Here is a 461,373-nt window from a genome sequence, read left to right as displayed (position 1 = left end):
GCGCATTTAGACGCAGGTAAGCAAGTAAAAAGACTCGCACTACAGTGGGAAGAGCGGCTGGCAATGGTGTTAGATGATGCGTTAATCATCCGTAATCTACGGTTTTTAAATGAAAGTGCTGAAGGTGATGCTCATACGGAAGAGAAAGAGAGTTATGCCCAACGCTTCGATAGTGAATTTACCTTAATGACCTTGGAATTACGCCAATTTATCCCGCGCTTGTTTGAGGTATTTGGTGGGGAAAATGAAGAGAGTTATCAACGGTTGTGATGAGTGGGTCTGAACCAAGTTTGTTGTTTTGAATACCTAAATACGCAACATCACTAATAGATGTGGATTAAGAATAAAGAGAATGCTCCCTCTTTTTTAAAGGGGGAATCTTTTTCACGCTTATTAATTTCTTACGCTTCAAAATTTTTCTAATGAGATACTTACAAAAGTTAATATTGCCTATTAAGCTATCTTTTAAAAAATAAATAACGCGGGTTTTATTATTTTTCTTGAATTTTTTAGAGGCCATCCTCAAATGCCAGCATTTTTATCTTTATCTGTACTTTGCCAAATTATTTGTGTTATTCACGCACATCGCACAGATAGACGTGATTGGATTTGGATTATTTTAATTTTTTCTCTGGTTGGTTGTGCATTTTATTTTTTCTTGGAAATGTTGCCTGATTTACGCAATAGCCGTACAGGACGTAGAGTTGTTAAGGATGTCTTGAAAGCCATAGACCCTACAATGACTTTAAAACAGCGGGCGCGAGCCTTGTCGATTTCTGATAATGTGCAGAATAAGCTGAATTTGGCGGATGAGTGTATTGTACATCAGTCTTATCCAGAAGCAGCCGAGTTGTATCGCAGTTGTTTAACAGGGATTTATAAGGATGACCCAAAGATTTTATTGTCTTTAGCACAAACGTTGTTTTTTATGGGTGAATTTGCAAATACTAAACAGACGTTAGATAGGTTAATTGCAACAAATCCTGATTTTAAATCGCAGGATGGACATTTGTTGTATGCCAGAGCGTTGGAACAGTTAGGCGACACTGCTCTTGCAATTGATGAATATCAGGTGTTGGCGAGTTATTATTCTGGTTATGAAGCAAAATGTCGTTATGGCTTGTTGTTAAAACGCTTAGGACGGACGGAGCAGGCGCGGGCGATATTTGCAGAAATTGGAACATTGGCAAGTAATTTATCTAAAGGGCAGCGTAAGTTGCAGAAAGAATGGATTGATATTGCACGGGAAAATATGAGCTAGTGGATTAAAGCATGGTGCGGAAAGGGGTAGTGCTGTTTAGCACTACCGAGAATTTGCTTATTTGTTGGTTTGGCAATCTGTATGTGTTGGATTTTCTTTACAGAAGATTTCTTTTAAAGCAGGGTCTTGTGGAATTGCTTGAGTGCTTTGGGAGCTTTGCGAATTAACCGTTGGTGCGGATATTTGGCGATTAGACTCGCTGTCTTTTAACATGTTACTGGATTTGCCATCGCAAGCGAGTAGCCCTGCCATTAATAAACTGATGAGTATGAAACGATAAGTGGTTTGCATATTGTTATATTCCATGAGTTATAGAGATAGCGACCTTACAACTGCATCAGTTTAAAAGAAATCATGCTATGGATGCAAACCTGACATTTATCCGCTGATAATCGCGCGTGTTTGAGGGCAGTCTAGTTTAAACAGTTGTTTGTCTTCTAAACGCATTGCCGTTAAACATCCTCCCCATAAACAGCCTGTGTCTAAGGCGAAAATATTGTCGCTAAGGTGTAAACCCAGTGTCGCCCAGTGTCCAAAAATAATTCGCATGTCTTGACTGGCGCGGTTGGGGAGTAAAAACCATGGTTGGTCTGGGTCGTTAGGGTCGTTTGTGCTGGGCGCATTTTTCTTTTTCATGTTCAGCGTACCGTCACTGCTACAGTAACGTAAGCGGGTGAAGCAGTTGAGAATGAAACGTAAACGGTCGTATCCTTTTAAACTTTTTGACCATTGTTTGGGTTTGTTGCCGTGTATGTGTTGTAAGTATTCGTCATAACGTGGGCTACGTAATGCTTCTTCAACTTCTTGAGCGCACGCACGGGTTTGGACAAAATCCCATTGTGGGGGTAGTCCTGCATGTATTAGTGTAAACCCCAGTTTATCATCATGATGTAATAGGGGACGACAGCGTAACCAGTCTAATAGTTCATGACAATCTGGTGCTTGTAGTACTGTTTCTAAGGTGTCTTGTGCTTGTAAACATTCGGGGTGTCCATTGGCAATAAAGAGTAGGTGTGTGTCATGGTTGCCCAACACTGTCACCGCTTTATCGCCTAAGCCTTTTACAAATCGTAATACTTCTAAAGATTGTGGACCGCGATTAACTAAATCGCCCGTAAACCATAATTTGTCTTGGTCGGGATTAAATTTGATTAGGGTTAGTAAGGCTTGTAACTGTTTGTAACATCCTTGAATATCACCAATTGCATAAGTTGACATTTTAAATGCTGTAATCCTTAGTGAATCTGTAAACAATAGCAGATTAACATAAAATAGCGGGAATGGTGTAGTCCATCCCCGTTCATGTGTAGTTGCAAGTATTTATGCAATTGATAGGCACAAATTATCAATTAAACGGGCTTTGCCTAGCCATGCCGCTATTAATATAACAATATGTTTTGTTTGTGTTTGCGCTTCTAGCAAGGTTTCTGCATCGCGGATAGCAACATAATCAGGTTTAAATCCTGCTTGCTGTAGTTGTTGTACGGCTTCCGCTTCTATGGTGGTAAAAGACTTTTCACCTGTTTGTAGGCGGTTTTTTATTTGATTGAGTGTTGCAAATAAATGGGGCGCAATTTGTCGTTCCGCTACGGTTAAGTAATTGTTACGAGAACTCATTGCTAGTCCGTCTGCTTCACGGACAGTTGGAATACCTATAATGCGAATCGGCATGTATAAATCTTTCACCATGCGTTTAATAATAGTCAATTGTTGGTAATCTTTCTGTCCAAATAGGGCAATATTGGCTTGTGTGATGTTAAATAGACGATTAACAACCGTTGTAACGCCCGCAAAATGAATGGGGCGAAATTTGCCACAGAGTAAATGGCTTAAAATGGGTACTTCAACGGTTGTAATCGTGGTTAAATCTTGTCCATACATTTCTTCCACCGTTGGTGCAAAAACTAATTCTGCCCCTGCTTTTTCTAAGGCGGCACAATCCGCTTCTAATGTACGTGGATAGCTCTGGTAATCTTCATTTGGGGCAAATTGGGTAGGATTGACAAAAATGCTCACAACGACGTGGTCAGCTACTTTTAAGCCTTCTTGCACCAGTTGTAGATGTCCAGCATGTAAGTTTCCCATCGTGGGAACAAGTGCAACGTGTTGTTTGGCAGCGTGCCATTGTGCAATTTGGCTACTAAGTTCAGCAATCGTGGTAACGGTTTTCTGTGTCATAGGATAATTAGTGTTTATAGTAAGTTATTAGGTCAGAAAATTATTAACAAATACGAGGTAGTGGGTCATCTTCTAGTTCTTCTAATAGACGTTCTCCCCCTAAAGCCGTGCGTAATATAACGCGTGCGTACCCTGTTTGAACGTGTCCAATAATGGCGGCTTGTTGTCCTTGTGGAAGTGTTTTCCAAATAGCAAGTGCTTGTTCCGCTTGGTCTGCGGCAATAACAGCAACCACGCGTCCTTCACAGGCTAAGTATAAGGGGTCATAACCCAACATATCACAAACCGTTTGTACGGAATCATGAATAGGAATCGTGGGTTGTTCTAATACCAGTGCATGTCCTGTTGCTTGGCTTATTTCATGGGCAACAGTTGCTAAACCGCCACGTGTTGGATCACGCATGAAACGAAGTCCTGTAAACGGCAATAGGGCTTCAGTTAGTGGAAATACACAGGCAGAATCGGATTGTAAATCGCCACGTAAGCCAAATTGTTCCCGAGCCAACATTACGGCAATGCCATGATTGCCAACAGCACCACTGATTAATAAGGCATCACCTGCTTGAATAGTAGAAAAGTCTAAGCTTTGCGTCGCAATCCTTACACCAAAACCAGTCGTTGCTAAATAAAGTCCGCCCCCTTCCCCGCGTTGTACAACTTTAGTGTCTCCCGCAACAACAGAGACACCTGCTTGTTGAGCTGCTTGCGCCATGCTGATGATGAGCCGTTCTAATATGGCAATTTCTAAGCCTTCTTCAATAAACGCATTGAGGGTGATGTATAACGGTTTTGCCCCTGCAACGGCTAAGTCGTTGACTGTGCCATGAATTGCTAATGAACCAATGTTTCCACCTGAAAACTCTAGGGGTTTGACAATAAACCCGTCTGTAGTAACCACCAGTTGTGATGCTGACCATGGTAGTGTAGTTGCATCCAGTTGGGTGTTAAGGGTTGGATTATGGAGATGTTTGGCGAATAATTGTTCAATCAGTTCGCGCATGAGGCGACCACCATTGCCGTGCGCGAGGGTGATATGAGTATCTTGCATGGTCATAATTGCAGAGGGATGAGAAGTGATAAATGGCGTGATAACTCACGCATCAGGACAGCTAGCGGGGTATTATTGCATGATTTTTAGCGCAGTGGTTTATTAGCGTTTATGTCCTGTGTGTAGTTTGCGTTCTAAATATTGGCTGTAACGGGACATGCTAAAACACAGTGTCCAATAAACTAATGCGCCAAAAAGATAGCCTTCAACAGAATAACCTAACCAGTGAGGGTCATTTAAAGCTGCTTTTATCATGCCCAGTAAGTCAAATAAACCAATAATCAGCACTAGACTGGTATCTTTAAGCAGGGCTATGAGGGTATTTACAATACCCGGAATGACCGTTTTTAGGGCTTGGGGTAAAATAATGAGAATGGTTGTACGCCAATAACCTAAGCCTAATGCAGCCGCTGCTTCATATTGTCCTTTGGGAATAGCTTGTAAACCACCGCGCACAACTTCTGCCATATAAGCGGATTCGAATAGAACGATGCCAACCGCAGCACGAAATAGTTTATCAAAATTAGTCCCTTCAGGTAAAAATAGGGGGAGCATCACAGAAGACATGAATAAAACGGTGATTAAGGGAACGCCTCGCCATAATTCTATGAATGTAACACATAAAAGACGAATAATAGGCATGGACGAGCGTCGCCCCAGCGCAAGCAAAATACCAAAGGGTAAAGAAGCAACCATGCCAATAAAAGCAAGTACTAACGTAAGCAAAAGCCCGCCCCATAAAGCGGTATCAACAATAGGTAATCCGAATTGTCGCCCGTAAAGAATTTCAAAAGCAATAAAGGGATAAATAAAAAAGGCGAAACCAGCAAGCCAAATTTTTGCGGGTGTTTGTTTGAAAAATAAGGGGATTATCAAACCGAAAAAAATAAATAATGCAACGTTTACTCGCCAAATTTCATCCGCAGGATAAAAGCCATAGAAAAATTGGGATGCTCGTACATAAATAAACACCCAACAAGCCCCACCACTTGTACAGTCTTCTCGCTTGTCGCCAATCCAATCAGCATTAATAAATGCCCATTGTATAAAAGGTAATACGGTTATATAGAGTAAATACAAGCAAGCAATGGTGAGTATGCCGTTAAACCATGATGAAAATAGATTTTCTTGTAACCATTTAAAACTACGTGTGGAAACATTGGGTAAATGAATCGTTCGTTGCGCCATTTCTTAACACCCCTATATTTGAGCGTAATTTATCTTTCTTTCAATGCAATTAAATGGTTATATCCATTCATTAACGCAGAGATAGCTAAACTGATGACGAGATAAACAGCCATGGTCATCATAATAATTTCTACTGCTTGTCCTGTTTGATTTAAAGTTGTTCCTGCAAAAACGGCAACTAAATCAGGATAACCAATGGCAGTTGCTAGGGGGGAGTTTTTAACAAGATTAAGATATTGGCTAGTAAGTGGTGGAATGATAACTCGCAAGGCTTGTGGAATAACCACCAATCGCAGTGTTTGATGTCGTTGTAAACCTAAAGAGTAAGCTGCTTCAGTTTGTCCATGACTAACCGATTGAATACCCGCACGAATAATTTCAGCAATAAAGGCGGCTGTATAAATGCTTAAAGCGGTTACTAGGGCAATTAGCTCAGGAATAATGACTAAACCACCTCTAAAATTAAACCCTTGTAATTCAGGTGTATCCCATGTCAGTGGTGAGCCTAATGCAAAAAAAGTCAATGCGGGAAAACCGAATAAGCTGATAATACTTATCCAAAAGATGGGTATAATTTGCCCCGTTTTTGCGTGATGATATCTTGCCCATTTTTTGAACAGAAAAATAGCTAGTATTGTTAGAAAGAAGACGAGGAGAACACCATCAAAAGCATCACTAGGAATCGGTTTTGGTAAATATAAACCACGGACATTGAGATAAGCAAGGTCAGCAACCGCTACACTTTGGCGGGGAGAGGGTAAGGTGCGTAATACCGCAAAATACCAAAAAAATATCTGTAACAATAAGGGAATATTACGAAATGTTTCTATGTATAACAAGGCTAATTTAGCAACTAACCAGTTGGATGACAGGCGAGCAATACCGATAGTAAAACCCAGCACGGTGGCAAAACAAATTCCTAAACCTGATACTAACAGCGTATTTAGTAAGCCAACAAGAAAAGTACGTCCAAAACTGTCCGTTTCATCATAGGGAATCAGTGTTTGCAAGATACCAAATCCTGCTGGATTTGATAAAAATCCAAATCCTGTACTAATTCCACGTTTTTCTAGGTTATGTAAGGTATTTTGTGCAATATAAATAAAAACAACGATGATGATACTTAATACTATTAATTCAAACAGTTTCGCCCTAATATTGGGATTGTACCACCAATGTGTTTTGTGAGAAGGCAATTTTTGCGAGCTTGTTGCCATACAATCCCCTTATTATTCAATCCCAAAATTGATGAAAATGGTGGACAGGTCCATGCCCTTGTCCCATTTTATACGCCGCTCCTGCTTGTAAAGCAAAGGTTAAATAAGTTTTCGCCGCAGATACTGCTTCTTTTACACTACATCCTTTTGCCAAATAGGCCGCAATTGCCGAAGATAATGTGCAACCTGTACCATGACTATTATGGGTCTGAATTCGTGCATGTGACAACTCAGTAAATGTATCTAGTTGAGATTCATATAGAATATCTATACTATGCTGATTTTGCAGATGTCCGCCCTTTAGTAAAACGGTTTGACTACCCAAGTGACTAAGATTTTTTGCAGCCGTAAGCATTTGTGGAACAGAGGCAACTGGCTCATTTAATAATGCTTCTGCTTCAGGCAAATTGGGTGTAATAACGGTTGCAAGTGGAATTAATAATGTTTTTAATGCTTCAATAGCATCTTTTTGCATCAAAAGGTCACCGCTTTTAGCCACCATCACAGGGTCTAAAACAATATGCTGAATCTCAAACTCTTTTAGTGTGCTCGCAATAGTTTCAATAACTTCAGCAGAATGGAGCATTCCAATTTTAATACTGTCGACACCAATATCACTAAGAATAGCAACCATTTGTTGACGGATAAAATGAACAGGTACAGTATGAATGGCTGTTACTTCACGGGTATTTTGTGCAGTAAGTGCTGTTAGAACAGACATACCATAACAGCCTAATGCTGAAAAAGTTTTTAAATCTGCTTGTACACCTGCACCACCGCCACTGTCTGAGCCCGCAATTGTTAGCAGTCGTTTGTAGTATTTTGTATTTATTATAGACATTATTAAACAGCTTCAACTTTTAAGTAATTCATCAGTTGTTGTGCATCTAGTTGATAGAGTGTGTCTAAAAAATGTAATTGCAATGTACCAGGACCGACAGATTTTTTAACTGCAATTTCCCCCGCAATTCCCATTACTGCCATAGCGTGACTAGCTGCCTGATGTATATCGCTATTTACTGAAACAAATGCACCTATCAATGCCGTTGCTGTGCATCCTAATCCTGTTACCTTTGTCATCATCGGATGACCATTATAAATTTTAGTCACATCTTTATTATCAATAATATAATCGGTTGCACCACTGACAACAACCGTACACTGATATGTTTGCGCTAGTTGCAATGCATCTTCAATTGCAGCATCAGAACATTCGCTACTGTCTGCTCCACGTGTTTTTATATTTGCAGAAACGAGGGCTTTTATTTCTGAGGCATTTCCTCTAATAACTGATGGATTTGCAAGTTGTAACAGTGTTTGCATGGTTGTTGAACGCAAAGCTGTCGCACCACAAGCAACTGGGTCGATTACGATGGGTTTATATAACTCTCTCGCTTTTAGTATTGCCTTTTCCATTCCACTAATCCAATGCGGGCTTAAAGTCCCAATATTAATCACTAATGCATTGGCAATATTAACCATTTCAGCCACTTCATCTTCTGCATGAGCCATTGCAGGAGAAGCTCCTAATGCTAAGAGGGCATTAGCCGTATTATTCATGACAACGTAGTTGGTAATATTATGAATAAGGGGAAATTGCTCTCGTATCTTAACGATATCTGACCAAATAGATTGTGGTGTTACCTGCATCGTTCGCACCTTAATTGAGTAAAAGTGATGTCACAATAAAAATTGCCTTTATACGCAAAATTGAAAGGGATTGCAATGAACTATAGACAAACATTAAGAAGTTGAAAGGGATGATAAGGAAAAGGGATTTAGAAACGAAATAGCCATTGAGAGGCTATAGCAGGGTTTCACGAGGAAGAAGAAAGGACAAATTTCAGGCAATAAAAAACCCTCAAGCAATGATGCGAGAGGGTTAGGGTGTAAGGCTCTTGGCGATGACCTACTTTCACATGGAGAAACTCCACACTATCATCGGCGCACAATAGTTTCACTTCCGAGTTCGGGATGGGGTCGGGTGGTACCTACTTGCTATGGTCGCCAAGAAAAACGGTTAGGGCTATGCCCCAGAATTCGGAAATGGATGTAGTGTATATTACCTACCCAAAATACTTGGGTGTTATATGGTCAAGCCTCACGGTCAATTAGTACTGGTTAGCTACGTACATTACTGCACTTCCACACCCAGCCTATCAACGTCGTAGTCTTCAACGGACCTTGAGGAGAGTTAAACTCTCGGGAAATCTTATCTTGAAGGAGGCTTCCCGCTTAGATGCCTTCAGCGGTTATCCCGTCCGTACATAGCTACCCAGCAGTGCCATTGGCATGACAACTGGAACACCAGCGGTACGTTCACTCCGGTCCTCTCGTACTAGGAGCAACTCATTCTCAAATTTCCAACGCCCACGGTAGATAGGGACCGAACTGTCTCACGACGTTCTAAACCCAGCTCGCGTACCACTTTAAATGGCGAACAGCCATACCCTTGGGACCGACTACAGCCCCAGGATGTGATGAGCCGACATCGAGGTGCCAAACTCCGCCGTCGATGTGAACTCTTGGGCGGAATCAGCCTGTTATCCCCGGAGTACCTTTTATCCGTTGAGCGATGGCCCTTCCATACAGAACCACCGGATCACTATGACCTACTTTCGTACCTGTTCGACGTGTTTGTCTCACAGTTAAGCACCCTTATGCCATTGCACTCTATGCGCGATTTCCGACCGCGCTGAGGGTACCTTCGTGCTCCTCCGTTACTCTTTCGGAGGAGACCGCCCCAGTCAAACTACCCACCATACATTGTCCCCAATCCAGATTATGGACTTAGGTTAGAATCCCGAACATATCAGGGTGGTATTTCAAGGTTGGCTCCACTAAAACTGGCGTTCTAGCTTCAATGCCTCCCACCTATCCTACACAAACAGGTTCAAAATTCAGTGCAAAGCTATAGTAAAGGTTCACGGGGTCTTTCCGTCTAGCCGCGGGTATACTGCATCTTAACAGCAATTTCAATTTCACTGAGTCTCGGGTGGAGACAGTGTGGCTGTCGTTACGCCATTCGTGCAGGTCGGAACTTACCCGACAAGGAATTTCGCTACCTTAGGACCGTTATAGTTACGGCCGCCGTTTACCGGGGCTTCGATCAAGAGCTTCGCTTTCGCTAACCCCATCAATTAACCTTCCGGCACCGGGCAGGCGTCACACCCTATACGTCCACTTTCGTGTTTGCAGAGTGCTGTGTTTTTAATAAACAGTCGCAACCACCTGACCACTGCGACCTTTTTCTGCTCCATGCGCAGGCACTTCACATAATAAAGGTACACCTTCTCCCGAAGTTACGGTGCTATTTTGCCTAGTTCCTTCACCCGAGTTCTCTCAAGCGCCTTAGAATTCTCATCTCGTCTACCTGTGTCGGTTTGCGGTACGGGTTCACTTTATCTGAAGCTTAGAGGATTTTCTTGGAAGCTTGGCATCAACCACTTCGTCTTCATAGAAGACTCGTCATCAGTTCTCGGTATTAAACAAACGGATTTGCCTATTCGTTCTACCTACGACCTTAAACAAGTACTACCAATCACTTGCTGGTTTAGCCTTCTTCGTCCCCCCATCGCAATAAAGCGAAGTACAGGAATATTAACCTGTTTCCCATCGACTACGCATTTCTGCCTCGCCTTAGGGGCCGACTCACCCTGCGCCGATTAACGTTGCGCGAGGAAACCTTAGACTTTCGGCGTGGGAGTTTTTCACTCCCATTATCGTTACTCATGTCAGCATTCGCACTTCTGATACCTCCAGCATCCTTCTCAAGATGCCTTCGCAGGCTTACAGAACGCTCCTCTACCACTTGTCTTGCGACAAATCCGCAGCTTCGGTATATAGCTTGAGCCCCGTTACATCTTCCGCGCAGGACGACTCGACCAGTGAGCTATTACGCTTTCTTTAAATGATGGCTGCTTCTAAGCCAACATCCTGGCTGTTTTTGCCTTCCCACATCGTTTTCCACTGAGCTATATTTTGGGACCTTAGCTGGCGGTCTGGGTTGTTTCCCTCTTCACGACGGACGTTAGCACCCGCCGTGTGTCTCCCATGCTTGCACTTCTCGGTATTCGAAGTTTGCAACGGGTTGGTAAGTCTAGACGACCCCCTAGCCGTAACAGTGCTCTACCCCCAAGAGTGATACATGAGGCGCTACCTAAATAGCTTTCGAGGAGAACCAGCTATCTCTGAGTTTGATTAGCCTTTCACTCCTAGCCACAACTCATCTCCGTCTTTTTCAACAGACGTGAGTTCGGGCCTCCAGTAGGAATTACCCCACCTTCACCCTGGTCATGGCTAGATCACTCAGTTTCGGGTCTATTCCCAGCGACTTAGCGCCCTATTAAGACTCGGTTTCCCTATGCCTTCCCTATGCGGTTAAGCTTGCCACTGAAAATAACTCGCTGACCCATTATACAAAAGGTACGCAGTCACATGACTAAATCATGCTCCCACTGCTTGTATGCACACGGTTTCAGATTCTATTTCACTCCCCTATCAGGGGTTCTTTTCACCTTTCCCTCACGGTACTAGTTCACTATCGGTCGATAACGAGTATTTAGCCTTGGAGGATGGTCCCCCCATATTCAGACAGGATTTCTCGTGTCCCGTCCTACTCGTCTTCATTCACAAATCGCTTTCGCATACGGGGCTATCACCCTGTGTCGCTGAACTTTCCAGTATCATTCTGCTAGTTATTTGCAAACTTAAGGGCTGTTCCGCTTTCGCTCGCCACTACTGACGGAATCTCGGTTGATTTCTTTTCCTGTAGGTACTTAGATGTTTCAGTTCCCTACGTTCGCTTCTTTACCCTATGTATTCAGGTAAAGATACTGCCTAAGCAGTGGGTTCCCCCATTCGGACATCTACGGGTCAATGTCTGTTTGCCGACTCTCCGTAGCTTTTCGCAGGCTACCACGTCCTTCATCGCCTGTTATCGCCAAGGCATTCACCGTGTGCACTTAATTACTTGACCATATAACCCCAAACATTCTAGGATTATTGCTGACTTGCAATATACACTTTACATCATTTCCGTTTTGTTAAAGAACTGTAATACTTAATGCTAAATCTTTCCATTTAGCATTAAGTACTGGTGGAGCTAAGCGGGATCGAACCGCTGACCTCCTGCGTGCAAAGCAGGCGCTCTCCCAGCTGAGCTATAGCCCCTTCATTGGTGGGTCTGGGTGGACTCGAACCACCGACCTCACCCTTATCAGGGGTGCGCTCTAACCACCTGAGCTACAGACCCAGTGTCTTTCAAATCAAGTAATTTGTGTGGATACTTGCCTTCTCGTCTTCATCTTTAAAGGAGGTGATCCAGCCGCAGGTTCCCCTACGGCTACCTTGTTACGACTTCACCCCAGTCATGAACCATACCGTGGTAAGCGTCCTCCTTACGGTTAGACTACCTACTTCTGGTACAGCCCACTCCCATGGTGTGACGGGCGGTGTGTACAAGGCCCGGGAACGTATTCACCGTAGCAGTGCTGATCTACGATTACTAGCGATTCCGACTTCATGGAGTCGAGTTGCAGACTTCAATCCGGACTACGATAGGTTTTCTGGGATTGGCTCCATCTCGCGATTTGGCAGCCCTTTGTACCTACCATTGTAGCACGTGTGTAGCCCTGGTCATAAGGGCCATGATGACTTGACGTCATCCCCACCTTCCTCCGATTTGTCATCGGCAGTCTCCTTAGAGTTCCCGACTTTACGCTGGCAACTAAGGATAGGGGTTGCGCTCGTTGCGGGACTTAACCCAACATCTCACGACACGAGCTGACGACAGCCATGCAGCACCTGTCTCTAAGTTCCCGAAGGCACTCCCATATTTCTACAGGATTCTTAGGATGTCAAGACCAGGTAAGGTTCTTCGCGTTGCATCGAATTAAACCACATGCTCCACCGCTTGTGCGGGCCCCCGTCAATTCATTTGAGTTTTAATCTTGCGATCGTACTCCCCAGGCGGAGAACTTAGTGCGTTAGCTGCGATACTAAGAGACAGTCTCTCCCAACATCTAGTTCTCATCGTTTAGGGCGTGGACTACCAGGGTATCTAATCCTGTTTGCTCCCCACGCTTTCGTGCCTCAGTGTCAGTGTTAATCCAGGTAGTCGCCTTCGCCACTGATGTTCCTCCACATATCTACGCATTTCACCGCTACACGTGGAATTCCACTACCCTCTACTACACTCTAGTCAACCAGTATCATATGCAGTTCCTAAGTTAAGCTCAGGGATTTCACATCTGACTTAATTAACCACCTACGCACGCTTTACGCCCAGTAATTCCGATTAACGCTTGCACCCTCTGTATTACCGCGGCTGCTGGCACAGAGTTAGCCGGTGCTTATTCCGTTGGTAACGTCAATTGCGCATGGTATTAACATACGCTTTTTCTTCCCAACCTAAAGTGCTTTACAACCCGCAGGCCTTCTTCACACACGCGGCATTGCTGGATCAGGGTTGCCCCCATTGTCCAATATTCCCCACTGCTGCCTCCCGCAGGAGTCTGGGCCGTGTCTCAGTCCCAGTGTGGCTGGTCGTCCTCTCAGACCAGCTACGGATCGTCGCCTTGGTAGGCCTTTACCCCACCAACTAGCTAATCCGACATGGGCTCATCTGTTAGCGCAAGGCCCGAAGGTCCCCTGCTTTCCCCCGTAGGGCTTATGCGGTATTAGCCTAAGTTTCCCTAGGTTGTCCCCCACTATCAGGCAGATTCCCATGCTTTACTCACCCGTCCGCCACTCGTCAGCTTGACCTGTTACCGTTCGACTTGCATGTGTTAAGCATGCCGCCAGCGTTCAATCTGAGCCATGATCAAACTCTTCAGTTTAAACTCATGTTCTAAAACGCAAGCTTTCTCTTTTGACAGAGTCTTGCTTCAATTCTTCATTTCTCAACGAGAATTATGCAAGTACCCACACAAATTACTTGATTCTACTGTTAAAGAGCTTTATCATTAAAACTATCGAGTCTTAATAATTCTGTCATATTGATTCGCTACAATCTTAGCAACTAATTTGCTACTAATCTTTACACGTTTCAAGAAAGACAACATTCTAAACCGTCTTCTTCGTTCTGTCAAGCTTTCGTTTAACTTTTTTTATTCAACTTCAAACTTTCGTCAGAAGTGAGTCAAACATTCTACTACATCTTAATTCAGTCTGTCAAGCTACTATTTAGTTTCTTTTCGCTTAACCAGTAAAGAGCGCACATTATATACTCTCTTTTCTCTTTGTCAATCTTTTATTTCTACTGCTAGGTTCGGTTCTTTTCAGAACTTAACGAAGGTGCGTATCATACTCGCTTTCCCTTCGTTGTCAACCTCTATTTCTTATCCTTTTCTGAAGTCCTTCAAGTTTCGCTCTTTCCGCTCATGCTCTTCTCTTCATCAAGCCGTGCATTCTACTCCTCATTATCTCATTGTCAACTATTACTTAGAAAATCTTTATTACGTGCTGTCTAAATAGTTGGCTTCTAATAGCTATCTTTTTGTTAATTCTGCCAATAATGCTTTTGCACTTTCTTGTTTTCTATAGGTGGGGAAATCCCTTTTTCTGCATCTATATGAAAAGTAATCGCGCCACTGCTAACGGTATCTATAATGGTTATACCTTGAGATTGATAACGTTTAACGACTTCTACATGGGGAAACTTATAAGGGTTACGGTAGCCTGTAGAAAAAACAACATAGCGGGGATTAACTTGGGCAAGAAAGTTGGGGTTGGAAGATGTTTTACTCCCATGATGCGGTGCGAGCAAAATATCGGCAGGAAGGTATTGGGCTTGTGTACGAAGTAAGGCTTGTTCGGCCGTTTTCTCTATATCGCTGGTTAGTAGAATACTTCCTTGTGGAGTGCTAATTTTTAGAACACAACTCATGTTATTTTCTTGGCTATAGAAGTCGGCTTGGGGATGTAAAACATGAAACTGTACATCATCATACGTCCATTGTTGTCCTGCTTGACAGTGTTGTGCTTGTGGATACTGGCGCACGATTTCTGCACTACTAATAAACTGAGTAACTTGTAGGTTATTAAGAATATCAACTAGCCCACCACTATGATCGCTATCTCCATGACTGACAATTAGAGTATCGATACGTTGAATACCTTGTGCTTGTAAAAAAGGAACAACAACAATCTTTCCTGTATTAAATCCTGTATAAGAACGCACTCCCGTATCATATAAAACAGTATGTTGAGCTGTTTGAATAACGATAGATAATCCTTGTCCAACATCTAAAACGGTAAGCCACACGCTCCCTTGTGTTGGACGACTAGGGGGATAAAAGAAGAGTGGTAATAACCAGATAAACCCAACCCACCGTGCAGGAAAACCACGTGGTAGTAAAAAAATCCCTACACCAATAAGAGCAATTACTGTTATCCATAAAGGTGGAGAGGCAATTTGTAGGCTACTCCATGTCAATGCAGAAAGTTGTTCCATTAACCACCACACGTTTTCCAACCCCCACAAACAGAGTTGCAATAAAAAATGACTGAGCGTTGGTGATATATCTATTAAGGAAAGTGCAAATAAATTGAGTGGAACAAGTAGAAAGCTAAAAATAGGAATAGCAATTGTATTTGCTATGAGTGAAACCAATGAGAAAGAACCAAAAAAATTAAGCGTAAGTGGAATTAATCCTAATGTAATGGCAAATTGCACATAACCATATTGATGAATAACACGTTGTATTCTGTGGGGTGGCGTTTGTCGTCCTTGTACTGCAACAAGAATACAAGCAACAGCACCAAAAGACAGCCAAAAACCACTGTTTAAAACGGCGGTAGGGTCATAAATTAAAACGACTAAGAGTGCTAAACTAAAAGCCGTCCCCTTTGATAACTGTCTTAATCCCAATAAAGCAATCACAAGAGTACAGATCATCACGACAGTGCGTTGTGTTGGAATGGAAAACCCTGCTAATAAAGAATAAGAAAGTGCAATCAATAAACTTACAAATGCAGCAGGAAAAACGACAGGGAAATGTATGAACCTCCCCCAACTAGGATAGCGTAATCGTTGGCAAATAAGGGCATAACCATAAATAGTCATTCCAACAAAGTGACTACATATCCAAAAACCAATGTATGCCAAAAGACCAATATGCAAGCCTGATATAGCAACCAAATGCGCAATACCCGTTTTACGAAATACACTCCACTGTTCTGCACTAATCCACTGCTGCTCACCAATAGCTAACGCAATCAAAATGCCTGTTAATGGATGATGATGTGTTGCTATTTGCAACTGCTGTGCAAGTGATTCACGAAAAGTATTAAGCTGCCAATGCGTTGGTGTACTTAATAGCTGTTGTTCACCTTTAGGACGAATAGAACCAGTCGCATGAATACCCTGTTGATATAAGGTACGACTATAATCGCTAATAAGCGGATTACTAAACCCACGCGCTCGTTGCAAACGAACCGTAAATCGCCATTGCTGTCCCGTTTGCAAGTGCATCGCCGTTTTATGCCAACTAAGGCGTAAACGTCCAATATCTGTAATGACTTGTTTATCGGGCGTTAATAAACGTGTTGGGGTAAAATCAAACTGCCATCCATCTTGTTTACGATGTGGCAAATCACTAATAAATCCCTCAACAATCAATTCTTGCCCTTCCAATACGATAGGTAAGGCTTGAGCAAAAAATAATTGCGCCCGAAAAATTGCCCAACAAAGACCTAAGGCAAGCCAACAATAGAAACGTAATTGGGGAAAATAGAAAATACAAACAATAAGTGGGAGAATAAACCAAGCAGTTGAAAAACTAGGAAGGCTTGGGAGCATTTGACAAATCAATACTCCCAACAAAAAGGCGACAGTAGCAAAGTGCATATTTATCGCCTTATAAACTACTGTGTTAAAGGCACTAACCTATCACCAAATGGCGTGCGAACCACACGCATACCTGGCGGAACATCCTCATCTTTTATTTCTTGTCGCTGAAAATTCTTGTAAATTTCCTGACGCTTTTTTATTTCAGCATCTCGTTTCGCAGCCTCTTCAGGGCTTAACTCACGAGGTCCAAACTGCACGGGTTGTAAAGGACCTGGCGAAACAGCTCCCGGTGGAAGATTAGGTGGCGGCATCGCAGGCTGTTGTGGCACTGGTGGCGGTGGTGGTGCAAGCGCATTCAAGCGTACTAATGATAACTTCGCAGCCTTCCCATTATCCACACATGCTATCCCTTTTTGTGCATTAGAAACACGACAAGGAGAATCCTCAGGATATTCCAATCTAATTTCCCGTGAATTCACCTCTAATAAGGTATAGTTTGCATACCCTTCTATTGGAGTACGCGCCCCCCGTAATGGCTGCAACAACTGCTTACCTTCTTTTGTTTGCAAAATAGCCACTTTCTTACTGCCTATTCGACTTGTTCCTACAAGGGTAAAATCAACTTGGGGCGGTGGAGGGGGAGGCGGAACGACAGGCTGCGGTGGTGGCACAGGTTTCTGTGCTGCAACGGATGATGTAGGTGGTTGTGCGGGGGCTACTTTTTCCTTACCGCGTTGAGCATCAAACAAATCAAAACCATGGGCAGTCAGCGGTAATAAGAATAATAAAAAGAAGCTATAACGCATAAGTGTATAATATTTGATAGTGAATTTGAGCAAAATGTAGTTTCATAATAAGCAATATCATTACATTGTACAAATATGTCTCAGTATATAACACCATTACACTTTCTTTTTCATAAAAACGATTAAAAATAAGCAATCATTCTTCCGTCAAGGCATAACGAATCTGCTCACTATTAAACCCACGATACTGCAAAAAACGCATTTGTTTGGCCCGTTCTTGCAACGTTGTTGGCTGTTTTCGTCCAAACCGTTTCATTCTCACCTGTTGAGCAAGTGCTAGCCAATCAACATCATGACTAATTGAATTATCATTAATTGTTTGCTGAGTGACTCCTCGCATTTTCAAGGCTTGCTGAATATGTGACCAACCATAACCTTTATTAATGCGTGAACGAATGAAACTCTCACAAAAACGCACATCACTAACAAGCTGTTGCGTTTGTAATTCATTCACAACTTGCTCAACCAGCGCATTCATATACCCCTTATGCAAGAGCTTATGACGTAATTCAACAACGGAATGTTCACGCCGTGATAAAACATCCAACGCACTGTTTTTAACCTGTTGATAAGTTGAGGAGTCAGGAGATAACATAATTTACGCGTCTAAATCATCATCAGTCAGTTCATCACCGCCATCAACGTCTTTAGAAGCACTAACAACGGGTAACACTAAAACTTTATCCCGCACTTGCTTCTCAATTTGCTGTGCAATATCAGTATGTTCACGCAAGTAATTACGGATATTTTCCTTGCCTTGCCCAATCCTGTCCCCATTATAGCTATACCATGCACCCGCTTTGTCTAACACACCCAATTTCGCGCCTAAATCAATGATTTCACTTTCACGAGAAATCCCCTCACCATACAAAATATCGAAAGTCACTTCCTTAAACGGTGGCGCAACCTTATTCTTCACCACTTTGACTTTTGTTTCACTACCGATAATATCCTCACCACGTTTAATTGCCCCAATCCGTCGAATATCCAATCGGACAGAAGCGTAGAACTTCAGTGCATTACCGCCAGTTGTGGTTTCAGGATTTCCAAACATCACTCCAATCTTCATCCGAATTTGATTGATGAAAATAACCATCGTATTGAAACGTTTAATATTCGCAGTTAATTTACGCAAAGCTTGGGACATCAAACGGGCTTGCAAACCCATGTGAGAATCACCCATTTCCCCTTCAATTTCTGCTTTTGGTGTGAGTGCTGCAACGGAATCAATGATGATCAAATCAACGGCACCTGAGCGCACTAACATATCTGTGATTTCTAAGGCTTCCTCACCATTATTCGGCTGAGAAAGTAATAACTCGCTAACATTAACCCCTATTTTCTCCGCATAGGCACGATCTAAAGCATGTTCTGCATCAATAAAGGCTGCTGTTCCACCTTTTTTCTGAATTTCCGCAGCAACTTGTAAGGTTAAAGTTGTTTTACCAGAAGATTCAGGACCATAAATTTCTATAATACGTCCCATTGGCAAACCACCAACGCCTAGGGCTATATCTAATCCTAATGAACCCGTAGAAACAGTTTCAACATCCATCACTGCGCCAACATCTCCTAAGCGCATGACCGACCCCTTACCAAATTGCTTTTCAATCTGCCCTAATGTGGTACTTAATGCTTTGCGTTTATTGTCGTCCATAGCCATCTCTCATGTTAAAATAGATATGTGTATTTTTACAGTATAACACAAAAAACAATTAAGCCAAGTCTGTCGTCAACGTTGTTAAAGCGGTAATAACCGTTTGCTCACGGACAGATTGTCTATCTCCTTTAAATATAAAACATTTCGCGTAAATTTTTTCAGGAAATGCCCAAGCAATCCACACGGTTCCAACGGGTTTATCCGCACTGCCACCCGTAGGCCCTGCAATCCCACTAACAGCAATCGCAACCTCCGCGTGACTATGTCGCAATGCACCTTCAGCCATTTCTAACACCGTCTGTTCACTGACCGCTCCGTATTTTTCCAATGTCAGTGACGAGACATCCAATACTTCATGCTTTGCTTCATTAGAATAAGTAATAAATCCCCGTTCAAACCAATTTGAACTCCCTGCAATTGCCGTCATCGTTTGTGCAATCCAACCACCTGTACAAGATTCAGCCGTGACTAAACGATAATGATGGCGTAACAGTTGTTGACTCAGTTGTTCTGCGAGCGTATTGAGCATATCGTACATACAGTAGCGGTCTTTTAGAAAAGGAATTTGCGCTTTATTGTAACGTGAATAAGTGATTAAAATGAATGAAACGTACAAATAAAAAAACCCCGTCTAGCGGGGCTTTTTAAAGAGAACGAAACTTAATCTAATTAGGCTTGTTCACTGGGAATAACACTGATGTAATGGCGTTGAAAAGCACCTTTCACTTCAAACTTAACTTTACCATCTGCCTTAGCAAACAAGGTATGGTCTTTACCCATGCCAACATTTACACCAGCATAAAATTTCGTACCACGTTGACGAACCAGAATATTGCCTGCATAGACAACTTGGTCTCCAAAGCGTTTCACACCAAGTCGTTTCGACTCAGAATCACGACCGTTGCGGCTACTACCGCCAGCTTTCTTATGCGCCATCTGCTATCACCTCTTGCTAATGCTATTACGCCACAATACCTGTGATTTTCACTTCGGTATAATATTGACGGTGTCCCATTTGTCTACGATAGTGTTTACGACGACGCATTTTCATAATTTTGATTTTGTCGCCACGACCCTGTGCTTGTACCGTAGCAGTTACTTTGCTACCAGATACAACGGGCGTTCCAATGGTAATATCATCGCCGTTGGCAAGCAGTAGCACTTCACTAAACTCTACAGCCGTACCTTCCTCAGCAATAATTTTTTCTATTTTTAATACATCACCTTCAGCAACTTTATATTGTTTGCCGCCGGTTTTAATTACAGCGTACATAAATTCGTTCTCCGTCTCGCTAATACACTGATTAGACTAAGGGACTATAGGAAAGTGCGGAATTATACGTAAATGAACTAGAAAATACAAGCCTGTTTTACAATTAATCGCATTATTATTTTTCGACAGATAGAAATACTATATTTACAAAATAACATCAGTTTTTAACTTAAAAATTAATATCTTAAGTCACATCATTGTTTATGGCGTGTTTTGTGCATTTCAAGATTTAAAGCAAGTTTCTATGCTGTGCCATTGATAACAAACGGTATATAGCACACAGAAACCATTGAATTTTTAAACGCCCTGAACATTGAGTATTTGAGGATATTAGAGAATGAAGAAACTACTCGTCTATCTGGTTTTAGCCGTAAATATAATGTTGGCTGGTTGTGCCAGTCTTTCTTCTCCTGAAGAAGAAAAGAGTAAACAATCCTCTCTCAAAACATTGCAAACAAAACTGGATGAAGCAAAAGCGGATGATTTCGGTATCTTTATGACGGAATTACATCGCGCTGAAGTTAATTTAGATAAAGCCCAAACGGTTTATGATGATGCCGTTGCAGGTAAACCTGTTAATTTAGCCGATGGCGAAGCTGCAGCAGGTAAAGCAGTCGCACATAGGACAAATGCAGAAGATGCCTTTGGTCGTTTTTTAGAACCAATTAATAAAAATTTGGATGAAAGCAATCAAGATATTGAATCCCAAGATGCCCGCATTGCATGGTTAGAAGCCTTACATATCAAACCAGATACGGTCATTCCCGACAAAAGTATTTACTTTAACTTTGGGGACAGTAATTTACGTGCGGGAGAACGAGCCAAAATCACAGATATTATTAAGTTTTTGAGAGAACACCCATTATTTGCATTAAAATTAACAGGATATGCTGACACCGTTGGTACAAAAGAGCATAACAAAAAACTGGCTGCACGACGTAATAGTGCCGTATTAGAAGCCTTACGGCGACAAGGATTACCTGCGAATACCATTGTTATGGTGGCTATTGGCGAAACTAAAGGACGTGATGAAGTTAAAAACCCTGAAAGTCGACGGGTTGAGGCCAGAATTTATGTGCATGGACGTTATGTTAAAAGCACAGACAATGTTGCCAGTAATGAAGAAACGGAAACCGATGTTTCTGAATCATCTCCTTAATTTTTAACCTATCAGGAGCCAACATAATAGGTTTGACTCCTGACTTAATCAATCGTGATTAATCCCCTCATTTCCAAGCAATATCTAACATCTTCACCGCTCGTACATCATCTAAACGCCGCACAGGTAAACGATAAGGCGCGCCTTTTAAGAAAGCGGGGTCTGTTTCAGCCTCACTTAAAATTTCACACATTGCATTTACAAAATCATCCAGTGTTTCTTTTGCTTCTGTTTCAGTGGGTTCAATTAGCAAACATTCGGGGACTAATAAAGGAAAATACGTCGTTGGTGCGTGAAATCCTTTATCCAACAAACGTTTTGCAAAATCCATCGCATTCACACCCAATTCTTTTGCTTGTTTTTTCACAGTAATAATAAATTCATGACTGGCACGACGCGGCGCAAAAGCGACATCAAAACCCGCAGCGGCTAATTTCGCCATTAAATAATTAGCATTTAATGTAGAAAATTCAGCAACCCGCGCCATTCCCTCTACACCTAATAAACGGGCATAAATATAGGCACGAAGCAATACCCCCGCATTACCAACACTCGCCATCATGCGTCCGATTGTTTGAGGGCAATCAGTTTCTGTTAACCAATGATAAGTTTTACCCTCATAACCAACCATAGGCACGGGTAAAAAAGGCTTCAGCCGTTCACTAACCCCAACAGGACCTGAGCCCGGCCCTCCGCCACCATGAGGGGTAGAAAAGGTTTTGTGCAGATTAATATGTATCACATCAAAACCCATATCACCGGGGCGTACTTTGCCAAGAATTGCGTTTAAATTCGCGCCATCGTAATACAATAATCCACCTGCTTGATGGACACACTCAGCGATTGCGGTAATCTGACGGTCAAATACACCCAATGTTGACGGATTGGTTAGCATAATACCCGCTGTTTGCGCTCCCACTGCCTGACGTAATGCATCAATATCCACATCACCATTGGCATTTGTAGGAATTTCACGGACTTTATAGCCACACATCACGGCCGACGCGGGATTTGTTCCATGTGCCGCATCGGGAACGAGAATTTCAGTGCGTGCAGTATCTCCTCGCGCATCATGATAAGCACGAATCATTGCTACACCCGCAAACTCGCCATTTGCACCAGCAGCAGGCGCAAGTGACACGCCTTTCATCCCTGTTACAACTTTAAGTATTTCTTGCAATTCATATAAACATGCCATAAACCCTTGACTATGTATATCTGGGGCGGCGGGGTGGCGGGCAAGAAAATTAGGTAGCATTGACAAAGTATTACACACACGAGGGTTGTACTTCATGGTACAAGAACCCAGCGGATAAAAATGAGTATCAATAGAAAAGTTCTTCTTCGACAAGTTAGTGTAATGTCGTACTGCTTGTAATTCAGAAACTTCTGGCAACTGCACACGTTTTTTACGTAAAAATTGAGTAGGAATATCAACAGATGCACGTTGGGCGGGATATTGGCTAGGGGTAGAGCGTCCCCGACTACTGTGTTCAAAAATAAGCATAGGCTATCTGTCCATGAAAAAGGCGGGTTGATGATGCAAATAGATGATTTTATTATTACTTAGCGTCCTATTGCTGATATATATCCACCTCAATTCTAGCAATAGGTCGCATTTGTTTTATATCACTGTTGTTCTGCTGGGGTTGTTGCTTTTGCTGCATCTGGTGCGACTTGCAAGTTTTCTTGTTGTTTAGCAACACGCGCCATAATTTCGGTGAAGCGTTTTGTGTATTCATCATATTGCTTATTAATCTGAAGTTTTTCTTGGTGTTTATCGCCTAAAGTTTTTTGGCTATCAGCAATACGACGTTCTACATTCGCAAGATTTTGGCGGGCAACTTCCTTTTCGCTTGCTTTAACATGTGGATTTTTTTCTGCATCTGCCAAATTTTTCTTCAAATCAGCTAAGTTTTTTTCCAGACTTTTGACGTAGGAAGTAATAGATTCCTCCACTGATTCAATGGATTTTAAACGTGCTTCGCGTTGTACTTGAATATCTTCTTCACGGGCAAATTGTAACAACAAGGTGCGGTCTTCTTCTGCTTGCTTTTGTCGACGCACTTCTTCTTCTTGCTTTTGTTGTTCTGCATGTTTGATTGCTTCAATTTCCGCACGGGTTTTTGCACGTTCTACTTGCTCGACTTTTTCACCCTTGTCATTGTACTTAGAAAATCCTTGTTGTGAGTATTGCGGGGGAACAATATCTCCACATTCAGTAACGCCATCAGTGGTCGTCCAACATTTGATTTGTTTACCACCACCAGCCGCAAGTAAGGTGGGTGCAACTGTCAGCAAGCATACTGTCACTAGCGCACTGTGTAGTAATTTATTTAGTTTCATCATAACTGTCCTTTGTTAGAAGAGCATACATAAGGGGGTTGTAACCCATTTTTTAGTTATCGTTAGAATATGATAGTTGTATTGGCGCGAACAAGTTCGCCACCATAATGGCACTAAATAGACAATGATAAACCATTGAATTATCCGATATAGAATTGATAAAACTGAAAAGTTATTTATCATTGCTATATTTATTATTATCAATACATTAATTAAAAATACATTATTCCTATTTTAGCGGTTCAATTCCCATTGACACCGTGCAAAACGGTCAGTTGCTTCAATCAATGCGGATTGAATCCCTAATTCTGTCATGGAATGTCCTGCATCTGGCACAACAACAAATTCTGCTTCTTGCCATTCGCGGTGCAGTTCCCATGCCGATATCATTGGACAAATCATGTCATAACGCCCTTGCACAATAACACTGGGTAAGTGACGAATTTTATGTACATTTTGTAACAATTGGTCGGGACTGAGGAAGCCTTGATTTAAAAAATAATGGTTTTCAATGCGTGCAAACGCGTCCGCAAAATGGTCTTCAATAAAGCGTTTAATTAATGAAACATCTTGATGCAATTTACTGGTCGTCGCTTCCCATACGCTCCATGCTTTCGCAGCGGTAATACGAACCTGTAAATCAGTGCTAGTTAAACGCTTGTGGTAAGCAAGAATCATATCGTGTTGTTCTTCAGGGGGAATGAGCGCGATAAATTTTTCCCACGCATCAGGGAAAATATAATGCGCACCCCCTGCTTGGTAAAACCAATCTAGTTCTTTTTTGCGTACCATAAAAATACCACGCAAAATTAAACCTGTACATCGAATAGCGTGCGTTTGACTATAAGCCAATGCTAGCGTACTGCCCCAACTGCCACCGAATATTGTCCAGCGTTCAATATGCAAATGCTCACGCAAGCGTTCAATATCAGCCACTAAATCCCAAGTTGTATTCTCTCGTAATTCGGCATGTGGCGTACTTTTACCACTACCACGTTGGTCAAAAAGGATAATTCGCCAACGGCTAGGGTCAAAAAAACGCCGATAAATAGGTTCAATTCCCCCACCCGGTCCACCGTGTAAAAAGACAATCGGCACACCCGCTGGATTTCCAACCTCTTCATAATAAAGCGTATGTAAGTCAGAAACGGCTAATCTACCCGTTTGATAAGGTTCAATAGGGGGGTATAAATCGCGCATATTGGTTTTTCAACTTTATTCGTCGTTAGAATGAATAGAAATACTAAATTAGTTTAATACGCTGACGTTAAAGTCCTTGTTAAGGGCAAACAAACGTAAACAGATAGCTATTGTTTATAACGTACAATGGGGGTTGTCTGAACATTTTCTTGTAAAAAATGATTGTTTTTTTGGAGTAATAGTAAGAATTCATCCGCTTTAACCGCTTTACTGAATAAATAGCCTTGTCCCTCATCGCATTGATGATGACGCAGAAAATCTAATTGCGCCTGATTCTCTATCCCCTCAGCAATAACACTGAGATGAAGATTGTGTGCCAAATTAATAATGGTTTGTACAATCGCAACATCATCTGGGTCATTAGGAATATCTTGTATAAAGGAACGGTCAATTTTTAGCGCGTTTAACGGTAATTGTTTTAAGTAGCTGAGTGAGGAATAGCCTGTTCCAAAATCGTCAATAGATAAACGCACACCTAATTCTTTAAAGGCTTTTAAATTAGTCATTGCAGATTCAACATTTTGCATAACAAAGCCTTCTGTAATTTCTAATTCTAAATAAGCGGGGTCTATTTGCGTTTGTTTTAAGCAACGCTTTAATACGACTGATAAATTATCGTGGTTGATAAAGTTGGATAAATTAACTGCAATGCTCAAAAAATAGCCATATTCATCCTGCCATTGCTTATTTTGTTGACAGGCATGAAACATTACCCAACGGTCAATGCTTTCAATCAAGCCCGTTTCTCCTGCTAGGGGAATAAACACATCAGGCGGAATAAATCCATGTTGCGGGTGCTGCCAACGAATAAGGGCTTCTGCCCCAATAATTTTTCCTGTTTGCAAATCAATTTTAGGCTGATAATAAAGTTGCAGTTTTTCTTGTTCAATGGCATGGCGTAAGTCATTTTCTAAGGAAAAACGTTTTTCAATCTCTGTGGTTAGTTGGCTGGTGTAAAAACAATATTGATTATTTCCCAATGATTTAGCGCGGTACATGGCAATATCTGCATATTTTACAAGCGATTGTGCTTCATTACTGTCATCAGGATAAATGCTAATACCGACACTCCCTGTCACGACTATTTCATGTTGATTAATATGAATCGCTTGTTGAATCGTGTTCAATAAGCGTTGTGCAATGGTAATTGCCTGTTTGTGAACGGCCGTTGTGCCTGTCATTAATAAAATAAATTCATCACCACCTAAGCGCGCAAGCGTGTCTTGTGGACGTAAACAGGCTCTTAAACGCCGTGAGACAACTTGTAATACTTGGTCACCGACGATATGCCCTAAGGTATCATTCACATTTTTAAAGCGGTCTAAATCCAAAAATAAAACGGCGATTTCTTCTTGCTGTTGTTTCGCGTAAACAATGGCTTGTTCAAGACGGGTATTAAAATATAAGCGATTAGGCAAATCAGTTAGTAAATCATGATGTGCAAGATGTTCTAATTGACGTTCTGCGTTTTTTATAGAAGTAATATCAGAAAAAATAGCTATATAATGAATAACTTCCCCACGTTCATTTTTAACGACATTAATACTCTCCCAACAAGGATAAATCGTGCCATCTTTATGTTTATTCCATATTTCACCTTGCCAACGTCCTATTTGTTCAAGCATTGACCATAGCTGCTGATAAAATAGTTTATCTTGTCGTCCTGAATGTAAAATACGCGGTGTTTTTCCAACAATTTCAGCCGTGCTATAGCCTGTAATTTCACTACAGGCTTTATTAACTAAGGTAATTCTTTGTTGTGCATCGGTAATGATAATCCCTTCATTTGTGTTATCAAAAACGATTTTTGCTTGATGTACTTGTTCTAATAATTGTTTATTTTCAGAAATATCCCAAGCAATTCCTAACACATTGATGGGTTGATGTTGAGCATCACGCTCAATAATACCGATATTTCGCAACCATAACCATTTTCCTGCACCGTTTAAGACACGGTAATCTAACATAAAAGTGTCATCAGCAATTAAACCGCGAGAAATATGCTGTAATTTTTTACGTTCATCAACATGGACTTTATGTATTAGAAAGCCTTTTTTTAAACACTGTTCAATCGTAAAACCCAGTAATTTTGTTATAAAGGGACTCACATAGATAATATTTTGTGTTTGCGGGTTAATTTCCCAAACTACGCCACGAATCCCCGTCAATAAACTGTTTAAGCGACTACTTTCGCGCAGTAGATTAGTTTGTTCAATATTCAGCGCGGCTTGGGTTTTTTCCAAATGATGGGCAAGTGCATTAAACGTTTGAGCCAAATCCGTCATTTCATCCGCACCTTGCAATAAAATGCGGTGTTGAAATTCGCCGTTATATAAAGCTTTAGCCCCTGTTTCTAAATGTCGCAGGCGACGGACTAATAAAATACCAATTAATACAGTCACGCCAATAGAAAGGAAAAGTTCGAGTAAAGCAATTGAGGTGTTTTGTAAGCGCGTACGAGCAGTAATACTTTCAACGCTGGCAAGGGAATATCCAATACGAACAGTCCCTAATACTTGTTCTGCTAATATAACAGGTTTTTCAACATCAAAAACGCCATCATCTTTTGCCTCAAGATAACTATTATCAATGCGGGGAAGTTGTTCAATGGCAGGTGGATGACCTATTTTTGCCATTACCTGTCCTTGCCAGTTAAATACAATGACATATACTAAATTTTGGGCATTTTCTAACAAATGCAATACATCTTGTAATGTAGCCCTATCCTGATACGCCAGCCCAATAGCCAATGAATATGCCAATAAATCGGTTTCTCTACGCACAGACTGTTCAAGCAGTTCCGCATGGCTAGAATTAATCAAGCGCACGCTGTTCCACACCAACAGGCTTAACATAAAAATCTCAATAATAACAACGCCTAAAATAAGGCGAGTTGATAATTTTAATCGCATTTAAGGGCTCGGATTGGGCATGAGTTCTAATTCTTTAAGACGCTTGGCGTAATGTTGCATATCATCAAAGTCGATATTCTGGCTATTTTGAAAGCCCGTATATTTTATAGCAGTTAAGGTCACTATACCTTGTGATTCTTTTTCCATGTTTAACACAATGTTTTTTAACTGTTCTTGTAACTCAATGGGTAAGTCTTTTGCCACCAAAAATCCAATAGAGTTCATGATTTTATGTTGTGAAATCTCTCTAAATTTTTTTTCTGCTACGGTTGTCGATGGCAATGTATTAATAGACACAATAGCGGCATCGACTTGTCCTCCTAACACCGCTTGATATGCCGCGTTATGGCTTGGAAAATTGATGTACTGTGGGGTTTTTTCCGCAATCAGCCCTACATTCATCAACATATCGCGCCCAATCATCGTAATCAGGGACGTTTCTGGCGGGATGGCAACTTTTTTCTGGGCTAGCTCTAGGAGGGTATGAATAGGACTTTCAGGCGTAACGATGACACAGGCTATAATGGGGTCACGACTAACAGCAATAACTTGATAATCTTTAGATTCTATGGCAAGCGGGATAATATGCGGGGCTGTCAACACCAAATCATAACGCCGTTGTGAAAGGCGGCTCAAATGTTCTGCAAAATTAGGCGCGGTTTCTAGTAAAAAAAGATAATGTGTTTGGTGACTTAAATAATCACGTAACGGCGCAAACCGATTAAACATCGTAATCGGACTCATAAACGGTAATATCCCAAAAATCAACGGGCGGGGTTTTCCCTGTTCGCCATTGACTTGATTTGGTATTCCCCACACACTCAACAAAAAAATAATTATTTTTGTATATTGTTTTAGCATGTTCCCCGCCTCAACTGTATAAACTTAATACAATACATTGTCTAATAAACAAGATTACTATGCTAAATGCCACAATTTATGAGATATAACTATCATGATGCGCCTTCTGTTTGGAATAGATTTTGCTCATTTTAGACAAGATTAAAGAATATAGCCGACGCATGATAAACCCTAGATAAAAAAGTCTTTCTTGTTGCTGATGATGCGTTAAAATTAACCAAAGCCCTCCTTTTTTGCTGATGTCACCATGTCATCCACCTCCTTACAAACGCTGATTAGCTACACGCCAACCTTAGTGCAACGGCATTACGCAATGCAACCTAACTGGCAACCAACGCCCCATGCAGAACATCTGCACGCTGTTTCTTTGTTTATTGACATTTATGGACTCACACCACTAGCGGAGCAACTACTAGAACAAGGCAGTGCAGGCTATACATCCTTAACCAACCTGCTTAATGTATATATAGGACATATTATTGACATCATCACGGAACATGGTGGTGAGGTATTAAAATTTTCTGGAGATGCCCTCTTAGTCCTATGGCCTGTGGGAGTCACAGGAAAAGATTTAACCACTGTTGCGCGTCGAGCGGCATTTTGCGCTTTAGAATTACAAGCATGGCAACAAACGAACCCGCCTGCCGCATTACCGCAATTATCAACAAATAACCCTTTTACCCATATTGGGCAAGCCGCCTTAACAGGCTTGTCATTGCGCATTTTGCTGGATGCGGGAGATATTTGGTCGGCAACCGTTGGTGGTGCAGAAGGACAGTGGGAATTATTCGTTGCAGGCGCGCCCCTCTTGCGCTTAAGTACCGCACAACGCTATGTCCAACCCAATGAAGTTATTATTGCACCTACCGCATGGCAATCCTTACAACGGCATTGCAAAGGAGAAATACTGGAAAATCATTATATTCGCTTAGACAGCATTAATCGCCCCCTTAAACCGCGTTACGCGCCCACTATTGAATTATTACCCGAAACAGCCGATTGCTTACGCCGCTATATCTCCCCCATTATTTTGGCGCGTTTAGACATAGGGCAAACACATCAACTAGCTGAACTACAACAAGTAAGTGTTCTATTTCTTAATATTGAAGGATTGGACTATCACAAATCAACCGTATTAACACATATACAAGATGCACTGTACGAACTACAGCAAACGGTATTACATTTTTCAGGACAAATAATTCAATTTTTAATTAATGATAGTGGGACATTATTCATTGCCGCATGGGGCGTTTCCCTAGATAACGACACAACTATTACAGATTCTATAGAAAAAAATGCGTTTTATGCGATTCAATCCGCACAAACCATGCGCATAATTTTACACGACCAACAACTGCGTGGCAGTATTGGCATTAGTACAGGACAAGTTTTTTGTGGCAATCGGGGCAATGCTAAACGATGTCATTTTGATTTAATTGGTATGACCATGCAACGTGCAGCACACCTCATGCAAGCAGCACATGATACTATTTTCTGCGACAGTGCCAGCTATCGCGCAAGCCAAGCCTTTTTAGATTTTGAACCCTTACCCGCATTACAACTCCCTGCCAGCACTATTACTATTCCCGTTTATCGTCCCCTCACACGTAAAAAAGGTTCTCCACATCACCCTTTTCATACCGATATGATTGGAAGACGGCAAGAAAGGCAATTTCTCACCCGTCAACTACAAACCTTTCAACAAGGCGAAAATGGCAATACTATTTTAATTGAAGCAGAAGAAGGCTTAGGTAAAACCTTATTATGTGAAGACTTACTACAACAAATCGGCTTACCATCACTTGTTTGCTTATATGGCAGCGCGTCAGCAACAGAAAAAGCGGCACATATAGCCAATAATCCTTATGGGATTTGGCGACAACTCTTTAACGCCTTATTAAATTATGAAATGGCAGGGGCGCGGGTGCGTGGACAACCTGCTGAAGCACCTGAAGTCTCTGCTGAATTTAAAATGGCCGCCATTCTAGGACGTTTACAATCTAAACCCGCATTATTATCACGGCTTCCCCTCTTAAACATTATTTTATCCCTCAACCTGCCTGACAATAAATTAACCTCACAAATGCAAGGCAAAGTTCGAGAGGAAAATACCCAAACATTAATTTGCGCCTTATTAAAAGACATTTTACGTCGCAGTAAAAACCGCTATCTAATTATTATTGATGATATTCATTTACTAGACTCTGCCTCTTATGCCCTGCTTTACCACGTCAGCCGTCAAGTGCAACCTTTATTACTAATCCTAACCTCACTACCGATTACACCAATAACGGGAGAAAAACAAAATTCACAAACCACCGACTATGCACAATCACTGAGCCAATACAGTGGTACACGACATTTACGTTTAAAACCGCTGAATATACAAGAAACACACGCACTCGCCTGTCGACGACTAGGTGTTACCCGTTTTACGATAGACATTAACGACTGGTTATATGCAAAAACCAATGGTAATCCCCTCCTGATAGAAGAATTAGCCTATACCCTACAAGCAACAACCGCATTGCGTAATATAGATGGTATTTGCCATGTTAGCCCAACGTTACACCATGAATTACAAACTAAAACAACACAAACTATTTTACAAAAAGTAATTGCTGAACGCATTACCCAACTACCTTCCCCCCAACAACTGACCCTAGAAACGGCCAGCGTGATGGGACAAACCTTTAATTTAAACACACTACATGGGATTTATCCCATTGTTATAGAAAAAGCCGAACTACTCAAACAACTAGAAAATTTACAAAAAAACCTATTTACGGCGCAATACGAGTATCGTCGCTATCGGGCAGATAAAAATAGCTACTACTTATTTAAACATACCCGTGTTCAACAAGCGGCCTATCAACAATTATCATCCACCTACTGCATTAAAATTCATCACTCACTCGCAACATGGTATGAAACACTATACGCTGATAATTTAACGCCTTACTACCCCGTTTTAGCCCATCACTGGGCAAATGCCAACGTACTAGAAAAGGCGATATTTTATTTAGAAAAAGCAGGTGAACATGCTTTCCGTCACTATGCTAACAAAGAAGCAATACATTTCTTTAGACAAGCCATTACATTTGATGAAAAACAAGCAGTCATGCACAGCAGCTCGACACAACAAGCAAAATGGGCGTTATACATAGGAGAAGCCTATTTTAATCTCGGACAATTTACAGAAAGTCGTCAATTTCTCAAAAAAGCCCTAAAAGCCCTAAAAGAACCACTACCACAAACACGTATTGGTTTAAGCATCAGTCTTTGCCAGCAAATCTGCGTACAAGCATGGCATCTACTCTTCCCAATTAGATTACAAACCATTAGCACCGCAGACAGTGAACACCTATTACAAACCGCGCAGATTTATGAACGCCTGAGCAGTATCGCGTGGATTGAACAAAATGTTTTACTTGGCTTACAAACAGAACTTAAATCACTCAATTTGGCAGAAAACGCCCAACAATCCTCCGCTGTTCTGATTAAAAGTTACGCTAACTTATGTCTTGCGACAGGTGGATTTGCACTGAATTCACTTGCAGAACTGTATAGCAAACGGACAACGAATCACCATATCGTGCCAAATGGGCAGATATTATTTTTACTCAGTATTCATGACCTACGGCAAGGACGCTGGCAACTCAGCCAAGCGCAACTCTTACAAGCCTTATTGTTAGCCGAGCGTGTAGGCGATAGCCGACAACAAATGGAAAACTTAAATCAACTGTTTTGGCTACACTATTTTCAAGCAGAGTGGTCAGAAGCGATAAAAAAAGCCCGTAGTGTTTATGCCATCGCTCACCAACAAAACGATATACAAGCGCGTGTCTGGGGTTTATGCGGACAAGCACTAGGCTACTTACGCTTAGGTGAATTAGACAACGCTATAGAATGCTTAAAATCTGTACAAGCGATGCCCAGTGAAGAAATGAAAGTAACTGAAGCAACAATAGTTTGTGGCGTGTTAGGGCTGGTTTATAGTCAACAAGGACTCACGCAAAAAGCCATTCAAATGGCAACTAAAACCGCCCATTTACTGGCTAAACAATTGCCCAACACCACAGATATTGCAGAAAGTTATGCCAGTGTTGCACAACTGTATTTACAACAATGGGAAAATGCACCCAATCTTTCAGCAAAAGAATATGATGCGTTTAGCGAACTTTCAAAACGCGCCTGTCGCGCTTTTACCCGCTATGCAAACGTTTTCCCTATTTTAAAATCAAGAGCTTACTTATGGGAAGGACTTTATGCGTGGTTAAGCGGTCATTCCAAACGGGCGCATCAACATTGGCAATACAGCCTAGAACAAGCCCAACTGTTTAATCTCCCTTATGAAAAAGCACTTGCTCACTATGAAATAGCCCGCCATTTGCTCATTACGCACCCACAACGTGATTACCATCTAAAAGAAGCGCAACAAGGGTTTACCCAACTACAAGCCAAATATGACATGGTACGGGTAAAAAAACTGTGGAAAAATGAAGATACTCAATAACTCCTTGCAAAAAATCTATCTGAATTAACATTTCAGATACATCAATAACGAGAATTATCAAGACCGTTATTTTTATACCCGCCCATAAAGCTCAAACGGTAGGAGCAATATATGCACCCCAGCCATAACATTTGGTTACCAACGCTAGAAGAAGGACAAGCGCGGGTATATGTCGCTGGGGAAATTATTTCTCGCCCAGAAAAAACGGCAGACCAATTTTTTGTGATTCAACAAGGTCAAGCGCGAGTTTTTCTCTGTGCTGATAATAAAGAACTAACCATTGGTTACTTAAAACCAAATAGCATTTATGTCACACATACGCGCGCATGGATTGAAGCCGTAACGGATACAGAAATCATGAGCTGGCCCATTAGACAACTCAAAGCCCTCATGTCCGTTAAACCAGAAATTGCCGTTTCTGCCATGCAAGAAATTGGTACTATGCTACGTAACACCCTAGATATTATTGAAGACCTTGCCTTTCGTTCCGTAGAAGCACGCTTAGCACGATATTTACTAATGGAATATAACGAGCAGAAACAAACCACAATAAAACTCATTGGTAATACAGAAATTCTTGCAAGCTTATTAGGCACAACCCGCCAAACTTTTTCCACGATTATTAACCGCATGATAAAAGAAGGAATACTCAATCGTGCAGACCGTCAATGTCTAACCCTCCTCAATCTTACATACTTAGCGCAATTGGCAAAAGGAATGTCAGCTAGCTGACAGAATTGCATTTCTATTTACGATAGACTCCTAAACGTATTTTGTTAAAAATCAGGAGAACCCTTATGAATAGCGCAGCCGAACAGACAGACCGTTATGTCAGCTTTATAGGAATTAGTTGTGATGAGAAAGCTGATAGTTTAATTAATCTGCTAGAAAAACATGTTGATACAGGAAATGGAGATAAACAATGGCATCTGTATTTTAAACAAAAGCGCGAACAACAAGCACGGATGCAACAAGACAACCTGCATTTTATTGGCAGCCAGATGAATAATCTCTATGCCTACTTAGAACAATGTGCAGATGAAGACGCGCTTAAATTACTGTGGCAACTTGAGCAAGAATGCTGTTAAGTCTGTTCATAACAACGTTATTTAAATAAGAGCTTGCACGGATAATACTGGTTAGAGCGGTGTTATCCCTATTTTCGTATATTCCAACTGACGATAGAACAAACTGATTTTTTCCCTACATAGAATAACTCCGCCATTCACTATAACATTACTGTTTTAACGTAAACTCAATTGGCACAATTACCCACGCACTCATTACCTGCTCACCTTCACGAGCGGGTACAAATCGCCACTGTTGCACCGTCTCTTTTGCTGCTTGGTCTAAGCGGTCATAACCGCTAGATTTATCAACTAAAATCTGCTCTGCATATCCAGCAGTGTTTACCTTCACTTTTAAAAAAACAACGCCTTTTTCACGTAACCGATTTGATAACAAGGGATATTTTGGTTTCGGATTACGTAAATAAGCCACATCAAAACGGGGTGGGGTTGTTTCTATCACCATCGTAGGCTTTACGGGTGATTTTACAAGCGATTGTGAAAGAACGGGCGCGGGCGCGGATACAGGTATATGCGTTTCTGCGGGCTTGTCAGATGATGAGGATTGCGGAAGAACAGGCGCGGGTAAATCCATTTTTTGTATCACGGGTTTAACCGATTTAATGGCGGAAACCGTTTTCTGAATAGATTTTTCAGGGGGTTTAGTTCTTTCCCTCAGGATAGGCGTTTTTTTAGCGACTTGTGTTTGAGCGTTTGGAGGTTTAATTACAGATTCAACAAGTTGTGGTGCAACAATAGCAGGGGCAGGCATCACTGGCGCGACGGGTGCGGGGCTAAACAAACGGACACGAATCGTTTGAGCAGTAACAGGAATACTGGCAGGTTGCGATACACGATTTAACAACTGCCAAAACGCGACGGCATGTAATGCCAACACGAACAACATAACCATCATGATTCGCAACCACTGCCACCCCAAACACATTATTAATGAATAGCTAAACGTGGCATACACACTTGATTACCATTTTCTAAGTGGTGCATTTCAACATCTATATTATACAAGGTCTTAATCGTTTTCGGATTAATCGCTTGTTGTGCAATTCCTTGATAAATAATCTTTCCCTGATGAAGTGCCAACACATCCCCACCAACCCATAAAGCATGGTCAGGAAAATGCGTGGATTGAATAAACGCATAACCTGTATGAGCAAGCTGATGAATAGATTCTAATAAACGGATTTGATTACCATAATCTAAACCACTGACAGGTTCATCCATAATAAACACGTTTGCACCCTGCGTTAATGCGCGGGCAATCAGCACTAATTGACGTTCACCGCCAGAAATACGGGTATAAATTTTGTCGCTTAAATGTAGAATACCTAAGCTATCCAATGCAGTTTCTGCAAACGCATAATCAGCAGGAGAATAAGGAGAAAAAAAGTTCTTTTGTGCCATGCGCCCCATAACCACAACATCAATCACCCGATAAGCAAAAGACAGATGATGCACTTGTGGCACATACGCGACTTTACGAGCAATATTCTGATGTGAAAGATTAATTAACGGTTGCTCATCAATAAAAACACCGCCTTCTGTTGGCTCTAACAATCCCAGTAACAATTTGATTAACGTACTTTTTCCACTGCCATTAGGACCTAATAACGATAAAATTTGCCCTTCTTCTAATGAAAAAGACACGGATTGTAAAATCGGTTTTTGGCTTTGATAAGCAAAATGTAAGTTGTCAGCGCGTAGTAAAGCCATTATGTCCACCCCTGTCGTGTGCTGCGTAAAACTACAATAAAAACAATAATTCCAACCAATGACGTGATAATACCTAACGGAATTTCAGCGGTAAAAACTGTGCGTGATAAGTTATCAACCAGTAAGAGAAATAATGCGCCAACTAACGCACTGGCGGGTAATAATATTCGGTTATCGTGTCCTACTAATAAGCGCGTAATGTGCGGAATAATTAAACCAACCCAACCTATCATTCCCGCCATCACAACGGTTAAAGCACTCAGCAAGGTTGCCATCAAAATCGTCCATAACCGAATTCGTGAAACATTTATTCCCAACGAACGTGCTTCATCATCGCCCATACTTAAAATGTTAAGGTGTCGCCCTAATGAAAGAAGCCCAATAATAGCCGTTAGCATGGGAAAGCTGAGCCAATAAACCGTGCTTTTATCAATACTAGCCAAACTTCCCATTAACCAATAAACAATGGCAGGCAATTGGTTATAAGGGTCGGCTAAAAATTTAACGATGGAAAGTAAGGCAGTAAAAAGCGAACCGCTGATAATTCCACCCAATATCAACATTAATAACGGGGCTTCAGGAAAAATGCGGGCAATAAACAGCGCAACAGCAACCGCCAATATGCCACAACCAAACGCACTGAATTGCACCATAAACCAACTGTCTGTCGTGATAATTCCTAAGGCTGCACCGAATGATGCACCCGCAAGCGCGCCAAGTATATCGGGGGAAACTAAAGGATTTACAAAAATCGCCTGAAAAGCCGTTCCTGAAACCGCAAGTGCAGCACCGATAAGCATTGCTGCAATAATACGAGGTAAACGTATGTTAAATAAAATATTGTCGTATAAAGCAAAGTTTTCTGCTGACAACAATTTCTCATCAGGAAGCCAGTGATATAAAAAAACATGACTGATATCCGCTAAACTCAACGCAAACCGCCCCACCGTCAGGGAAAATAAAGCGGTAAGTAGAAGGACTAAGACTAATATTAAGATAATTAAAAAATTATTCATGGCTTATGACGCTTATACATTTGAGAGACTGCCTGAATCAGGATTTACAGATACACAGATAACCCGCATTATTAATCAGATGCTTGCAAGCATAACCCTGTTAATAAATCCTTCGCGGATGCCACCGCTACAGACAGTGTTATCCACTGTTTATCTTAACCTTTAAAAATCCTCATTCAGACAAAAAAGACGAAAATTCAAACCCGCTATTTTTCTTCCCCCAATACATCCCGTGCTTGCGCTTCATCTAAGGTAATCCGTAAAAAGAGCTTATAAAAATCACGGGTTTCCTTTATTAAATCAATTTTATAGTCTTCAGGATGAAGTTTTGCCATCAGCCACTGCAAACCCATAAAACGCATAAAAGAGGGCGGACGGTCAAACCAGTTAAAAGGACGACGGGGAATTAAATAAACCTTTTTTTGTTTCACCGCATCAATAAGTTGCCAGCTTGGATTTTGCCAAATATTTTTATAAAACGCAGGTTCAAAAGCAATGATAACCGCAGGATTATATTGTAGAACTTGCTCCATTGACACCTGTTCGCGTCCGTATAAATTTTTTTGCACGCATTGGTGAACATTCTGCGCACCGGCTAATTCAATCAGTTCTGCATGAAACGATTGTTGGCATTCAGTTTGTAATCCATCGGGCGACTCAGCATAGTACACGCGAATTGCAGATTTATCCGCTTGTTGCATCCGAAATTTCTCTGCGGTTTCTAGGGTTTGTCTTGCATAGGCTAACAAAGCTTGTGCGCGTTCAGGTTGATTTAAAACATCGCCTACTACGCGAATATTGTCGATTTCATTGGCTAACTTATCGAAATTCATTGCCACATACGGAATGGGTAAACCTTCAATAAATTCCTTACCTTCATTAGGATGTAAAAAGTGGTTACGCCAAACCAGCATCACATCAGGACGTTGGCGCAATACTTCTTCAAAATTTGGAGTCATCCCTTGCCCAAACCAGCCACCCACAACGGGTAGTGCCGTAAATTTAGGGTCTAATCCACTTTTTTCGTCCGCATTAAAGGGAAAATTTAAGCCAATCACAACAGCGGGGTCAAAGGCGTAAAGTAAATAGGTAACGGGTGGCGATGCGCCATAAACCCGTTTAACCGTGTCGGGTACAGTTACTTTGCGCCCGTCTGCGTCGGTAACTTCGCGCGCGGGCAACGTCATGGCCAAACAGGCAAGGGAAAAAACCAGAATTAATCTATACATAGGGTAAAACCTCTTCCTTGAAAATACGTAAACAGTGGCGACCTTGTGTTAGCGTTTGCGCTGCGGGGCGTAGCACTACACTTTGGGGTTGTACACTCTCTTTTAAGTGGCGTAATTTTTCCCGACAATCCACTACACTGCCAACAATGGCATTTTCTAATAAACGATTTGCTAATTGTGGGGTATCCATTTGCAACGGATTACCTGTCGCTTGGAAATAATGACGCATTTGTCCTGCGACATGATTTAACATTGGTTGCGCAATGGCATAGGCTTCTTCGCGGGTTGGGGCAACGTAAAACGCGCGTAATACCGTAAATTTATCGCTGCCGCTGGCATTTACATGGCGATACTGTTGGATAACTTCTTGTAATTTATCTAATGACCAAGGTTGTCCACCCATCACACCATAATGTTGTTCGGCGGCATACCGCACGCCGTTTTCACTGCCTGTAGCAAGATAAAAAGGAATTTTGCGTTGTGGACGCGGGTAAATGGTCACTTCTTCCGCTTGGTAATATTGCCCGCTAAAGGTCACATTCGTTTGATAAAGCAGACTTTCAACCAGTGCTAAACATTCTAACAACCGCCCCCGCGCCTCGTTTTCGGATACCCCAAAATGTTTATTTTGCAGGGGAAAAGGGCCTCCCCGCGCAACACCAACTAATAAGCGGTTGTCGCTTAATAAGTCTATCGTCGCTAAATCTTCCGCAACCTGAATCGGGTGGTGAAAGGGTAATAAAATGGCGGCTGCACCAACTTGTATTTGTCGGGTTATTGCTAATCCATGCGTTAATAAGGGGAAAATTGACGGACTTGCCCCTGTTGCATTGAAATGATGTTCAGCCAACCATGCCTCATTAAACCCCAATTCGTCCGCATATTGCAGGAGGGCGAATTGGTCTTGATAGGCGAGACGGAAATCGTTGTGCCAATTTTCGAAAAAGCAAAAAATCCCACACCGCATATTGTTATCCTCAAAATGTCGCTGAAAGGTTCAATTGATAAGTCCGTCCTGCTTCGGGCATTAAATAATTGAGGTCGGTCGACGGCGTGGTTAAATGTTCACGGTATTGTTTATCAAATAAATTATTAATAGCAAACCCAACTTTTAACGTGTTTAAATATTGTGGTGTCGGTAACTGATAACTAACACGGCTGTTTAAATACGCATAGCCTGCGGTGCTGGGTTCAGCGGTCGCGCTTGCAACACGGTCTTGTTTAGCAACAGCCCAAACACTGAGCGCGCCCGTCCAGTGTTCTGTGGGAGAATATTCTGCTTCCATCCAACCCATTAACGGTGGCATAAAAGCAAGTGGTTCATCTAAATCATCATTTTGCCCATGGGTATAAGTGAGCTGGGCATTAAGATTTAGATTACTCAAGAGTTTATAACGCCCCCAGATTTCTAACCCTTGAATGGTTGCGTTGCTAACATTTTGATTTTGTTTAACCGTCCCTGCACTGACAGTTTCACCCGTGAGTGTCAGTTGAATATAGTCAGTGTAATCTGCGTAATAAGCAGAAAAACCATATTCAGCCTCGCCATGACTGCCTTCTATGCCTAACTCGTAGTTAATGACTTTTTCATTATCTAAGTACGGATTCGGGGCTAATGTGCCGTTAGGATTATTACCGTATTGTTCATTAACGTATGGCACACGTTCAGCATTTGCTATTTTTGCGTAGGGTATTAGCCATGCGTATTGGGTATAAGACAATTTCAATGAACCCGCGACTAAATTATCTGTGTGGTCGGTATTTATTTTGTCACCAAAAATTGCGGCCGTATTTGCAGTCACCTCACGTCGATAATGTTCGTAACTCATCGCTGCATTCACTAGCCATTGTCCCCACACGACATCATCCCCAAGACTTAAAAAGGTTGATGTATTTTCGGCATGTTGAATACCCGGTGGATATGTCCATGCGTTCCATTGAGCTTTTTGACGATTATAGTTGCGAAAACGGGGGCTTAACTCGTCATTTTGGTATTTAAATGTCGCCTGTAACAAATGGTCTGCATAACGACGTTGTACATTGGCTTTCGCGCCACGAATATCTGTTGCACGGACAATTTGCGAATTATTCGGGTCAGGATTTTCAAACGATGCGTTGATGTTATAAGTCATATTCCCGCCAAATAATTCAGCAGAAATTTTTTCAAAGCCTGCGACATCACGCCCTTGATAGCCCATGCTGAGTAATTGGGTTTGATTTTCAGGTCTGTCTGTATATTGATACAATTGCATGGTTTTATTAAAAAGGCGGGTCGACGCATCGGCGGTATTTGCCAGATTGCGCGCCCCTTGTAAGAACAACACTTGTCCTTGTTGCAATTGATACGCTAAACGTACATTGATGGATTGACTATCAAAATCAGTGTGATTAATAAGATTATCATTGGCATCTTCATAATCCCGAAAATCGCTTGCACTACCCGCAACGCTTAACGACCAGTGGTCATTCATCACATTTGCGTTTAATGCGGTGCGAATGCCTTCTTGGCTTCCAAAAGAACTGTTTATCGACAGTGCGCCATCACTGGCTACCGCGCCCAATTTGGCAAAACGGGGCATCGTTTGTTCAACAACCACCGCTCCACCTAATGCACCTTGTCCTAAATAAGCAGCCGATGCACCGCGATAAACCGTAATAACACTGGGATTGTCTATATTGACTAAATTGGTTGGGTCATCATGTAATTCATTGATACGGATACCATCTTGATAAATAGCTGTACCGCGTAAGCCCCGTCCACGAATGGTAATTTGTTTTCCGACTTCACTACTGCCTTGCAAACTCACACCCACCGCTTGTTTAACCACATCAGATAATAAACCTTTATTATTTTCTATGGCTTGTGTTGCAGGAAGTATGGTTTTATCGCTGCTATAAACCATTGTTAGTGCTTCTTCTACTTCAACCGTGGGTAAAACTTGTACATCCTCTGCCCACACAGTCAGCGGACTTAAACAAAGACCTGTCATGATCAGATATAATTTATTTCTTTGCATACAACACCTTGAAAAAACGCTATATAATTAACTATATAACGATAGTCGAATTAAAAACGATAACGGAGATTAAAAAGATATTGCCGACCTGCTTCAGGAAAGCCTTCGTCATACTCATACAACTTATCAAACAAGTTATTCACACCCATTTCGACACTGGCTTGCTGCCATTGATAAGCGGCTTTGAGATTAGCTATCGTGAAGCTATCGGCAATACGTAAACCGTCACTACTGCTATAGCGTTTTGCGTTGTATTCAACACTGGCAATCAGGCTCAAAGGCTCGGTGATTCGCCACTGCGCGTAAGTTAAAAATTTATGCTTGGGGACATTGGTTAAATAAATATCAGGATTACTTTCATTATCATGGTCTAAAAAGCTGTAATTGCCGCCAATATCTAAACGAGTGCTTAAATGGCTGACTAACCCCAGTTCAAATCCCCAGCGTTTAACTTTATCAATATTTTGCAATTGATACACATTAGGGCTTATGTCCACTTGCTGAATTAAGTCCTGAATATCTTGATAGAAAATTGCAGTATCCAACTCGGTATTACCCGCCAAAATGTCTTTATAGCCTAGCTCGTACTGCATAGCGACATCTGGTTCTAAATCAGGATTAGGAATTGCTGAGCCTAAACGATAAGAATAACGGTCTTTAATGGTAGGAAAACGGGTTGTTCGCGCGACGGTAAACCGTGCAATTGCTGTATCAGAAACATCGTAAAATATCCCGACTCGCGGATTCCATGCGTCTTTTGTCCCCGCATCAGCAAAATCGAGCAATTCACCCGTACTATAATCTTGCGCTTGTTTATTCTCGCGTCGGTCATAACTGACACCTGCAACAACTTTCACTTTTTCATGTGCTTGATAGGTATCTTCTACAGCAAACGAACTGGTTTGGTCTTTATACGTCTGTTCAGGCTCGCCTGCGTCATGCTCACGATGTCTATCGGCTTTAAAAGATAAAGCAAACTTGACAGTATTGACATCACTTAACTGCACGCCTAACTCACTGCTTGCACCATAGGTATCATCATCATAATAACTACGAAAAGCAGAACGTTTTGTCATGGTACTATAGCTTGCATCATCATAACTATATAAAGAATTTTCAAACTGGTCATAATATAAACGGATTTTTAAATTGGTTTTATCCGTTAATTGCGTATTAGAAATAAAATATAAACTTTCTTTATCCCAATACGGCCATTGCCAATAACGCGGTGTTACACTGGAAAACGCGCCCGTATAAGGTGGCGTACCTTTTTCACCCTTTTGATTAATATAGTTTAAAGAATACTCATGTCCTGCTTGAGGCGTATAACCTAGCTTTAGATTAAATTTGTGGTCGGTACGATAGGAATTTTCGCGCTCTTTACCATCCTCTGTTTTAGTAGCAACAAAATCACTAGATAAACTATAGCTATCACGGTCTAAATTAGATGCACTAGCCTGTATATACCAAGTTTCCTGATTTGAGCCTAAATTTAAATATTCCTGATGTCCCTCAAAATCGCCAGACCTATCTAAACGAATACCAACCCCCGCATCACCTTCAAAAGCTTTTTCAGGGCGACGACTGACCAAATTAATTGCACCGCCTAACGTATTTGCGCCATATAAAACCGAGCTAAAACCTTTAGAAACTTGAATTTCAGCTAAATCAAATGTCGTAAAACGGGTTAAATCTACGTAGCCATCATACGGCACATAAATAGGAATCCCATCCATAAAAACAGGAACTTGACGTAAATCAAACCCCCGCATAGAAACAATCTGCTCATTGCGCGCCCCAATACTTGCAACCGTAATCCCCGAACTTAGATTTAAGGCCTCGCTAACAGTATCGCGCTCATAGGTTTGCAATGTTTCTTGCGGAATTTGTTCAATATTACCCACATTTTCTGTTTCCGCTGTTGCACTGACTTCAACCACACCCAGCGTAAACACATTGTTTTGTTCTGCAAAACTTGTCGTACAAGTGCATAACCCAATGATAAAACTACCTAACACCGATTTTTTAACAAGCATCGTTCTGTCCTTGTTTAATATCCCATTACCCAGATTATCCAAACAGCAATTTTTATACCTACTTTTAACTAACTAAATATAAAAGATATTTAACTAAAAAGCCTCGTATATTATATAACATTGTACGATTCGTTATATAGTTTTGTATATAACGCTACATAAGAAAAATATTATTTGTTGTCGAACGCAAAAAGCCTGTATTTCTCATCAGAAAAATACAGGCTTTAGTGATTTTTAACCGTCAATTAATTTAAATAAGGTCTTTTATTCAATAAATTATCTACAACTTGCAACACTTGCTTGTGGGCATCTTCCAACATCATCAAACATTGTTCGGTTTCTGTGTTGGTCGTGTTACGATAGTTTTTTAACTCACTAATTGCATTTGCAATATTAACCAGTGGCGGAAATAACTCATGTGCCGCCATACGGGTAAAACTATCCAAGACTTCGTGCTGTTGATAGAGCTGATTATTTTGCACCAACAATTGTTTTTGTAATGCACTGATAATGATGTGTGTATGAACACGGGCTAATATTTCACTGCGTTGAATGGGTTTAACCAAATAATCCACTGCACCAAGGGAAAAGCATTTAACTTTACTTTCCATATCCATCAATGCGGTTACAAAAATAACAGGAATATCTGATGTTTCTTCATTTTTTTTCAACTGTCGACAGGTCTCATAACCATCCATGATAGGCATCATGACATCCAACAGGATTAAATCGGGTTTAATCCGTGTCACCAATGATAACGCCTCTTCACCACTTAATGCCGTCATGACATCTAGGCCTGTGTCTTCCAAATAAGCAGATAAAATACTTAAATTTTCGGGTGCATCATCAACGACAAGTACAGTGGCTTGATCAGGTGAAATGGTTTGATTCATACGAGCTTCTATCGTAGCGTTTTATGATTTAGCAACTCTCGCCATAATCGGTGGATAACGAACTAATAATAACAGTGCCATACAAACCGCATAAATAAATGGTTCGCCTAAATTTGCTTTAGATTGCGCCAACCACCAAAAATGCAAAACACCAGCAATACCAATCAAATACACAAAACGATGCAAGGCTTGCCAACGTTTTCCCCCCAAGCGTTTAATCATTGCATTTGTTGAGGTGATTGCTAAAGGAATCAGCAATATAAATGCCAAAAAACCGACCATGATAAAAGGACGCTCCGCAATATCTTTAATAATAGAAGATATATCAACAGATTGGTCAAATATAACATAGGTTGTCGCATGTAACACACTATAAAAAAAGCTATACAAACCTAACATCCGTCGTAACCTTAACACACCATTCCACTTAGTTATTTTACGCAACGGTGTAATACATAAGGTTATCAGCAATAATCGCAATGTCCACAACCCTGTTTGGTCTAAAAAAAACTCTATTGGATTTACATGATGGAGGGCAGTAAATAGAATAAAACCTAATGGTAATAAGCATAAAATAAAAACTGCAGGTTTAATCACTTTTTCAGTAATAGCGACAGATGGAATGTATCCCATTTATAATAATCTCCCGACATAATGTTGTATTGGCATTATGCTTTTATATGGAATACTTTAAAAAACACAATTGGTGTTATTGATAACAACATTCAATAAATTAAGAAAAATAAGATATTTGCAGGTAGGGCATATATTAAATGGCTAATTTTAATACACATATTTCCGTTGCAACCATTAGCAGTGGATTATTAGCCACCGCCTATTTGGGGGCTGGTGCGGTTTCGCCACAAGAAGTTATGTTGCTATGGCTGGCTGGCACACTAGGCGGGATTTTGCCCGATATTGATTCGGAGAACTCCACCGCCATTAAAATTATCTTTACAACTTATGCGATTATTTTTTCATTCATCGTTATGTTCAGCCAAGCCCCACATTATTCCATTGTGGAATTATGGATTATTTGGTGGCTAACTTATTTATCTATTCGCTATCTATTTATGGAGATTTTTAAAGATTTTAGCGTGCATCGTGGCGTATTTCATTCGCTAATCGCAGGGTTATTTTTTTGGTTTGGCACAACAACACTGTGCTACCACTTTTTCTTTTTAGACGCATTACTATCATGGTCTATAGGTCTATTTATCTTTGTCGGTTTTATTATCCATTTATCCCTAGATGAATTATCCAGCGTTGACTTAATGAACAAACGGCTAAAAAAATCATCAGGTACTGCCTTTAAATTACTAGACCACAAAAACTATCAAACATCTGGTGCAATGCTAAGTGTAGTTGTGATTTTATTTATATTTACCCCCGATGCGACTCGATTTTCAGATGTTTGGTTTAGCACAAAAACCTATAATAACATCGCCCTTCATTTTCTTCCCCAAGATGGCTGGTTTAAAAATTTTCGTTTAGAAATAACAAGTACAACAACATCACCAAAAAAGACAGGTTCATAATTTAAAAAAACAAATATAAACAACACCGCTATTGAACATCCTGCTTTGTTTGCGTCTGCCCCGCGATAGTTGCCACCCGTAACAAACGGGTTAATTTTCCCCATGATTTTACGGTTAAGACAAGCTCGATAGCCTTTAATGCCAACGGGTCTAATTTTTCACCATTTTCAACTTGCGTGACAACAGCTTGTGCGTCAGGTGGCCACTGCTCATGCCACTGCAACCGATTATCTAAAAAACGGATTTGTAAATTGGTTATATCTGTTAATAACACCCCTGTTTCTGCTTGACTGTCTTGTGCTTGGTCTAATACCAACCAATATGACCGCCACAACTGCTGTTCATGCCAAAAATAACGCACGCGCTGTAATGTGCTTCGCGTAGATTGTGTTGGATTCCGCCAACCTGCCCGTGTAAACTCGATAAATGTTGGTTCGCCTATGAATGCAGATTCAGTATCCCCATATTTATTGCGAATAGGGCGGTTTACTGCTTGCTCTACATCGCGCGCCAACAAGCTCAAAGCTAATTGCAACTGAGCCAATGTTTTTGCTTGCAGGTCAGTTTGCGCACGAACATCTAACACAACACTTAAACCGCCATACGCCAAAACCGCAATGACCGCAAAAATGGCTAACGCGATTAACAACTCCAATAACGTAAAACCGTCTTGCTTATGTAATAAGGCAATCGGCTTTTTATAAAACTGTAGTAATTTTATACCCATATTCGTTTTATTTACCTAAACAACATGAGGAACTATTGTGGCAACTATTGAATTAACGGCGGACAATTTTGAAGAGGTCGTCACAGGTAGCAGCACGGTATTTATTGATTTTTGGGCTCCTTGGTGTGCGCCATGCCTTTCATTTGCGCCTACTTATGAAGCAGTTGCAGAAGAATATCCTGATGTTGTCTTTGCAAAAGTCAACACAGAAGAGCAACAAGAGTTAGCGACACATTTTCAAATTCGTTCTATTCCAACCCTTATGATATTTCGTGACCAAATTATCATTTTCTCGCAAGCAGGCGCATTACCTAAAGTACAACTGCAAGAAATTGTGCAAAAAGCCCAAACCTTAGACATGGACAAAGTCCGTGCTGAAATAGCTAAACAAGCGTAATACACCGCAAATAACTGTTAAATAGCACTGATGGTGTGTATTCAACGCACCTTCACCGTGCTATATGAAGGAAAGTTTTTCATGACCATCGCACATCCCGCCGCCCTTTGGGCAAAAACAAGCACGTTTGAACCCATACACATTGATTGTACCACAGCGATTATGCTGAAAATTTTAGATAGCAAGTGCAAAATGGGGATTGAAGAACAAACTGCATTAACCGCTATTTATGATGTGATTAAAGACCAACAAGGTGAATTGTTAGATGCTCGCCTGCACCCGTTAATAGCCTCAGCAAGACAACAAATCACAACAGAAATCTTGCAAGATGTTCATGAGCAACGAATTCATGCTGAAGAAGTTATCCCTAAACCTGTAATGAAAGCATTTAAACAGCGTTTGCGCGAAGCGTTAATGCCCGAACATTGATTTTTTGAATTGTTATCTTTCTAAAAACAGCTTTATTTGTTTAGCGTGATTAAATTTTCAATCAAGCGAATCATTAATTCTTTTTGTTCAGCTTTACTTTCAGCAACTAACAAAGCAAGAGCCGTTAATGTATTGTCGTTAATGAGCTGTTCGACAGGTTTTGCTAAAAAATCTTGATTAAGTTGTAAATACTGCACAAATAAAAGCGAGCCTATACGTTTATTTCCGTCAACAAATGGGTGATTTTTAATGATAAAATATAGTAAGTTAGCAGAACGACTCGCTATGTTAGGATAAAATAAATCGTCACCAAAGCCTTGCTCAATAGTTGCTAATGCAGATTCTAACCCCTGATTGCGTAATTGACCAAAGAAAGGCGTTGCTTCATCTTTAGCAATAAGATTTTCTTTGAATAAATCAATTGCCTCTAACGCTTCTTGAAACGAGATAGAAGCCATATTTGTTTGTTCAGTTTTATTATCCGTTAGGCTTTGCTCATCATAAGCTTGAAGAGTTGACCAACTTCTTGCGTAGTCGCTAATTACGCTTAAAATTGATTGACATTCAAGTGTCATCGACGTTTGATTAGTCAGTGTTGATGATAATAACGAGATGAGTTGTTCAGTTTCAATATTATATTTTTCAAGGCGTTTTTGGTTTAACGCATAGCCTTGAACTAAATATTGATTGAGAATCTTTGTTGCCCATTGACGAAAGTGAATCCCGCGTTTTGATTTAACACGATAGCCAACGGAGATAATGACATCGAGATTGTAGTAACTTGTTGGTTTTTGCATAAATTCGGAATTTCCGAATTTCCTAGTTGAATCGTTTTCCTCAAGTTCACCATCTTTAAAAATATTCTTGATGTGTTCATTTATAGTGGACTTTGCCCTTTCAAAAAGTGTAGCCATCTGGTCTTGTGTTAACCAAACCGTTTCACTCTCAAGAGCAACTTCTAACTTGATTTGTCCATCTTCCGTTGTAAAAAATACATCTGTATTCATAGAATTATCTCAAATTAAAAACTTTGCGTTGAACTAAATGACGACTAATTTCCTTAGCCTTCTATCAACCTTATTTCTTCCTCTGTTAAATTAAACAGCGCGTAAACGGCTATATTTATTTCCGTTTCTAACTGCTTAATCTGTTTGTTAAACGCCGTATGTTGTTCGCGAGCATCGTCTAAATAACTTTCCCAATCATCACGTTGTTTTAAACTGATTTCAGTTTTATACGATTTTTTTAGCTCTGCTTGAAAGGCTTGAAAGTCTAATAACCACCATTGTTCTAGTTTTTGGTTGACCTTCTGCACGCCTAAATCAGCAAAACGACGATGTAGCTTTGTTTCTAATTTATAGCGTTGTTCGGCTAATTGTTGGCATTGCTCGGCGAGTTGTCCAATGTGGGATTTTTGGGAATCGGTGGCGGGGGGAATGGGTAAAGTTTCAACGTATTGCGTTTTATATCGATAAAACCCTCCTCTTGCTATAGTACTCAATGCCGTAAAGATATATTCCTCTACTGAAGAATTTAGCAAACCCAAAATAAACATGTCTCCAACTGGTAAAAAGAAACATGTATCAGCTAAATGAAACCCATTTTTATCAAAAGACATTTGATTACTTTTTGATATATCAGCCCATATAATCTTAGGAATATCAAACTTCTCATAGTAAGCTATTACGCTACTTATTTCATGCCAATGATGTCCAGACGATGAACGAGCTAACAGCTTTTTTAAATTTTGCTCTAAATGCGCTTTAATCGCTGGATATTTCTCAATATCTGTCCCACGCCGTGTAAAAATTAACCATAAATCTCGTGGTTGTGCGTGCCATTTTTTCAAATCTTTACCTTCTAAAAATGGTTTTAACAACTCGGTAGATTTTGCATCTCGTTTAATCAATGCGTCGCGGGTTGCGCGGTCAATCACAAATGCCTCATTTAAACCCGTCTTAATCCCATAAAGTGGCGAGCCGTAAACCGTTTTAAGCGTTGGATAACCCTGTGTTAATTTCGCCCGCAACTGATTTAAACGCACATCTTCTATTTGCCAATTCTCCGCACTCAATTGCGCGTGCGCCATTACGCCATGCGTTTCCATAAAAGTATCATTCAAATTCTCTGGCAACTTATCTTTTAAAACCAAAGTTTTAACTTGACTATCAGCCGTTGCGGGCGCGTATTTAAAAACCAAAATAGCGGGATATGTCGTTACTCCTTCAAAAACCTGCAAATCGCCAAAATCCACCACTTTACATAAAGTTGCGGTTTTTTGTAAAAACTCCCGTAATGGCTTTCCCGAACTCGTTTTAAAAAACGTTGCCGAACTAATAAAACCCAGCATTCCTTGCGGTTTTAACAACTTAAAGCCTAACTCAAAAAAATACGCATACAAATCAACAACACCATGATAAACCTTATATTTTTCCTGCAAATACGGTTTTACATCACTCAATAACTCCTGCCGCACATACGGCGGATTACCTAAAACCACATCAAAACCACCATTTTCCATAATCTTAGAAAAATGTGTTTTCCAACAAAAACTTGAATTAGGTGCGGGTTCACTCAATCCCAAACTATTACCCACTTGCAACTGCTGATTAATGGTTGCTAACTTCTTATCTTTCTTCGCTGTTTTCAACCACAACGACAACTTACTAATTTCAATCGATTCAGGATTCAAATCAACGCCATTCAAATTATTTTGCAAAATTTCCTTATCCAAATCGAACAAATCACTAATCGAACTATTCGTTAATTCACTAATTTTATGATTAATTCGCGTATATTCCGCATGTAAAAAATCAAACGCCGCAATCAAAAACGCCCCCGAACCACATGCAGGGTCAACAATTTTAATGTCTTTTAAAACCGCCTGCCACGCATACCAAAATTTTAACTCTGTTTGTTTACCTTTCCGCCACTCCACTACACCATCCGCTTGTAAAGTCCCATAACCTGGTAAACATGTTGTAAAGCATTGTTGTAAATAATCGCCTAAAGTCTGCTCAACAATAAATGCAGTAATATGGTCGGGCGTGTAAACAATGCCATGTTGCTTACGTTTCCCACTGACTGCGTGCGCATTTTTAGCAACATTAAACGCCTCGCCACTCGCAACCTGACGATGAATTTCCTCAAGGTCAGTAATCGATTGTTCAAAAATATGTCCTAAAATGGTTACAGGAATTTCAGAATTAAAATCATATTTCGCAAGCTCACAAAATTGTTGACATAAATTATCTGAAACTTGCAATTTATCGATAAGTTTATCGCTGGCAAACAATCCGCCGTTGTACGCGAAAATTTTTAATTCATCGTTACCCTTATTGATAGCGTTAAATAAGCCTTTGAAATTATCAAAAATAGGGCATTTATTGTAAATGTTTTTATATTTATAGGCTTGCTCTAAACTATTAGCAGGCAATAAAGCATTATCCTCAGCAAAAGCAACAAACAAAATGCGGTCTAGCAATTTCTGCGCGGGCGAAATTAATTCCGAAGGCGAATAATTAGGATTATCTTCAATCAGTTGTGCTAATAAATTTTCCCGCAAGCCACGATAATCGTTATAAAGTTGGGCGGTGATGTCTTTATCTGCTTGGCGACTTTGTTCTAACAATGACAGCGTGTTACCCGTAAGCAAATTTGAAGCGTGTAAACAAAGAATAAAGCGAGCATATTCAGTGGGGTCAGTTAATTTTGCCAAATCAAACTGTTCATACACTAGCGACGTTTCACCAACTGCATACAAGCGGATTTCCAAATAATTAGACACGAGAACCCACTGACAACCGCGTGCATCCCGCGCATAATTCCATGCTTGTTGCACAGGTGAAATATGTCGCCCGCTCATAATGGCATCTAAATTTTTCGTTTTCGCGCCTTTTAACTCAAAAACAGCTTGTAATTGTTTATTTTTATTATCATTACTAAATACACCTAAGGCTAAATCAACTTTTCCGCGTGCAATGGGATATTCTCGGGCAATATTAAAAATAGCTTCTTGTCCAAAAGGGACATACCCCAACACATCAACCATAATATTTTGCATAAAAATGCCTTGTAAGGCGATTTCGGTTTGCTGATACAAATCACCATTTTCAATTAAGGCTTGCCAACGGCTTAAATGGGCATAATGTGCATCAGGAATTGCTTGATGTAAAATATGTTTTTCAATAACTTTTTTACGAAATAATGACATAAAATAGAACCTATGATGAAAGCCTGCCTAAATCAGTGTTTTCTGAATTAACAGAATTAAAAAGGGTTAAAAAACACGGTCAATTCTAAAAATCCTATGTTGAACAAGGATTAATTCGCATCACATTTCCCGTTAATTGTTGTAAAAAATCACGGTCATGCGACACAATCAGCATTGCTTGTGGTAGCCCTTGTAAAATTTGTACAACACGCGCTTGTGCTTGCTCATCTAGCCCTGTTGTTGGTTCGTCTAGCAATAAAATATCGGGTTGCATGGCTAAAACGGTCGCTAATGCAACAAGGCGTTTTTCTCCCCCTGATAAATGATGCGTAATCCGCCCAGCATAATCGCTGATTCCTAATATATCTAATGTTTCTTGGGTAATACGTTCTACTTCGTGCGTTGTTTTTCCTAAATTAAATAATCCAAAAGCAATATCTTCGGCAACGGTTGGACAAAATAACTGGTCGTCCGCATCCTGAAACACAAGCCCCGCTTTAATCCGTACTTCCCAAAAATCGGCTTCTGTTTGGCGTAGCTTGCCAAAAGCGATAATTTGCCCGCGTGTGGGTTTGCATAAACCCACGATAAGATGTAGTAAGGTGGTTTTACCGCTGCCATTTGCGCCTGTCAGTGCGAGCCGTTCACCAGCGGATAAACATAGATTAACATTTTGTAAAATAGGATGTTCTGCACGATAGGCATAATCAACAGCGCGTAATTCAAGTAGGGGTGTATTCATGCGAAAGAGGCGAGAAAGAGTAGAAATGAATAGAAAATGAGCATAAAACGATGGTCTATTGCCTGTAAATGAAAACGGTGGAAACAGTAAAAACGCCCTTGAAATCCGCGACATTTCATCGCCATTTCTATCCGTTTTGCCCGTTCTACGCTACGAATCAGTAACATACCCAATAAATAACCCATACTACGATAACAGTGCCATGTCATTTGTAAGCGAAACCCGCGTACACACATTGCTTGCGTGAGTTGTTGATAAGTATTGTATAACACGCTTAAATATCGCACGGTAAATAAAAATAAGTGAATTAATTTTTCAGGCACAGACAGGGCATAAAGTGCGTGTCCGAGCGTGACAATATCCATGCTAGTGAGTAATACCATAAGGGTTAAGCCAATAGCATTCATAGCAAGCGTGATATGCAACGCATGTTCTAAGCCGTTAAGACTCAAAGAAATACCGATAAATAAAATGGGTTGACCTATTTCTGTGAGTGGTAGAATTAACCACAAGAGAACGATAAAAAAATTCAAGGGTAATAAACGCTTTAATACCGAGCGAAGCGGAAAGCGTGCAAGCCATACGCCCACCAATGCGAGCAATAAGCCTATGCTTAATAAAAATATTTTTTGTTGTGAAACCAGCCAGAGGGAAAATATGCCCGCCGTGATAATTCTGACGCGCGGGTCTAGGCGATGAATAAGGCTGTTGCCTGTTTGTGGGGCGGTGAGTGTTTGCATGTTGCTTAATGAATACGCTTCATTTACTTTAATATTCCTGTACAATTTCGCTCATTATAAAGCGCGTATCATTTTGTCGTTGTCTAAAATGATGCGTGTTTCCTGCTCAAGCGTTGTAACACGTTATGAATTTGACTGAAGATAATTTTGATAATGCTTTTTATCTCGCGCTGTATCCTGATGTCGCAGTCCATCCTGCTTATCAGGGAAAAGCGAATGGTGGTTGGTTACATTGGGCGCAATTTGGGTGTCATGAAAACCGCCAAGCACGGGCTTTAAGCCAACCAATCGCTACAACCCCGCCACATTTAAAACACCGTAGCGCGGGATATGCCTTGTTGCAAGGAAAAGGCTTAGAAATTGGTGCATTAAACCAGCCTGCACAGTTGCCCGTTGGGTGTGATGTGGAATATGCTGATGTTGCCTCTCGTGAAACCTTGGTTGCCTGTTTTCCCGAATTAAAAGAGCAATTACAACAATTTGTTATTGTGAATCATTATTGTGATTTGGATAAACAAGGTTTAAGTTTGTTTCCAGCAGCACGGTTTGATTTTATTATTTTAAATCATGTTATTGAGCATGTTGCGAATCCCATTAATGTGGTTGCCGAATTGTTTCGTGTGGTTAAGCCGCGAGGTTATGTTGTTATTTCCGCGCCTGATAAATTATTCACCTTTGATAAACCGCGCGCCTTGACCCCATTCGAACATTTGTGGGAAGAGTATCAACAGCAAGTAACCGATGTGACGGATGAACACTATATTGATTTCCTTCAAGCCGTTCATCCAACTGTTTTTAATGATTCGCCAGAACGTGTCAAAACCCATATTGCCAACGTTAAAAATCGTCGTGAACATGCCCACGTGTGGGATTCCGCGCATTTTGCAGTTTTTATGCAGACGTGTTTAAACCGATTAGCCATCACGACAACCTGTTGTTTTGTGAGTGACGGTAAGCATAATCAGTTTGAATATTTTTCTGTTTGGCAAAAACAATAAGTTACTAATACAATGAATCCAGATGATAAACTTATTTTCCTGCATTTACCCAAAACAGCAGGAACTTCTTTACGTGCGATTATAGAAAAAGAATATTCGGAATCAGAGTGCGTTTATATTTACGCCTTAACCCCCGAATCATTGGAAGAAGCGAAACAAAAAGCCCAACACGCCCGTGTTATTTATGGACATGTTGCCTTTGGAATTCATAAGTCCTTAGAAATTGAAAATTTTCGCTGTATCACGCTCTTACGTGACCCAATAGACCGGATTATTTCCTTATATAGTCATCATGCACGCGAAGCAGACATGCCCTATCATTCTTTGATTCAACAGGGGATGTCTTTATATGCGTTTTTAGAAAAACGCATTACGTTTGAAACCAATAACCACATGACGCGCACGATTGCAGGCTACAATGCGACCGATTTTTTAGAAGCCCGTTCTGTATTAGATGTTGCGCTAAGAAGAATTCATAACCGTTTTGAGTTTGTGGGACTGTCTGAAAAGTTTGTTGAATCCGTTGCCGTCATTGGGCAAAAACTCAATTGGCATTCCACCGATTTTGTACCCGCATTGAATACTGACGAAACGGGAATTGCACAACAAATCGATTCAAAAACCAAACAGCTCATTGAGCAACATAACTATTTAGACCGATTGTTATACGAGTATGTAAAACGACATTTTCCGCACAAGGGTATTATGAAATTCAATGACAAAATCGTCGTTACTGGCGCAGCGGGCTTGGTTGGGCAAAATCTGATTGTGCAACTCAAAGAAATGGGTTACTACAATCTGGTTGCGATAGATAAGCACGAATATAATCTTAATATTCTTAAAGAACTACATCCTGATGTTGAAACAGTGCTTGCAGATTTAGCCGAAGAAGGCGCGTGGGCAGAACATTTTGCGGGTGCTGCCTGCTTATTGATGTTACAAGCGCAAATTACAGGGAAAAATAACGAGTTATTTGTACGCAATAATATCACTTCTACTGAAAAAGTCTTAAATGCCGTGCGCACGCATCAAGTGCCATATATTGTGCATATCAGTTCTTCTGTGGTGAATTCTGTGGCGGATGATGACTATACCAACACCAAGAAAGTTCAAGAAAAAATGGTCGTTGACAGTGGTATTCCACATAGTATCCTGCGCCCAACGCTGATGTTTGGCTGGTTTGACCCTAAACATTTGGGTTGGTTATCTCGTTTTATGGAAAAAGTCCCTGTATTCCCAATTCCGGGTAATGGACGTTATATGCGCCAACCGCTGTATAACAAAGATTTTTGTAAAATGATTATTGATTGCATGGAAAAACAACCACAAGGCACTATTTATGATGTAGTCGGCAATCAAAATATTGATTATGTTGATATTATTAAGACAATTAAACAAGTTAAAGAATTGAAAACGCCAATTGTGCATATTCCTTATAGTTTGTTTTATGTCTTGTTAAAAGTGTACGCATTGTTTAGCAGTAAACCCCCGTTCACCGCTGACCAACTGAAGGCTCTAACGGCAGGCGATTGCTTTACAGGGGTTGATACTGAAGTTACGTTTGGTGTAAAACAAACCCCGTTTTATCATGCCATGCAAGAAACATTTTGCGACCCTCGCTATAAACACATTATTCTCAAACGGTAATATAACCTCATGTCTTCGCAGAAAATAGCCGTGATTGGTGCAGGTCCGATGGGCTTGATGTGCGCCTACGAATTACTCAAAGCAGGCCATCAAGTTGATTTATATGAACGTGATAAACAAATCGGTGGCATGACAGCATCCTTTAATTTTGATGGGCTGAAAATTGAACGTTATTACCACTTTATTTGTGCAACCGACGCGCCTTTATTTGCCCTTTTAGATGAATTGGGCTTATCAGATAAATGTTTGTGGAAAAATACAAAAATGGGATTTTTCTACAATGGCAAATTGTATCCTTGGGGCAATCCGCTTGCCTTATTACGCTTTCCACATTTAAGCTGGCTATCAAAGTTCCGCTATGCCTTGCATGTGATGTACACCAAAAACATTCGTGATTGGGGAAAATACGACAAGCTCTATTCAACCCCTTGGCTGAAAAGTTGGATAGGTGAAAAAGCCTATCAAGTTCTATGGCATAGCTTATTTGAATTAAAATTCTTTGAATATAAAGATGCACTGTCTGCTGCATGGATAGGCACACGCATTAAACGCATTGCCTTATCTCGTGAAAGTTTACGCAAAGAACGTTTAGGGTATTTAACGGGCGGTTCTGATACTTTACTGGATGCCTTAGAAAACCAGATTAACGTATTAAAAGGGAACATCTTATTAAATACGCAAATTGAAAAAGTCATCATCAGCGCGGGTAAAGTACGCGGGCTACTCGTCGCGGGTGAAGAACGCAGCTACGACAAAGTCATTTCTACCATTCCCCTGCCTTATGTTTCCCGCCTCGCACCCGATTTGCCCAGCGACACACGGGAGAAAATCGATGCTATTAAAAATATTGGTGTTGCCTGTGCCATTTTTAAATTAAAGCAACCGTTGAGCGAAAATTTTTGGATGAATATCAACGATGCGAGCATGAAAATCCCCGGTGCGATTGAATACAGTAATCTCAACCCCGAATTAGCGACACACATTGTTTATGTGCCATTTTATATGCCACAAACACATCCTAAATATCATCAAGACAGTCAATTATTTATTGATGAAGTGTTAGGCTATTTCAAGCAAATTAACCCTGCTTTTCAAACAGATTGGGTACTGGCTAATCACGTTTCACGTTATGAGTTTGCGCAGGTTGTCTGCCCCCCCAATTTCTATGAGCAACTACCTGCAATGAAAAGCGACGTTGCAGGGTTTTTTATGGCAGATACTTCCTATTACTATCCTGAAGACCGCTCTATTTCAGAAAGCGTAAAAATCGGCAAAAAACTAGCCGAGTTAGCGCGTTAATCGTGAGCCACTATGCTTAAAAAAGCTTTTTTTTCAACGACATTCATCAAATTTTTGGCAGTGGGTGGGTTTGCTGCTATTGTAAATTTTGGTTCACGCATTGGTTTTAGCTATTTTTTTAACTACACCACTGCCATTGTACTGGCTTATTTTGTTGGCATTATTATTGCCTTTATTTTCAATAAATTATTTGTTTTTACCCATAAAATCGGCAGTCGCTCGCCTGCGAAACAATTCTATTATTTTTTTCTAATCAACTTATTAGGATTGGCACAAACATTAGTCGTGAGTTTATTACTTGCCCATATCCTCTTGCCCGCGTTAGGGATAGAACAGGGTATTGAGGAAATCGCCCATTTTATTGGTATCTGTGTTCCTGTTTTTACAAGCTATTTGGGACATAAATACATCACTTTCAGAACAGCATAACCATTATGGACTTACAAAAAATATACTCTACCCGCTTTTTAGAAGAGGAATTACCCGCTAAAAATCGTATTTGGAAAGTGATTTGTGAAGATTTCTTATCCAAGTTTATTAAAAAAACGGATACTGTTGTAGATATTGGCGCGGGATATTGTGAATTTATCAATAATATTCAATGTGGCAAAAAAATAGCTATCGATTTAAATCCCGATGTGAAAAAATTTGCAGCGGATAACATCCAAATTCTTAATGAATCCTGCATGGCAATCTCCTCGCTAGATGATGATAGTGCCGATATTGTTTTTATGAGCAACTTTCTTGAACATCTACAAGATAAAAAGCAAGTTCTTGAAACAATAGAGGAAAGCAAGCGAATATTGAAAGTAGGTGGCTGCTTACTGATTTTACAACCCAATATCCGTTTTTTAGCAGATGTATATTGGGATTTTTTTGACCACCATGTTCCGTTGAGTGACAGAAGCTTAGTAGAGATTTTGGAATCCTTAGATATGCAAATTATCAAGAACTATCCCAAGTTTTTGCCCTATACGACTAAAAGCCGTCTGCCTAAAAGTGATTTTTTTGTTAAGTTATATCTACGAATCCCGCTTGCATGGCAATTATTTGGAAAACAAGCATTTATTGTTGCTAAAAAAGTATAATTATTTGTCCACACAGTTATAAAAACGGAATTGCGATGTTGCTTACTAAAGATGCTTTTTGGTTAAAATTGCTTGCCTGTGGTCTATTGATTTTTGGGACAAAGCTTTGGTTAATTCAACAATTTGGTAGTTCCGTTCCCTATTGGGACCAATGGGATTCTTTGGCTGCAGATTTATTTTTAAAATGGTCAGAGAATCATTTTAGTGTTGGGCAACTTTTTTCTCCTCATAACGAACATCGCATCGTTTTTTCTCGCCTGTTAGCACTGAGTTTATTTGCCTTCAATCAAGGGCAATGGCAACCATTACTTGAAGCCATTGCAAGCGCGGGATTAGCAACGCTGGTTGCGATTATCGCGGGCTTGTTGTTACGCCGTGTGGTTAAAAATCAAGATGGATTGTTGTTATTATGGATTACGGTGTTGTGGATTTTGCCTTTTGGTTGGGAAAATACCCTTGCAGGATTCCAATCCGCCTTTTATTTCATGTTGTTATTTAGTTTTATCGCGCTGTGGGGATTAATATTACATCCAGCGTATCAATGGCAATGGTGGACAGGGGCTTTATTGGGTTTTTTTGCGTTTTTTAATGTTGCTTCAGGATTATTGATTTTTGTCGCTATTCTTGGTGTTAAAGGCTATTTATTCTGGACAGATAAAACGCAACGCCTGCAACATTTTCCAACAATTATGCTGTGTTTAATTATCTTGTGTCTTGAATTTGCACTCTTAGTTCCTGTTGCACATCATGCGGTTTTAAAGGCACAAGATATAAGTCAATTTTTATTAACCTTTGGAAAATCACTGGCTTTTCCTGCAATTACACATCCTTTTTTCAGCTTTTTTGCCTTTTTCCCTTTTACGTTTCTGGTTCTGCGTTTACTTTGGTTACGTCGACCATTAACAATGAATACGTTGTTAGTTATTACGTTAGGTATATGGGTTATTTTGCAAGCAGCCGGTATTTCATACGCGCGCGGCGCGGGCGGTGCATTGCCTGCTTCACGTTATATGGACATTTTAGCCATTGGGATTTTAGTTAATTTACTGGCATTTTACTTGTTGCACCCTGCAAAAGAGAGCAAGAAGCTATCTATATACTTTTATAGCTTTTTTTCACTCTGGTTATTAGCAACCGTCTTCAATATGAGCGGGCTAATCCAACAGAATAGTATTCCTGCATTGATTCATAAACGGGATAACAGTTTATTACAAATCCAAAATGTCCGTGCCTTTTTACAAACGAATAATATAAATACCCTGATAGGCAAAGAGATTCCTTATCCATCCGCAGAGCGTTTGGCAACATTATTATCTAATCCCACGATTCGCCAATTTTTACCGCCTAGTTTGCAGGGATTTCAATTATTGACCAGCAGTCAAACCAATAATAATCCGTTTGTAATAAATGGTTTTTATCCAACAGCAGGACAATATCAGGCGGAAAATGTGTTGGGTTCTTATAATCAAACAGGTAATGTTGCACAAGGAACTTTTATCAGTGAAAGCCTTACCTTACAACAAAACGTGATAGAAATCGCGGTAACGGGTTATTTAGGGGAAACAGGCTTGCGTTTGGGTTTATGGGGAGAGGGTGACAGTGAACCGCAATGGATTACACCACAACAATTAGCGCGTGAAACATGGGTAACCTATCAATTACCTAATCCTAAAAAACCCTTTAAAATAATTGCAGTAGATGAAAATCCTAACTATTGGTTTGCCTTTGCGATGCCGCGCGGTTTAGGGATTGGTAGCCTGTGGGCAGCGTGGTTATTAACACATGCTTATTTGATAATTGCGCTAGGATTAAGTTTATTACTCATTCCTTTTGCCTTGAATAATCTAAAAAAATCTACTGATTTTCCTCTAACAGAGCCCACTTAATGATGGTGGGAATATCGGCTAATGTCACATGATTAAAAAATCGTCCTTGTGATGCGAGTTTAACATTCGCGCCATGTTGACACTGCCCCAAACAATAAAAACGTTCAACAATTAAAGGTAAGTGCTGTTCACGTACCACCTGTTCTAATGCTTCCGCAATGGCTATTCCGCCCCTTGCTGCACAAGAAGGTTGATTTGGTTGATAACGTTGATTAATACAAACCAAAATCGTCTTATTCATTTTTCCACCCTGTTTTATTTTTTTGTCTGAATTGGCATTTGCTGAATGTCCAGAATTGAAAAAATTCAAGAAAACCGATAGAAACTACCCAAAATTGTTTATGTGCGTCATTCACGATTATAATAACCACACAAAATAGCAGTTAAATTAACATTAAATGGTGAGTTAATCCGATGAATGACGCAGTGAAAACCGAGTATTTTGTCTCTTATACAGGAATGAGTTTACCGCTGAATCTTGTAAACCCTGTCACAACAACGGAAAATCGAATGACTTTTTTCCGTGCGCATTATGACACGCAAGATCGTATTATACTTTGTGAGAAAGTGGTTTATGGTGAAATCGAGTTTGCACATCGCTATCACTATTATCCAGATGGTGTTTTACAAACAGCGGAAATTACAGATGAAAATGGCGATGTTGAAACGTTACAATTCGACACGCAAGGCAAACGAATTTAGGACTATAAAGACGCGATATATCGCGTCTTTATACAGTGACAAGCAAGAATATTATGAATGTTTTAAGGTGTAACTCAGTGGAGAATCAGGCGTTTTAACGGATGGTTTAACCATTAATTCGGGTAACGCGGTTTCATAACGCCCGTACAACATCGCTGAACCAAAATTACCACGCTGTAAACCCAAATCACGCAAGGTTTGATTGTCTAAGCACATCAACTCACGCATTGCCAACCGTTGCCGATGACTTTCTAGCATCGCTTGCCACCACACAGAAAACACATCTTTTAATTGATTCAACATATTACACCTCACGCAATATTCACTTACCAGATTGCTACTGTATGGTTCTCTGTGGTGACTGACAAACGATTATTTTAAGGTTGTCAGGTTAAAAAAATTCAATTGGTGCAATGCAGCATCCGCCTAACACTTTGTTTAAAGGCATTTATAATGCGCTATCTCTTGCAAACTTTATTACTGTTTTTTTTTCTGTTTGCTCCGCTATATTTTGTAACACATCTTTTTTTTAATGTATTCCATATTGTTAATCCAACTTTATTTTTATTTATTAGCCTATTACTAGCAGGTTATTTTTATAAAAATTGTCAATCCCTCTTTATTGAAGAAATAGAGGCTATTCCGCCCGCTATTCAAATAATATTGGCTATTCTTACTTTATTATTGATAGTAATTAATTTTTTAGTTGGTATAGACGACTCCGGTGATGCGTACTTTTATCATTTAAATATAGCCGTGCCATTGGCGCTGTATCATAATGTTTTTGATTATAGTCTATATGATTTAGATAGTTACTCGGAAGGTTATCCAAAGTTTGCTAATTTTTTACAAGCCATTGCCATCGCATGGACGGGATATTTTTGGGGATATGGGCTAATTAGTATTCTTATTATTCCTTGTAGTTTTATTGTTGTTTATAAATTAGCACGTCAATTACAATTTTTACCGCAACAATCAGCTTGGATAGGGCTATTATATGCCTGTAATCCTATTAACATTTCTCAGGCAACAACAGGATATATTGATACAATTCAGTCTATTTATGTTTTAGTATTAATGATGCTTGCCTGCTATCCTGCATCATTAGCGGTATTTAGTTTATTTTTACTCAATATTGTTGTTTTGGTAAATATTAAATTTACAGGGTTGTTATTGGGCGCGAGTTTATTTAGTTTTTATCTTTTATTAAATAGAGACTTTTTGTTAAAACAATGGCAAAAAGGGTTAGGGCTGTGTGTTATTGCGGGCGGTTTTGCTGTATTGCACTATGCGCATAATTGGCTAACTTATGGAACACTGGTTTTTCCGTTTATAGATAGTGCTTTTGCAAAAGTTATTGCGGATTTATATATTGTTCAAGAAGGCTATTTTGCACGGTTATTACGGTTATTTTGGACAGTTCCGCAATCATTATCGGTGCTGGCAATTTATGATACTGTGCATGGTGCATTCAGCTTTCTGTGGTATCCGTTGCCCTTATTTATTCTTTTTGCATGGTTTAAAGCAATTTATCAACGAAATACTTATTTTATAGCTATATTAGGTATTTTTTGTTTTTTGTTAGCCTTAGACCCTGTGCTATCTATTGGGCGTTATGTGGTCTATTTTCAATGTATAGGCTTTCTCGCGTTGGCTTATGTCTTATCTCCTCGTTATCAATGGATTTTACCTTTATTAACTATCGCTTACTTAACATTAGCAGGTTATAGTCTTTTAAATCCTGAAACAGGTATTATTCAGCGGCGTTTGGCGTATTTTGCACAACGACAGGTTTTTTTACAGAGTATTCAAAGTCAACGCCGTCAATTTTTTGATTTTTATTATGATATTAATGCGGCTTGTCCCGGTTATTATTGGTTATTACGTTTTTATCAAGTGCCTGTAAAACTCGTTGAAACGCCACCGCAAGGGGACAATTTTTTTTATATTCATCGCAAGGAATATCAACAACATTGTGAGGTGGACACGCATTTTTTAGCCGCAATTGACGCACAGATACAACAGACAGAACAAGGGCAAACATTAAAACTTAGTGCAAAAAACCCTGCTGCCCAAGAAAATTGTCAATTATGTGTGAGTGAATATGGTTGTTTATATTTACCTTTTCATATTTACACAATGACAATTAATTTATCACACGTTTTTCATTTTCAAACTGCGGGGGAAAAACAGTTGCAACTAACCTGTCGTGCCTTAAATGGGGATTTAACAGAGAAAACATTGAAATGGACAGTAGAAAAGGCTTTGTAGTTTTTTGTGCTTTTATTACGTGCTTATCAGTATTACTTTAGGATTTCAGTTAATTTATTTTGACAGAGTTATTTAAGGAGTTGTTTTATGGGTGGTAATTTATTTAAAGAGGCGAAAAGAGTATCTAAGGAAAAATATTTTTCGTTAGTTTCTGAATTAGATAGTATTTTATATCCATTAACCAGACATGTCGTAAAAGCGTATAAAGATAAAATGGATTTTGGTGATATAGATATTGTTTTATTAAAAAAAGATTATGATGATGTATTTGAACGTTTTAAGGATTATCCGATGGAAAAAACAGAAGGATTTTCCATTTTATATAAGGAAACGCAAGTTGATTTCATATTTATAAATGAAAAAGTGTTTGATTTTGCCTGTAAATATTTTAATTATAATGATTTAGGTAATCTTATTGGCAGGGTTTCCCATAAGTTAGGATTAAAATTTGGGTTTAATGGTCTTTTTCTCATTGTGAGAGATGGAAATTCGTATCTTGGGGATATAGTTGTTAGTAGTGACTTTGAGGAGAGTTTATCTTTCTTAGGTTATGATGCTGAAAGGTATTCTCAGGGGTTTAATACGTTGGAAGAAATTTTTGAATATGTTGCTACGTCCCCTTATTTTAATAAATCGATTTATCTATTTCACAATAGAAATCATACTTCAACGGTTAGAGATAAAAAAAGACCGACTTATAATAAATTTTTAGAGTGGTGTAAAAATAGAGAAGGATTAACAGAATATCCTCATGAATCATTTGAAGAAAAAGGGGGATATAATGTTAAAGATAAGTTTTTACCTATGATTTATGAAAGATTTCCGCATGTAAAAGCAATGTATGATGCTTTGCTTGAAAAGCACCAAAAAAACTTACTCTATAAGTCGTATATTAATGGTGAAGTTTTTATGGAAATTACAGGCTTATCTGGAAAAGAGTTGGGAAAATTAATGGGAAAAGTGAAGGATGAAACTATTTTGATGAATGAGCAAGAACTTGCACAATACGTTTTAGATTTTAGAAAGCATTATGAAAATGCAAACGGTAGATAAAATAGTCATTCCTAAACTCGCTTTTAATTTTCTATCTCTATGAAAAAATATAAAATATCAGCATTGATAATGCCGTAAATTTCGTTAATCCTGATTCCGATAATTGTGCATCAGAAAAATGTCTTATCTTTACTTTTTAGCACTCCCGAATTAGGTAACTTTTTATTTTAGAAACCGATTGATAACTTCCATTAAGGTTTTAAGGCTAACGGGTTTGCTGAGATATTCTGTTGCACCAGCGGCTAAACAGCGTTCTTTGTCTCCCGGCATGGCTAAGGCAGTGAGTGCGATAACGGGAATATCAGATAATTGTGTGTCCAAGCGGATTAAACGGGTCGCTTCTAGTCCGTCCATCACGGGCATTTGAATATCCATCAGAATAATATTGGGTTTTTCTTCTTTTGCGCGTTCTAGTGCTTCTCTACCATTGCGAGCAACTGTAAGCTTAAATCCTTTTGGAACAAGGTATTCTGTTAAATAGTCGATATTAGATTCATTATCCTCTGCCAATAAAATAGGTACGTTTTGATAGGTGAGTTTCTCTGTGGGTACGGTTTGGTGAGGAACTGTAGGCTGTTGGCGTGCCGTTTGAAAATCGGCATTGGTAAAAATGGATTGTAATACGTCTAGTAGCCGTTGGCGGGTGAGTGGCTTTTGTAAATAAGCACTCGCGCCTAATGTAAGTGCGCGTTTGTATTCGTCAAGAATACTGACAATAATCACAGGGATTTTAGCTGTTTGTGTAGTGTTTTTTAGATGGTGTAACACGTCTAATCCCGACATATCTGGTAGCACTAAGTCCAGTAGAATGACATCGGGTTGCAGGTGTCGTGCAACTTCTATTGCACTGCTACCAAAAGAAAGAATATGCACGGAGGCAATGCCTATGTTGTTGACATAACGTTTTACTTGGTCAGCCGCGATATTCATGTCTTCAATAATTAAAACGGAATTTAGTTGTAATTGGTCATGTTTGTTATTGTTCGTTTTTTCTACCAAATCGGCGGTAATGCTCGCTTCGTTAAGTCGCCAAGGGAGGTGAATGGTGAAGCGACTGCCTTGATTGGGTGTGCTGTTGATGTGAATGCTACCACCGTGCATTTCTACCATCCCTTGCACAAGCGTTAGTCCTAACCCTGTTCCTTCATAATTTCGGGTTAGACTGCTGTCAATTTGTTGAAAAGGTTTAAAGAGTTTTGGCATATCATCTTCTGCAATTCCAATCCCTGTATCCCAAACGCTTAAGTAAACGCATTGGTGTTCTATATCACTGCGAATAATGAGTCCTAACTCGCCATTTTCTGGCGTGAATTTCACCGCATTACTTAGTAAATTGACCAGTATTTGTTTTAGCCGTCGTCCATCAGCCAAAATTTTTATTTCTTGGTTATCTATCTCAAAAGAGACTTTTTGTCGTTTTTTGAGCGATTGTTGGTTGATAAAATTTAAGCTGGATTGGCATACGTCTTTTAAGCGGATGTAACTAAGTTCTAACTCCATGTGACCAGAACTGATTTTTGAAACATCCAAAATGTCGTTAATTAATGCCAGTAAATGTCGACCACTTTCTTCTATTAAGGTAATTGATTTTAGTTGTTTTGGATTTAAAACCCCAATTTCTTGTTCTTTTAGGATTTCAGAAAAACCTAATATGCTATTTAAAGGTGTACGTAGTTCATGACTCATATTAGCAAGAAATTCATCTTTTAAGCGCGAAGTACGAGCGAGTTCCGCATTAGCGGTGCTGAGTTCAGCCGTGCGTTCAGCTACCCGTTTAGTGAGTTGTTCGCGTTCTTTTTGTAAAGCAAATTCTGCATTTTTACGTTCAGTAATATCATGAAAATTAGTTAATAAGTTGCGTAATGCAGGGTTATGTAAGTGGTTACTGTTGTTTGCTTCAATCCATCGCCATTCTCCATTTTTATGAAGAACGCGCAGTTGCTGAGTAACAATTTTATCTGGATTTTCAAGTAATTGTCGCATAGAGGCTAAGGCGACGGGGGTATCATCAGGGTGAATTAAATCAAAGGTAGCTTTGCCAATAAATTCTTCTGGGGTGTAGCCTAATACGGTTGTAATCGCGGAGCTGATATATTCCACGTTAGTATCTACATCAGCTAAACTAACGACTTCTAAGCTATTTTCTAAAATTGCCCGCAGCCGTTCTTCACTATTACGCAGAGCTTGTTCTGTTTGTTTGCGCGTTGTAATATCGCGCCCAATGACCACCCCCGCATAAACTTGTCCTGTTTCGTCATAAATCGGTCTGCCACTAACCATCAGCCAAATACCGTTAGGAACTTGTTGGTTATAAATAAATAATTCTACATTATTCAGTGTTTCTCCGCATAATGTGCGCGTCAGTGGCATTTCTTCGGTCGTTAAGAGGCTTGTTTGGTCGCTGTGATATAAACCATGTTTTTGTATGTCATTAGTAAATAAACTTTCTTTAACATCACCAAATAGCTTTTTAGCTTCTGTGTTGGCAAGTAGTACATCCCCTTGGCGTGTCGCAAAGATTAAAGAGTCACTGATATTTATTAGAATAATATCCAGCATTTCTTTTTGATGCCGCAGTTGTTCTTCTACTTGTTTACGAGTGGTAACATCGCGCGCAATGGCATAAAAATAGCCGTCTTCTAAAGCAGGTATTGCATTCCATGAGAGCCATTTATAGTTACCATCTTTACAGCGATAACGATTTTCTATGCTAACCATGGGAATATTTGTCGTGTCTAGGGTATTTGCCGTCGTTTGTGCGGTTGGTAAATCATCAGGATGGATAAAATAGCTAAAATGCTGTGTTTGTAATTCCTCAATGCTATAGCCTAATGTCGTTGTCCATGCAGGATTTAAATGCAGAAAATACCCTTCTCTATTACTGACGAGAAATAGCTCTGAGGGCATGTTAAAAAATTGCTCTAGTTCTAACAGTGCGGATTTTTCTTTTGTAATATCATATAAATGACCTACTAAATCACTAGGGTTGCCTGCGTCATCATAGGTGAGCTTCATTTCTTGTCGTAGCCAAATATAATGCCCATCGTGATGTAGGCAACGATATTCAAAACGATGGCGACCTGTTGTAAATAATTGGTCTAACGCACTCACTATTTTTTCTTTATCTGTTGGATGTACGCACGCTAACCAAAAATTAGGCTGGCTGGCTTCTTCAGGGGTATAACCAAGATGTTCTTTAATATTTTCACTAATATAAGGGGTATCAAAGTTTTTAGTGGGTGTACTGCTATAGATGACGACAGGGCTGTTTCGTACTAATTGACGAAATCGTATTTCACTTTGACGGATAGCGTTATCTCGTTTTTGTAGTGCGTCTGCCATTTTATCTAGGGCAATTGCTAATTGGCTCAGTTCACCAACTGCTTGTGTAACACCACTGCGGGCGGTCAGATTGCCTTGTGCTAATTGTTCTGTAAACGCCAGTAAGGTTTGCACAGGACGGACAACTAACCATTTTCCGCCCCAATGGGCAATTAAGAGAATCGTAATAACAACCAAGCCTATTAATAACAAATTATTAATAAACTGTTTATTTAATTCATTAAAAATAAGCTCTGTAGGCAAACCGATAAAAATGTATGCACCAATCGCATTATCTGTATCCAATAACGGTGCAACGCCATATAACCGCTCTATTCCATCATCTTCACTAAAAACCGTATTTACGTTGGTTGTTGCGAGTGGATAGGTCTTACCTACCCATTTTTTTTCATCCAAATTATGAAACAAAACAACGCCATTTTTATCAACTATTGTAAATGCCGCATTTATTGGAAAATCAAATCGCTTTGCATGGTCATACAAGGTTTGTAAACGCAGAGAAACGTAGGTCATCATACTAATTTCTCGGGTGTCTGCAAAAATAGGGGTTATTATTAAAAAAATAGGAGTATGAGATATTATGCTGATTTGATAAGAACTACTTAATTGCAGTGTTTTTTTGACTTTTTGGAAAACCAATCCCGCGCTAACATTATTAGTAGATTTTTTTAACTCATGAGAACTACATAAAATATCGCCATTTGGTTGAATCAATCCTAAATTATCATAAGCTCTATTAGTATAAACCGCTATTTTCCGCCAGATGGTTTCGCACTCTAAATTCATTTGCGGAAGAGAGGCTAAAAAACCTAATAACTCTAAAGATTTTTCAACCGTCACTTGTTGCGTGTGTGCAACAGAACGCGCAATAGAAATCGCCTCTCGTTCCATCATGGCATACAACGATTGTTTCCTTTTAACCGTATCATAGGTTAATAATGCCAATGCGGGTATCAATGCAATCAAAACAAGAACTAACAGGCGTGTATTTAAATGGGAGAAAAAATACCGCATATTCTTCCGCCTCCACAAAGGGTTATGATAGTTTCGCTACTATAACTACAGAGTATATAGTAAACATAAAGTTATTTAATGATGACACCACATTACATAATGTACGCTATATAATAACCTATATAACGCTTTTGATAACACGCATTTGCCATAAAACATATCTGTTTTAACCCCTATAGTTAAAAACAAATAACCATCCATATAGTCATTGTAAACGCATTGTTATACAAGAGGCTTAACCATGTTTATTAAACGCACTACCGCAATAAAATCATCAGATATCACCGATGAAACAATTTATAAAAATCGTCGCCAATTTATGCAAAGCACACTAGGCTTGGGGATGGCGGTTGCAACAACGGGGAGTCTTTCTACATTATTTCTCCCCAACACCGCCCAAGCACTCACACAAGAAGAATTACCTGCTTTAACCGCAACTAAAAATGAGACACTCAGTCTTACAGGGGAAGATTTAACTAGCTTTGATGCGGCAACAACTTATAACAACTTTTACGAGTTTGGGATGGACAAATCAGACCCAGCGGCCTACGCAAGCAAATTAAAAACGCGCCCTTGGTCAATTGCAGTAACAGGAGAAGTGGCTAAACCGGGACATCTTGATATTGAAGATATATTGAAAGGATTTGCATTAGAAGAGCGGATTTACCGTTTACGCTGTGTAGAAGGCTGGTCTATGGTGATTCCATGGATAGGTTTTTCCCTCAGTGCCTTACTAAAACGCTTTGAACCAACAGGCAACGCAAAATTTGTCGAATTTGAAACGCTACAACGCCCTGAAGAAATGCTCGGACAAAAAAGCCGTGTTCTACAATGGCCTTATAGAGAAGGATTACGAATTGATGAAGCAATGCACCCCCTAACCATGTTAAGCGTGGGATTATACGGGCGTATGCTACCCAATCAAAACGGCGCGCCATTACGTCTCGTTGTGCCGTGGAAATATGGGTTTAAAAGCATTAAATCCATTGTAAAAATCAACTTACTAGAAACCCAACCCGTAAGTACATGGGAACGTTCTGCACCCAGTGAATACGGGTTTTACTCCAATGTTAATCCAAACGTTCCGCATCCGCGTTGGAGTCAAGCACGTGAACGACGCATTGGTGATTTTTTCAAACGAGATACGTTAATGTTTAACGGCTATGAAGAACAAGTCGCGTCGTTATACAGCGGAATGGATTTAAAGAAGAATTTTTGATGTAAAAATGGATTGGATGACAAAAGCAGTGCTAGCACTGGTGCCGGCAAGAGGAATCGAACCTCCGACCTACTGATTACGAATCAGTTGCTCTACCAACTGAGCTATGCCGGCTGACTAACTAAAATTCAGGAATGCGGATTCTACAATACAATACCTATATTCGCAAGGTGCTGATGACACACAAACTACTAGGTCTTTAAGACTTAGTAGATTTATGCTTTAGAACAATGTTTCCCCCGCTTTAAGTCGCAACTCAGGCATGAACTCGTCTAACTCGCCAATTTCAAAACGACACAAGCCGACTACATGCCAAACTAACCCCTGTACGTTGCCGTCATAATTATACCGCCCTGTTTTCGGTGAATAACTCACCCAGCCATCAGGCAAACCAATAAACACCGCTAAACATTCCCCTGTTTCTGCATCCCACAAGCGAATCGTGCCATCGTGTGAACTGCTGATAATGTGCTTATCATCATTACGCCACGCGGCACTTGTTACACCGCTTTCATGCCCCGCAAGGATGCGCAGACACTGCCCACTGCCCACGTCCCACACCCGCACGCTGTCGTCAGACGAGCCACTGAGCACCTGCGCACCGTCTCCTCGCCACGCCACACTCCATACTCTATCCGTATGCCCCGCAAGGATGCGCAGACACTGCCCACTGCCCACGTCCCACACCCGCACGCTTTTGTCAGACGAGCCACTGAGCACCTGCGCTCCGTCTCCTCGCCACGCTACACTCCATACACCATCCGTATGCCCCGCAAGGATGCGCAGACACTGCCCACTGCCCACGTCCCACACCCGCACGCTGTTGTCAGACGAGCCACTGAGCACCTGCGCTCCGTCTCCTCGCCACGCCACACTCCATACACCATCCGTATGCCCCGCAAGGATGCGCAGACACTGCCCATTGCCCACGTCCCACACCCGCACGCTCTTGTCTTCCGAGCCACTGAGCACCTGCGCACCGTCTCCTCGCCACGCCACACTCGTTACCCAATTCTCATGCCCCGCAAGGATGCGCAGACACTGCCCACTGCCCACGTCCCACACCCGCACGCTTTTGTCCCAAGAGCCACTGAGCACCTGCGCTCCGTCTCCTCGCCACGCCACACTCCATACACTATCCGTATGCCCCGCAAGGATGCGCAGACACTGCCCACGTCCCACGTCCCACACCCGCACGCTGTTGTCCCAAGAGCCACTGAGCACCTGCGCACCGTCTCCTCGCCACGCCACACTATCTACATATCCTTCATGCCCCGCAAGAATGCGCAGACACTGCCCACTGCCCACGTCCCACGCCCGCACGCTTTTGTCAGACGAGCCACTGAGCACCTGCGCACCGTCTCCTCTCCACGCCACACTATTTACAGCTTCTTTATGTCCTTCAAGGATGCGCAGACACTGCCCACTGCCCACGTCCCACACCCGCACGCTTTTGTCCCAAGAGCCACTGAGCACCTGCGCACCGTCTCCTCGCCACGCCACACTCGTTACAACATTTTCATGCCCCGCAAGGATGCGCAGACACTGCCCACTGCCCACGTCCCACACCCGCACGCTTTTGTCCCAAGAGCCACTGAGCACCTGCGCACCGTCTCCTCGCCACGCCACACTCCATACTCTATCCGTATGCCCCGCAAGGATGCGCAGACACTGCCCACTGCCCACGTCCCACACCCGCACGCTTTTGTCCCAAGAGCCACTGAGCACCTGCGCTCCGTCTCCTCGCCACGCTACACTCGTTACAACACTTTCATGCCCTTCAAGGATGCGCAGACACTGCCCACTGCCCACGTCCCACACCCGCACGCTTTTGTCATCCGAGCCACTGAGCACCTGCGCACCGTCTCCTCGCCACGCTACACTCGTTACAACACTTTCATGCCCCGCAAGGATGCGCAGACACTGCCCACTGCCCACGTCCCACACCCGCACGCTGTTGTCATCCGAGCCACTGAGCACCTGCGTACCGTCTCCTCGCCACGCCACACTATTTACAGCTTCTTTATGTCCTTCAAGGATGCGCAGACACTGCCCACTGTCTGCCGCCCAGATTTGAATCACATTATTAACAGCAACAGCAATGAGGGAGTCATCAGGACTAAAGCAAACAGATTGATATGTATCACCGATTGCGAACATGGGTTCGGGGTTTAGTTCATCGGGATTAGACGCGGGTAGCGCAACACCAAAGGAAGAATTTAAAGGGGGTAATTCTGGCAGGTTAATCAATAGCAGTTTTGCTCGTCGCCATGAGCGGGCGGAGAAATTGACCTGATGCACCGTCGCGCCTAACAGGCTGACTTCGTCGCATATTGCATCGGTAAAATTGGCGTTGCTTAAGTCAGCTTTGGTGAAATTGGCGTTTTTGAGCATGGCGCGGGTGAAATTCGCATTGTGTAAAATCGCACCACGAAATTGACAGGCAGTTAAATCGCTATTTGTAAAGTCCGTATTGCTCAAGTTACAGCCTGAAAAATCCATGCGTTGTAATTCTGTTGTCCAATTTTGAAATTGATAACCCTGTAAATCAGTTTCTTTCGCTTGTAATAAAATTTTTAGCGCGTTTTTATACAGGGTTTTATCTTGGCTTTCTGTATGTTGTTGTAAGGTTTCTCGCGCCCATTGCACCGCCTGCGATTTACCTGACAGCGTGATAAAGAAATCTGCCATTAAAAAAGTCATTTCCCGACTGCCTAAAACTGCATGTTCACAGCTATGCCAAGCCTTTTGCCCCATTGCAACCGATTGCGCAATTAACCACTCCATAATCGATTGATGAATAAAACTATAATAACCCTGTTCATCACGGACTAATAACGTCCCTGAACCTAAATGATGCGCAGCAATTCGATAATCTTTTAAGCGTTCAATAAAGTGTAAACACTCCGCTTCTACCTTATCGCGGAGGTCGTCATAATGAATTTTATGCTGTCCTGTTTGCCATAAATGTATGGCTAACCACGCCACTGCCCGCTGACGGTCAGCAAGCGTTATCTGCTCTTTTTCCCCCGTATCAGCACGGTGTTGTTCCCCTTTTAACCATTTATTTAATAACACTTCATATAAAATCGCTGAAGTGATTTCGCCTTTTTCATCGCGGGCGTTATCTAAATCACTGGTGTCTAAATCGGCAATAAAGCCCAACATACGTGGATTGTGCGATAAACCCATTAAATCTTTTATTTTTTGAATATGATTAAAGCGTTCATCGGCTAAGGTCTGATTTTCGTTAAACCGTTTGTATAAAAAGTCTTTGATTTGTTCCTCATTGAAGGGTTGCAAAATAGCACAGCGGGTATGTCCAACGGTTTCCGCTTTTTGTAATAAAAACTGAGCAATCTCATTATCAGAAATAAAATGTTGTGTGCGGGCTGTAACAACAATCTTGGCAAATTCCCCGCCTTTGATGGTTTCTAATAGCACCTCAAAATATTCGGTTGCGCGTTCAGCCGTTACGCGCATATCTAATTCGTCATATCCATCAAAAAACACAATAACGCGCCCGTTATGCACCATACTACGGAATTTTTCAGGGTTAAAATCAATCTTTTCTTGCAAGATTTGATGAGACACCAAGCGTTCAACTTGGTAATTTCCTTTTAAGGTTTTGTGTAACTCTCGCATTTGTAACAAGATGGGCGTTGCAACTTGTTTATTGCCTATGTTTTCCTTTCCCATTAAGCGCACAAGTTCATGCATTAAAAAAGTTTTTCCTGTACCAAACTCGCCCAGAATTAAAATAAACATTCGTCGCGGTTCATCTAACCATGCTTGTACTTGTGCCAGTGCGTCCTTAAAAAGTTCTTTTTGGGGGAAAGTCGTCAGTTGTTGAGTGACGTACAGGGAGGGGGGGTAACGATTATCTTGGCTAAGGTCAATAGTTTGTTTTTTAACATATCCGCTAAAATCTAATAAATTTTGCAATTCTGGCAAGCTTTGCAGTTTTACGCGCCTCTTCCATGCAACTCCTTCTAATTCATGGCTGGCTTTTTCTCCTTTATAAATTAAATAGTCGCATTGGCGATAAAACTCACTATTTGGTTCTACAATATATTTTATAAAATTATCAATGTATTCAATGGATACTGAGCCATCAATAATGCCGTAAAATGCTGTTGTATCAAATTCTGAGTTAGTTACACAAAGATGTGGAAAGGACTTTGATATATATTCAATATCACTATTAGGCTCACGTTGTTGTACTAGTTGTTTAACACGTGCAAAAAAGCCTGTGACTTCTTCAATATTTTCAAAAGCAAAAATGCCTATGTCTAGTTGCAAGTTAGGTCTTGCCTCTTGAATCTCCTTGATTAACTCTTTAGTTTTACGATGTTTTTTGCAAAATTGAATTAATTCGATAATTAATTCACTATGGCTATCAATTTTTTTATCCAGTTGAATATCCATTAAAAAAACAAGTTTTCTTATATCATCTATATCAAAATGTTTTTCTAATAACTTATAAAGTTCTTTGTTGTCTTTACGCATTGAATCCCACCTCTCAAAAAAATATAGGGTGCGTTAAATGTTTTTTTACATCATAACGCACCCTATAAGCTTTTATACATTTTATTAATGTCTGTTTTTTAAAACTAAAGTAACAGGTATATCCGTTGTTTTAATTGTTGTAGAAGCTGATAGATAACTTTCTTTACTAGCCCGAACTGTCCATTCTGCTCGTTGTTCTACTTCTAACGTAAACCAGCCTGTCTCGTCGGTTGTTTTTTTGCGGTCTATGCCATCGACAAAAACCGTTGCGCCTGTGATGGGGCTGTTTTCTTCGTCAAAAACGTTACCTGTAATTGCTGATTTTTCTTGTATGGCATGTTTTTGGTAAAAAAATACTAATGCAAAAAAACATAATAAAAACCCTGCAACACCACCTGTCGTATTGATTTTTAAACCGTTAATTGTGCCTTCTATCAGCGTAGAACTCGGCAAAATCAGATAAATCACAATGGCAACAAACGCACTGATAGCAAAGATTTTAATGTAAATATTTGCAAGTTTTTCATCACGAGTAGTTTCGGATTTTTGCGGTTTGACGGGTTGGACGGGTTCTTTTTTATCCATTGAATTCCCCTTTAAGTTTGGTCTTCTTTCAAAGATTTCTTGTTCTAATAACTTGAGCATCTCACGATGTTCACAGTATGTGATTAACGCAATGATTAATTCGGTACGGTTATTAAAGGTTCTATCTAACTGAATACCCATTGAAAAAATAATTTCGTTTATCTCAGGTATTTCAAAACTTTGTTCAAGTAAATCATAAAGTTTTTTGCGCATGAAAAATCTATCCTTAACGCGAGTATGGCGAGTTTCTTTTAAAAAGACAACAGCTTGAATGTTGTAGGGTAGAATAGCGAAGCGTATTCCACCTTGAAATTCTGCAAAAACTGGGCAAAAACAGATTATAAATCGTATGGTGGAATACGCTTCGCTATTCCACCCTACATTTTTTAGAAAAGTATGATTATTTTACGCATTTTTAGTCGTTAATCTAAATTCTTTTGTCTGAATCAGGATTAACAGGATTTAAAACCCCTTAAACGAAAAACTAACTTTTTTTTTAAAATCCTAAAAATCCTATGAATCTTGATTCAGATAAAAGCCTTTTAGGTGTGCAATCACTTCAGCGATTGCTTTTTTTCTAACTCAAGCGACTGATTAAATTCGTCAACCGTTTCTCCGCTTTCTGCCCTTTTACTGCCATAGCAAGGGCTTGCACTTGTCCGATGAGGACAACGAGCGATTTTGCGCGCGTGATGGCAGTGTAAATTAAGTTTCTTTCCAATAACATAAAGTGTTGCATGGCGATGGGTATCACGACGCAGGGATATTCCGAGCCTTGCGATTTATGCACGCTGGTTGCGTAGGCTAAAGAAATTTCATCCAGTTCATCAAGGCTATAAATGACTAGCCGACCATCAAATAAAATAGCGGCTTCGCCCGCGACTTCGTCTATTTCTTGAATTGTGCCTATATCGCCGTTAAATACTTCTTTTTCATAATTATTAACGGTTTGTATGATTTTATCTTGGGGGGCGAATGTCCAGCCAAAGCGTTCAATTCTGGGGGTGTTGGTTGGGTTTAGGCGTTGTTGTAATTCTATATTTAAACTGCGCGCCCCTAAGCCACCGCGTTGCATGGGGGTTAAAACTTGTATTTCTCGAATTGGGTCGTAGTGAAAACGGCGGGGAATGCGTTCTGTGACGACGTGTAGGAGTTTCGCGCTGATTTCTTCGGGTGTTTCAGCAGTTATCAGGTAAAAGTCTTGGAGCGGTGATTCTACAGAAGTGGCTTTATAAATATTTGATGTTTCTTGTATTTTATAGTTGTTGGTTTGGGGTTTATCCGCTTTGGTGTTGGGCTTTTCAGGCAATTTTGGCATGATGCCTTTATTGACACGGTGGGCATTGAGAATGATTTGTGAGGTTGCAGCTTGGCGGAAAATTTCGGTTAAACGCACGACGGGTACGGTGTGGGAATTGATGATGTCGGCTAACACTGTTCCCGGCCCGACGGAGGGGAGTTGGTCAACATCGCCAACGATAAGCACGCCCGCAGGGTCTGGAATCGCTCTTAAAACTTGATTCATAAGTATAATGTCAACCATTGAGGCTTCGTCGATAACGAGTAAATCCGTCGGTAATGGATTATCGCTATTGTGGCGAAAATTACCTGTTTGGGGGTCAAAGGCAAGTAGGCGGTGGATGGTAACAGCTTCGCGCTGGGTGGATTCGCTTAAGCGTTTAGCGGCGCGTCCTGTGGGGGCGCAGAGGGTGATGCGTAAATTTTTTGCACTGATGATTTTTAATATGCTATTCACCAGTGTGGTTTTACCGACTCCCGGCCCGCCTGTAATAATGAGGACTTTGCTGATTAGTGCGAGTTGAATCGCTTGTTTTTGTGAGGCGGAGAGTTGCAGACTGTTTTTTTCTTCTACCCATGTAATGGCTTTGTCGGCTTCTATGCCTTGCCATGTGCAGATGCCTTGCATTAGGCGTTTTAAGTGGTTGGCTGTGCCTTGTTCAGCACGGTAGAGCGCGGGGAGGAATAAACAGGATTCGCCGTTAATTTTTTCTGTAATAAGTTGATTTTCTTCAAGCTCTGCTTGGATGGCTTGGCTTAAAATGGATTCTGGAATGTCGAGCAGTTGTTCTGCTTGGGTTAATAGGGTGGTGTAATAGCTGGCACAATGTCCTTCGCTTGAGAGTTCTTGTAAAACATGGCGCACGCCTGCACGGGCGCGTATCAGTGAATCTTTTGGAATGCCTAAATGTTGGGCGATGGTGTCGGCACTTTTAAAGCCAATACCGTGTATATCTAAGGCGAGTTGGTAGGGATTTTCTAGGACTTTTGCAATGGCATCATCGCCATAGGTTTTATAAATGCGTACCGCGCGGGCTGTACCGACCCCGTGCGATTGTAAAAAAACCATGATGTCGCGGACAACTTTTTGTTCTGCCCATGCTTTAACGACTTGGTCATGGCGTTTTTTGCCAATACCTGTGAGTTCTAAAAGCCGTTCGGGATGGTTTTCAATCACGTCGAAAACTTGTTCACCGAAAGCAGCAACGAGTTTTTTGGCAAAGTGTTCTCCGATGCCTTTTATCATGCCCGAACCTAGGTATTTTTCGATGCCTTCGCGGGTGGTGGGGGGAACAGTGCGCAGTTGTTGGGTTTTAAATTGTAGTCCGTGGGTGCGGTCTATTGTCCATTGTCCTTGTGCTTCAATATATTCTCCGCTGGCAACATTGGGCGCGCTACCGATAACGGTGACTAAATCACGTTGTCCACGTACTTTAACCCGTAGTACACAGAAACCTGTTTCTGAGCTGTGAAAGGTGACACGTTCAATACTGCCTTGTAGGTGTTCGGTTTGTTGGGTAGGTGTGGAGGATGTGGACATGATGATTACCGATTAGTAAATAGTGTAAATATTTACTTGTATTTTACACCACTATAAGGTGGTTGTTATGGTTAGCCATTTGTCTGCTTTTGTATTCTTAAATAATCTGTGTATGATACTGTTATTTATTATTTTTATCTAAATAACGATAGCGTAAAATAAATTATTCGTCGTTATCTCTTGGAAATTTGGAATAGCATATTTGGTGATGCCTTAAAAACAATTCATAATTTGAGTGTTGTGAATAAGGTTATCCATCTTAATCTATAAGAAAAACTAATTTTCTTCTTGCTTGTCATAAAAAAGATAATATTATTACCTTTTGATATTAAAAATAATGATGAAGTAGGGATGTGTAGTAAATGCACAGACTTACGTGTTTTACCCACCAAAGGCAGATAAAAACAACGATGCTTACTAAACTCAGCAATTGCAAAATTTATGATCCCACTCAGCAAAAAAATGGAGTGGTTGAAGATATTTATATTCAAGATGGGCGTATTGTCGCTAAACCGCTGGCGGATACGAGAATTGACCAGCATTATGATATGCAACATAAAGTTGTGATGGCGGGTGCTATTGATATTCACAGCCATATTGGGGGCGGTAAGGTCAATATCGCGCGCCAACTGTTGCCCGAATCCCGTGATTATTTAAGGGAGAGTTTTCAGTTAGAAGGTGAGTGGCATCAGATGCTTGCACCTACAACTCGTGAAACAGGCATCCGTTATGCGGAAATGGGTTATACCGCTGTATTTGAACCTGCTTTATTGCCTGTTAACGCCCGTCAAGCGCATTTAGAAATGTTGGATACGCCTATGATTGATAAGGGCGGTTATGCGATGTTAGGCAATGATGATTATTTTCTGCGTTTATTGTCTAGCGGGGCAGACCAGCGCAAGATTAATGATTATGTCGCATGGATATTGGAAGCCAGCCAATGTATTGGAATTAAGGTAGTCAATGCGGGCGGGATTAGCGCATTTAAATTCAATCAACGCCGTTTAGAACTTGATGAGCAAAATTGTCATTATCCTATAACGCCACGCCAAGTTTTGCACAGCCTCGCAACCGCCGTGCAACAACTGGGTGTACCGCATCCGCTCCATGTACATGGAAGCAATTTAGGCGTACCGGGTAATATTGATACTACGATAGATACGATTCAGGGCATGGAAGGCTTGCCTGTTCATTTAACGCATATCCAATTCCACAGTTATGGCACTGAGGGAGACCATCGTTTTTCTTCAGGCGCGGCACGTATTGCAGAGGCAATCAATCAGCATCACAATATTAGTGTGGATGTTGGACAAATCATGTTTGGGCAAACCGTTACGGCTTCAGGGGATACGATGATGCAGTACCATAATCATCGTCATGCGAATCCGAAAAAATGGGTAGTGATGGATATTGAATGTGATGCAGGCTGTGGCGTTGTTCCATTCCGTTATCGGGATAAAAACTTTGTTAATGCGTTGCAATGGGCCATAGGTTTGGAAACCTTTTTATTGGTTGATGACCCATGGCGGATTTTTTTAACCACAGACCATCCTAACGGCGCGCCGTTTACCAGTTATCCGCATTTAGTTAAGTTACTAATGGATAAAAGTTTTCGTAATGATATGTTAGCGACGATTAACCCTACTGCTGCGGCTATGAGTACCTTGGGTAGTATCACCCGTGAATACAGTTTGTACGAAATTGCCATTATGACACGTGCAGGCGCGGCGAAGGTATTAGGTTTGCATGACCGAGGGCATTTAGGTGTAGGCGCGATGGCAGATATTACCGTTTACACGGAACATTCTGATAAGGAAAAGATGTTTGCGCAACCTGATTTCGTCTTTAAAAATGGGGAGTTAATTGTTAAACAGGGTAAAGTTATTAAGTTTGTTCAGGGAGGAACGCATGTTGTACGCCCTGAATATGACCGTTCAATTGAAACTGAGCTAAAGGATTACTTTAGCCGTTATCACACAATTGCAATGGAACATTTTAAAGTAGCGGATGAGGAAATTGTGGCGAACGGGCGCGGGGGGCTGTTGGTGCATCCTTGTGCATAATCCGTCAACTATGGGTGAGTCGTGCTAACAGATGATATGGATACCACCGTGTGAAGCGGTGTTGTCCATGATTGTCTTTCAGTAGTGCTTTTATAATAAATGCTGTTTGTTTAGTCCGATTGTTTTGAAAAGTAAAAAACATATCTTGATAAATTATTTAATTTACTACATACTTATACGTTTAAGTTTCAACTTGGTCATTATTCAGGGAGTTCAACGTTGGCTAATTCAGCACAAGCAAAGAAACGTGTTCGTCAATCCGAAACACATCGTCAATTAAATGCGGGACAACGTACCCGTTTACGTACCTCTATTAAAAATGTTGTCAAAGCATTAGCAACAGGTAATGTTGAAGCAGCAAAAGCCGCCTACGCAATTGCAGTGCCTGTCATCGATAATATGGCACATAAAGGCTTAATTCATAAGAATAAAGCAGCTCGTCATAAAAGCCGTTTAAATGGTCATATTCTGAGCTTAAGCCAACAAGCACAACAAGCCTAAGTTTTACCTACGCGATGTATTGCGCCGTCTTTTTATAAAAAAACCTGTCAGTGATGCAGCCCACTGACAGGTTTTTTTATGGGGGATTGAAGTGTTAGTAGAAAATACAGCTTGATTAACGCACAATTCCGCGTGTTGTTTTACCAAGAAAATCAATTAGCAAATTGATTTCAGCGCAGTCAGTCACTTTCAATTTTAAGGCTTCAATCGCTTCAGTCAATGTCAGGTTTTGCCGATAAATAATTTTGTAGGCTTCATGAATATGGCGAATAGTTTCCGCACTAAAATTGCGTCGTTTCAAGCCTTCTTTATTGATGCCATAGGCTTTAGCTGTATTTCCCCAAACAGTGACGAAAGGGGGAACATCTTTAAAAATAACGGTTCCCGCCCCTGAAAAACTGTGTATGCCCAGTTTACAGAATTGGTGTACCAGACTAAACCCGCCTAAAATCACATAGTCGGCAACTGTAACGTGTCCCGCAAGTGATGAGCCATTAGCAAAAATGGTATGGTTACCCACCCGTGAATCATGGGCGAAGTGGGTATAGGCCATAATCCAGTTGTCATCACCAATAGAAGTCAGTCCTTCGTCGTCCTCTGTGCCTCGGTGCATGGTGCAGTATTCACGGATAACATTGTCATTACCTATTTCTAAACGGGTATCTGTCCCACGATACTTTTTATCTTGGGGAGCATCACCCAGTGAAGCGAATTGGTGAATGTGGTTGTTGCGCCCAATAAAAGTAGGTCCTTTGATCACAACATGGGGTTCTATTTGCGTACCCGCATCAATGCGCACGCCTGCACCAATGTATGAAAAAGCACCAACATGAACACTACTGTCCAGTTCAGCCTTAGGGTCTATGTAAGCGCGTGGGTCTATCAACTTGGTATGTCACTTTTCATGCACATGAGATCGGCACTGGAAACCAATTTACCGTCAACAGTTGATGTTGCGGCATATTTCCAGACCCCCCGAATAATTCTGGTTACTTTAACTTCTATCAGCAATTGGTCACCCGGTTCAACAGGTTGTTTAAAGCGTGCTTTGTCAATGCCCACCAAATAGTAAAGTGATTGATTATCTGGTTTTGCATCACTGGTTTTAAACGCAAGCACACCCGTTGCTTGTGCCATTGCCTCTAAAATCAATACACCCGGCATAACGGGACGATGGGGAAAATGTCCCAAAAAGTAGGGTTCGTTATAGGAAACATTTTTAATTGCTGTCAGGTATTCCCCCAATTGATAATCTAACACTCTATCAATGAGGAGAAATGGATAGCGATGTGGTAAGTGTTGTAAAATCTGATGAATATCCATGCCATTCAGTGTATTAACTGTCATAACATGGCTCCTGTTGGGCAGGATAAAAATGGATGTGCAGGTATTGTGCGGTTAGTGTAACCACAATTATGTTGTTTTATCATTTCAGCGTTTTTTCTAAAGAGGTTAGACGTTTTGCCATTTCATCAAGTTGTTTAAAACGATGATAGTTTCGATGCCATTGATGATTTAGCTCTAGCGGTGTGCCCGACGAGTAAACGCCCGGTGCGAGGATAGATTGTAGAATGATAGAGCCACCTGTAACATGAACATGATCAACAATTTCTATATGTCCAACAATGCCCACGCCGCCCGCAATCATGCAATAACGCCCAATTCGAGTGCTACCTGCAATTCCTACACAACCTGCAATCGCAGTGTGTTCACCAATATGAACATTGTGTGCAATTTGAATTTGGTTATCGAGTTTTACACCACGTTCAATAATGGTATCTTCTAACGCGCCTTTATCTATGGTGGTGTTTGCACCAATTTCTACATCATCACCAACAACCACCCCCCCCAGTTGAGGGACTTTAATCCATTCCCCTTGGTGGTTAGCCAAACCAAAACCATCCGCACCAATAACGGCTCCCGGTTGGATAACAACACGCTTTCCAAGCTGAGTGCCTGTACAAAGTGTTACTTGTGCAATCAGTTGCGTATCAGCACCAACGTGTACGCCTTCACCAACCACGCAATGCGCACCAATAAAAACGTTATCACCAAGGATGGCATTGGCTTCAATAACGGCATGTGCACCAATATATCCGTTTTTACCCAAGGTAGCCTGTGGGCTTACCCAAGCTGTTGGGTGAATCCCGACGGGTTTAACTGGCGGTGGATTGAATAGCGTTGCAGCTAGTGCATAACCCAAATATGGATTATTCATTAGCAATACAGGTACAGGACAGTCAGTATGATCTTTAGCCGTAATAATGACTGCAGCTGCTTGTGTTTTAAGTAGCTCAGCACGGTAACGACGATTAGAGAAAAAACTCACTTCTTGCGAAGTCGCCCGTACAAGAGAGTTTATCCCACTCACTACGGTTGACGACTCTGCACCATGTAGTTCTGCTCCAATCGTTGTTGCTAGTTCAGCAAGACTTATGGAAACGGACATATTCTCAGCAAAGGTGAGTTTTTAGAAATTATTTTTTCTTCAGATTACCTAAAACTTTTTCGGTAATATCAACTTTTCCACTTGCCCACACCACCCCATCACTGAGGATAAAATCATAGGCTTCTTCACGCGCAATGGTTTGAACAACTTCTACAATTCTTTTTTGCAGTTTGTCTAATTCTTCACTACGACGAATATTATAGTCTTCACGGAATTCGTCTTGTTCGCGGCGTAAATCCCGACGTTTGGCAGCAATATCACGTTGTAAGTCACGGTTTTCAGCTTCGCTCATAATTGCACCATCTTTGGCTAAGCGATCTTCTAAACGGCGTAGTTCTTGTTGTGAGCCTTGCAACTTTTTCTGCCGTGTCGCAAATTCTGCTTCTAGGCGTTTGTTCGCATCAGCGACTTGTGGGGCGGATTCCATGACGCGCACAGCGTTTACAAAACCAATTTTTAGTTCAGCAAAAGCGGACGAAGATATAAGACTGCATAATAAACCAGTGATAAGATAAAACTTTTTCAAGGGAAACTCCATACAATGACTTGTCAATGTTAAAAATTAGTACCAATTGAGAACTGAAACGCTTGGGTTTGATCGCCTTCTTTATCATTTATTGGATAGGCTAAGCTAAATGTTAGAATGCCTATGGGTGAAATCCAAATTGCACCAAGTCCTGTTGATGCGCGTAATGTAGATACATCAAAATTTTCATTTTGACCATAAACATTACCAACATCCATAAATGCAGATACACGTAAGGAGCGGAGGTCTTCTGCAAAAGGAACGGGTAAAAAGAGTTCTGCATTACCCACCACTTTTAAGTTTCCCCCCAGCGGTCTGTCATTAGAATCTAAAGGACCTAATGTATTTTCCTTATAACCACGTACAGTACGGGGACCACCCGCAGTATAGTTTTCAAAAAATGGTAACTCATCATTATCGCCGTATCCGTTACCATAAGCAACCTCAGCCTTGGTTGAGAAAACATAATTCTTTATCAGCGGATATAACCACTGTTGGCGGTAGTTGAGTTTGTAGTAGTTTAAATCGCTAAAGGGAATGGATATCTCTGCACCGACAGATTGATACATGCCACTATCTGCAAACACTGCACGGTTACGGGTATCTCGCGCCCAGCTTGCTGTTAAACGATAGGAGTCGTAAGTATCGCCATTTTTTTCTATAAAGTCAAAGACTTCTGTTGCACTAGATTCTGTGGTTTTCAGGGTTGTGTTATCAAAATCTAAACCTAACCGAATGCTATTAAACTCGGTAATTGGAATACCATAAGTTAAGTTCGCACCATAAACATCAGTGGTATAACGGCTTAAGTTGGCCTCTTCTGCATCAGTTGTGCGGTAGAATAATCCAAAACCACGACTAACACCGTCAACATCTGCGTAAGGATTGAGGTAGGAAAAACTATATACTGTACTGACTTGGCTATTATTTACCGCCGCACTGACATGTCGACCAGAGCCTAAAAAGTTGTCTTGTGAAATACTGGCATTAAGTAAAATCCCTTGGGTTTGAGAGAAGCCTACCCCTGCCATCAGTGACCCTGAAGATTTTTCTTGTACGGTATAGTTGATGTCAACTAAGTCATTGGTATTTGGAACTAATGGTGTTTCTACGTTGACGCTGTCAAAGTAGTTGAGTAATTCTAAACGTGTTTGGGAGCGTTTGACGGCACGGGTGGAAATGTAACCGCCTTCCATTTGTCGCATTTCGCGCCGTAATACCTCATCACGAGTTTTCGTGTTGCCTTGAAAGTTAATTCGCCGCACATATACCCGTCGTCCGGGGTCAACAAAGAAATTGAGTGCAACGGTTTTATTCTCTTTGTTTATGTCAGGAACGGTATTAATCGTTGCGAAAGCATAGCCTTCATCCCCAATCCGTTCAGTAATCGCTTCCGTACTGCTGGTAATTTCTTTACGTGAGAAAACGCCACCTGATTTAACCAACATTTTTGCCATGAGTTCTTCTTGTGGCACAATCAAGTTTCCCACTAATTTTATTGAGGATACAGTATATTGCTCACCTTCACTCAGGCTCACGGTGATATAAACGTCTTTTTTATCAGGTGTGATTGATATTTGGGTTGAGTCGATATTAAAGTTGATATAGCCACGGTCAAGGTAGTAAGCGCGTAAGGATTCTAAATCTGCGGAGAGTTTTTGCCGTGAATATTGGTCATTACTGGTAAAGAAAGATAACCAGCCTGTTGTGCCTAATTGCATCTGATCAAGCAAGGTTTTATCAGGAAAAGTCTTATTGCCAATCAGATTAATTTGTTTAATCTTCGCAACAACCCCTTCAGAAATTTTTAAATCAATCGCAACGCGACTGTCGTCAAGCGGGGTAACAGTGGTGTCAATTTGTACCGCATATTTGCCTAGACTGAAATATTGACGTTGCAATTCTAATTTAACCCGTTCAAGCGTTGCTTTATCAAATACCCGACCTTCGGCAAAGTTAATAGACTTTAAGGCACTTTTTAAATCTTTAGTTTCAATACTGCTGTTACCTTCAATATTGATTTGGGAAATCGCAGGACGCTCTTCCAATTTAACGACCAATATATTTCCGTCGCGCGCCAGTCGTACATCATTGAATAAACCCGTTTTAAATAGTGCGGTGATAGCATTATTGGTCTTTTGTGAATCAACCCGCTCGCCTATTTGAATGGGGAGATAGTTGAATACCGTGCCAGATGTGGTGCGGGTAAGTCCTTCTAGCCGAATGTCTGTTACAGTAAAAGGCTCAAAAGCCCATGCGGATAATCCGTAACCAGAGAGGAGAACCCCCATGTAGAGGGGAAATCGAAGGCGTTTAAATTGCGTAATAAGAAGTCGAATGTTCATTCAATCGGCGGTGGGTTGTGAAGTGTTTATCCGTATAATCGGCGTTAAGTCACTAGTGAAGGTTTTGCACCATTATCTAATGACGTGATCTTGATAATCAACAAGCAGATTTAATCTGCCATTTTATTCTCAATCTATTAGCCAAACAGCCGTCCTAAATCATTAAAAATCGCAAGCCCCATTAAACCAACAAGGAAGCTCATCCCTATGCGATAAAAGAAAAATTGCGTTCCTTCACTGACAGGACTGCCTTTAAACCATTCTAAAAGATAAAACAATAAATGTCCGCCATCTAGCGTCGGAATAGGCAGTAGGTTAATAACCCCTAGGCTAATACTAACCATCCCCAAAAAAGCTAAAAAGGTGATAATACCATTATTGGCCGATAAACCTGCATATTGTGCAATGCTGATAGGACCACTGATATGTGATGGCGAGACTTCCAAGAACAGCATTTTACCCAGTAATCGCAAAGAGAGGATAGTAACATCCTTGGTTTTAACCAGTCCTTTCCATACGGATTCAAACAAACCATAGTATTCAGTTGTTAAATATTCTTCAGGAATAACGACTTCTGGCGCGTAAACCCCCATTCGTCCAACACCATTAATATTATCAGGGGTCAATGTTAAGGTTTGACGTTCTCCATCACGTTCTATTTCTGTCATGATGGGCTGATTGGGATGAGCTGTAACATATTTTGCCCAAGCTAACCAATCCGTTACTTTTTGCCCGTCCTGCGACAAAATTTTATCATTCTCTTGTAGTCCAGCACGTTCTGCTGCACCATCCGCCACGATTTTACCCGCCTGCGCAGGGGGAATAATGCGAAAAGGTACAACCCCCAGCCGTTCAAAAAATTGTCCTTCCGCTATTTCATCTAACGAAATTTCACTACTTGCAACTGTCAACTGCCGTTCGTGCATACCTTCTGTTTGCACGGTATAAATACTGTCTTCTTGGTCTAACATGGCGGGCAAGGTTGCTTGCAATACGGTTTGCCAATGGGCTGTGGGTTTGCCATTTACCGCTGTAATCTGATAACCCGCTTGTAATCCTGCTCGAGCGGCAATGCTGTTGGGGGCGACCTCACCAACAATGGCTTTTATGTCGGTAATACCAAATTGATAAATAATGGTATAAGCAAAAATGGCAAACAAAAAATTAAATAGGGGCCCTGCAAAAACAATCGCCGAGCGCACCCATAGTGGTTGACGATTAAATGCTCGATGCACTTCAGCAGTCGGCACTTCACCTTCTGCCTCGTCTAACATTTTGACATAACCACCCAGTGGGATGGCTGCAATTGCAAATTCAGTTTGGTCTTGTCCAAGACGGCGCGACCATAAAATATTCCCAAAACCAATCGAGAAACGTAGAATTTTCACGCCTAAGCGTTTGGCAACCCAATAATGCCCAAATTCGTGTACGGTGACTAGCACACCAATTACAACGATAAACGCCAACAGGGTTTGGAGTAACCACATATCATCTATCCAATTATCAAAGTAATGACACGAAGTATGAGGGCTGATAGGGTTTACTGCAACTTATCCAACCATTCAGTTGCCCATACACGGGCTTGCGTGTCGGCAGCTAACACGTCTGCTAGCGTCTTAACTTTTCTGATGGTTATATTTGCTAACGTATTTTCAATCAATTTCGGAATCATTGTAAATTGAATGCGATGGTCTAAAAATGCTTGAACTGCAATTTCATTGGCGGCATTTAACACGGTAGTTGCCGTTTCACCTATGCGCATGGCCTCATAGGCAAGTTGCAAACAAGGAAATTGTCCATCAACGATGGGTTCAAAATCTAACCGTGCAACATCAATTAAATTCAGTGGTTCAACACCTGAGGTGATTCGTTCTGGATAAGCAAGCGCATGGGCAATGGGTGTGCGCATGTCGGGATTGCCCAATTGTGCCAATACTGAGCCATCAATATAAGCAACCAGAGAATGAATAACACTTTGGGGATGTAAAACAACATCTATAGATTCAGTTGTAGTATTAAATAACCAGCAGGCTTCAATGACTTCTAAGCCTTTATTCATCATAGTTGCTGAATCTACCGAAATTTTGCGCCCCATTTTCCAATTAGGATGTAAACAGGCTTGTTCGGGCGTAACACGGTCTAATTGTTCTAAAGGTGTTTTACGAAAAGGTCCGCCTGATGCGGTGAGGAGAATTTTACGCACCCCTAAGCGGTCTAACTGTCCAACTTGCTGAAAATGTGCGGGCATACATTGGAAAATAGCATTGTGTTCGCTATCAATGGGTAACAACTCGGCCTTTGTATCGCGCACTGCCTGCATGAATAAATGACCAGACATCACTAAGGCTTCTTTATTAGCCAATAATACCCGTTTGCCTGCTTGTGCCGCCGCTAAAGTCGGTAATAAACCCGCTCCCCCCACAATTGCCGCCATCACCATCTGCACATCAGGCAATTGGGCTACAGTGACCAACCCTTCTACGCCACTTAATACCTCAACCGTAGAATTTAAGGCGTTTAGATGGGTAACTAATTGTTCTGCTGCATTAGCATCAACCATAACAGCGTAACGTGGTGACCATTTAATACATAGTTGCAGTAACCGTTCTACGCTTTGATTTGCAGTAATCGCAATAACTTGGTATTTATCAGGATGTTGACTAATAACGTCAAGGGTGTTTAAGCCGATTGTGCCTGTTGCCCCTAAAATACAAACACCTGCCATTATAAACTCCCCACAATGAAGAGACTCATTACAAAAATTGGCGCAGCCGCAGTTAAGCTATCAATCCTGTCTAATACACCACCATGTCCCGGTAATAATTGCCCGCTGTCTTTAACCCCTGCTTTACGCTTGAACAGGCTTTCAAGTAAATCACCTAAAATAGAGGCAATAACAGTGAGTAAGGCAATCAATAACAATAAAATTATTGCAGATACGGTTAAATTTTCTAATAAACTGCCAAAAATCAGCGTAACGCTTAAACTCAAGACCAATGCGCCCCAAACACCCGCCCATGTTTTTCCTGGACTGACCTTATCCGCTAGCTTAGTTTTTCCCCATTGCCGTCCCGCAAAATACGCCCCTGTATCTGCTGCCCAAATCAGCACTAATAAGAACAATACCCAACGTCCACCCCGTCCCGCATGTAACATCCATAACGCACACCAAGCAGGTAATAGTATCCAAATCCCCAGTGCCGTTTTAACTTGACGTTGCATAGGCAAATAATCTTGTCCTTGCTGATATTGCCAAACCCACCACAGCGCAATTAACCAGCCAACACTCGCAACACTCACAAACCAACCCAGCATGATTGTTTGTGCTTGTAAACCGAAGTAAACCAGCCCCATCAATACTGCAAATAATCCCGTATAAATGCCCTTGTGATGTGGATTTGTCCAACCGCTTAAACCTGCCCACTCCCAAGCCCCTAATAACACAAATAAACCAAGTATTAAGGCAAAAAATGGTGTGGAAAAATATAAAACACAAATAACCAATAAGGGAATTAACAGACTAGCGGTTAGAATTCTTTGCTTGAGCATCTTTTTCAACCTGATCGCCTGTGCGTCCGAATCGACGTTGACGAGTTGCAAATGAGTTTAAGGCTTGTTGAAAAGCGTTGGCATCAAAATCAGGCCATAAAGCATCCGTAAAATACAACTCGGTATAAGCCAATTGCCAGAGCAAAAAATTACTAATCCGTTGCTCACCACCTGTGCGAATAAACAAATCAGGCTCAGGTAAATCGGCAAAAGACAAACGCGCTGTCAGCAAGGTTTCATTAATTTCTTGAGGCGTTAATAAGCCTTGTTCAACCTGATGCGCTAATTGACGGCTCGCTTGGGTAATATCCCAACGCCCGCCATAATTCGCAGCAATAACTAAGACCAAACCCGTATTATGTTGAGTTTGCTCTTCTGCTGTACGAATCAGCGTCTGTAACTTGTCAGGGAAAGCAGTACGTTCACCGATAATGCGCAAACGAATATTATTGGTATGGAGTTTTTTAACTTCGTTTTGTAAGGCAAACATAAACAGCTCCATCAGCAAACTGACTTCCTGTTCAGGTCTGCGCCAATTCTCACTACTAAACGCAAACAAGGTTAAGACATCAACCCCTTGTTCTGTGCAACAACGCACAATTTTTCTAACAGTTTCGACACCTGCACGATGTCCTGCAATTCGTGGTAATAAACGTTTTTTTGCCCAACGTCCATTACCGTCCATAATAATCGCCACATGCCGTGGCACTTGAGCAAGTTTTGTCATAAGTTTTGTGCGTTGTTGATGCGATTCGCAGAAGAGGCGATATTACATCCGCCACCACAGCATTAAACTTCCATTAACTCGGTTTCTTTATCCGTCAATTGTTTATCCAAAACTGCAATATACTTGTCCGTTAATTTCTGCATACTCTCTTCGCCACGTCTTTCATCATCTTCTGACAAAGAACCTTCTTTCTTCAAGCTCTTTAATTCTTGAATAGCATCACGGCGAATATTACGTACAGCAACTCGTGCATTTTCAGCTTCATGGCGTACAATCTTTACTAAATCCCGTCGCCGTTCTTCTGTCATGGGAGGTAATGGGACACGCAACACCGTCCCCAAATTGGTTGGATTTAACCCCAAATCGGAATCCCGAATGGCTTTTTCCACCGTAGATAACATATTCTTTTCCCAAGGTGTAACACCTAAGGTACGATTATCTAACACTGTAATATTAGCAACCTGCGTAATAGGGGTCGCGTTTCCATAATAAGGAACTATCACGTGATCCAATAAACTGGTATGCGCGCGACCTGTACGGATTTTAATAAATTCGGCTTTGAGTGCTTCGATGCTTTTTTGCATCCGCTCTTCTGCATCGGACTTTATCATTTGTAGCATTTCACTCATTTGGATTATTCCTCGCTATAAATCAATGTACCTTCATCAGCACCTGTTACTGCACGTAATAACGCACCAGGTTGCCCCATGTCCAGCACACGTAAAGGCATTTTATGATCACGACACAAAACAACCGCAGTGGTATCCATCACACCTAACTGGTTGGCTAGCACTTCATTATAAGTTAAACGGGTAAAGCGTGTCGCATTAGGGTTTTTCTTCGGGTCGGCGGCATAAACCCCATCAACCTTGGTTGCTTTAACCATCAAATCAGCATTAATTTCTATCGCACGTAAACTCGCGGCTGAATCAGTCGTAAAAAAAGGATTGCCTGTGCCTGCGGCAAAAATAACCACCCGCCCTTTTTCTAAATGGCTAATCGCCCGCCGACGTGTATAGTCCTCACACACCGCATCAATACGAATAGCTGACATCACTCGTGTATGTACATCGACTTTTAACAACGCATCCTGCATAGCAAGCGCATTAATCACCGTTGCCAACATGCCCATGTGGTCAGCCGACACGCGGTCGATACCATTCGCGGTCAAACCCGCACCCCGAAAAATATTTCCGCCACCAATGACTAAACCAACTTGTACTTGTAATTGCACAATATCACGGATTTCTAAGGCTAACCGCGCAATAATTTGCGGGTCAATCCCATAGCCAATATTCCCCATTAAAGCTTCACCACTGAGTTTTAAGAGGACACGGCGATAAGCAGAAGTCAATTCAGACATTTGGAAAAATACCGATTATCTTGATCAAGAAAGGTGAATATCTGTCACCCGCATCAAACACATATAACGGATGACAGTTATAAAGAGGTGACAAGCGCGTATTAATTACTAACCGCTTTCACTTGTTGCATGACTTCATCAGCAAAGTTTTCGACTTTCTTCTCAATACCTTCGCCAACTTCAAAACGGACAAAACTTGCGACAGTTGCTTTCTTAGCCCCTAACAATTTTTCAACTGTTTGGTCAGGGTCCTTCACGAAAGGCTGTCCTAATAACGTGATTTCCTTTAAGAATTTTTGCACACGACCGCCAACCATTTTTTCAATAATATCAGCAGGTTTACCACTTTCTTGTGCTTGTACGATGAAAATTTCTTTTTCTTTCGCAATTAATTCAGGAGCAACCTGTTCAGAAGAGACACAAACAGGACGACTTGCCGCAATGTGCATTGCAATATCACGTGCTAAGTCAACATCACCACCCCGCATATCCACTAACACACCAATGCGTGTGCCATGTAAATAAGCACCAATCACGCCACTAACAGGAATGAGGGTAAAACGACGAATAGTCATATTTTCGCCAATCTTTACAACCAACTCGCGCCGTCTTTCATCAACGGTTTTACCATCATCCAACTTTGTGGCAGCTAACGCATCTAAATCAGCTGGTTTGCTGACTAATGCACTGCTAGCAATACTTTCGCAAAACGCCTTGAACTCATCGCCTTTTGATACAAAATCAGTTTCACAGTTGACTTCAAGAATGATGGCATTTTGTGCATCTTGCTTAATAACGACTAAGCCTTCAGCAGCAACACGTCCCGCTTTTTTATCCGCCTTAGCCTGCCCTGCTTTACGCATTGCCTCAATGGCAACTTCAATATCACCATTGTTTTCCGTTAAGGCTTTTTTACATTCCATCATTCCCGCACCAGTCCGCTCACGCAGTTCTTTAACCAGTGCCGCTGAAATTGTCATATCGAGTAACTCCTTCAACCAAAAAAAATAAAAAATTCGGGTAAAAGGGAAGCATTACACTTCCCTAATACAAAAAAAACGCCTATTCCGCTACTTGTTCTTGCGTGCTGGTCGTTTTCTCTTCTTGCACTTCTACAAAATCATCTTCACCAGGTAACAAGCCTGCTTGACGACTTTCAAGGATAATATCGGCAATACCATTAGCATATAAACCAATAGCGCGAATTGCGTCATCATTACCGGGGATAACATAGTCAATATTGAGTGGGCTAGAGTTACTATCCACGACACCAATCACAGGAATACCCAATTTCATGGCTTCGCTAATAGCGATTTTTTCATAGCCAACATCGATAACAAACAGAGCGTCGGGCAGACCACTCATGTCTTTAATTCCGCCTAAACTGCGCTCCAATTTTTCTACATCACGATTAATGGATAACGCTTCTTTCTTAGTCAGTTGGTTAATTGTGCCATCATTAATCATCGCTTCTAAATCTTTCAAGCGTTTGATAGAAGACTTTACAGTCTTATAATTGGTCAACATCCCGCCTAACCAACGACGATTAACATAAGGCATTCCACAACGCAACGCGGCTTCTTTAATAGGGTCTTGTGCGGCGCGCTTAGTGCCAACAAACAGGATATTACCCTTTCTTGCCGCTAACTTACCGATAAAATTAGACGCATCATTGAACAAACGAACCGTATGCTCAAGATTGATAATATGGATTTTATTACGCGCCCCGAAAATATACGGAGCCATTTGCGGATTCCAATAACGGGTTTGATGACCAAAATGCACACCCGCTTCCAACATTTGACGCATTGAAACTGACATTCTAAAACTCCAAAAAATAAAGGTAGGGTTAATCCTCCATACATCCCATAGATTGACTCCACAAGGAAGCACCCCAATATATGTGCCGATGTATGTGCGATGTGACAAGCATTTAACCTGTCGATGAGAATTAAAGTATGGTTGTCCTCTCAAAAAAGACAACGGAACAATGAAGTGAAAAAACTTCCCGAAACGACTATTTTAGCGTATAACTGCAAGTTTTAATATTTATTATTCGGAAGTGTTTTACCTCATAACAAAGCGCGTGCTTTATACCACATAAGGCACAAGACAACAATCTGTATTCGTATAAAAATTATGGCAGTCACAATTAAAACCCAACCAGAAATTGAAAAAATGCGTGTTGCTTGTCGACTCGCAGCAGACGTGCTAGACATGATTGCGCCTTATATTCAAGTGGGTATTACCACCGATGAAATAGACCGTATTTGTCATGACTACATGGTCAATGTGCAAAAAGTTATTCCTGCACCGCTAAACTACAAAGGTTTTCCCAAATCTATTTGTACTTCCGTTAATCACCAAGTTTGTCATGGCATTCCCAACGACAAAAAATTAAAATCAGGTGATATTGTCAATATTGATATTACAGTGATTAAAGATGGCTATCATGGTGATACCAGTAAAATGTTTATTGCAGGCGAACCCAGTGTTCGCGCAAAACGCCTTATAGACATCACCTACGAATGCCTATGGATAGGTATTGCCCAAGTAAAACCAGGAAATTACCTAGGTGATGTTGGGTCTGCCATTCAAAAACATGCTGAATCACATCAATTTTCTGTTGTTCGTGAATACTGTGGTCACGGCATTGGACGACTCTTTCACGAAGAACCACAAGTATTACACTACGGCACCCCCGGCACGGGCGAATTATTACGCCCCGGTATGATTTTCACCATTGAACCCATGATTAATGCGGGCAAACGCCATGTAAAGCTCTTACCTGATGGTTGGACGGTGGTCACAAAAGACCATAACCTATCCGCACAATGGGAACATACGGTTTTAGTCACAGAGGAAGGGGTTGAAGTACTAACGAAGCGGGCTGAAGAAAGGTAATTGATAAAACAGACTTTCGCCGATTAATTTTTTCAGCTTTAAAAGGCGAAAGTTTTATAAAAAGAATTAGCTTTAATACTAATGAGATTAACGTAACACACCCACTTTCTTTGCCTCAATAAGCCATTGCGGAAACTCATTTAATAAACGGTCATACAACTCTTTATCAGAAATCCGTTTAATATCATCTAAAGCAAAAAAGTTACAATTATCTACTTTTCTGCCACGCATCTTGTCAAAACGTTCCAAAATGCCATAATTGCTTCCTCCTAAACCGACAAACTGCCAGAAAATAGGATAGTGAGAAGATTCTACCAATAACTTTTCAATCTGGTCATCATATCCAACCCCACCATCACTGATAAAAATAACATAAACAGGTAACTTAGACACTCTGAATGTACTAATAATATCGCGCATAACAACAGGTTCATTATTCGAATAGGCGTTTAAATGGTACATCCATGATGACCAGCCACCCCATTCACGTTTTACATAATCTTTCACATTTTTCAATGTAACCGCAGATAATTGTTTCTGTTTTTTTGCGAATGCCCATGTTTCTAATTTGCCATCATCATCAAAGTGCAATGCTAATGGAACAACTTTATCAACAACCAATTGCACATCACCCTTTTCGTATTGGCGACTCATAGACCCAGATGCATCCAATACTAAAACAACACTTGCCACAATATCCTGTAGATTTTTCTTTTCTAAAGAAACCATCAATGTTTTCGCTAAATTAACCAAATGCGGTGCTTCTTTTTCAATCTGTTTTTCTAAAGAAACTAACTTTGCCTTTTTTGGGACAGCGGTAGTTGTTACGGATGTTTCTACTGTCGGTTTAGGTGTCGCAGTTTTCTCTGTCATGCGACCCACTAACGCACTAAAACCTTTACTAATATTTTCACCTAATTTTCCTATAATATCCGCTGGTGGAGGCTGTATTACAGCTTCAACATTTTCCTCAGAGGTTGCCTCTTCACCGCCAAAATGCTTCAATAATGCGCTCAATCCACCATTAAACCCCTGTCCAACAGCAGCAAATCGCCAAACATCTTTAAAATATAACTCCCCAACCATAATCGCTTTTTCTGCGTCAAAATCAGCCCCTGTAAAACTAAAACGAGCGATTTCACGTTCGTTTTCCAAAAGCCGTAAATAACTTTGCTGAAGTTGCGACATACTACCCTGACCATCAATCGTCATCGTAAAAACTAATTTACGGATAGTTGCGGGTAATTTTGCTAAATCTATCTGAAACTGCTCATTATCCCCTGCTTGAGAACCCAAACTAGTTAAAGAACCACAAGGTGAATTTTTCTGATTATAAAAAATAAAATAACGGTCATCAGAGAGCTTATCTTGCGCATCAATACCAAAACAAGAAATATCTATTGTCATTCCTGAAGGTATATTGGCGACTAACCCAACTGTTATTTGCAACAAACTTGTTAAGTCGACTAACTTGATTTTTTGTCCACGCTGTAATTGCATCGCTTTAGGCTCAGAAAATAAAAAGATGCGCCTTTTTAATTAAAAAAGCGCACCTTTTTTAGTGGGTTAGATATTAACACCATAATTTTTAGCTAAGGGAGCTAACCCGCCTTTAAACCCTTGCCCAACCGCCCGAAACTTCCACTCGCTTCCACTACGATAGATTTCGCCAAAAATCATAGCCGTTTCGATACTCATGTCTTCGGACAAATCAAACCGTGTAATTTCTCGATTATTATCCTGATTAACCACACGAATTGCTGCTGACTGTACCATCCCAAAATTTTGTTTGCGTGCATCAGCATCATGAATCGTCACTGCAAAAGCTAATTTATCGACATCAGCAGGAATATGGGTTAAATCAATCTTAACCGCTTCATCATCCCCATCCCCTGCACCCGTCCGATTATCACCTATATGTTCCACAGACCCATCAGATGATTTTAAATTGTTGTAAAAAATAAAATCGCCATCACCGCGCACTTTGCCACTGCTACTTAACATAAACACGCTGGCATCTAAATCAAATGGCTGACCATCTGTTGCACGTGCATCCCAACCCAAACCAACAAGTACCTTCTTTAAGCCAGGTTCTTCTTTACTTAAAGAAACATTTCCACCTTTGGATAGACTGACTGCCATGTTTTACTCCTTAATTGTTAAACACACATGAATTTATATAACGATAGATTTTAAATATTGGAGTCAATCTCATACAGATTAATCCCAAATTAGAAAAGCGGTTTTCGCAAATAATGGTGTGTATTTGTTGATTTGATACAGCAAAAAATTGGTAATTACCTTGTAAATAAACTAAACCGCTTGCACACCACATACTAAATACAACAAAATTCTCTATTGCATTTCTAATACACTATTACTTAAGAGAGATGATTTCTAAGCAAATTTCAGGGACATAATTGAACGGGTCTTATTCTAGCGGATGTTGCTGAAAAAAATGATGTGAACCCCAAACTACATCAGCTACTTTAACACCTTGAGTGGTTTGAATGGCACATTCCGTGATGCTTTCCAAAAGTTGCCATTAAACCAACCAGTTTGCTTTGTAATCATCTCTGTTTATTAGATGCGGGCGACATTTCAATTTTATAGGGTAAATTTTGCAAATTGGATGAAGCTAGAACTTCCAACTATTGCATGAAGAAGGAGATAAAATCACTTTGCCGTTGCGGGCTTCTCGTCCTTTACGTTGTGGAGAGACAGGAAAGGAAAAATATTTGGAGCAGTTAAATTTATCGGATGAGCAGTGCTTGTTATTGTGGGATTTAGGGACGGTCGCTCGTGGATTTAAGCTGTTGGTGTATCCACAAACGGAAGTCTTAGGTTATGGATGGATATGGATGAATTCGCCAGAAATAAGGAAAGCATTGCAGAGGTTAGCTGAGTTATTGGAAAGTATTGAGTATTGTATTATTGAAGTTTATTCAGGTGTTTATTTTCGTTTAGCTTTACCAGCAAACTCGATTTTTTTCGATGAGGATAATTATGTATATGATTTATCTGAGCAGGTTATTAAAGGTAAATATAGTAACCGTATTTTAAAAAGAGAATAAGAAATGACCTATTCAATAGATTTCCGTAAAAAAGTATTAAAAGTGAAACAAGAAGAAAATCTCACCCTAGCAGCGGTAGCGAAACGCTTCCAAATAGCCATCGCAAGCGTCGTCAGGTGGAGCAAAGTATTGGAAGCCAAAGGAACACGTAACAGACCAACTAAAATAGACATGGAAGCCCTAAAACAAGATGTTGCATTATATCCCGATGCTTACCATTATGAACGCGCAGCCCGTTTTGGGATTACGGAAGGCGGGATTCGCCATGCGTTAAAACGTCTAGGGATTAGCCGTAAAAAAAACCCTCAAACATCCCAAAGCCAACCCCGAAGCACGGCAAGTCTTTCAAAACAAAATGAACCGTTATAAACAATCTGATAGGCAAATTGTTTTTATCGATGAAAGTGGTTTTGCTCATGATATGCCACGCCGTTTTGGTTATGCCCCTATCGGCAAACGTTGCTCTGGCACGCAAGATTGGAATGCAAAGGGACGTACTAATGTCATCGGGGCTTTGCTCAATTTTTGTTTATTAACGGTCTCTTTAGTTTCTGGGGCGATTAATTCCGATGTCTTTTTCGCTTGGATAACCCAAGACTTACTTCCTAAACTCCCTCAGAATTCTGTGATTGTGATGGATAACGCCACTTTTCATAAACGTAGTGACATTCAGCAGGCTATTTTAGACGCTGGGCATCTCTTGGAATATTTACCGCCTTATTCGCCTGATTTAAATCCTATTGAGCATAAATGGGCTCAGGCTAAGACTCTCCGTAAACAACAACATTGTTCTATTGATGAGCTCTTTTTACTGAATTCTATTTAATCTTTTTATAGTACTGTTGCTATATTTGTTACGGGTAGAAAGTTTGTTTGTAGAAACGCCATTTGCTCGAGTGGAGAGTATGACAGTCTCAGCGGAGAGTATTTCTAAAACAATTTTTAATGATATTAAGGAAATGGAGAAAAAACCAAGTGATGAGGGAAAAGCGATTAATGATAGGATACGTCGGGCAGTGGAGGATAAATTAAATTTAAAAAGTATCGGTTTACGTCGTTTAGTACGTGGGGAATGGAAGTTATGTTCTTTGGTTTGTAAGCCTAAAAATGTTGCTAACAGATAACATTGCCATCTGTAATGTTATCTGGTTTAGACTTAAACTAATCAGCTAGTAACGCAATATCCACCTTCCATAAGGCTTGTTTTTCCTTCCCTTGAAAGTTATCCCATAGTTCTGCATAGGTTTTGCCTAAAATGGGGTGTTTAAGGGTTGGGATGAGTTCAGCAAGGGGAAGCAGTACAAAGGCGTATTTCTCAATCTCGCCACGTGGGACTTCCACTTTATTTGCTTTGTCTTGTAACACCAAGTTATCATAAAGGATTAAATCTAAATCTAGGGTTCTTGCCGAATAGCGTTGTCCGTCGCGAGTCCGTCCATGACGGGCTTCTATGTCGTGTAACAGTTGGTTGACTTGTTGCACTGTCTGTTTTGTTTCAAACGCTAAGACTAGATTGTAAAAATTCTCTCCTGTAAAACCCACTGCGGCACTTTCATAAACTGATGATAACTGCAATGTGCCATAATGTTGTTGTAAATCGGTTAATCCCGCGCGTATATGTTGTAACGGCTCTATATTGCTCCCTACACTGACATAAACTCGTGCCATTTTATATTTTTATCCCCCTTTCGATGATGATACCCACATCTCTCGCTCCTCTGACTGCACCTTGTTTGTTAAGTTGTAATCTGACCCAAGGTACTTGAAACTCGCTCAAAATAATTTCAGTGATGCGCTCAGCCAATGTTTCCACTAATTCAAATTCGCTGTGCGTCACAAAATCAATAATACGTTTGGCGACCGCTTTATAATTTAAGGTGTCTTCAATATGGTCTGTGGCTGCCGCTTTGCATATATCGGTCGCCATTTCAATGTCTAATACAATGGTTTGTTTAACTTGTCTTTCCCAACCGTAAATGCCAATAACTGTATCTATGCGTAAATCACGTAGGTAGATGATGTCCATGTTATCGCTATGTATGCGTTAAAGGGGGATTATTGATAGTTGTTAAACCAACTATCAGGCATTGGTTTTAGTGAAAACCATTATTGAAAACAACCTATTTATTAGTATTTTATAAAATAAACAACGGCATAATTTTTAGGGCGTGCTTCTATATTGCCACTCATCTCGGTTAATAAATTATGTTGATGCTCACCACCAATAGGCGTTACAAAGGTGTGTCTATGCTCACCGTCTAAGCTGGTATTATAAGTCTCGCCATCGTCGACTTCATTAGTCATTGCCCGACGTTCTATCCAGCTTTTAGTGGTGTACCAAAAACCCATTGCTTCGAGTTTATGACGATGTTCTCCCCCAAGGTCAGTCGTACCGCGATGTTGATGCACGCCTGCAGTGGTAGTTGTGCCTGTGTGTTGATGCGCTTTATTATCATCTTCTTGAAGCACACCTAATGCACGTTCTACATCTAATTGTCTGCCTAAATCTAAACCACGTAAAAATACACCGCGAAAATCGGGGAGATGGAAAGTTTGTTCCGTAGATACGCCATAAAGCGTGGAAATAGCAGAAAATAAAGCGGGATATTGTTGACGGGAAACTTCGCGTCCATCACAGAGTAGCCAACCAAGTTGTTGGAGGATTTGTTGTTGTTCGCTGTCGATATTGCCAGCGTAGCCAATGATTGTACCAGTGGGAACGTTGTAGGCGGTATTTTTTTTTAAGCCATCAACAATGTCTATTAACTTAGTAAGTGTTTGTTTTAGGCTAGTAATTTGCGCTAGCACTGCCGTATGCTGTTCAGCTTGCTTGTTGACTTTACCCAGTAATGTGTCGGCTAAACGATAGGCGTTATTAACCTGTGCGGTTAAATATAAATTCTGTTCAGTACTTGCATTGACAGCAGCGGCAAGAGTTGCACGCAATTCCTGATTAAGCTTATCAACGTATTGAGTACGGGCATACTGTTGGTCTAATTGCTGAAATTCGCGGGTTTCTAACGCATCAACCTGCATTGCAAGCGTATTTAGACGGTTATTAAATAACAGGTAACTCCCCAACATGGTGAGTAAAAAACTAACACCGATGGCAATGGTTATTTGTTTCCATGCCATGAAGCGTTATCCTGTAGTGAAACGACCGTATTTTGCACAAGATGGCGCACAAACGGCAAAGTGAGTTTACGACGATTAGATAAAGACTCATAATCCAATTGTCGCAACCATTTTAATAACGTGTTCATATCGCGGGGACAATGATGTATAAGGTATTGTGCTACTTTATCAGAGAGTTCCATGCCACGCCCTTTTGCATGTTTTTGTAAAGCTTGAAGCGTGCTTGCATCATCTAAGGGTTGTAGCGCGAATGCGCCGCCCCAGTTTAAGCGAGAAACTAAATCGGGAAGTTTTAAGCCCAGCTTATTAGGAATAGTATTGCCTGTGATAATCTGAGGAATGCCACTAGCACGTAGTTGATTATACAACCGAAACAAGGCTTCTTCCCAAAGCGGCTGACCTGCAACGGTATGAATGTCATCAAGACAAACCAAGTCGAGCGCATCCAACCCTTCCAAAATGTCAGGGCCAGACTGATAAAACAGGGCAAGCGGAAGATAAACGGGTCTGCCACCACGTTTAGCCGTTTGTTCACAAGCAGCTTGTAACAAATGACTTTTTCCAGTACCTGCTCCACCATAAATATATAAACAATTTTCCCATTCCCCATCAATTATCTGTTGTAATATATTAAAAACAGCTTGATTAGGTCCTGGAATATAGTTTGTGAAGGAGGCGGACTCTGGCAGACCTATACCTAAAGGCAGTTGAGTACTCATATCGGCATTTTATTATGCGCGAAAATTAGCGGGAAATAAAGCAACATTATCTTTAGCGAGAAATATATAAGTATAATTAAGATATTAGCAATACTAAATACAATTAAAATCTATTAAAAGTCTGATTTTCTCCGCGCAAAACTATATTACGTTGAGAATCCATCCTGTAATACAGAAAAATATCGAATTCGTGCCATTGAAGGAAAATTTTATGATAGAAGTAGCCCCCTTAAAGTTTGGTGTTGTCTTTAAACACGCTTTCAGTCAAGTTACCGTCTTTAAAAACTTTGTGAAAGACGTGATAGATATAGACATCAACATCGATAAAGTTCACACCGAGTATGAATATCCCACTCAAATTGGTTTTGTGAAAAGTAAATATGATTTATTCGCTGAAGATGTAGAAAAACGCATTATTGTAGAAATTCAGCATATTAAAGAAGAAGACTTTTTTGATAGATTTCTCTATTACCACTTAATCAGTTTAGTTGAACAAATTGGGACCTATCAGAAATATCAGTTTGAAAAAACCGTTTATACCATAGTGGTTTTAACCAGTCTCCCACGGGATAAAAGTGTGCAATTTAGTTGTGCTGTCAGTGATATGAGTCCGATTGATGAGCATGGTAAAAAGCATAATATCTATCCGCATCGTTTAATTTTCCTCTGCCCGCGTTTAGTGAATGAGGATACACCCGTGAATGTCAAAACGTGGTTAGAATTGATTGAAGATTCTTTAGATGGAAAGTTAGAGGAAGATAAATTCACGGCGCAGAAATTTAAAGACATCCTTAATGCCATTCATCAACAAAGAATAGACCCTGCATTATTGGCACAAATCAAAGATGAAGCCGCTTGGGAAGATGTGAAACGTGAAGAACGCAAAGAGGGTTTTGAAGCAGGTGTGCAACTGGGGTTGCAACAAGGATTGCAGGAAGGTGAGAAACGTGGTGAAAAACAAGGAGAACGACGTAAGGCACTTGAAACCGCTCAAAAGATGTTAAGTAAAGGGTTTAGCTTAAAAGAAGTAGTGGAATTAACAGGATTAAGCGAAACAGATTTAAAGGAATCTTAAAATGATAGAAGTAGCCCCCTTAAAGTTTGGTGTTGTCTTTAAACACGCTTTCAGTCAAGTTACCGTCTTTAAAAACTTTGTGAAAGACGTGATAGATATAGACATCAACATCGATAAAGTTCACACCGAGTATGAATATCCCACTCAAATTGGTTTTGTGAAAAGTAAATATGATTTATTCGCTGAAGATATAGAAAAACGCATTATTGTAGAAATTCAGCATATTAAAGAAGAAGACTTTTTTGATAGATTTCTCTATTACCACCTAATCAGTTTAGTTGAACAAATTGGGACTTATCAGAAATATCAGTTTGAAAAAACTGTTTATACCATAGTGGTTTTAACCAGTCTCCCACGGGATAAAAGTGTGCAATTTAGTTGTGCTGTCAGTGATATGAGTCCGATTGATGAGCATGGTAAAAAGCATAATATCTATCCACATCGTTTAATTTTCCTCTGCCCGCGTTTGGTGAATGAGGATACACCCGTGAATGTCAAAACGTGGTTAGAATTGATTGAAGATTCTTTAGACGGAAAGTTAGAAGAAAATAAATTCACGGCGCAGAAATTTAAAGACATCCTTAATGCCATTCATCAACAAAGAATAGACCCAGCGCTATTAGCACAAATCAAAGATGAAGCCGCTTGGGAAGATGTGAAACGTGAAGAACGTAAAGAGGGTTTTGAAGCGGGTGTGCAACTGGGGTTGCAGGAAGGTGTTCAACAAGGTTTACAGCAGGGCGTTCAACAGGCACATTTGGAAACAGCAAGAAAGATGTTAAAGAAAGGATTTGATTTAGAAAATATCGCGGAATTAACAGGCTTAACTGTGTCTGAATTAAGAAGTCTTTCCAAAGAGGAATCTTAAAATGATAGAAGTAGCCCCCTTAAAGTTTGGTGTTGTTTTTAAACACGCTTTCAGTCAAGTCACAGTCTTTAAAAACTTTGTGAAAGACGTGATAGATATAGACATCAACATCGATAAAGTTCACACCGAGTATGAATATCCCACTCAAATTGGTTTTGTGAAAAGTAAATATGATTTATTCGCTGAAGATATAGAAAAACGCATTATTGTAGAAATTCAGCATATTAAAGAAGAAGACTTTTTTGATAGATTTCTCTATTACCACTTAATCAGTTTGGTTGAACAAATCGGGACTTATCAGAAATATCAGTTTGAAAAAACTGTTTATACCATAGTGGTTTTAACCAGTCTCCCACGGGATAAAAGTGTGCAATTTAGTTGTGCTGTCAGTGATATGAGTCCGATTGATGAGCATGGTAAAAAGCATAATATCTATCCGCATCGTTTAATTTTCCTCTGCCCGCGTTTGGTGAATGAGGATACACCCGTGAATGTCAAAACGTGGTTAGAATTGATTGAAGATTCTTTAGACGGAAAGTTAGAAGAAAATAAATTCACGGCTCAGAAGTTTAAAGACATCCTCAATGCCATTCATCAACAAAGAATAGACCCTGCGTTATTAGCACAAATCAAAGATGAAGCCGCTTGGGAAGATGTGAAACGTGAAGAACGCAAAGAAGGCTTTGAAGCGGGTGTGCAACTGGGGTTGCAGGAAGGTGAGAAACGTGGTGTTCAACAGGGCATTCAACTTGCACATTTGGAAACCGCTCAAAAGATGTTATCAGATGGAATCCCCCTAGAAACTGTCTTGAAATACACAGGATTAAGCGAAATAGATTTAAAGGAATCTTAAAATGATAGAAGTAGCCCCCTTAAAGTTTGGCGTTGTCTTTAAACATGCTTTCAGTCAAGTTACCGTCTTTAAAAACTTTGTGAAAGACGTGATAGATATAGACATCAACATCGATAAAGTTCACACCGAGTATGAATATCCCACTCAAATTGGTTTTGTGAAAAGTAAATATGATTTATTCGCTGAAGATATAGAAAAACGTATTATTGTAGAAATTCAGCATATTAAAGAAGAAGACTTTTTTGACCGTTTTTTGTATTACCACCTAATCAGTTTGGTTGAACAAATTGGGACTTATCAGAAATATCAGTTTGAAAAAACCGTTTATACCATAGTGGTTTTAACCAGTCTCCCACGGAATAAAAGTGTGCAATTTAGTTGTGCTGTCAGTGATATGAGTCCGATTGATGAGCATGGTAAAAAGCATAATATCTATCCGCATCGTTTAATTTTCCTCTGCCCGCGTTTAGTGAATGAGGATACACCCGTGAATGTCAAAACGTGGTTAGAATTGATTGAAGATTCTTTAGACGGAAAGTTAGAAGAAAATAAATTCACGGCTCAGAAGTTTAAAGACATCCTTAATGCCATTCATCAACAAAGAATAGACCCTGCGTTATTAGCGCAAATCAAAGATGAAGCTGCTTGGGAAGATGTAAAACGTGAAGAACGCAAAGAGGGCTTTGAAGCGGGTGTGCAACTGGGGTTGCAGGAAGGTGTGCAACAAGGAGAACGACGTAAGGCACTTGAAACCGCTCAAAAGATGTTAAGTAAAGGGTTTAGCTTAAAAGAAGTAGTGGAATTAACAGGATTAAGCGAAACAGATTTAAAGGAATCTTAAAATGATAGACGTGGCCCCTTAAAGTTTGGCGTTGTCTTTAAACATGCTTTCAGTCAAGTTACCGTCTTTAAAAACTTTGTGAAAGACGTGATAGATATAGACATCAACATCGATAAAGTTCACACCGAGTATGAATATCCCACTCAAATTGGCTTTGTGAAAAGTAAATATGATTTATTTGCTGAAGATATAGAAAAACGCATTATTGTAGAAATTCAGCATATTAAAGAAGAAGACTTTTTTGATAGATTTCTCTATTACCACCTAATCAGTTTAGTTGAACAAATCGGGACTTATCAGAAATACCAGTTTGAAAAAACCGTTTATACCATAGTGGTTTTAACCAGTCTTCCACGGGATAAAAGTGTGCAATTTAGTTGTGCTGTCAGTGATATGAGTCCGATTGATGAGCATGGTAAAAAGCATAATATCTATCCACATCGTTTAATTTTCCTCTGCCCGCGTTTAGTGAATGAGGATACACCCGTGAATGTCAAAACGTGGTTAGAATTGATTGAAGATTCTTTAGACGGAAAGTTAGAAGAAAATAAATTCACGGCGCAGAAGTTTAAAGACATCCTTAATGCCATTCATCAACAAAGAATATAGTAACCGTATTTTAAAAAGAGAATAAGAAATGACCTATTCAATAGATTTCCGTAAAAAAGTATTAAAAGTGAAACAAGAAGAAAATCTCACCCTAGCAGCGGTAGCGAAACGCTTCCAAATAGCCATCGCAAGCGTCGTCAGGTGGAGCAAAGTATTGGAAGCCAAAGGAACACGTAACAGACCAACTAAAATAGACATGGAAGCCCTAAAACAAGATGTTGCATTATATCCCGATGCTTACCATTATGAACGCGCAGCCCGTTTTGGGATTACGGAAGGCGGGATTCGCCATGCGTTAAAACGTCTAGGGATTAGCCGTAAAAAAAACCCTCAAACATCCCAAAGCCAACCCCGAAGCACGGCAAGTCTTTCAAAACAAAATGAACCGTTATAAACAATCTGATAGGCAAATTGTTTTTATCGATGAAAGTGGTTTTGCTCATGATATGCCACGCCGTTTTGGTTATGCCCCTATCGGCAAACGTTGCTCTGGCACGCAAGATTGGAATGCAAAGGGACGTACTAATGTCATCGGGGCTTTGCTCAATTTTTGTTTATTAACGGTCTCTTTAGTTTCTGGGGCGATTAATTCCGATGTCTTTTTCGCTTGGATAACCCAAGACTTACTTCCTAAACTCCCTCAGAATTCTGTGATTGTGATGGATAACGCCACTTTTCATAAACGTAGTGACATTCAGCAGGCTATTTTAGACGCTGGGCATCTCTTGGAATATTTACCGCCTTATTCGCCTGATTTAAATCCTATTGAGCATAAATGGGCTCAGGCTAAGACTCTCCGTAAACAACAACATTGTTCTATTGATGAGCTCTTTTTACTGAATTCTATTTAATCTTTTTATAGTACTGTTGCTATAGACCCTACGTTATTATCACAAATCAAAGATGAAGCCGCTTGGGAAGATGTGAAACGCGAAGAACGCAAAGAAGGCTTTGAAGCGGGTGTGCAACTGGGGTTGCAGGAAGGTGAGAAACGTGGTGAAAAACAAGGAGAACGACGCAAGGCACTTGAAACCGCTCAAAAGATGTTATCAGATGGAATCCCCCTAGAAACTGTCTTGAAATACACAGGATTGAGCGAAACAGATTTAAAGGAATCTTAAAATGATAGACGTGGCCCCCTTAAAGTTTGGTGTTGTCTTTAAACACGCTTTCAGTCAAGTCACAGTTTTTAAGAGCTTTGTGAAAGACGTGATAGATATAGACATCAACATCGATAAAGTTCACACCGAGTATGAATATCCCACTCAAATTGGTTTTGTGAAAAGTAAATATGATTTATTCGCTGAAGATATAGAAAAACGCATTATTGTAGAAATTCAGCATATTAAAGAAGAAGACTTTTTTGATAGATTTCTCTATTACCACTTAATCAGTTTAGTTGAACAAATTGGGACTTATCAGAAATATCAGTTTGAAAAAACCGTTTATACCATAGTGGTTTTAACCAGTCTCCCACGGGATAAAAGTGTGCAATTTAGTTGTGCTGTCAGTGATATGAGTCCGATTGATGAGCATGGGAAAAAGCATAATATCTATCCACATCGTTTAATTTTCCTCTGCCCGCGTTTAGTGAATGAGGATACACCCGTGAATGTCAAAACGTGGTTAGAATTGATTGAAGATTCTTTAGATGGAAAGTTAGAGGAAGATAAATTCACGGCGCAGAAATTTAAAGACATCCTCAATGCCATTCATCAACAAAGAATAGACCCTACGTTATTAGCACAAATCAAAGATGAAGCCGCTTGGGAAGATGTGAAACGTGAAGAACGTAAAGAGGGTTTTGAAGCGGGTGTGCAACTGGGGTTGCAGGAAGGTGTTCAACAAGGAGAACGACGCAAGGCACTTGAAACTGCTCAAAAGATGTTATCAGATGGAATCTCCCTAGAAACTGTCTTGAGATACACAGGCTTAAACCATACAGACTTAGAGGACAAACCCCATGATTAAAGTCGTGCCGTTAAAATTAGGCGTTGTTCTAACACAAGTATGGCAAATATTTTGGCGGGGCAAATAACTAACTTAGCATTACCCGTCCCGCCTTATCCACATTAAACGTAGATACAAATAAACGTTTATCTATAATGCTAAAAAATTCTTTAACAGTTGCAAACCTGTGTGTTGACTTTTTTCAGGGTGAAACTGTACTGCACATAAGTTGTTATGCGCTATTGCACTGGTAAAGGTAATACTGCCATAAGTCGTTGCGCCTGTCGTTACCATCGGCTCGGTTGGTTCAACGTAATAGCTATGAACAAAGTAAAAACGGCTGTTATCAGGGATGTTTGCCCATAAAGGATGGTCAGTGACTTGTTTTACTTGGTTCCAGCCCATGTGTGGGACTTTTTGCCGTTCGCCCGTGAGCGGGTCTAATAATGGCTCTGGAAAGTGTTTCACTGTGCCTGCAATTGCGTCAAAACCGTCAACACCACCATTTTCTTCACTATGTGTTAGTAGCGTTTGTAAGCCTAAACAGAGTCCTAGAAAGGGTTTTTCTTGTAAAGCGCGACGAATAATATCACTTAATCCCGTCTTGTTCAGTAACGCCATACAGTTACCAATTGCTCCTTGTCCCGGAAATACGATTTTATCCGCATGAAAAATGGTATCTGCCTCATTACTAACGATGATGTTCCAGTCGCGCTCTGCAACATGGGTAAATGCTTGATTCACAGAGCGTAAGTTACTCATCCCATAGTCAAGGATTACAACAGTTTTCATTTATAGCGTTCCTTTGGTAGAGGGAATAATATTTTGCATTCGAGCATCGCGTTCAATGGCCATGCGTAATGCTCGCCCAAAGGCTTTAAATACGGTTTCGATAATATGGTGTGCATTTCGTCCACGTAAATTATCGATATGTAAGGTAATCAAAGCGTGATTTACAAAACCTTGAAAGAATTCGCGGAATAATTCGACATCAAAATCACCGAGCTTGTCACGGGGAAATTCGACAAAATAATCCATATATGGGCGACCTGAGCAGTCAATTACTACGCGCGATAAGGCTTCATCCAAAGGAACATAGGCATGTCCATAACGGTAAATGCCTTTTTTATTGCCCAATGCTTGCGCGAATGCTTGTCCTAGCGTAATGCCGACATCTTCGACGGTATGATGTGCATCGATATGTAAGTCACCTTTTGCCTTAATTTCTAAGTCGATTAAGCCATGTCTAGCGATTTGGTCAATCATGTGTTCTAAAAACGGTACGCCGATGGAAAGTTGACTTTTACCTGTTCCGTCTAAGTTTAATGAAACGGATACTTGCGTTTCTAAGGTGTCACGGTTGACAGTCGCGCAACGATTGGACATTTTGGGATTACTCGGGTTTTAAAAAAATAATGCCTGTATCAGGATTTTTAGGATTACTAAAGTGTGTTTAATAGTCTGTTGATTTTGAAAATCCTGATTCAGACGGTTTTTATACGTTATTTTGCCATGTTATCTAAAATCGCTGCTTTTACTTCGTTGAGTTCAGCTTTGACTTTTAATAATTGGGCAGTACTTTGTTTGATGGCCGTGTCGGGGTCTTTCAAGCCGTGTCCTGTCAGTGTGCAGACAATGGTGCTACCTTCAGGAATTTTACCGCTTTGAATATCACGCACCGCGCCCGCGATAGAAATAGCAGAAGCGGGTTCGCAGAAAATTCCTTCTTTTTCCGCTAATAATTTTTGGGCGATTAAAATATCGTCATCACTAAATTCATCAAACCAACCATTAGATTCACGCACCGCTGCCCATGCTTGATTATAGCTTTGTGGGTGTCCAATACGAATTGCGGTTGCGATGGTTTCAGGATGGTCAACCATGTGTCCACGTAAAAAGGGCGCGGCACCACTGGCTTGATAACCAACCATGCGTGGACGTTTTACTGTAAGACCTGTTGCAAAACGACAATGTCCTTCACAAAATGCACAGGCTTCAGTGACGTTTTCAGGACAAGTTGCGGCGGATTCAGAATAGCCTATCCAATGAGCAGAAATGTTGCCTGCATTGCCAACGGGTAAGCAGTGGAAATCTGGCGCACGTCCAAGGGCTTCAATAATTTCAAAAGCGGCGGTTTTTTGCCCTTGTAGGCGGAATGGATTGATAGAATTAACAATTGTTACGGGTGCGTGGTCAGCAATTTCTTTGACTAATTGCATCCCTGCGTCGAAATTGCCTTGAATTTGAATGATAACTGAGCCATGCATCATCGCTTGCGCGAGTTTGCCCTGTGCAATTTTACCTTCAGGTATCAAGACGAAAGCAGTAATTCCTGCTCGAGCGGCATAGGCTGCAGCAGACGCACTGGTATTGCCCGTTGAGGCGCAGATAATCGCTTTACTGCCCGCTTCAACGGCTTTAGTAACAGCCATTGTCATACCACGGTCTTTGAATGACCCTGTTGGGTTTAAGCCTTCGTATTTCACATAAATATCTACCGATTTTTTTAATTGGCGCGGAAGATTTGCTAAACGAATCAGCGGGGTATTTCCTTCACTTAAACTAATAATTGGTGTGTCATCATGAACGGGTAAGCGGTCACGATATTTGTCAATCAAACCAGTATAACGGGGCATTCGACAACCTCTATAACGCAAAATAAGGGAATAAATATAGTTTATTTTACCAAGTCGACAAGCTATTTGCTGTTAGTTTTCTCATCGGATGATTTTTAAATGGCGTTAATAGCACTAAAGACAACATTTCGGTAGAATTTGGTTGTTAAAGATGTAGGATAAGGATAAGTCATTTTCTTGATAATAGATTGTCTGAGTTATAATTTTTAGGATTAATAGCGTTTTCAGTGTAATCATTTTTATATCTGTCAATGTTGAAAATCCTGACTTAGATTAATGATCATATTTATCCTTTTATCTTTGGCATTACTAAAAATCTTAAGCTGACTCAGCATAAACTATAGAGAACCTTGATAAATGTCAGATAAATCACAGGGCCTTAAAAAAGATGGTCGTAGGGCTTATGAGCATACGTTAAAAATTCAATTGGTGGATGAGCGGGCAGGACAAGAGCCATTAGTGCAAGTTATTGGACGTGGCAGTCGTTCAGAGGTGGCAACGCGCTTGAGTATTCCGCTGACGGCAGAACAGTATGAACGCTTGCAGCAAATGGTACTGGGAAATTTAGCTATTGCCGTTCCTCTTTTATTAATGCGGGCGTTGGATGAGTTAGAGCGGGAAAATAAGACATTAAAAATTTCGGTACGACGGATGCGGGAAGAATAAAGAAATGTTGTGTTTTATCGTTAGTTAAAGTAGGGCGTATAACTATATTGCTATTTATTCCCTACTTTTCTGACAAGAGGATGAATAATAAATAATCAATGTGTTGATGAATGAAGCAGTTGTTGAAAAGTTATCAGGGAGTCTGTCACAACGGATTCTTGTGTTAAATGTTCTAATTGGGTTATTTCATTAATTGCATTAAGGGTTTGTTGCAAAACGGGGGAAACTTCACCAAATCGCATCGTTAAAACGGCGATGATGGCATTTCTCATTCCTTCGGTTTTACCTTGTTGAATACCTTCCACTATACCTTTTTGAATTCCCTGTTGAATTCCCTGCTGAACTCCCTGTTGGATTCCCTGTTGGATTCCCTGTTGGATTCCCTGTTGGATTCCCTGCTGGATTCCTTGTTGGATTCCCTGCTGAATTCCCTTTTGAATGCCTTGTTGGATTCCATCCTCGTACCATGATGCTACGCGTTCTGCCAACATAACTTTTATCTCCTGTAAATCTACAAGTTTTGGTAATTCGGTATCTGGTAAGTGATGAGGTAAATACACCCGATTTAACCATGTCGCAAAGGTTTTTCTTATCCCTAGTTGCTCAGGTTCTTTCAGCCATTGGAGTAAGGCTTCTAACACTTTTACGACTTCTTCTTTATCTTGTGCTTTTTCTATGCGAAATAAAGCGGCAACAAGATTGTGTAGGCTAGACAATTCCGTCGTGTTGTATGCCCCTTCGTCTATTAGTAAATAGTGTAGTTGCGGTTGATAATTTTGTAAGGGGGAAGGTTCTATTAGTTCATGCACATCTAACGGTGCTTTCCAACGGTATTGTCCATTGTAAAGGACGATGGGTAAAACTGGCGGAAGTTTGTCAGTAATTAAGTTAGCCTTTATCAAGTCTTGATAGAGCAAGCCAATATAGACCATGAAGCGCACTGCCATGTAAGTATCTATACTAGATTGAAATTCGAGCAGAATATAAACGTAAAGCCATTTTTTTTGCCAACGAATCCGCCAAATAACATCATTATCACGACTGCGTAGGTCGTCGCTGGTGAATTGTCCGCTGACTTTTTCTAGTGTGTTGAAGTCCAGTTCTTGCACCCATGTTTCATGAACAAAGCCTTGTAGGAGGTCTTTGACCATTTCGGGATGGGAGAAAAACAGCTTATAACTTTGGTCATGGTCTGGTGAGAATTTTTTCATTAATATTCAAGCTACTATTTTATGGCAACCCGTAGATAAAACGGAAAATATAAACAGCGCGTCATACCACTTAAGTAATTATCTGAATCAAGACTAACAGAGTAATTCATATTTTTAACTCCGCTAAGTCTGAAAATTCTGTTAATGCTGATTCAAGTTGTTTTTAACCAAACTGTTCCATTTTCCGAATGCGTTCCAAACTGTCTTTAGCAAATTGAAGAATCTTTTTGCGCGAAAATAAGAGTTGCCAACGATTACCGCCTTTTTGTCGCCATAACACGGCTGAACGGATACCTGATAAAAGTAATGAGCGAATTTTATTGGCATTTAAAGGGTTTTCTAAATGGCGTTGTTCACCAGAAACTTGAATACGATGTTGAAATGTACTGATAGTTTCGGAATATAAATTAGCTAATAATGCGACTACTTCAGGGTCTGTTGTGTGTGACGTTTCCGCAAGTCGTTGTGCTTGTTGTACACCTTGTTGCACTGTCTGTAACATTTCTTGTTTTTTGATAAGTTTACGCTCTAAAAACAAGATACCTAAGACATAACGCATTAACTCACGGTCATTAACACGGCTTTGACTGCCTAATTGTGCAACTAATATTTGTAATCCAAGTTTTACCCCTTGTAATCCACCATAAACGTCTTCTGTAGAAGAGGCATCGATTTTTAAGACGCTTTTAATACTGCTATCAAATGCGCTGTGTTCGACTATGCCTTTGCGAGCAACTTGGCGCACTAATTCGGCTGATTGAAAAATTCCTGCGAGGGCAAGGGTTGTATCTGCGACGTTCATCATTATTCGAAAAGTTGACCTGATGCTAAAAAAATTTAAGAGAGAATAGGGCGTGTCAAATTAGGATAACCCGATTTTACAGCGATATATCCATTTATCTGTATATTTTATGTCGTTGTTTCTACAATATGCAAACCGCCCATTTTTTCTGCCAAATTACCTAAAGGAGTAATTTTTTCTACACCTGATTTATCAATAATATGTAAGGTAAATAGTGTATTTTCATCTACCGCAAAACCAACACGCCATTGATTTTGAGGGTGCGGGTTGGGGATAAAATCGCGTAATTTGCCTTGTAAATTGATATAACGGCGTTTTTCACCAATATCTAAAAAAAGTTGTAATGATAAGTTATTTAAAGCTTGTTCACTCATCACGGCCAACCAATGCTGAAAAAAAGTAGGTTGTTGATACTGGCTTAAGGGTGTGCCTTTATTGAGTAATAATATGTCAGTATCGACTAGAAACTGGTTTTTAGCCCGAATTCCTACATTAATAGGGCATAACAAATCTAATTGAAAGGCATTTGTTGCTAATAACGCTGCTCCTTTGGCAATTGCTAGCGCAGTGTCCGTCAAATCAAAATAGGCGGTAAATCGTACATCAGCATCGGTTTTTGAGTGAAAAAAGTCGCGCACTGCACGACGAACTAGGTAAAAATTAGAAAATCCACCCACCATGAGAATATGAAATTGTTCCGCATTTTCAGTATCAATTGCATATTTTTTCAAAAAAATATCCATTGCCGACAAAGATTTTTGTAATTCAGGCAATAATAATCTATCAAAAACATTAACTAAATCTTGTGTTTCTATGGTTATTTCCTCTATTTCAAAAAGTTTTTTATTCGTAACGGGATTACGGCGATATTGTTCTAGCAAACGATTTAATTTGTCTGTTTGGGCAATTTTTTGTTCCTCAAAGGCTTTTTGTAATTTATACCGTCGTCGTGGGTTTTCTATGGATTCACCATTTTTCTGTAAGAGGTGTTCAATAACGGCTTCATCAAACGCAACGCCTGCTATGCCTAAATGTTTTTCTGCATGTCCACAACCTGTTCCTTCCAAAACTTTAATAGTATTTTCTCCTAGTAATGAAAGGCTTAAATCCAGTGTACCACCACCATAATCACAAACTAAAACATGCCCTTGATAGGCATAACCTTGTTTTAATTTAAATTGATGCGCGAAATAAACGGAAGCCGCAACAGGTTCACTCACCAAACGTGCTTGTGGAAAACCAAGTTGTAATAAAATGTTTTTTAAGGTTTCACGGGCAGCATGTTGTCCTTCGCGTACCCAAATTTCTGGTACGGTAACGACTAAATTTTCTATGTCGTGGATGCCTGTTTCTTGGTAAAAACGAGCTAATAAATATTCAATGTATTGGCGCGCAATATCGGCGGGGCTATGGTGTTCGTAACCACGAGCAGCCAAGAGAGCACTGTCTGTTTCAGCCAATAACATTTTGAAATGACTATAAACCCAATAGTCATCATCTCCTTGATTTAAACGCGCTGCTTGTCCGATGTCTATGGTGTTATCCAATTTTTCTATAGATAACACTGAGGGAATATAAGGGCTTGCAGATGCGCCCCCCAAAGCAAACGGTTGAATTTTTCCATCTACTTGATAACTCAAAATACTCGTTGTTGTTCCAAAATCTAAACCGATTGCAGACATGATGTATCCTTCCTACTATTTTGATAAGAACCACTCAATAAACCATTTAAATTTAATGAATTATTAGCTACAAGACTGATATTTATTCTTTGTCTATGAGGGATAACTCGAAAATAATCGTTTTTTTTAACATAAGTCTATTGAGAAAAAAAATGAAGACTATATGATAGGCAGTGTGTAATTTAGACTAAGTCTAAAAATACACACTATCACTCTACATTAGGAGAAATACATCATGCAACTTAAAGGCAGTCAAACAGAAGACAACCTCAAAGCGGCGTTTGCAGGCGAATCACAAGCAAATCGTCGTTATTTATATTTTGCAAACAAAGCAGATATTGAAGGCTTTAACGATATATCTGCCGTTTTCCGCTCTACTGCTGAAGGCGAAACAGGACACGCACACGGTCATTTAGAATATTTAGAACACGGCTGTGGTGACCCTGCAACAGGACTTCCAATTGGGGACACGAAACTTAATCTCCAAGCCGCGATTGCAGGGGAAACTCACGAATATACCGATATGTATCCCGGTATGTCCAAAGCTGCACGCACTGAAGGATTTGAGGAAATTGCAGATTGGTTTGAAACCTTAGCCAAAGCAGAACGTTCTCATGCGAATCGCTTCCAGAAAGCCTTAGATAGTATGTAAATGAGTGTTGCGTGACGAGTTTAATCAACTTGTCACGCCCTTTTTTCCCTTTGCACACAGCGAGAAAAATCATGTCTGCCGACCCAAAACGCGAAGGCTACAAAAAAGAAGGTAGCTTAGAAGCCCCCACTCGTCACACACTTGACTGGCAAAACCCAGACTTTTATAACGAACAATCATTACTAACAGAATTAGAAAGGGTTTTTGATATTTGCCATGGCTGTCGTCGTTGTTTCAAGCTGTGTCATTCATTTCCAACCTTGTTTGATTTAATCGATGAGTCTGAATCTTTAGAACTAGATAGTGTTGCTAAATCAGATTATTGGAAAGTTGTTGACCATTGTTATTTATGCGATATGTGTTATATGACGATGTGTCCTTATGTGCCACCCCACGAATGGAATATTGATTTTCCACATCTAATGCTCCGCGCTAAAGCCGTAAAATTTAAAAAAGGGGATGTAAAACTCCGCGATAAGCTACTGACATCTACAGATTTAGTTGGCAGCATTGCAGGAATTCCCGTTGTTGCAGGCATTGTGAATACCGTAAATAGCATCAAACCGTTGCGACAAGTTGCGGAAAAGGTTGCGGGGATTCATGCCGATGCAATTTTACCGAAATTTCATAGTGATAACTTACGTAAACGAGACAAGAACTTACATCAAGTTAATTTAACGCCAACCCCAACCGCAAACACTCGCGGTAAGGTCGCGTTATTTGTGACCTGTTATGGCAATCGTAATGCGCCTGACATGAATGAGGCACTAATTAAAGTGTTTGAACATAATGGAATTCCTGTCAAAATTACCGAAAAAGAGCGGTGTTGTGGAATGCCAAAAATGGAGTTAGGGGATTTAGAAGCAGTAAAAGCCTCAAAAACGTTTAATATCCCCATTTTATGCAAACTTATTGATGATGGTTACGATATTGTTACACCCATTCCTTCCTGTACATTAATGTTTAAACAGGAATTACCGTTAATGTTTCCTGATGATGTGGATGTACAAAAAGTAAAAAATGCAATGTATGACCCATTTGAATACTTGATGTTACGTCATAAAGAGGGTGCATTAAAGACGGATTTTAAACAATCATTGGGAAAAGTCGCTTATCACGTCCCTTGTCATCTACGGGTGCAGAATATTGGTTTAAAAACCCGTGATTTATTGAAACTAGTTCCCAACACAACGGTGGAAACCATCGAACGTTGTTCAGGACATGATGGAACGTATGCGGTCAAAGCGGAAACTCATGTGATTTCTATGAAAATCGGTAAGCCTGTCGTGACGCAAGTCGCAAATGCCAAGCCTGATTATTTTAGTAGCGATTGTCCGATGGCGGGCGACCAAATTCATAACGGATTGCAAACTGAGCAAGAGCCGACTCATCCAATGATATTGATGCGTAAGGCTTATGGCATAGAGTGAGGTTTGAGAATGAAAAAATTATGTCGAGACGATTTATTTTCTTTAGAGAAATATGCGGCGGTTCGCCCGCAGTTTCGCACAGAAGTAATGGTGCATAAAAAACAGCGACAAGTGGCATTAGGTGAACATGTAACACTTTTTTTTGAAGACCGTTTGACGATTCAGTATCAAATTCAGGAAATGCTCCGTGCTGAACGAATTTATGAGGCAGAGGGAATTGATGCGGAGTTAAGTGCATATAATCCTTTGATTCCAGATGGAACAAATTGGAAAGCCACGTTGATGTTGGAATATACGGATGTAGAAGAACGGAAACGCGCCTTAATGCAGTTAAAAGGTATTCAAGAAAAAATTTGGGTACAAGTTGCAGGGCAAACAAAGATTTATCCTATCGCAAACGAAGATATGGAAAGGGAAAATCAAGAAAAAACGGCAGCAGTGCATTTTTTACGCTTTGAATTGGATATGGAAAGCCAACTTGCGGTGAAAGCAGGAAAAGCCATTGCAATGGGTGTTGACCATGTGGCGTATCAAGCCAGTATTAACCCAATTGCAGAAACAACACGGATGGCGTTAGTCGTGGATTTGCAGTGAAATAAATATTAAAACATCTGTAAAAACAGATTACCTTCTAATCACGCGGGTCTGAATCATAATTACCAGACATAAAAATCGGGCAGTTTTGGTGATATTGAAAATCCTGATTCTGACAGTTTTTAAACAGTTTTTAAAACGGATACCATTGCTTGAAACGGTGGTATCCGTGCTGTGTTTGGGGTTATTAAATGTTTAATTATCTGAACGACATGCATTACAACTAGGATATTGTCCGCACCACTGTTTATATTTGGTGAGGGCTTTGCCTTTTAGTTGGTATTGAATCACGGCACAACTATGTTCAGTTTGTGACGCAGAAAAGTAGTGGCTGCCATCCCCTTTTGCCACAAAATATAAACTATCACCTTCTGCTGGATTAACAACGGCTTGTATTGCTGCTTTACCCGGTAAGGCTATGGGTGTTGGCGGTAAGCCTGCGTAGCGGTAGGTATTATAGGGGCTGTCAATCTCTAAATCTTTGCTCCGAATATTGCCATCATAACTAACGCCAAGCGCGTAAATAACGGTAGGGTCGGTTTGTAAACGCATCCCTTTTTGTAGGCGACGAATAAATACGCCTGCAATTTCAGGGCGTTCGTATGTTACACCTGTTTCTTTTTCAACAATGGATGCAAGAATAAGAACTTCATACGCATTTTTGAAAGGTAAATTCGTTGTACGACTTTGCCATGCAGTTTGCAGTGTGGTTTCCATTGTTTGATAGGCGCGTTGAAGAAAGGCTATATCTGTTGTATTTGCAGGAAAGCTATAGGTATCTGGATAAAAAAGTCCTTCGGGATTTTGTTCTGACGGCAAGCCTAATGCTTGCATAATTTCTTTATTATCAATAGATTTTAGGGTATGTTTGATTTTTGGATGTGCATGTACAGCGTTAATGAGTTCTCGAAAATTCACGCCTTCGGGAATGGTCAGGCTGTATTGAATAGTTTTGCCTGACATGAAAATATCGAGTAGGCCCTGTGGCGTAGTTCCTACTGGAATGGCATATTCTCCAGCTTTGATAAGTTGGGCTTTTTTCTCAAAACGTGCGGCATAAACCCATACAAATGCAGTCAATTTGTCTAATTTACCTTGTTGGCTTAAATCGTCAGCAATGGCATTTAAACTGGTACCGCTGGGTATTGTGTATTGCCAATCTTGACTGGCAGAAAGTGGTGCATTGAGTTGATAGGTATAGAACCAATAAGCTCCCCCTCCGATAACAAGGGTTAGGCAAAGGGTAAAAATGAAAATAAGGCGTATTGTTTTACGTAGGAAAGAATTCAGCATCGTTTACAATCCACTGTTGCTGTCGAAGATGGTGTCGAATGGTTTGGCTAACCGTTCCTACCGAATAGCGTTGGTTGTTAAGTTGCTGAACTGTCCATAGTCCTATCACGCTATTTGTGAGTAACAGTTCATCAGCAGTCAGGCAATCTTGCAGGTTGTAGTGTCCAATGGTCACTGTAAAACCTAATTGCGGAGCAAGGGTTAGGATGGCGCGTCGCATAACCCCTGCAATCCCTGCTTGGGTCACGTCAGGGGTATATATATTTTTCCCTTTGACAATAAATAGATTTGTCATTGTGCCTTCAATAATATTGTCGGCAGTATCTAGCATTAAACCTTCGGCAATGTCTGTATTATCCCATTCTTGACGTGCTAGGACTTGTTCTAAACGATTTAGATGTTTTAGTCCTGCTAATAGGGGTTGACATGCAAGACGGGTTGTACACACACGAACCTTTACCCCTCTCTCGGTGTAATGTGGCGGATACGCTGGGTAAGGATAAGATAAAAATAAGCAGTGGGGAGTTGCTGGCTGGGGGGGGCGATAGCCACGTCCACCGACACCACGTGTTATGAGGAGTTTTAAAATGCTACGGGGTGTATCAGGTAAGGATTGATGGGCTTGTTGATAAAGTTTGGGTAAGTCGGGGGGCGGAAAACCTAGGCGTTGGCAACCCTCTATAAGTCGCTCACCATGCCATGTCCAGCATAAAAGCTGTTTATGTTGTACGGCATAGGTTTCAAATAAGCCATCACCATAATGTAGCCCTCGATCATAAACCGATAAGGATAACATATTATTTTCGGTCATGATTGAGGGTGTCCCGCATAACTTTTATGTAAGGCGTTTAAAAATCAAACTGCCGTTTGTACCACCAAATCCAAAGGAATTGGATAAGGCAACATCAATTTGCATCGGCTTTGCTTGATGAGGAACGTAATCTAGTCCTGCACATTCAGGGTCAAGTGTGAAAAGATTAATCGTCGGTGGTGCAACTTGGTCACGAATACTTAAAATGCTATAAATAGCTTCAATGCCTCCAGCAGCACCCAGCAAATGTCCTGTCATGGATTTTGTTGAGCTAACCGCAAGGTTTTTAGCATGATCAGCAAAGGTTGTCCTGATGGCGATTGATTCAATTTTGTCACCAGCAGGGGTAGATGTACCATGCGCATTAATATAGTCAACATCTTCAATATTTAACTGTGCATCTCGTAAAGCATTGCGCATACAAGCACGTGCACCATCACCACTTTCTGATGGTAAAGTCATATGGTAAGCATCGCCACTCATGCCTGAACCAACCAACTCAGCATACATCGTTGCACCGCGCCGTTTTGCGTGTTCATATTCTTCTAAAACGACCACGCCAGCCCCATCGCTGAGTACAAATCCATCACGGTCAACATCCCACGGACGGCTTGCTGTTTCGGGAGAGTCGTTACGGGTAGAAAGCGCACGTGCTGCCGCAAATCCGCCTAATCCCATCGGACAACTAGACATTTCTGCCCCACCTGCAATCATGACATCGGCATCACCATATTGAATCAAGCGAGCCGCTCCACCAATATTGTGCGTTCCTGTAGAACAAGCGGTCACGATGGCGTAGTTAGGTCCTTTGATGCCCAGCATAATAGCGAGATTACCCGCTACCATATTGATGATATTACTGGGTACGAAGAAGGGAGAAATTTTTCTTGCGCCCCCCGTCATATAAGAGGTATGCCCCTTTTCAATACCAGGTAAACCACCAATACCTGAACCAATTGCAACACCTATGCGTTCTGCATTTTCTTCAGTGATTTCTAAGCCCGCATCTTTGATGGCTTGAATACCCGCAGCGATGCCGTAATGGATAAAAGTATCCATTTTTTTGGCTTCTTTCGCTGATATGTAGTGGGTAACGTCAAATCCTTTGACTGTCCCTGCAAATCGACAAGGGAAAGTGGACACATCAAAACCAGTAACTGTGGAAATACCACTTTTACCCGCTAAGATGTTATCCCAGTTTTCTTTGACGTTTAAACCAACGGGCGAAACCGCACCTAAACCTGTTACGACAACACGTCTTTTTGTCACTATTACCGTTCCTGAATAAAGTGATGTAGCCGATAAAAGCATCGGCTACCAACTGTGAAGCAAGCTATTACTGTAAGTTTTTACTAATATAATCGATTGCTTGTTGCACAGTTGTAATTTTTTCCGCTTCATCGTCGGGAATTTCACAGCCAAATTCTTCTTCCAACGCCATGACTAATTCCACATTGTCAAGAGAATCTGCGCCTAAGTCGTCAACGAAAGAGGAGTTGTTTTTAACTTCATCTTCTTTGACACCCAATTGCTCAATAACGATTTTCTTGACACGTTCCTCAACGGTACTCATAACAAGTTATCCTCCGGGATAAATTAAAGGGCAGACGGGGGTCTGCTGTCACTAGGGATGTAAAACAAGTTGTTTCGCCTCAAGACCACATTGTTAGCAGTATGAGGATGACATACAAAAATAACGTACATATCAACTTTTAATCAAAAAATTAATATTTTATGTACGTTAATACAAATACTTTTATATAAAATTTAGAGATGTAATAGGCTCTCTATGCCATGTACATACCACCATTGACGTGTAACGTTTCGCCTGTGATATAAGCAGCACTGGGTGAGGCAAGGAAAGCAACAGCGGCAGCAATGTCTTCTACACTGCCCATACGGGCTAGAGGAATTTGCTGAATAAGGAAATTCCGTTGTTCATCCGTTAGTTTACGTGTCATATCTGTTTCGATAAAACCCGGTGCAACGGCATTAACCGTGATTCCACGACTGCCTACTTCTTTTGCCAGCGACTTGGTAAAACCAATCACACCCGCTTTTGCTGCTGAATAGTTTGCCTGTCCTGCATTTCCTGTCAAGCCTACAACGGAGGTAAGGGTGATAATTCTACCGCGTTTCGCTTTTAACATGCTACGAATACAGGCTTTTGCCAACCGATAAACGGAGGTGAGATTGGTATTAATCACGCCATCCCAATCAGCATCATCCATTCGCATCAGTAAGGCATCGCGGGTGATAGCCGCGTTATTGACTAAAATGCTGGGCATCGTTTTAGCGAGTGCATCCATCAACGTATTAATGGAATCAGCACTGCCAACGTCTAACACCATTCCTTTTCCTATAATACCTTGTTCAGTAAGATATTGTTCAATACTAGCTGCCCCTTCAGCACTGGTCGCAGTGCCAATAATTTGCGCACCTGCTTGACCCAATGTAAGGGCAATTGCTTTACCAATACCACGACTTGCGCCTGTTACTAATGCGATTTCACCTGTTAATGCCGCCATCATTCTTGCTCCACCCGTTGTAGGGCTTGTTCTAAACTGTTGAGGTCATAAATGGGGAGTGATTGCAGGTCTTTTGCGATGCGTTTGGTTAGACCCGCTAATACTTTACCCGGTCCCCCTTCAAATAGGGTTGTGACACCTTGTTCTACCATATACTGCACGGTTTCTGTCCAACGGACGGGGCTGTAAATTTGGCTGACAAGTGCTTGACGAATATTTATTGCGTCAGCATGTGTTGCAACATCAACATTATGAATAACAGGAATGGTTGGAGGAGATATGGTGACTTGTGCAAGTTGTTCTGCCATTTTTTCGGCGGCAGGTCGCATTAAATCGCAATGAACGGGTACACTGACAGGTAGAAGAATTGCTTTTTTCGCACCTGCGGTTTTTGCTAATGCAATGGCGCGTTCTACCGCTGCTTTTTCACCTGCAACAACAACTTGCCCCGGTGCATTAAAATTAACAGCGGCTACAATTTGTCCTTGTGCAGCTTGTTTGCAGGCTTCAATCAATGCTTCATCATCTAGTCCTAAAACAGCAGCAACCGCGCCTGAGTTTGGTGCGACAGCATCCCGCATAAATCGTCCTCGCGCTTGCGCAAGGAGAACTGCATCAGGATAGCTAATAGCTTCTGCGCAAGTGAGCGCGCTATATTCGCCAAAACTGTGTCCTGCCATATAAATAGGCTTGCTTTGTGTTTGTGATGACCACACACGCCACACAGACACTCCTGCGGCAAGCATTGCTGGCTGGGTTTTGTCGGTTTGATTCAGGCTTTCTTCAGGTCCAGCTTGTGTAAGTTGCCATAAGTCGTAGCCTAATTGTTCTGAGGCTTCGGCAAATGTTTGTTTGACAATAGGATAGGTATTGGCAAGCTCCGCCAACATGCCAACCGCTTGTGAACCTTGTCCGGGAAATACAAAAGCGTATTTTGTCATGGGTAATGTTTGACGTAACTAATTAATTGAGTTAGAGATATTTTTAGTACTAAATTCGGGTGGAGTGTCGTTTAGTTGGTTATTAGTAACGAACTAACACAGCTCCCCATGTAAAACCACCACCGATGCCTTCTAATAACAAGGTTTGCCCCCGTTGAATACGTCCATCACGTACCGCTGTATCGAGCGCAAGTGGAATGGAGGCGGCAGAGGTGTTTCCGTGTTCTGGCACGGTAACAATTACTTGTTCCATCGGCATTTTTAGCTTTTTAGCCGTCGCACTAATGATGCGGATATTGGCTTGATGCGGTACTAACCAGTCGATATCTTTTGCTTGTAATTGGTTGGCTTGTAATGCTTCATCCACAACTTCACTAAGCACTTTTACCGCAAATTTAAAAACTTCAGTACCTTGCATTGTTGTAAACCCGTCACCGCCGCGTATTTTACCTTGTTCTACTCGTCCAGGTACATGGAGATAGTCTTTATAGCTACCATCCGCATGAAGATGGGTAGATAAAATACCTGCTTGTTCGCTGGCTTCTAAAACAACCGCGCCTGCACCATCACCAAATAAAACGCAAGTATTGCGGTCTTGCCAATTAAGAATACGGGAATAGGTTTCAGCACCAACGACTAAAACACGTTTCGCACTGCCTGATTTTATGAATTTATCAGCAATGCTCAGTGCGTAGATAAAACCACTACAAACCGCTTGAACATCAAAAGCAGCGGCAGTGTGGTTGCCTAGACGCGCTTGAAGTAAACAGGCAGTGCTTGGATAGATGCAATCGGGGGTAGTTGTCCCCAGAATGATTAAATCTATGTCCGACGGTGAGCAGTTGGCTACGGCTAAAGCGCGGCGCGCCGCGTGTTCTGCCATATCACAAGTGCCTTCGCCATCTGCTACGATATGCCGTTGATGAATCCCTGTGCGTTCGATAATCCACTCGTCACTGGTATCAACAACTTTTGCTAAATCGGCATTCGTCACTACCCGAGCAGGTAAGTAACTACCTGTGCCAGCAATCCGAGAATAAATCAACCGACGTGCCTTCTTTCGCTAAGTAATTCGGCTAGTTGACTACTGATTTGTGCGGGTACGTTTTTACGCACTTCGACAACCGCTTCTTTTATTGCGCAACCAAAGGAAAATACATCCGCACTGCCATGACTTTTGACCACGATGCCACGCAGACCTAATAAACTTGCACCGTTATAGCGACGCGGATCAATTTTTTCACGCAGTTTACGCAAAACAGGTAAAGCGATGAGTCCAACTAGTCGTGTGAATAGGTTTTTGTTAAAACTTTGTTTGACGTAGTGGCTTATCATTTTTGCTACGCCTTCGGTTGTTTTTAAGGAGACATTACCAACAAATCCGTCGCAAACCACAACATCCACCGTGCCTTTAAATATATCATCACCTTCTACAAATCCTATGTAGTTTATGATATTACTTTCAGAGAGTAGGCGTGCTGCTTCTTTGACTTTTTCGTTACCCTTGATTTCTTCTTGACCAATATTAAGTAAGCCAACTCGCGGATTAGTCAAATTACCAACGGCACTGGTCAGGACTGATCCCATAACAGCAAACTCGAATAAATGCTCTGGTGTTGAATCCACATTAGCACCTAAATCAAGCACGTGTACAGGGTAGCCTTGTGTTGTTGGTAGTGCTGCAATAATCGCTGGTCTATCAATTCCCGGTAAGGTTTTGAGAACATAACGCGCCATTGCCATTAATGCCCCCGTATTCCCTGCACTTACACAGGCATCTGCTCGCCCTTCTTTCACAAGATTGATGGCAACGCGCATGGATGAATCTTTTTTATTGCGCAGAGTCGATGAGGGAATTTCATCCATTGCCACGACTTGTGAGGCATGAACAATAGACAACCGTTGTAGGATGGATGGTGGTTGTTGTCCGATCGCTTTCTCAAGTACTGCCTCATCTCCTACGAGCAGGAGATGCACATCCTCAATTTCTTTAAGGACATTGATGGCGGCAGGAATGATCACGGACACGCCATGATCGCCACTCATCGCGTCTAGCGCAATGCGAGGTGTCAAGCGTTACTCGTCCTTGCTAGGGAGAACTTGCCGTCCTCTGTAATAACCATCAGGACTGATATGATGACGGCGGTGAGTTTCGCCTGTTGTTGGTTCAATTGATAAAGTAGGCTTGGTTAATGCGTCATGCGCACGGCGCATATCGCGTTTGGATGAGGTTTTACGAGTTTGTTGAACAGCCATAGTAAATTCCTAACAGGTTAGTCAATTAGCTTTTTTTAAAACACCTAACACGGCAAAAGGATTGCTGGGGGTATTAGGTTCAGTTATCGGTGTTGAATCTGGCAATATGTAGTCATTTTGGGGACAATGCTCGTGATAGGTCACTAGGGGCATTGCTAAAACTAATTCGTCTTCAATCAGTTCAGGTAAAGATACGGGTGTTTTATCTAAAATGAGTGTTTCAAATGTTTCAGGAACATCTTCTTCATCTTGCTCGCTATTCAAAATCATTAGTGTAACAGGGACATCAAGTTCAACAATCATCGGTTGTAAGCACCGTTGACAGGTCATTACAAGTGTTGTTTTTAACGTTCCTTGTATGATAGGTCGTGATTGTTCATCTTTGGTGAATGTCCACGCTATCGCAACATCGCCTTGCACTTCGCACAAGCTGTCATGTATGCGCGTCATCCGTGCAAGTGGCACTTGTCCACACAATGTTATGCCTTGTTGGGCAAGTCGGATAGGTTCAATGAGTTCTGGCAGGTCTTTCAACATAAGCGCGTAATGATATAATCAAGAATTTTTCCTGTCAATCTAATTAACTGTTGGCATTCTTGCCTTTCGCTATCATGACTCATTCTTTTTCTGCTTTACAGGGTTATACGCTGGTTTTAGCATCAACATCGCCCTTCCGTAAAAACCTATTAACACGCTTAGGTTTACCTTTTGAAACGGTCGCACCCAATGTTGATGAAACCCCACTGGTCAATGAAACCCCAGAGGCGTTAGTCAAACGGCTGTCGATTTTGAAAGCACAAGCTGTACAAGCATTATATGCTAACGCACTTATTATAGGTTCTGATCAAGTCGCTATTTTAGACGGGCAAATTATTGGCAAACCACATACGCATGATAATGCGGTACAACAGTTATCTAAGGCAAGTGGTAACACTGTCAGTTTTTTGACGGGTTTGTGTTTGTTAAATACAGCAACTACGCAGTATCAGGTGGAAATTGTACCTTTTACCGTTGTTTTTCGGGCATTAACAACCGCACAAATAGAGAATTATCTTCAGTTAGAGCAGCCTTATCATTGTGCAGGGAGCTTTCGTTCAGAAAGTTTGGGCATTACTTTAATGGAGGCAATGCGCGGTGATGACCCTAATGCGTTGGTCGGTTTGCCGCTTATGCGGCTGATTCGTTTATTAGAAAACGAGGGGGTGCGGTTAATTTAACCGCAACTATTTCCTTGTTTTTAAGTTTTTGGTAGCGTAACCCCTCGTTGTCCTTGATATTTACCACCACGATCTTTATAAGAAGTTGCGCAAAGTTCGTCTGCACCTAAAAACAAAACTTGCGCAACCCCTTCATTTGCATAAATTTTAGCGGGCAGTGGGGTGGTATTGGAAAACTCTAAAGTGATGTATCCTTCCCATTCAGGTTCTAGCGGGGTGACATTAACAATAATGCCGCAGCGTGCGTAGGTTGATTTTCCTACACAAATAACTAATACTTCTCGTGGGATACGAAAGTATTCTACACTGCGTGCTAAAGCGAATGAGTTAGGCGGAATGATACACACGTCAGCCATAATATCGACGAAACTGCCTTCGTCAAAGTGTTTTGGATCAACGATGGTAGAGTTGATATTGGTAAATATTTTAAATTCGTTTGCACAACGTAAGTCGTAGCCATAGCTAGAGGTGCCGTAAGACACAATACGCCCTGATGCATCTGTTTTAACTTGGTCAGGGGTAAACGGTTCAATCATATTGTGCTTTTCCGCCATTTGGCGAATCCATTTATCTGATTTAATGCCCATTTTTATTAGAAATGCCAGTTGTCTTTGTCAGTAATAATACATATAGTTGATGGTTAGGTGTTTTGAATCATAATGTTGGGGAATTTATTGCTGTAATCCTTCGCTTGTAAGGATAATTTACCCGTTACCCGCCGCGCAATATCCCTATATATTTGGGCAATTTTTCCATCAGGTTCGGCAACAACGGTAGGTTGCCCATTATCTGCATCCTCACGAATTTTAATATCTAGGGGTAAAGAGCCTAAAAAATCAACATGTTGTTCTTGTGACATTCGTTCGCCACCACCAGAGCCAAAAATATGTTCTGCATGTCCACAATGACTACAGATGTGTATGCTCATATTTTCCACAATGCCTAAGACGGGTACATTGACCTGCTCAAACATTTTTAAGCCTTTACGTGCATCAATGAGGGCAATATCTTGGGGTGTTGTTACGATAACTGCGCCACTGACGGGAATTTTTTGCGCAAGGGTTAGTTGTGTATCGCCTGTGCCGGGGGGTAAGTCGATAATAAGATAATCTAGTTCGCTCCAATTGGTATCTCGTAAGAGTTGTTCTAAGGCTTGCGTTACCATAGGTCCACGCCAAATCATGGGGGATTCTTCGGCGACAAGGTAGCCAATGGACATTGATTGCAGTTGATAGCGTATGACGGGTTCTAAGGTACGACCATCTTTAGATTCAGGTTTTTCGGTCGCGCCCAGCATACGGGGTTGACTAGGGCCATAAATATCAGCATCTAAAATACCAACCTTCGCGCCTTCTGCTACCAGTGCTAAGGCGAAGTTGACAGCAGTTGTTGATTTACCAACGCCACCTTTACCTGAGGCAATCGCAATAATGTTCTTCACTCCTTGTAACGGTTTTACCCCTTTTTGCACGGCATGTGTTACAACATGGTTGTGAATATTAACAGTCACCGTGTCAACACCTGCAAGGGTCGCAATACTGGATTGTAGTTGTTGCGTTAATGTGACGTTATAGCCTTTACTTGGAAACCCCAATGCAACCTCAACAGTAATGCTTCCGCCTTCAATCCGAATGGCCGTTATTGCTTTTGCGGAGATTAAATCTTTTTGTAAATAAGGGTCTATATAAGTTTGGATTACAGCTTCAACTTGTTGTTGTGTAATGGCAGTCATTCTGAAAACGCTCCTCAATGAACTTATTACTAGTTAAGCAGTTAAATAAATCACGATTTAAATAGGGAACAAAAAAACGGTTGCTCGTCAGATAATATGTGTATTCTGTAAAACAATGCCAATAGGAATAAATAATTCAAATCTGGATGCTATTTTACATGGCTAGTCTTTCCATTAAATGCATTGCTAATTTGACAAAATCCGCCTCTGTCAAGATTCCCGTTAATGTTTCATCTTTAAACACGGGTAAACAACCATGTTTTTGTTCTAACATAAAGCGCGCAGCTTCAAGTAAGTTAGTATTTTCTTGTGCAACAACCACTTCGGTTAACATTACTTCACTGAGTGGAATACCCGATTCGATTTCAATACGTTCTTGTGGTTCTATGTCGGCTAGTTCTGAAACAGAGAGTGCTAAAACGTCATGTTTTGTGATTAACCCCAAAAATGTGCCATTATTATCCAAGATGGGTACATGGCGAATATGTTTATCTAGCATTAACTGTCGAGCCTGATGAACCGTATCAGTTGGTTTGAGTGTGTATAATTGGTTACTCATGAGTTCTTTAACAGTAATCATTAACGGTGAACCTCTTTTAGACAATAGTAAAAAGTGATTGGTAGTGTAAAGATAAGGGAAGGTTTTTTATCTTTAATTTAATACTATCAAATAATTATTCTTAAATACGCAAAATGGTGATTAGAATGGTGATTAGCTAGATCATCTACAAAATTGACTAATACTATTCAGACACTGTATTTAGGAAGCGTTATTGCATAGCAAAGTTAGACAACAGCCCGCAGTTTATTATAAAGGTAATATGGATACACGAGAGATTGCACAAAAACTTTGGGAGCCCGCAAAAGCCTTACAGCAAAATGGTCTTGCTTATCATGATTATGTTGATAACTTAACGTGGTTACTTTTTTTGAAGATAGCACCCGCTATCGATATGATTGAGGAATTGCCTGCAACGCTCAATTGGCGAATCTTGTTGACTACACCAACAGCGCAACAATTGGCTTATTATCAACATATTTTAATAACCCTACGACAAAGCACCCACCCAAGCATTGCTGCATTATTTTCCCAAGCACGAACACAACTAAAAACCGTTCAACAATTAAAACAGCTCTTAGAAACATTAACGGTATTAGACGATATCGTTATTGATGATTTAGGAGAAATTTACGGCGAATTTTTAGACTTATATGCCTTGAATGACCAAGAACATTTAGTTCCACCGCGTTCATTGGTGGATACTTTAGTTATTTTAACTCAGCCACAACTGGGTGAACTGATTCATGATCCCGCTGCGGACACTGCAGGCTTTCTGGTCGCAGCCGACCAATATGTGCAAATAACCAGTGATTGTGATGTGTTTGAGGATGATTGCATTCCTGATATAACGCCAGCTATGCCACAAGCTATGTTACTCGGCATTGAGCAAGACCTTGCACGTCAACGTTTAGCAATTATGCATTGTTTATTACATGAAATTGATGATACACCCCATTTACCTGTTCAATGGGGGAATAGCCTACTGATGGAACGTCATGCACTGCCTAGTGTTGATGTTGTTTTAAGTTCTTTGGTGTTTATTACAGAACAACGGCATGAGGCTACACAACAAACTCAAACGTTAGCATTATTACGTCACAGCTATCATGCCTTAAAACCGAAAGGGCGGGCGGCTATTATCGTACCTGATGCGGTTCTTCATGCAACAGGACATGCGCAAAAAGTCAGAAAAGAATTATTAGATAATTTTGTAGTTCATACCGTCTTACGGCTACCACAAGGTATTTTTTATCCGCATCAAATCCCAGCCCATGTTTTATTTTTTTATCGTGGTGAACAACCGACTGAACGGACACAAAACGTCTGGTTTTACGACATGCGCAGTCAATCTACAGGGTTTGGACGACATTTGCGCTTAAAACGCCAACATCTGATGGGATTTGAAACAGCATTTGGTGAAGATAATTATGGAACTAGCCCACGTCAGGGAGAGGGGAAAAAAAGCCGCTGGCATAGTTATAGTCGCCAATGGTTAACACAGAAAAATGACAGCCTAGATTTAGCGTATCTGCATGAGCAGGAAACAAACAGTTATGAAGGGCAAGAAAGCATTTGGACATTTTTAGAAAGTGCGGTTGCTGAATTAGAGGATTTACGGGATTTACTGGGAGGATAATCACTTAATCCTTATATATTAATAGATGTCTGGTGTTTTGGTACTAACGCGATTTGGCTTTCAGTCGTGGGTATTGGATGCTAAAAGCGGTCGTTAATAGCATTTCCCCTCACTTTTACCAAACGGTATCAATGCCTACCACATGATACTGTTATGAAAATTAACGCTTCGAGCCATCAATATTCGCACCAATCGCACCATCTAATTTAGCATCCTTAATAATTGCGCCAACCATATCAGCACCAGAGAGATTTGCACCCTGCAAATTTGCTCCACGTAAGTTCGCGCCGCGTAAATTTGCCCCGCTCAAATTGGCGTTGCTCAAATTAGCACCGCGCAAATTAACTCGCCGTAGTTCAGCACCTGCTAGGTTTGCCCCGACTAAATCGGCACCCCGCAAATTTGCACCGCGCAACCGCGCCCTACCTAAATCAGCACCGCGCAATTTCGCTCGGGCAAGATTTGCACCCGCTAAGTTCGCACCGTCTAAACTACAACGCGGACAATTTTTCGATGTCTTGAGCTTTTCAACATGAGTAGAATTAGCTGCGGGAGATGGGTATGGTAGCGTCCCTATAAATAATGCTAGGCTGATGATAATTAGAATTCTTTTCATGAGTCGGCTATCGTCAAATGGTGATCAGAAAAAGTCATCAAGACTAACTCGCATGGTTTGAGCCAATTCCCTGCTTCTTGCAACGCTGAGAAGGGATAATCTGGAAATAGGACAATATTTTAATTGCCATTCTTAATCCTTATTCTCAATAGAATAGCATTACTCCATCTATTTGTGTTATAGATTTTGTATCTCTTGCGACAGATAATCGATGTTTCCATCTTCATACTTGTGACTTTTACTATAAAAATTAACGTATTAAGTGGAAATACGTCTTTTATCAATACAATCCAGCTACGACACTTTACTGACAGAATGAGGCATACGAACTAGACATGTAAAGTGTTGACCGATTTACTACTGGTGTTTGGTAATGGGTTTTCTCTTTTTCATAAATAATTTGTTATATATGTGAGAGATAATACGCTACCCTTTTAAAAGCCGTCAATTTTATCTGGGGAATAAATTTCCCCAGACAAGAAAAAACAGACCTAAACTAACGAAACCTTTTCCCCATTCTCTTATTTGCTGGGTGCTGCTGTTGTGGGAATAACGGTATCGGGGATTTTTGGTACTGCATCAGGCTTTAATTTAAAGATTACTTTATCAACAACCTGAGTGCTTGGAGTGTAAAATACGGTAACATTATAATTGGTGGCAGAACCGTATAACATTCTTTCAGAAACGTAATATTCTAGCTTTGGCAATAGTTCAATCAGTGTAGAAATACTGAATAACGACATGCTTTGTACACCTGTTGTTGTCGCCGTGGCTTTCACATCAACTTTGCCCCGCGCATCAGCAATTGCTCTTAGCCACTTGCCTAAACGTTCAGGCACTTTATTAACAGTAAAGGCTTCTACAGGTTTTACTTCAAGCGTTCCATAACCTTCGCTCATATAATTGGATAAGGAACTATCAAAAGACTCACCGTCAATAAAAGGAATTATCTCAGCCTGTCCGCTCATATCTTGTGTTGCGGTTGCTGTTGTGGATTGTGTATTTGTTATTGTTGATAAACCACCACATCCTTGTAAAAATAATAGTGATAGTAGGGAAATAGAAAGTAATGAATGTTTCAAATGATGCTCCTTATTTACCATGAAAAATCAAAACCGTGGTTATTATTTGTTTAATTTGAGAAGTTTAAAATTTACTGTCTCATCTCAATGGCGTGCTTAAGCACCAGAGAGAACTATGCCAGAGGAAGTATATCTATAAACAAAACATATTGTGGCGTATTTTTGATTATTTTGTAATTATCAAGTAAGTATTCAATCACAAGAATTTTTAGATGTGTAAAAATCAGAGACTAACCATAATTTTTTACGAAAAACCTTTACTTTTTTTTCATCTAAATTACAATACTCACTCTACGTAACTTGCTGTCCTCATCATTAATGCCGGAGTGGCGAAATTGGTAGACGCGCCAGACTCAAAATTTGGTAGTGGCAACACTGTGTCGGTTCGAGTCCGACCCCCGGCACCATTCTAATGTAACAAATCAGTTAATCATCATAGTGTTCTAGTCTTTCTTCAATGTTTACCCTAAATTGTTTTATGTACGAATGCACGGCTGGTTATTTCGCATTGGCATAAAACTCGCTTGTGGTATTGCAAAACAATTGTTTCGTGCTTTCGATGCGCTGTTTTCTACCCATTCAGGATAATCATTCAAGATAATAACGATTAGGTGTCTGTCTATGTATATTGAATATACCTTCACAATGGATGACGGTAAGGTTTTAAACTATAGAGTTGAATTTCATAGACCTCGTGAACATCTATTAGAACAAAATAATTATCCTGCTTGGACACAATTAGCATTTCATCAATGTCCTAATTGTCCTTTACACCAATCACATTATTCTCACTGTCCCCCTGCTATTGATGCTTATGAAATTTTGTTAGGTTTTGCTGACATTATTTCTTGTCATGAAGTCGATATTCATGTAAAAACGCCTGAACGAGAGTACTTTAAACGCACGGATGCACAAACAGGGTTACGCGCAATTATTGGTTTTGTCATGGCAAGCAGTGCTTGTCCACTCCTTTCTAAAATGCGTGGAATGGCTTATTATCACTTACCTTTTGCGTCGTTGGATGAGACTGTTTTCCGTGTCACTGCCTCTTACATGCTAGAACAGTATTATAATCAGAAAAAAAATAAAACCATTGATTTAGACTTTACTGGCTTAAAACAACGTTTTAAAGAAACACAGACGGTTAATTATCATTTCTTGGAGCGTATCCGCGCCGCAACCGAGGCAGATTCCAACTTAAATGTACTCGCCACATTGTTTACCATCTCGTCTATGCTGTCTTTATCGTTGGAAAGACATTTAAAAGAGATAGAATATTTATTTGACTAACCCATTAGGTTGATAATTTTCTTGTCCATGGGTTATTTGTGACCGAGAGTACCCCACTATGTTCGACAGTCAGCAAATGTTTATTGAATATACCTTCACAATGGATGATGGCAAGGTCTTGCATTATAAGATTCATTTTGAAAGACCCAGACCTAATGTTTTAAATAAAGCAGACTACCCTCGCTGGACAGAATTAGACTTTCATCAGTGCAGTAATTGCCCTTTAGATATGAAAGAATATTCCCACTGTCCTGCCGCAATAGACGCAAAAGAAATTATTTTAGGATTTTGTGAAATTTTATCTTGTAGTGCTGCGGATGTGCGTGTTAGAACGCCAGAACGTGAGTATATTAAACGCTCTGATGCACAAACAGGGCTTCGCGCCTTAATCGGATTTGTCATGGCAACCAGTGCTTGCCCCTTATTATCTAAAATGCGAGGCATGGCACATTATCATTTGCCTTTTGCTTCTTTAGATGAAATTGTCTTTCGCGTAACCTCCTCTTATTTACTTAAACAATATTATAATCATCAAGATGGCGGCGTTGCGGACTTAGAGTTAAACGGTCTAAAAATGTTTTATGAGGAAATGCAAACACTGAATTATGACTTTTTGCAGCGAATTCGCGCAGCAGCAAGTGAGGCAGATTCTAATTTGGATGTTTTATCTACATTATTCTCCATTTCAGCCTTACTCTCATTGCGTTTAGAACCCCATTTAGAAAAGCTAAAGCCTTTGTTTGTTGATAAAACTAACGACGTAAAAAAAATATAATGCTATGAAATCGCCTTTATAAGGTTTCTAACCCTTATAAAGGCGTTTCTTTTCTAATTGACTTTGTACATCAACTGCCCATCGCCATTTGGATACACAATCAGATAGTCACCTAAGCCGTCTTGATTCATGTCATCCACGTCAAATACTTCCAACTCGCCTGTAATGTTAGTCCCTTGTGTCACGGCATAAGTCAGCAAACCCTTATAAGTTTTACGAGTGACCCCTTCACCAATATGGATAATCGCCATACCATTTTTATAAAGTAACGTATCTTGAGAAACAGCACGCAATGCCGCTGCATCCGCCGCCGCTGGGTATAGATACTGACGTGATTGCCCGTTATTGAAGACCAAATACGCAATAATCCCGTTACGAACAAAAACATTCATATTCGCATCTGACCCCATACAAAGCAGGTCCTCACGAATGGGCAATAAATCAAAGCCTAAATCAGGGGAAATATTTTGTGCAAAGGGTGTAGAACAAACATCTGCCCGAATACTGTAATAGATAATGTTATCCACTTTATTCGGTAAATACAGTTTAACATTGCCTTCTGTATCCATCGCAATGCGCGATACAGGTAACACAAAGGTATCTAAGGCACGTTGTAACGCGGCAACATCTTGAATAACAGGATGTGCCGTTACTTCACGTCCTGTGTGAGAAGTGACTGTAAAACGGTCGTCTTCTCGCACAATCAACCCTAAATCAATATCATTGATAACCTGCCCCTCTAAGGCTTGACGTACTCTAGTTGGGAATAAATTATAGTGTTTATCCCCACCGTCAAAAGCGATATAACCTGTTTCTGTATCTTGTGTGATAAACCAATCTTTTTCAGTTAAGTCATACAACCCATTCAGCGTGGCTACAATACCGCCCCGTATGCTATTCAACAACACATCCGTATATAAATTTACTGCCAACATTTCCATCGTGTTAGCTGGTGTATAACCTAACAAATTAGATAAATCGATAGGTGGAATATTTCCATTTAAACGGAAGCGTACTTGATTCCCCATCGTCACTTCGGTATCAATCACCATATTGCCTTCGATGATGACGTTTTGCAGATAGCTACCTGTTAATATTCGTGTACTGGTAAGCGTTGCAGGGCTATCACCAATCCCGACAATATTGCCTTGCAAAAAACCACCAATCACATTGGCATAACTATTAAGGCTTAAATTACCCGCAATCCCCACTTCATAATTGTTTAAAATCGTACTGGGTAACAAAGTAACCCCATCCACCGAACCAAAATTGTCAATCCGCCCTGATAACTGTCCACCAACCACAACACCTATCGATGTAATCCGCACATTGGTTAAGGTACTATTCGTATTATCCAAATAACAATTAATCAACGTCGGGGGAGGGTTAGAACATACCACAACAGCATCATTATCCTTAATAGTAATCACCGCTTCAGCAGGTGAACCTAACGCGCCATTGCCTGTTAAATTGCTCAACGCAATGCGGAATGTTTCAGCCTCCTCTACAAACGTATCATCATTGATAGCAATAGAAAAACGCTTAGTGCTTGCGTCCCCATCCTCCCAAACCAACATACCTGCGCCCCCCTGATAATCTTGATTATCTATTGCAGTGTTGGAAGTGGTTTTATAATCAACGGTAATACGTCCTTGACTACTGCCTTGGCGAGTAACCGTAATATAAGCAAACCCTTGATTTTCATTAACTAGAAAGTCACTAGAAGAAAATTGAATACGGGTTGCATCATTATCACGCAATGTTATAGTTGTTTCTGAGGGCGTGCCTAATACCAATCCATTTGTAGGCGTTGATAATTTCAGGACAAAACTTTCATTTTGTTCTGCGACAAGATCATCTTGTAACGTGATGCTAATCGTTTTGACATCACTATTTCCATCGGCCCAGACTAAAAGACCTGAGGACAAAACAAAATCCTGACCATTCACCGCCGTACTATTTTGCGCACTATAATTGACACGCACATCCCCTTTCGTACCCGATACCCGTTTAACATTAACCGTTAAGTTGCCATCATTTTCATTCACAGCATAACTGCTGAATTCAAATTGCACGGCTCCCGCTTCACTGACTGTTGTCGTACTGGGGTTTCCTGTCCCATCTAACAGCTTTATATTAGCATTGGAAATTGTACCTAACAGCGCGTTTCCTGTTGGATTAGCTAAGGAAATGGTAAAAAGCTCGTTGCCTTCCGTCAGATTATCAGTGAGTACAGGAATGCTCACGGTTTTGGCTTCACCATCACCATTAGCCCAGCTCAATGAACCCTGTGTTAGCGTGTAATCACTTCCCGCAACGGCTGTTCCGTCTTTAGTGCTATAGCTGACAGACACCGTACCTTGTGTGCCACCCGTGCGGGTTACACTGACATTTGCAGTCCCTGCGGTTTCATTCACCGTTGTCAACGCAGTAGAAAATTGTAAAATACCTGCTGTGGAGCTACTTACCGCATTGCCAAAGCTATCTACTATCATCACCGTACTGGTATTTTTCGCCCCCAGTGCCGCGCCCCCTGAAGCATTACTTAAACTCAATACAACCGTTTTATTACCATCTTCTTGCTCATCTAATAAGATAGGTAGCGCGACAGTTTTAGTCTGTGCATCACCCGCACTCCAGTTTAATGTTCCAGCTACGCTGACATAATCTGTATCAACAACTGCAGTCCCTCCCGTTACCGCATATTGCACCGCGACCGCGCCAACACTGCCACCAATCCGTTCAATCCCCAACTGAGCCACTCCAGAATTTTCTGTTACAGTATAATCTGTTGCAACAAATTGAAGATTGCCCGCACCACTTGCAGGCGTATCAATAATAGTGATGTTGCTTAAGGTATTAACCCCCAAAACAGCATTTCCCACAGGGTTGGTAAGTATAATGCTGAATAACTCGTCGTTTTCACTAACAGTGTCTTTTGTAATAGGGATTTCAATGACTTTATGAGTTAAATCCCCATCTGCCCATGTTAATGTTCCGCCTTTGCCTGTGTAATCCACCCCTGATAATGCGTTTACGTCAATGGTTGCGTAATCCACCGTCACAGCACCAACACTGTCTGCGGCACGTGTTACAAGAATTTGCACAACACCATCCGTCTCATTAACCGCGTATGCAGGTGAGGAAAATTGCAAACTGGCTTGGGCATAAGCAAGGGAAAAACTCCCCAACCATAATAAGCTGACTATTAATAACCGATTAATCCGTAACATAAAATAAACTCCAGCAGTTGTTCATTATTGCGGCAGACGATAGATAAGTTGCCGATCCCCATTACCGTATGTCACCACAAAGTCAGTCAACCCATCAGCATTTGCGTCTGGCTGTGTAGAAAATTGGATACCACTGGTCGGTATGCCTGTTGCGGTCACAACATAATCAAACCGCCCTATAAAGTTATACTGTGCATTATTAACCTGTAATGTCCCGTCATTATTAAACAATACTGTTTGAACTGAGGGCATATTTTGGAAAAAGGCACGTAAATTTTCAGGCTCTTTTGCGGCGGGATAAATCAACTGTTGCCATATTGTTCCATTTGTGTCACGGAAGCCTAAACGTAACGTGGTTAAATTAGGCAATATATAGCTTAGACTGGACACCCCTAGACTATTATTTACCAGTGCTAGGGTTGCTGCATAGGATGGGCGAGCAACACTACTAACCGATGCGTTAGTTGTTTGTAATAACAAATTGCCGTTACTATTTTGAATAACGCTACTGAACCCTAGTGCTTGTACACCTGTTGTAAAGGCGGCTAAATCTTGGACCAGCGGTTGCGTGGTAACTTGACGGGCTGTCGGGGTAATGAACAAAACATGTCCGTCATCATAAATTGTCATGATGGGGGATAAGATATCTTGCAATTGCACAATCTCAGTAGGTTTAAGCAACAATCGCACATTGCCACGACTCAAGAGCAAGTTCTCATCTGCATCACTACTCACGGTATAACCAGCACTTTTAACGGCTGGAATGGCTTGTATATCCACAGGTAATTCAGGTTGTGGAATGACATAAATAATCTGTCTATCACCATTCATATACACCACTAACGCATCTTCAGCCCCATCACCATTTTGGTCAGCAATAATTTGCAACTGCGTGATAGAACTGGGTGTTCCTGTACGTACAACATAGTCAAATACCACGATATATGTGCGACTACCAATCTGCACGATGCCTGTGCCATTTTCATTTAATTGCACTGAACGAACGTTAGGAATATCTTGTAAAACATCATTGAGTTGAGAACGGTCAACAGGTGTACCATATAAATACTGCTGGCGAACTGCGCCATATTTGAACAAGGTAACAATCGCATTGCTTGTATAAGGCGACGCTTGGAAACTAAGTCCTGTCACACCATTACTTTGTGTTGTCACCAACGCTGGACGTGCTTTAAAGTACAAACTACTGTCCACAGGCATTTTTAACGTACCATCTGACAAGTAATCGTAACTGCTCACCCCTAGCACACCCAATGCGGTGCGTAATGCACTACTGTCTTCTACAGCAGGTTGTACCACCACTTCCCGACGGGTTGCTGTAATAATTATCGCGCTGCCGTCCGCATTGATTGTAATACCCGCGACTTGGCTCGCACTGGCTTGTTTAACGCTAACAGGCATGACGACAATATGATCCGTGCCTAATACCAACGTCATTAAACCCGTTGCTGATTGTGTAAACGCCAAGCCGTAATTTTTTAAGTCAGGTAACGCATTAATAGCCGATAGTAAATCAGTACCTGCAACAATATCTGTACTAAGGTCAACAACTTGACTACCTGTTGCTGGGTCGGTCAAGCTAGGATATAAATTAGTTAAATCAATGCCTGCGGGTATATTAGTGCTGCTTTGGAAACGTACACCAGCCCCAAGCGTCACGGAGGCATCAAGGGTGACATCAGGCGCAAGAATGACATATTCCAAATAGGCATTTGCACCAACTAACACACCTTGTAAGGTTGCAGGTGCTGCGGGGAAGCCACGAATTGTGCCACGAAGAACACCACCACTAATCACCGTACCACCTAACAGCGTCATATTACGAATCGTACCGTGATTATTGATTGTTCCGCCTAATTTTCCGCCACCGCGTACTTCGGCATTTTCTAAAATTTCTACCGTGCCACCTGCCGCGCTATAAATTAAGCCTTGATTAACTATCGTGCCTGCAAATGTCCCGTTACGCACACCACCTGTGGTAGATATCGTATAGTTTGTAATAGTTTTACCTGTATTATCAATTGTTTCACTGATAATATTCAATACAACTTCCACCGCAAGTGTTGCTGTATTCGCTGTCGGGTCAACGGTATCTGTCACTACATTAACCGTGTTGGTTAACGTCCCTGCTTCTGCGGTAACAACAACAATATTTACTATGGCACTTTGTTTCGCGGGTAAACTGCTTAATAAACAAGTGACCGTGCGTAAACTACTATCATATTCACATGCACTACTATCTGTCCCAACCATTGCTGACGAAAAAGTTGTGTTTGTGGGCAAAAGGTCAGTTAGGTAAATACCTTGTGCGGTATTAGTATTATCGTTATTAGTCATTGTGATAGTGTAGGTTAAATCACCAAACTGACTGGCAGGATTTGGGCTTGCCGTCATCGTGATGGTTAAGTCAGCCGTTGTTGCGGCGGTATTTTCTACACTCGCGCTATTGTTGCTACTGTCTGGGTCAAACTGGTTAGCGCCAACAATCGCACTATTACTTAATTTGCCCGCGCTGACAGTTTGTACTAGTAGCGTGATAGTGGCAGTCTTACCTGTTGCAAGACTATCTAAACTGCATGTCACAATATTGCTTGCTTGACTACATACACCTTGCGACGTACTTGCGCTGACAAAACTTACCCCTGCAGGCAAAGTATCACGCACAGTAACACCTGTTGCGGTATCTGAACCTGCATTCGTAACGGTCAGGACATAACTTAAGTTAGCACCAACCAACAATGCGCCGCTGGGATTTGCTTGTAAACTTAGGCTTACATCCGCGCTAGAAATACGGAAAGTTGAAACAGCATTATCATTAAAGCCTGTGACATAAACATTTGCCCCCCCCGTACTAAGTGCTAAACCCCGCGCGCCTGCCAGTCCATCAACTGTCTCAACGCCATCAACGAGAGAATCAAGCAGTGTTAATGCACCCGTTGAAAGATTGCGGACGAAAACAGTAATTGCATTATCTGAGGTTGCAGTGACATAAACATAATTACCATCAGGGCTAGCCAACACAGCAAACGCGCCACCTAATCCATCTAATCCATCCACACCATCACGTAATACTTGGACAAAGCTCAATATCCCTGTTTCCAGATTGCGACTAAAAGTAACGACTGCGTTGTCAGTACCACTGACAGCATAAGCAAATTTTCCATCGGTTGTCACAGATAACCCGCTAACCCCATTTAAGCCCGTTACACCATTCGTATTGTTGGTTAAGGTTTGTAATAACGTTAATGCGCCTGTGCTGATATCACGGTTATACACATTAATGCTGTTACTGACTGATGCAGCCGCTAATAATTGTTTACCATCAGTCGTTAGGGTTAAACCGACAACACCATCTAGCAAACCTGTTCGTTGCGTTTCAACGACGGTTAATTTACCCGTTGTTGCATCACGGCTAAAAACAGTAATGGAATCATCATTCACATTCGCAACGTAAACATAACTATCCGTCGTTTTTACATCAAATGCACCCGATAAACCACTGTAACTAGTGATAAAACTTAATACGCCACTGGAAGCATCCCGACTAAATACCGCCAAGCTGCTATCGGTAAAACTCGCTACATACAAATGCTTGCCATCAGGGGTAACAGACGCATTGCTTGCTCCCCCCAGTCCTGTCACACCGTTTGTGCCATTAATAGCACTGCTGACATAGGTTAATTGTCCTGCATTGACTGCATCGCGGGTAAATATATTGACAGCATTACTACCAAAACTGCTGACATAAACATGTTTACCATCAGGGCTAACCGTAACACCGTTTGCCCGCTGCATGTTCTGCCCGTTACTCCCATCCTTTAATGTACCAACATAAATTAGGGTTGTTGGGCTACTTACTTGCGTTGTAATCGTTTGTTGATTATTTGTAGTAACAGAGTCGGCTGAATCACTGGCAACTTTTGCAGTAAAGCTAATCGTCCCTAAAGTGCTGGGTTGCGCAATGATTGTCACGGTAACGCTTTGGTCTTTTGTCACCATGCCTAAATTGCAGGTAACAACGCTTGCAGCATAATTACATGCAGTGTTAGAGGCGGAAATAAATGCAACGTTACTGTCTAAGGTTTGGGTTAAGACCACAGCACTTGCGCTGTCTGCGCCATTATTTTTTATAGTGGTACTGTAACTTACCAAATTACCAACCAACACGGGGTCAGGTGTCGCTGTCAGTGCATTAATTTCTAGGTCGGCATTGGATTGAGTGACGGCAGTTATTAGCGTTTTACTGTTGTTTGCCGTATTGCTATCGGTAGGTGTAGCAACTGTTGCACTGAGTGTACTGCTTAAAGACCCTGATGTTGTGGGTTGTATCACACTGGTCATAACAACGGCATTTTGCGTAGCAGCCGTCCCTAAACTACTGACTGTACATGTAATAATATTACTAGCAACCGTACATTGTCCGCTCGTAATACTGGGCGTACCCACCACCGTAGCACCTGTTGGTAAGGTTTGGGTAAGCGTGACCGTACTTGCTGTAGAAGGGCCTGCATTTGTAACGGTTGCGGTATAAGTTAAATTATTACCCGCAAGAACAGGGCTAGGACTGGCGGTTAAATCCACACTAATATCGGCTGATGGAGAGGTAATCGTAACGGTGCGACTGGCTGTATTCGGCGTGGTTGGATCATAAACCGTTGGGGCAACAACCGCGCCTAATGTTGCACCACCCAAAGCAGTTGCTTTAGCGACAATGGTTACGGTTGTTGTATTACTAGTTGTGGTTACGCCAATTGCTGACAGCGTACATGTGAAACTGTTATTCGTCACGGTACTACATAACCCATTAGCTGCACTCACACTACTTATTGTTGCATTGCCCACTAATGAGGCCGTTAACTCTGCGGCAGTACTGCTAGGGCCATTATTCACAACCGTCACGATATAAGTGATATTTTCATCGACTAAAACACTGTCACGGTCGCTGGTAATGCTCGCGCTGACTTCAGCAACACTGCCTGTAATACTCACACTTAACGATTTGCTGTTATTGCTACTATTGGCATCGGTATTACTGCTGGCAACGCTAAAACTTGCCGTTGCAGCCGTTGCAATATTGGTTGCTTTTACCACTAGGGTAACGGTTGTGGTCGCATTGCCTAACGCATCTAAAACACCCAAAGCACATGTTACCGTGCTGGATGTTGTGCTACTGCAACCTTGCGAACCTGAAACATAACTCACTTCTGTTGGTAATGTCGCGCTTAACGTCACCCCTGAAGCGGTATTTTGCTTATTTTGTAAACTGATGGTGTAGTTAAAGTTGGTGTTGACGCTGGCTGTCGATGGTGTGGCAAATACGTCAATCAGTTCCAAATCAACTTTGACAGTTTGTACTGTAATTGCTTGCGTGGTGGTTTTGGCGGTGGTGGTTTTGGTACTGGTTACCTGACTTTTTAAGGTGAGTGTTCCTTCTGTTGTACTGGTTTTTAAGGGAAGTACAAAGGGAACGCTTTGCCCCTCAGCCAAGGTTGTCAGACTGCATAAAATAAGGCTACTGCTTGATGCACTACATTCGCTGGGTAATGTTTGGCTACTATTTAAGATGATACCTGTGGGTAATGTGATGGTGACGGTGACATTATTGGCGGCTAACCCTGTGTTACTGACTGTTGCGGTATAGGTAAATGCGGTATTGATTTCTAGTGTTGTCGCGCTTGCGGTATTACTAATTTGTAAGTTTTCGCTAGACCCAACAAAGGCATTAACAGCACCACTGTAATAAGCCACGGCATAAAGATAAGCCCCTGTTGTTGCAATCGCTGAGATGCCTTGTAAACTGCTAGCCGTTGTCCCTTGTTTCGCAACATCATCAACGGTTAATACCCCTGTCGCATCTCGCTTCAAACTAACCACTGCATTATCATTAAAACCTGCAACATAAACCTTTGTGCCATCAGTGCTAACTGCTACATTGCGCGCGCCTGAAAGTCCTGTAAATCCGTTTTGATTATTGTTATAGACGGCTGAAAATACCAATGTGCCATCGCTATTGCGGGTAAAGCTCGTCAGTGAGCTACTTGTCGCACTAGCAACATAGAGCTGGCTATTTGTTGGGCTAAATGCTAAACCATTTGCACCCAATAAATTGCTGATGTCATCTACACCATCCTTATATGTTTTTATAAAAACTAACTCACCACTGCTTTGTTTTGCAAACACAGTAACAGCGTTATCATTTGAACTTGCAACATAAATAAACGTATTAGTGCCATCACTGATTGCTTTGACATCGGCAGCCCCAGCCAAGCCATCTACACCATTAACCCCGTCAATTTGCACGCCTAAAAGGGTTAAAACACCTGTATTGCTATCTCGTGCAAACACATTAAGCGCATTATCTCCTGCCGCTGTAACATAAACACGCGTACCATCAGGGCTTAGCGTCACTACATTGGCAAATAACATATCTGTAACAGTTCCTACACCGTCTTTTTGTACTTCTACCAGACTTAACATCCCTGTTGTCGTATTACGGGTAAAAACGGTTAAACTGCTGTCCGTAACCCCTGTTACATAAAGATGTCGTCCATCAGGACTAATCGCTACAGAATTTGCGCCCACCAAACCTGCACCAGAAATGTCAGTGCTGCGCACCACTTGTACAAAGATTAATTGTCCAAGTGTTGCAGAACCGCTAACGGTGTCGCGTTGAAAAACCGTGATTGCGTTATCAATAGAGCTTGTTACGTACACAAATAGACCATCAGGACTAGTAGCAATCCCATTTGGTCTTGCAATACCATCAACGCCATTTGTGCCGTCAATCTGTGCTTGTAAAAATGTTAAGGCAAAAGCCGAAGGTGTTATGCAAAATACCCATAGTGTTAAGAGAATTTTTAAAAAATAGCTAAGTTTTATGGTTTGGGCGTAAACACTATATAGACTCCACCTGCTCAGGCATTTGGAAGCAATCATTCTTAGGCTCTCCTAAAAAAACTGATGTACATGACGATACTGAACTGAATAATAACTTCAGTGTAGCGTAGGATACTTTGCATAGATTGGAAACATAGATAAACGTTTGTTCTTAGCTGATAACCTCCATAAAATAGGCTGGGGAAATAAATTATTCCCCAGATAAATTAAGAAATTATCTCTAACAGAATAAACATTAAAGAATTAAAGATGAGAGTTGATCGGTAAGCCGGGTTCTGTCAAACCTATTTTACCGAGATAAAATAAGTCTGTAGCAGTCATTCCTCTGGGATGTTTGTCACCAAACACCTCTAGCAACCTACCCGGGAACCGTGCGGACAACACGTTATTTAAATAAACGTCCGAAGACAATTACTTAAAACGTCCCCCTATTTGGTCTTGCTTCAGGTAGGGTTTACCCTGCCGTCTCTGTTACCAGCGACGCGGTGCGCTCTTACCGCACCATTTCACCCTTACCTTGCTGATAGCGGTTAAACTCTCTACAAGGTGGTATATTTTCTGTGGCACTTTCCGTAGGCTCGCGCCTCCCAGACGTTATCTGGCACCTTGTCCTTTGAAGCCCGGACTTTCCTCCCTGTTTAAAAAACAGAGCGACTGCCTGATCAACTCTCAAAAACCGTTTTTAAAGTATTTGCTTAAGAGTCTAACGTAAAAAATTGATAATGTAAAAGAAAGTTAAGCAGGAATATTCATTCTTTATCCTGTTTATGGGCTTATCATGCTAGAGAGTAAGGAAGGGAGCTGAAGGACAATATTTTTTACCGCTGGAACATCTAATAAGTGATAGGCTTCTGTAGGTGTAACCAAACGGCGGGAACGTATTTTATCTTCTTCCCATGTTGTCAACAGTTGTTCAACCTCAAGGAGAAAGAGTTGTACTCGACAAATCCCCCCCCACTTTGGATACTGATACTCCCCAACAACATGAGGATAGGTATAACCCACAATACCCGCCTCTTCCCATGCCTCTTTCGTTGCAGATTCAGCAGGCGTAAGGTTTTTTTCAACCATTCCTTTGGGAACAATCCAACGTTGTCGTTTACTGCTCGATGTGATTAAGACAAGATGTAATTCCTCTTGCAGTCGCATGAACGGAATAACACCCGATTGTTCGTAAAAGCTATCTCTGGGTTTTGACATGGCAACCTAATTCTAACGTGCTAATAATGGCACTATTTTCAGTAAAAATAATCAATTTATTGTTTTGTAAAGTATATATTTGTATATATGAACCACATAATATAATAATTTTCTCTTAACCATTTCTTACAATTGATAATGAATTTACCTCTTCCAAATCAAACCGTATTACTTGTTGATGATATTTCAGCAAATATCGATATTTTATTAACGTGTTTAGTTGAACAAGGCTACCGAGTGCTTATTGCATCTAATGGAGAAACGGCATTACAACAGGCTCGTGCAGAATTACCTAATATCATTTTACTGGATGTCATGATGCCCGGCATTAATGGTTTTGAAACCTGTCGTTTACTCAAAGCAGACCCTTTAACCTACGATATACCCATTATTTTTATGAGTGCCTTAGCTATATCTAGCAATAAAATCATGGGTTTTAAGTTAGGTGCAGTAGATTATGTAACCAAACCCATTCAAACAGAAGAAGTCTTAGCGCGAATTCACACACATTTAACTATTCGTGAATTACAACACAATTTACAAATAAAAAATGAGCTTCTCCAACAACTTAATGAAGAAAAAAGTGAACTGCTAACTATCGCTGCCCACGACTTAAAAAATCCACTCTCAGCGATTCAACTGCTTGCTGAAGTGCTACACAAATCTTGTAACGAGCTACCCACTGCCAAAATTGGGGAATACGCTAGCAAAATTGACAGCACAGCAAGGCGTATGTTTCAACTCATAAAAAACTTATTGGACGTAGATAAAATTGAATCTGGACGACTAACACTCTCGTTAGAACCTTTAGATTTTCTTCCCATTTTACGTAACCAATTAAAACAACATAATGAACATGCCAAAAAAAAAGATTTACGTATAAAAACAAAACATGATGAGTACGAATATCTCATTCATGCCGATTTAACGGCACTACAACAAATTCTCGACAACCTCATATCTAATGCAATCAAATACTCCCCAGCACACAAAACGATTTATATTAACCTACAAAAACAAGCACAACAGGTTATATTTTCCATACAAGACCAAGGCTACGGCTTAAGCACGACCGACCAAGCTAAACTATTTACCAAATTCGCCCGTCTAACCCCCAAACCAACAGGCGATGAACACTCCACAGGATTAGGACTATTTATTGTTAAAAAGCTCTCTGAAGCCATGCAAGGCAATATTCATTGCGAAAGTGAAGAAGGCAAAGGCACAACATTTATCCTAATTTTACCAAGCGTACAAGAAGAAACATCCCTTCTTTCAACAAAAAGCCCCTGATAAATTCAATACTCCTTATTCATTCAATCAATATTTTTTATACAACTTTACGAAAATCTTGTGCTATGCTCTGTAACGTGTGGTTGAAAACCTGCACTATGGTTCATAAAAAGTGGTTACTACATAACCACAAACGGCTGGTGGTGAGTCAAATTGGTTAAAATAATAAATAAATCAACTCACTTTATAATACCAAAGGAACAAATTGTTTTTTTAGCACAATGAAATACCGTCATTGTAATAATAGATGCGGTTTCAGACATTTACTTTAACGATAAAAACTGTTTGAACCTTTGTTTTGCGCATCGAAAAACCCAAAGAAGAAATGGAGAGTGTTATGAATAAAAAACTGTTAGCGACCTTATGTTCTGCCGCATTACTCACCGTAGCAGTGGGTGGACAAGTCCAAGCAAATGACGAACTGCTCAAATTGCAACAAGACCCCAACCAATGGGTAATGTGGGGTGGTAACTACTCGGGGACACGCTACAGCACCCTTGACCAAATCACCAACAAAAATGTTAAAGAACTTCGCCCTGTTTGGACATTTTCCACAGGCGTTTTACGTGGTCATGAAGGTGGTCCGCTGGTTATCGGTGACATGCAATATGTTCACACTCCCTTCCCCAATAAAGTTTTCGCCATTGACTTGAATGACCAAACCGTCGTCTGGTCCTATGAACCTAAACAAAATGCCGATGTTATTGCCGTTATGTGCTGCGACACGGTCAACCGTGGTTTAGCCTACGCCGATGGTAAAATCTTCCTCCAACAAGCAGATACAACGCTTGTCGCCTTAGATGCGAAAAAAGGTGACGTGATATGGAGCATCAAAAACGGTGACCCCAGCAAAGGCGAAACCAACACCAACGCCCCTCTTGTTGTTAAAGATAAGATTTTAACGGGGATTAGCGGTGGTGAATTTGGTGTACGTGGACGTTTAACCGCTTACAACATCAAAGATGGCTCTGTTGCATGGCAAGCCTTCAGTGTTGGACCTGATAAAGACATGCTGGTTGACCCAGAAAAAACCACAGCCATGCTCAAACCCATTGGTAAAGACTCCAGCGTCTCAACTTGGCAAGGCGACCAATGGAAAATTGGTGGCGGTACTACTTGGGGCTGGTACACCTACGATCCCGCTTTAAATCTGGTGTACTACGGCACAGGTAATCCCAGCACATGGAACCCCTCACAACGTCCCGGTGACAACAAATGGTCCATGACCATCATGGCGCGTGATGCCGATACAGGGATGGCAAAATGGTTCTATCAAAAAACCCCTCATGATGAATGGGATTATGACGGTGTCAACGAAAATATCCTTGTCGACAAAGAATTTCAAGGCAAACCTCGTAAACTCCTCGTCAACATGGATCGCAACGGCTTTGGTTACACCTTAGACCGTGAAACAGGTGAATTGCTCGTTGCTGAAAAATACGATCCTGCTGTCAACTGGGCAACCCATGTTGATAAAGAAACAGGTCGTCCAGAAGTCGTTGCTAAATATAGCACCGCGCAAAATGGCCCTGACGTTAATACAAAAGGCGTTTGCCCTGCAGCACTGGGTTCTAAAGACCAACAACCCTCATCCTACTCCCCCAAAACAGGACTGCTCTACGTTCCGACGAACCATGTTTGCATGGACTATGAACCGTATGACATTTCATACGTTGCAGGTCAACCCTTTGTTGGCGCGACCCTCAGCATGTTCCCCGCTCCCAATAGCCATGGTGGTTTAGGTAACTTCATTGCATGGGATGCGATACAAGGTAAAATCGTCTGGTCACTGCCTGAAGCCTTCGCTGTGTGGAGCGGCGTTCTTTCTACCGCAGGTGATGTCGTCTTCTACGGTACACTAGAAGGCTATCTCAAAGCAGTTGATGCAACCACGGGTAAAGAACTCTATCGTTTCAAAACCCCCTCAGGCATTATCGGTAATATCAACACTTATACCCATAAAGGCAAACAGTATGTTGCTGTTTTATCAGGGATTGGTGGCTGGGCAGGTATCGGTATGGCTGCAGGCTTGAGCAAAAGCACAGAAGGTTTAGGGGCTGTTGGTGCGTTCAAACAACTCAGTGCTTACACCCAACTAGGCGGTGTGATGACAGTATTTGCATTGCCAGATTAATGGCTTAATGATACATAAGTAAAAATTAATCTTTTTGATGGGTGCATAAAATGCACCTTATCAAAAAACACTCTATAATTAGTACCCGACAGTGGTATTCTAGCTGTCGGGTTTTTTTATGTCTTAAGATTACCTTTATATAATAAACAACGGTTTCCATACTCCTAAAGCAATCATAATAAGTGGGGTGGTATAACAAAACTTAAGGTATGGAACACGTTACATGATCCACTTGGAGGAAGTTTGTAATGAAAAAGTCTGTCTTATTTTTCACTGCCACACTTTGTGTGGGAGGCTTATTGAATAGCTCTTTGTTAATTGCCGAAACCCCCGCAACAACGGGAGAAGGAGCACCTGCGCCCACAACAGATGTTGTCCCAACCCAAAATTCTCAACCAGTTCCCCCCCCAACAACCACTGAATCAGCACCTGCTACCTCTGAGGCAAAACCCACAGAAACTGCACCTGTTGCAACAACCGCATCAACCAATCCCACAGAAAAACCTTATGAAGTTGTCTGTGAAAATAATGCTTGCAAAGTGGACGGCACAACTTTCAAAGGTTGGCGAGTTTTTCATTCGGTTTGCTATGTTTGCCATGCCCAAGACGCTATAGGTAGTTCCTTTGCACCCAGCCTTGTTGAACGCCTAAAAGATTTTCCAAAAGAACGCTTTGTCCACTCAGTTACTGAAGGTTTTAAAGGACAAATTGGTATCATGCCATCGTGGAAAGATAATCCTAATGTTATGCCTCACTTAGATGAATTATGGGCATATTTACGCGCCCGCTCTGATGGTGTTTTACTCCCCGGTCGCCCCGAAAAATTAAAATAATAGAGGTTATTACCTCATTCTTAAACACGGCGAACCCCTTCGCCGTGTTTCCCCCAAAGGATTTGTTTTCTCAGAGGAATCCGCCATGTTCCGTATTGCGCAATATATCCTGCCGCTAATATTCTCAACGCTATGTTTAACCAATATTCCTAGTTACGCCGAAGAAACTAAACCCGCGCTTCCTACCGCATTTCGTGTCTGTGCAGACCCCAACAATTTGCCTTTTTCCCATCAAAACCTAAGCGGTTTTGAAAACAAAATTGCTGAACTCATCGCCAAAGACCTAAAGTTACCGATTGAATACACCTGGTTTCCACAACGCATGGGATTTATACAAACCACCTTGCGTAAATGGTCAGACGATAAAGGTCGATTTGAATGTGATATTGTTATGGGTGTTCCAAAAGGCTTTGATATGACAGCGAATACTAAAGCCTATTACCGCTCGACTTATACACTGGTTTACATTAAAGGCAGTGGTTGGGATGACATCAAGACCCCAACGGATTTATTACAATTACCCCCTGAGCGTAAACAACAGCTCAAAATTGGCATGTTTGCCCCTGCACCATCCGTCACATGGATTTTAAAAAATGGACTGATGAATCAAGCAGTTTCTTACCAAATTATGAATGGTGACCCTAACTACTATGCAGGACAAGTGATAGAGCAAGACCTTGTTAATAAAAAACTAAATATGGTTTTTATTTGGGGGCCTGTTGCGGGCTATTTTGCAAACAAACTCAAAGGACAACAAGAACTGGTTTTATTACCACTAACTTCAGAAGCCGATATACAATTCGATTTTGCAATGGCTATGGGGGTTAGACGGGGTGAGCCTGAATGGAAAAATATGATAGAACAAGCAATTGAGCGCAATCAACCCGCTATCAATGCAATATTAACAGATTATCATATACCACTTGTTGAACCCATAACATCTGCCGAAAATAGCAAATAACATGAGGATAATCATGCGTTTTTTTGTGCTACTGATAAGCATGTGCTGTGGATTTTCTCCTATTGCGCACGCAGAAACCTATTCTCAAGCAAATACACTGCTTTTTTTTACTAATCATTTACAACATACTGAAACTCCTAGCAGTATTGCTTACACCTTTAGCAAAAAAGGAACGGTAGAAGAGGGGTTTACAGATACGATACAGCTAAAAATCAGCCAAGGGACAACGGGTAAAAATGTTCATGTTGATTATTTTAGCCAAGACCGTCGACAACTTTTTCCTGATGTCAACGACGCACAAGGTAATCCAATTCTGCTACTGTTCTTACAACGCTCAGTGCAAGAACTACAACGACTTGCACCCGTAGGACACTGGCGATATTTTCAAAATCAAGTAAAAATCGCATTAGAAGAAAGTGCAACCGTTAAAGAAATTCAGTTTAACTATCACGATAAAACGCTAACAGGTAAAGAAATTAGTTTTTATCCTTTTAAAGACAATCCCAAATTTACCGCTTATCCAGACTATCAACAAACACTTTACCGCCTGATATTGTCTGAACAAGTAACAGGCGGCGTATATCAATTGAGTTGGCAAGTTGTTGGTACTGCAAGTGCGCCCTTATTGCTAGAAACGCTAACGATGGATTGATTATCAAGGTAAATTTATTCATCCTCTTTCTAGTAGATGTATATACATCAGAAAAACATAAAAAAACGCGGGTCTAGTCTCGCGTTTTTTTATTTTAGTCATGCCAATAAGTAAAGAGTTGTTGCTCTGAATACCCAGAGACTAAACGTCACAACTAATCATGGAAGCGGATAAAAACGACTGTAACTTTCCTATTGAAGGCAATAATCTTGTCGATAAAATTGAATACTAAAAATAATAAGATTTATATCAATAAAGCCAAATATTTTTATAATGTTAGCCCTATCATTTGGGATTTTTACATCGGCGGCTATCAAAAATGGCTGAAAGATAGAAACGGCAGAACAGTAAGTTATGATAACTGTATGCAGTGCCTTTATATTTTAGTCGCCATAGAAAAGACTCAAGACTTGATGGCGCAGATTGATGTAATTTCATTTTTTTTTGCGCTGTCCCAGAAGCCCCTAAAATATAAGGTGTTCTAAGAAAATTATTGATAGAAGAATCTAAAAATGCGATTTTTCAGTGTAACGGATAAAAACAACAAAGAAGGGAAAAGCAAGAAATCAGGAAATTCTGCTTTTTTAAATTAATTAGGTATAAATTAGCCATTGATTACGCTTTATCGACGTTGGCATTTTCCTCATTCCCACACTCAAAATATGGAAATGAGTTTAAATAATCCCAAAAAGCTCCAACGTAAATAAAAACCTAACCGACTAAATTGGCGGTTTTGGTGTAGTGTCCACTACTCCGCGTTTTCCTCGAAACCATTGCAAGACAAACATCACAACACCAGATAAGGCGTAAATTAAAAATGTGCCAAACAGCATTTGTGACGGGCTAATTGCGATTAAGACAATGACAACAACAACTAATAGAATGTTCATAAATGGTACTTTATCGCGGTCTATGTCTTTAAAACTGCGAAAACGAATGTTGCTAACCATTAAAAAGCTCATCAACAGCGTTATGACTAAGGCGAGATAACTTAACGTTTCGCCTGCAATTTGATAATCCGTCGCAACCCACACTAAACCCGCCATTACCGCAGCCGAGGCGGGACTTGCTAAGCCCTGAAAATAGGCTTTATCAATTTTACCCACATAAACATTAAAACGCGCTAAACGTAATGCAGTTGCTGCGGTATAGACAAAGGCAGCTAACCAACCCAGTTTGCCTAATGAGGATAATGACCATTCATACATGACTAACGCGGGCGCGAGTCCGAATGAAACGAGGTCCGATAAGCTATCGTATTCTGCTCCAAAATGGCTTTGGGTATTAGTCATGCGAGCAACGCGACCATCTAAACCGTCTAATACCATGGCAATAAAAATCGCAATCGCGGCGGCTTCAAAATGACCTTTTATTGCGGCGATAATGGCGTAAAACCCCGCGAATAAAGCGGCAGTGGTGAAGAGATTCGGTAATAAATAAATACCACGGCGACGGTGGGGAGGCGTGGGAATTGGAGATTCTGGGGACATAACGTCCTCACACAGCAGAGAAAATGGCAGGAATTCCGTACACAGCAAGTGCTGTGTACGGTGTCAACAATTAGTTCTTGGAACGGTCAACTAAGCGGTTGGCTTTAATCCAAGGCATCATGCTACGTAATTTTTCACCAACTTGTTCGATGGGGTGTTCCATCGCAATACGGCGAGAGGCCTTGAGGGTTGCTGCACCTGCTTGGTTTTCTAAAATGAATTCGCGGGCAAATTGTCCTGTTTGAATTTCTTTCAGGATTTTTTTCATTTCTTCTTTTGCAGCAGGCGTAACCACACGAGGACCGCGAGTAATGTCGCCATATTCTGCGGTGTTAGAAATGGAGTAGCGCATATTGGCAATACCGCCTTCATACATGAGGTCAACGATGAGTTTTAATTCATGTAAACACTCAAAGTATGCCATTTCTGGGGCGTAGCCTGCTTCGACTAATACTTCAAAACCTGCTTGGACTAATGCTGTCGCACCACCGCATAAAACGGCTTGTTCCCCGAATAAGTCGGTTTCAGTTTCTTCACGGAAAGAGGTTTCAATAACCCCTGCGCGACCACCACCGATGGCGGAGGCGTAAGATAAAGCGATATCACGGGCTCGACCAGATGCGTTTTGATGCACGGCGATTAATGCAGGAACACCGCCACCATTGGTATAGGTAGAACGGACTAAATGACCGGGTCCTTTAGGGGCTATCATGATGACATCGAGTTCTGCACTGGCTTCAATTTGTCCAAAATGGATATTAAAACCATGAGCAAAGGCAATTGCCGCGCCTTTTTTGACGTTAGGGGCGATGCTGTCGCGGTAAATCTTGGCCTGATGTTCGTCAGGCGCGAGAATCATAATTAAATCAGCCATTTTAACGGCTTCTTCAACTGATTTTACCATTAAGCCTGCATTCTCAGCTTTCTTTGCGGAATCTGACCCAGCCCGTAAACCGACAACGACATTAACACCAGAATCTTTTAGGTTATTAGCATGGGCATGACCTTGTGAGCCATAGCCGATGATGGCAACTTGTTTGCCTTTGATTAAAGATAAGTCTGCATCTTTGTCGTAATAAATATTCATCATGTTGGTGTTCTCTCCCAAAATTATTCTGTGTAACGAGGGTTTAATCTGGCGGGTGTTACCCTTTCCTAAGCAGTAATAGGAAAGGGGGTAGTCTATTATAAATGTAAACTTTTGTTACCACGTCCGATGCCTAATGCACCTGAGCGGACGACTTCTACAATCAGCGTCGGTTCTAGGGATTTGATAAACGCATCAATTTTATCTCCCGGTCCTGTCATCTGGATGGTGTAGGTCGCATCGGTTACGTCGATAATTTGTCCACGGAAAATGTCCGTTAGGCGTTTAATTTCATCGCGTTGATTGCCTGTGGAGGCTTTGATTTTAATCAGGAGTAATTCCCGTTCAATATGCGCGCCTTCACTCAAATCAATGAGTTTAATCACATCAACTAATTTATTTAGTTGTTTGGTGATTTGTTCAATAATTCCGTCTGAACCACTAGTAACAATGGTCATGCGTGAAACAGAGGGGTCTTCAGTCGGCGCGACGGTGAGGGATTCTATGTTATAACCGCGAGCAGAAAATAATCCCGCCACCCGAGATAACGCTCCTGCTTCGTTTTCTAGTAAAAGAGAAATTGTGTGACGCATTAGGCTAATTCCCTGTCAGGTGCTAACACCATTTCATGTTGACCTTTACCCGTTGCAATCATGGGATAAACGTTTTCTGCTTGGTCAGTGACAAAATTCATAAAGACTAAACGGTCTTTCATGGCAAAGGCTTCACGCAACGCGCCTTCCACATCTTCAGGTTTTTCAATCAGCATACCGACATGTCCATAACTTTCGGTTAATTTGACAAAATCAGGTAATGCATCCATGTAAGAGTGGGAATAACGTTTGTTATAAAACATTTCTTGCCATTGGCGCACCATGCCCATGTAACGATTGTTTAAGTTGATTATTTTCAACGGCAATTCGTATTGTTTGGCAGTGGATAATTCTTGAATACACATTTGAATGCTAGCTTCACCTGTTACACAGGCAACAGTTGCCTCAGGATGCGCTAATTGCACACCAATCGCAGAGGGCAAACCAAATCCCATCGTGCCTAAACCACCCGAGTTAATCCAACGACGGGGCTTGTCGAATTTATAAAATTGTGCCGCCCACATTTGATGTTGTCCAACATCGGAGGTAATAAACGCATCACCGCCTGTGACTTCGTACAATTTTTCGATAACAAATTGTGGTTTAATCAACTTACTCTTGCGGTCAAAATGTAAGCAATCGGTTGCACGCCATGCGTCAATTTGCGCCCACCATGAGGCTAATGCATCAGAATCGGGCATTTTACCTGTTTCACGTAAGGCTTTGAGGGTTTCCCGTAGCACGCGGTCAACAGCACCGACGATAGGCACATCAACCCGCACATTTTTGGAAATAGACGCGGGGTCTATATCCATGTGGATAATTTTGGCATAAGGGCAGAACTTTTCTAAATCTCCCGTCACACGGTCATCGAAACGCGCACCAATAGCAATGAGCACATCACACTCGTGCATTGCCATATTCGCTTCATACGTACCGTGCATCCCTAACATGCCCACATATTGCGGGTCAGTAGCAGGGAACGCGCCTAAACCCATTAGGGTTAATGTGATGGGATAGCCTAATAAACGTGTAAATTCAGTGAGTTCTTTTGCACCTTCACCCAATACCACACCACCGCCTGCATAAATCATCGGACGTTTTGCAGACAGGATTAAATCAGCGGCTTTACGGATTTGTCCGGGATGACCATTTACAACAGGCTTATAAGAACGCATGTCGATTTTATCGGGATAATTAAAAATGGTGCTATTAGCGGTCACATCTTTAGGAATATCCACTACCACAGGACCGGGACGACCTGTTGTCGCCACATAAAATGCCTTTTTAATGGTTTCGGCTAAGTTTTTAACATCTTTGACTAAAAAATTATGTTTCACGCATGGGCGTGTAATACCAACAGAGTCAACTTCTTGAAACGCATCATTACCGATTAAACTGGTTGGAACTTGACCCGTGATAACGACCATCGGGATAGAATCCATATAAGCGGTGGCGATACCTGTTACCGTATTGGTTACACCGGGGCCAGAGGTAACCAGTACTACACCAGGTTTGCCTGTTGCACGGGCGTAGCCATCTGCCGCGTGCGCCGCCGCTTGTTCATGGCGGACGAGAATGTGTTCGATTTTATTTTGCTTAAAAAGCGCGTCATAAATATGTAACACTGAACCGCCTGGATAGCCGAATATAAACTCCACACCTTCTTCGGCTAGGCAGCGCACAGTGATTTCTGCACCTGTCAACATTTCTTGATTACTGGGCATAGTAAGTGGCCCCCCCGTGTCATACATTAAACAAAAACTATATAAGTTATAGTGAACAAACTATTGAACTGTATCAATGACCTTTAGCATTATATGGAAATTAAACGATACAGTGTAAACCGTTAAAAATACCAATCCCTAGATTGAAGGTCAAGCGTTATAAAAAATTGTCTAGTATATTTTTTTTAAAATCGCTTGAAAAGTATTTATATTGAGGGAGAGGGGCAAGGGACAAATTTTAGTGAGGATTGGATGTTTTAATGGTTGTATAGAACTCATCATTGAATAATTTGCATTTCACAATGAGTTCTATAACAAGCGAAGAAGCCTGATTAAAATAGAAAAATTCGCCAACATTTCTCAGTTTTGAAATAAAATCTAGTGGATTTGAAACAATCCAAAAGAATTATGAGAAGAAGAGAGTGAAGATTGGCGCATTTTACTCAAAAAACATAGGCCAATGAATGATGAGCCACTAGAACAGAGCATGAAAACGAGAACCAGCGAACAAAAAACATTAATTCGTTTTCACCCATTGCTCACAAAAAACGGTTAATGATTCAGCTAATACGGCTTGTTTTAAACAGGTTTCTAGTAAATTCATCTCCGTCATACTTTTTACTTGCTCGACAAGACTAAGTGGTAACTCACCAAAACGGGTTTCTAATATCATTAAAATATCCCGTTGTTTTTCTTCTTGCCTGCCACGTTGTAACCCAAAATATTCACCCTGTTGTAAACCTTGTTGTAATCCTTGTTGTAACCCCTGTTGCACACCTTGTTGTACGCCTATTTGCATTCCTTCGGCATACCATTGTTGCACGCGTTCTTCTAACATAATTCTAACCTCTTCTAATTCATTAATAACAGGCATCGGGGTATTGGGTAAATGGCGCGGTAAATAAATTTGTTTTAACCATGCTACAAATGCCCGTTTTAATCCTGCTTGTTCGGGGGAGTCTAACCAGTCCGCTAAGGCTTTGATGACTTCTACTATTATAGTATCTGCTTGTTCATGATTTCGGCTATTTTCCATGCGAAATAATGCCGCAACAAGGTTTTTTAAGGGCGATAGTTCTGCATCTTGATATGCTAGATAACATGCAAATAGACGAGGTTTTTAAATAACACCTGCATGATGTGACGGACATTCCCATGCTGACGCATGGGAGTAAGCACTGTATAGGCAAAGTATGTTAATTCGTTTTCACCCATTGCTCACAAAAAACGGTTAATGATCCAACTAATACGGCTTGTTTTAAACAGGTTTCTAGTAAATCCATCTCCGCCATACTTTTTACTTGTTCGACAAGACTAAGTGGTAACTCGCCAAAACGGATTTCTAATATCATTAAAATATCCCGTTGTTTTTCTTCTTGCCTGCCACGTTGTAACCCAAAATACTCACCCTGTTGCAATCCTTGTTGTAAACCTTGTTGCACACCTTGTTGTACACCTATTTGCATTCCTTCGGCATACCATTGTTGCACGCGTTCTTCTAACATAATTCTAACCTCTTCTAATTCATTAATAACAGGCATCGGGGTATTGGGTAAATGGCGCGGTAAATAAATTTGTTTTAACCATGCTACAAATGCCCGTTTTAATCCTGCTTGTTCGGGGGAGTCTAACCAGTCCGCTAAGGCTTTGATGACTTCTACTATTATAGTATCTGCTTGTTCGTGATTTCGGCTATTTTCCATGCGAAATAATGCCGCAACAAGGTTTTTTAAGGGTGATAGTTCCGCATCTTGATACGCTAATTCGTCTATGAGTAAGTAGTGTAGTTGTGGGCGATATTGTGCTAACCCTTCAGGTGCGGGATGAATCAAACTGTCTAGTGAAATTGGGGCGTTCCAGCGTTGATTGCCATTGTAGAGAACTAAAGGCAAAACGGGGGGGAGTTTGTCATGACGATTGAGTTTTTCGGTTTTTATCAGATGTTGATAGAGTAAGCCAATGTAAACCCACAGGCGAATTGCCATAAAATCATCAATAGAGGATTGAAATTCTAGGATGATGTAGATGTATAGCCAATTTTCTTGATAACGAACGCGCCAAATCAGGTCATCATTGCGACTGTGGAATTTTTCGCTGATAAAATCGGTTTTGTAGGGTTCTAAGGTGTTGAAATCGACATTTTCTACCCATTTTTCATGTACAAAGCCTGTGAGTAGGTCTTTAACCATTTCGGGATAGGAAAAGAGCAGTTTGTAGCTGGTGTCGTGAAGATTCATCGCGTTTTAGCCCGTTTAGAGAGAATTGCGCAAGTTAACAAATAAGTAAATTTTTTTATAGAATCCTTTCATAAAGTTAATTATCTATGCGTAGATTCACCTATTTCAAATTATATCTAAACCCTTTATTTTTCCATTCCAGCACCTAAAACTACTATGGACAAGGATCGTAAAAGTGATTTGTGAGTAGGGAACAACTCAATTACTTTAGTTCTTCCATCATATCTTGAGGTGCAGAGCATGAGCAAAGCCAAAAAAGAAACCCCCCGTAACAGCAAGTTTCAAGCCGTTGATCGGGATAATTTGGTACAAATGGCGCGTGAAGCAACTTCCTATGTTATAGAAAACCGAAGTTTGGCACAGAACGACCTTAGCTCAACAAAACAAGAGACACCACATAGCATGAAGTAGTTAGGTTAGGCATACCGATTTTATTCTCGTTTGTATCAAAAAACGCGAACAGGCGGAAAATGAAGAATATCAATACAATTTTCACGCTTAGCTCTCTCATAAGGAGAGGAAATGTAACGATTTATGGTATGGTTCAAAAAAAGCAGTTGCCTTTGTTAATACCATCACTTTTGGAGTCAGTTTCCCCTTGTACTCCACCCGTTACCCTGAATTGAACCATATCTTTTTTATTTTTTGATCTTGTAATGTATTTACTAAGGTTATGATAATAACGGATTAGCATGTTTGACATGTTAATCCGTTTTTTTGTGTCCTTTTTCTGCCTATCAATCACGCTAAAACCTCCGCAAAAGCAATACAAATACCACCACCTCAAGCAATCTTATCCGTTATTCATCTCTAGGTTTTGTACCTTGTGAGAAGTCTAATAAATTCGGTTTATCATTTTTGGGTAAGTTTTACGCTATTGCGATAAGATAAATGTATCGCACAATTACTCACGTTTTTCCGCCATTTGGCGCAATAGGGGAATCTTGTTATGCCCATGACTGTTCAATTACCGCGTTTATTGGTTTTAAAATTGCTTGAATATGCACAACACCAAGCCAATCTTGACGTTTACGGGTTAATTGGTCAAACCGAGGGCGGTTCGTTGCACTGTTATCCAGCAACAACGCACACCCCCCATACAGTTGACCCGCAGCAATACGCAGAATTATTTAAACAAATGGAACAACAGCAACAACAATTATTCGCTGTTTACCGTTCTTACCCAACTGCTCCCGCGTATCCAGCGTCACACGATACGGTGCTAACCCTTTATCCGAATGCCTTATATTTAATCATTTCTTTAAACACAAAAGGAGTTTTAGAAATTCGGGGTTTTCAACGCCATGCTGATTGTATTCAAGAAGTGGTACTAGAAGTGCCAACAGAATAAACACATGAAAGGTTTACATAATAATTGGAGGGGGAGTAATAATTATTTATTGTTTTAACAGGATTATACATGCTGCAACGTGCCAACTTTTTAACGCATTACATACGCAATGTTCCTACCTATGTTGTCTTGGTCGCGCCACCGATTGTTTTACTGAGTATTTTCGTTTTCCTCAAAACATGGCTGATTGTGAATCGTCAAGAAACGCTTGAACTTGTACTTATTATTTTGCTTTTTTTAGGCATTGTATTCTCTACTTTTTTAGGCATTATTATTAATCAGTTGATTACGCACCCTATTCGTCGTCTTAATCAAGCGGCTAGTGAAATTGCACAAGGACATTTAGAAAAACGGGTGCCTGTCACAGGTATGCGGGAATTAGCTACGCTTGCAGAAGCCTTTAACGTGATGGCGGCACAATTAGAAGATTCGTTTTTAACCCTCGCACAACGTGAATCACGCCTACAAGAAGCGCAACGTCTTGCCCACATTGGTTATTGGGAACGTAATTTAGTCACCGAAACAGCATTGTGGTCAGATGAGTTATATCGTATTTTTGGTCTATCGCCAACGGATTCATTAACCAAAGAAGGTTTTTTGCAATGTGTACATCCTGAAGACCATTGGCACGTGGAACAAGCGATTTATTTAACAATTCATCAACAACAACCCTATGACGTGGAATATCGGCTTATTCGTCCAACAGGAGAAGTCCGCCATGTGCATACTTTAGGACGTGTTGTTTATGATCAGCATGATAAACCACTGTATCTTATTGGTTCAACACAGGATATTACTCAGCAAAAACAGGCAGAAATCGCGCTGCGTGAAGCAGAAGCACGTTACCGTAGCATTTTTGAAAATGCCTTAGAAGGTATTTTTCAATCATCCCTTGATGGACACTATATTGCTGTTAATCCTGCTTTAGCGCGTATTTATGGCTACACGTCTCCCGACGCGTTAATGAGTCAACTAACTAATATTGCTAAACAACTTTATGTAAATCCACAACGACGTATTGAGTTTATTCAAGCCTTACAAAAATCAGACGAAATTATTGATTTTGAATCAGATGTTTATAAAGTAGATGGAACAATCATTTGGATTTCAGAATATGTGCGTGCATGTCGGGATACGCAAGGACGCTTATTGTATTATGAAGGTATTGTAACTGACATCACCGAGCGCAAACGCACAGAAGAACAACTTAAACGCTATGCTTATCATGATGTTTTAACAGGATTGCCCAATCGAGTTAAATTTATTGAAGCCCTACAACAAGCGATTAATCATCGTCAGCAAGACTCCAATTATACCTTTGCAGTCCTCTTTTTAGATTTAGACCGATTTAAATTAGTCAACGACAGTTTAGGGCATCTTATCGGCGATAAATTATTGATAGAAGTCAGTAATCGCTTAAAAGACTGTGTTCACGCGCATGATATTATTGCCCGTTTTGGTGGTGATGAATTTCTAGTATTACTCACGAATATTAAGAGTCAACAAGAAGTATCCCGCACAGCACGACGCATTTATCAACTGCTAACCCAGCCATTCATGATTGATAATCAAGAAGTCTTCACCAGTACCAGTATTGGTATTGCACTTAGCACCTTAGGCGGTACAGAACCCAGCGATTTTTTACGTAATGCCGACCTCGCACTTTTTCAGGCTAAGTCGCAAGGCATGGGACGTTATGAAATTTTTAACACCAATATGCACACCAAATCATTGGCTAGACTGCAACTAGAAACCGATTTACGCCGCAGTTTAGAACGCCAAGAATTTGAAGTGTATTATCAACCGATTATCCACTTAGAAAGTCAGCAGATTTGTGGTTTTGAAGCCTTGTTGCGTTGGCAACATCCCACGCGAGGCATGATTTCGCCATTGGAATTTATCCCCTTAGCCGAGGAAACAGGGTTAATTACCACGATTGGTTGTTGGGTGTTATACCAAGCATGTACGCAAGTTAAAATTTGGCAGGCTGAATTTCCACAACTTTATCCGCTAACGATGAGTGTAAATTTATCAGCAAAGCAGTTTTTGCAACCCAACCTATTAGACCAAATAGAACAAACGATTATTGCAACCAATTGTGAACGCACACACTTAAAGTTAGAGTTGACTGAAAGCGTCCTTATGAATAATGCCGTGACCATTAGCCAAACATTGACGCAAATTCGTCAACTAGGGATGCAACTTAGTATTGATGATTTTGGTACGGGTTATTCCTCCTTGAGTTATTTACATCGTTTTCCGTTGAATACACTCAAAATAGACCGCTCATTTATCAGTACCTTAGCAGGGTCTAATGAGCATCTTGCCATCGTACAAACAATAATTACATTGGCACACAATTTAAATATGGATGTAACCGCCGAAGGGGTGGAAACGCCCGAGCAAATGGCGATTTTACGAGAATTAAAATGTGAACAAGCACAAGGCTATTTATTTGCTAAACCAATGAATGTAAAAGATACTAATCTATTGTTAGAACATGCTCATCAGACAGCATTACTTGGTAAGCCTATGCAGTGGGGATTTTCATCTGAAACGCCATTATCAATAGTATAGTTTTGAATGTACTGATTTTATGGTGCAGCATTTCCCCCAGAAATGGGGGGAAATTTTCGATTTTTAAATTCAGCTAATTTTGTTAATCCCGAAAATTCTAGTTTAGATGAATACGTTGCCTATAACGTTGCAAATAAGGCTAAAAATGCGCGTGCTTTATCAAAAGTTTCCTGATATTCGCTTTCCAATTCAGAGTCATACACAATACCGCCACCCGCCCAAAAACGTAAGGTTTCTTGCTGATAAATGGCGGTACGAATAGCAATATTGCTGTCCATTCTGCCGTCAAACCCGATATAACCAATACTGCCACAGTAAACACCCCGTCTATGAGGTTCTAAAGATTCAATAATTTCCATTGCCCGAATTTTGGGCGCGCCCGTAATAGACCCCCCCGGAAAACAACCGCGTAAGACATCGACAGCATGATTTTTCTCATACAACTGCCCTGTAATGGTGCTAACTAGATGATGAACAGTGGCAAAACTTTCTAAAGCGAATAATTTAGGTACTTGAATGTGGTGACAAGTTTTACTCAAATCATTACGTAATAAGTCAACAATCATGACATTTTCTGCTTGGTCTTTATGACTATTTTGGAGCGCGTGAGCTAATACCTTATCTTGTTGTGGGTCTGAGTGACGGGGGCGTGTGCCTTTAATGGGTTTAGTTTGTACTTGTCCGTCAGTTTGCACTTGTAAAAATTGTTCAGGGGAACAGCTCAAAATCGTTGCAAAGGGATACTGTAGAAACGCACCATACGGCACGGGGTTTTCTTGACGTAATTGAGCATAACTTGCCCACGCATCGCCTACCATTGGCAGGCTAAAACATTGTGCAAGATTGATTTGATAACAATCACCTGCTTGAATATAATCTTTAATTTTTTGAAATGCTTCTGTATATTCCGCTTTACTTAGATTGGAGCTAACAGGTGCGAGAGGACGTAAGGGGGGAGCGAGGGGGGAATTATCGGTGATTGGATTACTAAATAAAGTGCGTAAATTGTCCCACCGTTGAAATGTTGTTGCATCACGTCCTTGTCCGACTAACCATGTTTGTTGTTGTTGATGGTCGCTAACAACCGCCCAATCGTACAAACCAATTGCCATATCAGGTAGATTTTTATGTTGATGGGCGATAGTAGGGATTTTTTCTAAGTAACGCCCTAAATCATAGCCAAAATAGCCAATTGCTCCGCCACAAAAAGGAATATTGGGTAGTGGAATAACTTTATCACCTAGCTGTTCGCGCAGACATTGAAAGGGGTCGCCATAATAATATTGTTGTTTTTGCCCGCGAGTAATCGTGGTTATGCCGTTAGTCGTTGTCAGCGTACAATAAGGGTCAGTGCTGAGAATGTCATAGCGTCCCCGTCCACCACTATCCAGTAAAACACTCCAAGAATGTTGCGCAAATAGGGAAAAGTAGTGGCTAATCTCTGCAATGTAGGGCAGTGATTCAACGCGAACAGTGTTCATTCCAAATTCTCGCAAGGTAAGCAACCGCAACGGCTGGCGCGCAAAGTGTCGCCGCTTTACGTAATGACAGGTCGTTAGTCTGAATAATTTCCGCAAAATCAATAAAGGGGCGGTCATACCAAGTGGCAAGTTTACGCACCACAAAACTACCTGCACCTGCACCAATAAAAGGCGCGTCTGTAGCAAGTAGTTGACGTGATAGTTGAATATCAATGGCATCCATAATGCGGCGGGCTTGGCAATCAATTAAATAACGGGCGACACTTTGCCATTTAGGCAATTCCGCAACATTGACATCCACCCCCAACATCCGTGCGACTCGTCTTGCACTGTCTATTGGCGTTTTATCTTGTCCATCAGCCGCAGGCATCATGTCTAATTGCTCATCTAGCGCGCCAACTAAGCGATAAATATCCGCAGTTGTAGCAAAGTGTTCTGCCATTAAGGGTTGCCATGAACCATAAAAAGGCACTTGATTAGTAACCGTCATCAGAGGGGTACGCACCACCCCCGTATAAACCAATTCGCCCGCGTGCATCCGTTCAAAATCGCTATAACCACGATGATTGATAGTTGCTTGTTCAATCAGCAATAAATCGGTAGTTGTGCTACCCATATCAATTAACAAGCCTTGTTCTATCGTTTGCCCTGTTAATAATCCTGTTGCTAACCAGTTCGCAGAGGCAACGAGTTCTGTATGCTGCATGGCTTGTTCTGAGGTTAATAAACCACCTGTTCCCCCAAAGAAAAATAAATGCCCCTCTTCAATATGTTGTGCAAGCACACGAATTAATTCACGCACTCCCGTAGCACGGTCAGGAAATAAATCGACTAATTCCCCCGTCATGGTCACGCCATGTAATGTGGTTTGTGGCGTATAAGGCAGGGAGGCAAGGGCTTCTATAATCGCTTTATGTAAATGGTCTAAACCTTGCCATAAGGGACAAGGATATTGCTTAACAAATTGTAAATGCGCTTGTTTATCTAAATAGGCAACTTTTAAATGCGCTCCACCAACATCCCAACCAATAATAGAATTATTTGATATCATGTAGGTTTCCTAGAAAAATAGCCTCGTGCGCCAACGGCATCGTGAACACCTCGTCTGAATAGAGTAAATGCAATAATAACGAGAGTGGATTTGCCTGAATAGACGTTTTTAAGCCCACATAGCTTGTCGTTAAGCGTGGATTCACTTCTACAACAAAATAATCCGTATCCGTGATTAACACATCAACCCCCACCCAACCCCATAATCCGGGAATGGCTTTTGGCAAACACTCCACCACCGCCTGAAAGCGTGAGGCAAAAGAATAAAACAGATTAACCGTTAGGGTATTTAAATGTAGTTGATGATGATTATCTACCTGAATATGCTGCTTATTAACCGCCACCAAACGGCAATTTATCCCATCCGTCAATAGGGTTAGGCTCGCTGCTTCTCCCACAATGTAGGGCTGTATGATTGGATTTGGAATTAACGGCAAATATTGTCGAATCATCGCACGTTCATTACACAAATAGGTATGCTCACAACCTGCGCCCGTATCGGGTTTAACAATCCATCCGTTAGGACTCTCAGGAAATGCTTGACGTGCTTGATAACTAGGAATAATTGGCAACTGATAACTGGCTAATTGTAAAGCGGTTTGACGCTTACTGGTTGTTAGCTGAATTGCAGGCAGACGACAACCTAATAATATTTTTTTTGCCGCGACAACGGCCTGACTAAACGTCGCTAAAACGCCCTCCGTTTCAGGTGCAACCACCAACACCATATTCGCCCATTGCAATGCCGTTTGCCAATGCGCCCGCGCTTCGTTTGTAGAACGGGGCGTATAAACCTGTATGGGCAAGTTCAACGGAGCCAAGCGATAATCGCGTAATGTACAGATTTCTATTGATTCTTTCCATTTTACCTCTACCGCGTCATTTAACAAACAACGCAACATTAAATCCCCTTCAATGACTAAAGAGTCGGGCAATGTTTGGTCTAGTAAATAGCCACTACTGATAAATTCAAAAATAAATAGACGCATTTTTAAGAACGTTAAGTAATCCAACTAGTTTATTCACATGGTAATAATAACGAATTATTACCAACCTCCACCGCTGATGGTAACGCACAATACTTGACATTTAGCCCTATTTTTAACATAAATAGCGTTATATATTTTAATACATATCCATATTATTTAGTCAGGGATAACCCCTTCATGCTGTCAGCTTGGTCGGAAATTGATTGGTTACCGTTATGGTTGACCTTAAAGGTTGCAAGTATTGCCACCATATTTGCTTTTATCATAGGCATTGCACTCGGCTATCTGTTAGCTCGCGCCCATTTTTGGGGTAAGGAAATTGTGGACGCGTTTTTAACCCTGCCTATGGTTTTACCCCCCACCGTATTGGGTTTTTACCTCCTTACCCTATTTGGCAAAAAAGGTTGGATGGGTGGTTTTCTACTCGAACATTTCAACTACACCCTGATTTTTAATTGGCATGGTGCCGTTGTTGCCTCTGCTGTCGTCTCCTACCCACTGGTCTTTAAATCCGCTCGTGCCGCTTTTGAAGGGGTTGACCGTAACTTTGAAAATGTGGCCAAAACCTTAGGACAAAATCGCACAGCCGTTTTTCTACGCGTCACTTTTCCACTGGCATGGCGGGGCATCCTTGCAGGCACAATGCTGGCATTTGCGCGGGCAATGGGCGAATTTGGCGCAACGCTTATGGTTGCAGGCAATATTCCTGAACGCACTCAAACATTATCCCTTGCCGTTTATGATGCAGTACAAGCAGGCAACGACCCACTGGCGAATGTCCTAGTGCTGATTACCTCATTAGTGTGCATCACCGTTTTAGTGATTGCGAGCCGTTTATTAAAAAGCAATTACTGGTAACTTTTTTAATTTCTTATAACACAACAAGGAGTCTATTTATGTCCTCTTTTTCTCAAGCAAAACGCTGGCTTGGCATTTCTACACTGGCAATATCACTGAGTTGGTCCGTCATAGGCTACGCGGCTGATACTGAATTAGTCGTATCCGCTGCGGCCAGTTTAACCAATGCCTTTAAAGAACTGGGCAAAAAATTTGAGAGCGAAAAAGGCGTAAAAGTCGTTTTCAACTTCGCCTCTTCCAGCACCTTATTACAACAAATCGAAAAAGGCGCGCCAGCAGATGTTTTTGCTTCCGCTGACGAAGCAACTGTTAAAAAAGGTGTGGAGAGTAAAGCATTTATTGCCGAATCCGTTAAAAACTTTGTCAGCAATAGCTTAGTCATGGTTGTACCGATAGATAGTCAATTAGGACTAACCAACACCCAACAACTCACAGGCGAAGCCGTGAAAAAAATCGGTATCGGCAGTGATAACGTACCCGCTGGGCGTTATGCCACAGAATCCTTAACCGCCGATAAACTGTTTGAAACGCTCAAACCCAAATTTATCTATGCCGACTCTGTCCGTCAAGTTCTTGACTATGTACAAAAATCAGAGGTTGACGCAGGCTTCGTATATGCAACTGATGCGCTCGTTGCAAAAGACAAAGTAAAGGTCGTTGCAACATTAGGCAATCACACGCCCATTTTATACCCCATTGCCATCGTAACAGACAGCAAACAACAAGAATTGGCTGAAGCCTTTATCAACTTAGCCCTTTCAGAAGAAGGGATGAAAATTTTAGAAACGTTTGGATTTGGAAAACCATAAAGCGTTATCTGTGGGGGATAACCCCCACAACATGAGGATTATAAAATGGCTATCGATGTCAATATTAAAAAACAGCTCACAGAAAAGCACCGCCACTTTCAACTGAATGTACAGTTTCAAGCGGATAGTGATTTCCTCGTGCTTTTTGGTCCATCAGGGGCGGGTAAAAGTTTAACCCTGCAATCCATCGCAGGACTTATTACCCCCGAGCAAGGCAACATTAAAATCAACAACAGCGTTTTATTCGATAGCGAAACGCATGTTAATATTCCTGTTCACTGTCGCAACATCGGCTATTTACCGCAAAATTACGCCCTTTTTCCCCATCTTACCGTTGCAGACAATATCGGTTTTGGGTTAAAAAAATTATGGCAATGGAAACTAAGCCATGCAGAAAAACAACGGGTACATAATATTATGTCTCTGTTTGAAATTGCTACGCTTGCACACAGCTTTCCTCGTAGCCTCTCAGGCGGACAACAACAACGGGTTGCCCTTGCCCGCGCCCTCGTCTGCAAACCAAGTTTATTATTATTAGATGAACCCTTTGCCGCCCTAAATCCATTACTCCGCACAAAAATGCGTAATGAACTGCTTCAAATTCAAAAACTATTTCAAGTTCCTGTCGTCATTATCACTCACGACCAAGCAGATGTAGATGCCTTTGGTGAAACTGTTATTGTGATTGACGATGGCAAAGCGCAACAAATTTGTGCTTATAAAGAACAATTACGCGAAACACCCGCGTTATCTGTCACAAATTTAATGTGGGCAAATAATTCCGCCTTAAATTAATTTCATATTTTATTAAACCATTACTAATCAATAGTTAAATAACATACCATTTAAAGACGATACCAACGATTGCAACAGGGCGGAAACTATTAGAAATAAGCGTTATATGCTACGCTTACCCGCTAACCCTCTCCCCGCCCCATGCGATAGAATTAGATTTTCATTATTAGGTATCAGTATGTTACGTTATTTTGCACCGCTAGGTATTTTTGCCATATTAGCCATTTTTCTCTATGTTGGTTTGGGGCTTAATCCACGCGATTTAGGCTCAACCCTCATAGATAAACCCACCCCAACATTTGCCCTTCCTCAGCTTGACAATCCTACCCAAATTTTTACCCAAGACAATTTTAAGGGTAAAGTCTCCCTGTTTAACGCATGGGCTTCATGGTGTGTGACCTGCAAATATGAACACCCGCTCCTGATGCAACTGGCTAAAAATACAAATATTCCAATTTACGGCTTAAACTATAAAGATACAGAAATAGAAGCAAAACAAGTGCTGGCCAGAGAAGGTAATCCCTACTTGGCCAATGCAGTGGATGCACAAGGACGCGTTGGTATGGATTTGGGGCTATCAGGCACACCAGAAACATTCATCATTGATAAACAAGGGATTATCCGTTACAAACACATAGGTGCGATAACGGTAGAAGATTTAGAAAAAACTATCCTGCCACTGATTAAACACCTTCAAGACAGTTAATCTTATGAAAAAACTTAGTATTATTCTATTATTTTGCTGTTTTCCACTAATGGGTTACGCACTGGATAAACCCACGATTCCTTTTACCGAAGAAAACCAAGAACACCGCTTTAAAGCCCTAATTACTGAATTACGTTGTGTTGTTTGTCAAAATCAAACCCTTGCCGATTCAGATGCTGAACTTGCCCAAGACATGCGCGATTTAATCCGAGAAAAAATGCGCGCAGGTGAATCTAATGAACAAATTACCACTTTTTTAACAGACCGCTATGGTGATTTTGTTTTATATAATCCACCATTAAAACTCAAAACGGCGATTTTATGGCTTGCCCCTTTTGCACTGATTCTTGCCGCGCTGATTTTTCTATTTTTATTTATCCGCTACCACGCAAACACCACCACAACCCCAGCAGATTTGTCTGAAGAAGAGAAAAACCGTTTAAAACAAGTGTTAGGAGAATAATAAACCACTTACCCAAAGTGGAAACTGTAGCGCGTGTTAGTCTCACATCATGCACCCTTGACACAACACGGATACCACCGTTTCAAACCGTGTTATCCGTTACCCATCTTTTCTTATATCCTTACAACTCAAGCCTTTCAAATAACCGTGACCATTTGAAATAAAAAGCGGTTTTTCTAATTAATTACACCCAGCATAAGGGTTCAGTCGTAACATACGTTACAATGACTACTTTTATTCACTTTTTGGCCATCTTCAACACACCATGAAACTGTATCTCACCCCCGGTTCTTGTTCGACAGGTATTCATATTTTACTAGAAGAAATTGGCATTGCATTTGAGGCCTATCTGGTTAATTTATTAGCAGGAGACCACCAAAAACCCGATTTCCTCATCCTCAATCCTAAAGCCTCTATTCCTATTCTCGTCCGTGATGATGGAAGCGTACTAACCGAATTTCCTGCTATTGCCCATTGGCTTGCACGTGCTTATCCAAAGGCAAAACTATTGCCAACCGACTTAGAAAGTGAAGTACGTGCCATTGAAATCATGAGCTACGTGGTTGGGACAATACACGGACAAGGCTTTACCCGCATTTTTACCACAGACCGCTTTACACCCAATGCGGCAGATTACGACGCGGTTAAAGCACGCGGGCAAGAAATCGTTTGCGAAGGATTTACAATTTTAAATCAACAGCTAGCAGGGAAAAAATATTTATTAGAACACTTTTCCATTGCTGACGCGGCATTGTTTTATGTTGAATTTTGGGCAACCCGTATTAATATTGAGTTACCCGCCCATTGTCTTGCACATTATCAACAAATGTTAACCCGTCCTGCTGTACAACAAGTTTTAAGAGAAGAAGGTTATCGTTGCTAATTAAGCGATTATCCGAACCAAGAGGAATTATAATCTATTATGTTATATGCTATTTTTTGCGAAGACGCGCCAGATTCTTTAGATACACGGATTAAAGTACGTCCTGCCCATCTGCAACGCTTAGAAACATTAAAAGCACAAGGGCGTTTAGTTTTAGCAGGTCCACACCCCGCTATTGATGCGACAGACCCCGGTGCTGCAGGTTTTACGGGCAGTTTGATTGTTGCCGAATTTGCGACCAGTGAAGAAGCCTATGCGTGGGCAGAGCAAGACCCTTACAAACAATCGGGTGTCTATGCAAAAATTAATATAAAACCTTTTAAAAAGGTTTTTCCTTAAATTTCCTACTGTAATGTGTTGGGGGCGAATGATGTCGGACAGAATTGAACGAATTAAAGAACGCTTACAGACCATTATCAAACCTGTGCATCTTGAGTTGCTGGACGAAAGCTACAAACACGCAGGACATGCGGGGGCGCGTCAAGGTGGCGGACATTTTGACTTATTAATTATCAGCACCGTTTTTGTGGGACAAAACGCCATGCAACGACACAGAATGATTTATACCGCGTTGGGTGATTTTATTCCCGCTGATATTCACGCATTAAGCATTAAAGCCTATACCCCTGAAGAATACCCATTAAATTAACACTAATAGGTTAGTGGATAATATGAGAAGAAAAATATTAATTGCTTGTTTATTAAGCGGTAGTCTTTTTGCTAAGACCACACAGGCAGAAGAATCCCAACCGACCACAACCAATAAAACGGTCGCAACGCTAAACGGAACAGCCATTACACAACAAGCGTTAGACGAGTACAAACAATTCCGTAATAAATACGCCTCTCCTGAAAATACGACCAGTGATTATGCCTTACTAGAAGAATTAATCAGCCGTGAATTATTAGTGACTGACGCACTTAAAAATGGATTAGATAAAACCCCCGCATTTACCCATCAACTAGAAGCCATGCGGAAAAATTTACTTGTCGGGCTGGCGATGGAACAGTATTTAGCCGAGCATCCATTAGACGATACGGCACTTAGAGTAGATTACGAACAAAAACTAAGCTTATCTAAAGACAAACTCCCACAAGAGTTTAATGTAAGTCACATCTTGGTTGATAACGAAGCAGCAGCACAAACGCTGATTGATGCATTAAATGCGGGAAAACCCTTTGCAGAATTAGCAAAAAGTAGTTCTAAAGATACCGTAACAGGCGAAAAAGGCGGTGAATTAGGTTGGATAACACCACAACAAGTCACAGCAAGTTTTGGGGATGCAATGGGGAAACTGGATAAAGGCTACTTCAGCCAAAAACCCATTCAAAGCGAATTTGGCTGGCATATCATTAAAATCAATGATAAACGCCCATTAAATATTCCTGCCTTTGACAGTGTCAAAGAAAAAGTACGTCAATTAATGCAAGCTGAACAAAAACAAACCTATCTTGATGCGCTAAAAACCAACAATCAGATTGAAATATTAATACCTGATACAGAAAAAACGACCACAAAATAAATCGGTCGTGCTAAACAAGCAGGAATTAATACCATCGTTTCTAAAATCAGGGTTTTTAGACTTGAACGAGATAAAAACAACTGCATTGATAACTCGGTCAATTCTGATAATCCTGAGCAGTCTGATGCAGACAGTCTCGTATCAAAAACAGACCTCTAAACAGGCAATTTAGAGGTAATTTTAATACTTACGCGGATAAATTCGCGCCCACATTGACGTTTTAATGTGTTTTTATAGTTGCTAAACATGACAAAAAAAAATCAAACCGATACGGGTACAATTTGTTTAAATAAAAAGGCAGGCTTCGACTTTTTCCTACTAGACCGCTATGAAGCAGGACTAATGCTACAAGGCTGGGAAGTCAAAAGTGTACGCTCAGGGAAAGTACAAATACGCGACTCTTACATTCTTGTAAAAGACCGCGAAGCCTTTTTATTTGGCGCGTTGATTACACCGTTACAAACCGCTTCTACCCACATTTTTCCCGAATCGCAACGCACCCGTAAGCTCCTATTAAATCGCAGTGAATTAAACAAACTCATCGGCTCTGTTGAACGTAAAGGCTTAACCATTGTTCCTACAGCGATGTATTGGAAAAATGGACGAGCAAAACTAGAAATAGCCTTAGCCAAAGGTAAAAAAGAGTTTGATAAACGAGAAACCGAAAAGGCCCGCGATTGGAATCGGGAAAAAGAACGGTTGTTTAAAAAATGATAGGACTCTTACAACGAGTGACACAAGCCAGTGTCAGCGTCAACCAAGCCATTGTTGGACAAATTGAAACAGGTTTATTGGTATTATTAGGCGTAGAAAAAACCGATACGACGACAAATGCCGACCGCCTATTAGAACGGCTGCTAACATATCGCGTTTTTGCAGATGAACAAGGAAAAATGAACATCAGCTTACGCGATATAAAAGGCGGTTTATTAATCGTGCCACAATTCACCCTGCCCGCAGACACCCGCAAAGGGACACGCCCGAGTTTTAGCACGGCGGCCTCGCCAGAACTTGGGCTAAGCCTGTTTCAGCATTTTTGCGCACAAGCCCATTTACAACACGCTACTGTTGCCTGCGGTGTGTTTGGTGCGGATATGCAAGTTACATTAATTAACAATGGCCCTGTTACTTTTTGGTTACAAGTCTAAAAGACGCTGTGACCACTGATTAAGATTGTCCTACTTGATGATTTCATGCAAAAATACCACTTTATCTTTTTGATTTTTAGCTACTTATTAAGCAATGTAACGGTAACATTGGCAGAATCTCCCGCCAAGACACTCACCGTCGTTTCATGGGGTGGAAAATATACCGACAGCCAAATCGCTGCTTATTACAAACCATTTGCAGATAAATTTGGCGTTGCTATTCAAGCAAATACATATAACGGTGGATTAGGACAAATCCGCTCCCAAGTAAAAACCCATAATATTAAATGGGATGTTGTGGATTTAAGCCTTGCCGATGCCGTAAAAGGTTGTAATGATGGTTTACTAGAACCGATTGATTTAACTTCATTTCCACCATCGTCTAATGGCATATCACCTTTAAATGATTTTTACGACATCACCATTTTAACCAGTTGCGCAGCACCGCTTGTGGTGTGGTCAACGGTTGTTGCTTACAATGAAACCGCTTTTGCAAAAGCTAAGAAAAAACCAAATAAAATAGCGGATTTATTTGATATAGAAACATTTGCAGGTAAACGCGGTTTTCGTAAAACCCCACAGGTTACTTTTGAATGGGCATTAATGGCGGATGGTGTGCCTAGCACAGAGGTTTACAATGTTTTAGCGACCGCCGAAGGTGTCGAGCGGGTATTTACCATGCTGGATAAAATTAAAAAACAAATTATTTGGTGGGACACTGGCGCACAAGCCTTACAATTATTAAATAATAATGAAGTCGTTATGACCACTATTTATAATGGTTGGGTTGCGGATGCTATCGTAAACAATGCAAAACCGTATAAAATTATTTGGGATGGACAACTATTTGATTTAGATGTTTTATCCATCGTGAAGGGAACAAAACAGTTAGATTTAGCCATTGAGTTTATTAAGTTTGCCAGTGACACACAAGCATTAGCAGAACAAACCCGTTATATTGCTTACAGCCCCGCCCGTAAATCTGCCTTAAAATATTTGCCCACCATCGCGCAGTTAGGATATGACATAAGACCCTTACTGCCCATGACCCCCGCGAATTTTACCAATGCTATCCGCTATGATTTTACGTGGTGGGCAAAACATCAAGAAGTATTAACGGACAAATTTAATGCGTGGTTAGCTCGAAATTAAAACCCCATTACCAAATACTTACAAATCCACACCCGAATATGAACCATTAACCGACTTATTACAAACAGGAAAATCAGGCACAATATCATTGCGAATCATTAATTCTAACGCCGACCAAGTTAGCCAACTGGGGTCACGCGGATAAAAACGGTCAATCAACCCAGCTTTACCGAAACGAATATAACTCACGATTTCTCCGCGCCATCCCTCAATAATCCCCAAACCTTCCGCATTTTCTAAGGGAATTTGCCACTGTCCAACAATATCGCCTGTTGGGAGAAAACTTAATAACTGATTCAATAATGTTAATGTTGCTTGAATTTCAGCCAAGCGAATTTGTAAACGCGCTTTAACATCCCCTTTTTTAAAAACAGGCACTTCTACCACTATTTCATCATAAGGGGGATAGGGACAAGCGCGACGCACATCGTATGTTAATCCACTCGCCCGTCCAACATAGCCCAAACACCCTAAACGACTGGCTGTTTCTAAAGATAAAATTCCCGTTGTTTCTAAACGGTCTTCAATCCCCGTATGACGGTCAATAATGCCTGCTAACTCTTCTACTTCTTGCTGAAAAACATGCAATTGTGCTTTATGTTCAGGAATTAAATTGGCGGCTAAATCCGTTTTTACCCCACAAGGAATAATGCAATCCATTAGAAAACGATGCCCAAAACTGGCTACGTTTAAGCGTTGCCATTCCTCACGCAACCGCGCAAATTGATAAAATGCAAAACTAAACGCGACATCATTACAAATTGCCCCTACATCACCTAAATGATTCGCCACTCGTTCCCGTTCACAAAGTATGGCACGGAGAAATTGCGCGCGCGGGGGTATCGTCACTTGTGCCGCCCGTTCCATTGCCATACAGGCCGCCCATGTGTGCGCAACGGTACTGTCGCCTGATACACGTCCTGCGAGTTTTGCCAATGCAATGGGGTCACGCCCTTCAGCAATTTTCTCAGTTCCCTTATGGATATAGCCTAAATGTTCTTCTAAATTTAAGATTTTTTCGCCAACGGCTTGAAAGCGAAAATGTCCCGGTTCAATAATCCCCGCATGAACAGGACCGACAGGAATTTCATAAACACCAATCCCTTGTGCTTGTAAAAAAGGATAGTCGCTGTCTGGTGGCGTAAGATGTGGTGGCGCACCTTGTGCGGAAAAGGCTTTGCGTAATGGATATTCATGTTCTTGCCACGCTTGATGACGTATCCAACGACGTTTATCAGGATGGTCTATAAAACGAATTCCGAATAAATCTTGTATATGTCGTTCTACACGATTTGCAGCGGGATAAAATGGCGTAATAGACGCTATTTCAGGGGTGTCGCTCGCTATTTCCGTCCGAAAAACGACATAATCCCCGCGTTTTTCTACACAACAGCTAAGAATGAAAAACCCATAATATTCATCTTTTGCTGTAGGTAGGGTTTCTGTTACCCATAAGGCACTAAAACGACAGGCAAATTGAGCCACTTCTGCAAGCGCACGTCCCCATTCTGGCGCGGGAATATGTAATAAGTGAGCAGGTTGTAACGTGGTTTTTGACCCATTCCCCACTTGAATTGTCTGGTCTTCAAAGCGGGCAAGTAATTCCGCTAACCAATCAAAACGGCGCATTATCAATGAATCCTTTGGTTAAACTAAATGGGATAAACACAGGTACTAAATAACGATTTTTTGTAGATAGTATTTTAACCTGAGTTCAGGATAAGAAATTCTCGTTCCCACGCTCCAGCGTGGGAACGAGATAAACCAATTAAATTTATTAATTTTTCCCTATTTCTTATCCCGAACTCAGGTTATTTTAGTATTTGGTATTTAAATTTACCTTCTGCATTGTATCAACAAGTCTGTAAACAGGCATAAATGAACGCATCGCTAAGATGTTTTTTTACTTTTTGCCAAGCGTAATAAACCCAAAATAAATACTACACCAACAAATGCCCCACCCAAATGGGCGATTCGATTTACACCATCTGCCTGTCCTAATTGTTGTGTTTCTTGAATCACTTGCATAATCACAAATTGCCCTAAAATCAAAACTTCTAATAATCGCCGCCAATCCCAACTCAGTCTAATTAATACACTGACGGAGAATAAGCCAAAAACTGCCCCCGACGCGCCCAGCGAGCTAAAATAGCCTGATTGTAGTAACCAACTCATCAGATTAGCCCCAATGCCACAAACTAAATAACTGATAATAACCCCGCTTGCCCCTTCCTCCTCCTCAACCAATTTGCCAAATAGATAGAGAAAAAATAAGTTACCCGATAAGTGTTGCCAACTCGCATGGCAAAATAAAGAAGTGACAAATTGATACAGCGCGGGATTATGATGGTTTAAATAGAGTCTTTCTAAGGGCAATTGCAGAATATGGTCTAATACATACATAACTAAATTAATAATAATCAGAGTAAAAACACCATTATAAGTTTGCGACGATTTGGGGGTGAAAGTATCAAACATGATAAATAATCCTGAACACGTTGATGGGTAAAAACGAGAGTGTAACAAGCAATTCAGCCTGACAATATGCACAATTTAGAAACCTGATGATAAGCACTTGCACCTTCAATAAAAGCTATTCAGAATAAACCTTGTCACCTTTAGGCTGTTAAGAATAAGACATTAAGATAAGGCTAAAGGACTGATACCCGTTTATCCGACGGGACAGCACGACTTAACTTTCACCTAACAAGTTAAGTTATTCATCTGTTTACCCTCACAGATACCTACCAAAATAAGGATTTAGGCCATGAAAAACCTCGTAAAAGATAAACCGCTGCGCCGTCGAGTAAAATTATTCGGTAAATTAGTCGGTAAGGTCTTACGCGCCCGTGCGCATGGACAGGTTTACGCAACGGTAGAAGAATTACGCAAAGGCTATATTCAACTCAGAAAAACCCCTGATAGCGTAAAACAGCACAAATTGGAGCGGATGATCACGTTGTTATCGCCCGAGGTGCTATCAGAAGTCATTCGTGCTTTTAATATTTATTTCAGCCTGACCAATATTGCTGATGAATTATTTAAACATCAAAGCCGCCGTGAACAGGTACATAAAGGCGGTGCTTTATGGGAAGAATCATTTGATGCGACCTTTCGGGAATTTATAAAAGCAGGCTTGTCCCCCCAAGATATTCAATCCTTATTTGATAATTTACTTTATACCCCTGTTTTTACTGCACATCCAACAGAATTACGTCGTCGTACTTTAATGTTAGCCTTACGGCGCGTTTTTTTAGCCACGGAAAAACTTGACCAGCGTGGCTTAAGTTGGGTAGAACACGCTGAATTAGAAGCGGCATTGGAAGCGGAATTACACATTTTATGGAAAACCGACGAAGTGCGTTTGCGCCAGATGCACGTTGAAGATGAAATCAGTAATGGCTTGAATTATTTCCGTGAAAGTCTATTTACAGCCGTTCCCCTCGCCTATCGTGCGGCTGAACGGACTATCAAACGCTTATATAACGATACAAATCAAACCCCGGTTGTTGTACCCAGTTTTCTACGGTTTGGCTCGTGGATTGGTGGCGATAGAGATGGCAACCCCTTCGTAAAACCCGCAACAACAGTTAAAGCCCTACGGCTGCAAAAAGTCGAGATTTTGCGCGAGTATGAACGGCAATTATATGATTTAAGCGATATTATCACGCACTCAAAATCCTTTTGCCAACCCAGTCAGGCCTTATTAGAAAGTATTGAACAAGATGCAGGATTATTAGCCCGTAATAATCTTTATACCTACAGCGAACATATTTTTGAAATTTATCGGCGTAAATTATCAATGATGCGTATCCGCATTAAAAATAATTTAGAAGCAACAGAAGCCCGTTTAAACAATGCATTAACAGGCATGGTGATTGCGGATAAAGAACGCATTGGTTATACCAACGAAGCGGAGTTTCTGGCTGATTTACAGTTAATTTATCAGTCATTATTAAGTCATGACGACCAAGCGGTTGCCGACGGCGCGCTAAAAGATTTAATTCGTTCAGTGGAAACATTTGGGTTTTATTTGATGAAATTAGATATTCGTCAAGAATCCACCCGCCACACAGAGGCAGTTACTGAGTTATTAACGGCACAAAATATTGATTATAATAGCTTATCAGAAAATGCGCGTTTAGCATTACTGATTCAGCTATTGCAGACGGAACAGGCGTTATTAACCAATAATACGCGATGGTCAGAACTGACGGCAGAAACGCTAGAAGTCTTTCAAATTGTTCATGATATGCGCCAAGAAATCAGCCCTGATGCCTTTGGAAGTTATGTTATTTCCATGACGCATAGCGCAAGCCATGTATTAGAGGTTTTATTATTAGCGCAACAGTATAAATTGGTTGATAAAAATGGGGGATATTGTTATATCGGCGTATCCCCTTTGTTTGAAACAATTGACGATTTAAACCATATAGAACACGTTTTAAGCACGTTATTTACCCAGCCTTTTTATCGGCAATTGTTACGGGCTTCTGGCAATACGCAAGAAGTCATGCTGGGTTATTCCGATTCGTGTAAAGATGGCGGTATTATCACATCCTCATGGTTATTACACGAAGCACAGAAAAAAATCACCGCGTTAGCAGAAGCCAATCAACTGGCATGTCGTCTATTTCATGGACGCGGTGGCGCGGTTGGGCGGGGCGGTGGCCCTACTTATGAAGCGATTATTTCGCAACCAGCAGGCACAGTACATGGGCAAATCAAATTTACTGAGCAGGGCGAGGTGTTAGCGTATAAATACAGTAATCCTGAAACCGCCATGTATGAATTGACCGTTGGCGCGGCAGGTTTGCTTAAAGCCAGCAGTGTGTTAATGCATAAGCATAAATCCGTTGATAGCCGTTACATAGAAATTATGAATTACCTTGCAAAACAAGGGGAAAAACAATATCGCTTGTTGACGGATCACACGGAAGGTTTTATGCCATTTTTCTATGATGCAACGCCTGTTGCTGAAATTGGCTTGATGAATATTGGCTCACGCCCTGCACGTCGTCGTTCTGATAACCCATCAAAATATTCCATTCGTGCTATTCCTTGGGTTTTTGGCTGGTCACAAGCACGTTATACATTGCCTGCATGGTTTGGGTTGGGAACAGCATTAGAGAAATTTTGTGATAAAGATGTGGATAATTTAGCAAAATTGCAAAAAATGTATGTTGAATTTCCGTTTTTTAAATCGTTGTTAAGCAATATTCAAATGTCTTTATTTAAAACAGAAATGGATATTGCCCGTCGTTACGCAGATTTATGTAGCGATAAGCGACAAGCGGAAAAAATCTTTGCCATGATAGAAGCGGAGTATGTTCGTTCTGAACAATATTTGTTGCAAGTGGCGAATATTAGCGAATTGGTTGCAGATAACCCATCGTTACAATTGTCGATTGAACGGCGATTACCGTATATAGACCCACTCAATGCAATACAGGTTTATTTATTGGGACAATATCGCCAAACCACTGCAAGTGGTAATGCTGAAGAAGCCAAACGTTGGTTTGACCCCTTGATTCGTTCTATTAATGCAATTTCAGCGGGAATGCGTAATACAGGTTAATTTAATGGCACGGATAACACGATTTGGGGTGTTATCCGTATCAAAATAGACAAAACCTATATGTATAGCAACAGTACTATAAAAAGATTAAATAGAATTCAGTAAAAAGAGCTCATCAATAGAACAATGTTGTTGTTTACGGAGAGTCTTAGCCTGAGCCCATTTATGCTCAATAGGATTTAAATCAGGCGAATAAGGCGGTAAATATTCCAAGAGATGCCCAGCGTCTAAAATAGCCTGCTGAATGTCACTACGTTTATGAAAAGTGGCGTTATCCATCACAATCACAGAATTCTGAGGGAGTTTAGGAAGTAAGTCTTGGGTTATCCAAGCGAAAAAGACATCGGAATTAATCGCCCCAGAAACTAAAGAGACCGTTAATAAACAAAAATTGAGCAAAGCCCCGATGACATTAGTACGTCCCTTTGCATTCCAATCTTGCGTGCCAGAGCAACGTTTGCCGATAGGGGCATAACCAAAACGGCGTGGCATATCATGAGCAAAACCACTTTCATCGATAAAAACAATTTGCCTATCAGATTGTTTATAACGGTTCATTTTGTTTTGAAAGACTTGCCGTGCTTCGGGGTTGGCTTTGGGATGTTTGAGGGTTTTTTTTACGGCTAATCCCTAGACGTTTTAACGCATGGCGAATCCCGCCTTCCGTAATCCCAAAACGGGCTGCGCGTTCATAATGGTAAGCATCGGGATATAATGCAACATCTTGTTTTAGGGCTTCCATGTCTATTTTAGTTGGTCTGTTACGTGTTCCTTTGGCTTCCAATACTTTGCTCCACCTGACGACGCTTGCGATGGCTATTTGGAAGCGTTTCGCTACCGCTGCTAGGGTGAGATTTTCTTCTTGTTTCACTTTTAATACTTTTTTACGGAAATCTATTGAATAGGTCATTTCTTATTCTCTTTTTAAAATACGGTTACTATATATTGATGAATAGCAAAGTCTCTGGTGTGTTTTTATCTGACAAACATAAAAAAACCAGACTTTGGGTAAAATCTGGTTTTTTTAAGAATAAGGAGTTTATGTGGCGTATTTTTAGAAATTCTGCAACATATACTCTTTATTTTACAAGAGACTGTAAACCAAAGTTTAATGTAAACCAGAAATATATTCTGCAACAGCGGCTATTTCTTCAGTGGACAGCTTTTGTGCAATTTGGCGCATCATAAGTTTAGTTGCTTGATCAGATTTGCTACCTCGCGCACCGCTCTTATAATCTGCCAATTGTTTTTGCACATATTTAGCATGTTGTCCACTCAATGCAGGGTATTTTGCCCCGCCATTGCCACTGCCTTTAGGACCATGACAGCCTGCACATGCGGGCAGTCCTGTGCTTTGATTGCCTCCACGATAAATTCTCTCACCTTGGGTGGCTAATTCTGCACTAGATGCCGCGCCTTGTTTCTTTGTTTGGTCTGCAAAATAGGCTGCTAAATCAGCTATTTCTTGTTCTGTCAAATTTGCCGCTTGTGACGACATTAATGCATTTTCTCTAACGCCTGCTTTAAAATCATGCAGTTGTTGCTCAATATAACTGGCATGTTGTCCTGCTAGGCTTGGCCATTCAGGGTTTATGCTGTTGCCATCCGCGCCATGACAGGCGACGCAAACCGTTGTTGCTTTGGCTTTACCTGCCTCAGCAGTGCCAACAATCGCGCCATTGCCTGTTGCTTGTTCTGTCGCATAGACAAACGGACTACCAAGCAAAATGTAGAGTGCTAAAGTCAGTTTCTTCATTAACTTAATTCCATAGATACGTCAACCAAAGGAGGCGTTATATTATCATTGAATGACTGTAATTGAAAAATGCTAAGGGGGATTTTTTCAGGGCTTCTCACCCTTTTAGCATTATTTTTTTAGGTTTTTTCCGTTTTTACGCCGAGATATTGTTGAATCAGGTTAAGCAGTTGTTTGAGTGCAAATGGTTTACTGATGTAGTCATTCATCCCCGCAGCAAGACATTGTTCACGATCACCGGGCATTGTGAGTGCTGTCATGGCGATAATGGGTAGCGAAGCAAATTGTGCGTTTAAGCGAATTTGGCGCGTTGCCTCTATGCCGTCCATACCGGGCATTTGTACATCCATCAAGATTAAATGCGGTGTTTCTTCGTGTAACTGTTCTAGTGCTTCTGTTCCTGTGCGAGCGGTGTTTACTCGATAACCATGTGCCATTAAGTAGTCTATCAGTACCAGAATATTATTAAGGTGGTCTTCGGCAATTAAAATCAGGGGTGCTTGTTGGGCGATTGTTGCATTGATGGTGCTAGGTGGTTTTAAGACAATTTGTGGGTCTTCGCTTTGTATATAAGCGCGCCATTTTTCAGATACGGCGGGTAAAGAGACGGTAAAACGGCTTCCTTGTCCTGCTTGGCTTTCTACCTTAATGCTACCGCCATGTAATTCTGTCAGGCGGTGTACTAACACTAAGCCTAATCCTGTTCCCTCATATTGTCGGGATAGACGACTGTCAAGTTGGGTAAAGGGTTTAAAGAGCTGTTGCATGTTTTCATTATCAATACCGATGCCTTTATCCCAAATAATAAAGTGAATGGCTTGTTTTTCGGCATCGTGTTCAACTTCTAAGCCGATATCTCCGCCTTCTGCCGTAAACTTAACGGCATTACTGAGTAAATTTAGGAGAATTTGTTTTAAACGGCGTTGGTCGGCATAAATAACTTGTGCCTGTCCATCTAAGTGAAAATGAACATGTAATTTTTTATTTTCCGCTTGTTGCTTTATCAATGTTAAACAACTTTGGCAAAGTTCTGCAATATTCGTTGTATCTAACATTAGTTGAACTTTGCCCGCTTCAATTTTAGAAAGGTCTAATATATCGTTGATAAGGGCTAATAAATGTTGTCCACTTTCATGAATATGATGTAAAAATTTATGTTGTTTTTCATTCAGCTTGCCATAGACTTCTTCATTCAGTGCTTCTGACATCCCTAAAATTGCATTTAAAGGGGTGCGTAATTCATGGCTCATGCTGGCAAGAAATTCATCTTTTAGGCGATTGGCTTTGGCTAATTCCAAATTGGCATCACTTAATGCAGCGGTGCGTTTTTCAACTTGTTGGGCAAGTAATACTCTTTCAGCTTTTAAAGCACTTTCTATCTTTTTCTGTTCGGTAATATCTTGAATAACCATTAAATAGTGTGTGCTATAACTGCCATAATCTAATTGGCGCGTGGTTAATTCTAAAAAAAGATTTTCAATATTAATATATTGACGGTTAAGATAGTTTTGTTCACTATTAGTATTATATAACAATGGGTTAAAAATTTTTTCTGCTAAATAATCCTTATTGTCATCGATAAGAAAGGGAAAATACTGTTGTGCTTGTTGATTAACAAATAGGATTTTTGCTTTTTTATCAAATAAAACCACCCCGATGGGTAAATACATAACAATGCTTTGTAAGTCTCGTTGTTCTTTGATAAAAACTTCTTGAATACGTTTGAATGTATTTGCCAAATGATTAATAAATATGTAGCAAAGACGCAACTGATTATGGGTAAAAGCATCTTTCATCACCGTGCCTAGCCATAAAATACTGCTAGGCTTTGCTTTATTTTGTAAAGTTGGTGTAGTTTTTTCTAAAGGAATGTTTAAACGGCTTGATAATAGCGTTGTGTTATTGAAGGTATTTTGTAAGCTATATTGTTTTAACCAGACGATGGGGATTTCTTCAGCGGTTATCCCATGATGCGGGTTGAGTGAAGTCAACGTTGCAAACACTTCTTCACGAATATTTTGTATAAGTGTGGGGCTTAGTTTTTCTCGGCTTGCGATAAATAGCTGATAACTATTCGTATCATTACTGATAAAACAGCTACAGGTGATGGCTGGGATTAAGCGGTATAGATATTCGTAAAAAATTCGTAGCACTTCATCCATGTTTAAACGATAGTTCAATTGTTGAGTGAACTCGTATAATTCGCGGATTTCAAAATTACGTTGTTGTAATTCAACTTTACTTTGCTTAAGTGCAATTTCTGCGTATTTATAATCACTGACATCTTCAGCAATGCCTACTACCCGATATAGTTGTCCCGTTGCGTTATAAATAGGATAGCTTCTGTCCCTAATCCAGCGGATTTCTTTATCTTCTACGCGGATAATGCGATATTCTTGTATAAATTCCCCTCCCTGTTGGAAACGACGAAATGCTTTTTCCACCATATTGCGATCATCAGGATGAATAATTTCTGCCCATAACGCGGGATTTTGTAATAAATCTTTTGTCGATTGTCCCCAAATTTTTTCATGGCTAGGACTGATATACAGCAATTTATTTTGTTCTATATCAAAAATATAAAAAACTTCCTCAATGTGTTCTGCCAATTGCCGAAATTGTTCTTCACTGTATTGTAAGGTCAATCGTAATTGTTCGCGTAGCGTGACATCTAGGGCAAAACTGAGTAAAGACAAAATTTGTCCTTGTTCATCCAAACGGACAGACACATGCCATTCACAAAAAAGGAGTTGTTTTTCTTTAGTGTAATGTCGACTAATGTGCATGATAGTGGACATTTCGCGACAGATTAGGCGTTTAATTAAGATTTTTATAACACGAATATCTGCTTGATGAACCCAATCAACTTCAAATAAACTTTTGCCTAACATTTCGCTGGCATACCAACCAAACATTTTTTCGGCTGTGGTTGACCAATAGCTAATTTGTCCTTCAGCATCCCATTCAACGATAGCAAAAGGCGAGTTATCAATATGAAATTGTAGATTTTCGTAAGTTTTACTTAATTCTATATTGCGTTGAGAAAGGAGTTCTTGTTGTTCACGTAACGTGTTTTCTGTATTTTTATAGTAGGTAACATCTTCAGCAATACCAACCAAGCGATAGACATGACCATTTCTGTCTATCACGGGATAACACTTATCACGAACCCAATAAATATCCCCATTCGCTTTTAACAAACGGTATTCTGCTTGATGGTATGTTAGGTTTTTTTCTTGAAAAAAATCATTAAAAAATAAAGTTTTAACGTATTTTTTATCTTCTGGATGGACTGCATCTAACCAGACATGTGGGTTTGTTAATAACTGTTGAACGGGTATTCCCCATACTTGTTCAAAGGCGGCGTTAACGTAAATAATTCGTTGACTTTGTAAATCTACTACATAACAAACTTCGTTTAGATGTTCAGTAACTTGGCGAAATTTTTCTTCACTATTATGTAGGGCTTGATGATGTTCTTCACGTTCAGTAATGTCTTGTGCAAAAGACAAAACGGACAGTGGATAGTTATCCGTTGCAGGTTGTACAGAATTGTGCCATTCGCAAAAAATAATCCGTTTATCTTTTGAGTAATTACGGTTTACACAAATATTGTTTTGTTCTATCCCCATGAGTAGGCGGTCTTTTACTTTTAAAACATGCTCGCTATCCTCTTCATAAATAAAATTAACCTCAAAAATATTTCTACCTAATATTTCCGCTTCGCTATATCCAAAGATTTTTTCAGCCGATAACGACCAGCGATGTATGATGCCTTTTTCATCCCATTCCATAACCGCTAATGGCGAGGTTTTAATCAGCTCGTTTAAACGGGCTAAGGTTTCTTGTGCTAATAGTTCAGAATTCGCCTTGATATTTACCTGTTTTTTTTGTTTTTTTAATAAGTAACGATGCACCATACGTGATAATTTTGACCCGTATGGTAAAACGTAAAAAATACCACTGACAAAAAGCAGATACCCTATAAAACCACATAGCGATATTAACTCAGTCACTATAAAATCCGTGCTGTGTAACGGTATTTCCGCACTTAAATAAAAACTTTTTTCTAGGCTGATAAGACAAAAACCACCAAAAAGCAAATACCATCCTGTTTTGCGTGTGTTTTTTAATTGTTGATTTATAACGGATAGAGAAGCTAAAACCACCGCTAACATACCAATTTTTAAACATTCAAGAATAATGAGGTATGACATAGTTTTTGTTGGTTCTATAAATTAGGTAGGATAATAATATCGCAAACATCAAGGGATACGTCATCACGTACCCCCAAGCGTTATCCCAAACTATGAGAGGGATGAAATAATTAAATTATGGCAAATGCGGACGCTGTAAATAATCATGTGATTGCATTTCTAACAATCGACTAATCGTTCTTTGAAACTGAAACGCTTGTCTTTGACCTGTATATAATTTATCGACCGATGTTGCTGCGGATACAATGAGCTTGACGTTACGGTCATAAAACTCATCCACCAAGTTAATTAAGCGCAACGCATGATCATCTTTATACACATCTAATACTGGAATGTTGCTTAAAAATACCGTATTAAAACATTGTGCAATTTCAATATAATCACTGACTGCCCGTGGCACATTGCACAACACCTCAAAATCAAACCAGACAATGCCATCTGCACAACGTTTAGTCTGAATAGAACGCCCATTAATTTCTAAGGCTTGATTATTAAACCCTTCTTCTGGCGACAGTGCCATAAAGCTATTTAGCATATTGATGTCTGCTTGGGCATCTAACGGGTAATGATAAATTTCTGCTTGTTCTAATGTTCGTAGGCGGTAATCAACGCCACCATCAACATTTAAAACCTGCGTGTATTGCTTTAATAAGGCAATAGCAGGCAAAAAACGATCCCGTTGTAATCCTCCTTTATACAAAAGGTCAGGCGCAACATTTGAGGTAGAAACCAATGTAACCCCATTATCAAACAAGGCTTTTAACAAGCCTGTGAGTAACATAGCATCCGTAATGTCTGCAACATGAAATTCATCTAAGCATAAAACTTGCGTTTGTTGGGCAAGATGGCGGGCAACATGGGTTAGTGGATTTTGTAACGCTTTAAACTTTTGTAAATCTTCATGAACTTGTCGCATAAAGCGATGAAAATGAATCCGCATTTTTTCTGAAAACGGCAAACAATCATAAAAATTATCAATAAGATATGTTTTCCCCCGCCCCACGCCTCCCCAAAAATATAACCCTTTTACAGGTTCTTTTTTACGTTTACTAAGTTTAGCGCGTAGCACACTTAATAAACTATCCGTTGGGGGAGTATTTGCATGAATAAGGGCTTCATAAAGTTGTTGTGTGTGTTGAACTGCCCGTTTTTGTGCTTCATCAGACACAAAATCAGGACGCTGTAAATCACGTTGATAGCGAGCAAGTGGTGTAGGCATGGTGAATAAATGGCTATAGCTTCCCTAGCGTTAAAAGAGTAAATCATAACAAATTTTGTGTTTAAACGTCGGTTTCCCAAGTGAGGTTTTATGGTAAAGCCTATATTTACTTATCTTGCATCTTTTTTAGATAAAAAAATTTAATCAAATTAATAATCTATTTATTAACAATTAACTTGTTGTTTTTTAAAAAATAGGATTAATATAACTCAGTTACCCCGTTTCTTGTTGAAAAAACAAAGTCATTTTTAAGTTTTTGTAGGTCTAATTAAAATTTAAGCAAAGAGCTGTATATACTTTTTCATATTTAAAGTTTTTATTTAGATAGGACAATAAGTTCTGAACATATTTAAATTGAAGTAGCGTATAGCGCAGTATGAATGATGAAAGGCATTAAAAGGAGGTATCAAAGGTGAGTGAAATAGAAGGAAAATATCAAAAAATAAAGTACTTATCCCTGCGTTGGAAGTTTTCTATTCCACTTATTGCATTAGGGTTATTAGGCATAATTAGTTTTACATGGCTATTTAGTTTATTTTTTATCAATAAAATTGAAATGCAGGTATTAAAACAAACGAAGCAAACCATGCAAATTATTAGCTATGCGACTGAAAGAGTTTTTATTAATACTGAACAACTACAGGGATTTATATCGTTAATCGCAAATGACGATGATATTCAAGATGTATTGATTTTAAGTGGTGAGCCTTTACGGGTTATTGCAACCACTAATCGCCAATTTATTCATAAACCGCTTGACGCAGTATTTCATGACACATTGCTATATACCCATTTAGTCGATGCTATTAAAGATAATCGTCCTTACTATGACCAAATTAATCAGCAAGAACTACGATTTATTATGCCATTACGGTTTTATGAAGATTTTCAAAGTGCTGAGCCGATTTCATCCAATAGTGCGATGTTGTTAATCGTTAATACCAGTGATATTTATACCGTACAAAGCGAAACCCTCTGGCATATCTTCTCTTTTAGTTTGGGATTTGTGGTATTGATTGGCACGGCTATTTATTTATTACTCAATCGCTTAGTCCTACATCCTGCAAAAATAATTCGAGATGCGATTTCTAGACAAACTAATAATAATAAAATCATATTGATGCCACGATTAGCAATGGATGAAATTGGTCTGATTGCGCAAACCTTCAATACAATGCTTTTAGAACAAGAACGTAATCAAAATGAAATTCGCAAACTCGCCCTTGTTGTAGAAAGAACAAATAATGCCGTTATCATTACCGATGCACAACAACGTATTGAATGGGTTAATCAAGGCTTTACCCGCATGACGGGTTATCGATTGCATGAAGTAATCGGCAGAGTACCGGGGCATTTTTTACAAGGGGTAGAAACAGACCCAAATACTGTTCAATACATGCGTCAAAAATTGGCTGAAGGTAATGCTTTTCAAGTTGAATTAGTGAATTACAGTAAAATAGGACGACGTTATGAAGTCGCCATTGAGACCCAACCCGTTTGTGATGAGCAAGGGCGAATTGTGCAGTTTATGGCGATTGAAAGTGATATAACGGCTAGAAAAGCGGCAGAATTGGAGATTCGGCAAACCAAAGATTTTTTAAACACTATCGTGAGCCATTTACCGCTCGCACTATTTGCAAAAGAGCCTGAAAATTTACGATTTATTCTTTGGAATAAGTATTGCGAACAATTATTTGGATTAAATGAAGCCGATGTTTTAGGAAAAACGGATTATGATTTTTTTCCCGTTAAAGAAGCAAGCCTTTATCAAACCTATGATAGACAAGTATTAAATAATGGTTCTTTAGTTGATATTCCTGAGGAAATCATTCATAGCAAAACCTTGGGTGAACGGATTGCACACACTCGCAAAGTCGCGGTGCTAGGGCAAGATAAAAAAGTTGTGATGTTATTGGTGATATTAGAAGACATCACCGAGCAAAAAAACGCAGCGCAAGCCTTACAAGCCAGTGAAGAACGTTTTCGCACCTTGGTTGAAGCCAGTAGTGATTGGGTGTGGGAAACAAATACTCATTTTATTAATGTCTATTCCAGCCCTAAAGTCGCTGATTTATTAGGCTATACGCCTGAAGAAATTCAGGGACGCTCGCTTTACAGTTTTATGTCGTCTAAAGAAACTGAACAAGCCATTCAAACCATCAATCCTTATTTACAAACACAAAAGCCCTTTCGTTTTGTTCAAAATCAATGGCTACACAAAGATGGACACCTTGTTATTTTAGAAATGAACGGTGTGCCTATGTTAGATACTCAGGGTAAATATATTGGTTATCGTGGTATTGGGCGTGATGTGACGGCGCGTTATGAAATGGAAATGGCCGTTAGACAACAAGCGCAAGAATTGAGTTTGTTAAATCAGGAGCTTTTGCGCGCTTCACGTCTTAAAGATGAGTTTTTAGCCAATATGAGCCATGAATTGCGCACGCCGTTAAATTCCATTCTCGCGCTGATAGAGATTTTACAGGAACAAGTTTATGGCGTAGTTAACGCGCAACAACAAAAATACTTATCTAATATTGATACCAGCGGACGGCATTTATTAGCATTAATCAATGATATATTAGATTTATCTAAAATTGCGGCTGGTAAAATGGAGCTAGAAATTCAAAGCACGATTTTAGAGGGTGTTTGTCAAGCGAGTATGAATTTTATTCGTGAGCAAGCTTTGCGGAAAAAAATTCGTGTCACTACGCATTATGACCATAATGTTAATAAAATTGAAGCAGATGAACGCCGTTTGAAACAGATTTTAATCAATTTGCTCACTAATGCGGTTAAATTTACCCCTGAAAAAGGGGAAATCGGTTTGGAATATAAAGGCATTCCTGACAAAAAAACGCTTGAAATTCATATATGGGATACGGGTATTGGTATTGATAAAAATGAATTATCCAATTTATTTAAACCCTTTACCCAACTGAATACCACCCAACATGAGGGGACTGGACTGGGTTTAGCCCTTGTGCGTCGTCTAACAGCCTTGCATGGTGGCGATGTTCAGGTAAATAGTGAGATGGGTAAAGGTAGCCGTTTTATTATTACGCTCCCATGGCGACCTAATGATATAGATAATACTGCACCAACAACCGCGCCTACGGCTGAAACAGCAACCATAGAATTGCATAAACCAGATGATAACCCATTGATATTAATTGTTGATGATAACGATGCCAATATTCTTTCGATTTCTGACTATCTCACTTTAAAAGGTTATCGCACAACGATTGCGCATAATGGGATAGAAGCGATTGAAAGCGCGAATAAATTGCATCCAGATTTGATATTAATGGATATACAAATGCCTGTAATGAATGGGTTGGATGCTATCACACACTTGCGGGCGGATAAAACTTTTAAAACGGTTCCGATTATTGCAGTAACAGCTTTAGCCATGAGTGGAGATAGGGAGCGGTGTTTGAATGTAGGTGCAAATGAATATCTTGCTAAACCGATTGGATTACGGCATTTAGTCAGTGTTATTGAGCGATTACGTCAACAAGTATTAGATAACAGCATTATTAGTTAAATAGTAGCGGGTTAGATTCAGTATCCATCAATCCTTTTTAGCATTGATTAAAACGGCATAAAAAAAGCCTCAGTATTCAAAATACTGAGGCTTTTTTTATGGACTGAACCGCTCACATTAGCGAGTAAAGCCACAACCTAGCAACGTAGGGTGGAATAGCGCAGCGTATTCCACCATGCTCTGAAGTTTCAATCGCCTGCATTGGCGAGTAAGGCTGCAACGAACTAATGCAGTATGGTGGAGAGACTGACAAGTTTCAATCGCCTGCATTGGCGTGTAAGGCTGCAACAAACGGTAAGTGCTTAATAGATTTTTATAGATGAGTTTCAATCGCCTGCATTGGCGTATAAAGCTGCAACGTCAACACTACGCAACATCGCCATCGTTGATTATGTTTCAATCGCCTGCATTGGCGTGTAAGGCTGCAACAACTCTTGATTTTAACAGCGCGAGAAATGCACGGTCTCAACCGCCTGCATTGGCGTGTAAGGCTGCAACGGGGAGCAAATACTCATCAATTCCATTGTGGTTTCAATCGCCTGCATTGGCGTGTAAGGTTGCAACATGAATCGACGGGCGAGACACATTTGATGAAGTTTCAATCGCCTGCATTGGCGTATAAAGCTGCAACCAGAATTCGTAGCGTTATCAAGTCGCTTCTGTTTCAATCGCCTGCATTGGCGTGTAAGGCTGCAACACGTATGTCAAAGTCCACCTAGGGATTATGGTGTTTCAATCGCCTGCATTGGCGTGTAAGGCTGCAACCCCGATGGCTAAAATAATCGCATATTTTTTACCCAGTTACAAGCCAAATTTTTCACAAAAAAATCATCGAAAAAGTAGAACTCTTTTGCACGTTTCTTGCATAAAGAAATTTTATTATAAATCAAACAATTAAAAACATCTGTTTTCAAGAAAACCCCCGATTTTTCGACCCTCGAAAAGTAGAACTCTCTTCTTGATTTTAAAGGAAAATCACCTAAACAGCTTTCTTTATCCCTTAACATCTCAATCAGGATATTCCAACAATTCCCCCGAAAATCCCGATTGAGACCCTATTTACATATTTCGCCGATACTTCCCGCCCACCTCAAACAACGCATTCGTAATCTGTCCTAACGAACAACACCGCACTGCATCCACCAACACCGCAAACACATTTTCATGCTGAATCGCCGCTTGCTGTAAACGGGCTAACATTGCCACCGATGCCGACTCATGCGTCTGTTGAAATAACGCTAAACGGCTTAACTGACTCTGCTTTTCCGCCTCAGTTGAACGCGCTAATTCAACTTTTATTTCTATCTCATCCGCATGAGGATTACGGAAAGTATTCACCCCAATTAAAGGCAATGTCCCATCATGTTTCAACATCTCATAATGCAACGATTCCTCCTGAATCTTCCCGCGCTGATACCCCGTCTCCATTGCCCCCAACACACCACCCCGTTCTGCAATCCGCTCAAACTCTTTTAAAACCGCCTCCTCCACCAAATCCGTAAGCTCATCAATAATAAATGAACCCTGCGACGGATTTTCATTTTTCGCCAATCCCCATTCCCGATTAATAATCATCTGAATCGCCATTGCACGACGCACAGAATCTTCCGTTGGTGTGGTAATCGCTTCATCATACGCATTCGTATGTAAACTATTACAATTATCATAAATCGCAATCAAGGCTTGCAAGGTCGTGCGTATATCATTAAACGCCATCTCCTGCGCATGTAATGAACGTCCTGATGTTTGAATGTGATACTTCAATTTCTGACTACGCTCATTCGCACCATACTTAAAGCGCATCGCTACCGCCCAAATGCGGCGCGCTACCCGTCCCATCACAGTATATTCAGGGTCCATCCCATTAGAAAAGAAAAAAGACAAATTCGGCGCGAAATCATCAATGTGCATTCCCCGCGCTAAATAAGTTTCTACATAAGTAAAACCATTCGCCAAGGTAAAAGCAAGCTGTGAAATTGGATTCGCGCCCGCCTCAGCAATGTGATAACCCGAAATAGAAACCGAGTAAAAATTACGCACGCCATGATGTACAAAATATTCCTGAATATCACCCATCATTTTCAGGCTAAATTCTGTAGAAAAAATACACGTATTTTGCCCTTGGTCCTCTTTAAGAATATCCGCCTGCACCGTACCGCGCATATTTTCCAACACCCACGCTTTAATTTTATCAATCTCCTCATCACTGGGCAGACGATGATTTTCCTTCTCAAAACGCGCAATCTGCTGGTCAAACGCCGTATTTAAAAACATCGCTAAAATTGTCGGTGCAGGGCCATTAATCGTCATCGACACTGATGTATTGGGACAACACAAATCAAAACCACTATACAACACCTTCATATCTTCAAGCGTTGCGATAGAGACACCAGAATTACCCACTTTACCATAAATATCAGGGCGTTCAGCAGGGTCAAACCCATACAACGTAACAGAATCAAAAGCAGTAGAAAGCCGTTTAGCAGGAGAATCTTTAGATAAATAATGAAAGCGTTTATTCGTGCGGAACGCATCGCCCTCGCCCGCAAACATACGAGTAGGGTCTTCATTTTCACGTTTAAACGCAAAGACACCCGCCGTATAAGGAAAACTACCGGGTAAATTTTCTTTTAACAACCATTTCAATAACTCACCATGGTCCTCATACGGCGGTAAACACACTTTAGGAATACGCGAGCCTGATAACGAAGTATGCGTTAAACGAGTGCGAATTTCCTTGTCGCGGATTTTTACTACATACTCATCCCCTGCATAACTGTCTTTAACCGAATGCCAAATATCTAACAATTTTCGCGCTCTAACATCAAGTTGCTGCTCTTTTTTCTGAATTAACTCATCCAACGCAAAAACCGACTGCCCAATTTTCGCTAACATCGCCTGCGAGGCTTGTAACTGCTGATGCTCGCGGGCAATCTGTGCTTGTTGCTTAATCGTTTTATGATAATCGCGCACCGCATCCGCAATTTCAGCTAAATAACGTTGACGAGCGGGCGGAATAATCATCGTTGTATCAGAAGATTCTTTCACACTAACACGCGGTAATTTCCCCCCAGATTGCCACGCAGCCAATGACTTCTCACCGAACACATCGAGCAAGCCCTGATATAACGCACTAATTCCATCGTCATTAAAGCGCGCGGCGATAGTCCCATAAACAGGCATCTCGTCGACGCTTTGCGTAAAGGCTTGGCGATTACGTTGCACCTGTTTACGCACATCACGCACCGCATCTTTCGCACCTTTACGGTCAAATTTATTAATCGCAACAATGTCAGCAAAATCGAGCATATCAATTTTTTCTAACTGACTAGCCGCGCCGAATTCAGGTGTCATCACATACATAGACACATCAACATGTGGAACAATCGCCGCGTCACCTTGTCCAATACCAGAGGTTTCAACGATGATTAAATCAAAACCCGCCAATTTAGTCAGCGCGATAATATCCGCTAAATTATCAGGAATTTCATTACCCGCACTACTCCGTGTTGCCAAAGAACGCATATAAATCTGTGGGGAATCTATCGCATTCATACGAATGCGGTCACCAAGCAACGCGCCGCCACTTTTGCGCCGTGAAGGGTCAACCGCGATAATCGCAATTTTTAACTGGTCGCTATGGTCTAAACGAAAACGGCGAATTAACTCATCTGTTAGCGAAGATTTTCCCGCACCGCCTGTGCCTGTAATCCCCAAAACGGGCGGTTTATGGGTTAATTTGCCAACTTTATCGCGGAGTTGTTGATAAGCAGTATCTGATAATTGATTATTTTCTAAGGCAGTGATTAATCGAGATAAAGCCAACCAATCGCCTTGTTCAACAGCGTCTAACTTGGGCAATGGATGCGTTGCCAATGCAATATCGCACCGCGCAAGCATGTCGTTAATCATGCCTTGCAAGCCCATTTTTTGCCCATCTTCTGGCGAATAAAGGCGAACAACCCCATAATCTTGTAATTCTTGAACTTCTGCGGGAACAATCACGCCCCCACCCCCGCCAAATACTTGAATATGCGCACAACCACGTGCTTTTAGCAGGTCTATCATGTATTTAAAATATTCGACATGTCCGCCTTGATAAGAACTAATCGCAATCCCTTGTACATCTTCTTGAATCGCCGCGTTGACAATTTCATCAACAGCACGATTGTGTCCTAAATGAATAACTTCCGCGCCAGAGGCTTGCAGAATACGGCGCATAATATTGATAGCTGCATCATGTCCGTCAAATAAACTGGCGGCGGTAACAAAACGGATTTTGTGCGTTGCCTGATAAACAGCGGGGATGTGGGCAATATGTTTAGCTTTCGTCATGAAAGACGCTCCTTTGTGATGGTTACTTCATTGTTTTTATATAAATCCTTTAGTCTGTCGAATTCTACTAGCGTTTACGTCAACGTCAAATCAAATTTATTTTTTTGTCTGAATGAAAATGTTCAGAATTATTGGCTTCTATTATCATCATTTTGGTTTGAACTTTATAAATTTTTAAAAAAAGATAATAAAATAAGGGCTAAACTTGCTTGCTAAATACCTAGCGCAACGCTGCTAAAGCAATCAATAAGGATATAAATAAACGTTATGCACTACGACATCACCCTAAAAGACTTATTTCAACAATTGCCAAAACAACTTTTTCAAACTTTATGGGGTGCATTACCTGTAGAATTATTAAACCTAGAGTTTTCTCAAACAAAACAACGTCGCCCTGATATTATTGCAAAATTAGCTAATGGACAAATCCACCATTTAGAATTACAAAGTGATAATGATGCAGACATGCAATGGCGTGAATTGGAATATTACAGCTTGATATATCAGGCTTATCAAATAGAACCGATACAACAAGTATTATATGTCGGCAACAAACCCAGCCGTTTTACCACCACTATCCAACATAAACAGCTAAACTTTTCTTATCAATTAATTGATATTCGCGAGTTAGATTGTCTTAGCTTATTAGAAAGTGAAGAAATCAGCGATAATATCTTAAGTTTACTAGGTCGTTTACCAGACCGTCGTGAAGCGGTTAGACGGGTTTTAAACAAAATTGCGGCGCTAACAGAAAATCATCGAAATGATGTCATAACACGTCTAGCCATTTTATCGGGACTTAGACCATTAGAACTACCCAATTTACTAAAAGAAGAGGTTCGTACCATGAGTATTCGCGTTAATTTAATGGAAAATCCCTTGTTTAGAGAAGGCTACGAAAAGCGTTTTGAAGAGGGCATACAGCTAGGCGAGCAACGGGGCGAGCAACGGGGTATCAATAAAACAACCCAACAGATTGCTCGGCAAATGCTAGCAGAAGGCTTACCCATTGCGTTAATTACCAAAGTGACCCAATTAACGGCGGAAGAGATTCAGCGGTTGCATTAATTTTTCGGCATGAACATAAAGCAATACGGATACCACCACATCAACGGTGTTATCCATCTGGGTATCAGTAAAACAACCCAACATATTGCTCGGCAAATGCTGGCAGAAGGGCTACCCATCGCGTTAATGTTTGGGTATAAACAAAAGTAACATTATTGCTGTTTATCCCCTCTACATTCTAACAATGCTAATTTAAACGCCTATTTTTTCACAAAAATGTGATTCACGCCGTTTTTTTCCCACATCGTACTTGAACAAATAATTGTCCGTTTATGTCTGGCAACGCAGTTGTTGGATTGGGTTGCGTTGACTTTTTAGGCAAATAACCCGTTGTTCTTAATTCTTCAGGGTGTTTACCGATACGTTGCAAATTGCGAACAATAAAGCGACTTTCAAGTTGTTCATTTAAATCATAACATTTGGCTTGTAAATGCGCGGTTGCATTTAAAAAATTGCTGGGTAAACTGATGACATTGCCACTAATATCAACAATGGGTGAGGTGATAACAATTTGTCCAGCAATGCCTTTTTGTGAACTTGCATCAATTAGACTATCCGCATCGGCTGAGGCTAAAAATTGTTCAGTAGCAATCGTAATATTTCCACCATTACCTTCCGTCGCTTGTGCCACAATTTGTCCATGATTGACAACGACAAATTGAGGAGACTGAACACTAATATTTCCACCGTTACCCGTACCGCCGCTCACACTGGTGGTGATGTTGCCCGCATCGCGGAGGTAAAGTTGATTGGGGAGTGTTACCCAAATATTGCCACCGTCTGCATTTTGGGTGGAGGTGTTGATACTTCCGCCGTTTTTGAGTGTGAGTATCTGCGTTGTCATGTAAATTTCACCCGCTTGCCCTGCATTTTCTTGCGCACTTTCGGAACTTGCATAAATGCCCGCTCTCATCGCGTCACTATTTGAGTCTTTATCTTTACTTATTTCTATTGCGTTTGCGTTGATTTCTATCCGATTGCCTATCCCAGAACCACGCGTTGCACTGGTAATAAGAGCATCTTGTATGATGAGCTTATCTGTATTGATTTTAATCCGCCCCGCTTGTCCTGCATTGTCTAATTCTGTATTAGCCGTACTGGTTTGAATAACGGTAGGATAAGCAAATTTTTCTTTTAACTCACCACCTTGAACGTTTAAAGTGTCTTGAATATTGAGGGAAATCATACCACCATCCCCCTTGTCTTCTGTTGGGCTAGAAATATTCGCCCCGTTGGTCATGGATAGATTATCCGCATTAATATCAACCATGCCCGCATTTCCCGCGCCTAAGGTAATTGTAGTAATAAACCCATTATTCATATCAATATTTTGAGCTTGAATGATAATAGAACCCGCATTGCCACGACTTTCTGAAGCTGCAAGAATACCGCTTGTAGTAATAGGTTGTTTTGTTGGGATATTTGATGAAGTATCTGTATTTTCTGTCGTGCTAACCACGCCAATTCTGCCTGTTTTGTTGGCGACAGTATCAAGTAAATCATGCGTCGTTATAATGGGATTAACGGTATTGCCATTGCCAATAGTCAGATTGCCATTCAGTGATAAGTTAATCACCCCGCCAGTGCCATTCCCTGCGGTGCTGCTACTAATCAGTCCACCATCAACTAAACGTAAGTTGTTTGCTTCAATAGAGATGATGCCCGCATCGCCAGCCGTTGCAGAGGGGTCTAAGGCATTGACAAAAATACCGCTGTAAGGACTATCGTTAGTATCCTGTTGTGTACTACCCAGAATATTAATATTCCCTGCACGGATAAAAATTCCGCCTGCATTGCCACTGCCAGAAGAGGAGCTTTCCAGTTTCCCTCCATCATGCAAGGTTAATTCGGGTGTTTCGATGTAAATAAGTCCTGCTTGTCCTGCATCATCCGCAGTGCTTAAGGTATTAGCACTGATTTGACTGGTTAATAATAAATTTGTATTAATCGCATCAGTTCTTGTACCACCAATATCGACACGTTCATTTGCTAAAACGTAAATATCTCCACCGTTACCACTACCATTTGTGAACGTAGCGATAAAACCATCCTCTAACTTAAGGGAATTAATTTGCATAAAAATATCCCCACTATCTTCATTATTAATAATATTTGCATTAACTTGATAGGTATCTGTTCCATCAATGGAAACACTCAAAACCCCACCACTGATTAATGCACTGTTTTTAACATAAAAATCACCTGCATAAATATAAATATCTCCTGATTTTTGGGTAATCGCATTAATATTAAGCAAGTTATCTTGTATTTGTCCGCCAGAAACAATGAGGTAACTATTATTTAAAGCAATATTGCCTTGTTTGGTCGCTACAATAGCAACATTGTCTTTTTGCGTATTTTCCAAATTAAATGCAATCTTGCCTTGACTGGCTAAACTGACTAAAGCGATTTCTTGTGAAACTGCCCATAATGAACTGTTATCAATAGTAATATCGCCACCTGTTAAGGAAATATCATTATCAACACTCACTAAAGTAGCTCCTTTTAAGCTAATCGGGGCAGGCGTATCCGTTAAAAAACCGTAAGCACTAGGGGGCGCGCTACTCAGTAGGCTTTGCTCTGGATAACGGGCATTAAATTCACCTTCATTATTGCCCAGTAATAAAGTATCTGCGGTAGAAACATGAAAAGCACTAAATAATCCAATTTGCGCATGTTCCCCAAAAATCACCCCTGCAGGATTGATAAAAAACAAATTTCCTCCTTGAAGGTCAGATATGATTGAACCATCAATAAAAGAGGCTGTTCCCCCTGTAACACGGTTGATAATATTTTGTACATTGCTACTGTTTGAAGTAAGCGCGAAATTAGCAATCTCGCCAGCATACAAGTTAAACTCTTTAAAACTATAAAATAAATTTGTACCATATTGCACACCCAAATCAGGGCTAATGATAAAAGCGCGCTGCTCTCCTACAGCGGGTAAGGTAAGAGAAGATTCTTCTAAACGTGTTGTTTCAGTCACAGCACCAATACTGCCATCTAATACAATATCCGCATGTACACAAGAAACCGTTATTAACATTCCACCAATAAATAGATAACGAAAATAAGTTGTTGTCATTTTTTTCCCCAACAAAATAACAAAATGTTACATGGTGATTTAGCCCGAATGACTAAAATGCGAAATAGCCATTATTATCATGTTACTAGATATTTTTATTTATTTTTCTGCCCGTACAAAAAACAGGACAAATTTAATTCGCTTTTTACGCTAAAAACACTGAAAATACAGATAAATACCGATTCAGGCAATCTTTTAAATCTAAATATAGGTATATTATGCGGGCATTGTGCCTGACAAGGCGTTTTAAACAAGCAAGATAAACGCAATAATTAACAGCTATTTGAGGATATTATGCAACATCAATTAATTTCTAGTGGTTCTCCTTGGGAAGCAACTATCGGTTATTCTCGTGCAGTACGGGTGGGAAATGTGGTTGAAGTAAGCGGCACAGTTGCCGCTGGAGATAACGGCGTTGTTGGAAAAGATGATCCTTATCAACAAGCCCAATTTATCCTACAAAAGATTGAAAAGGCGTTAAAAGATGCAGGTGCATCACTAGAAAACGTCGTTCGTACAAGAATTTACGTCACAAATATTAGCCAGTGGCAAGCGGTGGGTAAAGCACATGGTGAGGTTTTTAGTGCCATTCGTCCTGCAACAACCGTTTTAGAAGTCTCTAAACTCGTGAATGATGATTATTTAGTTGAAATTGAAGCAACTGCAGTTATATAACGGGTTGACTTAACTCGTTTAGTAAAATTCTCTTAGAGGTTACGCGCTGTCGAGATAGAAAAAACAGATATATCAATCAGGTAATAATTAGTCATTCTGAAGATAAATATTCAGTTACCTATCGACTACAAATCCCCGCGATACCTCTAAGTGTTCAGACAAAATTCTGTACAAAATCCCTTAAAAGCGATAAAACTCGGTACATCTGAAAATACTATCACGCGAGTGATTTAGAATAAAAACACTTAATCTATTGAACAATAAAATAAAATATGCAATCATAAACTTTTACTGTATGCAAACATTGTTTTAAAAGACAATTTGAAAATTTATAGCTAACAAAAAACATCCCTATGAGCGATGAACTAACAGAAAAACCCATTACATCAGATTGATAATGCAAATTTTTCTCACTATTAGCGCTTGTTTCAAGAAAATTTTTTAAGGTGACTTATGATAACAAGTTATATTATTATTAATATTTTGTTTCTACTGCCATTTATTTTACTACTTGGCTTAACAATCTTTGCAATTTTTCATGCTTTTCTAAAGAAATCCTATATCTGGTTACTGTGCATCATTTTCTTTCCCGGCATTGGTGCGTTTTTATACTTGTTACCTATGTTCATGCGAAAAAAAATAGAACGTGAGTATAAAGAAAAACAAATAATTGAAAAACCTGTGGTGGGCGTAGTTGTTCGTGAACAGCCTATGTTGGAATCCCCCAAGCCAAAAATAACAACTTCTCAAGACGTATTAACCCGCTTACAAAAACAACGCGCTAATAGTTAAGATTGCCAAAAAAGGGAGCAGGGTTAATGCGTAATACAGGGGAATATTTCTCAAAAAAGATAAAATTGAGTGCGCGGGAAAAACGGCAATTGTTCCACTGGGAACGCTGATGAATTGCTAGAGTAACTGCAACCACGTCAGAATAGTGATTGAAAACATGGAGCGGGTGATGGGAATCGAACCCACGCTATCAGCTTGGGAAGCTGAAGTTCTACCATTGAACTACACCCGCATAACAACTTAATGAAGAGCTGTTTATGATAGCGGTATTTAAATCTTGCATCAACTTTTATTGCAATATTCCATCTTTTTATTACCTAGAAAATAGTTTGGTCACTGCTTGCAGTGGCAAGGCAACTGCTAACAAGCTTGTAAAGTGTAAAATGGCCGCTTATTACCCACTCGCCAAAGTTTTACAATGTTGTCAAATTCTGACGAAGTAGAATCCAAGATTTAAAATAAACTAAATACCTAATATTTAAATGGTTAGAACAGATATCAGCAAGTGTAAGACGCATTAGATTTCTAAGCAGCAGGAAAAATTACTACTGCAATGCTTGACAGACTATAAGAATCCTTCTATCATTTGCGCTTTCCAGATTAATGGGGCTATAGCTCAGCTGGGAGAGCGCTACAATGGCATTGTAGAGGTCGACGGTTCGATCCCGTCTAGCTCCACCAAGATTGAAAAAAGTGGTTTGCAAGATTGTTTATTTAGTAGTAGAATGACCACTTCTTAAAGTTAGTTCAATTACGTCCCTATCGTCTAGAGGCCTAGGACATCGCCCTTTCACGGCGGTAACGGGGGTTCGAACCCCCCTAGGGACGCCATCAGTTTATAATCCTTTTGTATTAGAAAGGGATTCTAGCTTAAAAAACTCTAATTGTTTCAATTTTCGTTAGAAGTACCAGTTTGAATCAAGCGTTGATACATGGATTCTATGTTATCTTTTCCGAACTGAATGCTCGCATCCAATGAGTTATTTTTAGCCCGTGCCAATTCACTAACTCATTGTCATGTGATATACCCATGGTTGCTACAGATGATGGCTCCAATGTGATTTTCTATCTGTCTTGGAGAAATATAAGGTTTTCCTCCTAAACGATTGACACTCTGTAGTGCTCAATATGATTGGTCAATCTCGTCTCCTTCCCAGCCGCCTTATACCATTTACAGGAGAGAGCTTTCTCGTAGGCTTTCCAGAAGTCCGCGCTATACACCGCTGGGAGCGAGTCCCATAGTGCTTGCGCTCCCTCAGCATCAGGCAATCCCAACAACCTCTTGTGGGTCTCTATCCGATACTCACTAACCATATCCAAACTTTCTGTTAACGCTACCCAACGAATGACCACATCTCATCGCATTCTAAGCGCAACTGTCTTTTTATTTAACCACCTGTTCTAGGGCGTGTCATCAAATAGTAAAAAATGTTATATTATAAGTATATACCCAGATATCGCCAAGGATAAAACAATGAGTCGTCGCTATGCCTTAACCGATGAACAATGGTCAAAACTAGAACCACTACTCCCTGGACGCAAAGGACATGTTGGGATGACAGCTAAAGATAACCGCTTGTTTATTGATGCTGTTTTATTCCGTTATCGCAGTGGCATTCCTTGGCGCGACCTCCCCGAACGTTTTGGTGATTTCCGTGTCGTCCATACCCGCTTCAGTCGTTGGTCTAAAAAAGGTGTCTGGGAACGTGTTTTCAAGATACTAAGTGCCGATGCCGATAATGAATATGCCATGATAGACAGCACAATAGTTAGAGCGCATCAACATAGTAGTGGTGGCGCAGATGAAGCCATTGGACGTAGCGCAGGGGGTTTAAGTACCAAGATTAACTCCGTTGTTGACGCACTGGGCAATCCGACCCTTTTTTTTTGACTGCGGGACAGGCAAGCGACCTTGAAGGGGCTGATGCTCTTATTCCTCAGATAAAGGCAAACGCTTTATTGGCTGATAAGGCTTATGATGCTGATGAACGGGTTAGAGATGTTTTAAAACAGAAAAGCATAGAACCTGTGATTCCGTTCAGGAAAAATCGTTTAAATCCACCTGATTATGATAAAGTCCTTTATAAGGCACGTTATTTAATCGAGCATTTCTTCGGTAAATTAAAGCAATACCGTGCAATAGCTACACGATATGATAAACGCGCTAGGAATTTCTTAAGTGGGGTTTATTTGGCTTCTACCTTGATTTTTTTGGCTTGAACCTTTAATCCTTATTATTTGATGACAGGCTCTAGAGCGTGTCATCAAATAGTAAAAAGTGTTATATTATAGGTATATACCCAGATATCGCCAAGGATAAAACAATGAGTCGTCGCTATGCCTTAACCGATGAACAATGGTCAAAACTAGAACCGCTACTCCCTGGGCGTAAAGGACATGTCGGGATGACGGCTAAAGATAACCGCTTGTTTATTGATGCTGTTCTATTCCGTTATCGCAGTGGCATTCCTTGGCGCGACCTTCCCGAACGCTTTGGTGATTTCCGTGTTGTCCATACCCGCTTCAGTCGTTGGTCTCAGAAAGGTGTCTGGGAACGTGTTTTCAAGATACTAAGTGCCGATGCTGATAACGAATATGCCATGATAGACAGCACTATAGTTAGAGCGCATCAACATAGTAGTGGTGGTGGCGCGGATGAAGCCATTGGACGTAGCGCAGGGGGTTTAAGTACCAAGATTAACTCCGTTGTTGACGCACTGGGCAATCCGACCCTTTTTTTTTGACTGCGGGACAGGCAAGCGACCTTGAAGGGGCTGATGCTCTTATTCCTCAGATAAAGGCAAACGCTTTATTGGCTGATAAGGCTTATGATGCTGATGAACGGGTTAGAGATGTTTTAAAACAGAAAAGCATAGAACCTGTGATTCCGTTCAGGAAAAATCGTTTAAATCCACCTGATTATGATAAAGCTCTTTATAAGGCACGTTATTTAATCGAGCATTTCTTTGGTAAATTAAAGCAATATCGTGCAATAGCTACACGATATGATAAACGCGCTAGGAATTTCTTAAGTGGGGTTTATTTGGCTTCTACCTTGATTCTTTTAGCTTGAACCTTTAACCCTTCTTATTTGATGACAGGCTCTAATCTTTGTTGTGCAGACAAACCATTAACATAATGTTGTAGTCATGTGCCTGAGATTCCCGTAACACGGGCTGTTACTCCCAGGAAGATACCCTCAAGTCTCTTGACCTATGTATTTCTTGGTGAGCTGTTAATCATCGTTCGCATTCCTTACATTTATAGTTTTGTGTCCTGTACGGGTTTTTCCGTGCTTCACGATGTGTGTCGCTTTGTAGCTAGGATAATTCAGCCTATTGGAGACTCTTCTATTTATTCAGTTTTCTTAATTTTAATACCATTGCTTTTTTTGCACTATGCAGATATTTTTGGCATGCTTTCACAAAAAATTTCAGATAGAATAGCAGATTATAACTGATGGCTAGAATAATAGAGATGAAGAAATAATGGAAAAGAAAGAACTGCATTGGAAATTTGATATAAGCACGTTTCGTCTATTAGGACGAGAATTAATTACAGATAGAATTACAGCAATTGTAGAGCTAGTGAAGAATGCTTACGATGCTAATGCAACTATTGTACATGTTAGGTTCTTTAATACTGCAAAAGAAGGCGGAAAAATTATTATTGAAGATGATGGTATTGGCATGTCTCAGGATGATATTGAAAATAAATGGATGCGAATTGGTACTAATACTAAGAGAGTATGCAAATTTTCGCCTGAGCCATTTAGAAGAAGAGTTGTTGGCGAAAAAGGGATAGGTCGCTTTGCTATTGATAAATTAGGCTCATTTTGCACAATTAAGACAAAAAAAGAAAATACTTATCTTTCTAATCAATTAATTATTGATTGGTCTGTCTATGAATCCCAATCAGAAAATTATGCAGAAATGAGTTTTACTGAAATGGGGAATTTGTTAATTCAACAAGAGGAAAATACTGATTGGCATGGTACAACTATTTCTATTGAGAAAGTATCTGATAGCTGGTCTCGCTATGATATTGAGCGAACCTACAAGGAACTATCAAAATTAGTATCACCGCTAAGTTTGATTAATAACCAACATAATTCATTTAATATTTATATATCATCAAATGATATTAATGATTATCAAGAAAAAGCTGTCTTTAATCATGCAATTAGCTATGCTTCTCAAGGCTTTAAAATTACATCTAATAAAAAAACTCAAGAGGTTCTTAAGTTTAATAAAGATAATATGACGTTGGATATTGTAGAAGAAGATATTCATTCTTTTGGTTCAATTACTTTCCAATTCTTTTATTTTACTCGATATGAAAAGTCTTCTTTTACAAAAAACTATAAAGGAGAAGAATTACAAATTGATGGGATAAAAGTTTACCGTGATGGAATACTAACAACGCCATTCATGGAATATCAGGAAAATCCAGACCTCCAAAGAGACATATTAGGCATAGAGCAGCGGAGATGGTCTGGTGCTTTTGATAAGGTTAGTTCTCGTGATTTGATAGGTATTGTTGAAATCAGTAGAGACGATAATCCTAAAATTATTGATGCGACGAATAGACAAGATTTTTTAGATAATCAAGAGTATAGAGATTTTAAAAAATTTGTTATTGCCCAACTTCATGAGTTTGAAAAACTTCTCACAGCACAAAAACAATCGGAAAAGAAACAAGTCGAGCAAAGCCTGCAAGATGCTACAAAACAGATTGGACAACTAACACAAGATTTAGGCACGTTAAGAAAAACAAACAATGACCCAAATAAAATCAAGCAAATTCAAGCGTTAGAAAAAATAGCTCAAGATGCTAAAGATGCCTTGAAAAAAAGCATCCGTGTTCAAAAAGCCTTTGAAGAAAGCACAAAAAAAAGAGAAACGTTACTGTTAAGTTTAATGTCTTTACAAACGTATGCACTCGAAATTATACATATTGTAAATACTTCAATTGGTAAGATTAAACAGCGAGCAGAATATCTTGTTCGTAATATTAGTGAGCAACAGAAAAAAGACGATGAATACGTTTTTACCTATAGCCAAGATATTTGTTATGAAATGGAGAGAATAGCTAAAGCAATTAAAGCAATGGACACTTATGCAAACTCAGGGAATAATTGGGGAGAATTTGAAGTTAAAAAATGCATTGAAGGCATATTCGCCTCTCGTAAAATAATTATTGATCAAACGGACATACAAATAGAGTTAGATATAGAACCCAAAATCAACCTAACTTATAGTGAAGCCCTGCTGGAAACAATTATTCTCAATTTATTCACTAACTCCAGTAAAGCACTAGTAGATACAGAGAGAAAAAAAATAAAATGTATTGGGTATAACCAAGATAACAATTTCGTTATCATTTTTTCAGACAATGGTTGTGGCATACCTGATGAAAATAAAACCAGTATATTCGAGATCTATTTTACAACTACCCGTGCTCAAGAAGGATTAGGATTGGGATTATATGTTATTAAAACCTATATGGATGCTATAAAAGGCTCTATTGAATTAATTGATAGCGAATATACACCGGGAGCCTCTTTTAAATTAACCTTTCCATATCAACCTAAAGTAGCTAAAAAATGAAACCTCAAATAGTCATTATAGATGATAATACTGAGTTCAATGAACCATTCCTTGTTCAGTCTAGGAAAACATATGGTTCGGATAATGTATTTTTATATAAAAAATCTAAAGATGGGCTAGACCATATTATCAAGAATATGGATAAGGCTATGGTGGTTGTGTTGGATATTAAGTTTTCAACTGGAGAAGAGAATGGGCATCAAATCCTTGAACATGTCCGACAACAAACACAATTAATTCCCGTTATTATTTGGAGTGCATATGGTAATAGTCCAAAAGAAGATTTTACTGATTTTGTGAATAACCATGCATTTTCTATTATTAACAAAAGTGATGGGTTGAAGATTTTTGACGAGATTCAGAAAGCTGTTTCCTTTCTGAATCTTAGAGTTGATGTTGTGCTTGAGCAATGGTTATCTGCGAAAAACGATAGAAGTGAATTAATACTCGCTACAAAGTCTGGAAAAACTTACAGTGCGAATGACCTACTCAAGGAAATTAGATTACAGACAGAACAAGGGATAAAACTACAAAATAACATAATTTATTTGGCAATAGACTTACTTTTCCAAGGAGAACGGAATATCTGATCATGATAGAACATGCCATTATAATTTCTTGTGATGATGATATTGCGCTTGGTTCATATTTTCAAGAATGTGCTAATTTCGCACGAATTATCTTTCAAACACAAGAACAAATTAGCTTAACAGAAATAAAAGGTAGTAATTGCCACAGAGTGTATGTTGATTTAAAGATGCCAGAAGAGTGTATGATACTTACAATCTTTTCGCATGGTACAGCAAGGGCTTTTGTGTGTGAAAATCAGCCTTTTATAGATGAAGATACCAAACATATTAACAATAAAGTGGTATATACCAATGCTTGCCTTGTTGGTCAAGATTTTGGCAATACTTTATCCACATTAAATGGCGTATTCATTGGGTACAAGGCTGAAACAGAGGTTTTCTTAACTGCAGAACCAATTGATAAGCGACAATTCATTGAGTGTGATACTTATGCAATCATATATTTGTTCGAACGTAGAATTTCGCTAAGAGAATTAGAAAGTAAAATGGTAGATAAATTTAATATAGCTATCAAGAAGCTAAAAGCTAAGCATACAGCAGATACTAATGTTATGGCTTCCATGTTAACAGTAGCCCGCGATAATTTTGTTGTTCTTGGAAATTTAGATATTTCATTGGTAGAACAAGTTAATCATTAATTTCCTATAACTATATATTTTTCAGAAAATTCTACGATACTACTTTGTAGTATTTTCTATATTTCAGCTTGTGATAATAAAAAGTTATGAAAATTTCAGCCGTTGATTTATTTTGTGGAGCAGGTGGATTAACACATGGGTTTTTGTTGGAAAAAATTCCAGTACATGCTGGTGTGGATATAGACCCTACTTGTCAATTTCCTTATGAAACAAATAATCATGCCAAATTTATTAACGCTGATATTGCTAATATAAGTAGTAGCGAAATAGATGCGTTTTACCCACCTGATACAGATATAAAGATATTAGCAGGTTGTGCCCCCTGTCAGCCTTTTTCTGCTCACCGATATAAAGAACAAAATAAGCAAGATGACCCTAGATGGGGACTGTTGCGTTCTTTCGCACGCATCGCTAAAGATATCCGTCCTAACCTTATTACAATGGAAAATGTCCCAAATTTAGAACACCATGAAATATATAATTATTTCGTGGAGCAACTACAAGAATCAGGATATCATGTTACCTGTTATAAGGTGTATTGCCCTCAATATGGTGTTCCTCAAACACGGCGGAGGCTCGTCATGTTTGGTTCTTTATATGGTGAAGTAAAATTGCCAAACCCACTTCCTTCAGAAAAGTATCCTACTGTTCGGCAAGCTATTGCTCATCTTGAACCGATTGTTGCGGGTGGCGCTTCGGCATGTGATGCTGTTCACAGAGCGAGCAATCTAACGGATATTAATTTGCGTCGTATTAAAGCCTCTAAACCTGGAGGAACGTGGCGCGATTGGAGTGACGATTTGATGCTTGAGTGCCACAAACGACCTTCTGGAAGGGGATATTTGCATGTATATGGACGAATGGAATGGGACAAGCCAGCACCAACAATTACAACACAATGTAATCGTTTAGGGGATGGACGATTTGGTCATCCTTCCCAAGATCGAGCAATATCTCTACGAGAAGCCGCTTTATTACAAACATTCCCAGAAAATTATAAATTCATCAGTGATGATAGAATGGTCAGTGTTAATAATATTGCAAGATTAATAGGAAATGCGGTTCCTGTAAATTTAGGTAGAGCAATTGCACGTGGATTATTAGCACATATTAAATAGGTTCTGGATGCATACCTGATTCTGCGCAAGCAAAGTCACCGCACAAGAAACAACTTATATTGTTAATGGAATGACAAAAGGATGGATGAAAAATAACAGTTGAAAATCAACTGATGATATTTGGAAAGATAACCCAGAGTTACCAATCTCAAAAATTAATATCGGCTCAGTAATAACATGCGCTAGTTAGTATTTACCCCAGACATACTACAAAACAGTTTGTAATCGCTTGTACCAAAAAGTGATTCTGGCTTGAAAAAAACTGTGATTGTTTCGTTTTCAATTTCAATTCCTGTCAGAAACATCAATAAGACCGTTCTTGCTTTTGCGGGATTTTCGTCTTTTATTTGTTCAATTAATGACTGGCTGATATAACCAACATCCATTTCTCTGAGCGTAATGGCTGATGGCTTTGTCATGTCTAACGTTTCTATTTGTTGCAATAGATTTTTAACTTCGGTCTCTGTTTGAATTAAGCGTTGATATAGAATTTCTATCCCAACTACTTAGCCAACATCTTTACCTTCGTGACCTTGTTCAAAGACGATAATCGTCTCCGCAAGGAGAAACCAGTTATATTTTCCATGCGGTCAGGAGGGGCGGTTGTAACTGATAATTCTCTTTTACATGTTTAGAGCGTGTCATCAAATAGTAAAAAGTGTTATATTATAGGTATATACCCAGATATCGCCAAGGATAAAACAATGAGTCGTCGCTATGCCTTAACCGATGAACAATGGTCAAAACTAGAACCGCTACTCCCTGGGCGTAAAGGACATGTCGGGATGACGGCTAAAGATAACCGCTTGTTTATTGATGCTGTTCTATTCCGTTATCGCAGTGGCATTCCTTGGCGCGACCTTCCCGAACGCTTTGGTGATTTCCGTGTTGTCCATACCCGCTTCAGTCGTTGGTCTCAGAAAGGTGTCTGGGAACGTGTTTTCAAGATACTAAGTGCCGATGCTGATAACGAATATGCCATGATAGACAGCACTATAGTTAGAGCGCATCAACATAGTAGTGGTGGTGGCGCGGATGAAGCCATTGGACGTAGCGCAGGGGGTTTAAGTACCAAGATTAACTCCGTTGTTGACGCACTGGGCAATCCGACCCTTTTTTTTTGACTGCGGGACAGGCAAGCGACCTTGAAGGGGCTGATGCTCTTATTCCTCAGATAAAGGCAAACGCTTTATTGGCTGATAAGGCTTATGATGCTGATGAACGGGTTAGAGATGTTTTAAAACAGAAAAGCATAGAACCTGTGATTCCGTTCAGGAAAAATCGTTTAAATCCACCTGATTATGATAAAGCTCTTTATAAGGCACGTTATTTAATCGAGCATTTCTTTGGTAAATTAAAGCAATATCGTGCAATAGCTACACGATATGATAAACGCGCTAGGAATTTCTTAAGTGGGGTTTATTTGGCTTCTACCTTGATTCTTTTAGCTTGAACCTTTAACCCTTCTTATTTGATGACAGGCTCTAGCACGACCGCTATTTTATCAATTTTACATAAATTGTATGACGAAAGCGTGCCAACCAATTAAATTTATTGACTAACCTCTCATACAGCACACCGACACGAAATGCGAGCGGATTAAATAACAAATAACTGGGATGCGACTCAAATAAACGCACTTCGCATTGTTTAAAACCCGCTTGTTGTGTTTTTTGACGAATTGCAGAAGGCGTATTCATCCGATAAAACGTCAACCAAGGGTCATGACTTTCCTGCGTCATTCCGCGCGCGCGATTTGCCACTAATTTATGAAACCAATGTGGGGTAAACGCGGCAATCAAGGTTACATAATGCCACCAATTTGCTGTACGAAATAAATACACGCCATTTGGCTTTAACACCCGATAAACTTCTTTTAAAAATTCATCTGGTTTTTCCACATGCTCAATAACCCAATCAGAATAAATTGCATCAAAGGACGCATCGGGAAACGGCAGTTGAATGCCATCATTCACATAAGCCTCATCTAAATCTTTATTCTGCAAAACAATTACATCTGGATCAGTCCCAACCAATCGTTTTACCTGGCCTTTTAATCGGCGTTCTTTCTCCTTCGCCGTAGGCCCTGCCCCCACATTCAAAACAACTGCATTTGGTAAATCAATACTTTCCCGTATCCATTGATAAAACGGATAAGTGCCATCTAAATAACGATAACCATCAGATTGAAAAGGATAATAATAATCTAGTAGTTTAGTAACACTGGGTTTCATAAATGCCCTAGCGAGTGAGAGAGAATAAAACGTAACCATTTAACAGGAAAAAATTCATAAGGACTGGCAACTTCATGTGCATCTCGCAACATCTGCCAACGTTTACGCACAACGGCATAAGCTAACCACTTACTATTTTCTAAACTGACTAAATAGCGAAATCGCCACCATTTCGCGGTATAACGATAATTTTTACCGTAATACTCCTGAATATTCGTGGCATGAATACTATGCATTAACTTCAAACGTCGCCATGTAAAATGGGCATACTCTGTCGGATAATTCTTCACCCGCTCATGACGGACATTGATTACAGGTTCAGCAACATACGCGACAGACCATTGCCGAGCCAAACGCATCCACAAATCAACGTCCGCTAACAAGCCAAACTGCTCACGCATTCCGCCCAACTGTTCCCAACAACGCCGCCGTATCATCGCAGTCCCCCGCATAGGCACATAAAAACCCTGCAATAACTCCTGCTCGAAAAAAGGACGACCTTGCATACAAGGCCGGAAGTTTTTCTGACAAGATGCATGGGAAAAGTAGTGTGGATTGCCTTGTTGTTCACAATCATTGAATACAAAACCTGTATCAGGATATTGCTCCATAATCATCAGCCATTGTTGAAAGCAATCCGTCCGATATTCATCATCATGATGTAAAAGGGCAATATATTCTCGTTGACAATGAGAGGCCGCAAAGTTGGCATTGCCTGCCATACCCATATTATAAGGTGTGCGAATTAAGCGAATTTGTGGATATTGGGTGGCTAATGTCTGCAAAACGTCCCATGTCGTATCTGTTGAACAATCATCACTAATAATAAACTCAAATCCTTGAATATTTTGATTTAAAATAGATTTGATAGTGGTTTCCACCAGATGCGCATGGTTATAGACCAACATGCACGCTGAAATTTTTTTGCCTGATAAAAAGATTGACATAAGATTATTGAGGATGTACTCGCTTTAAAAAACTCACCAACCGCTCGCCATAATCATCCCATGTTTGCCCTTGCTTAACAGCTTGATAAGCCGCCAAACCCATCGCTTTAGCCCTCTGTTGATGCTCATATAAATAAAGCAATTTTTCCTTTAAGGCTTCAACCTTTCTAATCGGAACAATAAAGCCATTTTCACCCTCAGTCACTAAATCACTCGCTCCCACATTTTCTGTGACTACAACGGGCAAACCGCAAGCCATCGCCTGAGGGACAACCATCCCAAATCCATCGGTAATTGAAGCAAGGACAAGCACAGACCCCTGAGTATATAATTTTGCTAATTCTTGCTGTGGAAAACCCCCTTTAAAAACAATATTATCCGCCCGATACTTTTGAATAACAGATTGTAAATTAGAGGTTTCCAGCCCCCCCCCAATAAACCATAATTCAGAATTGGGTAGTTTTAACTCGCTAAAAGCCTGCAATAAATACGGCACTCCTTTGCGCTGGTCTATCCCACCACATTGAATAACCCGAAAAACCGTATCTTGTTTTTCAGCCGGCTGAAACAGTTGCAAATCAACACCACATTGATTAACAAAAACTTTTTCAGCAGGAATACCCTCGGCTATCATGCTTTTTTTAGCAGGATTACTCAACACCATGATATGGTCAGCCGCTTGATACTCCGCATTTTCTCGTGCAATTACCCAATCATAATGCTTCTGTAAGTGCGCAACGCTACCGCCCCACCGTTGACATTCCTCTCGTAACAAATCGAACTCAGTTTTAGGATGAAAACTACCACGCTCCACTAAGGTTGTGATGCCATGCTGTTTTGCACGCTCTATGGTTTCTAATGAATACGTTGTTAAACCAATAAAAATATCTGAATCTAAAGGCAAATAATGTGGGAGTCGTTTTGCAAAGAATAGAATACTGGAGTGAGTAATCTGGCTACGTGTTTGAAAAGAAACCCATGGAAACACTTTGCGCGTTACTCGCCCATAAATCCCGTTTAGTAACAAAGAAGTAACCTTATCGTCTGCAATCTGCCAGCGACGGGTCATGAATTTAGGATAATCATTAATCAACCGATGCAACACGCCTAAACGTTGCAATTGATAAGCTTCATCAAAAATCCAAAAACGGTTATAACAAGAGGTTGTGACTTTCATGGTCTTTTTTGATAAACAACACTAATCCCGCAAACAAATAAATCCAATATTGAGGCTTTTTGAGTTAAAGAACCTGCAATTGTTGGATGTGTCACAAAAAAATCAACGGCTTGTGGTGAAATAGCAAAACCTAACCACCGCTTTGAGAATCCTTGATTATGCAATGCGTCGATATATTCATAAGGTTTTAAATAACTAAACATATTTTCTTGCAAAAAATTCTTTATATAAGTAACTCCAATACGCTCATAATTATTGATATATGTTAAATAATCCTCTTGCTTTAATAAAAGATGATTGAACCCTGTATTATCCTTACCCGAAAAATGATCTCCGCCCCAGCTATACCATAATGGTCCAAAGGTTGCGTACATAACCCCTGTAGGCTTCAGGATTCGATAAAATTCTTTTAAAACAGCTGGTAAATCTTTCAAATGCTCAAACACAGCATCTGAGGCGATGATGTCATATGTGTTATCAGGAATATCAGATAAATTTGTTAAATCGCCCTGAATAAATTGTATGGGTACTTGTTCAGCATATTTCTCAGTAAATAAATCCCACGAACGACGATAATTGAAGTACTCCACTCCCACTATTTGAGATGGCTTATATTTTAACCATGTAGTCACATCACGTCCTTGTCCACAACCTGCAATAAGAACAGATTTACTATTTATGGTAAATATTTGATTCAAACGATAACGTAGCAATTCAAATTCAAACCCTCTTGGCCACCAAAACCATTGATCAATTGGTAAGTTACGCTCATCAAATTTTGCAAAGCGTTGCCGTAAAATAGGTGACATCATTTTTAAATAATGAGGATATATAGCTAATCTTAGAGGTTTTTTTATTGATTCTATAATACTATCCTGAGGTAATTGCCAATCAGGTGGAGTTTTATCTTCGAGGGGAAGAGATAGCATGATTATTGTACCACTGAAGTGTGTTTACAAAAAGCGTAACTTATTGATATACCAATACCATCTGGTTTTGCGATTATATTGTTATCAATTTTGATAAAACCACAATGAGCTAATTTTCATAAATTAGCTAGCACGATATTCATATAAAATATAAGAGGATAAATCCTTAGGATTTCCAAGCTTTACAAACATCCCATTATTCAATAGATGCTGATGAATATCGAAGGGATTAATACCTTGTTCCCGCAATAAAGAGGCATGATAATCCAATAACAATTTTTTAATCTTGCCTTGCTGAATAAAAGGCGATAATACATCTACCACTTTATGTTCAAACCCTTCCACATCTACTTTTACAAAATCAATCTGTTGAATTTGTGATTCTGTAAAAATTGTCTCAATAGCGACAAATTTCACTAATTCAGTTTCTTTTGCAAATCGATAATGATGGACGATACTAGAAGCCCCTGTATTCAAGCTAGGATATAGCTTCATTTCAATCGTACTATTAGGGTCTCCCCCTAACGCATTGTTATAGATTTTAAAGTTTGTAACTTGATTTAATCGCAAGTTAATTTCAATCAAATCACGTAACCGAGATTGAGGCTCTATAGCAATCAATAGCCCATTATTACCCACTAATTTTCCTGCCAATGCAGAAAAAAAGCCTTCATTTGCTCCAATATCTAAAACAATATTGCCTGTTTGAATTTCTGCTTTAAAAATTGCAACAGTTTCAGGTTCATATTGTTCCACTGTAACCAATTCATGCCCTAAATGCGAAAAAGGGTCTAAATATAATTTTAACCCGAGTTCTGTTTCAATAATTCTACGACGTTCATCTGGGGCTAATAAGCGCACAAAAAAAGTCGCTAAAGGCATAGGACGGAGCTTAAAAAGCCATGCAAATTTTTGTGTTAAGTGTTGTAAGTAATGTTTGTTCGTTTCCACGCTTAGGCTCTTTCTTGGTAAATTTATAAATAAGCAAGCATTTGTTTTAATCGCTCATGATGGCTATAACCGCTGTTGATACAGCGAACACGGGCAGCACTTGCAATGGCTTGTCGTTCCGTTTCATGGCTTAAGTAATAACGAACTTTTTCTAAAAGTTCTGATTCTGATGAGAAATAAACAGCTTCTTTATCTTCCTCAAATAAACGTAAATGTTCCTCTGTTCTTTCTGCTAGCATAAACCCGCCACAAGCTGGGATTTCCATTGTTCTATCGGTTTGTAAGTCTCGATTAGCTTTTCGCAAAAAACATAAATTAATTTTAAATGCCGCTAACCCTTTTAAATAATTTTCACCATATAATGGTTTATTTTCAATCAATAAACTTTCTGATTGTCCTTGTAACGTTTGCCAGTGTCCTGTTCCCCAAATACGAACTTTTATGCCGTTTTTTGCTAAAAATAATAAACTCTCTGCCCGTTCTTTTTCATAAGAACCAATAAAACCAACATCTCCCCCTAAGTCTTGTTGTTCTTTGGTACTTAATATTCTCGGGTAATGGGTCTGTGCATCATAAGATTTATCGATAAAAACCACTTTTTTAGCCCCCAAACTAGGTAGCTCGTTTGGTTGGCAATTATAGCTTTTAGTTGTAAAAACAATGTTATATTCTTTAAGCCCCCACGTATAAAACCAACAGCGGTTATGACGGGCAAACATATCATCTTCAGAAAAAGAAACCAGTTTGCTATGTGGCAGTCGTTGTTTTAGGCGACGTAACGTTGCAGGGGCGACAGTATTGCCTTTTTCAATCCAGATAATGTCGGGCTGATGTTGCTGGGCAAGTATGGGTAATTGTTGATTTAAATGCGTTAAATCTCGTTGAAATCCTAATTTCCATAAAACTCGGTCTATGAATAATGGTTTTTTTCTAACATCTTCAACAGGAACAGCAGGATAAGTAATCACTGTATATCCTAGTTCCTCAAACGTACATTTGCGTTGATAGGAACGTCCATCCGTATTGAGTCGGTCAGAGATAAAAAGAATTTTCATCAATTAACTCATTAAGTTGGCAACATCATAAATATACATTTGTCGCTGTCCTGTATGGAGTGAATCAACACAAATATAACGCCCTGTAAAATCCCAACGTGGGTGTAAATCACAGCGCATTGGGGAATCTGCAAACTCAGGCGGTGTATGCAATTTATCGACGATAATCAGTTGTTTTGTTTGCACATTGTATAGGTAAAGCCATTGATTAAATTCATCATCTTGATAAGTATCTGTCACTAACCATTGGGGATTTTGCGGATTCCATGAGGGATGCCCATCTACTTGTAAACAATGCTCTGCAAATAAATGAGCATTTGTCTGTAGCGCGTCATTGAGCAGGATATAACCTTGTCCGCTGATTTTTCTGGCGAGTTTTCCTTTTATAAAACGATGATAAAGCGGTAATAATGGTTTAAACAGTAATTTGACTAAACTACGATGTTGTCTGAGTTTATTCAATGGGTTAGGCAATCCCCCCCATGCAATAACTTGTTGATTACCCAGCCAATTAAAGTGTGTCACTTTACCACTATTGAGCAACAAACGAATATCACGCCCATCTTTTCGTGCAGAATATAAACGGGAAAAAATCCCACCATCATCTAACACCCAGCGATGCAAAAATAAAAAGCGTTCGCCATCAGGGCAGAACATTAAATGTTCTAGGTAATGGTCGCCAAATGCCATCGAAGACAGGTGTTCTGTCTCATACATTTGTTGCGTACTGATAAGGGGTTGTAAGGATTTTTGTTGAAAATCTAACCAAAAAATTCCATCGCCTTCAACCATTTTTTGATTTTTTGCAGCATTTTCGATACCTGCGTAGGCGTAGCTACGACGTGGGAAATAAAGCCTTTCAAAATCAACAGTTATTGCACTTTTTCCATTAGGATGCACACTATAAATAGGTGATGGTAAAGTTGTTCTTTCGCCTGTTTGGGTATCTAAAATAATAGAAATAAAGTGTTCTGCATCACGATCATTAAAAATGATATATCTATCATAATCAGGCCCTAACCATTGCAACATACAGCCTTGTTGCCAGTTAAAGGCGCGAGTTTCCGCCAATTTATGGAACGTTTTCTCAGTCAGTGACCAGTAGCCAATTGTCGCAACGTCTTCCGCAGTGGGCAGTCGATCAGTGAAATCCGTCTGTAAACAGAGCAAACGGCGCGCTGATTTGTCTAATGGTGACTTGTCATAATAGCCGAAAAAATGATGTTGTTGACCTGTGGTTGCGAAGCTAGGAGAAATGGACATAACTTATTTTTTCTCGTTAAAGCAGTAGTTAAGTGCATCCATTACTCCTTGAGCATTAGCTTCAGGAGTCCATTTTGCCACTTCTACTAAACTGGCTTTTTGCATTGTTATCCGTAATTCGCTATTTTTTTCTAATTTACTCATATAATTGGCTAATTGTGCTGTATTACCAATTTCGAAGATAAAACCATTTTGTGCATCTTTGACTAAATCAGTAGCAGTTCCAATACCTTGAGAGACTAATGCAGGTAAACCAAAGACTAAGGCTTCATTTAAGGCTTTTGGCGTTGGGTCATATTGTGAAGGTAGAACAAAAACATCAGCGAGAGCGAGATATGCAGGAATTTCACTGGAATTTTTGAAGCCTGTAAAAATGATATTTTTTACCCCCAACTGTTCAGCTTGTTGGGTTAATTCAGCTCGTAAAGGTCCATCTCCGACAAAAATTAACCATGAATTGGACAAATTTGCTTGTGCAAAAGCGGTAATAATATCTTGTGGTCTTTTTCGTTCTGTAAAACGTCCGACAAAGAGAAAGACACTAGCATCTTGTGCTATTCCTTGTTCTTGGCGTAATTGTCGCGCTTGTTGTACTGCTTGCGGTTGTGCTGCTTGTAAGTAGGTATTATCGACAGAGCTTAAGAGCGGGAATAATTTATTATCTGTCGCGCCAAAGTATTTAAAATATTGGCGATTTGCTTCGCAACTGTACATTACTGCATCACAACGTGCTAATAACCACGAAAGCAAGTATTTTTTAATTTTGCGCCGAAAAGAGGTAGAAGGATTACCCAGCGTTGCCTCAGCACGCAAAATAACTTTTGTTCCAGAAATTTTGGCGGCTAATAATGCAATGTAAACACTGATAAAATTGTAGCCTGTTATCAAAATCGCATCGTATTTTTTACGTCCAATTTCTAATAGCAAACCTGGATTTATCCGTTCAATAATCGCTTTTTGATCATTAAACGTCATATTCCACATAAATTTATAGTGATAGCCTTCTAATAAAGGAATATCCCACTTAATCACCGTGTTCCATTCTTGTTCATACTTTTCCTCTATTCCCCGTTTTGCTAAATATAAAACGGTTTCATCGATATCTGGATAAGCATGTAATGCGCGATAAAACGGCACTTGATAAGGCACAGGATGATAGGGTAATAAGGCAAGTTTATATTTTTTGGTCATTAATGGATTGAATATGAGAAGTTAATCATTTTTATTGAAAATCATTGAGCAAACGCATCACCCATTCTTCTTTACAATAAAATACCCTGTTCTTGCAAAAAACGCTGACTTTAAAGAGGGATACGTAATAACTGAGCAGTTTTTGCTCATAAACCAAATTATGAGGGCATGTATATCTATATGGTTACAAGCATCACTATCGGCTTGCCAAAACACATCGTAATTTGGCGAAAGCTTTTTATAGTCTAATTGCCACATTGTTGAGTTTTTACGTTGCATAAGAAATCGTATTGTTCTCAACAATCTTTTAGGGAAGATGAACAAAGAACGCCAAAGTACGGACTCTCTAATTTTAATTGTTGCCTTAGACAATTTCTGACGTAGCGTTAAATCGGAGTAAGGTCTTACATCTAGCCCTTCTGATGCCCATGGACGCACTTGCCAAGCGGCTTGGATTAATAAGTATCCATTAGGCTTAGTAACACGTAATAACTCTTCTAATGCAAACGTTAGAGAGGGAATATGCTCTAATACATTAAATGTGAATATTGCATCAAAGGTATGATCTGGAAAAGGGTAAGAGCAATTATCTTTAATAACGCTATAACTCATTCGATTTTCATAAAACTGGCTTAGAGATTCTGCCACATCAACGCCATGATAATCTTTTACAACATGTTGAAATAATCCTACACCTGATCCAACCTCCAAAATCTTAGCTGTTCTTAAATTGAATTTTTCAATAAATTCTGTAAGAACAGGGTATAAACAATGTTGTGTTACATCTTTATTTGTTGAGTAAAGATGCATACGTTCTTGGTTATCTGTACTATAAAAATGATAGTAATCCACATTATCAGTCATGCTTAACTTCCCATAAACTATATTATCGATTATCCGACGAATTTATCTCTATACCAATTTACGCACCGTGAAATCAATCTATTAGTGGTAACTTTCCTGTAAAAGTCGTATTTTCTTTGAAAATACTCCAATTAATTATATATTGACAAAATTTATCAATGCATAACGACTAGCATCATTTCATGGCATAGAAACTGGCGTTCTATTCAAATAAATTCACATTATCCCGCACCCACTGGATGAGCTTATTCACCCCTTGTGTGGTGCTGATTTGCGGTGTCCAGCCTAATGTGGTTTGAATTTTATTTAAATTACAGACAAAAACAGGCTGGTCGCCCGGTCGCCACGCATCAAAAGTCAACGGAATTTTTTTGCCTAACCCTTGTTCAAGCAATGCAATTAATTCCAACAATGACATCGTATTATTTACACCACCACCGACATTAAAGGCTTGCCCACAGGCTTTATCAGGCGCATTAATCGCGCTTTCATACGCGCTGACTAAATCATCGACATGCAAAACGTCCCGTATCTGTTTACCATCACCATAAATCGTAATGGGTTTATTTAACACAGAGGCGATGATAAACCATGCCACCCAACCTTGGTCTTCTACCCCAAACTGACGTTGCCCATAAATACAAGATTGACGAAACACCGTCGTTTTTATCCCATAAATGCGAGAATAGTCAATCATATACTGGTCGGCCGCACCTTTAGAACAGCCATAAGGAGAATGAAAATCTAATAACTGTGTTTCATCAACCCCATGCGGCAGGTTAGCATATTCATAACGTCCATTACGCTCAACTGTGCCTAAATGCTCCATTTTGCCAAAAACTTTATTGGTAGAAGCATAGAGTACGAACGCATTCGGTGCGTGTTGGCGAACCGCCTCTAATACATTAAAAGTTCCTAATGCGTTAATTTCAAAGTCTTCACGCGGATTTGTAACCGAAGTAGTGACTGCAACTTGTGCCGCCAGATGTAACACCACATCATAAGATTGTTGCTGAAAAACACTGACTAACGCAGGATAATCACGAACATCAACTTGTTTAAAATCAATTGCAACTTGTTGTTTAAGCCAAGCTAAATTATTCGGCGTGCCTTTACGAGAAAGATTATCTAAAATGGTAACTTTCCAGCCTTTTTGTGCAAATATAAATGCTGCATTAACCCCAATAAACCCTGCACCACCTGTAATTAACATCGTTTTCATGCAATTATCCTATGCTATATTATTGTTGTTCAGTAAATGTTTGGGTAAATGCGTCCCAAAATATCTGTTTTACTGATACTTCACTATAATTATCTTGTATTGTTTTTAATGCATAGTAGCGCATTGAATCATAAAGTAACTGATTCTCCAAAAGAATACGAATAGCCCGCGCCATGTTTTGTGGGTCAAAATCTACTAAAAATCCATTTTTTCCCGTTTTTACAAATTCCTCAGGCCCACCACATGTTGTCGAAATAATGGGACAACCACAAGCCATTGCTTCTAAAGCAGCAATTCCTAAACCTTCTTGATGCGAAGGCATCACAAATATATCTAATGAACGATAAAACTCGCCTAACTCATGGCGAGGGCGTTCATCTAAAAATTCAATGTAAGGTGCAATCCCTAAAGCTTCCGCTTCTTGTTGCAATTTTGCTTGCTTATCAACCTTTGCCCCTATTAAGGCTAACGTGATATCTAAACCCTGCTCACGACACAACTTAAATGCGGCAAATAATAACGCGATATTTTTGCGAGGGTCATCAAATCGCCCTGAAAAGCCAATTCGCCCTTGTAAAGGATGATGCGAATCGGGAAAAAATAGGCTCGCATCAATCGGCATTGGCATACGAGTTAATTGTGCTTCAGGCTGAATTTCCTGAATTTGCTTTGCTGTATAATGACTTAAAACTAATGTTTTTGCCTTTTGTAACACCTGTTTTTCTAAAGTCAAACACCAAGGCGTATCTAGCCATGTATCTAACCAACGACGATACCACGCATAACGTTTTGCCCTGTCCTGTTTATCGGCCAGATAAGGCGTAGCAATCCATGCAAGGCAAGGTTTATTGAGCGCAACGGCGGGATTTGCAGGCAAAATATTACCAGAAACAACAACAATATAATCATACTGTTGAATCACATCCAACCAAATCGCTGATGGTAAATAACGCGTATATTCTAATTCAGGAAGATACACCCCTATTTCATAAGCAGGCACATCCCCTAACACCGTCGTTTGACGATATTGCGGTTTTTTTTGCAATAATTGCCATGAAGGAACGGATAAATCAGGCGCGAGATTATAAGAAGTGTAATACGCCAGTGTAACAGATAACCCCGCTTCCTTTAAAAAACTAATCACTTGTTCTGTCATGGTTAAAACACCGCCATGATAAGGATAAAGTGTGATGAGTAAAACAGTTTGCGGTTTTGACATTATTGACGGGTAAAAATGAGATTAAGTGTTTTGATGCCTGATAAGCTCGATTCTGCCACAAAAGTCTTTTTAAATCCTGCCTTTATAAAAGTATCACTAACAGGTTCTTCTGTTTCACCACTGACTTCAATCAAAACTGATTTAAGTTGTGGATTTTGCAAAACCTGACGCATTCCCGAAAGAACGGCCAATTCTGCACCATCCACATCAATTTTTACATAATCGGGAATCAGTTGTGTCGTACTGATAAATTCGTCCAATGCCATCGCGGGCGCATTGACATGAATTCTATCGTATTTAGGGCGGTTAGCAACACAAGCAAAATTGGTCGGGGAAGACACTCGAATAAATTCAGTTTGTGCAGATAAGCCCAAAAAATACTGGTCAACCCGAGTAATTTTATTAAGTGCTAGATTATAAGCCAGTAAGAAACTCGCATCTAAATCAACATCAAAACTCACAATTTTTTTCGGTGCGTTAGCTTTTAAAGCAGCATATAACGATTCTGTCCCAAAACTAGAACCTACGTCAAAAAATACACAATCTGCTGTAAATTGGTCAATCCAATCTAAGGTTTCAGGTTCGCGTGATTCCCATTGTTTAAACTGGTCATACACACCTACATGATTTAATGGAATAACAATTTGAATAGGCACACCCCGAACTGTTGCAATAGGTGCGGGTAGAATTCGTGTGAAAAAACGAAATAACCACTTGGAGAAGTTAGTTTTTTCCACAAAAGTAATTAACAAGCGATTAAAAAAATAAAACATCTATTTATGACCGTTTCAATAAGTTATCAAAATATTGAATGGTTTTAACCAAACCCTCTTGTAATGAAATGCTTGGTTTCCACCCTAATTTTTCTGTTGCTAAACCAATATCTGGTTGACGCTGCAAGGGGTCATCACTAGGCAAGGGTTTAAAGACAATTTGCGAAGCTGAACCTGTCAAAGCAATCACTTTCTCCGCTAACTCTAAAATCGTAAACTCCCCCGGATTCCCCAAATTAATAGGACCTGTTATCTCATCAGCACTATTCATTAAGCGAATAAAACCATCAATTAAGTCATCCGCATAACAAAATGAACGCGTTTGTTGCCCTTGACCATAAACAGTAATAGGCTGATTCTGCAACGCTTGTACAATGAAATTAGAAACAACACGCCCATCATTTGGGTGCATACGTGGACCATAAGTATTAAAAATACGTGCCACTTTTATTTTTAATTGATGCTGACGATAATAATCAAAAAACAGCGTTTCCGCACACCGCTTGCCTTCATCATAACAAGAGCGAATCCCAACGGGATTTACATGTCCCCAATAGTCTTCTTTTTGCGGATGAACAAGTGGGTCGCCATAAACTTCGCTGGTAGAGGCTTGAAATATCTTTGCTTTTACCCTTTTTGCCAAGCCCAGCATATTGATAGCACCATGTACACTGGTTTTTGTGGTTTGAACGGGGTCAAATTGATAATGAATGGGTGAGGCAGGACAGGCGAGGTTATAAATTTCATCAACTTCGACATAGAGCGGGAAAGTGACATCATGGCGCATCAATTCAAAGTGAGGATTATCTAATAAATGTAAGATATTATCTTTCGAACCTGTGAAGAAGTTATCGACACATAAAACATCGTTTCCCTCATTTAATAAGCGTTCACATAAATGTGAACCTAAGAAACCTGCACCACCTGTGATTAGAATTCGTTTTCGAGTTTTTATAGTGTTCATTGGAAGTTATTTTTTCACTAAGGCTAATTTAAGTTTTACGCACTTTAATCAATTTTAATAAAATTTGATTACCAAACAAATTAGGAAATAAATAGCACCCTTGTTTATCTAACCAAACACTGATTGATGTTGGTAATAGATATCGTCTCAACAACCAGAGTGGAATAGCTCCTGTTACACCTTTATACACGAGCGTTAATGGCGGATGGCGGCGAAGTAAGTATTTATCAGCCGTTTCATACGTAAAAAAACGTAAGTGTGTATCATCCGTAACCCCCATTGCTTGATATTCAAACTTACCTTTTAGTATTTGCCAGCGTTGTCTTAATGCAACGATATTAGGCAATGCAATGAGAATGCTACCATTTTCTGTTAGAAACTGACAAAACCGCTCTAGCTGCACATCTGGAGAACGAAAATGCTCAAGAATGTGGGAAAAAATTATACAGTCGTAGCTATTAGGACTTAAATAATCAAGACTATCTACTTCTACATCTTTTACCCAGCATTGATTCATGACAGAACTTGCAAGCGTCGCTTCTTGTGCTGAGATAGTAATACCATCTATTTGGCATGATGGTGCATAGGATTTTAATAAGCGAGCATTATCACCAGCCCCACACCCAATATCTAAAATGCGGAGGTTATTATAACTTTCTATTAATGCTAAGAGGGACTTATTCCCACTATTTAAATAGACTTTATCCAAAATTAAATCCTAATTAGTAGTTGAATAAGAATAAAAATTAATTTTTTACTAAAAGTCTAAAACGTAGCTTATTTAAAATTTTAAATAAATCACTTCTAATATAAGAAGTTGACATAATAACACAGAAAAAAACTAAACTAAAAATGCTGATTAATGCTAATAACTGTAAAAAAATAGATGTTCCTGTGTAATTAAAAAACTTAGCAATGCTAGTAACAATACAAGCCGTTGATAATGGGATTAACATATCATAAATATACCATTGCCATTTTTCGGTCGGTAATAATCGTTTATGCATAAACTGTATACCAACAAGTACATATCCTACATTGATACTGAGCCAAATAGCGGCAGCACCTAACGCACCATAGTATGGAACACCTATTAATAAAGCAGGGGTTAACACTAATATTGCCAAAAAATTCATATAAAAAGAAAATGTTGTCCACCCATAAGCAAGTTGCAACATGTAAGGTATATTCATCATACCATTGAACATTGCGCCAATAATTAACAAACTCACTAAGAGATAAGATTGTTCAGCCATTTGTTGGTTATGTGTCCACAACCATAAAATTTCATAAGAAAAGAAAGCAATGCCTATGGCTAGCGGAAAAATAATCGTTGCAATTAACTGACTACTTTTATGATAAAGGCGTTTTAGTTCTAACTCTTTATTAATCGTAATTAACTGATTAAACCGTGGAAAAACGGCTGCGGCAATGGGTGAGATAGCACGATACAGTGATGCAGCAATCATACTTGCTAAACTATAATAACCAAATGCCTCTAATGTTAAGATTTTACTTAAAATAATCTTATCCAGTTGCGTTAAAACCAGTGAAACTAAGGTAATTGCATTCATACCAACCATGAATCGCCAAATATCTTTAAGAATACTGAATTGAAAGCGTGCTGATTGTGCAACAGGCAAATAACGCCATAATCCTGTTGCTAATATCAGTGTATGTAATACAGTAACAATTAGCTGCCATGCAAAAAAAGCTTGTAATGTCGGAGAGATGAGCCATAAAACTAGAACAGCACCTCCCCCTCTTAAGGTTGCAACAATAATTACAACACCATTTAAAAAAACTGATTTTTGCAACCCAATCAAACCACTAGCATAAATCCCTTGCATCCATTGAAATAACACAATAAACGCCATCATCATAATTGCATGTTCAATCGTTTGAGTATTTAATGAAACTGATTTTAACCAATGGGTTGAAATAAAACTGGCTGATAACGCAATAATACAGCCAATAACAATGCCGATTAACCAGTAAATAGTTGTTATTGTCAATACTAAATCGCGTGTTTTCTGTGCGCTTTCTGTTTGAACAGATAGCTTTGCAATTTCTCTGTTAAGTGTTGCGCTTAATCCCATATCAAGTAAGGCAAACATGGCTATTAATGTCGTAAAAAAACCAATTAAGCCATAGGCTTCTATGCCTAAAAAATGAATATAGACAGGAACAAACGCCAAAGACATTAACGTTGCCCAGAAGTTGCCTACATAATTTGCAATAATGTTGAGTTTTAGAGAGGTCAATGTTGTCAGTTAGGAACGTAAGATTATAAAAACACCGATGATTTTTTCAGATTCATTGATGTAATATTCATTTTGAATCAATTAGTGCATGTAACACTAACGTGTAAAATAATTATCAAAGCGTAATAACGCTATGCTGGCTTGTAACCATTCAAAGTTTTCTTTTGCTGTCCAGTATTTACCGGGAACTGCATACCACGCAAAATGTAATAAGTGACTTGGTTTTACGGTTGCAATCAGGCTTTTTAATTGCGCATCCTCTAGCAGATTGGCTTGATGCCAATAAAGATGCTCATGATGTAAACAAGGGTTAATCTGTGAGTAAACGGCATGAACCTCATACCCTTTATTCAATGATGGGACAATACATTGTCGCCCAATAAATCCTGCTGCACCAGTTAGTGATATTTTTTCATAAAAATTAAACTTTTATTTGTTATATCTAATACAGTTCGTTTAACCACCCTAAAAACCTCCATCTCTCTCAGAAATAATAGGGTTTTCAATCAACCATTGAATACCTACGAGAGGAGAATCCCACCGAATCCCCCGCGTACTCTCAACATGATAAAAAGCAGACATTTGATAAAACACTTCGGTATTATCCACTAAATGTTTGGAATCCACGCGCGAAACCCACGGGAATATACAGCATTTTATGATTATTTGCCGTTAATTCTACCGCAAAAGCTTTTAAATGTTGGCTAATCAGGGCGAATATCCACAATCACATCATAAATTGCCCTGTAGTACAAACCTCTTCATGCGGTTTTGCTTGGTAGTGCATACCGCGCAATGTACCTTTTTTGTGGTTAAACGAAATATTACATTGTACAAGTCGCGGATTTAGTCCTTGTGCGGTAAATTCTTGTTCACACCATGCGCGAGCAAAAAAAACTCGTTCATCAATCTTCAGTTCAGGTTCAATCAGGTACGCGCCAGCAAGTGGGGTTTGTGTAAATTTCATCTCATTGTTACTTGTTTCATTGCACATACTTTCTGTTACGTAGTGCATACTAATATTGGGTAGTACTAAAGAAGTAGTGATTTGTTGTAATCGTTAATGAAAAAAGTAGTAGCTCCGATGTGATTTTCTATCTTCTTGGAGAAAGATAAGATTTTCCTCACTAAACGACTGACATGCTGTCTTAACATATTGTTAAATCATAAAAAATTCTCTTTTAATAGCTTATCTACCTGTGCCCAAGTCTCTTGGCTTATGTATTTCTTGCCAGGCTGTTCTACAAATCTCCGTCCGCATTCGCGACATTTGTAGTTTTGTGTCCCTGTGCGGGTTTTTCCATATTTCACGATATGTGTCGCTTTACAGCTTGGGCAAGTTAGCATTTTAGGGACTCTTCTATCTTTTCTGTTTCACCATTTTAATATCACTACTTTTAGCACTACCCAAGTTATTACTCGTCATCTATAGCGTTTTAAAGAGAATGCAGTATTCTTAATCTAACATATTGTCGTTAAAGATTATATCTACTTAAAGGTTTAAGGGTATTGTGTAAATAATGTTGTGCAGACAAGTACTAATATCTTGTTAATATTATTAAGCGTTTGTGACAAATTAAATTTGCTTTCGCAAAAAACTTAACAAATTCGATAGTTGAGAGAAAATCATGCGTATTGCTTTATTATTTTTCCTCTTATTTTCCACTGTGTTGGGGCAGGCGGCTGATTTGTCCCCTGCTTGTGAACGGCGATTTAATGCTGTTTTGGCTTTAAAAGAACGTAGTGAATGGCAGCAGGCCTTAAGGCATTTGAATATCTTGCTAACGACCGATTGCGCTACAAATGTTACTGAACATATTAATTTTCTTGCACATCAAGGGGAAGTTCACTTTAAACTGGAACAGTATGCAGCGGCTGAAACAGATTTTCAGCAACTGCTTGAGCTGACAACATCGGTTAAAAATCAAGAACAAATGATTAATGCCTTGGATTGGCTAGCATACATTGCAAGTATGCAGACAGATACAGAAAAAACCATTAATCGTTATCAAACCTTATTAAACGCGCAAGAATCGCTTTATGGGCAAGAACATGCTGATATTGCTTCTACACTCAATATGTTAGCGGAAGCCTATCGGTTAGCGGGACATTATGCAGCGGCAGAACCCTTGCATCAACGTGCATTAGCGATAAGGGAAAAATTGTTAGGGGATGAGACATTAGAAACAACAACGAGTATGAATAACTTAGCATTATTGTATTACAATCAGGGAAATTATGTAAAAGCGCGCCCTTTATATGAAAAAGCCTTAAGTATTCGCCAAAAAATGTTTGGTAATACACATGATTATGTTGCCCTGAGCGCGGAAAACTTGGCTATTTTGTATCGTGATATGAATGAGTTTTCACTTGCAAAGCCATTATATCAATTGGTTTTATCTATTCAGGAAACAAATTTAGGGGCAGAACACGCTAATGTCGCCAACACGGCGAATGAATTAGCCGAGTTATATCGCAAAACAGGCGAGTTTTCTCAAGCTAGACCCTTGTATGAAAAAGCCTTAACGATTAGAAAAAAATTATATGGCGATAATAATCCCTATACCTTAGAAAGTTTAAATAATTTGGCAGAATTATACAGACAAACAGGACGCTATAAAGAAGCAGAGCAAATGCACAAACAATCTGTACAACTGCGTGAAGCTACCTATGGACGTGAAAGTATTGAAACCACTGTGAGTTTAAATAACTTAGCATTGTTATACTACAATATGGGACGCTATCAAGAAGCTAAACCATTGTATGAAGAGGCATTAGCGACACGGGAAAAGTTATTAAATCCAAATCATCTTTATGTTTCACTCAGTTTAAATAATTTAGCCTTACTTTATTATGATATGGGTGATTATCCACGGTCTAAAGCCTTATATGAACGTGCGCTAGCCATTCGTGAACAACAACTGAATCCTGAGCATCCTGATATTGCCTTAAGTTTAAATAATTTAGCCTTATTATATTATGGTATGGGCGATTATGGACAAGCTAAAAAACTGTATGAGCGGGCATTGGCTATTCGAGAAAAAGTTTATGGAAAAGAACATCCTGATGTTGCACAGAGCTTAAATAATTTAGCTTTGTTGTATTACAGCACGGGTGATTATGCCCAATCGAAAAAAATGTATGAACGGTCATTACAAATCGTTGAAAACGTTTACGGACAAGAACATGCAGATGTTGCCTTAGCCTATAACAATCTGGGTTTGCTGTATTACAATATTGGTGATTATGCGCAAGCTAAACCAATGTATGAAAAAGCATTAGCCATTTGGGAAAAGGTTTTTGGCGAAAAAAATACCGATGTTGCATTAAGCTTAAATAATATCGCACTGGTGTATTACAACACAGGCGATTATGAGCAAGCAAAACGCTACTATGAACGCTCATTAAACATTTGGGAAACGGTTTTGGGCAAAGACCACCCACGTGTTGCCCTCAGTTTGAACAATATCGGCTGGCTTTATTACAGCATGGGCGACTATGCCAACGCCAAATCTTATTATGAACGGGCATTAGCGATTCGAGAAAAAACATTAGGCGCGGAACACCCTGATATTGCGCAAAGTTTGAATGGCTTGGCTGAATTAAACCAAGAATTAGGCAATTTACCTGAAGCAAAGGCTTTATTCGAACGCGCCCTACCCCTAGCGAGTTCTGAACCAGAATTATTATGGAAAGTACAAAATCATTACAGCCATCTATTAGCAAAACAAGCACAAAACGATGATGCTATTTTCTGGGGTAAAAAAGCCATTGATACTATTCAACAATTACGCAGTAACGTTAAACAGCTAGACAAATCGTTACAAACCACCTTTATTGAAGATAAAAAAACAGTTTATCAACAAGTTGCTGATTTTCTACTGGCACAAGGACGCACGGTTGAAGCACAAGAAATTTTAGGCTTATTAAAAGCAGATGAATATGCTGATTTTAGTAATACCCAACGGATGGGTGCAAATCCTTACAATTCCATAGAACAACAATGGGCAACCCGTTATGATGACATTAACAAGCAATTAGTGAGTTTGGCAAAAGAACGCGAACAGCTAAAACAGAAAAAACGCCTATCGACTTTAACGCCAGAAGAAGACGCACGTTATGCCGTATTGCTCCAAGACACAAAAGTTGCAGAACAAGCCTTTCAACGTTATTTAAAAGAACTAAAAACACAACTGAAAGAAACAGGCTCAGACCGTGCGATGGAAGTTGGTGAACGAAACTTAAGCAAACTAAAACCGCTACAAAATACCCTGCGCAATTTAGGACATGGTGCTGTATTAATCCATTATCTCATCACACCAGATAAACTCTACATTATTCTCACAACGCCCGAGACACAACTAGTCCGCCAAACCGTGATTAATGAAGCTATTTTACGCAACAAACTCGAAACCTTTCGCACCAGCCTACAAACAATCACCCGCTCACCGATTCCACAAGCACAAGAATTATATAATATTATAATCAAACCCATAGCAGCCGATTTACAACAAGCCGACGCTAAAACGCTTATGGTATCGTTAGATGGCGTATTGCGTTACATCCCCATCGCCGCACTACATGATGGTAAAAACTATATTGCAGAAAACTACGCCGTGGTTCTCTATACCGAAGCGGCAAAAAGCAATTTAGAAAGCAAGCCCGCAGCAGACAGCAATTTTGCAGGCTTTGGTGTCAGCCAAGCAATGGACGGATTTAACGCACTCCCTGCCGTAGAAAAAGAACTACAAAGTATTCAATCCGTCTTACACGGTGAAATTAAACTCAATAACGCGTTTAATGCCCAATCACTCAACGATATCCTAGACTTAGGCGTACCCATTTTGCACATTGCCAGCCATTTCGTATTTGAACCCATCGGCGGTGATAGCAATTCCTACTTACTACTCGGCAATGGCGATAAATTAACGCTTGCTCAAATTCGGATTGGTTACGACTTTAGCCCCTTAGATTTACTTACCTTATCCGCCTGTAATACCGCAATGGGCAATAAAAAAGCCGATGGAAAAGAGATTGAAGGCTTTGGCACACTCGCGCAAATACGCGGCGCGAAAAGCGTGATTGCAACCTTATGGCAAGTTGACGACGAAAGCACAGGGCAATTAATGGGAAAACTCTACCAATTACGGGCAAAAAACCACCTAAACAAAGCCGAATCTTTACAACAAGCACAACTTGCACTCATGAAAGACCGCCGTTATCAACACCCTTTTTACTGGTCGCCCTTCATTTTAATGGGGAACTGGCTATAAACTAATCGCTACGCTGCGTTAGGATTGACACAGATTCATACGATAAATCCTAATTCAGCCTGATAGTTAAAACCACTCAAACGACTTTATTGCGTAAATAAACAGGCATCGCCTCTGCGGCACTCACGGTTTTTCCCTGTGCTAATGCCTGCAATGCCAGCGGTAACATCGCACCAGCAGTGGGATAAACATCCCCTTTATACCTTGTAAGCGCGCCAGCCAGACGCTGTGACAACACATCTGCATAGGCTTGCCAACCCGACCCCATACCAAACCAACCATTACTTATTGGAACAGGCACTTGTTGTGCGGGACAAACACACTCCTCACCCTGCAAAACCATAACCCCCGCCGCATCCAACTGATAAATTCCCCAATAAACCTCTTGTAAACGCGCATCAATAGCGGTTAATACCTGTTTTTCCCCCCATTCTGCATAAGCCATTTGTGCCAAAATAGCCAAATTGGACACAGGAATAACAGGAATAGTCGCAGCAAATGCAATCCCTTGTGCAACACCACACGCAATGCGTAACCCTGTAAAACTACCCGGTCCACAACCAAACGCGACCGCATCCAAGTCGCTAGGCGTTAATCCTGCGGTCTGCAACAAATCATCTGCCATAGGCAAAATAAGTTCGGCATGTTTGCGTGGGTCTAGGGTAAAGCGTTGCGTAAGATTACCTTGTACAGACAAGGCACAAGAACAGGCTTCAGTTGCGGTATCTAATAATAAAATATTCACGAATATTACACAGTAGTGTGGTAGAAGAGCATATTTTATCAGTACAGAATTTGATAGTGCTAAATAGTGTGTAGATAAATGCAACAATCTTGATGTTTGCTAGATATAAGGCTTTAATTTTTAGAAAAATTATTGATATTCATTAATTAGAATGCTCTAATATCCAAACGATGATTTTTTTGGGGAGAATGGGGAATGGATGAGCGATTGATTGAGGCAGTAAATGCGTTTCTTCAGGTTTCTAATGGTAAGGAATTAAATCAGGTTTTGCAGATATTTCCTGAATTAATTACTAATAAAGCGGAAATTAGAAAAATTATTAAGGTTCATATCGAAAAATATAAACCAGATAAGCCGGAGCTGATTTGGAATCGATATGAGGATATGTTAAAAAATACTTCACGAACTACACTCTATTATATTCATAATGAAGGGGTTAAATACTTAGAAAAGTTTTGGAAAGAAGGTCAAATCACTGATTTAGATGATGCTATTGAAAAGCTGAAATTTACTGTTGATCGAACCAAATCTGATTCTCCTGCCCTCATTGAACGGTTAAATAGTTTAGGTATTGCAGTTCAAGAGTATGCCGCACGTTTAAGTTCAAAAGAATCTTATAATAAATGCTTTGAAATTTATCAGCAACTTATTGCTAAAATTCCGAATCATTGTGATTCTTTTGCATTATTGAGTGGTTTAAAAAATAATTTAGCTATTTCTGCAAAGAATTTTTGTTCAAAGGGTTCAAAATTTTTTGGAGAAGATAGGCTCAAGTGCTTTGAAAAAGATATGGTTAAATATTCTAGCGAAGCCATTGAACACTATGCGCAAGCGATAGAGCTTAAAGAATCTCTACCCCCAAATTTAGAGTTACCACTTTTACACCATACGCTGGGTAATTGTCTTACAGATCACTATGAACGCTTAAAGACCCCAAGTGATTTAATTGAAGGATTAAAGGCTTATGAAGAGTCGGTTGAAAAAACTCCTCGTAATTCGTCTAACTACCCCAAGTTTTTAAATGGTTTAGCAACAGCATATATAAATCGCTATGACGCTTCAGGGGAATCACAAGATTTAGATAATGGGATAAATAAATGTCGCGAAGCTATTAAATTAGGCGAAGAATACTCGCTTGAGGAACGGGCGGGAGCAGCACGTAATCTGTTGAATTGGGGATACAAATATGAAAATTGGAATTTAATTGAAGAAGCTTATCCTGTTGTCCAAAAAAACAGCAATTTGTTAGTCGAAAAACAATTGTTGCGTGAACATCAAGAAGCCTTTTTGAAAGATACACAAGGCATTGCGGTAAGAGTCGCGTATGCACGGATTCGAACAAAACAACTTGAAGGTGCAGTTGAAGCCTTAGAACAAGGGGTTGCACGTTTATTAAGCAGTGCGTTAGCCCGTTCTAATGCTGATTTAGCCCAATTACAACAAGATAGCCCTGAATTATACGCGCGTTATCAAGATTCTTTGCAAGTCGTCAATAATGCACAACGCTTTTACCAAAACGCGCCTGAAAATCTCCGCGAAAAAGCACAATCTGAATGGCAAACCGCAGAAAAGCAATTTAACGCATTGCTAGCGGACATTCGCCAGTTACAAGGACATGAAAGCTTTTTATTAATTGCAACCGATATAAACACCGTTAAGCAAGTTTCTAAGCAACAAGCATTAATTTATATTTTCTTTACAAAAAAAGGCGGTTATGCCTTAAACGTTTTTCAGGGACAAATTCAAGCGACTGCTTTGCCTGAATTAAAAGAGGCGACTTTGTTAGAAAAAATAAATGGCTATTTTAATGCTTATGATGAACGTGGTGAAACTTGGTTTAAAGCCATAGAAACGATGACAGAATGGCTTTGTCAAGCCGTCATGCAACCGATTTTGCAAAATACTCCCCCAAATTCACAAACCACGCTAATTCCCATCGGATTATTAAATTTATTACCGCTTCACGCGGCTGCTTATGTAACAACTGATAGTAAACGCCGTTATGTGTTAGATGATTACACGATTAGCTATGCACCGAATGCGCTTTCTTTACAAACTGCTCGCAAACGCGCACAAATCCCCGCACAGAAATTATTAGCGATTAATGAACCGCGTCCCGTTAAAGCCAATGCTTTGCCCAGTTGTACGGTAGAAATACAGGCAATTCAACAGTATTTTGCACAAGCTGATATTTTTGCTCATGAAAAAGCAACCCAAGAAGCTGTTAAAAATGTGCTGAATAATGGTTATTCCGTGTTACATTTTTCTTGTCATGGCGGTGCAAAACCAGAAGACCCATTAAAAACAGGGTTGTTAATGGCACATAATGAAATGCTAACCGTGCAGGATTTCTTAAACGCACAACTCAATGCCCGTTTAGTCAGTTTGTCCGCTTGTGAAACAGGGATGATAGGCGTAAAACAAGTTGAGGAAGTGGTAAGTTTACCCACCAGTTTATTGCAAGCGGGCGTGGCGGGAGTGGTAGCGTCCCTGTGGTCAGTGGCAGATTTAAGCACCATGTTATTGATGGCACAGTTTTATCACCGTTGGTTTAATGAATATCCTGATAATCCTGCAAAAGCCTTGCGATTGGCACAGATTTGGGTGCGGAACAGCACAAATACCGAGAAACTTGCTTTTATAGAAAACAACCATCTTTCAGATGAAACGATTGAAAAAATGGAAGATGCTATCGGTTTTTCAGCAGACACCGAGCAAATCTTTAGACATCCTTATTATTGGGCAGCATTTAGTTACACAGGTATTTAATCTCATGAGTTCAGACGAAGAAAACAAACTAATCACTGAAGCTAAAAACATTTTAGCTGAATTACCAAAATTATTAGGTAAAAAAGCCGAATCTGTTGAAAAAGAACTAGAATCATTATTCGCACGTGCCGAATCAGGCGAGTCAATTAAACGACCACTAAGAAGTTTGTTGCGTCAATATGAGGAAACACGAAAATGGATGGAAAAGAGAGTTCCACTACCTACAAATAATGATAAAAGTTATTCACCATTAGCGGGTGACCCTGATTTATCTGAAATGCCATTAACAGTATATAAATGCCCAAACAATCATATCCAACGATTTCCAAGAGTTTTATCAAATCCACCTACTTGTCAAACCTGCGAATTACTCATGACAAAACAATAGGATATACTAATGTTTGCTAAACTCAGTGGTGTGTTTCAAGGCTGGTTAAGCACGCCTTTAAAAACGAGCCTCTTTTTTTGGTTAGGTGGTTTTTTTCTTTGGTTATTCAGCATTATTAATTGGGAAGCCATTGATAAACTGCGTTTTAACAAAGTATTAGCAGATAAAGAAAGATATATAACAAAAGATTGGCTTGGTGTTTGGGACTTTTTGCGTACCATGCAAGAATCTGAAATGATAGTTTTAATTTTAATCTTAACTACATTGATTGTATTATCAAGTGCAATTGTAAAAGCCTTACAATTTGAGCTATTGCGTTTATTAGAAGGCTACAATTGGTCTGATTATGGATTGCATTGGTTTTATGTTAAAAAAATTCAGTTTTATGAAAATCAATATCAGCAACGATTAAATCGTTGGTCTGAACTTGATGCTAAAGTGTTGCAAAAACAGCCATTAACTAGCAAAGAATCATTGATATATACCAAGTTAAAAGGGGAAATTGCATCAACATCAGATATAACCCCTCCAATGCCCACTCGTTTAGGTAATATTTTACGCGGTTATGAACAACGCTCTTATAAAAAGTATGGGTTAGATTCAATTATCTGCTGGTCTCGCCTTTGGTTAGTGCTTCCCGAATCAACACAAAAAGAACTGTCTGCCACCCGCGATGCACTTGACGAGGCGATTCAATTAGTTGCATGGGGAATATTATTTTTTATCTGGACAATTTGGAGCTGGTTTGCTCCATCAATCGCATTGTTTTTAATCTGTTCAGGTTATTTACTAGCCCTAAAAGCGGCTGATATTTACGGACAACTTATCGAAGCTACTTTTGATGTACATCGTCATCTGCTCTACGAAGCCCTACGTTTGGAAATGCCTAAAGACCCCGAAGCAGAAAAACAAGCAGGATTAGCATTAACCCATTATTTATGGCGAGGTAGTAATAACAAAGTCACACCCGTTGAATCTGCGGTTGATTAATTTATAAAAAAGCCTAACCATTTTATTATCCTAATATTTCTGGTGCATAACACATCTGTTTATGCACCGCTTGCTTAATGCGGTTTCCCAATTCATCACACAAACAAAAAATCCCGTATAATCTTCTTAATTCACACATACCCCGTCTAATTCCCTATGTTTGCCGACAAACGCGATACCACCCGCCGTTTTTTTATAGAAGTATGGCGAAAACACCTTGCAAAAACACCACTAGAACCATTAGAAAGTATGATTTTAGATGTGTTATTAATGCATCCTGAATACCAACAAATGTTACAACCTGATGTTGTTGATAAAGATTTTTTACCAGAAATGGGCGAAACAAATCCGTTTTTGCATTTAGGATTGCATATCGCGATTCGTGAGCAACTGAGTACCGACCGCCCTGCTGGGATTCGCACGGTTTATCAAGCCTTGCGTGCAAAAGCACGCGATGTGCATGAGCTTGAACATAAGATATTGGAATGTTTGGCAGAAACCTTGTGGCTCGCGCAACGGAATAATACCTTGCCTGATGAGCAAGCTTATCTTGCGCAGTTAAAACGATTGTTATAACAGATAGTTAATTGAAAAGTTTTTTTGATGGTGAATCAAGACAGTTATGAAAACAGTTCCCTCGCTCCCTTGGCAACCTTCTGCAACGCTGGCGGTTTTGCGCTCGCGTAGTCAGTTTTATCAAACAATACGGGCTTTTTTTCAGGCGCGGGATGTGTGGGAGGTGGAAACGCCCATTTTATCATCCGCCAGTGTGCCAGAGCCGATGATTGCGCCTTTTCATACGTATTATCATGGAGATAAGCCGTTACAGTTGTTTTTGCAAACGTCGCCAGAATTGCCGATGAAACGTTTATTAGCCAGCGGTAGCGGTGCAATTTTTCAAATTTGTAAGGTTTTTCGGGATGGCGAGGCAGGTAAAAAGCATAATCCTGAGTTTAGTTTGTTAGAGTGGTATCGTCCGCATTTTTCTTTGTCTGCGTTGATTGATGAAGTCAGTGCGTTATTACAAACGGTTTTGGCGTGTTCTCCTGTAGAGATTGTTAATTATTGTGATGTTTTCCAGCAATATACGGGGTTACATCCGTTACATACGCCGTTAGAAGCATTGCAGTATGCAACGGTTGCGGCGGGATTGGTGACAACTCAGCCGTTAGATAGGGATAGTTGTTTGCAGTTTTTGATGAGTGTCCAAGTTGAACCGCACATTGGGAAAACTTGCCCAACGGTTGTGCAATATTTTCCTGCTACACAAGCGGCTTTAGCACGTAAATGTCTTGATAATCCACAGTTAGCAGAACGTTTTGAGGTGTATTTTCAGGGGATGGAATTGGCGAATGGTTTTCATGAGTTGGCAGACCCGATAGAGCAGCGTCGCCGTTTTATTGAGGATTTGCAACGTCGTGCAGATTTACAGTTGCCTCAATATCCGATTGATGAAAATTTCTTAACGGCGTTGCATTCGGGATTACCCGATTGTGCTGGGGTTGCCATTGGTTTGGATAGATTGTTGATGTTAAAAGTAGGTGCGCAGCAAATTCAGCAGGTATTAGCGTTTTCTGTGGAAAATGCGTAAATATATTAGGTCGAGTAATGGACTGTACGCAAAAGTGATACCGATACCATTACGTCTAAAAATCTGTCTGAATCAGAATCCGCTCATGTGAAAGCCTTAATTTTCTTGTCTTACAATGTTGATAATGCAGTGAGTTCTGGCTCGGATAGGTTTTTAAAAAAGGTTGTTGTCCCGCATTTGTTTCCCTTCTCGCCCATAACATAATTCCCTCATTTGCCCTATACTTTTTTACCTTTTCCATCGCCTCTCTTAATACATTATTTATCTATATGTCATCTGAATATTCTCAGCAGTTCGTCGAATGGTTTCGGCAGGCATCCCCTTATATTCATGCGCATCGGGGAAAAACCGTTGTTATTAGTTTTGTGGGTGAGGCAGTACAAAGTCCTTACTTTGGACATCTCATTCATGATATTGCGTTATTAAATAGTTTAGGCATTCGTATTGTGCTTGTGCATGGCGTGCGAACGCAAATTGATGAGGAGTTGGCAATTCGTGGACAAAAACCAAATTATGCAAACGGTTTGCGCATTACTGATGAAATAACCTTGAGTTGTGTGAAAGCCGCGTGTGGTGAGGTGAGTAGCGTTATTGAAAGTTATTTGTCTATGGGGTTGACGAATTCCCCAACCGCTGATGTGCGAATCAGAACCGCGTCGGGCAATTTTATTACAGCACGTCCTGTTGGGGTGCGTGATGGGGTGGATTACATTTATACGGGCGAAGTGCGTCGGATTGACACAGAGGCGATTACTCGACGCTTAGATGAGGGGTGTATTGTATTAATTCCACCCATGGGATATTCCCCCACAGGCGAGGCCTTTAATTTATTAACGGAGGATGTCGCCACCGAGGTTGCTATTGGTTTGCGGGCGCACAAATGGGTTTGTTTAACAGAAGCAGAAGGGATTTTTGACCATGAAGGTTCGTTAGTTCAACAGTTTACTTTATTAGAAGCGCAACGGTTTTTAACCACCAGTACCTTGTCGGAACATGTGAAGCGACAACTTGCGAATGCGATTCGGGCTTGTCAAAAAGGCGTGCATCGGGTGCATTTGGTTTCTGATGATGTGGATGGTGCGTTATTGATGGAGTTATTTAGTCGTGATGGCATCGGAACGCTCATTAGTACCGACCCGTTTGAGCATTTCCGTAAAGCGACTGTTGATGACGTTGCGGGATTGATTGAACTGATTCGCCCATTAGAAGAGGCGGGTATTTTGGTGCGACGCTCACGGGAAAAGTTAGAAATGGAAATTAACCATTTCACTTTGCAAGAGCGTGATGGAATGATTATCGCGTGTGCCGCGCTTTATCCCTTTGTTGAAGAAGATATTGCCGAGTTGGCTTGTGTTGCGGTTCGTCCTATTTATCAGGGGTCAGACCGAGGCGATATGTTACTCGCGTATGCTGAACGTGAGGCTCGCCGTTTAGGCATACGGCGGATTTTTGTGTTGACTACGCATACGGCACATTGGTTTCAAGAACGTGGGTTTGTGCCTGCTAATATTGACGCGCTCCCCGTTGCCAGACGGGCGTTATACAATTATCAACGCAATTCTAAAGTATTTATTAAAGCACTATAAACAGCCATCGGGGCGATAAATTCGCCCCTGTCGTAAGTTTAATGGGTTGTTTGGCAGAAAGGGCATATTCCAAAAAGATGCTAAAAGAGTATTATTGTTAAAGACATCTGATAATACGCTTCTGTGCCGTAATCACGCATCAACATCCATAATAATGCGTAAACTGTCATCTTAGCGAAAATAACATCTGATACCCTAAAGACCTTAAATAACGATAAAAGCGACTGTTATTATGAATACAAGAACAAAAGATGGTGGTGGTTTAGACGAAGACCCACGCGCGCGGGTTTATGCCCGTAGAAGTGCAACGAAAAAAGCAGAGCAACCTACTCCAACAAGTGCGGGTAACATGGAAGAAATTGATCTCAATCGCCCTGATTTATACATTAACCGTGAATTAAGTCTGCTTGCCTTTCATCGGCGTGTACTCGCGCAAGCAAAAGACACCAGTAAACCGTTGTTAGAACGGTTACGTTTTTTATGTATTGCCAGCTCTAATTTGGATGAGTTTTACGAAGTTCGTGTTGCTGGTTTAAAAGAGCAGGTTCAATTTGGTTCTGTACAAAGTGGTGCAGATAATTTGTCACCGCAAGAAATTCTTAACCGCATTAGCGTTGCTGCGCATGATTTTGTCGATGAACAATATCGGTTACTGAATAATGAAATCATTCCCAGTCTGGAAAAGGAGAATATTTATTTTCTCAAGCGTGACCAATGGAATGATGCACAAAATGGATGGATTAGAGATTTTTTTAATAATGAATTACTCCCGATTTTAAGCCCAATTGGCTTAGACCCTGCGCATCCCTTTCCACGCATTTTAAATAAAAGTTTAAATTTTATCGTTTCCCTAAAGGGGAAAGACGCATTTGGACGCGATATTAATATGGCGGTGGTACAAGCACCGCGTGCATTGCCTCGTTTAATTGAAATCCCCGCAGACATTGCGCAACATCCGCAAGACTTTGTTTTTCTTTCTTCAATTATTCACGCGCATGTTGCTGATTTATTCCCCGGTATGGAGGTATTGGGTTGTTATCAATTCCGCCTCACACGCAATAGTGATTTATTTGTAGATGAAGAAGAAGTCGACGACTTGCTCCGTGCGTTAGAAGGTGAACTTCCCGGACGGCGATATGGTGACAGTGTACGCTTAGAAGTTGCGGATAATTGCCCTGAAAAAATCGTCAACTATCTCCTGAAAAAATTTGAATTAGGACAAAAAGAACTTTTCCAAGTTAATGGCCCTGTCAATTTAGGTCGACTTATTGCTATCCCTGATATGTTAGACCGTCCTGAGCTGAAATATCCTAGCTTTACACCGGGTTTACCCGCGAATGTAGGACGCAATCTATTTTCAACCATTCGTGAGGGGGATATTTTATTACATCATCCCTTTCAATCCTTTACACCCGTTATTGATTTTGTACGTCAGGCAGCGGCTGACCCGCAAGTATTAGCGATTAAACAAACACTGTATCGCACAGGCCCTGATTCTGTTTTGGTTGATGCACTGGTTGATGCGGCTAAAGCAGGTAAAGAAGTCACGGTGGTTGTGGAGTTGCGGGCGCGATTTGATGAGGAGGCCAATATTCGTTTGGCGAATCGTCTGCAAGAAGCGGGTGCGCATGTGGTGTATGGCGTTGTTGGGTTTAAAACACACGCAAAAATCATGATGATTATTCGGCGCGAAGGGAAAAAACTACGTCGCTATGTGCATTTAGGAACGGGAAATTATCACGCAAAAACCGCGCGGATTTATACCGATTATGGTTTATTTACGTGTGATGAAGATATAGGCGAAGACGTGCATAAAATTTTTATGCAACTAACCTCATTAGGACGCAGTGCCAAAATGCGGAAGATGTTGCAAGCTCCGTTTACGTTGCACAGTGGCATGATAGAGCGCATTGCGCGGGAAGCAGAAAATGCGACACAAGGTAAACCCGCCCATATTATTGTTAAAGTCAACGCACTAACTGAAGAAGCAATTATTCGAGCGTTATATCGTGCGTCTATCGCAGGGGTAAAGATTGAACTGATTGTGCGTGGTATTTGTTGTTTACGCCCCGGTGTGGCGGGCATTTCAGAAAATATTCATGTCCGTTCCGTTGTTGGACGTTTTTTAGAGCATACCCGTTGTTTCTATTTTCATAATAATGGCAATCCTGAGGTGTTTTGCGCAAGCGCGGACTGGATGGATCGCAATTTGTTAAAACGAGTAGAAGAATGTTTCCCAATTGAAAACCCTGTGTTAAAAGCACGGGTTATTGAACAAGGCTTAAAACTCTATTTAGCGGATAATACGCAAGCATGGGTGTTAGACAGTGAAGGGAGTTATAACTGGTTAAAACCTGTTGAAGGGGAAACACCTATATCCGCGCAACAAACCTTATTATTAAGTTTAGCTGAAAAATCATAAGGTTATTTTGTAACGCTAAGATTAAATAAATGGGATGACTCAGTGCATCCCATTAAGTATTAAATCTTTTTGCGTTAGCCTGCTTAAACTTTCACCGCTTCTACTTTAACGCTAACTACCGCACTGGCTGCCTCGGCAATAATCGCAGGGTCAAACTCGGTAAATTCACTCACTAATCCTTGATAAGCCGACTCATCGGATAATAATTCTAATGGGTAAGCCGTTTCTTCAACAATGGAAACATCGTTAAATCCCGCTTGTTGCATAATTTGTAAATATTCATTTTTTAACATCGCCCCTGCAATACACCCTGCATAAGCCGATGCAGATTTGCGCAAGTCAGCCGACAAGGGCTTGAGTAGCACTAAATCTGAAACTAATAAACGTCCACCTATTTTTAGCACCCGTAAAGCCTCTTTAAACACTTGCGCTTTATCTGTTGCTAAATTAATAACACAGTTAGAAATAATTACATCAATACTATCATTTTCAACAGGTAAAGCTTCAATATCACCCTGACGAAATTCTACGTTGTGATACCCCCCTTGTTCAGCATAATGACGCGCTTTAGCCAGCATTTCGGGGGTCATGTCTATCCCAATCACGCGCCCTGTTTCACCCACTGCTCGAGCTGCTAGAAAGCAATCAATGCCCGCGCCAGACCCTAAATCTAACACGACCTCACCTACTTTGAGCGAAGCCAATGCTGTCGGATTGCCACAACCTAAACCTAAATTAGCACCATCAGGTAAATTAATTAAATCAACGGCTGTATAACCAATTGCTTGACTCATCAATTGCACCGTAGTAGCTGATTTGCCCCCGCCACAGCAACTGCCCTGTGTTTTCGCAATATTGCCATAACGTTCTTTAACCATTTCTTTAATATTAATTTCTTGCATGATAACCCATCCTCTATCTGTGAATATATGCGTAATCCCATATATAGTTATATACATGGATTAATCAAGCATCTATTTATAAAAAATCGGTATCCCCTGCCATTAACCACCAATGATTTTTAACCACATCAGGGGCAATTCCTTGACACCAAATACTATGCGGAATTTGAATATCTAGGGGTTTTTGTTGCGCGTCTATTAAGGGAAACATAGTGGAAAAATTTTCAGTAATCCATGTGCTTACATGGGTTAGCCCTCGCCGTCCCGCTACACGCCGCACTTGGGCGATGGTCGTCTGCAATTGTTGCGGAGAGCCAATAAAATCCATCAGGCGACAAATATCACCTTCAATAAAAATAACGGCTAAACCCAATGGTTTACCTGTTAAACGATGTGTAACAAGCAGTAATTCATAAGTATTATGTGGATGTTGTAAATAACGATATTGCAAATAATCCCAGTCACGCACGCCTAATAATGCGGTGTGTAAACTGTTCGCCATGTTTTTCCAAAGTTGTGTAATAACCGCTTCGGCTGTTTCAAGATTAAGATGTTGAATACGACTGAATAATTTTGGTGGTGTTTGTTCACTTTGCCATGTTAATTCCACCATGCGACCAACAGGCGCGTATAAGTCTAAATGCTGGGCAAGACGTAAATGTCGTTCACTAGGAAAGCCGTAGCCTAGCCATGCTATCGCACCATAACCAACAAAATATTCAGGAAAACTAGCGGCCGTTAAAAAAAACGCGCCTTTTTTCGTTAATACGCCGCGTTCTGTGGATAGCACCATCACATCTGCAATCTGTACAGCGGTTTTAACGTTACCAAAATACAAAATCCGCCGTAAAATTCCGCCGTAATGCGCCACCATTTCCGTACCTGTCCAAGCAGCCATGCCAATCCCGCGCCCTGCGGCATATTTCCACGTCCATAATGCCTCGCTCATGATTTTTGGCGTAAATACTTGATTAAACAATTGTCTGATGGCAGGACTATCTTTTTCACTCACCTGATTTATTTGCCAACGGGGTGGGGTCGTTTTTTGTAATTCTATGGCAATATACGCATAATGCTGAGGATTAAGGGAGAAATCACTTATTTCTGTGGTAAGGTCTTTTTGTGCCAGTAGTTTAAATCCACAGCGTTGTATTTGCCATAATAAAAAAGATAGGGTTGGTAATTGCTCAATTAGCTGATTTATCTGGCGTTGAATGCAAACTGTACCCCATAAATAGACGGCTGTTTGTGCGGGTAAAGCAGAATAGAGTTGATTAAAATCATCTAGCGGGTCTTTTATCAAACCTATTTCTAAACAATACACCCGTGCAACAGGAACAGCAGGGGGTGTAAAATCCATTTGTTGAATAAGATGATAGCCCCGCATAACTAAATACTCGTGGAGCGTGGTATCTAAAGAACCGATAATCAGTAGTGTACACGGGGCAGGCGGTAAGGTATTGCAAAGTAAGGGATGAATAAGCATTCGTTTTTAATATTGAGAAAGAGAGATGAGGTCTTACGGACGGAATATTGCTAAGGGAAAACGATAATTAATAGCCCATTTTTTGCCTCATCCTGATAGATTTGACAACAAGATAAAAGTTGTCAAATCATTGGTTTTTATGTATTAAAGTCCGCTTAATAAAGCCTATTATTTTTTAATCCGCTTTATTTTGACTTTATCATTCACAAACACGATGTTAATCGTTAAACCGCCTTCTTGCCATTCCGCATCTGTTCCTGATAAATCAATACTTCCAACGTTCATACCACTACTGTTTTTATGGGTAGGTTCACCCAATAGTTTAACGACTTCGCTGTAAAGCATGTCATCTGTCACTTTATCATAGTTTGCTTGGTTGATAGGCGAACCACATGCCGTTAAAAAAAGTGTCAGGGTTATCATTGCAAGTAATTTATACATCATGTCATTCCTCAAAGGTAAAGGGTACTCAAGAACTAAAAATGGTGTATTTAGTGAGGAAGCAAAAAAATCGTTGCTAGCCCCAGAAAAATAAAAAATCCCATACTATCGGTGAGTGCGGTTAGCATCACACTACTGCCCATCACAGGGTCACGTCCGCATTTGCTCAAACCGACGGGAATAAAAACCCCCGCTAATGCGGCAATCAGTAAGTTTAAAATCATTGCAGCCATCATCACAAGTGCTAAGCGTATGTCTTGATAAAGTAACAGTGCGAAAACACCTACCACACTTCCCCATAGTATGCCATTCATTAAACTGATAGTAATTTCTTTAAAAAAGAAGTGCAAAAAGTTATCTGCATTAATTTTTTTTAAGGCTAATCCGCGAATCACCAGTGCAACGGTTTGATTGCCCGTATTTCCGCCAATACTCGCAACAATCGGCATCAAGGTTGCCAACGCGACCAATTTTTCTATCGTGTCTTCAAACATACCAATGATGCGGGAAGCAATAAAGGCGGTCATTAAATTTAATGCTAACCACGCCCAGCGATTTCGTCCGCTTTTCCAAACGGGTGCAAATAGGTCTTCTTCCTCTTCTAAACCTGCTTGATTTAAACGTTCACGTTGCAAGGTTGCATCTATAAAATCCACGACAACATCAACGCCTAAACAACCAACCAATTGATTATGTGAGTTAATCACAGGTGCGGAAATTAAATCATAACGCTCAAAGGCTTGAGAAATTTCATGTGCTGAATCATCTGTATAAAAAGAAATAAATTCGTTGCGCATTACATCATGAACTGAATCATCGGGTGCGTGGATTAGTAATTCAGTGAGTGGTAAAACCCCTTTGATAATACTATTTCTATCAACAACAAAAAGTTGGTCGGTTTGATGAGGAATTTTCCCCAAACGGCGTAAATACCGTAATACCGTATCTAAATTAACATCCTCACGCACCGTAATCATGTCAAAATCCATTAATGCCCCTGCTGTTCCTTCAGGAAAACGCATGACCGATTGCACTTGCTCGCGGTTTTGACTATCCAATTGTGTCAGAATTTCAAAGACCGTATCTTTTGGTAATGCAGGCATTAAATCGGCAATTTCATCAGAGTCTAAATGTTCGGCAACATGAATAATCTGATGGCGTTCCATGTTTGCAATCAGACTGTCTCGTACCGCTTCAGCGGACTCCAAAAGAATCGCGCCATATTTTTCGACAGGAATCAGTTCCCAGACTTTTAAACGGTCATCTAACGGTAAACTCTCCAAAACAAAGGCAAGGTCGGCAGGATGTAGTTGTTCTAACTTATGTTTTAACTCAACAAGATGTTGTTTAGCAACCAATGATTGGACTAACTCATGACGCGGTGTATCTTGCTTACGCACCAACGCATTAACTAACTTTTGTTTTTCTAATAAGTGATTGACTTGTAGTAAAGTATCATGGAGATTGCGTTGATGGCGCAGTTCGTTATTATGAGTAGGCATGAACAATGAATCCTAACTTGCAATGGGTATTGTAGGTGCAAACAAATTCGCACTTACCAACTAATGACGTAAATCCTGATGTTCTATGTAAACAGCATCGTATGGATGACTAATAAAATATCCTTTTAAAAAGACCGTGGTAGGCAGTATAAATTTGTTCGTCGCGCAATCATTCTCTACTACACTTCAACGATAGCGAAAACACTGTAAACACATCACTATGCTAGATTTAATCTCATTAACAAAAACTTATCGTTTTATTCCCTCACCACAAATTATTTTAACTGACAACCATTTTTCTTTATCACAATTAACAAGCAGTCCGTTACGGATTCTTAACTGGAATATTGCTAAACGCAGTCATAGACACCATTGGATAGATGACTTTAAAAATATATTAGAAGAATATCAACCTGATATGCTTTTTTTACAAGAAGTTCGTTTAAACGAGACTATCCGTCATTTACTGACGATGGCAATGATGGGCTGGACATTTGCCCCAAACTTAATTGACAGAAAAACTAACACTTATTCAGGTGTACTCACCGCCTCTAAAATAAAACCGCTTCATACCCGCTCTATTTTTAGCGATACACACGAACCGATGAGCCGTACACCTAAAGTATCACTCTTAACGGAATATTCTCTGCCTAACACAGATGAAACATTATTAACTATTAATATTCATGGCATTAACTTTGTGAATAACCAAAAATTTTGCGCACAATTGCAAGCCGTCGAAAAAATTCTCATCCACCATCATGGCGCGATTTTATTTCTTGGTGATTTCAATACTTGGAATCCTAACCGTTTAACCGCACTCGCAAACCTTGCTACTCGGTTACAATTACAACCCGTGATGTTTGCACCAGATAAACGCAAACATATCAAACATTTTCTACGCTCCCCACTAGACCATATTTTTTATCGTGGCTTTGGAGAAAACCGCGCCAGTGCAGGTGTTCTTAACAATATCCGCTCTTCCGACCATAAACCCTTATTTGTTGAATTAACTGTGACAGCAAACACCTGCACACATTAAACAGGCACTTAAAACCCAGTTCATGCTAGGCATTGATACCACCTACTTAGCGATTCTTCATTGGCTAATTGTCATTAGTTTATCCATTCGCGTTATCATGCAACGTCATGCAGTTGGCGTGTCGCTCGCGTGGCTCACGGTTATTCTTCTTCTGCCATTTTTTGGGGCGGGAATCTATCTACTCGTGGGTGAAAACCGTTTAGGAAAGCGACGGGCAGAAAGAGCCTCACGCCTTCAAAAACCCTATCATGAATGGCTCAAATCCTTAGACGCGCAATATCAACTCAATTTTCCACTGCTTAACCCCGCCTGCGAAGCCTTGCACCGTCAGGCGATTGCAACCATTGGAATGCCTGCACTAGCAGGTAATCAGCTACAACTGTTAGATAAGACAGAAGATACTTTTCGTCTCATGATTGCTGATATTGACCAAGCAAAAGAAAGTTGCCACCTCGTTTTTTACATTTGCCAAACAGGCGGTATGGTCGACAACATCTTACAAGCCCTCATTCAAGCCGTACAACGGGGTGTCCGCTGTCGTTTACTGGTTGATGCGGTTGGCAGTTATGATTTTATCGACAGTTTTTGGGCAAAAAAATTACAAACCGCAGGCGTAGAAATAGAAGTTGCGTTACCTGTCAATGTTATTCGTAGCCTTTTTGTGCGCCTAGATTTACGCAACCACCGAAAAATTTTAGTGATTGACAACGAAATAGCCTACACAGGCAGTATGAACCTAGCAGACCCACGTTTTTTTAAAAAAGATGAAGAGATTGGACGATGGATAGATGCAATGGTTCGTGTCACAGGCGCGGCGGCAAAAGCCCTGAATGCGATTTTTGCAGGGGATTGGGAAATGGAAACCGATATTAGCCTTAAAACCAGCATTGCCGAACCACTACCTGATACCAGCCACCAACAAGGTTCAATCGTACAAGTGATTCCCTCAGGGCCTGGGCTTGCACCCGCTATCATTCATGGCATGTTACTCACCACCATCTACACCGCCCGTAAAGAATTAATCATCACAACCCCCTATTTTGTTCCCGATGAAGCCATGCAAACAGCACTTTGCACGGCGGCACATCGTGGCGTTATGGTGACAATTCTTGTACCTTCGCATGGTGATTCCCTACTTGTTCGCCTTGCCAGTCGCGCCCATTTTGATGAACTAATGGCGGCAGGTGTAAAAATTGCGGGCTATTATGGCGGATTATTACACTCAAAAACTATCAGCGTAGATGGCGAATTTAGCTTGATTGGTTCCGTAAATATGGATATGCGCAGCTTCTGGCTTAATTTTGAAATCACCTTATTTGTCTATGACGAAAATTTTACGCAACAAGTTAAAACTATGCAGACTAATTATTTAAAATACGCCTATTTTTTTGACCCCAACGCATGGAAAAAACGCCCTTTATTACATCGTTTTATAGAAAATGCAACCCAACTACTCAGCCCATTATTATAAAAAACCAACATGATTTTATTATCGTTACCACCAAAAAACTGCGTACAATGCACGGTCAACTTTTGCCAATTCCCCGTATAAATGCTATGCAAGCCATTGAATCACTACTTGCCCGCTTTCCTAAACAACGCCCCCCCTTACCCAGCGCGTATCAAGCCATTTACCACCAACATTATAAAAGCAACCGCGAAGGTAACAGCCAAGCCAGCCGTTTTGCGCATCGTTTTGAACAATGGATGCACCAACACATTGCCAAAGATTGCGAAACCTATACAACCCCTTACACCACCTTAGAAATTGGTGCAGGGACACTTAATCATTTACCCTACGAAAAAAACCACACCGCGTATGACATCGTAGAACCCTATACAGCGTTATATGCAAACTCACCACTATGCCCACAAATACAACATTTTTTCTCTGATATAAACGAAGTTACCCAGTCTTATAACCGTATTATTTCCATTGCAACATTTGAACATTTAGAAAATTTACCATTGGTAATTGCGCGTAGCGGTTTATTATTAAAACCCGATGGCGTGTTACGAGTAGCCATTCCCGCAGAAGGTGGATTTTTATGGAAATTAGCATGGATGATATCGACGGGGATTGAATTTCGCCTAAAATACAAACTGGATTACGGCGTACTCATGCGTCACGAACACATTAATACATGGCAAGAAATTCACACGCTACTCACCCACTGTTTTACAACAGTAGAACAGCGCGTCTTTGGTATCAGCCCTAACTTTTCGCTCTATCACGTCTATATCTGCCAACAACCCATAGAATCACGGTGTTTAGCAATTTGTGGTTAAACTCGAATATCGGTCTGAATCAGGATTTTCAGGATTAACAAAATTCGCAGAATTAAAAACATGCCAACAATTTCATCCTGAAAATTTTGATAATTCTGTGAATCCTGATTCAGACAAGTTATCGCTGAACTCATATTAAATCAGGATTTTCAGGATTAACCGCGTTATAAAGACAAAAAAACGTAGCCTATGCTAAATAATAATGGGTAAACACAATCATTGCCCAACATCAGAATCGTTAAACTTGAACGTGACATAACAAACCGCATTGACAATACTGTTAATCCTTAACATTCTGATGCAAACCATCGCGCAGACAAAAAGGTTAAGTAAAAATTATTCCTCATTGATGATAGAATCAACTGAATACACTAAAACCTATTGTGTTTTCCCCTCAAATCCCCAATACTCTCGCACTTTTTGCTGTTTTAGGAATATGCTGAATAATGTCTTTAACCACACATCAAACCCGTTACTTACGCAGTCTTGCCCACGCTTTAAAACCTGTTGTTATGATTGGCAATAAAGGCATCACCGACAGCTTACTGGCTGAATTAGATAACGCCTTAAATTTCCACGAACTTATCAAAGTTAGCATAGCCAGTGACGACCGCGAAGCACGACGCGAAGTCACACAAGCCCTTTGCGAAGCCAGCGGAGCGGAAACTGTCCAACTCATTGGACGCATAAGTGTTTTATACCGTCCTGCACAACCTGCACGCATTGTATTACCCAAAAAAGCCTAAGCGCATTTTTTTCAATGACAGACCCATTTTTAGCGCGACTCTCTGCCCGTTTACAGACCTATCGCGCTGTCCCTTGCTGGTGGGTGGCTTATAGTGGCGGCTTAGATTCCAGCGTGTTATTACAAGCCCTTGCCTGCTTACGCACAGAATTTCCTCAAGTCACCATCCGCGCCATACACATTCATCACGGCTTAAACCCCGCAGCCACTGATTGGGTACAACACTGCCAATCAGTTTGTCAAACCCTTGCCATTGAATGCGTTGTGCGTTACGTCAACGTTCAAGTACCCGCTGGTGAAAGTCTGGAAGCCTGCGCGCGTGAGGCGCGGTATCGTGCTTTTACCGACATCCTTTCTACAGATGAAGTCCTACTGACAGCCCAACACGCAGACGACCAAGCTGAAACAGTTTTGCTCCAACTCCTGCGCGGTGCAGGCACAACAGGGCTTGCCGCAATGCCCATGCAGAGTCATTTTGCACAAGGTTACTTATATCGTCCATTATTGGATGTGACACGGGCAACATTAGAACAATGGGCTAAACAACAAAAACTGACATGGGTTAATGACAGTTCTAATGACGATACCCGCTTTACGCGCAATTTTCTCCGCCACGACATCATCCCCCGATTACAACAACGCTGGACTAGCATTAATCAAACACTTTGCCGTGTTGCGCAACATCAAGCTGAAGCCGACGCACTTTTACAAGAACTAGCCATACAAGATTTACAAACCTGCAAAAGACATGAAAAAAATCAATTAACAATACCATCACTTATCCAACTATCCCCTGCTAGACAACGCAATGTATTACGTTATTGGTTACAACAGCTTGATTTTTCACTACCTAGCACGGCACAGCTTGCCCAAATTACCGATAAATTACTAACGGCTAAAACGGACGCACAACCACTCATTCGCTGGCAAGGTGTAGAAATTCGTCGTTATCAAGCGGTTTTATACGCTTTATCACCACTCCCCCCCGTTCCAACGGCTTATCAAGCCATTTGGCAACCGCCAACAACATTATCGCTTCCCTTAGGCAAATTAACGGCAACCGCAACATTAGGACAAGGCATTAAACAAACCGCTGCATTAACCATTCGGTTACGTCAAGGTGGAGAAAGCTGTTATCTACGTGGTTTACACCGCGAAGTAAAAACATTGCTACAAGCCGAACATATTCCCGCATGGCTACGCCCATTTTTCCCCCTCATTTATGTAGGAGAAACACTGGCCGCTATTCCAATGATTGCTGTATGTGATGGATTTCAAGCACAAACGGGGGAAAAGGGCTGGAATATTGCGTGGCAATAGCCGCGTTGTTAAGGGGGACTCGTTACTAAATAGCGAACCCCATTTTTATCCTATTCGCCCGAATAGATACCTTCATGTTATGCTTGTTTATTTCCCATCATCGGTAAATTACCAATCCAATGACGACTCGTAAGCCTCGCACCATTTTACTGCTCACCCGTTATGCTATTCCTGACCCAACAATACCCTTGGAAAAAACGGTATATGCGTGGCAATTAGCCCAACAAATCGCACAACATGGTTTTCAAGTGATTTGGGCGAGTAATACACACAGCACTACACCACAAACAACCATTCAATACTGCTATTGCCCAACAGCGCAAGCCTTGCAGACCCTGTTAGCAAACACCCCTGTAGATGTTGTTTTACTAGAAAATCAAAAGTTTAATGACTGGTTACCGACAGACTTTTCACAACCCATTGTCACCCACTTATTAACCCCTGCGAATCAATTTTTCTTCAGTCTTTTTGCAGAATCACCTGTTACAACACATCAAGCAGATACCCAAAAAACCATTTCCTTAACCCAACTATTTGACCCGCTCGGCACCGCTTTTTTAGATGGTGAATTATTTGACTATCAAAAAATTGCCCTAGATGGACTACTCGCAGCAACCGATGTGCGCGACAAAACTATCCTAGAAATCGGCGCGGATAATGCCAATGTTCTATATCAACTGCAATTAGCAGGCATGAAACAAGGTGTAGGCATTAATAACTGGTATTGGAAAAATAAAGCTGAAAAACAAAATATTACTGATAAAATTGTTCTCTGTCACGGCGATATTCGCGCACTACCATTTGAAGATGCCAGTTTTGACTTAATTTTTAATATCGCCGCGTTTGAACATATTCACGATTTTCCGACTGCCTTACGCGAAATGACGCGATTATTAAAACCCAATGGGATGATTTATGGATATTTTGGTCCTTTATGGTCTTCCGCTATTGGGCATCACCTATGGTTTACATACAATAGACACTGGATGCGCTTTACCGACCCCGACTCCTACGCCCATATCTTGCGTCCTTATGAACACTTACGTTTTACAAAAGATGAATTATTCGACAAATTAGCCAAACAATGGGGCGAAAAATTTGCAACAGAATTTGTTTATCAAATTTATGATAATCCACATATTAATCGTTACACCTACGCAGATTACCTCACCTTTTTTCAACAATCCGCGTTAGTGCTACGTTTATGCAATAATGTTGGGACAACCCCAATTGATGCTGATGTAAAACAACAACTGATACAACAACTACCCAATGGGCAACAGATTGATTTTACTTGCTCAACCCTAGAAGTTTTATTACAAAAACCTGCTCACCAAGCCACGACTCATCCCATGTCCGATTTAACACCAACCACGCTATCTACTGCCATTCCCTCAACCCAAAATCGTAAAGTATTTCTCATTACACATGGCATGTTTCCCGTTGCGGGCGAATCCGTGACGGGTAACGGCATCCGTGCATGGGGCTTAGCCATGGGTTTACGCCAACAAGGCTTCGAAGTCATTTACGCCACCCAAGCCAACACCATCCGCACAGTGCCAGAAAATGCGTTAGTAACACTTGTTCCCTATCAAGACTATGCACATTTACACAGCTTAATTAAAACATATCAACCCGCTGTTTTAATTGTCGGTTATTGGGAAATAATGCGCCAATTACCTGATAATTTTGAAATCCCTATCGTATTGGATTTACTCGCGCCACGCCTATTAGAAGCTGAATTTCAAGACCAGCACAATGTAGAACTAGAACTCATTGATTATATTTATACATTAAGCCGTGCCGACCACTTTTTATGCTGCACCAAACGACAAAAAGGCTTTCATCTTAGCTGGTTACTCATGAGCGGGATTAGTTGTAAAGATAACCCTTTAGATTTAATCCCTATTTCTGCCAGCCCGCAACTGCCACAACGTCCTATTCAACCGCCAGAACATCAACCCACATTTGTTTATGGTGGCGTGATTTGGCCTTGGCGCGACCCATCAGCATGGATGCTGATGATTATGCAGACCTTAGACGCACACGCGCGTGGAAAATTACACTTAGTTGTCGGTAAATATCCCCTCGCAGGGGGAGAGGCTGTTAGCCTAAAATTGCCAGATGAAGACCGTTATCAGCATATTCTGCACAAATCAGATTTAATGCCTTATAACGAAATGGAACAGTTTTATTTACAAGCGGATATTGGTATTGAATTAGGCACAAAAAACTGTGAACGAGAATTAAGTTTTTCTTTCCGTGTCATTGATTATTTACGTTGTGGTTTACCCGTTATCTGCAATGATTTTTTAGAAGTTGCCGACTTAATCCGCGAATATGATGCAGGTTGGGTGATTCCTTCGGATGACAATGACGCATTAACAACCGTTGTTGCACGCATTGTGACAGGCAAAGAAAATCTTGCACAAAAAAGTGCTAATGCACAACGCTTGATTTTAGAACAATTTAACTGGGAAAAAACCACGCAACCGTTGGTTAATTTCTGCTTAAACCCTCACAAATTAGCAAAACGTAGCCATTTTTTCATGGCATTAGCAAAACGCTTCAACCATGAACAAGATGCACAACTGTTGCAAGAAGAACTGAATAAAACAAAAGAAAAATTATCGGCTGAACAACAACTTTCTGCGCAAATCACAGAGGCAAAAGAACAAGGCTGGGCAGAATGTAACCGCTTAAAAGCAGACATCGATAATTTACAACATTTACAAGCAGCAACCGCGCAACAAGTCACGATTTGGCAAAATATTGCTGAACAACGTCGATTAAAAAGCCGTTTAACCCATATCGGACAAAGTGTAAAAACCGCTTACCGCGCTGTTGTAAAACGTTTTTTCACTCCCTTAGTCAATCGCATAACCAATCGTAAACAAAAACATTTGGCAATTATTACCCGCCACGATGTTTTCCCTGTTGACCACGGTGCGGCAGCCAAGATTTATCATACCGCGCGCGCCTTATCCTATCATTATGACGAGGTGTATCTCATCACCGCCGAACGGGAAAAATTTTATATATTTCATAATGGTATTATGCAAGAGGAACTTTATCCGCGCTTGTTACGGCGTTTATGGGCAATTCCTGAAACCAACTTACGGCAAACGCTGCATCAAAAATATGGCATTCCGCTAGATGACGCATTTTTGTTTTTCCCCTTATTAGATAATAATTTCCGTTTACGGGTGCTATACGTTGCATTACAGAAAAAAATTAATGTTTATCAAGCTGAATTTCCTGCTTATTTATCGGCTTGTCGTTGGGCGCATTTATTATTTAGAGGGCAAACCAGTATTGTTGAACACAATGTAGAATTTGCAAGAATTGCTAAGACTTATAATGTATCTAAAGCGACAGAACAATTTATGGCGGAGACTGAAATTCGTCTATGTCGTGCTGCGGATAACGTTATTGTCGTGTCACAGGCAGATTTAGAGCGTTTAGTTCAAGCAGGTGTGAATATTGCCAAATTAACACTTATCCCTCATGGTGTTGATTTAAAAATGTTTACACATCCATTTCCTTCTGCTGAAACCATACGTCAACGTTATGGTATCAGTGCGGATGATATGGTTTTAGTCTTTCATGGTATTTACGCATATCCACCCAATCGCCAAGCCGTAGAATTGATAGATACTGTTATATTACCTGCATTAAATCAACGTGGTTATTATCCAAAATGTTTAGCTGTGGGGAAATATCCACCTAAGCATAAAAACCACCCTGATTTATATTTTACTGATGTTGTTGAGCATGTTGCGCCTTATTTAAAAGCGGCGGATATTGCGATTGTTCCTTTACAAGATGGTGGTGGTACTCGCATGAAAATATTAGAGTATTTTGCAAGTAGCATTCCTGTTATTGCAACAGCAAAAGGGGCTGAGGGTATTCCTGTTATTAATGGGCAAACGGCATTGATTGAAGATGAGATAAATGCGTTTGTTGAAGCCATTATCCGCTTGATGACGGATACGCCTTTACGTCAGCGACTGGGTGCGGCGGGCAGACAATTTGTTGAGCAATATGATTGGCAAGCCATCGCTGAACATTATTGGCAAGTTTATGAAGGACAATAGAAATTAGGGATAAATATCCATAGGCTTCAAACTTCTTGCAACCGTATATTAGGTAAAGATGAATAACGGATACGTTCTCAATATTAAATGACAATAATACGTTCAAACATAGATAATATGAGCGTAAACATATTGAGAACGGTTCTAATGACATAACGATGATTGTAATAAGAAATAGCCACTTAATTATGTTTCTTTCAAATCCCGCATGATAAGCATTTATATAAAACTTCTAGCGAATGGTGGAGGAGCGAAAAGCATTCTATGCTTTATTCTTTATCAGTTTGTCTTTATAAATCTGGCGGGACAATAAAAACATTACCATATCGTCTTTTTCTTAGTAAGTTTGAGAGTACTAAACGGGTGAGAATAGAGTGTGATGGTCAGTAAAAAAAATGATTGTCTCAAGGATATATTGTAATTTCTTGTTGATTAACAAAATATTGCACGTGACAACTCCTTTATATTTTATTAACCTCACGTGTTTAGCATTCCGTTTTTCTAAAATAACTTGACCATCGCGAAAAAATTGCGAAAATGCTTGACTTTATTGTGCTTGAATTTTCGACTGTCTCTTGTATTAGTAATAATACGTATGGCACACTGAACAGTTTTTATTCCTCATAAACAACAAAGCAATGCAGTGACAATGAACGACCTCAGCCAACTGATTACGCAAGCCCAACAAGCTATTCAAAACGCAAATGATTTAAGTACATTAGACCAATTACGAGTGCATTTTTTGGGTAAAAAAGGGGTCTTAACTGAACAGTTAAAACAACTGGGTAAACTTTCCCCTGAAGAACGTCCCCGCGCGGGGCAGGTGATTAATGAAGCAAAAAACACGCTTCAATCCTTGCTAGAAAACCGTTATACCTTATTGCAATCAGCCGTGTTAGAAGCACAATTAGCGGCAGATAAAATTGATGTAACTTTATCAGGACGTGGACAAGTAAGCGGTGGGTTACACCCGATTACATTAACACGTCAACGGATTCAAGATTTATTTGTGCAATTAGGGTTTAGCGTAGAGGAAGGGCCTGAAGTAGAAACGGATTATTATAACTTCGAAGCCTTAAATATTCCGTCTTATCATCCTGCACGTGCAATGCACGATACGTTTTATTTTGATGCTCATACTTTATTGCGCACACATACTTCTCCTGTACAAATTCGTACTATGGAAAAACACCCGCAACCGCCATTGCGCATTATTGCACCCGGTCGAGTTTATCGGTGCGATTCTGACCAAACCCATACCCCCATGTTTCATCAAGTGGAAGGATTAATGGTTGATGAGGGCGTGTCGCTTGCGGACTTAAAAGGGATTCTCCATGATTTTCTGCAACGCTTTTTTGAGCGGGAATTAGAAATTCGGGTTCGTCCTTCTTATTTCCCTTTTACAGAACCATCCGCTGAAGTAGATGTGGAATGGATAGGTAAAAATGGTGAACGTCGTTGGCTAGAAGTTTTAGGCTGTGGCATGGTGCATCCGAACGTGTTTAAATCCGTTGGTATCGATACAGAAAAATATACAGGGTTTGCTTTTGGCATGGGTATTGAACGCTTGGCAATGTTACGCTATGGTGTGAACGACTTACGTTTATTTTTTGAAAACGACCTACGTTTTTTGCGCCAATTTACTTAAATAATGCTTATTCAACGCCTTACAATTATCGGTGTCGGTCTTATTGGTGGTTCATTCGCGCGGGCTTTAAAGCGGGCGCGTGTTTGTGCTGAAATCGTTGGTTGTGGACGACAACTGGATAATTTACAAGAAGCTCTGCGTTTAGGCGTGGTGGACCATTACACGACTGATTTAGCAACGGCTGTGCAGGATGCGGATGTAGTCGTGGTTGCTGTTCCACTAGGACACATTGCCTCCGTTTTTGCAACAATTCGTCCCATTCTTGCACCACATACAATTATTACTGATGTTGGCAGTGCTAAAGCCAGTGTTGTTGCGGATGCTTATCAGGAATTAGGTGAACATATTTGCCGTTTTGTGCCGGGACATCCAATCGCAGGGACAGAAAAAAGTGGTGTCGCCGCTTCGTTTGCCAGTCTTTTTGAGAATCGTCGTGTCATCCTCACCCCTTTAGCTGAAACTGACCCGCAAGCAACGGCATTAATAACTCAATTGTGGCAACACACGGGGGCTGAGGTCGTTAGCATGAGTGTTGAGCATCATGATGAAGTCTTAGCGGCAACCAGCCATTTGCCACATGTTTTAGCGTATAGTTTGGTGGATACACTGGCGCAAATGGAAGACCGTCGTGAAATATTCCGTTTTGCCGCTGGCGGGTTTCGGGATTTTACGCGCATTGCATCAAGTGACCCAAAAATGTGGCATGACATCTGTCTAGCCAACCGTACCGCAATTTTGCACGTGCTTGCTCATTTTAATGCGGATTTAGCAGAATTAGCTGACGCGATTGAACAAGGCGATAGTGCGCATATTCTCTCAATTTTTAGTCGTGCTAAAACTGCACGCGATAAATTTTCTGGTTAGTCCCTCACTAACAACTTGATACTATGACAATGACCCATTCGAAACGTTTTATTGTGCAACCGGGCGGACAATTACATGGTCAACACCGTGTTCCGGGAGATAAGTCTATTTCTCACCGTTCAATTATGCTGGGCGCATTAGCGGAAGGCACAACTCATGTGAGTGGTTTTTTAGAAGGGGAAGATACCCTAGCAACACTCGCCGCTTTTCAGGCAATGGGGGTTAATATCACCCGTCCAAGTCCATACGCAGTAACAATTGAAGGGGTTGGTTTGCAGGGCTTACAAGCACCACAACAAGCGTTGTATTTGGGTAATTCAGGGACATCAATGCGCTTAATGTCAGGTCTTTTAGCGGGGCAAGCCTTTTCTGTAGAGATGACGGGCGACCCATCTTTATCACGTCGTCCAATGAAACGGGTTACTGTACCTCTCGCACAGATGGGCGCAAATATTGAGACCGCAGATAATGGCACGCCACCGTTAAAAATCCACGCGGGACAAGGTTTACATGGCATTGATTACACAATGCCTATTGCCAGTGCGCAAGTAAAATCTTGTCTATTGCTCGCAGGTTTATATGCACAAGGTATCACGTGCATAACCGAACCTGCACCCACTCGTGATCATACCGAGCGGATGTTGCGCGGCTTTGGTTATCCCATTCAACAAGTGGATAATAAAGTTTGTTTACAAGGCGGTGGACGGCTACGCGGGACGGATATTGAAGTACCTGCGGATATTTCTTCTGCTGCATTTTTTATGGTTGGTGCAAGCATTGCGATAGGTTCGGATATTACGCTTGAACACGTTGGAATTAACCCAACTCGGATTGGGGTTATTAATATTTTACGGCTCATGGGTGCAAAAATTAGCTTGTTAAATGAACGTGAAATCGGTGGCGAACCTGTCGCAGATATTCGCGTACAAGCCAGCCCATTAAAGGGGATTCTCATTCCCATTGAACAAGTTCCTCTCGCAATTGATGAATTTCCAGCTATCTTTATAGCAGCCGCCTGTGCAGAAGGGGAAACCGTTCTCACGGGGGCAGAAGAATTGCGCGTAAAAGAAAGTGATAGAATTCAAGTTATGGCAGACGGTTTGCTTAAATTAGGCATAACCGCACAACCAACAGCCGATGGGATTGTGATTCAAGGCGGACAATTGCAAGGTGGAACAATAGATAGTCATGGTGACCATCGTATTGCAATGTCGTTTACGATTGCCGCATTACGCGCAAAAGCACCCATTGAAATTGAAGATTGTGCCAATGTTGCCACATCCTTCCCGACCTTTATTCAACTCGCACAAGCGGCGGGTGTTCAAGTACAAGAGGCGTAACGAATGACATATCAGTTCACCCCTGTTATTACCATTGATGGTCCGGGGGGTTCAGGCAAGGGAACGATTATGTTACGGGTTGCCCGCTATTTGGGCTGGCATACCTTAGACAGTGGTGCAATGTATCGAGTATTAGCCTTAGCTGCATTAAAACATCATGTGGCTTTAGAAGATGAAGTCGGTTTAGTGCGATTAGCAGGACAATTAGAGGTGCAATTTACCGCTCAACCAGATTTGAGTGATACGCACACGCTGCTAGAAGGGCAAGATGTTAGTGTAGAATTACGAACAGAAGCAACAGGTTCTGCGGCTTCTAAAATCGCATCGCTCGCAGGTGTACGGCTCGCACTTCTTAATCGCCAACGTGCATTTCGTCGCGCGCCCGGTCTGGTTGCTGATGGGCGTGATATGGGAACGGTTGTTTTTCCTGATGCGGGTGTAAAAATTTTTTTAACGGCAAGTGTTGAAGAACGTGCAGAACGACGCTATAAACAGTTGAAAGGCAAGGGAATGGATGCTAAACTTGTCGACCTTATTGTAGAAATCGCGGATCGGGATGAGCGGGATCGCAGTCGTGCTACTGCCCCATTAGTCCCTGCACAGGATGCGCAACTCATTGATACAACGGGTGTGTCAATTGAAAAAGTAGTAGCACAAATTTTACAGTTGGTGTCTGCCAATACTAAAAAACTCATGATTGCTTAACCCATTATTGGCAATTGTGGTCTCTTTTAATTAACCCACATACCACAACTATGTGGCTGTAACTATTTATACCCTAGATATAATTATCAAGGGTCAGGGGTTTGTAATGAGCGAAAGCTTTGCTGAGTTATTTGCGGAAAGTCAAGTAAAACAAAATATGTTACCCGGCAGTATCGTCACGGGAACAGTGGTAGAAATCCGTTCAGACGTAGTCATTGTGAATGCAGGACTGAAATCTGAGGGCGTGATTCCCATTAAAGAGTTTTACAATAGTAATAATGAATTAGAAGTTGCAGTTGGCGATGTTGTGGATGTCGCCCTTGATGCTGTGGAAGATGGTTTTGGTGAAACACGCTTATCCCGTGAGAAAGCTAAACGCGCCGCTTCTTGGAAAGATTTGGAAGATGCCTTTGAAAACACCGCAACTATTACAGGTATTATTACTGATAAGGTTAAAGGTGGCTTTACTGTTAATATCAATGATATTCGCGCCTTTTTACCGGGTTCTTTGGTGGACGTGCGTCCTGTGCGCGATACCAGCTACTTGGAAGGCAAACCTTTAGAATTCAAGGTTATCAAGTTAGACCGTCGTCGTAATAACGTGGTTGTTTCACGTCGTGCTGTGGTTGAAAAGGAAAACAGTCAAGAACGCGAAGCCTTATTAGAAACCATGCAGGAAGGCATGAGTTTACGGGGTGTGGTGAAAAACCTCACCGATTACGGTGCGTTTGTGGACTTAGGTGGTGTTGACGGGTTGCTACATATCACTGATATGTCATGGAAACGTGTTAAACATCCTAACGAAGTGGTCAATGTTGGTGACGAAGTAGAAGTTAAAGTCCTGAAATTTGACCGTGAGCGTGTCCGTGTTTCTCTCGGACTCAAACAATTGGGTGAAGACCCATGGGTCGATATTGCCCGTCGTTATCCTGAAAGCACTCGCTTATTCGGTAAAGTCACCAATTTAACTGATTACGGTTGCTTTGTTGAAATTGAATCTGGCGTAGAAGGCTTGGTACACGTTTCTGAAATGGATTGGACGAATAAAAACGTACATCCTTCCAAAATCGTCCAAGTCGGTGATGAAGTCGAAGTCATGGTATTAGACATCGATGAAGAACGTCGTCGTATTTCTTTGGGTATCAAACAATGCCAAGTTAACCCTTGGGATGGTTTTGCCGCGACCCATAATAAGAATGACCGAGTGGTTGGTACTATTAAATCTATCACCGACTTTGGTATTTTCGTTGGTTTAGATGGCGGTATCGATGGCTTAGTCCACCTTTCTGATATTTCTTGGAACGAAACGGGTGAAGAAGCAGTACGCCGTTACAAGAAAGGGGATGAAATTGAAGCGGTTGTTTTAGCAGTTGACCCCGAGCGTGAGCGTATCTCTCTTGGTATCAAACAGTTAGAAAAAGACCCCTTCTCTCATTTCGTTGCTGAATATCCAAAGGGAAGTTTGGTGAAAGGTGTTGTCAAGGAAGTTGACCCGAAAGGTGCGATGATTCAGTTGCAAGATGGCGTTGAAGGCTATCTGCGTGCGTCTGAATTAACCCGCGATCGAGTTGAAGATGCCCGTATGCTCTTAAAAGAGGGTGAGGACATCGAAGCTAAGTTTATCGGCGTGGATCGCAAAAAACGGGTTATTTCTTTATCCATCAAGGCGAAAGAAACTGACGAAGAGTCTGCTGCGATTAATGATTATGGTCGTTCACAACCTTCATTAGGTGCGACATTAGGCGACCTATTAAAAGAGCAAATGGATAAAGAGTAAGTTAGTCGTTTTACAGAGGTGGGCGTTTAAATTTCTGCGTTACGAGAGGTTTAAACGTCTAATAATAACAACATAGTTAATATCAACTGCTTTTATTCAGGGTACACATAATGACAAAGTCCGAACTGATTGAGGCGATTGCGCAAAAGCAAACGCAACTAGCACATAAAGACATTGATTTAGCAGTGAAAACACTGTTAGAACACATGGCACAAGCCTTAGCGAATGGGGAACGTATTGAAATTCGTGGCTTTGGTAGCTTTTCTTTACATTTCCGTCCACCCCGTGTTGGTCGCAACCCTAAGACAGGCGATGCTGTTTCCTTACCCGCGAAACATGTACCGCACTTTAAACCTGGTAAAGAGTTGCGTGACCGGGTAAATGTATAGTAATCCAAATTAGGTTTTTATTTATTCAACGTAATACTCGCTATTCTATCGGTGGGGTTATTAGCTAAACCCCACACTATCGTGTAGCGCAAATCTTGAGATTGACTTGCCTGTCTATACAATAAATAGCGTTTACGAGATTGTTGTGTAAACCCTCTGCATAGATAGGCAGGTATTTAATCCTTTCTAATACGGGAACATGCAAGTGTTGCCCTGTCAGGTTGACAATCTACCTATATATTACTTGTGTTAATCTATTGCTATCAATTATGACGGTTTTTATTTTTGGGGTTTGAAACAAATTCATGCGGAACGGAAATCTGCGCAACAGCATACGGCGAGTCACTTTTTTTTCCCCACTCGTTTTTTTTTCTTGTTGTCTGGCAAAAACAACGCGTGAGAGTGTAACGATAGGGTTCATTTGTTTAGTCTTCCTAAGCATCGTTAGTGTTTTATATAAAAAAACAACGTTGGTTGTTTCTGACAAGCAACGATATAGTCAAGGCCGTTTGGGTGCGTGCTTGCCATGTTAGAACTTTTATGGTTGTTATTACCTGTTGCTGCTGCTTCGGGTTGGTTAGCCGCGAGAAAACATCATCGTCAAGCACGTAGTGGCGATAGTGTAAATTTATTACGTTTTTCCTCCGATTATTTCCGAGGTTTGAATTATCTCCTTAATGAACAGCCTGATAAAGCTATCGATGTTTTTATTAAACTTATCGATGTAGATAGCGATACCGTTGAAACTCATTTAGCCCTAGGCGCATTATTCCGTCGACGCGGAGAGGTCAACCGTGCTATTCGGGTACATGAAAACTTGATTGCGCGTCCTTCTTTAGATGCCGCTCAGCGCAATCTTGCCGTATTAGAATTAGCCTATGATTATCGTCGTGCAGGATTATTAGACCGTGCAGAAGCATTATTTGAAAAATTAATTGAGTCTGAAGAACATCGTGATTATGCCTATCACCAATTATTAGATATTTATCAACAAGAACATGAATGGGGAAAAGCCATCACAACCGCAGAAGCACTCGCAAGTGTGTCAGACGAGTGTTTAAATACGGTGATTGCCCATTACCACTGCGAACAAGCAGAAATTTTACTTCAACAACAGCTATATACCCAAGCGCAGGAAACATTACAGTTAGCCTTACAATGTGACCCGTTATGTGTGCGAGCGAGTTTATTAGAAGGTGAACTAGCACTTACACAGGCACAATGGCAACAGGCAATTAATGCTTTTCAACGAGTTGGGCAACAAGATAATGATTATTTATCAGAAATTATTGAACCATTGCAAACCTGCTACCAACACTTAGGACGACCTACCGCTTTTATTGCCTATTTACAGTCGGTTTTAAATACGGACGCGGGAATGACTCCTATATTGGAATTAGCTAAAATTTTAAAAGCACAACAAGGTGAGCAGGAAGCCGCTGATTTTATTGTAAAACAATTACACAAACGTCCTTCAATTCGTGGTTTAGATTTTTTACTCGATTTAGCCCTGTCTAACTCCAGTAGTATCACGCACGAACATTTATTATTACTGAAGGATATGACCACACAATTATTAAAAAATCGCTCTATTTATCAATGTAGTCACTGTGGTTTTCGTGGAAAAACGCTGCATTGGCAATGTCCAAGCTGTAAACAATGGAACACGATAAAACCGATACAAGGAATTGATGGTGAATAATGCTACGTCATTAATTATTGCCCTAGATTATCCTGATGCAAAGCCTGCACTCGCATTAGCCGAACAACTAAAAGCCAGTGGATGCCGTTTAAAAGTTGGTATGGAATTATTTACCCACGCAGGACCTCATCTGGTTGAAAAATTGGTAAATCAAGGGTTTGATGTCTTTTTAGATTTAAAATTTCATGACATTCCCAACACCGTTGCGGGTGCTGTCAAAGCGGCGGCTGAGTTAGGGGTATGGATGGTAAATGTTCATGCGTTAGGTGGTCGCGACATGCTTATTGCTGCGCGTGAAGCCTTAGCAGGTTATCCACAACGTCCACTCCTGATTGCTGTAAGCATACTCACCAGTTTAGAAACGGCGGATTTATATGGCATGGGCTTACACGGCTCATTAACCGATAATGTGTTACGCCTTGCTCGTTTGACAGAAGCCAATGGATTAGATGGCTTGGTTTGCTCGCCACATGAAATTAGTTTAATTCGTCAATCGATTAGTACCCCGCTACAATTGGTTACACCGGGTATTCGTCCACAACAAAGCCAACAAGACGACCAAAAACGCACAATGACCCCACAAGAAGCCTTACAACAAGGTGCAAACTATTTAGTCATTGGTCGCCCAATTACACGCGCCCCAGACCCATTACAGGCTTTGCACGCTATTTCACAATCACTCACCGTTTAAGACAGGAGTTGCTTCATGTTATTGCGTTTAACTATTGGTTTACTGCTTGTTATCTCCGCTTTGCCTACTTGGTCAGAAGAACCCGTAGATTATTATGCCCGTGGACAAGAATATCTCCAAAAATCCGATTTTAATAACGCCGTAAAAGCCTTTGGAGAAGCCATCCGTCAAGGCAACGATAATGCACTTTGGGAATTAGGACGCTTATATGAAACAGGCAAAGGGACAAGCGTTGATCTGAAAAAAGCGGCCTTATTTTATGAAGAAGCCGCACAACGTGGGCTAAAAGAAGCCCAATATAAAATTGGAATTATGTATGCGGACGGCATTGGCACAGTCCAAAATCCAAGCCATGCCCTCTATTGGTTACGCAAAGCAGAAGCCAATGGACATCCAAAAGCGACAAACATGCGCGCTAAAGTAGAACGATATTTACGTGTTAGCTATACCGATGACTTTCGCAAAACATTTAAAATGGCAGAAACAGGGCGTGCTGATGCACAATACAAACTCGGCATGATGTATCGTGACGGTATTGGTACACCAAGTAATCAAATACTTGCTAGTGAATGGCTAAAAAAATCGGCGGAACAAGGTTTATTTGATGCACAAGCTAAATTAGGGGTGATGTACTACGAAGGCGTTGGCGTTAAACAAGACTATGCTGAGGCTCTAAAATGGATAACCTTAGCCGCTGAAAAAGGTTACGCCGCCTCACAAGCCCTGCTTGCAACCATGTATCGTGATGGTAAAGGCACAGAAAAAAATCCTGCACTTGCCTATCACTGGTTTCTAGTCGCAACCTTATATGGCAATAAGCAAGCGGAAACCTCCGCAAACAAACTATTAAAAGAACTAACCCCTGAACAAAGTGCAGAAGGCGAACGTCTCACCAGCGAATGGATAAAAAACCATCTCATGCCCGGAAAATCAACGGTTGAAGAAACCCCAATAGTCCCTGTGCCAGACATTGCCATGCCAATCACCACGCAGCCAGACAGCGTAGAACAACCCAATTAATCACCTAAAGAATTGACTGTAGGCACAAACCTATTTGTGCAACGTTTTGATGACACTAATTATCTGAATGATTAAGTTTTAATTTAGATAAATTACCCAATAGCTTAACGCCTACAATGCCCCACAAAATAGCAACAATAAGGTTTACCTATGAAATTCAGCGAACAATGGTTACGTACTTGGGTTAATCCCCAAATGACAACAGAAGAACTCATTAACTGCTTAACAATGGCAGGCTTAGAAGTCGACGACACAGAAGCTGTCGCACCTGCATTTGATAATGTTGTTGTTGGTCAAGTCTTAACCGTTGAACGCCATCCTGATGCAGAAAAATTAAAAGTCTGCCAAATCAACGTAGGTCAAGAAACCCCTTTAAACATCGTTTGCGGAGCAAGCAACGTACAGGCAGACATGAAAGTCCCTGTCGCGCTCATCGGAGCAGTGTTACCCAACGATATACGCATCAAAAAAAGCAAATTACGTGGTGTTGAATCGCACGGAATGCTATGTTCAGCCAAAGAATTAGGACTTGCTGAAACATCAGAAGGATTAATGCCGCTTCCTACAGATGCACCCATTGGCGAATCTGTGCGTACCTACTTAGGCTTAGATGATACCAGCATCATTATTGAACTAACGCCTAACCGTGGCGACTGCTTAAGCATTCAAGGAATTGCGCGTGAAGTTAAGGCCCTCACCAGCACAACACTCACCGCACCCAAAATGCTCGCGATTCCCGCAACCATTGCCGACACATTCCCTGTGCGCATAGAAAACAACAACGGTTGTCCGCGTTATCTGGGGCGCGTTGTGCGGGGTATAAATCCCAAAGCCACAACCCCGCTCTGGATGCAAGAACGCCTACGGCGGGGTGGTATTCGCAGTATTAACCCCATTGTTGACATCACTAATTACGTTTTATTAGAACTGGGACAACCCATGCACGCGTTTGATTTAGCCAAATTAAACGGCAGCATCGTGGTGCGACTAGCCAAACAAGGCGAAAAACTCACCTTGTTAAATGAACAAATCATTCAACTCGACGAACAAACCTTAGTCATTGCCGATGAACAACAACCCTTAGCCATTGCAGGCGTAATGGGTGGCGCAGGTTCGGGTGTCGTCGATGACACCATCGACATCTTCTTTGAAAGTGCTTTCTTTGCCCCGCGTCAACTCGCTGGTTGTGCCAGACGTTACGGCTTGCACACTGACTCCTCACACCGTTTCGAACGCGGGGTTGACCCACAACTACAACGCATCGCCCTAGAACGCGCAACAGCCCTACTACTCGATATTGCAGGGGGACAAGCAGGCGCAATCACTGAAGTCACCGACACCGCCCAAATTCCCAGCCCTGCCGTTGTGACCGTGCGCCTACAACGCATTCAATCCCTCTTGGGTCACTCTTTTACCTCCCAAGAAATTAACGACATTCTGCAACGACTTAACATGCACGTTGTACAACAAGGCGATATATGGCAAATAACACCACCTAGCTACCGCTTTGATATTACAATAGAAGTTGATATTATTGAAGAAATTGCTCGTGTTTACGGCTATCACAACATACCTGCCCGTCCTCCACAAGGTAATTTTGTGATGCAAGCCGTTCCCCCCGTTGCCCTGCAACAACTGCGCGACGTGCTGATACAACAAGGCTACTACGAAGCAATTACCTACAGCTTTGTCGATGCTGATTTACAAAAACAACTCACACCCGACCATGCAGGGCTTACATTAGCCAATCCCATTGCCAAACGCCAAGATAATCCAACGGCTATCGATATGTCCGTCATGCGCACTACACTCTGGACAGGGCTATTACAAACCGCACAATACAACCTGACCCGCCAACAAGCGCGCGTGCGTCTCTTTGAAACAGGATTACGATTCGTACCCAGTGCTGACGGTTTACAACAAGAACGCATGATAGCAGGCATCGTTACAGGCAGCCGCTATCCTGAGCAATGGGGCTTATCTGCCATCAATACCGACTTTTTTGATGTAAAAGCCCACGTAGAAAACTTACTCGCAGTCAGCCGTAAACCCTATCGTTTTATCGCAGGCTTACACCCCGCATTACACCCCGGACAAACAGCGGAAATTTATCAAGATAATACATTAATTGGCATTATCGGTGCATTACATCCGCAATTACAACAACAATTAGACTTCACCCAACCCGTTTATTTATTTGAATTGCAACTCGCCGCACTGAGTCATGCAGAAACACCTAGCTACACAGACGTTTCTAAATATCCCTCCGTGCGCCGTGACCTAGCTGTTGTGGTACAAAATACTATAACTGCTGATAAAGTTTTAGATTGTGTCCGCCAATCTGCGCCTAATTTCCTCGCAGAAACGACTCTTTTCGATGTTTATCAGGGGAAAGGCATCGAAGAAGGCAAAAAAAGTTTGGCAATAGGCTTGATTTTTCAAGAAATTTCCCGCAATCTAACAGAGTCGGAAATCGACAAAACCCTAGAACAAATACTGAGTTCACTAGAACATCAGTTAGACGCACAATTAAGGAAGTAACAGTGATGGCATTAACAAAAGCAGCAATGGCAGAAAGATTGTTTGACGAAATGGGTTTAAACAAGCGCGAAGCCAAAGAAATGGTTGATTTGTTTTTCGAAGAAATTCGCACCGCCTTAGAAAAAGGTGAACAAGTCAAATTGTCTGGATTTGGTAACTTTGATTTACGCAATAAAAACCAACGTCCCGGACGTAACCCTAAAACAGGGGAAGAGATTCCAATTAGCGCACGTCGTGTGGTAACCTTTAGACCAGGGCAAAAACTTCGTGCACGAGTAGAAGAGTATGCTGGAACCATCGAACAATAACGAACTTCCTGTCATTCCCGGTAAACGCTATTTCACTATCGGTGAGGTCAGTGATTTATGCGCTGTCAAACCGCATGTTTTGCGTTACTGGGAACAGGAATTCCCCCAATTAAAACCGATTAAACGTCGCGGTAACCGACGTTATTATCAGCGACAAGATGTTGTTTTGATTCGTCAAATCCGCAACTTGTTGTATGAAGAAGGTTTTACTATTGGTGGCGCGAAACAGCGATTATTGGGCGATAGTCCAGAAAATAACTTGCAACAAGGTCAGCACATTATTCAGCAATTACGGGCTGAACTTGAAGAAGTTTTATACCTTCTACAAAGCTAGTTAGTTTGTTGTCATCCTGTTAATTCAATGGGATGGCAACACACCGCCGCCCCCTCCCCTTCGTTTTTTTCTCAACGTCCGCATAAAAAAATCATGTCTAGTTTACGAGTTGGTATCGGTGGCCCTGTTGGGTCGGGTAAAACCGCGCTGGTTGACGCATTGTGTAAAAATTTGCGTGACCGCTATGAAATAGCTGTCGTTACCAACGATATTTACACCAAAGAAGATGCACAGTTTTTAATGCGTAGCCAAGCCTTACCTGTTGAACGAATTATTGGTGTAGAAACAGGTGGTTGTCCACACACAGCAATTCGTGAAGATGCATCAATGAATTTGGTGGCTGTTGAACAACTCAGCCGTACATTTCCAAATTTACAAATTATTTTTATTGAAAGCGGTGGCGATAATTTAAGCGCGACATTTAGCCCTGAATTATCAGATTTAACGCTTTATGTGATTGATGTCGCTGCGGGTGATAAAATTCCCCGTAAAGGCGGGCCTGGTATTACTAAATCTGATTTATTAGTAATTAATAAAATTGACCTTGCCCCTTACGTTGGCGCGTCTTTAGACGTGATGGAACGCGACGCACGCAAAATGCGCGACACAAAACCGTTTGTTTTTTCCAATTTAAAAACAGGGGAAGGATTAGCGGAGATTATTGCGTTTATTGAAACTACTGGCGGAATAAAAAACACATAAAGCAAATTTTAAGATTAAATCGCCAAGATTATGACCCGATTTATAACCTTTTATTTTATCTATTTATACTGGCTTACTGTATCAAGCAAGCGTAGGGTGCGTCAGGTGCATTTTTTCGCACCGTAACGCACTATTTAGATTATCCAAACTTAGGATGAAAGTGTGTAGGTTACTTATATTAGTAACTGTGTTTTATTGATATTTAACGTTGTTTTAGTGAGTTTAAATCTAAATCAAAGGCAAAAGTGTTTGTGCGTTGTTGCATATCGACGCTGTAGTTGAGTGTTTGTGTACCGCCAAAAGGTAATGATACGGGAACAGCAACGCAAGGAATGGTCAATTTACCTGTGCCTGCGTTGTAGTTGGCAGCGCAACTGTCGGTTGTGGTGGGTGTAGTAGTTGACCCTCCTCCAGAACAAAAGGAGGCTGATTGTAAGCCACGTACTTTGACTTCGGAGAGACGGTCACTAGAACTAATCCCTTTAATCAACACACGGCTAAATACAGTGTTTTTGTCAAATGTAATTGGGTCAAGAAGTGATTCACCACCATTGATATAAACCTTAGCCACGCCCTGACGCACAGTAAATGAAATATTATTGAAGCTAGGCATACTATTCCAACCGTTTATCCCATATCTACTACTTCCGCCCTCACCAATTCCTTTTGGTAATAGTGAAGGTGTGCTAAACCCCCCACCAGAACCACCATACCAGCTTATATTGTACTCAATACTTTTGTTGTCGGGTGTTAGTAAAACAATGCCTTTACTACCATTATTAATGTTAATTGTTAGGTTAATTTCAAAATCACCTTGTAGTGAACCGCCAATATCTAATGAACCTACTTTAGTTAATGGCGCACTGAACCATTTAGCTTTTTGAGCTACATCACATTTTTCTTCGAGGTTAATACACCCCTCTTTAACAACTAAATTCTCCTCTGCTGTTGCTCCCACTGCCATTGTACTGGCATCTAAGCTATAATCAGCCGAGTAAACATTGTGCATTCCTACCAACAATGCGGTTGTTACTATCCCACGTAATAACTTCATAACGACCTCCTAACCAAGTGAAAAAACGCCTGATTAAGGTAATCCACTGTTTTCACAGTATCCACAAAAAATAATAGAAGTTACAACCGTTTAACTGATTTTTAACCCAGAAAAAAGGGATTATTATGAAAGTAAATGAAAGGATTAAACTTTTTAGAACTTTAAAAGGTTGGACACAGGAAGAAGTCGCAGAAAAATTAAATATGTCACCTAGAGCCTGTCATCAAATAAGAAGGGTTAAAGGTTCAAGCCAAAAGAATCAAGGTAGAAGCCAAATAAACCCCACTTAAGAAATTCCTAGCGCGTTTATCATATCGTGTAGCTATTGCACGATATTGCTTTAATTTACCAAAGAAATGCTCGATTAAATAACGTGCCTTATAAAGAGCTTTATCATAATCAGGTGGATTTAAACGATTTTTCCTGAACGGAATCACAGGTTCTATGCTTTTCTGTTTTAAAACATCTCTAACCCGTTCATCAGCATCATAAGCCTTATCAGCCAATAAAGCGTTTGCCTTTATCTGAGGAATAAGAGCATCAGCCCCTTCAAGGTCGCTTGCCTGTCCCGCAGTCAAAAAAAAAGGGTCGGATTGCCCAGTGCGTCAACAACGGAGTTAATCTTGGTACTTAAACCCCCTGCGCTACGTCCAATGGCTTCATCTGCACCACCACCACTACTATGTTGATGCGCTCTAACTATTGTGCTGTCTATCATGGCATATTCATTATCGGCATCGGCACTTAGTATCTTGAAAACACGTTCCCAGACACCTTTTTTAGACCAACGACTGAAGCGGGTATGGACGACACGGAAATCACCAAAGCGTTCGGGGAGGTCGCGCCAAGGAATGCCACTGCGATAACGGAATAGAACAGCATCAATAAACAAGCGGTTATCTTTAGCCGTCATCCCGACATGTCCTTTACGTCCAGGGAGTAGCGGTTCTAGTTTTGACCATTGTTCATCGGTTAAGGCATAGCGACGACTCATTGTTTTATCCTTGGCGATATCTGGGTATATATTTATAATATAACACTTTTTACTATTTGATGACACGCTCTAATGGATATGGAAATATTGAACGTGGAGATAGTGATATTAGCTTGTCAAAACTAGAGCCTGTCATCAAATAATAAGGATTAAAGGTTCAAGCCAAAAAAATCAAGGTAGAAGCCAAATAAACCCCACTTAAGAAATTCCTAGCGCGTTTATCATATCGTGTAGCTATTGCACGGTATTGCTTTAATTTACCAAAGAAATGCTCGATTAAATAACGTGCCTTATAAAGAGCTTTATCATAATCGGTTGGATTTAAACGATTTCTCTTGAACGGAATCACAGGTTCTATGCCTTGCTGTTTTAAAACACTTCTAACCCGTTCATCTGCATCATAAGCCTTATCAGCCAATAAAGCCTTTGCCTTTATCTGTGGAATAAGGACATCAGCCCCCTCAAGGTCACTTGCCTGTCCCGCAGTCAAAAAAAAAGGTCGGATTACCCAATGCATCAACAACCGAGTTAATCTTGGTACTTAACCCCCCTGTACTACGCCCACTGCGCTACCGCCACTACTGTGCTGATGCGCTCTAACTATAGTGCTGTCTATCATGGCATATTCGTTATCAGCATCGGCACTTAGTATCTTGAAAACACGTTCCCAGACACCTTTTTTAGACCAACGACTGAAGCGGGTATGGACGACACGGAAATCACCAAAGCGTTCGGGGAGGTCGCGCCAAGGAATGCCACTGCGATAACGGAATAAAACAGCATCAATAAACAAGCGGTTATCTTTAGCTGTCATTCCAACATGTCCTTTACGTCCAGGGAGTAGTGGTTCTAGTTTTGACCATTGTTCATCGGTTAAGGCATAGCGACGACTCATTGTTTTATCCTTGGCGATATCTGGGTATATACTTATAATATAACATTTTTTACTATTTGATGACACGCCCTAGAAAAACTGGCAGAAATTTTCTCTACCGATTTATTAGAAATACTTGGATTATATAAAGCCTTTATTTTCAACCATAATCATATAGGTAACGAACACTCGTCACAAAATATTTACCATTCCACTGATAAAGACCTACAAAACATTGTAGAAAAACAAAATATTATTATTGAACAACAACAAAAAGAAATTACTTATTTAAAAGAGATTATTGGGTTATTAAAAGAAAAAACCTAGTGTTATTTAAGATAAATACAGTAGCCATAAAACAGACTAAACTCGTCTTATCTCCTGCCTAAAAACGGTGTTGATTCAACCACCATGCCGCCTAAACAAACACCTGACCACGACCCAAGTTATAAACGTTTCTTTTCTCATCCAGAAATGGTCAAAGACTTACTAGAAGGCTTTGTGCATGAAGATTGGGTGAAAGAATTGGACTTTACGACTTTAGAAAAAGTTAGCGGACAATTTACCAGCGACGACTTACGTAGTCGCGATAACGATGTAATTTGGCGTATTCGCTGGCAGGGAAAATGGCTTTACGTTTATATTTTGTTAGAGTTTCAATCTCGTATAGATATTTACATGGCAGTACGCTTTATGGTCTATGTTGGTTTGCTGTATCAAGATTTACTCAACGCAAAACTAATTAATGGCAAACTCCCGCCTGTCTTACCGATAGTGCTTTACAACGGACAACCCCGCTGGAAAGCCCCATTAAATGTCGCTGATTTAATTGAGCCTTCCCCTCTTCAAAAATACCAACCCCAACTACACTATTTATTAATTGATGAAGGCGTTTATAACCCGAAAGAGTTATCGAGTTTACACAACCTTGTTGCGGCATTATTTCGGCTAGAAAAAGCTCAAAATGAACTAGAAGTTTCACAAGTGATTAGTCTGCTTATTTCATGGTTAAAAGAACCCGAACAACAAGAAATTAGAAAAGCCTTTGCAACGTGGTTAAATCGGGTTTACTTACCCTATCATTTACCAGAAGTGAAAATACCTGAATTAATAGACTTACAGGAGATAAACGTCATGTTAGCGGAACGGGTTGCAAATTGGTATGAATCAGGAATTCAGAAGGGCGTACAGCAAGGTAAACTTGAGGGTAAAGCCGAAGGCAAACTTGAAGGCATTGTAGAGGGCATCGTCAGAGGTAGAACTGAAGGCATAAAAACTGCGTTGTTAGCGATTTTAACCATGCGTTTTGGTGAAGTTCCTCCCACTGCACAACAGGCTATTGATGCAATTCATGATACAGAACGCTTAGAACAGTTAATGCGCGAAGCTATCGTGGTAGATTCTCTTGCAACATTCCTCCAACAACGCATTAACGATTAATAAAACTTGTTTAAAATCCCTAAAAATGACTGGACGATAAACGTTATGTTAGCGGAACGGGTTGCAAATTGGTATGAATCAGGAATTCAGAAGGGCGTACAACAAGGTAAGCTTGAGGGTAAAGCCGAAGGCAAACTTGAAGGCAAAGCTGAAGGTAAAGCTGAAGGTAAACTTGAAGGCATTGTAGAGGGCATCGTCAGAGGTAGAACTGAAGGCATAAAAACTGCGCTGTTGGCGATTTTAACCATGCGTTTTGGTGAAGTTCCCTCCACTGCACAACAGGCTATTGATGCAATTCATGATACAGAACGCTTAGAACAGTTGATGCGCGAAGCTATCGTGGTAGATTCTCTTGCAACATTCCTCCAACAACGCATTAACGATTAATAAAACTTGTTTAAAATCCCTAAAAATGACTGGACGATAAACGTTATGTTAGCGGAACGGGTTGCAAATTGGTATGAATCAGGAATTCAGAAGGGCGTACAGCAAGGTAAACTTGAAGGTAAAGCCGAAGGCATTGTAGAGGGAATCGTCAGAGGCAGAACTGAAGGCATAAAAACTGCGCTGTTAGCGATTTTAACCATGCGTTTTGGTGAAGTTCCTCCCACTGCACAACAGGCTATTGATGCAATTCATGATACAGAACGCTTAGAACAGTTGATGCGCGAAGCTATCGTGGTAGATTCTCTTGCAACATTCCTCCAGCAATACCCTTTTTCAACAAAGTATTAATCAAAGAAGCTGCTTTTTCTAAATTCAGTTTATGTAAGACCTTAAAGTAGCAAGAATTCACTAGACATGAGAACCTAAGAAAAGCAAGTTAGTTATGTATTATCGGTTAATATACTTAGTCTCATACTGAATACTATCACACGGATTAATCCGCCCACGCTTAAATCATCAATTGTCTGTTCCCTAAATATATGTTGTTACGCTACATGCAGCTTATAAATGACATACGAATGTCACATGCCTTATTTAAACTGGCAGTTTTCATCAAGGACATCGTTTATGAGTTTATCCGCTGCTGATGCAATACTACCATCCTTAGGTGGTAAACCTAATCTGGATCATAAAGCCAATCTATTAACGGTTGCTATATTTGTAGGACTGTTGATAACAGGTCTAGGATTTGCGGGATATAGTTTAGCAATTGATATTTCTGGCTCTGGAGCAGTTTCTGACAATCTGTTCCCCTACTTTTTGCTGGTTGTTGCCTTACTGATTGCGTTGGGTTTTGAGTTTGTGAATGGTTTTCACGATACGGCCAATGCGGTTGCTACCGTCATTTATACCCACTCTATGAAACCCAATTTGGCGGTGATGTGGTCGGGTGCTTTTAACTTTTTAGGGGTGTTGGTTTCCAGCGGTGCTGTGGCATTTGGCATTATTTCCTTATTGCCCGTAGAGTTGATTTTACAAGTTGGTTCAGGTTCTGGATTTGCTATGGTGTTCGCGCTGCTAATTGCGGCTATTTTGTGGAATGTAGGCACGTGGTTATTGGGCTTACCTGCCTCCTCCTCACACACCATGATTGGTTCAATTATTGGTGTAGGGGTTGCGAATGCACTCATGCACGGGCGTGATGGCACTAGTGGTGTGGATTGGACGCAAGTTTCTAAAGTTGGTTATTCCCTATTGCTATCTCCGATGGTGGGTTTTGGAGTAGCTGCATTATTGTTGTTGGTACTTAAACTTGTAGTAAAGAATAAAGCACTATATGAAGCCCCTAAAGGTAATGAACCACCCCCTTGGTGGATTCGTAGTTTGCTAATTTTAACTTGTACAGGGGTTTCCTTTGCACATGGTTCAAATGATGGTCAAAAAGGGATGGGGCTGATTATGTTAATATTAATCGGTACAGCTCCCATTGCTTATTCTTTAAACCGTGCAATGCCTGTAGAACATTCAGCGACGTTTCTCGCAGTATCTCAAGCAGCAAAAGCTTCATTGGAGAAAGCGGCTAAAGTTGCAGCCCCCGAGGATGTGCGTAAATCGGTAACTGAATACATTCGTACTAAAAGCTATCAGCCTGAAGTGATTCCTGCATTGGCTTATCTGGTGGGTGATATTGCTGTGCAAGTTAAACAGCATGGCAGTTTAGCGAATGTTCCTGCGAATTTAGTACCTAACGTGCGTAGCGATATGTACTTAGCATCTGAATCTCTGCAATTAATGGGAAAAGATAGCAACCTTAGTTTTGATGAAGACAGCAAAGGTAATTTGAAAGCACTTAAGAAAGAGCTGGACAACGCCACTAAATTCATTCCATTGTGGGTAAAAATTGCTGTCGCTATCGCGTTGGGTTTGGGTACGATGGTTGGCTGGAAACGTATTGTTGTCACTGTGGGTGAGAAAATTGGTAAAACCCATTTAACTTATGCTCAAGGTGCATCAGCAGAATTGGTTGCAATGACCACGATTGGTGCGGCGGATATCTTTGGTTTGCCCGTGTCCACCACACATGTGCTGTCTTCTGGTGTAGCAGGCACAATGGTTGCGAATAAATCGGGTTTACAGTTAGCAACGATTAAAAATCTCGTGATGGCATGGGTCTTAACCTTGCCTGTTGCGATGCTGTTATCGGGTAGCTTGTTCTGGTTGTTTACAATGGTGTTTGTTGGGTAGATTACTCTCTGCTGATGTGCGGTGATTTTCCTTGCTCAAGCCACAATGCTTGAGCAGGTATTACATTGTTAGAAGTAATTTTTCACGATAATTTTTGAGGTGTGTAACACCATACTAGTAAAATTCAATCGCTATATAACTTCGTCCAAGATTAACAATTCCACGCCATCATCAACCAATTCCCCCGTGTTAAATTTCACTTGTTGTACTGTGCCATCATAAGGGGCTTGAATGGTGTATTCCATTTTCATCGCTTCCAAAATCATTAATGCAGTGCCACGTTTTACACTATCTCCTTGTTTAACATGTACTGCAATGATTTTACCTGTCATTGGTGCAACCAAACTGCCTGCTTGATCGTCTTGTGTTTCATCAAACAAAGCAGGGTCATAAAGTGTTAATTGATGCGTGTTGCCGTGTGTCATAACCGTAATTTCACTCGCATAACGCACAACCATTGCTTTCATACGATTACCATTTAAATTAGCTAACAAATAGCCATCATCGTTAATTTCACCCTGCACCATTAACACTACACCACTCGGTAAATGTAAGCGATAACCTGTGGTTAAAAAATCTACTTGGATAATTAGCGTCTGTTCTGCTTCTTTGAAATGTAACTCGTGATAATTTTCCTCATTCATCCGCCAACCATTGGTTAAATGCCATGGAGAATAAGGGTCTGTGGAGCATCGCGCTTGAGTTTGAGCAATTTGGTTATTTTCTAGTAAAACAGCTAAACAAGCTAAGGCTAAGACGGTATCTGTAACAGGCAGCGCGGAGGGAAACAAATCAGCTTGATAACGAGGAATAAATCCAGTGTCTAAATCACCTTGTAAATAGGCTGGATGCGCGGTGAGATTGGCTAAAAAGGGGATATTACTGGTCAAACCAACAATGTGATAATCCGCCAATGCTGCACGTAAATGGCGCAATGCACCCGCACGGTCGCTGTCCCAAACAATTAATTTTGCAAGCATGGGGTCGTAATAAACGCTGACCGTATCGCCCTCACGCACACCTGTATCAATACGAATATGCGCATTTTCTAAGGGAGTACGAAGATGTTTTAGTCGCCCTGTGGTGGGTAAAAAATGATTAGCGGGGTCTTCTGCGTAAATACGGGCTTCTATTGCATGTCCTGTCAGGGTTAGCTCGGCTTGTTGACAGGGTAGGGCTTGTCCCATTGCCACTAACAATTGCCATTCGACTAAATCCAAGCCTGTAATCATCTCGGTAATGGGATGTTCGACTTGTAAACGGGTATTCATTTCCATGAAATAAAAAGAACCGTCTTCATCAACTAGAAATTCTACCGTTCCTGCACCAACGTATTTAATGGCTTGGGCAACAGCAACAGCGGCTTGTCCCATTTTAGCGCGTAGTTGTGCGGAAAAATGGGGCGCGGGGGCTTCTTCTAAAATTTTTTGGTGACGGCGTTGAATGGAACAGTCCCGTTCAAATAAATAGACGGTATTGCCATGCGTATCGGCAAAAACTTGAATCTCAATGTGTCTGGGTTTAGTTAAATACTTTTCAATCAGTATCCTATCATCATTGAATGATGATAAGGCTTCACGTTTGGCAGCGGCTAAAGCATCAGCAAATTCTGAGGCTTGCCACACTTGGCGCATTCCTTTTCCTCCACCGCCCGCTGTTGCTTTGAGCAAGACGGGATAGCCCATTTTGTCAGCTTCCGCTTGTAATAGCGTTGGGGATTGGTCATCTCCGTGATACCCCGGAATCAGGGGAACATGGGCTTTTTCCATGCGTTGTTTGGCAGCACTTTTTGAACCCATTGCGGCAATCGCATCAGGTGGCGCGCCAATAAAAACAATGCCCGCTTGTTGACAATCGTGTGCAAACTTTTCATTTTCTGATAAAAATCCATATCCCGGATGAATTGCTTGCACGCCACAACGTTGTGCAACTTGTAAAATTGTCTCACCCAGTAAGTAGCTTTCACGCGCAGGCGCGCTACCGATACGATAAGCCTCATCCGCCATGCTCACATGAAGCGCGTTGACATCAGCATCAGAATAAACGGCAACTGTGCGAATTCCTAATCGTCTTGCTGTTCGTATGACTCGACAAGCAATTTCTCCTCGATTGGCAATTAAAATTTTATCAAACATGTTTTGTCCTTTTGGTAGGCAAATAACTTATTATTTTATCCAGCGATTTTATTATAAAGATGAAAAAGTATTTTCGCCTTATGTTCTCCATAAACAGGGAAAAATTTCTGTATCAGACAGATTTTTATTTTTAATAATACACGCTGAAGCGACAGCATTCGTACCACCATTACAAATGAGCTATTCAGATAGACCTGAATTGTCATCAAATTGTCATCATTAGGTAACAGTCCATTGCCTACAATAGCGCGCCTCTAACGCTCACTAGCACTGATGATGAAAACTGTTTCTGATATAGGTTCTTTAACCTTAGCCATTACCCCCATTAGCCCTAATCATACGGTGAATGACGTAGGGGAGCTATTCCTATTACCTGAATATAAACCGTTTTTATCTTTGCCCGTTGTTGATAATGATAAACCTGTGGGTATTATCAGTCGGTATCAACTAATGGATATTTTTCTTAAATTATACGGGCGGGATATTTACGGTAAAAATCTGATTGAGCGGTTTATGAATCCGCAACCGCTGCGCATTAGTTTGACACAATCCATTGAAACAGCTAGCCAATATATTACAGAAAATATTACATTCCCGATTACCGAAGATTTTATTGTTATGCACAATGGACGGTATAAAGGGGTTGGCGTTGTTTTAGATTTACTAAAGGCAATGGAAAAGCGCGTTATGCAACGAACTGGTGAATTGAGTAAAGCCTATTCGGCGTTAAAAAATTCACAAATGCAATTGGTTCAATCAGAAAAAATGGCTTCGTTAGGGCAGATGGTGGCAGGCATTGCCCACGAAATTAATACCCCTTTAGGATATGTGCGGAATAATGTGGAAATGATGCAAGGCTTTTTTACCCAAAGCCAAGAATCTATTCAAAGTTATGCCCAACTTGTGCAACTTTTAACCGCTGAAGAGCCTGACCCAGACGCAATCGCAACACAAGCAGAATTAGTAGATTCTTTAAGTATGCCTTTTCAAGAACCTGAAATGGTAGATGAAATGCAAACTCTATTTAAAGACTCTTTATATGGATTAGACCAAATTTCTGAAATTATTTTAAATCTAAAAGATTTTAGTCGCCTAGACCAAGCGAGAACAGCAAGTGTATGTTTAAATAACTGTTTAGACAGCACATTAGTGATTGCGAAAAATATTATCAAGCATAAAGTGAATATTAAAAAAGAGTATGACGCAGCCTTACCAACGGTACGTTGTTCACCTTCACAAGTGAATCAAGTCTTCCTAAACTTAATTACTAATGCCACACAAGCCCTTATAGATAAAGGCACAATTTGGTTAAAAACATTTGCTGATGCTGATTATGTACATGTCACGATTCAAGATAATGGTAAAGGCATTGAAGCAACAACATTACCCAAAATTTTTGACCCGTTTTTTACGACTAAACCTATCGGTGAAGGAACGGGTTTAGGATTATCTATTAGCTACCAGATTATTCAACAACATGGTGGCAAAATTCGCGTAACCTCGAAGGTAGGCGTGGGGACGCGCTTCATGGTGAGTTTACCCCGTGAGCAGACCGAACAAACAACAGCGGATAAAACGCACACAGTGATTGCTTGAAGGATTAAAGAAGATGTTAAAACCTACGGTTTTATTGGTAGATGATGAAGAGCGCATTTTACGGTCTTTAAAAATGCTGTTTTTGTCGAAATACAAGGTGTTGAGTACGACAGATGGCAACGAAGCCTTAAAAATGCTTGCACAAGAACCTGTTCATGTCATCGTGAGTGACCAGCGGATGCCCATTATGTTGGGTGTGGATTTGTTACGCCAAGCAAAAGATATTTCACCCAATACGATGCGCTTGTTATTAACAGGATATTCTGACTTACAAGCAATTGTTGGCTCTGTGAATGAAGGGGAAATTTTCCGTTATATCAATAAACCTTGGCAAGCAGAAGAATTAAAGGCAACGGTTGATAAAGCAGTAGAAATTTCTTTAAAACTGTTGCAATTGCATCAAAGTAAAACAGATACAATCGCCATACTACCAACCCCAGTTGTTGGACAAGCCCCGCATGTTATGGTTATTGACAATGATGAAGGGACTTATAAAGAAATTCAAAGTATTATCGGTATTACCAACCCCACCCATTGGGCAACTTCTTTAGATGAAGCGTTTAATATCTTAAATAACAAACCGATTGGTGTCGTTATTTCTGAAATTGAATTAAATGGTGAGGACATCACTGCATCGATTAAAACCCTGAAACAGTGTAATCCCAACATTTTAACGGTGGTTTTAACCTCATTTCAAGATACAAAATCACTGATTAGCTTAATTAATCATGGACAAGTTTATCGCTTTTTACCTAAACCGATTCATAAAAATTTGTTAGCCCGCAGTTTAGATGCAACGCTAAAACATTACCAAGCATTACATTTAAAACCACAATTATTAATGCGTCATATCGTGGACACGCCAAAAGCAGACGAGCAACAAACATTATCAACACGGGTTTTAGGATTTATTCGGAAGTTACGCAACCGTCCCGCCGAACAAACGCTTAATTAAACGGCGTTATCATCGGTTTATCAATCAGAATTTCCAATATTAACAATCTTGAAAATTCTGATTCAGACCCTCTTTTTATCCCTAGACCATTATCGCCCGCGTTTCTAGCTGAATCGTTACCCAATGATTAGAACGATAACGGTAAAGCATAAGCATTGCTAAAACCACCATGTAAACAAACGTACCAAGCCAAATGCCCATTAATGGCGGTGTAATGAATAAAGAAAATATTATCGACAGCGGGAACATAACGATAAGAATACAAGCTAATAAGAATAAAGTTGGTATTCGTGTATCACCCGCGCCATTTAATGTTGCTCTGATAATAATCCCAATACAATCAAATAACTGATACAAAGCCATTACTTTAAAGACATAGGTTGCTTCGGTAATAATAACAATATCTTCCGTAAATAAGCGCGCAATCTCCGCACCAAAAAACCACAATGGAATCCCCAATATTCCCATGTAAAGACCGCCAATAGAGAGAATTTTATAGGTAGTTAAACGCGCCAGTTCAGGACGGTTTTCCCCTAAAAATCGTCCTGTATAAGAGGCGGCTGTAATGCCTAAGGCAAGTCCGGGGAGAAATAAAACTAAGGTAAACTGCATACCAATATTATTAGCCGCCAACGCCGTATCTCCCAATCTGCCCGCAATGACACTTAACCCTACCCATGCAATCAACTCTGTAAAATCCCCCAATCCTTGAGGAAATCCCACCCAAAAAATTTGTTTAAGCAAATTCATATCAGGACGTTGCCAATAACGCAGGTGAAATTGCTGTCGATTTTCGGCAGATATCAACGTTATTAACATAACAAATGCACCCACTGCTTGCGCCAAAATAGTCGCATACGCACTGCCTGCTACCCCTAATGCTGGCATTCCCCATTTACCAAAAATCAACGCATAATCTAAAATCACATTGATAACTAATACTATCAAGGAGATGTACATGGGAAAAGTAGAGTTACCAATGGCTTGATAAAACGATGTATATAATATGAGCAACAACGTAAACGCCGTTCCCCACACTAATACTTGTAAATAGCTCCATGCGTATTCCGCAACCATTGGCGATAATTGTGCTAACTGGCTAAAAATTGGAAAACTTTGAATATAAAGAAGTAATAAGGGCAAGCCCATGATGGCTAGTAATTGATAATGAAACAGGATTGAACCAATTTTATGCTTTTCTTTTGCCCCAAATAAACGGGCAATAAAGCTGATGGAACTGCGCATAATCCCCACCATTAATATCCAGCCTATCAGGTAAATACCCGCCGCAAAGGGAATGGCTGCAAGTTGTGCAGCACCTAACCACCCCATAAATATGGTATCGGTTAAATTCATCAGTGCATTCGTTACCAAGCCCAACACCAAGGGCAATGCGAAACGCAAAATCTCATAAATAGTGGGGGGTTGTGAATTCAGTTGTAATACAGAAACATTATTGGTCGATAAGTTCATAGAAAACACAAGGTAGTGAAAAAAATACTGATTAATCATGAAAATGGGCTGAATCAGAATTGACAGATACAAATAAGTCTAATAATCCTAAGAATTTTGATTTGGACAACGCTTATCAGGAAAATGACTTATCCTTACTTCTTTAGTGTTACCAAATAAAAATCCTGTTTATCCGTTAATTCTACTATAGCGAATGTCTAATATATTCAGTATTTTTATGCTAAAAAATAGGATTTCAATTTTTAAATATGTTTAACACGGTGAGTTATATCAGATGTCACAGCGCAACATTATATCAATCTTAATCTGTGGAGTTTTATTGGTCTCCATCAGCATGGGGATTCGCCAAACTTTTGGCATATTTCTCCGCCCTATAACGCTAGATTTAAATATGAGTCGGGAAATGGTGGGCTTAGCACTTGCCATGCAAAATTTATTGTGGGGGGTTGTTCAACCGTTTGTTGGCTATTTCGCTGACCGTTACGGCAGTATGCGTATTATGTTTGTCAGTGGGTTATTGTATAGCGTAGGTTTATTACTCACGACACTCAGTTATAACGCACTGACGTTGCAATTGACATTAGGCATGTTGGTTGGGCTTGGATTAAGTGGCGTTACTTTTGCGGTTGTGTTGGGAGCGGTTGGGCGTGCTGTCAGTGCAGAACGGCGTAGTTTAGCATTGGGCATTGTTACCGCAGGCGGTTCATTTGGCATGTTTATTTTTGTTCCTGCGGGACAAGCCTTGTTATCCACGACAGGATGGATAAGTACCTTTGTCGTAATGGCATTATCTGCCTTATTAATGCCCTTATTAGCCTTAGGATTTGCGCAGGATAAACCCGCCCGCACTCAAAACAGTATTGAACAATCATTAAAAATGGCGTTACGAGAAGCACATACACATAGCGGGTTTTGGTTGTTAAATCTGGGGTTTTTTGTCTGTGGTTTTCACGTGGCATTTATCGCAATACATTTACCCAGTTACTTAACTGATAAGGGTTTAACACCAATGACAGGCGCGACAGCCCTTGCGCTAATCGGTTTTTTTAATATTTTAGGTTCTTATGCCTTTGGTTGGTTAGGCGGACGTTATCGACAAAAATATGTGTTGAGTTGGTTATATTTTATTCGGGCGATTGTTCTTAGCTTGTTTATTTATTTACCAATAACACATTATTCTGCATTGATTTTTGCAGCTACCATGGGCTTTTTATGGTTAGGAACGGTGCCATTAACCAGTGGTCTCGTTGCGCGCATTTTTGGCACACAATATTTTGCGATGTTATTCGGAATTGTGTTTTTTAGCCATCAAGTGGGCAGTTTTTTAGGCGCGTGGTTAGGCGGTTATGTCTTTGAACAGACAGGGTCTTACGATATTATTTGGTTACTTTCTATTGCGTTAGCGGTTATTTCCACAATTGTACATTTACCCATTTTGGATAGACCATTAGCACGGTTACAAGCGGCAATATAAGGATTTTATTTAAAAATTAAATCTTTCTTTGTTAATATGGCGCGCAAGCAGATGGATAACACCGTTTTAAACCGTGTTATCCACACTACATTCATAACAACTTTAGTTTATCAGGCATCACTCTGAATTATCTTCAAGTAAACGATAATCAATCGGTGTTTGGTCTTTTGCCAATAAAGGCACTATCCAAGCAAATGATTGCTGTCGGCGTTTGCCTGATAACAAAATAGCACGGGGCAGTTGAGGGGCTTCTACCCCTAATGTTTTAGGCGGCCACTGCTCAAACCATTGTCCATCCCGTGTAAGATAACGAAATTCTCCCTCATTCCCTTGCCATTGAGCAACTTGCCAAGCGACTTCATTTGATGTTTGTTGGTATTGTAAGACGACTGTGTCAGCAACATGATTTAACGTCCATGAAAATACCGTCGGCACACCTGCGTCTGCGTCTAACCCCGCAACGGTCAAGCCACTAAAATGCGTGCTATCTCCCTGAAAAACATGATTAGGTTCTATATCTTTATAATCGGCAAGTGTACTGCTGACGGTACTACGAAACCAATATTCTTGTAATGCACCTTCTTGTAAATCTTCTAGTTGTTCAACAAAACGTCCTTGTAATTGCAATATAAACCCTAAGCCTTGCATTAATAACACACTGACAAAACTGCTGATAATTAAAACAACCAGCATTTCTAATAAAGTAAATCCACGCTGATTTAGGTAATAACCCATAACAAAATAATTAAAGTAAAAAATGAATAAGCAAGATAAACCCGTATGTTACCCGTTTGTAAACGGCTCACCAGACGAGAAATAAACAATACGGTGCGTCCAATCGGTTCATATAAGGCTGTCCATGAATGGTCAGTAATACTCAGTTGATAACGAATTGCACTACTGTATAACGTCTTGTTTTTACTTTCTTCAATAGATTCATCTATACGCCAAATAGGTTTAAAAATTCGCCGTATGGGCATCGCAAAAGCAGTTGCGGTGTATTGCATCCGAGCAGTCGGCTCGCCAAAACCGCATTCCCACGGACGGGTGAGGCGGGTTTTTTTCCGTCCCCGTAAAAATAGATATACCAACGCCCAAACCATCGCAATAGAAAGGATAACCAAGGGAGCGGAATAGGAAGCAACATGCGGAGCGATAGGCGTGAGCCATAACCACCCGCCCGCTGAAGCACTGGGTAATCCAACCCCCAGTAAATTTTGAGGAATAGTATCGATAAAACTGATGAGATTCGTTGGTAAAATGCCTAATAACAAACAGAGAACCGCTAATAATCCCTGTCCTACCTTCATACCCCAACTGGTTTCACGTGCATGTTTGACGTGACGGGTGCGCGGTTGTCCTAAAAAAGCAATGCCATAAAGTTTGACAAAACAGGCAACTGATAGCGCGCTCGTTAAGGCGAGTAATGCCGCACTGAGGGGAATTAATGCCCGCAGAACACCACTATCAAGGCTAGGTGCTTGTAAGGCCGCTTGAAAAATCAGCCATTCTGAAACAAATCCATTAAATGGCGGCAGTGCCGAAATGGAGAGTACACCGATTAAAAAGAAAAACCCTGTGTAGGGTAGGCGTTTGAGCAAGCCCCCCATGCGTTCTAAGTCTTTTTCATGGGTAGTATGAATAATTGCACCCGCACCCAAAAATAATAACCCTTTAAAAACAGCATGATTTAACGCATGGTAAAGTGCGGCAAGTAGCGCGAGTGAGCCAATTAATGGGCGACCAATGGCAATAAATAACAGACTTAAGCCTAATGCAATGCAAATAATCCCAACATTTTCAATGGATGAATACGCAAGCAAGCGTTTAACATCGTTTTGCATGAGTGCGTATAAAATCCCTAATACCGCAGATGCAGCCCCCACAATTAATAAAATAACGCCCCAACTCCAATGCGGTTTATCAATTAAATCAAAGCTAACACGGATTAAGCCATAAATCGCTACTTTGAGCATTACCCCACTCATTAAGGCAGAAATATGCGAGGGGGCAACGGGATGCGCTTCAGGTAACCACGCATGAATAGGAATAAGCCCCGCTTTCATCCCAAATCCAAACAGTGCTAATCCAAAAACAATATCTCCCCACAAGGGGGCAATATGCGCACTACGCATAGCATCAAAACTCAATCCATCCCCTACATTCGCCAACACACTAAATGCCATCAGGATAGAGAGCGCGCCAACGTGCGCCATCAGTAAATATAAAAACGCAGCACGACGATTTGCCGATTGTAGATGTTGATAAGCGACTAAAAAATAACTGGCTAGGGACATAATTTCCCAAGCAATCATAAAGAAAAATGCGTCATCAGCTATTAAAACCAGCAACATACCCGCGATAAATAAGCCCGTAAACAAGCCTAAGACAGACAGCGGATATTGCCCATGCGTAAACTCACGAACATAACCGGGAGCATACAAACTCACAGCGGTAGTAACAATGCCAATGATGATGCAAAAAAAACCAGCTAATGGGTCTAAACGCACATGCCATGCGAGCCAAGGCAATCCTAAGGGAAATTGGGTAATAATCGGTTCATTATCATTTAAGACTAAACCACCCCCTATAATTGCGCAAATACCTGTTATTCCGAGAAAAATAAAAGAACCATAACGTAATAATACAGAGTAACGATCAGCCCCTAAAGAAACCACACTTGAGAGCAAGGCACTAAAAATTGCAAGGGTCACCAAAAACAAAGACAAAAGAACCTCCCCAGAATATTTTATTTTCCGTTAGTTACAAGCAGGCAGGGTGAAATAAAAGAGACTGCCCTGTCCTTTCTCACTTTCTACCCCAACTGTCCCGCCCAATTTTTCCACAATTTGTTTAACAATTGATAAGCCTATGCCATGTCCATCAACACGACTGGTTTGTAAGCGGGTAAAGGGGGTAAATAAGCGATTTTGTTCTTGCGGTGTTAGACCTTGCCCACTGTCACGTACCCAAAAACGTACCATACCATTTGCCAATAAATCAGAGCCGATAACTAATTGTGGCGGGGTTCCCCCATATTTTAAGCCATTGCTCAAATAATTAACCCATACCTCTTCAATCCATGGCGTATAACCCAGTGCAATACACCACTGTTCAGGTAAGGTAATATGAGCATTATATAATTTTACCAATTGTGCTAATCGGTTTTGCACCATAGGGGCAATAATTTGGTGCATATCCACAGGATGCATTTCTACTTGTTTCTGATTTGACACACCCGCTAATAACAATAATGCATTAATAATACTTAGCATTTTATCGCCAGCACGTTCTATAACGGCTAAACGCTCTTGGACTTTACCATCGACAACTGTCCCCGCAGGCAAACATTCATGTAACAAGCGGGTAATCATGATAATCCCATTGAGTGGATTTTTTAAATCATGCGCAACCATGTGGGCAAATGTATCTAACTCTTTATTTCTAACCTGTAACTCATTATTTTGTATTTGAATATATTGTTGTTGCTGACGTAACTGTACATGGGCATTAATACGGGCTAATACTTCTTCATGATGAATCGGTTTAGTAATATAATCAGCCGCGCCTAACTTAAATCCTTTAACTTTATCAACAGTATCTGTTAAAGCGGTCATGAAAATAATTGGAATTTCGCGCGTATTTTCATCACTTTTTAAGCGTTGACACACCATAAACCCGTCCATACCGGGCATCATCACATCTAATAAAATTAAATCAGGGCGAGCATGTTCTAATACCTGTATTGCGGCTTCACCATCTTGCGCAACCAATACTGTAAAACCTGCATTACGTAAAAAACCAAAGAGAACAGCCACATTATCGGGCATGTCATCCACGACTAAGAGTGTTACAGAACCAGCGTTAACCATGCCATATCCTTTATTGTGTCAAAAAACCGACTAAAAATAATCCGCAAGCATTGTCTGAAGGATAAAAAAAGTATCTTCCTTAAAATGGGAAAGGGAGAAACGTTTCTAATCCTAACCCTTTCCATGAATGGGCAGGGCTAGGAATAAAAGGGATTCAGTTATCATTCAATGATGTTACTTGATGACACACCCTAATGATATTGACATTATCAACCGTATTAATTCTGTATATTGCGTTGCGTATAACCATAATTAACCAATGTTTTTCCTTTAGCGGGTATTTCCACTTCAAAGGTAATTTCTTGATTATGTTTGCGTTGATAAGGATGAGAAAACTGCCGCATTTCCCATTCTGTCGGCATGGGTTCACGTAAAGTTAACAGTGCAGGTTGGGCTTTAAAGTTTTCAATTTCCACCTGCATATCCACGTCGATATCATACAAAACCCGTTGATTATGATCATTGCGTTTTTCATTGGAAATAGTTTCTTTCATTTTCTTCTGGGTCACGACAACATCACGACTTTGCCCTGTTGTTAGGCGCAATATCTGCCCAACCGGTGTAAATGTCGCGTTATCTTCACCTAAAAAAATGCTACTCCCATGTCCATCATCACTAAACACACGGGTTTTTCCATTCCATAACGCATGTTTTCCCAAGCCTTTTTCGACTGTGTTGTGGATTTCATAATGTACAGGAATGCCAACATTATTGCCGACATCTTTCGGATTCCACGGTAAGACACTCGCATCAAAGGTAAAGCGTTTTTGAATGGGCAAGGCGGGCGCGTCAAAAAATTGCATCCGTTTGGTCTCGCCTGTTTGCACGCTACTTTCAAACGCAGAACCATAATCTAAGAGAAACCGCGTTGTAACCAGATTTTCCCCTGAAAAGTTGCGTAAGACTAAAAAAGAAGTTAAATCCAATGCCGTTTCGTCTTTATTGACAACAGCTTGATAAGTGACTAATCGGTCAATATAATTTAACAAGTAATTAATACGAACACGCACTTGTTGCCCGACAGGGCTTGCAATTTCCCACATTAACGCGGGTTCATTCGGTGGATAACTGACGCTTAGAATTTTTACGGCTTGGGGTTCTTCCAACACCATTAAACGAATAGAATCGGGTTGAATTTCTACACCTTGCCACGAAAAATCAACTTGATTTACCCCCGCTTGCAGGGTTAATACCCGTTCTTCTGCCAACAGTGTCGCGCTTGGATTATCTAAACGCACTAACGTTGCTTCACGCTCAGGCAATGCAACCAGTTTAATTCGCGCCCATGCGGGCTGTATGCCACATAAACCAACAACTAATAATGCAATGCACGCTTTTTTCATGCGTTTCATCATGATATTCCCCCTATTTAATTCTTAACGCACTTGACGACGTTCCCCTTCACGCAAGGTGAGGGTGTAATTGATGGTTTTTTCCGTATTTGCGGGTAACGTAAAACGGTATTTAACCGTATCTATATCAAATTTCTCATAATTACCCACAATATCCGCAGGATTATCAATAGTCCAATAACTGTGTTCAAGATGGCGGAAAATTTCTATATCGACAGGTAATGCCCGATTATTTTGTAACTTCACTTGCCACGTTTGTAAACGGTCATAACCCGATATATTTCCTTTACGGTCAAACATATAGTTAGCTGTATGATATTCTAACAATAAAGGTTCAACCTTCACCTCACGCGCCGCGCCTAAGTTCAATTCAACTTCTTGGTTTACAGGAATATATTGATTCATGGTTTCACCAACATAGCTTAATTGCTGTTGCTCTGCAAGCTGTTGATAAACCATTAATTGACCATCTGGCAAGGGAATTTCCCCTAACTTATGTGCCGTATCATTTTTGAAAAACAAAAAGTATTGGGTATTGTTGCCGTAACGTCTTTCGTCGTAACGATACAAGGGTTTAACAGGAATATCTTCAACTGATAAAGATAACAAGCGTTTTCCCCACCCATCATCAATAGTCTCTGTCCCTTCAATCGTATAGAGAAAATATTCAGAGAGACCTTCTTTAATCACCGTTTTTGCTTCTGCCTTCTCAGCGGAGGCAATAGCAGAACGCATTGCTTTACGCACGGGAACGGCAGCGTCCTCCATCATGCCTGCGCCCATTAACATCGGGGCGGGAGAGGGCGGTAATAGCGGCGTAGGTGAACCATAAGGCGGATTACGTTGCGCTAAGGTGGCAATCTCTTCTTGTAAGTTAATTTGTCCTACGATTACCCGCGTTTGTGCATTGGTATAATCCTCACCGCTGCGATTATCCACACGGACATAATTCTCTAAACGCATGGTTTTTTCATCAGGGGCAAGCGTTGCCATATAAAAGGCTCGCCATGCAATTCCCGATGTAAAAAACGTAATTTCTACAGGAACTTCCCCAGCAACTAAAGATTCAATCGTCCACACCGCCGAGCCTTCTACATTAGGCGGGTAACTGACTTCTAATAATTTCACTTTCCCTTGATGTTGCGGTGCATCCAAATAAACAGAAGTCGGGTCAATTAAGGTATTGACCCAGCTAAATTCCAATTTATTTATCCCTTGTTTCAGCGTCAACGTTCGCTGTTCACGCACAAGGGTTAAATCGGCACTGTTATAAATGGTCAGTTGCGTTTTATCCCGATTTGGCAGGGTCACTAAATCAATCTTTGCCTGCACACTGGTAGATAGAAACGCGCTAACAAGTGTGGCATATAGTGCAATACGCATGTTATCTCCTCTAAAAATAAGCTGTTCTATGACAGATAAATAGTTGCCTAACTATAGCCTTTCATGCCTAGAGTTTCCATTAAGTGCATCCTATCCAGCACGGATAAATTCCCATTATTGACTTGATGATGGCATTTTAAATGATATGATTAATTAAAATTCACTGAGTTTATTAAGATTTATTTTTTTACCCGTGTATAACATATATAAATCAAAAAACTGAGTGTTTGTCTTTATTATAAATTTTATGAGTGTGTAACAATGCGTATTTTTGCCAAAAACCCCTATCTACTCGCAATTATCCTGAGTTTATCGCTGGTTGCATGGTTAGCTTCAGGACAATTTAACAAAGCCTCTGCCTCCCGAGAAGTTGCAGAAAAAACCCCTTCAAACCTATCAAAACCCTCTCCGTTAGAAGTTCGGGTTCGTGAGCAACAAGCGGAAAAAACCACCCGTGAATTGGTCTTAACAGGACACACAGCCCCTGTGCGTGTCACGAAATTACGCGCTGAAATTGAAGCCCGTGTGATTGAACTACCTGTTGAACGCGGTTCACGTGTTAAACAGGGGGACATCATTGCAAAATTGGCTATAAACGACCGTCAACACCGTATTACTGAAGCACAAGCCCTTGTAAAACAATATGAGAATGACTATGCCGCTAAAAAAGACTTAGCCAATAAAGGTTTTCAAGCACAGTTGAATCTAACGGAAGTTTTAGCCTCCATAGAATCGGCAAAAACACAATTAAAACAAGCCCAAATTGCCCTAGAAAACACCGTTATTCGTGCGCCATTTGACGGCATGTTAGAAACGCGACCGTTAGAAGTGGGGGATTATGTCAGCGCAGGTGATATGGTTGCAGAAGTGATAGATGAAAGCTCTTTTCTTATCTTAACGGAAGTGACGGAACGCGAAAGAATGCAATTAAAAGTTGGTATGCCTGCAACGGCGGTGTTAATAACTGGTGAACAAATCACAGGAAAAATTCGTTTAGCTGCGTTACAAGCTACAACGGCAACGCGCACCTTTCCACTAGAAATTGAAGTCCCTAATGCAGATAAACAATTGATTGCAGGGGTAACGGCTACATTACAAATTCCAACGGATACGGTGATGGCGCATAAAGTTTCGTCGGCATTGTTAGCCTTAGACGATGCGGGAGTGTTAGGCGTTAAAACCGTAGATGAAAAGAATCAAGTTGTGTTTTATCCTGCAAAATTTGCCCGTGCAAATACTGACGGTATTTGGCTAACGGGCTTACCTGAAAAATTGCGTTTTATTACGGTAGGACAAGGCTTTGTGCGCGCGGGTGATGAGGTAAAACCCATTCCTGAAAGTAGCATCAGCACTTTGTAACATGCGTTGCTTGAAAGAAGAATAACGGATAACACAGCCTAATGCGGTGTTATCCCTATTTTTACAGATAAGCTATTCAAGTAAAATAATTTTTTGCCACCAATGGCGCACTTGTTGGCGATTTTCCACTAATACGTTGGGTTCTAAATAAGCCGCTTGATTTTGTAATGCCAGCCGATGCGTTTCTGCACGATATAAATGATATGCCGAGCCTAACTGTTCACTGGCTAATTCAGGAATTAACTGATGTTCTGCAAGGCGTTTTAACATCGGAATAACCCCCGTTGTCGTGAGTAAATTTGCATAATCATGCGACCAACGCAAAGCTGCATATTGAATTATAAACTCAATATCAACAATACCGCCATAACCTTGTTTTATATCAAACTTATCGGTAGTGCTTTTATCTAAATTACTCCGCATTTTCTGGCGCATTTCCAACACATCCAAGCGCAATTTTTCAGGGTCCCGCGACAAACTCAAAATTTCATGACGAATCGTTTCAAAACGCGCTAAACATTCAGCATATCCCGCGATTGCTCGCGCTCGTACCAGTGCTTGATGTTCCCATGTCCATGCGGCTTGATGTTGATATTGATAGAAGGCATCAAAACTACTGACTAATAGACCTGACGCACCACCCGGACGTAAACGCGGGTCAACTTCATACAATAACCCCCCCGCCATATTTGTTACTAAAATATGGATAATCCGTTGAGCTAGTCGGATAAAAAACACACTGTTTTCTATCGGTTTATCACCATCTGTTTGTTGTGCATCGCCTTCGCTGTCATGCAAAAAAACAATGTCTAAATCAGAGCCATAACTTAACTCTATTCCGCCTGCCTTCCCATAAGCGACAATGCAAAAATGGGCGGGGCGTTTTTGCCCTTGTACAATACACTGGGGGCTACCATGCTTCGCGCTTAAATAATCCCAAGCCATCCGCAATGCGCGTCTAACCAGCGTATCTGCAATAGCGGCAAGATAATCACTGGCTATCATTGGGGTCATATTGCCCGCAATTTCTTCTGTCGCTACCCGCATCACATTAGCGCGTTTAAATTGGCGCAAACAATCCATCTGCATTTCCAAATCATCAGCAGGTAAATGTTGCAGTAAATTGTTTAACTCATTATCTAACTCATTTGGTTTGAGCATATCGTACAAACCACGATGGTCTAATAATTCGTCCATTAACAGCGGATAACGTGTAATTTGTTCCGCAATCCATGCACTGTTTGCGCAAAAATACACCAACTGTTGCAACACCATTGGGCGTTCAATCAATAACGATAGATAAACACTCCGTTGGGCAATAGAACTAATCAGGTCGAGCAAGCGTGATAAGGCAAGGTCTTTTTGTGCTACGGTACTAACAACCTCTAACAGTAAGGGCATGAGCTTATCTAGCCGTTCCCGTCCTTGCCGACTCAGCTTTTGTAATGCGTGTGAATGCGCAACGCGATGTAAATGTTGTAACGCCTCATCTGGCTGTTGATAACCCGTAGATTCTAATAATGTCCGTTGTGTTTCATCAGGTGTTGCAGGTAATCCACGTAGCCAAAATGCTTGCCAAGGATTTTCAACGCTTACTGTGCTAGTATCTAACGGCGTGATAACTGTTTGAAATTGCGTATGAACTAGTGTTTGATGGTCGGCTAAGACAGCGGAAAAATCAGCCCAGTCGGTAAACCCTAAACTCCACGCTAAACGCAGGCGATTGAGCGCGTCATCGGGTAAGGTTTGAGTTTGACGGTCATCAATCGCTTGTAAATGATTTTCGGCAAGTCGCAGAAATAAATAGGCTTCGCGTAAACCTGTTGCAATAGCTGTTGATAAATAACGATATTTTTCTAGCTGTGTTAATGTAGTGAGTAAATGCCGTTGTTGCAGTGCGGGCTGTCGTCCACCACGGATGAGCTGAAATGTTTGACAGGTAAATTCAACTTCGCGGATGCCTCCCATACCCAGTTTAATATTATTTTCTAAGCCTTTACGTTTAGCTTCTTGGTCTATCATCGCTTTCATATTGCGTAATGATTCAAAGGCGTTGTAATCCAAATAACGCCGATAAATAAACGGACGCAACATATTTAAAAGGGTTTGTCCCGCCTTTTTATCACCCGCCACAACCCGTGCTTTTATCATTGCGTAACGTTCCCAATCACGGGCTTGTAGTTGATAATATTCTTCTACTGCATTGAAATTTAAAACTAATGAGCCACTATCCCCAAAGGGACGTAAACGCATGTCGACGCGAAATACAAAACCATCGGCGGTAATTGTATGTAAACTATTAATTAATTGTTGTCCTAAGCGGGTGAAAAACTCTTGATTATCACGGGCGCGTCCTATTCCGCCAACGGTTTCGCCCCCTTGCGGATAAACAAAAATCAAATCGATATCAGAAGAAAAATTTAGCTCTTGTCCGCCGAGTTTGCCCATTCCTAACACGATTAAAGATTGTGGTATGCCCTCTTTATCGCAAGGTGTGCCAAATTGTTTGCATAATTGCGTATATAAACGGGTTAAACTGCCGTCAATTAATGCGTCCGCTAGATTTGATAGTGATTTTAAAGTTTCTTCAACCGAAGCCCAGCCTGTTAAATCGCGCCATGCAATACGTACCATTTCCCGCCGACGGAATAAACGCAGTTTTTGCATCAAACTGATTTCATCTAAGGTTTCGCCTAAAAAATCGTCTAGATGGCTAGGATAGGCTTCGGGCGGTGTAAATAAATCGCCTGTATTGATTAATTCTTCTAATAGTTGAGGATATTGCACACAGTGACGCGCAACAAAAGGGCTACAGGCCCAAACCAGTGGCAGTGTTTCTGCAATGGTTGCTTGTCGTTCAATCAGTTGTTGTTGTGCGGGTGTTGCACGTTGGCAAAAATCTTCCCATAAACGCTGGGCTTCTATTTGTAGTAGTGCGGGTAAAAGGATAATTTTATCTTTTATATTCATGGCTTAGTCAAGGTAGTTGTTATTATTTTTGCTAAAAACGTTGTGTTTCTTAAAACCGCTAAAATTTTCTATTTGAATAGCTATTAGCGTTTTTATTAATTACCCGCTGGTTAATCATATTAGCGTCTATATTACGATAAAATATCATAAGATAGACGCAAGTATCTTTTTTTTACGCGGTTAATGCCATCCGTAAGCCTGCCAAAAACGCTTGATTCTCTGTTGCTGTTCCTACCGTCACTCGCAAGCAATTAGCTAATAGTGGATGTCCACCGTCTAAGCATTTAATTAAAACGCCTTGTTGTTTTAGGTGTTCAAAAACGGCTTTTGCATGAGGAACACGGAATAAAATAAAATTTGCTTGACTGTCCCAAACATGGAGATTTTTTAGCGTCCGTAAGTCGGCTAGTAATTGCGCACGGTCGCGTTTAATTTGTTCAGTTTGCGCTTTGAGCGTTTTGTAATGTTGTAAGGCAAATTCTGTACTTAGTTGTGTGAGGACATTGATATTATACGGTAAACGGACTTTATCAATTTCGTTTAACCATGCAGGCGCACCAATCAACATGCCCAGCCGTAAGCCTGCCAGCCCTAATTTAGATAGGGTACGCATAAGTAAAACATTGGGGTAACGATTGACCAGTGACAATAAACTGTGTTCTGCAAAGGGTTCATAGGCTTCGTCGATAATCACTAGACCTTTTGTTGCTTGGATAATTTTTTCAATATCGTGTTGTGAAAATGCGTTACCCGTTGGATTGTTGGGGTAGGCTATAAAGGTGAGCGCGGGTTGATGGGTGGCGATGGCTTGTAACCATGCGTCTAGTTCAATAGAAAAATCCGTTGCATGTAAAGGAATGCCGACATAACGCATGTTAATGAAAGTTGCAATCATGCGATACATAACAAAGCTGGGTTCTGGGGCGAGCAATACGCGATTTTGTCCGCTAACGGCCATCACCAGTAGTTGAATAATTTCATCAGACCCGTTACCCAGTAGAATATCTAATTCATCAGGAATTTGCATAACGCGCCGTAAGCCCCCTTTAACACTACTTGCCGCAGGGTCAGGATAGCGGTTAAGTTCGGCTTCTCGGAGGACGTTTAACCATTGTTCAACAAGTGTCGCATCCCAACGGTAGGGGTTTTCCATCGCATCGAGTTTTATCATCCCATGTGCGGGGGGGACGTGGTAAGCGTTTAGTTCACGGATTTCAGGGCGTATCCAATCAGCAACAACAGAAGAGTTAGTCATAGTGTGTAATTATTTGATATTTTATCGAGTCAGGATAGTTTGAGGAAATTTTGTTAGTGAATACTGGTAAATCAGTTGGTTATAAAGCGTGTATGGTTTAATAATGACTGAGTTGGTATAAGGTGATAATGTAGGGTTTTAGGCAAAAAGTATGAATATTTACTAGCCTGCTTAGTTTATCTATTTATCAGGATAATAAGGTGATTAGCCTATAAATAGGTTAGCGTAAAATTTTTACTAATGGTCTATTGTAACTTATTTTTTATGGTATTAATTAAGGATAGGCTACAGATTATCTAGGGTATTAAACGCACTACTGGTGTAATAAGCATCTTTCATCTATGTTATAAAATAATGCTAAAATAAACCGTCTTCAACAACATAAGAGTTTACATTCCTTGACTGATATACCTTTAAGTGTTCTATTTGGCATTTTAGTTTTCTTAATTCTGTGTTCTGCATTTTTCTCTGCCTCAGAAACCAGCATGATGGCAATTAATCGGTATCGTTTACGCCATTTAGTCGCAAAAAATAATAAGGGTGCGCAGCGGGTACAGACACTTTTAGATCGCCCTGACCGTTTGATAGGTGTTATTTTACTGGGCAATAATTTTGTTAATACGTTTGCATCCTCTATTGCAACCGTTATTGCTATTGAGTTGGTTGGTGATGCAGGAATTCCCATCGCCGCCACTATCCTAACCATCGTTATTTTGATTTTTGGCGAAGTAACTCCGAAAACATTAGCAGCGGGTTATCCTGAACACATCGCTTTCCCTTTTTCAATTATTATTAAGCCATTGTTGACCCTACTTTATCCGTTAGTGTGGGCAACCAATATGATTGGGAATGGGATGCTTGCCTTCTTTGGGTTTCCAACCACAGATAAAGATGGTCATCGTTTGAGTCGTGAAGAGTTGCGCACGGTTGTACATGAAGCAGAAGGAATTATTCCTAAACGTCACCAACAAATGTTGTTAAGTATTCTTGATTTAGAAAAGGCAACTGTTGAGGATATTATGATTCCTCGTCACGAAATTGTTGGCATTGATTTGGATGATCCGATTGATGTGTTGACTGAACAACTGACCATCGTACAACACACGCATTTACCGCTTTATCGAGAAAGTATTGATAATGTGTTTGGTGTTGTTCATATTCGTAATGTTGTCCGTTTGTTTAAAAATAAAGAGTTGACTAAAGAAAACTTGGAAAAAATTGCGCGCGATGTGTATTTCATTCCTGATGGCACACCGTTAAATACGCAATTATTGAATTTTCAACATCATCACCAGCAGGTTGGATTGGTTGTTAATGAATATGGTGATATTCAAGGGCTTGTAACGATTGATGATATTTTAGAAGAAATTGTTGGCGAGTTTAATACAAATCCATCTGACGCGCTCAGTCCGTCTATTCATCCGCAAGAAGATGGTAGTTATTTGGTTGATGGCAGTACAAATATTCGGGAACTCAACCGCGCAATGCAATGGCATTTGCCAACGACTGGCGCAAAAACCTTAAACGGTTTGATTTTAGATTATTTAGAAATTTTTCCTGAAGCAGGAACAAGTTTGCGTTTAGAGGGTCATGCCATTGAAATTGTGCAAGTCGCAAATAATGTTATTAAAACAGTAAGGATTTATCCCCTATCGCATATAACAACATCGGCGCATTGAAAGACAGAAATGCTGGATGTCTGTAGGGGCGAATAGCATCGCCCCTCAGCATTAGCGGTATTGCCGTAAATACCAGTATTCAAATATACGTTTTGCCCAATGTAATAAGCGGTTAGGCGATAATAAACGGACTTGTTTGTCATTACGAAACACAAGCATCCCTTGATTTAAACTATCCACAATGCAAACCAACTCGTGTTTAAACGTATGCGTGGGTGTTTTGCCTGCCATTTCTAGTAATAAGTTTTTTGCTGCTGTTGTCGCTTGTAATTCTGCCATGTGCGCTTGTTTAGGCAACCAATCAGGGGCTACATAACTGCCACCATCCCCTGCAATATAAATTTTTTCAAAGCCAGAAACTTGACATTTTTCATTCGCTTTAATAAATCCGCCTTCGGACAAGGGTAAACCACTGGCTTCTGCCCATGCAGGCCCTGTCATTCCCGGCATAAACAGGGTTAAATCACTGGCAATTTCACCGCCTTCTGTTAGAACTTTATTGGCTGTAAAGCCTTGCATTTTGTGTCCTAAATGCGTTTCTATACCACGTTTTGCCATCTCAGCTAATAACGCAGTCACCGCTTTTCCACCTAATCGTTGACCGGGTGTTGTTGAGGGGTTAAAAAAGATTAGTTTGAATTTGTCGCGCCGTCCCTGTTGACGTAATAAGGTATCGATACCGAGTAAAAATTCAAAGACAGGTCCACCACGCACGGCAGAAGGTTCTTTTGGGTTGGCAGAAAATCCAAAGGTTAATGTGCCTTTTTCTAGGGCGTTGAGTTTATCGGTGTAGGCTTTAATCTCTTGAAAGCCACCACAAGGCAAATAACTGTGTTCTAAGCCTTGTAATTTTTTAATAAATTGCCCGCCAGACCCAATAATTAAGCCGTCAAAAGCAAAGGTATTTTTATCTGTTTGAACAATGTGCGCGACGGGGTCTAACCCTGTGACTGTGCCTGTCTGATAAGTTACTTGGTAGCGGGCGAAAAATTTATCGAGTGGAATCGTTAAATCTTGTTCGTTCCGTAATCCTGAAGGAACCCAAATAAGGCTGGGATAAAAAAATAGGGTAGGACGCGGGGCAATCAGAGTGATGGGGCTGGTGCAACCTGCTTGTCGCAGGGTTTTTACTGCACGTAATGCCGCAAAACTCGAACCCAAAATAACAATAGATGACATGATGTTGTTCTCTGAAAAATACATTAGATTTCTCTAATATTATATATTGATTCCGACAATGAAGAACAACTTGTAAAAACGATAGCCCATTTGAATCAGAAAACAGGGTTTGTCTTGCTCTTTTAGAAATTCTGATTCAGACCATACCAATTTTATTTATGCCGATTTTAGTGCGTCAATATTAAAATAGTCAGTTAGTTGTGTGTTTTGAGCGGTTAATTCTTTTTGTTTTATCACCAGTAAGGTGACATCGTCTTGTAATTTGCAAGTTCCAATATGACGGCGTAAGTCTATGATAACGGCTTGTTGTATTTCTGTGGCATTGAGCGACCAGTGTTGGCTCACAATGTCACATAAGCGTTGAATTCCATACTGTTGGCGTTTTTCATTCATCGCCTCAGTAATGCCATCGGTGTATAAAACGATGCCATCCCCTTCGGCTAAATGGACTTCACGGTGCATGATAAAATCGGTAATATCAGGCTCTAAGCCAACCATAAAGCCTAGTGAAATCGTGTCTATTCTTTCAATTTTGCCTGTTTTATCGACATATAAAACTTCTTCATGTTGTCCGCTTAGGTGTAATCTGCCGTTATGGTAATCTATTAGCGATAAGGTGAGGTTTTTGTCACTTTGCATGCGTTGCAAATTGCCATATAAGGTGCGGTTTAAAATACTAAGGAAGTCTTTTGGGTTATCAATATGTGAGGAGAGTAGTGTTCGCACAGCGGTTTGCACCATCATCATTAAAACACCACTTTCTAAACCATGTCCCGTTACATCCCCAATACCGATTTTTATTCGTCCATTCTCTTGTAATATATCATAATAATCCCCGCCAACTTCTGTTGCAGGTTCCATAAAACTGGCAATGTCTAAGCATTCAATTTCGGCTAATTCTTCTGCTCGGGGGAGTACCATTTGTTGTAGCCGTTTAGTAATCGATAATTCGGTACTCATGCGCACATTATCCACACGTAATTGTTCATTAAGTAGCTTAATATGTTGATTTGCCTGAGCAAGCTCATTTGCTTGTTTAACGATTTGTGCTGTACGGAAGGCAACTTTTTCTTCCAAATTATCAAATGTTTCTTTGAGCTGCGTTGCCATAAAGTTGAACGAGTTGGTCAGCTCGCCTAGTTCGTCGCGTCGTTCTATGGGTAATTGTGTCCATGTTCCATTAGCAAGGTGTTGTGCTGCACGGTTTAAATAGCTGATAGGACGAATCACCCAATAAGAGATAATAAAACCTAAAACAAGGGCAATACATAGCGCAATACTTGCGAGTTCTATTGTCGTGCGTGTGTTGGCGTTAATTTGTCCCATAAAGTCTGTTTCGGGTACGACAACAACAATAAGCCAATCTAAACCAACGGCATCACGAAACGGCAAAATTTGCACGAATTGGCGTTCATCCGCGAGTAAATATTCTGTTTGTTTTGCTTCTTGAATAGTTTGAAAATCGTGAAATTGTTTTTGTATAAACTCAGCCGTTTGGCGAATGAGGGGGGTTTGACTACTCAGGGCTGAAAGTCGTTGAATTTTTTTATTCGCCGCTTCTAACGTGTAGAGTTGTTCTTGTGTAGAGGTTGCGAGGAGTTCTCCTGAGCGTTGCATAATAAAGGTTTGTCCGTTTGCACTGATTTTTAAATCGTGCAGAAAACGGCTTAAATCCGTCAGGGTAAAATCAGTTGCGACAACGCCAATCAATTTACCTTCTTTAAAAAGTGGGGTGCTGTGGGTAATTGAGAGCCAAGTTTGTCCAAAGAAGCTAAAAATCTCGCTCCAGTTTGATTTACCGACTTGTATAGTCCAATGGTCTTGTTGGGTTTGTTCGGCAGCTTTGTACCATATTTGCTGTCTGGGGTCGTAGGCGGGTACAAAGGACAGGGGTTTTTTATCATGTAGTCCTTGTGCATTCAGTAAATAGCTTTCCATATCGCCGTGCGTGGTTTGGTCGGCAATATCCACGCTTAAAACACCATCGGTGCGACGTTCTACACCAATAAACTCACCGTTAATATTTCCCAGTTGGATATAACTCATTTCATCAAACAGTTGTGTTTGTTTGAAAAAAAAGGCTTGTAAACTCGTGACTTGTTGGGCATCTAGCCAGTTTAAATTAAGTGCGTCTTGCACAGTCCGATTCACTTTATAGGGCGTTTCTAAATAATGGTTGAGATGGTCTTGAATGCGGATGCTGACAGATTGGCGGAGTTGATACGCTAAGGTATTAACGGCGGTTTGTCCTGTGTACCAAGAAAGCCCGCCAATAATAGAAACGGTCAGGAGCAGTAATATGATGAAAGGGATAATAAAAACATAGCGTAATGGCACGAGATTAGCCCAACGGATAAACCAACGGGGAATAAATTGAGTCATACATCCTTCAACACGCTATTGGCGACGTGCTAATAAGCGTTTTTCATAATCGTTCATTTTGCGAATGAAGGTGTAGTCGGCATCTTCGGCGGGTACAAAACCAGCAATTTTTAATTGTGCCAGTCCTTCTTTATCTCGGAAATTTAAGATAGCTTCTTTTAGTGCTGTTTTTAAATGGGCGGGTAAATCTGCACGATAAGCAAACAAAGCGTTAGGAATTAATTCAGAACGCCAAATAATGGTAAATTCCTCCATTGACCATGATTGACCATCACCACGACGAAAAACGTTTTCACTCACGGGAACTACATCCGCTTCCTGTGCTTTCAGGGCTAAAACAGATTTTTCGTGGCTGCCTGAATAATTAATGCTACTGAAATAGCTTGCAGGGTCTATACGTGCTTCTAAGTAAAAATACATATTAGGCACTAATGTACCACTGGTAGATTCTGGGTCGGGATATAACCAACGTTTGCCTTTTAAATCGGCAAGTGTATTGAGCCCTTTATTTTTCAGGGTGATAATTAAGCTATGATATCCTTCAGAACCATCAACACTGAGGAGACGGACAAAAGCTTGTGCATTGGTTTGTTCTGAGGCTTCAATATAAGATTTAGGTCCATAATAGGCAAAGTCGATTTTTTTTGCCTTCATTTCAGCAATAACCCCGTTATAGTCAGCAGGTACTCGTAATTCAACGGGAATATGTAGCTGTTGTCCTAAATAAGCAATAAAACGGGCATAACGCGCTTTTAAAATATCGGGGGATTCATTAGGAATAGTACCAAACACCAATTTATCGGGCAGTATCTCATCAGCAATAACGGTTATTGGTAAAGTGAGGCTCAATACTAGGGAGATGAAAACATAACGTAACATAATGAGCAGCCTTTATACTTGATAATTCAACGGTAATTAAGGCTCAGTGTATGATGTAAATATGTACAGATAATGACAAGGTTTAGGAAAAAATAAAAAACTAGCGAGGGGAATTGCGGGGAAAAGAGTCGTGTTTATACTTAAAAAAGGCGTATCCTACCCTGAGTACGCCGACAATGCTTATAACCTACTAATTTCTGCGGCATCTTCATTTTCCTTGATGATTTGAACATTATCACCAATCTTGAAGTTACCATCCTGAGGCAAAACCGCATCAACTAAATGACCACCTGTTACTTCAACAGAAACAATATACAAACCATCCGCGCCGCCAATCCAATAGACTTTCCCTGTTTTTGGCTGTTCGTCACGGCTAATTGCTTGTGTCAACGTCGCAGCACCTAACAAAACAAAAAACAAAAGTAGCGTTATGGGCTTAGCCATTAGATAAACTCCTAAAAATAAATCTTGCGAATTCTAGCAATATTACTCATAAGTCACAAGGGGTAAGATAACTGGCTTATTGTTAAAATACCTTCCCCATGCTAATCGCACCTGTACTAAACACAAGTGCTATTTTGCTTATCAACATTACCATTATAGTAAAGATATTAAGGTATCATCAAATACTTATCATACAGATAAACACAGTTAAGAATTATTTTTAAACTAATTGCTTTAATAATACGTCCCAATTTGTGCAAGCAATTTATTAATAATTTGTAAATATCCGCGCCATAATCACCATTCAGCTAATTCTTGCTACAATACACGCAATTAATCACTTCATTCCGCCCTCTCTTAGAACCAAAATACCATGTTGCAGGAAATTCAACGCAATCGACTTGCCCGTTATGGGGAGTTGATTTTGTACAAAACTTACGCCGATTTAAAAGCTGAAAGTGAACGCACCTATTTAGGCTTTTTATGGTGGATTTTTGAGCCTATTTTATACATGTCTGTTTTTTATCTATTTTTTGGTATTTTACTTGGACATGGAACAGATGATTATGTTCCCTTCCTACTGGTTGGGTTGACCATGTGGCAGTGGTTTAAATCCTGTGTAACACATGGCTCAGAAACGATTTTAAACGGACGGCATTTAATGCAACAAGTGTACTTACCAAAAGTGCTGTTTCCGATTATTTTAATTCTTACAGACACTGTTAAATTCTTATTTATTCTCGCAATATTACTAGGATTTTTATGGTTTTCTGGGTATCACCTTGGTTTTACCTATATCGCGTTACTCCCTCTCATTTTCATTCAACTACTCTTTATTACTGGTGTAACCTTTGTTATCGCGGCGATTATTCCCTTTATTCCTGATTTACGCTTTGTTATAGAAAACTTCTTGCTGGCTGTCTTCTTTCTCTCAGGTATTGTTGTAAAACCCGAAGTCATTCCTGAAGCCTATCGTGGTTTATATTATCTTAATCCCTTAGTCAGTTTAATTGAAAACTACCGCAATGTATTGCTATACGACAAAATGCCAAGCATTCCCAGTTTATTTGCCTTAACTGGAATTGCTTTAGCAATGACGTGGTTAGGGTATTCACTCATTACCCGTTTTGAATATCGTTATCCAAAGGTAATGTCATAAATGAGCGCGAATAATCTAGTTTTATCATTACGTAATGCTGGTGTTAATTATCGTCGAAAACTAGGGGTGTGGGGCGAAGAGTTTTGGGCATTACGCGATATTTCCTTTGATTTATATCAGGGCGATACATTAGGGATTATTGGACGCAATGGGGCAGGAAAAAGTACTTTATTACGTCTGATAGCAGGGATTATTCAACCCGATAAGGGAAAAATTATTTGTGATAATTCCCATCAAATCGGGCTATTATCGTTACAACTGGGATTTATTCCTTATTTAACAGGTAGAGAAAATGCCATTTTAAGCGGTATTTTGCTTGGATTGCGAAAAAAAGACATAAAAGCCCGTATGGACTCTATTATTGACTTTTCAGAGCTAGGTAGTTTTATCGACCAACCCATTGCTACCTACTCATCAGGCATGATAGCGCGCTTAGGGTTTGCCGTTGCGTTTCAAGCTGACCCCGATGTCTTGCTCATCGACGAAATTTTAGGCGTAGGTGATGCTGAATTCCACCAAAAATCCACACGCATGATGCAAGAGAAAATTCGTTCACACAAAGCCATTGTATTTGTCTCACACAACTCTCAACTGGTGCAACAACTGTGCAATCGAGTCGTGTGGATTGAAGAAGGTGTCACACGTATGCAAGGCAATACGGCAGAAGTGTTACATGCCTATCATCGTTTTCTCCACTTAGGCGAATAGCGATGGCAGACCCACAAAATGATACGCAACACGATTGTCAACAACAACTCCGCGATGCACAAGCAGAAATTACCCGATTGCAACAAGAGCTAAGTGCGCAACGCCAACATATTCAACGCTTAATGCTATGGATGCAAGGCTTACAACGTGATATTAACGATGTTTATCACTCTGTAACATGGCTAGCGGGCAACGTGTTCACCCGTATCATTTTGTTTTTATTGGGGCGTAAAGCGGGTATTACCGCACGCGACCATGTTGAACGGGTTGCCAAACAGTTTGAAACATGGCGTGTGCATTACGTACAAACCACACAAGCAGATGATTTACCCTCATTTGCGTGGCATGAGCCTCATGAATACCAACAATGGCTACTCCGTTATGACACACCAACAGCTAAAGATTACACTGACTATCAACAAACTTTACAAAGCTGGCAGACACATCCATTAATATCATTATTAATGATATTACCCACCGAAGAGATTAACCAATCCTATTTAAACGATTGTTTAAAAAGTATTACACAACAAATTTATCCCTACTGGGAATTGTGTTTACTGCCTGAAGGAGAATGGGCAAAAGCACAAACTGACTACACAGATACACGTATTCGGCTGGTGGACGATTTTAGCCAAGCAAGTGGGGAATTTGTCGCACAAGTTGAGGCACACGATTGTTTACCCTTGCACGCACTATATAACGTTGTCGCCCATCTACAACAACACCCACATGCCACTATTATTTATACTGATAATGACTTTTTAGACGCAACAGGACAACGTTACAATCCCTATTTTAAACCCGATTGGAATCCCGACTTATTCTACTCACAAGCCTATTTAAATGCCTTAGTCGTCTATCGTCGTGCAATACTACCTAAAAAACCAGATTATACAAATCATTACGCGCTGGCTCTAGCCTGTATTACACAAATAAACACCCGCAATATTCACCATCTTCCACAAATTCTTTACCATCAACGCACACCTGCAACCCGCCCGCAAGCCTCAAATACAGACATTCTCCGCACCCATTTACAAACCCACGCGCCACAATTACAAGTCTTTGATGCTATTGCAGGACATACACGGGTTATTTATCCATTACCCACGCCTAAACCAAGCCTTAGCGTCATAATACCTACTCGTGATAGATTGAATTTACTACGTAACACCATAAATGGGTTACTGGAAAAAACTGATTACACCCCATTAGAAATTCTCATCATCGACAACGGCAGCATAGAAACCAACACACTTGAGTATTTTAAAGAAATTCAAAAAGATGAAAAAATCCGTGTTATTCGCCATGTTGCTCCATTTAACTACTCAGAATTGAATAACTTAGGCGTACAACAAGCCAAAGGTGAAATGATTGCATTGTTAAATAATGATTTAGCCATGATTCATCCCGACTGGTTACGGGAAATGGTCAGTCATGCGTATCGTACAGAAGTCGGCGCGGTGGGTGCAAAATTATATTATATAAATAATACTTTACAACATGCAGGTGTAGTGGTTGGTTTAGGCGGAATGGCAGGACATGCATTTAAACATGTTTCCCGTCAAGCACAAGGCTATCATTGGAAACCATTTTTAATTCAAAACTATACCGCCGTGACGGCAGCTTGTTTAGTGATGCGTCGCGCTGTTTTTTTAGAAATTGGCGGACTAGATGCCAAACATTTAAGCGTTGCGTTTAATGATGTGGATTTATGCTTACGCTTGGGTGAAGCGGGCTATCGAATTGTCTGGACACCTTATGCGGAGTTATACCATTTAGAATCAGCAAGTCGCGGCTTAGATACAACCCCACGCAAATACTGGCGATTACGTAGTGAATTGAATTATATGCAGAAACGCTGGGGTAATTTACTAGCAAATGACCCCTGTTATAACCCTAATTTGACCGTACAGTACGAAGATTTTTCTTTAGCCTATCCACCACGATTACCATAAATCACGATTCAATTTGTTGCTGAGAAAGTCCTGTGGCTTGCATAATAACGTCTAAAGATAGACCTTGTGCTTTGAGTTGTCGTGCGATGGTTAGTTTTGCTTTTAATTCCCCTTCGGCTAGTCCTTCGGCTTTACCTTCAAGCAACCCCTCCTCTTTCCCTTCCGCAAATGCCGTATCCAATACCGCCTTATTCGACCAATAATTCATTAAACTCTTCTGATATTGCTGGGCTTGACGCGGTTTTAAATTGGATAATTCTGCTATCTCAAATGCTTTTTGAAATACCGCTTCATTCAGAATTCTCGGGATTTCTTCAAAATTACTCAGATTCTTGAGGAAATATACCCATTTCTCAAAATGATTGGCTAATTCATCTGCCGATTTATTGAATAAGGGCATTTGTAAAAAACAGAAATGGAGTTTGTCGTAAAAGATTTTTCCATCTTGGTCTTTTAAACTAACTTCTTGGCGAAATTGTGTTGAATCATTAGGTTCTTCAATAATGCAATCTAATATACCAATGAAATAAACCGTCGATAGTTGAAAGTTCCACACGCCTTTCTTCGCTTGTTCTTGAATGGGAAAGGTGACGTAGAATAAAGAACGGTCTTTGAAGAAGTCCATACGGGCGCGTTGCATTTCAACGATGAACTTTTCTCCTGAAGGACTGGTGCAGTAAATATCGAAAAAGGCTTTGCGGTCTTCGGGGTAAAGGGGGAGTTTTTCGGTGTTTTTGAATTGTAGGCTTTGAATTTGGTGATGGGCAGGCAGGAGTTGATTTAGAAAATCTATGAGTAAATCTTTGTTAGCTTCTTCACCAAAGAGTTTTTTGAAACCAAAATCTGTGTAGGGGTTTAGATAGCGTGACATGTGTGGTTCTCTAAAACTGAGTGTACGGTTACCATCATTATGATTCAATTTGTTGCTGAGAAAGTCCTGTGACTTGCATGATAACGTCTAAAGATAGACCTTGTGCTTTGAGTTGTCGTGCAATGGTTAGTTTTGCTTTTAATTCTCCTTCGGCTAATCCCTCTGCTTTACCTTCGGCTTTACCCTTTGCTTCCCCTTCGGCTAACCCCTTTGCTTCTCCCTCAAGCAACCCCTCCTCTTTCCCTTCTGCAAATGCTGTGTCCAATACCGCCTTATTCGACCAATAATTCATTAAACTCTTCTGATATTGCTGGGCTTGACGTGGTTTTAAATTGGATAATTCCGCTATCTCAAATGCTTTTTGAAACACCGCTTCATTCAGAATTCTTGGGATTTCTTCAAAATTACTCAGGTTCTTGAGGAAATATACCCATTTCTCAAAATGATTAGCTAATTCATCTGCCGATTTGTTGAATAAGGGCATTTGTAAAAAACAGAAATGCAGTTTGTCGTAAAAGATTTTTCCATCTTGGTCTTTTAAACTGACCTCTTGGCGAAATTGTGTTGAATCATTAGGTTCTTCAATAATGCAATCTAATATACCAATGAAATAAACCGTCGATAGTTGAAAGTTCCACACACCTTTCTTCGCTTGTTCTTGAATGGGAAAGGTGACGTAGAATAAAGAGCGGTCTTTGAAGAAGTCCATACGGGCGCGTTGCATTTCAACGATGAACTTTTCTCCTGAAGGACTGGTGCAGTAAATATCGAAAAAGGCTTTACGGTCTTCGGGGTAAAGGGGGAGTTTTTCGGTGTTTTTGAATTGTAGGCTTTGAATTTGGTGATGGGCAGGCAGGAGTTGATTCAGAAAATCTATGAGTAAATCTTTGTTAGCTTCTTCACCAAAGAGTTTTTTGAAGCCAAAATCTGTGTAGGGGTTTAGATAGCGTGACATGTGTGGTTCTCTGCTTAAACAATAAGTTGGTTATAATGTATTTTTAATTATTCCCATTAATCTTCATCAGATTAGCACAATATGCGTTTTTACAGACTACAAGAACAGGCATCCGCACCCGAACAAGCGTCACCAACAGAACAAGTATCACCCATTTCACAAGATGAGCAGGATACGTCTGGAATTGAAAGACCATCCGCGCAACAGTTGAGGTAATCTGTTTTTCTCTGGGCTTTTTTGTCTGCCTCTAGGGTTATTGCCGCCATTTTGCAGTCATGAAGTCGTTGACGAATAGAAGACAAACTATGGATGACACCTGTTTGTAACAGTTCTAACCGTGCATATTCGGAGCAAGATAAACTCTGATGCTTAACCGCATACGCACAGCGGAAACCTTTGTAAGGGGAAATGTATTTTTGATAGCCACGAATCATCATGGCGAGACATCGATTTAACATAGTTTTTGCCTCTTGTATCGCGCTAACATGGTGTTATTACCCGATATACCACCACAATGTATATAAATTATTGTGTTGGGTAGGTTATCTGCGTGTTGTTGTAATGCGAGCCAGCCGAGTGGGTCGTATAGTAAATCAAATTCAATCTGTGTTGCTGTACAAATAGTTTGCCATGTGTTGAGCAGGGTAGGATGTGGTTTACCGAATGGGTATTTTTCGGATTGTTCTAAAATGATTGGGTAGTGCTTTGTTGTTGTGCAAGATAGTTGTTGGAAACAATGGTGTAAATAATCACTTGTGCCTATACAGGCTGTTGTAAAAACAGGGTAATTCATGTGTTGTTGTAGGTAAAATGCGGTTGCGCCCGTTCCTGATGGAACAAAAATGCCTACGTCTTGTTTGTTTTCCGTGTGTATAAATGTCGTTAGTTCTGTTGCTAACTGTTTTAATCCGTCTGTAGCTTCTGGGCTTGCACCACCTTGTGGAATCCATAGGTCTGTTGCGGTAAGTTTAATCGCGCTGAAGTCGGTTATTTCTGTGTAGTGCATTCCTAAAGCAAGTGCTTGTTGAAAGTTGCCACTGGGTTGTTGATATAAAAAGTTTGGTAAAGGTTTTATATAGTAGTGAAATTGCCAGTTTTTCAATTGGGCAAGTGCGGCTAGCGCGAGCATGGCATTGGATTGGTTACCACCGCAGGAAACGAAGGTTGTTTTGTTTGGAAACTCGTGTTGTAGGTAATAGAACAGTTTGCGGGCTTTGTTGCCATTTAGTAAGGGATGTAATAAGTCATCGCGTTTAATCCAATAGGATTTACCTGCCCAATCAACTTGTTGAATGGGTGATGAATTGAAAATGGGGCGTGTGTGTATAGTATTTTCCATCAATTTGTTTTTACTAAATTCTATTGTAATTACTTATCAAAAAACTCATCAAGACTGTCATAGTGGTCTCTATTTTTTCCCTTGCATAACTGAATGTATTGTTAATTAGTCTGCAACAATTTTAATTCTGTGTTAAAGCATTATTTTTAAAAATCCTTTTGTAATAAAGCGCAAATTTAGCCCACGGCTGACAACGAGAAATAAAAATTATTGCTAGAATGAAATAGTTTTAGCCAATCACTAAAATGATTGAACACCACGTTTAAACACTTAACAAGCTTAAATATTTAATTATCTTCTAACGATTTCAAATCGGTTTTATAAAAAGGCTTGCAAGAAATTGCTTGTCGTCTATGATGTTGTCAATTTCGTTATTTAGCTATTTCTTCCCATCAACTGGTTGTACCAGCCCAATTTAAACTAAATAATCCCCAACAATCTACACACGGAGATTCTCATGTTACCTATTCAAGTAAAAGAAATGATTGAAGAAGGTTTGCCCAATGCTATTATCGAAATTAATAGCGAAGATGGTAGCCATTTTGAAGCCATTGTCGTCAGCGAGGCTTTTGCCGATTTATCCATGGTTAAACAACATCAAAAAGTTTATGCATTGTTGGATGAAGCGATTAAAGCCAATGCAATACACGCGCTTTCCTTAAAAACCTATACCCCAGACTCTTGGGAAAAAGCAAAAAAATCACAATTGGCATAAGTTGCATACATGGATAAATTATTGATTACTGGCGGCACACCGTTAAATGGTGAAATCCGCATTTCTGGCGCGAAAAACGCGGCCTTACCCATTCTCGCAGCAACTCTTCTAACGGAAGAGACAGTGCATTTAAGTAATGTCCCGCATTTACAAGATATTACTACCATGATGAACCTGTTAGGACGCATGGGAGTAGAGTTAGTGTTAGACGAAAAAATGCACATAGACATTAATAGTCGTCGAGTGCATACCTGTGCCGCACCGTATGAACTGGTTAAAACCATGCGTGCCTCAATTCTTGTATTAGGTCCTTTAGTTGCACGGTTTGGTGAGGCGAATGTTTCCCTTCCCGGTGGCTGTGCGATTGGGGCGCGTCCTGTTAATTTACATATTGACGGACTTGAAGCGATGGGGGCAGATATACGTGTCGAGGGTGGTTACGTCATTGCTAAAGCTAAAAGGCTTAAAGGAACAACACTTTATTTAGATTTAGTCACCGTCACAGGGACAGAAAATTTAATGATGGCGGCAACCCTTGCTGAGGGCGAAACCATTATTGAAAATGCTGCCCGTGAACCTGAAGTAGTTGATTTAGCAAATTGTTTAATCCAAATGGGTGCGGAAATTGAGGGGGCTGGCACAGACACAATCCGTATTGTTGGCAAAGAGCGATTACACGGCGCAGATTACACCGTTTTGCCCGACCGCATTGAAACAGGTACTTATTTAGTTGCTGCTGCAATGACAGGTGGAAAAATTAAGCTGAAAGATACCTCTGCTAAATTGCTCGATGCCGTTTTAATCAAACTGCGTGAAGTTGGCGCGAAAATCACAACGGGGGATAATTGGATAGAATTAGATATGCAAGGACAACGTCCTAAAGCGATTAATATTCATACCGCGCCTTATCCTGCCTTCCCAACAGACATGCAAGCCCAATTCACTGCATTAAATGCCATTGCTGATGGTGTTAGTACGTTAACAGAAACGATTTTTGAAAATCGCTTTATGCACGTTTCTGAATTACAACGTTTAGGTGCGAAAATTCACATTGAAGGCAACACAGCCATTATTACGGGTACGGAACAACTCACTGCAGCCCCCGTGATGGCAACAGATTTGCGCGCCTCAGCCAGTCTTGTGCTGGCGGGATTGGTCGCCAATGGAGAAACGCTTGTGGATAGAATCTATCACATTGATAGAGGTTATGAACGGATTGAAGAAAAGCTCACCCAATTGGGCGCGAGCATCCGTCGTGTATCGAGATAGTAACCATGTTAAAAATTGCCTTGTCCAAAGGACGAATTTTTAAAGAAACATTACCGTTACTTGCCCATGCGGACATTATTCCTATTGATGACCCTGAAACTTCACGCAAATTGATTTTAGATACTAATCAAGCTGATGTGCAATTAGTTATTATTCGCGCAACCGACGTACCCACTTACGTGGAATATGGCGCGGCGGATATTGGTGTTGCGGGTAAAGATGTGTTAATGGAATACGGCGGTGAAGAATTATATGAACCCGTTGATTTACAAATTGCCCGTTGTCGCCTAATGGTTGCGGGTTTTCCTAATGCGATTACCCATCATAAACGCTTACGCATTGCGACAAAATACATCAACTGCACACAACGCTACTATGCACAACGAGGCGAACAAGTAGAAGTTATTAAACTTTATGGCTCTATGGAACTCGCGCCTCTTGTAGGCTTAGCAGATAGAATTGTGGACGTTGTAGATACGGGAAATACTTTGCGGGCTAATGGCTTAGAACCGTTAGAACACATAGCAGATATTAGTTCGCGTTTAGTCGTAAATAAAGCGACAATGAAAATGAAACACGCGCAAGTTAAAGCCTTTATTGCCAAAATTCAAGAAGCGGTGAATCAACGGCAATAAGGGCAATAAGTCAGTCAAGTGATTCAGTGCGAATAAATTCGCACTGATAATTTAAAACGCCAAATAAGCTTTAACGATGCGTCCGAATCATTTAGTGCTTACAACAAGCAAATGAATACTAGACCCAATCATTACCTATTAAAGTATATGGGTTAAACCTGTTTTCCATGTCAAGTTTACGCTATTACACCTTGTAGTTTTCTCTTTCCTATCCCACATTAATCTCCACAAATACTACAACACTAATCCAACGAGGTTGTTTATGGAACTTTCGATTAATGGCAAATCCGTCACAGTCGATGTTGATGCGGATACCCCTTTATTGTGGGTATTACGTGACCATCTACAGATGACAGGCACTAAATATGGTTGTGGGATGGCTTTGTGTGGTGCATGTACGGTTCATGTTGATGGACAGCCGACGCGCTCCTGTTCTATGCCTATTTCAACAATGGTTGGTAAGAAAATTACCACGATTGAAGGTCTTAACAGTAAAGCCGCGCAAGCAATACAATCGGCTTGGGAAAAATTAGATGTCGTGCAATGTGGATACTGCCAATCTGGACAAATCATGAGCGCGACCGCGTTGTTAGAGCATAACCCGAAACCCAGTGATAGCGATATAGACAGTGCTATGAGTGGCAATATTTGCCGTTGTGCAACTTATGTTCGTATCCGTGCCGCCATTAAAGAAGCCGCGCAAACGCTTGCTTAATTTAGGAATAGCTCACTATGAATACGATTTTTAATATTAGCCGTCGGACATTTCTGAAAACAGGCGTTAGCGTTGGTGCGGGGTTGACATTGGGTCTGTATTTGCCCAGTAGTCCTGCGGAAACACCCCCCGCAGTGACTGATATTTTATTCGAACCCAATGCCTTTGTACGAATCGGGACGGATAACAGTGTGACTGTGACTGTAAAACATGTAGAAATGGGGCAAGGGACTTATACAGGCTTGCCAACATTGGTCGCAGAAGAATTAGATGCAGATTGGGCGCAAGTTAAAGTCGTGGGCGCGCCAGCAGATGCAGGTCGATATAACAACTTATTCTGGGGACCCGTACAAGGCACTGGCGGCAGTACCGCAATGGCAAATTCTTTCGAGCAAATGCGTATGGCAGGTGCAACGGCTCGTCAAATGTTAGTCACCGCCGCCGCGCAAGCATGGCAAGTGCCTGCTGCTGAAATTGTGGTTAAAGCAGGTTTAGTTAGCCATGCTGCGTCAAAACATCAGGCAAGCTTTGGTGAGTTGGCCGAATTGGCTGCACATTTAACTGTCCCTGAATCAGGGGAAATTAAGTTAAAAGACCCGAAAAACTTTGTATATATTGGTAAAAATACGACCAAACGTAAAGATAGTAAAGCAAAAATTAACGGCACCGCGATTTATACACAAGATATTAACTTTCCTGATTTACTCACGGCAGTTGTTGCGCATTCCCCCCGTTTTGGCGGTAAAGTCAAAAGTGTGGATATGAGTAAAGCGAAAGGGATAAAAGGGGTGGTTGATGTTGTTCAAATCCCTACAGGGGTTGCAGTGTTGGCGCGTGATTTTTGGACAGCGAAAAAAGGGCGTGACGCGCTAGTTATCGAATGGGATAACAGTCAAGCTTTTATGGGCAGTACTGCGGATATTCTCGCCAGTTATAAAGCAAAAGCGGAAAATATGGGCATGATTGCACGCACTGAAGGGGATGTTGCAGCAACATTAGCCAAAACAACGAAGAAACTCCGCGCAGAATATGTTTTCCCTTATCTTGCACATGCAACCATGGAACCCATGAATTGCGTGGTAAAACTGAATAAAGAGAGTTGCGAAGTATGGAATGGTGAGCAGTTTCAAACCGTTGACCAAGCGAATATTGCACAAGTGGTTGGTTTAAAGCCTGAGCAAGTTAAAATCAATATGTTGTATGCAGGTGGAAGTTTTGGACGGCGCGCCAATCCACATTCGGATTATGTTAAAGAAGCCGCTTCAATTGCGAAAGCAATTGAGGGTAAAGCCCCCATAAAATTGGTTTGGACACGCGAAGACGACATGCAGGGTGGACAATATCGCCCCTTTTACTATCACACGATAGAAGCAGGGCTAGACGAACAGGGAAATATTAATGCGTGGCATCAACGAATTGTTGGACAGTCCATTGTAACAGGTACACCATTTGAGGGCTTTTTAGTTAAAAACGGGGTAGATGAAACCTCTGTAGAAGGCGCGTCAACCTTACCCTATCACATCCCGAATTTATTGGTTGATTTGCATACAATAACATCACAAATTCCCATTCAGTGGTGGCGTTCTGTTGGCTCAACACATACCGCATTTTCTACGGAAACCATGATGGATGAGTTGGCAACAGCCACAGGAAAAGACCCTGTAGAATTCCGTCTTGCGTTGTTAAAAGAGCATCCACGTCACGCAGCCGTGTTAAAACTCGCGGCTGAAAAAGGGGATTGGGGCAAACCACTACCAAAGGGCAAAGGACGTGGCATTGCTGTACATGAGTCGTTTCATAGCTACGTTGCACAAGTAGCAGAGGTGACTGTCAACGATAATGGTACGTATAGTATTGACCGTGTAGTGTGTGCGGTGGACTGTGGGATAGCTGTTAATCCTGATGTCATTCGTGCGCAGGTGGAGGGGAGTATTGGTTATGGCTTATCAGCGGTGTTGACGGGAGCTATCACGTTAAAAGAAGGACTGGTCGAGCAAACAAATTTCCATAATTACCCTGTGTTACGCATTAATGAAATGCCCGTCATTGAAGTGCATATCGTAGAATCACAAGAGAAACCTTCAGGGATTGGAGAACCTGCAACGCCTGTTATTGCGCCTGCCGTGGCTAATGCCTTATTTGCCGCAACAGGAAAACGCTTGCATGATTTGCCATTAAAATTAACTTAACCTTAGCATGGTGATGCCCCTTATTTTTGATAGGGTTGCATCAATGGTGCGTTACGATGCAAAAAAACGTATCTAACGCACCCTACCGTTTGAAAACTCGTTTAGGTCAGAAGCCATTGATAACATTTTTTTCCGTGAAAATCGCCGATAATCCCCTGAATAAATACGCTGTAATCCTCTAACCTTCCAATTATAAAGATATATCCATGCTAAAAAACCGCGTCCACTGGCAGAAAGGACGGGGGTTTTTTGGCGAATGTATTCTGTTGGTGCAGGAAAATCGTGGTTACATTCCTCATATTCATCTAGTAATGGAAATAATTTATCTGCTTGGTGTAACAGATAAATCTCCCCCATGACTTGCTCGTGCGGATTGGGCGAGAAAATCGCACCGGGATAGCCATTAACTTCATACAATTTGCCTTGAAAACTGGCGGACTCTAGCAATTCTGCATGATGTGTAATCGGTAAGTGCATTGCGTGTTGCATTGTTTTTAACAACGTACCGTAAACAAATAAATATTCCTGATTTTCCATATAAAATTAAAGCGGTAGGATTAGTGAATAGTCATAAGAGAATAAAAGTGTACGGTATTTTTATATAAATGCGATGACACGAGGATTTTTTTTTGCTCGTTACCAAGTTTCACTTGGTAATGCCTATTCGCCAAGCGCTGCTTGGCGGGTACTTGAACGCCCCACGCTTAAGTCTGCTCGTACTCGGCAAGCAGAGCTTGGTAACGAGCAATGACATGAGGATTTTTTTTTGAATTTACGTAGGGACAAGTTTAATGACCCTAGGGCGTGTCATCAAATAGTAAAAAATGTTATATTATAGGTATATACCCAGATATCGCCAAGGATAAAACAATGAGTCGTCGCTATGCCTTAACCGATGAACAATGGTCAAAACTAGAACCGCTACTCCCTGGGCGTAAAGGACATGTCGGGATGACGGCTAAAGATAACCGCTTGTTTATTGATGCTGTTCTATTCCGTTATCGCAGTGGCATTCCTTGGCGCGACCTCCCCGAACGCTTTGGTGATTTCCGTGTCGTCCATACCCGCTTCAGTCGTTGGTCTAAGAAAGGTGTCTGGGAACGTGTTTTCAAGATACTAAGTGCCGATGCCGATAATGAATATGCCATGATAGACAGCACAATAGTTAGAGCGCATCAACATAGTAGTGGTGGTGGCGCAGATGAAGCCATTGGACGTAGCGCAGGGGGTTTAAGTACCAAGATTAACTCCGTTGTTGACGCACTGGGCAATCCGACCCTTTTTTTTTGACTGCGGGACAGGCAAGCGACCTTGAAGGGGCTGATGCTCTTATTCCTCAGATAAAGGCAAACGCTTTATTGGCTGATAAGGCTTATGATGCTGATGAACGGGTTAGAGATGTTTTAAAACAGAAAAGCATAGAACCTGTGATTCCGTTCAGGAAAAATCGTTTAAATCCACCTGATTATGATAAAGCTCTTTATAAGGCACGTTATTTAATCGAGCATTTCTTTGGTAAATTAAAGCAATATCGTGCAATAGCTACACGATATGATAAACGCGCTAGGAATTTCTTAAGTGGGGTTTATTTGGCTTCTACCTTGATTCTTTTAGCTTGAACCTTTAACCCTTCTTATTTGATGACAGGCTCTACGGTTATCTTGTTCTCTGGGGATTATGCGTAAATTTTATAGGTGTTTATCCCTTCCTGTTTAGCACACCCTATATTTTTACAACAATACGTCCTAATGCCTGCCCTTGCAAAATTTTATCAATATAAACATCGTTAAGCTCTGCTAAGCTGCATTCTGTGGTCATCAATGGTGCAAGGTCAATTTTCCAATCACTTGCCATCCGTTGCCAAAGGATTAAACGTGCATCCATTGGACATTCCACAGAATCCACCCCTAATAAATCCACCCCGCGTAAAATAAAGGGATAAACACTGGCGTTGAGCGTTGGAGAAGCGACCAAGCCACAACAAGAAACATGTCCCCAATATTTTGTGGATTTTAGCGCGGTCACTAAAATATCGCCGCCCACTGTATCTAATACACCGGCCCAACGTCCTTTTAACAAGGGGCGACTGCTCATATCAACCAATTCTTCTCGACTCAAAAAGCCCGTTGCACCCAATTGTTTAAGGAAATCATGCGCACTTGATTTACCCGTTCCTGCAATAACTTGATAACCCAGTTTTGCTAAGAGCGCAACGCCAATACTACCTACCCCACCCGTTGCACCCGTTACTAAAACCTCGCCTTTTTCAGGTTTTAGCCCAGCATGTTGAAGTTTATAAACAGAGAGCGCGGCTGTAAAACCTGCTGTGCCATAAATCATACTTTCTTGCAAAGTTAATCCACTGGGTAACTTAACCACCCAATCGGCGGGTACACGGATATAACCTGCAAATCCGCCAGCGGTATTCATGCCTAAATCATAGCCTGTTACAAACACCGCATCGCCAATTGCAAAACGGCTGTCGTTACTCTCTGCAACATGACCCGCCGCATCAATACCGGGCGTGTGCGGATAATTACGGGTAACGCCTTTATGTCCTGTCGCAGAAAGTGCATCTTTATAGTTAAGCGATGAATACACAACTTTAATCAACACATCACCCGCAGGCAATTCGTCCGTATTACGGGTAACTAATTGACGAGTAAATGTTTTATCCGCATTTTCTGTAATTCTAAGCGCGGTAAATGTATGGCTCATCTAAAAACTCCTCTTGGAAAAACAAATTGTTATACTTATGCTGAATACTGAACAGACAACATAAATGCAAGCCTTACCTGCATAAAAACGCCGTGAGTTCTGCTTATTCTAAAAATTCCTGCCTCAGATACGCCATTGAGTTCATCCCTTCCTGTTTAACATCACCCAATGTTTAAAACACATTAAGTTTAATTCATTTCTATAGGTGTAAACACTGTAACAACTGGTTAAGTTTAAAATTTAACGTAGAATATAGCGCATGTGGTATCAAAAAACGAAGCGAATACGACCAAATGTTACATTCGCTTTAGTTTTAATCAGAACTTAACTAGGAAGACTAACCATGTTTAAAAACAAACTATTACTCTTATGTAGCTTAATAGTAACTGGCTTTTTATCAAGCAACGTGATGACAGCGCAAGCGATGGTCAACAGTTTACCCGTTGATGTCAGCATCGATGCTAATGGACAAACGGGAAACATTACCATTACCCCCGATGAACCCTTAACGGTTACGGTGAAAGCAACCGCCTATCCGACCTTCGCACCCTTAGAACCAATGGATTGGTGGGTTATCACCAGTACACCATTTGGGCTATTTAGCTATGATGTCAATACCCGTGGTTTTACAGAAGGTTTTGCCTCAGCAGGACAAGTCCCTTTATTAAACGATGGTAAACCACTTGTTGTATTAGACCAAGTACACTTACCCTTGGGGAGTTATCATCTTTATTTTGGCGCGGATTTACAGGCTAACGGCGCGTTAGATGTCAGTGCAGGTTATACACAGCTCAATATTGAAGTTGTTCCCACCCAAACCAACGTTATTCGTTACTTATCCAATTTTAAAGATGACATTGACGGCTGGGTTGGCGGTTTTGCAGATTTACCCGTTGATGCAGACAATGATACGTATGAATTAACCTTTGGTTACGAAACCTTACCTGCAGAATTAGATATGACAGGTAGCGCGCCCATGTTACAAGGACACAATCGGAGTGATGACTTGTTCATGTTCATGAAACGCGCTATTACAGGTTTAAAACCCAATACAAACTACCAAGCCATTTTCACTATTGATGTTGCTTCTAATGCCCCTATTGGTGCTATCGGTATTGGGGGGGCAACAGGCGAGGCGGTTTATCTCAAAGCGGGCGTTTCTGTGACAGACCCTATTCTTATCAACAATGAAGGCAATTGGCAAATTAGCCTTGATAAGGGTAATCAATCAGTGGGTGGTACTGACATGATGGTATTAGGTGATATTGCTGTTGAAACAGAAAACGAACAATACAAACTGAAAACGCTCACGAATCCAGAACCCTTTAAATTTACGACAGACAGTACAGGTATGATATGGCTAGTTATTGGTACAGATTCGGGATTTGAAGGGCTTACACGCCTGTATTACCCATCTATCAAAGCGACTTTCGCAGAAATAATCGCCCCTCAATAAAAGTGATATTTTCCCACTAAACACAAAAAGCCTTGCACCAGTGCAGGGCTTTTTTATTTATAAATTCCAATAGATAACTAACCATAGAACACTTACAAAACTTAAACCAGATGCACTACTGTACAAAAATACGCACCGAATACACCCCAGACTGATTTTTTTAACTTTTACCAATAGAAATTGTGCGTCAGACAGACCGATAGAAAACATCCGCTATACGATACCGTGTAATTTAATAACAATCGTGTAGAATAAAATCAGCGTTTTTCTCATCAACTCCTTAAAGAGGAATTGCAATGACTGATATATATGTTGAAGAAAGACTTAAAAAACTAGAGTCACATCTTGCTGAAGAAAATGATGTATTAAGCGATATCGTACAAATTTTTCGAGAACTTGACCACGTTGGTTATGAACTCGGTTTATTAAACGAAACAGAATCCTACGCCAACCACGTATCATGGTGGCCTATGATTTCCATTTTAGGCACATTCTCAGCGGGTAAATCCTCTTTTATCAATGCTTATCTGGGACAAACCTTACAACGTACAGGTAATCACGCAGTTGATGATAAATTTACCGTGCTTTGTTTTAGCGGCGAAAATGCCTCCACTACCTTACCCGGTATTGCCTTAGATGCCGACCCGCGTTTTCCGTTCTATCAAATCAGCAAAGAAATTCAAGATGTTCTTGCCCAAGATGGACGGCGCATTGATGCCTATTTACAACTAAAAACATGCCCTAGCGAAAAAGTACGCGGGAAAATTTTAATCGACTCCCCCGGATTTGATGCCGATGGTCAACGCACATCCACACTAAAAATAACGAAACACATCATTAATCTATCTGACTTAGTGTTAGTATTTTTCGATGCCCGTCATCCAGAACCCGGTGCAATGCAAGATACATTAAGACATCTGGTAACCGATACAATAAATCGCCCTGACTCTAACAAGTTTCTTTACGTGTTAAACCAGATAGATGTTACGGCAAGAGAAGATAACCCTGAAGAAGTGGTTGCCGCGTGGCAACGCGCCCTTGCACAATCAGGCTTAACCGCAGGACGCTTTTATCGGATTTATAACCCCGAAGCCGCAATTCCCATTGAAAACCCAACCGTAAAACAACGCTTTGAAAGTAAACGGGATGAAGACATGGCGGAAATAAACAACCGCATGGAACAAGTTGGTATTGAGCGGACATATCGTATTATCAGTATGTTAGAACAAACCGCGAAAGACATAGAAAATACCCTCATTCCTCAATTACGCCACTGGATTAAACACTGGCGGTCAACCACATTACGCATTGATTTTTGGGTAATGGCCATCTTAGCGATATTAATTACCATCGCTTACGCAACAACCCAACCCGATTTAAGCCTACTACAGGGCTTAAGTACATGGATATGGACAGGGATTTTTAGTACAGGTTTTATTTTATTCCTGCTGTTTCACCTCAAAGTGAGTCGTTGGATTGCTTCCCGAACCTTGAAAAAAATTGAAACCAGCCTACCCGATGACCGCATTCGTGAAGCCTTGCTGAAAGGTTTTAATAAAAATATCTGCCACTTCCGATTGACCAATGAGCCTTATCATTGGAGCATGGGTTTACAGAAAAAATTAGCCAAAGTGTTGGGTGCAACCAATTCTTACGTGCAAAAACTGAATGACCGATTCACCAATCCCTCTGGGCGTACAAAAACTTAATTGTGTGGTTACGCGCATTGATATGCTACACAGACATCAATGCGCAACTGCACAAAAAACACTTCTATTGTTATCTCAAACGACTTTGTAATGAACTTCTATCATCAAGCTAAATACACCATCAGCGTACATAATCTTTCTCAATTACCCAGCGACACAGGGCGCGAGGTTGCTTTTGCAGGACGCTCAAATGCAGGAAAATCCAGTGCGATTAATGCCATTACGCAACAAAAATCGCTAGCACGTACCAGTAAAACACCGGGACGCACACAACAAATTATCTTTTTTGAACTAGACGAAAAACGTCGTTTGATTGATTTACCGGGCTATGGCTATGCAAAAGTATCCATTACGATTAAACAACATTGGCAAAATACGCTAGAACGTTATTTACAAACCCGCGATAGTTTACGGGGCTTAATTTTATTAATGGACATTCGCCACCCGCTGACTGATTTTGACAAAAACATGCTGTTATGGTGTCAGCACTCCGCAATGCCTGTACATATTTTGCTAACGAAAGCCGATAAACTTAGTTTTGGTGCATCAAAATCCGCACTGTTACAAGTGAAAGCACAACTAACCCAATTTAAAACAGAATCATCAGAAATTAGCATACAGCTATTTTCATCTTTAAAACTAACGGGTTTAGAAGAAGCAAGAAGCGTATTAGACGGGTGGTTAGGCGTTGGTGAGGAACTAGAGGGTGTCGTCAAATAGTAAAAGGTTTTATATTATAAATAGATACCCAGATATCGCCAAAGCTACTCGATATGATAAACGCGCTAGAAATCTCTTAAGTGGGGTTTATTTGGTTTCTACCTTGCTTCTTTTGGCCTGAATCTTTGATTCTGCTATTTGATGACACGTCCTATAGTTACAACGCAATTTCATTCACACAGTAAATATATGTACATACCTAAACAGTTTGAAATCAACGATGTGGCTGTGATGCAGCAATTAATGCGTGATTATCCACTGGCGACGCTTATTTCTCGAACGGCGGAATTTATCAATGCTAATCATATTCCTTTGATGTTGTTATCCGAACCGCCACCATTGGGTTGTTTGCAAGGACATATTGCACGTGCAAATCCCCTGTTACAACAACTGCTGGATAATCCTGAAGTATTGGTGATTTTCCAAGGGGCGCAAAGCTATATCTCGCCCTCGTGGCATCCCAGCAAACAGGAAAAACATCAAGTCGTACCCACTTGGAATTATACAGCAGTTCATGCTTATGGCTGTGTGCGCGTGAAGGATGATTCTCAGTGGTTAAAAAACCATTTGGCAGCAATGACAACGCAACATGAAACAGCCTTTCCCAATCCTTGGAAATTGGCGGACGCGCCTCTGGAATATTTAGCAAAAATGCTGAATGCAATTGTCGGGATTGAAATTCATCTCACGAAATTACAGGGTAAGTGGAAAGTTAGCCAGAATCGGACACCTGAAGACCAGCAAGGGGTGATTGAGGGTTTACAAGAGGTTGGCAATCAGGAAATGGCGGCATTGGTGAAACAATTCGGAGTGACTCAATTTTAAAATGCCTGTATTTTTAGATGAGTTATCTGAATCATGCAGAAATTAACCCCTTTTGATTCTTTTGGCTTGAACCTTTACCTCGTCTATTTGATGACACGCCCTAGAATAATTAAAAAATAAAAAAAACGGATAACACCGCCTTGAGCAATGGTATCCGTGTTGTTAAAACTAGACCACCGTTTATTAATTAATAACGATAATGGTCAGGTTTATAAGGGCCTGTTACAGGAACGCTGATATAAGCGGCTTGCTCCGCGCTAAGTTCAGTCAATTTCGCGCCTAAACGGCCTAAGTGCAAGCGAGCAACTTTTTCATCTAAATGTTTTGGCAACACATAGACTTTGTTTTCATAATTGTCGTGGTGATTCCATAACTCAATTTGAGCTAACACTTGGTTAGTAAATGAGTTTGACATAACAAAGCTAGGATGACCTGTCGCACAACCTAAATTGACTAAACGCCCTTTGGCTAAAACAATAATGCGTTTGCCGTTGGGGAATATAACGTGGTCAACTTGGGGTTTGATTTCTTCCCATTGATACTTTTGTAAACCTGCAATGTCAATTTCAGAATCAAAGTGTCCAATATTGCAGACAATTGCCTGATTCTTCATATTTAGCATGTGCGCGTGGGTAATGACATGGACGTTACCTGTGGTGGTAACAAATATATCGCCTAATGCCGCCGCATCATCCATCGTGACAATACGATAGCCTTCCATCGCAGCTTGTAACGCACAAATTGGGTCAATTTCTGTAACCCATACCGTACCGCCTAAACCACGGAAGGCTTGAGCGCATCCTTTACCCACATCGCCATATCCCAAGACAACGCAGATTTTGCCCGCAATCATGACATCCGTTGCGCGTTTGATACCATCAATTAAGGATTCACGACAACCATATAAGTTGTCGAATTTGGATTTAGTTACAGAATCATTAACATTAATGGCTGGTACTTTTAATTTGTCTTGCTTAACCATTTCATACAAGCGATGCACGCCTGTCGTGGTTTCTTCAGTAATCCCTTTGATATTTTGTAACAAGTCGGGATATTTTTCGTGCATGATTTTGGTGAGGTCGCCGCCATCATCTAAAATCATATTGGGTAACCAACCATTTGGGCCAAAAATAGTTTGTTCTACACACCAATCATATTCGGCTTCAGTTTCGCCTTTCCATGCAAAAACGGGAATGCCTTGGTCAGCAATCGCGGCAGCCGCTTGGTCTTGGGTTGAGAAAATATTGCAAGATGACCAACGAACTTCTGCCCCTAATTCCACCAGTGTTTCAATTAACACGGCGGTTTGAATGGTCATGTGTAAGCAACCCGCAATCCGTGCGCCTTTCAAGGGTTTTTGTACGGCATACTCCGCACGAACAGACATTAATCCCGGCATTTCGGTTTCTGCAATGGCGATTTCCTTGTGTCCCCATGCGGCTAAACCAATATCAGCGACTTTATAATCGGGCATTAAGTTAATAATGGGTTGTGTACTCATTTTGTATTCCTGTGAAAATTAGCGACACGGGATAAATCCGCATCTATTACATAAATCGGCGGTAGTGCTAAAAATAAATGCAAATATTGTATGAAACAAGGATGTAGCAAGTTTTCAGACAGATTCAGGTAATTTTTAATAAAAAGTACCTGAATCTTTGCGCGTTTAACACTATCAAACCAGCAAACAGTCGGGGTTACGTTGGGTTAGTTAATGCCAGCGTCTTCGCGTAAAATTTCTGCTTTATCAGTTTGTTCCCATGTAAAGTCAGCATCTTCACGTCCAAAATGCCCATAACTTGCCGTTTTGCCATAAATAGGACGGAGCAGATTTAACATTGCAATTAAACCGCGTGGACGTAAGTCAAAATGCTCACGGATTAAACGGATTAACTTGGTGTTATCAATAACGCCTGTTCCAAAAGTTTCTACCAATACGGATGTTGGTTCAGCAACACCAATGGCGTAGGAGACTTGCACTTCACAACGTTGGGCTAAACCCGCTGCTACGATGTTTTTAGCGACATAACGGCAGGCATACGCAGCAGAGCGGTCAACTTTGGAGGGGTCTTTACCAGAAAATGCACCGCCACCATGTCTTGCCATACCGCCGTAGGTATCAACAATGATTTTCCGTCCTGTTAAACCGCAATCACCCATTGGGCCGCCGATAACAAAACGACCTGTTGGATTGATGTAATAACGGGTATTTTTATCTAACCATTCGGCGGGTAAGACGTGTTTAATCACGTCATCCATGATGGCTTCTTGTAAAGATTTATTGCTAATATCAGGACTGTGTTGGGTGGAAAGCACAACTGCATCAATACCAACGGGTTTACCATCAACATAACGGAAAGTGACTTGGCTTTTTGCGTCGGGGCGTAACCATGGCAATGTGCCATTTTTGCGTAATTCTGATTGACGTTTGACTAAACGGTGCGCGTAAGTGATGGGCGCGGGCATTAATACATCGGTTTCATTGCTAGCATAACCAAACATTAAACCTTGGTCACCCGCACCTTGTTCATGGTTTTCGGTTTCATTAACACCAACGGCAATATCTACAGATTGTTTGCCAATCGCGGACAATACCGCACAAGATTCCCAATCAAACCCCATTTCGGAGCTGTTATAGCCCACTTCTTTAATGGTTTGGCGGACAATTGCTTCAACATCAACCCATGTATTGGTGGTAATTTCGCCTGCAACTACGACCATCCCTGTTTTAACGAGTGTTTCACAAGCAACCCGTGCCTTTGTATCTTGTGCCAACAGTGCGTCTAACACGGCATCAGAAATTTGGTCGGCAATTTTATCGGGATGTCCTTCGGAAACAGACTCAGAGGTGAAAAGCACAGCTTCAGACATATTGTATCTCTTTAAATTGGCTAGTGAATTAAAGTTGAGAGGGTTGTTATTATACCTGATAAATCAGAAAATACAGCAATCTACATTTTCAGTTATTAGAAGATAGCTATTTTATTTCAATTTGTTAGATAAATACCTATTATCTCTTAGACATAGCCCTATTATTATCAAATATAGGCTGTCATTATGCCACATGGCGTGTGGAATAATGATGAAACATTATTATCCGTTTATCCATTTCCCTGCCAACAGTATTGGGAAAGTTGTTCGATAAAAGCGACGCTAGGTTTATCACGAAAAACGCCATAATTAGCCCCTGTATTGGGGTTCATACCGCGTAAAAATAAATAATAAACCCCACCAATATGTGTTTCATAATGGTAATCAGGTAAACGGTTTTGCAAATAACGGTGTAGTGCAACTAAGTAGAGAATATATTGTAAATAATACGCTTCGCCCTCCATCGCGGCGGGTAGTTTACTGTGATGATATGCGTCCGTTTTAACCCCGAGTAAGTTAGATTTATAATCAACTAGATAAAACCGCCCTGCCGTTTGAAAAATCATGTCAATAGAACCTTTCATAAAACCCTGTTGCGGGGTAAATGTTAGGTTTTCCACAGATTCTAAAAAAACAGCGGGAAAGGTTTGTCCATGTTCTGTAAACAGTTGACGCAATCCTTCAACCGTTAAATGGTGTACAGGGTAGTAAAATTCTAGCTCATTCAAGCGTTGTTCACGGCTGATATTTGCTAAGATGAAATCGGGCTGATTGACTTCTAAAGGTGTGTGCAAAATCGCTAATAGCCATTGTTGAACGAGTACGGTATATTTTTCCGCAGAAAAACCATAAAGAATTAATAACCGCTGAATTTCTTCAAGATTAATTTCAGTAAAATCGGTATTTTCTAATAAATGGTGTAAAAACCGCCCTGCTTTCGCCCCTTTAGGAAAAGTAAAGACACCCGCTAATTCTCGACTCGGCGTTTTAATCTCCAGCGTTTTATCATTAATCGCGTCATCATAATCAGGACGTTCTGTATCACCTTTGGTTTTTAATAAACCTGAATAGCTAGAAACTCGCCAACCATCATCACATTGCCCATGAAATTGTCGCGCTTGTAAAACCAATTCCACATCAATCGCCCGTTGGTACGGTTTAACAATATCTAATTTCATCTCAGAAACTTGAATATACGCGGGTGCTTTTTCTGCCAATTGCGCCAGTGGCGACAATAATGCCTCATGTGTCAATGCAAATAACCAATTTTTATCTTTTTCCTTATCAACTTGGGTTAAATCACGATACAGTAAATGGGCGAGTGGTGCGGTGTCTGCGTCATTAATTGCACCCCAAACGAGGTAACAACGATACGCAGCGCGTGTTACAGCAACATAAAACAAGCGTAAATTTTCCGCGAGTTCCTCACGGCTGGCATATTCGCGGTTTTTTTCTTGCTCGGTTGAGCCTAAATCTAAAATTCGTTGGGTTAGCGTTGCGGGGTCATGAAATAAAAATTGCGCGGCTTTTTCATTACGTAATATTCCTTCCCACGCATAAGGACAAAAAACAATAGGATATTCAAGCCCCTTACTTTTATGAATGGTAACAATTTTTATCAAGCGTTCATCACTTTCTAAACGCAATTGTTGTTCATTGTTAATTTCGCCCTCTTCCGCCTGCTCTCTCTGTTTTGTCAACCAATTACATAATCCTGTTAACCCTAACTTTTCCTGCATCACGGCTTTTTGCAACACTTCAGCCAGATGTAACACATTGGTTAAACGGCGTTCTCCGTCAGGATAAGCGAGTAAACGTTGCGGGATATTTTCAGCTATCAGTAACTGGCGAAACATTTGGATAAATCCTTGTGTTTGCCACTGTAAATGATAGGAAAAAAAACTTTTTAAGCGTTTTTGCCAGTCGCGCTCTGTGTTGAGCAATATATAAAGGCTATCCCCTGATAAACCAAATAAATCAGTGGTTAAAGCGGCTTTAATCAAATCTTCACGATTAGGCTCAGTGATTGCCAATAAAATACGTTCTATTTCTATGGCTTCTTGGGCTTTAAAAATACTTTCCTGACTGTACAAGACACTTTGCAAGCCTAATTGACTTAACTGTTTTTGCATTTGTTGGGCTTGATGATTCGTGCGCACTAAAATTGCGATGTCTCCCGCTTGTATTGGACGACTTGCAATCGTTGCCTCGCCACGTTGGGCTTTGCTTAATAATTGTACGATTTCCGCGCCAACCGCTTTAGGAATATGCGTATTTGCCCATTCTTTAGGAATAGATTTAGCTTTTTTAGCCTCGTTATCGTCATTTTCTTGCTTACTTTTCGGCGATTTACTAGCGGTTTTGACAGCTTCTTCAGGTTGTGGTTCGGGGCGCGCAAGCCAAATATGCAGGGGAACAGCGGGTTCATTGTCAATTAACAACGGTTTATCGGCTAGCTTTGGTGAGGCATCTACCGCAGTAAACCCAATTTGGTCAAAAATAAAAGGGTTTGGTGTTTGAGTGAATAAGGCATTGATTGCTGTGACTAGAGAAGCGGTAGAACGCCAATTTACTTGTAGGGTATAACGATTTTTAACCTGTTGAGCCGCCTTAATATACGCAAAAATATCTGCACCCCGAAAACCATAAATGGCTTGTTTTGGGTCTCCAATTAGAAATAAAATATTATCTAATTTATTATAAATACTGCTAAAAATACTATATTGTGTCGGGTCGGTATCTTGAAATTCGTCGATTAATGCGGCGGGAAATTGGTGGCGAATACGATTTGCTAACGTGTTGCCCGTTTCACTGTCTAAGGCGTTGGCTAGATTGGTGAGTAAATCGTCAAAAGATTGAACATTTTTTAAGCGTTTTTTCTTGCCGAGTTTGTCTTCTACGACAGTGAATAATTTTGTTTTTAGCGTGAGTAGGTAATTTTTATACTGTTGCCGAATCGCTTCGTAAGCCGTTTGTAAGTTGTCCGCTTTGTCGAAAAATTCGTGTTGCGGCGTAACACCATTCTTCTTTGTGCCTTTTTTTAATTCCGTATTGGTGAATTTGGTAAATTTCTCAGGAAATTCTAATGCGGGTTTGCTGTAACTAAAAAATACGGAAAGTTGTTCGCACCAGTTAGGAATAGATATTGTCTTATATTGAGTACCATTAAGCCCTTCGCTCTTTACCAACAGGGTTTGAATATCTACCTGATATTTTTCCCAACTTTTTTTAGCCGCATTAAAGGCTTTTAAATATGTCGCTTCGATTTTGTGCAAATCTATGTCTGGGGAAAGTTCTGGCGTGATATGTAAATGGGTTTGTCCAATATATCGTCCGTGTCCGATGGTGTTTAATAAATCACGCGGTTCTTTATACTTTTCTTTTTGTAAGTAGCTAATAAATAAATGGTTAGCTGTGTAAAAATGTTGCCGCCAGAAGTCTTCAACAATTTCTTGAATCAATAAACGCTGGTCAGTTAATAATTCTGTGTCAAATAACATTCCGCTTTCAAAGGCATTATCGCGCAATGTTTGTCGACAAAAACTATGTATTGTAAAAATCGCCGCTTCATCAAAACCACGCAGCGCGTGGCGTAGTCGTTCTATGGCTTCGGTTAAATGTGGCTGACAGGTATTCAATAAACTATCAATAGTTTCTTCGCTGTCTATTGGTTCGCCTGCCTGCTTTTTTTGAAATAGTGTTAACGTATTGCGGATGCGTTTACGAATGCGGTCACGCAACTCTTTAGTAGCGGCTTCTGTAAAAGTAACGACAAGAATTTGATTAATAGTGAGTTTTTTTTCTAGTAATAAGCGTAGAAATAAAATAGTAATCGTGTGCGTTTTGCCTGTGCCTGCACTGGCTTCTATTAAATTCGTCGCGACCAGTGGCACAGTTAGCGGGTCTAGTTTTGTATAGGCTTGGGACATATTGAGTTTTTAACTTAGTAATGAAATTAGGGTTATTTGTCTTAAAAACGGGTTAAATCAGGATTTTCAGACACAAAAGCCTTTATTTTTTCGTCTTTAAGTTCTGAAAATTCTGATAGTTCTGATTTAGACAATTAGTCATATAGATACCACGACTTTAAGCAGTGTTATCTATTGTTTATCTATTCATCAACTTCTGATAAACGATTCATTCTGTCCACATCTAATGAATCAATACTGCTACGAATATGAAAAAAGAACACACCAAATAGAACGGCTGCAATTAATACGTCAAAAGCAACCCCTAGTTCAACCACCATCGGCATTCCATAGGTTGCGACTAATGCCGTGAAAAACAACCCGTTTTCTATGGCCATAAAACCGACAACTTGGCTCACTACTTGACGGCGCGAAATAATTAAGAGCATGGATAATAAGACAACAGCAAGGCTAACCGCGATAGTATTGCGGGTGACTTTAGCAGCAAGCTGTTCTATGGGTAACACTACGTAGTAACTAAAAATAACAAGCGCAACGCCGCCTAATAAAATCAAAGACGGATAAGCGAGTTTTTCAGCTTCATAATGCAAATTCAGTTTTAAGCTGTGATACCGTAATAACCAAGGGATAAACAAAACTTTTAGCACAAGGGTTAACACCGCAGAAATGTATAAGTGATGTTGCCCTGATACAATCGCTACCATCATCGCCGTTGCTGATAATAACGCGCCTTGCCACGCAAAAATGGTGATTAAGTTGAGAATACGTGTTTGTCCTAATAAGGCAAACGAGGTATATAGCACCAGCGAGGAAAGAACAAGAATAGCTTGTTCATAATGTGAGAGTGCGGTTAAATCCATAATTCATCACCGTCGGTTGAAACAGGCAGAAAGAATGTATAATTTTATCACTTTCTTTCCTCAAAACACCTTATAAAAACAGGATTATAGAGCGCGTCCTATGACCTCTTCTTTTTTTTCTTATCGTGTATGGCTATTTTTCTTATTATTTATAGGCTGTTGCCTCAGTCCTATTAGCCATGCAGAAACTGAATCCCCTCCCCCACCGCCGCCTAGTCATAAGGTTATTGTGACCATTACGGGCATTAGCGATATTTTGTTAAATAATGTCAAAGCCTATCTTAGTATTGAGCAACAAAAGGAACATCCGAATTTAAACCCTAATCGCATTCGTCGTTTACATAAGCTCGCGCCTGAAGAAATTCAAAAATCCTTACAACCTTTTGGTTATTACCGAGTCGTTGTTGATGCAACATTGACAGAACCCGCCCAAGGGGAAACTGTGTGGCAAGTTACGTATGCCATTACTTTGGGTGCGCCATTATTAATTGATAAAGTTGATATTAAAGTAACAGGTGATGGCGAAAATGATGATGCGTTTCAAGATATTTTGCGAAAACCGCCAATCGTACGTAATGCCATTTTGGACCATCAACTTTATGAAAAATTAAAAAAATCACTATTTAGTTTGACTGAAGAACGGGGATATTTTGACGCACAATGGCAAAGAACGGAAATTCGGGTAGATGAAAAAGCCTATACCGCTGAAGTTTATTTATGGCTAGAAACAGGTACACGCTATCGTTTTGGTAATGTTGTTTTTAAACAAGATATTTTTTCTGATGCCTTTATGCAACAGTTTCTTACTTTTCAAACGGGCGAGTATTTTACAAATGCCAAATTGTTGGAGATGAGCGCGAAATTAGCAGAAAGCGATTATTTTGCGAGTGTTAGGGTTGATGCGTTACGTAATCAACGCGATGCAAAACAAGGTGTACCTATTGATGTTGGGTTAGAAATGAATTCCCGCAATCGTCTGCGCTCGCGCTTGGGGTATGGGACAGATACTGGTATTCGTTTGAGTGAAGAATGGGAAAGACGTTATGTCAATCAACGCGGTCATCGTTTATTAATGGATGGCATTTATATTCAAGAAAGAAATAAATACATCGGTGATATTGGCTATGTTATCCCTTTTAGCCAAGTACAAAAAAAGGATTTAACGTTTAATTTCCGTTATGAAGGTGAAGATATAGACGCGAATAACTTGGCATTGGGGCTGGGTTTTGGCGATTCGGTAAATGCTAATGCAAAAGGTTCAACCAGACGCGAAATGTTTTCTTTAAGTGTGAATAAACAAGAATCACGCGATTGGTTTCTACCCGTAGAAGAAGTCATTGGCTTAACCTACTTTACTGAAAAATATAATTTATTAAGTTTACTAACCACACCAGAAGATTATTATTTAATTGATTATTTAATCGCAACAGGGGATATAGGCGCGGACGAGTTAGAAGTGTTAGATGCCAATTTTAAAGTGCTTATGCCATCTGTGCATTGGACTTATACAGAAGCCGATAATCGTCGTTACACCACACGCGGACAACAAGTAGGGCTAAATTTAGCAGGCGCAATCGACGGCTTAGGCTCAAACTTATCGTTTGCACAAGCACATTTACATGGCATGTTTATTCGTCCATTGTTTAATAAAGGGCGAGTGTTATTGCGTGGCGATATAGCCTACACCCAAGCAAAGACTGTAAAGCTACTGGATACCGATATAACAGGCAGTGTGTTGCCTAAATCACTACAGTTTTTAACAGGGGGCGACAGAACCGTAAGAGGTTATGCTTATGAATCGATTTTGCAAGAAAACTCCGCAATTGCAGGCAAGCATTTATTAATTGCCAGTGCTGAATATGAATATAAGTTTTTGCAAGATTGGAGCGTTGCCGTTTTTTATGACATGGGCAATGCGTTTAACACATATAACGAGTTAAAACTCAGACAAGGCGCGGGCGCAGGTATTCGCTGGTATTCGCCTGTTGGCTTAGTCCGTTTAGATGTTGCAACGCCCATTGCACAAGAAGATAGTTCAATTAAAGTTCATCTCGTTATTGGTCCTGATTTTTAACGCATATCCGAATCAGAACTGTTAAGATTATGCAAATTGCGTAAAAATAAACACCAGTAAAATTAATGTATTAAATACAATTCATATTGATTCAGACAACCCAAAAAACCAAGTTCGCATAAATAAATTTGTGCGGACATTGTTTTTGTCACATTGCTGAAAAAATTGCCTTGTCGCCATTGATTAAAACACCAATAGCCACTACCATGTAAGTTGTAAAACAAGACTATCACCTGTTTATTTCCGCATTTTTTGTGGGGATACCTAGAAACACCTCGTTTAATTAACATCGGTTGTGTGTGGTTAAAACTTAAGGGACTGTTTACAAAACACTCGCTTAAGGGATTAACAGGTGATAGTAAGTTGTAAAACACAACTAACTTTTATGAGGCGATAAACATGGGTACTCCTGCATTTGAAATTGACCGCTATGTTGTTCTGAGCGATGCAGAATGTGACGCACGTATTCGGGCGGCAAAAGCAACACTCGGCGAACAACTGGTGATTTTAGGACATCACTATCAACGTGAAGAAGTATTTAAATACGCTGATTTTTCAGGTGATTCTTTAAAACTGTCTAAACAAGCAGCACAGTCTAAAGCACGCTACATTATATTTTGTGGGGTGCATTTTATGGCGGAAGTCGCGGATATTATGACCCGTCCTGAACAAATATCGATTCTGCCCGATTTAGCGGCGGGTTGTTCTATGGCGGATATGGCAAATCTGGCAACCGTTGAACGTGCATGGCAGGAATTATCCCGTTATGTTGATGTAGAAACCGCCATAACACCCGTAACTTATATTAACTCAGCCGCTGATTTAAAAGCGTTTTGTGGTCGACACGGTGGTATTGTTTGCACCTCTAGCAATGCGCGACAAGTATTAGAATGGTCTTTTGCACAAAAAGAAAAAATCCTATTTTTCCCTGACCAACATTTGGGACGAAACACGGGCTATAAAATGGGCATTCCATTAGAACAAATGGTTGTCTGGGATTTTAACCAACCCCGTGGCGGTTTAACGCCCGAACAAATCGCCAACGCAAAAATGATTTTGTGGAAAGGATTTTGCTCTGTACATCAGATGTTTCAACCGCAACATATTGATAATTTTCGGGCAAAATACCCTGATGTTAAAGTAATTTCTCACCCCGAAGCAATGTTTGATGTCTGTCAAAAATCTGATGAAGTTGGCTCAACCGAATACATTATTAACACCGTCAAAGCCTCGCCTGCGGGAAGTCGTTGGCTAGTAGGGACGGAGCTAAATTTGGTTAATCGCCTTGCACAAGAATGTAAACCATTAGGTATTAATGTCCATTTCATGTCGCCGACCGTGTGCATGTGTTCCACAATGTTTCGTACTGACCCCCAACATTTGTTATGGACATTAGAAAACCTAGTTGCAGGACGGATTGTAAATCAAATTAAAGTTGCCGCTTCAGAAACAGCACAGGCAAAATTAGCGTTACAACGCATGTTTGACGTTAGTCCTTAATGATTCATTTTTGTCTGAACCAGAATGTTCAAAACCAAATTAATAGCATTAAAAGACAAATAAACGACGGTTTTTTAATTCTAACATTATGAAAATAATGTTAATTCTGGCTCAGGCAAGCTGCTTTAGAAATAGATTTCAACATCGCGTGAAACCGTAAGTGATAATATCAAGTCCCCATCGATACCGAGATAATGACCGACAATGTCTGATTTACTTTCCCTGTTTGCAACCTCTCCAAAAGGCATGGAACCCTTACTAGCGGATGAATTAACCGCGCTAGGACTTTCCGCAGTTAAACCCACCCGCGCAGGCGTTAGCTTTCAAGGCACACTACGCCAAGCCTATCAAGTCTGCTTATGGTCACGCATTGCAAACCGTGTGTTATTACCCCTAGCGACCTTTCCCGCGCCACAGGATGAGGCGTTATATGAAGGCGTTCTCGATATCGACTGGACAGAACATTTAGACCCAGCGGGCAGTATTGCTGTCGATTTCACCAGCCTACACTCCGCAATTACCCATACCCATTTTGGCGCATTACGGGTAAAAGATGCGATAGTTGACCAATTTCGCAATCGCTACAACACCCGCCCGAATGTTGCCCTAGACCAACCTGATTTACGAATTAATGTTTATCTACATCAAGATACAGCCACTATTAGCCTAGATTTATCAGGTGATAGCCTGCATCGTCGCGCCTATCGGGAAACAGGTATTGCCGCACCGCTGAAAGAAAACCTTGCCGCTGCCTTATTAGCCCGCACCCGATGGAAAGAAATAGCCCAAACAGGGGGCATGTTACTAGACCCTATGTGTGGTTCAGGCACTTTATTAATAGAAGGTGCATTTATCGCGGGTGATATTGCCCCTGCTTTATTGCGTCCCTACTTTGGTTTTTCTCGTTGGCTGCAACATGTGCCAAAAATTTGGAAAGATTTAATTGCTGAAGCTTCCGCCCGCAAACAGGCAGGGCTTGCAACTTTACCGCCGATAGTGGGTTATGACGCAGATGCAACAGCCATTCGAGTGGCTATTCGGAATATTGAAAACGCAGGGTTACACGGCAAAATTCACGTTGAACGTCGCGCCCTTGCACAAACCACCGCACCAGCACGTTCTACAGGACTATTTATTGTTAATCCACCCTATGGAGAACGTTTGGGCGAAGTTGACTCCATCCGTCAATTATTTAGCTTTTTAGGCAGTACCTTACGAGAACACTTTGTTGGCTGGCAAGCGGGCGTTTTATCGGGAAATGCTGAGTTGGGTAAACAAATTGGGATTCGGGCGGAGAAAGTTTATACCCTGTATAACGGCGCGTTAGAATGCAAATTTTTACGTTTTAACGTTACCCCAGAATGGTTTATGCGCTACACCAAGCCCACACAAACCGATGGTATGTTCACACCCGCGACCCCTGCACAATTGGCAAAAATGCCCGTGCCATTAGAAAGTTTGTCCGATAACGCCCGCATGTTTGCTAATCGCCTGCAAAAAAACTTAAAAAGTTTAGGAAGTTGGGCAAAACAAGATGATATTCGCTGTTACCGTTTGTATGATGCGGACATGCCTGAATATGCAATTGCGGTAGATAAATACGAACAATGGATACATATTCAAGAATACGCTCCCCCAAAAAGCATAGACCCTCAAAAAGCCGAAACCCGCTTTCAAGAAGCCTTACAAGCCTGTAGTGCCGTTTTAAAAATTCCGCTCGCCGATTTATTTGTAAAAGTACGTCGTCAACAAAAAGGACGCGCCCAATATGAAAAATTTGACGAAGCGGGACAGTTTTATGAAGTTCATGAAGGAAAAGCGGTTTTGCTGGTTAATTTTACCGATTATTTAGATACAGGCCTATTTTTAGACCATCGTATAACCCGTCAATGGATTTATGAACTTGCGCAAGGCAAACGTTTTTTAAACCTCTTTGCTTACACAGGCTCGGCAACTGTACAAGCCGCATTAGGCGGTGCGAGTGGCACTACAACCGTTGATATGTCTAATGTTTATTTAAATTGGGCAAAACGCAATTTAGCGCGAAATGGCTTTAGTGACCACCGCCATCATTTTGTTCAAGCAGATTGTTTTACTTGGTTAGAAGAAGAAGCAGAACGACTCGTAAATTCACCCTACCGATTACCACGTTACGATTTAATTTTTCTTGACCCGCCTACGTTTTCCAATTCCAAACGCATGGAAGATACCTTAGACGTACAACGCGACCATGTTGGTTTAATCCGTGCGGCAATGCACTGCTTAACCCGTGATGGATTATTAATTTTTTCCACGAATTACCAACGATTTAAACTAGATATGTACGCACTGGGTGATTTAAATATTGAAGATGTTTCCGCTGCTAGCTTACCATTTGACTATGCACGCAACCCCAAGATTCACCAATGCTGGAAAATCAAGTTTTAATATTTGAAAAGCGTGTCTGAATCAAAATTCACTGAATTCTCAGGATTAAAAACCATCATTTTCTTGTCTTTAATCCTATTAATTCTGAAAATTCTGATTCAGACAATTTTTACGGCAATTTCTGCAATGTTCCGCATCGTGCCTCGCCCAGTATTCCACCGACCGACATTTTCCACTGCGATTTTAACTCGACAGTTTGCCATTGTTTTTCATCAACATCACATTGATAAGACTTCTTCCCATTATCCGTTAAATGCAGATAATAATGTGCTTGGCGTTTTCCCTCGCGTTCACAACCCTGACACGTTCCGCCATTGCCTTTTAATTGATATGCTCCCCACTGCGGCTCATGATTTCTGTCTTGCGTGGTCACAGAACGAGAAAATTGCCAACGGTCTATGCTGTAATAACATTTATCTGCATAAATAGGTTCACTTTTATACTTAGGTTTACACACATCTTCTGTGCGAAATGTGCCATCCCCTTGGTCAACGCGACGCGCGGTACAAGCCTCACCATCAGGAACATCACGATAAGAACGAATTTCTGACTTGCGCGATACGCTATACGCCTCTGTTGGAACGCTATCACACCAAGTATTATCATTACGCGCACGGTAATCTTCAATCTCAATCACCCGTTCCCAACTATAAGCGGTTAGCGTTAACCCAACGTTTTTTGTCCAAAAAATACCAACACCGCCACCAATAAGCAGTAATAACACACCCGCAATAATCCAATATAACCGATTATTTTTCTTTGAATCTGGTTTTTTAGCCTGATTTTCATCTTGAACTAATTTTGCGCGTGCGGCTTCGGTTAAAGGTGAACCGCATTGTTGACAGAATTCTGCTTTTGCCGCGTTTGCCGTTTCGCAAGCAGGACATAACTGGTCTGCGCCAACATAATCATGATTTTCAAGCGCGATTTCCTCACCTTTTTTAGGAAAATAGCGTTTTTCTGTCGCTTGTGGCGCACCACAATTAGGGCAAAAACGATGAGTAATACCTAATAATTTTGGTGTGTTGCAATATTCACAATCCCAAAACATTTGATAAGTACCCGTTTTATAAACCGTTGCACCGTCTTGTTCAACCCCTGCTGGAATGCGTGTAGATGATGTCGGTTTTCCATTGTTATTATTTGGTTTTTTCATACAGATAACGGTTATCACGAGAGAAGAGAAAGGGAAGTAAGCAGTGCTTACAGACAGTTTTTATGCGTGTAAAACGTATTAAACAAAGCATGACCTGTACCAAAATTTTTGTGTCTATTAATGCGGTAAATCCCCATTTAGCACTATTTTTTGAATGGCATAAGTGCTAAAGATATTATACGCATGGCAAATCGTCGACAGGATAGGCATGAATAAATTTACCCCGCTAGACGCTCACGAGGAAAAAACAATGCAACACTTTATTTTTTATCGATGGTGTTTTTTATATTTTTGTTTACAAAGTATTTTTGTTACGGCTGCACCATTGGGTGGGAATTTTAGTTTAACCAATACTGAAGGTAAATCCGTTGCATTGCAGGACTATGCGGGACAAGTCGTTTTATTAACGTTTGGTTTTTTATCTTGCCCTGATATTTGTCCCACAACACTTACAGAATTAAAACAAGTCATTAACGCATTGCCTGCTACACAACGGGATAAAGTGACCGTATTATTTATCACGGTTGACCCTGAGCGCGATACCGCCGAGAAGTTAAAAACATATTTACAATATTTCAGCCCTAATTTTGTGGGGTTACGCGGTTCAGTGGCAGAAATACGCAATGTTTGTAAACAATACGGCACAAGTTTTCGTTATTTACCCAAAACTGAGCAAGGTTATAGCGTAGAACATGCTAGTCAATTGTTTATTATTGATTCAACAGGTAAATTAGTGCGTCTAATGCCCTATGGCACACCGCGCGAGATTGTTGTGCAGTATGTAGCAGGATTAATTCATTAGTGTTATTGGAGCGTGTGACGAACGCGATAATACTGGCTTTCTTTGCGGTAGTAGCTACAGTAAAGAGAGCTAATAAGTTAATTTAAAATTATTTAAATAAATCATCTGGTTTTTGTATATCTAACAACTTATCTGTCCAAATTTCCAGTTGTTGCAAAGAAGCATGTATGATTTTCTCCTGTACCGTTACAGACAGTTTTCCAAAGCGTTTTTCTAACAGTTTGCATAATAAATTAGCCTCACCCACCCGTTTACCTTTTAATTCCCCTTCAGCAAGTCCTTCAGCTAATCCCTCCGCTTTCCCTTCAAGCAACCCCTCCTCTTTCCCTTCTGCAAATGCCGTCTCCAATACCGCCTTATTCGACCAATAATTCATTAAACTCTTCTGATATTGCTGGGCTTGACGCGGTTTTAAATTGGATAATTCCGCTATCTCAAATGCTTTTTGAAATACCGCTTCATTCAGAATTCTTGGGATTTCTTCAAAATTACTTAGATTCTTGAGGAAATATACCCATTTCTCAAAATGATTGGCTAATTCATCTGCCGATTTGTTGAATAAGGGCATTTGTAAAAAACAGAAATGCAGTTTGTCGTAAAAGATTTTTCCATCTTGGTCTTTTAAACTGACCTCTTGGCGAAATTGTGTTGAATCATTAGGTTCTTCAATAATGCAATCTAATATACCAATGAAATAAACCGTCGATAGTTGAAAGTTCCACACGCCTTTCTTCGCTTGTTCTTGAATGGGAAAGGTAACGTAGAATAAGGAGCGGTCTTTGAAGAAGTCCATACGGGCGCGTTGCATTTCAACGATGAACTTTTCTCCTGAAGGACTGGTGCAGTAAATATCGAAAAAGGCTTTACGGTCTTCGGGGTAAAGGGGGAGTTTTTCAGTATTTTTGAATTGTAGGCTTTGAATTTGGTGATGGGCAGGCAGGAGTTGATTTAGAAAATCTATGAGTAAATCTTTGTTAGCTTCTTCACCAAAGAGTTTTTTGAAGCCAAAATCTGTGTAGGGGTTTAGATAGCGTGACATGTGTGGTTCTCTAAAACTGAGTGTACGGTTACCATCATTATGATTCAATTTGTTGCTGAGAAAGTCCTGTGACTTGCATGATAACGTCTAAAGATAGACCTTGCGCTTTGAGTTGTCGTGCAATGGTTAGTTTTGCTTTTAATTCTCCTTCGGCTTTACCTTTTGCCTCTCCTTCAGCTAATCCCTCTGCTTTACCTTTTGCCTCTCCTTCGGCAAGTCCTTCGGCTAATCCCTCCTCTTTCCCTTCTGCAAATGCCGTATCCAATACCGCCTTATTCGACCAATAATTCATTAAACTCTTTTGATATTGCTGGGCTTGACGCGGTTTTAAATTGGATAATTCTGCTATCTCAAATGCTTTTTGAAATACCGCTTCATTTAGAATTCTCGGGATTTCTTCAAAATTACTCAGATTCTTTAAGAAATATACCCATTTCTCAAAATGATTGGCTAATTCATCTGCTGATTTGTTGAATAAGGGCATTTGTAAAAAACAGAAATGCAGTTTGTCGTAAAAGATTTTTCCATCTTGGTCTTTTAAACTGACCTCTTGGCGAAATTGTGTTGAATCATTAGGTTCTTCAATAATGCAATCTAATATACCAATGAAATAGACCGTCGATAGTTGAAAGTTCCACACGCCTTTCTTCGCTTGTTCTTGAATGGGAAAGGTAACGTAGAATAAAGAGCGGTCTTTGAAGAAGTCCATACGGGCACGTTGCATTTCAACGATGAACTTTTCTCCTGAAGGACTGGTGCAGTAAATATCGAAAAAGGCTTTGCGGTCTTCGGGGTAAAGGGGGAGTTTTTCGGTGTTTTTGAATTGTAGGCTTTGAATTTGGTGATGGGCAGGCAGGAGTTGATTTAGAAAATCTATGAGTAAATCTTTGTTAGCTTCTTCACCAAAGAGTTTTTTGAAGCCAAAATCTGTGTAGGGGTTTAGATAGCGTGACATGTGTGGTTCTCTGCAATACATTCAATAATGATAATTTTAATGTTAAGCATAATAGTCTTTCTAAATAAGGGAAATCAAAGTTTCAAGGGTTCAAAAATAGGTTAAACAGGTATGTTGCGTCGTTTTCCCACGTTAATCTTCTTGTGTTGCACTGATTATTCCGCCATTATTTGTTCGTATGCGTACAAAAGATAGCTTTATAAGTTAAATATTATCGTATGGCATATATTTTTAATTATTTGTTGTTTAATAATTTTTGGAGTAGTTCATTATTCATGCGTAATCCTCAATCATTAACAATAGCAATGATTCTTGCTGCTTGTGTTGCTTTAGGTCCTTTATCCACTGATATGTATTTGCCCAGTTTACCAATGTTAGTCACGGTTTTTTCAACGTCTATCGATCAGGTTCAGTTAACACTAAGTATTTTTCTTGTGGGTTTTGCCGTTGGGCAATTGGTGTATGGTCCATTAGCCGACCGCTTTGGACGTAAACCTGTGATGTTGGGCGGGATGGTTATTTTTACGGCTGCAACCGTTGGGTGTATATTTGTGCAATCCATTGATGGGTTGATTATTTTGCGGTTTTTGCAGGCATTGGGGGGTTGTGTTGGTCCTGTGTTGGGTAGAACGGTTGTTCGGGATATTTATGGGGCTGTTAAGGCGGCTAAAGTATTGTCTTATATTGCAACGGCGATGGCGGTTGCACCTGCAATTGCACCCATTTTGGGGGGATATTTAACAACGTGGTTTGATTGGCACTCGGTATTTGTGTTTTTGAGTTTGTATGGGGTGTTGATGATTGTAACTATTTTGTTTTATGTACCTGAAACTCGTCCTGATAATAGTCAAGCAGTGTTAAATCCATTCATTATGTTTAGAAATTACCGTGTGTTAGTGATGAATAGAAGGTATAACGGTTATGTGTTGTGTTGTAGTTTTGCTTATGGTGGTTTATTTGCGTTTATTTCAGGTTCTGCTTTTGTGTTAATTGATTTTTTAGGGGTTGAAAAACAGCATTTTGGCTATTTTTTTATGGTTATCATTGCGGGCTATATGACAGGAACGATTGTGTCGGGGAAATTTAGTTTGCAGTTGGGTGTCAATCGTTTGGTGCTTATTGGTGCGGTGGTGATGTGTGGCGCGGGTTTTATAATGGTTAGCGCGGCAGGTTTGGGGATTTATAATGTGTGGATAGTTATTTTACCAATGATGTTTTTTTCCGCTGGTGGGGGAATTGTGATGCCTCAGGCGATGGCGGGCGCGCTCGCTCCTTTTCCTGAAATGACGGGAACCGCTTCAGCGTTGTTTGGTTTTACCCAGTCTATGATGGCGGCAGTTATGGGGATGGTGGTTGGACATTTGCATACAGGAACTACGTTGGTAATGGCGTGTTGTGTTGCAATCATGGGATTTGCGAGTTTAATAAGTTATTTTGGATTGGTGCAACGTCGGGTTATTGTCAGTTGAGGGGTATTAAACATTGTTTGAACGCGTATTGTAGGCTGTAAAGGATATAATCTGTTAATAATCCAGTTGATTATGATAGTCATAAAAATTTTGGGTTGATGTGTCTTTTGTTAAAAATAATGTTTCGTACATACGTATTTGGTTCTGTCAATTTTTGCTGATTTGGCATTCTCTAACGGCGAATTTATTCGCCTTTTCAATTTGTGATACAGATATTCATCATGGTAAACTCTCTAAAAGTCAAATAGTTTTAATATACTTAATAATCTGTGTTTTTGTCATCAGTTAGTCATAAATATGGATTAGATGTTATTTGTCGCATTTTACTTCTTTCATTTGTTTAGGCAGCCATGCAACCTACCGTTAATATTGATAATTTACCCACTTTTTCTCATCCTTGTATTGGACGTAAGACTTTATTGACTGAGATTGATAGTGCGTTCCTTAATAAGCATATTTCCGTGCTTACAATCACGGCGGCTGCGGGTGTGGGTAAGTCAATGGTATTGAGAGAGTGGTTGACAAGTATTGCGCCAGATTATCAGGGGGCATGTTTTGTGTTTGGGTGGTCGTTTTATGGTCAAGGAAATGATTACCCACAGTTTTCTTCTAGTATTTTTTTTGAACAGGCTTTAATTTTTTTTGGTCATCAAGGTGCATTACCTCAAAATGATGAGGCTAAAGCAAAGCGTTTAGTCGAGTTATTACATGAGCAGGCATTTATTCTTGTTTTAGATGGTATAGAACCCTTGCAATATCCCGTCAGTACAAAAGGGGGGGTATGTGCTGATTTGGGGTTTAAGACATTTTTGCAGGAACTGAAAGCGCAATCTTTTGATGAAAAACAGTTAGTATTATTAACTTCTCGTCAGCCTATTATTGAATTACAAGATAGGGATAGTAAATCTGTTTGTCATTTAAATGTAGATAATTTAAATGCGGGTGAAAGTGCGAATTTTTTAAAACTATTGGGCGTACAGGGAACAACGTGGCAACTGGTTGGGTTGGCTAAATTATTGGGTGGACACGCACTAGCATTAAGCTTATTGGGGGGAATGTTGGTTGATGCGTATGCAAATGATTTAACAACCGCACCAACTCAGTTGCCTGCCTTGTTTGCTGATGAGGAGTGGGGTGGACAAGCCTTACGAGTATTGCGTTTTTATGATGAAAATTGTTGGGCAAGTAATGCGCCCGAACGGGTGTTTTTGCAGTTGTTGAGTTTGTTTGACCGCGCGATGAGTGAGGCGGAGCATGAGGTGTTGTTTCGGCAGGCAAAATTAGCGCAATCTGTTGCAACGTGTTCAGCAGAAGAGTGGCAGGATATTAGACAACGGCTGGCAAAAGTGGGTTTGCTTTACACATATAACACGCATAACACGCATTCGTGGGATACACATCCTGTTATTCGGGCGTATTTTCGGGAGCAGTTACGTACGCAACGGTTGGATTTGTGGGAACAGGCACATCATGTTTTATTTCAATATTTTCAAACAACGCTGAGTAAAGATGTTCCTGATACGTTTGGTGATTTAGAGCCGTTATATCGTGCGGTTGCACATGGATGTATGGCGGGGGAATATCAAGCGGCAATGCTGGTTTATAGTGATAGCATTCTGCATGAGGATGCGTATTTTAGTATTAATACTTTTGGTTCGTTTTCGGCGGATTTGGCATTATTAGCGCATTTTTTCCCCCAGAAAAATTGGACAACGCCACAGAGTACATTGCCTGAAAAAGAGCAGGCTTTTTTGTTCGCACAAACCGCTTTTTTATTGTGTGCTTTAGGACGTTTAGAGGAGGCTTTAGAACCGTTGCAAGCAGCGGCTGAGTTAAAGCAACGTCAAGAAGATTGGCATAATGCTGCGTTGAGTATTGTTAATCGGGTGGATTTATTAACGGCATTGGGTAAATTGTGCGAGGCAGAGGAAGTTGCCCAACAAGCGATAGAGTGGGCAGAGCGAGGACATCATTTGTCTAGTCGGATGCAAAGTCATGCTAAATTTGCGGCGGTTTTACATCAATTGGGGGATTTGGAATATAGTTTAAGTGCGTTCAAGTTAGCCGAGCAGATACAGCAAGAAGACCAGCCTCAACATCCCTATTTGTATTCGCTTGCAGGCGCGCAATATTGCAACTTATTGTTGGATATGGCGCAAGATACCGCAGCGCGAGAAGATATTTTACAGCGAGGGCAGACTATTTTAACCCTTGCTGAAAGTGAATTAGGCGTGAGTAGTGTTGCGTTTGCAAATTTAAGTATGGGACGTATATTAAGTGCGTTGCAAAAACCTGTTGATGCATTAGCTTTTTTAAATAATGTGTTGCAGGATATGCGCCAGACAGAATTATTTTTATTTATGCCTGAAGCGTTGTTAGTACGTGCTAATATTTATCGGCAATTAGGCGATATTTTGCGCGCTCAAAAGGATATTAATGAAACCATTGAAATTGTGAATCGTACTAACATGCGTTTGTATGAAGTAGAAGCACGCTTGTTACAAACGCATTTGATATTAGATGCTCAACGAAAAAGACGGCTACCAACCAGTGCTGAAGAGATGAGCAATAAAACCGAGAAGTTGTATCAACGGATTGTTCGTTTAATTTATCACCTCAATAATGGGTTACATGTTGCCGATTTATCTTTGTTAAATGCGCGGATTGCTTATTACAGTAAACGCCAAACCGATGCAAAAGATAATTTAGAATTAGCCAGACAACGGATTGTTTCCGTGGGTCAATGGCAATTAATGCAAACATGGGAATCTATTCGTATAGAAATAGAAAGCGCGTAAAATAATATTCTGGTAAATGCCATTTAAAGAAATTTCTTAAATAAATCAGCTAACTGATTCAATATATCTATTCTATATTCCAAGTCAGAAATATTCGATAATAAGTATCTCAGCCGACAAATACAGCACGTCTGCTTCAATTTTTTAGTATATTATTCCGCAGTTAATGTGATGACCTCCTATGTTACTACGTGTTTTTAGCATTCTTTTCCCTGTTTTTGCGATAGTAGCTATTGGCTACTTTTATGCGCGTCGTCACCCTATAGACATGAGCATTGCAAACCGTATTAATTTAGAGGTCTTCACGCCTTGTTTATTGTTTAGTATTCTTACAGATAAATCATTTAATTTATTAGAGTATTCTCAACTGGCTATTGTCGCCTTTTTGCTAGTGATGGGCAGTGGTTTATTAATGTTGCCTGTGGTGCGGTTGCTGGGTTTAAATGCAAAAACATTTATACCATCTATGATGTTTGCAAATACAGGTAATATGGGGTTACCTGTGGCTTATTTTGCCTTTGATGAGGCGATTATGCCTGCGGCGGTGGTGTTATTTATCGTTAGTAATGCCCTGCATTTCACCGTTGGTTCGTATATGATGAATCATCATACCAACTGGTTAAATATATTAAAAAAACCGATGATTTTAGCGACGTTAATGGGCATTACACTCAGTTTTTTTAAACTACCCGTCCCCACATTACTATTAGAACCCTTAAAAATGTTGGGACAAATTTCTGTTCCTTTGATGTTATTCGCGCTGGGCGTACGCTTGATTAACGTCAATTTTGCTGATTGGGAAATTGGGTTACGCGGGGCAATTTGGTGTCCTCTATCAGGTGTATTAGTTTTAGCGGGTGCAATGCCTTTTTTAACGTTTACGCCTGAACAAGCTGGCTTGGTACTTATCTACGCGATGTTACCGCCAGCAGTGATGAATTACATGATTGCTGAGCAATATCAACAAGAACCACAAAAAGTTGCCTCTATTGTCATGTTGGGTAATTTAATGAGTTTAATTACTATGCCACTGGCACTACTCTTGGCATTACCTGCATAACATCTCGCTACCTATCTTTATTTGGGATAACGCTATGAGTACACAAAGTTGTATTTTAATTGTGGATGATGAGGAAATCGGACGTAATACCCTAGAAAGTCTATTATTAATGGAAGGGTATCAACTTGAGTTTGCAAATAATGGCGTAGAAGCCTTAAAAAAAGCGGAAAGTGTTCTACCTGATTTAATTTTACTTGATGTCATGATGCCCATTATGGACGGTTATGAATGTTGTCAACATCTCCGTCAAAACCCGCTATTGGCTGAAGTACCTGTGATTATCGTTACCACCTTAGATAGCCGTGATTCATTATTACGGGGTATTGATGTGGGTGCGGATGATTTTATTAGCAAACCTTTTGACCGTTTAGAATTGCGCGCCCGAGTTCGTACCATTACACGCTTAAATCGACAACGTTGTCTTTTGAATGAGCGGGCTAAATTTGCATGGGTTGTAGAAAATGCAGATGAAGGCTATGTCCTGATTACACCCGAAAATATTATCAAATATGCAAATCCCCAAGCCTGTGTATTTTTAGGCACAAACAAAAGTCGCTTATTAGAACAAGATTTTTTCAAAATCATTCAACAACAATACAATCCTCAACCACCCGAGGCGTGGACTAGCTGGCAACACAATGAACTAATTCGCTATTTAGTTTTACCTGAAAGCCGTGAACATCCCCCCTTATGGTTACAAATTGATGTGTTACCCCTGCCAGCGAGAGTGGAAAATGGTTATTTATTACGCTTGATGGATGTAACGGAAAAAATCGTACTTGCTCGTCAACGTTGGGCATTTAATAGCTCTATTTCACATAAGCTACTGACACCATTGAATGGCTTAAGTATTCTGAATATTTTCAAAGAAGAGGATTTTACAAACGCTCAAGCCCATGATTATATGAAATTAGCACAAGGAAGTGCTGAACGATTAGCCGACCAAATCTCAGGAATACTGCAATATTTGGATTCTACAGGGATTTTTTATGGGGGATTTACACAAGTGTTGGCAGGAATTGAATATATTTTCCGCCAATTATGTGAAGAAATGGGATTAAAACAGCTTGTCGTTCAATTTGATGCCGTTCCATTAACCACGGAAGTTTTAATTTCTGGGCAAGCCATAGAATTGATTTTACGTGAGTTATTAATAAATGCGAAAAAATTTCACCCCGAAAAACAACCTAGCATGAGTATTTCCGCAGAAGAAAATAAAGAAGAACATTTGTTAGTTCTACATATTGTTGATGATGGTACTACCATTGCGGCAACTGAACTAAAAAAGGTTTTGCAGCCTTATTATCAAAGTGGTAAATACTTTACAGGTGAAATTGCAGGAATGGGATTAGGCTTAGCAATGGTTTCTCAACTGCTGTGGGGAATTGGGGGAAACTGCTCTATTACCAATCGGTTAGATGGAAAAGCAGGCACGGAAGTCGTTATAGCAATTCCTACACCTGCGTAATACTTTAAAAAACCTCTGTTTTTACCAATTCTTGAATAAATAACCACTCGTCAGCCGCAACAGGTGTGATGGATAAACGATTGCCTTTCCGTAACACCTGCATCTCTTGCAGTAATACATGTTGCTTTAACATTGCCAAGCTTAATAAACGTGGAAATTTTTGTACAAATGCGACATCTACCTGATACCAGCGTGGATTATCAGGTGTACTGCTTGGGTCATAATGTGGGTTGCTTGCATCTAGTGCCGTATCATCAGGATAGCCCGCTTTTACAACACGCATAACCCCTACAATGCCCGCAGGTTTGCTATTAGAATGATAAAAAAAGGCTAAATCACCTACTTGCATTTGATCTCGTAACATATTACGCGCCTGATAATTACGCACGCCATCCCAACCGCTCACCGTTAACCGTTCTAAATCATCAATACTAAAAGCCGTTGGTTCCGATTTCATTAGCCAATAAGCCATGATATATCCTTTTGTTTTAGCCATTTATTTAAATAAAGCGTGTGTTTTTACCCAATTTGAACAAAGAAACGTCATAATAATGGTAATTGATTTACACAGATTATTATTCAACCGTTTGTGAAATTTGTGAAAGTAGCATGGATAACACTGTTTTAATTCATGTTATCTATTAAAACAAAAGGGATTAAACTATGTCAGCGACATCCTCTAGCTTTAAACACTATATTCTATTGGGATTAGGTTTAACATTTTTTTGGTTATTCAGCATCTTATTTATGTTGGAATTGGATTTACGCTTATTACAAATTATGACACCTAGCGAACTTGGGAATGTTATTTATGTATTAAGTGCGCCTTTAGTTTTCATGTGGTTAGCTATTGGTTATTTACAAATCATGGATGATTATAAAAAAATGCAAAAAGAATTAGTAATTCTCCGTCAAATGTTTACCGATTTAAAACAGCGTTTAGACAAAATGAGTGATTAAATAATGTCATCCATTCCGCCTATTAGTCAGTCTTTACTGGCGCAGTTAGTTGCATTTGATACGACTAGCCGACACTCAAATCTACAATTAATTGAGTTTGTACGTGATTATTTAGCACGTTGGCAAATTGACTCTACATTAACATTCGACGATAACAAGAAAAAGGCTAATTTATACGCTACGTTAGGTAAAGCACGTGTTGGTGGTGTCTTACTGTCAGGACACACAGATGTTGTGCCTGTAGATGGACAAGATTGGCAAAGCAACCCTTTTCAACTCTCCGTACAACAAAACAAATTATTTGGACGGGGCAGTACAGACATGAAAGGTTTTATTGCTGTGTGTCTTGCCTTTGTACCTTATTGGATAGAACACGCCTTAATAACCCCTGTTCACTTAGCTTTTTCTTATGATGAAGAAGTAGGTTGTTTAGGGGTACGACGTTTAATTGCAAATCTTGCGGAGCAACCCATTAAACCTCGTTTATGTGTGATTGGTGAGCCTACCAATATGCAGGTTATTCGCGCACATAAAGGTAAAGTTAGCGTGCGTTGTCATGTACATGGACAAGCCTGTCATTCTAGCTTAACGCATCAAGGGGTTAATGCGGTTGAATATGCCGCTGAAGTAATTAGTCAATTAAAAAATATGGCACGCCGTTTTCGTGATGAAGGCCCTTGGGATGAGGCATTTGACCCGCCTTATACCACCGTTCATACAGGTAAAGTGCAAGGTGGGATTGCCTTAAACATTGTGCCTGAAACCTGCACATTTGAGTTTGAATTCCGTTACTTGCCCGAACAAAACGGACGACAATTATTAGCCGAGATTATTGAATATGCCGAGCGAAAACTGTTGCCAGAAATGCACATGGTGGCAAAACAAACGGGGTTTCGTTGGGAAGAAATGGCTGCATTTGCAAGCCTAGACACCGCAGAAACCGCAGAAATTGTAACGCTGGCAAAACAACTTATGAATACTAATCAAGTAGGTAAAGTCAGTTTCGGCACAGAGGGTGGATTATTTCAACAAGCGGGTATTTCAACCGTTATTTGTGGACCGGGTAGTATTCAACAAGCGCATAAACCCAATGAATTTATCACCCAAGAACAACTTATTTTATGCGAGCGTTTTATGCAACGTCTAACAAACGAGGTATTAATGAAACAGTAGTGCCGCAGCTACATCACGCCCTTCAGCAACCAGAATATTAAAGGTGCGACAAGCCGCGTACCTGTCCATCACTTCTACACCAATTCCTTGCTGAATTAAGGAAGATAATATTTCTGTGGGTGGAAAACGCAATTTGTCGGCAGTTCCTAACAAGACAACTTCAGGTTTCCATGTCGTCAATAAGCTAAAGTCTGCTATTGTTAAAGCTGCAAACGCCGTTGCTGTCCATATTTCAAGCCGTTTTGGCATGACTAACAAATTGTCACAATATCTCTTTTCTCTAATTGTTACACTGTCGTGATCATAGGCTTGTACAAAATAGATATTGTCTGCACCGTCTAAATGTAATTTCATCATTACTCCCTGTCGCACATATTCCTGTAAGACTTGTTAAGGGTTACAGGTAAAGTCTGTTTAAATCGTACTATATAACCTTATAATTGATAGTTCACCATTTTTTTAAAATACGGCTTAAGGGTCATACACAATGCAAATTAAGATGGGTTCTGATCCAGTCTTTAAAGATAGGATTGTTGTTGCAAATCAAACACCAGCACGTAAATATATGCTTCTACTCACCAGTAGTGCAATTGTGATTGGTATCATTAGCGCGATTTTATATTTTGTCCCCATCATGTCTATGTGGGATACACCTGACGAAACCGCTTCTACGAACATAACAACTGATACAAAAAGCAGTTTTACAAAACCATCTCAAACAGTAATGCCACCGTTAAAACCAGTGGAAGTTGCTAAACAACCAGCAAATTTTGTTGAAAAACCCCCAGCCACCGAACACGCTAGCGGAATGCCTATTGCTCCGACCAAACCAGTCGACAATAAATCCGCAACAACAACGACTGAACCGCCAAAAGCCAGCACAGAAACAACCGTTGCAGAAAGTTCACCAACGGATAATAAACCCGTAGAAACATCCACAACAACGCCTGTTGCTACACCTACGCCTCCTCCCGTACCAAGCGATCCCATTGCTGATTTAGTCAACAAAGCGCAAAAACAAATCGAACGTACCCGTTTAACCACGCCTGAGGGGGATAATGCGTTTGAAACGTACCAAGCGTTGGAAAAAATTTCGCCAACAGAGGCAGAAAAAGTTCGCGAGCAAATTATCAGTCGTTATTTAGAACAGAGCAAACGCGCCGTAGAAAGAGGACGCATTACTGTTTCTGGAGGGGCTTATGAAATGTATCGTAAACTCGGTGAAATTGCTCCCGATCATAAAGAAACACAAGGGTTAATGGATGCCATGCTCAATGCCCTTCAAAAACGTGCCTCTGTCCAAATGCAAAAAGGGGATTTACTCTCACCCGAAGCAAACAATGCTTATGCGACTTATCAAGAAATTATTACGATCTACCCCAGTAGCGAAATGGCTAAAGTACTGTTACAAGACTTATTAAAAGCCCTCGTTAGCAAAGGCGACCAACAAGTTATTCAACGGAAATATTTAACCCCAGAAGGCGATAACGCCTACGCAAGCTACAGTAAAGTATTAGAAATTTCACCAAAAAACAAAAAAGCAGAAGAAGGCATTAAAAATATTGTTAAACAATATCAAATCCACGCAACAACCAAGCAAAAACAAGGGGATTATAAAGCCAGCCTTAGCTATATTGATGCAGGATTACAACTCAATCCTACAGATAAAACCCTGCTAGAATTGCGCAAAAAAGCAGAAGCAAAATTGAAACGTTGATTCTGCCACCAAGGTGAACAGTTTTATCCTCTATTTTTAACGAGATATGATTGTATTGCTACTCACTTAAGGCAACCCTGACACAGGATTTCTGTTGACATGCCACTATGGGATGATTTTATAGCATTATGTATCAGCCTGTTTGTGCCTGTACAAGCATTCATAAAAAGTGCTTTTACCTCATCAGGGTTGCCTGTTAAGCAACTTGTAACGATTTTAGTCATTGTTGCCATTACCTTAGGCTTAGCAAAAGCACTGCTGTTTTTGCTCAAGAATACGATAGAAATACTTCAGCGATTGGTGGAAATTTCTATCATGTTACTAAAATTACTCTCGGTGATTGTCGGAACTGTTTTTGTAATCGCGTTATTTAAAACATTGTTCGTTCCGCCTAATTCTACTTGTGGGTTAATACGAGAATTGCCTTTTGTCCGATGCGTCCCTATTTCCGAGCCAACACCAGCCCCCGTAACCCCTGATAAGCTACCCCAGTCATTATCCAAACCTGTAAAACCAGAGAATAATAAACCCCCTTCTAAATAACATTCACTTACAAGCAACCAGCAATATGTACCTATCCGATTTATTAAATAACAAGCAACTTTCTCAACAAAATAATCCGTTGATTAAGGGATTAAAACTGGACAGTCGTCATGTACAAGCGGGTGATTTATTCTTTGCACTGGCAGGGACTAAAATTCATGGAGAACACTATATTGCTGATGCCATTGCACGTGGTGCCGTTGCGATTCTTAAAGAAGCACCGCTTTCTCGTTTAGAAATCTTAGCAACAGAAACGCCTTGTTTATCAATCCCACACTTAAGCCAACACCTTGGCGAAATTGTCGCCCGCTTTTATAAACACCCTGCAAAAACAATGCGTGTAACAGGGGTAACAGGCACAAATGGTAAAACATCCGTCAGCCATTTTATTGCCCAATTATTAAGCCAACAACAACCAGCAGGTTTAATCGGTACATTGGGTTACGGCTGCTATGGCAACCTAGAAAATATTCACTATACCACCCCAGATGCGTTGCGTTTACAAGCCATTTTTGCCGAATTACGGGATAAAAACGTCCATGATGTTGTGATGGAAGTCTCCTCACATGCACTGGTACAAGGTCGTGTGAATACCATTCCTTTCAAAACCGCTGTTTTTACGAATTTAAGCCGTGACCATTTGGATTATCACCAAACAATGGAAGAATACGCCGAAGCAAAACGGCTTTTATTTCAATGGGAAGGTTTAGAAACAGCGGTTATTAACATCGATGACCCCATGGGGCGCAACTTTTTAGCCCGCTTACCTAGCGAAGTTCGCTGCATTACTTATGGGTTAGAAACAGATAATATTATGAATAAACCCATGATTTCTGCAACGATTTTAAACCGTGACTTGCGTGGATGCACCTTAGAAATAACCACTCCTACGGGACAATATCAGGTTGCTGTTCCTATTTTTGGGCAATTTAATATCAGCAATATACTGGCAACTATTGGTGTATTACTGAGTTATAACATCGCGATAGAAAATATTTTACCGTCTCTGTCCACCATCACGCCTGTTGCTGGACGCATGGAATATTTTAGCAACGCACACAGCCCAACGGTCATTGTGGATTATGCCCATACCCCTGATGCCTTACAAAAAGTGCTTTTAACCTTGCGTACCCATTGTAAAGGGCAGCTTTATTGCGTGTTTGGTTGTGGTGGTAATCGTGACCGAGGAAAACGTCCTTTAATGGGGGAAATTGTCCAAGCTATTGCTGACCAAATGATTATTACTGATGATAACCCACGACACGAAGAATCTAATGTTATTATCAAAGATATATTAAGAGGTTGTAACCCTAATGCCCCTGTACAACCCACGATTATTCCCAACCGTGAACAAGCCATTCATTATGCGATTCAACAAGCCATTCCAAACGATATTGTATTGATTGCAGGTAAGGGGCATGAAGATTATCAAGAGATTGGTTCGGAATATCTGCCGTTTAGCGACCGTGCATTAGTTCAAGAAATTTTATCAGGACAATAAAATGCACCTTGCGCCCTTGCTCCATCTTTGCCACCTTGTCAGCCCTACATTGCCCATCGGCATGTTCGCTTATTCGCAAGGGTTAGAATCGGCCATTCAACAAAAGTGGGTTGTTGATGAAGCAAGTGCGCAAGCATGGATAGCAGGTTTACTGCAACATACGCTAAGTCATTTAGACCTTGCCGTGCTTGTGCGATTGTATAGGGCATGGCAAACAACAAATCAAACACAAGTTGAATATTGGAATAGTTATTTATACGCCTCGCGGGAATCCGCAGAACTCCGCGCTGAAGACCGCCACTTAGGGCAAACATTAGCTAGATTATTAACCACACTAGAACTACCACAAGCCTCTATTTATTATCAAAAAGATACCCCAGTTTGTTATGCCACTGTATTTAGTTTAGCCGCTGTACACTGGCATATTCCTTTAGAGGAAACTTTAATGGGTTATGCGTGGAGTTGGTTAGAAAATCAAACGATGGCAGCCGTTAAACTGATTCCATTAGGACAAAGTGCAGGACAACGTATCTTATTAACAACACAAGCTATTATCCCACATTGTGTCGAGCATAGTTTGTCATTAACTGATGCGGACATTGGCTTTTTTGCGCCTATGTTGGCCATAGGCAGTGCTTTGCATGAAACGCAGTATTCTCGATTATTTCGCTCTTAAAAATATTAAAACGGATACTATCAATAGAACTGAATCAGAACTTACTGAATTAACAGGATAAGGGGAATTAACGGTTTTAAATTCTGATAATTCTGATTCAGGCAGGCTTTCAGGCTCAGATTTTATTGAGCCAATCTAAATATAAACGTACACCTTCCTCAACGGTTTTAAACGGTTGTTCGTAGCCTATTGCACGTAAGTTGCTGATGTCGGCTTGTGTAAAACTTTGATAACGTCCCTGTAAATGTTGTGGAAAGGGAACATATTCTATTTGCCCACGACCATGCCATGCTACGACCGCACGAGCAACCGCATTAAAACTTTGACTACGTCCTGTCCCCACATTAAAAATACCTGATTTATCCCGATTTTCAAAAAACCAACAATTTACATCGGCAACATCTCCAACATAAACAAAATCCCGTTGTTGTTCCCCATTGCCATAACCATCACATCCTTCAAATAAGCAGACATTACCCGAATTAATCACTTGATTATTAAGATGATATGCAACGCTGGCCATACTAGCTTTATGCTGTTCCCGAGGACCATAAACGTTAAAGTAACGTAAGCCAACAATTTGTGAAGGACTGGTTTCTAAACGGGCGCGGACATAATGGTCAAAGAGAAATTTTGAATAGCCATAAACATTTAAAGGGGATTCATAGGAAGGTTCTTCTTTAAACGTTGTACCACTGCCGTAAACAGAGGCACTAGACGCATAAATAAAGGGAATTTTGCGTGAAAGGCAAAAATGTAGCAGGGTTTTGGAATAAGCAAAGTTGTTTTGCATCATGTATTCGCCATCCCATTCAGTCGTGCTAGAACAAGCACCCAGATGAAAAACGGCTTCTACATTATTGCAAACGTGTTCATTAGATTGAATTCGAGTTAAAAACCCTTTTTTGTCTAGGAAATCGGCAATAGTGCAGTCAACTAAATTTTTAAACTTTTCCCCATTTTTGAGGTTATCTACAACCAGTATTTCTTCATAACCCTTATTGTTTAGGGTTTTAATGACATTGCTACCGATAAAACCCGCCCCACCTGTGACAATAATCATGCCTATCCCTCGTTACTTTTCTAAATTTATTTGGCTATTTTGTAATGCCTGTAGCGTTGCAGTTGTTGAACATCCTGCAAGATAATCTAATACCAATACTTTACCGCCATTGTCCAATACACAGCGACCCCCTGCAATTTGGTCAATTTGGTAATCTCCGCCTTTGACTAAAATATCAGGAAGTAATTGGCAAATTAAAGATTCTGGTGTGTCTTCACTAAAAGGGATAACCCAGTCGACACAATCTAGCGCACTTAAGACAGTCATGCGGTGTTCTAAGGAATTAATCGGACGGCTAGCCCCTTTTAGGCGACGTACAGAGGCATCATCATTCATTGCCACAATCAGGCGGTCACCTAGTTGCCGTGCTTGAGATAAATATTGTATGTGTCCTGCGTGGAGAATATCAAAACAACCATTAGTCATAACGATACGTTCTCCATTAGCGCGGGCGATATTTATAATCTTTTGTAATCCATAAAGGGTCTGAATCGCTTGGCTATGTGTGATATGCAATGCGGTTTCTAACTCGGCGATGCTCACGGTAGCCGTGCCTAGCTTGCTGACGACTAACCCCGCCGCATGATTCGCTAAAGTCGTCGCTTGTCCAAGTTCCATGCCTGCGGCAAGTCCTGCGGATAAAACCCCTATGACTGTATCACCTGCACCAGTGACATCATAAACATCACGGGCATGAGTAGGTAAGTGCAGAGCGGGTTGTGCATGTCGTAACAAAGTCATGCCTTTTTCACTGCGCGTGATGAGTAACGCATCTAGTTGTAATTGAAGCCGTAGGTTTTCCCCACGTTCTACAAGGACTTGCTCATTACAACAGTGTCCTACAATCGTTTCAAATTCGGACAAATTCGGCGTGATAATCGTCGCGCCACGATATTTTGTAAAGTCTTGTCCTTTAGGGTCAACTAACACGGCTTTATGAGCTTGACGAGCAAGTTGAATGAGCGACTGCGGGTCGGCTAACACGCCCTTACCATAATCAGATAAAACCAACACATCAACATTAGCCAGACAATCTTGAACTTGTAACAATAAAACTTTATCTTCCGCTAACAGCGTAAATTTTTCCTCAAAATCTAGGCGGATAAGTTGCTGATGACGACTTAATACACGGAGTTTAGTAATCGTTGGAATATGCGCAAGACGATGTAAACGACAAGCAACTTTTGCTTGTTGGAGTAAATTTTCTACCGTATTAGCAGCGGTATCATCCCCTGTAACACTGATTAACGTTGCTTTCGCGCCTAATGCACTAATATTTAAGGCAACATTACCAGCTCCACCCGCTTGCTCCGTTACTTGTTGAATATGTACAATCGGAACAGGGGCTTCAGGAGAAATACGGGACGTTGCACCATGCCAATAACGGTCCAACATCACATCACCAACAACCAACACACGCGCAAGGGAGAAATCAGGTAAAGAAACAGTCATGAAAGTTAGGTCAAGGTCAGCTTGGATTAAAAAAGAAAATAATCTGCAATGATGCTTATTATTGATGTCTTATTCATTAACGCAGAAGCGTAAAATTACCACACAATTAATAATAAGGTAGAAATACATCCCACCGTATTTCTACACATCACTATACAAAATAACGGATGTTTGTCCCTTTAAAAAGGAATGTCATCATCAAAATCGCTGGGGGGAGGACTGCTCACAACAGGGGGACGATTTGCTGGCGCGGGTGTTGTCCGTGTTGCTGTTGGCGGTGCTGCTGACTCTGTTACAGGGGCGGGTGGCGGTGCATAATTACTCGTGTTTTGCGCGTAGTCGGCTGATGAGGAATCACTACGTCCTCCTAGCATATTCATTTCTTTTGCAATAATTTCAGTTGTATAACGGTCGGTCCCGTCTTTATCTTGCCATTTGCGGGTTTGTAACCGTCCCTCTACATAAATTAAAGAACCTTTACGTAAATATTCCCCCACAATTTCAGCCAAGCGGTCAAAAAAAACCACGCGATGCCACTCGGTACGTTCTTGTTTTTGCCCCGATTGTTTATCTTTCCATTGCTCGCTGGTTGCAATACTAATATTTGCCATTGCAGAACCTGCCGCACTATAACGAATCTCTGGGTCATTACCCAAACGACCCACTAAAATGACCTTGTTGACACTAGACATTCCTATTCTCCTAGTAAAGTTATCAGGTTAATGGCAAAAGCGTCTTTTCATTTTGTCCATTATTTATAAGACTACTTTATTATTAACAATCTGTTATATAAATCTGCTTATAGATTCTGATTACCATTATAATGTATGGATAAACAGTATAAAACCGCCATTATGCAATTTGATGATTGACCACCAATTACAAAAAATTGGAGATAAAAAATTTTCTTGACTATTTTAATCAGGTTTTGTGTATTGCATCGTTTTTTTTAACTCTGAAATAACGGGTCATTTTTTTACCCTTAACTTACGTTAGGTTCGCTCACAGATTAGTTTTTTTTATGCAAAAATCTGATTGCCAAAAAAATCTTTTCCAGATATATTAAGAACGTTAATTCTAATCATAATTAAGCCTAAATAGCTTATCAAAAACAGTTATTTATCACAAAGGAGACCTCTAATGCAAGAAAGCATTGTCGAGAAAGTCAGAAACAATCCAAAATATCAACGATTAGTCAAAACGCGGAGTTTTTTGGGGTGGTTTCTGTCAGCAGTTGTTTGCGCTATTTACTACGGTTTTATCCTTGTTATTGCACTCCACAAGGATTGGTTAGGAACCCGTATTAATCCTGATGAGGTTATCACTTGGGGTATTCCCATTGGTGTTGGCGTTATTGTTAGTTCATTTGTACTAACAGGGGTTTATGTTCTTATTGCAAACTCATTATTTGACAGATTGACCAGAGAAATCAAGGAGGATATTAAGTAATGCGCAATCTTACACTATTTGCTATTTTCACAACCCTGATGCTGGGTACGATGGCAGCTTTCGGGGCAGGTGATTTAGGTGCTGTTGAAAAACAAGCGTTAAACATTCCTGCGATTGTTATGTTTTTCGTCTTTGTGGGTGCAACACTGGGCGTTACTTACTGGGCAGCACAAAAAACAAAAACCGCAAAAGATTTCTATACGGCTGGTGGTGGTATTACAGGGTTTCAAAATGGCTTAGCCATTGCGGGTGATTACATGTCAGCGGCATCCTTTTTAGGGATTTCTGCGATGGTGTACACCAAAGGTTTTGATGGTTTAATTTTCTCTATTGGTTGGTTAGTCGGTTGGCCTATCGTTTTATTTTTAATTGCAGAACAACTACGTAACTTAGGTAAATATACCTTTGCGGATGTGGTCTCCTATCGTTTATCACAAAAACCTGTAAGAACCATGGCAGCATGTGGTTCTATCGTCACTGTTATTCTATATCTCATTGCACAAATGGTTGGTGCAGGTCAATTAATTCAATTATTATTCGGCTTAGAACACTATCAAGCTGTTGTATTAGTTGGCATATTAATGGTGATGTATGTAACTTTTGGTGGTATGTTAGCAACAACATGGGTACAAATCATTAAAGCAATGTTGCTGTTAACGGGTGCAACATTTATGGCTTTCATGGTACTGCAAAAAGTTGGCTTTGACTTCAATACATTATTCTCCGAAGCCTCTAAAGTTCACAAGGAAGGCGATAAGATTCTAGCCCCCGGTGTGTTAGTCCACGACCCCATTTCTGCTATTTCTTTGGGTTTAGGTTTAATGTTCGGTACAGCGGGTTTACCACATATTTTAATGCGTTTCTTTACTGTGCCAGATGCGAAAGAAGCTAGAAAATCCGTATTTTATGCAACAGGCTTTATTGGTTACTTCTACATTTTAACCTTCATTATCGGTTTTGGCGCGATTCTGTTTGTTTCAACCGATCCTCAATACTTAGTTGATGGTGATGTTGCTAAAGGTGCGTTAATTGGTGGTAGTAACATGCCTGCGTTACATCTGGCCCATGCAGTTGGTGGCAATATCTTCTTAGGCTTTATTTCTGCTGTTGCCTTTGCAACTATTCTTGCAGTTGTTGCAGGCTTAACCTTAGCAGGTGCATCCGCTGTTTCTCATGATTTATATGCAAATGTCTTCTTTGCAGGCAAATCTAATGAAGTGAGTGAAATGCGCGTTTCAAAAATTACAACCTTAGTATTAGGTATTATTGCCATTTGGTTGGGAATTGTGTTTGAAAAGCAAAACGTCGCCTTTATGGTTTACTTGGCCTTTACTGTGGCGGCAAGTGCTAACTTCCCCGTGTTGTTCCTCTCTATTTATTGGAAAGGATTAACAACGAGAGGTGCAACCATTGGTGGATTTGTGGGCTTAATTGTTGCGGTTGTGTTAGTGGTTTTAGGCCCTACCGTTTGGGAAGCAACCTTAGGTAATCCTAAAGGTTCTGCACCATTTGGTTATGCTTATCCTGCCTTATTCTCTATGGCTGCCTCATTCTTTACCATTTGGTTGGTCTCTATTTTAGACACCAGCGAGCGTGCAAAGATTGACCGTGCTGCGTTTGATGCACAAGATATGCGTTGCCAAACAGGTATTGGTGCTGAAGGGGCTGTTTCTCACTAAGATAACGCGAATTTACTTCAACTATCCCTAAAAAGTAAATTCCCCTTAAAAACGCGACTTTCACAAGAAGTCGCGTTTTTTTATGTCCGTTTTACGCGCGTACTTTCCATGTAGGATATCCTAACATATCAAGTAATTGATGTTCAATCAACCACATTTTTGCATCAGTAGCATCTTCTTCAAACCATGCTTGGCTTGACCCTAAACGAAAGGTATAACCCCATGCATCCATATCTGCCCACATACGGGCTTTATCCATTGTAGGAATATAATCAGCCAACACAATCTGTAAATAACATACACCATTTTCTTCTATATATTCGCCTCCTGCGTCTGTATGTAATTCATCACGACGTTGTTTATCCATACAAATATAATGACATGCTTCATGTAAAAGAGAATGAATCGGTGTGTCAGGACGGACATAAACTCGATTCTGTACTAAACCCGCTTCAGCTTCTCCCCAATAACTCCCTTCAATGATAGCTCCTTTTTCTAACATAATTAATGTTATTCCAAAACGTGCTAATAGTTGCTCCAAGGCTAATAAAGGTACATCTATACAAGTTAAAACATGATGATTGTTCATAATGCGTTAATAATGAATTAAGAAAAATAGTTTATTGTGTCTTATGCCTATTTCGAGTTATATTTAGACTCAGTCTAAATACTCAATAAGCTATCGTTATATTGTGCAAAACCACGAGATTATTGAATCCCTATTTTTAACGACCTGTTAAGAGGAAATAATATGCAATTTAACACATTAATATTGGCTACCTTAACCGCCAGTGTGTTAATACAATCGGTCTTTGCCGACGAACCCATTCAACCAATTACCCCCGCAAAATCCATTAATGCGGCTCAAGCAGAGTTGGGCAAAAAACTGTATTTTGACCCACGTCTCTCTAAATCAGGTTTTATTTCCTGTAATTCTTGCCACAACTTGAGCATGGGCGGCACGGATAATTTAACAACTTCCATTGGACACAATTGGCAACAAGGTCCTATCAACTCCCCTACCGTGCTGAATGCCAGTATGAATATTGCGCAGTTTTGGGATGGACGTGCGGCTGATTTGAAAGCACAAGCAGGCGGACCAATTGCCAATCCAAAAGAAATGGCATTCACTCACGAATTGGCCGTAGAGGTTTTAGCTTCTATACCTCAATACGTAGCAGAGTTTAAACAAGTCTTTGGTACAGAGAAAGTAACCATTGATGAAGTAACGCAAGCCATTGCAGAATTTGAAAAAACACTTGTTACGCCAAACTCTCGTTTTGACCAATGGTTATTAGGCAAAAAAGATGCATTAAGCGCAGACGAACAAGCAGGCTATAAGTTGTTCAAAGAAAGTGGCTGTGTTGCCTGTCATAATGGGGCTGCTGTAGGTGGTAGCTCTTTCCAAAAAATGGGATTAGTTGAACCCTATAAAACAGATAACCCAGCAGAAGGACGTAAAGCCGTCACAGGTAAAGATGCTGATCGCTTTTTCTTTAAAGTGCCAACACTGCGCAACGTAGAATTAACCTACCCGTACTTCCATGATGGCGCGGCAAAAACATTAACCGAAGCAGTCGATACCATGGGACGGTTACAACTGGGTAAGAAATTTACTGCTGAAGAAAATGCCAAGGTTGTCGCCTTCTTAAAAACGCTTACAGGTGAACAACCTAGCTTCTTAATCCCCATATTGCCACCTTCTGGTGACAAAACACTACATCCTCAACCATTTAACGAAAAGTAAACATTTTTATCGTTACGCATAAATTCGTTACCTGCAAATAGGTCAACTAGCCTACCTTCAAAAAGGTGGGCTAGTGGTGTTTACCAGTTGCAATGAAAACCAACCTATAATCCCTTAGTCACACCCCAAAAGACCCGTTAAATTTATAAAACTTAGCTGGTCTCTGCTTTACATTAAATATCTCGCCAAGCTTCGTGCTTTCATAAATACCACCAAAGCTTTATGTACTTCTATATTTCCTTTATAATCAGGGCTGATGCAATTGTACTCCTCGCAACTGCATCATTCCTAATAATTTCGAGATAATCTTGAGGTGATACTTCATAACATTGCTTATAAAAAATTAATTTTGAGGGGTTTTAAAAAAATGGCAATACTACGTTGTGCAAGTTGTGGGTATTTACGAGAGGTTGCTAATCAACATATAGCTAGAACGGTTGCCTGTCCACTGTGTAAAAAAACTGCTCAAGTACATGATACAATTGTTTTAATTCAAAAACTGACCGATAAAAATAAAGAACTCAAACAAATCGCCCTTACCGCCCGCGCAAAAGCCGCTGAAACTATCGCGGCAACGAAACCACAAAGTAATAATATTGGAGCCTTATTCAATACGTTCAATAATGGTGAAAGCGCGCAATTAAAATCACCTAAACCCACATCTACTGCACAGGCACTGGACAAAGGTTATGCGTTTTCCCACAAAAATGATTTTCCGTTTGAAAATGATTTAGATAGTTTGCAAAACTGGTTCAAGTCCCGCCAGATTGCGCTAACCCTTGATGATCAATTAATGGATATTTCAGGCTATTTTGACGAAGTTGCGGTAGAACTTGGAGACAATTACGCCTTACTCAACAAACTAATTGCCTCTATCAAAAGATTACAAACTAAAGAAAATGCACGCTTGTGCTTTCATTTCGGTCATTATTCTGAAGTAGAAATTAAAAAATTAAAAGATTTTATTCAGTTGCTTTATAAATGTGCGTTTATTACCCGCTATAACATTGACAATAAAACAAAAGACCGTGTTTATTTATCATTACAACCTGCACGAAAAATTGTCAATTTTTTCAATGGCGATTGGTTGGAATGGTACATATTTATGAAAGTGACCTCATTATTATGGGAAAAGCGGGTAAAGTTTGGTTATTTTCGAGGCGGAAAAATTAGTTTTCCAGACAATGAACGAAATGAAATTGACTTGTTCTTCCTGATACAAGGTAGTATTCCTTTATGGATTGAATGCAAGTCGGGCGAGTTTCGCGATTCCTTATATAAATATCAGCAATTACGAAAACGCCTGCGTTTAACCCACTCAGAATCGATTTTATTTGTGTTGGGAATCAGCAACGAAGAAGCCGAAAGTTTAAGCCGTTCTTTTGACATGACCATTGTCAATGAAACCCTTTTTTTAGCCGCGCTTTCAAAAATGATGGGAGTAGGCATTACGCAGTCGACTAAAATAGCCTGAAAAATCAGCTCAATTTTTATAACGCAAATACATCACCATCAGGTCATATCGAGTTATCCTAAACCGAAAAGCACGGATTTATTGCACACGTGGGCGGAGATAACATGAACACAATAGACGTTGATAATAAACTAAAATTAGAAACACAAGCGCAACGCGATGCGGCATCGGATACATTGCGCGCCTTACGCTATTTATTACAACGATTAAAAATGGAAAATCGTAAAAACTGGTCGATGGCGGAATTAACCGAGCTTATTGATACCATGCTAGTCGAGATTTCTACAGGGGTCACAGAAGAAGATAAAGAACGCTCAGTTTATTTGAAAAAGGGCGAAACCGCTTTTTATCAAGGTGTTGACCGTCAACAAAATCCTTATCAGCTACATACCCTGCAACGTACTTGTTGGGATACAGGTTGGCATGATGCTGAACGTAATAAACGTAAACCTGTCGCCACACCACTTGCGACTCCTCAAAAAGCCACTGCTTGTGGCACAACGCCCCCACAACGGCTCTATAAAATTCAGTTAAAAGAGTCTTCACAAATATTAGAATGGAATGATGTTTTTCACCAATATGCAAAACAAGGGGGTGGCAGTTTGTATGAGAATTATGAGGATGCGGTTGCGAATGCTGAGCGATTACAAAAAAGCGCGAATGGCATGGTGTCTGTTGTCGTTGTAAAACCCAATGCGGCTGTTGCACAATTAAATATGATAGATATGCCACTAGAAAGCAAAACAGAATAATTACCTCTGTAATCGTTGTAATGCCCATTCAACATGCTCGCGCACAATGGTCGATGGGACTGATAAACGCTGTTGTAAACAGGCAATAATGTCTGTCGTTGGGGTAGCATTTCCCAATGCAACAGCGATATTACGCAACCAACTTTCATATCCAATGCGACGAATAGCACTGCCTTCCGTCTGTTGCAAAAATTCGGCTTCAGTCCAGTTAAATAAAGTTATCAACGGCGGGTTAATCAGTGCTTGACGGGGTAAAAAATCACTTTCTGTTGTCAATTGTGCAAAGCGATTCCATGGGCAAACCAACTGACAATCGTCACAGCCATAAATGCGATTACCGATTAGTGGGCGCAACTCAATAGGAATACTGCCCTTAAATTCAATGGTCAGGTAAGCAATACATCGTCTAGCATCCAGTTGATAAGGCGCAATAATTGCCTGCGTTGGGCATATCGTCAAGCAAGCCTGACAACGTCCACAATGGGCATTGACAGGAACATCCACGGGTAAGGGTAAATCTACATAAATTTCCCCTAAAAAAAAATATGACCCTACTTGACGATTGATAAGATTAGTATGTTTACCTATCCAACCTAATCCCGCTTTTTCTGCTAAGGGCTTTTCTAATACGGGCGCGCTATCAACAAATACGCGATATATTTGTCCATCAATTTCTTTTGTAATACGTATGGCTAACTGTTTTAAACGTTGTCGTAATACCTTGTGATAATCGCGTCCTAAGGCATAGCGGGAAATATAAGCACTTCCAGATTGATTTAACACCGCCAACATTTGCATTTGAGATTCGGGTAAATAGTCCATCCTCACGGAAATAACCCGTAAAGTATCAGGCACTAATTCAGCAGGACGACTGCGTTTTGTGCCATGCTTTGCCATAAACGCCATGTCACCATGATAACCATCATTAAGCCATTGTATTAACGTTTGTTCTGCTGTCGTTAGGTCTATATCACTAATACCTACTTGCTGAAACCCCAGTTCGATACCCCATTGCTTAATATTTGACGCAAATACGTTGTAATCCAACATATTAACGATATAACCATACACGCATTAACGATAATAACTTATCAGTATCAACAGGTTTCGTTAGATAATCATTAGCCCCCGCCTCAATACACTTGGCCTTATCGCCTTTCATGGCTTTTGCCGTTAATGCAATAATGGGCAATTTACGGAAACGCAACTGTGCTCGAATGGCACGCATTGCTTCATATCCATCCATTTCTGGCATCATGACATCCATCAAAACCATAGAAATATCAGGATTCAAGCTCAACATGTCCAGCCCCTCTTTCCCATTTTCGCTGACTAACACCTGCATATTCTTGTTTTCTAAAACTGTCGTTAATGCAAAGGTATTACGCACATCATCATCAACAATTAACACCTTTTTATTAGATAAAATAGCTTCTTTATCATGTACTAAACGTAACATTTTACGTTTTTCATCAGGTAACTTTTCTTCTATCTGATGTAAAAACAATGTTGTTTCATCCAATAAGCGTTCAGGCGAACTCACCATTTTTACGGTCAGGTTATCCTCATAACGACGCAGCACAATTTCTTCATCAACTGTCAACTCGCGTGCCGTGTATAAAATCACAGGAATTTGAGATAATCGCTCGGTATTGTGTAAAAACGCCAATAATTGCAATCCCTGCCCGTGTTCTATATCAATATCAACAATCAAACAATCAAAACGATTATTCAGTAAGCTTTCCTGCGCATCAGTTAATGTCTTGATAAATAGAGATTGCACATCACTAGAACTCACCAATTGTTGGATTTCTGCTTGACGAACATCACTATCGACAACAACCAATAAGGTTTTAAGGGTTTTATCAATAAACCGCTCAATTTTCTTAAAAGCTTCACCTAATTCGCTCAAACTAATAGGCTTTAATAAATAACCGATTGCCCCCATTTTTTTCGCTTCCCGCTCTTGGTCTGCACCTGACATAAAATGTACAGGAATATGACGGGTTTCAGGGTTTTCTTTTAACCGCTCCATAACCGTCCATCCATCCACTTTAGGCAAGCCTACATCCAAAATAATGGCATGGGGTTTATAAGTTTGGGCAAGTTCTAAACCATCCTTACCATCCTCAGCAACCAAACATTTGAAATCCTTTTCACGGGCTAAATCCATTAAAATCTTTAAAAATTTTCGGTCATCCTCAATGATAAGGATAAACTTATCATTGGGTTTCAATGCGTAACGGTCATCACTTAAATTATCATCTGTCACCGTTGTTTTAGGCGGTTCTATATTTTGACTGACAGAACCCGACAATTTATCCATGCTATGAATCCCCGAATTATTATCATCCGATGATACGGGCGTGGAATTTTTTGTTGCGATTGTCAAGGTGGGTGGCGTTTTACTGGCGGGCTTTCCGTCTAAACGTTCAGGCAAATACAGGGTAAAACAACTGCCCTTGCCTTCCTCACTTTGCAAACAAATCTCTCCCCCTAATAAGCGCGATAATTGCCGAGAAATCGACAAACCTAACCCAGTTCCTCCAAATCGACGGCTGGTTGTTCCATCAGCCTGTTGGAATGCTTCAAAAACAATAGCTTGCTTTTCTTTAGGAATGCCAATCCCCGTATCTGTTACACTTAACGCAATGGTTCTGCTAGGAATAAGATTGATTCTTTCCAGTGCTTCCAGCGATTGCGAGGGACGGACAACCGATAAAGTAACACCACCTTCTAAGGTAAATTTAAAGGCATTCGCCAGTAAATTATTAATGATTTGTTTTAAACGATGGGTATCTGTAAAAATTGTATCGGGTAATGGCTCTATAATATCGATACTAAAGCGTAATCCCTTCTGGTCGGCAATGTGTTGAAACTTTAAGCGATTAGATTCAATCAGTTCTCGTAATGAAACCTCTTCAGGATGCGCTTCAATTTTACCTGCTTCTACCTTAGATAAATCCAAAATTTCATTGATTAGATTGAGTAAATCTGCTCCTGCGCCATTGATGGTTTTCGCATAATCAATCTGTTGTTGCGTTAAATTACCCTGTGGATTTTCTATGAGTAAATTTGACAAAATAAGCAGACTATTTAAGGGAGTACGCAATTCATGCGACATATTGGCAAGAAACTCAGATTTGTACTTACTGGCAAGTTCTAACTCATGCGCTTTGGCTTCAATAGCGGCTTGCGCTTTTTCCATGTTAATATTTTTCTTGCGAATTTCCTCTTTTTGCACTTCTAATTCACGAGCGCGAATTTCCAGCTCATCATTCGTTTGACGCAATTCTTCTTGTTGGGTTTGCAATTCTTCCGATTGACTTTGTAATTCTTCATTCTGTGTTTTGAGTTCTTCTTCTTGCATCCGACTTTGCAACAGCAATTGTTGCATTTTTGTGCGCGATTCCGCTGTTGTTGCGGCAACAGCAATATTGGGCATAATTTGGTTAATAAAGTCTATTTGTAACGGCGTAAACGCATCAAATGAGGCAAGTTCAATCACACCACACAATACGTTTTCATACAAGAAAGGTGAGACCAATAAATGTTGGGGCGTTCCCGACCCTAAACCACTTTGAATAACAACGTAGTTTTCTGGCGCGTTGGTAATCACAAAAGATTTTTTCTCTAATGCCGCTTGTCCAACAATTCCTTCTCCCAATTTAAAGACGTTATCCGCATTTTTCCGCCACACAAAAGCATGGCTAGCTAATAGCTTAAGCGTTTGATTATTTTCTTGATAAATATAGACCGCACCAACTTGTGCATTAACATAAGGGGTGAGAAAATTAATTATATTTTCAACTAATTTTAAAATATCTTGCTCACCACTGAGCGTTTGGCTTAATTGCATTTGCCCTGTTTTCAACCAGTTTTGTGCGTCATCCTGTTGTTTCGCCGTGCGTAAAAACGCGGTCATTTCTCGCAAAGAACTACCTAGCTGGTCTTGCTCAGAAAGCAATTCTATTTCAGTGGAATAATCACCGCTTGCAATGGCTCTTGTCCGTTCTATAACCGTGCGGATGCTGTTTTTTAATAGTCTGGCAGATTCTACTAACTCGCCCAACTCATCAGTTGATTGATATTCAACGTTTTTAACTGGCAATTGTCCCATTGCCAATAGCTTCATGTGCTGATTAACTTGTAATAGTGCATTTAAGGGACGACGTGTTACAAAATTTGCCACAATAATGATAATTATCAAAATAATGGCAGCTACGCTAAAAAGTAATTGTTTGAAAGCCAATAAATCTTTAAGGGCCAGTGCTTTATTTGTTTGTTTGATTAAAAACCAGTAGTCATCAACCACATCAGGCAAAGGATATACCGTTGTAAAACTGGTGATAAAATTATTATCAACAAAATAACCAGTTGTTGTTTTGTCTTGCATCTCTTTGAATAAAGCAGGGTAATCTTGAGCAAATGTTTTGTTATTAACAACTTTATCTATATTAGAATCATAAAGATAACCACCTTTTTTATTGATTAATAAGTAACTATCTTCTTGACTGTTCTCTTTAAGCGCGTTTGTTAAGAAATTCATGTTGAACTGTAATACAATAATCCCTTGAAAAACATTATTTTTATCAATAATAGGCATTGCGTAATACAACATATTTTCTTTCTGTGTTGTGTTATCAATTACTAATTTATTTAAATAGACTTGTCCTGCCTTCAAGCCGAGCGTGTGTTGAAAATAACTATCCATTTTACGATTTTGCAACTCAGCATTTGTGGCTAAGGTGGTTTTCTCATTTTCTTGGTTTTTATTGACACGAATTAGTTCCATACCATCCGCATCTAAAACTTGAATTTGCGTGTAGTAGCTTGAGGCATCTAAGAAGGAAAATAATAAATGTTTAGTATTTTTTTCCCATTCGGTACGTTTGTAAGGTTCATCGATGCTACGCCATTGAAAATAAAAAGTGACTGCGTAAGAGGAAGATAAAAAACGTAAATCGCCAGGTATGTTGCTCAAATAATTAACCAGACTTTCACTGGTTTTTTTAACATCTTGTTCACTCGCGGTAATAATTTTTTCCGTCATAACCGTTGATGAAATAAAATATCCATAAGAACCACTAATTAAAAAGGGCAAAATTGCCGTTATTAGCAATAATGCCCCTAATTTACGATCGATACCCAAACGGGTGATGTAACGAAAATAGTTGCCAGTCATTTTTATATCCTTTGGTAGTTTTTCTGTTTTTATTTTTCTGTCACGAGTTAATATCAAAATGATATATCAACACTAAAATTTGATAACTTTTAATCGTTGAATATCCCATTGAATAATTCTTAGTATATCAGATGCTTGTTTGTCATTATAATGTTGGGCAGCTGGTGTAATGAAGTAAGTTAATCCCAAACGGGCTTTAATCGGTTGTAACTCTGCTAAAACAATCCCCAATGAACTAAACACTTCTGTTTCTGATATATTGTTATTTATTGATTTTGAGGAATAAACATAATCGTTCAGTTTTAACTTGTCTAAATTAAAATGGGTTTGTAATCGCTGTAATTCTCGTAACAACACTTGAACGGCTTGAAATGTTTGTTCTAAGGTTGCCGTTGGGTCAGCCAGCGGGGGATTGGTTGTATCTTGCACTTCTAAGGCATCTAAAATAACGCTTATGTCATCATGTACACGTATGGTTTCGGCGAACACTTGTTGTGCATTAAAAGGTGCTCCCGTTAATAAATCCATTTCGTAGGAAAGATGATTTAAGAAATCATAGTTATCCATTGTAGTGTGATTGGAAAAAGTAGGCAGTAACGATGGCGGTGTTTGAATATCAAAATGGCGTTTTAGTAAATCAATTTCTGTTGCAATCCGTATGACTTGTCCGTAAACAACTAATGGTTTCATTTCTTCTTCGGGTTCTCGGGAAATAATGCTCAGCGATGGTAAGCCATTTTTTTCTCTAAACATGTTAATTTTTAACATAATTTGATATGTTTTCTGCCACACGTGACGCGGATATAGAGCTACTTTTGTTTCTGGCTGAATTGCATTTTTTTCAATATTAAAGTGTTGTTTTAATAAATTAATATCTTGTGAAATTTTATAAATTTCGATATACACTTCGTTGGGAGTGATTTCTACTGCTTGTGCGGGTAGTATAAATAGGAATAGGTAAAAATAAGGAAAAAAATAGCGCATGTTATTATCCTGTTTTTTCTGGTTCTAATTTGGGAAACAACGATAATCATTTTAACAAGTGGACAGTTTAAATAAAAAAGCGGTTAATACATACAAAAAATGATAGGTGCGAATAAATTCGCACCTTTACTTCATCTACTGCATCAGGTCTAACAGGGATAAATCCGTTGCTGCTGTTTTAATTTAATGGCACTTTAGCATCATCATCAAAACCATCGCCTTCTTCATCTAACTGTAAATCAATTTCACCACTATCGCCCGTCCAATTTGTAAAACTAACACGTGCTGTTGCATTGGCGGGAACAGCAACATCATCTTTTTTAAATGTTTTACGCCCGTTATCGTCAACACGCACAATGTTAATATCGTAATCGTCTTCGTTTCCATCCTCATCTTTTACCAATAGCGCACCATTATCTATGGTAAAAGTAACTTTCTTACCTGCGTCTAAACTGATACCACCGACATCCACTGTATAACCCGCTCCAGTATTGTTTTCAGGGTCAAATGCCATAAAAACATTGGGCGTTTCACCATCCGCACTGGCAATAAAACTCAGTTCCTTGCCGTCAGGACGCAGTGTAATCATCAGTATCTCGTCAGGATCAAGGTAAATTCCTTCAAAACCAACAACAAATCCGGGTGCTGTCACAGATAAATCTGTTTCTGACTCCTCAGAATCTCCTTTACCGCTGATTAATATAACAATCGGCTCATTATTATTGGGGTAAGGAATAGAGATTTGGGGGGGAAGGTTTTTGCCTAACCCCGATTTACCATTCACTTTTTGTGCCTGATCAATCTCATTAACGGTTTCTCCCGACAGAGGGTCGTAACCAACACGTCTGCCGTCAGCAAGTTGTACCATCAATGTCCCCTCACCCGTCATGGCAAAGTCCAACATCTTTGGTGCAGAGGTTGCGCGCAAGGTGTTGGTTGACGTTGTTTCTGTGGTACAGAAGGGGCAAGCAAATTTGCCTTCTCGTACTGTTTGAGGCGTTAATTCTAAAGTGAGTGTTTCCGCGCTACCGCGATAATCTGAAGCGGGTTCATCTGGGCGAGTTGCCCCCCCTTCATATACCCATGTTTCCGCGCTTTTATCAACCTTAATAACACGATTGTTATCATTGGGGAAATTATTGTCATAGACATAAATCCAGAATTCGGTTTCGCTTTTTTTCTGAACTGCGTAAGGCGTAACGGCATGACCGCCCTTATAACCAGGTTGGTAAAAACCCACGCTATAGACAACATTATTATTCATACCATCAATTAGCGTTTGTAAAACTTCTGAGGGTTTTTTACGAAAACTTTGCGTAGCAGCAGATACTTCTTCAAGAAATTGCGTTACAAAATAGTAGGCAATGTAATTACGGACAGCATCTTTCCCTACCTCATAAGTAGTATTTGTCCCTGCTTGAAAATCGGAAGGAATGCGTTTGCCCTTAAACTCTAAACTTTGCCAGAGGCGCAAACTGGTCACTGCCATCCCTTCACAATGTCCACCATCCATTCCCTTGATTTGTTTATCCATCCATTCTTGCGCCGTCGCATTTAATACACAATCTCCCGTTACAGAACGACACACTTTTTCGCGCCCAAACAAAGCAATCATGTCTTCTGCGCTCATATCATTGGCTGATTGAGCATCGTTGCCATAGTTTTCAAATCCATACCCGTTGGGATTTGGACGGAAACTATAGCTGGCGAAAAATTCGCCTGTTGGGCTGGGTGATGCTTCATTGGGGTTAATGCGGGCTGCAATCGGCTCGGGATTGGTAACGAGTTTTTTTGACCCATCTTCATTGGTTAATACATAACCGAAGTAAATATCTAATAATCCTGTTGCAACAAAATTACCTTTGTATAAAGATACTTCTTGTGTTTCTGCTAAAGTAACGGTGTCAAATGCCGCCAGATTTTCCAGTTTATGGTCCCATAGTGGGATATCAAATCCACCATCTGGTGTTTTCCGCAACATGAAGTAATATTCTGCCCCTGTCGGTTCGAGTTTAAAGGCGGCATAGACAACAATATCCGCCGTTTTACCCACATCCGCAGGGTCAACTTCAATAGTTCCTGTAATATTGACAGGCTCTGCTAATTTCAACGCGGCTGATAATGCGCTTGTATTTGTCCCAACAGCAATGCCCCCTTTAAATAGACTGGTGACATTGCTATGTAAACCTGCACTATCCGTTGCTTTACCTTTACCCAACTCAGGCAATGCCTCCGCCTGAGCGATTGTAGAAAATCCCCATAAAGCGACAGACAAACTCACAAATAAAAGTTTATATTTCATGTTTCATCCTAAGCATGAATAATAAGTTTTTAACGAAAAACTTACTTCATCTCATATAAGGTTAAGTAACTATTTATAATTAATTTTTTAGAAGGGGTTTTGACAAAATTTAATAGCAGTCCAATAACTACTTGTATTTTTATTTTCATCAAAACTATTATAAATAACGTCATTTTCGCTAACGTCCTTCTATTTTGGCAAAAGATTAACTTTTTGCTAATAAGGAAATATACGCATTGCTTTTACACTTGCATTTTTACAGGTATCTCGTACTCTATAACCCTTTTTTCACAAAGTATAAAAAGACAATGAATGTAAATCCAACAGATGTTCGCTACACCGATGCTTTACAACGTTTATTAACCATAGTAAATGAATTACGCGCTCAATGCCCTTGGGATAAGGAGCAAACACTAGATTCTTTACGTTATTTAACTATTGAAGAAACTTATGAATTGTCTGATGCTATTTTAGAAAATGATTTAAACGCGATAAAAAAGGAATTAGGCGATTTAATGTTGCATTTGGTGTTTTACGCTAAAATAACAGCTGAGCAAGATGTGTTTGATATTGCAGATGTTATGAATGGGCTTTGTGAAAAGTTAATTGCACGTCATCCGCATGTTTATGGAACAGTCAATGCGGACGATGCTGACACGGTAAAACGTCATTGGGAGCAATTAAAACTGCAAGAAAAAGGCAATTACAGTGCGTTAGCAGGCGTACCAAACATGTTACCCGCTTTGGTAAAAGCTATTCGTATTCAAGAAAAAGCACGCGGTATGGGGTTTGATTGGCGACCTGATGATTTAAGCAGCGTGTGGCACAAGGTAAAAGAAGAGATTCAAGAGTTTGTTGAACATATAGACCCTGTCAGCCAAAAACCACACAACTTTATTGAGGCAGAAAATGAGTTTGGGGATATTTTGTTTTCTCTGGTGAATTACGCACGTTTTGTGGGTATTAATCCCGAAAATGCCCTAGAAAAAACTAATAAAAAATTCATGCGTCGTTTTATGTGGATGGAAACTGCAATTCGTGAGGCAAACAAGCAAATGCACGATTTAAGCCTTGAGGAATTGGAGTTTTTTTGGCAGCAGGCAAAACAACAAGAAAAAATCAAGTAGCTACTTTAGCTTTACGAATAACTAGCGGAAAACGCAACAGTAGATTTTAATTTTAAGATTCTACTTTTTCTGTGACAACACATACTTGAACAAGTCCATCTACCACCCGCACAGGATATGATTTTAACGGCTTGCTAAATGCGTTCAAACAATCGCCTGTTTCTAGGTCAAATTCATAGCCGTGAAAAGGACAAACAATAATACCATTACGAACATTTCCCATGTCTAATGGACGGTCTAAATGTGTACACAAGTTAGCAAAACAATGTACTTGTTTGCCTTGGCGACTGAAAAGCAACGTTTGTCCTGCAATTTCAAAGGTTGTAATTCCTCCTTGTGCTATGTCATAAAGTTCGGCAACGGGTTGCCATTGTTCTTCTGCAAATTGATTCATAATATTATCCTGAAAAATCATAGCTTAATGTATCAATCGGTATTTGAATAAAGTTACCTTCAATATAATCAATCGCACATTCCCACAATAAACTTAGTGTCGTTGCATCTTCAATAAAAGGCACAATCACTGCACTGGTTTGGGTGTGAGCTTTATCAGCTATCTGTTTGATATTGCTTAGTGTATCAGCTTTATTTGTTAATGTTTTAACCAGATCAATATTGAGTTTAATAAAGTTTGCTTCCAGTAATTTTAACAGTTGGAACGCACTGGACTTGCCGTTAAAATCTTGCAATGCAATGCGACAACCCAATGATTTGATATTTTTAATAAATATTTGGGTTTCTTTCAAGTGACTCACAGCCACATTTTGTGAGATGTTAAAAATCACTGCGTGATAGGGAACACCGCTAACACTCAGGCATTTACGAATATAAGCAGGTAAATTGGGGTTTGAGAGAGATGTACCCGATAAGCGGATGAAAAAGCTAATTTCCTCTCTTTCATGATAGCGTTGCATTAAACTTAATACAGCTTGTTTGATGACCCAGCGGTCAATTTCTTCAATTAATCCATGCTGTTCTGCAATGGGTAGAAATTCATGTGCTTTAATTCCATCGGGATGGTCATCGCTGTGTAGGCGCAATAACACATCATATAATTTATCAGCACGTCCATGCAGGCTAACAATCGGTTGATAAACAAGATAAAAACCGTTATTAACTAAGGCAGATTTAATGGTTTCTTGCCAATAAGTTTGTCGATATTGGTCGCGTTTTATATTTTCGGCGGCGTTATGCAGTTGTATCCGATTGCCACCTGCTTCTTGAGCTTGTTGACAGGCTGATTCTGCTTGGCTGATTGCCGTTGATGCGCCATTGGCGATGTCGTCATTATAAACGCCAATTCCTATGCTACATGTTGTTACTACTTGTTGTCCGTTAATTTCTAATACATAGCTTTCTAGTGTTGCGCGAATGGAGTTAGCGAGTGCTTTTGCTTCATGTACGGCACGGTCAATGCTGATAATTACAAAAACGTTGTCGCTAAAGCGCGCTAATAAATCGCTTTTATTGACTTGTTGTTGAAGAAATTGTGCAGTTTCATACATTGCTTTATCAATGGCGTTATAACCTAAAATTTTGCTAATCCCACGATAGCTGTCAATGTTGATATATAAGGCGACTAGCGGATAGGCTGAGGATGCCATTTTAATCAGTTCTAATTGGGAAAGTAGGTATTGACGGTTATATAACCCTGTTGTGATGTCACTGTGTAAATAATCAGTATTTTGGAGTTGGTGTTCGTTATGCTTTAGGCGATTAATAATTGTTGCGACCAGTGCATCGGCTTCTATGGTTTCGTTAAGAAAATCGTCGGCAATGCCTTTTACCGCTGCTCGACGTAGGGTTTGGTCAAATTGTTGCGCGAAAAAAATCAGGGGTAAGCGTTTATATTTTTCCTGCTGGCGTATAACAACGGCTAATTCAATGGCATTGAGCGTTTGAAGTTGGGTATTAATCAAGATCAGCGCGGGGGGAAATTTGTCTAGGGCATCAATAATGCGTAAGGGTTCTTTTAAAACAGCCGTTTGTAAACCCGATTGTTGCAGTATTTTTGCGTAGTTTTCGCCGTAACGATTGGTATCATCAATAATTAAAATTCGACGCGGTGTTTTAGGTTTAGGATTTTCAGTAAGTTGCTTTATTTTGCTGACTAGTACAGGAATATCTAGGGGTTTGTTGAAATAGGCATCTCCATTTGCACGTACGGCAGCTAGTCGTGCTGTCATATCGGTACGGGCGGAAATAAAAATAACGGGTAGCGGTTCACGGCGGTTTTTTTGAATCGCATACATAATTTGCGGTCCTGCAAGTTCACCCTCTGCTAGCATGACATCCATGATAATTAAGGCGGGTGGATGTACTTGAATCAGACCACTTAAACCATGTGTATTGTTGAATGCTTTGACGTTATAGCCATAACTTTTCAGATGTTCCGCTAATAAGTTGGCCAGTTGTATGTCGTCATCGACTAAATAGATGATTTTTTCCACCGTGGGCATTTGCACGGTAGGCGGCGGTGTGGAAATAGTTTTGGTTGGTTCGTCGGCAACTAATGAGGCTTGTTGAATGTGTTCTAAACGACGCACAATTTCTGTTAATTCATGTTGTTCTACGGGTGTATTGCGCTCTAGTATTTCAACTAGCAAGGTATCTAGTACGCGTGCTGTTTGACTGAGGGTTAAAAATCCAAAGCTGCCCGCGTTACCTGCAATCCGATGTATTTTTTGTTGAAATTGGCGCAGGTTTTCTAGTGTCCATTGTTTTTGTAACTGTTGCCCAAGTGTGAGAATGTCCGTTATGGTTTGCGGTAGTTGTTTTGCGTATTCCTCACGCAGCGTAATGAGTGTTTCCTGTAAGCTTTTTCGAGTTGACACGATGATAATGCCTTGGCAAGCGTTAGATGAGCGACTGGTAGTAAATCTAATGACATTCCCTATCATTGGTCTAAAGACGCATTATTTTATTCAGACCGCACGATGTCATGATGAGAAAAGCCATGTTGAATAGGAAAACGCAAGCACTGTGCCATTTTCTAGCATGATTTTTCGGTAGCTACAGATAACCATATAGAATATATTTAAAATAAATTGTTATCACCTATTTCTAAATATCCCGCTTAAACTTGATCGCCTGTTGATTCATCGCCATGCTTAGAATATTCAATATTGCTTATTATGGTAATCATTAGGAGATTATTTCATGATTTTTCAACAATTATTTGAGTCTAGTTCATCTACTTATACTTATTTGTTGGGTTGTCCAATCACAAAAACGGCTGTGTTAATTGACCCTGTGCTAGAAACTGTTGAGCGTGATATAAGCATACTCAATGCGTTAGGCTTGACTTTGCGTTATACCTTAGAAACACATATTCATGCTGACCATTTGAGTGGCGGTTATCAATTACGACAACGTACAGGCTGTCTGATTGCATTACCTGCGATAGAACAATTGCCTTGTGCGGATATAGGGATAGAAGAAGGAACGCCACTTTGTGTGGGAGAGGTACAAATCCATCCGCTTTATACCCCCGGTCATACGTCTTCACATCATGCGTATTATGTGGATACAGGAACACATTTGATGCTTTTTTCAGGGGATGCACTATTGATAGATGCTTGCGGTAGAACAGATTTTCAAGCGGGAAATGCAGGGCAGTTATATGATAGTATTCAACATAAACTTTTTACATTGCCTAATGAGACGTTGGTTTATCCCGGACATGATTATGAGGGTCGTTTTATTAGCAGTATTGCCCAAGAAAAACAGCGTAATCCTCGTTTATCTAATAATAAGTCTAAACAAGCATTTATTGAACTAATGAATGGTTTGAAAACACCAAATCCGCGCAAAATGGCGTTTGCAGTACCCAGTAATAAGCAGTGTGGTATGTGTCCACCAAATATTTTTGAAGAATATCAGCAGTTATGTGAAACACTGGTGTAATGGGTGAGTGCGAATAAAGTCGCACCAACCCTGTTTTACATCAAGGCTACATTGCTGTGTTGCCTACGGTGACGGTCACTTGTTTATCTAGTTGTAAGTGGGTTTTAAAAGCCGCGTTGATTGACTCTACAGTCACCGCCTCTATTCTATCGTTAAATTTTTGTAGATAGTCTAGGGGTAGGTGATAAAAGCCGATGACTGCCAGATAATTGACAATATTTATATTACTGTCGATTTTTAGTGGAAACCCTCCCGTAATATTCTTTTTTGCAGCGATGAGTTCTGCTTCTGTCACCCCTTTATCAATAAAGGTTTGTAATGTATCACGTAGTACCGCTAAGGCTTGTTGTGCTTGGTCGTTGCGGGTTTGTAAGCCTGCATTAAATGCACCGCGTTCTTCCATTGGGGTAAAATAACTGTAGGCAGTATAGGCTAAACCGCGTTTTTCTCGCACTTCTTGAGAAACTCGTGAAACTAGGCCATTTCCACCTAAAATATGATTACCGACATAGAGGGAGAAATAGTCGGGGTCATGACGGGAATGGCTGGGTTGTCCAACTAATATATGGGTTTGCGTTGCAGGATAAGGGATATGTATCGTTTCCGCTTTTTGTAAGTCGGCAACAGCGGGTAATGCAGGCGCAGGCTCACCAGCAGGCAGTTGTTTAACAAGGGTTTCTGCAATGCGTTCAGCCGTTGGACGATCAATTGCGCCAACTAGGGAAATTGTTGCATTTTTTGCAACATAGTAACGCTGATAAAACGTTTTAACCATTTCTGGTGTTAGTGCCTTGACACTTTCTACAGTACCCATTTTGGGATTCGCATAAGGATGTTTGCCATAAATGGCTTTTTGAAAAGCTTTTCCTGCAATATCATTAGGTGATTGTTCTTCGCTATTCAGACCTAATAAAATTTGTTGGCGCACTCGCTCAAAGGCTTGGGGAGGAAAATCTGGTTTTGCCAATAAGTTAGCGAAAAGGGTTAAGGCGGGTTCAAGTTGGGCAGGGTCACTTAAGCTACGGAGAGAAAGTTCTGACATTTCTTTGTCAAGGTCGTTACCAAATATAGCCCCAAGATTGTCAAATTGTTCGGCTATTGCATCCGCAGATAAGCCGTTAGCCCCCTCATTCAATAATCCATTGGTTAGTAGTGCAATCCCGCCTTTATCTTCATCGTGTACACTGCCTGCATTAAAAACGACGCTTAAATCAACGATGGGTAATTCTGATGCAGGAACAAAATAGACTTGCGCACCATTACTGGTTGTCCAGTGTTGAATATCTACCATTGCTAACACATTAGCACAGTAACAGGTAAAACCTATTGTTAGTAAATGAATAATTCTCATTGAATAGCTCCTTGTATGGCATGTGCGGGGGCTGCGTGCCTGTTTTCGTCAGCACTATCAATCGGCAAAGGCTCTAGTTGACCAATGGTAAGATGGTCATCAATCAGATACTTTTTAGCAACTGCTTGTATTTGTTCTGGTGTTACCGCTTTAATATTATCTACATATTGTTCAAGAAGATGCCAATCTAATCCAACGGTTGTCCATATACCAATTTTCATCGCTTGATAAAAAACAGAATCTTGTTCGTAAACGTTACTGGCAATCAGCAAGGTTTTAACCCGTTCTAATTCGGCTTTATCAACTAAGGTTGTCTGCAAGCGTGTAATCTGCTCACGTAATGCGGTTTCTAATTCCGTTATTGTATGTTTTTGAGTGGGAACACCACTTAGCGTAAAAAGACTTTCTAAACGGGCAGTTAAGTCGTAAGTTGCAGAGGCTGAATTGGCAATTTCTTGGCGACGCACCACTTCTTTATCTAAGCGCGCGCTATTGCCAAGACTTAAGGTATAGGCTAACACTTCTAACGCATAGACATCCGTTACATCAGCGGGTGCGATGGTTGCAAGCGTTGGGACTTTATAGCCCATGGTTAAAATAGGTAATTTGGCGGGACGTTTGACAATAACCCGACGCTCACCCAATTGCTCTATTTCACGACGCGCAGGCGGGGGCGTGATAACACTGGGGCTGAGGTTGGCAAAATATTGTTTTGCTAGTTGAAAAACAGCTTGTGGCTCAACATCACCGACGACAACGATGGTTGCATTATTTGGCGCGTACCATTGTTGATACCAAGCACGGACATCCGCCATATTATAATTTTCAATGTCATTCATCCAACCTACAACAGGGTTTTGGTAAGAACTGGTAGTGTATGCAACGGCACGAAAATGTTCTTGTAATAGGCTGCTGGGTTCGTCTTCTGTGCGGTTACGTCGCTCTTCCATCACGACACGTTTTTCTTTTTGTAATTCACTATCATCAAATTGTAAGGCTCGCATTCTATCGGCTTCTAATTCGAAACTAATGGCAAGGCGGCTTTTTTCTAAGGTTTGAAAGAAAGCGGTAAAATCTGCGCTGGTAAACGCATTTTGTGATGCGCCATTTTCTGACATGATGCGGGAAAAGTCGCCAACAGGATGCTTTTCTGTGCCTTTAAACATGAGGTGTTCTAGAAAGTGCGACAGTCCTGTATGCCCTTCTTGCTCATAACTGCTACCGACTTTATACCAAATTTGGCTGGTAACAACGGGGGAACGGTGGTCAGGTTTAACGATAATGTGTAATCCATTTTCTAGGGTGAATTCCTCAGTTTTTGTGCTATCAGCGTGTACAGGTGCTATTAAAAATGGCAGTCCTATCAGTAATAAATACGATAATGGGTTAAAATGCATATCAATCTCCATAGGATAACGATACAAGTGGGAAAGTAGGTTGGGGTTTATCCCTGTAAAAACCAAGTAAATCGTTTATGTTGCCGTTTAATGGTATTCAACAAATCGAGGATAAAAATTATAATTATCTGTAGTGATAGTTGCGGAGTTGATGGAATATTAAAGTTTTTTAATTCATTTTTTGGGTAAATGTTGCGTATTTTGCCTTAGGGACTAAAAACCCTTTAAACAGACTATTTACAACGGTAGCATGAGTACTACGGACGCAAACGGTGTTATCTGTCTTCTTGTTAAAATCTGTGTGAATTAGGATTTATGGAGTCGTAGAAAATTGTGTTATTTATTGTTTATATGAATATTATGTTTTTGCAAAAATTTATTGTTGATACAGGGCATCAGCCAATTTTTCTATACCCGTGACAATATGCTGAGAAACTGAAAGTAAATAGCGATTATCTAACACGATTATCCGTCCTGTTTGCCCTGCATGGGTTGTTGCAATCACGGGGTCATTCAGTAATTGTTGGCGGGTTTGTTCAATGACATCTGCATTCGCACCGCTGATAATGACATCGGGTTGCCACTTAGCGATATTTTCTACACTGATTTTGCTGTGTCCTATAATACCTTGTTCTGCCAATACGTTAATAGCATTAAGGTAGTGTAACATGTCGTCAAAAGTCGTATTTTTTCCTGCGGTATAACCCGCCAAATCATAGGATAAAACTCGTAATGGTTTATCCGTGTGCGGTAAACGGGTTGTTATTTTAGCAAGCCGTTGATTCATCTCTTTGATTAAATTATCTGCTAATTGTTCTGTACCAATCGCATAACCAACCATACGAATATGTTGTTGAATATCTTTTATATTATCAAAACGGGTGAAACGAATTAGGGGAATACCGCTGTTTTGCAGTAAAGCCACCATTTCTGCACGGCTATAGCTGGCGATGAAAATTAAATCGGGTTGTAAACTTAAAATTTGTTCTATACCTCCCACTGTTTGCATGGCAACTTGTTGGGCTTGTGCTGTGACTAAACTATAGTTTTGGTCACGCGCTAAGGCACTCACTGCGATTAAACGGCTTGGTGGACAAAGAGCAAGAAGGATTTCATCTGTTGCGAGCGTTTGCGACACAATCCGCTGTGGATAGGCTGAAACAGTGATTTGTTCGCCTTGTTCATCTTGTAAAAAGCGGGGAAATTGAGGATTTGCAGATAAATGATTAGGCTTTGTAGGCAAATAAGTTTGTTGTTGCGGATAAAAAAAACTGGCAAGGATTGCTAAGAGAATTGATATAAATAAGTAAGTTAGGTAATTTTTTTGCCACATAATGCGTTAGTCGCTATGAGGTGCGCGGGCAGTTGCACCGCGCAGTAGGTGAAAATTAATCGCTGTAATGGACACTAACAAAGAAACCACGCCCAGCCGTATGATAATACTGTGCAAGTTCGTATTCTCTGTCTAAGACGTTATCGAGGCGAGCGCGGAGCATCCATTGTTTACTAAGGGAATATTCGCTGTTTAAATTGAGGATGCCATAGCCTGCAACTTGGCGTTGATTAGCGGTGTCTTCATAGCGTGAACCTTGTGCGAGAACTTCACCACCGATACGCCCTTGTTCAAATTGATAATGCAGAGCAGCTTTTGCTGATTGTCGCGCCCGACGAGGTAACCAGTTACCCGTTGCATCATCTTCATGGTCTAGCCATGTTACATTTCCCGTTGCCGTCCATGCTCCCCATGTCGTACCCACATCAGCTTCAATACCTTGAATGCTTGCTTTATCTACATTATTAGGTAGATAGCTATCGGTACTTGCATCATAGCTGGTTGCAATCAGTTGTTTAACTTGATTACGATAGAGGTTAAGTGACCAGTGATAAGTTGCTTCATTCGCTTGTAAACCAATTTCTACGCTGTCTGCCTCTTCGGGTTCTAAATCAGGATTACCAAAATAGGGATAATATAATTCGTTAAATGAGGGGGCTTTAAATGCGGTACCGTAGGCAATAAAGGTTTGTAACGTGGGATTAATTTTATATCCTAAATTGATGTTTCCTGTTGTTTGTCCACCAAATTGCTCGTTATCATCATACCGTCCACCGATAATGATGTTAAAGGCTTCCCATTGCATTTGGTATTGCCCAAACACGCCATTATTTTGCCGAGTAGTGCTAGCATATTCGGTTGTGCTATCTAGCTTATCTTCAAGATAATCATAACCTAATGTGAATAACTGGTTATCACTAATACTAAAATTGTTTTGCCAGTTAGCATTATTACGTTTCGTTTGATAGTTGTTGGAACTGGTTTCATGACCAAAATTATCTTGTTCATCTTGGCTTTGTCCAATGTTTAATGACATGTCCCATGCTTGAGTAACGGCAAGTTGTGCTTTAAGCCCAACAACTTGCTGCGTAAAGTCGATTTCATTAGCAAACATCGAGTCAAATTGGTTATTACCTTCGGCACGTAACGTGTAAACACCCGCTTGAAATTCACGACTAAATTGATGGCTAACTTGCGCACTGAATGAGGTGTTATCGTAACCGTCAGCATCAGGCTCTACCGTGTAACAGGCGCGTGATTCACTACCATTGCACGCATTAAAACCATCACTTTGCAAATAATCCACAGCTACGCTATAAGTCGTTTTATCGATTTTACCGCCATGATTAGCGGTTGCTTCATAGGTATTATGATTACCCATACCAAGACTGGCTTGTGTATGTGGTTCACCACTACCTTGACGTGTAAAAATCTGAATAACCCCACCAATAGCTTCAGAGCCATAAAGTGCCGACCGTGTTCCACGTACAACTTCAATGTGATCAATTTGGCTAGGTGGCAAGTATTGAAATGCGGTTGTACCAAGCGTTGCAGAACCAACTTTAACACCATCAATCAACACTAACACATGGTCAGATTCTGCCCCACGCATAAAGATAGAACTGGCTTGTCCCAAACCACCACTGGTAACAACATCAACACCCGCCAACCCTTTTAACAAATCAGTAACCGTTAGGGCTTGACTCCGCGCAATAGTTTCACGGTCTATCACCGTGACAGAAGCCATTGATTCATCAATACTTTGTGCAGTGCGTGTGGCGGTGACAACAACCGTTGGTTGAACCGTCTCAGTTGCAAAACAAGAAAAACTTAATGATATTAAACAAGGAAAAACAACAGCTAACCTATGATTAACAAATTTTCTTCTAAATAGGGGATAAAGGATATTAGAGATAGACATGACACACTTCCTCGTAAAAACCCGAAAATGAAAGTGTGCAGAGGTTAAGAAATAAAGACAGACACAATGACGCGTTACCACAACTTAATTATAACAAGGCATCAGCCTGTTGCCCTCCGCAACACGACAGTACAAACTTCATAGGTCGGTCTCCGGACTCGTAAGCGAATAATACAGATTATTCATAACCAATCGTCTTCCCATGCATAAACACAGTGACTATAACAGATTGATTATTCTTTAACTTACTTACCGTTGCGGGGGCAGTATTGGCTTTACACCACTTTCCCGTTTAAGCGAGTAAACAACTCGCACCTATTCAGTAGCGAGGGATTAAACGAGGTTAGCTAAGGAATGTCAAGCAGTATCATCTGAGAAGTCAGCAAAAATCATGTGACGCATTATACAAAATACGCTAGGATGACAAACTTTTGTAAAAGTAATTCATATCGTTGAAGCTGAATAAGATAGTAATCTGCAATATTGTCTAAAATACAATTCTGTGTGCCACAACTCCACAAAATAATTAAAAATTTCCTTTCTAATAACTTGACAGAGTAGTAAAACATCATTATTATCTTTCGGCTCTAAAGAGCTGGAATTCACTTAAAGTTCCAGCTCATTTTTATTTCATTGTTTTTTTTAACAGATGATTGTTTTTTTCGTCTGTCGTAGTACCAGCCCCTGTATTCGGAGCAATTATGGCAACAATTAATCAGTTAGTGCGTAAACCGCGCAAATCGCCACAGACTAAGAGCAATGTGCCTGCCCTTAATGGGTGTCCGCAAAAGCGGGGCGTGTGTACGCGTGTTTATACCACTACCCCCAAAAAGCCAAACTCCGCAATGCGTAAAGTTGCGCGTGTGCGGTTAACTAATGGTATGGAAGTAACCACTTATATCGGTGGGGAAGGACATAACTTACAAGAGCACTCGGTCGTGTTGATTCGTGGCGGACGTGTGAAAGACTTACCCGGTGTGCGTTATCACACAGTGCGTGGGTGTTTAGATACCTCTGGAGTAAACGCAAGACGGCAAGGACGTTCCAAATATGGAGCGAAGCGTCCAAAATCCTAATGCTGTAATCCGTTTCTAAGTATTGAGTTAAAGCTAAAAGTTGAGTTCAATTTTATGCCAAGAAGAAGAGTCGTCGCAAAACGCGCTATATTGCCAGATCCCAAATTCGGTAACGAAACCGTTGCTAAATTTATCAATATAGTCATGAAAAGTGGAAAAAAATCGGTCGCTGAACACATCGTTTACGGTGCGTTAGATCAAATCGCCGAGAAGAACAAAGGTGATCCTTTAGAGATTTTTATTAAGGCCCTTGATAATGTAAGACCCGTCGTTGAAGTGAAATCCAGACGCGTTGGGGGTTCTAACTATCAAGTACCCGTAGAAGTGCGTCCTGTTCGTCGCACCGCGCTTGCAATGCGCTGGTTAGCCGATTGTGCACGGAGTCGCGGTGAAAAATCTATGGGATTACGTTTGGCGGCTGAGATTTTAGATGCCTTTGAAAACAAAGGGTCAGCAATCAAAAAACGTGAAGACGTACATCGTATGGCAGAAGCGAACAAAGCATTCTCGCATTTCCGCTGGTAATTTATTTGGCTCAACCCTTACTTGCTTGTTTAAAAGGTTCTTAACGTGGCACGAAAAACACCCATTGAGCGATACCGTAATATCGGTATTATGGCGCACATCGATGCGGGAAAAACAACGACGACTGAGCGTGTATTGTTCTATACAGGTCGTTCCCACAAAATTGGTGAAGTACATGATGGCGCAGCAACCACCGACTGGATGGTGCAAGAGCAAGAGCGTGGTATTACCATTACCTCTGCGGCAGTTACATGTTTTTGGCGTGGTATGGGTCAACAATTTGATGAACATCGTATCAATATTATTGACACACCTGGTCACGTCGATTTTACCATTGAAGTCGAACGCTCATTACGGGTGTTAGACGGCGCGTGTGCCGTTTTTTGTGCAGTGGGTGGTGTTCAACCACAATCTGAAACCGTATGGCGGCAAGCAAACAAATATGGTGTGCCTCGTCTTGCATTCGTTAACAAAATGGATCGCGCTGGCGCAAACTTTTTGAAAGTGGTTGAGCAGATTAAAACCCGTTTAGCGGGCAATCCTGCTGTTCTACAACTCCCTATTGGTCAAGAAGACAAATTTGAAGGGGTTGTTGACCTCATCAAGATGAAAGCCATCTATTGGGATATCGAAAACCAAGGGATGCGTTTTGAAGAGCGTGATATCCCTGCGGATATGCAAACAGCTTGTGAAGAATGGCGTGAGAAGTTAATTGAATCCGCCGCCGAGGCTAACGAAGAATTAATGGATAAATACCTGAATGAAGGGGATTTATCTGTCGAAGAAATCAAGCACGGTATTCGTACACGTACTTTAGCAGGAGAAGTTGTTCCAACAATCTGTGGTTCTGCCTTTAAAAACAAAGGCGTGCAAGCGATGTTGGATGCAATTGTTGAGTATATGCCTTCTCCTATTGATATCCCTCCCGTTAAAGGGATCTTAGACGATGCTAATGGTACGGAAGCAGAACGGAAAGCTGAAGATGAAGAACCCTTCTCCGCCCTTGCGTTCAAAATTGCAACCGATCCATTCGTTGGTTCTCTAACCTTTTTCCGTGTTTACTCTGGCGTACTGAATTCAGGCGACACTGTTTACAATCCTGTTAAAGGCAAAAAGGAACGGGTCGGACGTATTGTGCAAATGCACGCGAATACCCGCGAAGAAATCAAAGAAGTCCGTGCAGGTGATATTGCTGCCGCGATTGGTTTAAAAGATGTAACTACTGGTGAAACCTTATGTGATGTCAACAACATCATCACATTAGAAAGAATGGAGTTTCCAGAACCTGTTATTTCTGTTGCTATCGAACCAAAAACTAAAGCTGACCAAGAAAAAATGGGGATTGCGTTGTCAAAACTGGCAGCAGAAGACCCTTCTTTCCGCGTGCGGACTGATGAAGAAACAGGACAAACCATTATTTCTGGGATGGGCGAATTACATCTCGAAATCATTATTGACCGCATGAAGCGTGAGTTTAACGTTGAAGCGAATATTGGTGCGCCACAAGTGGCATATCGTGAAACTATTCGTGCAAGCGTCGAACAAGAAGGCAAGTTTGTGCGTCAATCAGGTGGTCGTGGTCAATATGGTCATGTCTGGTTACGCATTGAACCACAAGTTGCTGGTAGTGGTTACGCATTTGTCAACGGAATTGTTGGTGGGGTCGTACCAAAAGAGTATGTACCCGCAGTTGATAAAGGTGTTCAAGAACAAATGCAAAATGGGGTCTTGGCTGGCTTCCCTGTTGTTGACGTAAAAGTCACTATCTTTGATGGTTCTTACCACGAAGTTGACTCTAACGAAATGGCATTCAAAATTGCAGGTTCTATGGCATTCAAAGACGGTGTTAGAAAAGCTAAACCCGTTCTCCTTGAACCAATTATGGCCGTTGAAGTGGAAACACCTGAAGATTACATGGGTGACGTGATGGGCGACTTAAATCGTCGGCGCGGTATTCTGCAAGGAATGGATGATACACCGACAGGTAAAACCATTAAGGCAGAAGTGCCCTTAGGTGAAATGTTTGGTTATGCGACAGATTTACGTTCCTTATCACAAGGACGTGCTAGCTATACCATGCAATTTACCAAGTACAGTGAAGCACCTAATAGTGTTGCTGAAACTGTCATTAAGAAAGCCTCCAGCAATTAATTATTCATTTTGATTTTTGGTTTTTGATTTTTGTTGCAACCCTTGAGTCGCTCAAAAGTCAAAAATCATTATTTTATTTTTTCGGTTAGGTTTGTAACGTAAATCAAAAATCGTAAATCAAAAATCGTAGAAAGAGGATATAACTGATGTCCAAGGCAAAGTTTGAACGCACTAAACCGCATGTAAACGTAGGTACAATCGGACACGTTGACCACGGTAAAACCACCCTGACAGCGGCATTAACTAAGTGCATGGCGGAAAAATTCGGTGGCGAATTCAAAGCCTATGACCAAATCGACAAAGCTCCTGAAGAGCGTGCGCGCGGTATTACTATTGCGACAGCTCACGTTGAATACCAATCAGAAACTCGTCATTACGCACATGTTGACTGCCCAGGTCATGCTGACTATGTAAAAAACATGATTACGGGTGCAGCACAAATGGACGGCGCAATTCTTGTCGTCTCTGCTGCCGATGGTCCTATGCCTCAAACCCGTGAACACATCCTGTTAGCCCGTCAAGTTGGCGTGCCTTACGTTGTTGTGTTTATGAATAAAGCTGATATGGTTGACGATGCGGAATTATTAGAGCTCGTTGAAATGGAAGTGCGTGAATTATTAGACAAGTATCAATTCCCCGGTGATGATACACCTGTCGTAATTGGTTCTGCATTAAAAGCGTTAGAAGGGGATGCTAGCGATATTGGCGTGAGTGCGATTTACAAGCTCGTCGCCGAGATGGATAGATACATTCCTGAACCCGTTCGTGAAATTAGTAAGCCTTTCTTAATGCCTATCGAAGATGTGTTCTCTATTTCTGGTCGCGGTACAGTTGTGACTGGTCGTATTGAACAAGGTAAAGTCAAGGTTGGCGAAGAAGTGGAAATCGTAGGAATTCGTCCTACCACCAAAACAACCTGCACAGGTGTGGAAATGTTCCGCAAACTGTTAGACGAAGGTGTCGCAGGGGACAACGTGGGTGTGTTATTACGTGGAACTAAACGTGATGACGTGGAACGTGGACAAGTCTTGGCAAAACCAGGCACAATCACCCCCCATACGGAATTTGAAACAGAAGTTTATATTTTAGGTAAAGAAGAGGGTGGTCGTCACACGCCTTTCTTCAATGGCTATCGCCCTCAGTTTTACTTCCGTACAACGGACGTAACAGGTGCGTGTGATTTACCAGAAGGCGTGGAAATGGTCATGCCTGGTGACAACGTGAAGTTAGTTGTGAAGTTAATCAACCCAATTGCAATGACTGAGGGTTTACGCTTCGCAATTCGTGAAGGCGGTCGTACCGTTGGTGCTGGTGTTGTTACTAAAATTCTTAAATAGTAACAACGAAATAAAGAAGAGGGCATGTCCCTCTTCTCACACATAGTGATTGGAACAGTAATATGGCAAATCAAAGAATTCGTATCCGACTCAAGGCGTTTGATCATCGTCTGATTGATCAATCGGCGCGCGAAATCGTGGAGACCGCTAAGCGCACTGGAGCACAACTACGGGGACCTATTCCTCTGCCGACGAAGAAAGAAAAATTCACCGTCTTGATTTCTCCGCATGTCAATAAAGATGCGCGTGACCAGTATGAAATTCGCACCCATAAACGCTTATTAGATATTATTGATCCAACTGATAAAACAGTTGATTCATTGATGAAATTGGATTTGGCGGCAGGTGTTGACGTACAAATAAAGTTGAATTAGTCGAGATGTTATAAAGGTTAAAACAATGGCAATCGGAATTGTCGGTCGAAAATGCGGTATGACCCGCGTTTTTAAAGAGGACGGGCGTGCTGTTCCGGTCACAGTGATTGAAGCAGAACCTAATCGTGTGACACAAGTTAAAACGCTGGAAAGTGATGGCTATAGTGCAGTACAAGTCACGTGCGGAACCCGCCGTGCTGTACGTGTTAATAAAGCTATTGCTGGACATTATGCAAAAGCAAGCGTAGAACCTGGACGCAATTTGTGGGAGTTTCGCCTTAATGAAGGTGAAGGCTCCGAACTTCAGCCCGGTAATGAAATAAAAGTTGATATTTTTCAAACAGGTCAAAAAGTTGATGTAACTGGCGTAACCAAAGGTAAAGGTTATGCGGGAACGATTAAACGGCACAACTTTAGAGGTCAAGATGCGACACATGGTAACTCTCGGTCACATCGTGTACCTGGTTCTACTGGTCAGCGTCAAACACCTGGCCGTGTGTTCAAAGGCAAACGAATGTCAGGTCACATGGGTAATGAACGCTGTAGCATTCAGAACCTAGAAGTTATTCGTGTTGACGTAGAAAGAAATTTATTGCTCGTTAAAGGTGCTGTACCGGGCGCGACAGGTGGTGACGTGATTGTACGTCCTGCTGTTAAATCACGTTAGAGGGTAAAGTCATGGAACTGAATTTACAGTCTGCGACAAGTGCCGCCACTGCCGGTGTAGTCAATGTATCAGAAGCAGTGTTTGGGGCAAAGTATAATGAGCCTCTTATTCATCAAGCCGTTGTCAGCTATTTAGCTGGTGCACGTGCTGGTACAAAAGCACAAAAGACTCGTGCGATGGTTCGCGGTGGTGGTATTAAGCCATGGCGACAAAAAGGTACTGGTCGTGCACGTGCAGGAACAAGTAGAGGACCCATTTGGCGGGGTGGTGGTGTGACATTTGCCGCCCAACCTCGTGACCATAGCGTTAAGTTGAACAAAAAAATGTACCGTGGTGCATTGTGCTCGATTTTCTCTGAGCTGGTTCGGCAAGAGCGTTTTGTTGTTGTTGAACAATTTAGTTTAGAAACACCTAAAACTAAGGCGTTATTAAATCAACTAAAAAGTTTAAATTTAGAGAATGTGCTGATTATTACAGATCAGGATGATATGAATTTATATCTTGCAGCACGTAATCTGTATCAAGTTGATGTGAGCGACGCAAAAACCGTTGACCCTGTTAGCTTAGTCGGTTTTGAAAAAGTGCTAGTAACGCTATCCGCCTTGAAGCAAATTGAGGAAAGATTAGCATGAATAAAGCACGTTTAATGCAAGTATTGTTGGCACCGCATATTTCTGAAAAAGCAACGCAAGCAACAGATAAAAACCAACAATATGTGTTTCAAGTTCTCCCTACCGCAACCAAGCAAGAAATTAAAGCGGCTGTTGAATTGTTATTCAACGTAAAAGTGACCAATGTTCAGACCGTTTGTGCAAAAGGCAAGCGCAAGAACTTCGGACGCACCCGTGGTAAACGTTCTGATTGGAAAAAAGCGTACGTGGGATTACAGGAAGGATTTGATATTAACTTCAGTGGGAACTGAGAGATAACGTGAAATTGCCGTTAACTCAGTTAAGGATATAGTCATGGCACTTGTTAAAGCAAAACCGACCTCTCCAGGACGCCGCTTTGTTGTTCGTGTGAAAACAGCCGAACTACATAAGGGCAAGCCGCATGCGCCCTTATTAGAAAAACAATCTAAAAAAGGTGGACGCAATAGCTTTGGACGCATCACCGTGCGTCATCAGGGGGGCGGGCATAAGCAACATTATCGGATTATCGATTTTAAGCGGAATAAAGATGATATTCCTGCCAAAATTGAACGGATTGAATATGATCCAAATCGCAGCGCAAATATTGCCTTAGTGTTATACATTGATGGTGAGCGTCGTTACATTATTGCCCCCAAAGATGTAAAAGTGGGTGACGCAATTATGTCTGGAGCGCATGCACCCATTAAAGCGGGCAATTGTATGCCATTGCGTAGTATTCCTGTTGGTAGCGTCATACATTGTATAGAACTCAAGCCTGGCAAAGGCGCGCAATTAGCGCGTAGTGCGGGTGCTGCAGTGCAATTAGTTGCACGTGAGGGACAATACGCTACATTACGGTTACGCTCTGGTGAAATGCGTAAGGTATTGGTTGATTGTCGCGCGGTTATTGGTGAAGTCGGTAACAGCGAGCATAATTTGATATCACTGGGTAAAGCCGGTGCGAAACGTTGGCGTGGTGTTCGCCCAACAGTACGTGGGGTTGCAATGAACCCTGTTGACCACCCTCATGGTGGGGGCGAAGGTAGAACTTCTGGTGGTCGTCATCCAGTCACTCCTTGGGGTTTCCCCACTAAGGGAGCGAAGACACGGCAAAACAAACGCACAGACAATATGATTGTGCGTCGCCGTAAATAATATCACTAGAACATAGATTTAACGGGATTAAAACACTATGCCACGTTCAATCAAAAAAGGACCGTTTATAGATTTGCATTTGCTCAAGAAAGTTGAGGCATTGCAAGGTGCTGCTGCAAACAAACGTCCTATTAAGACATGGTCACGCCGCTCAATGGTTATTCCAGATATGGTTGGTTTGACGATTGCCGTTCATAACGGTAAGCAACACATCCCCGTGTTTATTAATGAAAACATGGTGGGACATAAGCTCGGTGAGTTCGCTGCAACCCGTACGTATCGTGGGCATGTTGCGGATAAAAAAGCTGGTAAGAAGTGAGGAATATCATGGAAACTGTTAGCAAATATAAATATGCGCACATTTCTCCGCAGAAATGTCGCTTGGTGGCTGACTTAATTCGTGGTTTATCTGTGGATAAGGCCCTCGATATTCTTAATTTCAGCAATAAAAAAGCTGCGCTTATGGTTAAAAAAGCCTTGGAAGCAGCAATCGCAAATGCCGAACACAATGAAGGGGCTGATGTAGATGAGTTGAAGGTAGCTCGTATCTGCATCGATGAAGGTCCTGTCATGAAGCGAATGCACGCTCGTGCAAAAGGGCGGGGCAATCGGATTACTAAACGTACCAGTCATATTACGGTTGCTGTTGCCGATCGTTGAGAGAGCATTTATGGGTCAGAAAGTACATCCAACAGGCATTCGCTTAGGTGTGATCAAAGATTGGTCATCTAAGTGGTATGCCAGTACAAAAGATTATGCAAACTACTTAAATACCGATTTAAAGGTACGTGAGTTTATCAAAAAGAAGCTTTCACAAGCTTCTGTTAGTGAAGTGCGTATTGAAAGACCCGCACGTAACGCACGTATTGTCATTCATACTGCCCGTCCCGGTATTGTTATTGGGAAAAAGGGTGAAGATATTGATGTTTTACGGAAAGAAGTGTCCGAAATGATGGGTGTACCCGTCCATGTAGGCGTGGAAGAAGTCCGTAAACCCGAAATTGATGCTGCCTTAGTTGCCATTAGTGTTGCGCAACAACTAGAGCGTCGTATTATGTTCAGACGTGCAATGAAGCGCGCTGTTAGTAATGCGTTACGTTTAGGTGCGCAAGGAATTCGAATCAATGTCAGTGGACGTTTAAACGGCGCAGAGATCGCTCGTATGGAATGGTATCGTGAAGGTCGCGTGCCACTACATACCCTGCGTGCAGATATTGATTACGGCTTCGCTGAGGCTCATACCACATACGGTGTTATTGGCGTTAAGGTATGGATTTTCAAGGGTGAAATCATTGGCAAACAACCACAGGAAACCACTGCCAGCAAAGACAACTAAATGCAAAGCGGCATGTTTTCTGGTGTGTGACTTCTATAGAAACCTATAGGAGTGATTAAGGATAAGCGGTCATGTTACAACCGAAGCGGACTAAATTTAGAAAGCAAATGAAGGGCAGGAATCGTGGTCTTGCCCAGCGTGGTAATAAAGTGAGCTTTGGCGAATATGGTTTAAAAGCCATCGGACGGGGGCAGTTGACCGCCCGTCAAATTGAAGCGGCACGCCGTACTATTTCTCGCTATGTTAAACGGGGCGGGAAATTGTGGATACGGGTATTTCCTGATAAACCAATTACCCAAAAACCCTTAGAAGTACGTATGGGTAAGGGAAAAGGTAATGTTGAATATTGGGTTGCTTTGATTCAGCCTGGTAAAATGTTATATGAGATTGAGGGTGTGCCAGAAGATGTGGCACGAGAGGCGTTCCGTCTTGCATCGGCGAAACTCTCTGTCCCTACTACCTTTGTTAGTCGGACGGTGATGTGATGAAAGCAAGTGAATTAAGACAAAAAAGCATCGTGGAATTGAACAATGAATTGCTCGAACTCTTGCGTGAGCAGTTCAATTTGCGGATGCAAAAAGCTAACGGTCAGCTCAGTCGTTATAGTCAATTTAAAACGATTCGACGCGATATTGCACGCATCAAAACCATGTTAACTGAGAAAGGTAAGCAGGTATGACAGAACAAGGTGAACAAACGGACAATGTACGCACATTGACGGGACGTGTCGTTAGTAACAAAATGGATAAAACCGTCACTGTACTCATTGAGCGTATGGTGAAACACCCTAAATATGGTAAGTACATTAAACGGTCTACCAAATTGCATGTTCACGATGAAGAAAACACCTGTCAAGAAGGTGATGTAGTTCTCATCGAAGAGTGTCGTCCAATTTCAAAAACAAAAGCATGGCGATTACACAAAGTAGTCACTCGTGCTGAAGTGTAGATGAACCGCGTATAACTACGTGAGTTCACACATTTTATAACTGATTTACAACGTTTTACCTACCGCGCACTACCCTTCTTAAATTGTTTCAACATCTAAGGAGGGTGGTGAGTCTTTTCATTTGAAAAAAATGATGTTACCATTACGGTCTTTATTTGCGGTAGGCTATTATAGGATTATGATGTGGAGCATATGCAATGATACAAATGCAAACAATGCTTGAGGCGGCAGATAACAGTGGTGCGCGTCGATTAATGTGCATCAAGGTGCTGGGTGGTTCACATCGCCGTTACGCAAATATTGGTGATGTTATTAAAGTTAGCGTAAAAGAAGCGATACCGCGTGGTAAAGTGAAAAAAGGCGAAGTTTATAGTGCCGTTGTTGTTAGAACTCGTAAAGGTATTCGTCGTTCAGATGGTTCGGTGATTCGTTTTGATACTAATGCAGCTGTATTATTAAACAATCAAAAACAACCTATTGGAACTCGCATATTCGGACCCGTGACACGTGAACTTAGAACAGAAAGTTTCATGAAGATCATCTCACTGGCACCCGAAGTGCTGTAAGAGGACTTAGGTAATGCGTAAGATTAAAACAGGTGACGAAGTCGAAGTCATCACAGGTAAAGACAAAGGAAAGCGTGGCAAAGTCGTTCGTGTTATGCCTTCTGCCGATCGTCTCGTGGTTGAAAATATCAATATGGTCAAGCGTCATACACGTGGCAATCCATATCAAAATAAACCTGGTGGAATTGTTGATAAAGAGTTGTCAATTCACATTTCCAATGTGGCACTTGTCAACGCCAATACCAATAAAATAGACAAGGTTGGCTTTAAATTTTTAGAAGACGGTAAAAAAGTCCGTTATTTTAAATCCACTGGCGAAGTCGTTGACGTGTAGGTTTTTAACATGACGAGATTACAGGCATATTACCGTGAAACGGTCATCAAGCAATTGATGGAAAAGTTTGGCTACAAAAACGTAATGCAAGTGCCACGCATTACAAAGATTACGTTGAATATGGGTTTAGGCGAAGCAGTTGGCGATAAAAAGATTATCGAGAAAGCTGTGGGTGATATGACAGCAATTGCTGGTCAAAAACCAGTGGTTACTGTTGCACGAAAATCCATTGCAGGATTTAAAATTCGTGAAGGCTGGCCCATTGGTTGTAAGGTTACTTTACGTAGTGACCGTATGTACGAATTTTTAGATCGTTTGGTGACTATTGCTATTCCGCGTATTCGCGATTTTCGTGGCTTTAGTGCGAAAGCATTTGATGGTCAAGGCAATTACAGTATGGGTGTACGTGAACAAATTATTTTCCCCGAAATTGACTACGATAAAATCGATGCCATTCGTGGAATGAACATTACCATCACCACAACTGCACAGAGCGATGAAGAAGGTCGCGCCCTGTTAAGTGCTTTCCAATTCCCGTTTAGATAGGATACGAGATAGGCTATGGCAAAGTTATCTATGATTAACCGTGAAGTAAAGCGTAAAAAAGCAGTACAAAAATACGCGGTGAAACGTTCAAAATTGAAAGAAATTATCGTTGACATGAAATTGAGCGAAGAAGAGCGCGATTTGGCACGTCAACAGTTCCAAGCGTTACCACGTGATTCAAGTCCATGTCGCATACGTAATCGTTGTCGTATTACAGGTCGTCCACATGGGTTTTACAGAAAATTTGGATTGGCTCGTAATAAATTACGTGAAATGGCAATGCTGGGCTATATTCCCGGTTTAGTCAAAGCCAGTTGGTAAAGGGAAAATAGCTATGAGCATGACTGATCCTATTGCCGATATGCTGACACGCATACGCAATGCGCAATCGACTAGAAAACAAACTGTTGATATGCCCGTTTCTAAAATTAAGATTGAAGTTGCTAAAATTCTCAAATCAGAGGGTTATATTAGTGACTATAAGATATCTGACGGCGTAAAGGCCATTCTGACGCTTGAATTGAAATATTATTTAAGTAAGCCTGTTATTTCTGAGATTAAACGTATCAGTCGCCCAGGATTGCGGATTTATAAAGATAAAGACAGCTTGCCCAGTGTGTTGAATGGCTTGGGTATCGCGATTATTTCTACATCTAAAGGCTTGATGACCGACCATGTTGCACGTACGCATGGACACGGTGGTGAAGTCTTATGTGTTGTGTCATAAGGAGACTGCGAATAACATGTCAAGAATCGCAAAAAATCCTGTGGCCGTGCCAAAAGGAACAGATGTTAATCTGCAAGGACAGTTCTTGAAGGTTAATGGCAGTAAAGGTTCTCTGGAGCATGAGGTTCATGCTGATGTGCAAGTTGTGTTCGATGACGGTATACTTACCTTCGCACCACGCAAAGAAACCAAAGAATCCAATGCATTGGCTGGAACAACCCGCGCAATTGTAAGCAATATGGTGACGGGCGCAAGCAAAGGATTTGAAAGAAAATTAACCTTAGTTGGTGTCGGTTATCGTGCACAAGTGCAAGGAACAACACTTAATTTAACATTGGGGTTTTCTCACCCAGTCAACTTTGTTATTCCGCAAGGCATTACTATTGAAACACCTTCACAAACGGAAGTGATTGTGAAAGGTGCGGATAAACAAAAAGTCGGGCAGATTGCTGCTAATATTCGTGCTTATCGTCCGCCAGAACCTTACAAAGGCAAAGGTGTTCGTTATGCAAACGAAGTCATCATTATGAAAGAAGTGAAGAAGAAATAAGCGCTATGGATAAGAAAATTGCCCGTTTACGTCGTGCGCAACGGACTCGTGCCAAAATAAAGGTGCTCGGTTCGCACAGATTATGTATCCATAAAACCCCATGCCATATTTATGCACAGATTATCACCCCTGAAGGTGATAAGGTGTTAGCCAGTGCCTCTACCTTAGATAAAACATTACGAGAGCAAGTTGGTTATGGTGGTAATATCGCGGCCGCTGTTGCAGTTGGTAAAGCAATTGCGGAGCGAGCAAAAGCAGCTGGTATCGATGATATCGCTTTTGATCGTTCTGGATTTAAATATCATGGACGAGTTAAAGCGTTAGCTGATGCAGCACGTGAAAGCGGTCTGAACTTCTAGGTAAGGTCAATATGGCAACGAATAATTATGATATTCCAACCACGAAAAACGATGACTTAGTCGAGAAGTTGGTTGCTGTGAATCGTGTCGCAAAAGTTGTAAAAGGCGGACGTATTTTTAGCTTTACTGCATTAACCGTTGTTGGTGATGGTAAAGGCAAAATTGGTTTTGGCTATGGCAAAGCACGTGAAGTGCCTGCAGCTATACAAAAAGCGATGGAAAGTGCCCGCAAAAATATGAGAAGTGTTTCCCTAAAAGGAACGACTTTATATTACCCAGTGACGGCGGAACATGGCGCATCTAAAGTTTATATGCAGCCAGCCTCTGAAGGTACAGGTATCATTGCAGGTGGTGCGATGCGTGCGGTATTGGATGCCGTTGGTATTCGTGATGTATTAGCAAAGAGTTTTGGTTCGTCTAACCCTATGAATGTGGTGCGGGCAACCTTTAAGGCATTAACCGATGTTTCTAGCCCTGATTATATTGCGGCAAAACGCGGTAAGACCTTAGAAGAACTCCAAGGTTAAAATTACAGAGTTATTTCAACTCTGCAAAGACTGGGTGTTGTATGAAAAAGATGCTAAAAGTAACGCAAATTAAAAGCGTATTTGGACGCTTACCAAAACACAGAGCTTGTGTTGCAGGATTAGGTCTGCGCCGTATGCACCATACTGTACAAGTGGAAGACACTCCAGCCGTGCGTGGCATGATTAACAAAGTGGCTTACCTCTTAAAAGTTGAGGACGTGTAAAGATGTATTTGAACACAATTAAGCCTGCACAAGGTGCGAAGAAAGCTGCTGTACGTGTTGGTCGTGGTATGGGTTCTGGTCTGGGCAAAACATGCGGACGTGGACACAAAGGTCAACATGCGCGTGCAGGTGGCTTTCATAAGGTTGGTTTTGAAGGCGGTCAAATGCCTTTGCAAAGACGTTTACCTAAACGCGGTTTTGTCTCTTTAAAAAAATCAGAAACGGCTGAAGTTCGTCTGCATGAACTGATGAAAGTGCAAAAAGATGACGCAATTGAACTGGCGGATTTGAAGGCTGCTAAAATTGTTCCTCAAGCGTGCTTGCGTGCAAAAGTGATTGCATCAGGACAATTAGATAAAGCGGTTCGTTTGCGTGGTATTCTTGTCACTAAAGGCGCACGCGCGGCTATTGAAGCAGCGGGTGGTAGCATCGAGGGCTAAATCGTTTGACGACGAACAGCATCAGCGAACTGGGTAAGTTAGGCAGACTTACTGAACTCAAACACAGACTGTTGTTTGTATTGGGTGCGATTGTAGTATTTCGCATTGGTACATTCATTCCAGTGCCAGGTATTGATCCTGTTGCACTTGCGCAAATGTTTGAACAACAACGTGGTACAATCATTGACATGTTCAACATGTTTTCTGGTGGTGCGTTGACGCGTTTTTCAGTATTTGCAATTGGGATTATGCCTTACATTTCGGCTTCTATTATTATTCAGTTGCTGAGTGTGGTCCATCCTAAGTTGGAACAGTTAAAGAAAGAAGGTGAGTCTGGCAGACGTAAGATGACACAATATACGCGTTACGGTACGTTGGTATTGGCGACATTCCAAGCCTTAGGTGTAGCGATTGCGTTAGAAAGTCAGAATGTAGTTCTCGATCCAGGTTATGCTTTTCGTATTACAACAGTCACTGCATTAGTAACAGGTACAATGTTTCTTATGTGGTTAGGTGAGCAAGTGAGCGAGCGGGGAATTGGTAATGGTATCTCTGTTATCATATTTTCTGGTATTATCGCAGGTTTACCTGCTGCTGTTGGTGGTACATTGGAATTAGCACGAACGGGTCAATTGCATATTCTGACAGTGTTACTCTTGTTTGGGATTGTTCTAGCTGTTACTGCATTTGTTGTGTTTGTGGAGCGTGGTCAACGTCGTATTACTGTAAATTATGCAAAACGTCAGGTTGGCAATCGTTTATATGCAGGACAGACCAGTCACTTGCCGCTCAAACTTAACATGGCAGGCGTTATTCCGCCCATTTTTGCTTCTAGTATTATCTTATTTCCAGCGACATTAGGTGGATGGTTTGGTAGTGCTGAAGGAATGGGATGGTTACAAACCCTGTCACAAACATTGTCACCAGGTCAACCGCTCTATGTAATGCTATATGCAGTCGCTATTGTATTCTTTTGTTTTTTCTATACTGCATTAGTCTTTAATCCTAAAGAAACCGCCGACAATCTGAAAAAATCAGGAGCTTTTGTACCAGGTGTACGTCCAGGTAAACAAACTGCTGATTATATAGATAGAGTAATGTCACGTCTTACTATGGCAGGCGCGGTTTATATTACAGCAGTTTGCTTACTCCCAGAATTCTTAATTTTGGAATTTAGCGTACCCTTTTATTTTGGTGGCACATCCTTACTCATCATTGTTGTAGTTGTGATGGATTTTATGGCACAAGTACAAGCGCACTTGATGTCACACCAATATGAAGGCTTATTAAAGAAAGCGAACTTAAAAGGACATGGGCGTAACCCCATGTTGCGTTGACCAACATGACCAGTTATCAGAGGCTTTAGCATTATGTAAAGCACGGATAGCTGGTAATCAACATCACTGATAACTGGTAACTCATCATGAAAGTCAGAGCATCTGTTAAAAAGATTTGCCGCAACTGTAAGATTATCCGTCGTAATGGCTCTGTGCGGATAATTTGTAGCGATAAACGGCACAAGCAAAGACAAGGTTAATTATTTTGCAACCGCAAAGTATTACAGCGGATAATCAACAGTTTAGGTTAGAGGAATAGTTATGGCACGTATTGCCGGCATTAATATCCCGGTACAAAAGCATACCGTTATCGCTTTGACCGCCATTTATGGGATTGGTCGTACAAGGGCTGAAAGTATTTGTGAAGCGAGTGGCATCGCACCTGATAGAAAAGTAAAAGACCTGACAGAAGGTGAATTAGAAGTTTTGCGGGCAGAAGTCGCTAAATACAACGTAGAAGGTGATTTACGCCGCGAAGTTGCCATGAATATTAAGCGTTTAATGGATTTGGGTTGTTATCGCGGATTGCGTCATCGTCGTGGATTGACGGTACATGGACAAAGAACCCGTACTAACGCACGTACCCGCAAGGGACCACGCAAAGCGATTAAGAAGTAAGTAAACAACTCCAAAATTAACAAAAACAGGAAATAATATGGCAAAAGTAGCCCCCCGTGTTCGTAAACGGGTTAAAAAGAATGTTACAGATGGCATTGCACATGTTCATGCTTCTTTTAACAACACCATTATTACGATTACCGACCGTCAGGGAAACACCTTAGCGTGGGCAACTGCGGGCGGTACAGGTTTCCGTGGCTCTCGTAAAAGTACCCCTTTTGCAGCACAGGTTGCTGCTGAAAAAGCAGGTGCCGCTATTAAGGAATATGGTGTAAAGAATTTAGAAGTACGTATTAAAGGACCTGGACCTGGTCGTGAATCAGCAGTACGTGCATTAAATGCAAGTGGTTTTAAAATCATGAGCATTACTGATGCAACGCCGATTCCCCATAATGGTTGTCGTCCTCCCAAACGTCGTCGCGTCTAGTCAGGAGAAACGAAATGGCAAGATACCTTGGTCCTAAATGTAAATTAAGCCGTCGTGAAGGGACAGACTTATTCTTAAAAAGTCGTGCTCGTGCGCTGGATTCCAAATGTAAGCTAGATAAAGTACCTGGTCAACACGGGGATAGACGTCAACGTTTGTCTGACTATGCTTTACAATTGCGTGAAAAACAAAAATTGCGCCGTATGTATGGCGTTTTAGAACGTCAATTTCATAATTACTACGCAAAAGCGAGTTCTATGAAAGGTTCAACGGGTGAAAATTTGTTGCATCTGTTGGAATGTCGTTTAGATAATGTTGTTTATCGTATGGGTTTTGCCGCAACACGTGCTGAGGCGAGACAATTAGTGAGTCACAAATCTATTGTGATTAACGAGCAATGCGTTAACATTCCTTCCTATCAAGTGAAGGCTGGAGACATTGTTGCTATACGTGAAAAAAGCCGTAGCCAACTGCGCATTAAAAGTGCTTTATCCAGTGCGGAAGAATATGGTTTTCCTGAATGGGTTGATGTGGATGTGAGTAAAATGCAAGGAGTTTTCAAAGCAGCTCCTGCACGGATGGAATTGCCTAGCGACATTAATGAACAATTAGTTGTCGAATTGTACTCCAAGTAATCCTTTGTCTTAAGAGGACATGCTATGCAATCCCACGTCACGGAATTATTGAAACCACGTATTGTTGATGTCGAACGCATTACCGAAACGATAGCGAAAATTACGTTGGAGCCGTTGGAACGAGGGTTTGGATATACCTTAGGTAATGCCCTAAGACGTGTTCTACTCTCATCCTTACCTGGTTCTGCTGTTGTAGAGGCAACCATTGAAGGTGTTTTACACGAATACACCAGTATTGAAGGGGTACAGGAAGATGTTGTAGAAATCCTGTTAAACCTCAAGGGACTTGCAATTAAAATGCATGGTCGTTCAGAAGTTATTTTACATCTGAACAAAAAAGGTCCTGGTGTTGTTTGTGCGTCTGATATAACGTTGGATCATGATTTAGAGATTATCAATCGTGATTATGAGATTGCTCACTTGACAAAAGCAGGTGAGTTGAACATGACACTTAAAGTTAAGATTGGTCGTGGTTATCAACCCTCTAGCCAACGTTATTCAGAAGAAGAAGATAGCCCTATTGGTGCATTAAAACTTGATGCTTCTTTTAGTCCGATTAAACGTGTTGCTTACACTGTAGAAAATGCGCGTGTAGAACAACGTACCAATTTGGATAGATTAATTATTGAGTTGGAAACCAATGGTACTGTTGATCCCGAATCAGCCGTGAAACAAGCGGCTTCTATTTTGATGGATCAATTGTCAATTATTGCGGATTTAAAAGGTAAACCGCAAATTGAAATGCCAAAGCAAGAAGTCGACATCGATCCAATCTTATTGCGTCCAGTTGATGAATTAGAACTTACCGTGCGTTCTGCGAATTGTTTGAAAGCAGAAAGTATTTATTACATTGGTGATTTAATTCAAAAAACTGAAAGCGAGTTGTTAAAGACACCCAATTTAGGGAAGAAATCTTTAACAGAGATCAAAGATGTGTTAGCGTCGCGTGGACTCTCTTTGGGTATGCGTTTAGAGAACTGGCCCCCTATGGGTTTATACGACGAACAACCGTCAGGTTCTTAAAATTGGTTCTGAACATTTGTATTTAGGATAAAAATCATGCGTCATCGTAATGCAGGCAGACAGCTGAGTCGTAACAGCAGTCATCGAAAAGCCATGTTTAAAAATATGGCGGCTTCCTTGATGCGTCACGAAATCATTAAAACCACTCTGCCCAAAGCGAAAGAACTACGCCGTGTTGCCGAACCCTTAATCACGTTAGCGAAAGAAGACAGTGTCGCCAAACGTCGTTTAGCGTTTGCAAGATTGCGTGATCGGGAAATTGTCACCAAGTTATTCAATGAATTGGGACCCCGTTATAAAGAGCGTCCAGGTGGATATTTACGCATTTTAAAATGCGGTTTCAGAACAGGCGACAAAGCACCAATGGCAATTGTTGAGTTAGTTGATAGACCAGAAACTGCTATTGAACCTGTTGAAGCTGAATAAGCTGAAATCTGTGTTAGTTAAAAAAGCCGAGTTTTTACTCGGCTTTTTTTATGCGGCAAAAACAACTTATTATAATTTAAGATGTTTCAAATATAGCATTATTCCTACAGCCAACACTGCTAAACTGAGTAGGAATACAATATATATTGACCAACCAAATTCATGATAAATAAAACCCGGTACATACGAACCTGTACTTCCCCCTGCATAGTAAAAAGCAATATATAACCCGTTGACAATTCCTTTATTTTCCAATGCTGACTGATTTAAATAGCCTGACAACACACTATGCATTAAAAACATACCTGCACAAAATAAAAACATTGTTATGCTAATTGTGAATAGTTCAGGAATAAGAAATAGTGATAAAGATAATAGATAAATGCTTAACCCTACTAAAACAGTATTAATTTCACCGCTGCACCATTGGATGATATGTAACGCGTTTAGTGCCACCATAATTCCGATTAAATAGCCAGTGTAAGTCAATGCAATGCGCAACACGGAGACGTTTACATCCAACTCCATCATGCGAAAGGGTAGAAAATTTAAAATAGATGCAAAGCAGAAAAAGACGAGAAAAATAACAAAATAAATTTTGTTATAAAGAGGGTTACAAATAGTTTCGTATAAAGTTTTAAGGTTTGGACGGACTAATTGTAAACGTGTATCACCTTGTAAATAATTTAATAAGACAAATCCAATCAGTAAACCACATAGAATAACTAAAAAAGCAATCGACCAATGAAAATAAGTTGCCATTAAACCACTGAGCATACGACCAGAAAAACCACCCAAAACGCTTGAGGCAACATAAAGTGCAATATTGCGTTTAATTGTATCGGGATTGCTGACGGTTGAAATATAAGTTACTAGCGCGGTAAAAATAGCAGGGAACAATAACCCCTGTAATGCCCTAAAACCTAACAAAACCCAGAAATTATCTATAAAAATAAATGGTAACTGTCCAACAGCCAATAATAAAACGGTTATCTTCAATAATTTGGTTGCTGTCATCGATTCTAAAATAAACCCATAGGCAATAGGCGCAATACCTAATGGAATCAATGCAACGCTGATAAGTAAAGAAACTTGGTCTGTACTGACCCCAAAATGCTGACTGAACAAAGGTAGTAATGGTTGGGGTGCGTATAATGCACAAAAAGATAATACTGTGATATAAAAGACAATCAATGAATTTTTTAATTGCATGGTGAAACATCTTAATTAACGATAAACAGTAATCATAGCCTGAAATAATTTTATTGTGCATAGCACAATAAAATATATTTATAGCTTATAAGAGAATCATAATATTCATCCTAGACTTAACACCATCACCCATTTAAATTTTAGGGCTATGCTCATGACACAATTATTTCGCACGTTTTTAATATTCCTTTGTTTATTAACTAATATTGCTGCGTTTGCAATAGAACCTGCTCAACCAGCCCCCACAAAAACAGAAACCATACAAACCGCCTTTCCCGAAGGTAAGAAACTCCATGATGCGCATTGTGTTAAATGTCATCAATCTATGACTTTTGAAAAACCTGATGATATTTATAGTCGTCCAGAACGGATTATTAAACAATATGATAGTCTTAAAACCCAAGTGCAACGTTGTGTTACAAATACTGATTTAATGTGGTTTGAGGAAGAGGTTGATAATGTATCGCATTATTTGAATGAGCAATACTATCATTTTGAAATAAAGGAATAATAACTCTTATGAATGTCAAAATTGCGCCATCTTGGAAAACATCATTAGCAGAGGAGTTTGAAAAACCTTATTTTCAAACGCTTGCTCAATTTGTACGTAATGAATATAAAACACAGGTGGTTTATCCACCTGCAAAATTAATGTTTAACGCATTTGAACAATGTGCGTTTGAGACAGTTAATGTCGTTATTTTAGGACAAGACCCTTATCATGGGGAAAAACAAGCACATGGTCTTTGTTTTTCTGTCAATGATGGCATCACAATCCCCCCTTCATTGATTAATATTTTTAAAGAAATTCAACAAGACTTGGGTCAGCCTTTTCCACAAAATGGCAATCTTGAACGCTGGGCAAAACAAGGCGTGTTATTGCTTAATGCCATTTTAACCGTCCGTGCAAATCAAGCAGCTTCACACCGTAACCAAGGTTGGGAACAATTTACGGATGCAGTAATTCAACGACTTGCACAACAACGTGAAAACATTGTTTTTTTACTCTGGGGAAAATATGCCCAAGATAAAGGAAAAATAATTGACAGAAAAAAACACCTAGTTTTAACTTCTGCTCATCCTTCCCCATTATCTGCACGTAATTTTTTTGGTAATCATCATTTTAGTCAAGCTAATGATTATTTAGTCCGTGTAGGTAAAACGCCTATTATTTGGTGAATTATATGATTTTTACTTGTCCCGCACCTGCAAAACTCAATCTTTTTCTGCATATTACAGGTCGTCGCTCAGATGGTTATCATTATTTACAGACTATTTTTCAGTTTTTAGACTACAGCGACGAACTACAATTTGTAGTGCGTGAAGATGGGCAAATTTATTGTGATACGACAAATATAGATGTTCCTATGGAGCACAACTTGGCTTATCAAGCGGCGCGCTGTTTACAACAACATACGCAAACACATTATGGCGTTGATATTCAGATTGAGAAACATATTCCCGTTGGTGGTGGATTGGGCGGCGGCAGTTCAGATGCCGCAACAACGTTACTAGCACTTAATAAATTATGGCGTTGTCAATTAGATACGAAAACACTGATGCAATTAGGGTTACGTTTAGGTGCAGATGTTCCTGTTTTTATTCAAGGACACGCGGCATGGGCTGAGGGAGTCGGCGAAAAATTAATCCCCGTTACGCTGACAGAATCATGGTTTGTTGTTATCCACCCCAATTGCCACGTATCTACAGCAGAAATTTTTACTGCATCAGACTTGACAAGAAATCAAAAAATCGTCACAATGCACGACTTTCTTGCAGGGCGAACAATCAATGTTTGCGAAGACGTAGTTACACGACGTTATCCTGAAGTAAAACAAGCATTAAAATGGTTAGAAAGTCATGGTTCTGCACGATTAACAGGAACTGGGGCTTGTGTTTTTGCACCGTTTGCACAGCAAGAACAAGCACAAGCAGTTTTAGCAACTGTGCCTAATCAATGGCGAGCTTTTTTGGCGAAAGGTCAGAATGACTCACCTGTAATAAAAAAGTTGGCTTGTTTAACATAAGCGACTATAATGTTGCGTCCCTGCAGTTCAAAATTTTTGGGGTGTAGCCAAGCGGTAAGGCAGCGGGTTTTGATCCCGCCATTCCTAGGTTCGAGTCCTAGCACCCCAGCCATTCCCTCATCATTGCGCTAGACGCAAATCCCTTTGGAATCTGCCCTTTTGGAGTTTGGTTGTGTCAAACCGAATGGTTGTCTTTACAGGCAATGCTAACCCTGCTTTAGCATCCGCTGTTGCCACTAATTTAAATATCGCATTAGGTAAAGCTGTTGTTGGTCGTTTCAGCGATGGTGAAATCATGGTTGAAATTCAAGAACATATCCGAGGTAAAGATGTGTTCATTATCCAACCAACTTGTGCACCAACTAATGATAATTTGATGGAATTATTAGTTATGGTGGATGCTGTACGCCGTTCGTCAGCGGGTCGTGTTACAACTGTTGTTCCTTATTTTGGTTACTCCCGCCAAGACCGCCGTACCCGCTCAGCACGTGTTCCCATTACAGCTAAAGTCGTTGCCAATATGATTACATCTGTTGGTGCAGACCGTGTCTTAACGGTTGACTTGCACGCGGATCAAATCCAAGGTTTTTTCGATTTACCTGTCGATAATGTCTATGCATCCCCTGTGTTATTAAGTGATATTTGGCAAAGAAAACATCCTAATCTAATTGTTGTGTCCCCTGACGTGGGTGGTGTTGTGCGTGCGCGCGCATTAGCAAAACAATTGGATGATGCAGAACTTGCTATTATTGACAAACGTCGTCCACGTCCTAACGTGTCAACCGTAATGAATATTATTGGTGACGTGGAGGGGCGTACCTGTGTTATTGTTGATGACTTAGTTGACACAGCAGGCACACTTTGTGAGGCAGCAAGTGCATTAAAACGCCATGGTGCCGCAAAAGTAATGGCTTATTGTACTCATCCTGTTTTATCAGGTAAGGCAGTTAAAAATATTGAGTCTTCTCAGCTAGATGAACTAGTTGTAACTAACACTATTCCGTTAAGACCCGACGCTTTAGCTTGTTCTCGTATTCGTCAATTAAGCATTGCAGAACTGTTAGCAGAAACAATTCGACGTATTAATGAAGAAGAATCTGTCAGTTCTTTATTTATGGATTAAGTTATTTATCGCCTCTGGTCGCGGGGGCGATGAGCCAATAGCCCCGTTATGGGGATTTTTTATTTTAGTGGAGTTACTTTTCATGAGTACTGTTGAAAATTTCGAAATTATTGCCCAAAGTCGTGCGGATATTGGCAAAGGTGCGAGCCGCCGCCTCCGTCGTGACAACAAAGTACCCGCTGTTCTCTATGGTGCAACACAAGAATCTATTTCTTTGACGCTGTCACAAAAAGAAATTTCTAAACATTTAGAACATGAATCTTTTTATTCCCATGTTTTGACTATCCAAATTGATGGTAATAAAACTGAAAAAGCTGTGTTAAAAGATGTGCAACGTCATCCCTACCGTCCTATCATTATGCACGTTGATTTTCAACGGATTAATGAATCCGAAAAAATCCACATGCATGTCCCTTTACACTTTATCAATGAAGATAAATGTATTGCTGTTAAGACAGGCGGTGGCATTATTTCTCATCATCAAACAGATATTGAAATTTATTGTTTCCCCAAAGATTTACCTGAATATATTGAAGTTGACTTAGAACACGTTGGGTTAAATCAAATTGTTCACTTATCTGACCTGAAATGTCCTGCTGGGATAGAAATTGCGGGATTAACGCATGGTGATGAAGAACACAACACAGCCGTTGTGTCTATTCATAAACCACGCGGTGCAACGGATGATGAAGCAACCGCAGAATAATTTGTAAAGGATGTATCGTGCCAATTGCGTTAATTGTTGGATTGGGTAACCCCGGTGCAGAATACGAGGCAACTCGTCATAATGCAGGGTTTTGGCTAGTAGATACATTGGCAAAACAAGCTAATGTTGTTTTTCGTCAAGAAGCCAAGTTTCACGGAGGGCTGGCACGCCTAGAAAAATCCGATTGGAAAGGCTGGTTACTCAAACCCACAACTTTTATGAATCGTAGCGGGCAATCTGTTATTGCATTGGCAAATTTTTATAAAATTTTGCCTGAACAGATTTTAGTGGTTCATGATGAATTAGATTTACCCGTTGGCACTGCACGGTTAAAACAAGGCGGTGGGCATGGCGGTCATAACGGTTTAAAAGATATTATTGCCAGTTTAGGCGCGAATTTTTACCGTTTACGAATTGGGATAGGACATCCGGGCAATCGGGCAGACGTTGTTAATTACGTATTACATGCACCAAGTCGTGATGAGCAAATCTCAATTGATGCATCGATTGATGCGGCTTTAAAAATATTACCGTTTCTTTTTAAAGATGAAATAGCTAAGGCAATGCAGGTTTTGCATAGTTAAGAAAAAATACTTGGCGATACATGAAAGCGTTGGCTTAACAAATCAATTTGTTGTGTATTTAATGACTGTTTTCCATTCAAAATTTCCGACATCTCTTTTTGATTTCCAATTTCAGATAAATCGCTTATTTTTAAGCAATGTTGTTCCATAAGAAACGTTAACGCGACATTATTCGAGACACTTCCAATTGGGTAATGCTCTTCCTCATAAACAGCCACTAGCGTACCCAATATTTCTACTAAACTTGCTAATGGTTGTTGATCATCATCAACACTTTCAAGCAAAATATCTAATAAAGCAACTTGAATTTTGTAATCCTCTTCTGTTTGTGCTGGTGTAAATATAGAGGTTAACCACAACTTACTAATCTGAGCAATCAACTCAGGTGTCATAAGCGTCATCAAAGACTGTAATCCTTGTAATATCCCTTGAAAAAGTTCAGTTGGAACATTCTTTTTTCCAACTATTTTTATCGTATTCTTCATGTGTCAGCACCCACTTAATATAAATTCGGTGTTTGTTATAGTGAATAGCTGCAATAACTCTAACTTTATTTCCACCAACATTGAATACTGTACACTTATTAACAATATCTGCACTAGGAAATGTTTTTCTTAAGTCATTAAAGCTATCAAAATCAGTATATTTTATAATATTATAAAACGCTTCCAATGAGCTTTTTACTGTTGGATGTTGCTCGTAAAAGTCTCTTATTTTTTTGTGAGAAATAACCCGCATATCTTTATTATAAATAATAGTCATAAAAAGAAAGTAGGGCGAACGAATTGCTCGCCCCCTGTTTTAGATCACTTCTTCACTTCAAACATTGTCGCCAATTTCTTCGGCACGGCAACATTTTTTAATTCTACATAATCAGGCAAGCCGTTTTTATACGGGGGATAATCTTCGCCAGCAATTAAGGGTTGTAAATATTCCCGACAGGCAGGCGTAATGCCAAATCCATCTTCACTGATAAACTCGCGGGGCATTTTCTTCTCTACGTTTGCCACATCTGCCAAATTCGCCGAACCAATTTCCCATTGATACGGTTGGCTAGATTTACGCACGATGACAGGCATCACCGCTGTTTTACCCGCAACCGCAAATTCAACCGCCGCTTTACCCACTGCATAAGCTTGTTCTACATCGGTTTTAGACGCAATATGACGTGCTGCACGCTGTAAATAATCGGCAACAGCCCAATGGTATTTATAGCCAAATTTGTCTTTCACGATATTGGCAATCACAGGCGCAACCCCGCCTAATTGCACATGTCCAAACGCATCGCGTGTACCCGCTTCAGAAATAAATTTACCGTCTTGATTTTTTGCACCCTCAGAAACAATAATGGAGCAATAGCCATATTTTTTAACGCAAAAATCAACTTTTGCGAGAAATTTTTCAGGGTCGAAAATGACTTCGGGGAAAATAATAATGTGAGGACCATCGCTTTCTTTTTCAGCCGCTAAACCACCCGCCGCCGCAATCCAGCCCGCGTGTCGTCCCATGACTTCCATAATAAAAACTTTAGTAGAAGTCTTTGCCATAGAAAGTACATCGAAACTGGCTTCGCGAATAGAAACCGCGACATATTTAGCAACAGAACCAAAACCGGGGCAGGTATCTGTAATCGGTAAATCATTATCAACCGTTTTAGGAATCCCAATACACATAATGGGATAGCCCAAGGTATCGCCTAATTGCGACACTTTATAAGAAGTATCTTGAGAGTCTCCACCGCCATTATAAAAAAAGTAGCCAATATCATGCGCTTTAAAGACTTCAATTAAACGTTCATATTCTGCTTTATTCTGTTCTAAACCCTTAAGCTTAAAACGGCAAGAACCAAAAGCCCCAGAAGGCGTATAACGCAGTGCAGCAATAGCCTCCGCCGATTCTTGACTGGTATCGATTAAATCTTCCGTCAACGCCCCAATGATGCCATTGCGTCCTGCATAAACCTTCCCGATTTTGTCAGGATATTGTTGAGCTGTTTCCAGTAAGCCACAAGCCGTTGCATTAATAACGGCAGTAACACCGCCCGACTGGGCATAAAATGCGTTCTTAGGCATAATGCAGACATAACTCCTTTAAATTTTTTAGATTATGTGTTATTGCATTGCAGAGATAACTCGGCAATTTGACTGATGTGATCTTAACAAATTCACGCTTTCCTTTACTATTTCTGAACAGCTATACTGCACAGCCTGCTATTCATTACAGTTAAATATTGTTGCGTTGTATCATACAGGTTAAAATGTCACATATAAAAGTGGCTTATTGATATAATTAACCTTCACTAATATGTTTAGCTGTTTTTATGTCTAGCTGTTTTATAGCGTCTTTCGGTAGTCTTTGTTAAGCCCCTGCTAGGTTTAACAAAAGCTGCTTTCATTCACTTGTTAGTTTGTTGTTAGCTCTAGGAAGACCAGCCTAAAGGGGAAAACATGAGCAAAGAAACCGTCACTATTACCGATAATAGAACAGGAAAATCTTTTGAGTGTGCTATTAAAAATGGAACACATGGACAGCCTGTAGTTGATTGTCAAGCACTGCCCAAAGAATTGGGCTTGTTTACTTTTGACCCTGCGTTTATGACGACTGCTAGTTGTGAAAGTGCCATCACTTTCATCGACGGTGATCAAGGTATTTTGCTACATCGTGGCTACCCTATTGAACAATTGGCTGAGAATAGCAGTTATTTAGAAGTCTGCTATTTACTTTTATACGGAGAATTACCCAAAAAAGGCGAATTAGATCAGTTCAACACTGATATTAAAAATCACACCATGTTGCATGAAGGCTTACGCAATGTGTTTGATGGTTTTCGTCGCGATGCACACCCAATGGCAATGTTACTGGGTGTTGTTGGCGCAATGTCAGCGTACTATCATGATTCTATGGATATTTATAATCCTACACATCGCAATTTATGTGCGATGCGTCTGATTGCCAAATTGCCTACTATTGCAGCAAACAGCTACAAATATACCATGGGCTTCCCTTACGCCTACCCGCGTAACGATTTAGGATACACCGAGAACTTCTTACAAATGATGTTCTCCATGCCCTCTGATGAATACAAAATCAGTCCAACGGCAGTTAAAGCCTTAGAAACCATGCTGATTCTACACGCTGACCACGAACAAAACGCCAGCACATCCACTGTGCGTTTAGCGGGTAGTTCACAGGCCAATCCGTTCGCATGTATCGCCGCAGGCATTGCCACATTATGGGGACCTGCACACGGTGGTGCTAATGAAGCCGTGATTAAAATGTTGGATGAAATCAAAGATGTGAAAAATATCCCCGATTTCTTAGCCAAAGTAAAAGATAAAGACTCTTCAACCCGTCTCATGGGCTTTGGACATCGTGTGTATAAAAATCACGACCCACGCGCCAAAATCATTCGTGGTATTTGCCACGACTTACTCAAAGAACTGGATACGGCCAAAACCCCAGCCTTTGAAATCGCGTTGGAATTAGAACGTATTGCCTTAGAAGATGAATACTTCATTCAACGCAAACTCTATCCTAACGTCGACTTCTACTCAGGAATTATTCTGAGTGCTTTAGGAATTCCCACCAACATGTTCACCGTCATGTTTGCTGTAGCACGGACTGTTGGCTGGATTTCCCAATGGAAAGAAATGTTAGAAGAACCCAGCATGAAGATTGGTCGTCCTCGTCAACTTTATGTCGGTGCGGCAAACCGCAACCTTATTCCCATAGATAAGCGTTAAAAAATTAATTGTGGGAAGGGGTTGTAAATAACTGCTTTCCCACAATACTGAGTGATGCTATTAAAAATTCCATAAAAAATCACTATCCGCATTTCAACCCCAGCAATATAACAAAAGCAATATACATTGGAGGACTTAAAGAATGGCCAATACACGTGAAGTCGTTTTTTTGAGTGGTGTGAGAACAGCAATTGGGGATTACGGTGGAACATTAAAAGACATTCCCACAACAACGCTTGCAACTAACGTATTACGCGAAGCCGTAAAACGCGCCAGCATAGACCCTAAACAAGTTGGACAAGTCGTTTTCGGTAACGTTATTCATACCGACCGCCGCGATATGTACATCTCACGGGTGGCGACGATTGAAGGGGGCTTACCTGTTGAAACCCCAGCGTTTACCCTGAATCGCCTATGTGGCAGCGGGTTACAAGCCATTGTTTGTGCAGCACAAAATATTGCAACTGGTAATATTGATGCGGCTGTCGCAGGTGGTGCAGAAAGCATGAGTCGTGGACAATACTGGGTTCCCGGTTTACGCTGGGGACAACGCATGAATGACGGGCAAATTGTCGATGCCATGGTTGGCGCATTAACTGACCCATTTGACGACTGCCACATGGGCGTAACGGCGGAAAACATTGCAGAAAAATGGAAAATTTCTCGTGAAGACCAAGATAAATTAGCCGTCATGAGTCATCAGCGTGCTGCCGCTGCAACTGAAAAAGGTTATTTTAAAGACCAAATTCTGCCAATTGAGATAGCCTCTCGGAAAGGCACAACTATTTTTGACAAAGATGAACACATTCGAGGGGATATTACCCTTGAAGGACTCGCAAAACTCAAAACCGTTTTTAACAAAACAGGCTCAGTAACTGCGGGCAATGCATCAGGTATTAATGATGCGGCTGCCGCCGTTGTCCTCATGGAACAAGAAACGGCTGCCAAACAAGGGTTAAAACCCATGGCGCGTTTGGTTGCCTATGCAGATTCAGGCGTAGAACCCAAATATATGGGCATAGGTCCTGTCCCCGCGATTCAAAAAGCATTAGCAAAAGCAGGTCTAACCATAGACCAAATGGATGTCATTGAACTCAATGAAGCCTTTGCAGCTCAAGCACTTGCAGTTTGCCGTGATTTAGATTTAAACATGGACAAGACCAACCCTAACGGTAGCGGTATTTCTTTAGGGCATCCTATTGGTGCAACAGGTTGTATTGTCACGGTAAAAGCTTTATACGAACTCCAACGCACAGGCGGACGTTACGGCTTAATCTCCATGTGTATTGGTGGCGGACAAGGGATTGCGGCGATTGTAGAACGGTTGTAGCCATATAAAATATCTATCTTCTTTTTTAAGCGTTAAAAAACCTAGCAAGTATCTACTATCTGCTAGGTTTTTTGTTTTTAACGCCAAATCAAATTAAAATCTTACGCAATTAAAAACATTGCATCAAAATGCCTTCATAAAAGCAAAACAAGATACTTTTCGACAAGTTCACGTATAATGATAGAATTTGCCCTTTGCAGCCCTATTTAATAGAAATATAAAAAATATGGAAAAGACCTACGCGCCTCAAGATATTGAAAAACATTGGTATCAACAGTGGGAAGAATTAGGCTATTTTGCTCCTAGCGGACAAGGTAAGCCTTATTGCATCATGATTCCGCCCCCCAATGTTACAGGAACGCTCCACATGGGGCATGCCTTCCAAGATACATTAATGGACATCTTAACCCGCTATCATCGGATGCAAGGACACAATACCCTTTGGCAAGTCGGCACCGACCACGCAGGGATTGCCACGCAAATGGTGGTAGAACGCCAACTAGCCCAACAAGGCAAAAGTCGGCATGATTTGGGGCGCGAAGCGTTTGTTGAAAAAATATGGGAATGGAAAGAACAATCAGGCGGGACAATTACCCGTCAATTACGCGCTATGGGCGCGTCCGTTGACTGGAAAACAGAACGTTTTACCATGGATGACGGCTTATCTGATGCGGTGAAAGAAGTCTTTATTCGTCTCTATGAAGAAAACTTAATTTATCGTGGAAAACGCTTAGTTAATTGGGATCCTGTTTTTCACACGGCCTTATCCGATTTAGAAGTCAATGCCGAAGAAGAAAACGGCTTTTTATGGCATTTACGTTACCCCTTCGCGGATGGTAGCGGTAGCCTTGTGGTTGCAACGACTCGCCCTGAAACCATGCTCGGCGATACAGCGGTTGCCGTGCATCCAGAAGATGAACGTTACAAACATTTAATCGGTAAAATGATTGCTTTACCGCTCACAGACCGTAAAATTCCTATTATTGCTGATGAGTATGTTGACCCTAGTTTTGGTTCGGGTTGCGTTAAAATCACACCTGCTCATGATTTTAATGACTATCGTATCGGACAACGGCATCAACTCCCCATGATTAACATTTTAACGATTGATGCCAAAATTAACGAAAACGCGCCGAAAGCCTATCAAGGGCTAGACCGTTTTGTTGCTCGTAAGCAAGTCGTTGCTGACTTTGAAAAATTAGATTTATTGGTGGAAGTTAAAGCGCATAAATTACCGATTCCACGTGGTGACCGTAGTGGCGCAGTGTTAGAACCTTTTTTAACTGACCAATGGTATGTAAAAGCTGCACCATTAGCAGAGCCTGCCATTAAAGCCGTAGAAGATGGACGCATTAAATTTATTCCCGAAAATTGGAATAAAACCTACTACGATTGGATGCATAAAATTGAAGATTGGTGCATTAGTCGACAAATTTGGTGGGGACATCGTATTCCTGCATGGTATGACGCAGATGGCAAAGTATATGTTGGTCGTTCTGAGGCAGATATACGAATAAAGCATAATCTTTCCACAGAAACTATTTTAACCCAAGATGAAGACGTTTTAGATACTTGGTTTTCCTCCGCACTTTGGCCATTTAGTACGCTAGGATTTCCAGAAAAAACTGAGCGGTTAGCCACATTTTACCCGACTAGCGTTTTAGTCACAGGTTTTGACATTATTTTCTTCTGGGTTGCACGGATGATTATGATGGGTATGAAGTTTATGGATGGAGAAGTACCCTTTCGTGAAATTTATATTCATGGCTTAATTCGTGATTCTGAAGGACAAAAAATGTCCAAATCTAAAGGCAATGTATTAGACCCTTTAGATTTAATTAATGGCATAGACTTAGAAACCTTAGTACAAAAACGCACGACAGGTTTAATGCAGCCAGAAATGGCCCCCAAAATTGAAAAACGTACTCGCCAAGAATACGCTAATGGCATTTCTGCTTTTGGGACAGATGCTTTACGCTTTACCTTTGCGGCGTTAGCTTCAACAGGGCGTGATATTCGTTTTGACATGGGGCGAATTGAAGGTTATCGCAATTTTTGTAATAAATTATGGAATGCGACCCGTTACGTGTGGATGAATACCGATGGTAAAGATACGGGTTTGAGTGATGCCCCTGTAGAATTATCATTAGCAGACCGTTGGATTATTTCCCGTTTGCAAGCCTTAGAAACAGAGATGCAACAACATTTTACAGGCTACCGTTTTGATTTAGCGGCAAATGCAGTTTACGACTTTACGTGGAATGAATATTGCGATTGGTACTTAGAATTTTCTAAAGCAGTGTTGCAAAGTGGTGAAGCTAGCGAAACCGCCCAACGTGGGACACGACGCACATTAGTGCGTGTATTAGAAACCTTACTGCGTTTACTGCATCCATTTATCCCGTTTGTGACGGAAGAATTGTGGCAAAAAATCGCCCCACTCGCAGGCAAAACAGGCAACACCATTATGTTGCAGCCTTATCCACAGGCACAAATGGACAAAGTGGATAATCAAGCAGAGCAAGATATTGAATGGGTTAAACAATTTATTCTTGGCGTGCGTCGGATTCGTGCTGAAATGGACATTGCACCGAGTAAATTATTACCTGTTCTATTGCAAAATGGGACAGAAAGCGACCAACAGCGTTTAAACGCGCATCAAGGTTTAATCAGCAGTCTTGCTCGTTTAGAAAAAATTACATGGTTAACCAACACAGATAACGCGCCAGAATCAGCAATGGCATTAGTCGGTGACATGCGGATTTTAATTCCCTTAGCAGGCTTAATTGATAAAGAGGCAGAATTAAAACGCTTAGCGAAGGAAGTTGAAAAAATCGCTAAAGATTTGGACAAATTAACCGCTAAACTAGAAAATCCTCAGTTTATTGAACGCGCTCCTGCTGACATTGTGGCAAAAGAACGCCAACGGGTTGCAGAAATGCAAAGTGCGGTGCAGGAATTAGAAACGCAGGCAGAGAAGATTCGGGCGATTTAGTATGGATTAGGTTAATAGGTCTTAAAACCTATTAGCTTATTAAATTAGCGTAATTTTTAGCGTGTTCATTAAAAGCTATACTGAAAGCGGAACAGTATGAATAATTGTGTAACACGCTACAAACGCTATCCGTGGCAAATAGATTTTCCCCCTGTCATTTTAAATTCCGCATCAGGTGAAGCGGCTAAACATCGATGTTATGTAGAGGTGAAACAAGGTAATCTTGGTGCCGCATTAATCCTTGTCAGTGATTTGGTTTGTCAAACAACCATTACAAAGATAGCAACGATAATACAAGATAGAAAACCGTTATTTGTTCCTGTTCATGCAGAAGAAGCTATTAGTATTAATCGCATTCCGTTGGCTTATGCGATAATTCTTGCGACACAATTTGACTCATCCGTTGAACTTAATATTGTTCAAGCAGCAAAGGTTAATAGAACGGGCTCAAATGGATTCGCTAGATTAGCGTTTCCGCCCCCTTTTGCAGGTATCCCCAGCAATTCAGATATTAAAAGTGCTGTTATTTTAGATGATGCCTTAACACAAGGGGGAACACTCGCAAATTTGTGTGGTTACATTGCTCAATTTGGGATTAAAACATTGTTGGCAACAACATTGACAGGAAAAAGCTATTCATCTACTTTGGCTATCACAGATGAAACCCTGACCTTATTAAGGGAAAAATATCATGAACTCGAAGAATGGTGGTGTAATGAATTCGGTTATGAATTTGATTGTCTCACAGAATCAGAAGCAAAATACATTATCAATTCAAAGAAGGATGCTAACACCATCCGAGATAGAATTCTTGCAGAAAGACAAACGGGAGTCATTTTACAAAATGAGTGAACTCTTGGACAAGTTGAATTTAGGCGCGAAAATAGCGGAAAAATTAAAATCCGCATAATCACAATTAGTTATCATTTTTTATCTTTTTAGGACTCTCCCTTGACTCGTCAAGAAAAACGTTTATTAACCCTCTTTCTTGCCATGTTGTTAGGTTACGCTATCCCCTTTGAAATAGCCCCTAAACTCTATGCGATGTATCAAGCCCGTAAAGTGCGGATGGAAGCCTTACAAACGGAAATCGACCGCTATCAACGGCTAGATGTTGGTACACAATACTGGCAAGAACAACATGTTAAGGCGATTCAAGAACGCGATAAATTTAATACGTCATTACTGCAAGGCAATAACCGTGAATTAGTTGCCGCCCGTATGCAAGGCGTATTACGCGAAATTGCCCAACGGAGTAGTTTAACCGTTAGAGCCTTAGATTTACCTGAATTTTCACGCACAGGTGAATGGGTATTAGTCACACAAGGCGTACAGTTTGAGTCCGACTCACAAACACTTTTTAATTTTATTCAAGCAGTTGAAACAGCACATGAATACCTAGCCATAGTGTTTGTTGAAGCTCGAATCGGGCGGGGGAATAACCTATTGAGTGGTACTGTGAAAGTAACAGGGTTTAGCCGTATTCCGCTAACTGATGCTGAACTTGCCCCAAAATGAGAAATTGATATGACGACAACCGCTTTAAGCCTTCCCATTTTTACCCAATTACTTGCAAAAAAAGGCATTGCACCTGTCGAGAATTTCCCCGAACAACCTTGTTTGCTCTTCAGCACGCCACCTGATATTGAAGACCGCGCAAAAATCCGTTTTTTATTAGGACAATACATTCGTTTTGAACGAGGCGCGACTGACCAAGTTGCTCGATTAATCAAACACTGGCGCGCGAAATTATCGCCTGAACTAGACGGTGCAAACGATGGTGGGCGGGCTGACCAATTAGATAATGAATACTTAAAAGATTTAGCCTCTGACGCACCTGTGATTCGCATGGTCAATCATTTAATGGAGCGTGCATTAGATTTAAACGCCAGTGATATTCACTTCGAACCCGAAGAAAAATATTTAATGGTGCGCTGTCGTGTAGATGGCGTAATGGTCAACATTGAACGCCTACCCGCAAATGTTCAAGCTGCCGTATCCTCACGGGTTAAGCTCATGGCGCGGCTAGACATTGGGGAAAAACGCTTGCCCCAAGATGGACGTATTCAATACCAAATGGGTGATAGAACCCTAGATATGCGGGTTTCTACCTTACCGGGTGTGCATGGTGAATCTATCGTATTACGGCTTTTAGACCGCAGTGATATTTCCGTGAGTTTGGATAAGCTGGGGATGCCTGCGGACATTTTAAAACCCTTTGCCCATGTTATCCAACAACCGCACGGCATGATTTTAGTCACAGGTCCAACAGGAAGCGGAAAAACCACAACCCTGTACGGCACACTAGAAAAAATCAACACGGGTTCACAAAAAATCATTACGATTGAAGACCCTGTCGAATATCAACTAGAAGGTATTACCCAGATTCACGTCAACGCGAAAATCGGTTTAACGTTCGCGGCGGGTTTACGTTCTATCGTGCGACAAGACCCTGACATTATCATGGTAGGGGAAATCCGCGACCATGAAACCGCAGAAATTGCGATTGAATCCGCACTAACAGGTCACTTAGTTTTCTCTACGCTACACACCAACGATGCGGCGGGCGCAATCACGCGGTTGCAAGATATGGGCGTGGATACTTATTTAATCAGCTCCAGCGTCATGGCAATTATGGCACAACGCTTAGTGCGTAAAATTTGCCTACATTGTGCTGAAGACCATGAATTAACTGAAGACGAGGCGGAATTATTAGGCATTAGCCGTGCAGACCACCCCACTATTAAACGCGGTCGCGGTTGTGAACGCTGCGCAAATACAGGCTATCGTGGACGTTTAGGCTTATACGAATTGCTGATTATTTCCGACAGTGTGCGCGCTGTCATTACCAGTGGTGGTGATGCGAATAAAATTCGTGAACAAGCACAACGAGAAGGTTTAAGACTCTTACGCCAAGACGCGTTAGAAAAACTATACCAAGGGATTACTACGCCTGAGGAAATCGTGCGCGTAACACGGGCAATTTAGAAAATAGGAAAAATGATGTTCCAACGACTTTATGTAAACAAATTTTGCCGAATGGTTTTTGGATTTATTAAGTCTTTATCCTGCTAGTTATACCCGTATTAATAATTATCTTAACTAACTGATGCCTAATATAAAGACACTTCAATAAGTGTTGTGAAATCCTTTAAAACACATTATGCGACTCAATTAGGTCAGTTTCCAGAAAATTATTATTTTACTCATTGATTTTAATAAAAATAATAACAAAAAGCCATATTATAGGAAAGTATATACCTTAAGATTTAAAGCTTGCTTTGACCTTTACTGTAATTAGTCAAGCACTCGCACAAGAATGTCATGATAATGCTTATAAATTGTGGGAACATGAATTGTTAAAACATAATAGTGACGAATTAAACCGACTTCATCCCCTGATAAAATCCTTTTTATTTAATTAGACGAGATAATGCACGCCTACACCTACCAAGCCTGTGATAATGAAGGAAATATTCACACAGGAAAACTTAATGCGGAAAATGAGCAAGAAGTCGTCATGACCTTGCAAAATCGGCAACTTGTCGCTTTAAAAATTGAGCTAGGCAGTGAAGGCGGGAGTTTTTTCGGACAGCGGAAAATTTCTAACCGCGATTTAATCGATTTTACTAATGGACTCTGCACATTAGTAGAAGCCCGTGTGCCTTTGGATAAAGCCTTAGTTTTATTAGAAGGTCTAAATGAAAAACCCTTTGTACAACAACTTATTGCTGATTTACACCGTGATGTCAAAGAAGGAAAAAGTCTTGCAGATGCGTTGCAAGCCCATCCTGATGTTTTTTCAAAAATGTACATCAACATGGTACATGCGGGTGAAGAAGGTGGAATTTTAGAGCAATTATTGCCGAAAGTAGCAGGATTTCTCGCCGCCGCAGATGATGCTAAACGAACAGTTATTTCTGCCATGATTTACCCTGTTATTTTGCTGATTACGGGTGTCCTCAGTGTTATCTTATTAATGATTTTTGTTATTCCACAATTTGCCGATTTATTTAAAAACATGGGGACAAAAACCCCTGATTCTGCCGCTTTTTTATTATCTACCAGTGAATGGTTAAAAACCTATTGGTGGTCATTACCCTTTTTACCAATTTTGGCGTGGATAGGCTGGCGACAGATGGATACCACGCCCGAAAAACGCTTGCAACGTGACCAATTTATTTTACAAATTCCAATTTTAGGGAGTTTATTGTTACAAGCGGAGTCTTCCCGTTTTTCGCGCACCTTGGGTGCATTATTGGGCGCGGGTATTCCACTGCTAAAAGCCCTAAATATTGTGCGTGGGGTTATGACGAATGAGGTTTTATCCGATAGTTTGAAACGGGTTGAAGAAGCCGTGCGTAGTGGGGTAAGTTTGGGTAAAGCCCTTGTAAATGAAGGTAAATTTCCTGTGTTATTAGCGCAGTTGGTTATTGTTGGGGAAGAATCTGGACGGACAGGACTGATTTTAGACCGTTTGGCAGAAACCTTTGATACGAATGTGAAACAACAAACAGCGCGTTTAGTCGCCGCCGTTGAACCCATTTTGATTTTAGTGTTAGGTGTTATCGTGGGAACGATTGTTATTATTATGTTATCCGCGATTTTCAGTATTACTTCACTAAGTCGATAATTAATCACTTTATACAACTTTATAAGTTATCTCTTCATGTTTGCCATTTTGATGAAAAAAACCAGTCTTATCCTTTGTTGTGCCAGTTTGGTCGTGTCATGTAGCACACCGCCCGAGCGTAATCCTATGGGTGCAATGGAATTAGCCACAACACAATTGCCCACGTATGGCGAAACGCCAGTTATTGCAGAATTACCGCAAGCAACACCTGTCGCGCTGAAAGAAATTAATCATGTTGGACAATTTCCCAATGTGCAGACTTTATCTAGCAAAAGTCCTGCAACACCTGCTTCTAGCAAAGGTGCAGATACGTTTGAATTGAACTTTGAACAGGTTGAATTACGTCAAGTCATAGAAATCATTGCAGATGAATTAGGCGTAAGTATGGTCATTGACCCAACTATCGGCGATAAAGTAACGATTCGTACACCTAAAGAAAAACCCTTACGTAAAGCAGATTTATGGCCATTGATGCAACTGTTATTGACAGATACAGGCATTAGCATGGAGAAAAAAGGGGGTGTGTATCATCTGAAGAAAACAGGCGTAGGAACAGGATTACCCGCGAATGTAGGCGTTTCTTCAGGATTAATAGGAAGCGATGCTTCCGAAGCTATGCAAATCACCCCCTTACGCTATATCAATGCAGACGCTGCGTTAGCCGTTCTTACGCCATTAATCCAACCACAAGGGCGAATTATTAGTTTACCCAGTTTGAACGTCATAGGAATTATTGCTTCTCCCGACCGTTTAGAACGGATTAATCGGTTACTGACAGTCGTTGATGCCGACCCCTTTCAACATCGTGGTATGCGCTTATTCAGACTCTCAAATTCAAAGTCAACCGAAGTACAAGCCGAGTTAGAAAAGATTCTACAGGCCATTTCTGGTAATGCACCTGCCTATCAAGTTATTGGTTTAGAAAGAATTAATTCAGTATTAGTGATTGCACCACCACAAGGCTCATTTACTGAAGTTGCCTCTTGGATTGAAGTTTTAGATGAACGGAGCGAAGACAGTGCTGAACAGGTCTTTATCTATCGTGTCAAAAATTTAGAAGCCAAAGAACTGGCAGCAACATTGGCAGAAGTCTTTAAAACCGATGATGCCAAAGATAAAGACAAAACCACCAAACGTACAGATGAACTGCCTCCTGTTGCTGCAATTCCAGCACAACCGGGGCAACCTGCTACACCAACACCAGAACCTAAATCCACTGCACCCACAGGCAGTGTCTTGGCTGTTTCCGCAAAATTAAAAGTGAATTTAGTGGCGGATGAAAAAACCAACAGTTTAATTGTGCGAGCAACACCCCGCGATTATAAACAGCTCTTAACCACAATTGCCCAATTAGACCGTGTCGCTAAAGAAGTGATGGTGAATGTGGTCATTGCTGAAGTAACCCTAAATGAAGCAACCCAATTTGGAATAGACTGGCGTGGATTATTTGGAAAACATGATAGTTCTTATGGATATAATGCCAAGTTGCCAGCAGGCAATTTACCAGGTGCAGATTTAAGTAGTAACACCGCTATCGGCTCACTCGCTGGTTTTAGCGTTAACTTGTTATCAGGCGATATTTTCGCCGTGCTCAACCTTCTCGCATCAACTAACGCGGTTAGTATCTTATCTCGCCCTTCAATTTTAATTCGGGATAATGAAGATGCTACATTTAATGTCGGTAGCAATGAACCCTACTTAGGTGACGTGACCCGCGCTACCGTTTCAGGACAAAGTGATATCCAATCCATACAATATCGTGATACTGGGATTACCTTAAAGGTAACGCCTCGCATCAGTGAAGATGGCATTGTTAATTTAAAACTATCCCAAGAATTAACCCAACTTGGTCCAGAAAGTAGTACTGTACAAAACGCACAATCCTTCAGTCAACGTAAATTAGAAACAGTGGTTGCAGTACGAGATAGAACGCCTATTGTGTTAGGCGGTTTAATTCAAAATAAAGGTTCGAATGAACGGCAAGAAATTCCTGGTATCAGTAAGATTCCTTTAGTCGGCGAAACCTTATTTTCATCCCGTAGTGATTCCGGAGAGCGGACTGAATTAGTCCTGATTATTGTCCCTGAAATCATTAATCCTGATTTAGACAACAGCGTGATAGTGCAGAATTTCCGCTTACGGATGCAAAAAGTTCAGGAACTATTAGCAAGCGATTACGACGTGCTATTAGAAGATGGGCGTAAATACATACCCGCAAAAGCAACCACGCAAACTAATACACAACAATAGAAACAAAACTAGGAGGTACTAATGGTACTTCCTATTTTCTTCTAAAGAACATTTATAATTCAGTGTGAGAATTGAAGAAAACGTGAGAGAATGCGTTACTATTAAGAAGGGAAAAAAAGCGAAAACATCAATTAGATGGTGCCGAGAAAAGGACTTGAACCTTCACGGTGTTGCCACCACTGATACCTGAAACCAGCGCGTCTACCAATTCCGCCACCTCGGCAGGTGCAAGAATGAAGCGAACATAATACAAAGAGAGAAAAGTTTTGTCAATGCAACGTCGTAAAAAGAAAAATCCCCGTCGTACTGCTGATATACCCAAGGCAGACCCCTACGCAGAACGCGAACAACAGAAATATCAAGACCCCATCGCCAGCCGTGAATTTATCATGGCACACCTTGCGGAAGCAGGGCAACCACTCAACTTTCAAGCAATTGCTGAACGGCTGAAATTAAATAACGATGAAGTCAAGTTAGATGCCTTAAGCCGTCGGTTACGTGCGATGGAACGGGATGGACAAATCATCCGTAATCGTCGTGAAGGTTATGGACTCGCAAAAAAAATGGATTTAATCTGTGGGCGCGTATCAGCAAATGCGGATGGCGCAGGCTTTTTAATTCCTGACACAGGCGGAGAAGACCTATTTTTACCGCCTAAGCAAATGCGTACCCTCTTTCATGGTGATAGAGCAATGGTAAGCATTGGCGGTCTTAACCATCGCGGTAAGCGCGAGGGAATACTCGTCGAAGTTTTAGAACGGAATACCCAAGAAATTGTCGGGCATTTCTTCCGTCAAAAGGGACTTGCGTTTGTCACCTCAAAGAATCGTCGGATTACTCACGACATCTTAATCCCCCCTGCTGATGAAAATAATGCCGAAGAAGGACAAATCGTCGTCGTTAAAATCATCGAACAACCCAGCAAACACCACCCACCTATTGGGCAAATTGTCGATATCATCGGTAAAAACGAAGCCCCTGGGATGGAAACCGATATTGCTATCCGCTCTTACAGCCTACCGTATGAATGGAGCGACGACGTTTTATCTGAAATTAAGCACTTAAAAGAAAAAATTCCCGCCAGTGCTATCAAAGACCGCGAAGATTTACGTGATATTCCCTTAGTAACCATTGATGGGGAAGACGCGAAAGACTTTGATGATGCTGTTTATTGTGAACCACGTGGCAAAGGCTGGCGATTATTAGTTGCTATTGCCGATGTTGCCAGCTACGTTAAACCCAACACCGCATTAGATATGGAAGCACAAGCACGGGGAAATTCCGTTTACTTTCCCAATCGTGTTGTTCCCATGTTGCCTGAAATTTTATCCAACGGCTTATGCTCGCTAAAACCGCATGTTGACCGCCTATGTATGGTTTGCGAACTGTTTATCGATGTATATGGTCGCACACGCCGTATTCGTTTTTTTGAAGGGGTTATGCGTTCTCAAGCCCGTTTAACCTATACTGAAGTGGGCAACGTACTGGCAGGAGAAAATACACAATTTCGTTATCCAGAATTATTGCCGCATATTCAACACTTACATAAACTCTATCAATTATTGCTAACCCGACGGCAAAAACGTGGCGCGATTGAATTTGAAACCGTAGAAACCAAAATTCTATTCGATGACAACAAAAAAATTGAAAAGATTGTGGCAATTACCCGCAATGATGCACATCGTTTAATTGAAGAAATGATGCTCGCAGCTAACGTTGCAACAGCAGAATGGCTAGAAAAACACGAAATGCCCGCGTTGTATCGTAATCATGAAGGTCCTACCCCTGACAAACTCAAGGATTTACACAGCTTTTTAGGCGGTTTAGGGTTACGTTTAGGCGGAAAAGAAATTCCGACTGCATTAGATTACGCCAAACTCATGGAGAAAATAAAAGACCGTCCTGACGTGCGTCTCATTCAAACGGTTTTACTCCGTAGTTTACGCATGGCGGTTTATAGCCCTGAAAATAAAGGGCATTTTGGCTTAGCTTATACGGGTTATACCCATTTTACCTCGCCAATTCGCCGTTATCCTGATTTACTAGTCCACCGTGCGTTAAAACACCTCATTAAAAAACAAGACCCGAAAAAATTCTTCTATAATCAAGGTGAATTAGAACGATTAGGCGAAGTTTGCTCAATGACAGAACGGCGTGCTGATGAAGCTACCCGCGATGTTGTCAGTTGGCTAAAATGCGAATATATGCGTAACAAAGTCGGCGACAACTATGAAGGTCTAGTAACAGCCGTTACATCGTTTGGCTTATTCGTTGAACTAGAAGGTGTTTATGTAGAAGGATTGGTTCATGTAACCGCATTACGTAATGATTATTATCATTATGACCCCGCTGGGCAATGCCTGCGTGGCGAACGGACAGGCACAATATATCGTCTCTCTGACCGCTTAAAAGTAAAAGTCATGCGTGTTGACTTAGGCGACAGAAAAATTGATTTCGAATTAGCCAATTAAACCCGCGTCAAGATTGACAATCTATCAAAGATTGTCAATCTAAGAACCAAATATCAACTTATTTAATCACACCACACGCCATTCGCGCACCACCACCACCCAATGCGGCGGGATTATCCGAAAAATTATCCCCACCCACATGCACCATCAAAGAACGACCTTTTAAATCAGCCACTTTTAAACGCGGAGCCAATAAAGGCGTTGTTGCTGTTCCGTCTTTACCAACAATCAAAGAAGGTAAATCACCTAAATGCCCTGTTTTATCATAAGGTCCCATGTGTTTACCTGTTTTCTCAGGGTCAAAATGTCCGCCCGCGCCCAAACCTGCCACGGGTTTCCCTTCCTTCTCACCTGCATTACAATCAGGTTTTTCATGCACATGAAAACCATGTACGCCAGCGGTTAAATTCTTTAAATTCGGCGTGAGTAATAAACCATATTCGCTGTCAGTCGCGGTAATCGTCCCGACATCCTCACCAATCCCTGTTTCAGAGATTAAATTCATCGTGATACTTGTGCCTTCCGCAGCATAAGCTGCGGCACCTACACATAAACCTGCTAATATCAACGCACTTTGTAATGATTTCTGCATCATAATTTCCTTAAATGTTCTTTTTTAGTAAAAACGTAGCTAATTTCATGACATAGGAGATTAGGAAAATACTTTTTCAACCCATAAAACCGACCAACTGGATAAATATTCACTAATGTTAATCCTGATAGTTCTGCAACCATTTTGACATGTTTTATATCAAAGTAATGCAAATGCGCACTATCCCACATGCGTCGTTCAAACCAGTATTTATCCCCTGTAAAAGGCATTTTTCCCATAAGCAAATCTAATCGGCAACGCATCGAAGTAATGTTAGGTAAGTTTATGAAAAGGTAACCGTTTGGTTTACAAATCCGTGCTATCTCCTTAAAAGAATGAAAGGGATCAAACAGATGTTCAAGTATCATCATACCAATAACAACATCAAACTGATTATCTGAAAACGGAAAGTCTTCATTAAGATCAGCATCTTTATAAGTTAAGTCAACAGTAGGAAATCCTTGCATGATAGTGCTGGCAGCAACATCAACGGCGGTATATTCCTTAAATAAAGAAGACAAAGCCATTGCAAAACTGACATAACCAAATCCTAATTCCACAGCATTTAACTCTTTTAACGCAGTTAATGTGTCGAAAATACAAAAATATCTGTGCCCTTTAGTACTCATTTCCTGAGTAAATTTTGCCTGTTCAGAACAACTTAAGTTCTTTTGAACACTCGCTATCTTTACATGAGCATCTGTATAAAAATCTTTCATAAAATTAATAACTCGCTTTGTTAATCTGTTTTTATCAAGTCAGGCATGAAATATTCAAGAAAATATAGCTCAGCCATCAATAAATCTTGCTTTCATAGCCAGATTACCTACCTTTTTATTTCAAATAGGTAATTTAGTGATAAATTTATTTAATCTTTAACCTTAAAGCAATAGGCAACATCCTTCTTAAAGTATTATCTTTTAAAATGAAATGATGCTTAATAACCCCTGCAATATGTAGAAAAAATAAGCCATAAAACACATAAGAACCGTACACATGTACCATTAACGCAATGGATTCGCCTAACTCGCTACGCTTTGGGGATTTAGGCAATAAACTAAGACCAAAAAAATCCACTTTATAACCGCCCGCATAGGAATCAATAATGCCCGAAATTGGCATAATCAACATAATGCCGTATAAACCAATATGCACCGCATGGGCTAAAAATTTTTCATACGCTTTTAAAGTCTCAGGCAATAAAGGGACAGGATTGGTAAACCGCCAAAAAATCCGCAAAATTACTAATAAAGCCAATGTCAGCCCAAAAGACTTATGCAAACTGTACAACTGCCATTTTTCGTTGCTATCTTCCATATCCGTCATGGTTAAGCCTAAAACCACTAAAATCAGAAATAACAACGCAATCGCCCAGTGAAAAAACATCGCTACACTACCATAACGCTCATCAGTATTGTATAAAGGTATCATGATGTTTCCTTTAGTTATCTAGTCACTTTAGCCATTAAAAATGTAACGCAGGCAATTTTTAAAACGGCAATTTTAACCCGCTATCAATCGCCATAAATTGTCGACGAAAATCTGCCTGAATTTTCTCCAAAGCTTCCTGTGTATCCGCCTCAAAACGAATAACTAAACAAGGCGTTGTATTTGAAGAGCGGACTAAACCCCAACCATCTTTAAAATCCGCACGCACGCCATCTATGGTCGATACTTCTGCACCTTCAAACTGGAAAGTGCTACTCACTTTTTCCATCAATTGGAAATGTTCGCCATAATGCGCCAACTCTAATTTTAGCTCTGGTGTACTTACCGCATTAGGTAACGCGCTTAAAACTTCTGTCGGTGTGCGTGGGTCGCTTGCCAAAATCTCCAATAAACGCGCTGCGGTATAAATCGCATCATCAAAACCATACCAACGCTCTTTAAAGAAAATATGTCCGCTCATTTCTCCCGCGAGTGGTGAACCCGTTTCTTTTAACTTAGATTTAATTAAAGAATGTCCTGTTTTCCACATCACAGGTTCGCCCCCATGTTCCCGAATCACACGGCTTAAATGACGGCTACATTTCACATCATAAATAATTTTAGCCCCTTGATTACGTTTTAAAACATCCATAGCATACAGCATCATTTGACGGTCGGGGAACACAATTTGCCCGTTGACATCTACCACACCTAAGCGGTCTGCATCGCCATCAAATGCTAACCCAATATCCGCTTGATGGGTTTTCACTGCCTTGATTAAATCCTGTAAATTTTCGGGTAAGCTCGGGTCAGGATGATGATTCGGAAAATTACCATCAATTTCACAGAATAATTCAATCACTTCACAACCTAAAGCGCGTAATAATTTTGGCGCGATTTCACCCGCAACCCCGTTCCCACTGTCAACGACAACTTTAAACGGTCGCTTTAACGTCACGTCATTAACAATACGTTGAATATAAATATCTTCAATTGCAAACTGAGAAATTGAGCCTTGTGCTTGCTGAATAAAATCGCCATTTTCAACCCGTTCACGTAAGCTTTGAATACTCCCGCCTGACAAAGTTTCTCCGTCCAACATGATTTTTAAACCATTGTATTCAGGTGGATTATGGCTACCTGTGACCATAACACCTGTGCCTGTTTGTAAATGATACGTGGTGAAATATAAAACAGGTGTCGGAACACGTCCGACGTTAATCACATCGCGCCCCGTGCTGATAATCCCTTGTGCGAGTGCGTTTTGCAGTTGTTCGCCTGATAAACGCCCATCGCGGGCAATCACGACTTGTTTGATGCCTTTTTGCGCGGCTTCTGTGCCGATGGCTTTACCAATTTTTTCTACTAATTCAATGGTTAAATCGTCACCGACAATACCACGCACATCATAGGCACGGAAAACTGACATAGTTATAGTTCCTCGTTTTTTGATTGTTTATTGAAGAGTAAAGCCTATTCTGGCTTATGTTTTCGGTATTGTGACAGGAAATAAAGCATTATCAAATAAGTGGGGCTTCTTGTATTTTATCGGTTTTTTTGTTGTATTCGGTTTTTAGTCATTGGATAATCAGCATAATTTTTATGAAGATTTGTAATAATAGTTGAGTAGTATTTTTCCTAGTATAATGAGCTTAATTTCTACATTTCAGAACTCAAAACAGAGCCATGAAACTATAATTTTTTGTGCAGGTAATTTTTATGTTACATTCTTTAAAAATAAAGAATTTTAGACTACTTCAAAATTTCCAAGTTGATAAACTTGGACACGTTAATTTAATTGTGGGTAAAAATAACTCTGGAAAAAGTACGGTTCTCGAAGCATTACAAATATTTGCTGGCAATGCTAATTCACTATTACTACAAGAAATTGCTGCTAGCCATGATGAGAAGTTTAGAATAGAAGAAGATAGCATTAATGCTAATACAATATTTCCATTTGAAGATTTTTTTACAGGCAGACAATTTCCAAAAGACGATACTACAAAAATAGAAATTGGAGAGATTAATGCTAATTCTTCCCAGTTATTACAAATTCAACATATATTTGTTGTGGAAGAAGAAACTACGATTACCGAGAGTCTAGCAGGATCAGTCACCAAAGTGGAACGTCGTGTAGTGTCTCCATCTGAATTTGAAAAAATAGAAAATGAACCTATCAGACCTGCTTTGCTCGTCACAAAGGAGGAGAAGACAACCATCATCAGTCTTGATAACCGTAATCGTTATAATAGGCTAATGTCCCGTGACAATTACAGTATTCCTTGTAGCACTATTCCGACACAATTTCTGTCAATCGACGAACTTGCTGATGAGTGGGATAAAATTGTATTTCGCCAAGAAGAAGAGGATATTGTTATCAAGGCAATGCAAATTATCGAACCTGATTTTCAAAATATTACTTTCGTCAATGATGATGAATTTAGATCAGTTACAGGGCGTAAAATTTCTAAACGTTTACCTAAAGTTAAAATGTCAGGTTTGTCACGCCCAGTTTCTCTTAATAGCTTAGGAGATGGCATGTTAAGAGTATTTCAGTTGGTTTTAAAAACTTTCCCTGCTAAAGGCGGATTTTTATTAATAGATGAGTTTGAGAATGGGCTTCATTATAGTGTTCAAGAAAAAATCTGGACACTTTTGTTTACGTTATCAGAAAAATTAAATATACAAATTTTTGCGACAACACATAGTTGGGATTGTATTGAGAGTTTTTCAAAAGTAGCGAGAGAACAGAAAGATATAGAAGGGGTTCTCTTTCGTGTTGGTAAAAGTGTTCGACAAAGTAATCATGGTCAAATTATTGCGACTGTTTTTAACGAGGAACAACTTTATAGCATCACTCAATCAGATGTTGAGGTTCGTTGATGTATCAAGAGAATTTGTTGCTAGTTGAAGGTGATACTGATAAAGGCTTTTTTAGTCGCTTGTGTGAAACCCTTAATCTATCTCTCAAGGTGACAGTTGCTCCGCCTCGAGATTTAGGGGGTCGCTATAACACTAAACAAGGCGTACTAAAGCACTTACCTACATTATTACATCAACTTAATGATGGGAGTATTCACCATTTAGCTATAGTTGTAGATGCTGATTATGTTGAACATCATGGACTTGGTGCAACAAAAACACTTGAACAAATTAAAGAAATTATGAGTCCTTTTGGCTTCGAATTACGAGACAATACAAGCTATTTAAATGGACTTAGTTTTAAACATTCTGATGGATTATCCGACTTTGGTGTATGGATTATGCCAGACAATAAAAAAGATGGGATGTTCGAAGATTGGATTAAGTCATGTATCGTTAAAGACGAACAAGCATTGTTTTGTCACGTAGAAAAAACTGTAGCTGATTTAGAACAACATCATTTTAAAAAATTTAAGGATATTCATACAACAAAAATTGAAGTTGCTACATGGTTAGCATGGCAAGATTTACCTAAATACCACGTTGATTGTGTTCTAGACCAAAAATCCCCTCTTATAGATAAAGATGCTGATTCATATAAATATTTAGTCAATTGGTTAAAAAAGATTTATACGAATAAATAATAATCTTTTTTCTCCTCAATTGCTAAAATCTACGCTACATCACAAAAAAACTTATTTTTTAAGCAATTTGCGCAACAACTTCAGCAGTTTTATGAACTGACTTTGCGCGAATCTCCGCACTGGAATCACTATTATATTCCTGTAATAAAACAATGGCTCACGGCGACTAAAGATAAACAGCAAGAATTAGCCGAGCAAATGCGCCAGCTTGAGCCGATTACGCCTAATGTTTATTTAGCGGGTAATCCTCTCTCTCCACATAAAAATCAGACAGTTTTCTTCGGGCGCGAAGATTTACGCGATACGATTACAACTAAATTACTCACTGCACAAGAATTGCCCTTTTTTCTGATTCGGGGACAACGGCGCGTCGGAAAAACCAGTTTATTAAACTTTTTGCCCGATTTACTGGGCAGTCGGTTTTTGGTGATTACGCAAGATTTACAACTGTAGAAAGTTGGCTTGCTAATTTATATCAGCAGTTTAATGAAAAAATGCACCTGACAACGGCGAAAGCGTGGCAACCAACAGGCGACTGGTTAGACGATTGGGCAACGTTAGAAACCCATTTATTTCGTGAAAGCGAACACCAAGCGAAAAAAATCATTTTCGCGCTGGATGAATATGAAATGTTGCATACTGATATTTTTCGCAAATCCCCAGATACTGGCGGGCGATTATTAGCCGCTATACGGAGTTTTTTACAACGACAAAACCGTATTGTTTTTTTATTGATTGGTTCGGCTTATTTAGATGAGTTAGAGAATCCACGCTGGAGCGATTATTTTGTCCAAGCGCAAACGCTAACAGTAGATTATTTAAGTGAAACAGACAGTAAACGCTTACTTACTGAACCAGTTAAAAACTTACAATATCCTGCCGAAGTAGTGCAAAAAATTTATGATTTAACGCAAGGACATCCGCATTTATTACAGCTCATTTGTCAAAATTTAGTTGATTATGCAAATCGTGATAATCGTCGCCAAATGACACAAACAGATTTAGATAAGGCGGTAGAAATTGCCTTAGATTCTGGTGTAATGCCTCAATCAGTCTTTTGGACGCAATTTTGTGAGCAAGAAACCTGTCGCGAAACCGTGCGCCAACTTATTAACCAAGAACCGCCCAGTCATCGCGAGGCGTTACGCCGTTTAAAGCGTCATGCGTATATCGTGCAAGATAATGATAAACACTGGAAAATGCGCGTCCCTTTATTTGCTGAATGGGTACGATTGCATGATATTGATTTATAATAATGGTGTTATTATTCATCATAATTTTATGGCTTATGTGTTGTCTTTTTTTAAAGACTTAACGTTACCTATATTTTCCAACAATAACTTTAATTATGGTAAAAACCATAACAATATCTGATAAATTTCAAGCTGAAACCGCACTAGATGATGGCGAGTTGACGATGGAAGAATTGGAAAGAATGGCGGGGGAGTAGATACATTGCCTGCTGCTAATTTGCCCATTAGTGATGCTTTTCGTAACGATTTGTTTATTGGTGATGTAAAAATTCAGGTGAATATTGATTCTTCCTAATATATCAATGAGCAGGAGTAATTCAGGTGTTTTATTTTGTTTTTTAATTAAATTACAATATCTTACGTCGTAAATCATGACATTATTTTAATATATCATCATATAGGTATCTATGGGGTATAGCGTATCGGATTTATTTGCCCTTTTCTTATTTTCCCTGATTCTTCGCCGAAATCCATTGAATGCCTGTAGCATGTGTTAGAAAATGGCAGGGTTATATTTTCTATTCCCTATTTCTATCGAGTCACTTGCCTAAACGGTCGAGGAATGTCATGTATCAAACTTTAATTACGCCTGCGCAGTTAATTGCGCATTTAGATGACCCGAATTGGGTTATTTTCGATTGTCGTTTTGCCATGACCCAGCCTGAGTTAGGACATCAACAGTATTTGTCTGCACATATTCCTCATGCGCGTTATGCCGATTTGGATAAAGACCTTGCTTCGGCAAAATCGTCAGATACAGGACGGCATCCTTTACCTACACCGCATACGTTGGCGCATAAGTTGAGTTTGTGGGGGGTGGATAAAAATACGCAGGTAATTATTTATGATGATAGTGCGGGGAGTATTGCTGTTCGGATGTGGTGGTTATTGCGTTGGTTAGGTCATTCTTCTGTCGCGGTGTTAAACGGTGGGTTTCCGCGTTGGCAAAAAGAGGGGTTGCCTGTGAGTCATACACCAAGCCATCCTACAGTAAAAGAATTTATTGCGCAGCCTGATGATAGTTTATGGGTAACAACGCATGTATTAGAAGAGCATTTAAAAACAAAAGCGTGGTTGTTAATTGATGCGCGCGCGCCTGAACGGTTTCGCGGGGAGCAAGAGCCGTTAGACCCTGTTGCGGGTCATATTCCAAGTGCGATTAATTTGCCGTTTTCGGGTAATTTGGATGTTGAGGGGAATTTTTTATCTGCGGATTTGTTGCATCAGCGGTTTGCGCATTTGAATGGTCATCCAAATATTAAACCTGATCATATTATTCATTCTTGTGGTTCTGGGGTGACAGCGTGTCATAATTTATTGGCAATGGAGGCGGCTGGTTTGCAGGGTTCAAAGTTGTATGCAGGTTCTTGGAGCGAATGGATTACGGATAGTCAACGTCCGATTGCAAAAGGTGAATAAGTTGTTTTTGTACGTTATTTTTTAAAACCAAAGGGGATTTATTGTAAATGTCTGAAAAAATTATATTTAAAACAGGGGAAGCCACCGTTTTTGCGTCTAATGAGCAGGGGACAGACGCAATGCCAGAAATTATTATTGGGGATGTAAATGGTCCTGTTGGTTATGCGTTTGCGAATTTGATGGGGCAGACGGAAGGTCATACGCGGATGTTTGTGATTCGGGCGTGTAATCAGCAAATTCGTCCTGCGGCGTTAATAGTGCCTAAAGTAACGATGAAAAGTATGGATTATGTGAATCTGTACGGTGGCGTTGTACAAGCGGCAACGGCTGATGCGATTTTAGATTGTGTGATTGAGGGCGTTATCCCGCGTGATCAAGTGAATAATCTTTGTATGATTATTATGGTTTGGATTGATCCTGCGTGTGTCAAAAATCCTGATGAGAAAGATTTGTATCGCACCAATTATGAGGCAACTAAGCTTGCAATTGCGCGGGCGTTAAAAGATGAGCCTGACATCGATACGTTGATTGCTAATCGGCATAAGATTAAGCATGAGATGTATGACCCTGATGTAAAATAAATTTTAAACTCGCATGGTGTATTACAATAGGTATGTAGTACACCATGATTTTTGTGTCAGTCATGTTTATTCAGCTATTTGATTGAAAAAAAGCCGTGTCATGTCGTGTTTTTATTTTACATTGTGTTGTTTTTGACTAGCGATTTCTGGTTGTTGGACTTAGAATAAAATTTATTTCCATTCACTATTAAACTCAAATGCCTACCACTCAGTATGAATGCTGTCCCTAATATAGATACTACCCTGCCCACCCTCCCCTCATTGACAGACAACAGTCGGCAGTGGGTAACAATTCCTTTAAGTCAAAGCTCAACACTAACGAATATTATTGATTTACATAAACAACTTCAGCAGAACGTTGGGCGGAGAGTGCAATTATATGGTGCTGAGGTAGAGCGCATTGATACGGCAACTTTGCAATTATTACTGGCGTTTATCTCGCAAGCAACCGTCACTATAGGCTGGCAATCACCTTCTTCCGTTATCTGTGAGGCAGCAATGTTGTTAGATTTATCTGCACAATTGAATTTACCTAAGCTATGAAAAACGGGAGAAGAGGGTGATGGAACGAGAGTTCCGTTTTACTCGGCAAGATTTTGACTTGTTGCGCGAATTGGTAAATGAAGAAACAGGGATTAGTTTGTCCGATCATAAGCAGGAAATGCTTTATAGTCGCCTGTCTCGTCGCTTGCGGGTGTTAAAAATTGATAGTTTTACGAGTTATTACAATTTATTGCGTGCGGGAAATACGGAGGAGTTGATTCATTTTGTCAATGCAGTGACAACTAATTTAACTGCTTTTTTTCGCGAGCCATATCATTTTGAGTATTTGGCAAAAAATGTCTTACCCGATTTGCGCATAAAAAATTTGGCAACACGTCGTATTCGTATCTGGTCAGCAGGTTGTGCTAGTGGTGAAGAAGCGTATTCAATTGCGATGGTTGTTAAAGAAACCATGCCACAAGGATGGGATGTCAAAATTCTGGCGACCGATTTAGATTCTAATGTGTTGCAGAAGGCTGATAAGGGTATTTATGAGGAAGATCGTTTAAACGGTTTATCACCCGAGCGATTGCGTCGTTGGTTTAAAAAAGGGGTTGGTAGTTATGCGGGGCGGGTGATTGTTGTGCCTGAATTGAAAGAGATGATTCTTTTTAAACAACTTAACTTGATGGATAGCTGGCCTATACATGGTCCTTTCGATTTGATTTTTTGTCGAAATGTGGTGATTTATTTTAATAAAGAAACACAGAAGGTGTTATTTAGTCGTTTTGCGGATGTTTTGGGTGCAGATCGATATTTATTTATCGGACACTCTGAGAATTTATTTCAGTTAAGCCAACGTTTTCGTTTATTACAAAGAACAATGTATATTAGGACATGCTGAAACAATAATATTTTTTGGTTAAATATGTTTGATTACCAGCCATTTTCCATTTCATCGTTGTCATTTTGCATGTGACCTTTTTAAATTAAATAATGCCACCAGAACCATCACGCACATTACCAGGTTATGAGCATATAAAACGCTATTGGGATTATCACACAAATGCGCACATTGCCAAGATATTACCTGGAGAATCTTATGTTACTCGTCATGATGAAATTATCACGACAGTGGTAGGGTCTTGTGTGTCTGCATGTGTTCGTGATGCCGTTAATAAAATTGGAGGAATGAATCATTTTATGCTCCCTGTGCAGCAAATGGATGTCTCTCCTTGGGATACAACACATGTGAGTGCGGCGATGCGTTATGGTAATTATGCAATGGAGCATGTGGTAAATGAGATTCTTAAATATGGTGGTAAACGACAATATTTAGAAGTTAAGTTATTTGGGGGGGGACAAATTATGAAAAATATGGCGAATATTGGACAACAAAACATTGATTTTGTGAGAAATTATATTAAATTAGAAGGCTTAAAATTAGTAGCAGAAGATTTGGGCGATATTTATCCACGAAAAATTATGTTTTATCCCTTAACAGGGTTGGTACGGATTAAAAAATTACGTGCAATGGAACAGGCTATTTTAGAAAGAGAAAAGGTGTATCAGTCAGATTTACAAAAACAGCCCGTTGGTGGGGATGTGGATTTATTTTAAGAAAAATAATGAGGCAGACAAGTGGATAAAATACGGGTTCTTGTGGTCGACGATTCTGCATTAATTCGGCAGATGTTGAGCAAAATTATTAATGCGACACCTGATTTAGAAGTTGTCGGCACCGCTAGTGACCCTTATATTGCTAAACGTAAGATTAAAGAGTTAAATCCAGATGTTTTAACATTAGATGTTGAAATGCCACGGATGGATGGGCTGGCTTTTTTACGTAATTTAATGCGGTTGCATCCTATGCCTGTGGTTATGGTTTCTGCATTAACAGAAAAAGGGGCAGAAACTACTTTGCAAGCATTGGAATATGGTGCTATCGACTATGTTTCTAAACCACAAATTGATATTGCGGATACCTTTTATGAATATGCGCAAGAAATCAACGGTAAAATTCGCATGGCGGCAGAAGCCAAAGTAAAGCCGATGGTGGATTATAAAAAAATCGCGCTTGCGTCACAGCCATTAAAAGTATTGCCTAAATTCTCTGCGGATATTATTTTAGAAAATACAATTAGTAAATTCCCCCGCCATTTTAAAACCACAGAAAAAATTGTAGCGATTGGCGCGTCGACAGGGGGGACAGAGGCGATTAAAGTATTGCTTTCTACGATGCCTGCGAATGCACCCGGTATTGTGATTAGTCAACATATTCCTGCTGTATTCAGCACTTCATTTACGCATAGAATGAACCAGATTTCTGTGATGCAAGTCTTAGAGGCGAAAGATGGGGACGTTATTTTACCGGGACATGTTTATATTGCACCGGGAAGTAGTCATCATTTGCTGGTTGTCAGGGATGGCGCGCGCTATGTTTGTCATTTAGATGATGGGCAACCTGTCAATCGTCATCGTCCTTCTGTTGATGTGTTATTTCGTTCTATCGCGCAAAATGTTGGACCTAATGCAATCGGTATAATCCTAACGGGAATGGGAGATGATGGCGCAAGGGGAATGAAAGAAATGCACGACGCAGGCGCGCTTACCATTGCTCAGGATAGGGAAACGAGTGTGGTGTGGGGAATGCCGGGAGAGGCGGTTAATTGGGGAGGGGTTGATTTTATTTTACCTTTATCAAGCATTACGGGTAAAGTTTTATCCCTTTGTGAACATCCCGTTAGACTAATGCAACAATAATTGCTTTACCGTGTGCCAAAAACGTTTTATACCACGCAGCGGGCTTGTTATGCGCCACGAGGTGCTGTGATAAAGCGATTGTAGCTCAACGGTTAGTTCTTCAATATATTTGGTTTGTTCTATAAGTTGCTGTGCCATCTGTAACATTTGTTCTGTTTGACGACTCCCGCCGAATTGAGATAGCGTATTTTCCCGCCACCGCGCTGTTGATAACGCATAATAACCTTCAGCCGCAATGACTGTTGCGGGTAACGTGTAGCTACGATACACATTTAAACCTTGTAAGTGTCGCCCATAATCTTGTATAGATAATTGTGATGAAAAGCAATTAGTTGCTTGTTGTTTGCGCAATAAATATGGTGTAATGTCCAACAAACAATTGGGCTGTAAAGGAACACCAATTTCATACATCACATAAGTTAGCGCCACCTGTTTTAACAAGGCTAAGGCTAATTGTGCGCAGGCATAATGGTCTGGATGAATTTCGGCAAGAGATGGCGCGTAAACACGTTGAATATGATGTGTTTCAATAAATAATTGTAATTTTTTTACCAGTGTTGGTTCACATTGTAGATAACGGTCTGGAATTCCCCAAAAAAGTGGCTCACCATATCCTAAAATATTGGCAGCCGCACGACTTTCGGTTTGACGGGTTTGGATGTAGTGCAACTTTGCCGTTTCATCAACATGCTGAGTTGCAGCACTGCCATCAGTCAAAATAATCACCCACACCTTATCCCCTTGTGCAACATGTTGCATGATTGCACCACCGCAGCCAAAAACCTCATCATCAGGATGCGGCGCAAGCACCAAAACAGTGCCAGATGGTAAAATTTGGGTCGCTTGATAAGGGATAAATAAAGATTCCATCACAACACTTCCATAGAAGCTAATAACGTTTGTACCTGCTCCCAAATATATTGAGGAGCTAGTTTTGCATAACAGGCAGGAAACACAGGCGTTTTTCCTGTATAAGTACACTGTTTATGTAAGCAAGGGGAACAAGCAAATGCAGTTTGGAGTTGAACTTGGTGTAATCCCATTGTGCCCGTCCATGCAGGACGGGTTGCACCATAGAGCGTGATAGCAGGCACGCCCAATGCGGCGGCAAGGTGTGCAAGTCCTGTATCCACACCAATAACAATATCCGCTTGCAACAATTCTTTTGCCATATCAGTTAACGAGCCTTGTGGAATAAGATGAATATGTTCAGTATCACCCGCTTGAATTTTTTCGGCTGTATTTTGTTCACGGGCATTGCCATAAGGTAATCTGACTTGAAACCCCGCTTGTATTGCCAACCCAGCTAACGTAAACCAGTAAGATTCAGGATATTGTTTACTTGCCCATGTTGTACCATGTAAAAAAATGATGGTTGGGGCAGCTTTAGCCAGTTTGAACGGTTGGAAATAGGTAGCAATGCCATAATCAGGTGCTGTAGTGGGGAGAGGATAACCCAATACAGCGGCAAATAATTGGCGCAATCGCATGATAGCATGTTGATTAAAATTGACTTTATATCGTCGCTGATAACATAAACTGGCGAGTGGCTCACGCGCAGATGACCAGCTCAAACCCGCCCGTGTTCCAACCGCCTGCAAACTCAAAAAAGCACTTTTTAATAAACCTTGTGCATCAATAATACAATCATAATGACGTTGTTGCAGACTGTCTTTAAAATATCGCCATTGACCGCTGTGCAAAGTTTGCTTAATGTTTTTACGCCAACGGCGCATTGCTGAGGGGATGACCTGCTCAACGGCAGGATGCCATGTTGGAATTTCCTTAAAAGCCTCTTCTACAACCCAATCACACCGCAAAGTTGGTATATGTGTATAGGCATCTTGAAGTGCGGGTAAAGTATGAATAACATCACCTAAAGAAGATGTTTTAACCAATAAAATGTGCATAACGGGCGTATTTATAAAACGCAGTATCTATCTGCTAATCGGTTAATATTACAATAATCTACGCAAAAAATGATTAAAAATTATGCCACCGATTAAACATAAACAATATAAACACGTATATATCACCCTCCCAAGTGATGAAATAGAAAAACTTAAAACACAGTTGTTTCCTGTAAAAAAATATAGTACCATTCGACTTTCATCTAGGGGCTGTTAGCTCAGCTGGTAGAGCAGCTGACTCTTAATCAGCGGGTCGTAGGTTCGAAACCTACACAGCCCACCAGAATTTATCGCCCAGCCTCTCGCTGGGTTTTGTTTTTCCAGTATTATTGGTATGGTTGCTTAATAACAACGCTTTTTCATATAGAAAAGCTGTGTATTCCTACCAAGATACGACATGCGACTTATCCTTTTTAGGAAAGTCCTCCTGCCTTAAAAGTTTGCCTGACGACATAGCGATGTCGCACTGTGCAATATTCAGGTGTACAGAGAGCGACTGTATTGCTATTGTTAATTTACTAATGTCTTAATTTATGCGAAAGTGGCGAAACTGGTAGACGCGCTGGATTTAGGTTCCAGTAGGGTAACCTGTGAGAGTTCGAGTCTCTCCTTTCGCATACCCCTTCTTCTCTACACGATTCCAACAAGAGGTTACGATACAACATGCAAGTGTCAGTAGAAACTACCAGTACGTTAGAACGCCGTTTGACCATTGGAGTTCCTAAAGAGCGGATTGAACAAAAGATTCAAAGCCGTTTGAAAGAACTGGCTCGTACTGCAAAGGTGAATGGTTTCCGTCCAGGTAAGATTCCCTTGCGTGTCGTTGAACAAAAGTTTGGTGGTCAAGTCCGTCAAGAAGTTATTGGTGAATTGATCGAAACTAGCTTTAAAGAAGCGTTAGAACAAGAAAAATTGCACCCTGTTGGACAACCCAAAATTGATTTGCAAAGCGGTCTAACCGACTTAACGCAAGACTTAGCATATACTGCTGACTTTGAAGTATTCCCTGAAATTACATCCGTCAATATTGATGGCTTGAACATAGAAAAACCTATTGTTGAAGTCACCCAAGCAGATATAGACAACATGCTTGAAAAATTGCGTAAGCAACGGCAAGGATGGGAAAATATTGATAGTCCAGCCGAAAATGATGCACAAATTACCGTTGATTTTGTGGGTACGGTAGATGGCAATGCTTTCCAAGGCAATGAAGCTAAAGGATTACATATTGTTTTAGGGGATGAACGCACCAATAATATTCTTCCTGGTTTCAGCGAAGCAATGATTGGCGTTCGTAAAGGGGATACACGCGAAGTCGATATAACCTTTCCAGCAGAACACACCAATAGCGAAATTGCAGGTAAAACAGTCCATTTTATCGTGCAAATCCTTGAAGTTGCTAAAGCCAAGTTACCTGAAATTAACGACGAATTTATCAAATCACTGGGCATTGCAACAGGCGAGTTAGATGCGCTGTACAAAGAAGTGCGTGACAATATGGAGCGCGAACTGAAATTTGCGGTTACTGCAAGAGTAAAACAACAAATTTTAGAAATTTTGTTACAAAACAACCCTGTTGATGTACCAAAAGCCATGATTGCTCAAGAAACGCAACGCATGGTACAAAACATGCTTGAAGAGCTACAGAAATCAGGAATGAATAGTATTCAACCTGAGGCCGCTATGTTTGAAGAACGCGCTGCTCGTCGTGTCCGTTTGGGCATGTTGATGTCTGAGCTTGTACGGATGAATGATATTCATGTACGTGCCGACAAAGTGCGGGAAATGATTGAAACCGTTGCCTCTACCTATGAAGAACCTGAAGTCGTGGTCAAATGGTATTATGCTGAACCCGAACGCTTAGGACAGGTAGAATCCGCTGTTTTAGAAGAACAAATCGTTGATTGGTTAGTTGAAAGAGCGCAAGTGACAGAAAAATCCATGTCATTTGATGCAGTGATGGAACAACACGAAAACAAGTAGGCGGCACGTGATGAAAGACCGGTTAATAACTGATATTCAAGCGGCAGGGAATTTAGTTCCCATCGTTGTCGAACAAACAGCACGAGGCGAAAGATCATACGATATCTATTCTCGCCTCCTGAAAGAGCGCGTGATTTTCCTTGTAGGACAGGTTGAAGACTACATGGCAAATCTGATTGTTGCGCAACTGTTGTTTTTAGAATCTGAAAATCCTGACAAAGATATCCATTTATATATCAACTCACCTGGTGGGTCTGTAACTGCGGGTATGTCTATTTATGACACCATCCAATTTATTAAGCCTAATGTGAGTACCCTATGTATTGGACAAGCAGCGAGTATGGGATCATTACTGCTCGCTAGTGGTGCGCCTGGTAAGCGTTTTTGTTTACCACACTCTCGCGTTATGATTCACCAACCCCTAGGTGGTTTCCAAGGGCAAGCAACCGATATTGATATTCATGCGCGTGAAATCTTGAAAGTCCGTGACCGTTTGAATAATATCCTTGCTAAGCATACAGGTCAGCCATTAGAAAACATTGCCCGCGACACCGACCGAGATAATTTTATGTCTGGTGAAGAAGCAGTAAAATATGGCTTGATTGATGCCGTATTAACAACGCGACAAGCCCTTGCCGCTCCTAAAGCCTGATTGTATTTCAAGAGGCATTGCTATATATGCCGTTTTATGCAGTCCCTAATTGAGGTGACTCACAATGAGTGATGATAGAAAAGCCAAACATGGCAGTGATGACCGCTTACTCTATTGTTCTTTTTGTGGTAAGAGTCAGCATGAAGTCCGCAAACTGATTGCAGGACCTTCCGTCTTTATTTGTGATGAATGCGTTGAACTTTGCAACGATATTATTCGCGAAGAAGTTCAAGAGAACGCTGATGCGAATGCTCGTCACAAGCTCCCAACGCCACATGAGATTCATCAACATTTAGATGAATATGTGATTGGACAAGAACACGCCAAAAAAGTTTTATCGGTAGCTGTCTATAATCACTACAAACGGATTGAAACCCAGCTGAACAAGAAAAATGAAGTAGAAATTGCTAAAAGCAATATTTTACTCATTGGACCTACAGGTTCAGGCAAAACGCTCCTAGCGGAAACACTAGCACGCCTTCTGAATGTCCCTTTTACAATGGCCGATGCAACTACACTTACCGAAGCAGGCTATGTTGGTGAAGACGTAGAAAACATCATTCAAAAACTGTTGCAAAAATGTGATTATGATGTGGAGAAGGCACAAACGGGTATTATTTACATCGACGAAATCGATAAAATATCCCGTAAGTCTGACAATCCATCAATTACCCGTGACGTATCAGGCGAAGGCGTGCAACAGGCTCTGCTAAAACTGATAGAGGGTACGATTGCATCAGTTCCGCCACAAGGTGGACGCAAACATCCACAACAAGAGTTTTTACAGGTTGACACGACCAATATGCTCTTTATTTGTGGTGGTGCTTTTGCGGGTTTAGATAAAGTTATTCGCGCCCGTTCAGAAAAAGGTGGAATTGGATTTTCCGCAGAAGTACACAGTAATGATGATAAACGTAACATTACGGAACTCCTACATGGAGTTGAACCAGAAGATTTAATTAAATATGGTTTAATTCCAGAGTTTATCGGGCGTTTACCTATTATTACTACGCTAGAAGAACTCACCGAAGAACAACTGGTTCAGATTTTGATTGAGCCAAAAAATGCACTGACAAAACAATATATTAAATTATTTGAAATGGAAGGTGCTAAATTAGAGTTTCGCGATGAAGTTTTAAAAGCAATTTCACGTAAAGCACTAGCACGCAATACAGGCGCGCGCGGCTTACGTTCTATTTTAGAAAATATATTGTTAGAAACCATGTACGATTTACCATCCATGGAAAATGTGGCTAAAGTCATCGTAGATGAAACCGTTATTGAGGGCGAGTCAAAACCACTTATTTTATACAAGAATACAGAAAAGCAACGTGTTGCATCTGATTAGTGCAGTTTGGGTAAAGCCTTCTATGCCTAAATGTCTTGAATTGTCTATGACTAGCACTACTATCAAGAACAGTGGTTTTTACTGTTTTTCTTTGGTGCATTAATAGCACCTAAATGTAAGAGGATTTTTTATGGCATACGATGACAAAACCTCTGAAGTTATTGAGGACACACGTTTGGTTTTACCTGTCTTACCGCTACGGGATGTGGTTGTTTACCCTCACATGGTCATCCCCTTGTTTGTCGGACGGGCAAAATCCATTCATGCACTTGAACAAGCCATGACCACAGATAAACAAATTCTGTTAGTGGCACAAAAAAATGCAGCAGAAGACGAACCTAATATTGAAGATATTTACCGAATTGGTACGGTTTCCAATATATTACAACTGCTAAAATTGCCTGATGGCACGATTAAAGTATTAGTTGAAGGGGGACAACGGGCAAAGATTATCAATTTCTTGTCTGTAGATGATATGTTCTCCGCACAAGTAATGCCTTTAGCCTCTTCTGATGGGGAAGAGCGTGAAGTTGAAGTATTATCACGCTCTGTCACCTCACATTTTGACCAATACATCAAACTCAATAAAAAAGTTCCGCCAGAAATTCTCAGTTCCTTATCTAGTATTGAAGAACCCAGCCGTTTAGCAGATACCATTGCTGCGCACATGGCGATTAAAATCGAAGAAAAACAAAAGATTTTAGAAATCACCAGTATTCGTGACCGTTTAGAACACCTGATAGCCCTCATGGAATCCGAAATTGATTTACTGCAAATCGAGAAACGGATACGCAAGCGGGTAAAAGGACAAATGGAAAAAAGTCAGCGCGAATACTATTTGAATGAGCAAATGAAAGCCATTCAAAAAGAATTAGGTGAACTAGAAGAAGTTCCTAGCGAAATTGACGAATTGACCCGCAAAATTGAAGAAGCGGGTATGCCTAAAGAAGCGAAGGCAAAAGCCTACAGTGAATTGAATAAACTCAAGCTCATGTCGCCTATGTCGGCTGAAGCAACTGTCGTACGTAACTACATTGATGTGCTAGTAAATGTTCCTTGGCGCAAACGTTCCAAAATTAGCCGTGATATTGCGAAAGCGGAACAAGTTCTTGAAGCCGATCACTACGGTTTAGAAAAGGTCAAAGAACGCATATTAGAATATCTTGCTGTACAACAACGGGTTAATAAACTAAAAGGGCCTATTCTATGCCTCGTAGGGCCACCCGGTGTTGGTAAAACCTCATTGGGACAATCCATTGCCCGCGCAACGAATCGTAAGTTTATCCGTATGGCACTGGGTGGCGTACGTGATGAAGCGGAGATTCGTGGACATCGCCGTACTTATATAGGCTCAATGCCCGGTAAAATTATCCAAAACCTAGTCAAAGTGAGTACCCGTAACCCACTATTTTTACTTGATGAAGTGGATAAAATGGCGATGGATTTTCGCGGTGATCCTGCGTCCGCATTACTAGAAGTATTAGACCCCGAACAAAACCATACTTTTAACGACCATTATCTGGAAATTGACTACGACTTGTCAGATATTATGTTTGTTGCAACAGCAAACACAATGAATATCCCAGCCGCCTTACTTGACCGTATGGAAGTTATTCGTCTATCAGGTTACACCGAAGAAGAAAAGGTCAATATTGCGATTAACTATCTAGTTAGTAAGCAAATTAAAAGTAATGGTCTGAAAAAAGAAGAAATCAACATTAATGAAGCGGCAATTCGTGACATTGTTCGTTTTTATACGCGCGAAGCAGGTGTGCGCAATTTAGAACGTGAAATTGCTAAACTGTGCCGTAAAGTTGTCAAAGAAATTTTACTCAAACCCAGTTTGAAAAAAATCACGATTACCCCCCGTAATCTAGAAAAATACTTAGGTGTACAACGTTTCCGTTATGGGCGCGCCGAAGAGCAAGACCGTATCGGACAAGTGACAGGCTTAGCATGGACAGAAGTAGGTGGTGATTTACTCACGATTGAAACAGCCATGATGATTGGTAAGGGCAAACTGACTTACACGGGGCAACTCGGTGATGTCATGCAAGAATCCATTCAAGCTGCCATGAGTGTTGTTAGAAGTCGCGCCAGTTCTTTAGGAATTACCAGCGATTTCTACCAAAAATATGACTTACATATCCACGTCCCTGAAGGAGCAACCCCTAAAGACGGTCCGAGCGCGGGGATTAGCATGTGTACAGCCATCGCCTCTGTACTGACAAATATTCCTGTTCGGGCTGACGTAGCCATGACAGGTGAAATAACCTTACGGGGAGAAGTGTTGCCGATTGGGGGTTTAAAAGAAAAACTCTTAGCAGCGTTACGTGGCGGAATTCGGACAGTTATTATTCCTGACGAAAACAAACGAGATTTACAAGAAATACCTGATAACATTAAGAAAAGTCTCAGCATCCGTCCAGTAAAATGGATTGATGAAGTGTTAGAAATCGCTTTACAACATATGCCTACACCATTAGAAGCACGTGAAGAAGCGGTAGGAGAAGAACAAACAGTGGTAGATCAAGCCGCTAATGTTCAAAAAAAGCAGAGTGTACAGACACATTAACGTGATACAATGACGGCAGATTGCCAAAGCAGTCTGCCTGCTTTGTCTTAGGGCATGTTTATTGCCTATGTGTCTAGTTGAATGGTAAACTTAAGCATTTCTTGATTTTAACTTCTTAATCCACGTAAAACGGGGGAAAATAATGAACAAATCAGAACTCGTTCAGGCAGTCGCTGAATCAATTGACATTCCAAAAACTACTGCTGCTAAAGCTGTCGATGCGGTGTTAGATAGCATTAAAAAAGCTTTAACAGAAGATGATACGGTAACGTTAATTGGATTTGGTACTTTCACCGTGCGTGAACGTGCTGCACGTACTGGTCGTAACCCACGTACAGGCAAGCCATTAGATATTAAAGCGGCAAAAGTACCTGTTTTCAAACCAGGCAAGGCCCTGAAAGATTCTGTGAATTAATTTTTACAAAAAGACTTGTAGTTTTGCTTTTTTGTACTATAATATGTTCTTCATTGATTGGTTAGTGGGTGTTTAGCTCAGTTGGTAGAGCATCGCCCTTACAAGGCGGGGGTCGGGGGTTCAAGCCCCTCAACACCCACCAGTTAATAAAATAAGAAAAATAAAATTGTGTATAGATTTCTTGGAGTGGTAGTTCAGTTGGTTAGAATACCGGCCTGTCACGCCGGGGGTCGCGGGTTCGAGCCCCGTCCGCTCCGCCAATGATTTGTCAAAAGGTGCATACTATATGCACCTTTTTTTTTGGCTAATTTCCTATAAAAACCTAATATTAAGCATAGGTTACTTGCATCAGCATCATTCAAGTGGCATCAATTACAAACATGCTAGGCCCTGATAAAAACGCAATCTATCCCTTAAAAAATTACAATAGATTGTGTTTTCTAAAAAACATCATTACAAATCCTAATATTCTTATAGGTGATTATACCTACTATGATGATTTTGAAGACATACATAACTTTGAAAAAAATGTAAAGTATCACTTTGATTTTATAGGCGATAAACTTATTATCGGTAAATTTTGTATGATAGCCTCTGGCGCAACCTTTATCATGGGTGGCGCAAATCATCGAATGGATGGAATAACAACGTATCCCTTTACTATTTTTGGTCACGGATGGGAAACAATAACACCAACACTTAACGACTTATCCTTAAAAGGTGACACGATTATAGGAAACGATGTGTGGATTGGCACAAACGCAACGATTATGCCGGGTGTTCACATTGGCGATGGAGCAATTATTGCCACAAACGCAACCGTTACTAAACACGTAGAACCCTATGCTATAGTTGGTGGAAATCCAGCAAGAGAAATTCGTAAACGCTTTTCAACGCAACAAATTAAAGAATTATTAGAGATACAATGGTGGAACTGGGATATAGAAAAAATAACCGCAAATCTCCATCATCTCGTTAATAACAATATTGATAAACTCAAGACAAATTCATCCGTTTAACTATTTCTAACTTATGGGAGACACTCATGCTACAAGGTATGCGTGCAGGTATTCAAGGATGGCTGGGCTGGGCATTAATCATCCTGATTTCAATTCCTTTTGCGCTATGGGGTATTCAAGAATATCTCAGCCCCTCGCGTGGGGTAGCCGTTGCAGAAGTTAATGGTGTAGAAATTTCAAGTTTAAATTTTGAACAAGCGGTCGACCAACAAAAGCGTCAATTACGAAGCATGACGCAACAAGCCGATTTATCCTTCATGGAAGCGCAAATTCGCAAAGAAACATTAAATCGCTTAATTGAACAAGAAGTTTTAATGCAGACTGCAATAAATCATGGAATGCGAATTGGCGATATGATGTTAGCCAAACAAATCCATCAATTCCCCATGTTTCAACAAGGGGGCATGTTTTCCCAACCGATTTATGAACAAGCCCTCCGCTCACAAGGCATGAATCCTAGCGGATTTGAAGTAGAGATGCGCCGTTCCTTATTGGTATCTCAACTGCAAGATGGCATTACCAACTCCGCATTTATTAGTTCTGCGGAACTGACGCAACGGACGCAGTTAGAAAAACAACAACGCTCAGTTAGCTACCTCACTATTCCCGCCAATCGTTTTACAGCACAAGTCGTTGTGGATGATGCAGAAATCAATAAATACTATCAAGACCATCCAGATGCGTTTAAAACACCTGAAAAAGTCAGTCTTGAATACATTGAGTTTTCACAAGAAGAATTAGCCGCAGCCCAAGCTATTACCGAAGAACATCTGAAAGAACAATATAAAGAACGTCTTGCTTCTTTTACAACACCGGGACAATGGCAGGCTAAACACATTCTTATTGAAGTTCCCCAAGATGCCAGCCCCGAAAAATTGGCGGACGCAGAAAAACAAGCAAATGACATTCTAGCGAAAATAAAAGCGCAAGAAAAAACATTTGATGAATCTGCAAAAGCGTTTTCTGCGGATACCAGTAATAAAGACAAAGGTGGGGATTTAGGTTGGTTTGGTGAAGGCTTCATGGTTAAACCTTTTGAAGAAGCCATTAAAAGCATGAAAGTTGGGGATATTAGCGACAAACCTGTTAAAACACAATTTGGTTTCCACATTATCCAACTCGTTGATGCTAAACCAACGATTACTAAACCATTTGAAAGTGTGCGGGACGAATTGCTGAAAAAAGTTCAAACAGAAGAAGCAGAACAGGCTTTTTACACACACGCAGAACAAATGGCAGACTTAGCTTTTGAAAACCCTAATAGTTTGCAAGCCATTGCGGATACATTAAAACATCCTATCAAAACCACCGCATTATTTGCCAAAACAGAAACAGGTGAAAAAGATACTTTCTTAAGTAATCGCAAAGTGATTGAATCCGCTTTTAGTGAACAAGTGTTAGAAAATCGCTACAACAGCGAAGTATTAGAACTAGACAAACCGCAACATGTCGCAGTTATCCGCCTAAAAGAACATCAACCTGCACAATTACGTCCTTTAGCGGATGTTAAAGAAGAGATTATTGCTAAGTTAAAACAAGAAAAAAGCACTGCTGAAGCAGAAAAATTGGGGAAAACCCTGTTAGCTGATTTGCAAAAAGGTGAAGCACCTGATGCACTGTTTAAAAAGCAAGATTTACAACCACAACCTGCGCAATGGATAGAAAGACAAAATTCCCGTTTAGGATACCCTGAAATCGTGCGAGAAGCCTTTAAAATGGGACACCCAACAGAGACTAAAGCTTTATATCAAGGGGTTAGTTTAAATAATGGGGATTATGCCATTGTCATCCTATTAGCCGTTAAAGCAGGCGAAATACCCGCTGTGGTGGTTGAGAATGGCAAGGAAACCGCTAATCCCGAAGCAGACCGCTCGAAAACACAAATCAAGCGTGCTTTAGGTGATGCAGGATTTAAACAAATTGTCGCTGAAATGAAAGTAGGGACAGATGTGATGGTGTATCAAGACCGCATTACCGATAAAGTTCAATAAACGAAACTAACCCTGTCAGATTTTCTGACAGGGTTAATTTTAAGGCGTTATTGGATGATAATACAAAGTTTTAAATTGTTGCTCATGCAAAACGGCCTGAATATCCTGATTTAAATCTACTTGAATTCCAAACTCTCCGCCTGACCGTCCAATCCAATTATTTTGCTCTGTACTTCCATTATACTGGTCAAGTTCGCCCCCACTGTCTATCCAAAACGATAAACTAGCACCGCCATGATAATCATTTTTCCCTACCCTTGGTTCTAAGGGGAAAAAATATTGGTCGCGTCCATTATTATCTAAAAATAAAGAAAATCCATTATGTGCCGCAGCCGCGATGGAAAACATTAAGTCACGACTGTCATAAATATCATCACCCGCCTTATCAATTAACATCGCCGTGCCTAAATCCCATGCAGCGGCTTGCAACGCGCCTTTATAGCCCTGATAGTGGTCATCACCGCCATCATCCATCAACATACCCAGTGCCGAATGGGCAGAAAAACCTTGACCATAACGCGAGCCGATATATACATCGTTTTCAATCCCCGCATTGCGTAATATGCCCAGCGCGAAAAAATAACCGCCACCCTGCGAAAAATTCCCCGCTTTAAACTGGTCTTCCCCTTGTCCATCAACTAATAAACCCACACCACCAGAAGTATTATTACGAAATCCAAACCCTGAACCTTGCGAACTACCATGAAAAATCCCCGATGTACCGTAACTACTCTCGTAACCACCAGTTGCGATATACGCATCATTACCCTGCATGTCCAACAACAAACCTAAGCCTTTTGCACCCCCAACGCCCTGCCCGTACAAAGTCGCGTTATAATGCTCATTTCCTTGTAAATCAAATAATAAACCATAACCCCATAATCCCATTCCCTGTGCATAAGTTTGTCCGCTATAACTATCATTTCCTTGTAAATCTAATAATATACCGATACCCATTAGCCCTGCACCCTGCACAAAGCGTATTCCCTGATAATGGTCATCGCCTGCCCTATCTAACAAAAAAGCCGTGCCAAAAACCCCTGCTCCTTGTCCACCCAAACGGGTAGCCGTATATTCATCATTCCCTGCAATATCAATAATGGCTGTAATTGGACGTTGCCAACCAGTTAACCCTGTGTCACCCATATAAAAATCATCGCCACCGACATCAAAAATCATGGCAACATCCGTGTTATAGCGATTAATATCTGCCCCTCCAATTAACAATTTTCCCGCGACCGTATCCACCACTGCAAGCAATCCACCTGTTACATTCGCAACGTGCAAAGCAGGATTAATCGGCAATTGGCTGAAGGCTTGTTGACAACGCGCTAACCATTGCGGATTACTGAACTGATTTAAAATCAAGGCAGACTGAAAAAGAGCAACAAAATCAATTTTATGTGCCAGTGCAAACACACGCGGAAATTGTGCTTGCACCGATTCAGGTGCGGAAAACGTTGTATAAAACTGCAAAAGTTGCGGTAAATTATCCTGTAAAAATGCGCGCTCTTCTGGCGTAATGGCTTGAAAGGCTTTTATATTTGCTTGTAACGCGCTATAAAGCAATTTTTGTATATAAACAATATGCGCTTGCGGGTCTAGCGTATCGGGTGGATATGGTAAATCTGGCGGTAAATTTGCGTTAATATCTAATAAATCCGCCCCTTGCATAAGTAACGCATCAACATCTGTTCTACTCCCAGCGGTTAGCAAGGCATTCGTCATATTTTCAGCAACAACAGGAAATTTTAACGGGTCACGGTGCAAATAACGGATATAACGCAAGCGAAAATTATCATCCCATAATTCATCTGTCGCATAACGGGCTAATAAATCTTGATACGCGGGGCGTAATGCAAAATCGTTTATCACGGTTTCAATTAAATTGAGATATGGATTTGTACTGGTTTCAAACTGCGGTAACAATTGCGCATTCGACGGCAATTGAACAGGTGCTTGTATCACACGCGGTGCAAGCGTTGCCGTGATGTCCAACAGCTTCCATTGCTCTTTAATTTCAAAGGCTAAGGTTTCACCCATTTGTTGCGACCGCATGATTTCTACTAACGCATCTCTATCCGTAATATCCAATGCTTGCTGATTACGTTCGCCATTAATCACCGTTTCCATGCGTAACACTTGCAAGGTTAACGTCTCGCCTGCTTTCATTTGGTCTATATATAGGCTAAAGGCTTGAGCAGATTCACTAAACTTTATTTTTTCTAACGACTGTCCATTAAAGCGCAAAATAATATCGCGGGGTTTTAAACCACTGCGTTCAGCGGGCGAATTGGGCAAGATACCCGTGATTTGCAAACCACTATCCATCGGTGCATCACTGATTTTTTTCTTAATTTCGCTAACAGGTTCATAGCCAATGCCTAAATAAGCAGGTTGTGGCGGATAAAGGCTTGTTGAGCTAGGCGGTTGGATGGGTGCAGTTGTACAAGCGATAAGTGTTAGATAAATAAAGATTATTAAGCCATGCGTGAGATATTGCATCGTATTCCTGCCTAATGTCGTAACTGCAAACGTAACACCCAAAATAAATAGACCACCTGTATCAGATTGAATAACATCAACTGTAATAAAGTTCCTTGCAAACCAAACCACACGGTAAACGGATAAATCACCACTAAACTAATCAAGACAGCCCATAGTAACGCATGAAATAACGGGCGTGTTTTTTCCAACACGCGCAAGCCGATTTTAACGGGAGATAAGAAAAATACAATAAAATAAACAACTACATAACTTGTTAAAACATAGCCATAATCACTGAATTCATCCCCATAAAATAAATATAGCCACGTTGTTGGAAAACAGCCCAAAAGTAAAGCAATACCCGCCATAACCACGCCGCCATTGAACGTAATCCGCGATAAATAACGACGTAATCCGACAATTCCATGTTGTAAATATTCCCGTCCTGCTTGGGGAGGCGCGAAGTTTTCTAGCGCAAGTAATAACACATGACTCATTCCGATGACATTTTGGCAAGCGCGAAACACACCAACCGCCTGCACGCCCAATACGGCGGTAATCACCGCTTTCATTATGGCATCGTGCAAGCGTTCTAATAGAACTGATGCGAATAGCCAACGAGCATATTGCCAATGACGTTGTGTAATTTGGTAAAAAAAGGTTTTGTTCCAAGCTCGCCAACGAAATTGGCATAAACCAACACCCACAGCGAATAAGGAACTGAGCATAGTCACCCATAACACCGCGCTAATGCTGATAATTTGCCAATAGAATAAGCCTAATAAACCTGCTAATTGTCCTAAATAGCTGATAACGTCATTGGTAAACGCGCTGTGAGTGTTGCCTGTGGTGAAAAAATAACGACGGATAAAGTCTTGTAATTGATAAGTAAAGCTGGTTAGTGCGAGTAATAGCGCGTAGGGTGCGGTGTGCCATGTGGGGAAAAAAATATCGCTTAAGTATAAACCCAGCAGAATAAAAACACTGGATAAACCTGCAAAAATAAGCTGTTGTATTAAAACAATGCTGTAATAGCTATCTGCTTGTTCAGGTGTTTGTTGTGTGCCTAGGCTCAGTAATGGCGACAGAATAAAGGCGATTTGTAACCCGCTAAAAAAAAATAGAATTGTCCAGAGTAACGCAAAAAAACCAAAAGCGTCCAACCCTAACAAGCGAGCGACTAAAACCCCTGTGAGAAAATTCACAAGGCTAACCATCGCTTGGTCGATAAGTGTCCAGTTAAGGTGAGATGGCATAGTGTGAGTTTATTGATACTGCAATAATTTTATGAATTCCCATTCATTGAAATGCCTAATGCCTTGTATTTTTGTTCGACGAGGTTGGGGTGTTGTTGGTAAATGCGGGCGAGGTTTTCTAAAGTGATTTGTAAATTATGCTCGTCCTGATATTCAGCGAAAATAATATAAGCCTGTAATAAATACTCTATTGCTTGCTCCCAGTCTTCTTGCGCTTCGGCTAATAAACCTAACTGGTGATAAGTGCTGGCTTGAGAATAGCTGTCATTAAATTTAATCCAAATGGCAAGGGCCTGTTGATAATAGTCTTTAGCTTGCGACCACTGCCTTTGTTCTTCTGCCACTCTGCCTAACTGGTGATAAGTGCCAGCTTGAGAATAGCTGTCATTGAATTCAATATAAATAGCAAGGGCTTGTTGATAATAGTCTTGGGCTTGCGACCACTGCCTTTGTTCTTGTGCCACGCTACCAAAACTGTGATAAGTGCGGGCTTGAGAATAGCGGTCATTGAATTCAATATAAATGGCAAGGGCTTGTTGATAATAGTCTTGGGCTTCCGACCACTGCCTTTGTTCTTGTGCCACGCTACCAAAACTGTGATAAGTGCTGGCTTGAGAATAGCGGTCATTGAATTCAATCTTAATGGCAAGGGCTTGTTGATAATAGTCTTCGGCTTGCGACCACTGCCTTTGTTCTTGTGCCACCATGCCTAAGTTGTGATAAGTGCTGGCTTGAGAATAGCGGTCATTGAATTCAATCTTAATGGCAAGTGCTTGTTGATAATAGTCTTGGGCTTGCGACCACTGCCTTTGTTCTTGTGCCACCATGCCTAACTGGTGATAAGTGCTGGCTTGAGAATAGCGGTCATTGAATTCAATAAAAATGGCAAGGGCTTGTTGATAATAGTCTTCGGCTTGCGACCACTGCCTTTGTTCTTGTGCCACCATGCCTAACTGGTGATAAGTGCTGGCTTGAGAATAGCGGTCATTGAATTCAATTTTAATGGCAAGGGCTTGTTGATAATAGTCTTCGGCTTGCGACCACTGCCTTTGTTCTTGTGCCACCCTGCCTAACTGGTGATAAGTGTAGGCTTGAGAATAGCGGTCATTGAATTCAATTTTAATGGCAAGGGCTTGTTGATAATAGTCTTCGGCTTGCGACCACTGCCTTTGTTCTTGTGCCACCCTGCCTAACTGGTGATAAGTGCGAGCTTGAGAATAGCGGTCATTAAATTCAATCCAAATGGCAAGGGCTTGTTGATAATAGTCTTCGGCTTGCGACCACTGTCTTTGTTCTTCTGCCACCCTGCCTAACTGGTGATAAGTGCCGGCTTGAGAATAGCGGTCATTAAATTCAATCCAAATGGCAAGGGCTTGTTGATAATAGTCTTGGGCTTGCACCCACTGCCTTTGTTCTTCTGCCACCCTGCCTAACTGGTTATAAGTGCTGGCTTGAGAATAGCGGTCATTGAATTCAATCAAAATGGCAAGGGCTTGTTGATAATAGTCTTGGGCTTGTGACCACTGCCTTTGTTCATATGCCACGTTACCTAACTGGTGATAAGTGCCAGCTTGTGCATAGCGGTCATTGAATTCAATCCAAATGGCAAGAGCTTGTTGATAATAGTCTTGGGCTTGCGACCACTGTCTTTGTTCTTCTACCACCATGCCTAACTGGTTATAAGTGCTGGCTTGAGAATAGCGGTCATTGAATTCAATCAAAATGGCAAGGGCTTGTTGATAATAGTCTTGGGCTTGCGACCATTGCCTTTGTTCATATGCCACGTTACCTAACTGGTGATAAGTGCCAGCTTGTGCATAGCGGTCATTGAATTCAATCCAAATGGCAAGAGCTTGTTGATAATAGTCTTGGGCTTGCGACCACTGTCTTTGTTCTTCTACCACCATGCCTAACTGGTTATAAGTGCTGGCTTGAGAATAGCGGTCATTGAATTCAATCAAAATGGCAAGGGCTTGTTGATAATAGTCTTGGGCTTGCGACCATTGCCTTTGTGCTTGTGCCACCATGCCTAACTGGTGATAAGTGTTTGCATTGAGTTTAGCTCTTTCTGTTTTTTCAAAAAAAGTTAAATTTTTCCAGATTTTTAAGGCTTTTTGATAGGTTTGTTCTGCAAGTGCATATTCTTGGCTTTGTAAAAAACAATTAGCAATATTATCAATCACCCCCACCAATTCTGCACCTAACTGTCCAGCCAGTTTTTCAGGCGAATACTGTTCTAATTGTGTTAATACCTGTTGTCCAAAAACTAAACCCTGTTGAAGGTTTTGCGTAGCGTCAAAATAGTTTGATAACGCAATGTATGGGTAAAAAATAGAAACTTGTGCAGTCAGAGCAAACTGCACGGATTGTTGCAAATTTTCAAATTCAATACTTGCGAACAACTGCCCCAGTTGTTTTTGTTTTGGGTCTTTGGATTTTTGGAGTTGGTAGATTCCAGCAGCCATTTTTTCATAATACAAACGAAACGCAGTTTCTATTGCCGTTTTTACTTCCACTTTATTCTGTAGTTGCGTTTGTAGAAAATAAGGTAAGGTTGGCTGAATGGTGAGATAAATATGACTTTCATGCTGTCCCAACAATCCCCAATTTTTCGCTTCTTGCAAAACAGTTTCCCATTTCTCAAAGGGTAAATGGGCAAGGGCGGGTTGTTGTTTTAATAGCTCTGTATAAACGGCTAATCCATTAGTATTAATCACTCCCACAAATGGCGCGAGACACAATAATAATTGCTGAGCATCGGGCGATAAATTACTGTGGGAATACTCAATACAACGCAAAATACTCTGGGTTTTATCGGTACTATTTAAATCAATTGCACTGTCGCCAGCAGTCAGCGCGGTTAAAATGTCCGTCGGGGTTTTTGTGGTTAAATTTTGCAAAACAACTTGCAACGCCAACGGATAACCTGCTAATAATTTTAATAACTTTTTAAAATCATCTTGTTGTTTATATTCCGTTTTAATCTGATGTCTATTTAAAATCTCATTAACCAATTGCGAAGCCGCTTCAGAATCTAAGCCATTTAAAATAAACTGATTTATTTCAAACGTCCCCGTTTTTAGCCAAGTTTCTGCGCCCCGCGACCCCAACAATACTAAACTCGCCCCGCCGACTAATTCCTGTAAAAAATGCTGTAAATTTTCGCGCTCTGTCACTGTCAAAACGTGCTGAATGGCTAACGCTGAACCTGTGACCGATTCCAAATTATCCAAAATCAATAAATGCCGTTCACTGCGTAAAGCTTTAGCTAATTTTTTCTGTTGCGCGTCCTCACTAAAAGCCTGAAAACGCTGTTCATATTCTAATTTTCCCCACAATTGAATCGCTATGTCGCGCATGATTTGCTGGCGTGTCCATGCTTTTTCGTCATACCCAAAATAAAACACTTTGTCCACAAAATGCGTTGTTTGCCACCACGCGCCCAAATGTTTTAATAAAGTGGTTTTTCCTGCACCACCCATGCCCTGAATTAACAAGCTATTTCGCTTTAAAACAGCGGTTTCAATTTCCAAAATATCCAAATCACGCCCAAAAAAGCCATAAGCCGTTTTAGGCTCTGAAAAACGCAAGGCATCTTGCTCATAAAAAGTACGTTCTTCTTCTACACTAAACGCCCGCAAAGCAAACTGAACTTGTGGCACATTCTGATAAACCACAGGCAATAACCAATCTTCCAATTTAATCAATTGATTATAATAAACCTGCCGTTCCTTTTGCTTGTCTAACTCAAACCGCCCGCGCTGAATTGCTACTGCTAACGATGCACCTTCAAACAATTGTTCATACAAAGTCTGCATAAACAATGTTGCCGCGCTCACCGTCACCGAGTACGCCATCCCGACCACCGCTTGCGTGCCTGCTTGCATCAAATAACTGGCTAAACTGGTTTCTGTGCTGGTATTTTCTTGTTTTGCCGACTGACAGGCATTTAATAACACCACAGGCACGCCATGCTGAAACAATAAATCTGTCAAACTCTCCGCACTAATGGGCGCAGCTTTGCCTGTTTGCTCATGATTTAGAAAAATAAAGGCTTTTTTACCCTCAAAAGGCTGTAATTCGCCCCGCCCATAATCAAAGCTGATGCGCCCCGCTGTCTCCGCTGTTTGTGCCGTTGTATAATCCAACACAGCCCCATGCACATCAAAATGCACAATCTGATAAAACCCCGCGCCTTTCTTCTTTTTCACGTCTTCCAAATGTTGAGTTAATGCCTGAAAAGTCGCAGGACGCAAAATATCAAAATGCACATGCAAGTCTGCGCTATTTCTCACCATTTCCACCAAAGGACGCGAAATCGTGCGATATGCGACATCATTACGCCCATTCGGACGCGCAACAACGAGCAACACATTTAAAGTCGGGGAAACTTGCGGAGTAATGGCTTGATAAGGTGAATTAAAATGCAAAGGTTTACGCACAATTTCAAACTGAAGCGCGAAAGGGGCGGGGCGTTTTTCATCGTGCAAACTTTCCCAATGCAATGCGTGAAAAGCAGGCGAACCGATAATTTCTAAGGTAAACCCCGTTTTTAAAGCATCCCGATAATCGCTATACGCATCAGGCTCATGAAAAACTTGCTTAAATAACTGTTCGCCATAAGTTTTAATACTGAGAGCAGTTTCATTAAAGCGCACGTTATCGGTAAACGGAAACGCTAAATACTTTTCAAAATACCACGCTAAATTATGTTCCTGTTTTTCATCAAATGGCGGTGTAATCGTGATTTGATAACGACGTTGATGATTAAATGCCAACTCGGCACTAAAACCATTATTAATAAAGGATTTTTCAGTAATCGTAATAAGCGTGATATTCATATTACATTCCTTAATTTTGTTTAGGTAACACAATAATAAGCGTTTTACCGTCTTCGGTTTTCTTCTCAATTAAATCAAATTCAGTGGCTTTTTGTTCAGGCTTATTTAACCACCGTTTTTTAAGAAAATCCTTAATTGCATCTTTTGTAACATCTTTAAAAATATCTAATGCAAAATTACCAATAAAAATCAATGCCATCATTGTAAGCCCGTCCATCTCATAGTGAGCTGTTTTCTGTGCATCTTGCACTTGTGCTACTGCCTGCTGTTGTAACTGACTTTGTGCATTCCAAAACGTGGCAAATTCGGCAGGTTGAATGTCCAATTCAGGAGAGAAAATAACCGTATATTCAGTCATAGATTAATACTCCATTTATTTAAGAGAAAATAAACAATAAGTTATCCAAAACACATCACAGCTTTATTTTTCCAAGGCACGGTTTTAAACCATGCCACCATATAGGCAATGCCGATTAAACCGCCAATACCGATGCCATTAATCACTACTGTATCAATAATATGCCGTCCTGTGTAATCCATTAGCATTCCCGCGAGATAAGATAAAATCATACTGCACAAAAATAATGCTAAACCTTGTTGACCGATTTTAATGAGACATTGCGCAAACAAGGTGTAGAAAAAGTTTTTCCAATATTTCAATAAATACAGCGTTAATCCTGTTAAAGCTAAAAAATGTATCCAACGTAAAATGCCAAAGTTCGTTTTAATCACCAAGGGGTCTATATTGGTACGCAATTGGTTTAACCATTCTGATTGTGAATAAATTGGATAATTACTCAAAGGAATACTTAATAGAATAAACAGTAAACAAACAAACGCTAATACACTCGTTAAATGTGGCGATTTTATCCAGCCCGCGCCGAGCATAAAACCTGTAAAAAATAGGAGTTGCCAACCAAATGGATTAAAAAACCAAGGTCTATCACTGTCGATTTCCGCAGGTAATGCCAAATTAAACCACCACATGCCCAAATATATGCCTAAACAAGCAATCGGCACTAAAACAGGACGAACCCGTGCAAGTAACATAATAAGCGGGACACTGGCTAAAATAGCAATGTACATCGGTAAAATATCAAAATAATTAGGGACATAACTTAAAGAAAATAGCCCGACAATTGCTTCAGGGGTATGTTCAAAGAAAAAATAAATATTCAAACGTCCTATATAATCAATATATTGTAATTTATTACCTGCTGCACAAATCGCTGCCAGTAAGAAAAAAAGGGCGAGATGCGCAATGTAAAGTTGCCAACAACGGTGCAGCACTCGAACTGTTCCTACCCAAAACCCCAGTTGAGAAAATGTGCGTCCAAATGCCCGCGCAGCGGTATAACCCGAGACAAAAATAAAAAGTTCGGCAGAATCGCTAAATCCAAAACGTCCATGTGTGTAGTTAGCAAGCCAGTTGTCAGGAATATGTGCCACAAAAATAATGCAAAGTGCCAAGCCACGAAAAAAATCGAGCTTCAGTTCTCGTTGAGTAATTGTGGAATGTGGGGAGGAGGTGGATATTAAAGACATTGTAATTATGGATAAGTATTAGGTTATTACAAACGGGCAGATATGCCGCGCTAATTGATGGGCGAATTACCATAAGATGGCAATGGATTTTTACAGAATCCTTTGGATATCCCCAAGCGTCATATTACAGGGGAATTGAGGATTTTACCCTGTCGATATATGAATGTATCTTTGTCTTTATGTTCGGTCATGACAAAACAGCATTGAATTTTTGGCTGTGATGCAGAATGTAACTCGTACTTAAAACCTATCTGAACCCAAATAGGCAATATTACAAAACAAAAAAGCTGCACTTTTGCCCTCTTAATTTATATGTATTTCGCTTTAATAAGTTGAATTTTAAAAATTAATATCCTCTTCATTCTAAAAAACCTGTAACCCTTAGCAATCCTGATGCAAACAATTTTTATTCTCTGCAAGCCCTGAAAACTTGCACCGTTTCTGTACACCCCTTACCATGTTTGTTTAATTTTATAAAATTTATTTTATTGCCTGAACAGTAAGGAAGATAACGCCATGCGTAGCCACTATTGTGGACAAATTAATGAAGCATTTATCGACCAAATCGTGACGTTATGCGGTTGGGTACACCGTCGCCGTGACCACGGCGGGGTTATTTTTATCGATTTGCGTGACCGTGAGGGCTTAGTGCAAATCGTGTTTGACCCCGATACACAAGATGCTTTTAACATCGCGGAACGGTTACGAAATGAATTCGTTGTGCAAATACAAGGGTTAGTCCGTCGTCGTCCTGAAGGCACAGAAAATCCTGATTTGTCCACAGGACACATCGAAATTCTTGGCAGACAAGTGGAAATCCTCAATGCTTCTGAGGCATTACCCTTTCAAATGGATGAGAATAACGTTAATGAAGAAACCCGTTTGCGTTACCGTTATTTAGATTTACGCCGCCCGATTATGCAAGAACGGATGAAACTCCGCACCCGCGTGAGCCGTTTAGTTCGTAATTATATGGATAGTAATGGTTTTATGGATATTGAAACGCCATTTTTAACCAAAGCAACCCCCGAAGGCGCGCGCGATTATTTAGTCCCTAGCCGTACACACAACGGTGAGTTTTTTGCCTTGCCTCAATCTCCTCAGTTGTTCAAGCAGTTGCTGATGATGTCGGGAATGGATAGATATTATCAAATCGTCCGTTGCTTCCGTGATGAGGATTTACGCGCCGACCGTCAGCCCGAATTTACTCAAATCGACGTGGAAATGTCTTTTGTGGATGAAACCATTGTGCGCGATACAATGGAAAAAATGATTCGGGGGATTTTTAAAGAAGAATTGAATGTTGAATTCCCTGAACCTTTGCAATGTATGACATATCATGAAGCGGTAAGTCGTTTCGGTTCAGACCGCCCTGATTTGCGTAATCCGCTGGAATTAGTCGATGTGGGTGATTTAATGCAAGGGGTTGAATTTAAAGTTTTCGCCCAACCTGCAAAAGACCCAAATGGTCGCGTAGCTGCCTTGTTAGTGCCGGGCGGTGGACATGAATTATCACGCGGGCAAATTGATGGCTATACTGATTTCGTAACGATTTATGGTGCGAAAGGGCTGGCATATATCAAAGTCAACGATATTATGACGGGACGCGATGGCTTACAATCGCCGATTTTAAAATTCTTGCCTGATGATGTTGTTAAGCAGTTGTTAGAACGGACAAAGGCGAATACAGGGGATTTAATTTTCTTTGGTGCGGATAAAGCTAAGATTGTTAATGAATCATTAGGGGCTTTACGCTTAAAAATCGGCGACGATTTAAAATTGACTCAACAAGCGTGGAAAGCCTTATGGGTGGTTGATTTCCCAATGTTTGAATGGGATGACAAGGAAAACCGCTGGATGTCATTGCATCATCCGTTTACTGCACCAAAAGTGAATGATATTGCTGAGATGGAAGCCAATCCGGGTGCATGTTTGTCTCGTGCTTATGATTTGGTATTAAACGGCTCAGAAATTGGGGGGGGGTCTATTCGTATTCATCGCCCTGATTTGCAATCTGCGGTATTCCGTCTATTAGGAATTGGGGAAGAAGAAGCCCGTGCAAAATTTGGCTTTTTATTGGATGCCTTAAAATTTGGTTGTCCGCCCCATGGTGGTTTAGCGTTTGGTTTAGACCGTTTGGTGATGTTGATGACGGGCGCAAGTTCCATTCGTGATGTGATTGCTTTCCCAAAAACGCAAACGGCCAGTTGTCCGCTTACTTCTGCCCCATCGCCTGCGAGTGAAATGCAGTTGCGTGAATTGCATATTCGTTTACGCACGCCAGCAACAAAGGAAACGGTGGTAGCAAAAGACTAATTTAAAAATGGTCTGAATCAGAATTCTTAGAATGTAAAGCCGCAATTTAAAAAAATCGTGGATACCATGATATTAAGCAATGGTATCCATTATTCATCTTTCTTTATGAAATGCGAATGAGGAAATATTATGCCTACTTATGATTATCACTGTTCTGCGAATGGACAAACGCTAGAAGCAAAACACAGTATGAATGAAGAGCTTAATACGTGGGGCGAGTTGTGCGCTAATACAGGTTTAGCGTTGGGTGCAACACCTGCGGATGCGCCAATTATGCGGTTAATTACGGGTGGGCAAATTGTTAGTAGTCGCGCCTTAAAAAATCCTGAAATGCCTGCCTGTGCATCGGGTGGGTGTGGTGGGGGAATGTGTGGGTTGATGAATTAATGTTTATAACACAGCGCAATACACATTGCGCCGTGTCACGCGCCTAAATACGTGTCTGTACGAGTGTTGCAAAGCGTTTTAACAGCATGTCCCCATACGGGGTATCCGCTGCATTTTGTCGCGCGGTTTCTACATCAATACCTTCTTTAATAAATACCGCTTCGCGTTCTGCTAAATATGTTCGCATAATGTCTGCGTCAAATTCAGGATGAAATTGTAAGCCCCATGTTGTTTCACCAATTTTATAGGCTTGGTAATCAGTGTGCGGATTGCTAGCAAGAATTACGGTCTCGGGGGGGAGTGTCACAACTACTTGACGGTGCATAGCATGAACAGAGAGCGTTTTAGGTAATTCTTTCAATAATATATCAGTATCACAAGCCTCGTTTAAATGAATCTCCACAATACCCGCTTCAAACCCATTTGGGTTATTTGCTACTTTTCCACCCAGTGCGTGCGCAATAAGTTGATGTCCATAGCAAATC

The 461,373-nt window shown here is 40.6% G+C and carries 399 protein-coding genes, 13 tRNA genes, 3 rRNA genes, 1 other RNA gene, 4 pseudogenes and 1 riboswitch (2 of these 421 running past the window's edge); of the genes and pseudogenes, 223 read left to right on the top strand and 197 right to left on the bottom strand.

Features of this window, described 5'->3' with window-relative positions; all coding sequences use genetic code 11:
- Together AL038_RS15650 and AL038_RS15645 are read left to right on the top strand one after the other, a co-directional pair.
- Positions 1-270 carry the 3' portion of a recombination-associated protein RdgC gene (locus AL038_RS15650; protein WP_066246153.1) on the top strand. Its footprint begins 648 nt before the window's first position, so the window shows 270 of its 918 coding nt (coding positions 649-918); the start codon falls outside the window, past its left edge; the stop codon is at positions 268-270.
- A 256-nt stretch (positions 271-526) separates the two neighbouring features.
- Positions 527-1,261 carry a tetratricopeptide repeat protein gene (locus tag AL038_RS15645; RefSeq protein WP_062154385.1) on the top strand — a complete coding sequence of 245 codons (735 nt, stop codon included), beginning with the start codon at positions 527-529 and terminating at the stop codon, positions 1,259-1,261.
- Between the two features lie 57 nt (positions 1,262-1,318).
- Here the strand turns inward: AL038_RS15645 and AL038_RS15640 are convergent, their stop codons facing one another.
- From AL038_RS15640 to rplU, 20 genes are all read right to left on the bottom strand, one after another.
- Positions 1,319-1,552 carry a hypothetical protein gene (locus AL038_RS15640; protein WP_062154384.1) on the bottom strand — a complete coding sequence of 78 codons (234 nt, stop codon included), beginning with the start codon at positions 1,550-1,552 and terminating at the stop codon, positions 1,319-1,321.
- Between the two features lie 87 nt (positions 1,553-1,639).
- A complete protein-coding gene (locus AL038_RS15635) occupies positions 1,640-2,479 on the bottom strand; it encodes a symmetrical bis(5'-nucleosyl)-tetraphosphatase (RefSeq protein WP_062154382.1) in 840 nt (279 codons plus the stop codon).
- 102 nt (positions 2,480-2,581) lie between these two features.
- Positions 2,582-3,439 carry a pantoate--beta-alanine ligase gene (gene panC / locus AL038_RS15630; protein ID WP_062154380.1) on the bottom strand — a complete coding sequence of 286 codons (858 nt, stop codon included), beginning with the start codon at positions 3,437-3,439 and terminating at the stop codon, positions 2,582-2,584.
- Positions 3,440-3,482: 43 nt separating this feature from the next.
- Positions 3,483-4,487 (bottom strand): hydrogenase expression/formation protein HypE, encoded by a 1,005-nt coding sequence (gene hypE / locus AL038_RS15625; protein WP_062154378.1) that lies wholly within the window; start codon positions 4,485-4,487, stop codon positions 3,483-3,485.
- A 102-nt stretch (positions 4,488-4,589) separates the two neighbouring features.
- Positions 4,590-5,675, bottom strand: a complete 1,086-nt coding sequence (locus AL038_RS15620) for an amino acid ABC transporter permease (RefSeq protein ID WP_062154376.1) — start codon at positions 5,673-5,675, stop codon at positions 4,590-4,592.
- A gap of 29 nt (positions 5,676-5,704) precedes the next feature.
- Positions 5,705-6,892 carry an amino acid ABC transporter permease gene (locus AL038_RS15615; protein ID WP_062154374.1) on the bottom strand — a complete coding sequence of 396 codons (1,188 nt, stop codon included), beginning with the start codon at positions 6,890-6,892 and terminating at the stop codon, positions 5,705-5,707.
- A gap of 16 nt (positions 6,893-6,908) precedes the next feature.
- On the bottom strand, positions 6,909-7,733 hold the full coding sequence (thiD, locus tag AL038_RS15610) for a bifunctional hydroxymethylpyrimidine kinase/phosphomethylpyrimidine kinase (RefSeq protein ID WP_062154371.1): 825 nt from the start codon (positions 7,731-7,733) through the stop codon (positions 6,909-6,911).
- Between the two features lie 2 nt (positions 7,734-7,735).
- Positions 7,736-8,542 carry a hydroxyethylthiazole kinase gene (thiM, locus tag AL038_RS15605; RefSeq protein ID WP_062154369.1) on the bottom strand — a complete coding sequence of 269 codons (807 nt, stop codon included), beginning with the start codon at positions 8,540-8,542 and terminating at the stop codon, positions 7,736-7,738.
- Between the two features lie 246 nt (positions 8,543-8,788).
- Positions 8,789-8,904, bottom strand: a 5S ribosomal RNA gene (gene rrf, locus AL038_RS15600).
- A 78-nt stretch (positions 8,905-8,982) separates the two neighbouring features.
- Positions 8,983-11,870 (bottom strand): 23S ribosomal RNA (locus AL038_RS15595).
- 118 nt (positions 11,871-11,988) lie between these two features.
- Positions 11,989-12,064: transfer RNA gene (locus AL038_RS15590), tRNA-Ala, on the bottom strand.
- A 5-nt stretch (positions 12,065-12,069) separates the two neighbouring features.
- A tRNA-Ile gene (locus tag AL038_RS15585) sits at positions 12,070-12,146 on the bottom strand.
- A 56-nt stretch (positions 12,147-12,202) separates the two neighbouring features.
- Positions 12,203-13,731: ribosomal RNA gene (locus tag AL038_RS15580) — 16S ribosomal RNA — on the bottom strand.
- The 16S, 23S and 5S rRNA genes sit together here with 2 tRNA genes alongside, the layout of an rRNA operon.
- A gap of 662 nt (positions 13,732-14,393) precedes the next feature.
- A complete protein-coding gene (locus AL038_RS15575) occupies positions 14,394-16,742 on the bottom strand; it encodes a DNA internalization-related competence protein ComEC/Rec2 (RefSeq protein ID WP_062154367.1) in 2,349 nt (782 codons plus the stop codon).
- 17 nt (positions 16,743-16,759) lie between these two features.
- A complete protein-coding gene (locus tag AL038_RS15570; protein WP_062154365.1) occupies positions 16,760-17,491 on the bottom strand; it encodes a hypothetical protein in 732 nt (243 codons plus the stop codon).
- Between the two features lie 136 nt (positions 17,492-17,627).
- On the bottom strand, positions 17,628-18,086 hold the full coding sequence (locus AL038_RS15565) for a regulatory protein RecX (protein ID WP_062154363.1): 459 nt from the start codon (positions 18,084-18,086) through the stop codon (positions 17,628-17,630).
- Between the two features lie 3 nt (positions 18,087-18,089).
- Entirely contained in the window at positions 18,090-19,148 is a 1,059-nt protein-coding gene (recA, locus tag AL038_RS15560) for a recombinase RecA (RefSeq protein ID WP_062154361.1), read from the bottom strand.
- Positions 19,149-19,206: 58 nt separating this feature from the next.
- Positions 19,207-19,767: a CinA family protein gene (locus AL038_RS15555; protein WP_474117479.1), complete on the bottom strand. Its 561-nt coding sequence runs from the start codon at positions 19,765-19,767 to the stop codon at positions 19,207-19,209.
- 53 nt (positions 19,768-19,820) lie between these two features.
- Complete coding sequence (gene rpmA, locus AL038_RS15550) at positions 19,821-20,087, bottom strand: 50S ribosomal protein L27 (protein ID WP_062154359.1); 267 nt, start codon at positions 20,085-20,087, stop codon at positions 19,821-19,823.
- A 25-nt stretch (positions 20,088-20,112) separates the two neighbouring features.
- Entirely contained in the window at positions 20,113-20,424 is a 312-nt protein-coding gene (rplU, locus tag AL038_RS15545; protein WP_062154357.1) for a 50S ribosomal protein L21, read from the bottom strand.
- 337 nt (positions 20,425-20,761) lie between these two features.
- On the opposite strand from rplU, the gene AL038_RS15540 reads away from it, so the two are divergent.
- Entirely contained in the window at positions 20,762-21,583 is an 822-nt protein-coding gene (locus AL038_RS15540) for an OmpA family protein (RefSeq protein WP_062154355.1), read from the top strand.
- 67 nt (positions 21,584-21,650) lie between these two features.
- On the opposite strand, the gene gcvPB is transcribed toward AL038_RS15540, so the two are convergent.
- The 5 genes from gcvPB to AL038_RS15515 form a co-directional block, all read right to left on the bottom strand.
- On the bottom strand, positions 21,651-23,090 hold the full coding sequence (gene gcvPB / locus AL038_RS15535; protein ID WP_062154353.1) for an aminomethyl-transferring glycine dehydrogenase subunit GcvPB: 1,440 nt from the start codon (positions 23,088-23,090) through the stop codon (positions 21,651-21,653).
- A 122-nt stretch (positions 23,091-23,212) separates the two neighbouring features.
- Positions 23,213-23,932, bottom strand: coding sequence for a hypothetical protein (locus AL038_RS15530; protein ID WP_145917118.1), 720 nt, complete (start codon positions 23,930-23,932; stop codon positions 23,213-23,215).
- A 231-nt stretch (positions 23,933-24,163) separates the two neighbouring features.
- The gene (gene pip / locus AL038_RS15525; RefSeq protein WP_062154349.1) at positions 24,164-25,129 is read right to left on the bottom strand and encodes a prolyl aminopeptidase; all 966 of its coding nucleotides are present in this window, start codon (positions 25,127-25,129) and stop codon (positions 24,164-24,166) included.
- 107 nt (positions 25,130-25,236) lie between these two features.
- Positions 25,237-28,041, bottom strand: a complete 2,805-nt coding sequence (locus AL038_RS15520; protein WP_062154347.1) for a bifunctional diguanylate cyclase/phosphodiesterase — start codon at positions 28,039-28,041, stop codon at positions 25,237-25,239.
- Entirely contained in the window at positions 28,042-28,902 is an 861-nt protein-coding gene (locus AL038_RS15515; protein ID WP_062154345.1) for a phosphate/phosphite/phosphonate ABC transporter substrate-binding protein, read from the bottom strand.
- Positions 28,903-29,149: 247 nt separating this feature from the next.
- Between AL038_RS15515 and AL038_RS15510 the strand changes: the two genes are divergently transcribed.
- The 3 genes from AL038_RS15510 (at position 29,150) to cowN (ending at position 34,509) form a co-directional block, all read left to right on the top strand.
- Positions 29,150-33,421, top strand: coding sequence for an adenylate/guanylate cyclase domain-containing protein (locus AL038_RS15510; protein ID WP_062154344.1), 4,272 nt, complete (start codon positions 29,150-29,152; stop codon positions 33,419-33,421).
- Between the two features lie 111 nt (positions 33,422-33,532).
- Entirely contained in the window at positions 33,533-34,153 is a 621-nt protein-coding gene (locus tag AL038_RS15505; RefSeq protein WP_062154341.1) for a Crp/Fnr family transcriptional regulator, read from the top strand.
- Positions 34,154-34,218: 65 nt separating this feature from the next.
- Entirely contained in the window at positions 34,219-34,509 is a 291-nt protein-coding gene (cowN, locus tag AL038_RS15500) for a N(2)-fixation sustaining protein CowN (RefSeq protein ID WP_062154340.1), read from the top strand.
- A 148-nt stretch (positions 34,510-34,657) separates the two neighbouring features.
- On the opposite strand, the gene AL038_RS15495 is transcribed toward cowN, so the two are convergent.
- The 9 genes from AL038_RS15495 to AL038_RS15455 form a co-directional block, all read right to left on the bottom strand.
- The gene (locus AL038_RS15495) at positions 34,658-35,404 is read right to left on the bottom strand and encodes an energy transducer TonB (protein WP_062154338.1); all 747 of its coding nucleotides are present in this window, start codon (positions 35,402-35,404) and stop codon (positions 34,658-34,660) included.
- A gap of 32 nt (positions 35,405-35,436) precedes the next feature.
- Complete coding sequence (locus tag AL038_RS15490) at positions 35,437-36,219, bottom strand: ABC transporter ATP-binding protein (protein WP_062154336.1); 783 nt, start codon at positions 36,217-36,219, stop codon at positions 35,437-35,439.
- Positions 36,219-37,235 carry a FecCD family ABC transporter permease gene (locus tag AL038_RS15485; protein ID WP_062154334.1) on the bottom strand — a complete coding sequence of 339 codons (1,017 nt, stop codon included), beginning with the start codon at positions 37,233-37,235 and terminating at the stop codon, positions 36,219-36,221. Before AL038_RS15485 ends, AL038_RS15490 begins: the two co-directional genes overlap by 1 nt.
- Before the next feature lie 206 nt (positions 37,236-37,441).
- Positions 37,442-38,464 carry an ABC transporter substrate-binding protein gene (locus tag AL038_RS15480; RefSeq protein WP_062154332.1) on the bottom strand — a complete coding sequence of 341 codons (1,023 nt, stop codon included), beginning with the start codon at positions 38,462-38,464 and terminating at the stop codon, positions 37,442-37,444.
- Positions 38,457-39,431, bottom strand: a complete 975-nt coding sequence (locus tag AL038_RS15475) for an LLM class flavin-dependent oxidoreductase (protein WP_062154330.1) — start codon at positions 39,429-39,431, stop codon at positions 38,457-38,459. The genes AL038_RS15480 and AL038_RS15475 overlap by 8 nt, the downstream gene beginning before the upstream one ends.
- Before the next feature lie 10 nt (positions 39,432-39,441).
- Positions 39,442-41,481, bottom strand: a complete 2,040-nt coding sequence (locus tag AL038_RS15470) for a TonB-dependent receptor (RefSeq protein WP_062154328.1) — start codon at positions 41,479-41,481, stop codon at positions 39,442-39,444.
- A gap of 50 nt (positions 41,482-41,531) precedes the next feature.
- Positions 41,532-43,517 (bottom strand): TonB-dependent receptor plug domain-containing protein, encoded by a 1,986-nt coding sequence (locus tag AL038_RS15465; RefSeq protein WP_062154326.1) that lies wholly within the window; start codon positions 43,515-43,517, stop codon positions 41,532-41,534.
- A 245-nt stretch (positions 43,518-43,762) separates the two neighbouring features.
- Positions 43,763-44,410 (bottom strand): response regulator, encoded by a 648-nt coding sequence (locus AL038_RS15460; RefSeq protein WP_062154325.1) that lies wholly within the window; start codon positions 44,408-44,410, stop codon positions 43,763-43,765.
- Between the two features lie 21 nt (positions 44,411-44,431).
- On the bottom strand, positions 44,432-45,043 hold the full coding sequence (locus AL038_RS15455) for a protein-methionine-sulfoxide reductase heme-binding subunit MsrQ (RefSeq protein WP_062154322.1): 612 nt from the start codon (positions 45,041-45,043) through the stop codon (positions 44,432-44,434).
- A 140-nt stretch (positions 45,044-45,183) separates the two neighbouring features.
- Between AL038_RS15455 and AL038_RS15450 the strand changes: the two genes are divergently transcribed.
- Positions 45,184-45,948: a metal-dependent hydrolase gene (locus tag AL038_RS15450; protein WP_062154320.1), complete on the top strand. Its 765-nt coding sequence runs from the start codon at positions 45,184-45,186 to the stop codon at positions 45,946-45,948.
- A gap of 28 nt (positions 45,949-45,976) precedes the next feature.
- Here the strand turns inward: AL038_RS15450 and gspJ are convergent, their stop codons facing one another.
- Positions 45,977-46,675: a type II secretion system minor pseudopilin GspJ gene (gene gspJ, locus AL038_RS15445; protein WP_062154318.1), complete on the bottom strand. Its 699-nt coding sequence runs from the start codon at positions 46,673-46,675 to the stop codon at positions 45,977-45,979.
- A gap of 37 nt (positions 46,676-46,712) precedes the next feature.
- Between gspJ and trxA the strand changes: the two genes are divergently transcribed.
- Both trxA and AL038_RS15435 read left to right on the top strand, forming a co-directional pair.
- On the top strand, positions 46,713-47,072 hold the full coding sequence (trxA, locus tag AL038_RS15440; protein WP_062154316.1) for a thioredoxin: 360 nt from the start codon (positions 46,713-46,715) through the stop codon (positions 47,070-47,072).
- 81 nt (positions 47,073-47,153) lie between these two features.
- On the top strand, positions 47,154-47,501 hold the full coding sequence (locus AL038_RS15435; RefSeq protein WP_062154314.1) for a hypothetical protein: 348 nt from the start codon (positions 47,154-47,156) through the stop codon (positions 47,499-47,501).
- Between the two features lie 32 nt (positions 47,502-47,533).
- On the opposite strand, the gene AL038_RS15430 is transcribed toward AL038_RS15435, so the two are convergent.
- The 4 genes from AL038_RS15430 to cbiQ all read right to left on the bottom strand — a co-directional run bounded on the left by AL038_RS15430 (position 47,534) and on the right by cbiQ (position 53,196).
- Positions 47,534-48,508, bottom strand: coding sequence for a virulence RhuM family protein/type II toxin-antitoxin system death-on-curing family toxin (locus tag AL038_RS15430; protein ID WP_062154312.1), 975 nt, complete (start codon positions 48,506-48,508; stop codon positions 47,534-47,536).
- Positions 48,509-48,561: 53 nt separating this feature from the next.
- On the bottom strand, positions 48,562-51,714 hold the full coding sequence (locus AL038_RS15425; RefSeq protein WP_062154310.1) for an Eco57I restriction-modification methylase domain-containing protein: 3,153 nt from the start codon (positions 51,712-51,714) through the stop codon (positions 48,562-48,564).
- A 94-nt stretch (positions 51,715-51,808) separates the two neighbouring features.
- On the bottom strand, positions 51,809-52,456 hold the full coding sequence (locus tag AL038_RS15420) for an energy-coupling factor ABC transporter ATP-binding protein (protein ID WP_062154308.1): 648 nt from the start codon (positions 52,454-52,456) through the stop codon (positions 51,809-51,811).
- The gene (gene cbiQ, locus AL038_RS15415) at positions 52,453-53,196 is read right to left on the bottom strand and encodes a cobalt ECF transporter T component CbiQ (protein WP_062154306.1); all 744 of its coding nucleotides are present in this window, start codon (positions 53,194-53,196) and stop codon (positions 52,453-52,455) included. Before cbiQ ends, AL038_RS15420 begins: the two co-directional genes overlap by 4 nt.
- A 125-nt stretch (positions 53,197-53,321) precedes the next feature.
- Here cbiQ and AL038_RS15410 point away from each other — a divergent pair, with 125 nt between their 5' ends.
- From AL038_RS15410 to AL038_RS15385, 6 genes are read left to right on the top strand one after another with little or no spacing between them, the layout of a single operon-like run.
- On the top strand, positions 53,322-54,194 hold the full coding sequence (locus AL038_RS15410) for a methyltransferase domain-containing protein (protein ID WP_062154304.1): 873 nt from the start codon (positions 53,322-53,324) through the stop codon (positions 54,192-54,194).
- A 12-nt stretch (positions 54,195-54,206) separates the two neighbouring features.
- On the top strand, positions 54,207-55,841 hold the full coding sequence (locus AL038_RS15405) for an NAD-dependent epimerase/dehydratase family protein (protein ID WP_083991546.1): 1,635 nt from the start codon (positions 54,207-54,209) through the stop codon (positions 55,839-55,841).
- A gap of 9 nt (positions 55,842-55,850) precedes the next feature.
- Positions 55,851-57,140, top strand: a complete 1,290-nt coding sequence (locus AL038_RS15400; protein WP_062154302.1) for an NAD(P)/FAD-dependent oxidoreductase — start codon at positions 55,851-55,853, stop codon at positions 57,138-57,140.
- 12 nt (positions 57,141-57,152) lie between these two features.
- Positions 57,153-57,569, top strand: coding sequence for a GtrA family protein (locus AL038_RS15395; RefSeq protein WP_062154300.1), 417 nt, complete (start codon positions 57,153-57,155; stop codon positions 57,567-57,569).
- Between the two features lie 5 nt (positions 57,570-57,574).
- Positions 57,575-58,228 (top strand): class I SAM-dependent methyltransferase, encoded by a 654-nt coding sequence (locus AL038_RS15390; protein ID WP_062154299.1) that lies wholly within the window; start codon positions 57,575-57,577, stop codon positions 58,226-58,228.
- Positions 58,229-58,263: 35 nt separating this feature from the next.
- On the top strand, positions 58,264-60,114 hold the full coding sequence (locus AL038_RS15385; protein ID WP_062154297.1) for a hypothetical protein: 1,851 nt from the start codon (positions 58,264-58,266) through the stop codon (positions 60,112-60,114).
- Here AL038_RS15385 and AL038_RS15380 read toward each other — a convergent pair.
- Positions 60,083-60,355 (bottom strand): (2Fe-2S) ferredoxin domain-containing protein, encoded by a 273-nt coding sequence (locus AL038_RS15380; protein WP_062154296.1) that lies wholly within the window; start codon positions 60,353-60,355, stop codon positions 60,083-60,085. The genes AL038_RS15385 and AL038_RS15380 overlap by 32 nt on opposite strands.
- 173 nt (positions 60,356-60,528) lie before the next feature.
- On the opposite strand from AL038_RS15380, the gene AL038_RS15375 reads away from it, so the two are divergent.
- A complete protein-coding gene (locus AL038_RS15375; protein WP_062154293.1) occupies positions 60,529-60,816 on the top strand; it encodes a DUF6156 family protein in 288 nt (95 codons plus the stop codon).
- A 51-nt stretch (positions 60,817-60,867) separates the two neighbouring features.
- On the opposite strand, the gene AL038_RS15370 is transcribed toward AL038_RS15375, so the two are convergent.
- On the bottom strand, positions 60,868-61,119 hold the full coding sequence (locus tag AL038_RS15370; protein WP_062154291.1) for a hypothetical protein: 252 nt from the start codon (positions 61,117-61,119) through the stop codon (positions 60,868-60,870).
- 150 nt (positions 61,120-61,269) lie between these two features.
- Here AL038_RS15370 and AL038_RS15365 point away from each other — a divergent pair, with 150 nt between their 5' ends.
- Both AL038_RS15365 and AL038_RS15360 read left to right on the top strand, forming a co-directional pair.
- A complete protein-coding gene (locus tag AL038_RS15365; RefSeq protein ID WP_062154289.1) occupies positions 61,270-63,087 on the top strand; it encodes a hypothetical protein in 1,818 nt (605 codons plus the stop codon).
- Between the two features lie 87 nt (positions 63,088-63,174).
- Entirely contained in the window at positions 63,175-64,140 is a 966-nt protein-coding gene (locus AL038_RS15360; RefSeq protein WP_101539160.1) for a hypothetical protein, read from the top strand.
- Between the two features lie 162 nt (positions 64,141-64,302).
- Here the strand turns inward: AL038_RS15360 and AL038_RS15355 are convergent, their stop codons facing one another.
- Entirely contained in the window at positions 64,303-68,496 is a 4,194-nt protein-coding gene (locus tag AL038_RS15355; RefSeq protein ID WP_062154283.1) for a PAS domain S-box protein, read from the bottom strand.
- A gap of 241 nt (positions 68,497-68,737) precedes the next feature.
- Here AL038_RS15355 and msrP point away from each other — a divergent pair, with 241 nt between their 5' ends.
- The gene (msrP, locus tag AL038_RS15350) at positions 68,738-69,715 is read left to right on the top strand and encodes a protein-methionine-sulfoxide reductase catalytic subunit MsrP (RefSeq protein ID WP_062154276.1); all 978 of its coding nucleotides are present in this window, start codon (positions 68,738-68,740) and stop codon (positions 69,713-69,715) included.
- 38 nt (positions 69,716-69,753) lie between these two features.
- Here msrP and AL038_RS15345 read toward each other — a convergent pair.
- The 4 genes from AL038_RS15345 to recD2 form a co-directional block, all read right to left on the bottom strand.
- A tRNA-Thr gene (locus tag AL038_RS15345) sits at positions 69,754-69,829 on the bottom strand.
- Between the two features lie 108 nt (positions 69,830-69,937).
- Positions 69,938-74,224: a WD40 domain-containing protein gene (locus AL038_RS15340; RefSeq protein WP_062154274.1), complete on the bottom strand. Its 4,287-nt coding sequence runs from the start codon at positions 74,222-74,224 to the stop codon at positions 69,938-69,940.
- Positions 74,225-74,308: 84 nt separating this feature from the next.
- On the bottom strand, positions 74,309-75,022 hold the full coding sequence (locus AL038_RS15335; RefSeq protein WP_062154273.1) for a carboxypeptidase-like regulatory domain-containing protein: 714 nt from the start codon (positions 75,020-75,022) through the stop codon (positions 74,309-74,311).
- Between the two features lie 364 nt (positions 75,023-75,386).
- Positions 75,387-77,648, bottom strand: a complete 2,262-nt coding sequence (recD2, locus tag AL038_RS15330) for an SF1B family DNA helicase RecD2 (RefSeq protein ID WP_062154270.1) — start codon at positions 77,646-77,648, stop codon at positions 75,387-75,389.
- 410 nt (positions 77,649-78,058) lie between these two features.
- Here recD2 and AL038_RS15325 point away from each other — a divergent pair, with 410 nt between their 5' ends.
- Positions 78,059-79,711, top strand: a complete 1,653-nt coding sequence (locus AL038_RS15325) for a formylmethanofuran dehydrogenase subunit A (RefSeq protein ID WP_062154268.1) — start codon at positions 78,059-78,061, stop codon at positions 79,709-79,711.
- A 219-nt stretch (positions 79,712-79,930) separates the two neighbouring features.
- Positions 79,931-80,212: a 30S ribosomal protein S20 gene (gene rpsT / locus AL038_RS15320; protein ID WP_062154265.1), complete on the top strand. Its 282-nt coding sequence runs from the start codon at positions 79,931-79,933 to the stop codon at positions 80,210-80,212.
- 115 nt (positions 80,213-80,327) lie between these two features.
- Here the strand turns inward: rpsT and lpxA are convergent, their stop codons facing one another.
- The 13 genes and pseudogenes from lpxA to rpsB form a co-directional block, all read right to left on the bottom strand.
- Positions 80,328-81,098: an acyl-ACP--UDP-N-acetylglucosamine O-acyltransferase gene (gene lpxA / locus AL038_RS15315; RefSeq protein WP_062154263.1), complete on the bottom strand. Its 771-nt coding sequence runs from the start codon at positions 81,096-81,098 to the stop codon at positions 80,328-80,330.
- The gene (gene fabZ / locus AL038_RS15310; RefSeq protein ID WP_062154261.1) at positions 81,095-81,559 is read right to left on the bottom strand and encodes a 3-hydroxyacyl-ACP dehydratase FabZ; all 465 of its coding nucleotides are present in this window, start codon (positions 81,557-81,559) and stop codon (positions 81,095-81,097) included. Before fabZ ends, lpxA begins: the two co-directional genes overlap by 4 nt.
- A 79-nt stretch (positions 81,560-81,638) precedes the next feature.
- On the bottom strand, positions 81,639-82,661 hold the full coding sequence (gene lpxD, locus AL038_RS15305; protein ID WP_062154259.1) for a UDP-3-O-(3-hydroxymyristoyl)glucosamine N-acyltransferase: 1,023 nt from the start codon (positions 82,659-82,661) through the stop codon (positions 81,639-81,641).
- 28 nt (positions 82,662-82,689) lie between these two features.
- Positions 82,690-83,187, bottom strand: a complete 498-nt coding sequence (locus tag AL038_RS15300; protein ID WP_062155570.1) for an OmpH/Skp family outer membrane protein — start codon at positions 83,185-83,187, stop codon at positions 82,690-82,692.
- 29 nt (positions 83,188-83,216) lie between these two features.
- Complete coding sequence (gene bamA, locus AL038_RS15295) at positions 83,217-85,532, bottom strand: outer membrane protein assembly factor BamA (protein WP_062154257.1); 2,316 nt, start codon at positions 85,530-85,532, stop codon at positions 83,217-83,219.
- A 137-nt stretch (positions 85,533-85,669) separates the two neighbouring features.
- Positions 85,670-87,019, bottom strand: coding sequence for an RIP metalloprotease RseP (gene rseP, locus AL038_RS15290; RefSeq protein WP_062154255.1), 1,350 nt, complete (start codon positions 87,017-87,019; stop codon positions 85,670-85,672).
- Positions 87,020-87,072: 53 nt separating this feature from the next.
- Positions 87,073-88,257, bottom strand: a complete 1,185-nt coding sequence (gene ispC / locus AL038_RS15285) for a 1-deoxy-D-xylulose-5-phosphate reductoisomerase (protein ID WP_062154254.1) — start codon at positions 88,255-88,257, stop codon at positions 87,073-87,075.
- Entirely contained in the window at positions 88,257-89,081 is an 825-nt protein-coding gene (locus AL038_RS15280) for a phosphatidate cytidylyltransferase (protein ID WP_062154252.1), read from the bottom strand. Before AL038_RS15280 ends, ispC begins: the two co-directional genes overlap by 1 nt.
- Positions 89,053-89,823, bottom strand: a pseudogene (locus tag AL038_RS15275) (isoprenyl transferase); the annotation flags it as partial. The pseudogene AL038_RS15275 and the gene AL038_RS15280, both read right to left, overlap by 29 nt.
- 47 nt (positions 89,824-89,870) lie before the next feature.
- Positions 89,871-90,428, bottom strand: coding sequence for a ribosome recycling factor (gene frr, locus AL038_RS15270; RefSeq protein WP_062155568.1), 558 nt, complete (start codon positions 90,426-90,428; stop codon positions 89,871-89,873).
- Positions 90,429-90,442: 14 nt separating this feature from the next.
- Positions 90,443-91,171: a UMP kinase gene (gene pyrH, locus AL038_RS15265; RefSeq protein ID WP_062154248.1), complete on the bottom strand. Its 729-nt coding sequence runs from the start codon at positions 91,169-91,171 to the stop codon at positions 90,443-90,445.
- 101 nt (positions 91,172-91,272) lie between these two features.
- Entirely contained in the window at positions 91,273-92,151 is an 879-nt protein-coding gene (gene tsf, locus AL038_RS15260; RefSeq protein WP_062154246.1) for a translation elongation factor Ts, read from the bottom strand.
- An 82-nt stretch (positions 92,152-92,233) separates the two neighbouring features.
- The gene (gene rpsB / locus AL038_RS15255; protein WP_062154245.1) at positions 92,234-92,992 is read right to left on the bottom strand and encodes a 30S ribosomal protein S2; all 759 of its coding nucleotides are present in this window, start codon (positions 92,990-92,992) and stop codon (positions 92,234-92,236) included.
- Between the two features lie 318 nt (positions 92,993-93,310).
- Here rpsB and map point away from each other — a divergent pair, with 318 nt between their 5' ends.
- Positions 93,311-94,075 (top strand): type I methionyl aminopeptidase, encoded by a 765-nt coding sequence (map, locus tag AL038_RS15250; RefSeq protein WP_062154244.1) that lies wholly within the window; start codon positions 93,311-93,313, stop codon positions 94,073-94,075.
- 87 nt (positions 94,076-94,162) lie between these two features.
- Here the strand turns inward: map and AL038_RS15245 are convergent, their stop codons facing one another.
- Positions 94,163-95,575: a VWA domain-containing protein gene (locus AL038_RS15245; RefSeq protein ID WP_062154242.1), complete on the bottom strand. Its 1,413-nt coding sequence runs from the start codon at positions 95,573-95,575 to the stop codon at positions 94,163-94,165.
- A gap of 66 nt (positions 95,576-95,641) precedes the next feature.
- Positions 95,642-96,217, bottom strand: a complete 576-nt coding sequence (locus tag AL038_RS15240; protein ID WP_062154240.1) for a TerD family protein — start codon at positions 96,215-96,217, stop codon at positions 95,642-95,644.
- 512 nt (positions 96,218-96,729) lie between these two features.
- On the opposite strand from AL038_RS15240, the gene AL038_RS15235 reads away from it, so the two are divergent.
- The 4 genes from AL038_RS15235 to AL038_RS15220 all read left to right on the top strand — a co-directional run bounded on the left by AL038_RS15235 (position 96,730) and on the right by AL038_RS15220 (position 98,273).
- On the top strand, positions 96,730-97,149 hold the full coding sequence (locus AL038_RS15235; RefSeq protein WP_145917117.1) for a hypothetical protein: 420 nt from the start codon (positions 96,730-96,732) through the stop codon (positions 97,147-97,149).
- Between the two features lie 3 nt (positions 97,150-97,152).
- Complete coding sequence (locus AL038_RS18630) at positions 97,153-97,518, top strand: IS630 transposase-related protein (protein ID WP_062154092.1); 366 nt, start codon at positions 97,153-97,155, stop codon at positions 97,516-97,518.
- Positions 97,505-97,975 carry an IS630 family transposase gene (locus AL038_RS18625; RefSeq protein ID WP_106405021.1) on the top strand — a complete coding sequence of 157 codons (471 nt, stop codon included), beginning with the start codon at positions 97,505-97,507 and terminating at the stop codon, positions 97,973-97,975. Before AL038_RS18630 ends, AL038_RS18625 begins: the two co-directional genes overlap by 14 nt.
- Positions 97,976-98,054: 79 nt before the next feature.
- Positions 98,055-98,273, top strand: coding sequence for a nucleoside/nucleotide kinase family protein (locus AL038_RS15220; protein ID WP_062154236.1), 219 nt, complete (start codon positions 98,055-98,057; stop codon positions 98,271-98,273).
- 37 nt (positions 98,274-98,310) lie between these two features.
- Here AL038_RS15220 and folK read toward each other — a convergent pair whose 3' ends face one another.
- The 4 genes from folK to hda all read right to left on the bottom strand — a co-directional run bounded on the left by folK (position 98,311) and on the right by hda (position 101,003).
- Complete coding sequence (gene folK / locus AL038_RS15215; protein WP_062154234.1) at positions 98,311-98,817, bottom strand: 2-amino-4-hydroxy-6-hydroxymethyldihydropteridine diphosphokinase; 507 nt, start codon at positions 98,815-98,817, stop codon at positions 98,311-98,313.
- A 1-nt stretch (position 98,818) separates the two neighbouring features.
- Positions 98,819-99,175, bottom strand: coding sequence for a dihydroneopterin aldolase (gene folB, locus AL038_RS15210; RefSeq protein WP_062154232.1), 357 nt, complete (start codon positions 99,173-99,175; stop codon positions 98,819-98,821).
- Positions 99,176-99,276: 101 nt separating this feature from the next.
- On the bottom strand, positions 99,277-100,284 hold the full coding sequence (locus tag AL038_RS15205; RefSeq protein WP_062154230.1) for a tail fiber protein: 1,008 nt from the start codon (positions 100,282-100,284) through the stop codon (positions 99,277-99,279).
- Complete coding sequence (gene hda / locus AL038_RS15200) at positions 100,266-101,003, bottom strand: DnaA regulatory inactivator Hda (RefSeq protein WP_062154228.1); 738 nt, start codon at positions 101,001-101,003, stop codon at positions 100,266-100,268. The genes AL038_RS15205 and hda overlap by 19 nt, the downstream gene beginning before the upstream one ends.
- 211 nt (positions 101,004-101,214) lie before the next feature.
- Between hda and AL038_RS15195 the strand changes: the two genes are divergently transcribed.
- The 9 genes from AL038_RS15195 (at position 101,215) to AL038_RS15155 (ending at position 107,220) form a co-directional block, all read left to right on the top strand.
- Positions 101,215-102,078 carry a PD-(D/E)XK nuclease family transposase gene (locus tag AL038_RS15195; RefSeq protein WP_062154226.1) on the top strand — a complete coding sequence of 288 codons (864 nt, stop codon included), beginning with the start codon at positions 101,215-101,217 and terminating at the stop codon, positions 102,076-102,078.
- 1 nt (position 102,079) lies between these two features.
- A complete protein-coding gene (locus AL038_RS15190) occupies positions 102,080-102,946 on the top strand; it encodes an Rpn family recombination-promoting nuclease/putative transposase (protein ID WP_062154224.1) in 867 nt (288 codons plus the stop codon).
- 1 nt (position 102,947) lies between these two features.
- Positions 102,948-103,799 carry a PD-(D/E)XK nuclease family transposase gene (locus tag AL038_RS15185; protein ID WP_062154222.1) on the top strand — a complete coding sequence of 284 codons (852 nt, stop codon included), beginning with the start codon at positions 102,948-102,950 and terminating at the stop codon, positions 103,797-103,799.
- Between the two features lies 1 nt (position 103,800).
- The gene (locus AL038_RS15180; RefSeq protein WP_062154220.1) at positions 103,801-104,640 is read left to right on the top strand and encodes a PD-(D/E)XK nuclease family transposase; all 840 of its coding nucleotides are present in this window, start codon (positions 103,801-103,803) and stop codon (positions 104,638-104,640) included.
- A gap of 78 nt (positions 104,641-104,718) precedes the next feature.
- Positions 104,719-105,249, top strand: coding sequence for a PD-(D/E)XK nuclease family transposase (locus tag AL038_RS15175; RefSeq protein WP_062154218.1), 531 nt, complete (start codon positions 104,719-104,721; stop codon positions 105,247-105,249).
- Between the two features lie 28 nt (positions 105,250-105,277).
- On the top strand, positions 105,278-105,643 hold the full coding sequence (locus tag AL038_RS18620; protein ID WP_062154092.1) for an IS630 transposase-related protein: 366 nt from the start codon (positions 105,278-105,280) through the stop codon (positions 105,641-105,643).
- A complete protein-coding gene (locus AL038_RS18615) occupies positions 105,630-106,100 on the top strand; it encodes an IS630 family transposase (RefSeq protein WP_106405021.1) in 471 nt (156 codons plus the stop codon). Before AL038_RS18620 ends, AL038_RS18615 begins: the two co-directional genes overlap by 14 nt.
- 72 nt (positions 106,101-106,172) lie before the next feature.
- Positions 106,173-106,370 carry a hypothetical protein gene (locus AL038_RS15160; protein ID WP_062154216.1) on the top strand — a complete coding sequence of 66 codons (198 nt, stop codon included), beginning with the start codon at positions 106,173-106,175 and terminating at the stop codon, positions 106,368-106,370.
- Between the two features lies 1 nt (position 106,371).
- Positions 106,372-107,220: a PD-(D/E)XK nuclease family transposase gene (locus AL038_RS15155; protein ID WP_062154214.1), complete on the top strand. Its 849-nt coding sequence runs from the start codon at positions 106,372-106,374 to the stop codon at positions 107,218-107,220.
- A gap of 129 nt (positions 107,221-107,349) precedes the next feature.
- Here the strand turns inward: AL038_RS15155 and hisH are convergent, their stop codons facing one another.
- From hisH to thrC, 3 genes are all read right to left on the bottom strand, one after another.
- The gene (hisH, locus tag AL038_RS15150) at positions 107,350-107,991 is read right to left on the bottom strand and encodes an imidazole glycerol phosphate synthase subunit HisH (RefSeq protein WP_062154212.1); all 642 of its coding nucleotides are present in this window, start codon (positions 107,989-107,991) and stop codon (positions 107,350-107,352) included.
- Positions 107,992-108,585, bottom strand: coding sequence for an imidazoleglycerol-phosphate dehydratase HisB (hisB, locus tag AL038_RS15145; RefSeq protein ID WP_062154210.1), 594 nt, complete (start codon positions 108,583-108,585; stop codon positions 107,992-107,994).
- A gap of 116 nt (positions 108,586-108,701) precedes the next feature.
- The gene (gene thrC, locus AL038_RS15140) at positions 108,702-109,835 is read right to left on the bottom strand and encodes a threonine synthase (RefSeq protein WP_062154208.1); all 1,134 of its coding nucleotides are present in this window, start codon (positions 109,833-109,835) and stop codon (positions 108,702-108,704) included.
- Between the two features lie 357 nt (positions 109,836-110,192).
- On the opposite strand from thrC, the gene AL038_RS15135 reads away from it, so the two are divergent.
- Positions 110,193-110,501 carry a hypothetical protein gene (locus AL038_RS15135; protein WP_062154206.1) on the top strand — a complete coding sequence of 103 codons (309 nt, stop codon included), beginning with the start codon at positions 110,193-110,195 and terminating at the stop codon, positions 110,499-110,501.
- A 95-nt stretch (positions 110,502-110,596) separates the two neighbouring features.
- Here the strand turns inward: AL038_RS15135 and AL038_RS15130 are convergent, their stop codons facing one another.
- From AL038_RS15130 to AL038_RS15120, 3 genes are all read right to left on the bottom strand, one after another.
- Entirely contained in the window at positions 110,597-111,712 is a 1,116-nt protein-coding gene (locus AL038_RS15130) for an Rpn family recombination-promoting nuclease/putative transposase (protein ID WP_066246151.1), read from the bottom strand.
- Between the two features lie 163 nt (positions 111,713-111,875).
- Positions 111,876-112,517 (bottom strand): high frequency lysogenization protein HflD, encoded by a 642-nt coding sequence (hflD, locus tag AL038_RS15125; protein WP_062154204.1) that lies wholly within the window; start codon positions 112,515-112,517, stop codon positions 111,876-111,878.
- Between the two features lie 104 nt (positions 112,518-112,621).
- Positions 112,622-114,196 carry an Hsp70 family protein gene (locus AL038_RS15120; RefSeq protein ID WP_062154203.1) on the bottom strand — a complete coding sequence of 525 codons (1,575 nt, stop codon included), beginning with the start codon at positions 114,194-114,196 and terminating at the stop codon, positions 112,622-112,624.
- Between the two features lie 235 nt (positions 114,197-114,431).
- Between AL038_RS15120 and AL038_RS15115 the strand changes: the two genes are divergently transcribed.
- The 3 genes from AL038_RS15115 to AL038_RS15105 all read left to right on the top strand — a co-directional run bounded on the left by AL038_RS15115 (position 114,432) and on the right by AL038_RS15105 (position 116,872).
- Positions 114,432-114,848: a rubrerythrin family protein gene (locus AL038_RS15115; RefSeq protein WP_062154200.1), complete on the top strand. Its 417-nt coding sequence runs from the start codon at positions 114,432-114,434 to the stop codon at positions 114,846-114,848.
- 71 nt (positions 114,849-114,919) lie between these two features.
- Positions 114,920-116,278, top strand: coding sequence for a heterodisulfide reductase-related iron-sulfur binding cluster (locus tag AL038_RS15110; protein ID WP_062154198.1), 1,359 nt, complete (start codon positions 114,920-114,922; stop codon positions 116,276-116,278).
- Between the two features lie 9 nt (positions 116,279-116,287).
- A complete protein-coding gene (locus AL038_RS15105) occupies positions 116,288-116,872 on the top strand; it encodes a DUF3501 family protein (RefSeq protein WP_062154196.1) in 585 nt (194 codons plus the stop codon).
- 195 nt (positions 116,873-117,067) lie between these two features.
- On the opposite strand, the gene mltG is transcribed toward AL038_RS15105, so the two are convergent.
- The 10 genes from mltG to AL038_RS15055 form a co-directional block, all read right to left on the bottom strand.
- The gene (gene mltG, locus AL038_RS15100; protein WP_066246150.1) at positions 117,068-118,165 is read right to left on the bottom strand and encodes an endolytic transglycosylase MltG; all 1,098 of its coding nucleotides are present in this window, start codon (positions 118,163-118,165) and stop codon (positions 117,068-117,070) included.
- Positions 118,143-118,976, bottom strand: a complete 834-nt coding sequence (gene pabC / locus AL038_RS15095) for an aminodeoxychorismate lyase (protein WP_062154194.1) — start codon at positions 118,974-118,976, stop codon at positions 118,143-118,145. The genes mltG and pabC overlap by 23 nt, the downstream gene beginning before the upstream one ends.
- Positions 118,977-119,000: 24 nt before the next feature.
- Positions 119,001-120,245: a beta-ketoacyl-ACP synthase II gene (fabF, locus tag AL038_RS15090; RefSeq protein ID WP_062154192.1), complete on the bottom strand. Its 1,245-nt coding sequence runs from the start codon at positions 120,243-120,245 to the stop codon at positions 119,001-119,003.
- Between the two features lie 67 nt (positions 120,246-120,312).
- Entirely contained in the window at positions 120,313-120,549 is a 237-nt protein-coding gene (gene acpP, locus AL038_RS15085) for an acyl carrier protein (RefSeq protein WP_062154190.1), read from the bottom strand.
- Between the two features lie 214 nt (positions 120,550-120,763).
- Positions 120,764-121,504, bottom strand: a complete 741-nt coding sequence (fabG, locus tag AL038_RS15080) for a 3-oxoacyl-ACP reductase FabG (protein ID WP_062154188.1) — start codon at positions 121,502-121,504, stop codon at positions 120,764-120,766.
- A complete protein-coding gene (gene fabD, locus AL038_RS15075) occupies positions 121,504-122,445 on the bottom strand; it encodes an ACP S-malonyltransferase (RefSeq protein ID WP_062154186.1) in 942 nt (313 codons plus the stop codon). Before fabD ends, fabG begins: the two co-directional genes overlap by 1 nt.
- 82 nt (positions 122,446-122,527) lie before the next feature.
- The gene (locus tag AL038_RS15070; protein WP_062154184.1) at positions 122,528-123,490 is read right to left on the bottom strand and encodes a beta-ketoacyl-ACP synthase III; all 963 of its coding nucleotides are present in this window, start codon (positions 123,488-123,490) and stop codon (positions 122,528-122,530) included.
- The gene (gene plsX, locus AL038_RS15065; RefSeq protein WP_083991544.1) at positions 123,487-124,518 is read right to left on the bottom strand and encodes a phosphate acyltransferase PlsX; all 1,032 of its coding nucleotides are present in this window, start codon (positions 124,516-124,518) and stop codon (positions 123,487-123,489) included. The genes AL038_RS15070 and plsX overlap by 4 nt, the downstream gene beginning before the upstream one ends.
- 3 nt (positions 124,519-124,521) lie before the next feature.
- The gene (gene rpmF / locus AL038_RS15060) at positions 124,522-124,701 is read right to left on the bottom strand and encodes a 50S ribosomal protein L32 (RefSeq protein WP_062154182.1); all 180 of its coding nucleotides are present in this window, start codon (positions 124,699-124,701) and stop codon (positions 124,522-124,524) included.
- Between the two features lie 21 nt (positions 124,702-124,722).
- Entirely contained in the window at positions 124,723-125,238 is a 516-nt protein-coding gene (locus AL038_RS15055; RefSeq protein ID WP_062154180.1) for a YceD family protein, read from the bottom strand.
- A gap of 74 nt (positions 125,239-125,312) precedes the next feature.
- Between AL038_RS15055 and AL038_RS15050 the strand changes: the two genes are divergently transcribed.
- The gene (locus tag AL038_RS15050) at positions 125,313-125,918 is read left to right on the top strand and encodes a Maf family protein (RefSeq protein ID WP_062154179.1); all 606 of its coding nucleotides are present in this window, start codon (positions 125,313-125,315) and stop codon (positions 125,916-125,918) included.
- A 20-nt stretch (positions 125,919-125,938) separates the two neighbouring features.
- Here AL038_RS15050 and dcd read toward each other — a convergent pair whose 3' ends face one another.
- The 3 genes from dcd to AL038_RS15035 all read right to left on the bottom strand — a co-directional run bounded on the left by dcd (position 125,939) and on the right by AL038_RS15035 (position 128,230).
- The gene (gene dcd / locus AL038_RS15045; protein ID WP_062154177.1) at positions 125,939-126,505 is read right to left on the bottom strand and encodes a dCTP deaminase; all 567 of its coding nucleotides are present in this window, start codon (positions 126,503-126,505) and stop codon (positions 125,939-125,941) included.
- A gap of 53 nt (positions 126,506-126,558) precedes the next feature.
- Entirely contained in the window at positions 126,559-127,650 is a 1,092-nt protein-coding gene (gene apbC, locus AL038_RS15040; protein ID WP_062154175.1) for an iron-sulfur cluster carrier protein ApbC, read from the bottom strand.
- Positions 127,651-127,804: 154 nt separating this feature from the next.
- A complete protein-coding gene (locus tag AL038_RS15035) occupies positions 127,805-128,230 on the bottom strand; it encodes a CBS domain-containing protein (protein WP_062154173.1) in 426 nt (141 codons plus the stop codon).
- Positions 128,231-128,423: 193 nt separating this feature from the next.
- Here AL038_RS15035 and AL038_RS15030 point away from each other — a divergent pair, with 193 nt between their 5' ends.
- Entirely contained in the window at positions 128,424-129,848 is a 1,425-nt protein-coding gene (locus tag AL038_RS15030) for an HsdM family class I SAM-dependent methyltransferase (RefSeq protein WP_062154171.1), read from the top strand.
- 160 nt (positions 129,849-130,008) lie between these two features.
- Here AL038_RS15030 and AL038_RS15025 read toward each other — a convergent pair whose 3' ends face one another.
- Entirely contained in the window at positions 130,009-130,464 is a 456-nt protein-coding gene (locus tag AL038_RS15025) for a pentapeptide repeat-containing protein (protein WP_062154169.1), read from the bottom strand.
- A 521-nt stretch (positions 130,465-130,985) separates the two neighbouring features.
- A complete protein-coding gene (locus tag AL038_RS15020) occupies positions 130,986-131,546 on the bottom strand; it encodes a hypothetical protein (protein WP_101539162.1) in 561 nt (186 codons plus the stop codon).
- A gap of 320 nt (positions 131,547-131,866) precedes the next feature.
- On the opposite strand from AL038_RS15020, the gene AL038_RS15015 reads away from it, so the two are divergent.
- From AL038_RS15015 to AL038_RS15005, 3 genes are all read left to right on the top strand, one after another.
- A tRNA-Leu gene (locus AL038_RS15015) sits at positions 131,867-131,953 on the top strand.
- A gap of 214 nt (positions 131,954-132,167) precedes the next feature.
- The gene (locus AL038_RS15010; protein WP_062154165.1) at positions 132,168-132,836 is read left to right on the top strand and encodes a DUF6901 family protein; all 669 of its coding nucleotides are present in this window, start codon (positions 132,168-132,170) and stop codon (positions 132,834-132,836) included.
- Between the two features lie 58 nt (positions 132,837-132,894).
- Positions 132,895-133,611: a DUF6901 family protein gene (locus AL038_RS15005; protein ID WP_062154163.1), complete on the top strand. Its 717-nt coding sequence runs from the start codon at positions 132,895-132,897 to the stop codon at positions 133,609-133,611.
- Between the two features lie 53 nt (positions 133,612-133,664).
- Here AL038_RS15005 and AL038_RS15000 read toward each other — a convergent pair whose 3' ends face one another.
- From AL038_RS15000 to AL038_RS14985, 4 genes are all read right to left on the bottom strand, one after another.
- Positions 133,665-136,844, bottom strand: coding sequence for a Calx-beta domain-containing protein (locus tag AL038_RS15000; RefSeq protein ID WP_062154161.1), 3,180 nt, complete (start codon positions 136,842-136,844; stop codon positions 133,665-133,667).
- Between the two features lie 24 nt (positions 136,845-136,868).
- Positions 136,869-143,798: a beta-propeller fold lactonase family protein gene (locus AL038_RS14995; RefSeq protein ID WP_062154159.1), complete on the bottom strand. Its 6,930-nt coding sequence runs from the start codon at positions 143,796-143,798 to the stop codon at positions 136,869-136,871.
- A gap of 209 nt (positions 143,799-144,007) precedes the next feature.
- Positions 144,008-144,429: RNase P RNA component class A (rnpB, locus tag AL038_RS14990), an RNA gene on the bottom strand.
- 95 nt (positions 144,430-144,524) lie between these two features.
- Positions 144,525-144,959 carry an NUDIX hydrolase gene (locus tag AL038_RS14985; RefSeq protein ID WP_062154157.1) on the bottom strand — a complete coding sequence of 145 codons (435 nt, stop codon included), beginning with the start codon at positions 144,957-144,959 and terminating at the stop codon, positions 144,525-144,527.
- A gap of 138 nt (positions 144,960-145,097) precedes the next feature.
- Here AL038_RS14985 and AL038_RS14980 point away from each other — a divergent pair, with 138 nt between their 5' ends.
- From AL038_RS14980 to AL038_RS18975, 6 genes are all read left to right on the top strand, one after another.
- Entirely contained in the window at positions 145,098-146,252 is a 1,155-nt protein-coding gene (locus AL038_RS14980) for a hybrid sensor histidine kinase/response regulator (protein WP_062154155.1), read from the top strand.
- A 337-nt stretch (positions 146,253-146,589) separates the two neighbouring features.
- Positions 146,590-148,386 carry a methanol/ethanol family PQQ-dependent dehydrogenase gene (locus tag AL038_RS14975; protein ID WP_062154153.1) on the top strand — a complete coding sequence of 599 codons (1,797 nt, stop codon included), beginning with the start codon at positions 146,590-146,592 and terminating at the stop codon, positions 148,384-148,386.
- A gap of 248 nt (positions 148,387-148,634) precedes the next feature.
- Positions 148,635-149,219, top strand: coding sequence for a c-type cytochrome (locus AL038_RS14970; protein ID WP_062154151.1), 585 nt, complete (start codon positions 148,635-148,637; stop codon positions 149,217-149,219).
- Positions 149,220-149,304: 85 nt separating this feature from the next.
- On the top strand, positions 149,305-150,180 hold the full coding sequence (locus AL038_RS14965; RefSeq protein ID WP_062154149.1) for a quinoprotein dehydrogenase-associated putative ABC transporter substrate-binding protein: 876 nt from the start codon (positions 149,305-149,307) through the stop codon (positions 150,178-150,180).
- 13 nt (positions 150,181-150,193) lie between these two features.
- The gene (locus AL038_RS14960) at positions 150,194-150,832 is read left to right on the top strand and encodes a hypothetical protein (protein ID WP_062154147.1); all 639 of its coding nucleotides are present in this window, start codon (positions 150,194-150,196) and stop codon (positions 150,830-150,832) included.
- Positions 150,833-151,026: 194 nt separating this feature from the next.
- Positions 151,027-151,317 (top strand): type ISP restriction/modification enzyme, encoded by a 291-nt coding sequence (locus AL038_RS18975; RefSeq protein WP_414635093.1) that lies wholly within the window; start codon positions 151,027-151,029, stop codon positions 151,315-151,317.
- Between the two features lie 234 nt (positions 151,318-151,551).
- Here the strand turns inward: AL038_RS18975 and pssA are convergent, their stop codons facing one another.
- The 6 genes from pssA to AL038_RS14925 form a co-directional block, all read right to left on the bottom strand.
- Positions 151,552-152,322: a CDP-diacylglycerol--serine O-phosphatidyltransferase gene (pssA, locus tag AL038_RS14950; protein WP_062154143.1), complete on the bottom strand. Its 771-nt coding sequence runs from the start codon at positions 152,320-152,322 to the stop codon at positions 151,552-151,554.
- A 70-nt stretch (positions 152,323-152,392) separates the two neighbouring features.
- Positions 152,393-153,409 (bottom strand): ketol-acid reductoisomerase, encoded by a 1,017-nt coding sequence (gene ilvC, locus AL038_RS14945; protein ID WP_062155564.1) that lies wholly within the window; start codon positions 153,407-153,409, stop codon positions 152,393-152,395.
- Between the two features lie 98 nt (positions 153,410-153,507).
- Positions 153,508-154,002 carry an acetolactate synthase small subunit gene (ilvN, locus tag AL038_RS14940; RefSeq protein ID WP_062154142.1) on the bottom strand — a complete coding sequence of 165 codons (495 nt, stop codon included), beginning with the start codon at positions 154,000-154,002 and terminating at the stop codon, positions 153,508-153,510.
- Positions 154,002-155,729 carry an acetolactate synthase 3 large subunit gene (locus tag AL038_RS14935; RefSeq protein ID WP_101539164.1) on the bottom strand — a complete coding sequence of 576 codons (1,728 nt, stop codon included), beginning with the start codon at positions 155,727-155,729 and terminating at the stop codon, positions 154,002-154,004. The genes ilvN and AL038_RS14935 overlap by 1 nt, the downstream gene beginning before the upstream one ends.
- Before the next feature lie 517 nt (positions 155,730-156,246).
- Positions 156,247-156,765, bottom strand: coding sequence for a DUF4351 domain-containing protein (locus tag AL038_RS18830; RefSeq protein ID WP_062154138.1), 519 nt, complete (start codon positions 156,763-156,765; stop codon positions 156,247-156,249).
- A 160-nt stretch (positions 156,766-156,925) separates the two neighbouring features.
- Entirely contained in the window at positions 156,926-157,966 is a 1,041-nt protein-coding gene (locus tag AL038_RS14925) for an Rpn family recombination-promoting nuclease/putative transposase (RefSeq protein ID WP_062154136.1), read from the bottom strand.
- 240 nt (positions 157,967-158,206) lie between these two features.
- Between AL038_RS14925 and AL038_RS14920 the strand changes: the two genes are divergently transcribed.
- The 3 genes from AL038_RS14920 to AL038_RS14910 all read left to right on the top strand — a co-directional run bounded on the left by AL038_RS14920 (position 158,207) and on the right by AL038_RS14910 (position 161,894).
- Complete coding sequence (locus AL038_RS14920; RefSeq protein ID WP_161575470.1) at positions 158,207-158,377, top strand: hypothetical protein; 171 nt, start codon at positions 158,207-158,209, stop codon at positions 158,375-158,377.
- 538 nt (positions 158,378-158,915) lie between these two features.
- The gene (locus AL038_RS14915; RefSeq protein WP_062154132.1) at positions 158,916-159,317 is read left to right on the top strand and encodes a M67 family metallopeptidase; all 402 of its coding nucleotides are present in this window, start codon (positions 158,916-158,918) and stop codon (positions 159,315-159,317) included.
- 69 nt (positions 159,318-159,386) lie between these two features.
- On the top strand, positions 159,387-161,894 hold the full coding sequence (locus AL038_RS14910; protein ID WP_083991543.1) for an EAL domain-containing protein: 2,508 nt from the start codon (positions 159,387-159,389) through the stop codon (positions 161,892-161,894).
- Between the two features lie 119 nt (positions 161,895-162,013).
- Here the strand turns inward: AL038_RS14910 and pabB are convergent, their stop codons facing one another.
- From pabB to AL038_RS14895, 3 genes are read right to left on the bottom strand one after another with little or no spacing between them, the layout of a single operon-like run.
- A complete protein-coding gene (pabB, locus tag AL038_RS14905) occupies positions 162,014-163,375 on the bottom strand; it encodes an aminodeoxychorismate synthase component I (RefSeq protein WP_062154130.1) in 1,362 nt (453 codons plus the stop codon).
- A complete protein-coding gene (locus AL038_RS14900; protein WP_062154128.1) occupies positions 163,356-164,426 on the bottom strand; it encodes a hydantoinase/oxoprolinase family protein in 1,071 nt (356 codons plus the stop codon). The genes pabB and AL038_RS14900 overlap by 20 nt, the downstream gene beginning before the upstream one ends.
- Positions 164,413-165,414, bottom strand: a complete 1,002-nt coding sequence (locus AL038_RS14895; protein WP_062154126.1) for an ATP-grasp domain-containing protein — start codon at positions 165,412-165,414, stop codon at positions 164,413-164,415. The genes AL038_RS14900 and AL038_RS14895 overlap by 14 nt, the downstream gene beginning before the upstream one ends.
- A 177-nt stretch (positions 165,415-165,591) precedes the next feature.
- Between AL038_RS14895 and modB the strand changes: the two genes are divergently transcribed.
- The 12 genes from modB (at position 165,592) to AL038_RS14835 (ending at position 173,751) form a co-directional block, all read left to right on the top strand.
- Positions 165,592-166,272 carry a molybdate ABC transporter permease subunit gene (gene modB / locus AL038_RS14890; RefSeq protein ID WP_062154124.1) on the top strand — a complete coding sequence of 227 codons (681 nt, stop codon included), beginning with the start codon at positions 165,592-165,594 and terminating at the stop codon, positions 166,270-166,272.
- A 38-nt stretch (positions 166,273-166,310) separates the two neighbouring features.
- Positions 166,311-167,081 carry a molybdate ABC transporter substrate-binding protein gene (modA, locus tag AL038_RS14885; protein ID WP_062154122.1) on the top strand — a complete coding sequence of 257 codons (771 nt, stop codon included), beginning with the start codon at positions 166,311-166,313 and terminating at the stop codon, positions 167,079-167,081.
- Between the two features lie 45 nt (positions 167,082-167,126).
- Complete coding sequence (locus tag AL038_RS14880) at positions 167,127-167,876, top strand: ABC transporter ATP-binding protein (RefSeq protein WP_062154120.1); 750 nt, start codon at positions 167,127-167,129, stop codon at positions 167,874-167,876.
- A 178-nt stretch (positions 167,877-168,054) separates the two neighbouring features.
- Positions 168,055-168,582, top strand: a complete 528-nt coding sequence (locus tag AL038_RS14875) for a DsbE family thiol:disulfide interchange protein (protein ID WP_062154118.1) — start codon at positions 168,055-168,057, stop codon at positions 168,580-168,582.
- A 4-nt stretch (positions 168,583-168,586) separates the two neighbouring features.
- The gene (locus tag AL038_RS14870; RefSeq protein WP_062154116.1) at positions 168,587-169,045 is read left to right on the top strand and encodes a cytochrome c-type biogenesis protein; all 459 of its coding nucleotides are present in this window, start codon (positions 168,587-168,589) and stop codon (positions 169,043-169,045) included.
- Positions 169,046-169,310: 265 nt separating this feature from the next.
- Positions 169,311-169,928: a glutathione S-transferase family protein gene (locus tag AL038_RS14865; protein WP_062154113.1), complete on the top strand. Its 618-nt coding sequence runs from the start codon at positions 169,311-169,313 to the stop codon at positions 169,926-169,928.
- A gap of 39 nt (positions 169,929-169,967) precedes the next feature.
- On the top strand, positions 169,968-170,267 hold the full coding sequence (locus AL038_RS14860; RefSeq protein WP_062154111.1) for a YciI family protein: 300 nt from the start codon (positions 169,968-169,970) through the stop codon (positions 170,265-170,267).
- A 28-nt stretch (positions 170,268-170,295) separates the two neighbouring features.
- Positions 170,296-170,577, top strand: a complete 282-nt coding sequence (locus AL038_RS14855; protein WP_236839405.1) for a BolA family protein — start codon at positions 170,296-170,298, stop codon at positions 170,575-170,577.
- A 22-nt stretch (positions 170,578-170,599) separates the two neighbouring features.
- Positions 170,600-171,451 carry a peptidylprolyl isomerase gene (locus tag AL038_RS14850; protein WP_062154107.1) on the top strand — a complete coding sequence of 284 codons (852 nt, stop codon included), beginning with the start codon at positions 170,600-170,602 and terminating at the stop codon, positions 171,449-171,451.
- A gap of 246 nt (positions 171,452-171,697) precedes the next feature.
- Entirely contained in the window at positions 171,698-172,165 is a 468-nt protein-coding gene (gene smpB / locus AL038_RS14845; RefSeq protein WP_062154105.1) for an SsrA-binding protein SmpB, read from the top strand.
- Entirely contained in the window at positions 172,162-172,599 is a 438-nt protein-coding gene (dtd, locus tag AL038_RS14840; protein ID WP_062154103.1) for a D-aminoacyl-tRNA deacylase, read from the top strand. Before smpB ends, dtd begins: the two co-directional genes overlap by 4 nt.
- A 45-nt stretch (positions 172,600-172,644) precedes the next feature.
- A complete protein-coding gene (locus AL038_RS14835; RefSeq protein ID WP_062154101.1) occupies positions 172,645-173,751 on the top strand; it encodes an ABC transporter substrate-binding protein in 1,107 nt (368 codons plus the stop codon).
- An 18-nt stretch (positions 173,752-173,769) separates the two neighbouring features.
- Here AL038_RS14835 and AL038_RS14830 read toward each other — a convergent pair whose 3' ends face one another.
- Both AL038_RS14830 and AL038_RS14825 read right to left on the bottom strand, forming a co-directional pair.
- Entirely contained in the window at positions 173,770-175,380 is a 1,611-nt protein-coding gene (locus tag AL038_RS14830) for a hydrogenase large subunit (protein WP_062154099.1), read from the bottom strand.
- Positions 175,381-175,641: 261 nt separating this feature from the next.
- Entirely contained in the window at positions 175,642-176,229 is a 588-nt protein-coding gene (locus AL038_RS14825) for a rhomboid family intramembrane serine protease (RefSeq protein WP_062154096.1), read from the bottom strand.
- 289 nt (positions 176,230-176,518) lie between these two features.
- Between AL038_RS14825 and ppc the strand changes: the two genes are divergently transcribed.
- Positions 176,519-179,329: a phosphoenolpyruvate carboxylase gene (ppc, locus tag AL038_RS14820; RefSeq protein WP_062154094.1), complete on the top strand. Its 2,811-nt coding sequence runs from the start codon at positions 176,519-176,521 to the stop codon at positions 179,327-179,329.
- Between the two features lie 87 nt (positions 179,330-179,416).
- Here ppc and AL038_RS18605 read toward each other — a convergent pair whose 3' ends face one another.
- From AL038_RS18605 to zapE, 5 genes are all read right to left on the bottom strand, one after another.
- Entirely contained in the window at positions 179,417-179,887 is a 471-nt protein-coding gene (locus AL038_RS18605) for an IS630 family transposase (RefSeq protein ID WP_106405021.1), read from the bottom strand.
- Positions 179,874-180,239 carry an IS630 transposase-related protein gene (locus tag AL038_RS18600; protein WP_062154092.1) on the bottom strand — a complete coding sequence of 122 codons (366 nt, stop codon included), beginning with the start codon at positions 180,237-180,239 and terminating at the stop codon, positions 179,874-179,876. The genes AL038_RS18605 and AL038_RS18600 overlap by 14 nt, the downstream gene beginning before the upstream one ends.
- 198 nt (positions 180,240-180,437) lie before the next feature.
- Positions 180,438-181,085 (bottom strand): c-type cytochrome, encoded by a 648-nt coding sequence (locus AL038_RS14805; protein WP_062154090.1) that lies wholly within the window; start codon positions 181,083-181,085, stop codon positions 180,438-180,440.
- A gap of 119 nt (positions 181,086-181,204) precedes the next feature.
- On the bottom strand, positions 181,205-185,302 hold the full coding sequence (locus AL038_RS14800; protein ID WP_062154088.1) for a PAS domain S-box protein: 4,098 nt from the start codon (positions 185,300-185,302) through the stop codon (positions 181,205-181,207).
- A gap of 115 nt (positions 185,303-185,417) precedes the next feature.
- The gene (gene zapE, locus AL038_RS14795) at positions 185,418-186,521 is read right to left on the bottom strand and encodes a cell division protein ZapE (protein WP_062154087.1); all 1,104 of its coding nucleotides are present in this window, start codon (positions 186,519-186,521) and stop codon (positions 185,418-185,420) included.
- Positions 186,522-186,933: 412 nt separating this feature from the next.
- Between zapE and AL038_RS14790 the strand changes: the two genes are divergently transcribed.
- Positions 186,934-190,068 carry a PAS domain-containing hybrid sensor histidine kinase/response regulator gene (locus tag AL038_RS14790; protein WP_062154085.1) on the top strand — a complete coding sequence of 1,045 codons (3,135 nt, stop codon included), beginning with the start codon at positions 186,934-186,936 and terminating at the stop codon, positions 190,066-190,068.
- Positions 190,069-190,387: 319 nt separating this feature from the next.
- Positions 190,388-190,636, top strand: a complete 249-nt coding sequence (locus AL038_RS18970; protein ID WP_414635092.1) for a hypothetical protein — start codon at positions 190,388-190,390, stop codon at positions 190,634-190,636.
- Positions 190,637-191,127: 491 nt separating this feature from the next.
- Here AL038_RS18970 and icmF read toward each other — a convergent pair whose 3' ends face one another.
- Positions 191,128-194,403 carry a fused isobutyryl-CoA mutase/GTPase IcmF gene (gene icmF / locus AL038_RS14785; RefSeq protein WP_062154083.1) on the bottom strand — a complete coding sequence of 1,092 codons (3,276 nt, stop codon included), beginning with the start codon at positions 194,401-194,403 and terminating at the stop codon, positions 191,128-191,130.
- A 267-nt stretch (positions 194,404-194,670) separates the two neighbouring features.
- Here icmF and AL038_RS14780 point away from each other — a divergent pair, with 267 nt between their 5' ends.
- Both AL038_RS14780 and AL038_RS14775 read left to right on the top strand, forming a co-directional pair.
- On the top strand, positions 194,671-195,471 hold the full coding sequence (locus AL038_RS14780) for an Rpn family recombination-promoting nuclease/putative transposase (RefSeq protein WP_062154081.1): 801 nt from the start codon (positions 194,671-194,673) through the stop codon (positions 195,469-195,471).
- 9 nt (positions 195,472-195,480) lie between these two features.
- Positions 195,481-195,621 carry a hypothetical protein gene (locus AL038_RS14775; protein WP_161575469.1) on the top strand — a complete coding sequence of 47 codons (141 nt, stop codon included), beginning with the start codon at positions 195,481-195,483 and terminating at the stop codon, positions 195,619-195,621.
- A gap of 73 nt (positions 195,622-195,694) precedes the next feature.
- Here AL038_RS14775 and AL038_RS14770 read toward each other — a convergent pair whose 3' ends face one another.
- Complete coding sequence (locus AL038_RS14770; protein WP_062154079.1) at positions 195,695-198,556, bottom strand: two-partner secretion domain-containing protein; 2,862 nt, start codon at positions 198,554-198,556, stop codon at positions 195,695-195,697.
- 294 nt (positions 198,557-198,850) lie between these two features.
- Here AL038_RS14770 and AL038_RS14765 point away from each other — a divergent pair, with 294 nt between their 5' ends.
- On the top strand, positions 198,851-199,231 hold the full coding sequence (locus AL038_RS14765) for a RidA family protein (RefSeq protein ID WP_062154077.1): 381 nt from the start codon (positions 198,851-198,853) through the stop codon (positions 199,229-199,231).
- Between the two features lie 453 nt (positions 199,232-199,684).
- A complete protein-coding gene (locus AL038_RS14760; protein WP_062154075.1) occupies positions 199,685-200,023 on the top strand; it encodes a PLD nuclease N-terminal domain-containing protein in 339 nt (112 codons plus the stop codon).
- A 158-nt stretch (positions 200,024-200,181) separates the two neighbouring features.
- On the opposite strand, the gene AL038_RS14755 is transcribed toward AL038_RS14760, so the two are convergent.
- Positions 200,182-200,255: transfer RNA gene (locus AL038_RS14755), tRNA-Gly, on the bottom strand.
- Positions 200,256-200,628: 373 nt separating this feature from the next.
- Here AL038_RS14755 and AL038_RS14750 point away from each other — a divergent pair.
- The 8 genes from AL038_RS14750 (at position 200,629) to AL038_RS14715 (ending at position 207,978) form a co-directional block, all read left to right on the top strand.
- Positions 200,629-200,704: transfer RNA gene (locus AL038_RS14750), tRNA-Ala, on the top strand.
- Between the two features lie 74 nt (positions 200,705-200,778).
- Positions 200,779-200,854: transfer RNA gene (locus AL038_RS14745), tRNA-Glu, on the top strand.
- A 643-nt stretch (positions 200,855-201,497) separates the two neighbouring features.
- Positions 201,498-202,243 (top strand): IS5 family transposase gene (locus AL038_RS14740; RefSeq protein WP_201800097.1). Its coding sequence is split into 2 segments (ribosomal slippage): positions 201,498-201,909 and positions 201,909-202,243, totalling 747 coding nucleotides; the frame shifts between segments, so codons are not numbered across the junction.
- 104 nt (positions 202,244-202,347) lie between these two features.
- Positions 202,348-203,096, top strand: a protein-coding gene (locus tag AL038_RS14735) for an IS5 family transposase (protein ID WP_201800096.1) whose coding sequence is annotated in 2 segments (ribosomal slippage) — positions 202,348-202,762 and positions 202,762-203,096 — 750 coding nt in all. Because the reading frame shifts where the segments join, the coding sequence is not laid out codon by codon here.
- A 415-nt stretch (positions 203,097-203,511) separates the two neighbouring features.
- Positions 203,512-205,632 (top strand): sensor histidine kinase, encoded by a 2,121-nt coding sequence (locus AL038_RS14730; RefSeq protein ID WP_062154071.1) that lies wholly within the window; start codon positions 203,512-203,514, stop codon positions 205,630-205,632.
- Complete coding sequence (locus AL038_RS14725) at positions 205,629-206,222, top strand: DNA-binding transcriptional response regulator (protein ID WP_062154069.1); 594 nt, start codon at positions 205,629-205,631, stop codon at positions 206,220-206,222. The genes AL038_RS14730 and AL038_RS14725 overlap by 4 nt, the downstream gene beginning before the upstream one ends.
- A gap of 2 nt (positions 206,223-206,224) precedes the next feature.
- Entirely contained in the window at positions 206,225-206,860 is a 636-nt protein-coding gene (locus tag AL038_RS14720; protein WP_062154067.1) for a hypothetical protein, read from the top strand.
- A gap of 86 nt (positions 206,861-206,946) precedes the next feature.
- Entirely contained in the window at positions 206,947-207,978 is a 1,032-nt protein-coding gene (locus AL038_RS14715) for a DNA cytosine methyltransferase (RefSeq protein WP_062154066.1), read from the top strand.
- Between the two features lie 182 nt (positions 207,979-208,160).
- On the opposite strand, the gene AL038_RS14710 is transcribed toward AL038_RS14715, so the two are convergent.
- Positions 208,161-208,397: a hypothetical protein gene (locus AL038_RS14710; RefSeq protein WP_062154064.1), complete on the bottom strand. Its 237-nt coding sequence runs from the start codon at positions 208,395-208,397 to the stop codon at positions 208,161-208,163.
- Between the two features lie 285 nt (positions 208,398-208,682).
- Here AL038_RS14710 and AL038_RS14705 point away from each other — a divergent pair.
- A protein-coding gene (locus AL038_RS14705) for an IS5 family transposase (protein ID WP_201800096.1) occupies positions 208,683-209,431 on the top strand; the annotation gives its coding sequence in 2 pieces (ribosomal slippage) (positions 208,683-209,097 and positions 209,097-209,431; 750 coding nt in all).
- A 43-nt stretch (positions 209,432-209,474) separates the two neighbouring features.
- On the opposite strand, the gene AL038_RS14700 is transcribed toward AL038_RS14705, so the two are convergent.
- The 20 genes and pseudogenes from AL038_RS14700 to AL038_RS18590 all read right to left on the bottom strand — a co-directional run bounded on the left by AL038_RS14700 (position 209,475) and on the right by AL038_RS18590 (position 226,378).
- The gene (locus AL038_RS14700; protein ID WP_062154062.1) at positions 209,475-210,212 is read right to left on the bottom strand and encodes a class I SAM-dependent methyltransferase; all 738 of its coding nucleotides are present in this window, start codon (positions 210,210-210,212) and stop codon (positions 209,475-209,477) included.
- Positions 210,209-211,120, bottom strand: coding sequence for a glycosyltransferase family 2 protein (locus tag AL038_RS14695; RefSeq protein WP_161575468.1), 912 nt, complete (start codon positions 211,118-211,120; stop codon positions 210,209-210,211). Before AL038_RS14695 ends, AL038_RS14700 begins: the two co-directional genes overlap by 4 nt.
- A 43-nt stretch (positions 211,121-211,163) precedes the next feature.
- On the bottom strand, positions 211,164-212,336 hold the full coding sequence (locus AL038_RS14690) for a glycosyltransferase family 4 protein (protein ID WP_062154058.1): 1,173 nt from the start codon (positions 212,334-212,336) through the stop codon (positions 211,164-211,166).
- A complete protein-coding gene (locus AL038_RS14685) occupies positions 212,333-213,265 on the bottom strand; it encodes a class I SAM-dependent methyltransferase (RefSeq protein WP_083991541.1) in 933 nt (310 codons plus the stop codon). Before AL038_RS14685 ends, AL038_RS14690 begins: the two co-directional genes overlap by 4 nt.
- Before the next feature lie 123 nt (positions 213,266-213,388).
- Complete coding sequence (locus AL038_RS14680; protein WP_062154054.1) at positions 213,389-214,216, bottom strand: FkbM family methyltransferase; 828 nt, start codon at positions 214,214-214,216, stop codon at positions 213,389-213,391.
- A gap of 23 nt (positions 214,217-214,239) precedes the next feature.
- Positions 214,240-215,271 (bottom strand): CgeB family protein, encoded by a 1,032-nt coding sequence (locus AL038_RS14675; protein WP_062154052.1) that lies wholly within the window; start codon positions 215,269-215,271, stop codon positions 214,240-214,242.
- A gap of 3 nt (positions 215,272-215,274) precedes the next feature.
- The gene (locus tag AL038_RS14670) at positions 215,275-216,534 is read right to left on the bottom strand and encodes a hypothetical protein (RefSeq protein WP_062154050.1); all 1,260 of its coding nucleotides are present in this window, start codon (positions 216,532-216,534) and stop codon (positions 215,275-215,277) included.
- Positions 216,535-216,537: 3 nt separating this feature from the next.
- Positions 216,538-217,725, bottom strand: coding sequence for a glycosyltransferase family 4 protein (locus AL038_RS14665; RefSeq protein WP_062154048.1), 1,188 nt, complete (start codon positions 217,723-217,725; stop codon positions 216,538-216,540).
- Between the two features lie 57 nt (positions 217,726-217,782).
- Positions 217,783-218,589 carry a class I SAM-dependent methyltransferase gene (locus AL038_RS14660; RefSeq protein WP_062154046.1) on the bottom strand — a complete coding sequence of 269 codons (807 nt, stop codon included), beginning with the start codon at positions 218,587-218,589 and terminating at the stop codon, positions 217,783-217,785.
- A 202-nt stretch (positions 218,590-218,791) separates the two neighbouring features.
- A complete protein-coding gene (locus AL038_RS14655) occupies positions 218,792-219,811 on the bottom strand; it encodes a GDP-mannose 4,6-dehydratase (protein ID WP_062154044.1) in 1,020 nt (339 codons plus the stop codon).
- Positions 219,812-219,830: 19 nt separating this feature from the next.
- Complete coding sequence (locus AL038_RS14650) at positions 219,831-221,030, bottom strand: glycosyltransferase family 4 protein (RefSeq protein WP_062154042.1); 1,200 nt, start codon at positions 221,028-221,030, stop codon at positions 219,831-219,833.
- Positions 221,030-221,803: an FkbM family methyltransferase gene (locus AL038_RS14645; RefSeq protein ID WP_062154040.1), complete on the bottom strand. Its 774-nt coding sequence runs from the start codon at positions 221,801-221,803 to the stop codon at positions 221,030-221,032. The genes AL038_RS14650 and AL038_RS14645 overlap by 1 nt, the downstream gene beginning before the upstream one ends.
- 4 nt (positions 221,804-221,807) lie before the next feature.
- Positions 221,808-222,767 carry a UDP-glucuronic acid decarboxylase family protein gene (locus tag AL038_RS14640; protein ID WP_062154038.1) on the bottom strand — a complete coding sequence of 320 codons (960 nt, stop codon included), beginning with the start codon at positions 222,765-222,767 and terminating at the stop codon, positions 221,808-221,810.
- Positions 222,768-222,795: 28 nt separating this feature from the next.
- Positions 222,796-223,476 carry a class I SAM-dependent methyltransferase gene (locus AL038_RS14635; RefSeq protein WP_062154036.1) on the bottom strand — a complete coding sequence of 227 codons (681 nt, stop codon included), beginning with the start codon at positions 223,474-223,476 and terminating at the stop codon, positions 222,796-222,798.
- A gap of 37 nt (positions 223,477-223,513) precedes the next feature.
- A complete protein-coding gene (locus AL038_RS14630) occupies positions 223,514-225,031 on the bottom strand; it encodes an oligosaccharide flippase family protein (RefSeq protein ID WP_272898027.1) in 1,518 nt (505 codons plus the stop codon).
- Positions 225,032-225,127: 96 nt separating this feature from the next.
- A complete protein-coding gene (locus AL038_RS14625; protein ID WP_083991540.1) occupies positions 225,128-225,439 on the bottom strand; it encodes an NAD-dependent epimerase/dehydratase family protein in 312 nt (103 codons plus the stop codon).
- Between the two features lie 57 nt (positions 225,440-225,496).
- A complete protein-coding gene (locus AL038_RS18825) occupies positions 225,497-225,613 on the bottom strand; it encodes a cupin domain-containing protein (protein WP_272898053.1) in 117 nt (38 codons plus the stop codon).
- Between the two features lie 19 nt (positions 225,614-225,632).
- Positions 225,633-225,998: pseudogene (locus AL038_RS14620) on the bottom strand (dTDP-4-dehydrorhamnose 3,5-epimerase family protein).
- Between the two features lie 65 nt (positions 225,999-226,063).
- Positions 226,064-226,192, bottom strand: a pseudogene (locus AL038_RS18595) (IS1 family transposase); the annotation flags it as partial.
- Positions 226,193-226,195: 3 nt separating this feature from the next.
- Complete coding sequence (locus AL038_RS18590) at positions 226,196-226,378, bottom strand: IS1/IS1595 family N-terminal zinc-binding domain-containing protein (RefSeq protein WP_066246148.1); 183 nt, start codon at positions 226,376-226,378, stop codon at positions 226,196-226,198.
- A 281-nt stretch (positions 226,379-226,659) separates the two neighbouring features.
- Here AL038_RS18590 and AL038_RS14610 point away from each other — a divergent pair, with 281 nt between their 5' ends.
- Positions 226,660-230,304, top strand: coding sequence for a CHAT domain-containing tetratricopeptide repeat protein (locus AL038_RS14610; protein ID WP_062154031.1), 3,645 nt, complete (start codon positions 226,660-226,662; stop codon positions 230,302-230,304).
- Positions 230,305-230,380: 76 nt separating this feature from the next.
- Here the strand turns inward: AL038_RS14610 and tsaB are convergent, their stop codons facing one another.
- Positions 230,381-231,049, bottom strand: a complete 669-nt coding sequence (gene tsaB / locus AL038_RS14605) for a tRNA (adenosine(37)-N6)-threonylcarbamoyltransferase complex dimerization subunit type 1 TsaB (protein WP_062154029.1) — start codon at positions 231,047-231,049, stop codon at positions 230,381-230,383.
- 195 nt (positions 231,050-231,244) lie between these two features.
- Here tsaB and AL038_RS14600 point away from each other — a divergent pair, with 195 nt between their 5' ends.
- The 7 genes from AL038_RS14600 to ppk1 all read left to right on the top strand — a co-directional run bounded on the left by AL038_RS14600 (position 231,245) and on the right by ppk1 (position 240,795).
- Positions 231,245-233,818 carry a CHAT domain-containing protein gene (locus AL038_RS14600; protein ID WP_062154027.1) on the top strand — a complete coding sequence of 858 codons (2,574 nt, stop codon included), beginning with the start codon at positions 231,245-231,247 and terminating at the stop codon, positions 233,816-233,818.
- Between the two features lie 4 nt (positions 233,819-233,822).
- Positions 233,823-234,206 (top strand): hypothetical protein, encoded by a 384-nt coding sequence (locus AL038_RS14595; protein WP_062154025.1) that lies wholly within the window; start codon positions 233,823-233,825, stop codon positions 234,204-234,206.
- Between the two features lie 9 nt (positions 234,207-234,215).
- Complete coding sequence (locus tag AL038_RS14590; RefSeq protein WP_062154023.1) at positions 234,216-235,196, top strand: hypothetical protein; 981 nt, start codon at positions 234,216-234,218, stop codon at positions 235,194-235,196.
- A 156-nt stretch (positions 235,197-235,352) separates the two neighbouring features.
- On the top strand, positions 235,353-235,772 hold the full coding sequence (locus AL038_RS14585) for a DUF1841 family protein (RefSeq protein WP_062154020.1): 420 nt from the start codon (positions 235,353-235,355) through the stop codon (positions 235,770-235,772).
- A gap of 46 nt (positions 235,773-235,818) precedes the next feature.
- Positions 235,819-236,787 (top strand): EF-P lysine aminoacylase EpmA, encoded by a 969-nt coding sequence (gene epmA / locus AL038_RS14580; protein ID WP_062154018.1) that lies wholly within the window; start codon positions 235,819-235,821, stop codon positions 236,785-236,787.
- Between the two features lie 269 nt (positions 236,788-237,056).
- The gene (gene argA, locus AL038_RS14575) at positions 237,057-238,373 is read left to right on the top strand and encodes an amino-acid N-acetyltransferase (RefSeq protein WP_062154015.1); all 1,317 of its coding nucleotides are present in this window, start codon (positions 237,057-237,059) and stop codon (positions 238,371-238,373) included.
- Between the two features lie 232 nt (positions 238,374-238,605).
- Positions 238,606-240,795 (top strand): polyphosphate kinase 1, encoded by a 2,190-nt coding sequence (ppk1, locus tag AL038_RS14570; protein ID WP_272898026.1) that lies wholly within the window; start codon positions 238,606-238,608, stop codon positions 240,793-240,795.
- 83 nt (positions 240,796-240,878) lie between these two features.
- Here the strand turns inward: ppk1 and arsM are convergent, their stop codons facing one another.
- From arsM to mgtE, 4 genes are all read right to left on the bottom strand, one after another.
- Positions 240,879-241,697 carry an arsenite methyltransferase gene (gene arsM / locus AL038_RS14565; protein ID WP_062154013.1) on the bottom strand — a complete coding sequence of 273 codons (819 nt, stop codon included), beginning with the start codon at positions 241,695-241,697 and terminating at the stop codon, positions 240,879-240,881.
- 76 nt (positions 241,698-241,773) lie between these two features.
- Positions 241,774-243,183: a GNAT family protein gene (locus AL038_RS14560; RefSeq protein ID WP_145917116.1), complete on the bottom strand. Its 1,410-nt coding sequence runs from the start codon at positions 243,181-243,183 to the stop codon at positions 241,774-241,776.
- A gap of 168 nt (positions 243,184-243,351) precedes the next feature.
- Positions 243,352-243,627 (bottom strand): DUF3862 domain-containing protein, encoded by a 276-nt coding sequence (locus tag AL038_RS14555; RefSeq protein WP_066246147.1) that lies wholly within the window; start codon positions 243,625-243,627, stop codon positions 243,352-243,354.
- 47 nt (positions 243,628-243,674) lie between these two features.
- Complete coding sequence (gene mgtE, locus AL038_RS14550; RefSeq protein WP_062154008.1) at positions 243,675-245,126, bottom strand: magnesium transporter; 1,452 nt, start codon at positions 245,124-245,126, stop codon at positions 243,675-243,677.
- A 220-nt stretch (positions 245,127-245,346) separates the two neighbouring features.
- On the opposite strand from mgtE, the gene AL038_RS14545 reads away from it, so the two are divergent.
- From AL038_RS14545 to ureG, 19 genes are all read left to right on the top strand, one after another.
- A complete protein-coding gene (locus tag AL038_RS14545; RefSeq protein WP_062154006.1) occupies positions 245,347-246,168 on the top strand; it encodes an endonuclease/exonuclease/phosphatase family protein in 822 nt (273 codons plus the stop codon).
- Between the two features lie 22 nt (positions 246,169-246,190).
- Positions 246,191-247,639 carry a cardiolipin synthase gene (gene cls, locus AL038_RS14540; protein WP_062154004.1) on the top strand — a complete coding sequence of 483 codons (1,449 nt, stop codon included), beginning with the start codon at positions 246,191-246,193 and terminating at the stop codon, positions 247,637-247,639.
- A 47-nt stretch (positions 247,640-247,686) separates the two neighbouring features.
- The gene (locus AL038_RS14535; RefSeq protein WP_236839403.1) at positions 247,687-248,457 is read left to right on the top strand and encodes a class I SAM-dependent methyltransferase; all 771 of its coding nucleotides are present in this window, start codon (positions 247,687-247,689) and stop codon (positions 248,455-248,457) included.
- A 446-nt stretch (positions 248,458-248,903) separates the two neighbouring features.
- The gene (yhbY, locus tag AL038_RS14530; protein WP_062154002.1) at positions 248,904-249,203 is read left to right on the top strand and encodes a ribosome assembly RNA-binding protein YhbY; all 300 of its coding nucleotides are present in this window, start codon (positions 248,904-248,906) and stop codon (positions 249,201-249,203) included.
- Positions 249,204-249,217: 14 nt separating this feature from the next.
- Positions 249,218-250,522, top strand: coding sequence for a tRNA lysidine(34) synthetase TilS (gene tilS / locus AL038_RS14525; RefSeq protein WP_062154000.1), 1,305 nt, complete (start codon positions 249,218-249,220; stop codon positions 250,520-250,522).
- Positions 250,523-250,641: 119 nt separating this feature from the next.
- Positions 250,642-254,619: a glycosyltransferase gene (locus tag AL038_RS14520; protein WP_062153998.1), complete on the top strand. Its 3,978-nt coding sequence runs from the start codon at positions 250,642-250,644 to the stop codon at positions 254,617-254,619.
- 649 nt (positions 254,620-255,268) lie between these two features.
- Positions 255,269-256,267 (top strand): phenylalanine--tRNA ligase subunit alpha, encoded by a 999-nt coding sequence (gene pheS, locus AL038_RS14515; RefSeq protein ID WP_062153996.1) that lies wholly within the window; start codon positions 255,269-255,271, stop codon positions 256,265-256,267.
- A gap of 3 nt (positions 256,268-256,270) precedes the next feature.
- Positions 256,271-257,131, top strand: a complete 861-nt coding sequence (locus AL038_RS14510; protein WP_062153994.1) for a prephenate dehydrogenase/arogenate dehydrogenase family protein — start codon at positions 256,271-256,273, stop codon at positions 257,129-257,131.
- A 23-nt stretch (positions 257,132-257,154) separates the two neighbouring features.
- On the top strand, positions 257,155-258,471 hold the full coding sequence (gene aroA / locus AL038_RS14505; RefSeq protein ID WP_062153993.1) for a 3-phosphoshikimate 1-carboxyvinyltransferase: 1,317 nt from the start codon (positions 257,155-257,157) through the stop codon (positions 258,469-258,471).
- Between the two features lie 3 nt (positions 258,472-258,474).
- Positions 258,475-259,176 carry a (d)CMP kinase gene (gene cmk / locus AL038_RS14500; protein WP_062153991.1) on the top strand — a complete coding sequence of 234 codons (702 nt, stop codon included), beginning with the start codon at positions 258,475-258,477 and terminating at the stop codon, positions 259,174-259,176.
- A 106-nt stretch (positions 259,177-259,282) separates the two neighbouring features.
- Complete coding sequence (rpsA, locus tag AL038_RS14495; RefSeq protein ID WP_062153989.1) at positions 259,283-260,953, top strand: 30S ribosomal protein S1; 1,671 nt, start codon at positions 259,283-259,285, stop codon at positions 260,951-260,953.
- A 110-nt stretch (positions 260,954-261,063) separates the two neighbouring features.
- Entirely contained in the window at positions 261,064-261,342 is a 279-nt protein-coding gene (locus AL038_RS14490) for an integration host factor subunit beta (protein WP_062153987.1), read from the top strand.
- Positions 261,343-261,868: 526 nt separating this feature from the next.
- Positions 261,869-263,044 (top strand): lipopolysaccharide assembly protein LapB, encoded by a 1,176-nt coding sequence (gene lapB, locus AL038_RS14485; RefSeq protein WP_062153983.1) that lies wholly within the window; start codon positions 261,869-261,871, stop codon positions 263,042-263,044.
- On the top strand, positions 263,034-263,735 hold the full coding sequence (gene pyrF, locus AL038_RS14480; protein ID WP_062153981.1) for an orotidine-5'-phosphate decarboxylase: 702 nt from the start codon (positions 263,034-263,036) through the stop codon (positions 263,733-263,735). Before lapB ends, pyrF begins: the two co-directional genes overlap by 11 nt.
- Positions 263,736-263,750: 15 nt before the next feature.
- Positions 263,751-264,755, top strand: a complete 1,005-nt coding sequence (locus AL038_RS14475; protein ID WP_062153979.1) for a tetratricopeptide repeat protein — start codon at positions 263,751-263,753, stop codon at positions 264,753-264,755.
- Positions 264,756-264,905: 150 nt separating this feature from the next.
- Positions 264,906-267,296, top strand: a complete 2,391-nt coding sequence (pheT, locus tag AL038_RS14470; RefSeq protein ID WP_062153977.1) for a phenylalanine--tRNA ligase subunit beta — start codon at positions 264,906-264,908, stop codon at positions 267,294-267,296.
- A gap of 5 nt (positions 267,297-267,301) precedes the next feature.
- Positions 267,302-267,604, top strand: coding sequence for an integration host factor subunit alpha (gene ihfA / locus AL038_RS14465; protein ID WP_002685831.1), 303 nt, complete (start codon positions 267,302-267,304; stop codon positions 267,602-267,604).
- Positions 267,582-267,938 (top strand): MerR family transcriptional regulator, encoded by a 357-nt coding sequence (locus AL038_RS14460; RefSeq protein ID WP_062153975.1) that lies wholly within the window; start codon positions 267,582-267,584, stop codon positions 267,936-267,938. The genes ihfA and AL038_RS14460 overlap by 23 nt, the downstream gene beginning before the upstream one ends.
- Before the next feature lie 93 nt (positions 267,939-268,031).
- Positions 268,032-268,640 (top strand): urease accessory protein UreG, encoded by a 609-nt coding sequence (gene ureG, locus AL038_RS14455; protein ID WP_062155558.1) that lies wholly within the window; start codon positions 268,032-268,034, stop codon positions 268,638-268,640.
- A 202-nt stretch (positions 268,641-268,842) separates the two neighbouring features.
- On the opposite strand, the gene AL038_RS14450 is transcribed toward ureG, so the two are convergent.
- Complete coding sequence (locus AL038_RS14450) at positions 268,843-269,694, bottom strand: hypothetical protein (protein ID WP_062153973.1); 852 nt, start codon at positions 269,692-269,694, stop codon at positions 268,843-268,845.
- Between the two features lie 125 nt (positions 269,695-269,819).
- Between AL038_RS14450 and AL038_RS18965 the strand changes: the two genes are divergently transcribed.
- Positions 269,820-269,984, top strand: coding sequence for a helix-turn-helix domain-containing protein (locus AL038_RS18965; protein WP_145917115.1), 165 nt, complete (start codon positions 269,820-269,822; stop codon positions 269,982-269,984).
- Here AL038_RS18965 and AL038_RS14440 read toward each other — a convergent pair.
- Both AL038_RS14440 and AL038_RS14435 read right to left on the bottom strand, forming a co-directional pair.
- A protein-coding gene (locus AL038_RS14440) for an IS5 family transposase (protein WP_101539186.1) occupies positions 269,940-270,688 on the bottom strand; the annotation gives its coding sequence in 2 pieces (ribosomal slippage) (positions 269,940-270,274 and positions 270,274-270,688; 750 coding nt in all). The two genes, AL038_RS18965 and AL038_RS14440, sit on opposite strands and share 45 nt — an antisense overlap.
- Positions 270,689-270,845: 157 nt before the next feature.
- A pseudogene (locus AL038_RS14435) lies at positions 270,846-271,583 on the bottom strand (IS5 family transposase).
- A 390-nt stretch (positions 271,584-271,973) separates the two neighbouring features.
- On the opposite strand from AL038_RS14435, the gene AL038_RS14430 reads away from it, so the two are divergent.
- The 4 genes from AL038_RS14430 to AL038_RS14415 all read left to right on the top strand — a co-directional run bounded on the left by AL038_RS14430 (position 271,974) and on the right by AL038_RS14415 (position 275,633).
- The gene (locus tag AL038_RS14430) at positions 271,974-273,002 is read left to right on the top strand and encodes an Rpn family recombination-promoting nuclease/putative transposase (RefSeq protein ID WP_062153967.1); all 1,029 of its coding nucleotides are present in this window, start codon (positions 271,974-271,976) and stop codon (positions 273,000-273,002) included.
- A gap of 6 nt (positions 273,003-273,008) precedes the next feature.
- Positions 273,009-273,389, top strand: coding sequence for an RpnC/YadD family protein (locus AL038_RS14425; protein ID WP_201800095.1), 381 nt, complete (start codon positions 273,009-273,011; stop codon positions 273,387-273,389).
- A gap of 6 nt (positions 273,390-273,395) precedes the next feature.
- Positions 273,396-273,737, top strand: a complete 342-nt coding sequence (locus tag AL038_RS14420) for an RpnC/YadD family protein (protein WP_201800094.1) — start codon at positions 273,396-273,398, stop codon at positions 273,735-273,737.
- Between the two features lie 279 nt (positions 273,738-274,016).
- Positions 274,017-275,633 carry an inorganic phosphate transporter gene (locus tag AL038_RS14415; RefSeq protein ID WP_062153960.1) on the top strand — a complete coding sequence of 539 codons (1,617 nt, stop codon included), beginning with the start codon at positions 274,017-274,019 and terminating at the stop codon, positions 275,631-275,633.
- 131 nt (positions 275,634-275,764) lie between these two features.
- On the opposite strand, the gene AL038_RS14410 is transcribed toward AL038_RS14415, so the two are convergent.
- Positions 275,765-277,768: an acetyl/propionyl/methylcrotonyl-CoA carboxylase subunit alpha gene (locus AL038_RS14410; protein ID WP_062153958.1), complete on the bottom strand. Its 2,004-nt coding sequence runs from the start codon at positions 277,766-277,768 to the stop codon at positions 275,765-275,767.
- Positions 277,769-278,041: 273 nt separating this feature from the next.
- Between AL038_RS14410 and AL038_RS14405 the strand changes: the two genes are divergently transcribed.
- Together AL038_RS14405 and AL038_RS14400 are read left to right on the top strand one after the other, a co-directional pair.
- Entirely contained in the window at positions 278,042-279,364 is a 1,323-nt protein-coding gene (locus AL038_RS14405) for an ATP-binding protein (protein WP_083991539.1), read from the top strand.
- 13 nt (positions 279,365-279,377) lie between these two features.
- The gene (locus tag AL038_RS14400; RefSeq protein WP_062153956.1) at positions 279,378-280,319 is read left to right on the top strand and encodes a response regulator; all 942 of its coding nucleotides are present in this window, start codon (positions 279,378-279,380) and stop codon (positions 280,317-280,319) included.
- 81 nt (positions 280,320-280,400) lie between these two features.
- Here the strand turns inward: AL038_RS14400 and AL038_RS14395 are convergent, their stop codons facing one another.
- Positions 280,401-281,792, bottom strand: a complete 1,392-nt coding sequence (locus AL038_RS14395; protein ID WP_062153954.1) for an MATE family efflux transporter — start codon at positions 281,790-281,792, stop codon at positions 280,401-280,403.
- Between the two features lie 274 nt (positions 281,793-282,066).
- Here AL038_RS14395 and AL038_RS14390 point away from each other — a divergent pair, with 274 nt between their 5' ends.
- On the top strand, positions 282,067-283,266 hold the full coding sequence (locus AL038_RS14390) for an MFS transporter (RefSeq protein ID WP_062153952.1): 1,200 nt from the start codon (positions 282,067-282,069) through the stop codon (positions 283,264-283,266).
- 117 nt (positions 283,267-283,383) lie between these two features.
- Here the strand turns inward: AL038_RS14390 and AL038_RS14385 are convergent, their stop codons facing one another.
- The 5 genes from AL038_RS14385 to AL038_RS14365 all read right to left on the bottom strand — a co-directional run bounded on the left by AL038_RS14385 (position 283,384) and on the right by AL038_RS14365 (position 289,873).
- Positions 283,384-284,001, bottom strand: a complete 618-nt coding sequence (locus tag AL038_RS14385; protein ID WP_062153950.1) for a PulJ/GspJ family protein — start codon at positions 283,999-284,001, stop codon at positions 283,384-283,386.
- Complete coding sequence (gene hyfB, locus AL038_RS14380; protein ID WP_062153948.1) at positions 283,986-285,995, bottom strand: hydrogenase 4 subunit B; 2,010 nt, start codon at positions 285,993-285,995, stop codon at positions 283,986-283,988. The genes AL038_RS14385 and hyfB overlap by 16 nt, the downstream gene beginning before the upstream one ends.
- A 30-nt stretch (positions 285,996-286,025) precedes the next feature.
- Entirely contained in the window at positions 286,026-287,138 is a 1,113-nt protein-coding gene (locus AL038_RS14375) for a sensor histidine kinase (protein ID WP_062153946.1), read from the bottom strand.
- A gap of 218 nt (positions 287,139-287,356) precedes the next feature.
- On the bottom strand, positions 287,357-288,493 hold the full coding sequence (locus tag AL038_RS14370) for a hypothetical protein (protein WP_062153944.1): 1,137 nt from the start codon (positions 288,491-288,493) through the stop codon (positions 287,357-287,359).
- A gap of 21 nt (positions 288,494-288,514) precedes the next feature.
- A complete protein-coding gene (locus AL038_RS14365) occupies positions 288,515-289,873 on the bottom strand; it encodes a DUF4139 domain-containing protein (protein WP_062153942.1) in 1,359 nt (452 codons plus the stop codon).
- Positions 289,874-290,134: 261 nt separating this feature from the next.
- On the opposite strand from AL038_RS14365, the gene AL038_RS14360 reads away from it, so the two are divergent.
- Positions 290,135-291,232, top strand: coding sequence for an efflux RND transporter periplasmic adaptor subunit (locus tag AL038_RS14360; RefSeq protein ID WP_062153940.1), 1,098 nt, complete (start codon positions 290,135-290,137; stop codon positions 291,230-291,232).
- Positions 291,233-291,304: 72 nt separating this feature from the next.
- On the opposite strand, the gene glnE is transcribed toward AL038_RS14360, so the two are convergent.
- Positions 291,305-294,202: a bifunctional [glutamate--ammonia ligase]-adenylyl-L-tyrosine phosphorylase/[glutamate--ammonia-ligase] adenylyltransferase gene (gene glnE / locus AL038_RS14355; protein WP_062153938.1), complete on the bottom strand. Its 2,898-nt coding sequence runs from the start codon at positions 294,200-294,202 to the stop codon at positions 291,305-291,307.
- 172 nt (positions 294,203-294,374) lie between these two features.
- On the bottom strand, positions 294,375-295,457 hold the full coding sequence (gene hisC, locus AL038_RS14350; RefSeq protein WP_062153936.1) for a histidinol-phosphate transaminase: 1,083 nt from the start codon (positions 295,455-295,457) through the stop codon (positions 294,375-294,377).
- Positions 295,458-295,855: 398 nt separating this feature from the next.
- Between hisC and AL038_RS14345 the strand changes: the two genes are divergently transcribed.
- Positions 295,856-297,136, top strand: a complete 1,281-nt coding sequence (locus tag AL038_RS14345) for an HlyC/CorC family transporter (protein ID WP_062153934.1) — start codon at positions 295,856-295,858, stop codon at positions 297,134-297,136.
- Between the two features lie 51 nt (positions 297,137-297,187).
- Here the strand turns inward: AL038_RS14345 and AL038_RS14340 are convergent, their stop codons facing one another.
- The 4 genes from AL038_RS14340 to AL038_RS14325 form a co-directional block, all read right to left on the bottom strand.
- A complete protein-coding gene (locus AL038_RS14340; protein ID WP_062153933.1) occupies positions 297,188-298,315 on the bottom strand; it encodes an NAD(P)/FAD-dependent oxidoreductase in 1,128 nt (375 codons plus the stop codon).
- Positions 298,316-298,471: 156 nt separating this feature from the next.
- The gene (locus AL038_RS14335; protein WP_062153931.1) at positions 298,472-300,697 is read right to left on the bottom strand and encodes a SpoIIE family protein phosphatase; all 2,226 of its coding nucleotides are present in this window, start codon (positions 300,695-300,697) and stop codon (positions 298,472-298,474) included.
- A 15-nt stretch (positions 300,698-300,712) separates the two neighbouring features.
- Positions 300,713-301,576 carry a phosphate/phosphite/phosphonate ABC transporter substrate-binding protein gene (gene phnD, locus AL038_RS14330; protein ID WP_062153929.1) on the bottom strand — a complete coding sequence of 288 codons (864 nt, stop codon included), beginning with the start codon at positions 301,574-301,576 and terminating at the stop codon, positions 300,713-300,715.
- Between the two features lie 180 nt (positions 301,577-301,756).
- Complete coding sequence (locus tag AL038_RS14325) at positions 301,757-302,020, bottom strand: hypothetical protein (protein WP_062153927.1); 264 nt, start codon at positions 302,018-302,020, stop codon at positions 301,757-301,759.
- A gap of 373 nt (positions 302,021-302,393) precedes the next feature.
- Between AL038_RS14325 and AL038_RS14320 the strand changes: the two genes are divergently transcribed.
- Genes AL038_RS14320 through AL038_RS14310 form a run of 3 tightly spaced genes read left to right on the top strand, consistent with a single transcriptional unit; the run spans position 302,394 to position 305,848 of the window.
- Positions 302,394-303,179, top strand: a complete 786-nt coding sequence (locus tag AL038_RS14320) for an ABC transporter permease (protein WP_062153925.1) — start codon at positions 302,394-302,396, stop codon at positions 303,177-303,179.
- Entirely contained in the window at positions 303,180-303,887 is a 708-nt protein-coding gene (locus AL038_RS14315; protein WP_062153923.1) for an ABC transporter ATP-binding protein, read from the top strand.
- Between the two features lie 2 nt (positions 303,888-303,889).
- Positions 303,890-305,848, top strand: coding sequence for a glycosyltransferase family 2 protein (locus tag AL038_RS14310; RefSeq protein ID WP_062153921.1), 1,959 nt, complete (start codon positions 303,890-303,892; stop codon positions 305,846-305,848).
- A gap of 1 nt (position 305,849) precedes the next feature.
- Here AL038_RS14310 and AL038_RS14305 read toward each other — a convergent pair whose 3' ends face one another.
- The 4 genes from AL038_RS14305 to AL038_RS14290 form a co-directional block, all read right to left on the bottom strand.
- Positions 305,850-306,719 (bottom strand): Rpn family recombination-promoting nuclease/putative transposase, encoded by an 870-nt coding sequence (locus tag AL038_RS14305; RefSeq protein ID WP_062153919.1) that lies wholly within the window; start codon positions 306,717-306,719, stop codon positions 305,850-305,852.
- Between the two features lie 37 nt (positions 306,720-306,756).
- Positions 306,757-307,674 (bottom strand): Rpn family recombination-promoting nuclease/putative transposase, encoded by a 918-nt coding sequence (locus AL038_RS14300; RefSeq protein WP_062153917.1) that lies wholly within the window; start codon positions 307,672-307,674, stop codon positions 306,757-306,759.
- A gap of 89 nt (positions 307,675-307,763) precedes the next feature.
- Entirely contained in the window at positions 307,764-308,132 is a 369-nt protein-coding gene (gene yidD, locus AL038_RS14295; RefSeq protein ID WP_062153915.1) for a membrane protein insertion efficiency factor YidD, read from the bottom strand.
- Entirely contained in the window at positions 308,126-309,013 is an 888-nt protein-coding gene (locus AL038_RS14290; protein WP_062153913.1) for a pyridoxal-phosphate dependent enzyme, read from the bottom strand. The genes yidD and AL038_RS14290 overlap by 7 nt, the downstream gene beginning before the upstream one ends.
- 457 nt (positions 309,014-309,470) lie before the next feature.
- Between AL038_RS14290 and AL038_RS14285 the strand changes: the two genes are divergently transcribed.
- The 5 genes from AL038_RS14285 (at position 309,471) to AL038_RS14265 (ending at position 314,536) form a co-directional block, all read left to right on the top strand.
- The gene (locus AL038_RS14285) at positions 309,471-309,728 is read left to right on the top strand and encodes a BolA family protein (protein ID WP_062153911.1); all 258 of its coding nucleotides are present in this window, start codon (positions 309,471-309,473) and stop codon (positions 309,726-309,728) included.
- A gap of 9 nt (positions 309,729-309,737) precedes the next feature.
- Entirely contained in the window at positions 309,738-310,997 is a 1,260-nt protein-coding gene (murA, locus tag AL038_RS14280; protein ID WP_062153909.1) for a UDP-N-acetylglucosamine 1-carboxyvinyltransferase, read from the top strand.
- On the top strand, positions 310,994-311,632 hold the full coding sequence (gene hisG / locus AL038_RS14275; protein WP_062153907.1) for an ATP phosphoribosyltransferase: 639 nt from the start codon (positions 310,994-310,996) through the stop codon (positions 311,630-311,632). Before murA ends, hisG begins: the two co-directional genes overlap by 4 nt.
- A gap of 262 nt (positions 311,633-311,894) precedes the next feature.
- Entirely contained in the window at positions 311,895-312,347 is a 453-nt protein-coding gene (locus AL038_RS14270) for a (2Fe-2S)-binding protein (RefSeq protein ID WP_062153905.1), read from the top strand.
- Positions 312,348-312,364: 17 nt separating this feature from the next.
- Positions 312,365-314,536, top strand: coding sequence for a xanthine dehydrogenase family protein molybdopterin-binding subunit (locus AL038_RS14265; protein WP_062153903.1), 2,172 nt, complete (start codon positions 312,365-312,367; stop codon positions 314,534-314,536).
- A gap of 72 nt (positions 314,537-314,608) precedes the next feature.
- On the opposite strand, the gene AL038_RS14260 is transcribed toward AL038_RS14265, so the two are convergent.
- Positions 314,609-315,073 (bottom strand): gamma-glutamylcyclotransferase family protein, encoded by a 465-nt coding sequence (locus AL038_RS14260; RefSeq protein WP_062153901.1) that lies wholly within the window; start codon positions 315,071-315,073, stop codon positions 314,609-314,611.
- Between the two features lie 333 nt (positions 315,074-315,406).
- On the opposite strand from AL038_RS14260, the gene AL038_RS14255 reads away from it, so the two are divergent.
- Positions 315,407-316,155 (top strand): IS5 family transposase gene (locus AL038_RS14255; protein ID WP_101539186.1). Its coding sequence is split into 2 segments (ribosomal slippage): positions 315,407-315,821 and positions 315,821-316,155, totalling 750 coding nucleotides; the frame shifts between segments, so codons are not numbered across the junction.
- 103 nt (positions 316,156-316,258) lie between these two features.
- Here AL038_RS14255 and AL038_RS14250 read toward each other — a convergent pair.
- Positions 316,259-317,254, bottom strand: coding sequence for a YhdH/YhfP family quinone oxidoreductase (locus AL038_RS14250; protein ID WP_062153899.1), 996 nt, complete (start codon positions 317,252-317,254; stop codon positions 316,259-316,261).
- Between the two features lie 343 nt (positions 317,255-317,597).
- On the opposite strand from AL038_RS14250, the gene AL038_RS14245 reads away from it, so the two are divergent.
- The 4 genes from AL038_RS14245 to AL038_RS14230 all read left to right on the top strand — a co-directional run bounded on the left by AL038_RS14245 (position 317,598) and on the right by AL038_RS14230 (position 321,964).
- The gene (locus tag AL038_RS14245) at positions 317,598-318,710 is read left to right on the top strand and encodes a hypothetical protein (protein ID WP_062153897.1); all 1,113 of its coding nucleotides are present in this window, start codon (positions 317,598-317,600) and stop codon (positions 318,708-318,710) included.
- A 296-nt stretch (positions 318,711-319,006) separates the two neighbouring features.
- Positions 319,007-320,419: a dynamin family protein gene (locus AL038_RS14240; RefSeq protein ID WP_062153895.1), complete on the top strand. Its 1,413-nt coding sequence runs from the start codon at positions 319,007-319,009 to the stop codon at positions 320,417-320,419.
- A gap of 90 nt (positions 320,420-320,509) precedes the next feature.
- Positions 320,510-321,139 (top strand): ribosome biogenesis GTP-binding protein YihA/YsxC, encoded by a 630-nt coding sequence (yihA, locus tag AL038_RS14235; protein ID WP_062153893.1) that lies wholly within the window; start codon positions 320,510-320,512, stop codon positions 321,137-321,139.
- Positions 321,140-321,328: 189 nt separating this feature from the next.
- Positions 321,329-321,964, top strand: a complete 636-nt coding sequence (locus AL038_RS14230) for an FMN-binding negative transcriptional regulator (RefSeq protein WP_062155554.1) — start codon at positions 321,329-321,331, stop codon at positions 321,962-321,964.
- 187 nt (positions 321,965-322,151) lie between these two features.
- Here the strand turns inward: AL038_RS14230 and ahcY are convergent, their stop codons facing one another.
- The 4 genes from ahcY to AL038_RS14210 form a co-directional block, all read right to left on the bottom strand.
- The gene (gene ahcY, locus AL038_RS14225; RefSeq protein WP_062153891.1) at positions 322,152-323,465 is read right to left on the bottom strand and encodes an adenosylhomocysteinase; all 1,314 of its coding nucleotides are present in this window, start codon (positions 323,463-323,465) and stop codon (positions 322,152-322,154) included.
- Positions 323,466-323,671: 206 nt separating this feature from the next.
- Positions 323,672-324,835 carry a methionine adenosyltransferase gene (gene metK, locus AL038_RS14220; RefSeq protein WP_062153889.1) on the bottom strand — a complete coding sequence of 388 codons (1,164 nt, stop codon included), beginning with the start codon at positions 324,833-324,835 and terminating at the stop codon, positions 323,672-323,674.
- A 230-nt stretch (positions 324,836-325,065) separates the two neighbouring features.
- Complete coding sequence (gene recB / locus AL038_RS14215; RefSeq protein ID WP_062153886.1) at positions 325,066-328,764, bottom strand: exodeoxyribonuclease V subunit beta; 3,699 nt, start codon at positions 328,762-328,764, stop codon at positions 325,066-325,068.
- Positions 328,765-328,946: 182 nt separating this feature from the next.
- Positions 328,947-329,624, bottom strand: a complete 678-nt coding sequence (locus AL038_RS14210) for a hypothetical protein (RefSeq protein ID WP_062153884.1) — start codon at positions 329,622-329,624, stop codon at positions 328,947-328,949.
- A 100-nt stretch (positions 329,625-329,724) separates the two neighbouring features.
- Here AL038_RS14210 and AL038_RS14205 point away from each other — a divergent pair, with 100 nt between their 5' ends.
- The 3 genes from AL038_RS14205 (at position 329,725) to rlmKL (ending at position 335,625) form a co-directional block, all read left to right on the top strand.
- Positions 329,725-331,698, top strand: a complete 1,974-nt coding sequence (locus AL038_RS14205) for an autotransporter assembly complex protein TamA (protein WP_062153882.1) — start codon at positions 329,725-329,727, stop codon at positions 331,696-331,698.
- A gap of 399 nt (positions 331,699-332,097) precedes the next feature.
- Complete coding sequence (gene nadA / locus AL038_RS14200) at positions 332,098-333,198, top strand: quinolinate synthase NadA (RefSeq protein ID WP_062153881.1); 1,101 nt, start codon at positions 332,098-332,100, stop codon at positions 333,196-333,198.
- A gap of 204 nt (positions 333,199-333,402) precedes the next feature.
- Positions 333,403-335,625 carry a bifunctional 23S rRNA (guanine(2069)-N(7))-methyltransferase RlmK/23S rRNA (guanine(2445)-N(2))-methyltransferase RlmL gene (gene rlmKL, locus AL038_RS14195; protein ID WP_062153878.1) on the top strand — a complete coding sequence of 741 codons (2,223 nt, stop codon included), beginning with the start codon at positions 333,403-333,405 and terminating at the stop codon, positions 335,623-335,625.
- 109 nt (positions 335,626-335,734) lie between these two features.
- On the opposite strand, the gene AL038_RS14190 is transcribed toward rlmKL, so the two are convergent.
- The gene (locus AL038_RS14190) at positions 335,735-336,781 is read right to left on the bottom strand and encodes a zinc ribbon domain-containing protein (protein ID WP_062153876.1); all 1,047 of its coding nucleotides are present in this window, start codon (positions 336,779-336,781) and stop codon (positions 335,735-335,737) included.
- 208 nt (positions 336,782-336,989) lie between these two features.
- Between AL038_RS14190 and AL038_RS14185 the strand changes: the two genes are divergently transcribed.
- Positions 336,990-337,583, top strand: coding sequence for an SCO family protein (locus tag AL038_RS14185; protein WP_062153874.1), 594 nt, complete (start codon positions 336,990-336,992; stop codon positions 337,581-337,583).
- 88 nt (positions 337,584-337,671) lie between these two features.
- Here the strand turns inward: AL038_RS14185 and AL038_RS14180 are convergent, their stop codons facing one another.
- Positions 337,672-338,622: an Rpn family recombination-promoting nuclease/putative transposase gene (locus AL038_RS14180; protein ID WP_062153872.1), complete on the bottom strand. Its 951-nt coding sequence runs from the start codon at positions 338,620-338,622 to the stop codon at positions 337,672-337,674.
- Positions 338,623-338,659: 37 nt separating this feature from the next.
- Positions 338,660-339,577: an Rpn family recombination-promoting nuclease/putative transposase gene (locus AL038_RS14175; RefSeq protein WP_062153870.1), complete on the bottom strand. Its 918-nt coding sequence runs from the start codon at positions 339,575-339,577 to the stop codon at positions 338,660-338,662.
- 275 nt (positions 339,578-339,852) lie between these two features.
- On the opposite strand from AL038_RS14175, the gene AL038_RS14170 reads away from it, so the two are divergent.
- From AL038_RS14170 to AL038_RS14155, 4 genes are all read left to right on the top strand, one after another.
- Positions 339,853-341,046: a multidrug effflux MFS transporter gene (locus AL038_RS14170; RefSeq protein WP_062155553.1), complete on the top strand. Its 1,194-nt coding sequence runs from the start codon at positions 339,853-339,855 to the stop codon at positions 341,044-341,046.
- 350 nt (positions 341,047-341,396) lie between these two features.
- Complete coding sequence (locus AL038_RS14165; protein WP_062153868.1) at positions 341,397-343,844, top strand: hypothetical protein; 2,448 nt, start codon at positions 341,397-341,399, stop codon at positions 343,842-343,844.
- A gap of 181 nt (positions 343,845-344,025) precedes the next feature.
- Positions 344,026-344,904 (top strand): AEC family transporter, encoded by an 879-nt coding sequence (locus AL038_RS14160; RefSeq protein WP_062153866.1) that lies wholly within the window; start codon positions 344,026-344,028, stop codon positions 344,902-344,904.
- 34 nt (positions 344,905-344,938) lie between these two features.
- Positions 344,939-346,372: a hybrid sensor histidine kinase/response regulator gene (locus AL038_RS14155; protein ID WP_062153865.1), complete on the top strand. Its 1,434-nt coding sequence runs from the start codon at positions 344,939-344,941 to the stop codon at positions 346,370-346,372.
- A gap of 4 nt (positions 346,373-346,376) precedes the next feature.
- Here AL038_RS14155 and AL038_RS14150 read toward each other — a convergent pair whose 3' ends face one another.
- Positions 346,377-346,844 (bottom strand): EVE domain-containing protein, encoded by a 468-nt coding sequence (locus AL038_RS14150; protein ID WP_062153863.1) that lies wholly within the window; start codon positions 346,842-346,844, stop codon positions 346,377-346,379.
- 191 nt (positions 346,845-347,035) lie between these two features.
- Between AL038_RS14150 and AL038_RS14145 the strand changes: the two genes are divergently transcribed.
- Complete coding sequence (locus tag AL038_RS14145) at positions 347,036-347,332, top strand: hypothetical protein (RefSeq protein WP_062153860.1); 297 nt, start codon at positions 347,036-347,038, stop codon at positions 347,330-347,332.
- Positions 347,333-347,335: 3 nt separating this feature from the next.
- Positions 347,336-348,505, top strand: a complete 1,170-nt coding sequence (argE, locus tag AL038_RS14140; protein ID WP_062153859.1) for an acetylornithine deacetylase — start codon at positions 347,336-347,338, stop codon at positions 348,503-348,505.
- Here the strand turns inward: argE and AL038_RS14135 are convergent.
- Positions 348,491-348,862, bottom strand: coding sequence for an Mth938-like domain-containing protein (locus AL038_RS14135; RefSeq protein WP_083991537.1), 372 nt, complete (start codon positions 348,860-348,862; stop codon positions 348,491-348,493). The two genes, argE and AL038_RS14135, sit on opposite strands and share 15 nt — an antisense overlap.
- A 130-nt stretch (positions 348,863-348,992) precedes the next feature.
- Between AL038_RS14135 and AL038_RS14130 the strand changes: the two genes are divergently transcribed.
- The 4 genes from AL038_RS14130 to AL038_RS14115 all read left to right on the top strand — a co-directional run bounded on the left by AL038_RS14130 (position 348,993) and on the right by AL038_RS14115 (position 352,942).
- Positions 348,993-350,222: a tetratricopeptide repeat protein gene (locus AL038_RS14130; protein WP_062153855.1), complete on the top strand. Its 1,230-nt coding sequence runs from the start codon at positions 348,993-348,995 to the stop codon at positions 350,220-350,222.
- 99 nt (positions 350,223-350,321) lie between these two features.
- On the top strand, positions 350,322-350,765 hold the full coding sequence (locus AL038_RS14125) for a hypothetical protein (protein ID WP_062153853.1): 444 nt from the start codon (positions 350,322-350,324) through the stop codon (positions 350,763-350,765).
- A gap of 25 nt (positions 350,766-350,790) precedes the next feature.
- Positions 350,791-352,266, top strand: coding sequence for a UDP-N-acetylmuramoyl-L-alanyl-D-glutamate--2,6-diaminopimelate ligase (locus AL038_RS14120; RefSeq protein WP_062153851.1), 1,476 nt, complete (start codon positions 350,791-350,793; stop codon positions 352,264-352,266).
- A gap of 1 nt (position 352,267) precedes the next feature.
- Positions 352,268-352,942, top strand: a complete 675-nt coding sequence (locus AL038_RS14115) for an urease accessory protein UreF (protein ID WP_062153849.1) — start codon at positions 352,268-352,270, stop codon at positions 352,940-352,942.
- A gap of 115 nt (positions 352,943-353,057) precedes the next feature.
- On the opposite strand, the gene rfaD is transcribed toward AL038_RS14115, so the two are convergent.
- From rfaD to ssb, 3 genes are all read right to left on the bottom strand, one after another.
- Entirely contained in the window at positions 353,058-354,005 is a 948-nt protein-coding gene (gene rfaD / locus AL038_RS14110) for an ADP-glyceromanno-heptose 6-epimerase (protein WP_062153847.1), read from the bottom strand.
- 12 nt (positions 354,006-354,017) lie between these two features.
- On the bottom strand, positions 354,018-355,457 hold the full coding sequence (gene hldE / locus AL038_RS14105) for a bifunctional D-glycero-beta-D-manno-heptose-7-phosphate kinase/D-glycero-beta-D-manno-heptose 1-phosphate adenylyltransferase HldE (protein ID WP_062153845.1): 1,440 nt from the start codon (positions 355,455-355,457) through the stop codon (positions 354,018-354,020).
- A gap of 179 nt (positions 355,458-355,636) precedes the next feature.
- Positions 355,637-356,149 carry a single-stranded DNA-binding protein gene (ssb, locus tag AL038_RS14100; protein WP_062153843.1) on the bottom strand — a complete coding sequence of 171 codons (513 nt, stop codon included), beginning with the start codon at positions 356,147-356,149 and terminating at the stop codon, positions 355,637-355,639.
- Between the two features lie 448 nt (positions 356,150-356,597).
- Here ssb and AL038_RS14095 point away from each other — a divergent pair, with 448 nt between their 5' ends.
- Together AL038_RS14095 and AL038_RS14090 are read left to right on the top strand one after the other, a co-directional pair.
- Positions 356,598-356,906, top strand: coding sequence for a DUF485 domain-containing protein (locus tag AL038_RS14095; RefSeq protein ID WP_062153841.1), 309 nt, complete (start codon positions 356,598-356,600; stop codon positions 356,904-356,906).
- Positions 356,906-358,585: a cation acetate symporter gene (locus tag AL038_RS14090; protein ID WP_101539173.1), complete on the top strand. Its 1,680-nt coding sequence runs from the start codon at positions 356,906-356,908 to the stop codon at positions 358,583-358,585. Before AL038_RS14095 ends, AL038_RS14090 begins: the two co-directional genes overlap by 1 nt.
- A 91-nt stretch (positions 358,586-358,676) precedes the next feature.
- On the opposite strand, the gene AL038_RS14085 is transcribed toward AL038_RS14090, so the two are convergent.
- Positions 358,677-359,174 (bottom strand): hypothetical protein, encoded by a 498-nt coding sequence (locus tag AL038_RS14085; protein ID WP_062153839.1) that lies wholly within the window; start codon positions 359,172-359,174, stop codon positions 358,677-358,679.
- 162 nt (positions 359,175-359,336) lie between these two features.
- Between AL038_RS14085 and AL038_RS14080 the strand changes: the two genes are divergently transcribed.
- From AL038_RS14080 to AL038_RS14070, 3 genes are all read left to right on the top strand, one after another.
- Positions 359,337-360,332, top strand: coding sequence for a cytochrome-c peroxidase (locus AL038_RS14080; protein ID WP_062153837.1), 996 nt, complete (start codon positions 359,337-359,339; stop codon positions 360,330-360,332).
- Between the two features lie 367 nt (positions 360,333-360,699).
- Positions 360,700-361,806: a Card1-like endonuclease domain-containing protein gene (locus tag AL038_RS14075; RefSeq protein ID WP_062153835.1), complete on the top strand. Its 1,107-nt coding sequence runs from the start codon at positions 360,700-360,702 to the stop codon at positions 361,804-361,806.
- Between the two features lie 104 nt (positions 361,807-361,910).
- Positions 361,911-362,558 carry a hypothetical protein gene (locus tag AL038_RS14070; protein WP_062153833.1) on the top strand — a complete coding sequence of 216 codons (648 nt, stop codon included), beginning with the start codon at positions 361,911-361,913 and terminating at the stop codon, positions 362,556-362,558.
- Here the strand turns inward: AL038_RS14070 and queG are convergent, their stop codons facing one another.
- The 4 genes from queG to AL038_RS14050 form a co-directional block, all read right to left on the bottom strand.
- The gene (queG, locus tag AL038_RS14065) at positions 362,559-363,608 is read right to left on the bottom strand and encodes a tRNA epoxyqueuosine(34) reductase QueG (RefSeq protein WP_062153831.1); all 1,050 of its coding nucleotides are present in this window, start codon (positions 363,606-363,608) and stop codon (positions 362,559-362,561) included.
- Between the two features lies 1 nt (position 363,609).
- Positions 363,610-367,743 carry a response regulator gene (locus AL038_RS14060; RefSeq protein ID WP_062153829.1) on the bottom strand — a complete coding sequence of 1,378 codons (4,134 nt, stop codon included), beginning with the start codon at positions 367,741-367,743 and terminating at the stop codon, positions 363,610-363,612.
- Between the two features lie 72 nt (positions 367,744-367,815).
- Positions 367,816-368,727 carry a hypothetical protein gene (locus tag AL038_RS14055; RefSeq protein WP_062153827.1) on the bottom strand — a complete coding sequence of 304 codons (912 nt, stop codon included), beginning with the start codon at positions 368,725-368,727 and terminating at the stop codon, positions 367,816-367,818.
- Between the two features lie 178 nt (positions 368,728-368,905).
- Positions 368,906-371,029, bottom strand: a complete 2,124-nt coding sequence (locus tag AL038_RS14050; protein WP_062153825.1) for a hypothetical protein — start codon at positions 371,027-371,029, stop codon at positions 368,906-368,908.
- A gap of 308 nt (positions 371,030-371,337) precedes the next feature.
- On the opposite strand from AL038_RS14050, the gene mazG reads away from it, so the two are divergent.
- Positions 371,338-372,156 (top strand): nucleoside triphosphate pyrophosphohydrolase, encoded by an 819-nt coding sequence (gene mazG / locus AL038_RS14045; protein ID WP_062153823.1) that lies wholly within the window; start codon positions 371,338-371,340, stop codon positions 372,154-372,156.
- 52 nt (positions 372,157-372,208) lie between these two features.
- Here the strand turns inward: mazG and AL038_RS14040 are convergent, their stop codons facing one another.
- Entirely contained in the window at positions 372,209-372,550 is a 342-nt protein-coding gene (locus AL038_RS14040) for a Rieske (2Fe-2S) protein (RefSeq protein ID WP_062153821.1), read from the bottom strand.
- Positions 372,551-372,554: 4 nt separating this feature from the next.
- Positions 372,555-374,990, bottom strand: coding sequence for an EAL domain-containing protein (locus tag AL038_RS14035; protein WP_062153819.1), 2,436 nt, complete (start codon positions 374,988-374,990; stop codon positions 372,555-372,557).
- A gap of 325 nt (positions 374,991-375,315) precedes the next feature.
- Here AL038_RS14035 and AL038_RS14030 point away from each other — a divergent pair, with 325 nt between their 5' ends.
- The gene (locus AL038_RS14030) at positions 375,316-376,062 is read left to right on the top strand and encodes an MBL fold metallo-hydrolase (protein ID WP_062153817.1); all 747 of its coding nucleotides are present in this window, start codon (positions 375,316-375,318) and stop codon (positions 376,060-376,062) included.
- A gap of 46 nt (positions 376,063-376,108) precedes the next feature.
- On the opposite strand, the gene AL038_RS14025 is transcribed toward AL038_RS14030, so the two are convergent.
- The 4 genes from AL038_RS14025 to AL038_RS14010 form a co-directional block, all read right to left on the bottom strand.
- The gene (locus tag AL038_RS14025; RefSeq protein WP_062153815.1) at positions 376,109-377,413 is read right to left on the bottom strand and encodes a M16 family metallopeptidase; all 1,305 of its coding nucleotides are present in this window, start codon (positions 377,411-377,413) and stop codon (positions 376,109-376,111) included.
- A complete protein-coding gene (locus AL038_RS14020; RefSeq protein WP_062153813.1) occupies positions 377,410-378,810 on the bottom strand; it encodes a M16 family metallopeptidase in 1,401 nt (466 codons plus the stop codon). Before AL038_RS14020 ends, AL038_RS14025 begins: the two co-directional genes overlap by 4 nt.
- A 376-nt stretch (positions 378,811-379,186) precedes the next feature.
- Positions 379,187-380,143 (bottom strand): ABC transporter substrate-binding protein, encoded by a 957-nt coding sequence (locus AL038_RS14015; protein WP_062153811.1) that lies wholly within the window; start codon positions 380,141-380,143, stop codon positions 379,187-379,189.
- Between the two features lie 55 nt (positions 380,144-380,198).
- Positions 380,199-382,064, bottom strand: a complete 1,866-nt coding sequence (locus AL038_RS14010; protein WP_062153809.1) for a TonB-dependent receptor domain-containing protein — start codon at positions 382,062-382,064, stop codon at positions 380,199-380,201.
- A 126-nt stretch (positions 382,065-382,190) separates the two neighbouring features.
- A riboswitch (cobalamin riboswitch) is annotated at positions 382,191-382,398 on the bottom strand.
- A 367-nt stretch (positions 382,399-382,765) separates the two neighbouring features.
- Here AL038_RS14010 and rpsL point away from each other — a divergent pair.
- From rpsL to rplQ, 32 genes are all read left to right on the top strand, one after another.
- A complete protein-coding gene (gene rpsL, locus AL038_RS14005) occupies positions 382,766-383,140 on the top strand; it encodes a 30S ribosomal protein S12 (RefSeq protein WP_002690684.1) in 375 nt (124 codons plus the stop codon).
- 54 nt (positions 383,141-383,194) lie between these two features.
- The gene (rpsG, locus tag AL038_RS14000) at positions 383,195-383,665 is read left to right on the top strand and encodes a 30S ribosomal protein S7 (protein WP_062153807.1); all 471 of its coding nucleotides are present in this window, start codon (positions 383,195-383,197) and stop codon (positions 383,663-383,665) included.
- 45 nt (positions 383,666-383,710) lie between these two features.
- Complete coding sequence (fusA, locus tag AL038_RS13995; protein WP_062153806.1) at positions 383,711-385,816, top strand: elongation factor G; 2,106 nt, start codon at positions 383,711-383,713, stop codon at positions 385,814-385,816.
- A gap of 146 nt (positions 385,817-385,962) precedes the next feature.
- The gene (tuf, locus tag AL038_RS13990) at positions 385,963-387,153 is read left to right on the top strand and encodes an elongation factor Tu (RefSeq protein ID WP_062153804.1); all 1,191 of its coding nucleotides are present in this window, start codon (positions 385,963-385,965) and stop codon (positions 387,151-387,153) included.
- 62 nt (positions 387,154-387,215) lie between these two features.
- Complete coding sequence (gene rpsJ, locus AL038_RS13985; RefSeq protein ID WP_002690675.1) at positions 387,216-387,527, top strand: 30S ribosomal protein S10; 312 nt, start codon at positions 387,216-387,218, stop codon at positions 387,525-387,527.
- Positions 387,528-387,552: 25 nt separating this feature from the next.
- Positions 387,553-388,194 (top strand): 50S ribosomal protein L3, encoded by a 642-nt coding sequence (rplC, locus tag AL038_RS13980; protein ID WP_062153802.1) that lies wholly within the window; start codon positions 387,553-387,555, stop codon positions 388,192-388,194.
- Between the two features lie 11 nt (positions 388,195-388,205).
- Positions 388,206-388,826 carry a 50S ribosomal protein L4 gene (rplD, locus tag AL038_RS13975; RefSeq protein WP_062153800.1) on the top strand — a complete coding sequence of 207 codons (621 nt, stop codon included), beginning with the start codon at positions 388,206-388,208 and terminating at the stop codon, positions 388,824-388,826.
- A complete protein-coding gene (gene rplW, locus AL038_RS13970) occupies positions 388,823-389,116 on the top strand; it encodes a 50S ribosomal protein L23 (protein WP_062153798.1) in 294 nt (97 codons plus the stop codon). Before rplD ends, rplW begins: the two co-directional genes overlap by 4 nt.
- A 43-nt stretch (positions 389,117-389,159) precedes the next feature.
- Positions 389,160-389,981: a 50S ribosomal protein L2 gene (rplB, locus tag AL038_RS13965; RefSeq protein ID WP_062153796.1), complete on the top strand. Its 822-nt coding sequence runs from the start codon at positions 389,160-389,162 to the stop codon at positions 389,979-389,981.
- A 37-nt stretch (positions 389,982-390,018) separates the two neighbouring features.
- Positions 390,019-390,300 (top strand): 30S ribosomal protein S19, encoded by a 282-nt coding sequence (rpsS, locus tag AL038_RS13960; protein WP_062153794.1) that lies wholly within the window; start codon positions 390,019-390,021, stop codon positions 390,298-390,300.
- Positions 390,301-390,308: 8 nt separating this feature from the next.
- Positions 390,309-390,641, top strand: coding sequence for a 50S ribosomal protein L22 (rplV, locus tag AL038_RS13955; protein ID WP_062153791.1), 333 nt, complete (start codon positions 390,309-390,311; stop codon positions 390,639-390,641).
- Positions 390,642-390,651: 10 nt separating this feature from the next.
- A complete protein-coding gene (rpsC, locus tag AL038_RS13950) occupies positions 390,652-391,317 on the top strand; it encodes a 30S ribosomal protein S3 (protein WP_062153789.1) in 666 nt (221 codons plus the stop codon).
- A gap of 71 nt (positions 391,318-391,388) precedes the next feature.
- Positions 391,389-391,802, top strand: coding sequence for a 50S ribosomal protein L16 (gene rplP / locus AL038_RS13945; RefSeq protein ID WP_062153787.1), 414 nt, complete (start codon positions 391,389-391,391; stop codon positions 391,800-391,802).
- The gene (gene rpmC / locus AL038_RS13940) at positions 391,802-391,996 is read left to right on the top strand and encodes a 50S ribosomal protein L29 (protein ID WP_062153785.1); all 195 of its coding nucleotides are present in this window, start codon (positions 391,802-391,804) and stop codon (positions 391,994-391,996) included. Before rplP ends, rpmC begins: the two co-directional genes overlap by 1 nt.
- Positions 391,993-392,265, top strand: a complete 273-nt coding sequence (gene rpsQ / locus AL038_RS13935; RefSeq protein ID WP_062153783.1) for a 30S ribosomal protein S17 — start codon at positions 391,993-391,995, stop codon at positions 392,263-392,265. Before rpmC ends, rpsQ begins: the two co-directional genes overlap by 4 nt.
- A gap of 197 nt (positions 392,266-392,462) precedes the next feature.
- A complete protein-coding gene (rplN, locus tag AL038_RS13930; protein ID WP_062153782.1) occupies positions 392,463-392,831 on the top strand; it encodes a 50S ribosomal protein L14 in 369 nt (122 codons plus the stop codon).
- Positions 392,832-392,844: 13 nt separating this feature from the next.
- Positions 392,845-393,165 (top strand): 50S ribosomal protein L24, encoded by a 321-nt coding sequence (gene rplX / locus AL038_RS13925; RefSeq protein WP_062153780.1) that lies wholly within the window; start codon positions 392,845-392,847, stop codon positions 393,163-393,165.
- Positions 393,166-393,174: 9 nt separating this feature from the next.
- Positions 393,175-393,711, top strand: a complete 537-nt coding sequence (gene rplE, locus AL038_RS13920; protein ID WP_062153778.1) for a 50S ribosomal protein L5 — start codon at positions 393,175-393,177, stop codon at positions 393,709-393,711.
- A gap of 15 nt (positions 393,712-393,726) precedes the next feature.
- Positions 393,727-394,032, top strand: a complete 306-nt coding sequence (rpsN, locus tag AL038_RS13915; RefSeq protein ID WP_062153776.1) for a 30S ribosomal protein S14 — start codon at positions 393,727-393,729, stop codon at positions 394,030-394,032.
- A gap of 13 nt (positions 394,033-394,045) precedes the next feature.
- Complete coding sequence (gene rpsH, locus AL038_RS13910) at positions 394,046-394,438, top strand: 30S ribosomal protein S8 (RefSeq protein WP_062153774.1); 393 nt, start codon at positions 394,046-394,048, stop codon at positions 394,436-394,438.
- Positions 394,439-394,454: 16 nt separating this feature from the next.
- Complete coding sequence (gene rplF / locus AL038_RS13905; protein ID WP_062153772.1) at positions 394,455-394,988, top strand: 50S ribosomal protein L6; 534 nt, start codon at positions 394,455-394,457, stop codon at positions 394,986-394,988.
- 5 nt (positions 394,989-394,993) lie between these two features.
- On the top strand, positions 394,994-395,347 hold the full coding sequence (rplR, locus tag AL038_RS13900) for a 50S ribosomal protein L18 (protein WP_062153770.1): 354 nt from the start codon (positions 394,994-394,996) through the stop codon (positions 395,345-395,347).
- An 11-nt stretch (positions 395,348-395,358) separates the two neighbouring features.
- Positions 395,359-395,874: a 30S ribosomal protein S5 gene (gene rpsE, locus AL038_RS13895; RefSeq protein ID WP_062153768.1), complete on the top strand. Its 516-nt coding sequence runs from the start codon at positions 395,359-395,361 to the stop codon at positions 395,872-395,874.
- A 41-nt stretch (positions 395,875-395,915) separates the two neighbouring features.
- Positions 395,916-396,098, top strand: coding sequence for a 50S ribosomal protein L30 (gene rpmD, locus AL038_RS13890; protein WP_062153766.1), 183 nt, complete (start codon positions 395,916-395,918; stop codon positions 396,096-396,098).
- A 2-nt stretch (positions 396,099-396,100) separates the two neighbouring features.
- Entirely contained in the window at positions 396,101-396,538 is a 438-nt protein-coding gene (gene rplO, locus AL038_RS13885) for a 50S ribosomal protein L15 (protein WP_062153764.1), read from the top strand.
- A gap of 5 nt (positions 396,539-396,543) precedes the next feature.
- Entirely contained in the window at positions 396,544-397,875 is a 1,332-nt protein-coding gene (gene secY / locus AL038_RS13880; RefSeq protein ID WP_062153762.1) for a preprotein translocase subunit SecY, read from the top strand.
- 86 nt (positions 397,876-397,961) lie between these two features.
- Entirely contained in the window at positions 397,962-398,075 is a 114-nt protein-coding gene (gene rpmJ / locus AL038_RS13875; protein ID WP_083991535.1) for a 50S ribosomal protein L36, read from the top strand.
- A 61-nt stretch (positions 398,076-398,136) separates the two neighbouring features.
- Positions 398,137-398,493: a 30S ribosomal protein S13 gene (rpsM, locus tag AL038_RS13870; protein ID WP_062153760.1), complete on the top strand. Its 357-nt coding sequence runs from the start codon at positions 398,137-398,139 to the stop codon at positions 398,491-398,493.
- Positions 398,494-398,530: 37 nt separating this feature from the next.
- Positions 398,531-398,920 carry a 30S ribosomal protein S11 gene (gene rpsK, locus AL038_RS13865; protein ID WP_062153758.1) on the top strand — a complete coding sequence of 130 codons (390 nt, stop codon included), beginning with the start codon at positions 398,531-398,533 and terminating at the stop codon, positions 398,918-398,920.
- 14 nt (positions 398,921-398,934) lie between these two features.
- Positions 398,935-399,555: a 30S ribosomal protein S4 gene (gene rpsD, locus AL038_RS13860; RefSeq protein WP_062153756.1), complete on the top strand. Its 621-nt coding sequence runs from the start codon at positions 398,935-398,937 to the stop codon at positions 399,553-399,555.
- Between the two features lie 24 nt (positions 399,556-399,579).
- Positions 399,580-400,578 (top strand): DNA-directed RNA polymerase subunit alpha, encoded by a 999-nt coding sequence (locus AL038_RS13855; RefSeq protein ID WP_062153754.1) that lies wholly within the window; start codon positions 399,580-399,582, stop codon positions 400,576-400,578.
- Between the two features lie 36 nt (positions 400,579-400,614).
- A complete protein-coding gene (gene rplQ / locus AL038_RS13850) occupies positions 400,615-401,004 on the top strand; it encodes a 50S ribosomal protein L17 (RefSeq protein ID WP_062153753.1) in 390 nt (129 codons plus the stop codon).
- 69 nt (positions 401,005-401,073) lie between these two features.
- On the opposite strand, the gene AL038_RS13845 is transcribed toward rplQ, so the two are convergent.
- Positions 401,074-402,216 (bottom strand): MFS transporter, encoded by a 1,143-nt coding sequence (locus AL038_RS13845; protein WP_062153752.1) that lies wholly within the window; start codon positions 402,214-402,216, stop codon positions 401,074-401,076.
- A gap of 154 nt (positions 402,217-402,370) precedes the next feature.
- On the opposite strand from AL038_RS13845, the gene AL038_RS13840 reads away from it, so the two are divergent.
- The 7 genes from AL038_RS13840 to pth all read left to right on the top strand — a co-directional run bounded on the left by AL038_RS13840 (position 402,371) and on the right by pth (position 406,656).
- Positions 402,371-402,727 (top strand): hypothetical protein, encoded by a 357-nt coding sequence (locus AL038_RS13840; RefSeq protein ID WP_062153751.1) that lies wholly within the window; start codon positions 402,371-402,373, stop codon positions 402,725-402,727.
- An 8-nt stretch (positions 402,728-402,735) separates the two neighbouring features.
- Positions 402,736-403,395, top strand: coding sequence for a uracil-DNA glycosylase (gene ung / locus AL038_RS13835; protein ID WP_062153749.1), 660 nt, complete (start codon positions 402,736-402,738; stop codon positions 403,393-403,395).
- A 5-nt stretch (positions 403,396-403,400) separates the two neighbouring features.
- Entirely contained in the window at positions 403,401-404,243 is an 843-nt protein-coding gene (ispE, locus tag AL038_RS13830) for a 4-(cytidine 5'-diphospho)-2-C-methyl-D-erythritol kinase (protein ID WP_062153747.1), read from the top strand.
- Between the two features lie 37 nt (positions 404,244-404,280).
- Positions 404,281-404,355 (top strand) — tRNA-Gln (locus AL038_RS13825).
- Between the two features lie 72 nt (positions 404,356-404,427).
- On the top strand, positions 404,428-405,366 hold the full coding sequence (locus AL038_RS13820; protein ID WP_062153745.1) for a ribose-phosphate diphosphokinase: 939 nt from the start codon (positions 404,428-404,430) through the stop codon (positions 405,364-405,366).
- 82 nt (positions 405,367-405,448) lie between these two features.
- Positions 405,449-406,072 carry a 50S ribosomal protein L25/general stress protein Ctc gene (locus AL038_RS13815; RefSeq protein WP_062155549.1) on the top strand — a complete coding sequence of 208 codons (624 nt, stop codon included), beginning with the start codon at positions 405,449-405,451 and terminating at the stop codon, positions 406,070-406,072.
- A gap of 14 nt (positions 406,073-406,086) precedes the next feature.
- Positions 406,087-406,656 (top strand): aminoacyl-tRNA hydrolase, encoded by a 570-nt coding sequence (pth, locus tag AL038_RS13810; protein ID WP_101539174.1) that lies wholly within the window; start codon positions 406,087-406,089, stop codon positions 406,654-406,656.
- On the opposite strand, the gene AL038_RS13805 is transcribed toward pth, so the two are convergent.
- Genes AL038_RS13805 through AL038_RS13795 form a run of 3 tightly spaced genes read right to left on the bottom strand, consistent with a single transcriptional unit; the run spans position 406,653 to position 408,728 of the window.
- Positions 406,653-407,141: a helix-turn-helix domain-containing protein gene (locus AL038_RS13805; RefSeq protein ID WP_145917113.1), complete on the bottom strand. Its 489-nt coding sequence runs from the start codon at positions 407,139-407,141 to the stop codon at positions 406,653-406,655. The two genes, pth and AL038_RS13805, sit on opposite strands and share 4 nt — an antisense overlap.
- Positions 407,095-407,418 carry a type II toxin-antitoxin system HigB family toxin gene (locus tag AL038_RS13800; protein WP_201800092.1) on the bottom strand — a complete coding sequence of 108 codons (324 nt, stop codon included), beginning with the start codon at positions 407,416-407,418 and terminating at the stop codon, positions 407,095-407,097. The genes AL038_RS13805 and AL038_RS13800 overlap by 47 nt, the downstream gene beginning before the upstream one ends.
- Before the next feature lie 44 nt (positions 407,419-407,462).
- Positions 407,463-408,728: a 6-phosphofructokinase gene (locus AL038_RS13795; RefSeq protein ID WP_062153739.1), complete on the bottom strand. Its 1,266-nt coding sequence runs from the start codon at positions 408,726-408,728 to the stop codon at positions 407,463-407,465.
- Positions 408,729-409,103: 375 nt separating this feature from the next.
- On the opposite strand from AL038_RS13795, the gene AL038_RS13790 reads away from it, so the two are divergent.
- The 8 genes from AL038_RS13790 to gspD all read left to right on the top strand — a co-directional run bounded on the left by AL038_RS13790 (position 409,104) and on the right by gspD (position 421,607).
- Positions 409,104-410,399, top strand: a complete 1,296-nt coding sequence (locus AL038_RS13790) for a citrate synthase (RefSeq protein WP_062153737.1) — start codon at positions 409,104-409,106, stop codon at positions 410,397-410,399.
- A gap of 142 nt (positions 410,400-410,541) precedes the next feature.
- Positions 410,542-411,729, top strand: a complete 1,188-nt coding sequence (locus tag AL038_RS13785) for an acetyl-CoA C-acyltransferase family protein (protein ID WP_062153735.1) — start codon at positions 410,542-410,544, stop codon at positions 411,727-411,729.
- A gap of 226 nt (positions 411,730-411,955) precedes the next feature.
- Positions 411,956-414,724 carry a valine--tRNA ligase gene (locus tag AL038_RS13780; protein ID WP_062153733.1) on the top strand — a complete coding sequence of 923 codons (2,769 nt, stop codon included), beginning with the start codon at positions 411,956-411,958 and terminating at the stop codon, positions 414,722-414,724.
- Positions 414,725-414,820: 96 nt separating this feature from the next.
- Positions 414,821-415,576, top strand: a complete 756-nt coding sequence (locus AL038_RS13775; protein ID WP_066246145.1) for a hypothetical protein — start codon at positions 414,821-414,823, stop codon at positions 415,574-415,576.
- A gap of 99 nt (positions 415,577-415,675) precedes the next feature.
- Positions 415,676-416,242 (top strand): hypothetical protein, encoded by a 567-nt coding sequence (locus AL038_RS13770; protein WP_062153731.1) that lies wholly within the window; start codon positions 415,676-415,678, stop codon positions 416,240-416,242.
- Positions 416,243-416,251: 9 nt separating this feature from the next.
- Positions 416,252-417,712, top strand: a complete 1,461-nt coding sequence (locus tag AL038_RS13765) for a GspE/PulE family protein (RefSeq protein WP_062153729.1) — start codon at positions 416,252-416,254, stop codon at positions 417,710-417,712.
- Positions 417,713-418,157: 445 nt separating this feature from the next.
- Complete coding sequence (locus AL038_RS13760) at positions 418,158-419,357, top strand: type II secretion system F family protein (RefSeq protein ID WP_062153727.1); 1,200 nt, start codon at positions 418,158-418,160, stop codon at positions 419,355-419,357.
- 36 nt (positions 419,358-419,393) lie between these two features.
- Positions 419,394-421,607 carry a type II secretion system secretin GspD gene (gene gspD, locus AL038_RS13755; protein WP_062153726.1) on the top strand — a complete coding sequence of 738 codons (2,214 nt, stop codon included), beginning with the start codon at positions 419,394-419,396 and terminating at the stop codon, positions 421,605-421,607.
- Positions 421,608-421,743: 136 nt separating this feature from the next.
- On the opposite strand, the gene AL038_RS13750 is transcribed toward gspD, so the two are convergent.
- A tRNA-Leu gene (locus AL038_RS13750) sits at positions 421,744-421,830 on the bottom strand.
- A 49-nt stretch (positions 421,831-421,879) separates the two neighbouring features.
- Between AL038_RS13750 and rnr the strand changes: the two genes are divergently transcribed.
- A complete protein-coding gene (gene rnr, locus AL038_RS13745; protein WP_062153724.1) occupies positions 421,880-424,078 on the top strand; it encodes a ribonuclease R in 2,199 nt (732 codons plus the stop codon).
- Between the two features lie 58 nt (positions 424,079-424,136).
- Here the strand turns inward: rnr and sodC are convergent, their stop codons facing one another.
- From sodC to AL038_RS13725, 4 genes are all read right to left on the bottom strand, one after another.
- Positions 424,137-424,673 (bottom strand): superoxide dismutase [Cu-Zn] SodC, encoded by a 537-nt coding sequence (gene sodC, locus AL038_RS13740; protein ID WP_272898025.1) that lies wholly within the window; start codon positions 424,671-424,673, stop codon positions 424,137-424,139.
- Positions 424,670-425,389, bottom strand: a complete 720-nt coding sequence (locus tag AL038_RS13735) for a class I SAM-dependent methyltransferase (RefSeq protein WP_062153720.1) — start codon at positions 425,387-425,389, stop codon at positions 424,670-424,672. Before AL038_RS13735 ends, sodC begins: the two co-directional genes overlap by 4 nt.
- Before the next feature lie 145 nt (positions 425,390-425,534).
- On the bottom strand, positions 425,535-426,101 hold the full coding sequence (locus AL038_RS13730; RefSeq protein WP_062153718.1) for a cytochrome b: 567 nt from the start codon (positions 426,099-426,101) through the stop codon (positions 425,535-425,537).
- 58 nt (positions 426,102-426,159) lie between these two features.
- Positions 426,160-427,527 carry a phosphomannomutase/phosphoglucomutase gene (locus AL038_RS13725; protein ID WP_062153716.1) on the bottom strand — a complete coding sequence of 456 codons (1,368 nt, stop codon included), beginning with the start codon at positions 427,525-427,527 and terminating at the stop codon, positions 426,160-426,162.
- A gap of 290 nt (positions 427,528-427,817) precedes the next feature.
- On the opposite strand from AL038_RS13725, the gene AL038_RS13720 reads away from it, so the two are divergent.
- The 10 genes from AL038_RS13720 (at position 427,818) to AL038_RS13675 (ending at position 436,163) form a co-directional block, all read left to right on the top strand.
- Positions 427,818-428,981, top strand: coding sequence for an AAA family ATPase (locus AL038_RS13720; protein WP_062153714.1), 1,164 nt, complete (start codon positions 427,818-427,820; stop codon positions 428,979-428,981).
- Positions 428,981-429,664: a DUF3226 domain-containing protein gene (locus AL038_RS13715; RefSeq protein WP_062153713.1), complete on the top strand. Its 684-nt coding sequence runs from the start codon at positions 428,981-428,983 to the stop codon at positions 429,662-429,664. Before AL038_RS13720 ends, AL038_RS13715 begins: the two co-directional genes overlap by 1 nt.
- 102 nt (positions 429,665-429,766) lie before the next feature.
- On the top strand, positions 429,767-430,117 hold the full coding sequence (locus tag AL038_RS13710) for an ATP-binding protein (protein WP_062153710.1): 351 nt from the start codon (positions 429,767-429,769) through the stop codon (positions 430,115-430,117).
- A 41-nt stretch (positions 430,118-430,158) separates the two neighbouring features.
- Positions 430,159-430,917 (top strand): ATP-binding protein, encoded by a 759-nt coding sequence (locus tag AL038_RS13705; protein ID WP_062153708.1) that lies wholly within the window; start codon positions 430,159-430,161, stop codon positions 430,915-430,917.
- A 567-nt stretch (positions 430,918-431,484) separates the two neighbouring features.
- On the top strand, positions 431,485-432,336 hold the full coding sequence (locus AL038_RS13700; protein ID WP_062153706.1) for a sulfurtransferase: 852 nt from the start codon (positions 431,485-431,487) through the stop codon (positions 432,334-432,336).
- Between the two features lie 47 nt (positions 432,337-432,383).
- Complete coding sequence (gene fae / locus AL038_RS13695; RefSeq protein WP_062153704.1) at positions 432,384-432,917, top strand: formaldehyde-activating enzyme; 534 nt, start codon at positions 432,384-432,386, stop codon at positions 432,915-432,917.
- A gap of 213 nt (positions 432,918-433,130) precedes the next feature.
- Positions 433,131-433,460: a hypothetical protein gene (locus AL038_RS13690; protein ID WP_062153702.1), complete on the top strand. Its 330-nt coding sequence runs from the start codon at positions 433,131-433,133 to the stop codon at positions 433,458-433,460.
- Positions 433,461-433,479: 19 nt separating this feature from the next.
- On the top strand, positions 433,480-434,304 hold the full coding sequence (locus AL038_RS13685) for a CheR family methyltransferase (protein WP_062153700.1): 825 nt from the start codon (positions 433,480-433,482) through the stop codon (positions 434,302-434,304).
- Positions 434,305-434,396: 92 nt separating this feature from the next.
- Positions 434,397-435,020, top strand: coding sequence for a chemoreceptor glutamine deamidase CheD (cheD, locus tag AL038_RS13680; RefSeq protein ID WP_062153698.1), 624 nt, complete (start codon positions 434,397-434,399; stop codon positions 435,018-435,020).
- A 21-nt stretch (positions 435,021-435,041) separates the two neighbouring features.
- Positions 435,042-436,163 carry a protein-glutamate methylesterase/protein-glutamine glutaminase gene (locus AL038_RS13675; protein ID WP_083991534.1) on the top strand — a complete coding sequence of 374 codons (1,122 nt, stop codon included), beginning with the start codon at positions 435,042-435,044 and terminating at the stop codon, positions 436,161-436,163.
- Here the strand turns inward: AL038_RS13675 and AL038_RS13670 are convergent.
- Positions 436,149-437,033, bottom strand: coding sequence for a PIG-L deacetylase family protein (locus tag AL038_RS13670; protein ID WP_062153696.1), 885 nt, complete (start codon positions 437,031-437,033; stop codon positions 436,149-436,151). The two genes, AL038_RS13675 and AL038_RS13670, sit on opposite strands and share 15 nt — an antisense overlap.
- Positions 437,033-438,073: a lipopolysaccharide heptosyltransferase I gene (gene waaC, locus AL038_RS13665; RefSeq protein WP_062153695.1), complete on the bottom strand. Its 1,041-nt coding sequence runs from the start codon at positions 438,071-438,073 to the stop codon at positions 437,033-437,035. The genes AL038_RS13670 and waaC overlap by 1 nt, the downstream gene beginning before the upstream one ends.
- Before the next feature lie 207 nt (positions 438,074-438,280).
- On the opposite strand from waaC, the gene AL038_RS13660 reads away from it, so the two are divergent.
- The 11 genes from AL038_RS13660 to AL038_RS13610 all read left to right on the top strand — a co-directional run bounded on the left by AL038_RS13660 (position 438,281) and on the right by AL038_RS13610 (position 448,056).
- Positions 438,281-438,356 (top strand) — tRNA-Lys (locus AL038_RS13660).
- Between the two features lie 252 nt (positions 438,357-438,608).
- A tRNA-Leu gene (locus AL038_RS13655) sits at positions 438,609-438,690 on the top strand.
- 46 nt (positions 438,691-438,736) lie between these two features.
- Positions 438,737-440,056, top strand: coding sequence for a trigger factor (tig, locus tag AL038_RS13650; protein WP_062153693.1), 1,320 nt, complete (start codon positions 438,737-438,739; stop codon positions 440,054-440,056).
- Positions 440,057-440,066: 10 nt separating this feature from the next.
- On the top strand, positions 440,067-440,708 hold the full coding sequence (gene clpP, locus AL038_RS13645) for an ATP-dependent Clp endopeptidase proteolytic subunit ClpP (protein ID WP_062153691.1): 642 nt from the start codon (positions 440,067-440,069) through the stop codon (positions 440,706-440,708).
- Positions 440,709-440,772: 64 nt separating this feature from the next.
- Positions 440,773-442,056 carry an ATP-dependent Clp protease ATP-binding subunit ClpX gene (gene clpX / locus AL038_RS13640; RefSeq protein WP_062153690.1) on the top strand — a complete coding sequence of 428 codons (1,284 nt, stop codon included), beginning with the start codon at positions 440,773-440,775 and terminating at the stop codon, positions 442,054-442,056.
- A gap of 130 nt (positions 442,057-442,186) precedes the next feature.
- Entirely contained in the window at positions 442,187-444,631 is a 2,445-nt protein-coding gene (lon, locus tag AL038_RS13635) for an endopeptidase La (RefSeq protein ID WP_062153689.1), read from the top strand.
- 142 nt (positions 444,632-444,773) lie between these two features.
- Positions 444,774-445,046 carry an HU family DNA-binding protein gene (locus tag AL038_RS13630; RefSeq protein WP_062153688.1) on the top strand — a complete coding sequence of 91 codons (273 nt, stop codon included), beginning with the start codon at positions 444,774-444,776 and terminating at the stop codon, positions 445,044-445,046.
- A 66-nt stretch (positions 445,047-445,112) separates the two neighbouring features.
- Positions 445,113-445,188 (top strand) — tRNA-Val (locus AL038_RS13625).
- Positions 445,189-445,229: 41 nt separating this feature from the next.
- Positions 445,230-445,306: transfer RNA gene (locus tag AL038_RS13620), tRNA-Asp, on the top strand.
- A 120-nt stretch (positions 445,307-445,426) separates the two neighbouring features.
- Entirely contained in the window at positions 445,427-446,065 is a 639-nt protein-coding gene (locus AL038_RS13615) for a Vat family streptogramin A O-acetyltransferase (protein ID WP_062153687.1), read from the top strand.
- A 26-nt stretch (positions 446,066-446,091) separates the two neighbouring features.
- Positions 446,092-448,056: a SurA N-terminal domain-containing protein gene (locus tag AL038_RS13610; RefSeq protein WP_062153686.1), complete on the top strand. Its 1,965-nt coding sequence runs from the start codon at positions 446,092-446,094 to the stop codon at positions 448,054-448,056.
- 39 nt (positions 448,057-448,095) lie between these two features.
- Here the strand turns inward: AL038_RS13610 and AL038_RS13605 are convergent, their stop codons facing one another.
- The 5 genes from AL038_RS13605 to AL038_RS13585 are packed head-to-tail and all read right to left on the bottom strand — an operon-like array spanning position 448,096 to position 458,185.
- Positions 448,096-450,561, bottom strand: a complete 2,466-nt coding sequence (locus tag AL038_RS13605; RefSeq protein ID WP_062153685.1) for a PDZ domain-containing protein — start codon at positions 450,559-450,561, stop codon at positions 448,096-448,098.
- Between the two features lie 11 nt (positions 450,562-450,572).
- The gene (locus tag AL038_RS13600) at positions 450,573-451,799 is read right to left on the bottom strand and encodes a lipopolysaccharide biosynthesis protein (protein WP_145917111.1); all 1,227 of its coding nucleotides are present in this window, start codon (positions 451,797-451,799) and stop codon (positions 450,573-450,575) included.
- Between the two features lie 29 nt (positions 451,800-451,828).
- Positions 451,829-456,640: a tetratricopeptide repeat protein gene (locus AL038_RS13595; protein WP_062153681.1), complete on the bottom strand. Its 4,812-nt coding sequence runs from the start codon at positions 456,638-456,640 to the stop codon at positions 451,829-451,831.
- 10 nt (positions 456,641-456,650) lie between these two features.
- Positions 456,651-456,998, bottom strand: a complete 348-nt coding sequence (locus AL038_RS13590) for a hypothetical protein (protein WP_062153679.1) — start codon at positions 456,996-456,998, stop codon at positions 456,651-456,653.
- A 41-nt stretch (positions 456,999-457,039) separates the two neighbouring features.
- Complete coding sequence (locus AL038_RS13585; protein ID WP_062153677.1) at positions 457,040-458,185, bottom strand: OpgC family protein; 1,146 nt, start codon at positions 458,183-458,185, stop codon at positions 457,040-457,042.
- A gap of 516 nt (positions 458,186-458,701) precedes the next feature.
- On the opposite strand from AL038_RS13585, the gene aspS reads away from it, so the two are divergent.
- Together aspS and AL038_RS13575 are read left to right on the top strand one after the other, a co-directional pair.
- The gene (aspS, locus tag AL038_RS13580; protein ID WP_062153675.1) at positions 458,702-460,501 is read left to right on the top strand and encodes an aspartate--tRNA ligase; all 1,800 of its coding nucleotides are present in this window, start codon (positions 458,702-458,704) and stop codon (positions 460,499-460,501) included.
- 129 nt (positions 460,502-460,630) lie between these two features.
- Positions 460,631-460,888, top strand: a complete 258-nt coding sequence (locus AL038_RS13575) for an FmdB family zinc ribbon protein (protein WP_062153673.1) — start codon at positions 460,631-460,633, stop codon at positions 460,886-460,888.
- Between the two features lie 43 nt (positions 460,889-460,931).
- Here AL038_RS13575 and AL038_RS13570 read toward each other — a convergent pair whose 3' ends face one another.
- Positions 460,932-461,373, bottom strand: partial view of a glutamine amidotransferase gene (locus tag AL038_RS13570; protein ID WP_062153671.1) — the 3' portion only. The gene runs 281 nt beyond the window's last position; the window shows 442 of its 723 coding nt (coding positions 282-723); its start codon lies off the right edge, out of view; its stop codon occupies positions 460,932-460,934.

Origin of the sequence: Beggiatoa leptomitoformis, from assembly GCF_001305575.3 — a bacterium.
Taxonomy (GTDB): domain Bacteria; phylum Pseudomonadota; class Gammaproteobacteria; order Beggiatoales; family Beggiatoaceae; genus Beggiatoa; species Beggiatoa leptomitoformis.
The sequence above is the reverse complement of the archived record's forward strand: the minus strand, read 5'-3'. Positions and strand labels throughout refer to the sequence as shown.

What these genes read in the sequence shown, in the direction of transcription:
- AL038_RS14115 (WP_062153849.1), top strand. Translation starts at nt 352,268, where the DNA reads ATGCACCTTGCGCCCTTGCTCCATCTTTGCCACCTTGTCAGCCCTACA.
- AL038_RS18825 (WP_272898053.1), bottom strand. Translation starts at nt 225,613, where the DNA reads ATGTCTGCTTTTTATCATGTTGAGAGTACGCGGGGGATTCGGTGGGAT.
- AL038_RS15465 (WP_062154326.1), bottom strand. Translation starts at nt 43,517, where the DNA reads ATGCTTGTTAAAAAATCGGTGTTAGGTAGTTTTATCATTGGGTTATGC.
- aroA (WP_062153993.1), top strand. Translation starts at nt 257,155, where the DNA reads ATGACAATGACCCATTCGAAACGTTTTATTGTGCAACCGGGCGGACAA.
- AL038_RS14760 (WP_062154075.1), top strand. Translation starts at nt 199,685, where the DNA reads ATGATAACAAGTTATATTATTATTAATATTTTGTTTCTACTGCCATTT.
- modB (WP_062154124.1), top strand. Translation starts at nt 165,592, where the DNA reads ATGCTGTCAGCTTGGTCGGAAATTGATTGGTTACCGTTATGGTTGACC.
- AL038_RS14165 (WP_062153868.1), top strand. Translation starts at nt 341,397, where the DNA reads ATGCAACCTACCGTTAATATTGATAATTTACCCACTTTTTCTCATCCT.
- rplR (WP_062153770.1), top strand. Translation starts at nt 394,994, where the DNA reads ATGGATAAGAAAATTGCCCGTTTACGTCGTGCGCAACGGACTCGTGCC.
- AL038_RS14025 (WP_062153815.1), bottom strand. Translation starts at nt 377,413, where the DNA reads ATGAGAATTATTCATTTACTAACAATAGGTTTTACCTGTTACTGTGCT.
- apbC (WP_062154175.1), bottom strand. Translation starts at nt 127,650, where the DNA reads ATGACTGCCATTACACAACAACAAGTTGAAGCTGTAATCCAAACTTAT.
- AL038_RS14325 (WP_062153927.1), bottom strand. Translation starts at nt 302,020, where the DNA reads ATGGCTAAGCCCATAACGCTACTTTTGTTTTTTGTTTTGTTAGGTGCT.
- rplE (WP_062153778.1), top strand. Translation starts at nt 393,175, where the DNA reads ATGACGAGATTACAGGCATATTACCGTGAAACGGTCATCAAGCAATTG.
- AL038_RS14970 (WP_062154151.1), top strand. Translation starts at nt 148,635, where the DNA reads ATGAAAAAGTCTGTCTTATTTTTCACTGCCACACTTTGTGTGGGAGGC.
- AL038_RS13585 (WP_062153677.1), bottom strand. Translation starts at nt 458,185, where the DNA reads ATGTCTTTAATATCCACCTCCTCCCCACATTCCACAATTACTCAACGA.
- AL038_RS18605 (WP_106405021.1), bottom strand. Translation starts at nt 179,887, where the DNA reads ATGAACCGTTATAAACAATCTGATAGGCAAATTGTTTTTATCGATGAA.
- rpmJ (WP_083991535.1), top strand. Translation starts at nt 397,962, where the DNA reads ATGAAAGTCAGAGCATCTGTTAAAAAGATTTGCCGCAACTGTAAGATT.
- AL038_RS14375 (WP_062153946.1), bottom strand. Translation starts at nt 287,138, where the DNA reads ATGGTTAACGCTGGTTCTGTAACACTCTTAGTCGTGGATGACATGCCC.
- argA (WP_062154015.1), top strand. Translation starts at nt 237,057, where the DNA reads ATGTCATCTGAATATTCTCAGCAGTTCGTCGAATGGTTTCGGCAGGCA.
- AL038_RS15615 (WP_062154374.1), bottom strand. Translation starts at nt 6,892, where the DNA reads ATGGCAACAAGCTCGCAAAAATTGCCTTCTCACAAAACACATTGGTGG.
- AL038_RS14180 (WP_062153872.1), bottom strand. Translation starts at nt 338,622, where the DNA reads ATGTCACGCTATCTAAACCCCTACACAGATTTTGGCTTCAAAAAACTC.
- AL038_RS13590 (WP_062153679.1), bottom strand. Translation starts at nt 456,998, where the DNA reads ATGACTGAATATACGGTTATTTTCTCTCCTGAATTGGACATTCAACCT.
- AL038_RS18630 (WP_062154092.1), top strand. Translation starts at nt 97,153, where the DNA reads ATGACCTATTCAATAGATTTCCGTAAAAAAGTATTAAAAGTGAAACAA.
- AL038_RS14040 (WP_062153821.1), bottom strand. Translation starts at nt 372,550, where the DNA reads ATGAATCAATTTGCAGAAGAACAATGGCAACCCGTTGCCGAACTTTAT.
- AL038_RS14685 (WP_083991541.1), bottom strand. Translation starts at nt 213,265, where the DNA reads ATGCTATCTCTTCCCCTCGAAGATAAAACTCCACCTGATTGGCAATTA.
- AL038_RS18620 (WP_062154092.1), top strand. Translation starts at nt 105,278, where the DNA reads ATGACCTATTCAATAGATTTCCGTAAAAAAGTATTAAAAGTGAAACAA.
- pabB (WP_062154130.1), bottom strand. Translation starts at nt 163,375, where the DNA reads ATGAACACTGTTCGCGTTGAATCACTGCCCTACATTGCAGAGATTAGC.
- rnr (WP_062153724.1), top strand. Translation starts at nt 421,880, where the DNA reads ATGCAACGTCGTAAAAAGAAAAATCCCCGTCGTACTGCTGATATACCC.
- zapE (WP_062154087.1), bottom strand. Translation starts at nt 186,521, where the DNA reads ATGCCTACACCACTTGCTCGCTATCAACGTGATTTACAGCGTCCTGAT.
- AL038_RS15645 (WP_062154385.1), top strand. Translation starts at nt 527, where the DNA reads ATGCCAGCATTTTTATCTTTATCTGTACTTTGCCAAATTATTTGTGTT.
- rplN (WP_062153782.1), top strand. Translation starts at nt 392,463, where the DNA reads ATGATACAAATGCAAACAATGCTTGAGGCGGCAGATAACAGTGGTGCG.
- AL038_RS14835 (WP_062154101.1), top strand. Translation starts at nt 172,645, where the DNA reads ATGCAAAAATACCACTTTATCTTTTTGATTTTTAGCTACTTATTAAGC.
- AL038_RS13765 (WP_062153729.1), top strand. Translation starts at nt 416,252, where the DNA reads ATGACGACAACCGCTTTAAGCCTTCCCATTTTTACCCAATTACTTGCA.
- AL038_RS13725 (WP_062153716.1), bottom strand. Translation starts at nt 427,527, where the DNA reads ATGTCAGTTTTCCGTGCCTATGATGTGCGTGGTATTGTCGGTGACGAT.
- rfaD (WP_062153847.1), bottom strand. Translation starts at nt 354,005, where the DNA reads ATGATTATTGTCACAGGTGGGGCGGGTTTTATCGGTAGCAATGTCATT.
- metK (WP_062153889.1), bottom strand. Translation starts at nt 324,835, where the DNA reads ATGTCTGAAGCTGTGCTTTTCACCTCTGAGTCTGTTTCCGAAGGACAT.
- AL038_RS14535 (WP_236839403.1), top strand. Translation starts at nt 247,687, where the DNA reads ATGCACGGTCAACTTTTGCCAATTCCCCGTATAAATGCTATGCAAGCC.
- rpmA (WP_062154359.1), bottom strand. Translation starts at nt 20,087, where the DNA reads ATGGCGCATAAGAAAGCTGGCGGTAGTAGCCGCAACGGTCGTGATTCT.
- AL038_RS15340 (WP_062154274.1), bottom strand. Translation starts at nt 74,224, where the DNA reads ATGCGTAAAGACAACAAAGAACTTTATAAGTTATTAGAAAAACATTTT.
- AL038_RS14210 (WP_062153884.1), bottom strand. Translation starts at nt 329,624, where the DNA reads ATGGATTTAACCGCACTCTCACATTATGAACAAGCTATTCTTGTTCTT.
- cowN (WP_062154340.1), top strand. Translation starts at nt 34,219, where the DNA reads ATGAATAGCGCAGCCGAACAGACAGACCGTTATGTCAGCTTTATAGGA.
- AL038_RS14060 (WP_062153829.1), bottom strand. Translation starts at nt 367,743, where the DNA reads ATGACTGGCAACTATTTTCGTTACATCACCCGTTTGGGTATCGATCGT.
- AL038_RS14450 (WP_062153973.1), bottom strand. Translation starts at nt 269,694, where the DNA reads ATGAAGTTATTACGTGGGATAGTAACAACCGCATTGTTGGTAGGAATG.
- rplP (WP_062153787.1), top strand. Translation starts at nt 391,389, where the DNA reads ATGTTACAACCGAAGCGGACTAAATTTAGAAAGCAAATGAAGGGCAGG.
- AL038_RS14670 (WP_062154050.1), bottom strand. Translation starts at nt 216,534, where the DNA reads ATGTCCATTTCTCCTAGCTTCGCAACCACAGGTCAACAACATCATTTT.
- AL038_RS13780 (WP_062153733.1), top strand. Translation starts at nt 411,956, where the DNA reads ATGGAAAAGACCTACGCGCCTCAAGATATTGAAAAACATTGGTATCAA.
- AL038_RS14145 (WP_062153860.1), top strand. Translation starts at nt 347,036, where the DNA reads ATGTCAGCGACATCCTCTAGCTTTAAACACTATATTCTATTGGGATTA.
- rpsJ (WP_002690675.1), top strand. Translation starts at nt 387,216, where the DNA reads ATGGCAAATCAAAGAATTCGTATCCGACTCAAGGCGTTTGATCATCGT.
- icmF (WP_062154083.1), bottom strand. Translation starts at nt 194,403, where the DNA reads ATGACGAAAGCTAAACATATTGCCCACATCCCCGCTGTTTATCAGGCA.
- AL038_RS13630 (WP_062153688.1), top strand. Translation starts at nt 444,774, where the DNA reads ATGAACAAATCAGAACTCGTTCAGGCAGTCGCTGAATCAATTGACATT.
- AL038_RS14640 (WP_062154038.1), bottom strand. Translation starts at nt 222,767, where the DNA reads ATGAACACTATAAAAACTCGAAAACGAATTCTAATCACAGGTGGTGCA.
- AL038_RS13820 (WP_062153745.1), top strand. Translation starts at nt 404,428, where the DNA reads ATGGTTGTCTTTACAGGCAATGCTAACCCTGCTTTAGCATCCGCTGTT.
- AL038_RS13685 (WP_062153700.1), top strand. Translation starts at nt 433,480, where the DNA reads ATGGAACGAGAGTTCCGTTTTACTCGGCAAGATTTTGACTTGTTGCGC.
- mltG (WP_066246150.1), bottom strand. Translation starts at nt 118,165, where the DNA reads ATGCTGAATTCTTTCCTACGTAAAACAATACGCCTTATTTTCATTTTT.
- AL038_RS14055 (WP_062153827.1), bottom strand. Translation starts at nt 368,727, where the DNA reads ATGCGCTATTTTTTTCCTTATTTTTACCTATTCCTATTTATACTACCC.
- AL038_RS14360 (WP_062153940.1), top strand. Translation starts at nt 290,135, where the DNA reads ATGCGTATTTTTGCCAAAAACCCCTATCTACTCGCAATTATCCTGAGT.
- hisB (WP_062154210.1), bottom strand. Translation starts at nt 108,585, where the DNA reads ATGTCCAATCGTTGCGCGACTGTCAACCGTGACACCTTAGAAACGCAA.
- AL038_RS15420 (WP_062154308.1), bottom strand. Translation starts at nt 52,456, where the DNA reads ATGAATACACCCCTACTTGAATTACGCGCTGTTGATTATGCCTATCGT.
- AL038_RS14935 (WP_101539164.1), bottom strand. Translation starts at nt 155,729, where the DNA reads ATGCCCAGTAATCAAGAAATGTTGACAGGTGCAGAAATCACTGTGCGC.
- AL038_RS14370 (WP_062153944.1), bottom strand. Translation starts at nt 288,493, where the DNA reads ATGATGAAACGCATGAAAAAAGCGTGCATTGCATTATTAGTTGTTGGT.
- AL038_RS18590 (WP_066246148.1), bottom strand. Translation starts at nt 226,378, where the DNA reads ATGCTAACTTGCCCAAGCTGTAAAGCGACACATATCGTGAAATATGGA.
- AL038_RS15105 (WP_062154196.1), top strand. Translation starts at nt 116,288, where the DNA reads ATGAAAAAATTATGTCGAGACGATTTATTTTCTTTAGAGAAATATGCG.
- AL038_RS14965 (WP_062154149.1), top strand. Translation starts at nt 149,305, where the DNA reads ATGTTCCGTATTGCGCAATATATCCTGCCGCTAATATTCTCAACGCTA.
- AL038_RS15025 (WP_062154169.1), bottom strand. Translation starts at nt 130,464, where the DNA reads ATGAAAAGAATTCTAATTATCATCAGCCTAGCATTATTTATAGGGACG.
- AL038_RS14125 (WP_062153853.1), top strand. Translation starts at nt 350,322, where the DNA reads ATGCCACTATGGGATGATTTTATAGCATTATGTATCAGCCTGTTTGTG.
- hisC (WP_062153936.1), bottom strand. Translation starts at nt 295,457, where the DNA reads ATGACTAACTCTTCTGTTGTTGCTGATTGGATACGCCCTGAAATCCGT.
- AL038_RS14660 (WP_062154046.1), bottom strand. Translation starts at nt 218,589, where the DNA reads ATGACTGATAATGTGGATTACTATCATTTTTATAGTACAGATAACCAA.
- rseP (WP_062154255.1), bottom strand. Translation starts at nt 87,019, where the DNA reads ATGTGGTTACTCCAAACCCTGTTGGCGTTTATCGTTGTAATTGGTGTG.
- gspJ (WP_062154318.1), bottom strand. Translation starts at nt 46,675, where the DNA reads ATGGGTATAAAATTACTACAGTTTTATAAAAAGCCGATTGCCTTATTA.
- AL038_RS13795 (WP_062153739.1), bottom strand. Translation starts at nt 408,728, where the DNA reads ATGCCTAAGAACGCATTTTATGCCCAGTCGGGCGGTGTTACTGCCGTT.
- arsM (WP_062154013.1), bottom strand. Translation starts at nt 241,697, where the DNA reads ATGCAAGAAATTAATATTAAAGAAATGGTTAAAGAACGTTATGGCAAT.
- recB (WP_062153886.1), bottom strand. Translation starts at nt 328,764, where the DNA reads ATGTCCCAAGCCTATACAAAACTAGACCCGCTAACTGTGCCACTGGTC.
- fabZ (WP_062154261.1), bottom strand. Translation starts at nt 81,559, where the DNA reads ATGACAGTTAATACACTGAATGGCATGGATATTCATCAGATTTTACAA.
- AL038_RS15410 (WP_062154304.1), top strand. Translation starts at nt 53,322, where the DNA reads ATGAATTTGACTGAAGATAATTTTGATAATGCTTTTTATCTCGCGCTG.
- mgtE (WP_062154008.1), bottom strand. Translation starts at nt 245,126, where the DNA reads ATGCCTACTCATAATAACGAACTGCGCCATCAACGCAATCTCCATGAT.
- AL038_RS15620 (WP_062154376.1), bottom strand. Translation starts at nt 5,675, where the DNA reads ATGGCGCAACGAACGATTCATTTACCCAATGTTTCCACACGTAGTTTT.
- AL038_RS14170 (WP_062155553.1), top strand. Translation starts at nt 339,853, where the DNA reads ATGCGTAATCCTCAATCATTAACAATAGCAATGATTCTTGCTGCTTGT.
- AL038_RS14230 (WP_062155554.1), top strand. Translation starts at nt 321,329, where the DNA reads ATGTACATACCTAAACAGTTTGAAATCAACGATGTGGCTGTGATGCAG.
- rplB (WP_062153796.1), top strand. Translation starts at nt 389,160, where the DNA reads ATGGCACTTGTTAAAGCAAAACCGACCTCTCCAGGACGCCGCTTTGTT.
- glnE (WP_062153938.1), bottom strand. Translation starts at nt 294,202, where the DNA reads ATGAATATAAAAGATAAAATTATCCTTTTACCCGCACTACTACAAATA.
- AL038_RS15005 (WP_062154163.1), top strand. Translation starts at nt 132,895, where the DNA reads ATGTTCGACAGTCAGCAAATGTTTATTGAATATACCTTCACAATGGAT.
- AL038_RS14430 (WP_062153967.1), top strand. Translation starts at nt 271,974, where the DNA reads ATGCCGCCTAAACAAACACCTGACCACGACCCAAGTTATAAACGTTTC.
- ahcY (WP_062153891.1), bottom strand. Translation starts at nt 323,465, where the DNA reads ATGAGTACACAACCCATTATTAACTTAATGCCCGATTATAAAGTCGCT.
- AL038_RS15385 (WP_062154297.1), top strand. Translation starts at nt 58,264, where the DNA reads ATGTTGCTTACTAAAGATGCTTTTTGGTTAAAATTGCTTGCCTGTGGT.
- AL038_RS14805 (WP_062154090.1), bottom strand. Translation starts at nt 181,085, where the DNA reads ATGAAGAAACTGACTTTAGCACTCTACATTTTGCTTGGTAGTCCGTTT.
- hypE (WP_062154378.1), bottom strand. Translation starts at nt 4,487, where the DNA reads ATGCAAGATACTCATATCACCCTCGCGCACGGCAATGGTGGTCGCCTC.
- rpsS (WP_062153794.1), top strand. Translation starts at nt 390,019, where the DNA reads ATGCCACGTTCAATCAAAAAAGGACCGTTTATAGATTTGCATTTGCTC.
- msrP (WP_062154276.1), top strand. Translation starts at nt 68,738, where the DNA reads ATGTTTATTAAACGCACTACCGCAATAAAATCATCAGATATCACCGAT.
- AL038_RS13715 (WP_062153713.1), top strand. Translation starts at nt 428,981, where the DNA reads ATGTATCAAGAGAATTTGTTGCTAGTTGAAGGTGATACTGATAAAGGC.
- AL038_RS15325 (WP_062154268.1), top strand. Translation starts at nt 78,059, where the DNA reads ATGCTTACTAAACTCAGCAATTGCAAAATTTATGATCCCACTCAGCAA.
- AL038_RS14475 (WP_062153979.1), top strand. Translation starts at nt 263,751, where the DNA reads ATGTTATTGCGTTTAACTATTGGTTTACTGCTTGTTATCTCCGCTTTG.
- AL038_RS14090 (WP_101539173.1), top strand. Translation starts at nt 356,906, where the DNA reads ATGCGCAATCTTACACTATTTGCTATTTTCACAACCCTGATGCTGGGT.
- AL038_RS14850 (WP_062154107.1), top strand. Translation starts at nt 170,600, where the DNA reads ATGAGAAGAAAAATATTAATTGCTTGTTTATTAAGCGGTAGTCTTTTT.
- AL038_RS14460 (WP_062153975.1), top strand. Translation starts at nt 267,582, where the DNA reads ATGCTGGAACCATCGAACAATAACGAACTTCCTGTCATTCCCGGTAAA.
- AL038_RS15375 (WP_062154293.1), top strand. Translation starts at nt 60,529, where the DNA reads ATGAATGACGCAGTGAAAACCGAGTATTTTGTCTCTTATACAGGAATG.
- recD2 (WP_062154270.1), bottom strand. Translation starts at nt 77,648, where the DNA reads ATGTCCACATCCTCCACACCTACCCAACAAACCGAACACCTACAAGGC.
- AL038_RS15050 (WP_062154179.1), top strand. Translation starts at nt 125,313, where the DNA reads ATGACTCATTCTTTTTCTGCTTTACAGGGTTATACGCTGGTTTTAGCA.
- rplU (WP_062154357.1), bottom strand. Translation starts at nt 20,424, where the DNA reads ATGTACGCTGTAATTAAAACCGGCGGCAAACAATATAAAGTTGCTGAA.
- AL038_RS15280 (WP_062154252.1), bottom strand. Translation starts at nt 89,081, where the DNA reads ATGCTCAAGCAAAGAATTCTAACCGCTAGTCTGTTAATTCCCTTATTG.
- smpB (WP_062154105.1), top strand. Translation starts at nt 171,698, where the DNA reads ATGACAAAAAAAAATCAAACCGATACGGGTACAATTTGTTTAAATAAA.
- fabD (WP_062154186.1), bottom strand. Translation starts at nt 122,445, where the DNA reads ATGACAAAATACGCTTTTGTATTTCCCGGACAAGGTTCACAAGCGGTT.
- rplW (WP_062153798.1), top strand. Translation starts at nt 388,823, where the DNA reads ATGAATAAAGCACGTTTAATGCAAGTATTGTTGGCACCGCATATTTCT.
- AL038_RS14070 (WP_062153833.1), top strand. Translation starts at nt 361,911, where the DNA reads ATGAACACAATAGACGTTGATAATAAACTAAAATTAGAAACACAAGCG.
- AL038_RS13790 (WP_062153737.1), top strand. Translation starts at nt 409,104, where the DNA reads ATGAGCAAAGAAACCGTCACTATTACCGATAATAGAACAGGAAAATCT.
- AL038_RS14555 (WP_066246147.1), bottom strand. Translation starts at nt 243,627, where the DNA reads ATGATGTATAAATTACTTGCAATGATAACCCTGACACTTTTTTTAACG.
- AL038_RS13855 (WP_062153754.1), top strand. Translation starts at nt 399,580, where the DNA reads ATGCAATCCCACGTCACGGAATTATTGAAACCACGTATTGTTGATGTC.
- pyrF (WP_062153981.1), top strand. Translation starts at nt 263,034, where the DNA reads ATGGTGAATAATGCTACGTCATTAATTATTGCCCTAGATTATCCTGAT.
- AL038_RS15450 (WP_062154320.1), top strand. Translation starts at nt 45,184, where the DNA reads ATGGCTAATTTTAATACACATATTTCCGTTGCAACCATTAGCAGTGGA.
- AL038_RS14825 (WP_062154096.1), bottom strand. Translation starts at nt 176,229, where the DNA reads ATGTTTGATACTTTCACCCCCAAATCGTCGCAAACTTATAATGGTGTT.
- AL038_RS15190 (WP_062154224.1), top strand. Translation starts at nt 102,080, where the DNA reads ATGATAGAAGTAGCCCCCTTAAAGTTTGGTGTTGTCTTTAAACACGCT.
- AL038_RS14650 (WP_062154042.1), bottom strand. Translation starts at nt 221,030, where the DNA reads ATGTCAAAACCGCAAACTGTTTTACTCATCACACTTTATCCTTATCAT.
- AL038_RS14985 (WP_062154157.1), bottom strand. Translation starts at nt 144,959, where the DNA reads ATGTCAAAACCCAGAGATAGCTTTTACGAACAATCGGGTGTTATTCCG.
- AL038_RS18970 (WP_414635092.1), top strand. Translation starts at nt 190,388, where the DNA reads ATGAGTTTCAATCGCCTGCATTGGCGTATAAAGCTGCAACGTCAACAC.
- rpsL (WP_002690684.1), top strand. Translation starts at nt 382,766, where the DNA reads ATGGCAACAATTAATCAGTTAGTGCGTAAACCGCGCAAATCGCCACAG.
- AL038_RS15490 (WP_062154336.1), bottom strand. Translation starts at nt 36,219, where the DNA reads ATGGCTTTACTACGCGCTGACAACTTACATTTTGCTTATCAAAGCCAA.
- AL038_RS14490 (WP_062153987.1), top strand. Translation starts at nt 261,064, where the DNA reads ATGACAAAGTCCGAACTGATTGAGGCGATTGCGCAAAAGCAAACGCAA.
- AL038_RS15570 (WP_062154365.1), bottom strand. Translation starts at nt 17,491, where the DNA reads ATGCGTTATAGCTTCTTTTTATTATTCTTATTACCGCTGACTGCCCAT.
- ppc (WP_062154094.1), top strand. Translation starts at nt 176,519, where the DNA reads ATGAAAAACCTCGTAAAAGATAAACCGCTGCGCCGTCGAGTAAAATTA.
- AL038_RS15180 (WP_062154220.1), top strand. Translation starts at nt 103,801, where the DNA reads ATGATAGAAGTAGCCCCCTTAAAGTTTGGCGTTGTCTTTAAACATGCT.
- cls (WP_062154004.1), top strand. Translation starts at nt 246,191, where the DNA reads ATGCTAGGCATTGATACCACCTACTTAGCGATTCTTCATTGGCTAATT.
- AL038_RS15110 (WP_062154198.1), top strand. Translation starts at nt 114,920, where the DNA reads ATGTCTGCCGACCCAAAACGCGAAGGCTACAAAAAAGAAGGTAGCTTA.
- AL038_RS15240 (WP_062154240.1), bottom strand. Translation starts at nt 96,217, where the DNA reads ATGGCAGTCAGTCTATCCAAAGGTGGAAATGTTTCTTTAAGTAAAGAA.
- AL038_RS15460 (WP_062154325.1), bottom strand. Translation starts at nt 44,410, where the DNA reads ATGAATCAAACCATTTCACCTGATCAAGCCACTGTACTTGTCGTTGAT.
- gcvPB (WP_062154353.1), bottom strand. Translation starts at nt 23,090, where the DNA reads ATGCTTATTTTTGAACACAGTAGTCGGGGACGCTCTACCCCTAGCCAA.
- AL038_RS15485 (WP_062154334.1), bottom strand. Translation starts at nt 37,235, where the DNA reads ATGAATAATTTTTTAATTATCTTAATATTAGTCTTAGTCCTTCTACTT.
- waaC (WP_062153695.1), bottom strand. Translation starts at nt 438,073, where the DNA reads ATGCACATTTTATTGGTTAAAACATCTTCTTTAGGTGATGTTATTCAT.
- AL038_RS13815 (WP_062155549.1), top strand. Translation starts at nt 405,449, where the DNA reads ATGAGTACTGTTGAAAATTTCGAAATTATTGCCCAAAGTCGTGCGGAT.
- AL038_RS15435 (WP_062154314.1), top strand. Translation starts at nt 47,154, where the DNA reads ATGACCATCGCACATCCCGCCGCCCTTTGGGCAAAAACAAGCACGTTT.
- AL038_RS14285 (WP_062153911.1), top strand. Translation starts at nt 309,471, where the DNA reads ATGTTACCTATTCAAGTAAAAGAAATGATTGAAGAAGGTTTGCCCAAT.
- AL038_RS14130 (WP_062153855.1), top strand. Translation starts at nt 348,993, where the DNA reads ATGCAAATTAAGATGGGTTCTGATCCAGTCTTTAAAGATAGGATTGTT.
- AL038_RS15640 (WP_062154384.1), bottom strand. Translation starts at nt 1,552, where the DNA reads ATGCAAACCACTTATCGTTTCATACTCATCAGTTTATTAATGGCAGGG.
- acpP (WP_062154190.1), bottom strand. Translation starts at nt 120,549, where the DNA reads ATGAGTACCGTTGAGGAACGTGTCAAGAAAATCGTTATTGAGCAATTG.
- rpsN (WP_062153776.1), top strand. Translation starts at nt 393,727, where the DNA reads ATGGCAAAGTTATCTATGATTAACCGTGAAGTAAAGCGTAAAAAAGCA.
- lpxD (WP_062154259.1), bottom strand. Translation starts at nt 82,661, where the DNA reads ATGTCCGTTTCCATAAGTCTTGCTGAACTAGCAACAACGATTGGAGCA.
- rpmD (WP_062153766.1), top strand. Translation starts at nt 395,916, where the DNA reads ATGAAAAAGATGCTAAAAGTAACGCAAATTAAAAGCGTATTTGGACGC.
- hisH (WP_062154212.1), bottom strand. Translation starts at nt 107,991, where the DNA reads ATGAAAACTGTTGTAATCCTTGACTATGGGATGAGTAACTTACGCTCT.
- AL038_RS13840 (WP_062153751.1), top strand. Translation starts at nt 402,371, where the DNA reads ATGACACAATTATTTCGCACGTTTTTAATATTCCTTTGTTTATTAACT.
- AL038_RS15515 (WP_062154345.1), bottom strand. Translation starts at nt 28,902, where the DNA reads ATGCTAAAACAATATACAAAAATAATTATTTTTTTGTTGAGTGTGTGG.
- fabG (WP_062154188.1), bottom strand. Translation starts at nt 121,504, where the DNA reads ATGGCGGCATTAACAGGTGAAATCGCATTAGTAACAGGCGCAAGTCGT.
- ispE (WP_062153747.1), top strand. Translation starts at nt 403,401, where the DNA reads ATGATTTTTACTTGTCCCGCACCTGCAAAACTCAATCTTTTTCTGCAT.
- lon (WP_062153689.1), top strand. Translation starts at nt 442,187, where the DNA reads ATGGCATACGATGACAAAACCTCTGAAGTTATTGAGGACACACGTTTG.
- pssA (WP_062154143.1), bottom strand. Translation starts at nt 152,322, where the DNA reads ATGTCCCCAGAATCTCCAATTCCCACGCCTCCCCACCGTCGCCGTGGT.
- AL038_RS14975 (WP_062154153.1), top strand. Translation starts at nt 146,590, where the DNA reads ATGAATAAAAAACTGTTAGCGACCTTATGTTCTGCCGCATTACTCACC.
- clpX (WP_062153690.1), top strand. Translation starts at nt 440,773, where the DNA reads ATGAGTGATGATAGAAAAGCCAAACATGGCAGTGATGACCGCTTACTC.
- thrC (WP_062154208.1), bottom strand. Translation starts at nt 109,835, where the DNA reads ATGCCCCGTTATACTGGTTTGATTGACAAATATCGTGACCGCTTACCC.
- AL038_RS14880 (WP_062154120.1), top strand. Translation starts at nt 167,127, where the DNA reads ATGGCTATCGATGTCAATATTAAAAAACAGCTCACAGAAAAGCACCGC.
- AL038_RS18965 (WP_145917115.1), top strand. Translation starts at nt 269,820, where the DNA reads ATGAAAGTAAATGAAAGGATTAAACTTTTTAGAACTTTAAAAGGTTGG.
- rpsM (WP_062153760.1), top strand. Translation starts at nt 398,137, where the DNA reads ATGGCACGTATTGCCGGCATTAATATCCCGGTACAAAAGCATACCGTT.
- rlmKL (WP_062153878.1), top strand. Translation starts at nt 333,403, where the DNA reads ATGTCTGATTTACTTTCCCTGTTTGCAACCTCTCCAAAAGGCATGGAA.
- AL038_RS13605 (WP_062153685.1), bottom strand. Translation starts at nt 450,561, where the DNA reads ATGCAATATCTCACGCATGGCTTAATAATCTTTATTTATCTAACACTT.
- AL038_RS14265 (WP_062153903.1), top strand. Translation starts at nt 312,365, where the DNA reads ATGAATACGATTTTTAATATTAGCCGTCGGACATTTCTGAAAACAGGC.
- AL038_RS14405 (WP_083991539.1), top strand. Translation starts at nt 278,042, where the DNA reads ATGATGAAAACTGTTTCTGATATAGGTTCTTTAACCTTAGCCATTACC.
- AL038_RS14245 (WP_062153897.1), top strand. Translation starts at nt 317,598, where the DNA reads ATGTTTAAAAACAAACTATTACTCTTATGTAGCTTAATAGTAACTGGC.
- AL038_RS15505 (WP_062154341.1), top strand. Translation starts at nt 33,533, where the DNA reads ATGCACCCCAGCCATAACATTTGGTTACCAACGCTAGAAGAAGGACAA.
- AL038_RS13720 (WP_062153714.1), top strand. Translation starts at nt 427,818, where the DNA reads ATGTTACATTCTTTAAAAATAAAGAATTTTAGACTACTTCAAAATTTC.
- AL038_RS14725 (WP_062154069.1), top strand. Translation starts at nt 205,629, where the DNA reads ATGAAACCTCAAATAGTCATTATAGATGATAATACTGAGTTCAATGAA.
- AL038_RS14160 (WP_062153866.1), top strand. Translation starts at nt 344,026, where the DNA reads ATGTTACTACGTGTTTTTAGCATTCTTTTCCCTGTTTTTGCGATAGTA.
- rpsK (WP_062153758.1), top strand. Translation starts at nt 398,531, where the DNA reads ATGGCAAAAGTAGCCCCCCGTGTTCGTAAACGGGTTAAAAAGAATGTT.
- AL038_RS14855 (WP_236839405.1), top strand. Translation starts at nt 170,296, where the DNA reads ATGATGTCGGACAGAATTGAACGAATTAAAGAACGCTTACAGACCATT.
- clpP (WP_062153691.1), top strand. Translation starts at nt 440,067, where the DNA reads ATGAAAGACCGGTTAATAACTGATATTCAAGCGGCAGGGAATTTAGTT.
- AL038_RS14415 (WP_062153960.1), top strand. Translation starts at nt 274,017, where the DNA reads ATGAGTTTATCCGCTGCTGATGCAATACTACCATCCTTAGGTGGTAAA.
- ilvN (WP_062154142.1), bottom strand. Translation starts at nt 154,002, where the DNA reads ATGCGTCACACAATTTCTCTTTTACTAGAAAACGAAGCAGGAGCGTTA.
- pheS (WP_062153996.1), top strand. Translation starts at nt 255,269, where the DNA reads ATGAACGACCTCAGCCAACTGATTACGCAAGCCCAACAAGCTATTCAA.
- nadA (WP_062153881.1), top strand. Translation starts at nt 332,098, where the DNA reads ATGGGTACTCCTGCATTTGAAATTGACCGCTATGTTGTTCTGAGCGAT.
- pyrH (WP_062154248.1), bottom strand. Translation starts at nt 91,171, where the DNA reads ATGTCTGAATTGACTTCTGCTTATCGCCGTGTCCTCTTAAAACTCAGT.
- ihfA (WP_002685831.1), top strand. Translation starts at nt 267,302, where the DNA reads ATGGCATTAACAAAAGCAGCAATGGCAGAAAGATTGTTTGACGAAATG.
- folB (WP_062154232.1), bottom strand. Translation starts at nt 99,175, where the DNA reads ATGGACATCATCTACCTACGTGATTTACGCATAGATACAGTTATTGGC.
- thiD (WP_062154371.1), bottom strand. Translation starts at nt 7,733, where the DNA reads ATGTCTATAATAAATACAAAATACTACAAACGACTGCTAACAATTGCG.
- AL038_RS14365 (WP_062153942.1), bottom strand. Translation starts at nt 289,873, where the DNA reads ATGCGTATTGCACTATATGCCACACTTGTTAGCGCGTTTCTATCTACC.
- ilvC (WP_062155564.1), bottom strand. Translation starts at nt 153,409, where the DNA reads ATGAATATTTATTACGACAAAGATGCAGACTTATCTTTAATCAAAGGC.
- AL038_RS15390 (WP_062154299.1), top strand. Translation starts at nt 57,575, where the DNA reads ATGGACTTACAAAAAATATACTCTACCCGCTTTTTAGAAGAGGAATTA.
- AL038_RS14050 (WP_062153825.1), bottom strand. Translation starts at nt 371,029, where the DNA reads ATGAAATATAAACTTTTATTTGTGAGTTTGTCTGTCGCTTTATGGGGA.
- dcd (WP_062154177.1), bottom strand. Translation starts at nt 126,505, where the DNA reads ATGGGCATTAAATCAGATAAATGGATTCGCCAAATGGCGGAAAAGCAC.
- AL038_RS15365 (WP_062154289.1), top strand. Translation starts at nt 61,270, where the DNA reads ATGCGCTATCTCTTGCAAACTTTATTACTGTTTTTTTTTCTGTTTGCT.
- pheT (WP_062153977.1), top strand. Translation starts at nt 264,906, where the DNA reads ATGAAATTCAGCGAACAATGGTTACGTACTTGGGTTAATCCCCAAATG.
- AL038_RS13610 (WP_062153686.1), top strand. Translation starts at nt 446,092, where the DNA reads ATGCTACAAGGTATGCGTGCAGGTATTCAAGGATGGCTGGGCTGGGCA.
- AL038_RS14270 (WP_062153905.1), top strand. Translation starts at nt 311,895, where the DNA reads ATGGAACTTTCGATTAATGGCAAATCCGTCACAGTCGATGTTGATGCG.
- AL038_RS15395 (WP_062154300.1), top strand. Translation starts at nt 57,153, where the DNA reads ATGCTTAAAAAAGCTTTTTTTTCAACGACATTCATCAAATTTTTGGCA.
- pabC (WP_062154194.1), bottom strand. Translation starts at nt 118,976, where the DNA reads ATGACCGAAAATAATATGTTATCCTTATCGGTTTATGATCGAGGGCTA.
- AL038_RS15635 (WP_062154382.1), bottom strand. Translation starts at nt 2,479, where the DNA reads ATGTCAACTTATGCAATTGGTGATATTCAAGGATGTTACAAACAGTTA.
- AL038_RS13760 (WP_062153727.1), top strand. Translation starts at nt 418,158, where the DNA reads ATGCACGCCTACACCTACCAAGCCTGTGATAATGAAGGAAATATTCAC.
- rpmC (WP_062153785.1), top strand. Translation starts at nt 391,802, where the DNA reads ATGAAAGCAAGTGAATTAAGACAAAAAAGCATCGTGGAATTGAACAAT.
- AL038_RS15120 (WP_062154203.1), bottom strand. Translation starts at nt 114,196, where the DNA reads ATGTCTGCAATCGGTTTAGATTTTGGAACAACAACGAGTATTTTGAGT.
- yidD (WP_062153915.1), bottom strand. Translation starts at nt 308,132, where the DNA reads ATGTTAAATCGATGTCTCGCCATGATGATTCGTGGCTATCAAAAATAC.
- AL038_RS14085 (WP_062153839.1), bottom strand. Translation starts at nt 359,174, where the DNA reads ATGAACAATCATCATGTTTTAACTTGTATAGATGTACCTTTATTAGCC.
- AL038_RS15155 (WP_062154214.1), top strand. Translation starts at nt 106,372, where the DNA reads ATGATAGACGTGGCCCCCTTAAAGTTTGGTGTTGTCTTTAAACACGCT.
- AL038_RS13600 (WP_145917111.1), bottom strand. Translation starts at nt 451,799, where the DNA reads ATGCCATCTCACCTTAACTGGACACTTATCGACCAAGCGATGGTTAGC.
- panC (WP_062154380.1), bottom strand. Translation starts at nt 3,439, where the DNA reads ATGACACAGAAAACCGTTACCACGATTGCTGAACTTAGTAGCCAAATT.
- AL038_RS14190 (WP_062153876.1), bottom strand. Translation starts at nt 336,781, where the DNA reads ATGAAAAAACCAAATAATAACAATGGAAAACCGACATCATCTACACGC.
- AL038_RS14765 (WP_062154077.1), top strand. Translation starts at nt 198,851, where the DNA reads ATGCAACATCAATTAATTTCTAGTGGTTCTCCTTGGGAAGCAACTATC.
- tilS (WP_062154000.1), top strand. Translation starts at nt 249,218, where the DNA reads ATGACAGACCCATTTTTAGCGCGACTCTCTGCCCGTTTACAGACCTAT.
- AL038_RS13735 (WP_062153720.1), bottom strand. Translation starts at nt 425,389, where the DNA reads ATGAAAGATTTTTATACAGATGCTCATGTAAAGATAGCGAGTGTTCAA.
- rpsE (WP_062153768.1), top strand. Translation starts at nt 395,359, where the DNA reads ATGGCAACGAATAATTATGATATTCCAACCACGAAAAACGATGACTTA.
- rpmF (WP_062154182.1), bottom strand. Translation starts at nt 124,701, where the DNA reads ATGGCTGTTCAACAAACTCGTAAAACCTCATCCAAACGCGATATGCGC.
- rplC (WP_062153802.1), top strand. Translation starts at nt 387,553, where the DNA reads ATGGCAATCGGAATTGTCGGTCGAAAATGCGGTATGACCCGCGTTTTT.
- AL038_RS13775 (WP_066246145.1), top strand. Translation starts at nt 414,821, where the DNA reads ATGAATAATTGTGTAACACGCTACAAACGCTATCCGTGGCAAATAGAT.
- AL038_RS15055 (WP_062154180.1), bottom strand. Translation starts at nt 125,238, where the DNA reads ATGTTGAAAGACCTGCCAGAACTCATTGAACCTATCCGACTTGCCCAA.
- AL038_RS14560 (WP_145917116.1), bottom strand. Translation starts at nt 243,183, where the DNA reads ATGCTTATTCATCCCTTACTTTGCAATACCTTACCGCCTGCCCCGTGT.
- AL038_RS14830 (WP_062154099.1), bottom strand. Translation starts at nt 175,380, where the DNA reads ATGCGCCGTTTTGATTGGTTAGCGGAATTACTTGCCCGCTTTGAAGAC.
- AL038_RS15510 (WP_062154344.1), top strand. Translation starts at nt 29,150, where the DNA reads ATGTCATCCACCTCCTTACAAACGCTGATTAGCTACACGCCAACCTTA.
- cheD (WP_062153698.1), top strand. Translation starts at nt 434,397, where the DNA reads ATGCCACCAGAACCATCACGCACATTACCAGGTTATGAGCATATAAAA.
- recA (WP_062154361.1), bottom strand. Translation starts at nt 19,148, where the DNA reads ATGGACGACAATAAACGCAAAGCATTAAGTACCACATTAGGGCAGATT.
- AL038_RS13800 (WP_201800092.1), bottom strand. Translation starts at nt 407,418, where the DNA reads ATGACTATTATTTATAATAAAGATATGCGGGTTATTTCTCACAAAAAA.
- AL038_RS14410 (WP_062153958.1), bottom strand. Translation starts at nt 277,768, where the DNA reads ATGTTTGATAAAATTTTAATTGCCAATCGAGGAGAAATTGCTTGTCGA.
- AL038_RS14290 (WP_062153913.1), bottom strand. Translation starts at nt 309,013, where the DNA reads ATGGAAAATACTATACACACACGCCCCATTTTCAATTCATCACCCATT.
- AL038_RS14595 (WP_062154025.1), top strand. Translation starts at nt 233,823, where the DNA reads ATGAGTTCAGACGAAGAAAACAAACTAATCACTGAAGCTAAAAACATT.
- AL038_RS15425 (WP_062154310.1), bottom strand. Translation starts at nt 51,714, where the DNA reads ATGTCATTATTTCGTAAAAAAGTTATTGAAAAACATATTTTACATCAA.
- AL038_RS15035 (WP_062154173.1), bottom strand. Translation starts at nt 128,230, where the DNA reads ATGATTACTGTTAAAGAACTCATGAGTAACCAATTATACACACTCAAA.
- rplQ (WP_062153753.1), top strand. Translation starts at nt 400,615, where the DNA reads ATGCGTCATCGTAATGCAGGCAGACAGCTGAGTCGTAACAGCAGTCAT.
- AL038_RS14240 (WP_062153895.1), top strand. Translation starts at nt 319,007, where the DNA reads ATGACTGATATATATGTTGAAGAAAGACTTAAAAAACTAGAGTCACAT.
- AL038_RS14960 (WP_062154147.1), top strand. Translation starts at nt 150,194, where the DNA reads ATGCGTTTTTTTGTGCTACTGATAAGCATGTGCTGTGGATTTTCTCCT.
- hflD (WP_062154204.1), bottom strand. Translation starts at nt 112,517, where the DNA reads ATGATGAACGTCGCAGATACAACCCTTGCCCTCGCAGGAATTTTTCAA.
- AL038_RS14645 (WP_062154040.1), bottom strand. Translation starts at nt 221,803, where the DNA reads ATGTTTTATTTTTTTAATCGCTTGTTAATTACTTTTGTGGAAAAAACT.
- AL038_RS14920 (WP_161575470.1), top strand. Translation starts at nt 158,207, where the DNA reads ATGAGCAAAGCCAAAAAAGAAACCCCCCGTAACAGCAAGTTTCAAGCC.
- AL038_RS14915 (WP_062154132.1), top strand. Translation starts at nt 158,916, where the DNA reads ATGCCCATGACTGTTCAATTACCGCGTTTATTGGTTTTAAAATTGCTT.
- AL038_RS14075 (WP_062153835.1), top strand. Translation starts at nt 360,700, where the DNA reads ATGGCAATACTACGTTGTGCAAGTTGTGGGTATTTACGAGAGGTTGCT.
- AL038_RS14590 (WP_062154023.1), top strand. Translation starts at nt 234,216, where the DNA reads ATGTTTGCTAAACTCAGTGGTGTGTTTCAAGGCTGGTTAAGCACGCCT.
- AL038_RS15470 (WP_062154328.1), bottom strand. Translation starts at nt 41,481, where the DNA reads ATGCAAAGAAATAAATTATATCTGATCATGACAGGTCTTTGTTTAAGT.
- AL038_RS13595 (WP_062153681.1), bottom strand. Translation starts at nt 456,640, where the DNA reads ATGAATATCACGCTTATTACGATTACTGAAAAATCCTTTATTAATAAT.
- AL038_RS15430 (WP_062154312.1), bottom strand. Translation starts at nt 48,508, where the DNA reads ATGAATACAGATGTATTTTTTACAACGGAAGATGGACAAATCAAGTTA.
- AL038_RS15405 (WP_083991546.1), top strand. Translation starts at nt 54,207, where the DNA reads ATGAATCCAGATGATAAACTTATTTTCCTGCATTTACCCAAAACAGCA.
- AL038_RS14690 (WP_062154058.1), bottom strand. Translation starts at nt 212,336, where the DNA reads ATGAAAGTCACAACCTCTTGTTATAACCGTTTTTGGATTTTTGATGAA.
- AL038_RS14120 (WP_062153851.1), top strand. Translation starts at nt 350,791, where the DNA reads ATGTACCTATCCGATTTATTAAATAACAAGCAACTTTCTCAACAAAAT.
- cmk (WP_062153991.1), top strand. Translation starts at nt 258,475, where the DNA reads ATGACATATCAGTTCACCCCTGTTATTACCATTGATGGTCCGGGGGGT.
- AL038_RS14865 (WP_062154113.1), top strand. Translation starts at nt 169,311, where the DNA reads ATGAAACTGTATCTCACCCCCGGTTCTTGTTCGACAGGTATTCATATT.
- AL038_RS15010 (WP_062154165.1), top strand. Translation starts at nt 132,168, where the DNA reads ATGTATATTGAATATACCTTCACAATGGATGACGGTAAGGTTTTAAAC.
- rpsB (WP_062154245.1), bottom strand. Translation starts at nt 92,992, where the DNA reads ATGTCAGTTTCAATGCGTCAAATGTTGGAAGCGGGTGTGCATTTTGGT.
- AL038_RS15495 (WP_062154338.1), bottom strand. Translation starts at nt 35,404, where the DNA reads ATGATGGTTATGTTGTTCGTGTTGGCATTACATGCCGTCGCGTTTTGG.
- AL038_RS14720 (WP_062154067.1), top strand. Translation starts at nt 206,225, where the DNA reads ATGATAGAACATGCCATTATAATTTCTTGTGATGATGATATTGCGCTT.
- AL038_RS14775 (WP_161575469.1), top strand. Translation starts at nt 195,481, where the DNA reads ATGAACATAAAGCAATACGGATACCACCACATCAACGGTGTTATCCAT.
- fae (WP_062153704.1), top strand. Translation starts at nt 432,384, where the DNA reads ATGTCTGAAAAAATTATATTTAAAACAGGGGAAGCCACCGTTTTTGCG.
- rpsA (WP_062153989.1), top strand. Translation starts at nt 259,283, where the DNA reads ATGAGCGAAAGCTTTGCTGAGTTATTTGCGGAAAGTCAAGTAAAACAA.
- ureG (WP_062155558.1), top strand. Translation starts at nt 268,032, where the DNA reads ATGTCTAGTTTACGAGTTGGTATCGGTGGCCCTGTTGGGTCGGGTAAA.
- rplF (WP_062153772.1), top strand. Translation starts at nt 394,455, where the DNA reads ATGTCAAGAATCGCAAAAAATCCTGTGGCCGTGCCAAAAGGAACAGAT.
- AL038_RS14900 (WP_062154128.1), bottom strand. Translation starts at nt 164,426, where the DNA reads ATGATATCAAATAATTCTATTATTGGTTGGGATGTTGGTGGAGCGCAT.
- frr (WP_062155568.1), bottom strand. Translation starts at nt 90,428, where the DNA reads ATGCTACAAATGATAAAGTCCGATGCAGAAGAGCGGATGCAAAAAAGC.
- AL038_RS14695 (WP_161575468.1), bottom strand. Translation starts at nt 211,120, where the DNA reads ATGTTGGTCTATAACCATGCGCATCTGGTGGAAACCACTATCAAATCT.
- AL038_RS14385 (WP_062153950.1), bottom strand. Translation starts at nt 284,001, where the DNA reads ATGGGTTATTACCTAAATCAGCGTGGATTTACTTTATTAGAAATGCTG.
- AL038_RS14340 (WP_062153933.1), bottom strand. Translation starts at nt 298,315, where the DNA reads ATGTCATCTATTGTTATTTTGGGTTCGAGTTTTGCGGCATTACGTGCA.
- AL038_RS14175 (WP_062153870.1), bottom strand. Translation starts at nt 339,577, where the DNA reads ATGTCACGCTATCTAAACCCCTACACAGATTTTGGCTTCAAAAAACTC.
- folK (WP_062154234.1), bottom strand. Translation starts at nt 98,817, where the DNA reads ATGGCACGAGTTTATGTCAGTGTAGGGAGCAATATAGAGCCGTTACAA.
- AL038_RS14895 (WP_062154126.1), bottom strand. Translation starts at nt 165,414, where the DNA reads ATGCGTCTATTTATTTTTGAATTTATCAGTAGTGGCTATTTACTAGAC.
- AL038_RS18830 (WP_062154138.1), bottom strand. Translation starts at nt 156,765, where the DNA reads ATGGAAAATAGCCGAAATCATGAACAAGCAGATACTATAATAGTAGAA.
- AL038_RS15185 (WP_062154222.1), top strand. Translation starts at nt 102,948, where the DNA reads ATGATAGAAGTAGCCCCCTTAAAGTTTGGTGTTGTTTTTAAACACGCT.
- modA (WP_062154122.1), top strand. Translation starts at nt 166,311, where the DNA reads ATGTCCTCTTTTTCTCAAGCAAAACGCTGGCTTGGCATTTCTACACTG.
- AL038_RS15360 (WP_101539160.1), top strand. Translation starts at nt 63,175, where the DNA reads ATGGGTGGTAATTTATTTAAAGAGGCGAAAAGAGTATCTAAGGAAAAA.
- AL038_RS14010 (WP_062153809.1), bottom strand. Translation starts at nt 382,064, where the DNA reads ATGTCTATCTCTAATATCCTTTATCCCCTATTTAGAAGAAAATTTGTT.
- AL038_RS14205 (WP_062153882.1), top strand. Translation starts at nt 329,725, where the DNA reads ATGACCTCTTCTTTTTTTTCTTATCGTGTATGGCTATTTTTCTTATTA.
- AL038_RS15530 (WP_145917118.1), bottom strand. Translation starts at nt 23,932, where the DNA reads ATGATGAAACTAAATAAATTACTACACAGTGCGCTAGTGACAGTATGC.
- ispC (WP_062154254.1), bottom strand. Translation starts at nt 88,257, where the DNA reads ATGGCAGGTGTTTGTATTTTAGGGGCAACAGGCACAATCGGCTTAAAC.
- AL038_RS14980 (WP_062154155.1), top strand. Translation starts at nt 145,098, where the DNA reads ATGAATTTACCTCTTCCAAATCAAACCGTATTACTTGTTGATGATATT.
- AL038_RS14080 (WP_062153837.1), top strand. Translation starts at nt 359,337, where the DNA reads ATGCAATTTAACACATTAATATTGGCTACCTTAACCGCCAGTGTGTTA.
- AL038_RS14020 (WP_062153813.1), bottom strand. Translation starts at nt 378,810, where the DNA reads ATGCATTTTAACCCATTATCGTATTTATTACTGATAGGACTGCCATTT.
- AL038_RS18615 (WP_106405021.1), top strand. Translation starts at nt 105,630, where the DNA reads ATGAACCGTTATAAACAATCTGATAGGCAAATTGTTTTTATCGATGAA.
- AL038_RS15245 (WP_062154242.1), bottom strand. Translation starts at nt 95,575, where the DNA reads ATGCAATTACAGCGTGGACAAAAAATCAAGTTAGTCGACTTAACAAGT.
- AL038_RS14335 (WP_062153931.1), bottom strand. Translation starts at nt 300,697, where the DNA reads ATGACTCAATTTATTCCCCGTTGGTTTATCCGTTGGGCTAATCTCGTG.
- AL038_RS14135 (WP_083991537.1), bottom strand. Translation starts at nt 348,862, where the DNA reads ATGATGAAATTACATTTAGACGGTGCAGACAATATCTATTTTGTACAA.
- thiM (WP_062154369.1), bottom strand. Translation starts at nt 8,542, where the DNA reads ATGCAGGTAACACCACAATCTATTTGGTCAGATATCGTTAAGATACGA.
- rplX (WP_062153780.1), top strand. Translation starts at nt 392,845, where the DNA reads ATGCGTAAGATTAAAACAGGTGACGAAGTCGAAGTCATCACAGGTAAA.
- AL038_RS13785 (WP_062153735.1), top strand. Translation starts at nt 410,542, where the DNA reads ATGGCCAATACACGTGAAGTCGTTTTTTTGAGTGGTGTGAGAACAGCA.
- AL038_RS14665 (WP_062154048.1), bottom strand. Translation starts at nt 217,725, where the DNA reads ATGACCAAAAAATATAAACTTGCCTTATTACCCTATCATCCTGTGCCT.
- AL038_RS14800 (WP_062154088.1), bottom strand. Translation starts at nt 185,302, where the DNA reads ATGTCATACCTCATTATTCTTGAATGTTTAAAAATTGGTATGTTAGCG.
- AL038_RS15575 (WP_062154367.1), bottom strand. Translation starts at nt 16,742, where the DNA reads ATGCACTTTGCTACTGTCGCCTTTTTGTTGGGAGTATTGATTTGTCAA.
- AL038_RS14400 (WP_062153956.1), top strand. Translation starts at nt 279,378, where the DNA reads ATGTTAAAACCTACGGTTTTATTGGTAGATGATGAAGAGCGCATTTTA.
- epmA (WP_062154018.1), top strand. Translation starts at nt 235,819, where the DNA reads ATGAAAACAGTTCCCTCGCTCCCTTGGCAACCTTCTGCAACGCTGGCG.
- sodC (WP_272898025.1), bottom strand. Translation starts at nt 424,673, where the DNA reads ATGATGCAGAAATCATTACAAAGTGCGTTGATATTAGCAGGTTTATGT.
- AL038_RS14870 (WP_062154116.1), top strand. Translation starts at nt 168,587, where the DNA reads ATGAAAAAACTTAGTATTATTCTATTATTTTGCTGTTTTCCACTAATG.
- rplO (WP_062153764.1), top strand. Translation starts at nt 396,101, where the DNA reads ATGTATTTGAACACAATTAAGCCTGCACAAGGTGCGAAGAAAGCTGCT.
- AL038_RS14030 (WP_062153817.1), top strand. Translation starts at nt 375,316, where the DNA reads ATGATTTTTCAACAATTATTTGAGTCTAGTTCATCTACTTATACTTAT.
- AL038_RS13690 (WP_062153702.1), top strand. Translation starts at nt 433,131, where the DNA reads ATGAATGCTGTCCCTAATATAGATACTACCCTGCCCACCCTCCCCTCA.
- AL038_RS13700 (WP_062153706.1), top strand. Translation starts at nt 431,485, where the DNA reads ATGTATCAAACTTTAATTACGCCTGCGCAGTTAATTGCGCATTTAGAT.
- AL038_RS13615 (WP_062153687.1), top strand. Translation starts at nt 445,427, where the DNA reads ATGCTAGGCCCTGATAAAAACGCAATCTATCCCTTAAAAAATTACAAT.
- AL038_RS14875 (WP_062154118.1), top strand. Translation starts at nt 168,055, where the DNA reads ATGTTACGTTATTTTGCACCGCTAGGTATTTTTGCCATATTAGCCATT.
- AL038_RS14395 (WP_062153954.1), bottom strand. Translation starts at nt 281,792, where the DNA reads ATGAACTTATCGACCAATAATGTTTCTGTATTACAACTGAATTCACAA.
- AL038_RS14300 (WP_062153917.1), bottom strand. Translation starts at nt 307,674, where the DNA reads ATGTCACGCTATCTAAACCCCTACACAGATTTTGGCTTCAAAAAACTC.
- AL038_RS14610 (WP_062154031.1), top strand. Translation starts at nt 226,660, where the DNA reads ATGCGTATTGCTTTATTATTTTTCCTCTTATTTTCCACTGTGTTGGGG.
- AL038_RS14510 (WP_062153994.1), top strand. Translation starts at nt 256,271, where the DNA reads ATGCTTATTCAACGCCTTACAATTATCGGTGTCGGTCTTATTGGTGGT.
- AL038_RS14260 (WP_062153901.1), bottom strand. Translation starts at nt 315,073, where the DNA reads ATGGAAAATCAGGAATATTTATTTGTTTACGGTACGTTGTTAAAAACA.
- AL038_RS14095 (WP_062153841.1), top strand. Translation starts at nt 356,598, where the DNA reads ATGCAAGAAAGCATTGTCGAGAAAGTCAGAAACAATCCAAAATATCAA.
- AL038_RS14780 (WP_062154081.1), top strand. Translation starts at nt 194,671, where the DNA reads ATGCACTACGACATCACCCTAAAAGACTTATTTCAACAATTGCCAAAA.
- AL038_RS14185 (WP_062153874.1), top strand. Translation starts at nt 336,990, where the DNA reads ATGAATAAATTTACCCCGCTAGACGCTCACGAGGAAAAAACAATGCAA.
- hldE (WP_062153845.1), bottom strand. Translation starts at nt 355,457, where the DNA reads ATGACTGTTTCTTTACCTGATTTCTCCCTTGCGCGTGTGTTGGTTGTT.
- AL038_RS15565 (WP_062154363.1), bottom strand. Translation starts at nt 18,086, where the DNA reads ATGTTATCTCCTGACTCCTCAACTTATCAACAGGTTAAAAACAGTGCG.
- AL038_RS14310 (WP_062153921.1), top strand. Translation starts at nt 303,890, where the DNA reads ATGGCAGACCCACAAAATGATACGCAACACGATTGTCAACAACAACTC.
- AL038_RS15355 (WP_062154283.1), bottom strand. Translation starts at nt 68,496, where the DNA reads ATGCGGTATTTTTTCTCCCATTTAAATACACGCCTGTTAGTTCTTGTT.
- rplV (WP_062153791.1), top strand. Translation starts at nt 390,309, where the DNA reads ATGGAAACTGTTAGCAAATATAAATATGCGCACATTTCTCCGCAGAAA.
- rplD (WP_062153800.1), top strand. Translation starts at nt 388,206, where the DNA reads ATGGAACTGAATTTACAGTCTGCGACAAGTGCCGCCACTGCCGGTGTA.
- AL038_RS14715 (WP_062154066.1), top strand. Translation starts at nt 206,947, where the DNA reads ATGAAAATTTCAGCCGTTGATTTATTTTGTGGAGCAGGTGGATTAACA.
- AL038_RS15370 (WP_062154291.1), bottom strand. Translation starts at nt 61,119, where the DNA reads ATGTTGAATCAATTAAAAGATGTGTTTTCTGTGTGGTGGCAAGCGATG.
- cbiQ (WP_062154306.1), bottom strand. Translation starts at nt 53,196, where the DNA reads ATGCAAACACTCACCGCCCCACAAACAGGCAACAGCCTTATTCATCGC.
- AL038_RS15205 (WP_062154230.1), bottom strand. Translation starts at nt 100,284, where the DNA reads ATGGCATGGAAACAAATAACCATTGCCATCGGTGTTAGTTTTTTACTC.
- AL038_RS14700 (WP_062154062.1), bottom strand. Translation starts at nt 210,212, where the DNA reads ATGAAACCCAGTGTTACTAAACTACTAGATTATTATTATCCTTTTCAA.
- rpsD (WP_062153756.1), top strand. Translation starts at nt 398,935, where the DNA reads ATGGCAAGATACCTTGGTCCTAAATGTAAATTAAGCCGTCGTGAAGGG.
- AL038_RS14600 (WP_062154027.1), top strand. Translation starts at nt 231,245, where the DNA reads ATGGATGAGCGATTGATTGAGGCAGTAAATGCGTTTCTTCAGGTTTCT.
- yhbY (WP_062154002.1), top strand. Translation starts at nt 248,904, where the DNA reads ATGTCTTTAACCACACATCAAACCCGTTACTTACGCAGTCTTGCCCAC.
- AL038_RS14730 (WP_062154071.1), top strand. Translation starts at nt 203,512, where the DNA reads ATGGAAAAGAAAGAACTGCATTGGAAATTTGATATAAGCACGTTTCGT.
- AL038_RS14710 (WP_062154064.1), bottom strand. Translation starts at nt 208,397, where the DNA reads ATGACAAAGCCATCAGCCATTACGCTCAGAGAAATGGATGTTGGTTAT.
- AL038_RS14585 (WP_062154020.1), top strand. Translation starts at nt 235,353, where the DNA reads ATGTTTGCCGACAAACGCGATACCACCCGCCGTTTTTTTATAGAAGTA.
- AL038_RS14155 (WP_062153865.1), top strand. Translation starts at nt 344,939, where the DNA reads ATGAGTACACAAAGTTGTATTTTAATTGTGGATGATGAGGAAATCGGA.
- bamA (WP_062154257.1), bottom strand. Translation starts at nt 85,532, where the DNA reads ATGAACATTCGACTTCTTATTACGCAATTTAAACGCCTTCGATTTCCC.
- ppk1 (WP_272898026.1), top strand. Translation starts at nt 238,606, where the DNA reads ATGAATACAAGAACAAAAGATGGTGGTGGTTTAGACGAAGACCCACGC.
- queG (WP_062153831.1), bottom strand. Translation starts at nt 363,608, where the DNA reads ATGTTGGATTACAACGTATTTGCGTCAAATATTAAGCAATGGGGTATC.
- AL038_RS15400 (WP_062154302.1), top strand. Translation starts at nt 55,851, where the DNA reads ATGTCTTCGCAGAAAATAGCCGTGATTGGTGCAGGTCCGATGGGCTTG.
- dtd (WP_062154103.1), top strand. Translation starts at nt 172,162, where the DNA reads ATGATAGGACTCTTACAACGAGTGACACAAGCCAGTGTCAGCGTCAAC.
- AL038_RS15520 (WP_062154347.1), bottom strand. Translation starts at nt 28,041, where the DNA reads ATGCGATTAAAATTATCAACTCGCCTTATTTTAGGCGTTGTTATTATT.
- yihA (WP_062153893.1), top strand. Translation starts at nt 320,510, where the DNA reads ATGAACTTCTATCATCAAGCTAAATACACCATCAGCGTACATAATCTT.
- AL038_RS14860 (WP_062154111.1), top strand. Translation starts at nt 169,968, where the DNA reads ATGTTATATGCTATTTTTTGCGAAGACGCGCCAGATTCTTTAGATACA.
- AL038_RS14250 (WP_062153899.1), bottom strand. Translation starts at nt 317,254, where the DNA reads ATGAGCCATACATTTACCGCGCTTAGAATTACAGAAAATGCGGATAAA.
- AL038_RS13730 (WP_062153718.1), bottom strand. Translation starts at nt 426,101, where the DNA reads ATGATACCTTTATACAATACTGATGAGCGTTATGGTAGTGTAGCGATG.
- rpsC (WP_062153789.1), top strand. Translation starts at nt 390,652, where the DNA reads ATGGGTCAGAAAGTACATCCAACAGGCATTCGCTTAGGTGTGATCAAA.
- gspD (WP_062153726.1), top strand. Translation starts at nt 419,394, where the DNA reads ATGTTTGCCATTTTGATGAAAAAAACCAGTCTTATCCTTTGTTGTGCC.
- AL038_RS18600 (WP_062154092.1), bottom strand. Translation starts at nt 180,239, where the DNA reads ATGACCTATTCAATAGATTTCCGTAAAAAAGTATTAAAAGTGAAACAA.
- AL038_RS14520 (WP_062153998.1), top strand. Translation starts at nt 250,642, where the DNA reads ATGACGACTCGTAAGCCTCGCACCATTTTACTGCTCACCCGTTATGCT.
- lapB (WP_062153983.1), top strand. Translation starts at nt 261,869, where the DNA reads ATGTTAGAACTTTTATGGTTGTTATTACCTGTTGCTGCTGCTTCGGGT.
- AL038_RS14150 (WP_062153863.1), bottom strand. Translation starts at nt 346,844, where the DNA reads ATGGCTTATTGGCTAATGAAATCGGAACCAACGGCTTTTAGTATTGAT.
- AL038_RS15335 (WP_062154273.1), bottom strand. Translation starts at nt 75,022, where the DNA reads ATGCGCAAAAAACTTTATGATTTACTTGAACAAAGTTTTGAAATACCT.
- AL038_RS14995 (WP_062154159.1), bottom strand. Translation starts at nt 143,798, where the DNA reads ATGATTGCTTCCAAATGCCTGAGCAGGTGGAGTCTATATAGTGTTTAC.
- AL038_RS15130 (WP_066246151.1), bottom strand. Translation starts at nt 111,712, where the DNA reads ATGAAAAAATTCTCACCAGACCATGACCAAAGTTATAAGCTGTTTTTC.
- AL038_RS15135 (WP_062154206.1), top strand. Translation starts at nt 110,193, where the DNA reads ATGTCAGATAAATCACAGGGCCTTAAAAAAGATGGTCGTAGGGCTTAT.
- argE (WP_062153859.1), top strand. Translation starts at nt 347,336, where the DNA reads ATGTCATCCATTCCGCCTATTAGTCAGTCTTTACTGGCGCAGTTAGTT.
- hda (WP_062154228.1), bottom strand. Translation starts at nt 101,003, where the DNA reads ATGAGTACTCAACTGCCTTTAGGTATAGGTCTGCCAGAGTCCGCCTCC.
- rpsG (WP_062153807.1), top strand. Translation starts at nt 383,195, where the DNA reads ATGCCAAGAAGAAGAGTCGTCGCAAAACGCGCTATATTGCCAGATCCC.
- AL038_RS15115 (WP_062154200.1), top strand. Translation starts at nt 114,432, where the DNA reads ATGCAACTTAAAGGCAGTCAAACAGAAGACAACCTCAAAGCGGCGTTT.
- aspS (WP_062153675.1), top strand. Translation starts at nt 458,702, where the DNA reads ATGCGTAGCCACTATTGTGGACAAATTAATGAAGCATTTATCGACCAA.
- AL038_RS15455 (WP_062154322.1), bottom strand. Translation starts at nt 45,043, where the DNA reads ATGGGATACATTCCATCTGTCGCTATTACTGAAAAAGTGATTAAACCT.
- AL038_RS14770 (WP_062154079.1), bottom strand. Translation starts at nt 198,556, where the DNA reads ATGACAACAACTTATTTTCGTTATCTATTTATTGGTGGAATGTTAATA.
- rpsH (WP_062153774.1), top strand. Translation starts at nt 394,046, where the DNA reads ATGAGCATGACTGATCCTATTGCCGATATGCTGACACGCATACGCAAT.
- AL038_RS14925 (WP_062154136.1), bottom strand. Translation starts at nt 157,966, where the DNA reads ATGAATCTTCACGACACCAGCTACAAACTGCTCTTTTCCTATCCCGAA.
- AL038_RS18625 (WP_106405021.1), top strand. Translation starts at nt 97,505, where the DNA reads ATGAACCGTTATAAACAATCTGATAGGCAAATTGTTTTTATCGATGAA.
- AL038_RS15000 (WP_062154161.1), bottom strand. Translation starts at nt 136,844, where the DNA reads ATGTTACGGATTAATCGGTTATTAATAGTCAGCTTATTATGGTTGGGG.
- AL038_RS13845 (WP_062153752.1), bottom strand. Translation starts at nt 402,216, where the DNA reads ATGCAATTAAAAAATTCATTGATTGTCTTTTATATCACAGTATTATCT.
- AL038_RS14390 (WP_062153952.1), top strand. Translation starts at nt 282,067, where the DNA reads ATGTCACAGCGCAACATTATATCAATCTTAATCTGTGGAGTTTTATTG.
- AL038_RS14910 (WP_083991543.1), top strand. Translation starts at nt 159,387, where the DNA reads ATGCTGCAACGTGCCAACTTTTTAACGCATTACATACGCAATGTTCCT.
- AL038_RS15480 (WP_062154332.1), bottom strand. Translation starts at nt 38,464, where the DNA reads ATGTATAGATTAATTCTGGTTTTTTCCCTTGCCTGTTTGGCCATGACG.
- AL038_RS14545 (WP_062154006.1), top strand. Translation starts at nt 245,347, where the DNA reads ATGCTAGATTTAATCTCATTAACAAAAACTTATCGTTTTATTCCCTCA.
- mazG (WP_062153823.1), top strand. Translation starts at nt 371,338, where the DNA reads ATGAATGTAAATCCAACAGATGTTCGCTACACCGATGCTTTACAACGT.
- AL038_RS14675 (WP_062154052.1), bottom strand. Translation starts at nt 215,271, where the DNA reads ATGAAAATTCTTTTTATCTCTGACCGACTCAATACGGATGGACGTTCC.
- AL038_RS14015 (WP_062153811.1), bottom strand. Translation starts at nt 380,143, where the DNA reads ATGTGGCAAAAAAATTACCTAACTTACTTATTTATATCAATTCTCTTA.
- AL038_RS15475 (WP_062154330.1), bottom strand. Translation starts at nt 39,431, where the DNA reads ATGCGGTGTGGGATTTTTTGCTTTTTCGAAAATTGGCACAACGATTTC.
- AL038_RS14315 (WP_062153923.1), top strand. Translation starts at nt 303,180, where the DNA reads ATGAGCGCGAATAATCTAGTTTTATCATTACGTAATGCTGGTGTTAAT.
- rpsQ (WP_062153783.1), top strand. Translation starts at nt 391,993, where the DNA reads ATGACAGAACAAGGTGAACAAACGGACAATGTACGCACATTGACGGGA.
- AL038_RS14320 (WP_062153925.1), top strand. Translation starts at nt 302,394, where the DNA reads ATGTTGCAGGAAATTCAACGCAATCGACTTGCCCGTTATGGGGAGTTG.
- tsf (WP_062154246.1), bottom strand. Translation starts at nt 92,151, where the DNA reads ATGACAATTTCAGCGGCACTGGTTAAAGAACTGCGTGAGCGGACTGGT.
- AL038_RS15540 (WP_062154355.1), top strand. Translation starts at nt 20,762, where the DNA reads ATGAAGAAACTACTCGTCTATCTGGTTTTAGCCGTAAATATAATGTTG.
- AL038_RS15380 (WP_062154296.1), bottom strand. Translation starts at nt 60,355, where the DNA reads ATGAATAAGACGATTTTGGTTTGTATTAATCAACGTTATCAACCAAAT.
- AL038_RS13670 (WP_062153696.1), bottom strand. Translation starts at nt 437,033, where the DNA reads ATGGAATCTTTATTTATCCCTTATCAAGCGACCCAAATTTTACCATCT.
- AL038_RS14655 (WP_062154044.1), bottom strand. Translation starts at nt 219,811, where the DNA reads ATGAAAACGATGTTAATTACAGGTGGTGCAGGGTTTATTGGGGTTAAT.
- tuf (WP_062153804.1), top strand. Translation starts at nt 385,963, where the DNA reads ATGTCCAAGGCAAAGTTTGAACGCACTAAACCGCATGTAAACGTAGGT.
- ssb (WP_062153843.1), bottom strand. Translation starts at nt 356,149, where the DNA reads ATGTCTAGTGTCAACAAGGTCATTTTAGTGGGTCGTTTGGGTAATGAC.
- tig (WP_062153693.1), top strand. Translation starts at nt 438,737, where the DNA reads ATGCAAGTGTCAGTAGAAACTACCAGTACGTTAGAACGCCGTTTGACC.
- AL038_RS13805 (WP_145917113.1), bottom strand. Translation starts at nt 407,141, where the DNA reads ATGAAGAATACGATAAAAATAGTTGGAAAAAAGAATGTTCCAACTGAA.
- AL038_RS15220 (WP_062154236.1), top strand. Translation starts at nt 98,055, where the DNA reads ATGACAGTCTCAGCGGAGAGTATTTCTAAAACAATTTTTAATGATATT.
- AL038_RS13705 (WP_062153708.1), top strand. Translation starts at nt 430,159, where the DNA reads ATGCACCTGACAACGGCGAAAGCGTGGCAACCAACAGGCGACTGGTTA.
- map (WP_062154244.1), top strand. Translation starts at nt 93,311, where the DNA reads ATGGCAGTCACAATTAAAACCCAACCAGAAATTGAAAAAATGCGTGTT.
- murA (WP_062153909.1), top strand. Translation starts at nt 309,738, where the DNA reads ATGGATAAATTATTGATTACTGGCGGCACACCGTTAAATGGTGAAATC.
- ung (WP_062153749.1), top strand. Translation starts at nt 402,736, where the DNA reads ATGAATGTCAAAATTGCGCCATCTTGGAAAACATCATTAGCAGAGGAG.
- pip (WP_062154349.1), bottom strand. Translation starts at nt 25,129, where the DNA reads ATGCGCGATTTATACCCCCCTATTGAACCTTATCAAACGGGTAGATTA.
- AL038_RS13575 (WP_062153673.1), top strand. Translation starts at nt 460,631, where the DNA reads ATGCCTACTTATGATTATCACTGTTCTGCGAATGGACAAACGCTAGAA.
- AL038_RS15195 (WP_062154226.1), top strand. Translation starts at nt 101,215, where the DNA reads ATGATAGAAGTAGCCCCCTTAAAGTTTGGTGTTGTCTTTAAACACGCT.
- phnD (WP_062153929.1), bottom strand. Translation starts at nt 301,576, where the DNA reads ATGTTACGTTATGTTTTCATCTCCCTAGTATTGAGCCTCACTTTACCA.
- AL038_RS14305 (WP_062153919.1), bottom strand. Translation starts at nt 306,719, where the DNA reads ATGTCACGCTATCTAAACCCCTACACAGATTTTGGTTTCAAAAAACTC.